Consider the following 458205-nt stretch of genomic DNA (forward strand, 5'->3'; position numbering starts at 1 on the left):
CACGACGACGGCCATGCACATGATCATCACGTGCATGACGAGCACTGCGGCCATGACCATCACGATCACGGTCATTCCCATGCTCATGAGCACAAATGAGGAGGGGGCTCGGCCGGCTGCAATCAGGGCCGCGGATTCGGCTGCGCTGTATCGGCTGCTGACATGGCTGTCGCCGGCGTTTCCGATCGGCGGCTTCTCCTATTCGAGCGGCATCGAATGGGCCGTGGAGGCAGGCGACATCGGCGATGCGGCGGAGCTGCGCGGCTGGCTCGCGACGATGCTGACCAACGGCTCCGGCTTCTGCGACGCGGCTTTTCTCGCGCACGCGTATCGCGCGGTCGAGCTCGACGATATGGCCAGCCTCCGCGAGGTGGCCGAGCTTGCGGCCGCGTTCGTACCGTCGCGCGAGCGTCAGCTCGAGACCACCGCGCAGGGCCGGGCCTTCATCGAGATCGCGCGGTCCGCCTGGAACTGCGCAGGCCTCGACGAGGCGGTGGCGCGCTGTGAGACCATCGTCTATCCGGTCGCCGTGGGGCTGGTCGGCGCGCTTCACGGCGTTCCTCTGGGACCCCTGCTGCACGGCTTTCTGCACGCCCTGACGTCGAACTGGATTTCCGCCGGCAGTCGTCTCGTACCGTTGGGGCAGACCGACAGCCAGCGCGTGCTCGCCGCGTTGGAACCTGTCGTCGCCGCGACGGCGGACCGCGCTCTGCTCGCCTCGCTCGATCACATCGGCGGCGCAACGTTCCGCTCCGATCTCGCAAGCCTTCATCACGAGACGCAATATACAAGGCTGTTTCGGTCGTGATGAAGCGGGGCAACGGCTGCTCGATCACGGCCCCGCGCGGTCGCGCGCACGACAGAAGGATAAATGACATGGCATCGTCTCACGGTCCGCTCCGCGTTGGCGTCGGTGGCCCGGTCGGGTCCGGCAAGACTGCGTTGATGGATCTGCTCTGCAAGTCGATGCGGGAGCACTACGACATCGCTGCGATCACCAACGACATCTACACCAAGTGGGACGCGGAGTTTCTCGTTCGCTCGGGATCGCTGACTCCGGATCGTATCGCCGGCGTGGAGACCGGCGGCTGCCCGCATACTGCGATCCGCGAGGACGCGTCCATGAACCTCGCCGCCGTGGCCGACATGCGAGCCAAGTTTCCCGGACTCGACCTGGTGTTGATCGAGTCGGGCGGCGACAACCTCGCCGCAACGTTCTCGCCGGAACTCGCCGATATCACGATCTACGTCATCGACGTCGCGGCGGGCGACAAGATCCCGTCGAAGGGCGGACCGGGTATCACCCGCTCCGACCTTCTGGTGATCAACAAGATTGACTTGGCACCCCATGTGGGCGCTTCTCTGGAGAAGATGGAGACGGATGCCAAGCGCATGCGCGGCTCACGGCCCTTCGTCATGACCAACCTGAAGAAGAGCCAGGGGCTTGACCGGATCATCGGCTTCATCGAAGCCAAGGGCGGTCTGAAGCCGTCGGCCTGAGCGCGGGGACGGATCTGCGTCGCACGGCTCTTCGTTGCTCGATGCGTCTGCTGGAATGACCGACGCAAAAAAGCCTCATCCGGCCGGAACAACTTGAGCCCTCGGGTGTTGCCTCGACCCGGGGTGCGCCTTGCCCAAGGCGTCTCGGCGCCGATGCACCGGTATCCTGGGATTCGCTATCCGCTGATCGCTCCGATCACTTCCGATCGCCCCGAGGTGCGTCCTTGAGTTGCAGGCCCGGTTATTGGATGACTCGTCGCCTCCTTCGCCAACCCTTTACTTCAGAGTGAACGAGTGCTCCGGCTGGGTGTCATCATCGGTTTGATCGCGCTGGTCGGGACGGCGCTGTCCGGCTTGGCCGCCTATCGCGTACACGACCAGGAGCTGGCGCTCGATCGCATTGCGCTGGCCCGTGCCATCGACGTCCATGCCAGCCTCGTCCAGGACCGGCTGACCGAACGTGAGCTGCTGGCCCGGGTGGCCTCCGGGCTGTTCCGCGCTCCCTCCGTGATCAAGGCCAATATGCTGGAGCCGCTGCGATCGTCGATCTACGCGTTCAAGACCGACTTCGTGGTGGCATCGTGGATCGCACGGCTGCGGCCGGATGAGCTCCCCATCGCGCAAGCCGAGCTGCGCCAGGCTGGCTTCCCGAATCCAACCATTCGCAATTTCGACGACATGCCGCTCGGGCCGAACGTCGATCGTCCGTTGGACGTTCTGATGGATCTCGAGCCACGCAATGCCGAGACCTCGAAGCTTCCCGGTATCGCACTCGACCGGCAGCCGATCGTCGGACCGATGCTCGCGCGTGCCATGGCCGAGGGCAAGCCGGTCGCATCCGATCCCACTCCGCTGCTGCGAAGCGATGGTCCGATCGGGATCGTGCTGGCAGCCCCGGTCGTCCCGCAAGGTGCCACTGCGCCGGCGGGCTTCGTGACGTTTTCCTACGAGATCGGGCCACTGCTGCTCACCAATGACGATCTGTCGTTGTTCTCGGTGGCGTTGAAGGATCCGCGCAACGCCTCGGATGAGCTGGTTGCCAACGATCAGGGGACGGTGACGAGCCGGACCCGCAGGCCGGACGATCCTGCTCCGTCGTCGACCCGCACCGTGGCCTTCGGCAATCACGACTGGTCGCTGGTCTATTACGCCAAGGGCAATGCGGTCCGGCGCGCGCAACAGACCGCGGCGATCGTCGGCGTCATCGGGATGGCGCTGACCGGTATCATCTGCGGCCTGTTCGGCTACGTCGCCTACAACAATCTGCGCCTGAGCCGCGAAATCCAGGTGCGGATCGGCTTCGAGCGCCGACTGACGGCGGTCATCGACGAGCTGAACCACCGGGTCAAGAACATCCTGGCGGTGATCCAGTCCATCGTGACGCGCACGCTGCGTCATGGCAGCGACATGGACGTCGCGCGCGAGCTGCTGATCGGACGGATCCATGCGATGTCGAACGTCGTCACGCTGCTCAGCGAGAGCCAATGGCAAGGCGTGCAATTGCGCGGACTGTTCGAAGCTCGCGCCATCCCGCATGCGGACAGGATTGCGGTCAACGGACCCGACATCACCGTGAGCGCGCGTGCCGCGCAGAGCCTGTCGCTGCTGTTTTTCGAACTCGCCTCGCACTCGGACGAGGGCCTCTCGCTCGTGGGAAAGCACCCGCACATCACCGCCAAATGGGAGGTGACCGGCGAGGAGCCGAATGCCGTCTTCCACTTCCGTTGGGAGGAATTGAACACCAGTGAAGCAACGCGGCGGCCGGACAGCGATTTCGGACTGATCCTGCTCGATCGCGTGGCGCCGGAGGCGCTCGGCGGCACGTCAAAGCGCTTCTTCACCGAGGCGAGCTATGTGTATGAGCTGACCGCTCCGATGGAGACGGTGATCGACATGACCGAGCGCGATCGCACCGAGCAGTTCTCCGCGCCGGTGCATCCGGCGCGATAGCCGCAGCGCTCTCGGCAAACAGGATGCCAGGGCGCACGATGCCCGAGTGCACGTGATCAACAACAACAAGAAGAGGCGGCTCTTTCGCGAGCCGCCTCTTTACTGGTTCGTTTGCGACGGCTTGGCTGATCAGCCGCCGCTGCCGCCGATCACTGCCCGCACGGTCTCGTCCGGGCCGAAATCCTCGGCGCCTTCGACATAGAGCAGCGCTGCCAGCTTCGAGCGCGCGCGGTTCACGCGGCTCTTGATGGTGCCCACCGCGCAGCCGCAGATTGCTGCCGCATCCTCGTAGGAGAAGCCCGATGCACCGACCAGGATCAGCGCCTCGCGCTGGTCCTGAGGCAGCTTCTCGAGCGCCGCGCGGAACTCCTCGAACTCGAGATGCGCGCCCTGCGAGGGATGCGTCTTGAGCGTCTTGGCATAGTTCCCTTCGGCATCTTCCACTTCGCGCCGGCGTTTGCGGTAGTCGGATCGGAACAGGTTGCGCAGGATCGTGAACAGCCAGGCAGGCAGATTCGATCCTGGTTGAAACGAGTCGATGTTGGCCAACGCCCGGAGCAGGGTTTCCTGCACGAGGTCGTCGGCACGATCGCTGTTACCACTCAAGGAAATCGCAAATGCGCGAAGGCTGGGGACGGCCGCGAGGATATCGTCCCGCAAGGAATCAGTGAGAGGCATTCACTCCCTCCCGTCGGTTTGGTCGTTGGATCCCCCGCCGTTCTCCACGTGGGACTGTGCTGCCGGCGCATCAAGCTTCCGCACCAGATCCGCAAAGCGGTCCGGCACTCCCTGACGGACGACGTCGTCGTACATCGCGCGGAGTTGATGACCGATTCTGGATTGAATTTCCGCGTTCAGTCCGCCGGGCTTGCGCGGTGCCGCATTCTTGCTGGCTTGAGACTTTACATCTTTCATGACCTTTTCCACGTTTCCCCGAGAGTTAAGTCCCTGAAGCTTCAAGAATTATTCTCGCCACCGAGAGGGTCTGTCGGGAACTAATGCGACGGGGCGATAAAAGTTCCACGCGTTTGGGGAACTTTTCGTCGGTTCGGGCGTAATCAGCTCATCATGGAACCCGGGCGGGAAGCCCAGATGACCGAATGGAGTGGGGATGAGCCGATCACAGCTTGTTGCTGAACATTTGCCGCTTTTGCGCCGGTATGCGAGGGCCCTCACCGGCAGCCAGGGTTCCGGAGACGCCTATGTCGGAGCGATGCTGGAGGCCCTGATTCAGGATCCCGCTCTGCTGGACGAGCGCTATGGCCCGCGGGCTGCGCTGTTCCGGCTGTTCACGCAGATCTGGAACTCGGTGGCGCTCAACGACGACGCCGAAGTGGCGACCCTGCCGATGCCGCCGGAGCGGCGCCTCTCCAACATCACCCCCTTGCCCCGCCAGGCCTTCCTGCTGCTCTCGCTCGAGGGTTTTCCCGAGGAGGAAGTGGCCTTCATCCTCGACATCGACGTCGCGGAAACCCGCCGGCTGGCGGATGCAGCCGGACGTGAGCTCGCCGCCGAGATCGCCACCGATGTCCTGATCATCGAGGATGAGACCTTCATCGCGATGGACCTCGAGAGCCTCGTCAAGAACCTCGGTCACAACGTGATCGGCGTGGCCCGCACCCATGCCGACGCGGTGGCTCTGGCCAAGAACAAGAAGCCCGGTCTGATCCTGGCTGATATTCAGCTCGCAGATGGTTCGTCCGGCCTGGATGCCGTCAACGAGCTGCTGCGCACCTTCGAAGTGCCGGTGGTCTTCATTACCGCCTATCCGGAGCGCTTCCTCACGGGTGAGCGGCCCGAACCGGCGTTCCTGATCTCAAAGCCGTTCCAGCCGGCCATGGTGTCGGCAGTCGCCAGCCAGGCTCTGTTCTTCCAGCGCAACTCGCGCAACAGGATGCCGAAGCCGGCGGCCTGATCAAGCCGCGCGCACAACGTCGCCCCGGCGCGTTTCTCACGGAGCGCGCCGGATTTCGTTGCAGCATCGAAGACGAGATCAGCAGCCGCGGCACACGCCGTCGAGCCGTGCCTTCAGCGTCGCGTCATTCGGCTGGGTCTCTTGGAGCTTCAACGTTGTCTCCTCAAGCCGGATGATTGCGGACGTCCGTCGAGGCGCAAACACGATCGGCACGAGAAAAGTGAGATCGCCGTCCGCCAGTTCCGGCGGCGGTGGCGCAAATGGTTGGGCTCGCTCCACCATGGCGAGCGCTTCCCGGTCGAGCGCGGGGTCACCGGTCGTTTCGGCCAGCACCGCCGAGATCAGGTGGCCTTCGCGGTCGATGTGAAACAGGACCTTGGCCGTCCCGCCCTGATCCGAGGCCTGCAGCGGATAGCGACGCTGAACCTTCAATTGTGCGACGAGGTTCTTGATCCAAGTTTCCCTGGCGCCGTCGGCCGCTGCAATCCCGGGAAACAGGCAAACGAGAACCAGCGCCAGTCCAAACCCTCTCCATACGCCGACGCGATCCAGCGAGCTCAGCATCCCTGCCCCCACGCGCGCGGACCATGAACGCAGCCGCGCTGCTTCAACATATAACCGGGACGAAAAGGGGATAAAGCGCCGCGAATGTCGGGGCCGCGATCTGACCGGAAGGGTGGATCAGGAAAGAATGCGGGGCACCGCCGGCATCACCACGGCGGTGCCCCGCGTCGCCGGTCAATGGGGCAGGGGGAATAACCGGCTGCCGAGATGACGCGCGACCCGAAAAGTCGTTCCGCGTGAGATCGAATTTTTTGGCGCCATGAAATTGAAGAATACCGCCGCAGTTTACACACGGTTAAGTGATTTGCCCAACCGAGAACCCAGTTCCTGCGACTTACGTTGGTATGCCGATCGCCTTACGGCGAGGGGAGCAGAGACATGTCGCAGACCAGGAAGGTTATCGTTTTGGGTTCGCTTGCGGCTTCCGCGATGCTCGTGGGCGCAATGCAACTGGCTTCAGGCCATGATCTTGGCGCCAACCTGCCGGTTCAGAGCCCCTCTCCCCTGCCGATCGTCGCAACCGCGAATGACGTGAACCGGGCCGCCAAGGCTGACCGCGCCAAACAAAATGGGACTGCGGCGCCGTCGCAGACTGTGTCGATCAAGCTGGCAGCCTTCGCGGAGACCTCCTTCCTGGTGCGGCTTCCCTTCAACCCCACGGGTGTAAGCGCGGGCTCGTTACCATCGCCGCAGGGATCGCAGCTCATCACCACCGGCAACGAGCGGCAGGCCGTCAAGCATCCGGTGGCGTGCGAGCCGTCGGTGTCCGTGCTGACGGAGATCGCCAAGCGCCTGCAACCGGGACGGTGTGTGACTTAGTAGCAGCGGGCCCGCGGCCTAAGCGGCGGATCAACGCCTGGCAATGACAAAAGCCGTCGGATGACGGTCAGGGGCAGTCCTCACTCTGCGGGAGTCTGCTCCTCCGCCGCTGGGCGGCTGACCATGAATCCGAGCGCCAGACCGCCCACAGCCAGAATGGGAATCAGCCGCTTGATGCCAATCATGCGGACGATCTGCAGGCCGCTAGCCAACAACATCGGGTCTGCGAAAGCAGATTGGACTGCCGACCGCGCCGTTTCCGCGGTCCGCGCGGCACGACTCTCGATTGCGCGCTTGCGCGCCATGTAGCTGATTGCGGCCATCAACGTCACCACGAAGAAGATGGCGGCACCTGTGAGGCACGCGGCCACGAGCCCGTAACGATCCAGGACGGCGACAAAAGCTGCGGCGCACAGAAAGCTCGTGGTTACGAACAGTCCGACCGCTGCAGCGATCGCGAGCGATGTGAGCCGAACGGCATGCCCGGTCGATTCCTGGAAGTCCGCAATCAGGCGCTGCAGCATGTCATTCTCCTCCGTCTCGTTCATCTGCGCAACAAACTCAAATCGGCGCCGACAACGCGGCGCCGGAACAAGACGACCTCTGGATTTCAGGGGCCAACCCTCAGCGTCTCCAGGCGGCGCCGATGAGAAATCCAAGTCCGAGCGCAAGACCCACGGTGGCGAGTGGGCGATGGGAGATCACGTCCTCGAGGCGCTCCTCCAGCGAGTTTGCGGCATCCTGGGCTGCACCAAACATCGCGGTGCCGCGCTCGGACATGTCGTCAAACGTCTGGTCCACGTTCTCGCGTGCCTGACGATAGCCGCTGCGGGCCTGCTTGCTCGCCTGCCCAGCGAAAGCATTGAGCGCGTCGGTGATCTGTTCTGTGAGAGCTGCGATATCGTTTTTCACGGCGTGGACATCCTTCTGCAGGCGTTCGTAGTTCGCTTTGTCGACGAGATCTTTCAGGGCGGTCTCACCGTCAGTCGGTGGCATGGCAAGCTCCCGGAGCAAGGTGATTGCGTCTGCTCGACAAACGCGGGGTCTCAGCCGAAGTTCCGACGGTGGAAACCGAATTAGTCTGCCGGCAGTTGCGGCGAATCGTCCGGCAGCAGATGCTCCTTGACGATGAGGGCGACGATCAGGAGCGGCGAGGCAAGGAAGGCTCCCATCGGGCCCCACAGCCAGGTCCAGAATGCCAGCGCGATGAACACCGCGAGTGCGTTGAGAGCCAGCCGCCTGCCGATGATGGTCGGCGTGACGAAGTGGCCTTCCATGAAGGTGATCACGGCGAAGATGGCGGGCGCGACCATGCCGGCGCTCAAGGTCGGGAATGCGATTGCGCCGACCAGTACGAGCACTGCAAACATCGCGATCGGCCCGATGATGGGGATGAAGTTCAGCGTTGCCGCAAGCGCCCCGAGGCCGGCGGGATTGGGCATGCCGGCGAGGGCGCAGGCGAGGCCGGCTGCAATACCGACACCGGTGTTGATGAGCGTCACTGTCAGGAGGTAGTTGCCGAGGTGCAGCTCGAGCTCATTGAGGATGCGCAGCGTCCGCAGCCGTGCCTCGTGATCACCAAAGGTCATGATCAGCGCTCGCCGGAGATCGCGCCAGCTTGCGATGAACAGCACGAGCGTCGCGAAGAACAGTAGGAATTCGGTGAAGGTCGGCGACAGGAATTCGATCGTTGGCTGAACCCAATCGAACTTGGGGAGCTCCAGGCTGGCCGAGGCTTGTGCGCTTCCGCCGCCGACGGCCGCCTGCATTTCGTGCCACAGCGCGAGCGGTCGATCGAAGACGTGCAGCTTGGCCTTGAGCGTCGCGGCAAGCTCGGGAAGGCGATTGGTCCAGTCGAGCACAGGCGCCGAAATCAGGCCAATGATGAAGGCGAGCCCGGTGGCAACGGCGATCACGATCAACACGGCGCCGACGCCGCGCGGCACGTGATGGCGTTCGAGGAAGTTGGCGGCCGGCGACAGCATGGTGCCGACCACGAAGGCCATGACGATCGGCAGAAAAAACCCCCGGGCGACATAGAGGACACCCGTCACGCAGACGGCCGTGAGGATGACGAGAGCGATGGCGACGACGTCAGCCCGCCTGATCACGGGCGGTATTTCTTGGCGACTTTCATTCAGGGCTGAATCGTCGTTCCCGCTGGCGAGCAGCCGCTCGGTGGGAAGTACACGCACCATGAATCTCCCGATCGAGTCGTTCGCGCACAGCTCGCGTGGTGACGTTCTCGTCATCCAACAGCCGAGGGGCCATCCGGTTCCGTCGCGCAAACGTGAGAACTCATACGCTTGACTGACGCAGGGCGACCACACCGGGCCGGAACTACGGCGAGACGTTCGGCGTTTGGAAAGCAATCACGCATCGTACCGCGATGCTCGTCTGACAGGGGCGCTCCATGACACAGCTCGTTTCCGATCACCGCAGCTTTGCGCGGACCGCTTCGCTGATCGCCGGCGTCGCGGTTCTTCTTGTTGCTGGTCCCACCGCGTCTCGCGCACAAAGCCTCGGATATGCGTCGGTCGAACAGCAGCAGGCCTTCCCGCCGGACGAGGCGACTGCACCCGCCGTGGAGCAGGACGAGGACAGCCGGCTGCCCGACAGGTTGCGGCGCACGATCGTCAATCTCGATACGCGGGAGGCGCCGGGGACGATCATCATCGATACCGGCAATACCTATCTGTACTACGTGCTCGGCGGCGGCCGCGCGCTGCGTTACGGCGTCGGCGTGGGGCGCCAGGGCTTCACCTGGTCGGGTGTCCAGACGGTGACGCGCAAGGCGGAATGGCCGGACTGGCATCCGCCGGCGCAGATGATCGCGCGCCAGCCCTATCTGCCGCGATTCATGGCCGGCGGCCCGGGCAATCCGCTCGGCGCCCGGGCCATGTATCTCGGGTCCAGCGAGTATCGCATCCATGGCACCAACGACCCCACGACGATCGGCAAGTTCGTGTCGTCGGGCTGCGTCCGCCTGACCAATGAGGATGTTTCCGACCTGTTCAGCCGCGTGCAGGTGGGGACGAAGGTCGTGGTGCTGCCGAAGGCCGGCTCGCTGCAGGCGCGCACCAACGTACGCCGCGCGTGACGTCGCTGCCGTCGGGGCGGCAGGCGATGTCGCTGCCCGTCTCGGCCGTCAATTGATATGGGAGCGGAATGATGAACGGTCGACGTGCACTCGCCGCCATTGCAGTGGCAACCATGGCAACCGCGGGTGCGTTGGCAGCGCCGACCACAGCCGGCGCGCAGGATTTTTTCTCGGCGCTGTTCGGCGGCTTCAACGCACCGCAGCGTCAGGCGCCCTATATCCGGATGCCGTTCGCCGACGAAGCGCCACCGGCGCCACGGCCGGCCCCGCGGGGCGACGTCACCTATCGCGGCGGCAGCAGCAGCGTCGCCTGGTGTGTCCGCACCTGTGATGGCCGCTACTTCCCGCTCGGCGCGACCGGCGACCAGAGCAAGGAAGCCGCCTGCAACAGCTTCTGCCCGGCGGCCAAGACCGAGATTGTCTATGGCAGCTCGATCGACGGTGCCGAGACCGATGGCGGCAAGCCGTATTCGGCGCTGCCCAACGCCTTCAAGTATCGCACCGAGATCGTCGACGGCTGCACCTGCAACGGCAAGGACCATTTCGGCCTTGCCAAGGTGTCGATCGACAACGATCCGACCCTGCGCAAGGGCGACGTCGTCGCCAGCGACGACGGCCTCAAGGTCGCCAACCGGACCGGCAGCGGCAAGCGCGCCGAGCTGAACTTCTCGCCGGCGCCCGCGGCGTTGCGCGCGAAATACGAGCGCGCGCCGGTGACGGCGTCCGACTGATCCTGCGAGGTCGTCAGGCGGCGCGGATCTTGCCGAGGAAATCCCTGACCTGATGACCGAGATTCCTGCTCTGGCTCTCCAGCGTCTCTGAGGCGGTGCGCACGTTGTCGGCCGCCGCCGCAGCGGCATCGGCGTCCGATTTGACGCCGGTGATGTTGTCGGAGACGTTCCTGGTGCCGTCGGCGGCGAACTGGGTGCTGCGCGAGATCTCCTGCGTCGCCGCCCCTTGCTCCTGCACCGCCGCGGCGATCGCGGTCGCCACCTCGTTGACCTCGCCAATGATGCCGCCGATGCGCTTGATCGCGTCGATCGCGTCATTGGCGACGCGCTGGATGTCGGCGATCTGCTCGGAAATCTCGTCGGTCGCCTTCGCGGTCTGGCTCGCCAGCGTCTTCACCTCGGAGGCGACGACGGCAAAACCCTTGCCGGCTTCGCCGGCGCGCGCTGCCTCGATGGTCGCGTTCAGCGCGAGCAGGTTGGTCTGCGAGGCGATGCTGTTGATCAGCCCGACCACCTCGCCGATCCGATTGGCCGATTGTGCCAGCCCCTGCACGGTGCCGTCGGTCATGCGGGCCTGCTCCACCGCGCGGCTGGCGATGCCGGCCGCATGCGACGCCTGCTTGCTGATGTCGGCGATCGAGGCGTTCAGTTCCTCCGCGGCCGAGGCGACCGTCTGCACGCTCGTCGATGCGTCGCTGGAGGCCTTCGAGGCCTCCTCGGCGCGGGCATTGGTCTGCCGCGAGACGTTGGTCAGTCCGGCGGACGTCGCCTGCATGTCGGTGGAGGCGCGGCCGAGCTGCTCGAGCGAGTCGCGGACCAGCCCCTCGAACTCGCTCACATAGCTTTCGATCGCCCGCTGGCGCGCGACCGTCGTTTCGTTGCGTTGGCGCTCCTGGGCCTCGATCGCGAGCTTGTCCTTGGCCTGCTGCTTGAACGTTTCGAGCGCGCCCGCCAGCGCACCGATCTCGTCCTGCCGCTGCATGTAGCCCGTCTCGACGCTGAGGTCGCCGCCCGCCACCGCCAGCATGGCATCGCGCATTCTGTTGAGGGGCTGGATCACCCGGCGGCTCACCAGCATCAGCGCGGTGCCGCCGATCACGGTCGCCGCGATCAGGAGGCATAGTTCGACCCCAAGGGTCCGCATGGCCGCCGCATGCTGCTCCTCGATATAGGTCCTTGCGGTCTCGAGTGCGGTCTCGGCGACCGCAACCGCCGCATTGAGGCGCCCGACCGTGAACGGGCTCCATTTGTTGGCGACCATCTCCGGCGTCTCGCCGCTCGCGAGTGCGTTGACGAGGCGATCCCGCAGCGCCGTGTACTCGGTCTCGAAATAGGCCTTGCGCGTGGCCTCCAGCGCGGCCGTCATCGCGGCCGGCCATTTTGCGCCGCTGGTCGCGAGTTCGAGCGCCTTCCATGCGGCCTCGGCGCCGCCGACCGCCTTGGTATAGTTCAGCCGCGCCTCGGGCGTGATCTTGCCTGCGGCGAGGCCGTTCGAAACCAGGAAGGAGGCATCGCCGGCGGTGTTGCGCAGCAGCCATGCGATCTGCTTGATCTGCAACAGCTGATCGATGGTCGGATCCGCATGGTTGACCTCGGCGGCGAGAATGGCCTGGATCTTCTCCAGCGTCTCCAGCAGCCTGTCCTCGGTCTGCATGTATTCCTTGCCGAGCGCCAATCGGCGCGACGCCTTCGGCTTGGCGACCTCCTGCCAGAATTCCCTCTGCTGATCGCTCAGCGTTGTCAGCAGTTGTTGGAATTGCGAGAGCAGCGCCGCCTTGTCAGCAAACTCGATGCCCGGAAGGGTGCCCAGCGCGCGGCCCATGGCGGGCATGGCGACGTCGCGCAGGCCGCGGACGTATCGCTCGGTCTCTGGCTCGACCTTCTCGTCCACGGTCACCATGCGGTTCGAGGTCGAGCGGTCGGCCCGCAGCTTGTCCATCGCCTTGAACATGCTTTCGGAGGCATCGACGATCGAGCTGATGCGCGCGGTGAGCTTGAGCTGCTGCCACGAATTGTAGGCCCGCGAGGCGAACAGGCCGACAAACAGGCATGCCGTCACCAGGATGATGGCCTTCAACGTCGTGGAAATGGTCAGGCGGTTCAGCATGTTGATCTCCGATTCACCGCATTTGACCGCAGAGCCGTAAAAATCTGGATGAGGGCTGGCTCCGTTGAACTACGGAGACAGTCGCTGAGCACTCAGGTTCCGGGAGTGGAACTACCAGCCGCCGAGCGTGTTAGCTGATCACCGCCAGCGCATCCTCCTCTCGTTCAGGGGCTCATTCATGCTCGTCAGTGCTCTCGTCACCTTTCTCGTCGTCATCCTGATCCTCTATTTGATCAACCTGCTGCCGATCGACGGCCGGGCCAAGCAGATCTGCCGCGTGGTCGTGATCGTGCTCGGCGTGATCTCGCTGCTCCGTTTCATCGCGGTGATATGATCCAGCATCATGTTACCTCCGGCTGATCAAAAAAAGCCCCGGCGGATGGCCGGGGCTTTTCGTCATCAGGCCTTTGCCTTCGCCTCGCGGCGCCGCGCCGTGAGGATGTATTCGGTGTAGCCGTTCGGCTGGGTGCGGCCTTCGAACACGAGGTCGCAGGCCGCCTTGAACGCCACGCCGTCGAACGACGGCGCCATCGGCTGATAGAGCGCATCGCCGGCATTCTGCTTGTCGACCACGACGGCCATGCGCTTCAGCGAATCCATCACCTGCTCCTTGCTGACCACGCCATGGTGCAGCCAGTTGGCGAGATGCTGGCTCGAGATGCGCAAGGTGGCGCGGTCCTCCATCAGGCCGACATCGTGGATGTCGGGCACCTTGGAGCAGCCGACGCCCTGGTCGATCCAGCGCACGACGTAGCCGAGAATGCCCTGGCAGTTGTTGTCGATCTCCTGGCGCACGTCGTCGGGCGCCCAGTTCGATTGCGACACCGGAATGGTGAGGATGTCGCCGAGCTTGGCGCGCGGGCCGCCCTTCGCGAGTTCCGCCTGGCGGGCGTGCACGTTGACCTGGTGATAGTGCAAAGCGTGCAGCGTCGCGGCGGTCGGCGACGGCACCCAGGCGGTGGTGGCGCCGGCCTGCGGGTGGCCGATCTTCTGCGCCAGCATGTCGGCCATCTTGTCCGGCGCGGCCCACATGCCCTTGCCGATCTGGGCATGGCCAGGCAGGCCGCAGGTCAGGCCGTTGTCGACGTTCCAATCCTCATAGGCCTTGATCCAGGGCTGCGCCTTCATCTCGTTCTTGCGGATCATTGGACCCGCTTCCATCGAGGTGTGGATCTCGTCGCCGGTGCGATCGAGGAAGCCGGTGTTGATGAAGACGATGCGCTTGGACGCGGCCTGGATGCAGGCCTTGAGGTTCACCGTGGTGCGGCGCTCCTCGTCCATGATGCCGACCTTCATGCTGTTCTCGGGCAGGCCGAGCATCTTCTCGACGCGCGCGAACAGCTCGACCGTCAGCGCCACCTCGTCCGGGCCGTGCATCTTCGGCTTGACGATGTAGATCGAGCCGGTGCGGCTGTTCCTGACCTTGGAGAGACCCTTGAGGTCGTGCATCGCGAGCAGGCCGGTCACCGCGGCGTCGAGAATGCCCTCCGGCACCTCCTTGCCCTCGGAGTCGAGCACGGCGTCGGTGAACATGTGATGCCCGCAATTGCGGATCAGCAGCAGGCTGCGGCCGTGCAGCGTGAGGCTGCCGCCGGACGGCGTGGTGTAGCTGCGGTCGCTGTTCAGCGCGCGGGTGAGTGTCTTGCCGCCCTTCTCGAAGTCGGCCGATAGCGTGCCGTTCATCAGGCCGAGCGTGTTGCGGTAGACCAGCACCTTGTCCTCGGCGTCGACGGCGGCGACCGAGTCCTCCATGTCGAGGATGGTCGAGACCGCGGCTTCCAGGATCATGTCGGAGACGCCGGCCGGATCGTCCTTGCCGATGACATGGCTGCGGTCGATCACGACCTCGACATGCAGCCCGTTGTTGGCAAGCAGGATGACGGAGGGCGCGTCGGCCGAGCCTTGATAGCCGGCGAACTGGTCGGCGTTCTTGAGCGCAGTGGCGTTGCCGCTCTTCAGCTTGGCCGAGAGCTGGCCGGCAATGACGCTGTAGGCGGTGACGTCGGTGTGGCTGCCGGTGGCGAGCGGCACGGCGGCGTCGAGGAAGGCCTTGGCCTTGGCGATCACCTTGTCGCCGCGGGCCTTGTTGTAGCCCTTGCCCGCTTCGCTCGGATCGTGCGGGATGGCGTCCGTGCCGTAGAACGCGTCGTAGAGCGAGCCCCAGCGCGCATTCGCCGCGTTCAGCGCGTAGCGGGCGTTGGTGAGCGGCACCACGAGCTGCGGCCCGCAGATCTTGCCGATCTCTTCGTCGATATTGGCGGTCTCGACCTTGTGCGTGGCCGGCTCGGGCAGCAGGTAGCCGATCTCCTTCAGGAATGCGGTGTAGGCGCCGAGGTCGAAGGCCTTGCCCTTGTTGGCGAGGTGCCAGGCGTCGATCTTGTCCTGCAGGGCGTCGCGGACGGCGAGCAGCTCGCGGTTCTTAGGGCCGAGATCGCGCAGGATCGCGGCAAGGCCGGCCCAGAACGCGTCCGGATCGATCCCGGTCTTCGGCGCGGCCTCCTTGGCGATGAAGTCGAACAAAACGGGGGCGATCTTCAGTCCATGGGCGTCGATACGGGTCATGATGAGACGTTTCTCTCGAATAGGGCGACGTTGCGCGTGTCTTGGGCGTGCTGAAATGGCCGCCTCGAAGGCGGCGTGTGCAGTGCATTTAGCGCCAAAGCGGGGGCCAAGGAAGGGGGGAGGGGTATCGCAGTTGGTCGGGGGAGGGCAGCGGACAGGCGGGCTGGTTCCGGGCGGAGTGATGACAAGTAATTTCGCACGACCGCCTCAGAGTTCGGCCGCGAGCCCACAGCCGTGCAGAGCCCTCGGATCGGGCACGCTGCCACCCTCCCCTGGAGGGGGAGGGTCGACTCGCAACGAGCGAAGCGAGATGCGAGGCGGGGTGGGGTGATCTCTCCACGAGCGCCGGTGCCCGTGGCATCACCCCACCCCGCCGCGCATCGCTGCCGCGACGTGCGCCGACCCTCCCCCTCCAGGGTAGGGTGACAACGCACAGCGTGCCGCAAATGGCGTTTCGACGTACACCAAACGGCTGCGGACAACTCAACGAAGGTGATCGCTCGTGGTGGTGATGGCTCATGCAACTTCGTCCTCGCGGCGCCTGTTCGCGTCCGAGCTTTGCACACTTGCCGCCTCTCGGTCACGAGAGGCGCAGGGAAGGCCGGGTGCAGGCTGCACCCATGGCCCGCCTGCAGAAAAAAATGCAGGCGGCAGTCACCACAGGTTCAGCCGGACATCCGGCCTTCCCTGCGCGATGGCTCTACGGTTGCTCCGTGGTCTCCCCGGTGCGCCGGGCTTTCTGGTCACCGTTGCCCGCGCGACGCGTCGGCGTCGCAGCTTGCGTGGCATCAGCGTCGGGATGCCAGGACCCCACGGCTTGGCCGTGCGCCTCGGGACTGTCCGTCGACATGATTGCTCACGCCGCAGCCCAAAGCGCCCACCGCATCCCGCACCCGACGTCCGTGACGGTCGCGAACTGTCCCTCGTGTGGGACGGGATGAACATAGACCTATCATGATTTCTGAAAAAAAGAAAGTAGAATTTGGGCGGGAGGATTGGACGGCGCGCGCAGCTTGATGGGACCCAAAGAATTCGTTTCTTGGTGCACAGGAATCATGCCGGCGTGCAGCCGTGACGAGATGGAGGCTGCAAACGAACGCAGGGTGAGCTCGAATGTTGGTCGCGGCTGTGTGTCGGCTCTTCGCCACGCTCTTCGAGCAGGATGCCATGCATGCGCTTGGTCGGCTCGGAGCGGTGAGTACACGCCGCCTGCGGCATCGCATTGCCTCCCTCCGCCACTGCGGAGTTATGCCCACGCCATGCCGATCACGATCGCAGGACGGTCGCTTTCCTTGTTGGGTCCCTCAATCACGCGCCTGCCGACCTGTGCGCCGCGCTCGCGCCGATGGCGACGATCCAAGCGCCTCGCTACCGTCGTCAAGCTGTTGGCAAGGCGTCCGATCGATGCGGTCGCCTGCTTGATGAGAAACAGGATCGTCGTGACGCGACTGAGGATGCCGACGAGAAGCAGGACGGAGAAGATATCGATATAGGCCAGGATATCGCCGACGAGCATCAGTTCGGGCGGGATCGGGATGCTATGATAATAGGCCAGGCCGAGGATGATGACCGGCAGGAAGGCGACGATCCGCCTCAGTGTCAGCCGGTCCAGGAAGGCGGCGAACTGGACGACGAAAACGTCCCACAGCCAATCGCCAAGGAGAGCTGGCTGATCGATGGTCCATTTTCTCCAAAGCGCCTTCCACATCGGCTCTGGCCCTCCGTCGGATCGCTCACGATTGAGCATACCACCTTCGAGCCGGACGGGAACCGTGCTTCGAGACCGCGCTCGAACTCTCGGCATCAGCCTTTGGGTCTGATCAATGGAGCAGATTCAGAGGCAGGTCGGGAGGATCTTGCGATGGACAGCGATGACCGCAGCAACGCTGCTCCCCTCACGCCCTTGACGGCGCCAGCCGGAATTCCACCACGTCCTCGGCCGTGGACAGGTCGCGCGCCATCGTTGCGGTCTCGAACCGGCCGGCGGCCTGCAGCACCAGCTCGAAATGGAATTGCCGCTTCGCCTCGCTGTATTCGTAGCACCAGTCCAGCACGTCGAAGCCATAGGCCCGCATGCATTCGCGCAGTTCTGCCTCGCTCGGCTGCAGGCCGTGGCGGTAGACGACCGACAGCGACAGCGTGGTCTGATGCGGCAGCCATTTCTCGACTTGGCCGAGCAGGGTCATCGCGGCCAGCGACAATGCCGTGGCGCACAGCGCGGTGCCGTAGAAGCCGATGCCGATGATGATGCCGATCGCCGACGTCATCCAGATCGAGGCGGCCGTCGACACGCCGCGGATGGTGAAGCCGTCCTTGATGATGACGCCGGCGCCGAGGAAGCCGATGCCGGTCATCAGGCCCTGGATCACGCGCGTCGGATCGGAGACGGTCGGCGACACCGCCATGCCGCCATACCAGCTGCCGGGAAAGCCGTTGATCGCCGTCAGCAAGGTCGATGCGACGCAAACCAGGGCGTAGGTCCGCATGCCGGCCGCGCGTCCGTGATAGGTGCGCTCGTAGCCCAGCAGCAGGCCGACGGCCGCCGCACCCATCAGGTGCAGCAGCAGAATCCCGTTCGTCTCCAGTTCGGCCGTCGACCAATAGGCCGCCAGATGCTCCATCATGCGCCTCGACCGCGTTGCTGCGGGTGGCGTGAACTGTGCGGATCAAGTGCTAATTTCTGCTTGCCGATGCGGCGGCCGCGCCGTGGGCAAACTGCTGTCCAGGCACGAGCCGGCGCACTCCTCCGTAGTTCTCCGGCCAGGATGCGCGCAGCGCCTGACGCGCCGGCGCGCCGTCGTCGATGGAGGCGACAGGTTCTCACATTCGCCGCGCCGGCTGTTCTCGACGCACGCCGGCATCGCGTCCGCCGATGGCGGTCAGGCCGTGCACTGACGCCGCTCAATCCCGCCTGCGCCGATTCATTGCCCCCGCACAGTCCCACTTCGGACGTAAAAGCTATCGATAACGATTTGCATCAAGGGGATGTCGGGGGAGACGGGCGATGTCGTTCACGGGGCTGCGGTCGGTCGTCTTGTGTCTTGGCCTGCTCGCCCTGCCCGCGCTTGCGGCGGACAAATCTGTAGCGCCCTATCTCGCGGCAGCTCCGCAAAAGCCGACCTTGCTGCAAATGCTGGCTTCAGCGTTGAAGCCGAAATCGGCGCACGCGGCGTCGTCCGAGCACAGGCCGAGAATCCGCCACGCCACCGCGGCGGTGAGGAAGCAGCCGAAGGCGCCGTCAGCACCTGCCGTGACCGAGGCGCCGGTGGCCGAGCCCACCACGGTCGGCGCCGCCGTGGCGCCACCGGCCCAGCTCTCCGAAGCCGAACTCGCCGCCAAGGGGCTGGAGCTGTTCAACGACGCGAGCCTCTCCGGCGGCAGCAAGGCGTCCTGCGCGACCTGCCACTTCTCGACCGGGCATACCAACAACAAGACCTATGTCGGCCTCGACGTGGTCGCCGACGGCGATCCCAATGGCCGGAATACGCCGACGCTGTGGGGTGTCGGCGAGCGTGCGGTGTTCGGCTGGGCCGGCCAGGCGCCGACCCTGGAGGACAGCATCCGCGGCATCATCGTCAATCGCATGAAGGGGCCGGAGCCGTCGCCGGAGACCCTGGCGGCGCTGGTCGCCTATGTGCGCACGCTGAACTATCCGGCGAACTGGCAGGTCAAGGGGGACGGCACGCCGAGGGAGGATGCCAGCGCGGCCGTCAGGCGCGGCTATGAGCTCTATATCGGCGACGGCGGTTGCGGCACCTGCCATCAATTGCCGAGCTTCGACAAGAAGAGCAAAGACGACATCGGCACCGGCGGCAAGTTCAAGGTGCCGACCCTGCACGCGGCCGCGTCGACCGCGCCGTATTTCCACGACGGCCGCACGGCGTCGCTGCGCGACGCCGTCAAGCTGATGTGGGAGTTCTATGCCAAGAAGATGGAGACGCGACTGCCGACCGAGGCCGAGCTCGACGATCTCACCGCCTATGTCGGCGCGCTGTAGCTTCGGGCTGAGTTGGGTCGCGCTTCACCGTCATTCCGGGGCGATTGACAATGCGCAGCCGTGAAGCGGCTGTGCGTTGACGATCGAACCCGGAATCTCGAAGTGATTGGGGATTGAGCGCAAGGCAATGTCGAGATTCCGGGTTCAAGGCCTGCGGCCTTGCCCCGGAATGACGGGGTGCATGACAAGTCTGGAAGCAGACGTCAGATATTCGCGCCGAGATCGGCGATGTCGTCGAACAGCACGGATGTCCGCGACAGCAGCGCCTCGAGCTCGTCGGTGGCGTCCGCAATCCCGCGCGTCGCGGTGTCGATCACCAGTTCCGCATCGAGCGGCGGCTCGTAGTCGGTGCCGATGCCGGTGAAGTTCTGCAGATTGCCGGCGCGGGCCTTGGCGTAGTGGCCCTTGGGGTCGCGGCTCTCGCAGATCTCGGCGGCCGTCGCGACGTAGACCTCACGGAACAGGTCGCCGGCGACGCGGCGCGCAGCCGCGCGGTCCTCGCGCGCGGGCGACACCGCGGCGACGATCGCGATGTGGCCGTTGCGGGCGAGATGGGTCGCGACCTCGGCGAGGCGACGGATGTTCTCGGCGCGGTCCTCCGGCGTGAAGCCGAGATCCTTGTTGAGGCCGGCGCGGACGGTGTCGCCGTCGAGCAGCACCGGAGCGCCGCCGCGGCTGAACAGCCGCCGCTCCAGCGCGCGCGCCAGGGTCGACTTGCCGGCGCCGGGCAGGCCGGTCATCCACACGACGGCGCCCTTGTGGCGATAGCGATCGGCGCGCTCCTGCGGCTGCAGCGCCGATTCCACCGGCATGATGTCGACCGGTGCGGCGCGCTTGCCAGCGGCGATCGACAGCACCAGCCCGCCGCCGGCGATGCGGCCCTGCACCTCGATGACGAGACGGCCGGTGCGCGCATTCTCGGTGTAGGGATCGACGGCGACCGGCTGGGTCAGTGCGATCTCGATCTCGCCGACATGGTTGCGCGCGATCGAAGCGTTCTCTTCGTTGGACAGCGAGCCCGGGTCGACCGCCTTCGCGATCGCGACGACGCTGCCGCGCGCCTCGCGGGTGCCGAGCCGGACCAGGATGCTGTCGCCTTTCGACAGCGGCTGGTCGTGCAGCCAGAAGATGCGGGCATGCAGCCGGCGCGCCGCCTGCGGCTCGCGGCCGACATGGGCGATGACGTCGCCGCGCTCGATGAACAGCTCGCGATCGAGCGTGATGCCGACCGAGCGGCCCGCGCCCTGCGCCGTGGTCACCGGGGTCTGCGGCCAGCCCTCGACGGTCCTGATCTTGGCGATCTTGCCGGCGGGCATGATCACGATCTCGTCGCCGGCGCGCAACTCGCCGGCCTCGACGCGGCCGGCGACGATGCGGCGGTCGTCGAACTTGTAGATCGCCTGCACCGGTAGGCGCAGCGGCAGGCTCGACAGCGGCTTGGCCGGCTCCAGCCCGTCGAGCGCCTCGACCACGGTCGGGCCGTCGTACCAGCCGATCCGCGAGGTCAGCTCGGCGACGCCGTCGCCGTCGCGCGCGGAGATCGGGATGACGGCGACCGGCTTGACGCCGAGGCCTTCGAGATGCGCCGAGATCTCGGCCTTGATCGCGTCGAAGCGGTCTTCGCCGAAATCGACGCGGTCCATCTTGTTGACGACGACCGCGACCTGCTTCACGCCGAGCAGATGCAGGAGATAGCCGTGGCGGCGGGTCTGGTCGCGCACGCCTTCGAGCGCGTCGATGATCAGCACCGCGCCATCGGCCTGCGAGGCGCCGGTGATCATGTTGCGCAGGAATTCGGCGTGGCCGGGCGCGTCAATCAGCACGACCTCGCGCGCATTGGTGCGGAAGCGGATCTGCGTGGTGTCGATGGTGATGCCCTGGTCGCGCTCGGTCTGCAGCGCGTCGAGCAGGAACGACCATTCGAACGGCATGCCGCGGCGGGCGGAGACGGCCTGCAGCATCTCCAGCTTGCCCTCGGGCAGGCTGCCGGTCTCATGCAGCAGGCGGCCGACCAAGGTCGACTTGCCGTGGTCGACATGGCCGACGATCACGATGCGGACCTGCGGACGGGTGGTGCCGTTCGGCGTGGCGGGGGCGGCTGACGGGACTCGCATGTTCATCGCCTTATCCCCCCTCACAGATAGCCGGCGACGCGAAGCCGCTCGAAGGCGTCCTCGGTCTCGTGGTCGAGCGCGCGGCCGGCACGCTCCGGCACCTTGGTGCTTTCGAGTTCGGCGAGAATCTCGGGGATGTTCGAGGCGTTCGATGCGACCGGGAAGGTGATGTCCTGATCGCCGAGCGAGCGATAACGCTTGCCGTTCCTGGACAGATACAGCGGGATGATCGGAATGTTCTCGCGCGCCGTGTAGGCCCAGATGTCGGCCTCGGTCCAATGCAGGATCGGATGGATGCGCAAGTGAGCGCCCTGCGGCGGCGAGGCGTTGAAGTGATCCCAGAATTCCGGCGGCTGGTCGCGCACATCCCAATGGCCCTCGGCCCCGCGCGGCGAGAACACGCGCTCCTTGGCGCGCGTCGCCTCCTCGTCGCGGCGGATGCCCGCGATCAGACCGTCGAAGCCATGCTTGGCGAGCGCCATCTTCAGGCCTTCGGTCTTGCGCGCAGCCGAGCGTGCGGCGGGCGGCAGGGTGGGATCGACGGCATCGATCGGCGGGCACGGCTCGACCTTGAGATCGAGGCCCCATTCCTTCGCGTAGGTGTCGCGGAAGGCGTACATCTCGGGAAACTTCTTGGCCGTATCGACATGCATGGCCGGAAACGGCACCCGGCCGAAGAACGCCTTGCGCGCCAGCCAGATCATCACGTTGGAATCTTTTCCCAGCGACCACAGCAGCGCCAGCTTCTTCAGCCGTGCAAAGGCCTCGCGAAGGATGTAGATGCTCTGCGCCTCCAGCTCGTCGAGATGGTCCATCGTCGGTGCGGCGTTGAGGACGCGCGGCATGGAAGATGCTTGCTCGATCTCGGAGGAGGGTAACCGATCTCTGGAAACGTCGTTGGTGAGAATGTGCATGCTATCAGCCATCGCCTGCCTGGGAGAAAATTCTATGGCGGAGCCAAGGAATAATTTTCTCTTTACGTCGTAGGCGGGACACTTATATAGAAAATAATTCCAGTCAACCCCCAAGTGCCGAAGCTGAAGAACGCAATGCAATATCTGCCGGTGTTTCTCGATCTGAAGACCGGCCCCGTGCTGCTGATCGGCGCGGGCGAGCTCGTGCGCGCCAAGCTTCGCGTGTTGCTGTCCGCGGGCGCACGGATCCGCTGGTTCGCCACCGACGGCGACTTCGATCTCGCGGGTCTGCGCGATCAGCACGGCCAGATCGAGCGCGCCGAAGGCGACCCGCTGAGCGCCGATCTCACTGGCGTCATCGCCGTGCTGTGCGCGGGCGCTGGCGACATCGGCGTTGCGATGTCGGCGCGGGCGCGCAGCGTTGGTCTGCCCGTCAACGTGATGGACGACCTCGCGCATTCCAGCTTCATCTTTCCGGCGATCGTCGATCGCGGCGACGTGGTGGTGGCGATCGGCACCGGCGGCTCCTCGCCCGTCGTGGCACGCCGCGTGCGCGAGCGCATCGAGGCGCTGCTGCCGGCGCGGATCGGCGAGCTCGCGAGCTTCATCGGCGACTTCCGCAAGACCATCAACCCGCAGATCGCCGAGATGACGCTGCGCCGCCGCTTCTGGGAGCGCATCGTCGACGGCCCGATCGGTGCACTGGTGCTGGCGGGCCGCAAGCAGGAAGCGGAGGCGGCGCTGCATGGCATTGCCGATCCCACGGCGTTTGCGGGCGCCGATCATGCCGGCCGCAGCAACGGCCACGTGACCTTGGTCGGCGCCGGTCCGGGAGATCCCGATCTTCTGACCATCAAGGCGCTGCGCGCGCTGCAGGACGCGGACGTCGTCTACTACGACGAACTGGTGACTCCTGAGATTCTCGACCGCATCCGCCGTGACGCCGCGCGCGTGCCGGTCGGCCGCAGGGTCGGCAAGCCCGGCATCGGCCAGGACGCCGTCAACGAACTCCTGATCGCGGCGGCGCGCGAGGGCAAGCGCGCGGTCAGGCTCAAAGGCGGCGACTCCTACGTGTTCGGCCGTGGCGGCGAGGAGGTCGATGCGCTGCGCAAGGCGGGCGTGTCCTACACGATCGTGCCCGGCATCACCGCCGGCCTCGGCGCCGCCGCGCAGTTCGAGGTGCCGCTGACCTTCCGCAGCAAGGCGCTGCGCATCACCTTCCTCACCGCGCACAAGGAGCGCGATGCCGAGGCGGTCGACTGGTCGGCGCTGACTGACACCAAGATGACCGTCGTCGTCTACATGGGCATGACCGCGGCGCCGGCGGTGCGCGCAGGGCTCCTCGCGGCGGGCCGCTCGCCGCAGACGCCGGTGGGTGTGTTCGCGAAGGTGACGCGCCCCGATGCGCAGGCGGCGGTCGGCACGCTCGATCAGTTGCCGGATCTCGTCGGCCAAATCGATGGCGGTCCGGCCATCCTCATCATCGGTGACGTCGTGGCGCACTCCGCGCCGTGGCGTCAGCAGACTATCAGTGGCGTGATCGCACAACTCCTGGAACCCGTCTGAATGACCTCCCCGCTGCAACAGAAGATCAAGATCACCGGTCCCTCGATCATCACCGCGAACCGGACCTGGGATGGCGCGGTGATCTACCGCACCGGCACCAAGAGCTGGTCGGATGAGCTCTCCGATGCGGCGATCGTCCGCACCGCCGACGAGGCGCGCGCCCTGCTGTCGGAAGCGGTGGCCGACGATCTCGGTGCGATCGGTCCCTACATCGCGCCGGTCGAGGTGGGCGCCGACGGTGCGGTCAAGCCCGGCAATATGCGCGAACACATCCGGCTCACGGGCGCCTCCATCGCGCTCCCGGCTCAAGTCTGAAGGCCTGTCATGTACGCTTATGACGAAATCGACCGCACCTTGGTCAACGAGCGCGTCGCCGAATTCCGCGACCAGGTGAAGCGGCGCCTGTCGGGCGAATTGTCCGAGGACGAGTTCAAGATGCTGCGGCTGCAGAACGGCGTCTATCTGCAGCTCCACGCCTACATGTATCGCATCGCCATCCCCTACGGCACGCTGGCGTCGAACCAGCTCCGCCGGCTGGCCCATGTCGCGCGCCGCTACGACCGCGGCTACGGTCACTTCACGACGCGGCAGAACATCCAGTTCAACTGGATCAAGCTCGCCGAGCTGCCGGATGCGATGGCCGACCTCGCCGAGGTCGGCATCCAGTCGATGCAGACCTCCGGCAACAACATGCGCAACGTCACCTCGGATCAGTGGGCGGGCGTCGCGCCGGGCGAGGTCGAGGATCCCAGGATCTGGGCGGAGCTGCTGCGCCAGTTCACGACGCTTCACCCGGAATTCTCGTTCCTGCCGCGCAAGTTCAAGATCGCGATCACGGCGTCCGACCACGACCGCGCCGCGATCAAGATCCATGACATCGGCCTGCGTCTCAAGAAGAACGAGCAGGGCGAAACCGGCTTCGAGGTGCTGGTCGGCGGCGGCCTCGGCCGCACGCCGTTCATCGCCAAGACCATCAAGCCGTTCGTCCACGGCCACGACATCCTCAGCTATGTCGAGGCGATCCTGCGCGTCTACAACCAGTACGGCCGCCGCGACAACATCTACAAGGCGCGCATCAAGATCCTGGTGCATGAGCTCGGCATCGAGAAGTTCGCCGCCGAGGTCGAGGAGGAGTGGCAGCAGATCCGCGACGGCGTGCTCAAGCTCGATCAGGGGATCATCGAGGACATCCGCTCGCGCTTCTTCTATCCGGCCTACGAGACGCTGCCGCACATGCCGGAGGAGCTGAAGCAGGCGGCGCACGATCCGAAGTTCGAGGCATGGCGCAAGAACTCGGTCTTCCCGCACAAGGTGCAGGGCTATGCCATCGTGACCGTGTCGCTGAAGCCGATCGGCAAGCCGCCTGGCGATGCGACCGCCGACCAGATGGATGCGCTGGCCGACATCGCCGACAAATACTCGTTCGGCGAGATCCGGGTCGGGCATGAGCAGAACCTGGCGCTGCCGCACGTCCGCAAGCGCGACCTGCCGGCGGTGTGGAAGGCGCTCGAGGCCATTGGCCTCGCGATCCCCAACGTCAACCTCGTGTCCGACATCATCGCCTGTCCGGGCCTGGACTACTGCTCGCTGGCGAACGCGCGCTCGATCCCGATCGCGCAGGAGATCACGCGCCGCTTCGCCAATCACGACACGGCGAACCTGATCGGCCGGCTGCACATCAACATCTCCGGCTGCATCAATGCCTGCGGCCACCATCATGTCGGCCATATCGGCATCCTCGGCGTCGAGAAGAACAACGAGGAATTCTATCAGATCACGATCGGCGGCCGCGCCGACGAGGGCGCCGTGCTCGGCACCCTGATCGGACCCGCGGTGCCCTATGCCGAAGTGGCCGATGTCGTCGAGGACATCGTCGAAGCCTATCTTGCGCTGCGCGCGAGCCCTGAGGAGCTGTTCGTCGACACGGTGAAGCGGCTCGGGGTCGAACCATTCAGGGAGCGGGTCTATGCCACTCGTTAAGGGCGGACACATCATCGCGGACACGTTCGTCCGCCTCACCGACGATGCCGAGCTGCCGGCGCAGGGCGCGATCCTCGTCTCGGAGACGCGCTTCCTCGCCGGCCCCGACGCGCTGGTCGGCCGCGCCACCGGCAAGCTCGGCGTGATCTGGCCGAACAATCGCGACGTCGACGATCTCGTGCCGTATCTCGATCGGCTCGCGCTGGTCGCGCTGGTGTTTCCGAGCTTCCGGGACGGCCGCGCCTACACCCAGGCGCGCCTGCTGCGCGAGCGCCATGGCTTCCGCGGCGAGCTGCGCGCGACCGGGCAGGTGCTGCGTGACCAGTTCGTGTTCATGCTGCGCGCCGGCTTCGACGCCTTCGAGGTCAAGAAGCAGGCGGATGCCGAGGCCTTCACCGAGACCGTGAAGCGCTATTCGGTGTTCTATCAGCCGACCGGCGATGGCCGGATCTCGGCGCTGCATCAGCGCCTGCAACTGCGCCATTCGGAGAGTGCCGGGCTGTGAGCACGCTGGCTGCATCGCCTTCCGTTGCGGAGATCCCGGTCGCGGCGCTCGACGCCGCGCTGCGCACCGCCGCGCCGCATGAGGTCATTGCCGCTGCTCTCGCGGCGATCGGTCGCGAGCGGCTGGCGGTGGTGTCGTCGTTTGGAACGGAGTCGGCCGCGCTCCTGAAGGTGACGTCCGATGTCGATCCGGCGATCCCGGTGATCTTCCTCGACACCGGGCACATGTTCGCGGAGACGCTGGCCTATCGCGACCGGCTCATCGAGATCCTCGGCCTGCAAGACGTGCGCTCGATGAAGCCGGACGCCGCCACGCTCGAGCGCGAGGACGCCGGCAACGATCTGTGGTTCTCCGATCCCGACGCCTGCTGCCGCATCCGCAAAGTCGAGCCGCTGGCACGCGCGCTGGCGCCGTTCGCCGCCTGGATCAATGGCCGCAAGCGTTTCCAAGGCGGCTTGCGGGCGGCGATCCCGGTCGTCGAGCAGGACGGCGTGCGGGTGAAATTCAATCCGTTCGCCAATGTGACCCGCGAGGAGATCGCGGCGATCTACCGCTCTGCCGATCTGCCGCAGCATCCGCTGGTCGCCGCCGGCTTCCGTTCGATCGGATGCATGCCCTGCACAAGCCGCGCCGACTCCGGCGAGGACGAGCGGGCCGGCCGTTGGCGCGGTCGCGACAAGACCGAATGCGGCATCCACACGGTCGCGACCTCGACGGTGTAGTTCGAAACTCACCGGCCGGCTGACCTGGCAGCCCATGACGACATTGTGCCGCGGCAAGAACAGCTATCCCAACGCCGAGCGCTTCGTAGCAAAATGCCTATGTCCGGCCGGAAACAAGAAAATCCGGTTCCGTTGACTCCGACGTGAACATTTGGCGATCTGCAGTGCGCGCCTGCAACATTGCGGGCGGTGAATGGAACGGAGAGCTTGGATGAAGATGCGACGTCTTCTGGCAGCGGTCGCAGGCCTGGCATGGGCAGGATCGGCCTATGCCGCGGACATCAGTCTGCTCAACGTCTCCTATGACCCGACCCGCGAGCTCTACGTCGAGTTCAACAAGGCGTTTTCAGCCGCGTATCAGAAGGAGACCGGCAAGAGCGTCGAGGTCAAGCAGTCGCATGGCGGCTCCGGCGCGCAGGCCCGCAGCGTCATCGACGGGCTGCAGGCCGACGTCGTGACCCTGGCGCTCGCCTATGACATCGACGCGATCGCGGGCAAGGGTCTGCTCGACAAGGATTGGCAAAAGCGACTGCCGCAGAATGCCTCGCCCTACACCTCGACCATCGTTTTCCTGGTGCGCAACGGCAATCCCAAGGGCATCAAGGACTGGGACGACCTGCTCAAGAAGGGCGTCGACGTCATCACGCCCAATCCGAAGACATCCGGCGGCGCGCGCTGGAACTATCTGGCCGCCTGGGGCTATGCGCTGAAGAAGTTCGGCTCGGCCGACAAGGCCAAGCAGTTCGTCGGCGACCTCTATCAGCACGTCCCTGTGCTCGACACCGGCGCCCGCGGCGCCACCGTGACCTTCGTGGAGCGCGGTGTCGGCGACGTCCTGCTCGCCTGGGAGAACGAGGCGCATCTGGCCCTGCGTGAGTTCGGCAAGGACAAGTTCGAGATCGTCGCGCCGCAGCTGTCGATCCTGGCCGAACCGCCAGTTGCGGTGGTCGACTCGGTGGCCGACAAAAAGGGCACGCGAAGTGTGGCTGAATCCTACCTGAAATACTGGTATACAAAGGAAGGTCAGGAAATTGCCGCACGCAACTCCTACCGTCCGCGTGATCCCGAGGTGGCCAAGAAGTACGAGGCTGCCTTCGCCAAGGTCGAGCTGTTCACCATCGACGAGGTGTTCGGCGGCTGGACCAAGGCCCAGAAGGACCATTTTGCGGAAGGCGGAATCTTCGATCAAATCTACAAGAATTGATCGAATCAGAAGGAACAAGTTGGTGACCGCCGATCTGATACGGCTTCGAGACAACAAGGCAAGAAGCTGGCGTTGCGGCGATCTGCGATATCGCGCATGAGACGCGGTCCCCGGTCTCGATTGCCGAGACGAGGCTGGGGGCGGCGGGCGGACACCACAATCGATTCAAGCCCATCGACACCGATCATCAACGGACCAGGCCTTTTTTTGAACGTACTTGCACCACGTCGCAGCACCTTGCCAGGCTTTGGTCTCACCATGGGGCTGACGCTGACCTGGCTGTCGCTGATCGTCCTGATTCCACTGGCGGGACTGTTCGTTCGCTCGACCGATCTCAGCCTGGAGCAGTTCTGGGGCATCGTCACCAGCCGTCGCACCTTGAGCGCGCTGAAGATCTCGTTCGGGCTCGCTTTCGCCGCCGCCTGCGTCAATCTGGTGATGGGCACCATTGTCGTCTGGGCGCTGGTGCGCTACCGCTTTCCCGGCCGCCGCCTGTTCGACGCCATCGTCGACGTGCCGTTCGCGCTGCCGACGGCGGTGGCGGGCGTGGCGCTGACGGCGCTGTTCGCACAGAAGGGCTGGCTCGGCGCGCCGCTCGCCGCAATGGGCATCAAGGTGGCGTTCACGCCGCTCGGCATCTTCGTTGCGATGATCTTCATCGGCATCCCCTTTGTCGTCCGCACCGTGCAGCCGGTGCTGATCGATCTCGATCCGGAGATCGAGGAGGCGGCAGCGAGCCTCGGCGCCGGGCGCTGGCAGATCGTGGCCCGCGTGATCCTGCCGAGCCTGACGCCGGCGCTGCTCACCGGCTTCGCACTCGCCTTTGCGCGCGCGGTCGGCGAGTACGGATCGGTGATCTTCATCGCCGGCAATTTGCCGAACGTCTCCGAGATCGCGCCGCTGCTGATCGTGATCCGGCTGTCCGAATTCCGCTACGCCGATGCCACCGCGATCGCGGTGGTGATGCTGGTCGTGGCGTTCCTGATCATCTTTGCCGTGAACCGGTTGCAGCGCTGGGCGCAGAGCCGGGCGCCCTTGAACTAGGACCCGACATGAGCGTGGAGATGACCCTGCAGGCGCCATCCGTGGCATCGTCCGCGGCCAGCCCGCACGTCGCGCAGGCCGGCCGTCCCGATCCGCGCACCGAGCCGCGCCTGGTCCGCATCGTCATCACGACGCTGGCGTTGGCGTTCCTGTCGGTGTTCGTGGTGCTGCCGCTGATCGTCGTGTTCGTGGAAGCGTTCGGCAAGGGCATCGCGGCCTATTTCACCGCGCTTGCCGACGCCGAGGCGTGGGACGCGATCCGCCTGACGCTGCTGGTGGCGCTGGTCTCGGTCGGGACCAATCTCGTGTTCGGCCTGTGCGCCGCCTGGGCGATCGCCAAGTTCGACTTTCCGGGCAAGACGTTCCTGATCACCCTGATCGATCTGCCGTTCTCGGTGAGCCCGGTGATATCGGGCCTCGTGTTCGTGCTGCTGTTCGGCGCGCAGGGGTTCTTCGGTCCGTGGATGCAGAGCCATGGCCTGCAGATATTGTTCGCCTTTCCCGGCATTGCGCTGGCGACCGTGTTCGTGACCTTCCCGTTCGTGGCGCGCGCGCTGATCCCGCTGATGCAGGAGCAGGGCACGCAGGAGGAGGAGGCGGCGATCTCGCTCGGCGCGTCCGGCCTGCAGACGTTCTTCCGCGTCACCCTGCCGAACATCAAATGGGGCGTGCTGTATGGCGTGCTGCTCTGCAACGCGCGCGCGATGGGCGAGTTCGGCGCCGTCTCGGTCGTGTCCGGCCATATCCGCGGCGAGACCAATACGATGCCGCTGCTGGTCGAGATCCTCTACAACGAATACCAGATGGTCGCCTCGTTCGCGATCGCCTCGCTCTTGGCGATGCTCGCGCTGATCACGCTGGTCGTCAAAACCGTCCTCGAACGGCAACTCGATGAGGGAGGTCCGCGTGACCATTGAAGTCAGGGGTGTCGTCAAGACGTTCGGCACGTTCAAGGCCCTCGACGGCGTCGATCTCAAGGTCGCCGACGGCGAATTGCTGGCGCTGCTGGGCCCGTCCGGGTCGGGCAAGACGACCTTGCTGCGGATCATCGCCGGGCTGGAGTGGCCCGATTCCGGCGAGATCCTGTTTGACGGCGAGAGCGCGCTCGATCGCGGCGCGCGCGAGCGTCACGTCGGCTTCGTGTTTCAGCACTACGCGCTGTTCCGGCACATGAACGTGTTCGAGAACGTCGCCTTTGGCCTGCGCGTGCAGCCGCGCCGCATCCGCAAGAGCGAGGCTGAGATCCGCGCGCGCGTGAAGGAGCTGCTCGACCTCGTCCAGCTCGACTGGCTCGCCGATCGCTATCCGAGCCAGCTCTCCGGCGGCCAGCGCCAGCGCATCGCGCTGGCGCGCGCGCTCGCCATCCAGCCGCGCATCCTCCTGCTCGACGAGCCGTTCGGCGCGCTCGACGCCAAGGTGCGCAAGGAGCTGCGGCAATGGCTGCGCACCCTGCATCACTCGATCAACGTCACCTCGATCTTCGTGACGCATGATCAGGAGGAGGCACTCGAGGTCGCGCACCGCGTCGTGGTGATGGACAAGGGCCGCATCGAGCAGGTCGGCTCGCCGAGCGACGTTTACGACAGTCCGGCGACGGCCTTCGTGCACGGCTTCATCGGCGAATCGATCATGCTGCCGGTGGAGATCTCCGGCGGCGCCGTGCATCTGAACGGGCGGCCGCTGGACCTGGCTGCAGAGGGCGTGGCCGCGGGCGCCTCGACCTTGTTCGTGCGCCGGCACGACATGCTGATCGGCTCCGCGGACAGCGGCACGCTGCACGGCGCCGTCACCCACGTCCGCAGCTTCGGCCCAGTGCAGCGCGCCGAGATCGCGCTGACTGAAGGCTCGACCATCGAGATCGACGCCCCCCGCGACCGCGAGCTCCGCATCGGCGACCGCATCGGCCTGAAGCCGCGGCATTATCGGATTTTCGCGGCCGGGTAGGGGCTGCTCGGGCTCGTCCCGGATCGCTGCCAAACATGCGGTGTTGTCCCGGACAAGCCCGGCAACGCGAAAGCGTTGGCGGGCGCTGATCCGGGACCCATACGCCGTGAAGCTTGCTTGAGGCACGCCGGAGCGGCATCGGGTCTCACCACGACCGCTGCGGAGTAAGGTCCCGGCTCAAGGCCAGGACGACACCGAGGGCGTCGTGCCGTTCCTGGCTTGACCGAACTGCTCCTATGGTTGACGAACGGTTGCCGGCAGGAATGGCCGCAATTGTCGCGACGGAACTTACCACCGATTCACCTTTCAGCCACGGTTGATGTGCAACAACCCGCCTCTCGCATCGGCATAGGGATTGGTTCATTGAAGCGTCTGGCTCTCGCTCTCTCCATTGCATTCCTGCTCGCCGGCTGTGCGGCCGAGACGCCGGTCGTGCAGGCGCCGACCATGTATGCCGATATGGCGGTCGCGGGCGCCAAGCTCGATGCGGTGGCTGCGGCGACGATGATCTCGCAATACCGCCAGAACAACGGGCTCGGCACGGTCGAGGTCGACCCCGAGCTGATGCGGCTGGCGGAATCGCAGTCGCAGGCGATGGCCGACAAGAACAAGCTCGATCATGACGTGCGCGCCCCGCTGGCGAAGCGCCTGACGGGTGCCGGCTATGACGCTGTCGTCGCGGTCGAGAACGTGTCGGCCGGTTATCATACGCTGGCGGAAGCGTTTTCCGGCTGGCGTGACTCGCCGCCGCATCGCGCCAACATGCTCAAGAGCGGTGTCACAAAAATAGGCATCGCAGCGAGCTATGCTCCGAACACCAAGTACAAAGTGTTCTGGACCATGATCCTGGCCGCGCCGGACGGCAAGAAGCCCTCCTGACAGGCTGGGCTGCCGCCGCCCTGCGCAGGCCGCGTGCGAGTCAGGCCGGCCTAGCCCTTGGGGTGGATTGACGTCACCGCGAAGTGACGCCACGGTGGCGCCTTGCTTTGCTAATGACCGCGGTAATGACGCAACATCCATTTCCCCCGCTGCCTGCAACCCCCGCCGAATCGCAACGCGTGCTCGTCCTGCAGGGCGGCGGCGCGCTCGGCTCCTATCAGGCCGGCGCCTATCAGGCACTGTGCCATTTCGATTTCGAACCGGAATGGGTCGCCGGTATCTCGATCGGCGCCATCAATGCCGCGATCATCGCCGGCAACGACCGGGAGAAACGCATTGGCCGTCTCAAGGAATTTTGGGAGATGGTATCGTCGCCGGTGCCGTGGAAGCCGCTGCTCAATGGCGATCATCACCGCTCGGCCTTCAACGAAGTCAGCGCCGGGCTGATCGCGGCGTTCGGCGTGCCCGGCTTCTTCACGCCGCGCTTCCCACCGGCGCCGCTGTGGCCGTCAGGCACGCTGCAATCGGTCAGCTATTACGACACCGCGCCGCTCAAGCGGACCCTGGAACGGCTGGTCGATTTCGACCGCATCAACGATCTGAAGACGCGGCTCTCCGTCGGAGCCGTCGGCGTCACCACCGGCAACTTCACCTATTTCGACAATGTCGAATTCAGGAAGCAGGGCAAGCGGATCGGGCCCGAGCACATCATGGCGTCGGGCGCGCTGCCGCCCGGCTTCCCGCCGGTCGAGATCGACGGCGAGCACTATTGGGACGGCGGCATCGCCTCCAACACGCCGCTGGACTACGTGCTCGATACCGAGACCGATCGTGATCTGCTGATCTTCCAGGTCGATCTGTTCTCCGCGCGCGGCGATCTGCCGCGGACGCTGCTGGAGGCCGCCGAGCGCGAGAAGGACATCCGCTATTCCAGCCGGACGCGGATGAACACCGACAAGAACCGCATGATCCACAACACGCGCAAGGCGCTGCGCGAGCTCTATGCCAAGCTGCCCGACGAGCTGCGCAACGATCCCTCGCTCGAGATCCTGTGCAAGGCGGCGCAGGAAAACACCGTCACGGTGGTGCACCTGATCTATCGCAGCAAGAACTACGAGACGTCCTCCAAGGACTACGATTTTTCCCATGTCGCGATGGTCGAGCATTGGGAAGCGGGCGTGCGCGATGTCCACCAGTCGATGCGCCACAAGGACTGGCTGGAGCGGCCGCAGTCCGGCGAGACCATGGTCACCTACGATCTCACGCAGGACGGCAGTCTCGCTGCCGCCAAGAAGGAGTGAAGCAATGACGACGAATCTGAAGGGCAAGACCGCGGTCGTGACCGGCTCGACCAGCGGCATCGGGCTGGCCTATGCGCGCGCCTTCGCGTCCGCCGGCGCGAACATCGTGCTCAACGGTTTCGGCGCGCCAGCCGACATCGAGAAGGAGCGTGCGGCGATCGAGAGCGACTTCAAGGTCAAGGCCGTGCACTCGCCGGCCGACATGAGCAAGCCGGCCGAGATCGCCGGCATGATCGCGCTCGGCGAGACCACGTTCGGCTCGGTCGACATCCTCGTCAACAATGCCGGCATCCAGTTCGTCTCGCCGGTCGAAGACTTCCCGCCGGAGAAGTGGGAGCAGATCATCGCGATCAACCTGTCGTCCGCGTTCTACGGCATCCGTGCCGCGGTGCCCGGCATGAAGAAGCGCGGCTGGGGCCGCATCATCAACACGGCGTCCGCGCATTCGCTGGTCGCCTCGCCGTTCAAGTCGGCCTATGTCTCGGCCAAGCACGGCATCGCCGGCCTCACCAAGACCGTGGCGCTCGAGCTCGCGACCTTCAAGATCACCTGCAACTGCATCTCGCCGGGCTATGTGTGGACGCCGCTGGTCGAGAAGCAGATTCCCGATACGATGAAGGCGCGCAACCTCACCAAGGAACAGGTCATCAACGACGTGCTGCTCGCGGCGCAGCCGACCAAGGAGTTCGTGACCTCCGAGCAGGTCGCGGCGCTGGCGCTGTTCCTGTGCGGCGACGATGCGGCGCAGATCACCGGCACCAACCTCTCGATCGACGGCGGTTGGACGGCGGCGTAACGATCGCAGGAGCGCTGAACAAGGCACCAGTTTCGCGCCGAGGCGGGTTTCGCTTCGGCGCGGTCCATTCTACAAGCGTGCGTTTCCACGACCAGCGCACGGATCCTCCACCTTGCTGACCACGATCATCGGCCTCGGCGCCGCCATCTGCACCACGAGCTCGTTCCTGCCGCAGGTCATCAAGGCTTGGCGGTCGCGCTCGACCCATGACATCTCGATGGGCATGTTCGTTCTGCAGACCACCGGCAACTCGATGTGGCTGCTCTACGGCGCGTTGATCAGCGACCTGCCGCTGGTCGTCGCCAACGCGATCACGCTCGGCCTGGTGGCGGCGATCCTCGGCCTGAAGCTGCGCTACGGCTAGGAAACCTCAGCCGATCAGCTGCGGCGGGCGAACACGTTCGCGGTGGTGGACGCGACGCTCTGGCCCGGCGGCAGCACGACCACGGTCGATCCGAGCTGGACGTGGTTGTAGAGGTCGGCGACGTCGGTATTGGTCATGCGGATGCAGCCTGACGAGATCGCCTGGCCTATATATTCGGGCTGGTTGGTGCCGTGGATGCGGTACAGGGTGTCCTTGTTGCCCTCGTACAGATAGATGGCGCGGGCGCCGAGCGGATTCGCCGGGCCGCCGGCGACGCGCTTCGGATACGGCCCGAGGCGCGCCTGGATGTCGGCGGTGGGAACCCAGTCCGGCCATTCCGCGAGCTTGCCGACGGTGGCGACGCCGGAGAAGGCCATCGCCTCTTCGCCGACGGCGACGCCGTAGCGGATCGCCTTGCGGTCGGGCAGCACGTAGTACAGGAAGCGCGCATCGGTATCGACGACGATCGTGCCCGGCTGTTCCTGCCGGGTGTAGTCGACGATGTGGCGCTGGAACTGTTGCGGGATCTGCGCCTCGGCATAGGGCGCGTGCGCCAGCAACTGACGGTCGCGGGGCGTCAACGCCGCGTCTGACGTCGGCGACAGCGTCGCTTCCATGCAGCCGGCCAGCATCACGGTTCCGGCCAGCGATAGTGCGACCCCCAGTCTCGACATCTCATTCTCCCCCAGCGCGCATTCAAATCATGTGCCCGGAGGATCGCGCCAATATCAAGGCGTTGCACCCAACACTTGCGTGATCGCCGGGCGAGACGAGACGTGGCGGCACGACGCTCGCAGTTCCGCCAAGGCGAGGCCAAGATGACGCAACAGATGCGTCAATATGGTTTCCTCAAGATGCCTTGCCGAAGGCGAGGACATGCAGCCCGAGCCGCTGCTTGACGATCCGGAACAGCAGCACGGTCTCGAAGGCCAGCGACAGCGAGGTCGCCGCCGCGGCGCCGTGGCCGCCGAACTGCGGCACCAGCAGGATGCAGAGCACGAGGTTCATGACGAAGGCCGCCGCATAGGCCATGGCGCAGGCGCGCTGCTGGCCCAGCATGTTGAGCAGCCGCTCCACCGGTCCGATCGCGGCGCGTACGACGAGCCCGATTGCGGCGATGAACATGATGTCGTAGCCGGCGGTGAACTGCGCGCCGAACAGAAACAGCAGCGGCTTGCCGAGCGCGAGCAGCACCAGCGTCGCCGCGAGCGACGGCCAGAACGTCCACTTGATCGCATGCGCGACATAGGCCGACAGCCGCGCCTTGTCGCCGAGCGCGTGGTATTCGGCGAAGCGATGCGCCGTCGTCGCCGACATCGCGTAGTGGATGAACGACACCAGCGCGAGCGTCTTCACCACCGCGAAATAGATGCCGACCTCCTCGGAAGAGCGGAATTGCTGCAGCACCAGCACGTCGGTGTAGGACAGCAGCAGATAGAAGCTCTCGACCAAGAGGATCGGCAGCGAGATCGCGAGCCAGCCGCGGAGATCATATTGTTTGGGACCTGGCTCGACGTGGCCGCGGAGCCGGTTGTTCAGCACCAGCATCTGGCCGAGCATCGCAAGCCACACCGCGGCCGCGCTCGCGGCCATCGCAGCGGTGGCGCCGAGATCGAGGCCGAGCACGAAGGCGCCTGCCGTGAAGCCGATGATCAGCGTCTGGCGGATGATGAATTGCGGCATCAGGCCGAGCGTCATCCAGTCGTGCGAGCGGGCGATGCCGTCCTGGGTGTTGGCGACGACGAAGGCTGGCAAGGTGAGGCAGCCGATGTAGAGCGGCATGCGCTCGCCGGCGTCGATCCAGGGCGACAGCAGCGCGATCAGGCCGGCGAGCAGCAGCGCCGCAGCGGTGGACGTCGCCAGCGTCAGCCAGCGTCCGCCGGAGAGGAAGCCGCGCAGCAGCGCCTGCTGGCCCGAGGTGCGGTAGTCCGGAATGATCTTCTGCGCCGAGGAGGCGATGCCGACATCCAGCATGCTGCCGAGCAGCAGCACCCAGGTCCAGACATAGACATAGGTGCCGTAGTCCGAGCCGCCCATCCAGCGCGCGAGCAGGATCTGGCTGAGATAGGCGAGGCCCGCGCTGAGCACGCGGATCAGGAAGATGGTGCCGGCCAGGCGGCGCGTCAGCGATGCCTCGCCGCTGCCGCCGAGCGCGGCCAGGCGCGCCTTCAGGCGGGCCGCGAGGCCGCTCGATGCGGGGGCGTTGCGGGCATCCATCACGGCCACGGCGGGGTCCGGCTCCACGGCCGCGCGGATGGCGGCGATGGTGCTTCCCTATCAACGCAACGTTAAGATTGAGTTGGGCCGGCGCCGCGTCGGTCGCGCGGCGCTACAGCCGTCACGGCAGAGTGAAGTTGAACTCGTAAGACTTGTCGGGGCCGACCAGCGTGAATTTCAGGGCCGCGCCGTCCGGCTTCACGCCCGGCGGAACGCCGTCGAGCTCGAAGGCGAAGCGCTTGATGCCCGGCATGCCGCTGTCGCGCACGGTCGGGATCGGCAGTGCCCAGTCAGGCGTCGGCCCCTCGACATAGAGCTGGACACCGCGCGGATCGGCGACGGCGACGTCGACGACGACGTCCTTCGGGCCGTCGCGCTTGACGTCGCGGATCGTCAAGGGAATGGCGTCGCCGACAGTGGCCGGCTTCGGCACCGTGTCGAGGGCCGCCGAGAGCGCCGTATCCTCGGTGCTGGCGACGCTGGTGAAGGCGAGCTCGGCCTTTGCTTCGACGGGAATGCAGATCTTCTCGCAGACCGCGTAGCTGACGTCGGCGCGCAGGGTCATCGGCTTGTCGGGGTTCTTGGCGACGATGCGCAGCGGCAGCACGACCTGATCATGATAGCCGAGCGAGTGTCCGCCGGCGCCGTCATCGAACTTTGTCGGCGCGGGCCACAGAACCGTCACCGCTTCGACGTTCTCCGACTTGGAAAAGTCGAACCGCGGCGGCACGCCGGAATCGCCGGGCGTTCGCCAATAGGTCTTCCATCCCGGCTGCAGCGCGAAGGCGATGCCGCCCAGCATGACCGGACCGCTGCGCGAGCCCGCGAGCAGGCGCACCGCGGAGTGGCTGTCGCGCTGCCAGGGCGAGGAATCCTGCGCCTGCGCGCCGAACGCAAGGCAGGATGATACGACGGTCGCGACGAGCAGTGTGGCAGAGTGGTGAGGAACCAAGGCGGACATGAGACGTCTTTAGAGTGCGGTTCGGGCGCAAACCATTGAAATGCTTGTGAGCAGATTTCCTCGCGAGGACCTGAACCTTGATTGACAGATGCGCATCCCAATATCAGGATATCGATGATCATGAGAGTCCTTGCGGATGAATCCTGAGGCAAAAAGGCTGGGCGACATTCGCCGCAAAGTGACAGGGATCGGGGATCACACCTCTCACGGTGGTTACCTCGACGGTCAGCTGCTGGTTGCGATGCCCGTGATGGGCGATTCCCGTTTCGAGCGCTCGGTGATCTATCTCTGCGCGCATTCGGCCGAGGGCGCCATGGGTATCATGGTGAACCGGCCGGCGGGCAGCATCGACTTCCCTCAGCTCCTGATGCAACTGAATATCATCGAGAAGAGCGATCAGATCAGCCTGCCCGACAGCGCCGAGACGATGAAGGTGCTGAGCGGCGGCCCGGTCGATACCGGGCGCGGCTTCGTGCTGCATTCGAGCGACTACTTCATCGCCAACGCGACCTTGAAGATCAACGACGGCGTCTGCCTGACGACGACGATCGACATCCTCAAGGCGATCGCCAAGGGCGACGGTCCGAAGCACGCCATCCTCGCCCTCGGCTATGCCGGCTGGCGCGCCGGCCAGTTGGAGGAAGAGATCCAGGACAATGGCTGGCTGCATTGCGACGCCGATCCGGAGCTGATCTTCGGCGACAATGTCGACGCCAAATACGATCTCGCGCTGCGCAAGATCGGCATTGATCCCGGCATGCTGTCCAACGCCGCCGGGCACGCATAGGCCTTATCGTCCGGTTGGAGCTCCCGTGCTCGCTGGGATCAGAGAAGGCTCAATGGGGCGCTCTGCCTCTCCGCCGTCATTGCGAGCGCAGCGACTTGTCCGCCGAAGCTTGGAGAGCGTAGGCGGAAGCAATCCAGAATGTCCACCGCGGATGCTGTCTGGATTGCCTCTGCGCTTCGCTCCTCGCAATGACGACATGGAGAGGGATGAGGCCGCGCATCTCTGCTGAAGGCAGAACTACTCCGCCGCCTGCTGCGCGACCGTCGGTTCGGTGCCGGCCACCGTGGCGCGGCGCATGTCGCGCGGTTGCGACTGATCGTAGCGGCGCACGCGATGCATGGTCTGCCTGTTGTCCCACATGATCAGGTCGTGCAGCGTCCATTTGTGGACGTAGACGAACTCGGGCTGCGTGGCATGCTCGGTGAGGTCGCGCAGCAGCAGCCGGCCTTCCGGCATGCTCATACCGATGATGGCGCCGGCATGCGACGACAGATACAGCGACTTGCGGCCATGGGCAGGATGAGTGCGGACCAGCCGCTGCCTGACCGGCTTGAACATCTCCTTCTCCTCGTCCGTGTAGTCGAGGAAGCCGAGCGCGCCGCGCGAATACATCAGCGAATGTTCGCAGACGAGATCCTCGATCTCGGCCTTGATCTCCTGGTCGAGCGCGTCGTAGGCGGCGCGCATGTCGGCGAATTCGGTGTTGCCGCCCTTCGGGTTCACGATCCGCGCCGAGAGGATCGAGTATTTCGCCGGGATCGGCCGGAACGAGCTGTCGGAGTGCCACAGGCAGTTGCCGAGATTGAACAGATGCGTGCGATGGTCTGATGGCAGCGGCTTGCCATCCTTGCCGAGATTGGAGACGTCGTTGAGGCCGGTGGTGAGGCGGTAATCCTCCTTCTTGGTGACGGTGCCGCCGCGCGCCTGCTCGCGGTCGCCGAAGCTGAGCGCGAAGGCGAGCTGCTGCTCGTCGGTGACGTCCTGATCGTGAAATACGAGAACGGCGTAGTGATCGATCGCGGCCTGCAACTGCGCGACCTCGTCCCGAGCGAGAGGCTTTCGCAGATCGACACCGGATACTTCGCCGACGAAATGCGGATGCAGCTGCCGGATGGCGATCGCCATGGTGTCCTCCTCGCGTCCTCATCAGGGCGGACTCCTGTCCGCTTCTTCTGATAGAAGAGGCTACGCCGGCGATGCGCGAAGTCAACGCAAGGCGCGGATCGCCGACCGCACGGCTGTCATGCCGACGCGTCAGACGTCATGCATTGCGGGCCATCAGCCCGCCGTCCACCGGGATCACCGCTCCGGTGAGGAACGACGCGGCCGGCAGGCACAGGCTCAAGGTCATGTGCGCGACTTCTTCGGGATCGCCGTAGCGGCCAAGCGCGGTGCGGCGCCGTGCATAGACCGCCTTCTGCTCATCTGGAATGCGCGCGGTCATCGCCGTGGTGATCGGGCCCGGACAGATGCAGTTGACGGTGATGCGATCGCGGCCGAGCTCGACCGCGAGCGAGCGCGTCAATCCGGTCACCCCGGCCTTTGCAGCCGAATAGGCGCTGTGCCGCGCGGTTGCGCCGAGCGCCTCGGTCGAAGCGATGTTGACGATGCGCGGGCTGTTCGAGCGGCGCAGATGCGGCAGCGCGGCACGGATGACGCGCTGCTGCGCCGTCAGCATGATGGCAAGCCCTCTTGCCCAGGCCTCGTCGTAGGCTTCGTCGTCGATCGCGACATGCACCGAGATGCCGGCATTGTTGACGATGACGTCGAGCCCGCCGAAATGCGTCGCAGCATCGCCGACGACGGCCGCGATGGCGTTGCGGTCGACGAGGTCGAGCCGCCAGGCGCGCGCCGTTCCGCCGCTGGCCTCGATGTCTGCCGCCACCGCGCGGGCCGCGTTCTCATCGACATCGGTGACTGCGACCCTGGCGCCTTCATCGGCGAACACGCGCGCGGTCGCGCGCCCCATCCCCGACGCGGCGCCGGTGATCAGGACGGTCAATCCCTTGACCGAGCGGCTGAGTTGCCTGTGCTGGTGCATATTTGCGGCTCACGGAAAAATGCGGATCGCATGCTCGCCGTCGGGATTATCACTGATCGGACGCATTCGGTAGGCACCGATCCGGCATGGCCGAATTCTCGTTGCCGACGACACGGATCAACAAACCGGAGTGATCATGGTGCTCTCCACGACCTTCCTGCGCCTGGCATTGGTGATGGGACTCGTTGCGACCACGGCCGCGCGAGCCGAGAGCATCAATGCCGGCGATCGCAAGGCAAGCGCCGTGCGCCCGTTCGAGGCGCGGAGCGTTGCCGAGTTCGATACGCCCTGGGCCATCGCCTTTCTGCCGGATGGGCGGATGCTGGTCACGGAGAAGCCAGGCCGGATCTTTCTCGTCACGCAAGGTGGGCAGAAGATCCAGATCGGCAACGTGCCCGCCGTCGCGGCGCGCGGACAGAACGGCCTCCTGGACATTGCGGTGTCGCCGAGCTTCGCGACGACGTCGCAGATCTATCTCACCTACACCGAGCCGGGCAGCGAAGGCAGCCGGCTCGTCCTGACCCGTGCCGTGTTGTCGGTTTCGAATGACAACGCCACGCTGACCGACCCCACCGTCATCTGGCGCCAGACGCCCGCCGGCGGCGGCGGGCAGCCCGGCGGCATCATCGCGTTCGATCCGTCGGGAACGCATCTGTTCCCGACGGTCGGCGACCGCATGCAGCCGAACAGCGCCCAGGATCCACGTCAGGCGCGCGGCAAGGTGCTCAGGCTCGATCTCGACGGCGCGACTCCGTCGGACAATCCCATGGCCGAGGACAAGGGCGTGCCGGCCCAGACGTGGACCACCGGCCACCGCAATCCCTACGGGCTCGCCTTCGCATCAGATGGCAAGCTCTGGCTGCACGAGATGGGACCACGCGGCGGCGACGAACTGAACCTGATCGAGCCGGGCAAGAACTACGGCTGGCCGCTGGTGTCGAACGGCGACAATTACAACGGCACGCCGATCCCGCGGCATGCGACGCGGCCCGACCTCGCGCCGCCGCCGCTCTATTGGGATCCTGTGATCGCGCCGGCCGGCCTGGTCTTCTATGATGGTCCGATGTTTCCGCAATGGAAGGGATCGGCGCTGATCGGAGGCTTGCGGGTGCACGCGCTGGTCCGCGTTGCCTTCCGGGCCGATGGTCAGCCTGACGAGGCCGAGCGCTGGGACATGGGCGAGCGCATCCGCGACGTCGCCGTGGCGCCGGACGGCGCCGTCTGGGTCATCGAGGACGACTCGCCCGGCCGCCTGCTGCGGCTGACACCGATGAAGTAGCTGCGCAGCAGCATTGATGCGAAGGCGCCGATGCCGGGGTCGCCACAGCCCGCGATGCCGTTGACAGGGCCTGCGCCGATCCCCACACCATCCGACAAACAACAAGAGAAGGAGTGGGGAGATGAACGCGCTCGATTTCACGGGACGCTCGGTGCTGGTGATCGGCGGATCGAGCGGCATCGGCAACGGCATCGCGCAGGCGTTTCGCGCGCAGGGCGCGCGCGTCGACGTCAGCGGCACGCGGGCGAGCGCCGCCGATTATGCCGAAGGTGAGGGCTCCGATCTCGCAGGGGTGAACTACCATCAGCTCGATGTGAGCGATCCCGGCGCGATCGAGAGCTTCGCGCCGCGGCTCGATCGGCTCGATGTGCTGGTGCTGGCGCAGGGCGCGGTATTGTACCGGCGCGGCGAATTCGCCATGGAGGGCTTTCGCAAGGTGGTCGAGGTCAACCTCATCAGCCTGATGGCCTGTGCGACGAAATTTCACGGCCTGCTGCGCGATGCCAGGGGCGCGCTCATCATTGTCTCGTCGACCGCGGCCTATCATTCGACCATGGGCAATCCGGCCTACAACGCCTCGAAAACCGGCGCGATGGGATTGACGCGAACCCTGGCCGAGGCGTGGGCGGAAGACGGCATCCGCGTCAACGGGATCGCGCCCGGGCTCGTCGACACCAAGATGACCAAGGTGACGACCGCCAATCCGAAGCGCCTCGAGGGCGCGCTGCAGCGCATTCCGCTGCGGCGGCTGGGGACGCCGCAGGACATGGCCGGTGCGGCGCTGTTCCTGGCCTCGCCGCTGTCGTCCTACATCATCGGCCAGACCCTCGTCGTCGACGGCGGCCTGATTTTGTAGTCGTCCGGAACCTGCGCCGTGCTGGCCGGTTAGCAGGCCAGCAATCCCGCACAATGCAGAGAAGGAGAGCGGCAATGGATCAGGATCGGCTGACCGGTACGGCCAAGGATGTCGCAGGCAAGATCGAAGGCGGCGTCGGCGAGATGTTGGGCGACAAGAGCACGCAGGCGTCGGGGCGTGCGCGCGAGGCCTCGGGCGTCGTGCAGAACATGTATGGCCAGGCCAAGGACGCGGCGCGCGAGGCCGGCGATGCGGCGATGGATTTCGCCAAGGATACGTTCGGCAACGGCTCCGAGACGCTGCGTGACGGCACGCAGGCGCTGACCAAGCGGGTTCAGGACAATCCGATGGGCGCGCTGCTGGTCGCCGGCGGCATCGGCTTCCTGCTGGCGATGCTGATGCGCTCGCCGAGCCGGCCGCAGCCGCCGCAGCGCTGGCGCTACTGAGCCTGCAAAGACCCGCTGACGATCAGATGACAATCAGCCCGCATTCGCTCTCGAATGCGGGCCGATTTGTCATTGGCACCTTGGTCCGGAATGATCCGCGTCGATCGCCCTCAGCGCCGAAATGTGGTCACGATCAGCGGCCCTGGGTCTCCAGCGATGCTGCCGAGCGGCCGACCAATCCTGGCGGCCGCGGCGGCGCGTTCGGATTGCGCGCGGCGGGCGGCCGCGCCGGCTGCTGTTGCTGCTGAGGTGCGCCGAAGCCGAAAAACTCACGAACGCCCTGATTCGGCTGCGGCGTTTGGGCTGGCGGCTGCTGGGTGGGCGCCACCGGCGTGGTCAGCCGCCTTTGCCGCGGCTGCGGCGACACCGGCCCAGGTGCTGCCGGCGTCGCTTCCGCCGGCGAAGTCGCTGCCATCGGCGCTTCGGGCCGGGTAGGCTCCTTCGGCGGCTCCTTGGCCTGCTCACGGCCGACCTCGCGGCGAGGCCAGACGAAATCGTCGGCGCGGCCGGCCGGCGGGCTCAGCGCCTCGCCCTTGACCAGGGTTCGGGCCGCCAGCGCGTCGACCGCCGCAGGTCGGGAGCCGGGGCCGCCCAGCAACTGATCGGTGCCGACGGATGACGCCACCAGCGGCAGGATCGGGCCGGCGACCGGCCGCGGCGCCGGCTGGCCCGGTACGGCATTGGCGTCCGGCGTGGCCGGCTCGTTCGGCAGCTCGAGCGGCGCGGAACGGGCCGCGAGCAGCCGGTTGATCTCACGCTCGGCATAATGGGCGAGCTTGCGCGCGCCCGGCTTGGTGAAATAGACGCCGTCATAGGAGCGCAGCTGGCGGATCTGGCCCTCGAAGTCCGGGCCTTTCTGCAGGAAGCGGCCGGCCTCGTCGACGAAGCCGTCCCAGACATCGACATAGGTGATGCCGGCCTTGCCGGCGGCATCGCGATACAGCGAGTCGAGGAACAGCGTGTCCGCCGTCCCCTTGGGACCGCGAACCGCGGGCAGGCCGACCCAGAGCACGGGCACGCCCTTGCTCTTGGCGATCGCGATCATCTCCTCGATCTTCTTCGTATACAGCTCGACCCAGCGCTCGTCCCGGAACTCGTAGAGGCCGCCCGGCGAGCGGGCGGCCTTCTCCGGTGCCGCGACCGCAGGCGTGTCGTTGTCGGCCTCGTCCTGCGGCAGATCGGTATCGGCAGCCTTGTCGTCGGGCTTGGCCGCCGTGTCGGCCTTGCCATCCGGCTTGGCTTCGCCCGGCTTGGTCTCACCAGGCTTTGTCTCACCAGGCTTGGCCTTGGCATCCTTCTTGGCCTTGTCGCCCTTCTTGTCGTCGGTCTTCTCGATCGCGGGCTCGCGCAGCGAGATGCGGTCGTTGAGGCCGAGCATGATGACGATGGCGTCGGCGCGTTCGGTCGCCAGGATACCCTTGGCGGCGGCGGCCCAGTCGGCCGGCTCGCCCCTGGGCTGATACTTGATGAGGCCCGACGTGGTCCGGATCCTGCGGGTCACGCCCATGTCGGGCTGCTCGGCATAGGCCTCTTCCAGGCCATAGGCGAGCCAGTCGGCCATGGCGTCGCCGAGCACCAGCACGTAGCGGTCCGGCGCGCCATCACGCTTCTCCGGCGGCGGCGCCTTGGAATAGTCTTGGATCACCCTCTTCGGCTGTTGCTGCGGGAACGGAGCGAAGAATTCGCCGCCGAACCAACCTCCGCCACCTCCACCGCCGCGCGGTGCCGGGCGGGGCGAAGCGAACGGGTTGAAGTTGAAGAACTGGGCCGAGGCGGGACCGGCGATGCCGACGAGCATGGCGATGACGACCGCCAGCACGACCAGCGGGCCGGGCTCGTTCAACAGCTTGAGGATGGACTTCAGCTTTGACATGCGCACCCGTCGCGCGGCGTGATCGTGACGATTCATATAATAGGACGCGAATCAGGCCGCAAACGGGCATTCACCGGATGGTGTTGACGGCGCCGGTAATCGCCCCAGAAGGTTACCGGCAGGGCAGATTGGGGCTGCGATCAGCGCGTCCGCAGCCGTTCGAGCACATCCGAGGTGGCAAATCCGTCCGCCGGCGCCCCGATCGAGGCCTGGAAGTTCCGCAGCGCCTCGCGCGTCTGGCCGCCGAACTGGCCGTCCGGCGTTCCGCGGTAAAATCCGCGCTCGGCGAGCAATTGCTGCAGCTCGAGCCGCTCGCCGCGCGACAGCGTTCGCTCCTCGCGCGGCCAGGCCTGAACGAACGGCGGTGCGCCGCGGAGGCGGTCGGCGAAGTGTCCGATCGCCAGCGCATAGGCTTCCGCAGGGTTGTATTTCATGATGACGCGGAAGTTCTGCAGCATCAGGAAGCCGGGGCCCTGGGCGCCGGCCGGCGCCAGCAGATAGGCCTTTTCGGCGCCAGTCGGGAACGGCTGACCGTTGGCCCGCCGCAGGCCGAGCTGTTCCCACTGGGCGAAGCTCATGCTCTTGGCGCGGTCGGCGAGCATGTAGTTGAAGCCCTGGGGCACCACGACCTCGTAGCCCCAGCTCTGGCCGCTCTGCCAGCCGTCCTTCTTCAGATTGTTGGCGGTGGAGGCGATCAGGTCGGCCGGATTGTCGACGACGTCGCGGCGGCCGTCACCATCGGCATCGACGGCGAAGCGCTTGAACGCGGTCGGCATGAACTGGGTCGGGCCGAAGGCGCCTGCCCAGGAGCCGCGCAACTGCTCGGGGCGCAAATCGCCGCGATTGAGGATTTCCAGGGCGGAGAGGAACTCATCCTTGAAATAGGCCTGGCGGCGGCCGATGCAGGCGAGCGTCGCGGTCGACTGCAGCACGCTACGGTCGCCGATCTGGGTCGAGTAGTTGGACTCGATGCCCCAGATCGAAGCGACGATGTAGCGGTCGACGCCATAGGTACGCTCGGCCGCATCGAACTGCGGCTTGTACTTCGCCAGCACCTCGCGGCCCTTCGCCAGCCGGTTGTCGTTCACCAGGATGTCGAGATAGTCCCAGATCGATTTGGTGAATTCGGGCTGCGCGTCGAGCAGGTCCATGATGCGCAGGTCCGGCGACAGGCCGGCGGTAAAGCGCTGGAAATTGTCCTGCGTGATGTTGCGTCGTGCGGCATCTGGCCACATGCCGGCGACGCAATTGTCGAAATTGCCGGCGGCTTCGCGGATCGCCGCCGCCGTCATCAGCGGATGGCCGGAGGCGCCGTCCTGGCCGCTCCACGGCTGCGGCCCGCCGGCGGCAGGGGGCTGGTTGGGGGCGGGGTCGCCCTTCGTCAGGGTGCCCGTGAACAGGCCGTCGAGAAAGTTCAGCGGCCCGCCTGAGGATTGCGCGACAGCGGAACCAGACACCACCGTCAACGCCGTGACCAGAACCGCCGCGCCAGCACCGGCCTTCAGAGCTGTCAGCATCACGTTCCGTCGCATCATGTCTCGATCCAGATCGCATGGAAGATCGGCCTCCACGAGGCCCGGTCCTGCTTAACGGGAGATTAACAAGGTTAACGATTTCCGCAGCGAAATTTAGCCGTTCGGTCCGTGTCGAGCGGAACACTGGACCAACATCCGCCTTTGTTCTCGGCTGCAAACGAGCTACCTAAAATGCGATCGATTTCGCATTCATATCGCCACAAGGTCTAGTCATCCCCATGAAGATCCGCAAAGCCGTTTTTCCGGTCGCCGGTCTCGGCACCCGCGTCCTGCCCGCCACCAAGGCGATGCCGAAGGAAATGCTGACGATCGTCGACAAGCCGCTCATCCAATACGTCTTCGACGAAGCCAAGGAGGCGGGCATCGAGCATTTCGTGTTCGTGACCGGGCGAAACAAGACCGCGATCGAGGATCATTTCGACCGCATGTACGAGCTCGACGCGACGCTCGCGGCGCGCGGCAAGAAGACCGAGATGGAAATCCTCGCGCGCGACCAGCCGGAGGCCGGCGCGGTCAGCTTCACCCGCCAGCAGGCGCCGCTCGGGCTCGGCCATGCCGTGTGGTGCGCGCGCGACATCGTCGGTGACGAGCCGTTCGCGGTGGTGCTGCCCGACGAGCTGGTGCTGAACGCGCCGGGGTGCCTGGCGCAGATGATTGCTGCCGCCAGCAAGCTGCCGGAAAAGAGCAACGTGCTCGCCGTGCAGGAGGTGCCAGCCGACCAGACCCATCAATACGGCATCTGCGGCGTCGGCAAGCGCGACGGCAAGATGTTCGAGGTCGACGGCATGGTCGAGAAGCCGGCCAAGGGCACCGCGCCGTCGAACTTCTCGATCACCGGGCGCTACATCCTGCAGCCGGAGATCTTCCAGATCCTCGCGACGCAGGAGCGCGGCGCCGGCGGCGAGATCCAGCTCACCGACGCGATGATCGGCCTGTCGAAGACGCAGAAATTCTACGGCGTGGACTTCGACGGCGAGCGGCATGATTGCGGCTCGAAGTCCGGCTTCCTGAGGGCCAACATCGCCTTCGCCATGGCGCGAGCCGACCTGCGCGATGGCCTGCGCGCGGACATGAAGCGCTATCTCGAAGGCAAGGGCTGAGGCCAAGCCGGCGCGAAATGCCGCGCCTTCGAGGCGGTTGGCGGCATCACGCCGCCAGCGAAGCCGCGGGTGACGGATGACGCACCGCTGCGCTGGCGCAGCGGTTACGGCCCGCGGCCTTGGCCATGTACAGGGCGCGGTCGGCGGCATTGAGCAGGCCGGTCCAGTCCGTGTCGCGCGACGGCGTGACGCTGGCGGCGCCGATGCTGATCGAGGTGGTGCACGCTTCTCCCGCCCACAGCTTGACCTTGCTGCGGATCGTCTCCGCGACGCGCAGCGCATCCGCTTCCGAGGTCCCCGGCAGCAGCACCGCGAACTCCTCGCCGCCATAACGCGCGGCGCAGTCGCCGGCGCGCCGCACCGAATCGGAGATGCACACGGCGATGCCGACCAGCACCTGATCGCCGGCCTGGTGCCCATGGGTGTCGTTGTAGCTCTTGAAGTGATCGGCATCGATCATCAGCAGCCCCAGCGGCGCGCCGGCGCGCTGCGCCCGCCGCCATTCGAGTTCGATGGTCTCGTCGAACTTGCGCCGATTCTTCAGGCCCGTCAGCGGATCCGTGGTCGCGAGCTGCTCCAGTCTGGATTCGACCTTCGCCCGGAGCTGGATCTCGCGCGCGGCGACCTGCGTCGCGGCCAGGACGAACACGATCAGCGCCAGCATCATCGCCCCGATCTCTGCAGCCTCATGGCGCCAGTATGCATAGACGCTGTCCCACGACTTGCTGGCGATCACGACCAGCGGCTCATTGGCATTGCGCCAGACCAGCAGCCGCGGCAGATCGTCCAGCGCGCCATAGCTGCTCGACCAGCCGGCCGGCTCGGTGAGCGCGCGGGTCACGGCCGGCGCCCGCGCTAGGTTGCGCCCGATCGCGCCGGAATCGAACGGCGCGCTGACGATGACGGTGCCGTCGCGCCGGAGCACGGTGATGTTGTCGCCCGCCCCGAGCGTGAGCCTTGCGAACAGGTCGCGGAAATAGCCGAGGCGGATCGAGCCGGCGACGACGCCGGCGAAGCGTCCGTCCGGCGTCGAGATGCGGCGGCTGAGAACGATGGAATATTGGCCATGATGCTGAGCGGGCCGCCCGACATAGAGCCCGGTGTCGGGCCGGTCGCGATGCACCTGGAAGAAATCGGCGTCGCTGCGGTCCTCCGGCAGCGGGTCGAGCGTCGACGACTCGAGCGACAGCCGCCCGCGGGCATCAAAGACTTGGATGGTGCCGAAATTCTTCGCGGTGGACGAACGGTCGAACAGGATCAATTGGCGGACGTGCTTGCTGACCTCGTTGATTTCGGGCAGCAACATGTTGCTGGCCACCGCCCGCAGCGAGAGATCGTAGAGCTCGACGGTGCGGCTGATGTCGGCGCCGATGCTGGCGGCCATGTTCTCCAGCGCCTGCCGGGCGCGGACTTCCTCGCTCCGGCGCAGGTCGATCATGACGCTGGCGCAGATGGCGGAGAAACCGATGATGGTCGAGATGGAGCAGGTGATCAGCGTGCGCGCCGAAAGCCGCCAAGGCTGCGTCGCCCGGCCCGTTCGGCGTGTCCAGCGCATCGGATCGTCCCGTCCCCCGTGGAGTCCCGTCCGTAGACTGACGGATAAAGCCGAAGTAACGCATGTTAGGTTAACGAGTCGTTGCGTTCGCCGCGCCTGTCGTCAAGGCGGCCGCACACGCGCTGGTACGATGGAGTCGAGACTTGCCGGACTATGATGCGCTTCGAGACTATCTCAAGCGGCAGACCCGCCCCGAGCTGGTGCTCAGCCTCGACGAGATCGAGGAGCTGATCGGCGACGGCCTGCCGCGCGCCGCGCAGCGCGCCTCGTGGTGGGACAGCCTGCGAAGTCCGCAGGAGAAGATGCCGCAGCGCGAGGCCTGCCTGGCGGCAGGCTATGTCGCGACCCGGCTGCCCGATGGCAAGGGCGTCCGCTTCCGCAAGCTGAAGCCGGAGCGCTGAGCTGCATCTGTGTCCGCGGCACTGGGGCTGTGTCCTGATTTTCCGGCGGTAGTGCTTCGCGCTCAACGTCGACGAGGCGATCGAGGTTTTGGAGAACGCCGGCTGGAAGAAGGGCGCGAGCGGCATTCGCGAGAAGGGCGGCAAGCCGCTCAAGCTCGTGGTCCAGATCTCCACCAACGTCCCGCGGCCGAAGAACCATGTCATCGTCACGTAGGCCTGCCAGAAGGCGGGCATCGAGCTCGAGCCGAAGTCGGTGGTGGCTCGGCGTTCTTCTCCAGCGACGTCGCCAATTCCGACACCTACACGCACGTCTACTGCGACATGGAGATGCTGATGATCAACGATGGCGTCGCCGGGTCCGCGCGTCAGCGGCATCCGCAAAGGTTTGTCGAGCCATTCCTCGGAATGGGACAATGACCTCTGGCAGTTGCCGAACTGGTGTCGCGAGAGCTGAGCGCACATCGAGAGCGTTCATTCCGAAGCAGAACATTCCGGTGTGTGGCGACCGTCGCGAGCGACGTAGTTCCATTTTCCGGGATGTGACTCGCAGTCAATCTTTCCGCATCTGCGAAGTGCGACAATCGATCCGTTCTTTATTGCGGAATTGGCCCGGATTCTGCTTTGACAGTCGCTTCGAAGGCTGATCCAATTTTATGCAGTTCCCGATCGATCCAGGACGGGGACGCGTTTTTGGCATTCAGCACCACCTTTGGAGTCGATGAATGAACGAGCGTGACCTCCGTAGCCAGATCGCTGATGTCAAAGCAGGACGCCTGTCACGGCGCGAATTTGTGCAGCGGATGATTGCCGTGGGGCTGACCGCGCCGATGGCTGGCGCGATGCTCTCCTACTCAGGCGCCGCGGTCGCTGCTGATGCCATCCCCTACAAGCCGACCAAGGCCGGTGGCGGCGGTCCGCTCAAGCTGCTGCTCTGGCAGGCGCCGACGCTGCTCAATCCGCATTTCGCCATCGGCACCAAGGACCAGGAGGCCAGCCGCCTGTTCTACGAACCGCTGGCCGGATGGGACAAGGAGGGCAATCTGGTGCCGATTCTCGCGGCCGAGATTCCGAGCAAGGAGAATGGCGGTCTTGCCGCCGACGGCATGTCGGTGACCTGGAAGCTGAAGAAGGGCGTCAAATGGCACGACGGCAAGCCGTTCACGGCCGACGACGTCATCTTCAACTGGGAATACGCCAACAACCCCGAGACCTCGGCGGTCTCGATCGGCAGCTACAAGAACGTCAAGTCGATCGAGAAGATCGACGATCTGACCGTGAAGCTGGTCTTTCCGCAGCCGACGCCGTTCTGGGCCGATGCCTTCGTCGCCTCGTTCGGCTGCATCATCCCCAAGCATCACTTTGCGGATTATATCGGGGCGAAGTCGCGCGAGGCGCCGGCGAACCTGAAGCCGGTCGGTACCGGTCCCTACATGTTCGTGGACTTCAAGCCGGGCGACACCGTCGCCGGCAAGCGCTTTCCGGACTATCACGTGCCGACGCAGCCCTATTTCGACACGGTCGAGATCAAGGGCGGCGGCGACGCGGTCTCCGCTGCGCGCGCAGTGCTGCAGACCGGTGAATACGATTACGCCTACAATCTGCAGGTCGAGGACGAGATCCTGACCAAGCTCGAGGCGGGCGGCCAGGGCAAGACCGAGCTGACGCTGACCGGCAACATCGAGTATATCGGCCTCAACGTCACCGACCCCAATGTCGAGGTCGACGGCGAGCGCGCCAGCCTGAAGACCAAGCACCCGCTGTTCTCCGATCCCGAGGTGCGCAAGGCGATCAATCTCCTGATCGACCGTGCGTCGGTGCAGAAATTCATCTATGGACGCGCCGGCGTCGCGACGCCCAACTTTCTCAACAACCCCGAGCGCTTCCGCTCCAAGAACAATACTTTCGAGTTCTCGATCGAGAAGGCCAACCAGATCCTCGACGCCGCCGGCTGGAAGAAGGGCGCCTCCGGCATCCGCGAGAAGGACGGCAAGCCGCTCAAATTCGTGTTCCAGACCTCGATCAACGGCCCGCGCCAGAAGAACCAGGCGATCATCAAGCAGGCGTTCCAGAAGGCCGGCATCGAGGTCGAGCTGAAGTCGGTGGTCGCGTCGGTGTTCTTCTCCTCGGACGTCGCGAACCCCGACACCTACTCGCATTTCTACTGCGACATGCAGATGTATCAGACCACGATGCCGCAGGCGGATCCGCAGTTCTTCATGAACCAGTTCGTGTCCACCGAGGCCGCGACCAAGGAGAACAAGTGGCAGGGCCGCAACATCTGCCGCTGGCAGAACAAGGAGTATGACGAGACCTACATGCTGGCCCAGAGCGAGCTCGATCCGGTCAAGCGCGCCGCGCTGTTCATCAAGCTCAACGATCTCGTCGTGCGTGACAACTACGTCCTGCCGGAGATCAACCGGCTCAATGCGATCGGCGTGAAGAACGGCATGGTGCTGTACAAGAGCGGCTGGGACAACGATCTGGCGTTCATCGCCACCTGGTATCGGGCGAGCTGACGCGCGGCCAGCATGACCAGCCAGACATCGTAGGGGTGGAGCGATGGGAAACTATCTTCTCAGGCGCCTCATCGTCGCTGTGCCGAGCCTGCTCGGCATCAGTCTCATTCTGTTCGTGCTGCTCGCGCTGGCACCGGGCGATCCATTCGGCGAGCTCGCGAGCAACCCGAACGTGCCGCCCGAGGTGCGCGAGGCGCTGCGCATCAAGTTCGGGATGAACGATCCCGTGCTGTTGCGCTATGTCCACTGGCTGGTCGCCATGTTCCAGGGCGACTGGGGCTTCTCCTTCGCCAGCCGCGTCAACGTCGACACGCTGATCCTGCAGCGGATACCGACCACGCTCTACGTGGTCGGCACCGCGCAGATCCTGGCGCTGGCGGTGGCGCTGCCGGTGGGCGTGCTCGCGGCGCGGCGGCCGTATTCGATCTTCGACCAGATCGCCAACACCTTCGCCTTCATCGGCTTCTCGCTGCCGACCTTCTTCACCGGCCTGCTGCTGATCCTGATCTTCAGCGTCAATCTCGGCTGGCTGCCGTTCGTCTATCGCGCCGACCTGCAGGCGACCGGCTGGCAATGGTGGTGGGAGAGCATCAAGCAGGCGATCATGCCGGTCATGGTGCTCGGCCTCTACCAGGCGGCGTCCTATACGCGCTATGTCCGCTCCGCCGTGCTCGACGTCATCAAGCTCGACTACGTCACGACCGCGCGTTCCAAGGGCCTCGACGAGGGCAAGGTGATCGTCAAGCACGTCGTGCGCAATGCGCTGATCCCGGTGGTGACGCTGGTCGCGCTGCAGATGCCGACGGTGTTCGGCGGCGCCATCGTCACCGAGCAGATCTTCCGCATTCCCGGCATCGGCTCGCTCCTGATCAGCGCGATCCTCGCCAACGATACGCCGGTCATCATGGCGGTGACCTTCGTGTTCGCCTGTCTCGTCGTCCTCTTCAACCTCATCGCAGACATTCTGTATGGCTGGCTTGACCCACGCATCTCCTTCCGTTGAGACGGTGCCGGTCGTCGCATCGCCCAAACGGCGTTTCTCGCCGGGCCGCGACGCGCTCCGCCGCTTCCTCCGTCACCGCCTCGCGGCGGCCAGCATCGTCGTGCTGCTGCTGCTCGCGCTCTCGATCCTGCTCGGCCCGTGGCTGTGGCGGATTCCGATCAACGAGATCGACTTCACGGCACGCCTCGCGCCGCCGTCCTGGGAGCACCCGTTCGGCACGGACGATCTCGGCCAGGATCTGCTGGCGCGCATGATCTATGGCGGCCGCATCTCGCTTGCGGTCGGCTTTGCCGCGATGGGCGTGGCGCTGTTCGTCGGCATTCTCGTCGGTGCGATCGCCGGCTCGGCCAAGGGACCGGTGGATGCCGCGCTGATGTGGCTGACCGATCTGTTTCTGTCGCTGCCGCAACTGCCGCTGCTGCTCCTGATCATCTATTTGTTCCGCGATTTCCTCAAAGGCTGGCTCGGCCCGGAAGGCGGCGTGTTCGTGCTCATCGTGCTCGTGATCGGCGGCTTCCGCTGGATGCATGTGGCGCGTCTGGTCCGCGCCCAGTTCCTGTCGCTGCGCGAGAAGGAATTCGTCGAGGCGGCGCGCGCGCTCGGCGCCTCCAACACCCGTCTCGTCGTTCGCCACATCCTGCCGAACGCGCTGGGGCCGGTGATCGTCGCCGGCACCATCGACGTCGCGGCCGCGATCATCGCGGAATCGACGTTGTCGTTCCTCGGTCTCGGCTTCCCGCCGGACATTCCGACCTGGGGCCGGCTGCTGTTCGACGCCAAGGACTATCTCGACATCGCGCCGCATTGGGCGCTGTTCGCCGGCGGCGCGATCTTCCTCACGGTCATCGCGATCAACTTCATCGGCGATGGCCTGCGCGATGCGCTCGATCCGCGGAAGGTGATGTGATGGACGCGCGCGTGGCTCCGCTGCTCGAGATCAAGGGGCTGAAGACCTATTTCAACACCGACGAGGGCGAGGTCCAGGCCGTCGACGGCGTCGACATCTCGATCGGCAGCGGCGAGACCCTGTGCGTGGTCGGCGAGTCCGGCTCCGGCAAGACCGTCACCGCGATGTCGGTGCTGAAGTTGATCGCGATGCCGCCCGGCCGCATCGCCGGGGGCCAGATCCTGTGGCAGGGCCGTGACCTGGTGCCGCTCGGCTCGTCCGAGATGAACAAGATCCGCGCCAGCGAGATCGCGATCGTGTTCCAGGAGCCGATGACCTCGCTCAACCCGGTCTACACCGTCGGCGATCAGATCGCCGAGGTGATCCGGCTGCATCAGGGCCTGTCCAACAAGGCGGCGATGGATCGGGCGGCCGAGATGCTGGCGCTGGTGCAGATCCCCAATCCGAAAGCCCGCATTCACGACTACCCGCATCACTTTTCCGGCGGCCAGCGCCAGCGGGTGATGATCGCGATGGCGCTGTCGTGCAACCCGAAGCTCCTGATCGCCGACGAGCCGACCACCGCGCTCGACGTCACGATCCAGGCGCAGATCCTCGATCTGCTGCTCGACATGAAGGAGCGGCTCGGCATGTCGATCATGCTGATCACCCACGCGATGGGCGTCGTGGCCGAGGTCGCGCAGCGTGTCGTGGTGATGTATGCCGGCCGGGTCGCGGAGGAGGCGCCGGTCGAGCGGCTGTTTGCCAATCCGCGCCATCCCTATACGCAGGGCCTGATCCGCTCGATCCCGCGGATCGATCTCGACGCGGTCAGGAAGAGCCGGCTGGAAAGCATCCCCGGCAGCGTGCCGAAGCTGGTCAATCCGCCGGAGGGCTGCCGCTTCGCCTCTCGCTGCCGCTTCGCCATTCCCGATTGCAGGACCGCGCAGCCTCTGCTGCGCGAGATCGAGCCCGGCCACAAGGTAGCGTGCATCCGCGCCGAAGAGATGTTGCTGTGATGACCGAAGCTGCCATTGCCACCCCCGTCGTACCCGCGCCGCTGCTCAGCGTACGCAACCTGACCAAGGCGTTCCCGATCCGGGGCGGGCTCTTGAAGCGCCAGATCGGCAGCGTGCGGGCCGTGGACGGCGTCAACTTCGACATCGAGCCGAGCGAGACCTTCGGCCTCGTCGGCGAGTCCGGCTGCGGCAAATCGACCACCGGGCGCTGCGTCCTCCGGCTGATCGAGCCGAGCTCGGGCGAACTGAATTTCGAGGGCAAGGACGTCATCGCGCTGTCCGGCGAAAGCCTGCGCGCGCTTCGCCGCGACATTCAGATCATCTTCCAGGACCCCTATGCCTCGCTCAACCCGCGCATGACCATCGGCGCCATCATCGGCGAGGCGCTGACCATCCATGGGCTGGCGACCTCACGCCAGCAATACGAGGCGCGCATCGTTCATCTCCTGGAGACCGTCGGCCTGCAGGCCGACCACATGACGCGCTATCCGCACGAGTTCTCGGGCGGCCAGCGCCAGCGCATCGGCATCGCGCGGGCGATCGCGGTCGAGCCCAAGCTGATCATCTGCGACGAGCCGGTGTCGGCGCTCGATGTGTCGATCCAGGCCCAGGTCATCAACCTGCTCGAGGATCTGCAGCAGAAGTTCGGCATCGCCTATCTGTTCGTCGCCCACGACCTCTCGGTCGTCGAGCACATCAGCCGCCGCGTCGCGGTGATGTATCTTGGCCGCATCGTCGAGACCGCGCCGTCACGCCAGCTCTATTCGACGCCGAAACATCCCTACACCGAGGCGCTGCTGTCGGCGGTGCCGATCCCGGATCCGAGCGTCAAGCGCAAGCGCGTGCGGCTCAAGGGCGAGGTGCCGAGCCCGATCAATCCACCATCGGGCTGTCACTTTCATACCCGCTGCCCGATCGCCAAGGACGTCTGCAGCAAGGAAGTGCCGCCATTGAAGGCAAGCGCCGAGGGGCATCTCGTCGCCTGCCATTTCCGTTGAGGCGGAGATCGGCGCGTTACGCCGCCTGACGGTCCGAGACCAGCGCCGTCAGCCGCGCCGATTGCTCCGGGTTCAATGCGAACTGGACCAACGCGGTACGGTCGCCAACGCGGGTCACGGTCCCCGGCAGATCGGACACCATGCCGGTGATGGCAAGCGTCACCGACGTGTTCATCGTCAGACGAACCGGAACGGCTTCGAGCAGGGCGCCGCCGAGCGAGAGGTTGCGCACGGTGACAGGGATCGCTTCGCCGTTCACCTGCAGCGTGCCCGGGCGGTTGATGTTGAGCCGCGTCGACAGCCGGCGATCGACGTCGGCAGTCGACGTCCGGATCACCCGCACCAGTTCGGTGCGCAGCCGCTGCACCTTGTCGGCGACAACAGTCGAGCCGTCGCGGATGTCGGTCGAGCGCCGGCCGGCCTCGCTGGCTTCGCGAGAGACCTCGGCGATCTGGCTGGCGACCTCGCGCGCGGCGGCGGACGTCTCCTCGACCGTGCGCGAAATCTCGATGGTCACGCTGTTCTGCGCCTGGATCGCATCGGCAATGCCGGAGGATACGGCTTCGACGTTGCGGATGACTTCGCCGATCGCCCCGATCGAGGTGACCGAGGCGCGGGTCGAGTCCTGAATCTCGGCAATCTGCTGCGCGATCTCGCTGGTCGCCTTGGCGGTCTGCTCGGCGAGCGATTTCACCTCGGAGGCGACGACCGCAAAGCCGCGGCCTGCATCGCCGGCCCGGGCGGCCTCGATGGTGGCGTTCAGCGCCAGCAGGTTGGTCTGGCCGGCAATCTCGCTGATCAGGCTGGTCACGGCGCCGACCTTGTCGGCGGCTTCCGACAGCTTCGCGATGGTGGCCTGGGCGTCGGACGAGGCGGCAACGGCCTTGCGCGTGAGCTCGCGCGACGAGCTGACCTGGCTGGAGATCTGCGAGATCGAGGCGGCGAGCTGGGCCGACGCCTTGGCGACCGTCTGGGTGGTGGCGAGGGCCTGCTCGGCCGCCGCCGCAACGCTGCTCGAGTTGCGCTCCAGCGTCAGCGCACTGTCGGTCATCGACTTGGCATTGTCGGCCATGTGGCCGGTTCCCTGCGCGACCTCGCCGACCGCGCTGCTGGCGGCCTGCTCGACGGCTTCGGCCATCTCCTGCAGCGCCTTGGTCTTGATGCGCTCTGCGACCTGGCGCTGCTCGTCTTCGAGCATCGCGGTCTGCCGCGCCTTCTCCTCGGTCTTCTGCCTGAACTGCTCGATCGAGCGCGCCATGTCGCCGAGCTCGTCGCTGCGGTTCTGGCCCGGCAGCTTGATGTCGAAGTTTCCATTGCCGAGCTCGGTCAGCGCGCCACTCATCGCGGCCAGCGCCGACGACATCCGCCGCGCGATGATCAGCGTGATCGATCCGATGATCAGCATCACCAGCATGGCGGCAATGAACACGCTGCGCTTGCTCTCCCACATCTGGGCTTCGAGATCATCGACATAGACACCGGTGCCGATGATCCAGCCCCAGGGCTCGAAGCCGGCGACATAGGACATCTTCGGCTGTGGCGCATCCTTGCCGGGCTTTGGCCACATGTAGTCGACGACACCGGCGCCCTGGCGCTTGACGACGTCGACCATTTCGACGAACAGCCGCTTGCCGGTCGGGTCCTTGTTGTCGGCGAGGTTCTGACCATTCAGCTCCGGCTTGATCGGATGCATGACCATCTTCGGACCCATGTCGTTGATCCAGAAGTAGTCGCCGCTGCCGTAGCGCAGCTTGCCGATCCGCTCGGCCGCCTTCTTCTGCGCGACCTCGGGCGGCACCTTGTCGCGCGCGATCGCGTCATATTCCTCGCGGGCGATGCTGACTGCCGTCTGCGCCAGATGGCTCAGCTCGCTCTGCCGCTGATCCTTGAGAGCGGTCTCGAGGTTCTGGCTCTGCGTTGCGGCGAGCCCCACCAGTCCACAGAACGACAGGCCGATGATCGCGTAGATGCGGAAAGCGAGAGAGAAACGCGGCTGAGCCATGGGGCGGTCCGGGCAAATGAGGGAGCTAGATGCGAGTGATTTTAAGGATTCGCAGTTGATGCCCGGTTAAGTGTGGATGGTAACCAATTGCCGCACTCGCGAGGCATTCCCGTAGTAATACGAGCGCCGTCTTGTGAGTGAGTTGAGTAGTTGCGTAGTTCTGGGTCAGGACATGTCGGGCCTGATCAGCTCGGTCGCGGTTTCATCCTTCAGTCGTGCGACCAGATCGGCGCGGCGGGTGAGCACTGCGCGCTGGTTGATATAGCCCTTGTCAGTGATCTCGCCGGCATCGAGCAAGGGCGGCTCCGCCATCAACAGCGCACGGGTCGCATAGCGCGACGAGCCGACCGCCTCGGTGCGGAGCCTGGCCAATCCTCGCGCGATGGCGGTGCGCACCGATGGATGCGCCAGAACGTCGCCGGCCGGGACGGCCTCGGTCATCCCGGCAGCGCCGCGGCACGCTGCGATGTTGGGCACGATGAGAAAGTGCACCTCGTCGGTGCCGTGGCCGGCGATCACGATGTCCTGCGCCAACGGCGCCAGCGCCGCGATGCCGGCGACGCGCAGCGCGCCGACGTTCACCCATGTCCCGGAGCTGAGCTTGAAATCCTCGGTGATGCGGCCGTCGAAGAACAGGCCGCGCTCCGGATGCTCGGGATCTGCAAGCTTCACGGCGTCGCCGATCTTGTAGAAGCCCTCCTCGTCGAAAGCCGCGGCCGTGAGTTCGGGCGCCTTCCAATAGCCCGGCATCACGTTCGGCCCGCGCACGCGCACCTCGAGCTTCTCGCCGGTCGGCACCAGCTTGAGCTCTGTGCCGGGGATGGGCACGCCGATGTTGCCGGCGCGCTCGGCGAAGAAGTGGCAGTCGGTCGCGAGCGGCGATGTCTCGGTGGCGCCCCACGCCGACACCAGCGGTGCAGGGCGGCCGATCGTGGCCCGGCTCATCTCGTTGAGCGCATCCCACAGATTTTGCGGCAAGGCCGCGGCCGCATAGAGGATGCACCTGACGCCGGAGAAAAATCTGCGGCGCAGATCGTCGTCGGACCTGAGTGCCGCGACCAGCATGTCGAAGCCGCGCGGCACGTTGAAATAGATCGTCGGCACCAGGCTGCGTAGATTGGCGAGCGACGTCTCGAACAGGCCCGGCGCAGGCTTGCCGCCGTCGATGTAGATCGATCCGCCGTGGCTCAGCACCAGGTTGAAATTGTGGTTGGCGCCGAAGGTGTGACTCCATGGCAGCCAGTCGACGATGACGGGGCCGCCCTCGACCTCGCGCAGGAACATCCACAACTGCGCCTTGGCCTGCTGGCTCATGGTCAGCATCCGGTGCGTGTTGATCACCGCTTTCGGCTGCCCGGTCGAGCCGGAGGTGAACAGCAGCTTGGCCACCGTGTCCGGCGTGACCGCGGCGAAGGCGCGGTCGACCTCGGCGCCGGGCTTCGTCGCGAGCAGGGTCTGCAGCGGCACCGCGCTCGTTCCATCGCCGTCGCCGGCAATGATCGTTGCCCGATGCAGGCCGTCGACGGCCGCGAGCGCGCGCGCGAACGGCTCGCGCTGCGCGACGAAGATGGCGCCCGGATCGAGCAGACGGATCATCGCGCGCAGCTTCTCGTGATCCGTCGACATCAGCGAATAGGCCGGCGAGATCGCGCAGACGGGGATGCCGACATGCTGCGCTGCGAGCGCCAGCACGGCATGGGCGATGCTGTTGTCGGAGAGGATCGCGAGCGGACGCTCCGGACCGAGGCCCTGCGCGAGCATCCAGGCCGCGGCGGCGCGGACCTGCATCAATGTTTCGCCGTAGGTGAGCCAGGTCCAGTTGTCGCCACGACGTTCGGCCAGGAACGTGCGATCCGGGAAATGGCGGCCCCAATGCTCCAGCCATTCGCCGGTGCAGCGCGCGGCCGGCTGCAGCGGCATGCGCGAGCGCAGGATGATCGCGCCGTCGTCGCGCCTGACAGCCTCGATCGACGGCTCGGCGAACATCGCAGGCTCGGAGGCGCGGCGTTCTGCATCAGCCATGGCGTGTCTCCGGGCTGCGGGAGGTGATCGCTGAAGCTGCAGTGCGGGAGGAACACGCTGCGCGGCGGGCGCCGCGATCGGGTGTAATGCGCCGCCGCATTGCGGTTGCAATGCAGGCAACCATCGCCATCGATGACGGCATGCGTTTCCCTCCCATGTTGTATTCGTTGACCGCGAGACTAACAGAATGGTTGTACTTTGCAATTATTGTGGATGTGACCGATTGGAGCGGCTTGCCCCTGCGACGGCATCGGTCTAGGCAAGGATGCCTCATGTCAGCGAGCCAGCATGCCCAAGAGCGCGAGCACCGGAGCGCAGCGAGACACAACCAGCCAGGATTCCGGGATCGGTCTCGGTGAGCTCGAGAACCATCTCGGCTATTTCGTCCGCCGCCTGCAGCACTGGATTTTCCGCGATGTCAACGCCGCGCTCGCGACGATCGACCTCGACGTCATCCTCTATTCGATCCTGGAGACGATCGCGGCCAATCCCGGCGCCGCGCAGATCGCGATCGCCGGCGCGCTGGGCATCGAGCGCGCGCGCATGGTCGCGCTGCTCGACGACCTGCAGCAGGCCGGCCTGATCGTGCGCGAACGCTCCGAGCACGACCGCAGGGCCCATGCGCTCGGCCTGACGCCGCGTGGCCGCCTGATGCTCAAGAAGGCCAATGCACTGGTCGCCGCGCACGAGAAGCGGGTGGCACGCCGGCTTGGGGGCGACAATTATCGCCGCGCGCTCACGGCGCTGTCGCAGTTCGAGACGGACTAGGCTCGTCGCGAACGGGCCATGTCGCGAGCCTTCTGCCCCGCAAGCACGCATCGGTCATCACTCACACGGCACCCTTTACGCGGTACCGCGGTAAATCTACCTCAAACGAAGCAAAATGAAAGATGCATCCTGAGGCTGTTGCCGTCCTGGATGCATTGCAGCCTCAGCTCGCCGCTTCCAGCCGCTCTTCCGTGAGAAGCCGCATCGCGGCGTCGGCGTCCATCGGCTCGCCGAAGGCGTAGCCCTGGGCGTATTCGCAGCCGAGCTGATAGAGCTCGACGGCATCGGAGTCGGTCTCCGCGCCTTCCGCCACCACGTCCATGCCGAGGTCGTGCGCCAGCGCGATGATCGATTTGAGGATGACGGGACGGGTGCCGCGCGCGGTGGTGCGCACGAACGACTGGTCGATCTTCAAGGTGTCGAACGGGAAGCGCTGCAGATAGGCCAGCGAGGAATGGCCGGTGCCGAAATCGTCGATCGACAGGCCGACGCCGAGCTCGCGGATGCGCGCCAGCATCTGCGCGGCGTGCTCGGGGTTTTCCATCACCAGCGATTCCGTCAGCTCGATCTTGAGCGAGCCGCGCGCCACCGAAGAGCGCGCCAGCACCGAGCGGATGTCGTGGATCAGGTCGTGGCGCAGGAGCTGGCGGGAGGAGACGTTGACGCTGGCGAAGATCGGCTCGCGCAGCCGTGTCGCGCGCTGCCACACCGAGAGCTGCCGCGCCGTCTGGTCGAGCACGAAGGTGCCGAGATCGACGATCAGGCCGATCTCTTCCGCGATGGTGATGAACTCGATCGGCGACATCCGGCCGAGCTTCGGATGGTCCCAGCGTGCCAACGCCTCGAAGCCGGCGATCGAGCGATCCTCCAGCCGCACGATCGGCTGGTAAAGGATGGTGATCTCCTGGCGCTCGATCGAGCGGCGCAGCTCGCTCTCCAGGGTCAGGCGGTCGTTCTTGCGCGCGCGCATCGCCGGCTTGTAGACGTCGATGCGGTCGCCGCCGATGCGCTTGGAATGATACATCGCAAGCTCGGCATCCTTGATGATGTCCTCCGACAGCTGCGTCTGCGGATCGGACAAAGCGAGCCCGATCGAGGCGGTCAGGAAGATCTCGCGCTCGTTGAAGGCGATCGGCGCGCGGATGGTCTTGCGGATGGTCTCGGCGAAAGCGGTGATGCGGGCGGGGTCCTGCTCGGACAGCAGGATCAGGCCGAACTGATCGCCGGCCAGCCGCGCCAGCGTGTCCTGGGGCTTGAGGATGCGCGACAGCCGCCGCGCCAGGGTCAGCAGGATGGAATCGCCGACCGCGATGCCGACGGAGTCGTTGACCTGCTTGAAGCGGTCGAGATCGATCACCATCAGGGTCGGCCGCATGGCCGGCATCGACTTGGCGAAATTGGCGACGGCGGCAAGACGGTCGATGAACAGCTTGCGGTTGGGCAGGCCGGTCAGATTGTCGTGCACGCTGTCGTGGAGCAGGCGCTCCTCGGCATTCTTGAACTCGGTCACGTCCGTCAAGGTGCCGACCACGCGCGAGACCTCGCCGTCGGAGCCGACCACGGGGCGCGCCTTCAGCGCGAACCACATGAAATGGCCGTCGGGCGTGCGCAGCCGGAAGTCCTGCACCAGGCGGCCGCGGCGCTGGTCGAGGACACTGTCGAGCGCGGCGCGGAAGCGGTCCTGATCGAGCGGATGCAGCACCTCGAGCCATTTCGCGGCCGGGCCTTCGAGCGTGCCGCGCTTGAGGCCGAGCAGGCTCTCGGTCTCCGGGCTGGTGAACACCTTGTCGGCGGAGACGTCCCAGTCCCAGATCAGGTCGCCGGAGCCGGCGAGCGCCAGCGCGCGGCGCTCGACGTCGGAGACGATGCCGGTGGTGGCGCCGCCGCCGGCGAAGGCGTGCTGCATCACGGTGAAGCCGATCAGCATCACGATCAGCACGAGGCCGCCGAGCAGCGCCGGGCCGACGATGTCGTTGGTGACCTGGCCCGCAACCGTCATGCCGGCGGCGGCGACCCACACCGTGAGCAGGAACCAGGTCGGGATCAGCAGCACCGCGCGGTCGAAGCCGTGGCTGGAGAGATAGACGATCAGCGCAAAGCCCAGCACGGCGATCAAGAGCAACGACATGCGCGCGATGCCCGAGGCCACCGCCGGGTCGAACAGCGCCACCGCGACCAGCGAGCCCAGGAAGAACAGCCAGCCCAGCGTGATGTGCGAGTAGCGAACGTGCCAGCGCGACAAATTGAGATAGGCGAACAGGAACACCAGCAGGGTCGCGGCGAGGATCGCCTCGCCCGCCGCGCGCCAGACGCGCTCGGCATTGTTCGACATGTCCAGGACCTTGCCCCAGAAGCCGAAATCGACGCCGATATAGACCAGCACCGCCCAGGCCAGCGCCGCGGCCGCCGGAAACATGATACTGCCCTTGACCACGAACAGGATCGTGAGAACGAGGGCGAGAAGACCGGAGATGCCGATCACGATGCCCTGGTACAGCGTGAACGAGTTGACCTTGTCCTTGTAGGCCTCGGGCTCCCACAGATAGAGCTGCGGCAGCTTGTCCGTGCGCAGCTCGGCCACGAAGGTAACGACCGAGCCCGGATCGAGGGTGACGCGGAAGACGTCGGCGGTCGGGCTCTCCTGCCGCTCCGGCAGGTCGCCGACCGAGGGCGTGATGGTGGCGATGCGCGACAGGCCGAGATCGGGCCACAACACGCCGGAGCCGACCACGCGGTAGTGCGGTGCCACGATCAGGCGGTCGAGCTGGTCGTCGGTGTTGTTGGCCAGTGCGAACACGATCCAGTTCTGGCCGCCCTCGCGGGCCCGCACCTCGATGCGGCGGACGATGCCGTCGGTGCCGGGCGCGGTCGAGACCTGGATGCGGTCGTTCTCGCTGCGCTGATGATCGAGGATGCCCGTGAGGTCGATCGCAGGCGCATCGCTGCGAACGCTGACCGCGTCAACGGCCTGAGCGGGGGCAGCGGCACCACACATCACGAGGCCCAGCGCCGCCAACGACGCGAGGCACCTGATCAGACGCAATGTCAAATCTCCGCGTTCGACACCAATCCAAAGCGAAACAAGCCAAATCGAAAGAGGTCGTCGCCGGGCTAATTGGAGCCGTTCCAGGCACGGTTCAGCTGTGCGCGATCATTGGCACGAAAGCGAGGAGAATCAAAGAGTTTCCAAACACGCTGTGTTTAGACTGCGCCTAGATTTCCAACACAATTTTGCCAATATGTTGGCTCGTCTCCATGCGTGCATGCGCTTTGGCTGCATCTGCGAGGGGAAAGGTCGAGTCCATCAATGGCTTGATGCGGCCCTCGCGCAGGAACGGCATCACCTTGGCCTCGATCGCCGCCACCATCGCCGCCTTGTCGGCGTTGCTGCGCGGGCGCAGCGTGGATCCGGTATGGGTCAGGCGCTTCACCATCAGCTTGACGAAATTGACTGACGCCTTGGGGCTGGCGAGGAAGGCGATCTGGACGATGCGGCCATCGGTGGCCGCGGCGTCGTAGTTGCGCTCGATGTAGTCGCCGCCGACCATGTCGAGGATGACGTTGGCGCCCTTGCCGCCGGTCGCTTCCTTGACCACGGCGACGAAGTCCTCCGTCTTGTAGTTGATGGCGCGGTCGGCGCCGAGCTTCACGCAGGCGTCGGCCTTGTCCTGCGAGCCGACGGTGACCAGCACCTTGGCGCCGAATGCCTTGCCGAGCTGGATCGCCATGGTGCCGATGCCGGAGGAGCCGCCATGCACCAGCAGGGTCTCGCCCGCCTTCAGGCCGCCGCGCTCGAACACGTTGTGCCAGACCGTCATCAGGGTCTCGGGCAGGGCGCCGGCTTCCAGGAGGGACAGCGCCGGCGGCACCGCCATCGCCTGCGCGTCTTGTGCGATGCAATATTGCGCATAGCCGCCGCCGGCGACCAGGGACATCACGGTGTCGCCGAGCTTGTGCCGGACGGCGCCCTCGCCGAGCGCCACGACCTCCCCGGCCACTTCCAGCCCCGGCAGGTCGCTGGCGCCGGGCGGCGGCGGATAGCTGCCGGAGCGCTGGGCGACATCGGGACGGTTAACGCCGGCGGCCTTCACCTTGATCAGGATCTCGCCGGGGCCGGGCTTGGGCACGGGCCGGGTTTCCGGCTTGAGCACCTCGGGTCCGCCCGGCTGGCTGATGGCGACCACGGTCATTTGCGCGGGCAGCTGTTCCATGAGAAATCCTTCGGCGAGGGCTGAAAGCGGGTGCTGCCGCGTGCTTAAGCCAGCCGGGGCATGGCTGGCAACCGGGAGGAGGGTGAGATGGCGAACGAGGACGACGATCGGCCGCGCAAGGCCGTTTCGCACGAGATCGGGCAGGATCTGTCGATGCTGTCGGTCGAGGAGCTGACCAGCCGGGTGGCGCTGCTCCGGGCCGAGATCGAGCGCATCGAGCAGGCGGTGGCGAAAAAGCGCGCCTCGCGTGATGCCGCCGCCAGCATCTTCAAGTCGTGAACCTCGCGGCCGTAGAAACGCGGTCGGCCAGTGGCCGACATGGCTAACGAAGATTGAAAAATTTTCGCCATTTACGGTTGATTAAGCTTTCGCGTTTACAACCGGAACCGTCCTCGTTTGGACACCGAGTGGCTCCTGTCCACTCTGTTTGACGCCTCCCTGTTATCAACTTCAAAGCCGCCGGAAACGGCGGCTCTTTTTTTGCGCCCGCGCCGAGCCGGGCGAACCGGGCGGTCGCCCGTGGCGCGCTCCCCCATGCGCAGGCGGCGATCGTGGAACGAACGTCGTGCCGGCTCATTGCGCCCGTGCCGGTCTTCGGTCGCCAGCAGGTCAGGCGCGAAAATCCTGTGCGCCGCGGCAGGCGTGACGATCCTCGTTCGACGACTGCAAACTATTGCCGTGATCATGGTTGCTAGTTGAGCTGATCGTGCGACTCGGCCGCGATCGGCCGTGTTGCAGTCGCAAATGGTACGAGGGCACGGCATGGCCCACGCCGTGGAAACCATAAAAGGCGTTGCTGCTGGACTCTCGAAACCGGCCGCGCAATGATTTGTTCATCATACCGGCGACGTTGCCGGGTTGCGTAAACAGTCGCGTTTAAGAGGCGTTAACCATGTCGGACCGTTTGCTGGGCGATGGCGCTCTGGTTCAGTTCAACGAGCGGCTCACCAATTCTGCTGCATTCGGCGCGCTGTTCCGGGAAGGCATGGATCTGGTCGAGGAGACCGCCGCCTATCTCGATGGCGACGGCCGCAACGAGGCCAAGGCGCTCGACCGCGCCGTCAGCCTGACCTACGCGACCGAGAGCATGCGTCTCACCACCCGCCTGATGCAACTGGCGTCCTGGCTGCTCCTGCACCGCGCGGTGAAGGAGGGCGAGATGACCCTGAGCCAGGCCAACCGCGAGAAGACCAAGGTCAAGCTCACCGCCGCAGATCCCGGGCCGGATGATCTGCTGGAGAAGCTGCCGCAGCAGCTGCAGAGCCTGATCTCGCGCTCGATGAGCCTGCAGGTGCGGGTCCGCCGGCTCGACTCGACAATTCATTCCCCGCCGCCGGACCAGAGCGCGATCGGCAATCCGCTGGTGCCGCATCTCAACCGGCTGAAGGCCGCGTTCGAGCAGTAGGCCCCGGCATCGGGCGGCCCCCGCCGGGGCCGCTCCCCCAGCCGAAGGTCTCGTTGCGACCAGCTCAGAAACAAAAACGCCCCCGTTTCCGGGGGCGTTTTGCTGTGAGCTCTCGATCAGGCGCAGGCCAGGAAGGCCGGTGCCGAGGGCAAGAAGGCATCAATCCTTCTTGAGGAAGCCCTGGAACTTCTTCTGGAAGCGCGAGACACGGCCGCCGCGATCCATGATCTGTTGGGTGCCACCGGTCCAGGCCGGGTGTGACTTGGGGTCGATGTCGAGGTTGAGCTTGTCGCCCTCTTTGCCCCAGGTCGAGCGGGTCTGGTACTCGGTGCCATCGGTCATCACGACCGTAATCGTATGATAATTCGGGTGAATGTCGGCTTTCATGGCTGATCCTACGGCACGATGCGAAGACATGATGCGACGCGGCCGCGCCTGATCCTGTCGTCACTGAAGGGGGACAATTGGCGGGCTCTATAGCCCAAGGTTCTGCCCAAAACAAGCCAAGGTCGCGGATGAACACCTTGGTACGTTTCCGGATTTGCCAAGCCCGGCCCGGCGGGCCTATCAGGACGGCAGATCGGTATTTGGAAGAATTCTCAGGTGGCCCATGAGCGCAGTGGAACGGCTTGACGAGCGGCAGGGCGCTGCCCCAGGGCAGGATCCGGTTGGAGATGCCGTTGCGGCCGTCGAGGCATTGGCCGAGCCGGCAAGCCCTGTGCGGCGCTCGAAGCTGCGCCCGCTGCTGGCGCTGTCTCCCTATGTCCTGCGCTATCGCGGCCGCGCCCTGCTGGCGCTGATCGCGCTCACGGTCGCGGCCCTGACCACGCTTCTGGTGCCGATCGCGGTCCGCCGCATGATCGATTTCGGCTTCACGCCGAAAGGCATCGAGCTGATCAACAGCTATTTCAGCGTCATGATCGCCGTCGTGGCGGTGCTCGCGCTGGCAAGCGCGGCCCGCTACTACCTCGTCATGACGATCGGCGAGCGCATCGTCGCCGATCTCCGGCGCGACGTGTTCGCGCATCTGATGTCGCTGTCGCCGTCCTTCTTCGATTCCGCGCGCTCCGGCGAGCTGGTGTCGCGGCTCACCGCCGACACCACCCAGATCAAATCGGCGGCGGGCGCCTCCGTTTCCATCGCGCTGCGCAATCTGCTGCTGTTCATCGGCGCCACCGCGATGATGGTGATCACGAGCCCGAAGCTGTCCGGCTTCGTGCTGCTGGCGATCCCGCTGATCGTGCTGCCGCTGGTGGCGTTCGGGCGCTGGGTCCGGCGGCTGTCGCGCAACGCCCAGGACACGCTCGCCGACGCCTCGGCCTATGCGTCCGAGCTGATCGGCTCGATCAGGACGGTGCAGGCCTATACCAGCGAGAGGCTCGCGGCGGCGCGTTTCGGCGGCGAGGTCGAGCAGGCCTACGAGGCGGCGCGGGTCTCGACCCAGGCGCGCGGCGTGCTCACCGCGATCATCATCTTCATCGTGTTCTCCAGCGTCGTCGCGATCCTCTGGGTCGGCTCCCACGACGTGCTGACCGGTGCGATCAGCGCCGGCCGGCTCGGTCAGTTCGTGCTCTACGCGGCCTTCGCCGCCGCCGGGCTCGGCCAGCTCTCGGAGGTCTGGGGCGAAGTGTCGGCGGCGTCCGGCGCCGCCGAGCGGCTGTTCGAGCTGTTGCACGTGCAGCCGGAAATCACGGCGCCGGCGCAGCCGCGCCCGATGCCGGAGCCGGCGCGTGGCGACCTCGGCTTCGAGCGGGTCAGCTTCGCCTATCCGGGTCGCCCCGATGTCCGCGTCCTCGATGACGTCTCGTTTGCGATCCGCGCCGGTGAGAAGGTCGCGATCGTCGGCCCCTCCGGCGCCGGCAAGAGCACGCTGTTCCATCTTCTGCTGCGCTTCTACGATCCCGCCTCCGGCTCGATCTCGTTCGACGGTGTGCCGGTGCGCGCGGCCGACCCGCGCAGGATGCGCGAGCGCATCGCGCTGGTGCCGCAGGAATCCGTGGTGTTCGCCGCCAGTGCGCGCGAGAACATCCGCTTCGGCCGGCCGGAGGCGACCGACGCCGAGGTCGAGCGCGCCGCCGATCTCGCTCATGCCAGCGAATTCATCCGCCGCTTGCCGGACGGCTTCGACACCTCGCTCGGCGAGCGCGGCGTCACGCTCTCGGGCGGCCAGCGCCAGCGCATCGCCATCGCGCGCGCCATCCTGCGCGATGCGCCGCTGCTGCTGCTCGACGAGGCGACCTCGGCGCTCGACGCCGAGAGCGAGACGCTGGTGCAGACCGCGCTCGAGGGGCTGATGAAGGACCGTACCACCCTGGTGATCGCGCATCGCCTCGCGACGGTGCTGTCCTGCGACCGCATCCTGGTCATGGATCGCGGCCGCATCGTCGAGCAGGGCACCCACACGTCGCTGGTTGCGGCCAACGGCCTCTATGCGCGGCTGGCCCGGCTGCAGTTCGAGGGCGTGTAGTTCCTGCAACACCGTGGACGGCCGGCAACACCCTCGGAATTCTCGTTCCCGACCCTGCAACCTTTCTCCCGCCTTGTACGTTCCCTGCCGGAACAGATGGCGCGCCGCTCGTAGCAGGCGTGCCGGGTCCCAACAGGAGCAACGGACATGCCTTATCGTCGTGGCAGTTTTGCCCTCACGCCGCCCTCGTTCGTCATCTTCGCAATTGCGCTGGTGCTCGCCCTCGTCGCGATGCTCGCGCACTACATGCACGCCTCGGTGCCGCTGCTGTCGGCCGCCCACGCCTTCGACGCGCTGGCGATCGCGTTCGTGGTGCTGACGATCGGTGTGCTGTTTCGCGGCGTTTGAGGACAATACGAAACGGGTCGAGCAGAGAAGTCGTTAGCTCCCTGCGCCAGCAATTGTGTGAATAGAAATCGCGGCGCGCTCGGTGCACCTCGCCCCGCGTGCGGGGAGAGGTCGGATTGCATCGTCAGATGCAATCCGGGTGAGGGGGGCTCTCCGCACGGTCGGTGCGCGTGGCTGCCCCTCACCCCAACACTCTCCCCGTAAGAACGGGGAGAGGGAGCGCAGCGTCATTGCGGCACCATCTCGGATTCAACAGATTGTGTTGGCATCCACACCATCCGCAGCACGGGACGGCCCGAGGTCGGGTTGACGTCCTCGCCGGCTTCAATGAAGCCGTTGCGCTTGTAGAAGCGGATCGCGCGCGCGTTGTCTTTGTTCACAAGCAGCGTGATGCCGTGAGGTGATCGCTCCTTCGCTGCATCGACCAACTGAGTAGCGAGCGGCGAGCCCCAATGCTCGGGCGAGACGACCAGCTGATCGAGATAGCCCGTCGCATCGATCGTGACGAACCCGGCGAGCACGCCCTCCGCCTCGGCCACGATCACATCGGCCTTCGGCACCAGCTCGCTGCGCCAGCGTTCGCGCCACCACGGCACCCGCGCGGCAAAATCGATGGCGGGATAGGCGAGCTGCCAGGTCTCCTGCCACAGCGCGATTGCCGCGTCCTCGTCGTCGGCGCGATAGGGGCGCAGGGTGGAGCTCGACGTCACCGCTCCGTCAGCTTCAGCTCGATACGCCGGTTGCGGCGGAAGGCGTCCTCTGTGTTCGCGGGGTCGAGCGGCTGGAATTCGGCGAAGCCCGCCGCGACCAGGCGCTGCGCAGGGACGCCGAGCGAGATCAGATACTGCACCACCGAGATGGCGCGCGCCGAGGACAACTCCCAGTTCGACTTGAACACCGGGCTGTTGATCGGACGAACGTCGGTGTGGCCGTCGACCCGCAGCACCCAGGAGATCTCAGCGGGGATCTGCTTGTCGAGATCGACCAGCGCCGTCGCCACCGAGTTCAGCTCCTGCTGGCCCTCGGGCAGCAGGGTGGCTTGCCCCGTGTCGAAGAACACCTCGGACTGGAACACGAAGCGGTCGCCGACGACGCGAATGTCGGGACGGTTGCCGAGGATGGCGCGCAGCCGGCCGAAGAACTCCGAGCGGTACCGGGTCAGCTCCTGGACCCGCTGTGCCAGCGCGACGTTGAGGCGCGAGCCGAGATCGGCGATGCGGCTCTGCGATTCCTTGTCGCGCTTCTCCGAGGCATCGAGCGCATCCTCGAGCGCGGCGAGCTGGCGGCGCAGTGCGCTGATCTGCTGGTTGAGCACCTCGATCTGGGCCAGCGCCCGCGCCGTGACCTGCTTCTCGGAATCGAGTGCCCGGTTGAGCTCGTTGGCGCGGCCGGCGGCATTGCTGCCGGCATTGGCTAGCCCGTCATAGAGGCCCTTGACGCGGTCGCGCTCAGCTTCGGCGCTTGCGAGCCCGGCGCGCAGTTGCGCAACCTGGTCGTCCAGCGAGAGCTTGCCGAGCTTCTCCAGGGACAGCATCTCGTTGAGCTGCGCGATCTTGGCGTTGAGCTGCTCCAGCGCCTTGTCCTTGCCGGTGACCTCCTGCGACAGGAAGAACTGCACCACCAGGAACACGGTCAGCAGGAACACGATCGACAGCACCAGCGTCGACAGCGCATCGACGAAGCCCGGCCAGTAGTTGAGGCCGGAATCTCCACGGCGGGTACGGGCAAGCGCCATTCAGCGTCTCCTAGTTCGTCTTCGGCCGGCCGGTCGAGCAGCTCAACTCTTCTCGGTCTGCCGCGCCAGCCGCTCCAGCAGCCGCTTGATCTCGCGGTTCTGCTCGCCCTGGCCATCGGCCCATTCGCGGATCATCTGCTGCTCGGTGCGCATGTGCCCGACCAGGCCCTGGATCGCCTCGGCGAGGTTGGCCATCGCCGCGGTGGCGCCGCGGTTGGAGCCGTCCTCCATCGCGGTGCGCAGCCGCTCGATGGCAACCGAGAGGTCGGCACCGGTGTCGCCGCTGCCGCCATATTCCCGCACGGTGCCGGCGAGCCAGTCCTCCAGATCGGTATAGAAGCGGTTCTGCGCCTGGCTCGATTGCAGGTCGAGGAAACCGAGGATCAGCGAGCCGGCGAGGCCGAACAGCGAGGACGAGAACGAGATGCCCATGCCGCCCAGCGGCGCGGCAAGGCCGCCCTTCAGCGTATCGAACAGCGCGCCGGCGTCGCCACCGACCTTGAGCCCCTCGATCACCTTGCCGACCGAGCCGACCGTTTCGATCAGGCCCCAGAACGTGCCGAGCAGGCCCAGGAACACCAGGAGGCCGGTCATGTAGCGGGAGATGTCGCGGGCCTCGTCGAGCCGGGTGGCGATCGAGTCGAGCAGGTGGCGCATGGTCTGCTGCGAGATCGACATTCGCCCCGAGCGCTCGCGGCCGAGGATCGCGGCCATCGGCGCCAGCAGGACCGGGTGGCGAGGCACCGCCAGGCCGGGATCGGCGATGCGGAAATTGTTGACCCAGGACACTTCCGGATAGAGCCGGACCACCTGGCGGAACGCCAGGATGACGCCGATCAACAGTACCGCCCCGATCAGCGCGTTCAGGCCGGGATTGGCGAAGAACGCCAGGATGATCTGCTTGTACAGCACGACACCGACCAGGGCGCACAGCACCAGGAAGACCAGCATCCGCACCAGGAAGATCCGGGGCGTGGACAGCTTGGTCGGTTCGAGATCCATCGCGGAGCGGGAAGGGGAGCCTTGAGGCATTGTCGATGACATCCGTTGCGGGGACCGGTACCTGAAATCCACTATGGCACAGCAGCGGCGGGAAAAAAGCCGCGATCAGCGCAATCCCGTCCCTGCGCGGAACTATGGCTGAAACCGGCGGGCATCCGCGGCGTAGTTAGTCCCGTGGCTCATATCTAACGGGAACGCCCTGGCTTTGTCATGACCGTCGTTGAATATCTGCAGGCGCTGCTGACGATGGCCGTGGCGATGTCGGTGCTGATGGGGCTCGCCTGGGTCGTGCAGCAGCGCACCGGCAACTCCGGCTGGGTCGACACGATCTGGACATTTTCCGTCGGGCTGGTCGGCGCCGCCGGCGCGATCTGGCCCGCCGGCGGCGCCGCCCCCAACGCGCGGCAGTGGCTGGTCGCGGTGCTGGTGGCGGTCTGGTCGCTGCGGCTCGGCGGCCATGTCGCAGCGCGCAGCCGCGGCATCTCCGACGACCCGCGCTACGCGGAGTTTGCCCGGCAATGGGGTGCGGCCGCACCGCGAAAGATGTTCCTGTTCCTGCAGCAGCAGGCCTGGGGCTCGATCCCGCTGGTGTTCGCGATGTTCGTCGCCGCCCATGCGCCGGCCGCCGAGCTTCGGCTGCAGGACTATCTCGGCATCCTCGTGCTGTTCGCAGGCATCGCCGGCGAGGGCGTCGCCGACGCTCAGCTCAAGGCGTTTCGCGCCGATCCCGCCAACAAGGGCAAGGTGTGCGACGTCGGCCTGTGGCGCTGGTCGCGCCATCCCAACTATTTCTTCGAGTGGGTGTGCTGGCTGTCCTATCCGGTCATCGCGCTGTCGTTCGACCATCCGTGGGGCCTCGCCAGCCTGCTCGCGCCATTGTTCATGTACTGGATCCTGGTCCACGTCACCGGCATCCCGCCGCTGGAACAGCAGATGCTGCGCTCGCGCGGCGATCGCTACCGGGCCTATCAGGCGCGCACCAGCGCGTTCTTTCCCCTGCCGCCAAATCCTTTTACGAAGTAACGGAGCCACCGCATGAGCTTCATCTCGACCATCATCGGCGCCGCCGAGCGTGTGCCGCTGCCCGATGCCGTCATCCGCTCGGCAATCTCCGAATTGTGCGCGCGCACGGCGGCGCGGCTCGGCGGGGCCGATGCGATGGGTGACGCGGAGTTCGCCCGCCTGCTGACGACGCGGCCGATCGCCGAGCATACCGACGCGGCGAACAGCCAGCACTATGAGGTGCCGGCGGCGTTCTTCGCCCGCGTGCTCGGGCCGAACCGCAAATACTCCTGCTGCTTCTACAAGGAGCCGGTCTCGACCCTGCGGGAGGCGGAGGAGGAGGCGCTGCGCCAGACCGTCGCCAATGCCGATCTCCAGGATGGCCAGACCATTCTGGAGCTCGGCTGCGGCTGGGGCTCGCTGTCGCTGTTCATGGCCCGGCAGTTCCCGCGTGCGAAGATCACGGCGGTCTCCAACTCGCACTCGCAGCGCCGCGCGATCGAGGAGATGGCGGCCGCGCGCGGCCTGCTCAACCTGCGGGTCGTCACCGCCGACATGAACGGGTTCGCTCCCGACGCGCGCTTTGATCGCATCGTCTCGGTCGAGATGTTCGAGCACATGATGAACTGGCGCGAGCTGCTGTCGCGGGTCCGGTCATGGCTCCTGCCGGACGGCTGCCTGTTCATGCACATCTTCACCCACCGCACCGGATCCTACCTGTTCGACCGCAACGATCGCGAGGACTGGATCGCGCAGCACTTCTTCACCGGCGGCATCATGCCGAGCCACGGCCTGATCCGGCAGTACGCGGATCTGTTCGCGGTCGAGAAGGAATGGCGCTGGAGCGGCACGCATTATCAGCGCACGGCACGGGACTGGCTCGCCAATTTCGATGCCGATTACAACCGCATCCTGCAGGTGCTGCAGCCGGTCTATGGCGACGACACGGCGCTGTGGATGCGCCGCTGGCGCTGGTTCTTCCTCGCCACCGCGGGTCTGTTCGGGCACGACGAAGGCCGTGAATGGGGCGTCAGTCACTACCGCCTGCGGCCGGCGAACTAATTTGTTCGCTGCGGCGGGATGCCGCAGTGTCGTAGGGGGATTCGCGTTTCGCTGTGCGGAACCTGCTGGGAACCTGCTGCCACAAAGCACTCACAATTAGGTGAGTCCCGAAAAAGCTTGATCTATCAGTTATGTAGTTCGTGTGACATCAAGCCGCCCGGGTTTCGCGTTGCGTCGCAGCAGCTCTTTTCTATGTTGCAGCAAGGCGAGCGCCAGAATGGCGCCATGACTGGGCCATCCGGTCGACTAGTTTTCATCATCATCATCGAGGGGGCTCCTCCACGCATGTCACGTTTTCGCGCGTCGCTGGTCAGCAGTGCATTGATGCTCGCGGCCGCCGCGCCGCTGCTGGCCGGCTGTAACGACCCCATCCAGGCTCAGGCCTCCGCCAATGAGCAGATCGTCATTCCGGACGTCGGCATCGTGACCGTCGAGCAGAAGGCGCGAGCGATCGTGCGCGAGCTGCCCGGCCGCATCGCGCCGACCCGCGTCTCCGACGTCCGTCCGCGCGTCTCGGGCATCATCGTCGAGCGGCTGTTCCGCCAGGGCAGCGAGGTCAAGGCGGGCGATCCGCTCTATCGCATCGATCCGAAGCCGTTCGAGGTGGAGATCCTGTCGAGCCGGGCGGCGCTGGCCAAGGCCGAGGCGGTGCATGAGCGCGCGGTGCAGCAGGCCCACCGCATCAGCCTGCTGTTCAAGGAGCGCGCAGCCCCGGCGGTCGAGAACGAGAAGGCGATCTCGACCGAGCGCGAGGCAGCGGCCGACATCGAGGCCCGCAAGGCCGATCTTGCGCGTGCCCAGCTCAATCTCGACTATGCGACCGTGCGCGCGCCGATCGACGGCATCGTCGGCGCGGCCCAGGTCAGCGAGGGCGCCATCGCGGTCCAGAACGAGACCTCGCTGGTCACGATCCAGCAGCTCGATCCGATCTATGCCGACTTCACCCAGTCGGTGAGCGAGCTCAACCGCCTGCGCCGGGCGTTCGAGTCCGGCGACCTCGACCAGATCGCGCCCGACGCGATCAAGGTCCGTCTCGTGCTCGACGACGGCACGCCGTATTCGATTCCGGGCAAGCTCCTGTTCTCCGACGCCAAGGTCGATGCCGCCACCGGTCAGGTCACCTTGCGCGGCGAGTTCGCCAATCCGAAGCGCGAGCTCCTGCCGGGCATGTATGTCCGCGTCCGCATCGAGCAGGGCATCGACAGCGACTCCGTCGGCGTGCCGCAGCAGGCGGTGCAGCGCAACGCGGCCGGCGGGTCCGAGGTCTACGTCATCCGCGACGACAACCGCGCGATCGCCAGGCCGGTGCGCACCGGCCCGACCCAGGATGGCCTGGTGCTGATCACCGACGGTCTGCGCGCCGGCGACAAGGTCGTGGTGGACGGCTTCCAGAAGTTCGCCGCCGGCGACAGGGTCGCGCCGCAGGTCTGGACCGAGGTCAGCGCCGCGACGCAGCTCGAATCGAAGTCGGCGACGCGGTAAGTCGCCATGCCGAGCTTCTTCATCGACAGGCCGATCTTCGCCTGGGTGGTCGCGCTGTTCATCTGCCTGATCGGCGCGATCGCGATTCCGCTGCTGGCGGTGGCGCAATATCCGATCATCGCGCCGCCCTCGATCTCGATCTCGACCAGCTACCCCGGCGCGTCGCCGGAGAATCTCTACAACAGCGTGACGCGGCTGATCGAGGAGGAGCTCAACGGCGCCTCCGGCATTCTCAACTTCGAATCCACCAGCGATTCGCTCGGCCAGGTCGAGATCACGGCGAACTTCGTGCCGGGCACGTCGACCAATGACGCCTCGGTCGAGGTGCAGAACCGCCTCAAGCGTGTCGAGGCGCGGCTGCCGCGCGCCGTCATCCAGCAGGGCATCCTGGTCGAGGAAGCCTCCGCCGCGGTGCTGCAGATCATCACGCTGCAGTCGACCGACGGCAGCCTCGACGAGGTCGGCCTCGGCGACTTCATGATCCGCAACGTGCTCGGCGAAGTCAGGCGCATTCCCGGCGTCGGCCGCGCCACGCTGTATTCGACCGAGCGCTCGCTGCGCGTCTGGCTCGATCCCGCCAAGCTGATCGGCTACGGCCTCACTGCCGACGACGTCACCAAGGCGATCGGCGCGCAGAACGCGCAGGTCGCCTCGGGCAGCATCGGCGCCGAGCCCGCGACGACCTTGCAGCGCACCTCGGCTCTGGTGCTGGTCAAGGGCCAGCTCGATTCGCCCGACGAGTTCGGATCGATCATCCTGCGCGCCAATCCCGATGGCTCGACGGTGCGGCTGCGCGATGTCGCGCGCGTCGAAATCGGCGGCCTCAGCTATCAGTTCAACACCCGCCTCAACGGCAGGCCGACCGCGGGTCTCTCGGTGCTGCTGTCGCCGACCGGCAATGCGCTGGCGACCGCGAGCGCGGTCGAGGCCAAGATGAAGGAGCTGTCGCGCTTCTTCCCCTCCAACATCAGCTATGAGATTCCCTACGACATCACGCCGGTGGTGAAGGCGTCGATCAAGCGGGTGCTGATGACCCTGGTCGAAGCCGTGGTGCTGGTGTTCGTGGTGATGTTCCTGTTCCTGCAGAACATCCGCTACACCATCATTCCGACCATCGTGGTGCCCGTGGCGCTGCTCGGCACCTGCGCAACGCTGATGCTGGTCGGCTACTCCATCAACATGCTGACGATGTTCGGCATGGTGCTCGCGGTCGGCATCCTCGTCGATGACGCCATCGTCGTGGTCGAGAACGTCGAGCGCATCATGACCGAGGAGGGGCTGTCGCCGAAGGAGGCGACGCGCAAGGCGATGGGCCAGATCACCGGCGCCATCATCGGCATCACGCTGGTGCTGATGGCGGTGTTCGTGCCGATGGCGTTCTTCCCCGGCTCGGTCGGCATCATCTACCGGCAGTTCTCGGTCACCATGGTGGCGGCGATCGGCTTCTCGGCGCTGCTGGCGCTGTCGCTGACCCCGGCGTTGTGCGCGACGCTGCTGAAGCCGGTCACGGCCGGCCACGGCCACGCGAAGAAGGGCGTGTTCGGCTGGTTCAACCGCTTCATGGACAACAGCCGCAACCGCTACACCGGCGTGGTCGGCGGCGCGCTGAAGCGCACCGGACGGCTGATGCTGATCTATGCGATCTTCCTGGTCGGGCTGACCTTCGCCTTCATCCAGTTGCCCGGCGGCTTCCTGCCGGTCGACGACCAGGGCTTCATCACCACCGACGTCCAGACGCCGGCGGACTCGTCCTACGCGCGGACGCAGGCCGCGGTGGAGGCCGTCGAGAGGTATCTCGCCAAGCGCGAAGGGATCGAGGACGTCACCTTCCTGACCGGCTTCAGCTATGCCGGCCAGGGCGTCAACACCGCCCAGGCCTTCATTTCGCTGAAGGACTGGTCGGAGCGCGGCAAGCGTGACAGCGCCGCGGCGCTGGTCGCCGACATCAATCGCGATCTCGCCGGCTTGCGCGACGCCAAGATCACGGCGCTGCAGCCGCCGCCGATCGACAATCTCGGCAACTCCTCGGGCTTCAGCTTCCGCCTGCAGGACCGCGGCCAGAAGGGCTATGCTGCGCTGACCGCTGCCGCCGACCAGCTGATCGCGGAAGCCAATGCGAGCCCGGTGCTGCAGAAGGTCTATGTCGAGGGTCTGCCGCCGGGACCCCAGGTCAATCTGATGATCGACCGCGAGAAGGCCGGCGCCTTCGGCGTCACCTTCGAGGACATCAACACCACGATCTCGACCAATCTCGGCTCTACTTACGTGAACGACTTCCCGAACCGCGGCCGCATGCAACGCGTCGTGGTGCAGGCCGACCGCATCAGCCGCATGAACGCGGACGACATCCTCAACTACAGCGTCAAGAACGCCAAGGGGCAGCTGGTGCCGTTCTCGTCGTTCGCGACCATCCAATGGGCCAAGGGACCGAGCCAGATCGCCGGCTTCAACTACTATCCGGCGATCCGCATCTCCGGCGAGGCCAAGCCGGGCTACACCTCGGGCGATGCGCTCAAGGAGATGGAGCGGCTCGCCGCCAAGCTGCCGCGTGGCTTCGGCTATGAATGGACCGGACAGTCGTTGCAGGAGAAGCTGTCGGGCTCGCAGGCGCCGCTGCTGCTCGGTCTCTCGGCGCTGGTCGTGTTCCTGTGTCTCGCTGCGCTCTACGAGAGCTGGACGATCCCGCTCGCGGTGCTCTTGACCGTGCCGCTCGGCATACTCGGCGCCGTCGTCGCCGCCAATCTGCGCGGCCTGTCCAACGACGTGTACTTCACGGTGGCGCTGATCACCATCATCGGTCTCGCCGCCAAGGACGCGATCCTGATCATCGAGTTCGCCAAGGATCTGCGCGCCCACGGCAAGCCGCTGGTTGCGGCGACGATCGAGGCCTGCTCCTTGCGCTTCCGCCCGATCATCATGACCGGTCTCGCCTTCGTCTGCGGCGTGCTGCCGATGTCGATGGCGACAGGCGCCGGCGGTGCCAGCCAGCAGGCGCTCGGCACCAACGTGATGGGCGGCATGATCGCGGTGGTGATCCTGGCGCTGTTGATGGTCCCCGTGTTCTTCGTCTCGGTCCAGCGCGTGCTCGCGGGGGATCGGGAGAAGACGGAGCCGGTGGCGGAGCTTGAGGCTTATGGGCCGCCGGCGCCGGCGAAGCCGTGAGTGAGGTTGAATAGGCCTTTTCGGAGGATTGTGCCGCGGTCTTGCCTCACAGGCGCTCCGCTTCCCTCTCCGCCAGGGGGAGGGGAGCACACCGCTCGTGCCGGGAGAACGGAACTCCACCGACGCCGGCTGGAGTTCGCCACTCTCCGCGTGTATGCTCCCACAGCATGTAAACGGTCACGGCATGTCGATGGTCTCTCGCAAATCTGTCTTCGCAATCGCGCTTGCTGGTCTCTCCCTTGTCAGCCACGCGGCTCACGCCCAGTCGGGCCCCGTGAAATACTGGCTGCCGGGCTGGCCGGTCGGCTTCAGCGATGCCGGCAGCCTCGACTCCTACGGCAACTTTCCGAGCTTCACGACGAACGGCAGCGACAGCGGCTTCTTCTCGCGGCGCTACAGCGTGACGAACAATTGGGCGGCGCTTTCGGGAGTCGGCCTGAGCCCGAACATCGTCAATCGCTATGGGGCACTCGGCTCGTATACCACCGAGGGCGCGCAATACGGCTACACGTTCAAGAGCGGCGTCAGCCTCTACGGCGGCTTCGACACGCTGAAATACAATCCCGGCCTGGGCGGCCCGTTCGCAACATTCGACGGACGCTCGACGTCTACGCCGGCCTACGCGATCAATGGCGGCGTCGAGTTCAAGCCGACATCCAATGTCAGCCTGTCGCTCGGCTTCAGCTATGCCGGCCAGTCATCCGACCGCGTCGACAGCGACATCAATTCCCCGGCATTGCCCGGCGCGACGCCGCAGGCGTTCACCAGCGGGCGCAGATAGCGTTCAGGCTGTAGATAGCTTTCCGGCGGTAGAGCTCGGCCGCCAACTCCATCCTCGGCGTCGTCCCGGAGAAGCGCGCGTATGCGCGCAGATCCGGGACCCATACCCCCAGGGAGATGTTTGAGGCGCGCAGGTCGCCCCATCTCGCTCCATCAGAACAGCCGGTGGTTATGGGTCCCGGCTCAAGGCCGGGACGACACCGTATGTGAAGCGAGCGGTGCGAACGGCGTGGCCGCGCAGAATCAAAGCTACGCCGCCGCCTTCAGCACCTTCACGAGCTCGCGGTGAATGACCTCGTTGCCGCACACGACGTGCCCGGTCGCCAGCGCGTCCTCCTTGCCGTCGATGCCCGACACGGTGCCGCCGGCCTCGCGCACCATGATCAGGCCGGCCGCGATGTCCCAGGGCTGCAGGTCGCGTTCCCAATAGGCGTCGAAGCGACCGGCGGCGACGAAGGCGAGGTCGAGCGAGGCGGCGCCGAAGCGGCGGAGCCCTGCGACCTTGACCTGCAGCGAGGTCATCTCGCGCAGGAACAGCTGGTGGTCGCCGCGGCCGATATGCGGCAGGCCGCAGGCGATGACGCATTCATGGAGCTGGCGCCGTGCGGCGACGCGCAGCCGCTGGTCGTTGAGGAACGCGCCCTTGCCGCGCTCGGCGATGTAGAGCTCGTCATTGGCGGGATTGTAGATCACGCCGGCGATCACGGTGTCCTCGCGCTGGAGCGCGATCGAGATCGCGAATTGCGGGATGCCGTGCAGGAAGTTGGTGGTGCCGTCGAGCGGATCGACGATCCAGGTGTGCGACTTGTCGCTGCCTTCCCGCTTGCCGCCTTCCTCGCCGAGAAAGCCGTAGCCGGGCCGGGCCTTCGAGAGGTCCTCGTACAGCATCTCCTCGGCTTTCTTGTCGGCGCGGGAGACGAAGTTCGCCGGGCCCTTCAGCGACACCTGCAGGTGCTCGATCTCGCCGAGATCGCGCTTGAGGTTGCGGCCGGCGCGGCGCGCGGCCTTGACCATGACATTGATGAGGGCGGAATGGATCATGAGCTCGATGCGCTGGGCTGACCGCACCTCGCGGTGCGCGCCTTCCCCGGAAGCGGACGAAGGCGGGTGAAATGGCTGGCTGTGGGTGCCCTGCCGGGGCCGCCGCGTCAAGGCCGGATCAGCGGCCGATCACTTGATGGTGCCCAGCCAGCGCTTGGCGGCCTGTTCGCCCTTGGCGCGGTCTTCGGGGGGCATGTCGGCGAATTTCTCGTCGAGCTTGGGATCGCCCTTGCCGGCTGTCTTGGCCACCAGGTGCCATTTGTAGGCCTCGACCTTGTCCATCTGGGTGGCGATTCCATACAGCAGCACCCATGCCAGTCGGTTCTGGGCGACCGGGCTGTTCTGCCGCGCGGCCCTGCGCAGCAGCGCGATTGCCGCGGGCTGGTCCTTCGGCACGCCGGTGCCGTTGAACAGCGCGATCGCGTATTCGACCTCGGCGTCGATATTGTCGGCGACCGCGGCCGCCTTCAGCAATTGGGCGGCCTTCTCGAGGTCTTTCGGCACGCCGGTTCCTTCCTTGTAGAAGGTCGCTAGCGCGTATTGCGCCTCGGCGTTGCCGGCATCCGCAGCAAGGCGCAGCAGCTCGGCCGAGCGTCTGAGGTCCTGCGGAAAGGTCTGGCCGTCGAGATAGAGCAGCGCGAGATTGTAGGCCGCCTTGGGCTCGCCGAGCTTGGCGGCGGAGGCCAGCAGCTTGACCGCCTCGAGCTTGTCGACAGGGCCGCCGCGCCCGGCCAGCCGCATCATCGCCAGCGCGAACATCGCTTCGCGGTCGCCGGCCTCGGCGGCGCGTTTGTACCAGATCGCCGCCTTGTCGTAGTCGCGGCGGATGCCCATGGCGTTTTCGTAGAGCTGGCCGAGCATCGCCATGGCCTTGGGGTCGCCGGCCTGGGCGCGCGGCGACGCCAGATCGAACGCGGTCTTGTACTGGCCGCGCTGATAGGCGCCGTAGACCACGTCGACATTGGGATCATTGGCGGCGGGCTGTGGCGTCGCGGCCGGCGCCGGGGCGGCCGGCTTGGCCGACGGGGCAGGGGCTGGCTTCTTCGCAGCGGACGGTGCCGGCGGCTTGGGCCTCTCCGCCGGCCTTTCGACCGGCTTGGGCTTTTCCGTCGGCGGCTGCTGAGCAGGCGGCGTCAACGAGATCTGCGCGGCCGCGCCCGTCGTCGCCATGGCGAGCGCAGCAACAACACATGTCAGGCGCAGGATCGTCATCGGCGGCCGTTCAGCTCTGTCCCGGCGCGTCGGCCAGCACGGCCGTATGCGCGCTCCGGATCGCGGCGCTGATCTCGTCAAGAGCGGCGGCCGGACCGCGGGCGTCGTTCCAGACGAGGTCGTCGACCAGCACGAAATCGGCTCCCGCGGCGACGAAGTCCGCGGCTTCCTTGAGCGAGATCGCATAGCCGACGCAGGGCGGCTCGAACAGCTCGGCCCACCAGGCCAGGCGCTCGTTGACGGCATCCGGCGAGGGCCGCCGGCCCTGCGCGTCGCGCTCGCCGAACAGCACATAGTCGGCGCCAAGCTCGCCGGCACGCATCGAATCATGCCGTGTCGACAGGCCGCCGCAGCCGGCGATGCGGTCCGGCTTCAGGCCGGGCAGCGCCTCTTCCAGCGCGGCGACGCCGGTCAGATGCGCGCCATCGGCGCCGGCGCGGGCCACGATGTCGGGATGGCCGTCGATCAGCAGCGCCGCACCGGCGCCCTGGATCGCCGGCGCCAGCGTCTTGACCGTCGTGATCATGCTGCGCGGATCGCTCTCCTTCAGCCGCACCAGCACCGCCGCCACATCGGCGCTGGCGAGGATCGCCGGCAGGCCGGCGGCCAGCGCCGCCGCGTCGGTCACGACCGGCGTTGCTAGATACAGGCGCGGCGCGGGCCGCGCGGATGTCGTCTTGCCGGACACTAGGCGGCCTCTTTCTCGAGCGCGGCGGTCCACTGGCCGCGGCTGGCAAGCGCGTTCATGCGAGCGCGGTGGGTGAAGGCCCGCTGGCCGGTAGCGACGTTCGCCGCCTTGCCGGCCCATGCCTGTTGCGGCGCGGCCTGCAACGCACGGCCATAGGAGAAGGTCAGCCTCCAGGGCAGCGGACCGAGCCGGTTCATCGCGTCGAGATGCGCGGTCGCGCTCTCGTCGGATTGTCCGCCGGACAGGAAGGCGATGCCGGGCACCGCCGCAGGCACGCATTCCTTCAGCAGTTGGACGGTCCTTTCGGCGACCTCCTGCACCCCGGCCTGGTCCGGCGATTGCTTGCCCGGGACCGCCATGTTGGGCTTCAGGATCATGCCTTCCAACGCGACGCGCTGGATGCGCAATTCACGAAACACCTCGTTCAGGACGCGGCGCGTGACGTCGAAGCAGCGAGCGATATCATGATCGCCGTCCATCAGCACCTCCGGTTCGACGATCGGCACGATGTTCGCGGCCTGGCACAGGGCGGCATAGCGGCCGAGCGCATGCGCGTTGACATGGATCGCTGTCATCGAAGGGATGTTGTCCTTGTCGATATCGATCACGGCCCGCCATTTGGCGAAGCGCGCACCCAGCGCGTAGTACGTCGCCAGCCGATCCGCAAGCCTGTCGAGCCCGGCCGTGACCCGCTCGCCGGGGCAGCCGGGCAGCGGTTGCGTTCCCTCGTCGACCTTGATGCCGGGAATGGCGCCGGCCGCTTCGATCAGCTTCACCAGCGGGGTGCCGTCGGCGGCGTTCTGCCGGATGGTTTCGTCATAGAGAATGACGCCGGAAATGAACGACATGCCTGCGCTGCGGAACAGCATCTCGCGATAGTCGCGGCGGTTCTGTTCGGTCGATTCGACCTTGATGGCATCGAAGCGCTTCTTGATCGTCCCGGTGGATTCATCGGCGGCGAGAATGCCCTTGCCCGGCGCGACCATGGCAAGGGCCGTGGTGTTCAGTGCGGAGAGGTTCATGCTTGGCTCCAGACGCACCTGCCCTGCCCATCAAAATAGACGGTTCTCGGGCGGTTGCCGAGCAAACATTGGCCGCAGGTGAGGCGGACTCTCGGAGAGGTGAAGGGGAGGTTGCTGATGGGGCAACCTTGTCAACTCAGCGGCAGTCGGCTCCCCTCCCCGTACGGGCGGGGCGATCGCATTTGACGAAATTCGGCAATCGCGGCACGAGCTGCTGCCAACGAGTTACTCCCTCATGGCCGGGACAAGCCCGGCCATGAGGGAGTGGAAAAAGGCGGGCGCAAGACGTAAAGCGCCAGATGCGATAGCCCTACCCGCAAGGGGGAGGGGAGCACACCGAGTTCAGGGCGAAGGTCGAACTACACGACGAACGCTCACGCGACCTTCGGGGCGAGCTCACCCTTGGCGTAGCGCTTGGCCATCTCGGCCGTCGTCAGCACGCGCTTGATCTTCGAGGCCTGGCCGGCGGTGTTGAACTCCTGCAGGCGCTGCTTGCACAGCTTGGCCATCGCCTCCATCGCCGGCTTCAGGTACTTGCGCGGATCGAATTCCTCCGGGTGCTCCGACAGCACCTTGCGGATCTGGCCGGTCATCGCCATGCGGTTGTCGGTGTCGATGTTGATCTTGCGGACGCCGTTCTTGATGCCGCGCTGGATCTCGCTGACCGGCACGCCCCAGGTCGGCTTCATCTTGCCGCCATAGGTGTTGATGATCTCCTGCAGATCCTCCGGCACCGAGGACGAGCCGTGCATCACCAGATGCGTGTTCGGCAGCTTGCGGTGGATCTCCTCGATCACGTTCATGGCGAGGATGTCGCCGTCCGGCTTGCGCGTGAACTTGTAGGCACCGTGCGACGTTCCCATCGCGATCGCGAGCGCGTCGACCTGGGTCTCGCGCACGAACTTCACGGCCTCGTCCGGATTGGTCAGCAGCTGGTCGTGGGACAGCTTGCCCTCGGCGCCGTGGCCGTCCTCCTTGTCGCCCATTCCGGTCTCGAGCGAGCCGAGCACGCCGAGCTCGCCCTCGACCGAGATGCCGCCGAGATGCGCCATGGTGGCGACCGTCTTGGTGACGCCGACATTGTAGTCCCAGTCAGCCGGGGTCTTGCCGTCGGCCTTCAGCGAGCCGTCCATCATCACCGAAGTGAAGCCGGACTGGATCGCGGTCATGCAGGTGTCGGGACCGTTGCCATGATCGAGATGCACGCACACCGGAATGTGCGGATAGATCTCGGTGACCGCGTCCATCATGTGCTTGAGCATGACGTCGTTGGCATAGGAGCGGGCGCCGCGCGAGGCCTGGATGATGACGGGCGCGTCGACCGCATTGGCCGCCTCCATGATCGCCAGCGCCTGCTCCATGTTGTTGATGTTGAAGGCCGGGACGCCGTAGTCATTTTCCGCCGCGTGGTCGAGCAATTGACGCAACGTGATACGAGCCATGGCTGGAACTCCCTGATTAAGAATTGGACGGTGCGGCGGCTGACGCACGTGTCGAAACTGCTGCACCGTGCATAACGCGGTGGTCGGGAGATTCCAAGGGTTGCGGGCGACGCAGGCGACCAGACCCGGGCTGTCAGCTGCCATTCACAGGTTAGCAGCCAAATCCGTCGCAACGGACACGTAAGAGCCGACTCAGCTCTTCCTGGCTTCGAGAGCCGCGATGCGCTCTTCGACCGCGCTGACCCGCTCGTCGAAGTCGCTCGCCGCCGCGCGCATCATGACCAGCATGCCAGCGGAATCGCGACGCTGCTTGCGGATCAAGGTTTCCAAGCTATCGAACCGCGTCTCGGTCGATTGCCTAAACGACCCAAGCTCAGATCGAAACTCAGCCCGGAGCGCAACGATGCTTTCCTGAATCTTGATCAGGATCGAGTGCACAGCGTCTATCGGGGTGTCAGCCATGGAAGGAACATAACAGAAACATCCATGGCCGACAAGCGTGGAAAGATCAGGCCTTCAGCACCTCGACGCCCGGCAGCGGCTTGCCTTCCATCCACTCCAGGAAGGCGCCGCCGGCGGTCGAGACATAGGTGAAGTCCGAGGCAACTCCGGCCTGGTTGAGCGCGGCGACGGTATCGCCGCCGCCGGCCACCGAAACCAGCTTCTTGGCCTTGGTGCGCTCGGCCGCGTGCTTGGCGGCGACCATCGTGCCGCGGTCGAACGGGGTCAGCTCGAAGGCGCCGAGCGGACCGTTCCACACCAGCGTCGCGGCGTCGTCGATCGCGGCATGGATGCGGGCGGTCGACTGCGGGCCGACGTCGAGGATCATGCTGTCCGGCGGGATGGCGTCGAGACCATAGGCGAAGGACGGCGAGTTGGCCGCGAAGTGATAGGAGACGGTGGCATCCACCGGCAGGATGATGGCGCAGTTCGAGGCCTCGGCCTTCTCCATGATCCTGAGCGCGGTGGCGGCGAGATCCTTCTCAGCCAGCGACTTGCCGATCTGCACGCCCTGGGCGTGCAGGAAGGTGTTGGCCATGCCGCCGCCGATCACCAGCGCATCGACCTTGGTGACGAGGTTTTCCAGCAGGTCGATCTTGGTGGAGACCTTGGCGCCGCCGACGATCGCGATGACCGGCTTGGCCGGCCGTCCCAGCGCCTTGTCGAGCGCGTCGAGCTCGGCCTGCATGGTGCGGCCGGCATAGGCCGGCAGCTTGTGGCCGAGGCCTTCGGTCGAGGCGTGGGCGCGGTGCGCGGCGGAGAAGGCGTCGTTGACCCAGATGTCACCGAGCTTGGCGAGCTCGGCGACGAACGCCGGATCGTTCTTCTCTTCCTCCTTGTGGAAGCGCGTGTTCTCCAGGCACAGCACGTCGCCGTCCTTCATCGCGGCGATGGCGGTCGCCGCCGGCTCGCCGATGCAGTCGTCGGCAAAGGCGACAGGACGCTTGATCACCTGCGAGAGCGCAGTGGCGACCGGCTTCAGCGAGTCCTTGGCATCGCGCCCCTTCGGCCGGCCGAAATGCGCGAGCAGGATGACCTTGCCGCCCTTGGTCGCGATCTCATTGATGGTCGGCGCGACGCGCTCCAGGCGCGTCGCATCGCTGACGTGGCCATTCTCCATGGGCACGTTGAGGTCGACGCGCAGCAGCACGCGTTTGCCTTTGACATCGACGTCGTCGAGGGTGCGGAATTGTTTCATTGAAGCCACCGTTGAACGAGGGACTATCAGGGCTGATTGTAGCCGTTGGTGTTTTCCGGCGGATCGCCTTCCTGCTTCGTCGTCACCCGCATGCCTTGGCGGAAACCATAGGCAATCAAGCCGATCAGCAGCAGCGCGCCGGGGATTCCAAGCCAGTTGGGAAGGGTCATCGCGCTTCCTCAGTCGTCATTCCGGGGCGGTCCGCAGGACCGCACCCGGAATCTCGAGATTCCGGGTTCGATGCTGCGCATCGCCCCGGAATGACTGGCAGGTGGTTACAGCAGCTTGCCGATCGCGACGGCGGTGTCGGCCATGCGGTTGGAGAAGCCCCACTCGTTGTCGTACCAGGACATCACGCGCACGAGGTTGCCGTTCATGACCTTGGTCTGGTCCATGTGGAACGTCGAGGAGTGCGGATCGTGGTTGAAGTCGATCGAGACGTTCGGCGCGGTGGTGTAGCCGAGCACGCCCTTGAGCTCCTGCTCGGCGGCGCGCTTCATCGCCTCGTTGATTTCCTTCGGATCGGTGTTGCGCTTGGCGACGATCTTGAGATCCACCACCGAGACGTTCGGCGTCGGCACCCGGATCGCGACGCCGTCGAGCTTGCCCTTCAGATCGGGCAGCACCAGGCCGATCGCCTTGGCCGCGCCGGTCGAGGTCGGGATCATCGACATCGCCGCCGCGCGGCCGCGATAGAGATCCTTGTGCATGGTGTCGAGTGTCGGCTGGTCGCCGGTGTAGGCGTGGATCGTGGTCATGAAGCCGGTCTCGATGCCGACGGTGTCGTTCAGCACCTTGGCGATCGGCGCCAGACAGTTGGTGGTGCAGGAGCCGTTGGAGACGACGAGGTGATCCTTGGTCAGCGTCGTGTGATTGACGCCGTAGACGATGGTGGCGTCGGCGCCGTCGGCCGGGGCCGAGACCAGCACGCGCTTGGCGCCGGCGGTCAGATGCGCGGAGGCCTTGTCCTTGGAGGTGAAGATGCCGGTGCATTCCAGCGCGATGTCGACGCCGAGGTCCTTCCAGGGCAGCTTCGACGGATCACGCTCGGCGGTGACCTTGATCTTGCCGTTGCCGATATCGATCGTGTCGCCGTCGACGGTCACGGTATGGGGGAAGCGGCCGTGCACGCTGTCGAAGCGCAGCAGGTGGGCGTTGGTCTCGACCGGGCCGAGATCGTTGATGCCGACCACCACGATGTCCTTGCGACCCGATTCCGCGATGGCGCGCAGAACGTTGCGGCCGATGCGGCCAAACCCGTTGATCCCGACCCGGACTGCCATTTTCGTCTCCTTCAATGACGTTTCTCGTCCCTCGCAGCCGGCCCCTGGCAAGGGCTCTACGAGGGTTTGGACCTGTTGACGCCCGGTTCTGCCGGGCGCGAGCGGACGATATGGCCCTTTCGTAGTCCTTTTTTTGCGCTCGCTCAACCGTCGCGAATCATGTTCGCGCGGCGCTCCTGATTTGGTGAACCGCCGCGCAGGATCGAGTGGGCTTTACGCCAGCCGCTGTACGGCCGCCGCGACAGCCGCCTCGGCGGTGATGCCGAAATGCTTGTAGAGCTCCTTGGCCGGGCCGCTCTCGCCGAACGAATGCATGCCGATGAAGATGCCGTCCTGGCCGATCACCGCATCCCAGCCCCAGCGCACCGCGGCCTCGATGGCGATCTTGACCGGAGCGTTGCCGATGATCTTGGCCCTGGCCTCGGCCGGCTGCTCGAGCAGCACCTCCAGCGACGGCACCGAGACGACGCGGGCTGGGATGCCACGCTCGGCGAGCTGCTTCTGCGCGGCCACGGCGATCTCGACCTCGGAGCCGGTCGCGAACAGCGACACCTTGGCCTCGCCTTGCGCGGCGACGAGCTCGTAGCCGCCCCGGCTGCACGGATTGTCCGTCGGCGCATTGGTGCGCAGCTGCGGCAGGTTCTGCCGCGTCAGCGCCAGCACCGTCGGGCCGTTGGTGCGGTTCAGCGCCAGCTCCCAGCATTCGGCGGTCTCGACCGCGTCGCACGGCCGGAACACGCGCATGTTGGGGATCGCGCGCAGCGCGGCCAGATGCTCGACCGGCTGGTGCGTCGGGCCGTCCTCGCCGAGGCCGATCGAATCATGCGTCAGCACATAGACGACGCCCGCGCCCATCAGCGCCGACAGGCGCATAGCACCGCGCGCGTAGTCCGAGAACACCAGGAAGGTGGCGCCGTTCGGCGCGAAGCCGCCATGCAGGAAGATGCCGTTCATGCAGGCGGCCATGCCGTGCTCGCGGATGCCGTAATGGATGAAGCGTCCCTTCGGCGTCTTGGCCGAGAACGAGACGGCCGACTTCGCCTTGTTGTTGTTGGAGCCGGTGAGGTCGGCGGAGCCGGCCACGAACTCGAACGGCATGGCGGCTGCGATCACCTCGATCGCGGCCTCCGACGATTTGCGGGTGGCGACGTTGAGCGGGGTCTCCAGCAGCGCCTTCTTGTGGTCCTTCAGCGCCTTCGCCAGCGCGGCGGGCCGCTCGTGGCGCAGCCGCCGTTCGAACTCGGCGCGCTTGCGCGGGCCCATCTCGCCGAGCCGGGTCTCCCACTCCGCCCGTGCGGTTGCGCCGCGGCGGCCGGCCTCGCGCCAGGCGGCGAGCACGTCGTCGGGCACGGAGAACGGCTCCTGCGAAATGCCGAGCTTCTCCTTGGCGCCCTTCAATTCCTCCGCGCCGAGCGCCTCGCCATGCACCTTGGAGGTGCCGGCCTTGGTCGGCGCGCCGTAGCCGATGGTGGTCTTGCAGGCGATCAGCGACGGCTTCGACGACTTCTGCGCCCGCGCGATCGCGGCCGCAATCGCCTCGGGATCATGGCCGTCGATCAGCTCGGCGGCCCAGCCGCACGCCTTGAAGCGCTTCACCTGGTCGACCGAGTCGGCGATCGACAGCGGGCCGTCGATCGAGATGCCGTTGTCGTCCCACAGCACGATCAGCTTGTTGAGCTTCCAGTGCCCGGCCATCGCGATCGCTTCCTGGGAGATGCCCTCCATCAGGTCGCCGTCGGAGGCCAGCACATAGGTGTGGTGGTCGACGATCTTCTTGCCGTATTCGGCCTGCAGCATCTTCTCGGCCAGCGCCATGCCGACCGCGGTGGAGATGCCCTGGCCGAGCGGGCCGGTGGTGGTCTCGATGCCCTTGGTGCGGAAATTCTCCGGATGGCCGGGGGTGAGCGAACCGACCTGGCGGAAGCGCTTGATCTGGTCGAGCGTCATCTCCTCGTTGCCGGTCAGATACAGCAGCGCATAGAGCAGCATCGAGCCGTGGCCGGCCGACAGCACGAAGCGGTCGCGATCCGGCCAGGCGGGCGCTGCGGCATCGTATTTCAGCACGCGGGTGAACAGCACGGTGGCGACGTCCGCCGCGCCCATCGGCAGGCCAGGATGGCCCGATTTCGCCTTTTCGACGGCGTCCATTGCGAGCCCGCGGATGGCGTTGGCCATGCGGGAATGATCGACCTGCGTCATGCTGGAATCCGTCCAAACGTGAAATGCTGATGACAGGAGCGCCGCCGGTATTGCTGGCGGGCCGGGATTTTGCGGGCTGATTAGCACCTCGGTTCCGGGAATCAAAGGTTCTGCAACGCCGGGAACCTCCCAAAAGTTGCTTAGTAGTGCATAGTTTCGGCCGAGCGTTGCGCTTGGCTCGCCCACCACGTAAGATTTTGCCCGTAACCGCTTGCCGGACAGCGCTTTTGTCGCATCCCGCTTGCTCCGAGGGCCTCGCATCCGTGCCATGAACGATCACCCTGCCAATCTTACCGGCCAGGTGGAACCCGGCGCCGCCGATCTCGAGGCGGCGACGCGGCGACTGATGACGGCCCTCGACGCGCTGGAGAGCGCGGTCGAGCGGCGGCGCGAGGCGGATCGTGACGAGGACGAGCTGGCGACGCGCATCCAGGCGCTCGGCGCCGACCGCTCGCGTCTCGCCGACGAGCTCGACGGCTCCCTGATGAAGACGCGCCGGCTCGAGCGCACCAACCGCGAGATCGCCGAACGCCTGGACACCGCGATCGGCACCATCCGCGCGGTGCTCGCTGGCGGCGACGGGCAGGACGCCGCCCATGATGATGAGGACGAGGAATGAGCCACATCAACGTCACCATCAACGGCCGTCAATATCGCATGGCCTGCGAGGAGGGCCAGGAGCTGCGGCTGCTGAAGCTCGCGGAGAGTCTCGAGACGCGCATCACCAATCTGCGCGGCAAGTTCGGCGAGATCGGCGACGCCCGGCTCACCGTGATGGCGGCGCTCACCGTGTGCGATGAGCTGATCGATGCCAATCAGCGCGTCCAGGTGCTGGAGCAGGAGCTCGAAGGCCTGCGCAACGTCCGCAACCAGGCCAGCGACCGCGCCCGTGCCACGCAGGTCGCGGTGGCGAAGGCGCTGAACGCCGCCGCCGAGCGCATCGAGCGCACCACACAGGTGCTGAACCGCACCATCGGCGGTGGTGTGGCGATCGGGTAGGGGTATCTCGGGGCCGGCATCAGAGCGAACGGCCGCAAAGGGCGGCGTTGTCAACGCAGATGGCCTTTGGCTTTCGTCTTGGCCGCAGTTCTTCTCCGCGGCTTCGATTTACGTATTGCTATCAGGATTCTCCTCATCCGTCACTGGTCTAGCGACGAGGTTGGAGCAGCTTGAAGTTGTTATTTGTTCCGTTGTACATTTTATTGGTTGGGTGTGTTTTTTTATTTTGGGAGGACTCCAGTGAAATGCCTTTTGAGCGTGTTGGTCGCAGTCGTCTTCGGCGCCTCCACAGCAAGTGCACAATCGCAAGCGGTGTATCGCTATGACATCGGCGTCATAGATAACTCCATCAAGTGCGAGCTCGGTCAGGTGGCTAAGCTATTAGCCCGCTCAAGTCCTGTGCCGCCGGCCGTTCGCATGGTTGCCGCAATCAATGTAAGTGGTGAAGACGTTGTTTCTCGAAAAATTTCCGGTGGAATCGACTTTTTTGGGAAGTTCGGCGGCGGGTATGAGAAGAAGGCCGGACGTAAGCGCGGTATGGAAGGTGTCCGCAATATCCACGTCGACAACAGTGTCAATTGTCGGAAGAGAAATATTGTCGATGTAGGTGTGCTGTCTTGCTTCCAAGAGCAGGCGCCGGCGTTCGTCGCAGGACAGACGATCACGTGCAACGATAGTTCTACCGCCACATCGAATGTGAATGCTGGAGGAAAGTTCCAAATATTTGTCGTCGGGGCCGAAGTCTCGGGTGAACTTGCTAACACGCGAACTTGGACGATCGATCTTGTAGCTCCGCCACGACCGAAGTAGCAATCGACAATCTGGCGCGTGTCGGGCCCGCATTTCTTTCGGTTGCGACAGGTGTGCTGGCCCGCATCTGTCATCATCATTCCGTGTCCTTCAACGCCTGGAATGATGATGTCACAGCTGCGCCTCCATCGCCGCCTTGTCGATCACCGACCACACCTCCGCGATCCTGCCGTCGCGGAATTCGTAGAACACGTTCTCCGTGAAGGCGACCCGCCGGCCGTTGACCGGCAGCCCGAGAAACGCGCCACGCGGCGTGCAGTCGAAGTCCAGCCGGCTCGCGACGCGCGGCGGGTCGGATAGCAGCAGGCCGATGTTGAAACGAAGGTCGGGGATGTCGGCGAAGTTGCCGATCAGCATGTCGCGATAGCCGGCAAGTCCGATCTGCCGGCCGTTGTGGACGACATGCTCGTGCACGAAATCGCCGAGCACCGGCCAAGCCTGCGCATTCAGGCACACGATGTAGGCGCGATAGTGATTGGCGAGTTCGGGTCCGGTCATGGCGCTGGGTCCGTTCGAACGAGAGCAGGCAACTTCTCGCAAGGGCAACGGTTCCGACCAGAAATCAAAGGCCTCCCAAGATCAGCGCGATGGCTTGCAACGGCAATGCAGCAGCCACTGCGCCGATGACCAGACCGACGAGGCCGAGGACGACGGAACCGATCCAGCCCCCCGAATGAAAGCCGACGGTTGCACCGACGAAGGCTCCCGTCGCAAGCGTACAGATGGCCCAGAGCGTGTGAAGGATGAGTCCGATCGTCCTCAGCATGCGTGATCTCGCGTGTCAGCGGTCTCGCCCGTCCCCCTCCGATTGGTCGCGCGGATACGCCGTTGTGCGGCAGCGAGGCCGATCACGTCATCGCGATGCGATCGTGTTGCGACCGCTTGTCGTTCCTCCCTGTGTCCTCTACTCATTGTCCAGGCGGAGCCATTGAATCCCGTGGCGACAAACGGGATCGTCCGCGCATCAGGGAGTGCGCATGAAGACGCTGCTCAAGGCGGCCGTAGCCACAGCCTTCACCATGATCATCACGCAGCTCGCGGCCGCGCCGCTGCCGGAAGCCAAGCCCGACGAGGTCGGCTTCTCGCCGGCGGGTCTCGCACGCATGGATGATTTCTTCGCTCGCGAGATCGCCGCCAAGCGCGTGCCCGGCGCCGTCGTGGCGATCGCGCGTGACGGCAAGCTCGTGCATTACAAGGCCTACGGCCAGCTCGATCCGGTCAAGGGCACGCCGATGCCGCTCGACGCGATCTTCGCCCTGGCCTCGATGACCAAGCCGATGACTGCGGTCGGCGGGCTGATGCTGATGGAGCAGGGGCGGCTGCCGCTGCAGGCCAGGCTCGCCGACTACTATCCGGCATTCGCCGACATGAAGGTCGGCGTCACCCAGGAGAACGGAGCGCTGCTGCTGGTGCCGCAGGCCCGCCCCATCCTGATCCATGATCTCTACCGCCACACCTCGGGCCTGATGTATGGCGGCCGGCCGGACAGCTCGAGCGCGGTGGCGCGGCTCTATCCCGACGGCACCGCGCCTGCGATCGAAGGCGACACCCAGGCGTTCATCGAGCGCATCACCAAGCTGCCGCTGGCGCATCAGCCCGGCACGCAGTTCGAATACGGCTTCTCCATCGACGTGCTCGGCGCCGTGATCGAGAAGGTCAGCGAGCAGCGGCTCGGGGAATATCTGTCGGCCAATCTCTGGAAGCCGCTCGGCATGGCCGATGCGACGTTCGCGCCGACCGACGCACAGCGCCCGCGGCTGGCGCATCCGTTTCCGAACAATCCGCTGACCGGCAAGCCGCAGGCGATCAAGCTGCTGGACACGCCGACCAAGTCGGACTGCGGCGGCGTCTGCTCGTTCGCCACCATCGGCGACTACGTCCGCTTCGGCCAGATGCTGCTCAATGGCGGCGAGCTCGACGGCGCGCGCATCCTGAGTCCGAAGACGGTGCACCACATGACCTCCAACCATCTCGGGCCCGAGATCAAGAACACCGTCGCCAATGTGGAGCCGCATCGCGCCGGCTTCAGCTTCGGGCTCGGCGTCGCCGTGCGCGTCAGCGAGGGCCTGTCGGCGGTGCCCGGCAATCCCGGTGAGTTCAGCTGGAACGGCGCCTATGGCACGCAGTTCTTCTGCGATCCCAGGGAGCGTCTCGTCGTCGTGGTCGGCACGGCGGCGCCCGGGGACTTGCGCAAATATTATCGCGAGCAGGTGCAGGACATCGTCTATGGCGCGATGGTGAAATAGCGCATGCTCACGGTTCATCACCTCGGCAAGTCGCAGTCCGAACGTATCGTCTGGCTCTGCGAGGAGCTGGAAATTCCGTACGAACTGAAATGCTACACGCGCGACGCCCGGACGATGCTGGCGCCGCCCGAGTACAAGGCGCTGCATCCGATCGGCGCGGCGCCCGTGATCACCGATGGCGATCTCGTGCTCGCCGAATCCGGCGCGATCGTCGACTACGTCACCGCGACCTACGGCCAAGACCGCTTGCGGCCTGGGCCTGATGATCCCAGCTTCGCGCCGTTCCTCTACTGGCTTCATTTCGCCAACGGTACGTTGCAGGCGGCGATGGGCCGACTGATGATCCTCAACCGGCTGCATCTGCCCGACGACAATCCGGTTCTCGGCGCCATCAGGGCGAGGCTCGACCGTGCCTTCGCGCTGGTCGAGGCGCGTTGCGGCGAGGTGGATTATCTCGCGGGAAACGCGCTCACCACCGCCGACATCATGACCGTGTTCTCGCTTACCACCATGCGCTACTTCCTGCCCTACGATCTCGGACCCTTCCCCAACATCCGCGCCTATCTCGCCCGCATCGCTGCGCGCCCGGCCTATCAGCGCGCGATGGCCAAGGGGGATCCGGGGATGGCGTTGTTGTTGAGCTGATCGTCGCGGGTCGGAAGATCGCTTTGGCGGCTTGCTCGGTGTACCTCGCCCCGCTTGCGGGGAGAGGTCGGATTGCATCGTCAGATGCAATCCGGGTGAGGGAGTACAGGTCTCACGACGTGCACTCCCCGTGCGTCGGCCCCTCACCCCAACCCTCTCCCCGCGAGAACAGGGAGAGAGAGCTGACTGCCCGAGCCGCCATATCTCGTCTCACTATTTTTCAGCGTCTCGCAACACGCCAGCGTTAGGGCGAGAATGCAAATGAACTTATGGTCGACAGCCCACCACCTCGCCCGCTGTCATCAGCCCATCGCCTGCTCACTTCTGCCGCTTGCGGCTCCAGTCCAGGAAGGAGCGATACAGCTCCTCCTTCTCCGCCTTCGAGGTCGGCGCCTTGGCCTGCGATTCGAGAAAGGCATCGAAGCGCTCCTGCTGCGAGAGACTGCCGGCCGCGGCGGGCGGCAGGCCGACATTGGCCTCCTTCTTCATCCGCTCCAGCACGGCGTCGACATACGGATAGCGCTGCCAGCCCGGCACCTGGGCCTCGAGATTGAGATCCTTCCAGCCCGGATGGAACGGCGGCTGCTGCAGCCGCGCGAGGTTGGTGAACAGCGTGTCGACGAAGCGGTTGACGCGGTCGGCGCGGTCGCTGCCGGGCTTCCAGTTGTAGACGGCCAGCACCGACGGCACGGCGATGGTTTCCACGGCGGTGTCGGGTGCGACCAGCCCTGGATAGGTGTCGGCCTTGATGCTGGTCGGATAGTAGAAGTCCGAGAATTGCTGCGTGTACGGCACCGGCACGAAGTGGAATCCAGGATCCGCCTTCTTGCCGCTGAACAGTTCGCCGGGCTTGGAGGCGACATATACCATCGCGGCGATCTCGCCCTTGTGCAGCTTCTCCAGTGCGACGGGGCCACCGACCGCGACCGGCTCGATGTCGATGCCGAGGCGCCGGAAGATCAGTGGGCCGGTGTGGGCGGCGGCCACGCCCGCCGTGCCCACCGCGACCTTCTGGCCCTTCAGGTCCTGCAGCGACTTGAACTCCTCGCGCGCATAGATGTGCACGTCGGAGATGAAGAAGCGCAGCACGTAGCGGATGCGGTCGTTGATGTTGGAAAGGCCTGCCTGCCTGGCATAGAAGTCGAATGCATCGGCATAGGTGATCGCGACGTCGACACCGCGCAGATAGAGCAGGTCGGCGATGTTCGAGGTGGTGCCGCGCGTCACCATCGGGATCAGGCGCATGTTGTCGCCGTCGTCCATGGTCCGCGCCATCTCGCTGGCGAAGCGCACGAAGCCACCGTCGGGCAGGCCCGCGGCCAGGCCGACGGTCCATTGGTTCATGCGCGTCTTGATGGCGGCTTCGTCCGAGGCGCTCCGTGGCTCGGGCGCGCGGGTCTCGGAGACCCGAGGCTCGACGGCCCGCCGTTCCGACGCGCGCGCAGGCTTGATCGAGAGCGGAGCGGCGGACTGCCCTTGCGCAAGCACCGCGCCGACGGGGGTGAGCAAGGCAGCCGAAAGCGTTGCCAGCGCCAGCAGCGCCGGCCGGGCGAGTACTCTGTGCATGTGACTAGTCCCCGATCGCGTCTGCTCGCCATCCCCCGAGCAGACTGATGACACAGCTCAATCCAAGGTCGTATCTCAATGAGCCCTAAAGCTGGCAGTTTTGGGGCAGAAACTACCTAAGGTTTCAGGTAGCTCCAGCCGCTCTCCTGCAGTTCCATCAGCCTGACGGCGCCCGATGGCACCAGGCTCGCTTCGGTGACGATCGCAATCGGATGTCCTTCGCGTTTCTCCATGCCGCGCTTGGTGATGTTGCAGGCGGAGAACTTGATCTTGGCGGGAAAGCTGAGCTCGGCGATCTGCTTGAGCCGGTCCTTCACCGGCGAGGTATCCTCGCGCAGCATGTTCAGCCCGGGTCCATAGGTGACGAGTTCGATCTCGACCTCCTCGCCCTTCTCCTTGAACGTCTCCATGATGTTGGTGGCGTTGTTCAGCGCGAGATTCATGATCGCCGGATCGTTCTGATCGACCTGGATCGAGACGCGATGAATCTTGACGTCGGCGGCGAGGCTCGCAGCAGCCGACGCGATCAGTAGCGCGCAGGCGGCCGTGACGGTTTTGAGATCGAAGCGCATGCCAGGACTCCAATGTACGATACAGGGCATTGGGATGTAGGCATGATCTGCCACAACCTCAGCTCCAAGTCGATGAGCCTGAATCGTGGCAAGACTATGCGCTGCCGACGCGGCGCTGCCGCGGGAGCGCCGTCATCACCACGGCGTCATTGCGAGCGCAGTGGCGAGGCGAAGCAATCCAGGCTGCATCTGCGGAGAGATCCTGAATTGCCTCGGCGCAAGGGCGCGCGAGGCCGGGACGACGGCGGAATGTTGAGCTGGCGGCACGGGAGCAGATGCACGTCGTAAACTGCACGACGGGCAAACCGCGCATGTCGATCATGCGTAAACTGCCCGTCGCGTTACGATGTCGCAGGCCGCATGGCTTGCCGTGTCGGGCAAATCAGGCGGATGCTTCCGCTCGTCCTGCTGCCGCATGAGGGGCGTGTCGCGACCGTCACGAGGCGTTGGCAGTGGGATGCGATGGGCGTGGATTGCCGCAGCGTGAGTTGATCGCGCGGACGAACGGCGATGCACGTACGGTCAAGTCGCGTGGTCCTGACACCCCGATGCTGGTGTCCCGCGCAACGCGCGCAAGCGCGTTGTCGCGCATGGTGGCCAACAAGCCCGGCGCACCAGGGAGATCGCGAAGCAGCCGTTCAAACCGTCGCGCAGGGAAGGCCGGGTGTTTCCGGCTGCACCTGTGGTACCTGCCGCCTGCATTTTTTACGCAGGCGGGCCACGGGCGTCAGCCGACGCCCGGCCTTCCCTGTGCCCTCTGTGTCGAGAGGGCGAGCCAAATGAACAACTCGGACGCCGAGCGCCACGAGGACGCGATGCCATGCCTATTCTGATCTGCTCTGCCGTGTTCGGCCCGGCTCCTACCACCCGACAACTGTCATCGCCCGCGAAAAGCGGGCGATCCGGTACGCCGCGGCCTGTCGGCTCAACCACTGCTGCCTCGGCGTACGGGGGCGCCCGGTCAAGCCGGGCGACGACGCCGAGGTTGGACAACGGCAGCGCGCGTCAATCCGCTTCCACCGCTGGCAAAATCACCCCGCCATGGTTACATTGCGTCAGCGAGGCTGCGACGCGCGTCCGGAACCAACATATCCCCGGGGCCTTATCGATCCTTTAGGGAACTGTCCCTGGCCAGGTCCGTGGACCTGGACATATGGTGCCCACCTACTTTCGTAGGGAACTCCGGGATCGAGCGTTTCAACGGCGATTGCGGCTTCGCGCTTGTCTCTCTCCCTCTGTTCTGTCCCCTTGATTGCCGATCTGCTGCGTTTCTGAGAACGTTGGAGTGCCCGCGTCCGCGAGCTCTTGACGGAGATCCCGCCGCATGCCGATGAAGGCCGTCCAGCACACCAAGCAGCAGCTGCGGGCTGCAGCCCTCGCCGCGCGCGACGCGCTGAGCGACGAGGCGCGCAGCGCCGCCGCGCAGGCCATCGCGGCGCGCGGGCACCCCTTCGCGCTGGAGCCGGGCCAGGTGGTCTCCGGCTATGCGCCGATTCGCAACGAGCTCGATCCGGTGCCGCTGATGCGCGTGCTGGCGGCGAAGGGCGCGCGGCTGGCACTGCCGGTCATCCTGGCGCGCGGCCATTCGCTCTCCTTCCGGGCGTGGTCGCCGGGTGATCGGCTGACATTGGGCTCGCTCGGTATCCCCGAGCCGTCGCCCGTTGCGGCCGAGCTGGTGCCGGACGTGATGCTGGTCCCGCTCGCCGCCTTCGACCGCACCGGCCATCGCATCGGTTACGGCGGCGGCTACTACGACTACACCTTCTCGCACTTGCGTAAATCGCATCACCTCATCGGCGTCGGCCTCGGCTTTGCCGTGCAGGAAACCGAGGCGATCCCGGCCTTGGCCCACGACGCGGCGCTGGATTATGTGCTAACCGAGCGCGAGACCTTGGATTTCCGGAGCAATTGAGTTGCGAATTCTCTTCGTCGGCGACGTCGTCGGCCGGGCCGGCCGCAGCGCCGTCTCGGACCACCTGCCAGGCTTGATCCGCGATTGGGCGCTCGATCTCGTCATCGTCAATGGCGAGAACGCGGCCGGCGGGTTCGGCATCACCGAGGCGATCTATCAGGAGCTGGTCGATGCCGGCGCCGACGCGGTCACGCTCGGCAACCACTCCTGGGACCAGCGCGAGGCGCTGGTGTTCATCGAGCGCGCACCGCGCCTGGTGCGCCCTGCGAATTATCCGGCGGGCACGCCCGGCCGTGGCGCGGCGCTGGTCGACGCCAAGAACGGCGCCCGCGCGCTGGTGGTCAACGTGCTCGGGCGCGTGTTCATGACGCCGTTCGACGACCCGTTCGCGGCTGTCGGCCGCGAGCTCGGCGCCTGCCCGCTGCGCGAGGCGGCGGATGCGATCGTGGTCGACGTGCATTGCGAGGCCTCCAGCGAGAAGCAGGGCCTGGGCTATTTCTGCGACGGCCGCGCCAGCCTCGTCGTCGGCACCCATACGCATGTGCCAACGGCCGATCACCAGATCCTGCCCGGCGGCACCGCCTACATGACCGATGCCGGCATGACCGGCGATTACGACTCCATCATCGGCATGCAGAAGGACGAGCCGCTGCGCCGCTTCCAGTCGGGCATCCCGTCGGCGCGCTTCGAGCCGGCCTCCGGCGAGGCGACGTTGAGCGGCGTGGCGGTCGAGACCGACAACGGCACCGGGCTTGCGATCAAGATCGCGCCGGTGCGCATCGGCGGCCGGCTGTCGCCGGCGAAGCCTTCGTTCTGGGGAGGATGAGAGCCTGGATCAGGCCTTGAGCCGAAAACCCATCCGGAACGCGCCCCAATGCCGGCCCTTGATGAAGATCGGCGCCGAGAGGTCCTTCATCAGCACGAACTGCCCGCCGCCCATGTCGCGGCGGTAGGTCTGCAGCAGAAACGGCTTGTTGCTGGCGGCGGCGACCTTCTTCACCGCGCGGTCCTCGAACAGCCGGCGGTTGCGGCAGTTGGCGTTGTTCCAGACCGGATCGGGCCCCTGCGGCTTGCGGTAGTTCGGATTGTGCGTCGGCAGGTAGCCGCCGCGCGCCCAGGCGACGCAGAACACGATGCGCGGATCGCTGCCCTGGATCGGGTCCTGGATCGCCGGCAGGACGCGGTCGGTGAATTCGACGTAGCGCGTCATGTACTGCTTGGGATTGGTGCCGGGGATCTCGCGATAGCTCTCGTCCATCAGGTCGGCGAGCGTGATCTCGCCGCGGTCGATCGCCGTTTCGAAGGTCGCCGAGATCTGCCGGGCGGTGTCGACGACGGTCTTGATCAGCGGCGCGTCCGCGGTCTGTACGCCGCTCTCGGCGATCAGCCCGATCAGCGCCTCGGAATGATCGAGCAGCTTGGCGATCCGGCTGTCGGCCTGTTTGAGCTCGACCGAGGACTGGTCGACGCCCTTGGCGAGCTCGTTGAGCTCGCTGATCACGGCGTCGCAATGCGCGAGGTTGGAGGTCGCGGCCTTCGCCACGCCGTCGATCTCCTGGCCGACGCTGGTGAAGCCGTCCTGGACGCGGACGATGATGCCGCCGATCTGCTGGGCGCCTTCACCCGCGGTCTTGGCGCGGGAGGAGGCCTGGCCGCTCTCGCCGAGCAGGCTCTTCACCTGCGAGTCGAGCCCGCGCAGGGTATCGCCGATCTCCTGGGTGGCCTGCCGCGTCGCCTCGGCGAGCGACTTCACCTCGCTTGCGACGACAGCGAAGCCCCGGCCGGCGCTGCCGGCACGGGCCGCCTCGATGGTTGCGTTCAGCGCCAGCAGGTTGGTCTGCTTGGCGATCGCCTCGATCGCGACCGAGACCTTGGCGACCTGCGACAGCGCATCGCCGACCGAGCCGAGCCGCTGCTCGATGCGCTCGACGGACTCGACCAATTCGGCGATGTGCCGCACCGCGGTGTCGACCACGTTGCGCGACTGGGCGATGTCGCCGACCGCGGCGGTCGTGGCCGATTGCACCGCCTGCGAGGCGGTGGCGATGTCGTGATTGGCCGCGACCATGGTCTTGGCGGTGGCCTGGAGATGCCCGAACCGCTGCGACTGGTAGCTGACGCGGTTGGCGACCTCCTGGACGTTGCCGGCGACATCGGCGAGCTCGACGCCGAGACCGCCGATGCGGTCGGCGATCTCGTCCATCAGCCGTTCGGCGCCGGTGCGCGCGTCGTGACTTTCCAGAATGGCGCGTTGCGCGACCGACATGTCCAGACTCCCGGGCTTGAAAGGATCAGAAAATCACGGCTTGGCTCACAATTTGTAGGCGGTGCGGAAGCCGCCCCAGTGCCGGCCGCGAACCCGGATCGGCACGTCGATTTCGCGCATCATGACGGTGTTGCCGTTGCCCATGTCGCGCGCGTAGCTCTGGATCAGATAGGGCCGCTGGCTGCGGCCTGCCGCGAGCCCGGCCGGATCGTTGAAGATGCGGCGGTTGCGGCTGTTGGCGGTGTTGAAGGCCGTGTCGCCCGGCCGCTGCGGATGCGAATAGATCCGGTTGTGCACCGGCAGATAGCCGTTGCGGTCGATCGCCACGCAGAACGCCATGCGCTGGTCCTTGGCGAGGAAGGCCTCCTGGAACGACGGCAGCACGCGCTCGGCCCAGTCGAGGATCCGGCTGCGGTGCTGCTGCGGATTGGTGCCGGGGATCTCGACATAGTTGGTATCGAACATGTCCTCGAGCGTGATCTCGCCGCGCGCAACGGCGCTCTCGAACATCCGGTTCAGCTCGGTGCCGGCTTCCATGGCGCGGGTGACGAACTCGTTGTTCTCCTCGTGCAGCGCCCAGAGCTTGTCCTCGATCTTCTCGCGCAGCTCGGCGCTTGGCGCATCGAACCGCGCCTGGGCGCCGGCCTTGACCTGCTCGGTGACGCGCAGGCGGCACGGACCGACGTCCTCCAGCACGGCGTCGAGACGCTCGTTCACGGGCAGGCGGCTCGCATCCGGGCCGGTGATCAGAAGGCCGTCGTTGGAAATCTCATAGACCGGCGCACCGATCGTGCGTGCGCCCGACTTGATCTCGAGCTTGAGGTGGCAGGGCAGACGCTCGCTGCCGCTGCGCACGGGCCGATCGCCCTGCCGCAGCAGCACGGCGCAGCGCGCCTTCAGCTTCTGGGCGTACATCGTCACGGCGCGGCCGGCGTTCGTGACGCGCTCGCCATAGCTCTCGGCCTGCTGGGTGGCGCTGCTGATGTCGGCGGCGCTGTCGACCACCGAGGATATGAACTGCGAGGCCTGGGCCGCATTGTTCGACATCTCGCCGGTGGTCTGGTTCTGCTCGGCGACGGCGCCGTTGACGTTGGTGAAGACGGGGCGGATCGCCTCGATCGCCTGGGCGATGCGGTGGACGGCGTCGGCCGAGCCGGCGGCGTCCTTCTGCAGTGCCTCGATCTTGCGGGTGATCTCCTCGGTCGCGTTCTGGGTCTGGACGGCAAGCGCCTTGACCTCGGTGGCCACTACGGCAAAGCCGCGGCCGGCCTCGCCGGCGCGGGCGGCCTCGATGGTCGAGTTGAGCGCGAGCAAGGTGGTCTGGCGCGCGATCTGGGAGATCAGGTTGACGACGTTGCCGATCGCCGCCGAGGATTCGCGCAGGCGGTCGACGTTGGCCCGGGCTTCCGAGGCGGCGGCGCTGGCCTGGTCGGCGAGCTGGCCGGCGTCCTGGACCTGGGCACGGATACCGTGGGCGGATTGGGTCACCTTCTCTGCGGCGTGGGCGAACGTCGCCGCCGTTCCTTGCGCGGTGCTGCTGCGTCCGCTCAGCGCATCGGCGCGCTGGCGAATGTCCGTCAGCGTCCCCGCCGTCGCCTCGGCGCCGCTGGCGACCGCATCGGCGGCGCGCTCCAGCTGGCGAATCATGCCGCCGAGTTCCAGCTCCAGCAGGTCGAGGATGGCCTTGGCCGAATCGGCATCCGACGACGCCAGCGGCTCCGGCGCGGCTACCGGCTTCGGTTCGGCCACCGGCTCGGGCGCAGAGGCTCGTCTTGCAAAGAAACCAAACGCCATGGGGTAGGCCCCGGTGCGGGTGAAAAGGTGCAGAGGGGCGGCATCGTTGCACTTGACTGTGAAGCCATGGTTAACATTTGGCTTATGGTGCGGGGCAGCCAACTGGCTCTCCGAGGAGGGGGCAGCCACCCTGAAACCACCTCAAATCTTTGATTTTGACGATTCCCGGCCTATAAGGCCGCGCTTCCCCACCTGATCCCCTACGATTGCAAGAGACCTCGCATGGCCGGCCATTCCCAATTCAAGAACATCATGCATCGCAAGGGCCGGCAGGATGCGATGAAGTCCAAGCTGTTCGGCAAGCTGGCGCGCGAAATTACCGTCGCCGCCAAGCTCGGCACGCCCGACCCGGCGATGAACCCGCGGCTGCGCGCCGCCGTGGTCGCCGCCCGGGCCGAGAACATGCCCAAGGACAACATCGAGCGGGCCATCAAGAAGGCACTCGGCGGCGAGGGCGACAACTATGCCGAGATCCGCTACGAGGGCTACGGCCCGGGCGGCGTCGCCGTCATCGTCGAGGCGCTGACCGACAACCGCAACCGCGCCGCGTCCGACATCCGCTCCTTCTTCACCAAATCAGGCGGCAACCTCGGCGAGACCGGCTCTGTCTCGTTCATGTTCGACCGCGTCGGCATCATCGAATTCGACCGCGGCGTCGCTTCCGACGATGCCGTGCTGGACGCCGCGATCGAGGCCGGCGCCGACGACGTGATCTCGGGCGAGGGCGGCCACGAGGTCTATGCCTCGCCGGACAGTTTCCATGAAGTCGCCAAGAACCTCGAAGCCAAGTTCGGCGAGCCGCGCAAGGCGGCGCTGACCTGGAAGCCGCAGAACACGGTCGCGGTCGACGACGAGACCGGCGAGAAGCTGCTGAAGCTGATGGACCTCCTGAACGAACACGACGACGTTCAGAACGTCTACGCCAATTTCGAGATCTCGGACGCCCTGATGGCGAAGATGGGCGGTTGACGGACGCTCAACCACGTCGTTCGTGTGTTCCGTTTATGTTTCCATCGGTGCGGCGCGAGGCTATCTCTAATCCATGAAAGCCCAGCCGATTCGCGCAGCAATCCGCATCATCGGGATCGATCCCGGCCTCCGCCGCACCGGTTGGGGCGTGATCGAGAGCGAGGGCAACCGGCTGATCTATGTCGGTTGCGGCTCGGTCGAGCCGCCCGATGATCTGCCGCTGGCGAGCCGGCTGCTGGCGATCCATGAGGGGCTCTCGGCGGTACTCGGCCGGTTCGCGCCGATGGAAGCTGCGGTCGAGCAGACATTCGTCAACAAGGACGGCGTCGCCACCCTGAAGCTCGGCCAGGCCCGCGGCATCGCCATGCTGGCGCCGGCGATGTTCGGAATTTCGGTCGCCGAATACGCCCCCAACCAGGTCAAGAAGACCGTGGTCGGCGCCGGTCATGCCGACAAGGGCCAGATCGCGGTGATGCTGAAGATCCTGCTGCCGAAGGCCGAGCCGCCGTCGGCCGACGCGGCGGACGCGCTCGCCATCGCCATCACCCACGCCCATCACCGCCAGGGCCAGGCGCCGCGCATGAAGGTGGCCGGGCTATGATCGGCAAGCTGAAGGGGCTGATCGATTCCTACGCGGAGGATTTCGTCATCCTCGACGTCGGCGGCGTCGGCTACCAGGTGCACTGCTCGGCGCGCACGCTGCAGGCCTTGCCGTCGCCCGGTGAAGCCGCCACATTGTCGATCGAGACCTATGTGCGCGAGGACCAGATCAAGCTGTTCGGTTTTCGCTCGGATGTCGAACGGGAATGGTTTCGCCTTTTGCAGACGGTGCAGGGCGTCGGCGCCAAGGTCGCCCTCGCCGTGCTGGGCACCTTGCCGCCGTCCGATCTCGCCAACGCCATCGCGCTGCGCGACAAGGCCGCGGTGGCGCGCACGCCGGGCGTCGGCCCCAAGGTCGCCGAGCGCATCGTCACGGAGCTGAAGGACAAGGCGCCGGCTTTTGCCGATGTCGATCCCGGTGTCGTCAGGCTGTCCGGCGCCATCGAAGAATCCCGCGCGCCGCAGCCGATCGCGGACGCGATCTCCGCGCTCATCAATCTCGGCTATGGCCAGCCGCAGGCGGCTGCCGCCATTGCCGCCGCGTCACGCGCGGCCGGCGACAAGGCCGAGACCGCGCAACTCATTCGCCTCGGCCTCAAGGAGCTGGCGAAATAGGCTATCGTCGCCCGGCCGGGCGAGCAGAAGGACATCCGTTTCCCCCATGGTGAGCAAGAAGGACAAGGAGCTGATCGAGGCGGCCGCATCAGCGGTCAAGAGCCGCTATCGCAACGATTGGCAGGAGGTCGGCGCCGCCATGCGCACGCGCGACGGCCGCATCATCACTGGCGTCAACATCGATGCCTATCTCGGCCGCAACGCTGTCTGCGCCGAGGCCATCGCGATCGGCCGCGCCATCACCGAGTTTGGCGACCACGGCATCGAGACCATCGTTGCCGTGCGCCATCCCAAGCCCGGCGAGCCCGGCGAGGTCGCCGTGGTCTCGCCCTGCGGCACCTGCCGCGAGCTGATCCACGACTATGATGCCAAGGCGCGCGTCATCGTGCCGTCGAACGGCAAGGGGCCTGCGGCGGTGACCATCGGCGAATTGCTGCCGAACAAATACAGGCGCGGCAACGAATGAAGCCGCCGGCGCGCATGGTCAGTCCGGAGCGGCGCTCCGACGATGTCGGCGACACCGCGCTGCGTCCGCAGCAGCTGTCGGAGTTCGTCGGGCAGCAGCAGGCGCGCGCCAACCTCTCGATCTTCATCGAGGCGGCGCGCAAGCGCGGCGAGGCGCTCGACCATGTGCTGTTCGTCGGTCCGCCCGGACTTGGCAAGACGACGCTGGCGCAGATCGTGGCGCGTGAGCTCGGCGTCGGCTTCCGCGCCACCTCGGGCCCGGTCATCGCCAAGGCCGGCGATCTCGCCGCGCTGCTGACCAATCTCGAAGAGCGCGACGTGCTGTTCATCGACGAGATCCATCGTCTCAGCCCGGCGGTCGAGGAGGTCCTTTATCCGGCGATGGAGGATTTCCAGCTCGATCTCATCATCGGCGAAGGCCCCGCGGCCCGCTCGGTCAAGATCGACCTGTCGAAGTTCACGCTGGTCGGCGCGACGACGCGCGCAGGCCTGCTGACCAATCCGTTGCGTGACCGGTTCGGCATTCCGATCCGACTGAACTTCTACACGGTGGAGGAGCTCGAAGGCATCGTCACGCGCGGTGCCCGCGTGCTCGGGGTCGGCATGACCGCCGACGGCGCCAACGAGATCGCGCGGCGCGCCCGCGGCACGCCACGGATCGCCGGCCGCCTGCTGCGCCGCGTGCGCGACTTCGCGTCGGCGGCCAACGCCAGTGCGATCGATCGTGCCATTGCCGATCACGCGCTGAGCGCGCTCGAAGTGGATGCCGCCGGGCTGGACGCGATGGACCGGCGCTATCTCTCGACCATCGCGCTGAACTACGGCGGCGGGCCGGTCGGCGTCGAGACCATGGCGGCAGCGCTGTCGGAGCCGCGCGATGCCATCGAGGACATCATCGAGCCGTATCTGATCCAATGCGGCTATCTGCAGCGTACGCCGCGCGGCCGGCTGCTGACGTCGCACGCGTTCAGGCATCTTGGCCTGGCCGAGCCTTCGAACCGCGATCCCGGCCAGTTCGGTCTGTTCGGCAGCGAGGACGATGATTAACGAAACTGCTGACAATCTGCACAGACGCACCCGAAATCGGTTGCAATGATCAGGGAGAAGGGAGCCGCTGCGAGGAGTTTATCGATGCTGTCACGCCGTCGCTTTCTGTCATTCTCAGGCGGTCTCGCCGCCACCGGTTTTTCGACCGCGACCTACGGCGTCGGCGTCGAGCCGCTCCGCTTGGGCGTCACCGACTATCACATCCATCCACGCAACTGGCCGGCTGGGCTAAGACTGAAGATCGCGGCCATCGCCGACATCCATGCCTGCGATCCCTGGATGTCGCTCGCTCATATCGACGGGATCGTGCAGCGAACCAACGCGCTTCAGCCGGATCTGATCGTTCTGCTCGGCGACTACGTCGCCGGTCATCGTCATCACATCGGACGCATCGACGCCGATGCCTGGGCGCCGGTGCTCGGTGGCCTGAGGGCGCCGTTGGGCGTGCACGCCATCCTGGGCAATCATGATTATTGGGATGATCGAACCGTGCAGCGTGACGGCCGCGGCGCGCCGTATGCCCAGAAGGCGCTCGAGGCCGCCGGCATTCCCGTCTACGAGAACGACGTCGTGCGTCTCACCAAGAATGGCCATGCCTTCTGGCTTGCCGGCCTTGGCGATCAGTTGGCCTACATGCCAGCGCGGCGCTTCCGGCCGATGCCGCGGATCGGCATCGATGATCTCGCAGGGACGCTGCGCAAGGTGACGGACAGCGCCCCGGTAATTCTGCTGGCGCACGAGCCCGACGTCGCGCTCCGCGTGCCCGCGCGGGTGTCGCTGCAACTGTCCGGGCATACGCATGGCGGCCAGATCCGCGTGCTCGGCTGGTCGCCGGCCGTTCCCGCGCGTAATGGCGTCAATCTGGCCTACGGCCACATCCGCACCCAATGCGACGTGATCGTCTCCGGCGGCCTCGGCTGCAGCATCATGCCAGTCCGGATCGGCATGCCGCCGGAGATCGTGCTGGTCAACGTCGGCAGGGAACCCGTCGAGGTGACGTCCTAGCCGGCTCGTGCTCGCCTGCTCTTGCGCTGGCCGTTGAACTGGGCGAAACGATCGCCATTTCCGGCTATCGAGGGCTTCCCTTGACCCAACGACATCTCGACGGCGCGATCCGCGACGGCCGCCACCACATGCAGGTGCGGGTCTACTACGAGGACACGGATTTCTCCGGAATCGTCTATCACGCCAACTACCTCCGCTTCATGGAGCGCGGCCGCACCAATCATCTGCGGCTGATGGGCGCCGAGCAGCACGCGCTGTTCGCGGAGGCGGCAAGCGAGGCCCCGGGCTTCGCCTTCGTGGTGCGCTCGATGACGCTCGACTTCCTGCGGCCGGCCCGTATGGACGACGTGCTCGACGTCGTCACCTGGCCCGTGGCGGTGAAGGGCGCGTCGATCACGCTGGCGCAGGAGGTCAGGCGCGGCGAGGAGGTGCTCGTCAAGGCCGACGTGAGAGTTGCGTTCGTCAGCGGCGGCAGGGCGCAGCCCATACCGAAAGCGCTGCGCGACCTGATGAAGGCGGACCTCGCCTAAAGACGTCCTAACGGTGGGCGGGCGGAGGGATGAGGATGCGCCCGCCGGCGATCGCGACCTCGCCGCGGTCCAGTCGGCCGCGCCATCTGCGCAGCGAATGCGACGGCAGCTGTATCGCCGCGGCGTAGGCACGGAAGCCATTCCGCTACGGTTCAGCGCAAGCCAGCTGGCGAGCACCGCCGCACTACGGTAGAGCGTAGACGGCGACCTGATCGCCGACCTGGTCCTTGAGGATCGTGTTGCCGCCCGCGATGAAGGCGACGTATTCGCGGCCCTTGTACTCATAGACGGCGGGATTGGCGACCGCGGGGGCCTGGACGATGTCGGACCAGAGCTCCTTGCCGTCGGCCAGCGCGTAGGCCCGCACCTTGGCGTCCATCGAGGCTCCGATGAAGATCACGCCTCCGGCCGTAACCGCCGGGCCGCCGATCGTCACCGATCCCATCGACTCCGGCATGTAGAAGCCCCACTTCTGGGAGGCGCCGATGGGACGGCGCCATTTGATGTCACCGGTGGTCATGTCGATGGCGGCGATCTCGCCGAATGGCGGCTTCCAGCAGGGCATGCCGAGCCAGTTCAGCGCGTTGTCGAGTGACATGCCGTATGGCGCACCCTCTTGAGGATAGAAGCCTTGCTCGTTGCCCGAGCCGGCTGCGCGCTGCTCATATTCTTTCCGGGGGTAGAGCTTGATGGATTGCACCACGTGCGAGAAGTTGACGATCGCGGTCTTGCCGCGCGGATCGAAGGCTACGCCGCCCCATTGCACGCCGCCGGCCGAGTCGGGATAGGCGAGCACGCCGCTGTCCTTGTGAGTCGGCGGCGAGTACATGCCGGCGTAATTGAGGCTCTTCCAGAGCCTCGAGCATTGGCCGAGCCCGAGGGCGTCGGCGACCCACCAGATGGGAGGCTTCTTCGACTGGTCGAGCAGCGGCGCCGGCCTGATCGGAAACGGCTGCGTCGGCGCGTAGATTTCGCCCTGGATCGAGCCGTCGCCACCAGGCACCTTGCGCTCCTCGATCGGCCAGACGTCCTTGCCAGTGCGTCGGTCGACGACGAAGAGGAACCCCATCTTGGTTGCCTGCATCAGCGCTGGGATCTGCTTCCCATCGACGGTGATGTCCATCAACGTCGGCGCGGAGTTGATGTCGTAGTCCCAGATGTCATGGTGCACCCACTGGCGAGACCAAACGACCTCGCCGGTTTCGAGGTTGAGGGCCGTTGTCGATGTGGCCAACGGGATCGGCTCGGTGCGGTTGCCGCCCCAGTAGTTCGGGGAGGGGCTGGAGACCGGGAGATAGACCAATCCAAGTCCCTCGTCGACCGACATGCCCGTCCACACATTGGCGGTGCCGGTGCGGGACGCGATCTTCGGCGGCAGCGTAGCGAAGGACCATTGTCGCTTGCCCGTTTGCGGATCGAGCGAGAATACGGTGCCGGGCGGTGCTTCAGCATAGGCCCAGTCCTTGCCGGCCCAGCCCAGGATCACGTGATTGCCCGCGACCGTCGGCGGCTGAAGCAACGAAAGCGGATATTTGTTGTTCACGTCGTTCCACTGATCGACGTTGAGGACGCCGCCGTTCGCGAAATCACGACAGAGCTTGCCAGTATCCGCGTCCATGGCAAAGAGCTGCGCGTCCATGGTGCCGAGATAGACGATCTTCTGGCACGGCTGGCCCGCGACGGGATTCGCTGCCTCCCAATAGGCGACCCCGCGGTTCTTCAGCGCCGGCTGGGTCAAGGCCTTGAGCGTCGATTTGGAGTCGAAGGTCCATTTGACCTTTCCGGTCGCGGGCTCCAGCGCAACAACGCGATAGAACGGCGTGCCGATGTAGAGCGTGTCATTGGCAAAGATCGGCGTGGCGGACCAGACGCTGGTCGGCAGCTTGCCCGACCCATCCGAAACGTCGCCGGTGTGATACTCCCACACCTTTACCAGCGATCGGACATTGTCGGCTGTGATCTGGGTCAGGGGAGAGTACTTCTGGGCATTGAGCTGACCGTGAAACGTATTCCAGACGGCATGGGTCGGGACGAGCGGGATCGGCTTCGGCGTGGGCAAGCTGCCGGACGGCAGCTGAGCGCCTGCGTCGGCAGCTCCCGATTGCTCGTTGCCCGGTGCTGACGATGCGCGACCGGCATTGCTGTGGGGCTGCTCCGAGTCAGTGCTCGAAGGCCCATGCTGCTCTGGGCCTGGAATGCTTCCGGGGGTGGCAGCCGGATGAGCAGTGTCGTTCTGTGCAATCGCCGGCGGCAGCGCGACCATGACCGCAGCGTGAGCGCCGCAAATGGGGCGCTACGGCAGAATGAACGGATTCTCATGCCACGGCTCTTCTTGGCTGGGGTGGGGCGGCAAGCGTCACAATCAATCCGACGAGTGCGACGACCGTGGCCGCCGCCAGCCACCACGCATGCAGAAAGCAGGCGGCGGTTATTGTGCCGAGCGCGCCGAGCAGCCCGAGGGACCAGAACACCCAGAAGAGCCACCCGCTTCGACCAAACCACAGGACGAAGGCGTCGACGACGAGTGCCAGACTGGATCCGATGACGAGCAACGCGCCCGGGGCGCCAGTGACCCCGGTCAAAGGAGCTAGGTAGTCGTAGAGGCCGAGCAGCGTGCCGGCGGCGGCTGCCACGAGGATGATGATCGGGCCGAGCGGCCTCTGCTCAAATGAGGTCAAGTCAACGCTCCAAGATTCATGGCCGACGAGCGCGGGGCAGCGGCGGTGATTCAACGGACGAGAAAAGAATGTCTCGTCGAAGCAGGGGTTCCACGCGCCGCATCCGTACCCGTTCGGGGCCGAGAAGGGCCCCCATCCGGTTTGCCAACCCAATTCCTCGGCGCATGGCGGACTATCTCTGGCACTGTCGGTATAGCGGGGGGCGTGAGACAATCCGCAGCTCAATACCAAACGGGCCTCGATCGGCCGCGGAGGTCGCTACTTCTTCTCCTTCGAGCCCCGAGTCAGAAGCCACCAGTTCGCCGGGTGGGAAGGAACCCAGGAGCACGGAACTCCGGGCTGCTGACCTTCACGAGCCGTAGACCTCCAGTCGCGTGCCGAGCACGTGTCGGAGGCCGTGGAAATGGCAAGTGTGACGCCGTGCATTCCAACCTGCCAAGACGCGATCGAAATCGTATCGGCCTTGGCGGCCGCGATAAGCCCCTGGCCGAGCGACAGACCTCGCATCGGCGCAATCGTGAAATACCCGCTGCGCAAGGCGCATCGGAGAGGCTGCCGGGGATCACGCTGCGCTGACCCGCCAGACGGACTGCCGCTCAATCAGACCGTGGCCGGGGAGGAACTCGCGCGTTGAAACCGTCAGTATCGCCCGCCGCTGCGCTCTTGTTGCTTGATCCAATCCGACAAGGTCCGGGGCGACGATCCTTGTCCGGGGCGCGATGGCTTCGCGGTGGCAGTCCTGTTGCTCCGGTTCGTCGTCTCCGTCGGCCCGCGCGGGCGCGTCGCGGCATGGGCGCCAGAGACGCCCCTCGGCGCCGTTGTGAGCTTCTCCGCTTCCTCCTTCTCCAGCCGCAGCTTGCGCAGCCGCTCCATCTTCTCGCGCTCCGGATCGACGGGCGGCGGTGGCAGCTCGCGCTGGCGGGCTTCCTCGGCGGAGATCAGCAGACCCATGATGGCGCTTTCGCCGAGGGCCTTGCAGGCTTCGAGGCGGTGCAGACCTTCGACCAGGACAAAATGGTCCTTGTCGCGGCGGACGAGGATCGGCTCGCGCTGGCCGACCTCCAAAATGCTTTCGGCCAGCGCGTCGACCGCGTCCTGCTTCAGCGCCTTGCGCTTCTTGTCGGGGATGTGGATCTTGTCGATGGGGAAGCTTTCCGGTGCGGACACAGTCGAAACTCCGTCGTGGGCGCGCCGTCCGGCGTCAGGGTCGGAGGGGGCACGATCCCCGGATCCGCACCGCAGGGCGGAGGGAGGCAGACCGGGCACGTGCGGCTACAATAGAGACATTCGCCATCTCGCCGCAAGGAGCGGTGATGGGGCGTGATGGCTCCTGTCAGACCGCAAGGTGGATCATGCCGCTGTGATCGGCGCCCAATCGGCCGCGCTCGAAAATCGCTCACGCGTCAATTCATGCTGCTATGCTGCATCGCTCATACAGGAGGACGCCGCTCATGACGATACGCACACTCGTTGCCGCGCTGGCCGGGATTGCTCTCGCGCTGCCCGCCGCTGCCCTCGCGCAGGAACCGCCGGTCGAGGAGCAACTCGTCAACGCGATGAACAAGGTGTTCGGCGTGCACGCCGGCTTTCGCGCCAATCACGCCAAGGGCGTCGTGGTCGAGGGCAAGTTCAAGCCGTCGACCGAGGCGACGACCTTGAGCAAGGCGTCGCTGTTCAGCGGCGGCGAGATTCCGGTGACGGTGCGGTTCTCGGACTCCACCGGCGTGCCGAACCTGCCGGACGGATCCGGCGACGCCAATCCGCACGGCATGGCGGTGAAGTTTCATCTCGCCGACGGCAGCGACATGGACCTCGTGATCAACTCGCTGAAATTCTTCCCCGTCTCGACCGGTGCGGAGCTGCGCGATCTGTTCCTGGCGATCGCGGACTCTGGACCGAACGCGGCCAAGCCGACCAGGCTCGAGCAGTTCGTCGCCAGCCATCCCTCGGTGCCGGCGGCGCTCGGCACCATCGCGACGCCGGACAGTCTTGCCGACGAGGCCTATTTCGGCGTCAACGCCTTCGTCCTCGTCAACAGGGCCGGCGAGAAGCAGGCGGTGCGCTGGCAGATGCTGCCGGAGAAGGTCGTGCATATCGACCAGGAGGACGCGGCGAAACGCGCGCCGGACTTCCTGATGGCCGAGCTGCCGGCGCGGCTGAAGCAGGGGCCGGTGACGTTCCGCTTCAAGGCGCAGCTCGCCGCGGCCGGCGACGACACCAAGGATCCGGCAAAGCCGTGGCCTGACGATCGCAAGCTGGTCGAGCTCGGCGTGCTGACGATCGACAAGGCGGTCGAAGACAGTGACGCCGCGCAGAAGAAGCTGCTGTTCCTGCCGGGCCAGCTCACCGACGGCATCGAGGCCTCCGACGATCCGATGATCGACATCCGCAACGGCGCCTATGCCATCTCGTTCTCCCGGCGCAATCCGTGATGATGGTGGCATGACACGCCATGTGCCGTGCGCACCGCGCGGTGCGGCGGATCACGCTGCGCTGATCCGCCTGACGGGCCTCAGTCTGTCGTCATGGCCGAGGCGAGCCCCGCCATGATGCTGCGCGCCGCAGGCGGCGCTTGTGCTGATGACCGGACGATTTGGCGGCGAGCTCAAATCCGTATTTCCGGACGCGATCGGCCGTGACCTAGCTTCGTTCCATCCTCATCGCAATCCAGAACGAGCGGAAATGGGTGCATCTCTTCGGAGTGCAGGATCGGATCGACACCCTCTGCGGGGCCTTCGAGCCCGGCGAGTGAGCACGACACAACCGGCCGCAATTATGGATGCTTCGCGGCACGCGCCCCCGATGAGTTGCCGCAACGTTGACGAAGCCACGCCTCATTCGGTGCGATTGCGGCGGCGTCCGCCGCTTTCTCTCCCGATCGATGACGTCGCACAAGCTGCGCGATAACGGCGAAACCAAGAGCAGGGGTTGTCGACACGCATGGACCGCCGAGCGTCGGCGCGTCGAAGACGATGGCGACCGTGCAGCCGATGTGCCGCCCCGCTCGATGTGATGCAATCGAGGCGTGTAGTAGATGTGAAGGACGACGATCGCGAGGTGCGCGCGATCAGGAAGCATGCCGTCGAGCGCGGGGCCGCGCGCTGCGCCTCCAGTGAGTTCGGTGCGCACGTTCGTCTACGAATGAACTCATGAGCCGCGACGGCATCGCGCATCGCGCCGTTTGTCGCAATCGTGTCGCGCGCTGCTTCTTTTCGCCAGAATCCTGCATCTTGCGTGCAACAGTCAAAGCCGAATCTCGATCGCGTCGGGGGCCCGATCTGCATTCCTTCCGAATGACATTTTTCAATTCAGTTCGCGACACAATCTCACCCTCCTGATGCGGCCGCCGTTTGTTGCGGCACGTGTTCAGGAGTTGTGAGTTCGATGCGTCGCGTATTTGGCGTATGCCTTTGCCTATCTACTTTCGCAGGAAGTACGACATCGGTCTGGGCGACTGATCTCGCCCTGCCTCCCCCGCTCCCGCCGCCTGACGTCTTCGCCTACAGGTGGAGTGGCTGCCATGCCGGCGCGAATGCCGGGATGGCCTGGTCGCGCCAGCAGCAGACGTGGAGCCAGGTCGCCAATGCCGCCGCCGCGCCCGTTCAGCCCGTGCAGCAGCCGGTCGGCAACGCGAACAACCCGCCTGTGGTCAAACCGCCTGTGGTTGCAAACCCTGCGCCGAACCCGCCGCCGCCGAACAACCCCGGCGGGAATAACGGCGGATGGAAGCCGCCGCATAAGCCGCCGCAAAAGCCCCCGATCTGTGAGCGCGGCGACAAGGGCTGGTGGCAGCCCGGCAAGCCGTACGGCGACAAGGATCACGACTGGCCAAAGGTTGGATCGAAAGGCGGCGACAACAAGTCGTCCTGGCCGTCGGCGCCATCCAAGAACAAGGACAACAACTACAACGACGTCAAATATGGTGGCGGCTGGTTCGACAAGCATCACGACGACGACCATGACAAGTCGAGCGGCTGGTCGCAGCTGCATTCAAACGGCTACTCCGACAGATCGGCTTGGCTGCACCGTGATCGGCAGGACGATCACGACAAGCCGGCTTCCGGATGGGGTGGGAAGAAGGACGACGGATACGACAAGCCACTCGGTTTCGGCTGGTCGAAGCAGCCGCTGAAGAGCGAGCGTGACAGCTACGCCTGGCTGAAGCCGGATCAACGCGACGACGACAAGCATGGCGGCTATGGCTGGGGCGGCAAGCCGCGCGACAATGATGACGGCAAGGGCGGCTATGGCGACAAGCAGCCCGACAAGGATCATTGGCAGCAGCAGGGCGGCAACTACCATCATGGCGGATGGCCGTATCATCCGGACAAGCCCTGGCCGCCGAAGAATCCGCCGCCGAACAATGGCGGCGGCCAGCCGAACCCGCCGCCGCAGGGCAACAATGGCAACCCGCCGCCGCAGAACCAGCCGCCGGTGGCAGGCGGCGGCAACGTGGCGCCGCTGCCCGTCGCTGCCGTGCAGATTCCGACCGCCATCTCGAGCAATGGCAGCGACGTCATCGGCGGCCTGCAGCTCGGCTGCGATTATCAGATGGACCGCTTCGTGGTCGGCATCCAGGCCATGGCCGATATCGGCATCATCAACGCGTCGAGCCCGCTCGGGCCGGCGCTGACGATGAACACGCGGACGAGCAACCTCTACACGGCCACGGTGCGTGCCGGCTATCTCGTGACACCTGAGATCCTGGCCTACGTGCGCGGTGGTGCGGCGTGGACACGGACCAACGTTTCGGTCGTCAACACCGCCACCGGGCAGTCGGCGAGCGTGGCGTTCAACCGCAGCGGATGGACGGTCGGCGCCGGCGTCGAGTGGATGTTCGCCCGCAACTGGTCGGCCTTCGCGGAATATGATTACGCCGATTTCGGCACCGTGACCGGCACGCTGCCGGGCGCCGCCGCGATCACCGGAGGGCCGAACGTCGTCAGCCAGAAGACCCAGCTCCACACGGCGATGGTCGGTGTCAACTACCGCTTCGAGATGCTGTCGCGCGGCGGCCGCTGAGATCAGCAGCAGACGCATTGCATCCAACACGACGAGGCCGCCTGGCTCATCCAGGCGGCCTTTTCGGTTTTGGTCGGCCGGCGCTCAGCTCGCGCGGACCGAGCTCAGGAACTTGCCGACCTCGTCCCTCAGGCGGCCACTGTCACGCGACAGCAGCTTTGCGGCCGACAGCACCTCGGAGGACGCGGTCCCGGTGCTGCTTGCGCCGCGCTGCACATCCGTGATGTTCGAGGAGACCTGCTGCGTGCCCTGGGCCGCCTGCTGGACGTTGCGCGAGATCTCCTGCGTCGCCGCGCCCTGTTGCTCGACTGCGGCGGCGATGGTGGCCGAGATCTCCGACAGACGTTCGATGGTCTCGCTGATCTCGCGGATCGCGCCGACGGACTCCTGGGTGGCGGTCTGGATGCCCGCGATCTGCTGGCCGATGTCGCCGGTCGCCTTCGCGGTCTGCTCGGCAAGCGCCTTGACCTCGGTGGCGACCACGGCAAAGCCGCGTCCGGCGTCGCCCGCCCGTGCCGCCTCGATGGTGGCGTTGAGGGCGAGCAGGTTGGTCTGGCCGGCGATGCTGTTGATGAGCTCGACGACGTCGCCGATCCGCGCGGCCGCCTTCGACAGCTCGCCGACCCGCCCCGTGGTGGAGCGTGCCTGCGTGACGGCCTCGTTGGCCATGCGCGCGGACTGCTGCACCTGGCGGCTGATCTCGGTCACCGAGGAGGCCATCTCCTCGGTCGCGGACGCCACCGACTGCACGTTGGTGGACGCCTGCTCCGATGCCGCGGCGACCGTCGTAGCCAGCGTCTGCGCCCGCTCCGCGGTGGCGCTCAACGAGCCGGCCGACGTCTCCAGCGTGCTCGAGGCAGCCGACACGGTTTCGACGATGCCGCCGACGGACGCCTCGAACTGATCCGCCATCTGGCTCATCGCGTGGCGACGCTGGGCGTCGGCGGCGGCCTGGTCCTCGGCGCGCTGCGCGATGCTCTGCTTCAGGTCGCCCTGCATGGCTTTCAGGGAGGTGGCGAGGGCTCCGACCTCGTCCGCCTGCTCGATGGTGAGGGTCTGGTTGAAGTCGCCTTTGGCGATGCCATTGGCAAACACGGCGCAATCCTGGATCGGACGGGCAATGCCCCGTGCCGCCACCCAGATGAGGAAGATCGCAAGCGCCGTGATCACCGTTCCGACCCCGAGCTGCCACAGCGTGTTGTTGGTCGAGCGGCCGCTGAGCGAGGCGTCGAGCTGCCGTGCGGAGGCGAGAACGACGTCGCGCGGGACGGAGATCACGACCGACCAGGGCGTGTCGGTGAGACCGAATGTGATCGGGGCGTAGATGTCGACGTTGGGATTGTTGGGCTCGTCGAGAACGGTGCCCTTGCCGGTTCGAACGATGGCGGCGCTGTCGGCCCAGCGCGAGTCGGCCTCGGCGGCGGATTTGCCGATGACGTTCTGGTCGGCGCTGTCGGCGACGACGAGGCCGGTGTCGTTGAGGATCACGACCTTGCCCTTGCCGTCGAACAGCGAGGTGTTGATCTTGACCGCCAGCTTCTGCACGAAGTCGAGATTGTAGTCGGCGCCGGCGAGACCGCGGAATTTGCCGTCAATCATGACGGGAACGGACATCGTGGCCAGGAACACCGGCTTGCCCTGGACGATGTAGGGCAGCGGTCCTAGGATGTTCTCCCTCCCGGTGGTGCTCGGGTTGATGTACCAGGCGCCCTTCACGAGGCCATTCTGATGGCGCTCGCTGCTGTCGTATTCGACCAGCGGCTGCACGGCGATTGCGCCGCCGGCGCTTCGCGTCCAATAGGGGAGGAAGCGGCCGGTGTGGTCGGAGCCCATTTCCTTGTTGGCCTTGAAGGCCGCATCGTTGCCGTCCAGCCCGTCGGGCTCCCAGGCCGAATAGGTGCCGTTGAAGGCGGGATTGAGCTCCAGCACGTGCCGCAGCACGGCGTTGAGCTGCGCGCGGCGGGCGCTCGTGGCGGTCCCGTTCTTGGCGTCAGCCAACACCGCAAAGGACTGCGCCAGCGTGCGCGCGGCGTCGAACCCGACCTCCAGCTCGGCCTTGATGACGTTGGCCTCGGTGGAGGCCCGGTTCATCAGGCTCTCCTTGGTCTGGCGATCGACCAGCTGCATCACCTCGTGGTTGACGTACTGGTTCATGCTCTGCGTCGAGAACAGACCGTAGCCGATCAGGATGACGCAGGTGAGCGCCAGGCAGAAGCCGGCGATCAAGGCGATCTTGGTCTGGATGGAGCGTATTGCCGCAAAGGATAGGCGCATGTTTCCCTCTCATGGTTGCCTCGCGACACCGGGCAATGACGTTCGTCGGTGCGAAGCGCGTGCGGGAACCATCCGGACTGAGGATTAATGCGCTTTAAGGCACCGGCTCCATTTCAGGGCGCACGGACCAGTTCGGGCGAGGGAGTGTCGCAGTGTTGCGACACCCCCGTAGTCGTCCGGGGAAAGTGAGGCATCGGTCGCGGCCCCGGCGGCGAGCGAAGGATTGCAGCCTGGTCGGCGTTCCTTGACGCCGGTCAAACCGCGGTGCTGTAGTTGCGCTAGTCTAGCAATAAGCCGCGCTAACGCGGGCAGAGCCGGGAGGAGGGACATGGGGCGTTCGCCCGGGAATGCCCATTCGGATCGCGTCCTGGAGGCCTTGGCCAAGGGGGATGCGAAGGCTGACGCAGACAGCAGAGCCGACAGAGGCGCGCCGGCGGTCTCGGCGCTCGCGGCATCATGGCGCCGCTCCGGCCATCTCCATGCGCTCGATCCCGCCACGCCGAAGCTGCCGGCTCGCCTGACTGCCGCCGAAATCGCGGACGCGCGCGCGCGGCTCGGGCGGCTGCTCGCGATCGCGCAGGCGAGCCTCGACCGGCTGTTCCTGGCGGTTGGGGGCGTCGGCTGCTCGGTGCTGCTCGCCGATGCCGACGGCACCGTGCTCGAGCGCCGCGGCGCCCGCGGGGACGACGCCACCTTCGAATCCTGGGGCCTGTGGACCGGCGCGGTGTGGAGCGAGCGGCACGAGGGCACCAACGCCATCGGCACCTGCCTGGTCGAGAAGCGGCCGCTGACCATCGACCGAGATCAGCACTACCTGTCGCGCAACGCGCGCCTGTTCTGCACCACGGCGCCGATCTTCGACGAGCACGGTCAGCTCAAGGCCGCGCTCGACGTCTCCTCCTGTCGTGCCGATCTGACCGAAGGCTTCAGCCGGCTGATCGCGACCACCGTCGCGGATGCCGCGCGCCTGATCGAGGCGGAGAATTTCCGCCAGGCCTTTCCGCACGCCCGCATCGTGCTCACGCCGGACAGCGAGCGCGAGATCAACTCGCTGCTGGCAGTCGATCGCAACGACCTCGTCATCGGTGCCACACGGGCGGCGCGCCGTGCGCTCAACCTTTCTTCGTCCGCGCTGGCGCGCCCGGTGCCAGCCGGCGACCTGATCAAGGACGCAACCACCGAGGGCGACGACATCGACGCCGCCGAGCGTGCTGTTCTGAAGCGCGCGCTGGCGCGCGCCGGCGGCAACGTCTCGAAGGCGGCGAAGGAGCTCGACATGTCGCGCGCCACCCTGCACCGGAAGATGAAGCGGCTCGGGCTCGAGCGGTGAACGCGCCGCGGCTGTCGAATCGCAGCCAAGATGTCGCAGAACTGCGACACTTCCTCGGACGCGCTCGCTCCGGCCTCTGGTCTGTTGCGTCGGTTTGATCGAGTCTGTCTCCAACGCCGTGTGCATCGGCGTGAATGGGAGAGACAGATGACCAAGGTTGACGTCAATGCGGCGTTCAAGCCGCCGTTCGCTGCGCGTTACGACAATTTCATCGGCGGCGCCTGGAAGGCCCCCAACGCCGGCAAATATTTCGACAACATCTCGCCGATCACCGGCCAGCCGGTGTGCCAGATCGCGCGCTCCGATGCCTCTGACATCGAGGCCGCGCTCGACGCCGCGCATGCCGCCAAGGACGGCTGGGCCCGCGCCAGCGTCACCGAGCGCGCGATGGTCCTCAACCGGATCGCCGACCGCATGGAGGCCAATCTCGACAAGCTCGCGCTCGCCGAGACCTGGGACAATGGCAAGCCGATCCGCGAGACGACCGCCGCCGATATCCCGCTCGCCATCGATCACTTCCGCTATTTCGCCGGCGTGATCCGCGCGCAGGAAGGCTCGATCGCCGAGATCGACCACGATACCATCGCCTATCACTTCCACGAGCCGCTCGGCGTCGTCGGCCAGATCATTCCGTGGAATTTCCCGATCCTGATGGCGGCCTGGAAGCTCGCGCCCGCGCTCGCCGCCGGCAACTGCGTCGTGCTCAAGCCGGCCGAGCAGACACCGGCCTCGATCCTCGTGCTGATGGAGATCGTCGGCGACCTGCTGCCGCCGGGCGTGCTCAACGTCGTCAACGGGTTCGGCCTCGAAGCAGGCAAGCCGCTGGCATCGTCGAACCGCATCGCCAAGATCGCCTTCACCGGCGAGACCTCGACGGGGCGGCTGATCATGCAATACGCGTCGCAGAACCTGATCCCGGTTACCCTCGAGCTCGGCGGCAAGTCGCCCAACATCTTCTTCAAGGACGTCTGCGCCGAGGACGACGACTTCCTCGACAAGGCGATCGAGGGCTTCGTGATGTTCGCGCTCAACCAGGGCGAGGTCTGCACCTGCCCGAGCCGCGCGCTGATCCATGAATCGATCTATGAACGCTTCATGGAGCGTGCGCTCAAGCGCGTCGGAGCGATCGTGCAGGGCAGCCCGCTCGATCCCGCCACCATGATCGGCGCGCAGGCCTCCTCGGAGCAGCTCACCAAGATCCTGTCCTACATCGACATCGGCAAGAACGAGGGTGCGCAGCTCCTGATCGGCGGCGAGCGCAACATGCTCGGCGGCGATCTCGCCGGCGGCTATTACGTCAAGCCGACGGTGTTCAAGGGACACAACAAGATGCGCGTGTTCCAGGAGGAGATCTTCGGACCCGTCGTCTCGGTCACGACCTTCAAGACCGAGGACGAGGCGCTGGCGATCGCCAACGACACGCTCTACGGCCTGGGGGCCGGCGTGTGGAGCCGCGACGCCAACACATGCTACCGCTTCGGCCGCAACATCCAGGCGGGGCGCGTCTGGACCAACTGCTATCACGCCTATCCGGCGCATGCGGCGTTCGGCGGTTACAAGCAGTCCGGCGTCGGACGCGAGACCCACAAGGTGATGCTCGACCACTACCAGCAGACCAAGAACATGCTGGTCAGCTACAGCCCGAAGAAGCTCGGCTTCTTCTGAGGCAGGGGGCGCCGGGCCGGTCGGGCATGAGCGCCCCGACCGGCCCGTGCGGGTCTCACGAGGTTGCGTGGCGTCACGTACGCACCTCCTGGTCCTTGTGCCACACCTTCCGACAAGGCGACGGCCGATGCGATCCTCCGGCCAGCGGTCCAGACCCAACGCCGACCATCGAGCCGGCGCGTCCCGTCCCTGCCGCGGGCGGTCTCTGTAGTTTGGCGGACCTCCCGGTTAACGCGATGTTTGACAGTTAACGTCAGATTGAGGCCGGTGAGGCGGACAGCCTTTTTCCTGAGCCGACGAAAGCCGGTCGATGGGGGTCTCGGCGACACCCGGCCGCATGCCGGACGACGCCGGTTCCGCCAGCGCGTCGACCGGACCGTCCGTGAAGGCCGGGACATCCCGTCTGTCCGCCCCGCATCGTGATGACCGCAAGGAGGACCAGCCATGGCCCACGTTGTGAAGCCGACGGGAATCGAGCACATGCTCGGCGAAGAAGACCTGATCGTCTCGAAGACCGACCGCAAGGGACGCATCACCTACGCCAACGACGTCTTCGTTCGCATGGCCAGGTATAGCTATGACGAGCTCCTGGGAGCGCCTCACAGCCTGATCCGCCATCCCGAGATGCCGCGCTGCGTCTTCAAGCTGCTGTGGGACACGCTGGAGGCCAAGCGCGAGATCTTCGCCTATGTCGTCAACCTGGCCAAGGACGGCAGCCATTATTGGGTGCTCGCCCATGTGACGCCGACGCTGGACGACCAGGGCAATATCATCGGCTACCATTCCAACCGCCGCAGACCCGAGCGTGCGCCGATCGAGCGGCTCAAGTCCATCTACAAGGCGCTGTGCGACGAAGAGGCGCGCCACGCCAATGCCAAGGACGGCCTGCGCGCAAGCTTTGACATGATGGTCGCGGTGATCAAACAACAAGGCGTTGAATATGATGAGTTCGTGCTCTCTCTCTAAGGCGCAGATCGCGATCGCGGCGGCGGCGCTGCTGACACTCGGCGGGCTGGCCTGGCTCGTCGTCGCCGGCGCGACCCCGCCCGCGGCAGGCGGAGCGCTGCTCATCGCGGTCGCGCTGCTGCTCGGCCTTGCCCTGTGGCAGCTGCGGTTGGCGGCCGCCGTGGTCGCGGAAGCGGCCATGGTGTGTCACAGCGCGGCCAAAGGCAACCTCGAGCCGCGGGTGCTGAGCCGGCGCCAGCACGGCGACATCGGTTTGTTGCAGAAATCGATCAACGACATGCTCGACATCACCGACGCCTTCGTGCGCGAAGCGTCGGCGTCGATGGACTATGCCAGCCGCGGCAAGCATTTCCGCAAGATCATGGCGCGAGGCCTGCCTGGCGCATTCCGCCGGTCCGCGGCGATCATCAACCAGGGCACCGACAGCCTCGGCCGCCGGGTGGTCGACATTGCGGGTCTGGCCCGGCAGTTCGGCACCCAACTCGATCAGATCGTCGTCAGCCTCGTCGGTGCGGCGGAGGATCTCGAGTCCGATGCCGGCCACGTCGCGACGGCCGCGACGGAAACCAGCCGCCAGACCGAGGATGTGATCGCCGCCTCGGGGCGCGCGTCGTCCAATGTTCAGACGGCGGCGGGCGCGGCCGATCAGCTCGCGTCCTCGATCGCCGAAATTGGCCGGCAGGTTTCACGCTCCACCGAAAGCGCCGGGCGTGCGGTCAGCGAGGCCAATCGTGCCGGCGGGGAGATCCGCGAACTGGCCGATGCCGCGGTCCGGATCGGCGACGTGGTCAAGCTGATCAGCGAGATCGCGGAACAGACCAATCTCCTGGCGCTCAACGCGTCGATCGAAGCGGCGCGGGCCGGCGACGCCGGGCGCGGTTTTTCCGTCGTTGCGGCCGAGGTCAAGAGTCTTGCCGATCAGACCGCCAAGGCGACCGAAGAGATCAGCGCCAAGGTCAACGAGATGCAGCACTCGACCTCCACGTCGGTCGCGTCGGTCGAGGCGATCGCGCGAACGATCGCCGAGATCGACGAGATCGCTTCCGCCATTTCGGCCGCGGTCGACCAGCAGGCGGCGGCGACGCGAGACATCGCGCACAACGTTCAGGAAGCCTCGTCCGGCACGGCACGGGTCGCGTCCAATGTCGGCGCGATCAGCAGCGCTGCCGCCGACACCGGCCGGATCGCGGCGCGGGTCAACAATGCGTCCGAGCGGGTCCATGGTGAGGTCGAGACGCTGCGTCGCGAGGTCGACCAGTTCATGAAGCGGCTGATGGCAACGGGATAGCTGCGGCGGTGTGCCGGCAGGTGTCTGCCGCGCGACCGTCGAGCGCCCCGCGGCCGGCCTGGGGCCCGATCAGTTCGCGGCGCGTGCCGGCTTCACCGGCCCGACATCCACCTGGATCTCATCGCCCTCGACCTGCAGCGGGTAGGCGTGCAGCGCATTGCGGACGAGATGGGTGACGCACTTGCCATGGGTGGCGTCGAAGCCCCATTGATGGTGCGGGCAGGTGATCGTCCGGCCGTCGAAGGTCGCTTCCGCCAGCGGCACGTCGGCATGCGGGCAGCGGCCTCGATAGGCCTTCAGCTCGCCGCCACGGGGCCAGAGCAGCAGCACGCTCTTCTTGCCGACCTGGTACAGGCCCATGCCGCCTTCGGTCATGGCGCTTGTCGGACAGACTGCGGTGAAAGCCATCGGATCGCCTGCTGATTGATGCCGTCAGGCAGGCCCACGCAAGTTCCGGACCAGCGGAAAGCGGGGACAAACAGGGGAGTCTTGTCGCAAACGCGACAGGGCGCAGCGCAGGTTGAATTCCCCCGTCGAGAACATTGTTTGCCACATCTGCCATCGACGCGCGAGTCCGCGGCGATCGGTCGTTGAAGGCACGCCGACGAGACAGAATGTGGTTCCAAGCACAACGCCGCCCCAGAGAGGGCGGCGCTTCTCGATGCTTTCAATCAGATGCGGGTCGACGATCGAACTCTATTCCTTCCGCTCCGAGGTCCAACCCTTGTACTCGCCGACATTGTCGCGCGTGATCAGCTTGGAGGGCAGCAGCTCGACCGTCGAGGCCGGCTTCTGGCCATTGAGCAGGCCGACGCCGATCTGCACGGCGCGGCGGGCCATGAAGAACGGATCCTGCGAGGCCGAGGCCTGGATCTGCTGCGAGGCCGGATCCTTCAGCGCCGCCTCGATGTCGGGGGCGCCGTCGACCGCGGTGATGATGATGCCGGTGCGCTGCTGCTGACGCGCAGCGAGATCGGTGCCGATCGCCTGCGGATCGTTGATGGCAAAGATGGCGTCGATCTTCGGGAAGCGGGTGAGATAGCCCTGCGTCACCGTGAGGCCGCCCTCGCGCGAGCCCTTGCCGTCCTGGTCGCTGGAGAGAACCTTGATGCCGGGGGCCTTGGCGAACACGCTCTTGCAGCCGTTGACGCGGTCGATCACCGCCGACACCTGCGGCCCGTTCTCGATGATCACGTCACCCTTGCCGCCGAGTTTGTCGACGATGTACTGGCACGAGATCTCGCCGGCCTGCACGTTGTTGGTCGTCACGGTGGCATCGGCGCCCTCGGCCGCGGTGTCGACCGCAACGACGAGGATGCCGGCCGCCTGCGCCTTCTTGATCGCCGGGCCGATCGCCTTGGGATCTCCCGGGTTGAGCAGGATCATGTCGACGCCGGCGGCGATGAAATTGTCGATCTGGGTGACCTGCTTGCCGAGATCATATTCGAAGCCGACCGCGGTGATCTTGACGTTGGGATTGGTCTTCTTGGCCTCGAACTCGGCGCCCTTCGACAACGCGACGAAGAACGGGTTGCCGAGCGAGCCCAGCGACACGCCGATCGATTTCAGCTCCTTGGCCGATGACGGCGCGGAGCTCATCACGAGCGCCAGCGCGGCACCGGCTGATAACATCGACTTGACCATGTGTTTCCTCCCTGGTCCTTCCTGTTCGTCTACGCACGGCGGACCAGTGGCCGTGGAAGAATGCGTTGTGGCGGGCCCCGGTGGCGCCCGCCATGTTGTCTCAGGTGCGGGCCGAGCCCTGCAGCCGGTAGCGGTCGAGCGCGACGGCGCCGATGATCACGAGGCCCTTGATGACGTATTGCCAGATGTCGGACACGCCGACCAGGATGAGCCCGTTCGACAACACCGCGATGATGAGCGCGCCGACCAGCGTGCCCCAGATCGAGCCGATGCCGCCGACGAACGATGTGCCGCCGAGAATGACGGCGGTGATCGCGTCGAGCTCGTAGGACTGGCCGAGCTGCAGGCCGTTCGCCGCATAGAGCCGCGCCGCCTGCATGCCGCCGCCGAGGCCGGCGAGCAGGCCGGACATGCCGTAGACGAAGATCAGCACCGCCCAGACCTTGATGCCGGCGAGCCGCGCGGCGCTCTCATTGCCGCCGACGGCATAGATGTGCACGCCGAGCACGGTCCGGCGCAGGATCAGCCAGGAGCCCAGGATCACCAGCAGCGCGATCACCGACAGCCAGGGGATCGAGACGACGCCGGGAATGATCGTCAGCGAGGCGTTGCCGATGAAGGCGTAGGGAATCGATGGGTTGAACACGGTGGTGTCGCCACCCATCAGGCGGGCGAGACCGCGCACCGCCGTGAGCGACCCGAGTGTCACGATGAACGGCGGCAGCCGCAATAGCGCGATCAGCGCGCCATTGACGACGCCGAAGGCAAGGCCCGTCAGCACCGCGGCCGGCAGCCACAGTGCGCCGAGATCGGGCATCTTCGACAGTGTCAGGCCGGCCATGGCAGCCGCGGCGAGGATCGAGCCGACCGACAAATCGATGCCGCCGGTCAGGATGACGAAGGTCATGCCGGCGGCGAGCACGGTATTCACGGCGGCCTGCTGCAGCACGATGCCGAGATTCTGTCCGGAGAAGAAGCGTCCTTCGGACAGCATGTGGAAGCCGACGCAGAGGATCAGCAGCACCGGCAGCATGCCGGCAGCGCGGATCATCAGCCGTAGCCGCTGCTGCTTGTTGTCCGATGCGGACGGCAGGCCGGATGAAGGCGCGGTCTTGGCTTGCGACGAACTGTTGTCAGGCATCGACGTGCTCCGTCCCGGTGGCCAGCGCCATGATGTCTTCCTGGGTGATGGGGGATGTCGCGCTCTGCTGCAGCTCGCCGGCCAGATGCCCTTCGCGCATCACCAGCACGCGGTCGCAGATGCCGAGAATTTCCGGCAGGTCGGACGAGATCACCAGGATCGCGGTGCCGGACTTGGCGAGATTGTCGATGATCGAATAGATCTCGGACTTGGCGCCGACATCGACGCCGCGGGTCGGCTCGTCCAGGATCAGGACCTTCGGCGCGGTCGCAAGCAGGCGGGACAGCAGCACCTTCTGCTGATTGCCGCCCGACAGGCCGCCGACGGTGACGCCCGGATTGGGAGCGCGGATGCCGAGCGCGCTGAACGCCTCGTCGGCGCGTGCGCGCGCCTTGTCGCGGTCGAGAATGCCGCCGGGCTTCGCGTCCCGTCCGATCACGGCGAGGTTGATGTTGTCGGCGCAGGACATGTCGAGGAACAGCCCGAGCGCCTTCCTGTCCTCGGTCAGATAGGCGATGCCGGCATCGAGCGCATCGCGCGGCGTGTCGATGCTGACTTTCTCACCGTCGAGCTCGATGTGTCCGGTCGTCTTCGGCGCGGCTCCGATGATGAGATGCGCGAGCTCGGTGCGTCCGGCGCCGATCAACCCGGCGAGGCCGACCACCTCGCCGGCATGAACGGTCAGCGAGCAATTCTTGACGCGATGGCCGTCGCCGAGGTCGACGGCGCTGAGCACCGCGCGATCACGCTTGGCGTGCGGGTCGTGGTCCTTCTTGTAGAACGACGACACGTCGCGGCCGACCATCATGCGGACGATGCTGTCGGCGCGGATCTCCGGCTTGTCGAGCGAGCCGACCAGCCGGCCATCGCGCAGCACGGTGACGCGGTCGCCGAGCGCATAGACCTCGTCCATGCGATGCGAGATGTAGATGATGGCGAGCCCTTCGGCGCGGAGCTGGCGGATCAGCGCGAACAGCTTCTCGCTCTCGCCGGCCGACAGCGAGGTGGTCGGCTCGTCCATGATCAGGATCTTGGATCGTGCATGCAGCGCGCGGGCAATCTCGACCAGCTGGCGCTGGCCCATCGACAACTCGGCCACCAAGGTGGAGGCCGTGAAATCGGCGCCGAGCCGGTCCAGGATCGGTCCGACGCCCTCGCGCATCGTGCTGCGCGCGAGCAGGCCGCTCTGCGACAGCTCGCGGCCGAGATAGATGTTTTCGGCGACCGTCAGGTTCGGCGCCAGCGACAACTCCTGGTAGATGATCGAAATGCCGGCGTTGCGGCCGCCCATCGGCCCTTCGATGCGCACCGGCCGGCCCTCGATGCGGATCTCACCGCCGGGATCCGGGCGATAGGCGCCGGAGAGAATCTTCATCAGCGTGGATTTGCCGGCACCGTTCTCGCCCATCAGCGCATGGACTTCGCCGGCGTAGACGGTGAGGTCGACCTTGTGCAGGGCCTTGATGGTGAAGAATGACTTCGACACCCCGCGCATCTCGAGGATCGGACCGCTCATCGTGCCTCCCAATGCACGTCGTCTCGTCGTCCGCGGCTCGTTGATCGCTGGCGCGGGAAGCCATTAAACTAGAGGCTGTTGCCGAATACAATATGAAAGAGACGCCGCCGCAACACGTCGCCGCGACGAATGCCTTTCGGAGATCCGGTTAGCTCGGCCGACGATAGAGCTGTCGCCAGCGCGGCCGCCGCTCGGCATAGGCTGCCGACAGCGCGACGTCCGGAGCGAAGGTCCGCACGCGCGCCGGCGGCGTGCAGACCGCGCCGATGTCCTCACCGGTGACGGCAAGACGTGCCAGCCGCGCCGCGCCGAAGGCGGCGCCGGTCTCGCCCTCGGCCAGCCGATGAACGGGAATGCCGAGCACATTCGCCAGGATCGCCAGCCAAAGGTCCGAGCGCGATCCGCCGCCGATTGCATCCGCCTCGGCAATGACGAGCCCGGTTTCCGTCAGCGCGTCGCGGCAGTCGGCCAGTGCGAAGGCAACGCCCTCGAGCACCGCCTGGACGATGGCGTTGCGGTCGGTGGCGTGGCTCAGGCCGTCGAGCAGGCCGCGGACATGGGGATCGTCATGCGGCGTGCGCTCGCCCGCGAGATAGGGCAGGAAGCTGACCGGCGACGGCGCGGCGGGGCCCGCGCCCAGCGGGGCGAGCAGCTCGGTCTCGCTCGCGCCGAGCAGCCGCGCGACCCAGGCGAGGCATGAGGCCGCCGACAGCATCGCGCCAGCCTGCAGCCACATCGCCGGGATGGCATGACAGAAGGTGTGAACGACGCGCTCGGGATTGGCCGTGACGGCGTCGACCGGCGAGATCACGGCGCCGGACGTGCCGAGCGTGATGAACGTGGCGCCCGGCCGGACAGCACCGATGCCGATGGCGCCGGCCGGGTTGTCGCCGGCGCCTCCCGCGATGGTTGGGCGCTTCGTCATGCCCCAGCGTTCCGCGAGGTTACTGCGCAGCCGGCCTGCCGGCGCGCAGCCTTCGACGAGGCGCGGCATCTGCGCACGGGTGAGGCCGGTGGCGGCGAGGCCCTCGTCGCACCAGTCGCGCCTGGTGACATCGAGCCAGAGCGAGCCGGACGCATCGGACATGTCCTCGATCGCATCGCCCGTCAGCACCAGCCGGACATAGGCCTTCGGCAGCAGAACCAGCCGCGTGGCCGCGAAGATCTCGGGCTCGTGCGCCGCGATCCACATCAGCTTCGGCGCGGCGAAGCCGGGCATCGCCTTGTTGCCGGTGATCGTGCGCAAGGCGGACCAGCGCTGCTCCAGCGCAGCGCATTCGCGCTCCGACCGGCCGTCGTTCCAGAGAATGCAGGGCCGCAACGGATTCATCGCGGCATCGAGCAGCACCGGGCCATGCATCTGGCCCGACAGGCCGATGGCGTCCACCGCCGCCAACGCGCCGGGATGATCCGCCTTCAGCGCATCGAGCGTGGCGAATACCGCGCCGATCCATGCGGCGGGGTCCTGCTCGGCCCGGCCCGGTCGCGGCACGTCCATCGTCAAGGCGTGGCTGCGGCTCGCAACGACGCGCTGCGTGTCATCGACGATGATCGTCTTGACCGCGGATGTTCCAAGATCGATGCCGAGATACATGACGTCTCACGCCTGCGTGCGCAACGACGGATACGGAGTGGAGCGATACCAGACTCCTGATAGCCTTGTCATCCGAACGCGAGTCATCGCAGCGCGCTGAGGCGAGATCATTTTCACGGAGTCGAGACATGGAGCCATCTGACCAACCAGCCGAACGGGCGTCGCGTCTCGTCGGACACTACGCGCTGGTGACGGGCGCAACGCAAGGCATCGGCCGCGCGATCGCGGTGCGGTTTGCCGAGGAGGGTGCGCATGTCGCGATCAATTTCGGCGGCCCGTCGCCGTCCGGCGACGAAACCCTGGCGCTGGTGCAGGCCGCCTCTGCCGCGCATGGTCACGGCTCGCGTGATCACGTTGCCGTGAAGGCCGACATCGGCGTCGAGGCCGAGATCGCCGAGATGTTCGAGACGGTGCTGAAGCGCTGGCCCCGGCTCGACTGCCTAGTCAACAATGCCGGCTTTCAGCGGGAATCGCCCAGCGAGGCGCTCGACGTCGACACGTATCGCAAGATCCTCGAGGTCAACCTCAACGGTGCCGTGCTCTGCGCGCGTCACGCGCTGGCGCATTTCGTCACGCGCGGCGGCGGCAACATCATCAACACCTCAAGCGTGCACCAGATCATTCCGAAGCCCGGCTATCTCGCTTATTCGATCAGTAAGAGCGCGATGGCGGGCCTCACGCGGACCCTGGCGCTCGAATTCGCCGGGCGCGGCATCCGCGTCAATTCGGTCGGGCCGGGCGCCGTCGACACGCCGATCAACGCGGCCTGGACCGGGGACCCGGCCAAGCGCGCCGCGGTCGAGTCCCACATTCCGATGGGGCGGGTGGCGAGCCCGGAAGAGATCGCCGGCGTGTTCGCCTTTCTCGCCTCGTCCGAAGCGAGCTACATCACCGGACAGACGATCTATGCATGCGGCGGCATCACGCTGTTCGGCGAATTCCGAGACAATTGGGCGAGCTGATCCCGCCCCTGCATCGCTCATGCGCGCGTGCGCGTACCATCATTCGCATTGTATCCACTTGCATTGTCATCGTCGCGGTGAGGATCTCTTAAGCATCCGCGGCGCATGGCAGCCCTTCGCGGGTGCAGCGAGATTTCGTTAAGGCGTGGGTACGAGAGTGCGCGCGCTTGGCGAACTGGAATTGCGATGCATCGATTGGACCCGGACATTCGTCGCGATCTCGCGCATCTGCTGTACAGCTCGATGCCGCTGGTCGGGACGATCTCGGCCGCCGCCGTCGTGATCGGCAGCGTGATGGCCTGGGTTGCGCGCGATCCGGGCTACGCCGCGATCACGGTGGTGCTGCTGGTGATCGGCGCCCTTCGTGTTCTCAAGCTACGGATGTTCGCCGCGCGCTTCGATCGGCTCGATCACGATGCGATCATTCGCTGGGAACGCCTCTACGGCCTCGGCGCCGCCGCCTTCGGTCTGGCCGTCGGTGCGTTGTCGGCACGCGCGTTTCAGATCGGCGACGGGCCCGGCATCTGGATGTGCTTCGGCCTGTCGATGGCCTTCTGCGTCGGCATCGTGTCGCGGGTCAGCCCATGGATCGTCATGACCTCCTCGGCGGTGCTGCTGATTCCGACCGTGGTGGCTTGTCTGATGCAGCCCGAACCGGTGTACCGGATGGGCGCCGGCATGGTGGTGCTGTTCTGGATCACGCTGCGCGGCACGTCGTATCGACTCACGGCCGCCTTCACCGAGCGGATCACGGCGCAGCAGGCCTTGGCGCGGCAGGCGCTGCGCGATTTCCTCACCGGCCTGCCGAACCGCGCCGCGTTCATCGCCGCGCTCGGCCGGTGCGATCGCCCCGTCGCCATCATCGCGGTCGATCTCGATGGCTTCAAGCTCGTCAACGACCGGTTCGGCCATCAGGCCGGTGACGAGCTGCTGTGCCAGGTCGGCGCACGTCTGCAGGATTGCCTCGGCGAAACGGGCCTGGCGGCGCGGTTCGGCGGCGACGAATTCATGCTGCTGCTGCCCGCGGTGGGACGTGACGCCGCTCTCGCGTTCGCGCAAGCGGCGGTGACGGCGCTGTCGCAACTCTTCACGCTGGCTGGAACGCGCGTTCAGATCGGCGCCAGCGCCGGCATCCTGGTCACCGAGGATCGGCAGGCGGACACCGAGGCGCTGCTCGACCAGGCCGATCGCGCGCTCTATGCGGCCAAGCGTGCCGGCGGCCAGCGTTGGTGCTGGGCCGACGAGCACATGGCCGTTGCCGTCGCATGCACGGCGAGCAGCGAGGCGCCGACGCTGGCGCTCGCGGACTAGCAGCACGATGGCAGCCTGACCGTTCCACGCGGACGCTGGCAAGCTCGGACCGCGGCCGCTAATGTAACCGGCAGAAGCCGACGAACGGCGCACGATGTCAGGAGGAGCGGCCGATGCGGAGCATCAGGATCGGCGCCGGAGCGGGCTATTCCGGTGACCGGATCGAGCCTGCGGTGGAGCTCGCGGCGAAGGGCGGCCTGGACTATCTCGTGTTCGAGTGCCTGGCGGAGCGCACGATCGCGCTGGCGCAGCAGGCGCGCATGAAGGATCCGGCCGCCGGCTATGATCCGCTGCTGGCGGCGCGCATGCAGGCCGTGCTGCCGATCTGCCGCGCCAACAAGGTCCGTATCATCACCAACATGGGGGCGGCCAATCCGGTCGCCGCGGCCGAAGCCACCCGCACCATCGCGCGCCGGCTTGGACTGAAGGGGCTGAAGATCGCGGCCGTGACCGGCGACGATGTTCTGGAGCCGTTGAAGACAGCGGATGTCATGCTCGACACCGGCGACACGATCCGGGCCCTCGGCAATCGGGTCGTCTCGGCCAACGCCTATGTCGGGGCGGGCGCGATCGCGGAGGCGCTCGCGGCCGGCGCGGATGTCGTGATCACCGGGCGCGCCGCCGACCCAGCGCTCTTTCTCGGACCTTTGATCCACGAGTTCGGCTGGGCCCTGGATGATTGGGACCGGCTCGGGCAGGGCACCGTCGTCGGTCATCTGCTCGAATGCGCTGGACAGATCACCGGCGGCTATTTCGCCGATCCCGGAGCGAAGGATGTTCCCGATCTCGCCCGGCTCGGCTTTCCGATCGGCGAGGTGCGCGAGGATGGCGAACTGATCGTGACCAAGGTCGCGGGCTCCGGCGGCTGCGTCACGCCGGCGACCGTGAAGGAGCAACTGCTCTATGAGATCCACGATCCCGTGCAATATTTCCAACCCGACGTCGTGGCGGATTTCTCGCAGGTGACCGTCGAGGAGCTTGGTCCGGACCGGGTCAGGGTGGTCGGCGGTCGCGGCCGGCCGAAGACGGGACTGCTGAAGACCTCGGTCGGCTATCTCGATTCCTATGTCGGCGAGGGTCAGATCTCCTATGCCGGCCCTGGCGCGGTCACGCGCGGCCGCCTTGCGCTCGATGTCGTCAGGGAGCGCCTCGCGCTCACCGGCGTGGCGGTGAACGAGCTGCGCTGCGACCTGATCGGGTTGAATGCGCTGCATGGCGACGATCGCGCACAGGGTACCGAGCCCTACGAGGTGCGCGTTCGCGTCGCCGGGCGGACCGAGACGATGGCGGAGGCGATTCGTATCGGCAACGAGGTCGAGACGCTCTACACCAATGGCCCGGCAGGTGGCGGCGGCGCCTGGAAATCGGCGCGCGAGGTGATCGCCGTCGCCTCCTGTCTCGTTGCCGAGGATGCGCCGCAGCTCTGCGTCGGCATGCTGACGGCCTGAGTTTTCAAGGGCTTCACGGATCGCTCTCGGCAGCGCAAGCTGGCCGTCATGGTTGCGGTGCCTGAGAACAAGCGAGAATTCAGTCCATGTATGACGTCATTGTGGTCGGCGGCGGCTCCGCGGGAGCGGTCGTCGCTGCGCGCCTGTCCGAAGACCCCCGGACGCGGGTCCTGCTGCTCGAAGCCGGCGCGGACTGGCGCGCGGACGACGCGCCGTGGGAGATCGTGACGCCGAACCCGATTCCGATCATCCACGATCGCGCCTTCCAGGAGAAATGGCAGTGGCCGGAGTTGATGTCCCGCCGCGTCGCCGGGCAGGACATGCGCTTCTACTGGCGCGGAAAGGGGCTGGGCGGCAGCTCGATGATGAACGGCCAGATCGCGATCCGCGGCGTGGCCGATGCATTCGATGAATGGGCGGCCAATGGCTGCACGGGATGGTCGGCCAAGGACATCATGCCGCTGTTCGCGGTGATCGAGGACGATCTCGCATTCGGTGATCGCGAGGGGCACGGTCGCGGCGGCCCGCTTCCAGTCACTCGCGCACCGCCTGACACATGGGGCCCGATCGATCGTGGCTTGCGCGATGCCGCGCTGGCGAGCGGCTATCGCTGGTGCGACGATCTCAACGGGCCCGATGGCGAGGGTGTTGCCTGCTATCCGATCAACAGCCGCGCCGGCCGCCGTATTTCCACCAATGAGGGCTATCTCGAGCCGGCCCGCGGCCGTCCGAACCTCGAGATCCGCGGACGGGCGCTGGTCGATCGGCTGCTGATCAGCGACGGCAGGGCGACCGGCGTGCGCGTCCACGTCGAAGGTGAAGGCGTGAAAAACGTCGCGGCGCGCGAGGTCGTGCTGTGTGCCGGCGCGATCCACAGCCCCGCGATCCTGCTGCGCTCGGGTATCGGCCCTGCGACCGATCTGCTGGCGATGGGAATTGCGGTCGTGCGTGATCTTCCGGTCGGCCGGCACTTCTTCGATCATCCGCTGTTCCGCACCACCATCCAGCTCCGCGAGGCGCTGCGTCCGACCGACCGCGACACGCGCCATACCAATTGCTGCGTCACCTACTCGTCGGGCCTCGCCGGCGGCGGCAAGCGCGACATGATCCTGATCGCGTTCAACCATCGGGGCATCGGCGTGCCCGGCGCGATCGGCGCCGGACTGTTCAACGCCTTCTCGCGCGGTACGCTCAGGCTCGCCTCGACCGATCCGAGCGTGGATCCGATCGTCGAGGAGAACATGCTGGCCGATCCGCGCGACGTGGCGCGAATGCGGGACGCGGTGAAGCGGCTGGCCGTGATCACGGTGCAGCCGGCGCTGCGCGACATCGCCGACTGGATTCGCCTCGGCGATACGGAGTTCACGCTGCCGCAGGCGGCTGCGCTGCCCGAGGCCGAGCTCGATGCGCTGCTGCGGCAGGTCACCGGCGACATCCAGCATGCGGCGGGGAGCTGCCGCATGAGCGGATTCGACGATGGCGACGGCGTGGTCGATCCGGACGGCCGCGTGAAGGGCATTGCCGGCCTGCGCGTCGCCGATGCCTCGATCATGCCGTCCGATTGCCGCGCCAACACGCATTTCACCACCGTCGTGATCGGCGAGGCGATCGCGCGGATGATGCGAGAGCGCCTGTAGAGCTCACGCGATGGCGAAGCGAAGCCCGGCGCGGGCGCGCCCGCCGGAGATCGCGATCGGGGTGCCGTCGGCGCGCCAGCACGCGGCTCCTGTCAGCGTGCCGTCGTCGCCGAACGCGATCGCGTTCATGCCGCCGGCCACGACCGGCTCGCGCTTGATCTCGTGCCCGCGTGCGGCGAGCTCCCGCGCCACATGGTCGGGAAACGCCGGCTCGAGCTCGAGCACGCCGCCCTGCGTCCAGAGCCGCGGCGCCTCGACGGCCTCCTGCAGCGACATGCCGTGGTCGATCAGGTTGACCAGCGCCTGGAAGGCCGAGGGAAAGATGCGCAGGCCGCCGGGAAGGCCGAGCGCATAGCGCAAGCGGCCGTCGCGAAGCGCCATCATCGGCGCCATCGAGGTGAAGACGCGCTTGCCCGGCTGGATCGACAGCGCGCGGCCCGGATGCGGATCGAAATTGTACATGTAGTTGTTGGCGGTCATGCCGGTGCCCGGGATCTGTACGCAGGCGCCGAACAGGCCGTTGATGGTCTGGGTCGCCGCGACGACGTTGCCCTCGGCATCGGCGACCGTGACATGGGTGGTGTTGGCGGACTCCGTCGGCGCAAGGCCCGGGCCGAAGCTCCGGGCCCGGCTCATGTCGATCTGCGCCCGCCGCTGCGCGGCATAGGCCTTCGACGTCAGCCGCTCGACCGGCACGTCGACGAAAGCGGGATCGGCGGTGGCGACCGCCCGGTCGGCAAAGGCGATCTTCAAGGCTTCGGCAAGCACGTGCACGCCATCGGCCGAACCGAAGCCGAGCCCGCCGACGTCGAAGCCCTCGAGGATGTTCAGCATCTGCACGATGTGCACGCCGCTGGAGGAGGGCGGCGGCGGGCCGATGATCTCATGGCCGCGATAGTGGCCGCGGATCGGCGCGCGTTCGATCACCTTGTAGGCGGCGAGGTCGCTCGCATCGATCAGCCCGCCATTGTCGGCCATGTAGTCGGCCAGCGCGATCCCGAGCGGCCCGCCATAGAGAGCGTCCGGTCCTTGCTCCGCGATCAGCCGCAGCGATGCCGCATAGTCGGTCTGGATCACGCGCGTGCCTGGACTGACGGGCTCGCCGCCCGGCACGAACAGCGTCGACAGATGCGGATCGCGCGCGAGGTCGTCCGCGACCAGCCGCACGCAATCGTTGAGATAGGGACTGGCGATGAAGCCGTGCTCAGCGAGCCGGATCGCCGGCGCCATCACTTCGGCCAGCGGCAGCCGGCCGAAGCGCGACAGGGCCTCGCACCATCCCTTCAGCGCGCCGGGCACGGCGACCGCGAGCGCGCCTGCGACGTTGCGGCGGCCGCGGGTCTCGCGCGCCAGCGTGATCTCGTCGGAGACCGGATCATACATTCCTGGCGTGGCGCGCCGCGGCGCGGTGCTCAATCCGTCGAGCACGATGTGCCGTCCATCCGCAAGGCGGATGTGCGACAGCCCGCCGCCGAGAATGCCGACCATCATCGGCTCGACCACCGTCAGCGCGAACAGTGCGGCGACCGCGGCATCGATCGCGTTGCCGTCACGCATCAGCATCTCGGCACCGGCGCTGGAGGCGAGCGGATGATTGGTCACCACCATGCCGCGCGAGCCCGTCGCCGGCTGCTTCTCGCAGGTGAAGTCGGCGATGCGCCGTGTGTGCGAAGCCATTCGGGTCTCCTCTGTCGAACGGCGGATGCCGAGAGGTCGTTCTTCGCAATCCTGACCGATCCCTTGCGCAAGGGGAAGAGCGGCGCCCCAGTTCGACGAACTGATAAGTGCGCCACGCATGGCTCGGAGAGCATCGATCTCTCCCGCCGCGTTCTCATCGCCGCGCATCTGTGTTAGGCCTGCGCGCAGTTCCACTTCGCGAGCCCAGCTGATTTCATGCCTCACTACGATCTGATCATTCGCGGCGGTCGCGTGCTCGACCCGGAAACGAAGCTCGACGCCACGGCCGATGTCGCCATCAAGGATGACGCGATCGCTGCCGTGGGCGATGTCGGCGGGTCCGCCGATCAGGTGGTCGATGCGGCCGGCCTTGCCGTCGTGCCCGGCTTCATCGATCTGCACGCCCATGGCCAGTCGCTGCCGGCCGACCGCATGCAGGCCTTCGACGGCGTCACCACGACGCTGGAGCTCGAGATCGGCGTGATGCCGGTGGCGCGCTGGTATGATGAGCAGGCGGCGATCGGCCGCCTTCTGAATTACGGCGCAGCGTCGGGCTGGGTGTTCGCGCGGATCGCGACGATGACGACGCAGCAGACCGCGTCCAACATCGCCGGCATGGGCGAGGCGATGCGCGACAAGCGTTGGGTCGAGGAGGTCGCCACGGCTGCCGAGACCGCCGAGATCGTCGAGCGCACGCGGCAGGGTCTGGAGCAGGGCGGTCTCGGCATTGCCTTCCCGAACGCCTACGCGCCCGGCACCGGCATGAAGGAGCTGTCGGAGCTGTGCAGCCTGGCGGCCAAGCATGACGTGCCGACCTACACGCACATCGCCTATATGTCGAACGTCGATCCGCGCAGCTCGGTCGATGCCTACACGCGGCTGATCGGGCTGGCCGGCTCGACCGGCGCCCACATGCACATCTGCCATTTCAACAGCACCAGCCTGCAGGATGTCGAGCGCTGCGCCGAGCTGGTGCAGACCGCGCAGAAGCAAGGCCTGAAGGTCACGACCGAAGCCTATCCCTACGGCACCGGCTCGACCGTGGTCGGCGCCGGCTTCTTCGCCGATCCCGCGTTCTGCCAGCGCATGGGCACCGGCTATGACGCAATCGAGATGGTCGCCGAGCGCCATCGGCTCGGCAGCCGCGACGAATTGCTCGCGCGGCAGCAGGACGATCCCGGCGCATTGGTGCTGATCCATTTCCTCGATGTCGCCGTCAACCAGCGCCACCGCGACCTGCTCGATGTCTCCGTGCTGTTTCCGGGCGGCGCCATCGCCTCCGATGCGATGCCGTGGATCCTGTCCAACGGCACGGACTACACCGGCGACGCCTGGCCGCTGCCGGATGACGCGGTGTCGCATCCGCGCTCATCGGCGACGTTCACGAAATTCCTGCGCGAATGGGTGCTGGACCGCAAGGCGGTGCCGCTGATGGAGGGCCTCGCCAAGTGCACGCTGATCCCGGCCCGGATTCTGGAACCGTCGACGCCCGCGATGCGCAAGAAGGGACGGCTGCAGGCCGGCTGCGACGCCGACATCGCCGTGCTCGATCTCGCCAGCCTGCGCGACCGCGCCGACTTCCTCAACATGAACCGGCCGTCCGAGGGCGTACGGCATCTGCTCGTCAATGGCCGCGCCGTCATCACCGATGGCGAGCTCGTTCGCGACGTCCGGCCGGGGCAGGCGGTACGCCGTCCGGTCCTGTCATGATCGTCCCGGTCCTGCTGGTCGCCGGATCGCTCGGTGCCGGCAAGACGACCCTGCTCAATCATCTGCTCGCCAATCCGGACGGACGGCGCATCGCCGCTGTTGTCAACGACTTCGGCGCGGTCGATATCGACGCGCAATTGCTCGGCACCGTCACCGAGGAGGTGATCAGCCTCAAGAACGGCTGCATTTGCTGCTCGCTGCAGGGCGACCTGCTGCGCACGCTGTCCTCCGTCATCAAGCGCGATCCGGCACCCGACGCGATTGCGATCGAGACATCGGGCATTTCCGATCCCGCCGAAATCATTCGCAGCCTGATGGATCCCGTGATCTTCAAGGTGGCGCCGCTCGAGACGGTCGTCACCTTGGTCGACCCGCAGCGGCTGCGCGATGACCCCGAGATCGAACAGGATGTGCTGTGGCGCTCGCAGTTGCGGGCCGCGGATTTCGTGCTGCTGACCAAGGCCGATCTGCTCGACCGCGCCGCGCTCGATGCGGCCCGCGCCGTCGTCGGCGGCACCAAGCCGCAATCGGCGATCTTCGAGATCGCGCATGGCGTCGTCGCGCCGGACCTGCTGTTCAGCCGCGACATTCGCGCGCCGCGAGAGCTGCCCAAGCAGGTGCCGACGATGTCGCAACCTTTCGCAACCCTCACCTGGACCTCCCGTGCTCCGCTGTCGCTGGCCCGCTTCCAGCAGGTGATCGGAAAGCTCGCGCCGCGCACCCTGCGCATCAAGGGCATCCTGCTGTTCACCGACCATCCGGGACAGCCGATCCTGTTTCAGTCGGTGGCGACGCGCGGCACCTTGGCGCCGTCGCCGGTGTCGCCCGCCGATGGCCTCACGGCCCAGCTCGTGCTGATCGGACTCGAAGGTGAGCTCGACGCCGGCGAGATCGACGCGCTGCTGCACGAGGTGATCGTCGCCTGAGATCGAAGGCCGCGCGTCAGCCCGCCTGCCGCAATGCGCCGTCCGCGGCCTCGGCCCAGGTACAGCAGCCGCCCCCGGCGCGCTTGGCGGCATAGAGCGCGCTGTCGACCTGGCGCAGCACCTCGTCCATGGACTCGTCCGTGAGCGGCCGGTCGTTCACCAGCAGGCCGGCGCTGGCGCCGATCACCACGGGGATGTCGGACAGCAGGAATGGCATCGACAGCGAGCGGATTGCTTCGCGCGCCAGCGCCAGCGCCTCGTCGCGTCCGTCCGCGCCGCCCGTCACCGGCTTCAGCAGCATGAACTCATCGCCGCCGAAGCGCGCGGCGAGACCGCCCTGGCCGACACAGCTCGACAGCCGGGCTGCGACCTGACGCAGCAGGTCGTCGCCGGCGTGGTGGCCATGGCGGTCGTTGACGGGCTTGAAGCCGTCGAGATCGATGGCAATGATCGCGACAGTCCGGGTCGTGCGTTCGAGCGCAGCCAGGAAGGCCGCCCGGTTGGGCAGGTCGGTCAGGAAATCATGGTTGGCCTGGCGGGCCAGCGCGTGCTTGGCCTCGAGCCGCTCGATGAACGCGGTGCTGAGATGGCGCGAGGCTTCGCGGATCGAGAACCAGAACAGCACCAGCAGGACGGCCCCGAGCTGATAGGGCAGCTCCGGGCGCATCAATCCGGCGATGAGCGTCGGGGCGAGCAGCACGGCGGTTGTCGTCAGCACGACCCACGGGCGGATCGCCGCGCGCGACACCATGCCGACGCAATAGGACATCGACAGGCCGAAGGCGATCCATGCGCCCGGAGCATCGTTGAGCTGGAACGCGCGGAAGGTGAGAGCGCCAAGCGCAAGGCCGAAGGCGGCGGCGCCCGCGGCGTAGACTTTCTCCCAGAGGATCACGTCGCGATCGGACAGGCGTCCCGCATATTGTTTGTAGCGCAGCAGGCTGACCACGCGACCGATGGCGTTGACGATGATCGCGAACGTGATCGCGATGTAGCCGGGATCGCCGTGCAGGACCGCAAGCGTGACCGAGCCGGTGATGGCGGCCGCGTTGATCGACATGACCTGCGGCAGAGACGTGTACAGCAGATCGACGAGCTCGCGCCGGATCGCCGGGTTCGGATGGATGAATCTGGAAAGCAGCCCATGTCCCATGGGAACACCATGGGACACCTTTCCTAACAGTTGATGGGCGCGAACGATTCGCGCGACGAAGGTTCGGAGTTACCTTAAATCTTCGTCAATCGCTCAGGGGGCGCGGCTGGGGTCGGTGGTTGGATAGACCGGCGTCGCCGTCGACATCCGCGAGGGCATCGGCGCCGCCGCCGCCACTTTCGGCGCCTCTGCCTTCGGCGTCTCCGCCTTGATGTCGGACTTTGGCGGCTCGAGCTTCAGCGGCCGCAGCGGCTGACGCTTCGCCATCGCGTCGAGTACGGCGCGGTTCGTCTTCTCGATGCGCTTTGCGGCCGCAACGTCGGCAAAGGCGCGGTCGAACTTGCGCATGCGATAGAACACGATGCCGCGGTCGATATAGGCCTCATGGTAGCGGGGATCGAGCTGGATCGCCGCGTCGAGATCGGCCAGCGCCGCCGCGAAGTCGCCCTTCTGGAACGCGGCCATGCCGCGATCGTGATGGGCCTGGGCCTCGTTCGAAGCCGTACCCCCGGCGAGCATTGCATCCGCCGTGCATGGCGCGGTCGCGCCTGCCGCGCAGGGCGCACGCTCCTGCTCGGCAGAATAGACCGTGTCGATCTTGCTGACGCGTAGCGGAAGCGGATCGGCGGATACCGAGGCATTGCTGCCCGATGCGCTGCCGACCGTTGCGCTGGCAGCCGTCTCGCCGCCGGAATTCGCGGCCGCATCGCCGGCCGTCGCCGCCTCAGTGGCGCTATCGATCGGTTTGGCGGGAACCTCGTTCGGCTTGACCTTGTTGGTCGCAACCACGATCGGCTTGAGCGGCGCGACGGAAGCCGACGACATGTGGGTGAACAGCAGGTAGCCGGTTAGCGCCACGGCGGACGCACCGGCCAGCGCCATCACGCCGGACGCAACCTTGTGGACCTTGGCGACGACGGCCAGCTTGGAATCCTGCTGATGCTCGTCCTGCGCGGCGCCGAGCAGCCGGTCATAGGCCGTGCGCTGCTCCTTGTCGCCGAGAATGTCGTTGGCGCGGATGATCTGTCGAAACCGCAGCGCGGCATCCGGATCGCCGGGATTGACGTCGGGGTGGCTCTCTTTGACCGCTTTGCGGAAGGCCGCCCGGATATCGTCAGCGTCATCGTCCGGAAGAGCTCCGAGTAAATCGTAAAGCGTCTTCATCGTCGTTCTCGCTGCAGGCTTCCCTCGTCTCCGATCGAAATTCCTACGGCGAATTTACGCTGGAGCACTCGTACTAACTCTTTCCGCTTCGCATGATGGTTGGTCAATCCGGCGGAAAAATGACTGAAAATGGCGAAGTTCGTAGCCATTTTTGCCGTGTTTGAGGTCATCGCGCTCGTCCTTCTTCGCCACGGTGCGCGCAATCCCAGATTGAATCGCTGCCCTCTGACCGCCTCCGCCGCGGGACATGCACCTATGGTGAAGAGAAAGTTTGAAGCCGGATTTAACGTGAGCTGATTGGCAGCTCGGTTTGCGGCAACACCCCGCATTCCATCGCGGCAGTGTGGCGCTGCTACACACCGGCTCTTGTCCGCTGGTGTCAGGTCCCTGAGGCAGATGTCGCTGCGGGCAACAGGCCGGGCCTGAGAAGGGCGCCTCCCGCTTCGGCGGCCGCCTTGCGGAACCAGCGACCCGGCCGCTATACCGGCCGCATGACTGAATTTCATGGTGTCTTTCCCTACCTGGCCTCGCCGATCGGCGCGGATGGAACGATCCGTACGGAGGTGCTGGGGCGTCTTTGCGACGATCTGATCCTTGCCGGTGTGCACGGCCTGACGCCGCTCGGCTCCACCGGCGAGTTCGCCTATCTCGATCGTGCCCAGCGCATGACCGTCGTGGAGACGACCATCGATGCCGCCCAGGGCCGCGTTCCCGTGATCGCAGGCGTGGCCTCGACTGCGATCGCTGACGCGGTGGCGCAGGCCAAGGCTTACCAGAAGCGCGGCGCAAACGGCATCCTGGCGGTGCTCGAAGCCTACTTCCCGGTCAACGACGCCGGCATCGAGGCGTATTTCCGGGCGATTGCCGATGCCGTCGACGTTCCCGTCGTCATCTACACCAATCCCCAGTTCCAGCGTTCCGACCTGTCGCTCGACGTCATCGCGAGCCTCGCCGAGCATCCGCGCATCAACTACATCAAGGACGCTTCGACCAACACCGGCCGGCTGTTGTCGATCATCAATCGCTGCGGCGACGCCATCAAGGTGTTCGCGGCGTCCTCACACATTCCGGCCGCGGTGATGCTGATCGGCGGCAAGGGCTGGATGGCCGGGCCGGCCTGCATCATCCCGCGCCAGAGCGTCGAGCTCTACAATCTCTGCAAGGCGTCGTGCTGGGACGATGCGATGCTGCTGCAGAAGAAGCTGTGGCGCGTCAACGAGGCCTTCGCCCGCTTCAACCTCGCGGCCTGCATCAAGGCCGGCCTGTCGATCCAGGGCTACGACGTCGGCGATCCCGTGCCGCCGCAGGCCCCGCTCTCGCCCGAGCAGCGCAAGGTCGTCGAAGAGGTACTGCGCAGCCTGGGGTGAGCTAGCCCCGGCTTTGGCCCCCGCTCTCTCCTCATCGTCATTCCGGGGCAGCCCAAGGGCTGAGCCCGGAATCCATACTCCGCGACCTCTCGGGTGGGCAGACCGGGAGACATCGAGCCTCCAAACTACCGGTCGTGGTTATGGATTCCGGGCTCGCGCTGCGCGCGCCCCGGAATGACGGTTCGTCATGACGCATCAGCTTAAACACGTGTTGGCCACCGCAACGCCGATCCGCTAAGACCCTGCCAAATTCATTGAACTGACCAAGGACTGACGAATGAACATTCTTCCCAACAATATGCGGTTTGGTGCGGGGCAGCCCCTCAAGCGTCTGGAGGATCAGCGGCTGCTGACCGGGAAGGGGCAGTTCATCGACGACAAGGCGGAGGACGGCGCGCTGTGGCTCTACGTGCTGCGCTCCCCGCATGCGCATGCCAGGATCCTGTCGATCGACACCGCCGCTGCCCGCGAGATCGCGGGCGTGCAGGCGATTTACACCGGCGCGGACCTCGTCGCTGACGATGTCGGCACCATTCCGACCCTGGCAATCTTCAAGCGTCCCGACGGCAAGCCGATGACGGTGCCGCCGCGCCGCCTGCTTGCCCATGAGATTGTCCGCTTCACCGGCGAGGCGGTCGCCGCCGTGGTCGCGACCTCGCGCACGGTCGCGCAGGAGGCCGCGGAAGCGATCGTCGTCGATTACGAGGTGCTGCCGGCGGTGACCGATCCGGTGAAGGCGATCGAGCCCGGCGCGCCCGTGGTCTGGGCCGAGGCGCCCGACAACGTCGTCGCCGCGATGAGCTATGGCGATGCCGCCAAGGTCGAGGCGGCGTTCGCCGGCGCTGCGCACAAGGTCTCGCTCGACATCACCAGCCAGCGCCTGGTGCCCTCGGCGATGGAGCCGCGCTCGACCATCGCCGAGATCGAGAAGAAGACCGGCCGGCTGCTGCTGCACGTGCAGTCGCAGACCCCGGCCTCGACCCGCGACGTGCTGGCGGAAGCCGTGCTGAAGCGCCCGAAGGAGAGCGTGCGCGTGCTGGTCGGCGACATCGGCGGTGGCTTCGGCCAGAAGACCAACCTCTATCCTGAGGACGGCATCGTCGCCTATGCCGCCACCAAGCTTAACAAGAAGATCCGCTGGCGCGCCGAGCGCACCGACGAGTTCGTCGGCGGCACGCATGGCCGCGACCTCACCTCCACCGCCGAGTTCGCTTTGGACGCCAAGGGCAGGGTGCTGGCCTATCGCGTGCGCTCGATCGGCGCCACCGGCGCCTATTCGTCGGGCGCGGCCAACATCATCCCGCTGGTGCTCGGGCCATTCGTGCAGACCGGCGTCTATGATCTGCCGCTGGTGCATTTCGAGATCAAGACCGTGATGACGCATACGGCGCCGGTCGGCGCCTATCGCGGTGCCGGACGCCCCGAGGCGGTGTTCATCGTCGAGCGGCTGTTCGATGCGGCCGCGCGCCAGATCGGGATCGATCCGCGCGCCATCCGCAAGACCAACTACATCAAGCCGGCGCAGCTCCCCTACACCAACGCCGTCGGCCAGGTGTATGATTCCGGTGCCTTTGCCCACATGCTGGAGCGCGCGTCCAAGCTTGCCGATTGGGACGGCTTCAACGCGCGCAAGCGCGAGGCGAAGAAGCGCGGCATGCTCTACGGCCGCGGCCTGACCAGCTATATCGAATGGACCGGCGGCCGCGCCCACACCGAGAAGGTGTCGCTGCACGCGACCTCCGAGGGCCGCGTCATCCTGCATTCCGGCACCATGGCGATGGGGCAGGGCCTGCAGACCACCTATACGCAGATGATCTCCGACACGCTCGGCATTCCGCTGGACAAGATCGACGTCGTGCAGGGCGACACCGATCTCGCCACCGGCTTCGGCAGCGTCGGCTCGCGCTCGCTGTTCGTCGGCGGCACGGCGGTGGCGGTGTCGTCGAACGACCTGATTGCGAAGGCGCGGGAAAAGGCGTCGAACCTGCTGGAGACCGCGGTCGAGGACATCGAGTATCGCGACGGCTTCCTCACCGTCGTCGGCACCGACCGCCGCATCAGCCTGTTCGACATCGCCGGGAAGGAGCAGGGCGCCAAGCTGTCGGTCGACAGCGAGGGCGAGGTCGACGGTCCGAGCTGGCCGAACGGCACCCATATCTGCGAGGTCGAGATCGATCCGGAGACCGGCGTCAGCCGCGTGGTGCGCTACACCACCGTCGACGACGTCGGCGTCGCGGTCAATCCGATGCTGGTGGCGGGCCAGATCCATGGCGGCGTCGCCCAGGGCATCGGCCAGGCGCTGTACGAGAACGTCGCCTACGATGCCGACGGCCAGCTCCTGACCGCCACCTATCAGGACTACTGCATCCCGCGCGCCGACGACGTGCCGCCGATCGTGGTCACTCTCGACGATTCCGCGCCGTGCAAGACCAACCCGCTGGGCGCCAAGGGCTGCGGCGAATCCGGCGCCATCGGCGGCCCGCCCTGCGTCACCAACGGCGTGATGGACGCGCTGTTCGAGCTCGGGATCACCAACCTGCAGACGCCGCTGACGCCGGAGAAGGTGTGGGCGGCGATCTCCGAGGCGAAGGCGGCAAAGGTCAAAGCGTCGGCCTGAGCGAGCGCGCGGGACGCTTCCGCGCCGGACGTGCTCCTGTTGCGTCGCTCAACGCGCCGATCTGCGCCGAGCTGTTCGGTGACGAGGGCGGCGAGGGTTACACCCGCATCTGGTCGCGCCCCTGCATGCGCAGCGGCGACTGATCTTGCTGCGTCATAGCCCGCCATTCCGGGCCAGCCCGTCAGGGCTGAATCCGGAATCTCGAGATTTTCGGTGCAATTGTGCATCTGAGGGGACGATGCTGTCGGATCGCCCCGCCGCGCCCGGCAAGACAACGATCTCATGCGAATCGTCGCGGCGCCGCGACCGACGATGATTGACCCAGATCAAGGTCGCCGACTCGCACTCGCCTCTAGATTGTATTGAACACAACGAGGAGCCTGACCATGCGGCGGTGTGCGGGCGTGATGAGCGGGGCGATGGCTTTGGCAATCGTCGCGTTTGGATCATCTCTGGCGGACGCGTGTTCGCGCGTCCTCTGGGCCGATAATGGTCAGGCCGTTGTCACCGGGCGCAACATGGATTGGCCCGAAGACATGCGCACCGATCTCTGGGCCTTTCCGCGCGGCCTTGCGCGCAAAGGCGAGAGCGGCGACGACAACGAACTGAGCTGGACGTCGAAATACGGCAGCGTCGGCGGGGCGGTTTATAATCTGGCGATCGCCGACGGCATGAATGAAAAAGGTCTTGTCGCCAACCTGCTGTGGCTCTCCGAGAGCGATTACGGAAAGCGCGATCTCAAGCGCCCCGGCCTCGCGCTGTCGCTATGGGCGCAATACAACCTCGACAACTTTGCCACCGTTGCCGAGGCGGTGGCCGACATCGAAACCGGTCGCTATCAACTCATCGCCGCCGGCATGCCCGGATACGCGACGGCGACCGTGCATCTGTCGCTTTCGGACGCGACGGGCGATTCGGCGATCATCGAGATCGTCGATGGCGGCAAGGTGCGCGTTCATCACGACCGCCGCTATCTGGTCATGACGAACTCGCCGCCCTTCCCCGAGCAGCTCGCCAATCTGAAAAAATACCACGTCTTTGGCGGCACCGAAGCGCTGCCGGGGACGAGCGAAGCGGCCGACCGCTTCGTCCGCGCCGCCTATTACATCCAGAACCAGACCAAGCCGTCGGACACTCGCCAGACCGTGGCCCGCATGTTGTCCGTCATGCGCAACGTGGCGCAGCCTTTCGTGCGGCCGGACCCGAAGCGACCGGAGGCGTCGCATACGATCTGGTGCGCCGTCGCCGACTCGACCGACCGGCTCTATTTCTTCGAATCGACCCTCAGCCCGAACATCGTCTGGGTCAACTTGCCGCTGTTGGACCTTTCCGTCGGCGCTCCGATCCGCAAGCTCGACCTGTCCGGGGCGGACAGGGATCTGGTCGGCGAGGTGAGCAGCCAGTTCAAGCCGGCCGCGCCGCTGGAATTCAAGAAAGGCGGCTCCTGACAGGGCAGAGCCCTACGGACAGATACAACGTCATCTTTATATCCGCGTTGTGGCGCTCGCACGCCGCGCGACATGACTGCGGAGCGCTCGCCGTGAAGCCCTGCCACCGCACTGGGCTGGAAGCGCCGCGCCGTTTGTTAAGGACGGATTGTGGTGCATTGCTGCACTGAGGCTATGCGCCGGCGATGCTACCGCATTAGAGTATTCGTGCCACATCTGCACCTCTTGCTTTGGTCATGCCATGATCACGCACGACAGCGGCCCGGATGCCGACCGCAAGGTAAGGATTTCTCCGGTCAACTCGCACAATGAGTGGGATCCACTCGAGGAAGTGATTGTCGGAAGGCTCGAAGGCGCGACGATTCCATCCGCTCATCCGGTCGTCGCCTGTAACATTCCGGGAATGGCTGCACGGGCGCAAGCGCTGCTCGGGGGCTTTCGCTATCCAAGGATGATGATTGAACCGGCTCAGCGCGAGCTCGATGGCTTTATTGCGCTGTTGCAGTCGCTTGGCGTGGTGGTCACCCGGCCGGAACCGGTTGATTTCAAGAAGCGCTTCAGCACGCCCGAATGGTCTTCGCGCGGTTTTTGCAACTCCTGCCCGCGCGATAGCATGCTGGTGATCGGAGACGAAATCATTGAAACGCCTATGGCGTGGCCCAGCCGCTATTTCGAGACCCATTCCTTTCGTCCGGTCCTGAAGGACTATTTCCGTCGCGGCGCCCGCTGGACTGCCGCGCCACGGCCGCAACTCACGGACGAACTGTATAACGCCGATTTCAGACGGCCCGAAAACGGTGAGCCGATGTCATATATTCTGACTGAATTCGAACCGGTGTTCGACGCTGCCGATTTCGTCCGCTGCGGGCGCGATCTGTTTGTAACCCTCAGCAATGTCACCAATGCATCCGGCATCGAATGGCTGCGCCGCCATCTCGGCGACGGCTATCGCATCCACGAGATCGAGAGCCGCTGTCGTAGCCCGATGCACATCGACACGACCATTTTGCCGCTGGGGCCGGGCAGGCTTCTGATCAATCCCGAATACATCGACGTCAGCCGCCTCCCGGACATACTGAAGAAATGGGACATTCTCGTCGCTCCCGAGCCTGATCCGATCACCGATCGCTTGCTCAATATCACGTCGCTCTGCGGAAAATGGCTCAACATGAATGTACTGATGGTGGACGAAAAGCGCATCATCGTTGATCCGCATCATGTGCGAACGATGCGTGCGATCGAGCAATGGGGTTTCGAGCCGATCCCCTGCGAATTCCTGCATTACGCCGCATTTGGCGGAGCATTCCATTGCGCGACACTCGACATCAGGCGGCGCGGGACGCTCGAGAGCTATTTTTGAGGATTGGCACGCCTATCCGGACTCGAGGCGCAGTCCGACGATGCCAAGTACAATGAGACCAATCGAGGCGAGCCGGGTCGCGGTCGTCGGCTCGTCGAACAGATAGATTCCGAAAAGAGTGGCGACGGCGATGCTCGCGCCGGTCCACGCGGCGTAGGCGGTGCCCATCGGGATCGTCTTCACGGCGAGGCCAAGACAACCGACGCTGGCGCCCATAAAACCCACGGTGACCAGGATCGACGGCAGGCGCGAGAGACCTTCGGAATATTTGAGAGCGATCAGCCAACCCACCTCGCAAAGGCTGCCAATGAATAAGATCACCCAGGCCATGAGAGGTTCTCCCAAAAGATGGGCTTAACGATCCTCGACGGAGTTCGTGTCAGAATTCCACGGTCTCGCTATTCTGCCAACTCATTCCGCCAAGCCTTTACACTTTGCAAGTGCACGCTGGAAGGCTCCCGGCCTTCCCTGCGCCCTCTCGATCTTCGAAAGGGCATGTCGATCGCAAGACCCGGGCGTGATCCGCTGCGGGACGACGAGGTCATGTCTGCTGCTGTTTGAGCTGTGAATCTGGACGTGCATCGACTGCCGTCGACCGATCCACCGGCAGCTCCAGTCGCACACTGAAGTCGCCTGCCACTCCGCTGAACCGCAGACGGCCGCCATGGGCCTGCGCGACCTCGCTCGCAATGGCGAGGCCGAGGCCTGAGCCGTGGGAGCCGTCGCCCTTCTGGAACGGGGTCAGCAGGCGTTGCTGCGCGTCGGCTGCGATCCCAGGTCCGTCGTCCCAGACGACGATCGCGACATGTGCCGCCGCTCGCTCCACCGTCACCATCAGCCGGGTCCGCGCGCCATGCGCCAGCGCGTTGTGAATGAGATTGGCAAGCGCCTCGCGCAGGCTGATGGCGTCGGCGGCGAGCATCACCTCGTCCTCCGATGGCACGAAGCTGACGGAGACCTCGCGATCGAGAGAGAGCGGCACGCTCTGCGACAGCACCGATTTCGCCAGCGCGTTGATATCGACCGCGGCGAAGCGCGGTGCTTGGGCGCGGTGCTGGATCATGGCGTGATCGAGCAGTTGGCTGGTGAGGCGGGCGAGATCCGCGATGCGGCCGCGCAGCCTGTCGAGCGCCCTCGGGTCCTTGGTCTGATCGCTCAGCAGCTCGACCTCGGCATCGATCGCCGCCAGCGGCGTGCGCAGCTGGTGGGTGGCGTCGGCGATGAAGCGCTGCATCAGCGCGATGCGCTCGGCGAGGCGCTGCATGAAGCCGTCGATCGCGCCGACCAGCGCGCGCACCTCGCGCGGCGGCGTGATCGCGATCGGGCTGAGATCGTCCGGCCGTCGCTTGACGATCTCGGCCTCGATCCGCGTCAGCGGCGCGAACACCAGCCGCAGGCAGAGCGCAGTCGCCACCAGCGCCAGCAGGCTCATCGCAGCGATCAGGCCGATCGCCTTGGAGGCGAGATCCCAGGTCAGCGCGTCGCGGGCGCGCAGGGTCTGCGCCAGCACGATCTCGCTCCAGCCGTCGCCGGGCGCGCCGTCGAGCTTGCGCGCCACGGCCGCGATGCGCACCGCCTGGTCGCGATAGATGCCGTCTCGCAGGACGACGCCCTCACGCAGCGCCCTGGCGGGCGCGGTGACGGCGAGATCGTCATAGCCGGCGACGACGACGCCGCGCGGATCGGTGACGCGATAGAACACGAGGTCATAGGCCGACAATGTCGCAAACGCCGCCGCCGGCGGATCCAGCGTCACGACGCCACCCTGCATGTAGATGTTCTCGGCGATCTGCACGGCGCCGCCGGCGAGCAGCTTGTCATAGGCGTCGCGCGCGGCGGTGGCTGCATATTGCCAGGCGGCGAGGCTCAGCACGACGGCGCCGACGGCCAGGATCGCGCCGATCGCGATCAGCAGCCGCGCGCGCAGCGAGGTCCTGAGGTCACGAAGCGTGGAGCTGATAGCCAAGGCCGCGCTCGGTCTTGATCTCGACGGATGTCGCCGCCAGCTTGCGCCTGAGACGCGCGACGAACTGCTCGACGGCGTTGGGGCTCGGATCCTGGTCGAAGCTGAAGAGCTGCTCGACCAGCTCCTCCTTGGCGACGTAACGCCCAGGGCGTGCGGCGAGGATTTCCAGCACGGTCAGCTCGCGCCGCGTCAGGTCCAGCGGTTGGCCGGCGACGCTGGCGGTGCGCCCGGCGCGGTCGATCACCAGCGGCCCCAGGGTCAGCAGATTGTCGGACTGGCCGGCGGCCCGGCGCAGCAGCGCCCGCGCCCGCGCCTCCAGCTCGCGATAGTCGAACGGCTTGATCAGGTAGTCGTCGGCGCCGAGGTCGAGCGCGCCGATCCGGTCGTCGACCGCCGAGCGCGCGGTCAGCACCAGCACCGGCGTGCGCAGGCCGCGCTTGCGCAGGTGCTTGAGCACGGCAAAGCCGTCCATGTTCGGCAGCATCACGTCGAGCACGATAAGGTCATAGGTCTGCACCTCGATCAGCTCGCTCGCGGTGCGGCCGTCCTTTTCCCAGTCGACGGCGTAGCCGATCCGCTCGAACCGGCTGGTCACGGCGGCGCCGATCTCGGGCGTGTCTTCCACCAGCAGGATGCGCAAGGTCTTGTTGTCCGCCTCGGAGTCAGGTTCGCGTCAGTCTCCTCCTTTATCACCTCGAATAAGGGCGCCGAAGTGCACCGAGCGAAATTTCGCATTGCAATATAAAGGAGGGGAGGACGATGACCGTCCATCAATCGCCATCTCAGTTCGAGCCGCTGCTCTCGGTCGAGGGCGTGACGCTCCAGTACAAGACGCCGGACACCTTGGTCACGGCGACCTACCGCGTCGACTTCAAGGTCTTCGATTCCGACCGTTTCGTGCTGCTCGGCCCCTCCGGCTGCGGCAAATCCACGCTTCTCAAGGCGATCGGCGGTTATCTGAAGCCGACCGAGGGCCGCATCCGCCTCAAGGGCCACGATGTCAGCGAGCCCGGTCCGGACCGCATGATGGTATTCCAGGAATTCGACCAGCTGCTGCCGTGGAAGACGGTGCGCGAGAACGTCGTGTTCGCGCTGACCGCCAGCGGCCGGCTCGGCACCGCGGAAGCCAACGAGCGGGCCAAGTCCTATATCGACAAGGTCGGCCTCACCAAGTTCATCGACTCCTATCCGCATATGCTCTCCGGCGGCATGAAGCAGCGGGTCGCGATCGCCAGGGGCATGGCGATGGAGCCCGACGTGCTCTTGATGGACGAGCCGTTCGCCGCCTTGGACGCGCTGACCCGGCGCAAGATGCAGGACGAGCTGCTGCAGCTCTGGCAGGACACCCGCTTCACCGTGCTGTTCGTGACGCATTCGATCGAGGAGGCGATCAAGATCGGCTCCCGCATCCTGCTGCTGTCGCCGCATCCCGGCCGCGTCCGCGCCGAGCTCAACAGCGTGCCGCCGGGTACGATGGGCTCGCCCGAACAGGTCGCCCTCGAAGGGCGCATCAACGACATGCTGTTCGGCCAACACTGAGACGAGGAGAGCATCCATGAGCGAGACGCTGGCGCTGCGCCCCGAAATCGTCAATGCAGACACGCCCCTCGGCGACGTCAAGGTCGAGGCGAGCCTGTCCTGGCTGGAACGCATCTACCACGTCGGTGCGGTCCGCAAGGCCATCATCCTGGTGGCGTTGGCCGCGCTGTGGCAGGCCTATGGCCTGTGGCTCGGCAATCCCCTGCTGTTTCCGACCTTCACCGACACGCTCTCAGCCTTCTTCGAGAACATCGGCAACGGCATCATCCCTGCGCGCACCCTCGTGTCGCTGGAGACGCTGCTGATCGGCTACGGCATCGGCATCGCGCTGGCGGCCGTGCTGACCACGATCGCGATCGGCTCGCGGATCGGCGCCGACATGCTGGAGGCGCTGACCTCGATGTTCAATCCGCTGCCGGCGATCGCATTGCTGCCGCTGGCGCTGATCTGGTTCGGCCTCGGCAAGGGCAGCATCATCTTCGTGCTGGTGCATTCGGTGTTGTGGGCGATCGCGCTCAACACCCATTCCGGCTTCCGCTCGGTGTCGAACACCTTGCGCATGGTCGGCCTGAACTACGGCCTGCGCGGGTTGAAGCTGGTGCGCTTCATCCTGATCCCCGCCGCATTTCCGGCCATCCTCACCGGCCTGAAGGTGGGCTGGGCCTTCGCCTGGCGCACCCTGATCGCGGCCGAGCTGGTGTTCGGCGTATCCTCGGGTTCCGGCGGCCTCGGCTGGTTCATCTTCGAGAACCGCAACCAGTTGGAGACGGCCAACGTCTTCGCCGGCCTGTTCACCGTGATCTTCATCGGCCTCGTCGTCGAGAACGTCGTGTTCGCGACCATCGAGCGCAAGACGGTGCGGCGCTGGGGCATGCAGCACTGAATTTCGAGTTATAAGCACAACAACAGGGAAGGAGACGACCATGTCCTGGAGCAAATCATTCACGGCCGCCGCGCTCGGCCTCACCGCGCTGCTCGGCGCCACCGGCGCTTCGCAGGCCGAGGTCAAGGAGATCAGGCTCTCCAAGGGCTACGGCATCCTCTATCTGCCGCTGATCGTGATGGAGGATCAGAAGCTGATGGAGAAGCAGGCGGAGAAGGCCGGGCTCGGTCCGTTCAAGGTGAACTGGCAGATGCTCGACGGCGGCAACATCATCAACGACGCGATGATGGCCGGCTCGCTCGACATCGCCGGCACCGGCGCGCCCGGCTTCATCACGCTGTGGGCCAAGGCCAAGGGCATTCCGGCGGTGGAGGTGGTCGGCGTCAGCGGCCTCAGCTCGACCTCGCTGTGGATGAACACCAACAATCCTGAGATCAAGTCGCTGAAGGATTTCAAGCCGAGCGACAAGATCGCCCTGCCGGGCATCAAGACCTCGCTTTCGGCGGTCATGCTGCAGATGATGGCGGCGCAGGAGTTCGGCAAGGAGAACTACGCCAAGCTCGATCCGATGACCGTCGGCCTGCCGCATCCGGAGGCGCTGGCGGCGCTCACCTCGGGCAAGACCGAGATCACGGCGCATTTCACCTCGCCGCCGTTCTCCTACATCGAGCTGAAGGATTCGAAGATTCGCCGCGTTGCCAATTCCGCCGACGTGCTCGGACGGATGACGATGGACGTGGTGTTCGCGCCCAAGCGCTTCGTCGACGCCAATCCCAAGGTCGTGCAGGCGTTCCTCGATGCGCTCGACGAGGCCTGCACGCTGATCGCCAACGACAAGGCTGCCGCAGCCGAGATCTATGCCCGCACCGCCAAGGTGAAGACCACCAAGGAGGACGTGCTGGAGATGCTGCAGGACAAGGACACCTGGTTCTCGTCGACGCCGGAGGGCGTGCTGAAGATCGCCGAGTTCATGCACGGCGTCGGCTCGATCAAGGTCAAGCCGGCGAGCTGGCAGGACATGTTCGTGACCCAGCTACGCGACCGCAAGGGCAGTTGAGCGTAAGCGCCTATGGTGTCGTCCGGGGCGCGCGGATGCCCCGGAATGCCGGAGTGTGTGGTTGGCGCAGGCCCATTCATCCAGCCGCGAGTCCCGCTGCAAAGACGACATTGCCTCTCTCCGCCGGTCATTCCGCGCGAATGACCCGCATCCGCGGCAGACCCGGAACCTCCCTGAACCGACGCACCGGCCGCCGCGACCCATGTCCGGCGGCCGGCTGCCGTCATTGCGCCGTCGCCAAAGCTGTGCTGTGTGAAGGCGGTACAACCGGATGAAGAGGGGGACGCGCGATGCGGAGATTGCTGACCGTGCTGGCGGCACTGATGACGCTGAGCCTGACCAATTGCGGCTACAACGCCATCCAGACCAATGACGAGCAGGTCAAGGCGGCTTGGTCCGAGGTCGTCAACCAGTATCAACGCCGCGCCGACCTCGTGCCCAACCTGGTCAACAGCGTGAAGGGCTTTGCCCAGCAGGAGAAGGACGTGCTGCTCGGCGTCACCAACGCCCGCGCCAAGGTCGGCAGCGTGCAGGCCACGCCCGACGTCGTCAACGATCCCGCGGCGCTGCAGAAGTTCCAGGCGGCGCAGAGCGAACTGACCGGAGCATTGTCGCGGCTGCTGGTCGTCACCGAGAATTACCCCCAGCTCAAATCGGACGCGCTGTTCCGCGACCTGATGTCCCAGCTCGAAGGCACCGAGAACCGCATCACGGTGGCGCGCAACCGCTACATCAAGGCGGTGCAGGAGTACAACGTCGGCATCCGCACCTTCCCGAACAACCTGACCGCGATGGTCTTCGGCTACAAGGAAAAGGCCAACTTCACCGTCGAGAACGAGCGCGAGATATCGGTCGCGCCGAAGGTCGATTTCAACGCGCCGTCGCCTGCTCCGTCGAAATAGCCGGAGCAGGGAATCGTGCGCGCGCTGCCCGTCCTCAAGGCGCTGCTTGCGACGCTGTTGGTCTGCCTCGCGACGATCGTGCTGGCGGACGTCGCGGTGCCGCAGCTCACCGGCCGCGTCGTCGACCAGACCGGCACGCTGTCCTCCTCGGACATCGCAGGCCTCACGCAGAAGCTGAAGGACCTGGAAACCCGCAAGGGGAGCCAGGTCGCGGTGCTGATCGTGCCGACGACGCAGCCGGAGACCATCGAGCAGTTTTCGCTCCGCGTCGCCGAGGCCTGGAAGATCGGGCGCAAGAAGGTCGACGACGGCGCGCTGCTGGTGATCGCCAAGAACGACCGCAAGCTGCGCATCGAGGTCGGCTACGGCCTCGAAGGCAGCCTCACCGACGTCACCGCGCGGCGCATCATCGACGAGGTCATCACGCCAAGATTTCGCAGCGGCGATTTCGCCGGCGGCATCGACGCCGGCGTCGACCGCATCATCGGCGTGATCAATGGCGAGAGTCTGCCGGTGCCGCAGCCGCAGGCCTCGCACGGCACGGATCTTGATATCGACACCATCTCCTCGTTCGCACCTGTCGCCTTCTTCGGTGCGATCTTTATTGGTGGCGTGCTGCGGGCCTTGTTCGGGCGGCTGCTGGGTTCGCTTGCGACCGGCGGCGCGCTGGGGATTCTGACCTGGGTGCTCGTGGGATCGATCACGCTTGCGCTGCTGTCCAGCGTGGCCGGCATCGTCATTGCCTTCATCGCCGGCGGCTTGTCCTCGTCGATGCCGACGTCGGGCGGGCGCCGCGGCAGCGGCTGGTCGAGCGGCTCGTCATCCGGCGGCTGGAGCAGCGGCAGCTCGAGCGACAGCGGCAGCTTCTCGGGCGGCGGCGGCAGTTTTGGTGGCGGCGGCGCCTCGGGCAACTGGTGAGGACGAGGCGCGCGACCATGAGCATCAGGCGGATCGGCCGGCATCTCCTGCATCATCACTGGCAGCTGAAGCGCATCTTCACGCCGGCTGTGCTGGCACGCATCGAGCAGGCGATCAAGGACGGCGAGCGCACCCATGCCGGCCAGCTTCGCTTCGTCGTCGAGGGCGCGCTCGACGGCCGGCCGTTGTGGCGCGACCAGCCGCCGCGCGAGCGCGCGCTGGACATCTTTTCCAACCTGCGGATCTGGGACACCGCGCACAACAATGGCGTCCTGATCTACCTGCTCTTGGCCGATCGCGACGTCGAGATCATCGCCGATCGCGGCATTCATCGACATGTCGGCGCCGAAGGCTGGGAGACGATCTGCCGCGCGATGGAAGCGGAGTTTCGCGCAGGCCGCTTTGAGCGGGGCGTGGTCGATGGCATTGCCGCGGTGTCACGCGAGCTCGCCAGGCACTACCCGCCGCATGCCGGCGATCCCAACGAGCTGCCCGACACACCAGTGGTGCTTTAGCTCCGATCATACGGGTCGCGCTCACTTGCCGGTCGCGCTCATCCTGGCTGGACGTGAGCGCGCACCCCTCTCGCCAATGACACGGATGGAAAATACGTCCGCAACTCACGCCGTCGCAGCTCATGCGCCGTAGCGTTCCGCCATCGCCCGCGCCAGCTCGGCCATTTTCGCACGCAGCTCGGGCGGGTCGAGCACCTCGGCCTCGGGCCCGAAGCGCAGCAGCTCGCCGGCGGCATGCCACAGCGTCGTTCCGATCGGGATCGTCACGATGCGCCAGCCATCGGCATCGGTGTCGTCGGCGAGGCGCGTGCGGGCGCGCACGTAAGGCTGGCTCCACACCTCCAGCAGCTTCACACCGAGCGCTGACAGGCGCACCGTCGCCTGCTTCGGATGCAGCTCCGCCTCCAGCCGCTCCGTCGCGGCGCGCCAATAGGCGGCGAGGTCAAAGTCTGCAGGTCGCGCGAAGCACTCGTCGGTCACGGCACAGTCGAGAATGCGCGCGACGCGATAGGTGCGCACGCTGCGCTCGACCTGCCCGGCGAGATACCAATTGCCGCCCTTCAGCACGAGGCCGAGCGGCGCGACGCGGCGGCGCTTCTCGGCGCGCCAGGTCTGATAGCGGACGTCGACCATGACGTCGCGGAGCAGGGCGTCGGCAATGGCGCGCAGATGCGTCGGCTCCTCGGACTCGCCGAACCAGCCAGGCGCGTCGAGATGGAAGCGCGCCTGCATGCGGCCGGCATTGGCGCGCAGGCTTTGCGGCAGTGCCGCCACCAGCTTGGTCTGCGCCGCGCTCATCGCGCCATCGAGCCCGAGCGCGGCGGCGGGGCCCGGCAGGCCCGCCATGAACAGTGCGTCGGTTTCCGTCGGCGACAGCCCGTTCAGCCGCACGCGATAGCCGTCGAGCAGGCGGAATCCGCCTTCGGCGCCGCGCTCGGCATAGACCGGGATGCCCGCCGCGGCGAGCGCGTCGATGTCGCGATAGATCGTGCGCACCGAGACCTCGCAGGCGCCTGCGAGTTCGGGCGCCGTGACCTGTCCCTTGGCCTGCAAGGTGGTGAGGATGGAGAGCAGCCGGCTCGCGCGCATGCCCTTCTTTAAACATACCTGACACACCTTGTCAGGTATGGTGTGCGACAAGCCAGCACCGCAGCCGGCAATGGGAGGACACCATCATGACCGCCGACGACAAGATCACGCTGTATTACTCGCCGCAGACCCGCGCCGCCGGCACCCGCGTCCTGCTCGAGGAGCTGGGCGCGCCCTACGATCTGCATGTCCTCAACATGAAGGCGGGCGAGCAGCGCAAGCCGGAGTTCCTGGCCGTCAATCCGCTCGGCAAGGTGCCGACGATCGGACATCGCGGCCAGATCGTGACCGAGCAGGTCGCGATCTTCATCTATCTCGCCGATCTGTTTCCGCAAGCGGGCCTGACGCCGGCGCTCGACGATGCCCTGCGCGGGCCCTATCTGCGCTGGATCGCCTATTACGGTGCGTCGTTCGAGCCCGCCGTGATCGACCATTTCATGAAGCGCGAACCGGCCCCGATCACGCAGTCACCCTATGCCGACTACGATACGATGCTGGGCGCGCTGGAGCAGCAGCTCGCCAAGGGGCCGTATCTCCTCGGCGAGCGCATGACCGCCGCCGACGTGTTGTGGGGCGTCGCCTTCAACTGGACCATGATGTTCGGCGTCGTGCCGCGCAAGGACGTGTTCGCGCGTTACGCCGAGCGCATCACCCAGCGTCCGGCGTTCCAGCGCGTCACCGCCGCGGATGCCGAGATGGCGGCCCAGCACGCGGCCGCCACCGGCGTTTGAGCGCCAGCATTGACGCAATCGAGCGAGGTCCCGCCGGCAACGGGACCTCACTGATGTGATTGCACGTTGTCCGGCAGGCGCAGCTCGCCAAATGCCGGGTTTCCCGCGGCGGCGTCGCTAGTTCAGGCTGATCCCCGTGAGCGGCGTGCCGTCGACGCCGTTGTTGCTGATTGCGTTGTTCTTGAAGGACGAGACGGAGCCGCCGCCGGTCTGGACGACGCCGTTGGAATTGCCCTGGATGACGGAATTTCCCAACGTCACGATGGCGCCGCTGCCGCTCGCCAGAACGCCGGTGTTGTTGAACTCGGAGGTCAGCCGGTCGAGAAACACGCCCATCCCCGGCTTTCCGGCCGGGACCGTGGCGGATATCCCGGCATTGCCATTTTCGATGGCCTTGGTGTTCGAGACGAGCACGCTGATCGCGCTGCTCGAATTCGCGGTCGAGACCGTGACGCCGAACGCGGACGCCTTGAGCGAGGAGTCCGCGATCACCACCTGGGCCGCACCGGTCGGCGCGACCGAGATCGCGCTTTGCGAGAAGTTCTCGAAGGTACAGTTCTCGACGACGAGCTTTCGGCCGGCCAGGAAATTGACGCCATTGAGGCCGAGGGTCGTGCCGGCGCCGTTGATGCTCAAATTGCGCAGGATGATGACGTCGTTGGCGCCGGCATTCACGTTGATGCCGTTGGTCGCCGATGCCAGGATCGAGGCCATCGTCCCCCCGCCGTCGATCGTGATCGATTTGGTGATCGTGACGGCGCCGTAGCCGCCGGGATCGAGCACGTCGATCTCACCGCCCGCGGCGGTCTTCGAGATCGCTCCGGCGAAGGTCTTGCAGGGCGCCGTGCGGCTGCACGGGTTGACGTCGTCGCCGACGCCGGACACCCAGGTCCGCGTCGCCTGCGCGTGAGCCTCTGGCGAGGCAAGGATCAAAAACGCGGCGCACAAAAATCCGATCGAAGAAATGAGCTTTCGCATGAGCGCTCCCCTTGAAATGCTGGAAATGAAAAATAGCCCGAACGCAGAGTATTAGTCTACGAAAGCAACCAGAGCGTTCATCGAAAACGGCGGGCTGCACGGGACATTATGCAATCGGTGGTTGCCGCTTCGGCCGGAGGTGATTTCGCTGACGGTTCATGCCTTCCATCTGTCGATTGCATTGCAGGACTACAACATTCGCGAGCCTGCAGTCGCCCATCGCCCACCCACCCGACGGGCAATTCCGGCAATCCGTCCATGCGCCAACTGCCCGTCGAGCCAGTTTGTCGCATGTGTGCCGCCTTGCAGCGTCGGGCAAATCACGACGATGATCCCGGCCATCCCGTTCGCGATGAGGAGGGGCGGCTCGGCCGATCGTCACGAGGCGTAGCAGCGGGGAGCGGTGGCCGTATCAGGCTTGGGGCTCTGCGCGAGCGGGCCGGCGAGCAAGCGAGGTACGGACGGTCAAGTCGTAGGGTCCTGGCATCCCGACGCCGATGCCAAGTTCGCATGCAGGCTTCGCCTCGTGCGGATGACGGTGACCAGAAAGCCCGGCGCACCGGGGAGACTACGAAGCAGCCGTAACACCATCGCGCAGGGAAGGCCGGGTCGCTCCGGCTGAACCTGTGGTTCCTGCCCCGTGCAATCTTTCCGCACGGGGGCCACGGGTGCCAGTCGGCACCCGGCCTTCCCTGCGCCCTCCGACTGACGAGGAGGGAATGATCGGCAAAGCTCGGGCGCAATCGCGCCGCGAGAGCGGCTCCGTTTGACGCCGCGTCGACCGCGCTGCGCCGCGTGCCGATCGAGCTTGCTGCCCCCGGGCGCGTCCGCCAGAGCTGAATAATCGGGCAACGTCCGCCACATCTGCTCCACTTTGTCGGCGCAAATCCGCCCCGTATGAATCCCTAAAACTCAGGTAAGCCTTCCAAAAGTAAGATTTTGGCAATCAATCGAACGCTAACTAAGGTTACCAAGTGCTCAACGTCATGCGGAGACTCTGAACGTGAGCGACCAAAAGCCCGAACGGGCCAGCCTTGGCGTGGCCGGTACCACTGGCAAGGCCAGTGCGAGTGTCGACCCGATGCCGAAGACATCCGCAGTCCCCGATGCAGTCGATCTGGCCGTGCCTGCGATCGCGACCGTCGCCCCGCCCATGATCGCGCCGGATCACGAAGCGCCGGCGGCTGACCGTCCGGGCATCGACCCGAAGGCGAAGATCGTGGAAGCGGTGACCGCGCCCGAGCCACAGCCGGAGGCCAGCCAGTCCGAGATCAAGACCGAGGTGATAGCCGACACCGAGATCGGGACGACCAAGGTCGAGCCGGTCAAGCCCGAGCAGGTCAAGGTCGAAACCCTCACGGCCGAGCAGGAAAAAATCGAGCCCTCCAAGATCGAAGCGGTGAAGCCGGAGCGAGCCAAACCCGAGCCCGCGCGGCTCGACCTGGTCAAGTCCGACAAGGGCAAATCCGACAAGGTCAAGCCGGAGCTGACCAAGCCCCAGGCGGTGGGGGGCAACGTTGCGGCGCCGGGCAAAGTCGAAGCCGCAGTGGCCTCGAGTGCTGCGAAACCTCCCTCGACGATCTTGGATCTGATCAGGACGGAGCCGGTCAAGTCGGACCCGATCAAGACGGCTGCGGCCGGTGAACTCCTCAAGGTCGAGACACCGAAGCTGTCGATGCTCGCGGCCAATGCGCCGAAAGTCGGCCCGATGGCAGCGGCCGCGCCGAAGCCGGAGACGGCCATCAAGCCGGACGCGCCGATCAAGTCGGTGGCTGCCACCAAGACAGAAGCCGTCGTTCGGCCTGAGCCGGCTGCCAAGCCGGAGACTGTTGCCAAGTCGGATGCCAAACCGGATGCCAAGTCGGAGCCCGTTGCCAAGCAGGCATCCGCGGCCAAACCCGGGGCGTCCGCGACGCGCCCGGTCACGCCAGTCCAGGCGGATGCCGGACCGGCGACCAGGGCGGGTGCTTTTGCCGCGGTCGACAAGGCCGCGGCCTGGGCCAAAGCGAAGTTCAAGACCGAGCCCTTCAAGTTCAATGCGGCGTCCAAGCCGGCGGCCGCTGCCGCAACGGCGGCCAGCACGGCCGCTGCGGGAGCGACGCTGCCACCTCCGCAGCCGGGCCAGACCCCGCCGCCGCATGCCGTGAACGGCAGGCTCGGCCTACCGGCCATGGCTGCGATCCTGCTGCTGTCGATGGTTGTCGGCGGCGTTGCCGGTGGTCTGGTCACGGCCAAATTCGTCACGCGCTCCGGCGGCGGCGACGCGGCCGATGCGACGGCCGGCGAGGCTGCGGATTCCACGCTTGGCGCGACCGTGGCGCGAATCGACAATGATGTCGCCGCGCTGAAGGCGAGCCTCGACCAGACCAATCAGACGAGCCTCGTCGAGCTCAACAAGTCCGCGGAGCGTCTCGACCGGCTCGAGAAGATCCTCGGTGATCTGTCGACGAAATCGTCGGCCAAGCCGAGCGAGTTGCAGCGTCTGAGCGAGGCCGTGGACCGGCTGCGCGCCGCGCAGGCGTCCGCGACCGCGCAAGCCCCCGCGCGTGACAGCGCCGCGTCCGCGCCGCAGGCGGTGGGGGCGATCAATGCGGCGGCGCCGCCCGCGGGCGTGGCGAGCCGGGCCGACGCGGCCAGGACCACCGAGGCAGCCAGGACCGAAGCAGCAAGGGCAGAGGCGAGCCGGGCCGAGCCGGCCAGGGCGGAGACCGCTCGCCCCGAGCCGAACCGCACGGAGGCCACCAAGCCCAAGGTCGTCGAGGGCTGGGTGCTGCGCGACGTCGGTCGTGGCGGCGCGCTGATCGAGGGCCGCGGTGGCCTCTACGAGGTCTATGCCGGCGATCCCGTGCCGGGCCTCGGCAAGGTCGACGCGATTCGCAAGCAGGACGGTCGCTGGGTGGTCGTCACCACCAAGGGGCTTGTCGTCGCGCGCTGACGGACCATCTGTTTTTGGAGACGAATCTGGACGAGGCGCCTCACCGCGACGTGAGGCGCCTCGTCGCACAATTGTCCGAAGCCGCCCGCCTTTCGGCTATCTTCGAGGACTAGCAGGCCCTCAATTGCATGTTCGTGGAAGTGAGGAGGCGCGTCTTGCGACTGTCGGTATTCGGCCTTGTCATGCTGTGCTGCGGCCCGCTCGCTCATGCGGACGAGAGCCCGCCGGTCGAGCGCGGCGCCGCCATCCTCGAGCCGTTCGCGCTGCGTGAGCTCGACAACGGCGCGTTCGGCCTCGGGAAGATGCTTGCGCACGCCAGTGATGCGCCGCTGACCGACGCGGCGTTGTTTGCGCTGCCGTCGATGATGCCCGTACGCAAGGCGCTCGACACGGAGTTCGACCGCTACGTCGACAAGCACAAGACGACGTTGCCGAACGAGAGCATCGGCATCGGTACGTCCTACGCGTTCCAGCTGTTCGACCGCACTGTGCTCGATTCGCCCGATGCCCGCTTCGTGCTGGCCGGCGTCGTCAATCGCATGGATCGCGCCTTCGTCGATCCCGACCATTGCGGCGAGGTGCGGCTGCTGTACCGCCTGACGCGGACCACGCCGCCCGAGGCCAAAGATGGCGAGGTCGCCTCGCCGCGGCTGCCGATGACGCTCAACATCGTGCTCAAGGCGCGCAGCGATGCGGAGGCCAAGAGCAATTCGCCGAGTTGTGCCGAGATCGCCAAGCGGTGGCTGGCGACGTCCGATCTGCAACTGACCGGGCCTGAGCTTGCCGCGAAGCTGACGGCGCCGGACGGCCCGCTGGCGCTGATCAGGTCGGAGAACATCCATCGCATCGAGACCAACCTGCAGATCGCGCATGCGCCGAAATCGGCGATCCGCGATTTCCGCACCGACTACATGATGAAGGTGTTCGACTATCAGGCCGCGAGCGGGACGTTCGAGGAGGCGGTGCTGGAGGATCAGGTCGATCGCGACCGGCTGCTGGCGGATGCCGCGCTGGCGCGCGAGTTCAAGGCCTGGCTGCTCGACCCCGTCCATCTCGGTGAGCTCGACCGCGGCACCGCGGTGATCCCCGAGCAGTTCCTGGCCAAGGTTGCGGTGGCGCCGACCCCGGTCGGATTCGTCAATTCCGATCTGCTGCCGGCCTACGGGCTGGTGCAGGGGAGCGCGGCCGGGCAGGGCGCGGTGTTCACCGAGGCCGACGTGGTCGGTGCGCTGGAGAAGGCGGCCGCGCAGGGCATCGTGCTGCAGAACATCCGGTCGGTCGCGGGCTTCGAGCGACGCCTCAACGATTCGAGCTGCGGCGGCTGCCATCAGACCCGCGGCATCGGCGGCTTTCACTTTCCCGGCGTCGACTGGATGGCGGAGAAGCCGTCCAACACCGTCGTGGTGCCGGGCTCGCCGCACTTCTTCGGCGACCAGGTCCGCCGGCGCGACATCCTCACCGCCTTTGCCGAGGGGCGGACTCCGGATTTCTCGCGCGGCTTCGCCAGCCGCCCGCAATTGCGCGGCAGCGATGAGCTCGCCGGCACGGTCTACAACGACGGCTGGGGCGGGCATTGCTACGCGAGCCACGCCGCGGCCGCGGACAACGACAAGAGCTTCTCGACCTGGACCTGCGCCGCGAACCTGTCCTGTCAGACCGGCCCGGCGACGCGGTTCGGCATGTGCTTCATCGCGACGCGCTAGCTCAGGCCACCGCACCGCGCGCGCGCAGGTCGCGGATGGCCTCGTCGTCGAAGCCGGCGCTGCGCAGGATCTCGTCGCTGTGCTGGCCTATGCCGGGCGGCTTGCGCGGGGTGACCTTGCGCTGGCCGTCGATGAAGATCGGGCTGTTGACCGTCAGCATGGTGTCGTTCTCGAACGGCACCAGCACCTCGTTCTCGATCATCTGCCTGTCGTTTGGAATGTCGTCGAGAATCCCGACCACCCCGAACACGAGCCCGCTGCCGTCGAGGATCCGGCGCCATTCGGCCAGCGGCCTGGTCGCGAACACCGCGTCGAACTCGTGGATCAGTTCGACCGAGCGGGCGTGACGATCGGCCTTGGTGACGAAGCGCGGATCGTCGATCAGCTCCTCTCGGCCGAGGCAGCGGGCGAGGATCGGCCACTGCTTCTCCTCATTGAGGAGCGACAGCATGATCCAGCGGCCGTCCTGGCATTTGTAGTGATTGGCGACTGCGTTCAGCGCGCGTTCGCGCGGCCGCCGCTCGACGAAGGTCGCGCCGCAAAGCTTGGCCTGAGCAAGCACGGAGGCCGCCCAGACCCCGTTGGCCATCAGGTTGGAGGCGACGTGGCAGCCCTTGCCGGTCTTCTCGCGCTGGTAAAGCGCCGTGACGATCGCGCCATAGAACGCCATTGCGCAGGGGTGGTCGCCCATCCCGGCGACGGAGCGGGCGGGTGTCGTGCTCTCGTCGGCACGGACCAGGTCCATCAGTCCGGAGCGCGCCCAATAGGCATTGCTGTCGAAGCCGGGTTTGTCGGCTTCCTCGCCTTTCTCGCCATATCCAGTGAACGACGCATAGATCAGCCGCGGATTGAGCGGCGCCAGCTTTTCGTGGGTGAGGCCGAGCTTGGCGCGGACCGACGGCGGGAAATTGGTGATGAAGACATCGGCTTCACTTACCAGCCGTTGCAGCACGGTCTGCGCTTCCGGCTTCGACAGGTCGAGTGCGAGGCTGCGCTTGTTGCGGGCTTCGAGATACCACGCGTAGTTATGCTCGCTGCGCGGATAGCCCGGCAGGTTCGGCAGGTTGCGGTAGGGATCGCCGGCGCCGGGCGGCTCGATCTTGATGACGTCAGCGCCGAAATCGGAAAGAACGGTGGCGGCTGCGGGGGCCGCGATGAAGCTCGCGCAGTCCAGCACCTTCAGGCCATGGAAAATGCCCTTGTCGTCCATGTTGCGTCGCTCCCGTCGCTTGTTTCCGCGCGCTGGAATTACGTTGACGGCGCGGTTCGAGGCGCATTTGACCCGGGTCGGGCGGGCGAGGCAATGGCGGGGAGGGAGCTGAAACTACAAACAAACGCAAAGATGTGATCAGGAGCGGGCACCGCTCCTGTCTATTTCGACGTGTCGACAATCATGCTGGTTTGGTGAGGGAAACGATCGCGCCGAAAAGCCGCGAGGCGGAATGGCGCGCCAATTGATCCGCTACACTTTCAGGTTCTCGGCCGAACTCCTGCCGCGGTTGGCAATCTCGTCGTACTCGATGGTCTGGCCCTCGTTGAGGGTCGCCAGCCCGGCCTTCTGCACTGCGGAGATGTGAACGAAAATGTCCTTGCCCCCGGCCGCGGGCTGGATGAAGCCATAGCCCTTGGTCGGGTTGAACCACTTGACCGTACCTTTAGCCATACGTCGCCTCCGCGGGACCAATCCGAGTACGAGCCGCGGTCCCCGCAAACCGTCAGGCCCGGAATTCGAGACTACTGCGGTTGTGACAGGCGTGATAGCGCAAACAGCGGGCGGTTTTGGCCCGAAATGATCGATATCGTGGCGACTTTGCGGCTTTTGACCGCAGTGCCACCGTTCCGCCAGTCACCGCGGACCCGCTGCAACCGTTCTCGGTATGACAGCGCAGGCTGCAAACAGGTTCAACGCAACTCGTCACGCAGCCGTCCCCTCGTCCGAGAGCATCGCGAGTTCAGCGGCGTCCATGGCCGTCCTGACGCGCATCGGCTCGGCGCGGCCGCGAATCTCGACCTCGCGCTCCGGCAGCACGTCGGAGCCGAGTCGCGCCCGCGCGTAGACCTCGTCCGAGATGATGACCTGGCAGCCGAGGGTCTTCGTCATGTCCTGCAGTCGTGACGCGACGTTGACGGCGTCGCCCAGCGCGGTGAACACCATGTGGTCGCGATAACCGATCTCGCCCACGATCACCTCGCCGCCGTGAATGCCGATGCCGAAGCGGATCGGGTCATGCAGATCATGGCTGAGGAACGCGTTCAGCTCGGCGATATTGGCCGCGATGTCACGCGCCGCCTGGATCGCCTGGCCGCAGGCGACATGTGAATCGGTGGCTAGTCCGAACAGCGCGAGCATACCGTCACCGACGAACTGATTGGGCTGCCCGCCATTCGCCAGCACGGCCTGGGAGACGGCGCTGAGGAAGCGGTTGACGATGAACACCACGTCGAACGGCAGCCGTTTCTCAGCGAGGCCGGTCGATCCACGCATGTCGACGAACAGGCTGACGAGGTAGCGCTCCTGCCCGATTCCGGCGCGCGAGCTGCCGCGCTCGCCGGGTGTCGGGTTCGGCATGAACAGTTGGAAGAATGAAAGATCGCCGGTGGGGCGCAACTGGCAGGCCAGCCTGACCGACGGGTCCGCCGCGCCGATCTGCGCGAGCACGAAGGCCTCGCGAGGCGAGGGCGGCGGCAGCGCGCCGGGATCTCCGATCACCCTGATGCGGCAGGTCGAGCAACGTGCGCGGCCGCCGCACATGCTGGCATGCGGTACGTTGTTGCGCAGACTGGCCTCGAGCACGGACAAACCCTTTGGCACCCGGATGGAGCGGCCATTGTTGTAGGATAGCGTGACCATGCCGCCACGTCGCTCATGCACCGCGCGCACGCCGCGCGCGGCGAGCGCCAAGCCGATCAGGCCGCCATAGCCGACCAAGAAGCCGTTCATGATGGTCTCCAGCACCGCCTGTTCAGATGGCGTGCCGGTCTGCCTTAATGAAAGATTTTCGGCGCGCCACCGCGGTGTTGCGTTGGCGGCGATGACGTCTCGGCCCCCACGATAGAAGCCGAGCAGCGCCAGCGCCGGGAGCAGCACGGCGCAGGCGAGCAGCCACGGCGCTGCGCGCTTGTAGAACGGCTTGAGCCGCAGCCAGAAGTGCAGCCCGATGCAGCCATGCGCCCATGACGTCAGCAGGGCTGCCGACATCAACCAGATCCGCCAGGATGGGCCGGTCCAATACGAGTACAGGACCTGCGGGTACAGCTTCTCCTGTCCGTACAGGGTCTGTCCGATGCGGACGCCGGCGATGTGGCTGAAGATCAGCGCCGGAATGCTTAGGCCGAGCAGAAGTTGCAGCGGCTCCATCGTGTTGCGGCTGAATTGCCGGCGCTGATAAAGCGCCCATACGCCGAGCCCGCCATGGGTAAGAGCGGCCGCATAGAACAGCACGGCGATCGGAAGAAACTGCCAGAACGCCACATGATAGGACACGCCCTCGGCGAGCGCCTGCAGCGAGATGTTGCCGAGCGCATGGTTGAGAAAATGACTGAGCAGGTAGCTGAAGAGTATGAAGCCGCAGATCAGCCGCACCTGCCGCACACCGATGCCGCGACAGGTCGACCGCAAACGATGGTAAATCGAAATGGTCATGTGGCCCGTATGATCTGGAGCCGCAATGCTAGAGATTTATTCCCTGTTGTCCTAGAGGGCTGGTGGCGGCGGTCATCCGGCGGCGCGAGCTGCGCGGGAACGTTGACTCGCCCGGTGGAGTCGGGGAAAAGCACCGCGTGACGGCCATTTCCCCAGGCATCGACAGCCCAAAGTCTCGATCCACGCGCTCTGCGTGGCTGATGGCTGCGGCCGTGATCGCAAGCATGACGATCATCCGCATCGTCTATGCCGGGACGCTCGATCTGCGCACCGACGAGGCCTATTACTGGACCTGGTCGAAGGAGCTGCAGCTCTGCTTCCTCGATCATCCGCCCATGATCGCCTGGTTCATCCGGCTGGGCACTGCCCTGTTCGGCGATACCAATCTCGGCGTTCGCTTTGCCGGCATCCTCGCGATGGGGGTGACGCAGCTCCTGCTCGCCGACATCGTTCGCCGTACCACTCACGATATGCGGGCCGTGATCCTCGCGGTGCTGCTGCCCGAGGCCGCGCTCTACTATGGCCTGCTGATGGCCAAGGTGGCGCCGGACGTCGCGGCGATCCCGTTTGCACTCGCGGTGATCTGGGCGCTGGTGCGCCTCGCCGAGAGCGGCGATGAACGCTGGTGGCTCGCCGCCGGACTGTTCGGCGGACTGGCGCTGTTGTCCAAATTCACGGTGGTCATGCTGCTGCCGGGCGTGGCGGCGTTCCTGCTCGTTCCGGCATGGCGCAGCCGCTGGCTTCTCAGTCCCTATCCATGGTGCGGAGCACTGATTGCGCTGGCCCTGTTCTCGCCGGTGCTGATCTGGAACGCGCAGCACGACTGGGCCTCGTTCCGCTTCCAGTTCGTTCGCGCCACCGCGCCGCATGAGTTTTCGTTGCGGACGCTTGGCGATTATCTCGGATTGCAGTTCGGACAGGTCGGCTTCGTCCTGCTGCCGGTCACATTGTCGGCGCTGAGTTTCACGGCCTGGCGCGGCTATCGCACGCGTGAGCCGGTCGCCATCCTGCTGTCGACGGCGGTGCTGGTGCCGTTTCTCTACTTCCTCTGGAAATCGTTCACCTTGCGGATCGGCGACACCTGGCCGATGTTCATGTGGCCGATCGGGTTTGCGGCGGTCGCGATCAACATCGTCAAGCTGCCGCAGGACGGCGCGTCCGCCTGGTTCGTCCGATCGACCGTGCGCTGGGCGCGGATCGCCGTCGTCAGCGGCATTGCCATGGTGGTCCTGATCTTTCTCTACTACGTCGTTGCGCCGTGGAATTTTCTCGGGCGGGCCGATCCGATCGGCGCCGAGGCGGGCTATCAGCAGGTGGCGGCGCGGGTCGAGCAGGAGCTGCAAAAGACCGGCGCGACCTGGATCGCGACCTCCGACTATCGCACCTATGCGATGATGCGGTGGTTCTTTCGCGGCCGCGTGCCGGTGCTCCAGATCAACGAGCGGGCCCGCTTCATCGGCTTCCGTGATCCTGGCATGGACCTGATCGCAGGACATGCCGGCCTCTATGTCGTGCGCGAGCCGGACAATACCGGCCCGCTGCTGGCGGACACGACCGCGCACCGCGAGCCGCTCGGACACGTCGAGCGGAGCTGGCGCGGCCGCGTCATGGACAGTTACGCGTTCGGCAGGCTGACGGGCTGGACTCCCGAACTGGCGCCGCCACCGGACTCGCCATTGTACCAATGGCGCTGGCTCGCCGGCGCCCTCGATTCCACGCCGCGGGCCTGAGCCTCATTACTGGTCGTCCTGCTTGCGCAGCAGATCCTTGGCGAGATCCGCCAGCGCCGGCCGCGGCAGCGCGGCGAACGGCATCGGCCGCGTCACGTCGATGGCCGCGAGGCCGAGCCGCGCCGTGAGCAGTCCGTTGAGCACGCCTTCGCCGAGCCGCTGCGACAGTTTTGCCGCGATGCCATGGCCCAGCACCTGCTGGATCAGGCTGTCGCTCGCGGCCATGCCGCCGGTGATGGCGAGATGCGCGACGACGTGGCGCAACAGGCTGATCATGCCAAGCGCGCCGGGACGGCCGCCATAGAGCCGCGCGAGCTGCCGGATCATCCGCAAGCTTGCCACGAAGACGAACAGCACGTCGATCAGCGCGCGCGGGCTCACGGCCGTGACCACGGAAACCCGTTGCGCCGCAACCGACACCAGACGCCGCGCCTCGCTGTCGAGCGGCGCCATCAGCTCGCGCTCGGCAAGCTTGATCATGTCGCCGCCGTCGATGATGTCGTCGGCGTGGCCGGCGAGCGCGGCACGCGGACGCGCCAGGCGGGGATTGGCATGTGCGATCCGCAACAGCTCGGCGACCACTTCGCGGCTCTCGGCGCGATCGTCGGACAGCAGCACCGCGGCCGCGCGCTGGTGCAGCTTCTCGATGGTGGCGAGACGCACCAGCCCGTAAGTCTCTCGGGCAATGACGGCCGCCAATGCGATCGCGGCTGCGGCCGCGAACCCCGCGCCGACATAGCCGAGGGCCTCGCTGCGTGCGAACAGATCCTCGATCAGTCTGACGACGCCGAGGCCGAGGCCGAGCAGGACGAGGCCTGCGACCGAGCCCCAGAAAAGTGCGCCCCAGCCGAAGCTGCGCCGCGCCGGCAGGACGGTCTCGACCGGCACCGGCAATTGCGCCGGATCAGCCTCTGGCGTGACCTGGATGGTGCCGCGGCCCGGCCGGGCGGCCTCTTCGGCATCGACCACGACGACGTCGGGATCATCGAGCCGGAAGGTCTGGGGACGACGATGCTTGGCGCGTTCGCTCATTGCAGCCGGTCTCCGATCAGGAACTGAAGGGCGCGGTCCATGCGGATATGGGGCAAAGCGGGCTCGCCGCCAGGATCGGGGGCCAGCAAAGGCGGACGGAAGCGAAGAAAGCGGAAGTCGGTGCCGTCGGCGGCGGCGCTCGACAGGCCGCGATAGGCGCCGCCCTTGAACAGCTCCTCCGCATCGGCCGGCAGCTCGCCCGGAAAGGTTGCCACCTCGGTGTCGCCGTCGAAGATCTCGCCATTGGCGCTTTCGCCGGCCGCCGGCGTGCCAAGCAGCGACGGCAGCTTGTCGCGGCCGCGGGCGACCAGCGCCTCGCGCGTCGCCCTGACGGCGGCCAGCGCCACCACGTCGATTGCGGCGCCCGTGCTCTCGGCTCGGGCCACCGCGCGGTTGACCGCGCGCCGCAGCACGGCTTCGAGCCGGTCGTGGCTGGTGTGATGCAGATGGTCGGCCTTGGTCGCCGCGAACAGGATGCGGTCGATGCGCGGCCGAAACAGCGCCGTCAGCATGTTTCCGCGTCCGACGCGGAAGCAATCGAGAATGCCGGTCAGCGCGGCCTCGAGATCGTGCAGCGCCTCGGGGCCCGCATTGAACGCCGCCAGCGCGTCGACCAGCACGATCTGGCGATCGAGCCGGGCGAAATGGTCGCGAAAGAACGGCCTGACAACGATGTCCTTGTAGGACTCGTAGCGGCGCGCCATCATCGCCCATAGCGAGCCGGCGGGCGCCTGGCCGTCGGCCGGGACATCGAGCGGCGCGAAGGTCAGCGCCGGCGAGCCCGCGAGATTCCCCGGCATCAGGAAGCGGCCGGGCGGCAGCAGGCTCATGGCGAAGCGCTCGTCGCGGCAGGCACGCAAGTAGTCGGTGAACAGCCGTGCGGCCTCGAGTGTCGCCGACTCGTCCTCGCGGCCTTCGGGGGCGAGCGTCGCCAGATGCGCGTGCCAGTCCTTGGCGACATGCGCGCGCGGCTCGCTGCGCGACAGCGCGAGGCTTTCCCGCGCCCACTGCTCATAGCTCTTGTTCAGCAGCGGCAGGTCGAGCAGCCATTCGCCGGGATAGTCGACGATGTCGAGCGTGAGCGTGCGCTCGGCGCCATTGGCGCGCTGGAATTCGATCACCAGCCTGAGCTCGCTGATGTCGACGGTCGAGCTCGGCCAGCGTCGCTCGGTGACCAGCGCCCGCATGTGGCTCTCATAGGCAAAGCGCGGCACGCCGTCGTCGGGTTGCGGCGTCAGATATGCGCGGGCGATGCGGCCCGATGCCAAGGCCTCGAACACCGGCATGCGCCCGCCGCGAACGAGGTCGTGGATCAGCGCCGTGATGAACACGGTCTTACCGGCCCGCGACAGCCCGGTGACGCCAAGGCGGACGGTCGGATTGAGGAAGCTCTCGCCATAATCGAGCAGGGCACGGGCCGAGAGCCGCGCTTCCTCGACGAGTTCGGAAAAGGTCACCATGGGAGGAGGGGAATTCGCCAGTTGAAAAGGGCGTGAGCGATTTTTGACAGGTGGCGATGCAAAACGCCGGATTCAAGCTCACAATTCCGGCCCGTTTCCGGATAGAACCAGACTTTGAACGGAACGTTGACCACTGGAAACCATAATCCTTCCGGCACAATTGTCCCGGAAAACCGGCACCAGGTTCTGACATGACCGTATTTCAACTGAAGCAGCTCGCCTCGACCTCCGTCCATGCCGCCACCGGCGCGATGCGTTGGAACTACGACAAGGTCGAGATGATCGCGGACGGCGTCGTCCACGTCGTCGGCATCGCCGCCGGCCTGGTCGCCGCAACCGTGCTCATCGTGCTGACCTCGATCTATGCTAGCGCCGTCGACATCGTGGTTGTGTCGATCTATGTCGCGGGACTGCTCTCGATGCTGACGCTGTCGGCAACCTATAATCTGTGGCCGGTGTCGCCGACCAAATGGGTGCTGCGCCGCTTCGACCACTCCGCCATCTATGTGCTGATCGCAGCCACCTATACGCCGTTCATCGCCGCCCTGAAGGATACGGTGTTCTCGGCCGCGCTGCTGCTCGGGGTCTGGGGCGTCGCCATCTTCGGCATCGTGCTGAAGCTGCGCTGGCCGGGCCGCTTCGACGCGCTCTCGATCGGGCTGTATCTCGCGCTCGGCTGGAGCGGCGTCATGATGTACGACCGGGTGATCTCGGTGATGCCGCCCTCGGTCCTGGCCTTCGTGCTCACCGGCGGCATCCTCTACAGCCTCGGCGTCATCTTCCATTCGTGGCGGCGCTTGCGCTTCCAGAACGCGATCTGGCATGGTTTCGTGTTGCTGGGCGCCGGCTTTCATTATACCGCAGTGCTCGACTTGGTCTTGACCTAGAAAATTCCACGAGGAGGGCTTTGCATGCAGGTGACCGGCAAGATTGTTGTGGTCACCGGCGGAGCCCGCGGCATCGGCAAGGCGCTGTGCGAGGCCTTCGCGGCCGCCGGTGCGGCCAAGGTGATCGTAGCCGATCTCGACGAAGCCGGCGCCAAGGCCGTCGCTGATGGCATCGGCGGCGCCGCCTTCAGATGCGACGTCTCCCAGGAAGCCGACATCCGGCACGTGATCGAGGAAACCGAGCGGCAGTTCGGGCCCATTGCGCTGTTCTGCTCCAATGCCGGCATCGGCGGCGGCTTTGACCCGCTGTCGGTCAATGTCGGCGGCACCTCCGACGAGCCGTGGGCGCGCAGTTGGGCCATTCACGTGATGGCGCATGTCTACGCGGCGCGGCATCTGATCCCGCGCTACAAGGCGCGCGGCGGCGGCTATTTCCTCAACACGATCTCGGCGGCCGGCCTGCTGTCGCAGGTCGGCAGCGCGCCTTACTCCACCACCAAGCATGCCGCGGTGGGATTTGCGGAGAATCTCGCGATCTCGCACAAGGCCGACAACATCAAGGTCTCGATCCTGTGCCCGCAGGGCGTCGACACCGACATGCTGCGATCGATTCCGAAGGGCCCGCAATCCGGCGACGGCGATCTGACACCGGAGCAGGTCGCGCAGGACGTGCTGAAAGGCCTTGCCGAGGAGAGCTTCCTGATCCTGCCGCATCCGCAGGTCCTCGGCTACATGCGCAAGAAGACCGAGAATTACGACCGCTGGCTCGGCGGCATGGCGAAGATCCAGGCAAAGATGCGCGAGGAGTTCGGGAAGTAGGTCTGCGACCATCGTCGGTCGACGTGACGGCGCCCGGCCTCAACGCCCTCCGCGGTCGTCCCCGCGACCACGGAGACCCATAGTCCCAGGGTGCAGTTCGAGCCACGCGCGTCGACCATCTCGCCCGAGGTTTTCGACCGCGGCGTATGGATCCGGCGTTCGCCGGAATGACGCTAAGGAGAGATCGTGCGGACATCATGGGCAGCGGACTTGATCCGACATCGATAGACATCATTGCGCCTTCTCGCGGCACATCATGCCCGAGCTGTACAGTTGACTTGTCCCTTCAAGATTCGAAGGGCGCAGGGAATGCCGGGTGAAGGCCTCACCCATGGCCCGCCTGCAGCAAAAAATGCAGGCGGCAGGTACCACAGGTGCAGCCGATCACCGGCATTCCCTGCGCGATGGTCTTCACGCTTATACGCAGTCTCCCTGGTGCGCCGGGCTGTTGGCCACCATTGTCCGCGCGGTGCATCAGCGCCATCGCGAACGTAACACCAGCATCGGGGTGTCAGGACGCTGCGACTTCACGTCCGCGGCCACGCCGTTCGTCCGCGTAGCAAGCTACGCTGCGGCATGGCCACGGCCATCGCATCCCGCCTCGCGTGTCGTGACGATCGCGCGCAACGCCCCTCCGTGGTGAGGCGGGATGCGCGGAAAGATCGTCCTGATTTGCCCGACGGCGCAAGGCCGCATGCTGCGGCATTTCAACACGACGGGCAGTTTCGTCATGGTGTGTATGCGCAATCTGCCCGTCGGGCGCCCTCATGGCTCCGACGGTTGCATGTCCTGCTCTGCCGCGCGCCAGGCTTCGAGCGCGCGGGCGTACAGCAACAGGCCCTCGCGCACCGTGCGCCGCTCGGTCTTCGACAGGGCCGACAGGGCGCCGCGGACCTGCTGGCGGCCGAAGGCGTGCAGCGTGGCCACCCTCTTCCGTCCCTTCGCGGTGAGGCAGAGCGGCTTGATGCGGGCGTCGCCGGAATCGATTGTCTCCTGCAATTCGCCGCTGTCGATCAGCTTGCGGACCATGCGGCTGACGCCGGATTTTTCCAGGTGCAGGACCGCGCCGAGCTGCATCGCGGTGAGACGCGTCGCCCTACGTCGTCGGCCACGTCCTGGCGGCCGACGGCGGCTTCCTCGCGGTCTGAATCTGAAAGGCGTCGGCTGTCGCCGATGGCGCAAGGCCCGCGATCGCCGAGCGGTCTCGGACGCGAGCGATCGTGGTCGAAACAGCTTCATGCTGAAGTCGGAATTTCGCCAGCTTCCGCGAAGCCGCGCAGCGATCGTCACCGTTTCAACTAATTAGTGCTTTCTACGAACGCGAAGATGCTTAGGCGCCGCTCCGCGGCGGCTCGTTGCGAACAGCTCTCAATCTCGCCTGAAATGTTCCCAGCTCGGCAAAACTTCCGCCGACGTTTGCCGGCTATCTCCAAGGCAAGGGGCTTCGTCGCGTGCATGCGCTGCGTATTCATCGCGACGGCGCCCTGACCCGACCTCGTCGCGTGATATTGGCATACCCCGGCATTTGCTTTGCAGGCTCATTCACCACACAAGACCGGCGCGTTCGCGGTGCGGACCAAGCGGCTCATGGTGACGCGATCCCACCGCGGGGTCACGCTCGCGCTCGTCGAGGTGCTGCTGCTGACCGTGATGGTGGTGGACGGCGCGTCCGCGCAGCAGACCATCAAGGCCAAGCCGACGGACGTCGTCCCGGGACGCGCCGACCGGCTGTTCTTTCGTCACGTGACGGCGCGCAGCATCTACTACAACGTTCCGCGGATCACCAACGACAGCCGGACGCTGATGATGCGCCAGGACCCGCGTGGCGTGAGCGCATTGCTGCGTCCGGTGCGCGAGGCCGGTGCGCCGTCGCTGGCCGCGCCGGGCAGGCCCGGCGCGCCGGTAGGCAGCTTCGGATTCTCCGCGTTTCAGCCCGCCCGTGGCGCGCGCATGGCCGCGGCCGAGCCGGCGGGAGACGCTCAACGCGCCGCGCCGCAACCGGCTGCGCGGCAGATCGCGGCAAAGCCCGCGGCAGCCGCCGAGGCGCCGCCGGCCAAGCCAGACGAGACCGTGGCAACCGCCCAGCCCGCGGCCGTGCTGCGCAACCGTGACGTTCTTCCCGATCGCAACCTGAATACGGTGAAGCCGCAGCCGGTGACCGCCGACGCGAAGCCCTATGATCCGACGGGCGTGACGGTCGGGTCGTTCCTGGTGAAACCGGCCGTCGAGATCCAGGCCGGTTATGACACCAATCCCACGCGGCGCAACGGCGGGCAGGGCTCAACGGTCGCCATCGTGGCGACGGAGGTCGCGGTCCGCTCGCAATGGGAGCGGCATCAGCTCAACGCCGATTTCCGCGGCGCCTACACCGAGGACAGCAACGTCCGCTCGCTCAGCCATCCGACGTTCGAGGCGCGGGCGCAAGGACGCTACGACGTCACCGAGGGCACTGCGATCACCGGCGAGGCGCGTTTCGTCAACGATGCATTGGCGCTTCCGGGCGCGCTCAAGCTGCCCCGCGCCACGACGTTCGGCGGCAGCGCCGGCGTGCTGCAGAAGATCGGTCCCGCCGAGATCGCATTCAAGGGATCGGCCGACCGCGTCATGTTCAACGACGCGCTGATCTTGGCCAACGTGCCGTTGCGGACGCAGGACCGCAACTACACCCAGCCGGGCGCGCAGGTCCGCGTCACCTATGTGCTCACGCCGAACATCTCGCCGTTCGTCGACATGAGCTTCGATCGGCGCAACCACGATCTGCAGGTCGACTTCAACGGCCAGCGCCGCGATTCCAGCGGCATCACCGCGCGCGGCGGCGCCGTCGTCAACATGGGATCGCTGACCGGCGAGGCCTCGGTCGGCTATCTCTCGCGCCGCATGGACTCGCCGCTGATGCCGAACATCAACGGCGTGATCGCGGATGCGACGCTCGCTTGGGCCGCGACCGACGCCACGACCTTCGTGCTGGTGGCGCGCTCGCAGGCCTCGGAGACGCCGGCGATGAACGTCTCGGGCATCCTGTCGCGCGACGTGATCCTGCAGATGGACCATCAGTTCGAGCCGTGGCTGATCGGAACGCTGCGCGGCGGCTACGGCCAGGATCAGTTCGTCGGCATCGGCCGCGTCGACCAGCGCATGTTCGTCGCCGCCGGCGGCACCTACAAGATGAACCGCAACGTTCAGCTCAAGAGCGAGGTCCGCACCGAATGGACCCGCTCCAACATCGCGCTCAACAGCTTCATGGCGGTGGTCGGCGTCGTCGGCGTGCGATTCCAATATTGAGCAGCGGCCGGGTCCGGTTGCGCACCTTCGCCGCCCTGCATCTCCGCCGTCGTCCCGGGCAAGCCGCGCGACAGCGCGGGTGCGACGCCGACGGGGACCCAGACGCCGCGACGGATGTCTGACCGGATTGCGAACGACGCGGCTGGTCTGCATCGACCACAAGCGGCTGGTCTGTCGCGCTCAAAAGAAAAGCCCCGCAGGGGACGGGGCTTGAAGGCAATGCATGCCGGTCGGGTGGGGGGGGACCCGGGCGTCTCACGCGGCGGGATGAGGTCAGGTCGCCGACGCGTGGGTCGTCCCGGATTGGTTCGGCATGCGGCTGGTGATGGTCTTGTTATCGTTATCCGTGTCCGCGCCGCCCGGCGTAAGCCGACAGGCGGCGCGGAGCGCAGCGGTCTCACTGTTCGAGCGCGGCCAGGGCAGCGTTGCCGATCTGCTGCGCCTCGGCCCAGGCGGCCTGGGTGGCCTGCTGGGCGGCGGTGTAGCCGGCCTGGATCTGCTGCTGAGCCGCGGCCCGCAGCGCCTGCTCCTGCTGCTCGCCGGTCTCGCGGGCCTGGGTCAGGGCCTGATTGTCGGCATTCAGCGTCGCATTGGCCTGGTTGAAGGCGTTGGCGGTGGTCTGCGCCTTGGCCTGGGCCGCCGCCAGTGCGGCCTGGTTGGCCGCATTGTTGGCGCGTTCGAGGACCTCGGCGGCCTCCTGTGCGTCCTGCTTGGCCTGCTGCGCGGCCTGACGCGCCTGCTCCAGCGCCTGCCTGTCGGCGTTCACCTTCTGCTCGGCCGCTTCCACCGTCGCATCGATCGTGCCGATCTTCTGGTTCAGCGCGGCCTCGACCGTCTTCTGGTTCTGGGTCGCAGCCGCCTGCGCGGCCTGGGTCTTCTGCTGGGCGACCGCGCGTGCCTGCTCGCCGGTCTTCAACGCCGCCTGCAGCGCGGCCTGCTCGGCGGCTTCCTGGGCCGCCTGGTTCTGCTGGTTGTTGTTATTGTTGTTGTTGCCGTTGCCGGCCGCCGCTCCACCATTGTTGGCATTGCCGCCATTGTTGGCGTTGCCGGCCGCCTGGCCGGCCTGCTGGGCCGCCTTGCCGGCGGCCTCGGCCGTCTCGCGCGCGGTGTCCTTGGCGGCGTTGGCGGCTTCCTTGGCCTCGTTGGAGACGTCGATGTCCTTGTCGAGCTTCTGGAACGCGGCCTGCAGCGCGGCCGAGGCTGCCGTCAGCTTCGCAGCGTTCGCGGTCGCCGCGGCCTGGTTGGCGGCGGTCGGGTTCTTCTCGGCCTGCTCCTGGGCCTCGATCGCGGCGCCGCGTGCGTTCTGCTCGGCCTGACGCGCGACGTCGATTGCCTTGCGGTCGGCAGCGACCTGCGCCTCGGCGGCGGCGGCGGTCTGCGCGGCGGCCGCGGCCGCTGCGTTGGCCTTGGCGACGGCATCGGTGCTGCTCGACGCCGCGGCAGCCGCCTTGGCCGGCGTCGCTGCGGCTGCGGGTGTCGCGGTGGCCTTGGCGACCGCGACGGTGGTGGTCGCTGCCGCGGCGGCCGCAGCGGCCGGCTTCGCCGCGCTCGTCGTGGTGCTGGTCGCGGCTGCGGTCTTGGCCGCACCGGTCGTCGTCGTTGCGGCGGTGGCGGCAGCGGCGGGCTTGGCGGCGGTCGTCGCGGCCGTGGCGACGGCAGCGACGGGCTTGGCCGCAGCCGTGCCGGTCGTTACGGCCGCCGTCTTGGCGGCGGTGCTCGCCGCGGTCGCCGCGGCGGTGGTGGCGGCCGTGGTCGCAGCGGTGTTCGCAGCCTTGGCGGCGGCGCCGGCCGCGGCCTTCGCAGCGGCGCTGGCTGCGGCCTTCGCTGCCGCGTCGGTCGCCGCCTTCGCGGCAGCATTCGCTGCAGCCTTGGCCGCAGCGTTTGCCGCAGCCTTGGCGGCGGCGTCCTGCGCGGCCTTGGCGGCGGCAGCGGCTGCAGCCTTGGCAGCGGCATCCTGGGCCGCCTTGGCGGCTGCCTGGGCTGCGGCCTTCGCCGCCGCCTCCTGCGCCGCCTTCGCGGCGGCGTTGGTGGTGGCCGAAGTGGCAAGGGCGGTGGTCATGGCCTGCGCATTGGCCGCCTGATGCGGCAGCGCCGTCACCGCCAGAGCGGACATTAGGGCCAGCACGCTGACATGGCGATAGAGATCGGTCCTCGACGCCGCGGTTTGAAGATTCTTCTTATCCGCCATCAGCTCAACTCCCTTGGTACGCTGGATTGGATGATGGAACCTTTTGAAAATGATTTTGGCTTGCAGAATGGTCGGACCTTGCAAGCAGCAAGGCGTCTGCCTGCAAGCTGACGGCAGGATTTCGCGATGTTTGCGGCAAGCCGGCCGCGACGAGATGGCGCAGGGGAACAGAAAGCTTTTGAAACAAACGGTTGCAGTCGGAACGCCGGTTGCACGGTTGGGGCGGGCCGATGAGCATTTCGCGGCGAGCCATGCCGCCGCCATTGAAGGTGCGACGCATTGTCGCATATGCCGTGAAAGTCGTCCGCTGTGCGAACGGCGGCTCAGCCCTTCTGGGCGTAGAGCAGCGGGACCGCGGCGTCGACCATCACCTCAACGAGGCTCGTGCCGGCATGGGCGAGGGCTCGCGTCAGCGCACCGGCGAGATCGGCGGCATGGTTCACGCGCACTGCGTCGCAGCCCATGCCTTCCGCGAGCTTGACGAAATCGAGGCCGGGCAGCTCGAGCCCGGGCACGTTGCGCACCTGCATGACCTGGCTGAACGAGCGCATCGCGCCATAGCCGGAATTGTTGATGACGACGACCGTCAGCGGCAGCCTGCGCTGCGTGGCGGTCCACAGCGCCTGCAGCGAATACATCGCCGAGCCGTCGCCGATCAGGCACACCGTGCGGCCGGTGCTACGGCCCAGCGCCATGCCGACCGCCGCCGGCAGGCTGTAGCCGAGCCCGCCGCTCGCCATCGTGTAGAACGACTCCGCGCCGGGCATTGGCATGTACTTGTGCATCACCGGCCGGTGCGAGGGGATCTCCTCGACCACGGCGCTGCCCGCCGGAAGCGCCTGCGCCAGCGTATGCAGGAGATAGTCGACCGGAATCGGATCGGATGGCTTCGGTGCGTCGGGTAGCACGCGGCCCTTCGGCGCCGCGCGCCTGGTCTCCGGCAGCAGCTCCAGCAGCAGCGACAGCGCCGGCCGCATCGTGGCGATGATGCTGGTGCCGACCGGCGGCACCGCGGCGCCTTCGGCGTCGTCGGTGATCTGATAAAGCGTGGTGGCGCCGTCGAAGATCGCGGCGTGGCCCTCGACATGGAAGGTGAACACCGGCGCGCCGATCACGACGACGAGGTCGTGCGGTTTCAGGGCGTCGGACAATTGTCCGGGCGAGGCGTGCAGAAAGCCCTGGAATTGCGGATGGCGCTCGGGAAATGAGCAGCGCGCCGAGAACGGGCTGACCCAGACCGCGGCCTTGGCCTTCTCGGCGACCTCGACCATCAGTTCGACGCAGCCGGCGCGGTCGATGCCGGGGCCGACCACGAGCGCGGGATTCTTCGCGGCGGCAAGTGCGCTCACCAGGTCGTCCATGGCGGCGCGATCGGGGCCGAGCTCGCGGCTTACCTTGCGCGCGGTGATCGGTTGCGCCGGATGCATCCAGTCGTCGATCGGGATCGAGACGAAGGTCGGCCCGCAAGGCGGCTGCATCGCGGTGTAGTAGGCGCGGGCGATCGCGCCCGGCACGTCCTCGGGCCGCGCCGGCTCGACGCTGTATTTGACGTAAGGGCGCGGGAATTCGGACGGGCGTTCGGCATAGAGAAAGGCCTGCAGCGGCAGGATCGAGCGCGCCTGCTGGCCGGCGGTGATGACCAGCGGCGTCTGGTTGCGGTGCGCGGTGTAGATGTTGCCGAGCGCGTTGCCGACGCCGGCCGCCGAATGCAGATTGACGAAGCCGGCATTGCGCGTCGCCTGGGCATAGCCGTCGGCCATGCCGACGACGGAAGCCTCCTGCAGGCCGAGCACGTAGTCGATGTCCTCGGGCCAGTCGCTGAGGAACGGCAGCTCGGTCGAGCCGGGATTGCCGAACACCTTTTTGATGCCGAAGGCGCGCAGCAGCTCGAAGGTGGCCTGCTTGACGGTGACGGGTTTGGCGCTTTTCTTGGTGGTCAAGGCGTATCCTCGAAAGACGATTGTTGTTGTGTCGTCATTGCGAGGAGCGAAGCGACGAAGCAATCCAGAGTCGTCGCGGGGCTCTGGATTGCATCGCTTCGCTCGTAATGACGGGGCCTATGTCACCAACTCGCGGTGCCCTTCATCGTCGGCTGTCGCTCGGCGTTGGCGGTCCACAGCTCCAGGCCGCCATCCTTGTCATTCGCATTCACCGAGAACGCGCTGCCCTCGAACAAAGGCTGCACGCCGCGATAGGCGAACTTGGCCGGCGGTTTGCCCTTAAGTCTGGCGGCGAACTCGACCAGCAGCGCGGCCTGCAAAGGTCCGTGGAAGATCAGGCCCGGATAGCCTTCGACCCTGGTGACGTAGTCGCGGTCGTAATGGATGCGATGGCCGTTGAAGGTCAGGGCGGAATAGCGAAACAGCAGCACGGCATCGGAGACGCGCGTCTCGCTGTGCTGCGCGACCGGCGGAGGCGGCGGCGCCTTCGCCGGCGCAGCCTGGGCGCCACCCATGTCGCGATAGACGATGTCCTGGCGCTCGCGGATCGCGACGCCGCGCGGCGTCGATACGACATGCTCCACCGACACGAAGCAGAGCTGGCCGGTCGAGCCGCTCTTCAGGGTGACGTCGGTGATGGTCGAAAGGCGCGTCGCGACATCGCCGACGCGCAAGGGATCGATGAACTGCACCTCACCGCCCGCCCACATGCGGCGCGGCAAGGGTACCGGCGGCAGGAAGCCGCCGCGGGTCGGATGGCCGTCGGGGCCGAGCTGATCGTGCGGAAACACCGGCTGGCCCAGGCACCAATGCACGGTGTAGGGCGCGATGTCGCCGGCTGTCGGCTCGCCGATGTCCTGGAACAGCGTCGCGCGCAGCCCCTTGGTGAGCTGCGCGGTGACGATGTCGGTCGCCTCGGCGCTGCGGCCGACCCATTGCCGGAGGTGATCGAGATCGAGCGTGTCCGTCATGATCATCCCTTTCGCTGATGCGGCGAGGCGGCCTCGCCGATCGCGGGCACGGCGCCGTAACACCTGTCGTCGCCGACCACGATCGCCGCCGGTGCGGGATAGCTGACGACGCCGTTCGGCGTGTCGACCTCGATGCGCCGCAGATGCGGATGAACGGACAGGTCTGCCATGCTGTTGACCTCGGCAAAGGCGATGTCGGCGCTCGCGAGCTTGCCCAGCAGCTCATCGCGCGACAGCGCCGCGAAGCGCTCCGCGACGATGCCGTCGGTGACGCTGCGATTGCGCACGCGCGCGACCATGTTGGCGAAGCGCGGATCGTCCGGCAATGTGGGCTGGTCCAACACCTTGGCGCACAGCGTCTTCCACTCGCGCTCGCTCTGGATCGAGATCAGGATGTCCTTGCCGTCCTTCGAGGTGAACACGCCATAGGGCGCGATCGAGGGGTGGGCGAGGCCGATGCGCTTCGGCGCATTGCCGGCTTCCGCGTTGAGCAGCGGCACGGTGAGCCAGTCGGCCATCACGTCGAACATCGAGATCCTGATGTCGGCGCCTTCGCCGGTGCGGCCGCGCCTGATCAGCGCCTCCAGGATCGCGGCATGCGCCGTCGCGCCGGTCGCGACGTCGACGATCGACATGCCGACGCGGGAGGGGCCGTCCGGCCCGCCGGTGATCGAGGCCAGCCCGCTCTCGGCCTGGATCAACAGGTCATAAGCCTTGCGATCGGCGTAGGGACCGGAGTCGCCATAGCCGGTGATGGTGCAGCAGATCAGCTTCGGATAGTCCTTGCGCAGCCGCTCACGGGCAAAGCCCATTCTGTCCATCGAGCCGGGTTTCAGGTTCTGCAGCAGCACGTCGGCGCCGGCGATAAGCTTCTCCAGCTCGGCGCGACCTTCCGGCCTTGAGAGGTCGACGATGACGGAATCCTTGCCGCGGTTGAGCCACACGAAATAGCTGCTCTGACCCTTGGCGGCGGCGTCGTAGCCGCGGGCGAAATCGCCCTCGGGCCGCTCGATCTTGATCACGTGAGCGCCGGCATCGGCGAGACGCGACGAGCAGAACGGCGCGGCCACCGCCTGCTCGACGGCGACGACAATGATCCCTTCAAGCGGCAGCATGGCCCGACCTCAATACGAGCGCGGCATGCCGAGCACGTGCTCGGCGACGTAGGAGAGAATGAGGTTGGTCGAGATCGGCGCCACCTGATACAGCCGCGTCTCGCGGAATTTGCGCTCCACGTCGTATTCCTCGGCGAAGCCGAAGCCGCCATGGGTCTGGATGCAGGCATTGGCCGCCTCGAACGACGCATCGGCCGCGAGCATCTTGGCCATATTGGCCTCGGCGCCGCAGTCGAGCCCGGCCTCGTATTTGCGCGTGGCCTCCTTGACCATCAGCTCGGCGGCCCGCATCGACGCATAGGCCTTGGCGATCGGGAACTGGATGCCTTGGTTCTGGCCGATCGGGCGGCCGAACACGACGCGCTCCTTGGCATAGGCGGTGGCTTTCGCGATGAACCATTTGGCGTCGCCGACGCATTCGGCCGCGATCAGGATGCGCTCGGCGTTCATGCCGGAGAGGATGTAGCGGAAGCCCTTGCCTTCCTCGCCGATCAGGTTCTCCGCCGGCACCCGCATGTCGGTGAAGAACACTTCCGTCGTGGCGTGGTTCATCATCGTCCGGATCGGGCGGATGGTGAGCCCGGCCTTCTTGGCCTCGCGCATGTCGACGATGAAGACGGACAGACCATCGGTGCGCTTCTGCGCCTGCTCTTTCGGCGTGGTGCGCGCGAGCAGGATCATCAGGTCGGAATGCTCCGCGCGGCTGGTCCAGATCTTCTGGCCGTTGACGACATAGCTGTCGCCGTCGCGCTTCGCGACCGTCTTCAGCGACGTCGTGTCGGTGCCCGAAGTGGGTTCGGTGACGCCGAAAGCCTGCAGCCGCAACTCGCCGCTGGCGACCTTCGGCAGCCACTTCGCCTTCTGCTCGGCGGAGCCGTGGCGCAGCACCGTGCCCATCGTGTACATCTGGGCGTGACAACCGCCGCCATTGCAGCCGGCACGCTGGATCTCCTCGAGGATCGCCGCAGCGGCCGACAGCTTCAATCCCGCGCCGCCATATTCCTCGGGAATCAGCACGGAGAGATAGCCCGCCTCGGTCAGCGCATCGACGAAGGCCGAGGGATAGGCCATCTCGCGATCGAGCTTGCGCCAATATTCACCAGGGAACTGCGCGCACAGCTTGGCCACCGCGTCGCGGATATCGGCGTAATCGTCGTGCTGATGCTGGTCTGTCATGTGTTGCTCCGCCGGCCGCCGTGACGCGGCCTGGGCTCTCTCCCTGGACTTGTTTCCTGATAGCCTATGACCAAGCGGGTCACGCTTGGCAAGCTTGGAATGCCAGCGTTGCAGCCGAGCAGCCTTGCCGGAGCGACAGAGCAGGCCGCCTGCGGCGACGTTCTAGCTGACGGGAAATCCGAGATGACCGCGGAAACGGTTTTTGAGGAAGACACCGTCGCGTGCGGGCAGCGCGCGGTCAACGTGATCGGTCGAGATCGCGACGCGGGCGAAGTGCGGCCCGGAGAACGCGTGCAGCTTTGGCCGGAAGGCGTCGAGCGCCGCGCTGTCCTCGAGCGTGCTGACGGAGGGAAAGCCGGCTCCGGTCGCGATCAGCTCGAGATTTGCGCCGAGCCCGGAATGGCTCATCTGCATCCCGGTCTCGCCGAAATGGGCGTTGTCGAGCACGACGATCGAGAGATTCTTGGGCTTCTTCGCGGCTGCAGTCGCGAGGCTGCCGAGCCCCATCAGTTGTTCGCCGTCGCCGGTGATGACGACGACCGGGCGCGATGGCTGCGCCAGTGCGAGACCCAGGCCGATCATGGCCGCGCCGCCCATCGCGCCCCAGAGATAGAAGTTGGCGTCGTGATCGCCCGCGGCGAACACGTCGTAGGACGATGAGCCGAGGCCGCTGACGACCAGCAGGTCGCCACGGTTCTGCAGCAGCGCCTTGACGGCGGTGCGGCGGTCGAGCGGTGCTCCCATCACTTCGCCTCCGTCCACTTCTTGGCGCCGATCATGCGCTGGGAGATCAGCACCGCGATCGGCTGATCGCTGTCGAACGCGAGCCTCGCTGCAGCGGCCGCCATCTCGCCGGCGTCTTCGGGACGTTCCAGCCGGAACACCGTGACGCCCATGATCTCGAAGGCCGCCTGCGTCGCCTTGCCCATCGGCACCTGCCACGGATTGAACTCGGCCCACTCGCCGCGCATCGTCACGAAGGCGAGGAACGGGAAGCGGCAGCTCTGAAGCAACGACAGCATGTTGACGCAATTGCCGACGCCGCTCGACTGCATCAGCAGCACTGCGCGCTGCCCGCCGAGCCAGGCGCCGGCGGAGAGCGCGACACCTTCCTCTTCGGTGGTCAGGACCGTGGTGGCGATCGCGGGATCGTCATGGGCGAGGCCGATCAGGCGGGAATGGCCGGCGTCGGGGACGTAGCACAGCTGACGGACGTCGGCCGCCTTCAGCGCCTCGTAGATGGCGAGCGGCCAGTCGGTGGTGGGCGTGTCGGAAGCGGCCATGGCGTCCTGAGGTTCATGAGCACCGATGGTGCAGCGGATGATTTAGCCAGAAACGACCGTCGAAGCCCATTGAATCTCGTTCAACCCGCCATGCCGGATTCTCATAGGCAGCCTAGGGCCTCGTGGTCCGGCTGGGGAGGCCTCATGGTTCGAGACGCCGGTGCGCGGCTCCTCACCCTCATGGTGAGGAGCGCCGCTCGCGGCGCGTCTCGAACCATGAGGCCCCATGCGGCCGACCACGCGATCGTCATGTGGAGTGGCGGGAGCAACAGGAACTCACCCCGGGATCCGCACCGGCAGCGATTCATAGCCGCGGACGAAGCTGGAATAGACCCGCTTCGGCTCGCCCACGACCTCGATGCGGTCGAAGCGCTTGAGGATCTCTTGCCAGACGATGCGCAGCTGCAACTCGGCGAGTCGCATGCCGACGCAGCGGTGGATGCCGAAGCCGAATGAGAGATGAATGCGCGGCCGCTTGCGGTCGATGATGAAGGCGTCGGGGTTCTCGATCACCTCCCCGTCGCGGTTGCCCGAGACGTACCACATCACGACGCGGTCCCCCTTCTTGATCGTCTTCCCGCCGAGCTCGGTATCGACCAGCGCGGTGCGGCGCATGTGGGCGAGCGGCGTCTGCCAGCGGATCACCTCGGGCACCATGGTCTCGATCAGCGCCGGATTGTCGCGCAGCTTCTGATACTCGGCCGGGTTCTCGTTCAACGCCAGCACCGATGCCGTCATCGTATTGCGGGTGGTGTCGTTGCCGCCGACGATGAGCAGGATCAGGTTGCCCATCAGATTGTCCGGCGTCATGTGCCGCGTCGCCTCGCTGTGCGCCATCATCGAGATCAGGTCGCGGCCGGGCTCGGCCTGACGCGCCTTCCACATCCGGCCGAAGGTCTCGGCGCATTCGCCGAGCTCGCGGCGGCGCTCCTCCTCCGACGAAACGATGCCGCTCTTGGGCAGGGCGGTGGAGACATCCGACCAGCGCGTCAGCTTGCGGCGCTCCTCGAACGGGAAGTCGAACAGGGTCGCCAGCATCTGTGTCGTCAGCTCGATCGAGACCTTCTCGACCCAGTTGAAGGTCTCGTTGCGCGGCAGCGAATCCAGCACCTTGGCCGAGCGCTGCCGGATCAGCACCGCCATCTCGTCGAGATGGTCCGGCGTGAACATCGGCTGCACGGTCTTGCGCTGCTCGCCATGGCGGGGCTCGTCCATCGCGATGAAGCTCGGCCACTCATAGCCCGGCGGCACGTCGCGGATCATGATTCCGCCATTGCTGACGTCCGACGAGAAGACCGCGTGGTTGGTATCGACATGCATGATGTCGTGATAGCGCGTCACCGACCAATAGGGCTCGATCGGCGCCTTGGTGCAGTAGTGCACGGGCGCCTCCTTGCGCAGCCGCTCGAACCACGGCCAGATCGTGTCGTTCTGGAACAGCCGGGGCGCGCCGGGATGGAAGTCCTCGATCGGCGTCGAGTAGGCCTCGAGGCGCGCGTCGCGCAGCAGATCGGCCTTATCGGAGCGAAGCGCGGCCTGGACGGTCATGGGGTGGTCCTTTTCTTGCTGCTGTTTCTTGCTGCCGTACCGATCGTACTCACGTCATCCTCCGCAAAGGCGGACGATCCAGTACGTCGAGACGTCAATCATATTGCAATATCGTTCTCCGGAATACGGGATGCCCCGCCTGCGCGGGGTATGACGGCAAAGTTGATCTGCACCGCAATCAGTTCACACTGCAATCCGTACCGGCAACGTCTCATATCCCTTCACGAAGCTCGAATAGACCCGCTTCGGCTCGTCCATCACGTCGATATGATCGAATCGTTTCAGGATCTCCTCCCAGATGATCTTGAGTTGCAGTTCGGCCAATCGCAAGCCGACGCAGCGGTGGATGCCGAAGCCAAATGACAGATGCTGGCGCGGCCTGACACGGTCGATGATGAAGTCGTAGGGACGCTCGATGGCGGCCTCGTCGCGGTTGCCCGAGACGTACCACATCACGACCTTGTCGCCTTTCTTGATCTGCTTGCCGCGGAACTCGATGTCTTCCAGCGCGGTGCGGCGCATGTGGGCGAGCGGGGTCTGCCAGCGGATGACCTCGGGGACGAAGCTGTCGATCAGCGCGGGGTTGTCCTTGAGCTTGCGGTACTGATCAGGGTTCTGACTGAGCGCATAGATGCTGCCGGACATGGTATTGCGCGTGGTGTCGTTGCCGCCGACGATCAGGAGCACGAGATTGCCGAGGAAGTTCTTCGGGTCCATGTTCCGGGTCGCCTCGCTGTGGGCCATCATCGACAGCAGGTCGCTCTTCGGCGGCTGGTTGACGCGCTCCTGCCAGAGCCGGGCGAAATAGCGCGCACAGTCCATCAGTTCGGCCTGCCGTTCGTCCTCGGTCGCGACAAGCCCATCGGGGCCGGGGATCGTGGTCGCGATATCCGACCAGCGCGTCAGCTTGCGGCGGTCTTCCCAGGGGAAGTCGAACAGCACCGCCAGCATCTGCGTGGTCAGCTCGATCGAGACGCGATCGACCCAGTCGAACACCTCGCCGACAGGCAGATTGTCCAGGCATTCGGCGGAGCGCTTGCGGATGTTGATCGCGAGCTCGTCGAGATGTGTCGGCGTGAACATCGGTGCCACGGTCTTGCGCTGCGCGGCATGGCGCGGCGGATCCATCGCGATGAAGCTCTCGCGGCGCAGGTCAGGATCGACGTCGCGAATGGTGATGCCGCCGAGCGCGGACGCCGAGGAGAACACCGCGTGGTTTGTCTCGATCTCCATGATGTCGTCGTATCGGGTGATCGACCAGTAGGGACCGAACATCGACTCCTTGCAGTAGTGCACCGGATCCTCGCGACGCAGCCGGTCGAAATAGGGCCAGTGCGTGTCGGTACGGAACAACTCCGGATGACCGGGGTCGAATTCGGCGAGCGGCAACGATGCGGCGCGGCTGGCGGCCGTGTCGTCGACGCGCTCGACTGCTGCGGCGTGTCGCTGTGCCTCGGCCGTCGTGGTGGTCCCGTGCATGGACGTCTCCCTGATGGCCGGATTTGAGCTGTCCGGCGATGTTGGGTGCGATTACATCCTGCCCGGGAGCGCGGGGCAAGCGCGGAGTGGGGCCGCCGGGCCGGTCTTGCGTCGCAACGCTGGTATTTGTCCGGACGTCGGGCGTGACAAGCGCCACGTCACGGAATATGGCTTTGGGCGATTGTTGCAAAGCAGAAGACTAGCAGGAGGCCGCCCCATGATCGCCAACGCGCAGCGCATGTTCAATTTCGATCTCGGCGAGACCGCAGACGCGATTCGCGAGACGGTGGCGAGCTTTTCGCAAGAGCAGATCGCGCCGCGCGCTGCCGAGATCGACCGCTCCAACCAGTTTCCGCGCGATCTCTGGCCCAGGATCGGCGAGCTCGGTCTGCACGGCATCACGGTGGAGGAAGAGTATGGCGGTGCCGGCCTCGGCTATCTCGAGCACTGCATCGCCATGGAAGAGATCTCGCGCGCCTCGGCCTCGGTGGGCCTGTCCTACGGCGCCCACTCCAACCTCTGCGTCAACCAGATCCGCCGCAACGGCAACGAGGCGCAGAAGCGCAAATATCTGCCCAAGCTGATCTCGGGCGAGCATGTCGGCTCGCTGGCGATGTCCGAGCCGCAGGCCGGCTCCGACGTGGTGTCGATGAAGACCCGCGCCGACAAGAAGGGAGACCGCTTCGTCCTCAACGGCAACAAGATGTGGATCACCAATGGTCCGATCGCCGAGACGCTGGTGGTCTATGCCAAGACCGATCCGCAAGGAGGCCCGCGCGGCATCACCGCGTTCATCATCGAGAAGGGCATGAAGGGCTTCTCGACCGCGCAGAAGCTCGACAAGCTCGGCATGCGCGGCTCCGACACCTGTGAGCTGGTGTTCGAGGATTGCGAGGTCCCGGAGGAGAACGTGCTGGGGCAGGTCGGCCGCGGCGTCAACGTGCTGATGAGTGGCCTCGATTACGAGCGCGCGGTGCTCGCGGCAGGTCCGCTCGGCATCATGCAGGCCTGCATGGACGCGGTGCTGCCCTACGTGCACGAGCGCAAGCAGTTCGGCCAGCCGATCGGTACCTTCCAGCTCGTGCAGGGCAAGGTTGCCGACATGTACACGACGATGAATGCCGCGCGCGCCTATGTCTATGCCGTGGCCAAGGCCTGCGATCGGGGCGAGACGACGCGTGAGGACGCCGCCGGCGCGATTCTGTTCGCCGCCGAAAAGGCGACGCAATGTGCGCTCGATGCGATCCAGCTGTTGGGCGGCAACGGCTACATCAACGATTATGCGACCGGGCGGCTGCTCCGCGACGCCAAGCTCTACGAGATCGGCGCCGGCACCAGCGAGATCCGCCGCATGCTGATCGGGCGGGAATTGTTCGAGAAGACGTCTTGAGGCGCCGGCCAAGCGGTTGGCGTATGCGGGGCATGCGTTCGCCAACCGGCCGGATGCAGATATTTTAGTCATCCTCGTCGAGGCCGGTGTTTTTTTCCGGCCGACTTGCGTAGAAAATACGTCGAACCTCGAAGTCGTCCCGGCGACGAACCATCGAGGTATATTGTAGATCTTTTGCGTGTGTCGGAGGCTTGAGCCGTGAACCAGATGAGTTATGTTCCGGAGCAGCCGCCGCCGCTTCCGCCTCTCACCGCCACCTTCTCGGGTGCGCGGGGCGAGTTCTTCCGGTTGGTCAGCCGCGGGGCGGCCATCGAACTGATTACGCTGGGCTTCTACCGCTTCTGGCTCGCAACCGACATCCGCCGGCATCTCTGGGTCAATACGACCGTCGACGGCGATGCCGCCGAATACACCGGGCGCGGCAAGGAGCTCTTGATCGGCTTCCTGTTCGCGATGGCGATTCTGGTCCCGATCTACCTTGCCTATTTCCTCGTCGGCGTCGAGGCTGAGCGTTACCAGGGCTTCGCCAGCGTGCCGCTGGTGATCGCCTTCTACGCCTTCGGCCAGTTCGCGATCTTCCGCGCGCGCCGCTACCGACTGACGCGCACGGTCTGGCGGGGCATCCGGTTCTGGATGACCGGCTCGGGCTGGGCCTATGCCGGGCGCGCCATGCTGTGGACCTTGTTGACGGTGGTCACGCTGGGGCTGGCCTGGCCGTGGCGCGCCGCCGCGCTCGAGCGCTACAAGATGCGGCATTCGCACTATGGCGATCTCAGCGGCGACTTCGAGGGACGCGGCTGGGAGTTCTTCAAGCGCGCCTGGTATCTGTGGGTCATCGCGCCGTTTGCGCTGCTGCTGTTTCCGTTGTTTCCGTTCGTCTATGCGCAGTTCAAAGCGATCGAGTGGCGCTGGTGGCTGTCGGGCATCCGCTTCGGCGGCGTGCGTCTGGAATCGGACCTGCCCGGCAATGCGTTCTATGGTCTGTATTGGAAGGTGATCGGCTGGTGGTTTCTGCTGTCGGTCGCCTCCGGCGCCTATTTCAGTGGCGTCGCCGCGCTGATGATCAAACTGCTGGGGCCGGGAAGCGACGGCCTGCCTCAGGTGCAGGCGCTGTCTGACAACATACCGATGCTGGTGATGGTCGGATTGGGCTACGTCGCCTGGATCCTGGCGCTCAACGTCGTGATGCGGCTCTATCTGGTGCGCGACATGTGGGCGACCGTGCTGCAGTCGGTTCAAGTGCATGGCATCGAGGCCATGGCCAATGTCGCCGCCAAGGGCGATCTGGCCAGCGCGCTCGGCGAAGGATTTGCCGATGGACTCGACGTCGCCGGATTCTGATTCCGGGCCGGCGGGCGCTGCTGCGCCGGCCGCCGCCTCGCCGGTCGAGCCTGCCGCTCCGCTCGGCGGCCCTGCGGTCTATTTCGACGGCCTGTCCAACCGGCGGCAGGTGGTCACGATCGGCTTCGCCAATCAGCTGGTGATGCGCAGCGCCGACAATTTCGTCTCCTGGCCCTATGCCGACATCCGCCGCGTCGATGGGCCGAGCGGCACGCTGCGCGTGAGCTGCCTGTCGGCGTCGCCGCTGGCGCGGCTGGAGATCCGCGACGCAGCGCTGTCGGCCGAGCTGATCGCGCGCTGCAGCCACATCGACCAGAACAGGATGACCCGCGGCGCCATCACGCGCATCGTCGGCTGGTCGCTGGCCGCCGCGGCCTCGATCGTCGCCGTCGTGCTGGTGGTGATTCCGTTCGCATCCGACCGGCTGACGCCCCTGGTGCCGCCGACCATGGAGCGGCATCTCGGCGAGGCCGCCGTGGTGCAGATCCAGACCGTGTTCGGCGACAAGCTCTGCAGCGAGGCGGCGGGGCAGGCCGCGTTCGCCAAGCTGGTGACGGCGCTGCGCCGCCCCGCCGGCCTCGACGACAGCATCGCGTCGCAGGTGCTGGACACGCCGATCCCCAACGCCTTCGCGCTGCCGGGCGGGCGATTCTTCCTGTTCAGGGGGCTGCTCGACAAGGCCAATGACCCCGACGAGGTCGCCGGCGTGCTGGCGCATGAGCTCGGCCACCTCAAGCACCGCGACAACCTGCGGCAGCTGATCCACAATGGCGGCAGCTCGTTCCTGATCGGCCTGCTGTTCGGCGACGTCACCGGCGCGGGTGCGGCGATCTTCGCCTCGCGGGCCATGATCAACGCGTCCTATTCGCGCGAGGCGGAGGCGGCCGCGGACGGCTTCGCCATCGAGGTGATGCATAAGCTCGGACGGCCGACGCGCCCGATGGGTGAATTGCTGTTCCGCATCACCGGCAAGGAGGACGGCAAGCGCCCGTCGCTGTGGGCCAGCCATCCGCTCAGCGAGGACCGTCTCGCCCGCATGCGTGCCGAAGACCGGCCGCCGAGCGGCCCGCCGCTGCTCAGTGCGGAGGAGTGGAAGGCGCTGAAGGGGATTTGTCGCTAGGCATTGGGACGCGTTTGGCGTTCGGGCGACGGCTGCGCTTGGCGTCGATTTGTGCCGACAGCGTTGCCATACATTCGTTGTCGTCCCTGCGAACGCAGGGACCCATAACCACCGAACCTTGTTGTTGGAAGCGGGCGTCGCTCAGCTTGCCACTTGCAGAGGCCGCGGCGTATGGGTCCCTACGTTCGCAGGGACGACAGCGGAGGCTGAGGCGGCGTCCGGGCTCTCAATGAGGCGATCACAAGCGCGTTCGGATCAACCGACCGCTCACTCCGCCAGATTGTTGGTCTTCCTCACCCAGGCCCGCACATCGACCAGCACGTCCGGCAGCACCGCCTTGACGTCGGCGAGCGTCATGCCGGCCTTGACGCGCGGGTCGTACAGCAGGTTGAGGATGTACTGGTCGTAGACGTCGAAATAGCCCATCGAGACGTTGTCGTTGAACATCGTCCAGGGCACGCTCGAGGTGTCGTTGATCGGCCCGAGCGACTGCAGCAGCTCCTCATAGGCGCAATCGAGGAAGACGAAATCGCCGTTGTCGACGGTCAGGATGACGTCGGAGCGCTCGATCTCGAACGCCTCGTTCTTGCGGAAGCCGGACAGGCATTGCGGATCCAGCGAGGTCTTGATCTCGCGCGCGCGCTCGCTGCCATAGGCTTGGCTGATGGTGTGGTAGAGGTCGCGGTCGCGCACCAGCTTGACGCGGACATTGGCGTCGCCGTCGGTCTCGGTCATCGCAATGTCGAGGTTGCGGATGCGGGCGGCGATATCTTTGACGACCTTGGCGAGCTGCGCCTTGCGGTCGGCGCGGCGGCCGTCGGCAAACACCCGCACCGGCGCGCTGTATTTCCGGATGCGGTCAACCCGGCCCGCCAGGTGATACTCGGCGCCGAAGGCGGTCTTGAAGAAGCCGTCGGTGATCTCGGCGTCGGTGAAGCTCTTCTTCTCGGTGCGCTGGCGGGCGGCGATCGCCGGAATTTCGGCGGCCGACGCCGGCAGCGGGACCACCACGGTCACGAGCGCAGCCAGCGCGGCAGCCACCGCGCTCCGCAGGGGACGCCCGGAGCACCGGTGCTGCCGGCGAGGATGCGCGCTGTGACATTGCCTCATCGTCGTGGTCGCGTGCGGCTCTCAGTTCTTGACGATCACGGTGGCGCCGACCGAGACGCGGTCGTAGAGGTCGGCGACGTCGTCATTGGTCATGCGGAAGCAGCCCGACGATACCGCCTGGCCGATCGTCTCGGGCTCGTTCGAGCCGTGGATGCGGTACAGCGTGGAGCCGAGATACATCGCGCGGGCGCCGAGCGGGTTCTCGATGCCGCCGGCCATGTGGCGCGGCAGGTCGGGCCGGCGCCGCAGCATCTGCGACGGCGGGGTCCAGGCCGGCCATTCCTTCTTCGCGGTGATGCGGTGCACTCCGCTCCAGCGGAACCCGTCACGGCCGACACCGATGCCGTAGCGCAACGCCTGGCCGCCGGGCAGGACCAGATAGAGCCGGCGCTCGCTGGTGTTCACGATGATCGTGCCGGGCGCATACTGGCTCTGGAACATCACGGTCTGGCGCGGAATCGGGCTCACGCCGCTCTGGTAGAAGTTCGGCCCGCCGCCGAAGAGGTCCCTGGTGTCGAACATTTCCGCCCGCGCCATCCCGGCGCTTGCCACCGACGCGACCGCAGCAATTCCCAAAGCCAAACAGCGCTTCATTTCCATCCCCTGGCAAACATCAAATTCCGTTCGCAGACAGGCCATAAACGGTTGCACTTCGCAACCCACGGCGGCGTGAGGCCGGTATGTGGCGACGGTCCGTGACCCAAATCCCACGGAAAATCGCGCGCGTCCTGGACCAACATCCTGTTAGCCAAGCCCGCGCATGAGCACCGCGGCGATGGCAGCAATGCGGCCAGCCCCTTTGACGCCGCGGGCGAACAATGATTGATCTGCCCAGCATTGCAAATGGCGCGCGGAATCAGCAGGAGAATAGGATGAACGGTGCGGAAAGCCTGGTGCGGACCCTGGTCGCGGGCGGCGTTGACGTCTGCTTTACCAATCCGGGCACCTCCGAGATGCACTTCGTCGCCGCGCTCGACCGTGTCGAGGGCATGCGCTGCGTGCTCGGCCTGTTCGAAGGCGTGGTGACCGGCGCCGCCGACGGCTATTTCCGCATGAAGGGCACGCCGGCCTCGACGCTTCTCCATCTCGGCCCCGGCCTCGCCAACGGCCTTGCCAATTTGCACAACGCCAAGAAGGCCCGCTCGGGCATCGTCAACATCGTCGGCCAGCACGCCACCTACCACATCGGCTTCAACGCGCCGCTGACCTCGGACATCGAGGGCCTGGCGCGGCCGATGTCGGACTGGGTGCGGACCTCGCCGAGCGCCAAGGCCGTGGCCGCCGACGGCGCCGCCGCGATCGCCGCCGCCAAGAGCGCGCCGCCGCAGATCGCCACCCTGATCCTGCCCGCCGACACCGCCTGGAACGAGGCCGACGGCATTGCCCAGGTTCCGGGAGAGGCGCAGCGCCCGAGCTATTCGGCTGACGCGGTGGAGAAGGCGGCCAAGATCCTGCATGCCCACGGCCCCGAGACCCTGGTGCTGATGACGGCGGGCGCGCTGACCGAGCAGGCGCTGACCTTCGCCCAGCAGATTGCCGGCAAGACCGGCTGCCGCGTGATGGGCCAGACCTATCACCCGCGCATGGCGCGCGGCGCCGGCCGCTTCTCGATCGACCGCATCCCTTACGTGATCGAGCAGGCGCTGCCGATCTTGAAGAACTACAAGCACATCGTGCTGGTCGAGGCCAACGACCCCGTCGCCTTCTTCGCCTATCCGAACAAGCCGAGCATGCTCAAGGCCGAGGGCACCGAGGTGCACCGCATGACCGCCTGGGGCGAGAACTCGGCCGCGGCGCTCGAGGCGCTGGCCGGCCATCTCGGCGCCAAGCCGGCCGACGTGAAGCCGCAGCCGCTCGCCGAGCTGATCAAGCCCACCGGCGCGCTGAACCACACCACCATCGCCCAGGCGATCGCCTATGCGATCCCCGAGAACGCGATCGTCGTCGACGAATCCATCACCACGGGCCGCGGCTTCTTCCCGCCGACGGCGGCCGCCAAGCCGCATGACTGGCTGCAGAACATGGGCGGCTCGATCGGCTTCTCGACCCCGGTCGCGACCGGCGCCGCGGTGGCCTGCCCGGACCGCAAGGTCATGTGCCTCGTGGGCGACGGCAGCGCGATGTACACGATCCAGTCGCTGTGGACCCAGGCGCGCGAGAACCTCAACGTCGTCACGGTGGTGTTCGCCAACAGGATCTACCAGATCCTGCGCGGCGAGTTCGACGGCGTCGGCGCCGGTGAGCCCGGCCAGCGCGCCCAGGACATGCTCAAGATCGACCGTCCGACGCTCGACTTCGTCGCCATGGCGAAGGGCATGGGCGTCCCCGGCCGCGCCGTCACCTCGGCCGACGAGTTCAATGCCGCGCTGGCCGAGGCGAACGCCGAATATGGTCCGCGCCTGATCGAAGTGCAGATGTAAATCCGCAACGCTGGCGGCCGCAAAACGGCCGCCGGCCGAGGGAAGGCGCATCGCCTCATTTATGGGGTTGGCGACTCACGCCGATCGCGTGTTGATGGTGAGGTGTCCTTCTCTCCTGTATCTGAGCGGCATGCACAGTGAATTGAACCGGCTGATCTCTGCGCTGCAGGAGTTCTATGCGCGCGAGCGCTTCATCCTCGACCGTGATCTCGGCGAGCGCGCCTTGACGCATCGGCTGGCGGTGCATCTCGAACGCAACTTCCTGGGGTGGGACGTCGATTGCGATTACAACCGGCTCGGCGACCGCGCCATGCTGCTGCCGCGTGGCACCATCGTCTCGACCGACGACGAGCTGGGAAAATCGGTCTACCCGGACATCGTCGTGCACAAGCGTGCCGTGCCCGACAATCTGCTGGCGATCGAGGTCCGCAAGGCCGGCAACCACCAGCCGCTGGCGCATGACCGCCACAAGCTGATGGCGCTGACCGATCCGCATCTGTGGTTCGCCTATTGGATCGGCGTGCTGGTGATTCTCGACCGCCGCAGCGTGATCACGCCGGAGGTCTATGTCGGCGCCCGGATCGATCCGGTCTTGTCGGCCTGGTTCGCGGGGCGATTGCAGCAGATGGGACTCGCCGCCGGCTGAGACATCTCGCAGAAGAGGTGCGCGATCGCCGGTCGACGCGAATGAACAAGGGCCGCCCCTGAGAGGAGCGGCCCGATCTCGTCGCGCATGTGGAGCCTGCGGACAGGCGCTCCCACGCCTTACTTCGACATGGCGTCGCCGGACGACTTCTTCGCCGACTTCTTCTTCGTCTTACTCATCTTCATGTCGTCGCCCCCGCCCATGGCGTCGCCGCTCTTCGCCGACTGGCCGGTGGTCGTCATCGGCTTCTCGGTGGACTGGGCAAGAGCGGCCGACGAGACGAACGCGAGGGCGGCGGTAGCGATGATCAGTTTACGCATGCGGAAAACCTCCGTGGGTTGGAAACGCGCCGGACCATAGGCGAATTCGACCAGCGGCGTTCTGACGCAGGAATCAGGAAAACGTGAGAGTTCCGCCCCGCAAAAGCCGACTTGCACCGGCGGCACGGGCAGCGGCGAGGGCATTCTGTGACGATTGTGCCGGACGCAGGGAGCCCATGCGCGGGTGAGCGAGGCCAATTTGGCCCAGTGCATCGACGCAGCAGCCTCCAACTGCGGCTGCGAGCTTCGGGCTCTCATCGCGATGCGGTGGGCTCGCGGCGTCATGGGAATGAATGTCATGCCAATCGGCCTCAGCGCGGTGCCGAGATCCTGGCGGAGGTCGCTCGAGCCCACGACCAGGACCTCGGCATTCTCGCCAAGCTCGGGCGCTGCCTGGAAGCTGCGCGCGACATCGATGATCTCATCGACGCCGCTACGGAGAGCCAGGAGGGCCGCTGTCAGAGCCGGATCTCTGCGCGGGCGGCGGGACTGTCGGAGCGCGAGGCGATCGATCGGCGGCGGTTCGATCTGCCGATGAGAGGCTAGTCCGGCCGCCATTCACGGACGAATTCGCCCATGAATCCTCTGTGGCGCCGCATCGGCTTAGGTCGCGCTTTCGCCTCAAGTCATCAGTTGGTGCAGTCCCAGCCAACCCGTATAGGTCCCGACCAGTACGATCAGAGCAGCCGAGAGATAGGGCGCCCGGTGCGCGAGGCGGCTGAAGCCGGACCAGTGGCGCTCGACATGCCGAAGGCTGAGTGCGGCCAGAACGCCGACGGACACCATGGTGATGGCCAGGCCGATGCCGAAGCAGAGCACTAGGATGAAGCCCAGGCTGAACTGCTTCAGTTGAAGGCACAACAGCAGGACCGTGATGGCGGCGGGGCAAGGGATCAGACCGCCGCTCAGTCCGAAGAGGACGATCTGTGCGGTCGTGACCGTACGGCCGGCGAAGCGCCGTCGAATGTCGTCGGCGTGGGCGCGCGCATGGGCATCGTCCTCGTCGCCGAGGTCCATGTGATCGTGGGTGTGCTCCTCGAACAGGATCTCGACGGAGGCGCCAGCAAGCGTGATGCGTGCCTTGAACACGTGCGGCTCGGGGATCTCCTCGATGCTCTCCAAGGCGTCGCCGCTGGCCCGGAAACTGAACTGCTGCTCGTGGCCGTCTCCACGAACGGTCGTGACGTGGAGCGTATCGGCGGGTGGGAGTGCGCCGGTCTCGTTCCGGATCCGCCAACGCGGCGGCACGCCATCTTCGAAGATCTCCACCGACAGCGCGTGGCCGGCAAGCGCGACCGATCGCAGCGCGTCGTGATGGTGATGATGGTCATGGTCATGGTGTCCACTCTGGTCCCGCCAGGTGCGCCAGACCATCCAGGCCGCGATGCCGATGATGACGACGGCCGAGATCAGTTGCAGAAGGGCTTCGCTGCGCTCGCCCGAAAGCTCCTGACCGAAGTGAAGACCGGCGAGTGCGATCACCCATACGATCGCGGTGTGGGAGATGGTCGCCGAGAGGCCGAGCAGCACGGCCTGCAGGACGGTGCCGCGGATTGCGACGATGAAGGCGGCCATCATGGTCTTGGAATGACCGGGCTCCAGGCCATGCAGCGCACCCAGGGCAATCGCGCTGGGCACGAACAGCCACGCATGCGCGCTGCCTTGCTGGAGCAGTTGAGACAGATCGGTCAATGCCAGTCTCACTTCAGATAGGTCCGGACCACTTCGATCAGGTCGGCGGCGCCCTTGGCCTTGTCGGGATCGCTTTCGTGCGCGGGGTCCACGACATGGTGCCGGATGTGATCTTCCAGCAGCTCGGTGGTCAGGCCTCCGATTGCGCCCCTGACCGACGCGACGAGCATGAGCACGTCGGCGCAGCCCAACTCCGCTTCGAGCGCGCGCTCCACCGCATCGATCTGGCCCTTGATGCGCCGGACCCGTGCGAGGAGCTTGGACTTGTGTTTGATGGTGTGCGACATCGGGATAATATAGGGGGGTACCCTATATAGGTCAACTTCCCATGTCGACCGCAGACGTCGAATGCGACGCTCGCGGCGTATCCGCTTGCCGATCGGCCCCAGGCAACCCCGTCGTAACCGGTCATTGCACGAAACCGACGAGCGCCGCGGATCCCCCGTTCGGATTGACGACCGCCAGGCGGAGGCGGAGTCGACGGCTTCATGGAGCAGGTCCTCTCCTAATGGCCCCGCTGCATCCGCATGGAGCTCATTCGGCCGCCCCGCATCCCCATCGGCGGCATGCCGAGATTGGGCGCGAGCAGTTCGTCGGCCACCTTTCGCTGCTCGTCGGAAAAGGTTGCGACGAGGTCGCTCAGGGCGGTCTTGATCGCTCGCGTGGCGTCGAGGCGAGCCGATAGCGATTTTTCCTGTGCGGTCAGCTGGTCGAGCACCGTCTCCGAGCCGGCCTGCGACATCATCGCAGTCCGCAGATCGCCGAGCGTCTTCGCACGCGCGCGAAACGCGTCGGCGAAGCCGTTCCATGCCGGCATCTGGGCGTCCGTGATCTTGAGCTCCGCCCGCAGGAACGCGATCCGTCCCTCCACATGATCGAGCACCTCCATGCCGCCCATACAATCGTCGGACGGCCGCGTCATGCCGGACATCATCGGCATCATGTTGGACATCGGCATGCCGTCCATCATCTTCATCATGCCGCCGCCACTCGCCCCGCTGGTCGATTTGCCGGCATCAGTTGCTGGCGCTTCCTTCTGATCAGGATGATGGGCCGAATGGTCACTAGAGGATTGAGCAAAGGCGGGATGCGCCAAAGCAGAAAACGCCAACAGAAAAGCCAGGGGCAATTTTTGCATGACCAAGTCCTCCTTCAGGGGGCGATCAACAATGGCCAGACGTGGGCCATTCAGGTTGATCCACATCAACGGTCGGCGGGCTCAGGGGTGACGATCGTTCGTTGTCAGCGCCGGTACGGCTAGTCGCTGACCGTGATCGGGCGCCTTCGCCGCGCCGCCGCGACCACCGGAGCTCCTGTCGCGAAATTTCTCATCGTCTCTCCTCTCGCTGTCGGTGGATCAAGCTGCCCTTTGCACGTCCTGCGACCCGCTCGAAGCGCTTGCCGCCGTCCCGGTTCTGGTCGACAGGCTGCGTCCCTTGACCAGACCGAAGATGGCCGGAATCACGATCAGGGTGAGCAGGGTCGACGAAATCATGCCTCCGATCATCGGCACGGCGATGCGCTGCATGATCTCTGACCCTGTGCCCGTACTCCACATGATCGGCAGCAGGCCCGCCATGATCGCGACAACGGTCATCATCTTCGGGCGCACGCGCTCGACCGCGCCTTCCATGATCGCGTCCTGGAGATCCTGCCGATTCACCGGACAGCCTTCGACGCTGCGCCTCGCCTTCACCGCGGCCAGCGCGTGATCGAGATAGATCAGCATCACGACACCGGTCTCTGCGGCGACGCCGGCAAGCGCAATGAAGCCGACGGCGACGGCGACCGACAGATTGAAGCCGAGCCACCACATCATCCAGATGCCGCCCACCAGCGCGAACGGCAGCGACAGCATCACGATCAGGGTTTCGGTCATGGCCCTGAAGTTCAGATACAGCAGCAGGAAGATGATGGTGAGCGTCACGGGAATGACGATCTTGAGCCGGGCAGTCGCGCGTTGCAGATACTCATACTGCCCGCTCCAGAGTACATAGGTCCCGGCCGGAAACTGGATGCTCTCGGTGACGGCGCGCTGCGCGTCCGCGACGTAGCTGCCGATGTCGCGGTCGCGGATGTCGACATAGATGTATGTCGCGAGCTGTCCGTTCTCGGTCCGGATCGAAGTGGGGCCCCTGGCCGGCTCGACCTTCGCGACCTCGCCGAGCGGCACGGCGCCGCCTGAGGGCATCGGCACCAGGACATCGCCGGCGATGGCCTTCGGATTGTCGCGGAGATCGCGCGGATAGCGCATGTTCACGCTGAAGCGCTGGCGGCCCTCCACGGTCGTGGTGATCGTCTGGCCGCCGAGGGCGGCCGCGATCGTATCCTGGACGTCCTGGACCAGGAGTCCGTAGCGGGCGAGGGCCTCGCGGTCGGGCGTGATCTCAAGGTAATAGCCGCCGATGCCGCGCTCGGCATAGGCCGAGGAGGTTCCGGGGACGGTCTTGATCACCCGCTCGATCTGCTTGGCCAGACGATCGATCTCGGTCAGGTCCGTGCCTATTACCTTGACGCCGATCGGCGTGCGGATGCCGGTCGAGAGCATGTCGATGCGCGCCTTGATCGGCATCGTCCAGGCGTTGGAGACGCCGGGGAATTGCAGCGCCTTGTCCATCTCGGCAACGAGGCTGTCGATCGTGACGCCGGGACGCCACTGCTCCCTGGGCTTGAGGTTGACGACCGTCTCGAACATCTCTGTCGGCGCAGGGTCGGTGGCGGTCGCCGCTCGCCCGGCCTTGCCGTAGACAGAGGCGACCTCGGGGAACGACTTGATGATCCGATCCTGCATCTGCATCAGCTCGGCGGCCTTGGTGACGGAGATGCCGGGCAGGGTGGTCGGCATGTAGAGCAGCGTGCCCTCGTTCAGGCTCGGCATGAATTCGGTGCCGAGCTGGCGTGCCGGCCAGACGGTGATGGCGAGCACGGCGGCCGCGGCGAGGATCACGAGCGTCTTGGCCCGCAGCACACCCTTGATGACCGGCCGGTAGATCCAGATCAGCAAGCGGTTGATCGGATTGCGATGCTCGGGAACGATCCTGCCGCGCACGAAGATCACCATCAGCGCCGGCACCAGCGTCACCGAGAGTAGCGCCGCTGCCGCCATCGAGAACGTCTTGGTGAAGGCGAGCGGGCTGAACAGCCGGCCTTCCTGCGATTCCAACGTGAAGATCGGCATGAACGACACGGTGATGATCAGCAGGCTGAAGAACAGGGCGGGGCCGACCTCCGCGGCCGCGTCGATCAGGATCTGGACGCGTGATGCGTCGGGCTCGGCACGCTCCAGATGCTTGTGGGCGTTCTCGATCATGACGATCGCGGCATCCACCATGGCGCCGATCGCAATCGCGATGCCCCCCAGGCTCATGATGTTCGAGCCGAGTCCGAGCAGCTTCATCGCGCCGAACGCCATCAGCACGCCGACCGGCAACATCAGGATGGCGACCAGGGCGCTGCGGACGTGCAGCAGGAACACGATACAGACGAAGGCGACGACGATGCTCTCCTCGAGCAGCGTGTGCTTCAGCGTGTCGATGGCGGCATAGATCAGGTTCGAGCGGTCGTAGACCGGAACGATCTCGACCGATTTGGGCAGGCTGCTCGCGATCTCATGCAGGCGCTTCTTGACGTTCTCGATCACGTCGAGCGCGTTGACGCCGAAGCGCTGTAGTACGATGCCGCTGGCGACCTCGCCCTCGCCATTGAGCTCGGCGATGCCGCGCCGTTCGTCGGGGCCAAGCTCGACATTGGCGACGTCGCGCAGCAGCACGGGCGTGCCGCCTGAGCTCTTGAGCACGATGTTGCCGAGATCGTTGATGCTCTTCAGATAGCCCTTGCCGCGGATGACGTATTCGAACTCGGACAGCTCGACCGTCCGGCCGCCGACATCGGCATTGCTGGCGCGGATCGCGTCGCGGATCTTCTGCAGGCTGATGCCGCGGTCGCGCATGCGCTGCGGATCGAGCACGACGTTGTACTGCTTGACGAAGCCGCCGATGCTCGCGACCTCGGCGACACCCTCGGCCTTGGCGAGCGCGAACTTCAGGTTCCAGTCCTGGATCGTGCGGGTGTCGGCGAGATTCAGCTCCTTCGACATGACGGCGTATTGATAGACCCAGCCGACGCCGGTCGCGTCCGGCCCGATCGTCGGCGTGACCCCCGCCGGAAGCCGCGAGGCGGCGCTGTTCAGGAACTCCATCACGCGCGAGCGCGCCCAGTAGATGTCGGTGCCGTCTTCGAAGATGACGTAGACGAACGACACGCCGAAGAACGAGAAGCCGCGCACGACCTTCGACTTCGGCACCGTGAGCATCGCGGTCGTCAGGGGATAGGTGACCTGGTCTTCGATGACCTCAGGCGCCTGACCGGGATACTCGGTGTAGACGATCACCTGGGTGTCCGACAGATCGGGAATTGCGTCGAGCGGCAGGTGAATGAGTGCGTAGAGCCCGGCTGCTGCGGCGAAGCCGGTCCCGAACAGGACCAGCAGCAGGTTGCGCGCCGACCAGGCAATGATGCGGGCGATCATTTGTGGTCTCCCATGCCGGCGTGGTCGCTGCCGGCGGATTGCGCTTCGTCGGAGTCCGCGAAGCTCTTCAGCGCGGCCTTCAGGTTGCTTTCGGCGTCGATCAGGAAGTTGGCCGAGGTGACGACCGCCTCGCCATCCGACAGGCCATCGCGCACCTCGACATAGCCGGCGCCGCGCCGGCCGAGCGTCACGGCGCGCGGCTCGTAGCGGCCGCCGCCCCTGTCGACGAGGACCGCCTGGCGCCTGCCGGTGTCGAGCACGGCATCAGCGGGCACGGCCAAGAGCGGCGCCGGGTCCGCGGTGTCGATCTCGGCATCGACATACATGTCGGGGAGCAGCGCGAGGTCCGGATTGGCGAGCTCGATCCGTAGGCGCGCCGTCCGCGTGTCCTTGTTCACCTGGGGATAGACGACTGCGATCGAGCCGGCGAAGGTTCGGCCCGCGAAGCTGCGCGCATGGATCGTCACGGGCTGTCCGACGGCGATGCTGCCGAGGTCGCGTTCGGCGACATCGACCAAGGCCCAGACCGTCGAGATGTCGGCGATCCGGAACAGCACGTCGCCCGGATTGGCGCGCATGCCTTCGGTCGCATTGCGCTCCAGCACGACGCCATCGCGCGGCGCCGACCATTGAACCGTGATCGGTGCGACGCGCGACCTCTCCATCGCCATGATCACCGGCTCCGGGACGTCCAGATTGGTCAAGCGCTGGCGCGCGCCGCGGCCGTAGGTTGCGTTGCCGCCGACGATGCTGGAATTGATGGTGGAGAGATACTCGGCTGCGGCCGCGGCCATCGCCGAGCTGTAGATCTCCATCAGCGGCTGGCCCGCCTTCACGCGCGTGCCCGTGGTCACGTCGGCGACCTTCTGCACGAAGCTTTCGGCCCGCATCGCGATCACGGAGACTCGGCGCTCGTCGAGCTGGATCGTTCCCGGTGCCTTGACGGCGATGCGGAGCGTGCGCCGCTCGACCGGCGTGGATCTCACGCCCGTCCGCTGGATCTTGCCGGGCGACAGCTTCACCACGCCATCCTCGGCATCGTCGCCCTCGTAGACGGGAACGTAGTCCATTCCCATCGGGTCCTTCTTCGGAGAAGGCGACGTGTCAGGCAGGCCCATGGGATTGCGGTAGTAGAGAATCCGGCGCGAGGAGTCCGCCTGCTGCGTCGGCTTGGCGGGGGCGGGCGCGGCTTGATCGTCGTCGTAGACCGGCAGGTAGTCCCGCCCGCGCTCGTCCTTCCTGGGGCCTGCCGACCAGGCAGGGGCGCCGCTGGGATCGCGATAATACAGCGGCATCCGCTCCGCCGCCGTGGCGGCAAGATGGGGGCGGAGCGACGGCGGCGATGTCTGGATCGACCAGAGACCACCCAAACCAAGGCCGGCGCCGAGCGTAACGGCCGCGAGCAGACGCAATGTGTTCATGACATCACCGTGAGGCGCGCGACGCGCGCGATCCGTTGGGAAGGGCGGGGCGCTCGTCGGGGAGCGCCCCGCAGGCTCACTTCGTCGCCTTGACGACGACCTTGCCGGTGACCGTCTCCGGCTCGCCCTGCACCTTCGCGGAGAGCGTGACCTGGTAGCGCCCGGCCATCGGCAGGTCGGTCTTGAAGGCGTAGACGCCGGGCTCCTTGGACGGCAGCGGCGCCACCTCCGACACCATGTCGGCCATCCCGTCCGGCGCCATGTCGACGCGTGTCTTGAAAATGACCGCGTCAGTTACGGCCTTGCCGGTCTGCTTATGGGTGAGACGAACGGCGACCGTGACGTCGTCGCCCTTCTTCATCTCGGCCGTGACGGGCTCGAAGCTGTAGTCGGCGGCGCCGGCGATGGCGGCCGGTGCGGCGAGCGAAAGGGTGGCGGCGAGGGCCGCGGTGCTGATTCTGGAAAGCATGGTCCTGTCCTCATGAATGGATCTCGGCCGTGGCGCCCGCGGCGCGCACGTCAGTCATCGGCGCGCAGACATTGTGCGCGTCGGCTCGTGCGAGATCAGACTCGAGGAGGTCGGAACGGAGGACTGCCGCTGTGAAGAGAAGCGACCTGATCGGCGGGAATGGCGATCCTGGTCGCGCTCACGGCGAGGGGCGCGAAGGCAACGGCCCTGACATCGCCGAGCGCAACCGTCCCTCCCGCGCAGCAGAAACCCATGCTGCATTTGGTGTTGTGCGACGGGGAGCCGGTGCCCTTCATGTCGTCGGGGCAGCATTCGTCCATCGACATGCCGGCCCCGTCGTCCATCTGCATGCTCGTCTGCATCTCGTCCGACGACGCCATCACAGCCGCCGATGCGCCGATCGGCAGCATCGCCACGGACAGGGCAATCGCGAACGCCAGGATGGTACGGACGAGCCGCATCGAGATGGAGTTACCTTTCCGGTCGCAGAGCAAGACAGCTAACATAAGCCAGGCGCCGACGCAGTCGTTGATCCCGCTCAATCCTGCGTGACCATCGCGTCGCCGGAGGCATGACGACGGGCCAGACCAGCACAAGCGATCGCATGAAAGGAAAAGGATGGCGACGGCAAATGGTGGGCGCACAAGGGATCGAACCTTGGACCTCTCCCGTGTGAAGGGAACGCTCTCCCGCTGAGCTATGCGCCCGGTTGCCGGTGGCGGTCGTGGCTGTGAGCCAGCGAGCCGCCGAAGCAGTCCGTCGGAGCCCGCGATTTACGAAGCGCGGGCAGGGGGTGTCAAGGATTTGCGGCGGAGATGGCGAGGAAAACTGCCGGGGTGCGGTGGCCCGTCCTCGATCGGGGCCGAAACCGGCCCTCTCGCGGGCCGGCCTCCATACTGAAGAGAGGGGCAGATATCCGCCGCACTCGGCTCCGATCCGGCGGCCTCAGGCCCCGAGCTGCCGTGCTCGCGAGGCATGAGACTGCAGCGCGCGGATGCGGTCGGCCAGGGTACCGCCCTGGGGCGCACCGCCGGCCGCAGCAGCCGGCGCCGCGGCGACGCCATTGGCGTTGGCAGGCTTGGCGGGGGCCGGCTCGGCGGCCAGCATGGCCTCGATCGTCGAGTTCGGGCCCTCGATCTGCATCGCGAGCTTGGCGACCTCGGCGGCGATGTCGTTGATACGTTCGCGCAACAGCGCGTTCTCCATCCGCTCCTGGGCCCAGGTGCTCTCGGCCTGCTGCTGGATGGCGTTCATCTCGCGCTGCAGCTTGGTGCGCTCGTCGCGGGCGGCCTGCAGCTGCTGTTCGAGGGCGGCCTTCTCGGATTTGAGCCGCTCGAACGCGGCCGACTTGCCGCTGCCCATGCCGGCCAGCTCCTCGCGCAGCTCCTTCAAGGCGCGGTCGGCGGCCACGTTGGCCTCGCGCAGCTGGTTGTTCTCGAAATCACGTTCGGCAAGCAGCTTGCCCTGGGTCGACAGCCGGCCCTCGAGGTCGGCGACGCGGCTCGCCAGCATCTCGGCTTCCTTGACCTGGACGATCAGCTGGCGGTCGAGCTCGGTGACGCGCTGGCTGAGATTCTCGACCCGCGCGCGGGCGTCGTTGAGCGCCTTGGTCGCGGTGTCGGATTCGTCGCGCTCCAGCGCGAGCCGCGTCTGGGTCGCGGAGAATTCCTTCTCGGCGTCGGCCACGCGGCTGCGCAGCTCCTCGACCTGGGTCCTGACCGACACCAGCTCGACCTGCCGGCTGTCGGCCAGCAAAGCCTTGTCGTTGAGCTCGGCAGTCAGGCGCACCTGCTCGGCCTGCTTCTCCTTCAGCGCCTGCTCGGCGGCGCGCAGCGCCTCCGTCTTGGCGGCGAATTCTTCCTCGGTGGCGCGCAGCTGATCCTTCAGCGCCTTCTCGCGCGCCTCCAGCGCAAAGATCGCGGCGTTCTTCTCGCCGAGCTCGATCTTCATGCGGTTGATGGCGTCGGTCTTCTTGCCGAGGTCGGCGAGCTGGCCGGTGGCCTTGTTCTTGAGCGCGTCGACGCTCATCTCCAGCCGCCGCGCCGACATCGCGAACTCCGCGCGCAGCTGGTCCTTGTCGGCCTGGATCTCGGCCATCGACAGCGGCGTCGCCGCCTCGAGCCGGCGCGTCGTCAGCCGCACCGCACGATTGTGCACCAGCGGCACGATCATCAGCGCACAGAGCATGGCGATCAGAAAACCGATCGCAAAATACATGATCGGCTCGACCATGACGCACAACTCCCGGTCAGAAATGATTAACGGAATCACAATGCACGGCGGGCTGATTCAACGCCAGCCCAATGCCGTGTTAACCTTGATCCGTCACGGGAGAACGTGTCCTCGCGGCATCAATTGGCGGTATCGGCGGCGGCCTCAGAACGGGTTCCAGGTCGCGCTCGGCGTGAACTTGAGGTAGCCGACATTGGCGCCGAGCCGCAGGCCGATGCCGGACCTGATCGGGACCAGCACGATGTTGTTGGCGGTGAGCGCCGTCATGCCGAAGCCGCCAACGATATAGGCCGAGCCGTCGATGCCGACGAAGCGCTGGTAGATCGCGCTGGTGGCCGGCAGGTTGTAGACCAGCGTCATGGTGCGGGCGCCGTCGCCGCCCCAGTCGAAGCCGAGCGAGGGGCCCTGCCAATAGACGCGGAGGTCGCCGGCGTTCTTGGTGTAGAGCGTGCCTTCGCCGTAACGGAGACCGGCGACGAAGGCACCGGCGCCTTCCTCACCCAGGATGTAGCCATTCGGCAGGCCCCATTGGCTGACGGCGCGCTCGATCACCGAGGCGAGGCCGCGCGAAACGTTGCCGAAGAAGCGGTGGCCGGCATTGACGAGCTCGTCCGGGTTGAAGCTGTCCGGGCTCGGCGCAGGGCGCGGCGGGGGTGCGGGCTGCTGATACGGCGGCGCGGCAGGCGGGGGCGCCTGCTGCGCGGCGACCGACGCGGTCATGGCCAGCACGGCCGCGAACGTCGTGGCGGCAAGGCGGGATGCGAAACTCATCGATGGAAATCCCCTGCTATCGGCTGCCCGAGCCTCGCCTTAACCTGACGCCAACCACATCGGGCGATTGTCGGGCGAGGGGCGATGCCCCTGCGACTCTCATGTTATCGGCACCAACTATGACCGCACAACGGCAACAACCGCCCCAGACCGGGTCAAAGTCGCTGTTTCGCCTTGTAATTGCCGCTATCGCGCTCGCTGGGCTGCCGCCGGTCGGCGCGCCGGCGGCCACGACGCAGCGCATCATCTCCGACCGCTTCAGCGGGCTGGCGATCGACGGCTTCGACCCTGTTTCCTATTTCGTGGATGGCAGGGCCATGCCGGGGCTGCCGGATTTCGAGGCGTCCCAGGGTGGAGTGGTCTGGCGGTTTCGCAACGAGGGCAATCGCGCCTCGTTCCTGGCCCATCCGGAGGTCTACGGCCCGCAATTCGGCGGCTACGACCCGACCGATGTGGCTCGCGGCGTAACGGTGGCCGGCAACCCGCGCTTCTTCGTCGTGGTCGAGGAACGGCTGTTCCTGTTCAACCGAGAAGAGAGCCGCGACGCTTTCGCGGCCGACCCGAGCCGCTATCTGCCGGGTGCGGAGGCCCGTTGGCCGGCGCTCGAGGGCGACCTGCCGCAATAGCGCGGCAGCGCTGTCTCAAACCTTCACCGCAGCCGGGTCGCCCCAGGCGATGAAGGACGGCACGATGAAGCCGTCGGGGCGCTCGCCATAGCGCAACGGCGCGCCGGTCTCGCTGGTGACGGTGCCGCCGGCGGCTGCGACCACGGCATGGCCTGCCGCCACGTCCCATTCCGAGGTCGGGCCGAGCCGCGGATAGATGTCGGCCAGACCTTCGGCGAGCCGCCCGAACTTCACGGCCGAGCCGAGCGGCAGGCGCACCGCGCCCGGACGCGCCGCAATGAAGGCTTCGGTGCGGGCATCGCCATGCGACCGGCTGACCGCGGCGACCCATGCCGCGCCTTGCGGCGGCATCGGCCGGGTGCGGATCGGCTCGGCGGCCGCCAGACCCGCCTCCGTGAACGACAGCCGCTCGGCGCCACGGCCGACCAGGCCGCGCCAGATCTGGCCGATGGCCGGCGCGCAGACGATGCCGAGCAGCGGGCTGCCGTCGGTAACCAGCGCCAGATTGACCGTGAACTCGCCGCGCCCGGCGACGAACTCCTTGGTGCCGTCGAGCGGATCGATCAGGAAGAAGCTGCCCTCGAACGGTCCTGCGCTCGTTCCGACCCGCTCCTCCGACAGCGCGGGGATCGCGGGCGCCAGCCGCGCCAGCCCCTCGGCAATGACCCGGTCGGCGGCAAGATCGGCCTCGGTGACCGGCGAGCCGTCGGATTTGTCGGTGACGGCCATGGCGCGCCGGTTGACGGCGAGGATCGCGTAGGCCGCCTCGACGACGAGCTCCGTCAGGGGCGTCATCAGCGCCGCGGCGGCCTCGACCCCGACGGTTCCTGCAGTCGGTGCCGTCGTCATTGCGCGGTGCTCCTTCCGGCCATTCCGTACGCAGCTGGCATCATCGTATCCCTGTTCTGGCGCCCGGCGCATCCGGGTACGGCCGTTCGCACGTTCATTGCGGCTGCCGGGAAAACCGCTACGTACTTTCCCGTGTGCCGCTCTCAGTTCGGTGGCGGTCCATGCTTTCGCAGTGTATCAAGCGTTAGCGCAAGCATGATTCGCCCAGGTTCGCGGATTTCAGGAACATCGAATGTCCGGCACGTCCTCTCCCGAGATCGCCAATCCGATTCCCGCTCCCGATACGCTCGAACTTGCCGCTCTGCTCTGCTCGAAGGTCTGCCACGACCTGATTAGTCCGGTCGGGGCCATCGTCAATGGGCTCGAGGTGCTCGACGACAATCCGAAGCCGGAGGATCGCGACTTCGCGCTGGAGCTGATCCGCAAGAGCGCCAAGACGGCGTCGGCCCGGCTGCAATTCTGCCGCCTCGCCTTTGGTGCGGCCGGCTCTGCGGGCGCGCAGATCGATCTCGGCGACGCCCAGACCATGGCGCGCGGCCACATCGAGGACGCCAAGACCTCGATCACCTGGAATCTGCCGCGGCTGCTGTTGCCCAAGAACCGGGTCAAGCTGCTGCTCAACATGATGGTGGTGGCGCAGCAGACGATCCCGCGCGGCGGCATGCTGACCGTCGACCCGATCGGCGATGGCGAGACCATGAGCTTCCGCGTCGCCGCCACCGGGCTCAATGCCCGGCTGCCGCAGAACATCGTCAATCTGCTCGGTGGCGACTTGCAATCGACCATCGATGCCCACGCGGTGCAGCCCTACTACACCCGTCTGCTTGCCGATGCCTGCGGCCTCAAGGTGACGCTCACCGCCGACGGCAATGCGATGGTCGTGCAGGCGGCCTGATCGGGCGGACGTCCTGCCGCGTCAGTCCCTGCGGCCTCGTGTCGTGGGACAGACGCAACAATCCCTTCACCATGGTTAATCAAGCCTTGCCGATGTGTCCGAACTTGTCCGGATGCATCTTATCTCTTTGTTGAGTCCGTTCATTTGCGCTTACTCAACTAATATTAAACGCTTTGCACCGAAACTGGCCACGGTTTGAAGGGCGCGTCATGTCGCGTTCCGTTGCGTGCGAAGGCCAGTTTCATGGATGACCTGTTGCGTGAGTTCCTGACGGAGACCAGCGAGAGCCTGGATACCGTCGACAATCAATTGGTGCGGTTCGAGCAGGAGCCGAACAACGCCAAGATCCTCGATAACATCTTCCGGCTGGTGCACACGATCAAGGGGACCTGCGGTTTCCTCGGCCTGCCGCGGCTCGAAGCACTGGCGCACGCCGCCGAAACATTGATGGGCAAATTCCGCGACGGCATGCCGGTGACCGGCGAGGCCGTGACGCTGATCCTGACCACGATCGACCGCATCAAGGACATCCTGGGACAGCTCGAGGCCAACGAGGCCGAGCCCGAGGGCGAGGACCGCGACCTCATCAGCGAGCTCGAGGCCATGGTCGAGCGCGGCATGGCGGCGATGGCCGCCGGCGAGGCGGCCCCGCCGCTGGTGCCGGCCGCGCCGCCCGCCCCCGCGGTGACGCACGGCTCGCTGATCGACCAGACGCTGGAGCGTCCGCTGCGTCCGGGCGAAGTGTCGCTCGACGAGCTCGAGCGGGCCTTCCGCGAGACCGCGATCGAGTTGCCGCCCGCGCATGAGAAGGCGCCTGAGCCCAAGGCCGCTGCCCCGGCGCCGGTCGCCAAGGCCGGGCCTGCCAAGGCGGAAGCAGAGGCCAAGGCCGAGCCGAAGAAGGCGGCGCGGCCGAAGGTCAATGCCGACGGCGAGGTGCACGAGAACGACAAGGTCGCCAACCAGTCGATCCGCGTCAACGTCGACACGCTCGAACATCTGATGACGATGGTCTCGGAGCTGGTGCTGACGCGCAACCAGCTCCTGGAGATCGCCCGCCGCAACGAGGACACCGAGTTCAAGGTGCCGCTGCAGCGGCTGTCCAACGTCACCGCCGAGCTGCAGGAGGGCGTCATGAAGACGCGCATGCAGCCGATCGGCAATGCCTGGCAGAAGCTGCCGCGCATCGTCCGCGACCTCGCCACCGAACTCGGCAAGCAGATCGAGCTCGAGATGCACGGCGCCGACACCGAGCTCGACCGCCAGGTGCTCGACCTGATCAAGGACCCGCTCACCCACATGGTGCGCAACTCCGCCGATCACGGCCTGGAGACGATGGCCGAGCGCGCCGCGGCCGGCAAGGCCGAGCAGGGCACCATCCGGCTGTCCGCCTATCACGAAGGCGGCCATATCATCATCTGCATCGCCGACAACGGCCGCGGCCTCAACACCGAGCGCATCAAGGCCAAGGCCTTGGCGAACGGCCTCGTCACCGAGGCCGAGCTCGAGAAGATGACGGAAGCGCAGATCCACAAGTTCATCTTCGAGCCGGGCTTCTCGACCGCGGCCGCCGTCACCTCGGTCTCGGGCCGCGGCGTCGGCATGGACGTGGTGCGCACCAACATCGACCAGATCGGCGGCACCATCGACATCAAGTCGGTGCTCGGCGAGGGCACCTCGGTCACCATCAAGATCCCGCTGACGCTCGCGATCGTCTCGGCGCTGATCGTCGAAGCCGGCGGCGACCGCTTCGCGATCCCGCAATTGTCGGTCGTCGAGCTGGTGCGTGCGCGCGCCAACTCCGAGCACCGCATCGAGCGCATCAAGGACACCGCGGTGCTGCGCTTGCGCAACAAGCTGCTGCCGCTGATGCATCTGAAGAAGCTCCTGAAGATCGACGACGGCTCGTCGACCGATCCGGAGAATGGCTTCATCGTGGTGACGCAGGTCGGCAACCAGACCTTCGGCATCGTGGTCGACTGCGTGTTCCACACCGAGGAAATCGTGGTCAAGCCGATGTCGACCAAGCTGCGTCACATCGACATGTTCTCGGGCAACACCATCCTGGGCGACGGCGCCGTGATCATGATCATCGATCCGAACGGCATTGCGAAAGCGCTCGGCGCCGCCGGCTCGGCCTCGCAGGCGGTGTCGGACGAGCACGCCGCGCATCACGCCATCGGCGGCGAGCAGCTCACCTCGCTGCTGGTGTTCCGCGCCGGCACGGCGCAGCCCAAGGCGGTGCCGCTGGCGCTGGTCACGCGCCTGGAGGAGATCGCGGCCGACAAGATCGAGATCTCCAACGGCCGCTACATGGTGCAGTACCGCGACCAGCTGATGCCCCTGGTGCAGATGGAAGGCGTGTCGGTGCAGACGTCGGGCTCGCAGCCGATCCTGGTGTTCGCCGACGAGACCCGCGCGATGGGCCTCGTGGTCGACGAGATCATCGACATCGTCGAGGAGCGGCTCAACATCCAGGTCTCCGGCGCCAAGGACGGCATCCTCGGCTCGGCGGTGATCAAGGGCCAGGCGACCGAGGTGATCGACGTCGGCCACTTCCTGCCGATGGCCTTCGCCGACTGGTTCATCCGCAAGGAGATGCACACCGATGCGCAGACGCAGTCGGTGCTGCTGGTCGACGACTCGCCGTTCTTCCGCAACATGCTGGCGCCGGTGTTGAAGTCGGCCGGCTACAAGGTGCGCACGGCGGCCTCGGCGATCGAGGGCCTGGCCACGCTGCGCTCCGGGCACAGCTTCGACATCGTCGTCACCGACATCGAGATGCCGGAGATGAACGGCTTCGAGTTCACCGAGGCGATCCGCGCCGACCAGAACCTGAGCCAGATGCCGGTCATCGCGGTGTCGTCGCTGGTGTCGCCGGCGGCGATCGAGCGCGGCCGCCAGGCGGGTCTCTACGACTACATCGCCAAGTTCGACCGGCCCGGCCTGATCGCGGCGCTGAAGGAACAGATCGAGGAACGGGCCCGCGCCGAAGCCAACCGGCGGGCCGCGTGACAGCAAGCGGACAGGAGTAGCGTGCGATGAGCAGCAAGATCGAAACCACCGAGGGCGCCGCCGTCGAATACGTCACTGCGATGATCGGCGGCCAGCTGTTCGGCCTGCCGATCTCCCGGGTGCAGGACGTGTTCATGCCGGAGCGGGTGACGCGGGTGCCGCTGTCATCGGCGGAGATCGCCGGGGTCCTGAACCTGCGCGGCCGCATCGTGACCGTCGTCGACATGCGGGCGCGGCTCGGCCTTGCCCGCGCCGAGGACGGCAAGCCGCCGATGGCGGTCGGCGTCGATCTGCGCGGCGAGTCCTATGGTCTCCTGATCGACCAGATCGGCGAGGTGCTGCGGCTGCCCGAGGAGGGCCGGGAGGAGAACCCCGTCAATCTCGACCCGCGCATGGCGAAGCTTGCCGGCGGCGTGCACCGCCTCGACGGCCAGCTGATGGTCATTCTCGACGTCGATCGCGTGCTCGAGCTCGCCGCCGACAAGATGGCGGCCTGAACACTGCAACGTGCGGGCAGCGGCGCATCATGCGTCATTGCATTGGATCCTGATCTCGTGAGGCTGATATGAGAACGTGTCTGGTAGTTGACGATTCCAGCGTCATTCGAAAGGTGGCGCGACGCATTCTGGAAGGTCTGGATTTCCAGATCGTGGAAGCGGAGGACGGCGAGCAGGCGCTGGAGATCTGCAAGCGGGGCCTCCCGGATGCGGTGCTGCTCGACTGGAACATGCCCGTCATGGACGGCTACGAGTTCCTCGGCAATCTCCGGCGTATGCCCGGCGGCGACGCGCCGAAGGTGGTGTTCTGCACGACCGAGAACGATGTCGCGCACATCGCGCGCGCGCTGCACGCCGGCGCCAACGAGTACATCATGAAGCCCTTCGACAAGGACATCGTGACGGCGAAGTTTCAGGAAGTCGGGCTGATCTGATCTCCGTCGCGAGCGTCGGTCCCGTGGTCGTCCGGGCTTGCCGTCACCCCGTGCCTCTGTCCTGTTGGTGAACTATGAGCGTCGCGTTGGCCAGTTCTTCGATCCCAAGTTCGACCAGGCAGGAACCTCTCCGCGTGATGGTCGTGGACGATTCCGTGGTCATTCGCGGCATGATCTCGCGCTGGATCGCGTCTGAGCCCGACATGGTCGTGGCGGCGTCGCTGCGCACGGGCCTCGAAGCCGTGAACCAGATCGATCGCGTCAATCCCGACGTCGCCGTGCTCGACATCGAGATGCCCGAGCTCGACGGCATCGCCGCCCTGCCGAAGCTGCTTGCCAAGAAGAAGAACCTCGCCGTCATCATGGCGTCGACGCTGACCCGCCGCAACGCGGAGATCAGCTTCAAGGCGCTGTCGCTCGGCGCGGCCGACTACATTCCGAAACCCGAGAGCACGCGCGAGGCCTCGGCGGCCGACAATTTCCACTACGATTTGATTCAGAAGATCCGCAATCTCGGCGCCAAGGCGCGCCGCGCCGCTCCCGCCCCGCATGCGCCGGCCGCCTCGCCGATCGTCCCGCAAGTCCAGGGGCTCCGGCCTGCGCCAACGGCGCGGCCGATGGTCGCTCCCGTGGCGCCCGCCGCGCCGGCCCAGCTGGCGCGCCGCTCCTTCAGCACGCAGATGCCGAAGGTGCTGCTGATCGGATCGTCGACCGGCGGCCCGCAGGCGCTGATGTCGCTGGTGACCGAGCTCGGTCCCGTGATCGACCGCTTTCCGGTGCTGATCACCCAGCATATGCCGCCGACCTTCACCACCATCCTCGCCGAGCATCTGGCGCGCTCGAGCCGCAGGCCGGCCCATGAGGCCGTCGACGGTGAAGTGGTGAAGCCGGGTCAGATCTACCTTGCCCCCGGCGGCCGCCACATGCGTGTGGCGCGCCATGGCGCCGATGTGGTGATCGCGCTGGACAACGGTCCTCCGGTCAATTTCTGCAAGCCCGCCGTCGATCCCTTGTTCATGTCGGCGATCGAGGTCTGGCAGGGCTCGACCCTGGCCGTGATCCTGACCGGCATGGGATCCGACGGCATGCGCGGCGGCAAGGACATCGTCGCCGCCGGCGGCAGCGTGATCGCGCAGGACGAGGCGACCAGCGTGGTCTGGGGCATGCCGGGCGCAGCAGCCAATGCCGGCATCTGCGCGGCCGTCCTTCCCTTGAATCAGATTGGACCGAAGCTGGTTCGTCTGTTTGCTGGAGACCGTTCGTGACACCCCTGGACTATGAGTTCTTGCGTAAGGTCCTGAAGGATCGCTCCGGCCTCGATCTGTCGGCCGATAAGCAGTACCTGGTCGAAAGCCGGTTGCTGCCGCTGGCCCGCCGCTCCAACCTGCCGGGCATCACGGAGCTGGTGCAGAAGATCAAGAGCGGCGCGGAGCAGCTCACGACGCAGGTGGTCGAGGCGATGACCACCAACGAGACGTTCTTCTTCCGCGACAAGATTCCGTTCGATCATCTCCGTGAGGGCATCCTGCCGGCGCTGATCCAGTCGCGCGCCAATCGTCGTTCCCTGCGCATCTGGTCGGCCGCCTGCTCGACCGGACAGGAGCCGTATTCGATCGCGATGTGCCTGCGCGAATTCGGTCCCGCTCTGGCGGGCTGGCGCATCGAGATCGTTGCCACCGACCTGTCGCAGGAGGTGCTGGAGAAATCGAAGGCCGGCCTCTACAGCCAGTTCGAGGTGCAGCGTGGATTGCCGATCCAGCTGCTGGTGAAATATTTCACGCAGCTCGGCGAGCTCTGGCAGCTCAGCGCCGACATCCGCGGCATGGTCCAGCATCGCCAGCTCAATCTGCTGCAGGACTTCTCGCATCTCGGCAAGTTCGACATCATCTTCTGCCGCAACGTGCTGATCTATTTCGATCAGGAGACCAAGGCCTCGATCTTCGAGCGAATGGCCAAGGTGATGGAGCCGGACGGCACGCTGTTGCTGGGAGCCGCCGAATCGGTCGTCGGCATCACCGACGCGTTCCGGCCCAACCAGGAGCGGCGGGGTCTGTACCAGATCAATCCGGTGCGCAGCCCGCGCGGCGGCGCGGCGCTGCTGCCCGGCCTCAAGGTGGTCGCGGCGCGCTGACGCCGGCCGGAGCCGTCTGTGACCGGGGGGCGCTTCGACCGGTCGGGCGGTCGGCCGTTCCGTCCCGCGTGCGTCCGTCCCGCGCGGGCGGCCGGTCCTTTCTGCGCCCGCAGGCCTCCTTCCGAAGCAAATCTCGCCGACCCATGGAACTTTTCGGTTCCTGACGCGTCTATTCACGCCTTGGTGTGGACTCACGCGTGTTGAATTGGTGGCGGGGGATTGGATGAAAACGAGTGTGCGTCCTCGAATCGTGACGCGGGATCTCCCTGTCATCGCCAAATCGCCGACCGGGATCGACGGCCTCGACGAGGTCACCTTCGGTGGCCTGCCGCAAGGGCGGCCGACGCTGCTGTGCGGCGCGGCCGGTTGCGGCAAGACGTTGTTTGCGATGACGTTTCTCTACAATGGCGCGGTCGCCTACGACGAGCCGGGCGTGTTCATCGCGTTCGAGGAGCAGCCCGAGGACCTGATCAAAAACGTCGGCTCGCTCAGCTACGACATCGATAGGCTGATCGAGCAGAAGAAGATCGTGGTCGATCACATCCATCTCGATCGCAACGAGATCGAGGAGGCCGGCGACTACGATCTCGACGGCCTGTTCATCCGCATCGGCTTCGCGATCGATTCGATCGGCGCCAAGCGCGTCGTGATCGATACGATCGAGACCCTGTTCGGCGGCCTCGACAATCAGGCGGTGCTGCGCTCCGAGTTGCGCCGGCTGTTCGAATGGCTGAAGAGCAAGGGCGTCACCGCCATCATCACCGGCGAGCGCGGTGATGGTACGCTGACGCGCTACGGCCTCGAGGAATACGTCGCCGACTGCGTCATCCTGCTCGACAACCGCGTGCACGATCAGCTCTCGACCCGCCGGCTGCGCGTCGTGAAGTATCGCGGCACGGCGCATGGCACCAACGAATACCCCTTCATCATCGACCAGGAAGGCATCACGGTGATGCCGATCACCTCGTCGGGGCTCGCGCATGATGCGTGGACGGAGCGGGTCTCCACCGGCATTGCCGATCTCGACGACATGCTCGAAGGCCAGGGCTACTTCAAAGGGTCGAGTATCCTGATCTCGGGGATGGCCGGCTCGGGCAAGTCGACGGTGTCGGCACACTTCGCCAATTCGATCTGCAAGAGCGGGCAACGCTGCATCTATTTCGCGCTGGAGGAATCCCCGCAGCAGATCATCCGCAACATGAAGTCGGTCGGTCTCGACCTGCAGCAATGGGTTGATCGCGGCCTGCTGCGGTTCTCGGCCCGGCGCCCCAATCTGTACGGACTGGAAACGCATCTCGCCGCCATGCATCGCGAGGTCAAGGAGTTCGATCCCGCCGCCGTCGTGGTCGATCCCATCTCGGCGCTCATGGGCGCCGGCATTGCCGGCGACGTGCATTCGATGACGTTGCGCCTCATCGATTTCCTGAAGGCGCGCGGCGTCACGGCGCTGTTCACCAATCTCGGCGCCGGCAGCGCGGAGACGGCGACCACGGAGATGCAGATCTCGTCGCTCACCGACACCTGGCTGCTGCTCTACAATCGCGAGAGCAACGGCGAGCACAACCGCCAGCTCTATCTGCTGAAGTCGCGCGGCATGGCGCATTCCAACCAGGTCCGCGAATTCCTGATGAGTGCCGACGGCATCTCGCTGCGCGAGGTCTATGTCGGCCCGGAGGGCGTGCTCACGGGATCGGCCAGGGTGGCGCAGGAGGCGAGAGATCGCGTCGAGCGCCTGCTGCGCATGCAGGATACGGAACGACGCACGCGCGAGATCGAACGTCGCCGCCGCGACCTCGCGGCTCAGATCGAAACGCTCAAGGCTCAGCTGGCCAACGAGGAGAGCGAGATGGAGCTCATCAATCTGGAAGGCGCTGCCCGCGAGGATCAGCGCGCAGCCGCTCGCCTCGCGCAGATCGAGAGCCGCTCGTCCAGGCCTCGTCCGAGCTCCCCAGCCAACCCGCTGACATCCAGAAAATGACGGCGGCTCCGATGGAACAGGATGGCTACAATCTCCGGCTCTATGTCGCCGGTCAGACGCCGAAATCGCTGGCGGCGCTCGCCAACCTCAAGAAGCTGTGCGAGACGCATCTGCCGGGCCGCTACACGATCGAGGTGATCGACCTGATGAAGGATCCGGCCCTCGCACAACGAGATCAGATCGTCGCAATCCCGACCTTGATCCGTCAACTGCCCGAGCCCCTCAAGCGAATCATCGGCGATCTCTCCAATGCGGAGAAGGTGCTGGTTGGTCTGGACATCGCACCGAGCTGAACGGAGGACGCGTGGCATCAACAGACGCGATGCAGGCGGGACGGCCGCGTAACGAGGCGGAGGAGACGGTCGAGGCCATTCATCGCGGCAACGTCGATGCCGTGGTGGTGCAGGGCCCGACCGGACCCCAGGTCATCATGCTGCAGGGCGCGGACGCGCCCTATCATGTTCTGGTCGAGCGCATGAGCGACGGCGCTCTGACGCTCGATGCCGACGGCTGCATCGTCTATGTCAATTCCAGGCTGTGCGCGCTGACCGGCCTCGGCGTACAGCAATTGGTGGGACGCAGCTTTGCCTCGCTGTTTGCGGGAGCGGTGCCCGAGCAGCGCGCCGACGATGCGGCAACCGACGCTCAACTGTGCCGCGCTGACGGCGGCCAACTGCCAGTGTCGGTGTGGATGCGCCAGATGGCGATGGGCGGCGTGGTGGCCACGCTCGTGACGCTGACCGACATGTCGATTCAGCGGCGCGCCGAGGAGGTCGCCAATGCCGAGCGCTTTGCGCGCTCGATCCTGGAGCAGGCGACCGATGCGGTCGTGGTGCTGGCGCTCGACGGCCGGATCACCCATGCGAGCTGGGTCGCGGAGCAGCTCGCGGAACGACCGCCGGTCGGCCAGTTGTTTTCTGAGGCGTTCCCGCTCGATGGGCAGAGCGCCAGCCAGCGAGGCACGTTGACGCGCTTCTCGCGCGAGAGCCTTGATCAGGCGCTGGCGACCAAGCCCTTCCATGGCGTCGAGGTCGCCTTGCGCAACGCGCGGGCGTCGGGGCGGTCGTTCCTGCTGTCCGGCGGGCCCCTGGTGAACGATCTCAAGGAGACGGTCGGCTCGATCGTCACCCTGACCGACATCACCGAACGCAAGCGCGCGGAAGAGCAGCAGACCGTGCTGGTCGCCGAGCTCAATCACCGCGTGAAGAACATCCTGGCGATCGTGCAGTCGGTGGCGGGGCAGACCTTGCGGACCTCACCGTCGCTGCCGGCCTTCAACAAGGCGTTCTCCGGGCGCATCCAGGCGGTCTCGATCGCGCATGACATCCTGACGCAGACCCGTTGGATCGGCATCGGACTGAACGAACTGCTCACCACCGTGCTGGCGCCCTATGGCATCGGCGAAGGGCGGATCGCCATCGACGGCCCTCCGGTGCTCCTGGAGGCACGGCTGGTGCTGCCGCTTTCGATGGTGCTGCACGAGCTTGCGACCAACGCCTCCAAATATGGCGCGTTGTCCGCCTCCCACGGCCAGGTCACGATCTCCTGGCGCCTGCGCGACGATGGCCGCCGGCTGGAGCTGGTCTGGCTCGAGCGCGGCGGACCGCTGATCGAAGGCGGCGGTGGGCGCGGCTTCGGCACCACGCTGATCGACCGCGTCGTCCGCTTCGATCTCGAGGGCGAAGCCCTGCTCGACTTCGAGCCCGCGGGCATTCGCTGCTCGCTGACCTTTGCGCTGACCGCGGAGACGACCCCCGAGCATCTGCCGGCATCGGCCGTGCAGCCGGACTGATCGGATGCCCGCCTCAGCGCGCGATCGGAACGGAGCGTGCCGCCTTGCGGCGCCAGACGTCGTGGTCCCTTTCCGTCGCCTCACGCGCGGCGCGCGCTGCTCGGCGCAGCCAGCCTGAACCGCGCTGCTTCAGGTCCGCCGCGATCCCGGCGCCGGCGCGGCGGTCGGCGGCATGGATGGAGGCGAGGTCGGTGCCCATGCCGCGCAGAAGCTCCAGCTTGAGATCGGCGCCGGCTTCCTTGCCGAGATCGATCTTGCGCGAGTCCGCGGACAGGCGTCGGACCACGTAGTCCCCGTCATTGGTTCTGTGAACGTGCAGGAATGGATCGGGCGCGCGATAGGTCCCGGTCGACAGCTCGACGAATCGGTGCGGCGGCGCCGGCTTTGGCTGCATCCTGCCCTTCGTCCTGTTCTTGGCCCAGGTCCAGGCCGAAGGGACCAGCGCCTTGGCCTCGCGGACGACGCGGCCGCCGCGCCATGTCGCGACGACGACGTAGCGCGTGCGTCCGCGGCTGCCGCCGCCGGCGAAGCGATGGAAGAATGCGGCATTCTTCGCCTGCTCCGGAAGGCTGGCGGTGAGCAGCTTCTGCACCGCGGATGGAATCGCATCGGCGGCCGCGAGGCCGTTGATCTCCTCCCAGAACGCGCGGCGGCAATCATCCGAGCATTTGACGTAGGGCCTGATCCAGATCTCGTGTTCGTCGAGCAGCGCCGGCCGCGGGTGTTTGAGACCGTCGCGATAGCCTTGGAGGATCGCGTCTGCGGCGTCGCGGCTGTCGATTGCCATGTCGGGCGCGAGCTCGATGCTGGTCGTGAGCCGGACCAGATCGAAGGCGTAGGGCATCCTCGCGGCCTCGTCGAAATCGTTGACGCCCCACACCCAGCGCCCGTCGGCATCACGCCACGTGCCGAAATTCTCCAGATGGATGTCGCCGACGCACAGCGCGACCGGCGCCTCGGCCAGCTCCGGGCAGATCTCCTCGATGCGCCGCGCCCAGCGATAGTAGGTGGCGCGCAGCAGGGCGAACGGAGACTTTCGCATCCGCTGGTGCTTGGCGAGAAGGTCGTCCTCGACCACTTTGCATTGGCTGCGAAGCCAGGCCTCGTAGGCCGCGGTATCTTCGATGATGGACACGCGATGCCTCCCGATGCGCCGGGCGTGAGCGAGGCGTTATGAGTTGCGTTGACGCCGAACGAACGTGGCCTCGCACATCGCGCGCAGCGCGCGCTCGTCGAACGGCTTGGCGAGCCGGGCCAGGCTGCGGAACTCCGGCGGAAACAGCGTCGCATCGTCATAGCCGGAGGTGATCACGATCTTGAGCTCGCGCGCGATCAGCTGCGGCAGGACGGCGAAGATCTGCTCGCCGCGCAGGTTGACGTCGAGCAGCGCGCCGTCCAGGCCGCCGCGCTCGGCCTCGCGCAGCACGTCGCCGACGCGCGAGACGGGACCAACCACCTCGCAGCCGAATCCCTGCAACACCGTTTCCAGCTCGAGCGCGATCAGGCCCTCGTCCTCGGCGACCAGGATACGCAAGCCTTCGAGTTCGGGTTTGTCCGTCGCCATGCCTCGTCCCGGTCATGTCCCGGTCATGCGCGCCCATCGCGCAGGGAGTTCACCCTCGGTCTATCTAATCCTCTCGACCGGCGTGTCGAGGCGTTTTCGTCGGCGGTCGTTAATATCCTACAGGATTGCGTGCGGCAAAAAGCGCGAGCGGTTGCCCGTGATCGGGCTCGTGTCTTCGCGGATCGACAGGCCGCAGGGCTGATGGTCGACGAGCCAGCTGCCGATCACCGGGAACACACCGCCGAAATCCGGCAGCGGCGCCGGCGCCTGGCGGATGAAGCCTTCGGCGCCGTAGGGACCCTCCTGCGTAGAGACGGCGACGCCGTCGGACACCAGGCTGACATTGGCGCCCTCGCGCGAGTAGATCGGCTTGCGTACGAAGCTCGGGCCGAGGCCGGCGGCCTTCGGATCGTCCTCGAAATAGGCCGGCAGCAGGTTCGGATGGCCTTCGTGCATCTGCCAGAGCAGGGGCAGGATGCCCTTGTTGGACAGGATGGCCTTCCACGGCGGCTCGATCCATTGCGTCGGCGCCTCCGCGAGCTTGACGCCGAACGCATCGCGAAACATCCATTCCCAGGGATACAACTTGAAGGCGAGCGCGATGTCGCCGTTCTCGAGATCGACGAAGCCGCCGCCGGTCTCGCGCCAGCCGATGTCGGCGACGTCAAGGATGGTTGTCGACAGGCCCGCTTGGGCTGCCGTGTCGGCCAGATAGGCCAGGGTCGTGGCGTCCTCGGCGTTGGCGGTCAGCCCGGCCAGATGCACGCGGCGCCGCTTGCCGAGGGCGCGCCAGCGTTCGATCAGGCGCTCATGGATTGAGTTGTACTGGTCCGCGCGCCCCGGCAGGATGCGGCGCTCGATCGCTTGCTCGAGCCACGTCCATTGGAAGACGGCGGCCTCGAAGATCGACGTCGGCGTGTCGGCGTTGTATTCGAGCAGCTTCGCCGGCGTACGGCCGCCCTGATAGCTGAGGTCGAACCGCCCATAGAGGCTGTCGTCCCTCCGGCGCCAGCTCTCCGCCAGCAGCGGCCAGACCGCTTGCGGGATCTTCAGCCGGCGCAGCAGCGCCTCGTCACCGACGACGCGCGCGACCAGCGCGAGGCACATCTGCTCGAGCTCGGCCGTCGGCTCCTCGATGCCGAGCTCGATCTCGGCGATCGTGAATGCGTAGTAGGCGCGCTCGTCCCAATAGCGCTCGCCGTCGAGTTCGTAGAAGTCGAATCCGCATCGTGCCGCGGTCTCGCGCCAGTCGTCACGTTCGGGACAGGGGATGCGCTGCATCGGCGTCAGCCCAAGGCAGCAGCGAACAAGCCGTGCCCGTGGCAACAGGGCGCAGCACGACCGCGGCCGCCATCAATGATGCGGCCATGATCACGTCCGCGCGGTCCCGGCGCCATCCCGCGCCGGCGACCACGCGATCGCCTGCCAGCAGATTGCTGCGAGGCGGCGGCGGTCGCCGCAGCCCTCATCGTCGCTGGCACCATCAGGTGCCGACATTGCATCGGATCGCTTCCGATCAGTAGGTAGGCCAGTTTTTTATGATTTTGAGTCTGTGTCAAAGATCCGAATCCGAGATAACAGCATGAACGCGGTGTTTTCACGGCGCCGGCGCGACGAAAATCAGCCGCCGCCTCCGAAGCCGTGTCCGAACGAGCCAAAGCCGCCGCGCGAGACATGTGCGGAGGAGGCCTCGGCGACATGGCTCGATCCGCTGCTTCTGGAATCGCTGTCGCCGCTGGAAAATCCCCAGCGGCCGGAGCCGCTGCCGCCGCCACCACCGCCGCTCGAGCGGCGCGTCGTGCATTCGCTCGTCTGCGGCTGGCCGGCGATGGTCGGCGTCTCGGCGCCTGGCTGCGGGCAGCTCTGATGCCGCGGCATCAGCGCATAGGCAGTGCTGCCGACGGCGAGCGTGCCCATCAAGAGCAGCGCGACATGGCCGGAGCGCTTCACCGGCGGCGTCGCGGGCGGGGGCGGCATCGGCCGGCGCTTGCCGAATTCGCGGCGTTTCTCGGCCATGGTCAGATGATCATCGAGGCGGCGTTCAGCGCGCCGGCGGAGAGCGACGCGAGACCGAGCCAGATCGCCGAAGCCAGCTCGCCGGCGACGATGCGTTGGGCGAGATCCGGCACCGGAATGCGGACGAGGTAATAGACGATCACCTGGACGATCAGCGCGACCAGCGCCCAAACCAGGCAGTCCAGCACGTTGGCGGAATGGGCGATGGCGCTGACCAGCGGCAGGGTGAAGCCGAGCAGGCTGAGGCCGAGCGCGATCGCGGCCGAGGGGTGATTGTCCCGGATCAGCTGGAATTCATTGTAGGGCGTGACGCGGGTGTAGACGAACAGGTAGGCCGTCACCGCGGCCAGCGCGGTACAGAAGTACACCAGAAAGGCCGGCAGGCCGGCGAGCGATTGCAGGATCATGATCAGGCCAAGCGTGTGGAGCTCTCATCTGTCGCTATGCCAGCATGCCCGGTTCGACGTGAACAAAGTCTATCCGCCCTTCGCCAGATCCCGCCTGGCCTGGTCCAGCATCTGCAGCACCGAATCCCCGGTCTTGCGGGTGTGCTCGGAGAGCGCCTGCGCGAAGCCGTCGCCGTCTCGGGCCCGCAGCAACGCCATGAAGGCCTCGTGCTCCCGGATCGACTCGTCCCAGCGCCGCGCATCGTAATTGGCCACGGCGCGGGCGCGGAAGACGCTCGCGTGCAGCGTGCCCCACATGTTGAGCAGCACGGCGTTGCCGGCGAGCTTGGTGATCTCGGCATGGATCTGCTGGTTGAGCCGGAAATAGGCGGCGCGCTCGGCGGCACGATGCAGCGCCACCAGCTCGGCATGCATGGCCTCGAGCCTGGCGAGGTCGTCCGCCGTCGCACGCGCGGCCGCGGCGCGGCCCGCGGCGGCATCGAGCGACACCATCACGTCGAAGATCTCGGCGATCTCGCGGGCGTCGATCGGCGCCACCACGGGCGTGCGATGCGGCCGCAGCTCGATGAGGCCCTCGGCGGCGAGGATCTTGAAGGCCTCGCGCAGCGGCGTGCGCGACACGCCGAAAGTCTCGCATAGCATGCGCTCGGGCAAGGCAGCGCCGGCGGCGAGCTCGCCGTCCACGATCATCTCGCGCACCCTGGCGACGACCTGATCGTGCAGCGACAGCCGCTCGAGCGGCCGCTTGGAGTGGTCGGACGACAGCTTCAGCCGCGCCGGCTTGAAGCGCGTCTTCAGTCTGGGCCGGGGTGCTGGTGGGGTCATGTCGGCGCGGCTGCTCCGCTGCGAGATGCCTGAAATTCGGGCGATGCGCCCGCGGATCAGGCAGGTCCTTCAAGATTTGATGGTCATTAAATACTGATTTTATTGTATAAAAGCAACATTGCATATCGCATCCAGTTGGCATGTCGCTTGCTGATGAGAGCACAAGCCATGAGAGACAAGCCCGTGGATCGACCTGCCCTGGAGATGGATGTGAAACGTTTCGTGCTGCTCATTCTCGCCCTGCTCGCGCTGCCCTCGCTCAGCTTCGCCGACGACGCGCCCAAGATCAAACTCGGCTACGCCAAATGCGCGCATTGCACGCCGATGTCGCTGACGCCGCAGTTCGCCGAAGGCGTCGCGATCGATGCCGTCAGCTTCAACACCGGCACGGACGCGCTGACCGCGCTGGTCTCGAAGAACATCGACGTCGCGCAGGTGACCTATCTGCATTACGCCATCGCGCTCGACAAAGGCTTCGACGTGGTCGCGATCTCCGGCCAGGTCAATGGCGGCTCGGCGATCCTGCTCGGCAATGATCTCGAGGTCGCGCCGGGCGATTGGAGCGCGCTGAAGGCGCTGATCGCCAAATACAAGGCCGACGGCAAGCCGTTCCGCGTCGCCGCCTCGCGCGGCAATGCGCAGGACATCCACATGCGCGGCGCCTTCGCCAAGCAGGGCATCGACATCAACAAGGACGTGCAGTTCGTCAACATCCCCAATCCGTCCGACCATCTGCAGGCGCTGCGCCGCGGCGAGGTCGAGCTGATCTGCACCGTCGAGCCGTTCGCGACCCAGATCATGCAGGCCAAGGCGGCGAAGTTCTTCGGTTTCCCCTACGACCAGGCCGCCGGCAAGCTGACCAACCTGATCCTGACCCGCTCCGACGTCATCACGTCGAACCCGAAGGCGCTGGAGGGCGTGGTGCGCGCGGTCGTCAAGGTCGATGCGCACATCGCCGCCGACAAGCCGGCGCTGATCGAGGTCATCTCCAAGATCACCGGCCTCGACAAGGCGATCGCGACCGGCGCGGTCGAGAATCTCGATCCCGACCCGAAGATGTACCGTGCCTCGGCGCTCGCCATCGCCACGATGATGCGCGACCTGAAATACATCAACTCGGACGTCACGGCCGCCGTCGAGAAGAACCTCGACTACCGCTTCCTGGAAGCGGCCACGGGCAAGCCGAAGACCGAGCTCGGCTACTGAGATGACGGCGCTCGCCCAGCTCAGGAAGCTCGACCGCTATGTCGTGCCGGTGCTCGTGCTCGCCGGCTGGGAGGCGTTCTCGCGCTCCGGCGCGCTGCCGGCAGCGCTGCTGCCGGCGCCGTCGACGGTCGTGTGGGCGTGGGCGGACTGGCTGGTCGGCACCGACGGCAACACCCAGACCTACAGCGGCCATTGGCTCGCCGACATGCTGGCGAGCCTGTCGCGCGTTGCCGCCGGCTTTGCGATTGCCACCGTGCTCGGCGTCTCGCTCGGGGTCGCCATCGGGTGGTCGCGCAAGATAGAGATCGTGATCGAGCCGACGCTTCAGATGCTGCGGCCGATCCCGCCGGTGTCGTGGATCCCGCTCGCCATCATCTGGTTCGGCATCGCCAACAAGCCGGCGATCTTCCTGGTGTTCCTCGGCGCGTTCTTTCCGATCCTGCTCAACACCATCCACGGCGTGAAGACCTGCGACCGCAATCTGATCCGCGCCGGCGCCATGGTCGGCGGCAGCGAGCGCAAGCTGCTGCGCTACATCGTCGTGCCCGCGGCGATGCCGAGCATCTTTGCAGGGCTTCGCATCGGCATCGGCTCGGCGTGGATGCTGACGGTGACGGCCGAAATGGTCGCGGTGAAGAGCGGGCTCGGCTACGTGCTGTGGGATTCCTACTACTTCCTGCGCTACGATCTGGTGCTGGCGGCGATGGCGAGTATCGGCCTGCTCGGCTTCTGCAGCGATCTCGCCATCCGCTTCGTGATGGCGCGCGTGCTGCACTGGCAGCGCAACACCACGCTTCGTGGCGGAGAATGACGATGGCCACGATCGAGATCTCCGGCGTCTCCAAGATCTTCACCGACAAGAAGCGCAACGCCGACGTCACCGCGCTCGCCGACATCAATCTGTCCATTGCCCGCAACGAGCTCGTCTGCCTGCTCGGTCCCTCCGGCTGCGGCAAGTCGACATTGCTCAACATGATTGCCGGCTTCGAGAAGCCGAGCGCCGGCAATATCACCGTCGACGGCCGGCCGGTGATCGCGCCCGGCGCCGATCGCGGCGTCGTGTTCCAGCATGCCAATCTGATGCCGTGGCTGCCGGTGTGGGAGAACGTCGCCTTTCATCTCCTGCTCGGCGGCGGGCAGAAGGCCGAGCGCCGGGCGAAGGCGCAGATCTATATCGACATGGTCGGGCTGACCGGCTTCGAGAACCACTATCCGTCGGAGCTGTCGGGCGGCATGAACCAGCGCGTCGGCATCGCCCGGGCGCTGCTGATGAATCCGCAAGTGATCCTGATGGACGAGCCGTTCGGCGCGCTCGACGAGCAGACCCGCATGGACATGCAGACCGAGCTGGTGCGCATCTGGCAGCAGCACCAGGGCACGATCGTGTTCGTCACCCATGGCATCGACGAGGCGCTGACCTTGGGCACGCATGTTGCGGTGATGAGCGCACGGCCGGGGCGCATCGTCGAGATCATCCCGATCGATCTGCCGCGGCCGCGTGATATCACGTCACCGCAGTTCAATGAGTTGAAGCGGCATATCCTGGCGTTGTTGCGTGGCGAGCGGGCGGAGCAGGGGGCGAGTGCATGATTGCTGCTCAATCGCGCCCGCCCAAGCGCTGCATGTTCAGGTCAAGCCCTCGCCACAACGGCAGTGCGCCCCCTCTCCCGCTTGCGGGGGAGGGCTGGGGTGGGGGCGCCGCACGGCGCGCTGCCCGAGCGGATAGAGTTCCCCCACCCGGATCGCATCTGCGATGCGATCCGGCCTCCCCCGCAAGCGGGGGAGGCTCTCCCGCTCGCCATCCGCGATCGAACGAGGTCGTTCACCCATGACCACACGCACGCTGCTCGGCATGCTCACGCCGTCGTCCAACACCGCGCTGGAGCCGATCACCTCGGCGATGGTCGCGAGCCTGCCCAACGTCTCCGCGCATTTCTCGCGCTTCAAGGTCACCGAGATCGCGCTCTCGTCCGACGCGCTCGCGCAGTTCGACATTTCCAACATCCTGCGCGCCGCCGAGCTGCTGGCGCATGCCAAGGTCGACGTCATCGGCTGGAACGGCACCTCGTCGGGCTGGCTCGGCTTCGAGGCCGACGTGAAACTGTGCGAGCATATCACCGCAGCCACCGGCATCCCTGCGACCACCTCGATGCTGGCGCTGAACGAGATCCTGGCGGCGGCGAAGGTCACCTCGCTTGGCCTCGTCACGCCCTACCGCGACGACGTCCAGGCGCGCATCATCGCCAACTACGACAGGCTCGGCATCGCCTGCCGCGGCGACCGGCACCTCAACCTGCAGGACAATTTCTCCTTCGCGGAAGTGACGCCGTCCGAGATCGAGACCATGATCCGCGAGGTCGCGCGCGAGAAGCCGGATGCGATCGCGGTGGTCTGCACCAACATGCGCGCCGCGCCGCTGGTCGCGCGGCTCGAGCTGGAGACCGGCATTCCCATTCTCGACACCATCGCCACCGTGGTATGGAAATCGCTGAAACTGGCAGGGGTCGATGTCAGCGGCGTCAGCGGGTGGGGATCGCTGTTTCAGAAATTCGCTTGAATCTGGACTAGGGAGAGCGCGTCACATGGCTGCCTTCGACACCGTCATCCGCAACGGCACCGTCGCCACCGCGAGCGATACGTTCAAGGCCGATGTCGCCATCAAGAGCGGCCGCATCGTCGCGATCGGCGAGGCCATCACCGATGCCGACGAGATCGTCGATGCCACGGGCCTGCTGGTGCTGCCGGGCGGCATCGACAGCCATGTCCATATCAGCCAGCCCTCCGGCCCCGGCATCGTCATGGCCGACGATTTCGAGAGCGCGACGCGCGCCGCCGCCTTCGGCGGCAACACGTTCGTCATGCCCTACTGCCTGCAGGAGAAGGGCCAGCCCTTGCGATCAGCGCTGAAGGACTATCACGCGCTCGCCGACAACGCCTGCTACGTCGATCACTCCTTCCATCTCATCATCGCCGATCCCACCGACGCCGTGCTCGGCCAGGAGCTGCCGGCGCTGGTCGCCGACGGCTATTCGTCGCTGAAGATCTTCATGACCTATGAGGGGCTCGCGCTGAACGACTACGAGATCCTCGGCGTGCTGCAGGTCGCGCGCGAGCGGGGGGCCCTGGTGCAGATCCACGCCGAGAACTACGACGCGATCCGCTTCCTCACCGATCGCCTCGAGCGTGCCGGCCACATCGCGCCGTACTATCACGGCAAGTCGCGCCCGATTCCGGTCGAGCGCGAGGCAACGCATCGCGCGATCTCGCTGGCCGAGCTGATCGACGTGCCGATCGTGATCGTCCACGTCTCCAACCGCGAGGCGATGGAGGAGATCCGCCGCGCGCAGGCTCGGGGTCTGAAGATCCATGGCGAGACCTGCCCGCAATATCTGGTGCTGACGGAGGAGGACATGCAGGGCCTCAACATGGAAGGCGCCAAATATGTCTGCTCGCCGCCGCCGCGCGACAAGGCCAGCCAGGAGGCCTGCTGGGAGGGCCTGCAGCAGGGCGTGTTCTCGCTGTTCTCCAGCGACCACTGCCCGTTCCGCTACGACGACGAGGCCGGCAAGCTGACGCCGAAGGGCCGCACCAGCTTTCGCTGGGTACCGAACGGCATCCCCGGCGTGGAGACCCGGCTGCCGATCCTGTTCTCCGAAGGCGTCAGCAAGGGCCGCATCACCCTGAACCAGTTCGTCGCCTTCACCGCCACCAACCATGCCAAGACCTACGGCCTGAAGGGCAAGGGCTCCATCGCGATCGGCTACGACGCCGACATCGCGCTGTGGGACCCGGCGAAGACCGCGAAGATCAGCCAGTCCGGCCTGCACCACGGCTCCGACTACACGCCCTATGAAGGCATCGAGATCACCGGCTGGCCGGTGGCGACCATGCTGCGCGGAAAATTCGTCGTGCGCGACGGCGAGTTGATCGGCGCCAAGGGCAGTGGCCGCTACGTCACCCGCGGCAAGCCGGGCGGCCTGGCCTGAGCGGCCTGAGCGCGCTCTCTCGACGCGTCATTGCGAGCGAAGCGAAGCAATCCAGAGTCGTGAACGGGACTCTGGATTGCTTCGTCGCTGCGCTCATCGCAATGACGAGTTGGACACAGGTGCCCACCCTCCCCTGGACGGCAGGGCGATCGCATATGACGAATGCGACAAGCGCGGCAGCGACGCCTGCCGGCTAGTTACTCCGTCATGGCCGGGCTTGTCCCGGGCATCCACGTTGCTCCCAGGGCGCCGGACGACGTGGATGGCCGGGACGAGCCCGGCCATGACGACGTGGAAACAGACGAGAGCAATCCGTAGGGGGCCATATGCGATCGCTCTGCCCGGGAGGTTGAGGCTACGCGCGTCGTCCATCCGGAAGGCTTCCTCGCCAATCCATCTCATTCACCTCATGTGTGGGTAGTCTGTCCCCCACCCCGGCTCTCCGGAGGAGGGTGAGCAGCGATCCGGTCGAGCCACTGCCCTCCCGCACCGCACCATCTTCCCTCGCGACCTCCGACTAGCCACTTCTTGTTCCGGATGTGTCGAACCCTTGTCACAACCGCACGACATATCCTTGTCAGACAAGGAGTGCCGCCATGCCCGCGCTTGCCTTTTCCAACAATGATATTGCCGTCATCGCCTGGACCTTCGATCGCCGTCTCGACGGCTGTCTCGGCTTCGCCATTCATCGCATCGATCTCGCCGATCACACCGACACCGTGCTGCCGGCGCTGGCACGGTTTGCCGGGCAGACCGCGGACAAGCTCACCACCGAGCAGGCGCCGATCCAGAAGTTCTGGTGGAAGGATCTGTTCGCCAAGCGCGGCGGCACCTACAAATATCGCATCGTGCCGATGGCCGGCACGCCCGGCCAGGCGCTGACGCCGCTCGAAGGCGTCGCGCCGCTGGAGAGCAATCCGGTCACGCTGACGCCGGAGCGGCCGCCGTTCCACGTCTATTTCAACCGCGGCATCACCGCGACCCAGGCGCTCAGCCATGCGCTGAACGACAAGCCGAGCGTGTCGGCGCTGGCCCCGCACATCCTCGATCCTTCCGATCCCATTCGCATCCGCCTGATGGGCCAGCTTCAAGACGGCCTGACCTCGCTGCTGGCGCGCGCCGATGCCGGCGGCGGCGCCATCCATGCCGCCCTCTACGAGCTGAACGATCCCGACGGCCTCGAGAAGCAGCTGCACCAGAACCCGAACAGCCGCACGGTCATCCTCGGCAACGAGCAGGGCAAGGACACCGACGACGCCGACGCCGAGAACCGCGCCGACCTCAAGTCCGCCGGCGTCACCGTGATCGACCGCATCCTCGGTAAGGGCAGCATCCCGCACAACAAGTTCATGGTGCTCACCGAGAACGGCAAGCCGAGCGCGGTGCTGTCCGGCTCGACCAACTGGACCTCGACCGGCCTGTGCACCCAGACCAACAACGCGCTGGTGGTGGAGAGCCCAGTGTTGGCGCAGCGCTATCTCGGCTATTGGAACGCGCTGAAGGCCGACGTCGACGCCGCCGCCGGCGACAAGTCGGCGCTGCAGTCGAAGACCTTGCGCGACTTCGCCCGCGCCAACAATGCCGACGCGATCCAGGCGCCGGTCGACCTAGGCCACGGCGTCACCGTCGAGCCGATGTTCTCGCCGAACACCCACGGCAAGCTCGGCAAGAATCCCGATACGCCCGGTGACATGGGCCGCGTGTTCGAGCTGATGCGATCGGCCAAGCACGCCGTGCTGTTCCTGGCCTTCGATCCCGGCAACAACTCGATCCTCGACGTCGCCGGCCGGTTGCTCAAGGACAAGCCCGATCTGTTCGTGCGGGGCGCGCTGACCAGCCCGGTGCGCGCGACGAATTTCTCCGCCGCGCTGCATTCCGGCGGCCATTCGGAGGTGCCGGCGGAGGAGGGAGCGGACGACACCGCGCCCCAGGTGACGGTGGTCGGCGAGGCCGGCAAGCCGAAGAAGCCGGGCGCCAAGGGCAGCATCGATTTCCGCGCCGTGCCGGCCGGCGCGGTGCAGGACGCGTTCGGCAAGTGGGAGAGGGAGCTCGGCAAATACGGCTTCGCCATCATCCACAGCAAGATCGTGGTGATCGATCCGTTCAGCGACGACTGCGTCGTCGTCACCGGCTCGCACAATCTCGGCTTCCGCGCCTCGCACAACAACGACGAGAACATGCTGATCATCCGCGGTCACCGCGGTCTCGCCGAGGCCTATGCCTGCCACGTCCTCGACCTCTACGACCACTACGCCTGGCGCTTCCTCTTGCAGCAGCACCCGGAGATCTTCGGCAAGCCGCTGCAATCCGACGACACCTGGCAGGACCGTTACATCAAGGGCGCGGATGAGAAGTCGCCGGAGCTGCGGTTCTGGCTGTCGGCGGCGGGTGGCGGCGGGGCGGTCGAAACGCCACCGACGCCGAAGAAGCCCGCCAAGCCAACCGGCACTACCAAGCCGGCCAAGACACCGGCTGCGACGACGAAGCCCGCGAGGCCGTCGACCAAGCCGGCCAAGAAGGCCCAAAAGAAGACCGCCGCTGCAGCCAAGACCTCGGCCGGCCGCAAGACAAGCACGACAAAGAAGGTCGCGAAGAAGGCGTCGAAAACGGCAAGCCAGCGTGCCGCCTCAGCGAAGAAGGCGAAGGCCAAGGCGACCAAGACGGCGGCCAAGCGTCCGGCGAAGAAGACCGCGACCAAGACCGCCAGGCGAGCCAAGACGAGCGCCAAGAGGAAAGGGCGCTGAGCGTTGCGCCCGCGCTGAACCGTCGCCGCGCAGACGAGGCCATGGGATCGTGATGCGAGTCCGCGGGATCGCATCATGATCTCGTCTCTTGCCCGAAGCGGATCGCGGGCACACGAGCGTTCCAGTCCTCAGAGCATGATCCAAAAAAATGGAAACCGGTTTTCCGAAAAGATCATGCTCTAGCCGTCTTGAAGCGGGCTCAGTAGGCCGTCCATCCGCCATCCGTCGCGTAGAACGCGCCGGTCAGGTTCGACGCCTCGGGCGACAGCAGGAACAGCATCACCGCGACCTGCTCCCACACGGTGGCCGGACGATGCCTGGGATCGGCATAGCTGAGGATCGAGTTTGTCTTCAGCCGTCCCATGCCGCCGTCGGCCGGCGACCGCTGCATCTTGGCCGCGACGGCCTGCGCGGCCCGCGCGATCATCGGCGTGTCCGTCGCCGCCATGTTGACCGAGTTGATGCGAATGCCGTGGGGCGCGTAGTCGACCGCGGCGTTGGCGGTCAATCCGTTGACGGCGTGCTTGCTGGCGACATAGGCCGGATTGCCGGCCAGTCCGGTCAGGCCGGCGATCGAGGCGACGTTGACGATCGCCCCGCCGCGCTTCTGCGCGACCATCTGCCGCAGCTCGGCCCGCATGGCGCGGAACACGCCGGTGGCGTTGGTGGCGAGGACATTGTCCCAATAGGCATCGGAGGCTTCGTGGATCGGCGCGAACAGCAGGTCCTTCTGCTTGTCGTAGTCGAACGCCTCGCCGGAAAATACGCCGTCCATGACGCCGGCATTGTTGATGGCAAAATCCAGTCCGCCGAATTTCTCGACCGCCCGCCTGACCATCATGTCGCAGGTGTCGCCCTTCGCGACATCGCCGACGAGAAATTCGATCGCGCCACCCTCGCGCTGGATCATGGCCGCCGTCTCGCGCGCCGTGTCCGGCAGCCAGTCGATCCCGACGATGTTGGCGCCCTCGCGCGCCGCCCGCAGCGCGGCGGCGCGGCCCATGCCGCGGGCAAATCCGGTGATGGCGATCGTCCGTGACTTGAAGCGATCCTTGATGAAGTAGTCCGGATCGATCGGGCTGATCGCGAGGTTGGCCGGGCCGACGGGCTCAGCCGCCTCAGCGCCTCCCGGAAGCAGTTGCGCCAGCGGAATCGTCACGGCCCCCGAACCCAGGCTCTGCAACATGCTGCGGCGATCCATCGACATCTCCCCTCAGAAGCTGATCCGGGCCAGCGACATCGCGCTGAACCACGGGCGGGTGTTGCCGACAACGGCCTGGCTGACGCCGGACAGCGGCGCCGTCAGCGCGACGCCCGACTGGAACATCACGTTGCGGCTCATGAAATACTTCACCGTCAAATTGACCTCGTAGCCGAGCAGATGCCCGGCCAGCGTCGAGGTGGTGCCGCCGATATTGTTGAGCTGCTGCGCCTGGAACAGCCAGGCCTGCGGCACGAGCTCCCATTGCGGCGCCGGCCGCAGGATCGCCTGCAGGCGATGGGCGATCAGGTTGGTGTCCTGAAACAGCTTGTAGTGGTTCAGCCCCTGCACCCATTCCTCGCCGGTGCCGCCCGACAACAGCGGATCCCAGCGCTCATAGGTCCGCGTCGCCGGATTGTCGCCGCTGAATCCGGACAGCCGATAGCTCAAAGTGGGGCGCCACAGCGCCTCGTTGAAGGTGTAGCCCGCCTCGACATAGCCGCCCCAGGCGCGCATCGGAAACGCGTTGCGGTCGTTCCATTGCAACGCCAGCTCCGTCTTCGCATAGGGACCGGACGCGCCGATGGCCGGCGTCCAGTAATAGCGCACGTCGGCGACCTGCAGCCCCTGGCGCGTGCCCTGCGCCGTCGCCGTGTACCAGCCGTAGTCGGAGCGCGGCACGGTCAGATAGGTCAGTCCGAGCTGATGCGGCGTGCCCAGGCCCGTCTCGAGGTTCGCGCCGGCGATGACGGTGTGGGTATCGATCGCCGGCAGCTCGTCGGGGGCGAGACGGAAGGCCTCGAATTTCGTGGTGTTGTAGCGAGCCTGCGCGAGGAACAAACTGTCGGCAGCCCAGCGCGGATTGAGCTGCAGCGCGGCGCGGTCAAAACCGTTGGCTGCCGTGATCCTGATCAGCATGCCGTCGGCAATCTGGAACGGCTGCCGTCCGCCGGACAGGTTGATCACCAGCCGCGAGCCGTCGTCGCCCGTGATCCCCGTGACGAGGCCCGCATAGGCGTCCTCGATCGCGCCATGGCGGCGCGGGCCGGTGACGAACAGGTCCGTGCCGGTCGAGCCGCTGGCCAGATAGGAGAGGCTGCCATAGGCATAGATGTTGTTGCCGACCGGTCCGATGCCCTGCAGCCCGCCCTCCAGCGCGGCTTCGCCGAACGACGACCAGCCGGCGCCGGCCGGTCCCTTGGCGAGTGGATTGGCGCCGACGAAGGCCTGCGGCCGGCCATACCAGGCATCGTGATTGGCGTAGCCGAGCGTCGCGGCCGTCAGCTTGAGCTTCAGCAGGCTGTCGTCGCCCTGATGAAGATAGGGGAAATCGACGCGGCCCGGATCCGCCTGCGGCCGGTCGCCGACGACGACGCTGAGCTCGACCGCAACGCCGCCGGTGTTGCCGTCGACGTAGTTGATCGAGGCCGTGGCCACGCCGGGGATGCGCTTCACCTTGGCGAGCCCGAAATCGACCATCAGGTCGTGAAGCTGCGACCCCGGATAGATGTTGAGTGCCCGCCGAATGCGATCCTCGAACGCGACCCGCTGCGCCCCACTGGGCACCACGCCCGACAGCACCAGACGCACCGACTCGATCGGCCGGTTCTCGAACGTGGGCCCCAGTGCCTGGGCGCCGGCGGCAGAAACGAGCAGCAGCGAGAACAGCCACGCCGCCAGGTGCGGACCGAGGCTTCCGCGCATTGGGAGACGTCTGCCGTCCGGCATGGCTCTGCCACCAGCTCATTGCGTGATCCGATGATCGGCGAGGCCAAGGTAGCGCGATTGATCTTGATCAACCAGAGCGAAATGTGCCGCAGGCCACCCATCCGGTCCGCGCCGCTGCAGCGAGAGCGACCGGACGGACTCATGGACGTGCTTTTGGCGAGGCTCGCCGTTGGAGGAGGATCGCGCGGTAGTTTTCCGATAGTTTTCTGCAGCGTCACCGTAATCAAGGAGTGCCGCTAGGTCCGCGGCTCTTCCGAGACCCTGAGATCATGATGCGGGTCCGCGGGATCGCATCATGATCTCGTCTCTTTGCTCGAAGCTGATCGTGGGTGAACGATCGTTCCAGTCCTCAGCGGACTGGAAGCGGGTTCAATAGGCCGTCCATCCGCCGTCCGTCGCGTAGAACGCGCCGGTCAGGTTCGACGCCTCGGACGACAGCAGGAACAGTATCTTTGCGACTAGCTCCTACATGGCGTCCGCGCGTACGGTGCCGCCAGCGCGACCGGCCAGACTCATGGGCCCACCGTTACACAACGGCCGAGATGATAGTTTTGTGCAGTCGAGCAGCGTCACCGTAATCGCTGTCGGTGAATGCAAGGACCGCTAGTTTTCGTGGACGTGAAAGCCCGGTGCGCGGAACGCTCCGGGCCAATCACGTGGTCGCAAGAAACGACTATTGATGCACCCGCAGGGTCCCGTCCGCGTTGTAGTCACTCTTGGGATTGTAACCGGAATCGCGGTGCGTTCTACGATGTAGGGCAGCGTTGCTGCCGCTTACGCCCGGAGTTCCGCTATCAACCCGCATGGTCCCGTCTGCATTGTAGTCACTCTTCGGCCCGTAGCCGGAATCGCGATGCGTTTTTGCATGTAGGGCAGCGTTGCTGCCGCTCAGGCCCGGAGTTCCGGGATTGACCTGCATATTTCCATATTGGTCGCGATCACTTTTGCTCGCCCCGACCTGCTGAGCCGCACTGGCTTTTGCATGAGTACCTTTTGCATGATGAGTACGATGTCCTGCCAAGGCCGCAGATGTAGAGACGGCGAGAATAGCAAGACCAACAGCAATGCTTCTAGCCATAGTGAACTCCTCACGTTGAAGGACCATTGATGACGGATACGCCGTCAGTGCTAGCCTGCCACGGAAATTGCTGGCCGTCTTTGATGCAACTCAAGGTAATAAGGGCGGGTGCGACGTCACGGTCCGCACACCTTTTGGCATCATTTCTTCGGCTCTGGTGCGGTGCCCGGCGGAGCCGATGTCGCTCCGCAACATGCCTCTGACGTTGGGACCGATCTCTGCGCCGCATGGGCATCGCAGGTGACTTGCGCGAAGCCGCACATGGCAGATCGTCGATCCGAAACAGGAGCGTTCGACAGAGTCTCGATCGGGAACGCAAGCCTTGACGGTGGCCGTTCGAACGGCTGGAAGAAATATGATTTCTGTTTATCGAAATTCTATTTTGTTTTTACGAAAAATGTGCTTTACTCCGCGCGTCCCGCCCCAACGAGGGGACGCTTCGCGGTCGTCACGGACGTCGGGTGTGGGATGCGATGGGCGCTTGGGATCGCAGCATGGTTCGCCGTGCCGACGAACGATCCCGGGCGCACGGTGAAGTCGCGTGGTCCTGGCCTCCCGGTGCTGAGGTCGAGCCTGCGGGCGTTGCTGATGAGCTGCCTGCGGGTGATGGGGGCAAGACAGCCGGTCCCCAGGGAGATCGCGTATAAATCGTAAAGCCATCGCGCAGGGAGGGCCGGGTGTTTCGGCCAGACCTGTGGTGACTGCCGCCTGCTTTCTTTTCTGCAGGCGGGCCACGGGCGCGGCCAGCGCCCGGCCTTCCCTGCGCCCTCGGTTAGGAGAGGGCGGTGAGAATGGCACATAGCTCGGGCGCTGGGCGCCGCGAGATCGCGAGGGTTTGTCCGCAGGGTCGCATAAGGTGCATCCGCAGATGTCGTGCGTGCTTCTCGGGTTGAACGTCGCCCCCGGGCGTCATTGCGAGCGCAGCGAAGCAATCCAGGGGCCAGGGTGGGACTCTGGATTGCTTCGTCGCTTCGCTCCTCGCAATGACGGAGATGGGGGGCAGCAGATCGCGCCCGACTGCCAGGCTTGCCCTGCCGGGACAGGCGATGCGCCGCAACCGCCGGAGAAGGGAGCGCAATGTTCGCGAAGCCGCAGCCTGTGCGCGACGTTCTTCGCCTCGATCGACCCAGCCCACAAACAAAAACCCCGCCATTCGCGGCGGGGCCCAGTCTGGGAGGAGCAAGCCGTGAGGCTCGCCGGTGGACCCAGTGAAAGCTCAGGCGGGGATGCGCTCGTCCATGTCGTGCGGCTCGCGCAGCACGTAGCCGCGGCCCCAGACGGTCTCGATGAAGTTGCGGCCTTCGGAGGCGTTGGCGAGCTTCTTGCGCAGCTTGCAGATGAAGACGTCGATGATCTTCAGCTCGGGCTCGTCCATGCCGCCGTAGAGATGGTTGAGGAACATCTCCTTGGTCAGGGTGGTGCCCTTGCGCAGCGAGAGCAGCTCCAGCATCTGGTATTCCTTGCCGGTCAGATGCACGCGCTGGCCGCCGACTTCGACCGTCTTGGTGTCGAGGTTGACGACGAGGTCGCCGGTCTGGATGACCGACTGGGCGTGGCCCTTGGAACGGCGGACGATCGCGTGGATGCGGGCGATCAGCTCGTCCTTGTGGAACGGCTTGGTCATGTAGTCGTCGGCGCCGAAGCCGAGACCCTTGACCTTGTCCTCGATGCCGGCGAGGCCGGACAGGATGAGGATCGGCGTCTTGATCTTCGAGACACGCAGCTGCTTCAGCACGTCGTAACCGGACATGTCGGGCAGATTGAGGTCGAGAAGGATGATGTCGTAGTCGTACAACTTGCCGAGGTCGACGCCTTCTTCGCCCAGGTCAGTCGTGTAGACATTGAAGCTTTCGGACTTCAACATCAGTTCGATCGACTGCGCGACGGCGCTGTCATCCTCAATCAGCAAAACGCGCATGCCAGTTCCCCATAGTCGCCGCTCCGGGCGTCAGGTCGGCCGCCATCTGCGGCACTCAAAACGCCTTTGAACAACTGATTCGGATCCTGACGAGAGATGGTTAACAAATCCTGATTCCCCTCCGCAAGCTCTATCCGTGCAATTTTTATCGAATCGCCGTAAGGTGTTGCGATGAAGCAGTTTTTCTTAGCCGCTCTCGTTCAAGCTCCATGTTAAGAGATGGACCTAACCGACTCTCGGATCTCACCGCTTTTTGAGGGCGGCAAAGCGAAGCACGTCAGTCACTCCAGACCATGACGTAATGATTAATGATGCGAGTAAACACAGAGTTAAGCCGACGACGCGAATCTGCCCCTACTTAAGGTTTTCGCAATGAAGGCTCTGGCCCAATGACAGCTCTCTCGCGATGAAGGCGCTTTGGCAATGAAGGCTCTGGCCGAGCAGATCAGCGACATCGACGCCGTGAACACCTATGGGCGTGTCGTCGGCGTGAAGGGACTCATGGTGGAGATCGCCGGGCCGATTCATGCGATGTCGGTCGGCGCGCGCATCGTGATCGAGACCGGCAACAATTACATCCCTGCCGAAGTGATCGGTTTCTCCGGCAAGAATGCCGTGGTGATGCCGTTCGCCGGGCTGGAGGGCGTGCGCCGCGGCTGCCGCGCCGTGATCGCCAATGCCGCCAATCAGGTGCGGCCGTCGCCGGCCTGGCTCGGCCGAGTCATCAATGCGATGGGCGAGCCGATCGACGGCAAGGGGCCGCTGCCGCAGGGCGCCTCGCCGGTTCCTTATCGGAACAATCCGCCGCCGGCGCATTCGCGCCGGCGCGTCGGCTCGCCGCTCGATCTCGGCGTCCGTGCATTGAACACCTTTCTCACCTGTTGCCGCGGCCAGCGACTCGGCATCTTCGCCGGTTCCGGCGTCGGCAAATCGGTGCTGCTGTCGATGCTGGCGCGCAACGTCGACGCGGCGGTGTCGGTGATCGGGCTGATCGGCGAGCGCGGCCGTGAGGTGCAGGAGTTCCTGCAGGACGATCTCGGCGAGGAGGGCCTCGCGCGCTCGGTCGTCGTGGTCGCGACGTCCGACGAGCCGGCGCTGATGCGAAGGCAGGCGGCGTATCTGACGCTCGCGATCTCGGAATATTTTCGCGACGAGGGCAAGGATGTCCTTTGTCTGATGGACTCGGTCACGCGCTTTGCGATGGCGCAGCGCGAGATCGGGCTGTCGGCCGGCGAACCGCCGACCGCGAAGGGCTACACGCCGACGGTGTTCACCGAGCTGCCGAAACTGCTCGAGCGGGCGGGGCCGGGCAGCGGCGAGGGCACCATCACCGGGATCTTCACGGTGCTGGTCGATGGCGACGATCACAACGAGCCGGTGGCGGATGCGGTGCGCGGCATTCTCGACGGCCACGTGGTGATGCAGCGTTCGATCGCCGAACGCGGCCGCTATCCGGCGATCAACGTCCTGAAATCGGTGTCGCGCACGATGCCGAAATCGGCCGACCCCGTATTCTTGCCGACGATCATGCGCGCGCGCCAAGTGATGGCGACCTATGCCGACATGGAGGAGCTGATCCGGCTCGGTGCCTATCGCGCCGGTTCCAGTCCGGAGGTCGACGAGGCGATCCGGCTGCACGAGCCGCTGGAGGCGTTCCTGCGCCAGCGCAAGGACGAGGTCTCGACGCTGCAGAACGGGTATCGGGAGCTGGAACAGATCCTGGGGCGCTTGGAAACGGAAAGCTAACTTTGTCGGGTAATCATCCCCTCCATGTAATGAGCCTAGTCGGCGAGCCCAGCAAGGGCGGCCGGCCCTGTCCCGCGCCGTACACGGGACTTCTGGGGAGTATGAGTCGATGAAGTCGCGCGAAACGCTGATCCGTCTGAAGAAATTTCAGGTGGATGAGAAACGCCGCCGGGTGACGCAGATCGAGGGCATGATCGCTGACTTCCAGCGCATGTCGGCCGAGCTCGAGCGGGAGATCCAGACCGAGCAGGAGCGGGCCGGCATCAACGACCCGACCCATTTTGCCTATCCGACCTACGCCAAGGCCGCGATCCAGCGCCGGGAAAACCTGACGCGCTCGGCCGACGAGCTGCGCACCCAGCTCGAGGACGCCAAGGCCGCGTTGTCCGAGGCGTTCGAGGAAATGAAAAAGGTCGAGCTGCTCGACGAGCGTGACCAGGCCCGCGAGAAGGCCGAGGAGAGCGCCCGCGAGCAGGCCGACATGGACTCTATCGGCCTGATGCGCGCCCGGCTCGGCGTCATCGCCTGAGCCTGTCGCCGTCACGGCTGTCGCTTTCGAAAACCCGGGCCGCGAGGTCCGGGTTTTTCGTCGCGCCCGCCCCGGTGGAGAGTTGCCCAGGACTTGTGCTACGGGAGGACGTAGGCTCGAACGAGGGAGCGGGGCGATTTTCGGGGACGCTGAATGCTGACGCCGGCAGAGCTGGTCTGGTTGCTTGCCGCTGTTGCCAAAGGGGACGAGGCCGCCTTCGAGCGCCTCTACGCGGCGACGCGCGCGAAACTCTATGGCGTCGTGCTCCGTATCTTGCACCGACAGGACCTCGCCGAGGAGGTCGTCCAGGAGACCTATGTGAAGGTCTGGAACAACGCCGCACAGTTCAACCCGGCCGTTTCTTCCCCGATCACCTGGATGGCCGCCATCGCCCGCAACCGCGCCATCGATCTGGTGCGCAAGCGCGGTGAGCTGTCTTTGGAGGATGAGCCCTCCGCGCTGGAGGTTGCGGCCGAGACGCCGGATCCGCTGGCGCGCCGTGAGATGTCGGAGGAGCTCAAGCGTCTTTTGGAATGCGTCGGCCAGCTCGAGCCCGACCGCCAGAAGCTCGTGCTGCTTGCCTACTATAACGGCTGGAGCCGCGAGCAATTGGCGACCAAGTTCGAGGCGCCGGTGAACACGGTGAAGACCTGGCTGAGGCGGAGCATGATGGACATCCGCCAATGCCTCGGTCTCGGATGAGGTGCTGTTCGGACCGGCGAGAGACCTTGTAGGACGTGACCTGGACCTGTGATGGCGTATAGCGAAGACCATATCGCGCTGGCGGCGGAATACGCGCTCGGGACGCTCGACGCCGCCGAACGGGCGCAGGTCGAGACCATGATGGCGGTCGACAAGGATTTCGTCGCACTGGTCCAGGCGTGGGAATTTCGCCTCGGTCCGCTCAATCAGATGGTCGGGCTGGTCGAGCCGCGTCCCGAACTGTGGGAGCGCATCAAGGCCGAGATTGCGCGGTTGCGCGCGAACGCGGAGAGCGCGCCGGCTGCACAGGTGACGATCGTCGAGGCTCCGGTCGTTGCCGCTCAGCCCGAGCCCGCGCCTCCCGAGGTCCCGCCTGTCGAAGCGGAAGCTGCGCCGATCCATGCGTCTCCCGTCAGCGAACCAGAGCCTGAGGTCGCGGCGCCGGTCATCACGCCGACACGCAGCACTTTCGCGGCTCGCGAGATCGCGAACGACGACACCAATGTCGTTCAGCTCTCGTCCAAGGTCCGGCAATTGCGCGCGGTTGCCAACATCATGACCGCGCTCGCGGCCGTGCTGCTCGCGCTGGTCGGTGTCCAGGTTTACCGCCCCGACCTCCTGCCGCGGCCATTGCAGCCGAAGCCGCGGATCCAGACTGTCGAGGTCAAGGTGCCGGTCGCGCAACCCTCCGCCCAGTTCGTTGCCCTCCTGCAGAAGGACGCGGCGTCGCCGGCCTTCATCCTGACCGTCGATGCCGCCAGCAAGAGCTACACCGTGCGCCGGGTCGGCGCCGCGCCGGAGCCGGGCAAGAGCTTCGAGTTGTGGCTCGTCTCCGACAAGCTGCAGAAGCCGCGCTCGCTCGGCGTGATCGGCGGCAGCGACTTCACCAGCCGTCCCGTTCTCTCGTCCTACGACGCCGACACCGTCAACCGCGCAACCTACGCGGTCACGGTCGAGCCGGAGGGCGGGTCGCCGACCGGGCAGGCGACCGGGCCGATCGTTTTCACCGGCAAGCTGATCGAGACGGTGCCGTCGGCGCGGTGATTTAAGGCCCAAAAGAGAAAACGCCCGTGGGGAGCGGGCGTTTTCAGTAGTCGACTTGGGGTTGGGTCTACTACATATCCACGCGGCCAGTTGGGGGGCTGTGAGAACCGCGTGAATTCCGGGAATTCCTGTCAGCGAACCACCGACATCTCCGAGCTCGTCACCACGACCGGCTTGCCGGCCTTGAGGACCTTTGCCGTCTGCGCGTAGTTCGGCTCCGCATTCAGTCGGGCGGAGATGCCGAGGCCGGCCACTGCGATGCCAGCCACGAGCGCAACCACCACGATCTTGAGGTGGGTCGTACGATCCGCGCTGTAAATCGAGTGGTTCATGGAAGCCTCCTGCCGTCTTCCGTCCTTCGCTGATTCGTGTGAGCCGGGGGCTTTCCGGTTCATCGTCTCGCGTGAACTAACGTAGGAAACCTCAATTCTGTTTCGTAGGCCACATCACAAGTGTGTGATAAGGCGTGATGTCTCGCGATCGAAAGTCGATGAAATTCAAATTAATGCAGATATATCAATAGTTTGATTAGTTGTTCGGTATGCGGATGAAATTTCAGCCACCTAACGCAAAATTAAGAATTCGTTTGCCTGTGGCGGCAAAGCAAGGGGTGGTCCGCCGGTAAAAACGGCAAAAGCCGACGCCTCGCGCCGGCCCCGCCGATCAAACGCGCCCGGAATTCTGCGGTTCCGCAACGCCAGCCGTCACACGCTCCCCACCGTCTTCAGCCGCGCGCGCGGATGGATCTCGGCCTGCGACAGCACCGTGGTCTGGGCGCGGAAGCGCTCGACCAGCGAGCGGACGAACGGCCGGATCGCCGCCGACGTCACCAGCACCGGCGATTCGCCCTCGCGCGCGGCGCGCTCGAACGCATCGCGCGTCGCGGTCATGAACTCCGACAGCTTCGACGGCTGCATCGCGAGGCTGCGCTCCTCGCCTTGGCCGATCAGCGATTCCGCAAACGCCTGCTCCCACCTGGCCGACAGCGCGATCAGCGGCAGGTAGCCCATCGGCGAGGTGTTCTGGGCGCAGATCTGGCGGGCGAGGCGGGCGCGCACGTGCTCGACGATCGTTGCCGGGTTGCGCGAGAACGCGAGCGCGTCGGCGATGCCTTCGAGGATGGTCGAGAGGTCGCGGATCGAGATGCGCTCCGATAACAGCAGTTGCAGCACGCGCTGGATGCCGGAAATCGTGATCTGCGTCGGCACGATGTCCTTGACCAGCTCGCTCTGCTCCTTCGGCAGCTCCTTCAGGAGCTTCTGCACCTCGCCGTAGGACAGCAGGTCGCTCATATTGGCCTTGAGCAGCTCGGTCAGGTGCGTCGACAGCACGGTCGCCGCGTCGACGACCGTGTAGCCCTTGAGCGTCGCCTCTTCCTTCAGGCCGGCGTCGACCCAGGTGGCGGGCAGGCCGAAGGTCGGCTCCGTCGTGTGGATGCCGGGCACCGCGACCTGGTTGCCGCCGGGGTCCATGACCATGAACTGGCTCGGCCAGATCTTGCCGGAGCCGGCGTCGACCTCCTTGATCTTGATGATGTAGGTGTTGGCCTCGAGCTGCACGTTGTCGAGGATGCGCACCGACGGCATCACGAAACCCATCTCGATCGCCAGCGACCGGCGCAGCGCCTTGATCTGGTCGGTCAGGCGGTCGGTGCCGTCGGGTGCGTTCACGAGCGGCAGCAGCGCATAGCCGAGCTCGATCTTGAGGTCGTCGATCTTGAGCGCGGCCGAGATCGGCTCCTCGGCGGCCGCGGCGGTGGCAGCCGCCGCCGGCGCTGCAGCCGCGGCGACCTCCTCGGCCTTCGCGACCTCCTTCTGCTTGCGCGCCTTGAGGGCGAGCGCGGCGGCGCCGCCGCCGAGCGCCAGGAACGGAAGGGTCGGGATGCCCGGCAGCAGCGCCAGCACCAGCATCACGGCGGCCGACATGCCGAGCGCCTGCGGATAGCCCGAGAACTGCTTGATCAGCGCCTTGTCGGCGGCACCGCTGACGCCGGCCTTGGAGACCAGGAGGCCCGCGGCGGTCGAGACGATCAGCGCCGGCACCTGGGTGACGAGGCCGTCGCCGACGGTCAGCGTGGTGTAGGTGCGGGCGGCCTCGGCAAAGCCGAGACCCTGCTGGGCGACGCCGATGATGATGCCGCCGATGATGTTGATGAAGACGACGAGCAGGCCGGCGACCGCGTCGCCGCGGACGAATTTGGAGGCACCGTCCATGGCGCCGAAGAAGCCGCTTTCGTCCTCCAGCTCCTTGCGCCTGATCTTGGCGACCTTCTCGTCGATCAGGCCGGCGGAGAGGTCGGCGTCGATCGCCATCTGCTTGCCGGGCATGGAGTCCAGATGGAAGCGCGCCGCGACCTCGGCGATGCGGCCCGAACCCTTGGTGATGACGACGAAGTTCACCGTCACCAGGATCGCGAACACGATGATGCCGATGACGAAATTGCCGCTCATCACGAAGTTGCCGAACGCCTCGATGACGTGGCCGGCGGCATCGGTGCCCTCGTGGCCACGCGACAGGATCAGCCGGGTCGAGGCCAGGTTCAGCGACAGCCGGAGCATCGTCGAGATCAGCAGGATGGTCGGAAAGGAGGAGAATTCCAGCGGCGCCTGGATGAACAAGGCGGTCATCAGGATCAGGATCGACAGGGTGATCGAGATCGCCAGGAACAGATCGAGCACCAGCGAGGGCAGCGGCAGGATCAGCACCACCAGGATGGTGAGGATGCCGAGCGCCAGCGCGATGTCGCCGCGCAGGACTGCTGTCTTGAGGTCAGCGAATGAGAACCCGCCGGCCGGAGATCCGACCCCCTGACCCGCCGTGACGTCGACCATGGCTTTCGCCCCTTCCCGCGGGCCGCGTGTGCCGGCCCCAAACGACTGCGCGACGGCCGCAGGGCCGCCGTTCCGAAACTGAGGTACCGCGCCGGCGTCCACGGAAGGTCTCCTCCGTCAACTGCACCCAACCACGACACGCACATTCCACCCGGCAATTTTTGCCCGGTGGTTGGTTAGCGTTCGGTTAATGGCGGTTAACAAAGGGTTGCGGGGGCAGGAGAGCGGGCGCACTTGGCGAGCCAGGCGCTGGTCTGCATCGGTCGGTCTCCTGCATCGGCTTGGTTGGCGTGCGCCCACGGTCTCGCGGCGCCGCGCGCCCGAGTTGTGCGTCAGGTCCGCCCTCGATCGGATGGAGGGCGCAGGGAAGGCCGGGCGCTGGCCGCGCCCGTGGCCCGCCTGCAGCAAAAAAAGCAGGCGGCAGTCACCACAGGTCTGGCCGAAACACCCGGCCTTCCCTGCGCGACGGTTGGAACGGCTTATACGTGGTCTCCCTGGTGCGCCGGGCTTGTTGGCCACCATCACAGGCGCAATGCGTGAGCACCGCCACCCGCTTGATACCAGCGTCGGGGTATCAGGACCGCACGACTTCGCCGTGCGCAACGAACCGTTCGTCCGCGCGGCCATAGGCCACGCTGCGATTCCCTGCGCCCATCGCATCCCACCTCCCACGTCTCGTGACGGTCGCGACACGCCCCTCCGGCGGAAGCAGGATGGGAGATCATATACACGATTTCGGAAAAAATGAAACAAGAATATTTCGCCAAATCAAAATTCAGGTTTTCTGCTGACCCGGGTCTCGGCTCTTGCGCGTCGTCCGGTTGCGCGCGTGGCGCCGAGCAATGTGTCGATATCGTGCGTGTCGCGCGGCGCGCGGCATCAAGTTTTTCTGATCGCTGCGATCAGCGTTTGCGATTGGCGGCGGGGGATGCTGCTCTTTAGAAGGCTTCTAAATTGAATTCAGGAGAACCGAAAATGCGTCGACAGAAGCTCCCCCATGGTCTGCGGCTGACAGCGACGGCCGCTGGCCTGGCCGGGCTTGCATCGCTCATCGCGGTCGCCGCGCCCAGGGCGGAGACGCCGACACCGACCCCGGCGCCAGCCTACCTGCCGACCGTCAGCGACCTGATGATCGCGACCATCCAGCCGCGCCATCTCAGGCTCTGGATCGCCGGCCATAGCGGCAACTGGGCGTTCAGCGCCTATGAGCTCGGCAATCTCAAGGGCGCGTTCAACCGCGTCAGCCGGGCGCAGCCACTGGTCGAGGGCAATTCGTTTGCCGACATGACGACGGCCGTGACGCAGCAGCCGTTCGACGAACTGGCGCAGGCCATCAAGCAGAAGGACATCGGCCGCTTCGAGCGCTCCTATGCCGACCTCACCGCCGCCTGCAATTCCTGCCACCAGGCGCTCAATCGCGCCGCCGTGGTCATCAAGGTGCCGCAGACCGCCAGCGTTGCCGACCAGGACTTCACGGCCGGTGCGGAGTGACAGCAGGGGGACGGTGAGGCACGATCGGTCACGCGCCGTCCGGCGCTGCTGCCGGCCGGGGCCACGCGTGCGGATCAGCGAGGCGTGATCGACCCCTCGGTTTGTTGCGTGGGTTGATTCCAACCCGGAGAGATTGTGCCAACTCCGGGGGGGATGCGCTTTCCGGCGTCGCAGATCGGCGAAGTGCTCACATCCTCTCGCCTATAGCTTCACAACGATCTTGCCGAAGTGCGAGCCGGACCGGAGACGGGCGAACGCTTCGGGAGCGTCGTCAAAGTCGTAGACCCGATCGACGATCGGGTGGATCGCGTGTTCGGCCAGGAATCGATTCATGGCCGTGAAATGTTCGACCGAACCCACGGTGACGCCGATGATGTCGGCATTCTCCCACTGCAGGCGGGCGAGGTCGGGCTTGGGGCCGAACCCCGTCAAGACACCGATCTGGACGATCTTGCCAACCGACGCGACCGACCGCAGCGATCGGTCGTAGGTGCCGGGGCCGCCGAGCTCGAGGACATGCGTGGCGCCTTCGCCGTCCGTCGCTTTCATCACGGCCACATCCCAATCGGGCGTGTCGCGGTAGTTGATCAGGATCGAGGCGCCGAGCGCCTGGGCGCGGGCGAGCTTCTCATCCGAGGACGAGATGACGATCGCGCGCGCGCCCAGCGCGGCCGCGAACTGAAGGCCGAACAGCGCGACGCCGCCGGTTCCCTGGACCAGCAGCGTGTCGGCCTTGCCCATTCCGCCACGGGTGATGAGGCCGTGCCAGGCCGTCACGCCGGCACAGGGCAAGGTCGCGGCTTCGATCGACGTGAGGTGCGCCGGCACGGGGACCAGCGCCGTCGCCGGCAGCACCACGTACTCCGCCAGCATGCCATCCATCGTGCTGCCGCCGAGGGCTGACGGAACATAGCTCGCCTTGAACGGCCCGGAAATCCAATCGCGAAAGAACGATGCGGCCACACGGTCGCCCGGGCGCCATTGAACGACATCGGAGCCTACGGCATCAACGATGCCTGCGCCGTCGGAGAGCGGGACGCGGCGGTCGAAACCGCCTTCACCCGCTCGGTCGAGGATCAGGAGGTCGCGGTAGTTGAGACTTGCCGCCTCGACCCGAATGCGGACCTCGCCAGGGGCGGGTTCAGGTTTGATGACGTCGGTGCGCACCAGGCGACCCGCGCCCGCATGGCCATTCAAATGATAGGCTTTCATCGTTGCTCCCGTCACAAGGGGACTCCACTTGGATGAGCACGATCTGTAAGGTCTGACAGCGCTGTCAGGGTCAAGAGGTTTTCAGGTGAAGATCGGCGAACTTTCCCGGAGGACGGGAGTCAGCATCCGGATGCTGCGTTACTACGAGGACGAAGGCTTGCTTGCGCCGCACCGAACCTCGTCCGGTTACCGCGACTACGGGCCGGCGGACGAGGAAGCCGTGCGCCGGATCAAACTGCTCGGCTCCGCCGGCATGACGCTCGAGACGATCAAGCAGTTGCTCCCCTGCGTGCGCAACAACCGTCCAGATTTCAGGCCTTGCGACAATTTGCGAAGAATACTGGCGCAGCAGGTCGGCATCATCGATCAACGCATCGAGGCACTCAGCCAGAGCCGGACGATTCTCGCAGGCTTCATCTCGAGCGTGAACTGATCGCCGGATATCGAATGTCGACCGTGGGCGACGGATCGATCGAAGACGTCGACATTCACTCGCCCGCCCAGGGGGACCCGCATGAAGCTCTATTCGTTCTGGCAGTCGCTGGCGAGCTTTCGCGTGCGCATCGCGCTCAACCTCAAGGGCATCGCCTATCAGCAGGTCGCGGTCGATGTCGACCGGCAGCAGCATCGCGACGAGGCCTATGCCGCGCTCAACCCGCAGATGGCGCTGCCGGCGCTGGTGCTCGACGACGGCACCGTGCTGACGCAGTCGCTGGCGATCCTCGAATATCTCGACGAAGCCTGTCCGGGCGCTGCGCTGCTGCCTGCCGATGCCAAGGGGCGCGCGCGGGTGAGGGCGCTGGCGGCGATGATCGCCTGCGATGCGCATCCGCTGACGACGCCGCGGGTGCAGCGCTATCTCACCGAGGTGCTGCACGTGGACGACGCGGCGCGCGCGGCCTGGCTCAGGCACTGGGCGTCGGAGATGCTGGTCGCGATCGAGGCCCAGCTTGCAGGCCATGTCGCGACCGGCCGGTTCTGCCATGGCGATGCGCCGACGATGGCCGACATCTGCCTCGCCGGCCACGCCGTCTTCGCGCGCAATAAAGGCCTCGACCTCGCCGCGACGCCGACGGTGCAGCGCGTCGTCGAGGCCGCGATGGCGCTGCCGGCGTTCGCGTCCGCCCATCCGCTGGCGCAACCCGACACGCCGGCGGCGCTGCGCCGCAAGCCGGCGGTGTCGTAGTCGACGCCACGACCATCGGCGCTATCGCGCCGGCTGGCCGCCGTCCCGCTTCATCCAGTCGCGGAACTGCTCGAACAGGACCCTGGTCTCGTCCTCGCTCATCCGCCGGCCGCCGGTCGGCGCCCGCGTGCTCATCCACTCGTCGAACTGCTGCTTGATGGCGGCGCCGTCGGCCTGCGGCGGGCGCGTGCTGGCCAAAAGCTCCTCCGCGGCGCGGAAGCGGGTCCAGCCGGGCAGCGAGGAGGCGAGGTTGATCTCGTTCCATTTCGGATGGAACGGCGGCTGCTTGAACTGGTCGAACCGCTTGAACAGATAGTCGACGAAGCGCGCGACGCGGCGGTAGCGCTCGGTCTCCGGCGGCCAGTTGTAGACCGCCAGCACCTGCGGCACGCCGATCGTCTCGACGCTCTCGCCGGGCTTGAGCAGATTGGGATAGTCCTGCGAGGTCAGCTTGGTCGGCACGTAGTAGTCCTGCAGGCTGCGCGCAAACGGAATCGGAAGGAAGTGGAAGCCCGGCTCGGGCTTGAACTTGGCGAACAGGTCGGTCGGCTTGCCCGTGACGTGGACGACGCCGGCGATCTCGCCACTGCGCATCTTCTCCAGCGCCACCGAATTGTTGATGAACACCTTTTCCGCGCCGATCTTGAGCCGGTCGAACACGATGCCGCCGGTGAGGTTGGCGGCGCTGCCCACGGTGTTGAAGGAGACCTTCTTGCCGGCGAGATCCTCCAGCGTCCTGATCTCCGGGCGGACGTAGACATGCATCTCGTTGATGTAGAACGAGCAGATGTAGCGGATCCGGTTCTTGATGTTGGCGAGCGTGCCGTTGCGGACGAACTCGTCGAGCACGTCGGCCGAGGTGATGGTGACGTCGACGCCGCGCAGATACAGCAGGTCCTCGATGTTGCCGAGCGCGCCGTAGGTCACCATCGGCAGCACGCGCAGGTTCGGGCGGTCGTCGAGCACCTTGGCCATCTCGGCGGCAAAACGGATGTTGGTGCCTTCGAGCAGGCCGCCGGCGACGCCGACCGTCCATTCGTTGGACTCCTGCAGCTTGCCGCCTTCGCCGGCCGCAGCGGCCGTTGCCGCCGCCGGCCTTCCGGTCCGCGCCGTCTGTGCCATGGCCGGCAGCAACGGTGCCGCCAGACTCAATCCCGCCGCAACGACGCAACTCAACAACGCGACCCGCATGCCCCAAATTCCTCCGTTGCCGGCCACACGGCGATCGCGAGGCGCGGCCGATTTTCGCGCATTATCTCCTTGGTTGAGGAATGAGGTCTACTACTCGCCGGTTGGGCGCAACCGGAGCTGCTGCGAGGCGCATCCTCGCCACCAAAAAGCCATGGGCTTGATTGCGCCTTGGTCTGGACGGAGAAACGCCGTGGTATCAGTCCGAGAGTCGTCGCCTCATCGCACGCGGCCAAAATGGCACAGCGGAAATCGATGCAGCTTGCGGTTGCAGGGGGCGGTCGAAGCCGGACGTTCGTGCGATCGGTCGTCGAGGGCTGCTGCGAGATCGAGGCCTTGGCACGGCGCGATCAGGCGCCGGCCTTGCTTCCCTTGGCGCAATAGTCCCGCCAGAACTGCCGATAGCCGGCTTCGACGCAGCGCGTGTAGTTGGCGACGTCGCCAGCCGCCGAGCGCGCGACCAGGCCGGGTAGTTCGGGCCGCAGCTTCACCAGCAGCTCGGGCTGCGCGGCAAAGCTCTTGGCGATCCGGATGTAGCCGTCATCATCGCCGGCGACCCAGTCGGCGAGGCCGGCCGCGGTCAGGATGCCGCCGGCGGCGCGCGAGGCCGCGCCGGCGCCGAGCTTGGCGACGACCGGCACGCCCATGTAGAGCGATTCGAACGTCGAGATGCCGCCGTTCTGCGGGAACGGGTCGAGCGAGATGTCGATGCGCTCGTAGGACTTGAGATGCTCGACGCGCTCGCTGGCGCCGAGGCAGAGGATGCGCGCCTCGGGCACGCCGTGTGCGACGAAGCGGGCGAGCAGCCCGTCGCGCACCGCGGGATCGTTCAGCGCGAGATGCTTGACGACGAGCTTCGCGTCAGGGATCTCGGCGAGCAGCCGCGCCCACAGCGCGATCGCCGCGTCGGAGATCTTGTCGATGCGGTTGTAGACGCCGAAGGTGACGTGGCCGTTCGTCAGCATCGGCAGCGGCGACGGCGGAACGTCGAGCACCGGATCGATCGTGATCACCGAGGGCAGGTCGTGGACGTGCTCGGCGAACAGCGGCCGGACGCTCTCGGGCACCGTGACCGGATCGGCGAAGAAGTAGTCCATGGTGGCAAGGCCCGTGCCGGTGCCGCTGCCCCAGGCCGTGACCTGGATCGGCGCCGGCTTGCGCGCGAACACCGGCATGCGCGTGCCCGTGGTGTAGCCGGAGAGATCGACCAGGATGTCGACGCCGTCGGCCTGGATGCGGTCGGCGAGCTCGTCGTCGGACAGGCTCGAGGCCTCGACCCAGACGTCGGCGATCGACTGGAACGTCGCGGTGTAGGAATCGTGCCGCGGCGAGGTCGAGTAGCAGTTGACCTGGACCTGCGTCTTGTCGTGGCCGCGCAGCACGGGCAGGAAGGCGAAGGCCGCCGAATGCATGCGGAAGTCGGCCGAGACGTAGCCGACGACGATGCGCCGGTCGGGATCGAGCGAACGCGGCGCAAGTTTGCGGCGCGGGAATTTGGAGCCGACCGCCATCCACCAATATTGCCGCGCCGCCTGCTGGACCGCGAAGTCGGCGCCGGGCAGGAAGTCGAGATAGAAGATCTTCTTGGTGATCGCCTCGTCATAGTCCGGCTGCACCGCGAGCGCCTGGTCGAACTGGGCGATGGCGCCTGCGACGTCGCCGAGCCGGCCGCGACAGGCGCCGAGCAAAGTGAGCGCGACCTGCGCCTTCGGATTGGTGTCGAGCACGCGCTTGCAGGCGGCCATCGCCTGCGCGACGTTGCCGTTGAGGATGCAGATCTGCGCCTTGCCCTGCCATCCCAGTTGCAGATTGGGATCGAGCGTCACGGCGGCGTCGAAATCGGCTTCGGCTTCCGCCGTGCGTCCGGAGATCATGTAGAGCCGGCCGCGATGCGCCCGCAGCTCGGCGTGGGCCGGGCGTGCCGCCAGCGCCGCATTGAAGGTCGCTTCCGCCAGCTCGAAATGGTGCAGCTCGAGATGGGCGAGGCCCTTGTTGACCGTGGCCTCGAAATGGTTCGGGTTGAAGGCCAGCGCGCGCTCGGCGCTGGCGGCAGCGGCGTCCCACCGCCGCAGCATCAGCTCGGCGACGCTGCGATTGCACCAGGCATCGACGTCGTCCGGCTTGAGCTCGAGGGCGCGGGTCGCGGCCGCGAGCGAGGCCTCGCCCTGTCCGAGCCGCAGCAGCGCGATTGCGAGGTTGCGCAAGGTGATCGGCGCATTCGGGCGCAGCGCCAGCGATCGCTCCAGCGCGGCGCGCGCCTCCTCGTAGCGCTCGCAATTGATCAGCGCCCAGCCGAGATTGGACTGCGCGTCGGCGGAATTCGGCTCCATCGCGACGGCCTGCGTCAGGAAGGCGGTGGCCTCGGCGAAGCGCGCCGATGACACCAGCGACACGCCGAGCAGATGCATGGCATCGAAGCAGCCGGGGACCTCCTGCAGCAGCTTCGCGCACAGCGCCTGCGCCTCCGCCTGGCGTCCGGCCTGGAAGGCCTTGTACGCCGTCGTCAGCTGCGTCTCGACGAGCTTCTTCTGCTTCTTTTCCTGCCGCGCCTTCTGGAAGGCGCGCGAACCGACGGTGCTCAAGGACTTGGGTCTCCGGACAGACAGGACGGCATGGCGTCGGACGCCGCAGCGGCGCGCTGCGGCCGGCAACCGGCCCGCCGCCATGCCCGGCGGCAGCAAAGCCCAGGATGTCCTGTGGTCGTCCGGTCGCCGGCCACGCGCAGCGCGACGCGGCGAAGCTTGCCCGCGCCATGGTTAGCAAATGGTTAACGGCACGATGGCGAACGGTCTTTGCGCCCGAATGACAGGGGCAGCTCGCGTACGGCGGATCAGCGCAGCGTGATCCGCCGCTTGCGGATGTCGCGCCGGGCTATAGGGGTCTTGCCAAGCTGTGCGCTGTCCACCTGCACAACATTGCAACGCACGCTCACTCGGTGCAGCCGTCGACCAGCACCAGCCGGCTCGTCGTGGTGCGGTGCCGGATCGCGAACAGCTCCTGGATGTCGGGATCGCTGAGAAAGCCGGTCGCGTTCTGCCGCGACGGGAATTCGAGGATCACCATCCGCTCCGGCGTCCAGTTGCCTTCGACCGGAGTCGGCATCGCACCTTGCACGATATAACGGCCGCCGTGCCTGGCGATGAAAGCGGGGATCGCCTCGATGTAGACCTTGAATGCTGCGAAGTCGTGAACGGCGAGATCGAGGACGAGATAGGCTTTCATGGCATGCTCCGCGCAGGGAGCCGCGATCATACGATCCGAACTTGGAAAGCAAACCGGCCACCGGTTCGTGGCCTGATCCATCCGCACGTCATTCCGGGCTCGCGCTGTCCGGCGACGTCGTCGCCGCGCGCGCCCCGGAATGGCGGTGGAGAAGGGGACAGCTCGAAACGCTGCCGCCTACTTGCCCTTCTCGATCTTGGTCACCGTGTAGCCGGAGGCGTCCTCGACCGCCTCGAACTTCACCTTGTCGCCGGCCTTGAGGCCTCTCAGCAGCGCAGCGTCCTTGACGCGGTAGACCATGGTCATGGCCCCGTCCATGCCAAGACTCTTGGCCGGGCCGTGGTGGAGCGTGATCTTGGCGTTGGCCTCATCGACCTTCTTGACGTCGCCGCTGATGGCCTCGGCGGCGAGGGCAGGGGTCGCGAGAGCGAGAACCAACGCGGCGGCGGTCGCGAGCTGAGAGAACGACTTCATGATGTGTTTCCTTCTACTGGTGAACTCATGGCGAGGCGTAGGGCGGATGACGCGGCGATGATCCGCCCTACGCGTTGTCGGGACGGCTTCATCCGTCACTTCACGGCGACGTGGCCGGTCATGCCGTACTCGCGGTGGTCCGGGATCAGGCAGGAATATTCGAACGTGCCGGGCTTGGTGAACCGCCACAGCAGCTCGGCGGTCTTGTTCGGCGCGAGCCGGGCGCCGTTGGGCTCGTCGTGCTCCATATGCGGGTGCTTCTTCATGACCGCGGCGTGCTTCAGGTTCTCGGCCTTGGTGGCGAGCAGGAACTCGTGATCCTCCTTGCCGGTGTTGCGCAGCACGAAGCGGATCTGCTCGCCGCGCTTCACCTCGATGCGCGCCGGCGTGAACTCCATCTCGCTCAGCAGCACCTCGATGGTGCGTGACGGCTGTTTGGGATCACCCGGCTCACCGGCGGAATAGCCGCGCGATCCGTGCTGCTCATGGCCACGGGCCGGTGCTACGATCAGAGCGGCCGCCGCCATTGCGCTGATCGCGAATGCAGTCTTCATGGATATCTCCTGATGGTGGTCGTCGGTTGATGCGGTGTTTGGTGAATTCAGCGCTGGGTGCGGACCTGCGTCGGTGTGCCGTCGCTTCGCCGCACCGGCTCCGGCGCGCTTGCGACCTCATAGGCCACAGTGCCCTTGGGAAACTGATACGGGCCGGGATCGCGGTAGTCGTCGCGGGCGAGGCCCTCGCGCACCTTCACGGTCGTGAACATGCCGCCCATCTCGATCGGCCCGAACTGGCCGCTGCCGGTCATCATCGGCAGCGTGTTGTCGGGGGCCGGCATCTCCATGTTGCCCATCGCCATGCCGGTGTTGCCCATCACCATGCCGTCGGGCGCGAGCTTGCCGACGGCGGCGGCCAGCTCCTTGCGCGGTACGCCGATCAGGTTGCGCATGTCGTGGCCCATCGCATTCATCGTGTGATGCGACTTGTGGCAATGGAACGCCCAGTCGCCGGGGTTGTCGGCGGTGAAGTCGAGCACGCGCACCGCGCCGACCGGCACGTCGGTCGTGGTCTCCGGGAATTGCGCCGTTTCGGGAAGCCAGCCGCCGTCGGTGCCGATCACCTTGAACTTGTGGCCGTGGAGGTGGATCGGATGGTTGGTCATGGTGAGATTGCCGATGCGGATGCGGACGCGATCGCCGAGCCGCACCGGCAAGGAATCGATGCCGGGAAACACCCGCGCATTCCAGGTCCACATGTTGAAGTCGGTCATCTCGTTGACCTTCGGCAGATAGCTGCCGGGCTCGATGCGGTAGGTCGACATCACGAACACGAAGTCGCGGTCGACCGGCGGCGGCAGGTTGTCGCGCGGATGCACGACGATCATGCCCATCATGCCCATCGCCATCTGCACCATCTCGTCGGCGTGCGGGTGATACATGAAGGTGCCGGCATGCTTCATCTCGAACTCGTAGACGAAGGTCTTGCCGGGCTTGATGTGCGGCTGCGTCAGGCCGCCGACGCCGTCCATGCCGCAGGGCAGGATCACGCCATGCCAATGTACGGTGGTATATTCCGGCAATCTGTTGGTGACGAAGATGCGGAGCTTGTCGCCCTCGACCGCCTCGATGGTCGGGCCCGGCGATTGGCCGTTGTAGCCCCACAGATGCGTGGTCATGCCGGGCGCGAACTCGCGTGTGACCGGCTCGGCGACGAGATGGAATTCCTTCCAGTCGCCGTTCATGCGGAACGGCAGCGACCAGCCGTTGAGCGTGACCACGGGCTGATAGTCCGGGCCGGCGCTGGGATGCAACGGCGGCTGCATCACGGCCTTGTCCATGGTCGGCGCCTCCGGAATGGAGGCAGCCTGGACGCGGCCGGAGACGGCGGAGGCGCCGGCCAGCGCCGCGGAGCCGAGCAGGGTTCGGCGGGACAACATGTTGGCTCTCCTCTCAGTCGTTGCTTGGCGCGAGCGCGCTCGCGGTCTGCTGTGCGCTGTCTTCGCCGCTCGCGACTCCGCCGTTGACGGCGGCCGACAGCTCGGCCTCGGCGAGGAAGAAGTCTCTGACGGCGTCGATCGCGGCGCGGCGCGAGGCCAGGCGCTGCCGCGCCTCGAGCAGCAGCGCGAAGATGTCGACCTGCATGCTGGAATAGCGCAGCTGCATCTCCTCGCTGATGATCCGGCGCAGCGGCAGCACCTCGCGGGCGTAATGGCCGGCGATGTCGAAGGCCGCGCGGTAGCTGCGATAGGCGTCGCGCGCCTCGGAGCGGACGGTGACGGCGCGCTCGGTCAGGCGGTTGAAGGCGATGTTGTAGGTCTCGGCCGCCTGCCGCACGCGGACCTCGCCGCCGTCGAAGATCGGGATCTGGAACTGCACGTCGTAGCCGCGTTCACGGATGATGCGGCCGTCGGGCTCGACGGTCTTGCGGTCGAGGCCGGCGAGATCGAGCAGGGTGACGAAGCGCGTGGCCTCGCTGAGCTGCAGCGCGGTGGCGAGCGCCGTGAGCTCGAGGCGGGCGACCTGCAGATCGATGCGATGGCCGACGGCATCGGCCTCGACGAAGGGCTGGCTCAGCGGGCGGCGCGGCAGCGCCGGCAACCGATCGGGCAGGCGGAAATTCAGATCGTCGCCCCACAGGCCCATCAGACGGATCAGCCGCTCGCGGGCGCTTCCTGCGGCACGGCGGGCGGTGGCGAGCTCGGCCGTGGTCTCGGCATAGAACACCTGCTCGCGCGCCTGATCGAGCCGGTTGAGCGCGCCGGTCTCGCCGAGCTTCGAGGCGAGCTTCGCGGTCGCCTCCGCGGCCGATTGCGCCTCGACGAGCAGGGCCACCAGCTCGTTGGCGGCGACGGCGCGCACATGCGCGCGGCGGACCTCCGCGGCGAGCCGCAGTGTCGCCAGCGCGGCCTTCAATTGTGCCTGGCGAAACCGCTCGCGCGCGATCTCCGAGCGCAGCGGCAAGGTGGCGAGCGCCAGGATGTCGCCGGCGACCTGACGCTCGGCCTCCAGCGCGCCGTCGCCGCTGATGCGCATCAGGGAGAAGGTCGGGTTGGGCGGCAGGCTGGCCTCCACCATGTCCGCCTCGCTGAGCGCGAGGGCGTTGTAGGCGGCCTGCAGGCCCTTGTTGTTGAACAGCGCGACCTGCACGGCGGCATCGGCCGACAAGGGCCGGGCGAGCAGCCGGCGCGTCGCAGCGCGGACGCGCTCAGCATCGTCATCGCCTCTCACCGAGGCGACCTCCTTGCCGGTGATGTGGCCGGCGATGTCCGCGACGGCGCTCATGCCGCCGTCCGGCGAGAACGAGGCGCAGCCTGCGAGCGCAAGTGCTGCGGCGAGCGCCGCGAGCCTGATGGTCCCCTGCATGTGGCGCTCCTTAGCGGCTCGGCTCAGGGCGCGGTGCGCCGGGGTCGGTGCGCTGGCCCCATGCGGCCGGCGCGGCCGGGCGCAGCGGCGTGTAGGGCCTGACGACGCCCGACATGCGCACGGGCGCAGCGTTCGCCGCCGGATCGGCCGGATCAGCCCCGGCTAACGCGACCGTGCGCGGCTGGCAGGCGGCGAGGCTCGTCGCGGCAAGCAGCGTCAATGCGCCGGCGACGACGGAGAATGGCAGGCTGCGCCGCGCCGGACATGCGGCAGCGGGCGTCGCCCTGGATTGCGACAACATGAGGTATCCTTGGTCTGATGAAACGCGAGCGGCCGCGCGTCATTTGCGCGCGAAGCCGGGGTCGTTCGCTCAGGCCAGGACGATGGGGGGACGGTACAGGCGCGGCGGCGTGCGGCCGGGCAGGCCTTCGTCGCGCGCAACGACGCCGATGGCAGCGAGGCGGGCGGGGAGGGCGACTGCCGGCAGCGTGGCGGCCAGGCCCACGGCGCACATCATGGCGCAGCACGGGCCCGGCATCTTGCCATGATCGCGGTGCGACGGTGCGGGAGCTGGAGCGTGCATCCCGGCGTCTGCGACAGGGTGATCATGATGATGGGCGTGCGCCGCAATTGTCAGCGGCATCGCCGTCATGACCATCTCGTGGTCAGCCGCATCGTGAGGCGAGACCTCGGCGCCAACGACGGTCTCGTCGAGACAGGGCGCCGCCCCCGCGCCGAGCGCGAGCGCCACGCCGGGGCTGACCACGCAGACGAGGTAAGCGAGGACGAGCAGCCGTCCTGCCACCATCAGCATCTTTCGTGTCAGTCCCAACGACATGCGCGGCCAATCACTCCAACCCGGCGCGCAACCTAATGATAAAGCGTTGCGCCGCCAAGAGGGCCGAACCGTGATCGTGCAGATCCCTCCTGTTGCGCTGCTTCTGCATGCCCATTGCCGCAGCAATGTGGCTTGACCTGATGCGGTGCGGCAACGAAGTTGCTGAAATCGTGCACGGACCCAATACAAGATTCGAGGAAGCGCCTCATTTCATTCCGGACTCGCGCCAGGCCTGGGCGCGGCTGGCGCTTGCGCTCGTCATCGGTTCCATCGGCGGCGCGGGGATGTGGACCGTCGTCGTCGTCCTGCCGGTCGTGCAGGCCGAGTTCGCCGCCAGCCGCGGCGCGGTCTCGCTGGCCTACACGCTGACGATGTTCGGCTTCGGCCTCGGCGGCGTCATCGTCGGCCGGATCACCGACCGCTTCGGCATCGTCACCGCAATGGCGCTCAGCATCGCGACGACGGCCGCGGCCTATCTGCTCGCCGGCGCCTCGGTGACGCTGTGGCAGTTTCAGGCGGTGTATTTCCTGGTCGGGCTCGGCTCGTCCGTCACCTTCGCGCCGCTGATGGCGGAGGCGTCGCACTGGTTCGTGCGCTATCGCGGCCTCGCCGTCACCATCGTCGCCTCCGGCAACTACGTCGCCGGCACGGTATGGCCGCCGCTGGTGAATTGGGGCGTGCAGCAGATCGGCTGGCGCGCCAGCCATGTCGCGCTCGGTGTGTTCTGCGCGGTGACGATGAGCGCGCTGCTCCTGGTGTTGCGCGCCCGCATGGATGGTGCCGGCGCGCAGAATCATGCCGGCGCAGCGCCGCCGCAACTGGAGCTGCCGATCTCCACCAATGCGCTGACGGTGCTGCTCAGCGTCGCCGCGATCGCCTGCTGCGTGGCGATGGCGATGCCGCAGGTGCACATCGTCGCCTATTGCGGCGATCTCGGCTACGGCGTCGCCATCGGCGCGCAGATGCTGTCCTTGATGATGGCGCTCGGCATCGTCAGCCGGATCGGCTCCGGCTTTCTCGCCGATCGCATCGGCGGCGTCAGGACCTTGCTGATCGGCTCGCTGGCGCAGGGTTTTGCGCTGCTGTTCTATCTGTTCTTCGACGGCCTGACGTCGCTCTATCTGATCTCGGGCATGTTCGGCCTGTTCCAGGGCGGCATCGTACCGAGCTATGCGATCATCGTGCGTGAGGCGATGCCGGCGCGCGAGGCCGCCACCCGGGTCGGCATCATCATCTTCGCCTCGGTGTTCGGCATGTCGTTCGGCGGCTGGGTCTCGGGCGTCATCTTCGACGCCACGGGGTCCTATTCGGCGGCCTTCGCCAACGGCATCGCGTGGAATGGCCTGAACCTGGCCATCGTCGTGACGCTGCTGATCCTGGCACGACGGCAACACCGGCTGGCAGCCTGAAACAAGAGGCGTTGCACGAGAGCCACAGCCGGAGTCCAATATCCGGCTTATATGCACGTCGTCATACAAAATCCCGGCGGCCGCCGCAAATCGATCGAATCACGTCACGCAACTATGGAACTCGATCGGAGCCGATCGCGGCCATTTGGCCTCGGGCGCGCTCCGCATCGCGAGGTTGGTTGTCGCGAGGTCTCAGCCGAGGCCGCGGTCGCCCGTCGCATGCCTGACGCAGGCAGGCCTCGAGGTGAATGCTCCGGATTGGTCGAGAACGCTGCGGCGGCATCGCGATGGTGCAGGAGGCCGTTGCGCTATGTCCATCGTCACGAAGGCAGCTTCGCAAGTCGCGCTCGCCGCGCTCGCAGCCGGACTCATGCTGAGCCAGGCATCGGCGCAGGCTTGGCCGCAGCTGCAACAACAACCGCCGCAGCCGCCGCGCCCGGCAGCGACCCGCTCCATCATCGTGCCCGTCGCCCCGGCCGTCCGGCCGAACGGCGCGCCCGTGATCCCCGCGCCGCCACGTCCCGCCGGCCTGCCGGCGTCGCTGTCGCCCGCGCCCGGCAGCGGGCCGGACGTGTGGCGGCTGCCCAACCCGACCGACGTCAACGACGGCACCGTCACCATCATCACCGCGCCGGCCGGCGGCGCCACCTCCGTGTTTGGCTCGGACATGGCGCGCGTGCTCGATGATCAGACCAACGTCCGCGTGCTGCCGGTGCTCGGCAAGGGACCGGTGCGCAACGTCTCCGATATTCTGTTCCTGAAGAGCATCGACATGGGCGCGGTCGCCGCCGACGTGCCCGAATTCTACCGCCTGCAATACGGCATTCCCGACATCACCTCGCAGCTCCGCTACATCGCGCGGCTCTATCACAACGAGATCCATGTCATCGCGCGCTCCTCGATCCGCTCGATCTTCGATCTCAACGGCAAGCGCGTCATCGCGCCGACCGATGTCGGCTTCTATTCCGCGCGCGTGATCTTCAACCGGCTCGGCCTGACGGCGTCGTTCGACTACGCGACCGATGACGCCAAATCGATCCAGAAGCTGATCGATGGCGACGCCGACGCCTACATCGTCTCTACCGGCAAGGTGTTCCAGCTCGCCCGCAACATCAGGAACGACAACCGCGCGCTGCACCTGGTGACGATCCCCTACGACCGCCGGCTGCAGGACCTCTATCTGCCGACGACATTGTCCTCCGAGGAATATCCGAACCTGCTCAACCCCGGCGAGACGATCGAGACGGTGGCGATCGGCATGCTGCTCGTCAGCTACAATTGGCCGGAGAATACCGAGCGCTACCGAAAGGTGGCGCGCTTCGTCGAGGCGTTCTTCGCCAACTACGACGAGTTCATGAAGCCGCCGCGGCATCCGAAATGGCGGGAGTCGAGCATCGTCGCCGCGATCCCGAACTGGAAGCGGTTCAAGGCCGCGGAAGAGTGGCTGCTGGCGCACAACATGGTGCCGCGACCGCAGGTCGCCGACGTGCGCCAGACCCAGTTCGAGAGCTTCGTGCGCCAGAGCGGGGGACAGCTGTCGAACGATCCGGCTGAGCGCAGCGCGCTGTTCCGCCAGTTCCTGCAATGGCGCCAGCAGCATGGCGGGCCGCCGACGCCGTCGCGCTGAGCTGTCAGCTCGCGGTTGTCTACTTCGCGAGCTCTTTCGAACGCGCCGTGGCCGCCGCGACCGCCTTGGTCAGCAGCGGCTGGAAGCCGTCGGCTCCCATCAGCACCGACAGCGCCGCGGCAGTGGTGCCGCCCGGCGAGGTGACGTTCTGGCGCAGGGTGGCGGACGGCAGGTCCGATTGGCGCAGCAGCTCGCCGGCGCCCGACACGGTGTGGCGCGCGAGCTTCGTCGCCAGGGACTCGGGCAGGCCGCCGGCGACGCCGGCGCGGGCGAGCTCCTCGGCGAGCAGGAACACATAGGCGGGCCCCGAGCCGGACACGGCAGTCACCGCGTCCATCAGCGCCTCGTCGTCGACCCATTCCACTGCGCCGGTGGCACGCAGCAGCGCGTCCGTCAGCCCCCGCTGCGCGGCGCTGACGTTGCCGGCCGGCACGGCCACGGTGATGCCCCGGCCGATCGCGGCGGGCGTATTCGGCATCGCGCGCACGACCGCGCCGCCGATCGTTTGCTGCAGGCCGGCGATCGTCGTCCCCGCCATGATCGACAGCACCAGCGTCGCGTCGCCGACCCACGGCTTCAAGGCGGGGCCGGCGTCGGGGAACATCTGCGGCTTGACGGCAACGATGACGACCTCGGCCGGCGCGGTCGCCGTCGGATTGAGGCGGACGCCTCGGGCCTTTAGCGCCGTGATCTCGGCCGACGGCATCGGCTCGATCACGACCACGCGCGCGGGATCAAGGCCGCCGGCCAGCCACCCGGTCAGCATCGCCCCGCCCATCTTGCCGGCGCCGGCCAGCACGATGGTGCCGGTGAGCTGATGAAGCAGGTTGTTGTCCGCTGATGTCACGACGCACTCCGCTGTCGTCCCTGCGAAAGCAGGGACCCATAACCACCGGCGGTTCTAGTGGAGCAGGGGCAGAGCGACAAGCGTCGCGCGCCACACGGACATCACGCGGTATGGGTCCCTGCGTGCGCAGGGACGACACCGCGTGTGATGGAGCGGCGGCGGCTTACGCCTCGCCCTCTGTATCGAACAGCGCCGCCGCCATGGCCTCCTGGGTCGACTTGCCGGCCCAGACCACGAACTGGAAGGCCGGGAAATAGCGCTCGCAGGCGTGGATGGCGCCCGCCAGCATGCTCTCGCATTGCAGTCCCGACGCGGTGATCCCGCCGGGCAGCACCAGGGCCTGGCGGTGCATCACCATGCCGGTGTGGGTCCAGATGTCGAAATGGCCGAGCCAGAGCTGCTCGTTGATCGCGGCGATCAGCCGCTGCACCTCGGCGCGGCGCGCCTCGGGAATCTTCATGTCGAAGGCACAGGCCAGATGCAGCGCCTCGATCTCCGCCATCCAGGTGAAGGAAAGCTGATAGTCGGTCCACTGGCCCTTGGAGGCGATCGTGATCTCGTCCTCGCCGGAGCGCTCGAACATCCAATTATTGTCGGCCGCAATTGTCTCGACCACGCTCAGCGGATGATCTGCGGAATCGATAGTGCTTTCGAGCAGGGACATGCCGTCTCGACCTCGTCTTCTTGATCTCGTTGGTACATACGCGGCGACCCGGCCCACGCCCTCTTGGCGCTTCGCGACCCGGCTTGCAGTCCCGGAGGTACCCCGAGGCGTGCGAGGACAAACTGATGTGATTTGCGGAATCTGCGCAACGGGGGGGCGAGTCCGTCCACAGCCAAACACCGCTTCGTCCACAACTCCTGTCCGGCCTGTGGAATCATCGGCGAACGAGAACAAAACGGAATCGGACACGCCGCAGCCGCTCGGTCTGAGGTGATTTGGCCGCAGGAACGGCCGTGAGCGTCTGCATGGCCGCCCGTCGCGGACCGCGGGCGTGAGGCCTTGCCGCAGCCGCCGACCGCCTGCATAGTTCATTCAGGCCGTCCATCCGGGCGGCCGATGTTCTCAGGGCGGGGCGAAATTCCCCACCGGCGGTAAGCGTTCTCGGTCGAGCGCGAGCCCGCGAGCGCCTTCTCGGCAAGGCACGGTCTGGAGAATTCTGTTCTCCGGAACGTGTCGCGCAGAGAAGGGTCAGCAGATTCGGTGCGATTCCGAAGCCGACGGTCACAGTCCGGATGAAAGAGAACGGGTCCCGGCACCCCGCGCAATCCAGCGTGGGGGCGTCGTCGTTCCGTGTGCCCTGATTCTGGTCTCTGACGAGGACAACCATGAATCAGATGTTGCAAGACGCGCCTACTGATACGCCCACCGACACCATCACCGCAGGAACGTCGCCGCCGGCGGATACGCCGGTCGCGTCACCGCCCGACGAGTCGCCACCGGCGCCGTCGCATCCGCGCTTCAGCAAGCCGCAGCGCGTCGCCTTCGTGCAATCGGCCTGGCATCGCGACGTCGTCGCCGAATGCCGTCTGGCCTTCCTCGACGAGATCGAGGCGCGCCACATCCCGCGCGATCGTGTCGACATCTTCGAGGTGCCGGGCTCGTTCGAGATCCCGCTGCATGCGCAGCTCCTGGCCAAGACGCGGCGCTATACAGCGATCGTCGCGGCCGGCCTCGTCGTCGACGGCGGCATCTACCGCCACGAATTCGTCGCCGACACCGTCATCAAGGCGCTGATGGACGTGCAATTGCGCACCGAGGTGCCAGTGTTCTCCGCGGTGCTGACGCCGCAGCAATTCCACGAGACGCAGGCGCATTTCGAGTTCTTCCGCAAACATTTTGCGATCAAGGGCATCGAGGTGGCGACCGCCTGCGCCGAGACGCTGCTGAGCCTGGAGCGGCTGCGCAGCCAGGTCGCGGCGGGGATTATCTGAGGCGGACGGTGTGTGGCCGGTCACGGCCGGCCACACATGCTTCAGTGTCGGGAGCCGAGGTCTCACCGCGACGGCGGCCTGCTCCCCTCCCCCTTGCGGGGAGGGGTTGGGGGTGGGGGTCTCCGGGCGCTGAACTTGGTGATGCGCACCGTTGTATTTACCCATCTAGGACGGACTCAATGATGCGAGTCGTTGCCGTCGTGCTCCGCAGAATTCGATTGGTCATCAGCTAAGGTACGACTCGGGGACCCCCACCCCCAACCCCTCCCCGCAAGGGGGAGGGGAACTCACCGCGTTCGCCGCTCCAGATCGAATCCAACGTCTGGCGCCACGCCAATCAAGCTTGCCGCCCTCGCTTGTCCCCCAGCGACAACACGCCCCCTCACGCTCCCCGCCTTGTGTTGTCAATTTCCTCGCCACCCCTGTAAAATCTCCCTTGGGAGGAGGCTGGCCCGTGGCGACGGGCGGCCGACAAGGATGATCGAAGGATACGATCCTTATCTCGTCGCGCTCTCGGTCGTGATCGCGAGCCTGGGTGGCTATACCGGTTTCAGTCTCACCGCGCGCATCCGCAGCGGGCCGGGAGAGAATGCGCGCGTGCTGCTGTCCGGCGCCGCCGGCATTCTGGCTGTGGGCATCTGGACCATGCATTTCGTGGGCATGATGGCGGCGCCACTGCCGCCTGATGCCGTCTATCTGGTGCTGCCGACCATCATCTCGTTCCTGATCTGCGCGCTCGTGATCGGCATCTCGCTGTTCTTCGTCAGCATCGGCGATCCCTTCCCCCGGCGCGTCGTCCCTTCCGCGCTGCTGCTCGGCGCCGGCATCGCCAGCATGCATTATGTCGGCATGCACGGCCTGTCCGGCTCATTCGGGTTGACGCATGATCCGGCGCTGGTGGCGCTGTCGGTGGCGATTGCGATCGGCGCCGCCTATGGCGGCCTGCGCATCTTCCTGGCGCGGCAGGACGGGCTACGGCTCGCCATCAGCGCGGTTGCGTTCGGCATCGCCGTGTCCGGCATGCATTACACGGCGATGCTGGGAATGCATGTCGTGCCGATGGGCGAGGGACACCACCACGCCGCACCGGGACTTGCTGCGTCGCCGCAAGCGCTCGCGATCGTCGTCGCCGTGCTGTGCTTCGTCATCGCCGCCGGATTTTTGCTGTCGCTGGTGCCGGACCCGCGCCGTCAATCGCAGCCGATGCCGGCCGTTGCCGAGGCTGCGCCGCAATTGGCGCCGGAGCCGGCCGCGACGGCGGCCGAGCCGGTGGTCGAGGTCGCCGCCATGAGCCGGGCGACGGCGGCGCCGCTGGGGGGCATCGGCCAGCCGCCGCGCGCGACCGCGGCGCGATTGCCGCTGGAGGGCGCCAACGGCACCCATTTCATCGATGCCGGGGACGTGCGCAGCGTGCGCGCCGATGCGCACTACACGCGGATCCACGACGGCACCCGCGAGCGGATGTGCCCATGGTCGATCTCCGAGGCTGAGGCGCAGCTCGATCCCGGCCGCTTCATCCGCGTGCACCGCAGCCACATCGTCGCGATCGAGCATGTGATCTACGTCGGTCGGGAAGGCGAGGGCGCGATCATCGAGCTCGATGGCCCCTCGAAGCCGCGCGTGCCGGTGAGCCGCGCCAAGGTCGCGGAGGTCAAGGCGCGGCTCGGGCTGCGGCGGCCGGCCTGAGTTCAGCGTTCGTTTCGCTGCTGCAACAGAGCGCCGCCATTCTCCCCAACGCATGCAACACCGCGCGCGCGTCTTGCGCGGCCGCTCACGCCGTCACTCGCGCGATTGGGTCGCCCTCGCTGACGCAATTCGTGCGCGACCAGCCGCAATTCGTGCGATTTCGCCGCTCTCCGTGCCGGCTTCGTTGCGCGGCCAGCGATCCCGATCGACGCTCCGCGCCAATCCGCGATGCGTCCGCGTTCGCACTTCGCTCTCGCAGCACGAACGCCCGCCGCAACAACGCGACGGCCTTGCCGATAAGGCAGGCCAGCACAGGAGAGGAAATGTCATGATTCCTGGCCCGTTCGACTATCACCGGCCGGCGAGCGTCAGCGATGCGATCAAGCTGCTCGCCGACCTCGGCGATGACGCGCGACCGCTCGCCGGCGGCCACAGCCTGCTGCCGATGATGAAGCTGCGACTGGCGACCCCGGCGCATCTGATCGATCTGCACGGCATCGCCGGGCTCAAGGGCATCCGCCGCGATGGCGACCGCATCGTCATCGGCGCGATGACCACGCAGGCCGACCTGCTGGCCTCGACCGAGATCGGAGCCAGCCTGCCGATCCTGCACGAAACGGCGCTTTTGATCGCCGATCCGCAGGTGCGCTACCGCGGCACGCTCGGCGGCAACGTCGCCAATGGCGATCCCGGCAACGACATGCCGGCGCTGATGCTGGCGCTCGATGCAAGCTACCGTCTGGAGGGGCCGAACGGCGCCCGTGAGGTCGCGGCGCGGGAATTCTACCAGGGCGCCTATTTCACCGCGCTGGAGCCGGGCGAGATCCTCACCGGGATGAGCATTCCCGTTCCGCCTGCGGGACACGGCTACGCCTATGAGAAGCTGAAGCGCAAGGTCGGCGACTACGCGACCGCCGCGGCGGCCGTCGTGCTGACCATGGCCGGCGGCAAGGTGGCGAGCTGTGTGATCGCGCTCACCAATCTGCACGAGACGCCGCTGCTCGCGACCGACGCGGCGAACGCCGTGATCGGCACGGCGCTGGACGATGCCGCGCTGAAGGCCGCCGCGACGGCGGCGCGCGCGATCATGCAGCCGGCGTCCGATGCGCGCGGCCCGGCCGAGTACCGCATCCATGTCGGCGGCATCATGGTCATGCGCGCGCTGCAGCGCGCGGCGAGCCGGGCGACGTAATCCGCTTTTCGCATTGAAGCCGCCGCGAGGGCGGTCTTCTCCCTCCCCCCTTGTGGGGGAGGGTCGGGGAGGGGGGTAACCCCACGAAAGGTCTGTGTTCGTGGCACCCCCACCCCCGACCCCTCCCCGCAAGGGGGAGGGGAGCGCACCGATGCTGTGGCCTTAGTGAGGCCAATCCCACAATCCCACGAGGGAGCAACCAATGCCCAAAACCCATATCACGATGAAGGTGAACGGCAGCGAGGTCGAAGGCCTCGCCGAGCCGCGCACCTTGCTGGTTCATTTCCTGCGCGAGCAGGCGCAGCTCACCGGCACCCATATCGGCTGCGAGACCAGCCATTGCGGGGCCTGCACCATCGACATCGACGGCATGAGCGTGAAGAGCTGCACCATGCTCGCCGTGCAGGCCAACGGCTGCGAGATCACCACGATCGAGGGCATGGCCAACGCCGACGGCACGCTGTCGCCGCTGCAGGAAGGCTTCCGCATGATGCACGGCCTGCAATGCGGCTTCTGCACGCCCGGCATGATCATCCGCGCGCATCGGCTGCTGCAGGAGAATCCGTCGCCGACGGAGGCGGAAATCCGCGCCGGCATCTCCGGCAACATCTGCCGCTGCACCGGCTACCAGAACATCGTCAAGGCGATCCAATACGCCGCCGCCAAGATCAACGGCGTGGAATTCCAGGAGGCCGCGGAATGAACGACCTGACTCCCACGCGGGAACAACGCGAAGCCGCGCTCGAAGGCATGGGCTGCCGGCGCAAGCGCGTCGAGGACATTCGCTTTACCCAGGGCAAGGGCAACTACGTCGACGACGTCAAGCTGCCGGGCATGCTGCACGGCGACTTCGTGCGCTCGCCGCATGCGCATGCGCGGGTGAAGGCGATCCACACCGAGGAGGCGCTGAAAGTGCCCGGCGTGCTCGCGGTCATCACCGCCGAGACGCTGAAGACCGTCAACCTCGCCTGGATGCCGACCTTGGCCGGCGACGTGCAGATGGTGCTCGCCGACGGCAAGGTGCTGTTCCAGAACCAGGAGGTTGCCTTCGTCGTCGCGACCGACCGCTATGCCGCCGATGACGGCGTCTCCAAGGTGGTGGTCGAATACGAGCCGCTGCCGGTGCTGGTCGATCCGTTCAAGGCGATGGACCCGGACGCCCCCGTTCTGCGCGAGGATCTCGCCGGCAAGACCACAGGCGCACACGGCCCGCGCAAGCATCACAACCACATCTTCGAATGGAGTGTCGGTGACAAGGAACTCACCGACGCCGCGTTCAAGAAGGCCGACGTCACCATCAAGGAGATGATCTCGTATCACCGCACCCATCCGTCGCCGCTCGAGACCTGCCAGTGCGTCTGCTCGTTCGACAAGATCAAGGGCGAGCTGACGATCTGGGGCACCTTCCAGGCGCCGCATGTGATCCGCACCGTGGTGTCGCTGATCGCCAAGATCCCCGAGCAGAAGATCCACGTCATCGCGCCGGACATCGGCGGCGGCTTCGGCAACAAGGTCGGCGCCTATCCCGGCTATATCTGCGCCGCGGTGGCCTCGATCGTCACCGGCAAGCCGGTGAAATGGGTCGAGGACCGCATCGAGAACCTGACCGCGACGGCGTTCGCGCGCGACTATCACATGACCACCGAGATCGCGGCGACCAAGGACGGCAAGGTCACCGGCCTGCGCGTCCACGTGCTCGCCGATCATGGCGGCTTCGACGCCTGCGCCGACCCGTCGAAATGGCCGGCCGGCTTCTTCAACATCGTCACCGGCTCCTATGACTTCCCGGTCGCGCATCTCTCCGTCGACGGCGTCTACACCAACAAGGCGCCGGGCGGCGTCGCGTATCGCTGCTCGTTCCGCGTCACCGAGGCGGCCTATTGCATCGAGCGCGGCATGGACATTCTGGCGCAGAAGCTCGGCATGGACCCGGCGGAGCTGCGCCTGAAGAATTTCGTCAAGCCGGAGCAGTTTCCCTATCACTCGGCGCTGGGCTGGGAGTACGATTCCGGCGACTACCACACCGCCATGCGCAAGATGATGGAGAGCGTGGACTACGCCGGTCTCCGCAAGGAGCAGGCCGAGAAGCGCGCGGCGTTCAAGCGCGGCGAGACCCGCGAGATCATGGGCATCGGCGTCTCCTTCTTCACCGAGATCGTCGGCGCCGGTCCGTCGAAGAACTGCGACATCCTGGGGATCGCGATGTTCGATTCCTGCGAGATCCGGCTGCACCCGACCGGCGCCGGCATCGCGCGGATGGGCACCAAGAGCCAGGGCCAGGGGCACGAGACCACCTGGGCCCAGATCATCGCCAGCGAGATCGGCATTCCCGCCGACAACATCATGGTCGAGGAAGGCAACACCGACACCGCGCCTTACGGCTTGGGCACCTACGGCTCGCGCTCGACGCCGGTGGCAGGTGCGGCCATCGCGATGGCGGCGCGCAAGATCAAGGCCAAGGCGCAGATGATCGCGGCCTACAAGCTCGAGGTCCATGAGGACGATCTCGAATGGGACATCGACGGCTTCCGGGTCAAGGGCCTGCCCGAGAAGGTGATGTCGATGAAGGACATCTGCTGGGCGGCCTACAACTCGGTGCCGCCCGGCATGGAGCCGGGGCTGGAGGCGGTGAGCTACTACGATCCGCCCAACATGACCTATCCGTTCGGCGCCTATCTCTGCGTGATGGACATCGATGTGGATACGGGCGTGTACAAGGTCCGACGCTTCTATGCGCTGGATGATTGCGGCACCCGCATCAACCCGATGATCATCGAGGGCCAGATCCATGGCGGCCTCACCGAAGCCTTCGCCATCGCGATGGGCCAGGAGATCCGCTACGACGCCGAGGGCAATGTCGTCACCGGCTCGTTCATGGACTTCTTCATGCCGACCGCGGTGGAGACGCCGCATTGGGAGACCGACTTCACGGTGACGCCTTCGCCGCACCATCCGATCGGCGCCAAGGGCGTCGGCGAAAGCCCCAATGTCGGCGGCGTGCCGGCGTTCTCCAATGCGGTCAATGACGCGTTCTCGTTCCTGGGCGCGACGCACATCCAGATGCCCCACGACTTCTGGCGCAACTGGCAGGCGGCGAAGAACCTGGGCGTGGTGGCGTAGGCTATATCCAAGTGCACCTTCGTCGTTGCGAGGAGCGAAGCGACGACTTGTCCGCCATAGCCCGAAGGGCGACGGCGGAAGCAATCCAGAGTCCCGCCCATCACCCTGGATTGCTTCCGCCTACGCCCTGCGGGCTTCGGCGGACACGTCGCTTCGTTCGCAATGACGCGGAGAGAGTGGAGCTATAACGGCATCGGCAGTGCGCTCCCCTCCCCCTTGCGGGGAGGGATTGGGGGTGGGGGTCTCCGGCGGCGGTGTCGCCTGATGCTACCCCCCACCCTAGCCCTCCCCCACAAGGGGGGAGGGAGCGTACTGGCTTCGCTGTGAGATCGAGAATCAAACGCTGATGAAAGCCCGCGACGACATCGCACAATCGCTCTCCGCTTGCGGCTATATCGCCGACGGCGAACTGGCGACCGCGATCGCGCTGATGCAGCTCCTCAGACGGCCGCTGCTGCTGGAAGGCGAGGCCGGCGTCGGCAAGACAGAGGTCGCCAAGGCGCTCGCCTGCGTGCACGGCAGCGAGCTGATCCGTCTGCAATGCTATGAAGGCCTCGATCAGAGCTCCGCGCTCTACGAGTGGAACTACCAGCGCCAGCTGCTCGCGATCGAGGCGCATCGCGGCCAGCCGGACACCATCGAGGACCAGATCTTCTCCGAGAAATATCTGCTGGAGCGGCCGCTGCTTGCGGCGATCCGCCGCGCCACGCCGCCGGTGCTGCTGATCGATGAGATCGACCGCGCCGACGACGAATTCGAGGCGTTCCTGCTGGAGCTCCTGTCGGACTTCCAGGTCTCGATTCCCGAGCTCGGCACCATCAAAGCAATCAGCATCCCGCACGTGGTGCTGACCTCCAACGGCACCCGCGAGCTGTCCGACGCGCTGCGCCGGCGCTGCCTCTATCACTACGTCGACTATCCCGACGTCGATCGCGAGGCGCGCATCATCCTGGCGCGGATCGACGGCGCCTCGGCGCAACTGGCCCTGCAGATCGCGCGCCTCATCGACTCCTTGCGCAAGGAGGAACTGCGCAAGGTGCCCGGCGTCGCCGAGACGCTGGACTGGGCGGCGGCACTGGTCGGGCTCGACGTGCGCGATCTCAAGGACCAGCCGGAGATGGTGCATGACACCTTGATGTGCCTGCTCAAGACCCATGAGGACCGCGCGCGGATCACGCGCGAGGTCACGGCGCGGCTGCTGGGGAAGGTCGCATGAGCTGCTGTGGCACCACGCCCGACCACGAGGACATGAACGCGGTCGCGCGGCTGGTCGCGGGACGCCTCGGTGCATTTCTCAAGACGCTGCGCGACAACGGCTTTGCGGTCGGCCTGTCGGAGGGGCAGGACGCGGCGGCCGTGATGAGTGCGGGCTATGCCGATAAGCCCGGCCTGTTGCGCTCCGCCTTCAAGCACCTGTTTTCGGCGCGCAAGAGCGAGTGGGATCGCTTCGACGGCCTGTTCGACGCGTTCTGGCTCGGCAAGCGCGTGCGCTCGCGCTCGCTGGTCTCCGGCGCGACGGCGAGAGCGAACAGCCCGTCCCTGAAGAGTCTGCAGGATGCGAATGCCGGTCAGCCGGAGCCTCACGGCGCGACCGATCAGATTCCCTCTGACGAAACCCCACGCGACGCGGGCGGCGAGGGCCTGCGCGAAGGGGCATCGCGCGTGGAGTCCATCAGCGATACCGACTTCCGCAAGCTCGCAGATCCTGACCAGGTCGCGCTGGCGCACGAGGCCGCGGCGCGGCTCGCCCGGGCGATGCGGACACGGCTGACGCGCCGCGATCAGTTGCGGCGCAAGGGCGAGCGGCTCGACCTGCGCCGCACCATCCACCGCAACATCAGCCATGGCGGCGTGCCGATTGCGCTGGTGCACCGGCGACGCAAGCACAAGCCGCTGCGGCTGGTGGTGCTGCTCGACGCCTCCGGCTCGATGAGCCCCTACACCGCGGTGTTCCTGCGCTTCATCCACGGTGTGCTCGACGCGTTCCATGAGGCCGAAGCGTTCCTGTTTCACACCCGGCTTGCCTATGTCTCGGATGCGATGAAGGAGAAGGATGCCGCGCGGGCGCTCGACCGTCTCTCGATGATGGCGCAGGGCGCCGGCGGCGGGACGCGGATCGGCGAGAGCCTGCAGACCTTCAATCGCTGGCACGCGCCCCGCGTCATCCATTCGCGGACCTGCGTGATGATCGTCTCCGACGGCTACGACACCGGGGACCCAGCCTTGCTCGGCCGCGAGATGGCGCAACTGTCGCGCCGTTGCCGCCGCATCGTCTGGCTCAATCCGATGCTCGGCTGGGACGGCTATGCGCCGGAAGCGCGCGGCATCAAGGCCGCGCTGCCCTTCGTCGATCTCTACGCGCCCGCGCATACGTTGAGCTCGCTCGCGGCGCTGGAGCCGTATCTGGCGAGGTTGTGAGATGACGAGGGTGAGCCGCTCTGAAGTGTTGTTGACGCAGACTGTCTCGGCATCGGCGGTCGGCTCCCTCCCCCACAAGGGGGGAGGGAACATACCTTCTCTGTCGAAGCAGTGTGCTTCCGACAGTCCGCAGAGGAGGCAATCATGACCGCCTCTTCCGAACTGCTCGATCTCGCCGCGCAACTGAAAGCCAACGACGAGAGCTTCGTGCTCGCCACCGTCGTCCGTACGGTGTCGGTGACCGCCGCGAAGGCCGGCGCCAAGGCGATCATCCGCCCCGACGGCAGCATCGTCGCGGGCTGGATCGGCGGCGGCTGCGCCCGCGGCGCGGTGCTGAAGGCGGCGCGCGAGGCGCTCGCCGACGGCATCCCGCGCATGGTCTCGGTGCAGCCTGAGAACCTGCTCGCCGAGCTCGGCGTCAAGCCGGGCGAAACCAGGGAGGGCGTGCGCTTCGCCGCCAACATGTGCCCGAGCAAGGGCACCATGGACATCTTCGTCGAGCCGGTGCTGCCGCATCCCGCGCTGGTCATCCTCGGCGCGAGCCCGGTCGCGATCGCGCTCGCGGCGCAGGCGCGGCCGCTCGGCTATCACGTGACGCTGGCGGCGCCGGCGTCCGATCTCGTCACGACACCGGAGGCCGATGTGCTGATCGATGGCTTCGCGCTGGATCAACCGGCCGGGAGCAGCCGCTTCGTCGTGGTGTCGACGCAAGGCAAGGGCGACGAGGCGGCCTTGCGTGCCGCGCTCGCCTGCGATGCGGCCTACCATGCCTTCGTCGGCAGTCGCCGCAAGATGGACAGCCTGCGCGACAAGCTGATCAGGGCCGGCATCGACGCCGCGCTGCTCGACAAGGTCAAGGCACCGGCCGGCCTCGATCTCGGCGCCATCACGCCGGAGGAGATCGCGATGTCGATTCTGGCCGAGATCACGCTGACGCGCCGGCGCGGCCAGCGCGGCTGAATTCCGTCATGGCGCGAGCGGCAGGTCGAACGAAACCCTGAGCCCATCCGGCGCGAAGTCGCGCGTCACCTCGCCCTTCAGCGCCGCGCCGAGAATGCGCTCGAACAGCAGCGAGCCGAAGCCGTTGCTCGCAGGTGGGGAGACCTGCGGGCCGCCGTTCTCCTCCCAGGACAGCTTGAGCCGTCCGTCGGCATGGGTCCAGCTCAGCGTCACCCGTCCTGCATCGTTCGACAGCGCGCCGTATTTCACCGCGTTGGTGACGAGCTCGTGCAGCCCCATCGACAGATACAGCGCGACGCCCGGCGGAAGCGGCACGGCAGGACCGTCGACCGTGACACGGTCGCCTTGCAGCGGCGCCAGTTCGGCGCAGACCAGCTCATCGAGCGCGATCGCCTCGCGGCCGCGGTCCAGCGCCAGCGCGTGGCTGCGGGTCAGCGCGGCAATGCGGCCGCGCAGCACCTCGCCGAACGCGGCCAGCGCCGAATCGGCGCGGATGCTGAGCGCGATCACGCTGTCGACCAGCGCCAGCGTGTTCTTGACACGGTGATTGAGCTCATGGACGAGCACGCGATGGTGCTGCTCGATCGTGCGCCGCCGTGCATTCTCGGTGCGCAGCGCGATCTCGTCCATCACGATCTCGCTGAGCTCGGTGAGCTGGGCGATGTCGTCGTCGCTCCACGGCCGCGGCTCGTGATCGATGGCGCAGAGCGCGCCGATCACCTCGCCGCTTGGCAGCCGCAGGGGGACGCCGAGATAGGCGATCACGCCGAGAACCGGCACCGCGAGCTTGTCCTTCACCAGCGGATGCTCGTTGGCGTCGCTGATCACCAGCGGCTGCGCCGAGGTCACGACGTGCTGGCAGAAGGAGTGGCTGAGCGGCGTCTCGCGCAGCGACGCCCACGGCTCGCACAGGCCGACCGAGCTCTTGAAGAACTGCCGGTCGCGATCGACCAGCGCGATGATCGCCGCCGGGGCCTGCAGCAGCCGCGAGGTCAAGCGGGTGACGCGATCGAAGCCCGGCTCCGGCGGCGAGTCGAGCAGCTCGGTCTGCAACAGGGCAGTCAATCGGTCTGGCGCGGAGGCGTCGCGATCGGACGTCATGCAGCTTTCGTCGGTCGGGCGTTCAGCCAGTGACAGGTTGCAAGACGGACCGGACGGAGCGCAAATCCGGAGCCGGTCGATCGTGCGGCGCAGTGGTATTCGGCTGGAACGAAGCCGGCGCAGAGACGAGATGAAGCCATCAACGCGGCCATCGCCGCGCCTCAGGGGCGGGGCGAATCCCGGTTCCACGCAGGTAACCAAGTGGCAGACTATGGCCTGACCAAGGCAAGTTTGGCATTCCGCCGCAGGTTCTCTTTGGTATGCATTATACCCGTCAGCCCCCCTTGACCGCACCCGCCGTCAGGCCGGCCACGATCTGCCGCTGCGCGAACACGGTCAGCAGCAGCACCGGCAGGGTCACGATCAGCGCGGCCGCCGCGAGCGGCCCCCAAGAGAGCTGATCGAACGAGATCATGTTGTAGACCGCGACCGGCAAGGTGCGGGTCTCGCGTCCGGCCAGCACGATGCCGAACACGAAATTATTCCAGGAGAAGATCACCGCGAGGATGAAGGCGACGGCGAGGCCGGGCTTCGCCACCGGCAATGCCACGTGACGGAAAACCTGCCAGCGCGTCGCGCCATCGATACGCGCGGCTTCTTCGAGCTCGATCGGCGTGGTCTCGAAATAGCCGATCATGATCCAGATCACGATCGGCACGGTGACGACGAGATGGATGATGATCTGCGGCCATAGCGTGCCGAGCAGGCCGAGCCACTGAAACAAGAGGAACAGCGGGATCAGATAGGACAGGCCCGGCGTGATGCGCGCGATCAGGATCACGATCGCGGACTTGTGCGCGGCCATGCGGGCGATGCCGTAGCCGGCGGGCACGCCGACCAGCATCGCGAGCGCCGTCGCGCCGCCGGTCACCACCAGACTGTTCTTGAAGTAGGTGAAGAAGCGGTTGGACGACAGCACGTCGGCATAGTTCTTCCAGGCGAAATGCTCCGGCCAGAACACCGGCGGATACGCGGCGTTGTCGACCTCGTACTTCACCGACAGCGAGATCATCCAGAGGAAGAACAGGATCGCAGGCGAGACGATGAGGAAGACGCCGAGCGCGAGCCCGAGCCGGCCGAGGATGGTCTGCGCGCTCATGTGTCGCTCCCCAGCGCATTCCACTGCGCGCGGCGGCGCAACACCAGCAAGAGCGCAGTCAGCGCGATGATCAGCGCGAAGAACACCACCGCGATCGCCGACGCATAGCCGAGGTCGTAATAGACGAAGGCGACGCTGTAGAGATAGAGGTTGATGGTCTCCGACGCCGAGCCCGGGCCGCCCTGGGTGATCGCGAAGATGATGTCGAAGCTCTTGATCGCGTCGATGGCTCGGATCATCGCGGCGATGAACAGGAACGGCATGATCAAGGGCAGGGTGATGTAGCGGAACATCTGCCAGGTGCTGGCGCCGTCGATCTGTGCGCTCTCATACGGCTCCGTCGGCAGCGAGGCGATGCCGCCGAGCACGATCAGCATCACCAGCGGCGTCCACTGCCACGTCTCGACCAGCACCAGCGAGGGGATCACCGTGCCCGGATGGAATACCCAGAGCTGCGGCGGCAGGCCGACCAGCGACAGCAGGTAGTTGAGGATGCCGAGCTGCGGATGGAACATCATCGTCCACACCAGGGCGATCGCCACCGGCGTCGCCATCATCGGCATGATGAACAGCGCCCGCAGCAGTCCCCGGCCGGGGAAGCGGGCATGGAAGATCACCGCCGCGAAGGTGCCGAGCACCAGAGGCAGCAGCACCGATAGAGCCGTATAGGACAGCGTGTGCCCGACCGACTCGACGAAGCGCGGATCGGCCGGCAGCCTGAGATAGTTCGACAGCCCGACGAATGTCGTTGGCGAACCGACCTTCCACTCCTGGAAGCTCATCCAGATCGTGAACAACCAAGGGAAGATGATCACCGCCAGCACGGTGACCAGCGCCGGGATCACGAACGGCCAGTACGACGGCGGCCGCAGCGCACGTTCCGGCGCAGCCGCCTCCGCCGCCGCGCCGGCCTGTTCGACGATCGTGCTCACGCTTTCTCGCTGCGCTCCAGGATCGGGCGGAACTGCTCGTGCGCCTTCTTCAGCTCGGTGGCGGGATCGGCGCCCGACAGCGTCGCGGTCAGCGCCGCACCGACGAGATCGCGGAATTCGGCGACCGGGATGATCACGGGCAGGCCGAGCTTGGAGATCTTGCCGGAGTCGATCGCCGACTGCAGCCACTCCTTCGGCATCTTCACGCCGCCCTGGACCCCGGGGTCGTTGAGCACCGAGTTGCGGAACGGCACACCGCCGCCGGCCTGCACCAGGCGGGCGCCCTGCGGCTTCGACACCAGCCATTGGCACAGCAGCCAGGCCGCTTCCTTGTTCTTGCTCGCGGCCGCAATGCCGATGCCGTCGCCATAGGTCGCCGAGTACTGCCCCTTCGGTCCCGCGGGCACCACGGTGTAGCCGACCTTGCCGACCACGCGCGAGGCGTTGGGATCCTCCAGCGGCGGCGCCCAGCCGACGCCGTCGATCCACATCGCCGAGCGGCCTTGCGTGAACGAGGCCATCGACTCCATCCAGTTGAAGCCGGCCACGCCCGGAGGCGCGCAGGTCGTCAGCAGCTTCTGATACAGCTTGGTCGCCTCGACGGCCTCCGGGCCGTCGGTCAGGATGTTGCCCTTGGCATCCAGGAACTCGCCGCCATAGTTGAGGAAGAAGTTCGTCCAGAGGGTCATGTTGGCGTTGCGCAGGCCGCGGCCGACGAAGCCGAAGATGCCGTCCTTGGCATCGGTCAGCTTCTGCGCCGCCGTGACCATCTCGTCGAGCGTCTTCGGCACTTCGACGCCCTTCTTCGCGAACAGCTCCTTGTTGTAGTAGAGGATGAAGTAGTCGACCGACCATGGCAGCGAGAACATCCGGCCCTTGTCGTTGCTGGCGTAACTGAGGCCAGCGGCGGAGAAATCGCTCTGCACGAGGTCCGGCGCGGTGAGGTTCGGGTCCTTCATGAAGTCGGTGATGTCGGCGAGCCAGCCGGCCTTCTCGAACTGCCGCTTCTGCACGTGATAGCTGAGATGGACGACGTCGAAGCTCGGCTTGCCCGACGACAGTTCGATCACAACCTTCTGTCGCTGCTGCTGCTCCGGGATCTGCTCGGATTCCACCTCGATGCCGGTCAGCGCGGTGAATTCCTTGATGTTCTTCTGCAGATTGTCGCCGCGCGGCCCCTTGGCCAGGATCACCTCGAGCTTGGTACCGGCATATTTCTTCCACTGCGGCTCCGACCAGGCGGGCTGGCCGGTGAGCGCAAGTGCGCCTGCTGCTGCCGTACCCGCAAGCATGTTGCGGCGCGTGATCGCGGTCATCATATCCTCCCAGAAGACTTCTTGTTTGGTCGTGAAGTGTAGCGCGATCCAGCGGCGCTGCAACAGCATGGTGCCCGTTCGACTGGGGATGCGACGACAGCGCGTGGTGCGATGCGGCAATCCGTTATGCGCCCGATGCGGCTGTGAAATCCGTCCGCTCCAGCAGCCACGACAGTGCAAAGCCGGCGACGAGCCCCCAGAACGCGGCGCCGATGTTGAGCAGGGGCACGTCGGCGACGGTGACGAGGAAGGCGATCAGGGCGCCGAGCGAGAAGTTCGTTCTGAACGCGGTCACGAACGCCGTTTGCAGCACGCGCAGCATGGCGAGGCCCGCCAGCGCGGTGATCAATGATTTCGGCGCGATCAGCAGCAGCGTGGTGAAGGTCGGCGCCAGCAGGCCGAAGCCGAGCGCCAGCACGCCCACGACCATCGCCGCGGTATAGTGGCGCTTGCGCTCGCCGCCGGAGACGACGATCGCGTTGGTCGGTCCGGTCAGGCAGGTCGACACGCCGCCCACGACAGCCGCGAGCGCCGAGCCGATGCCGCAGGCCACGGTCACCACATTGACCGGGGGCGTGTGGCCGGCGGCGGTCAGCACCGCAAAGCCCTGGCCGTTCTGCACCACCAGCACGGTGACCGCGAGCGGCACGATCAGCTCGATCATGGCCGCGAGCGACCAGGATGGCGTGGGGATCACCGGATGGATCAGCGCGATCTGCACCGACGCATTCTGATCATACTTGCCGAACAGGAGAGCCGCGAGCGTGCCGATGACGAGCGCGCCGATGATCGGCGGGCAGCGCCGGCCGAGCGCAGGGAGCGCGGTCAGCAGCAGCCAGAGCACGACCATCGGCCCGGCGATGGCAAAGTCGGCGAACACGGCGCGGACGAGATCGAGGCCGAAGCGCAGGAATACGCCGGCGACCATGCCCATCACGATCGGCATCGGCACCAGTTGCATCGCGCGCTTGACCCAGCCGGTGAGCCCGAGCACCAGCATCAACAGCGCCGTGCCGTAGAACGCGCCGACCACCTGCGGGAAGCTGAGATGCGTCAGCGACTGGCCGACCAGGACGGTGCCCGGAATGGTCCAGAACAGCACCAGTGGCTCGCGATAGCGCCACGACAGCAGCAGTGTGATCAGGCCGTTGATGAAGAACACGCCGAAGATCCACGACGCGATCTCCGCCTGCGACAGCCCGCCATTGGCGCCGACCGACAGGATGATGGCGACCGGTCCGGTGATCGCGAACAGCCAGCCGATGAAGCCGTGCGAGGCGTAGAGCGGACCGAAGTCGTCGGCGATCCGGGCGGCGCTGGGCGGCGGGCCCGCGGGGCGTTCGATGGCGCTGAACATGAGGGCGGGGCTCGGGGCTGGGGTTCTTGTTTCCTCGCATCTCCAGGGGATGTTGGCCGAACAGGACGGCCTGTGCAAGGCACGGGGCTGATCGGCGGATTACGCTTCGCTAATCCGCCCTACAGGTTCGAGCGTAGGGCGGATTAGGCGAAGCCGTAATCCGCCGCAAATCTTGAATTCATGCATCCGCTGCGAGTAGGCTTACGTTGGTTTCGACTCGAAGCTCGATCCATGCCCAACTATCGACGCGCATTCGTTCCAGGCGGTTGTTGGTTTTTCACGCTGAATCTGCTCGATCGGCGTCAGAGCTTGCTGATCGATCACATCGACGTCCTGCGCTCCGCGGTCGCCGCCACGAAGCGGCGTTTTCCTTTCGAGATCGATGCCTTCGTGGTGATGCCCGATCATCTTCATGCCGTCTGGACCTTGCCGCCCGATGACGCCGACTTCTCGATGCGCTGGCGGCTGATCAAGAACCGCTTCGCGCGGGCGCTTCCAAGGACAGAAAATCTCAGCCCCACTCGTGTGGTGCGGCAGGAGCGCGGCGTCTGGCAGCGCCGATTCTGGGAGCATCTTATCCGCGACGAAGAAGATTATGCCACGTCACGTGGAGTATTGTTACATCAATCCGGTGAAGCATAGCTTCGTCAGCCGCGTCGCGGACTGGCCGCATTCTTCGTTTCATCGCGATGTGCGCGGAGGAATGTTTCCTGCGGACTGGGCGGGTGATGTCGAGGTCAGCGGAACGTTCGGAGAGCGTTGACGGAGTCAAGTTTGTCTCGAAATCCCGTGCTGTGTGGTGGCGGATTACGCTTCGCTAATCCGCCCTACGCTCGACCCGTAGGGCGGATTAGGCGCAGCCGTAATCCGCCGTATGTATCCGCGCTAAAGGGGCAATCTTCTGCCCGTCGACCAAATCACCTCATTGCTGCAAATCCTGTCATCCCTTCGGATAAAAATAAATCGCTTGATGATTTCGCAAAATCAGCATTATGGTCCCGCTCGTTCCGTTGCGTCGGAGGGGACGTATCGCGGTCGTCATGGACGTCGGCAGCGGAATGCGATGGGCGGGTCGGGTCGCAGCGTGATTCAGTTCGCGTCGACGAACGATGCGGCCCGCACGGTCAAGTCGCGCGGTCCTGGCACCCCGAAGCTGGTGTCCCGCGTAACGCGCGCAAGCGCGTTGCGCGCACGGTGGCCAACAAGCCGGCGCACCGGGGAGAACGCGAAGCAGCCGTCAAAACCATCGCGCAGGGAGGGCCGGGTGTGTTCGGCCAGACCTGTGGTACCTGCCGCCTGCATTTTTTTCCGCAGGCGGGCCACGGGCGCGGCCAGCGCCCGGCCTTCCCTGCGCCCTTCATCTCGTGAGGGCGGCACGATGAGCAAAGCTCGGACGCAAAATGCGTCGCGAGATCGCGGAGCTGCATCTCCAGATGTCGGCAGACAATGTTGCCATGAAAGACACCGTGGGCGTCGTTGCGAGCGCAGCGACTTGTCCGCCGAAGCTCGGAGAGCGTAGGCGGAAGCAATCCAGGATCTCTCCGTTGAGGCACCCTGGATTGCTTCGTCGCTGCGCTCCTCGCAATGACGGCGTACGGGGCAAGCTGCCCACCCTCCCCTGGAGGGGGAGGGTCGCATCACGACGAGCGAAGCGAGACGTGAGGCGGGGTGGGGTGATCTCTCCACTTGTACCAGAGCCTGCGGAGAGATCACCCCACTCCGCTCGCCCGCTTCGCGTGCGATCGACCCTCCCCCTCCAGGGGAGGGTGGGCCAAATCGAGTTCTAGCGCGAGAAGGATGAGGCGACGTTCGCAGACAACCGAGGTCAGTCGAACAGGCTCGACACCGATTCTTCCGCCGCCGTCCGCCCGATCGCCTCGGCGATCAGCGGCGCGATCGCCAGCGTGCGGATGTTGGGGGCGTTGCGGACCGCTTCGGTCGGCATGATGGAGTCGGTGATGACGAGCTCCTTCAGCCGCGACGAGGTGATGCGGGACGCGGCACCGCCGGAGAGCACGCCATGCGTGATGTAGGCGTAGACGTCCTTGGCGCCGTATTTGAGCAGCGCATCCGCCGCGTTCACCAGGGTGCCGCCGGAATCGACGATGTCGTCGATCAGGATGCAGGTGTGGCCGGAGACGTCGCCGATCACGTTCATGACCTCGGACTCGCCGGGACGTTCGCGGCGCTTGTCGACGATGGCGAGCGGCGTGTTGATGCGCTTGGCCAGGCCTCGGGCGCGCGCCACGCCGCCGACGTCCGGCGAGACGACCATGAGGTTGGAGAGATCGAAGCGATCCTTGATGTCGCGCACCATCAGCGGCGAGGCAAAAAGGTTATCGGTCGGGATGTCGAAGAAGCCCTGGATCTGGCCGGCGTGCAGATCGAGCGTCATGACGCGGTCGACGCCCGCATGGGTGATCAGGTTCGCGACGAGCTTGGCCGAGATCGGCGTGCGCGAGTTCGATTTGCGATCCTGCCGCGCATAGCCGAAATAGGGCACCACGGCGGTGATGCGGCGCGCGGAGGCGCGGCGCAGCGCATCGGTGATGATCAGGAGCTCCATCAGCAGGTCGTTCGCCGGATAGGACGTCGATTGAATGATGAAGACGTCGGAGCCGCGGACGTTCTCCTGGATCTCGACGAAGATCTCCATGTCGGCGAAGCGCCGGACCACCGCTTTCGTCAGCGGCAGCCCAAGTTCAGCGGCGATGCCGGCGGCGAGAGCCGGATTGGAGTTGCCGGCGACGAGTTTGATGGAGCCGTTCTTGGCCGACATCGTGAATTCTCCTCGCGTCTCGCTGGAGACCTTGTTCAGCATATCGGGCTATCCATGGAACCGGCAGTTTTGCACGGGCGAGGTGATATCAAGGACACCGCGCGCATGGCAACCCGCCGCAGGTGTTTTTCCCGGTCAAAAACGGCGCAAAATGCGCCTCTTTGCCTAATGGTCGGTGTAGCCGAGGGCCGCGACGCTGGTGCCGCCGGACGCCGGCGACGCGGGCTCGGCCACGGCGACCGCGGGGCCGCGGGTGGCCGGTGCCGCCGGTGGCGCGCCGTCGGCGGGCGCGGTGCCGTTCAGCATGTTCGAAAGTCCGCTGAAGCCCGCCTGCGCGATTTTCCGAAGCACCATGTCGTCGACATTGTTCCACGGATCGCGGCCGCCGCGTCCGACCGGCTCTTCGCCCGACAGCCGCAGCGCGCGCTGCTGATTGCGATCATAGACGTCGAACACCCAGGCGATCACGCTCTTGCCGCTGACGACCTGGGCGGAGAGATAGGTGCGGACACGATACGCTGCAGGGGCCTCGCGCGACACGATGGCGAGGCTGCGCAGTTTGGACTCGCTGTCGAGCACGCTGACCATGCGGTCGAAGATCTGCGGCGGCGGGCCGTCGATCTGCTCGAAGGCGATCGTGGCGCTATCCGATGCAGGCGCCATCGCATAGGCGTTGGACGGGCCACCGCTGCTGGTCGCGCAGCCGCCGAGCGTTGCAGCGGACGTCATCAGCAAAACGGCAACGCAGGCGTGCTGCGCAGCGCGGCTGATCCGTCGAAGTGGTGTCGGCGCTCCCCTCATCGTCGGGAGCGATATCGTTAAAATCGATTAACGTCTAGGTCGCGGCTGCCACAGATTGGGACAGAGTGCACTCAGTTGTACAGAAAGGGTTAAGCAATCCACATGCGGCCACAATGGCGCCCCGCTTCAGCCTTCGAGCATGATGGCATGGACGTGCCGGCCATAGTCCGGCTCCCTGCGATGCACAGAGCGGCGGTAACTGAAGAAGCGCTCATCGGCATAGGTGTCGAGGCCGAGGTCGTCGATCAGCAGCACGCCGGCGTTTTCCAGCCGCATCCGGATGAAGCCGGCGAGGTCGAACATTGCGTGGCCGTCGCGCGTCGAGGGCAGGAAGAAGCGCGCGTGCTCGGCGTCGTCGTCGAGGAAGCGCGTGACGAACTCGGCGCCGACTTCATAGCTCGGCTGGCGGATCAGGGGTCCGACGGCGGCGATGACCTGCCCGCGCTCGGCGCCAAGCTGCTCCATCGCCTGCAGCGTGGCTTCGAGCACGCCGGTGAGCGCGCCTTTCCAGCCGGCATGGGCGGCGCCGATGACGCGCCTCTCGGGGTCGGCGAACAGGATCGGCCCGCAATCGGCCGTGGTGACACCGATCGCGAGATTCGGCGTTGCGGTCACCAGCGCATCGGCCTTCGGCCTGACGGGGCCGTCCCAGGGCCCGGTCGCAACCACGACGTCGGGCGAATGAATCTGGTGCAGGCTGAGGAACTGGTCGGGCGCGACGCCGAGATGGGCGGCCATGCGGCGGCGGTTTTCCCGGACGTTCTCCGGCACGTCATTCGATCCGAGCCCGCCATTGAGGCCGGCATAGATGCCGTCGGAAACGCCGCCCTCGCGGGTGAAGAAGGCGTGGCGCAGGCCAGGGATCGCGGACATCACATCCGATGATACCAGCATCATGCGCCTCCCGTGTTCTCGTTGGTGTGTTCGTCGCTGATGCCCGCCAGCACCGGAATGGCCGGATCGGAGATGCCGAGCACCTTGAACAGCGACCCCATTCCGCCGCGGCCGCCGCCGGTCAGGCGCTTCAGCCCGCTCGCGATGTCCTGCGAGACTTCCGGCGACGCCTTCTGCATCAGGGTCAGCGCGCGGGTTTCGATGCCGAGCCGCTGCAGGAACTCGCCCTGCGTGACCGGGCCGTGAACGCGCGCGCCGACGGCTTCCGCGGCCCGCGCCAGCGCGTCGAAATCGACATGGGCGGTGATGTCGGCAAGCCCTGGTGTCTTGAGGGGATCAGCGAAGCTATGACGGGCGATGGCCTGGAAGGTGTCGCCGACGTCGCTGCGCACATGGCCGTAATCGATGATGACGGCGGCGCCGCGCTGGTCGCGGATGCGCCTGGCGATGGCCATCATCTCCATGTTCGGCCGCCATTCGAAGATCGCGCCGGCCGGCGCGGCGCGCACCAGCGGCGGCAGCAGCAGCTCGAAGCCGGGCGTCGGATCGGCGGCCGCGCCGTAGACGAAGTTCTCCTCCTCGTCGAGCTCGACGACGCGCTCGTGCCAGCCGGTCTCGCGCCTGATCATCTGGTGGATCGGCAGCACGTCGAAATACTCGTTGGCGAAGATGACGCTGGGGCCCTCCGGCACCTCGTCGAAGCTCTCATGCCAGTTGACGTTGCGCAGGCCGGTCAGCGTCGCCTTCTGCTTTTCGCGCAGGACAGGATTGACCTCGACCAGGTGGACCGAGATCGTCTGGTACAGCGGCGGCAGCACGCGCAGCGCCCGCAGCGCATCCGACATCATGGTGCCGCGGCCGGGTCCCAGCTCGATCAGCCGGAATTGCTGCGGCGATCCCGTCGCCTTCCAGATCGAGGCCGCCCACAGTCCGAGCAACTCGCCGAACATCTGGCTCACTTCGGGGGCGGTGGTGAAGTCGCCCTCGCGTCCGAGCGGATCGCGCGAGATGTAGTAGCCGTGCTCCGGATGCATCAGGCACAGCTCCATGTAACGCCAGACCGGCATCGGTCCGGATGCCTTGATCAGCCGCTTGATCTCGGTGTGGAGCGGAGAGGTTTCGATCACGGATTGGCCTGCAGCGGGGGAGTGGCTTGATGTGTCCCGGGCTTGCGCAGCGCCCGCGCCACCAGGATGGCGCCGATGATCAGCATCGGCACCGACAGCACCATGCCCATGGTCAGGCCACCCCAGAGAAAGCCCAATTGCTTGTCGGGCTCGCGGAACAGCTCGCTGGTGATGCGCGCCACGCCATAGAGGGTGATGAAGCTGCCGAGGATCAGGCCGGGCCGTTTCAGCGCGCCGAACCGGATCATGATCGCCAGCACGATGAACAGCACGATGCCTTCGAGGCCGGCCTCGTAGAGCTGGCTCGGATGGCGCGGGAGGTGGGTCGGATCGCGCGGGAAGATCATCGCCCAGGGCACGCTTGTATCGGCGGCACGGCCCCACAGCTCACCATTGATGAAATTGGCGATGCGGCCGAGCAGCAGGCCGATGGGCGCGACCGCGGTGGTGACGTCGCCGAGCGAGAGGATCGGCAGGCCGTTGCGGCGGGCGAACCAGATCACGGCGAGCACGCAGCCCATGAAGCCGCCATGGAACGACATGCCGCCGTTCCACAGCTCGAAGATCTCGATCGGATGATCGATGAAGAACGGCAGGTTGTAGAACAGCACGTAGCCGGTGCGGCCGCCGAGGATGATGCCGATCGTGACCCACAGGATGAAGTCGTCGAGCTGGACCAGCGACACCGGCGCCGGGCCGCCCCACAGCCGCTCCTTCTTGAGCAGCGAGCGAGCGTAGAGCCAGCCGATCACGATGCCGCAGATATAGGCCAGCGCGTACCAGCGGATCGCGAACGGGCCGATCGCGATCGCAACCGGATCGAACACGGGGAAATCGATGAGGAGAGGCGTCATTCACTGGCTTTCGTGGACACGGCGTCCCGCTTCCGGAAGCCCCCGGGCGATGCGGGCTTCGAACGAGCCCCGCCACATGAACGGGCGCGGCGCGATGTGATCTCAGGGCTGCTCATACCAGCGCCGCGGGCCGGCGCAACAAGTACGATGACAAGGAAACCAAGGCATGACAAGACGGCCCATCTTGCGGGCGGCGACAGGGATCGCCATTCTGTCTTCCATTATCTTGCTCGTCGCGGGACGCGGAGTTTCTCACATGACCCAGACCAACAACCGGTTTTTCGACGAACTCGGCCGCCTGATGAACGATGCCGCAGGTGCCGCCCAGGGCATGAAGCGGGAGGTCGATTCCGTCATCCGCAACCAGGCGGAAAAGATCCTGAACGACCTGGACATCGTGAAGCGCGAGGAGTTCGAGGCGGTCAAGGACATGGCCCGGCTCGCCCGCGAGGAGAACGAGGCGCTGAAGGCGCGGATCGCGGCGCTGGAAGCCAAGCTGGGTGGTGCGGCCGGCACGCCGCCGGGCGCCGGCAGCGCGGATGGCTGACGCCGCGGCCGGGGTCGCCCTGGGACGGGAGGGGCAGGCGGCCCCTTCATTTCCTTGTCATTTCCCGGGTTTGCCGCTAGAACGCCGCCACGTCCGCGGCCCCCGCACCCCTGGAGGCTTGCCGAAGGACGTCCAGCAACGGGCCGCATTGCGGCCTTTAACTTTTTAAAACAAGGACTTAACACGATGGCGACCGTCAGAGAACTGAAGGCGACCGCCCGTCCGTCAGTCGGCAAGGGGGCCGCACGGGCAGAGCGTCGCGCCGGGAGAGTGCCCGGAGTGATTTATGGAGACAACCAGCCCCCGCTGCCGATCTCGGTGGAAGACCGCGAGCTGCGCCAGCGCATCCTTGCGGGCCGGTTTCTGACCACGATCTTCGACGTCACCCTCGACGGCAAGAAGCACCGGGTGATCCCGCGCGACTTCCACCTCGATCCGGTCAAGGACTTCCCGATCCACGTCGACTTCATGCGGCTCGGCCAGGGCGCGACCATTCGCGTCAGCGTGCCGCTGCATGTGGTGGGTTCGGAAGGCGCGCCGGGCGTCAAGCGCGGCGGCACCGTCAACATCGTGACCCACACGCTCGAGCTCGAGTGCCTCGCGGAGAACATTCCGCAGTACATCGAGGCCGACGTCAGCGCGCTCGAGATCAACCACTCGCTGCACATCTCCGATGTCAAGCTGCCGACCGGTGTGAAGACGCTGTCGCGCGACGACGCGACGCTCGTCACCATCGTGCCGCCGTCGGGCTATGGCGAGGAGCAGAAGGCGGCTGCTGGCGCCGCAGCGGCGCCCGCTGCTGCTGCTCCGGCTGCAGCTGCGAAGGCTCCCGCGGCCGCTGCCAAGGCGCCGGCTGGCGGCGACAAGAAGAAGTAAGCCGTTCCGCTTATGAGAAGCACGGGCGGGTCCCGTGCTTCTCGAAGCGACGGCGGGGGCGGATGCCGCGTCATGCTGCTGTTTGTCGGCCTCGGCAATCCTGGCGCGAAATATGCGCGCAACCGGCACAATATCGGCTTCATGGCCGTTGACGAGATCGCGCGGCGTCACCGCTTTTCGCCGTGGCGACGCAGGTTTCAGGGCGAGACCTCGGAAGGCACGCTCGACTCCGAGCGCGTCATCCTGCTCAAGCCCACGACCTATATGAACGAATCCGGCCGCGCCGTGCAGGAAGCGGCCAGCTTCTTCAAGCTCGGCGTCGGCGACGTCACGGTGTTTCAGGATGAGTTGGAATTGTCGCCGGGCAAGCTGCGCGTGAAGGTCGGCGGCGGCATTGCCGGCCATAACGGGTTGCGCTCGATCTCGGCGCATCTCGGCAACGACTATCGCCGCGTCCGGCTCGGCATCGGTCATCCCGGCGTCAAGGAATTGGTGCACGGCCATGTGCTGTCGGACTTCGCCAAGTCCGACATGCCCTGGGTCGAGGCGCTGTGCGAGGCGGTGGCCGACAATGCGGGTTTGTTGACGGGCCGGCGCGACGCCACCTTCGCCAACAAGGTGCATCTGGCGCTGCAGGCCAAAGGTTTTCTGGACAAGGGCGATGCCGGCGCCGCGTAGGGCGCCCCGGGCCCTCGCCTCAAGAGGATGCGAGACGGATCATGGGATTCAAATGCGGGATCGTCGGCTTGCCCAACGTCGGCAAGTCGACGCTGTTCAACGCGCTGACGGAGACGGCGGCGGCGCAGGCGGCGAACTATCCGTTCTGCACGATCGAGCCGAATGTCGGCGAGGTCGCCGTTCCCGATCCGCGGCTGGAAAAGCTCGCGGCGATCGCCAAGTCGGGCCAGATCATTCCGACGCGGCTGACCTTCGTCGACATCGCCGGCCTGGTGCGCGGCGCCTCCAAGGGTGAAGGCCTCGGCAACCAGTTTCTCGCCAACATCCGCGAGGTCGACGCGATCGCGCATGTCGTGCGCTGCTTCGAGGATTCCGACATCACCCATGTCGAGGGCAAGATCGCCCCGCTCGCCGACATCGAGACCATCGAAACCGAGCTGATGCTGTCCGATCTCGACAGCCTCGAGAAGCGGGTCGACAACCTCGCCAAGAAGGCCAAGGGCGGCGACAAGGACGCCAAGGAGCAGTACGAACTGGTCACCCGTGCTCTGGTGCTGCTGCGCGACGGCAAGCCCGCGCGGCTGCTGGAGCGCAAGCCGGAGGAGGAGCGCGCCTTCGGCATGCTCGGACTGCTCACCTCCAAGCCCGTGCTCTACGTCTGCAATGTCGAGGAAGGCTCGGCCAAGGACGGCAACAGCTTCTCAAAGGCGGTGTTTGCGCGCGCCAAGGAGGAGGGCGCGGTCGCCGTCGTGATCTCGGCCAAGATCGAGTCCGAGATTGCGACGCTGTCGCGCGAGGAGCGAGTGGATTTCCTGGAGACGCTCGGGCTCGAAGAGGCAGGTCTCGATCGGCTCATCCGCGCCGGCTATCAGCTGCTCGACCTGATCACCTACTTTACGGTCGGTCCGAAGGAAGCGCGCGCCTGGACCATTCACCGCGGCACCAAGGCGCCGGCGGCGGCCGGCGTCATTCACACCGATTTCGAGAAGGGCTTCATCCGCGCCGAAACCATCGCCTATGCCGACTATGTCGCGCTCGGCGGCGAGGCGGGCGCCCGCGAGGGTGGCAAGCTGCGCCTCGAAGGCAAGGAGTATGTCGTCGCCGACGGCGACGTCATGCACTTCCGCTTCAACAACTAAGGCCGTGCGGGGCGGCTACATCCGCCCCTGCTCGCGGATCGCGCCGAGATGCTCGTTGATGCGGAAGACGATCAGCACGAACTCGGCGATGATGCGCGAGAACACCATGCCGACGATGATGCCGGCGAGCGACGACAACAGCATCAGGAAACCGCCGAACGGGCTGATCGCCATTTCGGAGAGGCCCGTGAAAATGCCGCGAATTCCCGACAGGATGATCAGCGCAATCACGAGCCAATAGAACGTCTTGATGATGGTGGGCGTGATGAAGCGGTCCCACTGGAACAAATCGCGAAATTCCAACATCCTGATCCCCCGGCCACGTCCGAATCGGTCGTCAAATCCGTCTTTAAGTCGTGCTCGAATTGCGCGCCAGACGGCATCGGCGGCAGCCGAATTCGTTCCGGTGTATGGCGCCTTCTGGCACTCTCTTGCGACTGGACCGGGCGTCAGCCATGCGAGCGGCCCGGTTGTGATTGCTGCAAAGTGCGGCCACAATCGGGCTTCTTTCAGCCATTCCCAGCCTCATGACCCTCACCTTCGAAGATTTTCCGCAAGGCCCGTTCGGCAGCTTCGGCCCGCGACACGTCACCCGCGACGAGATCATCGCCTTCGCGTCTGAGTTTGATCCGCAGCCGATGCATCTGGACGAACTGGCTGCCTCGCAGTCGATGCTCAAGGGCCTGTCCGGCTCGGGCTGGCACCTCTGCTCGCTGATGATGCGCATGATGTTCGACGGCTTCATCGGCCGCACCGCTTCGCTCGGCTCACCGGGCGTCAACGAGGTCCGGTGGCTGTCGCCGCTGCGTCCTGACGATGAGCTGATGCTCGATGTGGAGGTTCTGGAAGCGCGGGTGTCGCGGAGCCGTCCGTCGACCGGGATCGTCACCTTCAAATGCAGCGTGCGCAACAAGGCGGGCATGAGACTTTGCGAGATGGTTTCTCCCATCATCGTCGAGCGCCGTGAGAGCCGCGGGCAGGTGGGCTGATGCGCTTTTTCGAGGATCTTCAGGTCGGCCAGCGCCGCGAGCTCGGCTCCCACACGTTCACTGCCGAAGAGATTAAGCGCTTTGCCATTCAATTCGATCCGCAGCGCTTTCATCTCGACGAGGAAGAGGGCCGCCGATCGCTGTTCGGCGGGCTCGCGGCATCGGGATGGCACATCGGCTCGGTCTGCATGAAGCTGATCGTCGCGGATAATCAGCGACTGCTGGAGATCGCGCGCACGCGTGGCGAGCCGATCGCTCTCGGAGGTCCTTCTCCCGGCTTCCGTGATCTGCGCTGGCACAAGCCGGTGCTTGCAGGAGATACGATCAGCTTCTCGAGCGAGATTGATTCGCTTCGCGAGTCGGCCTCGCGCCCGGAGTGGGGCATCCTGCAGGCGCGCAATACCGGCATCAATCAGCGCGACGAGCTGGTGTTCTCTGTGCTTGCGTCGGCCTTCGTCCCTCGACGGAACAACGGTTGAGGCGAAAAGGTCACGCTTCGTAGGATTGTCGGCGCGGAACGAACTTCGCGCTAACGCATTCTGAACTCCGACTCTATAAGACAGCCAATCAGGGATCAGGATGTGGGGGATGAGTATGGCAGATCGCGGTGGTCTGAAACTCCTCGGCTTTATCTTTGCCAGCGTGACGCTCGCGGTGATGCTCGCGACGGGAATGGTCGTGAAGGGCTACGCCGACGGATCGTATTCGCTCGAGACGTCAGCGACGATCAACGAGTGACAGTTTAACTACTCGTTAACCAGAACGGACCACGCGGTCCTGTTCGTAGAGGCGATCTAGCGGCTCCAGATGAGCACCATGATCGCCATCGCCATCGCCACCACCAGCAAACCGACGAAACGGACCATGATGGTCCCGATCCGCTGAGGCTTGGGCCGCAGAGGAATCGGATCGGTGTTGTGCGGCCGGATCGTTTCCATGAGAGCGACATCCCCCTGACGCAACCTGCCCGCCACGAGAGCGGCGGAAGTTGGTCGCGGGAGGGCCGGAGCGCGTTCAAGGACGCGGCGCTGCAAAGACGAAAACCGCCGCGCGATGCCTCGCACGGCGGCCCTCTTCAAGATCCGGAAAGAATGTTCAGCTGCTGCGCAGGCCGTCGGCGGCGCGCTTCCACTGCGTGACGTTCTCGGCGATCGCCCGGGTCGACTTCATCGCCGCCTGGCTGAGCTGTGCATAGCTCGCGATCTCGCGCTGCACCCGCTGGCCCTCGGCATGCAGCAGTTCGCGCAGGCTCTCGAGCTCTCCGATCAGGTTCTCGATCTCCGACAGCGAGGTGCCGGCGACGCGCTGGATCAGCGTGGTGACGCTGTTCACTGCTGCATCGGCATCGATCGAGGCCTCGGCCGTGGCGGCCGCATTGGGGCGGCGCAGATAGGCGATATCGTTACGGACGAAATCACGAATGCCGGCCTCGACTTCGGAGACCGCGGCCAGATCCGTATCCAGCTCGGCTTCAGTTCCATCGATCTTGTCCGGACGAATGACATTCATCGGCTAATTCCTCATTTCGCGTTCAAGCGAGCGCGGTGTCCCCGCACGACGAACTTCTCAAAGCCTATCAGTGCGGCCAAATTGGGCCGCACCGCGGCGAAGCTGCGGCGAACGTTCGATCATTCGTGGCGGGCTGCCGCAATGGTGAACGTCACCAGCTCCGCTTGAAGCCGGCCGAGATGCTCTTGCTGGTGCCGCCCTGCGCGGTCTCGCTGACTGAGCCGGAGATGCTGAGACCATCCGACAGCTTCTGCTCCGCGCCGATCTTGCGCAGCCATTTGTCGTCGCTCGACGACAGGGTCTGGCCGGCGGTGACGCTGGTGCCGGTGTCGCCGATCGAGAGCCTGGCGGATTGCTCGGTGTCGAAGCTGCGGCTGGTGGTCTTCGGCGCCGCGCCGGGAATCGGCACCATGCCCTGCTGGGTGACGTTGTAGCCGTTCTGCAGGGTCAGATTGTAGTGATCGATCGGCACCGCCTTGGTGATGGTGGTGCCGAGCCGGCTGTGATCGGATCCGGGATCGACGCGGGCCTCGATGGCGGTCTTGTCCCAGATCGAGCCGGCCCCCGGCGCGGTGACGGCCGCCCAGGCCGAGCCGCCGGATTCCGGAGCATTGCCGCCGTTCTCGGCCTTCTCCGCCAGCAATTCCGACATCGTGGTCGGCTGCCGCGCGACCGTCATGTCGGCGCCGACGCGGGCGTCCCAGAACGGCGATACCGACTGCTTGACCGACACGCCCGAGGCGAGGCTGCCCTTGTTCTGGTTCGACCAGTCGAGCGCGGCGGCCTTCTCTGCGGCGGCCTTGCGCTTCGCCGCCGCGGCGGCTTCGGGACGGTCGAGGAAGGTGGTGTCGTCGATCGCGAGCTGGCTCCAGTCGAGCTTCTCGACGTCGATGTCCTTCATTGGGTCGGCCGCTGCCTGGTCCTCGGACTTGTCCTCGTCCTCCGGCTCCGGCGCGATCTGCTGCCAGGGTGTGATCTGCAGCGGCTGCGGCGCCTGCATCAGCGTCTGGGCCGGCGCGGCGGACGCAAGAAGGCCGAAGCCGGCCGTGAAAACCGCCAGCGCGCAACCATACGATGTCATGAGAGCAACCCCCGCCGCCCGAACCTGTGTGCCGGAATATGGTGGAATCTTGGCGCAAAATTATGGCTGCGCCAGTCACGATCTGTTGGGTTGCCGGTGAGTGTGACCACAATCCAACACGCCGGCGGGCTCAGGCGAAGCTGCCGATGCGCGGCAGGTCGATGGGGCGGCCGAGCGTCTGCTCGACCAGATCGAACGTATCGATCAGGATCCGCAGCCGCGCGAGCTTGCCGGCGCGGAATTGCATGAATTGCGCGAGCCGCGCCGTGATCGGCTTGTCGGAATCCTGCGCCGTCATCGCGCAGCGGACCATGGTCGCCGCGCTGGTCTCGTCCAGCATCAAGGTCTCGCGCTCCAGCCGGCGGATGCTCACATTGTCCGCGATCTGCCTGACGGCGTCGAGCACGGCGGCGCGGCCGTGCCGCGCGCCGAGGAAGGGAAACATGTCGATCGGGCCGTAGATGGCCCAGTCGATGTCGTCATCGAGAAGCTCGGCGAAATCGTCGAAACGGCGGTCGTTGATCGCGCCATGCAATGCGCGCGACAGACGCCAGAGGCTGTGCTCCGTCATCGGCTCGGGATCCTGAACTGGCTTGCAAGGAGGCGCGCCGGCCTCAAGGCGACGTCGCAACGGACGTCGCGCCGGGGCGCCGAATCTATCTCTCTTAAGCCTCACATAAATCAACCACCTGCGCGCGCAACGGCTGTTTTTGCATTGCACAAATGCGCGCGACCGCCGGTCGCCGCGCCCTAACGCCCTTCATGCTGCATGCGCTGCTGCGCGATCGCGACCTCGTGGTCGCGGAAGGCGGCCATGCCGAACAGGGTGGCGCCGGCGAGGCCGCCGATCAGGGCGCCGAGCGGCATGAAGGTGAAGAACACCAGCATGCCCGCATAGCCTTCGAATTCGCTGGTGTTGAACAGCTCGATCCAGGCCAGTCCAAGCCCTACTCCGATCGTCGCGCCGCCGACGACGCCCATCACCAGTCCGGCCATCGCCAGGAATGCTATTCTCATGTCACCGATGCCCCGTATACCACCGCTCATGGGGTGCGGAGCCCGGGCCACAGGTTCAAGGCGACGAGGCCGCCGGTGGTGACGTTTGCGTGATCGGCTGGTCCAGGCCCTGGTCCGCCACGGCCGTGCCGGCCTCAGGGCCGGGCGGCGCCCGCGATCAGCAGCCGGCTGAGATCGCATTCCAGCACCTGCTGCACCAGGTCGTAGGTGTCCATGATCTCGCGGATGCGGGCGATGCGGCCGTCGCGCAGCGTGTAGAAGGCGGCGAGGTCGTATTGCACGATGCGGTCGTTGTCGCGCTTGCGCAGGAAGATGCGCAGATCCACGGCGACCTGGTCGCCTTCGCAGATCATGGTCTTGATCTCGTGCCGGACCTCGGCATAGCGGCTGCGCGCCGTCTCCCACATCTGCCGCACCTCGGCCTTGCCCCGGCGGCCGCCGAGATGGGGGAAGATGTCGATCGGCGCCGAGGCGAAGTGCTCGAGGTCGTCGGTGCAATGCGCCAGCACGTTGTCGAAATCGCCGGCGGCATGGGCCTCGAGCAGCTTGCGCACGCGCTGCTTGTTGATGTGCTCGATCATCCTGTCTCCACTGACGGGAATGTCCGCGTCGGCGATCTCGTTCTGGAGATGCCGGCGGACGGCCGTCAACCACCTGTGTGACCGTCGGCCGGCTCAATGCGCCGGTACGGTGAACGGAAGCTTGGCGAGTGATCGCGTCACGATCATGTCTCAGCCCACTCTCGGCTCATCTCTCAGCTCATTTCTCAGCTCTTGGGTCATCACCGCGCGCGATAAGGTTCGCGCAATGCGTCATGCCGGTTGCGAGGCGGGAACCGCCCCGCCGCGTCGCCGTTACCTCGCACCATTCTTGCGGAGCTCGATCATGACGATGTCGATCACGAAGACCATGCTGGCCGCCTCCGTCGCAGCGCTGGCGCTGCTGTCGACGCAGGCCGCCGAGGCCAAGGGGTGCATCAAGGGCGCCATCGTCGGCGGCGTGGCCGGCCACTATGCCGGTCATCACGGCGTGCTCGGCGCCGCCGCCGGCTGCCTCTATGGCCGTCACCGCGCCAAGGAGCAGGAGCGTCAGCAGCAGCAGGGCCAGGTGAACGGGCAGGGCCGGACCTAATCGATGCCGCGCGTCGACCGTCCTCGGCGTGCCCTCATCCCAGCCGGCGGCGATGGCCTCGCGTGACGGGGCTCACGGTCCTCCTCCGGCGTGCCGGTTAGACGGGAGCGGTCTGGTCCTCGCCGAGGACCGCCGCAACCGGATGTCCGGGCCATGCTCACCGTCGCCTCTCCCAGCACCTCCGCGCCGAAGGCGCCGCTGCTCAACCTCTTCGAAGGCATGGCGCTGACCGCGCTGTTCCAGGCCATTCCAACCTATGCCGGCGCCGCGCTGATCCTCAAGCTGGCGCACAGCACGGCGCTGCGGCCCGGCATCATCGGCTTCGTCGCGAGCGCGACCATCATCCACGTGCTGATGACTTCCGCTGCGGGGCCGCGCTTTCAGCGCGTGCTCAAGCAGGCCTACGCGGCTGATTTCTACGACGCGACGCTGGGCCTCGCCGACAAGGTGCTGCGCTGGCGCACGCAGCCCGAGGCATCGCTGCAGCTCCTGGGCTCGACCGTGATGCTGGCGCTGCTGTCGGTCGCGGTGCTGGCGATGGGATGAGCCGGCATCGCCTCCTCACGATGGATGGGCGCGGCGCTGTCGCTCGTCGCAGCTTGCCTAGGACGACGGCGGAGGGGAGAACTCATTTACGATTCAAACAGCCGAAGAGAGTCCGGGACATGACGGCGCGGTCTCGCGGCATGGGATGCCCGAGTGATGCGATCCGCGTGGCCCTCGTGAGTGCAGAGGGCGCAGGGAATGCCGGGTGAAGGCCTCACCCATGGCCCGCCTGCGAAAAAAATGCAGGCGGCAGGTACCACAGGCAAAGCCGATTCAACCGGCATTCCCTGCGCGACGGTCTTCACGCTTATACGCAGTCTCCCTGGTGCGCCGGGCTTGTTGGCCACCATCCCCAGCGCCATGCGCTCGCATTGCGCCGGGTTGATACCAGCGTCGGGGTATCAGGACGCTGCGACTTCACGTCCGCAAGCGATCGTTCGTCGGCACCCTCGTCGAAGAGAATGCTGCGATCTCTCGCGGCCATCGCATCCCCGCCTCGCGTGTCGTGACGATCGCGCGCTACGCCCCTCTGCGGTGAGGCGGGATGCGAGGAGATAATCATGATTTCTGATAATTCGCAAGAAGTTTATTTTTTCCGGAATATGCGCGCTTCATCTCTCGCGTTGTCTGGCGGGCCGTCTGATGGATTTCGTGAAGGGCACCCCTAATTTGGGTCCGACGCCGCGAGAAATTCTTCCGCTTTGGCTCGGCTCGAGAACCGCCCGAGCTCTTCATAGGACGGCTCGTCCTCGGCGTCATCAGCCGATCGCAGGACGACAAAGCAATCCTCATTTCTCAAAATCAGCTCTGTCAGGTCCTCGCTCCGGGACGGAGACATGTCGCGGGCGCCGCAATGAGGACACTCGTCGTCGCACATGCACGACCATTCATCGGTCCAGGCCTGCGCGCAACGTTCACAGCGATAGAAGTTCAAGAACCAGGCCATTGCCGGACCTCATGTCTTCAAACGATAGCGGCCGCGCGCTACGAACTCCAGGAATCCCTGATCGCGCAGGACCTGGAGCTGCTGGCGGATTTTTGGCCGGACGTTCTGGTTGCCGGGATAGAGCAGGCTGAGATGGCGGTCGAAAGCGTAGACATCATCGAGCGTGAATTCCGGCTTGCCGAGCGACTCGACGCATTTCAGCACCTCGATCAGCCATCCGCGCGCATCCAGGGATTCCTTGCGGAGGAAGAGCGTCCGGCTCCATTCCTGCAGCACTAGCTCCTTGGCGCGGACGACGCCATTCTGCACGATGTGAATCTTGCCCGACTCGGGAACGCGATCGAGAAGAATGTTCGAGCCGACCCACCCCGCGCGCCGCGCGGTCGCCGCGAGCGGCTTGCGCTGCTCGATGATATCGCGGACGAAGAAATGCTTCGGCACGACGAAGAGGTTGATGACCGACCGGGTGTCACGGTCATAGTTCATCAGCAGGAGATTGGGATTGTTGCTGGCGGCCAGCCGCTCGCACTTCGTCCCATAGGCGCCGTCGGCGACCTTGGCGCCGAATGCCTTCTTCTGGCTCTTCAGCTCGAATTCTTCGCTGCAGGCTTTACAGAGAAAATCCGCCAGCGGGCTGTTGTTTGGAAACTGCGTCATGTTCGACTGGCCGCAGTTCGGACAATAGGCTTGCGCGCCAACCCACGCCTCGGTCCACGCCCGCGCCTTCTGCGTGCCGCTGGTGTAGGCGGTCTGGGATTCTTCGAAGCCGAGTTTCATGTGAGCAGAGTAGCTCAACATCATATGTATTCCAGTCGAGATCGCGGGACCGGAGGTCATTGCGAGCGAAGCGGCGAAGCGAAGCAATCCAGATCAGGCCAAGTGCATGGACTGGATTGCTTCGTCGTTGTCGCTCCTCGCAATGAGGCGGCGAGAAGGTTTACACCTCACCGCTTCTTCCACCCGCCGCGCTTTCCCGGCGCGCCACCGGTCGAGCGCGGAGCCGGGCCGAATTCGGGGCCGGACTCGCGGGAGTTGGTGGGCTGGATGATCTTGCTGCTGCTGCCGAATGGCTTTGGCGGCAGCTTGGCGTTGGGGCGGTAGGGCAGGGATTCCGGGCCGTGCATCTCGTCGAGATGCGGCTTGTGGACTTTGGAGCCGGTGCTTGGGCCGCCGCTGATGATGTCGTCGAGGGACGGCGCGAGCGGGTCGCGGGGCTTCACCCCACCCCGGCCGCCTTTGGCGGCCGACCCTCCCCCTCCAGGGGAGGGTGAAGAGGAGCCGCCAGCGCGTGCCGCAGCGCCACGGCCCTTCATCGCCGTGGTCGGGAGATTGGCGGCGTCGCCGTATTTCTTGGCGCCGGCGTAGCTGCCCGCCTTGCTCTGCACGGTGCGCTGCTTGGCGGTGGGGTCGTCGACGACGGCGAGCTCGGTGGCGCGGAGGCGCTTGACCTCGTCGCGGAGGCGGGCGGCTTCCTCGAAGTTCAAATCGGCGGCGGCTTCGCGCATCCGGGTTTCGAGATCGGCCAGCACCGCCTCGAAATTGTGGCCGATCGAGATGACGTCGTCGGTGGTGGTGCCGCCGCCGGTCTCGATCAGCACGTGGTCGCGCTCGTAGACCGAGTTGAGGATGTCGCCGATCGACTTCTTGACGCTCTCCGGCGTGATGCCATGGGCCGTGTTGTACTCCACCTGCTTCTCGCGGCGGCGGTTGGTCTCGGCGATGGCGCGCTCCATCGAGCCGGTCATCTGATCGGCGTAGAGGATCACCTTGCCGTCGACGTTGCGCGCGGCGCGGCCGATGGTCTGGATCAGCGACGTCTCGCTGCGCAGAAAACCTTCCTTGTCGGCGTCGAGGATCGCGACCAGCGCGCATTCGGGAATGTCGAGGCCCTCGCGCAGCAGGTTGATGCCGACCAGCGCGTCGAACGCGCCGAGGCGCAAGTCACGGATGATCTCGATGCGCTCGATGGTGTCGATGTCCGAATGCATGTAGCGGACGCGGATGCCCTGCTCGTGCAGATATTCGGTGAGGTCCTCGGCCATGCGCTTGGTCAGCACCGTGATCAGCGAGCGGTAGCCGGCCTGCGCGGTGGCGCGGACCTCGCCGAGCAGATCGTCGACCTGGGTGCGCGCGGGGCGGATGTCGACGGGGGGATCAATCAGTCCGGTCGGGCGGATGACCTGCTCGACGAACACGCCGCCGGCCTCGTTCAGCTCCCAGCCGCCGGGGGTCGCCGACACCGCCACGGTCTGCGGCCGCATCATGTCCCATTCCTCGAAGCGCAGCGGGCGGTTGTCCATGCAGGACGGCAGGCGGAAGCCGTATTCGGCCAGGGTCGCCTTGCGGCGGAAGTCGCCGCGGAACATGCCGCCGATCTGCGGGACCGTGACGTGGCTCTCGTCGGCGAACACCAGCGCATTGTCGGGGACGTATTCGAACAAGGTCGGCGGCGGCTCGCCGGGCAGCCGGCCGGTGAGATAGCGTGAGTAGTTCTCGATGCCGGCGCAACTGCCGGTCGCCTCCATCATCTCCAGATCGAAGGTGGTGCGCTGCTCCAGCCGCTGCGCCTCGAGCAGGCGGCCCTGCGCATGCAGCTGGTCGAGCCGCATCTTCAACTCGGATTTGATCGACTTCATCGCCTGCACCAAAGTCGGGCGCGGCGTTACATAGTGCGAATTGGCGTAGACCTTGATGAACTCCAGTTCGTCCTGCTTGTGGCCGGTGAGCGGATCGAACTCCTCGATGTTCTCCACGGTGTCGCCGAACAGGTTCACGCGCCAGGCGCGGTCCTCATAGTGCGCCGGGAAGATGTCGATGACGTCGCCCCGCACGCGAAAGGTGCCGCGGGTGAAATCGTGCTGGGTGCGCTTGTATTGCAAAGCGACGAGGTCGGCGATGAGCTGGCGCTGGTCGATGCGCTCGCCCTTCTTCAGCGCGAAGGTCATCGCGGTGTAGGTCTCGACCGAGCCGATACCGTAGATGCACGACACCGAGGCGACGATGATGACGTCGTCGCGCTCGAGCAGGGCGCGCGTCGCGGCGTGGCGCATCCGGTCGATCTGCTCGTTGATCGAGGAATCCTTCTCGATGTAGGTGTCGGTGCGCGGGACGTAGGCCTCGGGCTGGTAGTAGTCGTAGTACGAGACGAAATACTCGACCGCGTTGTCGGGGAAGAAGCTCTTGAACTCGCCATAGAGCTGCGCGGCGAGCGTCTTGTTCGGCGCCAGGATGATGGCCGGGCGCTGCGTCGCCTCGATCACCTTCGCCATGGTGTAGGTCTTGCCGGAGCCGGTGACGCCGAGCAGCACCTGGGTGCGGTCGTTGCGCGCGATGCCCTCGACCAGCTCCTTGATCGCCTGCGGCTGGTCGCCCTTCGGCTCATAGGCCGACTTGATCTCGAAGCGGACGCCGCCTTCCGACTTCTCGGGGCGCGGCGGCCGGTGCGGCGTCCACACTTTGACCGAGCCGTCGTCCTTGCGGAACTCGGGACGGCCCTCGCGGATCAGCGACTCCAGCGCTTCCGCCGTGGCCTTGACGCCGAGCGCCTCCATCTTGTTGCGCGGCGGCCGGGCGAGCGCCTCCTCGTCGTCCTCGGCGGTGGGCAGGCCGAGCTGCCGCGCCAGTTCCGGATCGAGCGTCGGGATGGTGGCGGCGGTGCCGTAATTGGCTTGCGGCGCTTCGGCGAGTCCGGAGGCTGAGGCGGCGTCATCCGCCCCGAGGGGGTGATGCTGCGGAGGGAGGCCCCCACCCTGGCCCTCCCCCGCACGCGGGGGAGGGGACGCTAGCGGCGCAGTCTCGGCATCATCGCTGGCGCCGGCACGCGGCGCCTGCCGCCTGGAGCCCTCCCCCGCGTGCGGGGGAGGGTTGGGTGGGGGCGGGCCATGCGACGGATCGTTGTTTGACGATGAACGTCCACCCACCGGCTGCGGATTCGGCCGCAGCGGCATGGACCGCGCCGAGGCATCGCCCGTCGCAACCTCAGCGCTCTTGCCGCGCGTCGACGCCCGCGCGCGGTGCGCGGCGGCCTCGCCGCCGCTGCGGCGGTCCCAGGAATTGTCCGGCGGCGGCTTCAGTCCCGTTGAGGAACCGATGCCGCTCTCGCCGCGGTTGATGGCGGGATTGAGCAGCTCGGCGAGCGCGGGCGCGATCGGCTGCACGTCGGGCCGGTGCGCTTTCGATTTCGGGGTTCGGCCTGGCTTCTTGGGAGTGTCGGGGGTCTTCGCCATGGCCCGAATATGGGACGGATGGCGCCGAGTTGAAAGAGTGATCGGGCGCCGCGCACCAGCCTTGCTGACAGCATGGTGGCAGCAGCAGGCATCGAGACGCACTGCTCCCGAAAGGCCACACGAGATCAGCGGGCGACTCGCGAGCCATGGCGCGCACGATGGCGTTGCCGCGACGCCACGCTGCCGTTCAATGCCGCGTCGGCTGCTCGACGATGTCGAGATGCACGCCGTGGCAGGCGACGCATTGCAGGGCCCAGTACTCGGAACCGCCGCGGCCGTTGATGACGCTCAGGACGCTCAGCTCCGCATCGCAGTCCGGGCATCGCGTACGCACCGAAAAAGCGAGGTGTTTGACGGCAGGCTCAGCCATGAATTGCAGTCCGCATTACGAATACACTCGGCATTTCGAATTGGCGTTTGATGTTGGCTTGGAACCGTCTGGCCGCGCGGGGGGACTCTCGGGGACTTCACTCTCGGAGATTGTTCCACGTCGCGCTATCCGTCTTTTCCCGGGGGTCGGTCGATATCCTCCGTCGCGTGCTTCAAAGTGCTGCGATTCGGTCTGCAGGTGTCAGCCCCACCGCTTGCGAAAGCGGTCGATATGACTTTTCGCGTCGGCAATCGCCATGTCCGCATCGGACCAGGCGAAGCCGACTTCGAGCGAGGGGAACGAAACGCCATTGATCACCACCGGGGTCATGTCCGCGCGGCGGATCCGCGCGTGCCACAAGCCGCGTCCTGCTTCGAACGGCTCGATGGCGAAGTCCTCGTACAAATACGTCATTGCCCAGTCCTGATATCCCGAACGGCAACGACAGCATGAATTGGTCCGAGCATTTGTGAACAGGTTCACACGTCAGCGTCTTTTTTGATGGCGTCCCGGCGCTGAGAATTCCGGGTCGCGGGCTGTGACGCCGCGCGCATGATCCAGCGTCGGAACGCGGCGAAATCACGTTGGCCGGCCTGGAAATGGCGGTAGACAAGATACCAGCGCTCGCCTTTTGGGACGGTCAATGCAAACGGTGCAACCAGGCGTCCCGCCGCGAGGTCGTCGTCGATATAGGGACGGATGCCCATGGCGACGCCGAGCCCGTCGATCGCGGCCTGCAGCGCATGTCCATAGTACTGGAACTCGGTGCCGCGCGCGCTGACGCGCGTGACGCCCGCGGCCTTCAGCCACAGCGCCCAGTCCTCGGCGGCATGCGACACCCGCAGCAGGCTCGAGCCCTTGAGATCGGCAGGCTTCTTCAAGGTCGCGGCGAGCCGCGGCGTGCACACCGGCACGAGATCCGCGGCGAACAGCGGCTCGGCGACGAGGCCCGGCCAGGCGCCGTGGCCGAGCTTGATGCCGCAGCTCCAATCGTCGCCGAACGGCACCGCCGCCCCGCCGGTGGTGATGCGGACCTCGATGTCCGGCTGCTCGGTGCTGAAATCGGCCAGACGCGGGATCAGCCATTTCATCGCGAACGTCGGCCCGACGCCGAGCGTCAGCACCCGCATCGATGACGGCGCCATGATCTGCGCGGTCAGGCTCGACAGCGCGTCGAAGATCGGCGTCAGCCCGCTCTGATAGGCGCGGCCGGCGGCGGTGAGCGCCAGGCGGTTGGCCTTGCGCTCGAACAGCACGACGCCCAGCCGCTGCTCGAGCAGGTTGACCATGCGGCTGATCGCGGCCGCGGAGACGTTGAGCTCGCTGCCTGCCGCGGCGAAGCTGCCGGTGCGCGCCGCCGCCTCGAACGCCTTGATGCCGTTGAGGAACAGCAGCCGTCTCATCGCGCCCTCAGGAAAACTGATGGAGGGCAAGATAACTCGGTTTGTGCGGATATCGCCAGTGCGACAAATTGCATGGCGAGGAGATCAGCCATGACACCCGCCCTGATTGCAGCGCTCGGATTGCTGATGGTGGCGACGGCGTTCCTGTCGGGCCTGTTCGGCATGGCCGGCGGGCTGATCCTGATCGGCGTGCTGCTGGCGATCATGCCGCTGCCGGCGGCGATGGTGCTGCACGCGGCGACGCAGATGGCGTCCAATGGCTGGCGTGCGGTGCTGTGGCGCCGGCACATCCGCTGGCGGCCGGTCGCGGTGTATCTCGTCGGCTGCGCGCTGGCGCTCGGCCTGTGGGCGCTGGTGCGCTACGTGCCGGACAAGCCGGCGGCGCTCCTGCTGCTCGGCGTCACCCCGTTCATGGCGCGGCTGATGCCGGCCGGCCTCAAGCCCGATCCGGACAGCGTCTGGCAGGGCGCGATCTACGGCACGATCTGCATGGGGCTGATGCTGATGACCGGCGTGTCGGGGCCGCTGCTCGACACGTTCTTTCTCGGCGCGCGGTTCGACCGCCGCTCGATCGTCGCCACCAAGGCGACGTGTCAGGTCGCGAGCCACCTCACCAAGCTGATCTATTTCGGCGGCATCATCGATCAGGCCGCGGGCCTCGATCCGGTGCTCGCGCTCGTCGCCGTCGGCGCGTCGATGCTCGGCACGAGCCTGGCGCGGCGGCTGCTCGAGGCGATGAGCGAGCAGCAGTTCCGCACCTGGGCCAACCGCATCATCACGGCGGTGGCGAGCTACTACATCCTCTATGGCGGCTGGCTGCTGCTGGCCGCGCAGAGCTCGGCGGCGGCAGAGTGAGGCGAGCATGGCCGTATCGGCAGACCCCCTGGTGCTGGACTTCGTCGAATGGGTCGCGCGCGCGCCGCGCAGCCATGCCGAAGTGGTGGCGACCTGGCGGACGAGCTGCCCGCGCCTGACGGTGTGGGAGGATGCCGCCGATCTGGGCTATGTCACGCGCGAGGCGATCACGGGCGCCGGCCTCTTCATCATCGTCACCGATGCCGGTGCGCGGCTGCTGCGCGACAACGGCCGCGTCGTGCGCTAGAACGGTCCGGACTTGGAGGAAGGACCGGGAATGGCCGTGAAACTGTATGAACTCGTCGGGACCGATGCGGGCCGCCCGTTCAGCCCCTTTTGCTGGCGCACGCGGATGGCGCTGGCGCACAAGGGGCTGAGCGCTGATACGATTCCGTGGCGCTTCACCGAGAAGAGCGCGATCGCGCCGCATGGCTCGGAGAAGGTGCCGGTCATGCTCGACGGCGACCGCGCGGTGGCCGATTCCTGGGCGATCGCCAACTACCTCGAGGACGCCTATCCGGACCGGCCGTCGCTGTTCGGCGGCGCCGGCGGCCGCGCCATGGCGCGCTTCCTCAATGCCTGGGGCGACATCGCCATCGTCGGCGGCATCTTTCCGCTGATCATCGCCGACATTCCGAAGAACCTCGCCGCCGAGGATGCCGACTATTTCCGCAAATCGCGCGAGGCGCGGTTCGGCAAGAGCCTCGAAGAGGTCATGGCCTCGCGCGACCAGGCGGTCATCGGCTTCCGCAGGTCGCTGGAGCCGCTGCGGCAGACCCTGAAGACGCAGGCCTTCATCGGCGGCGATACGCCCGACTATGCCGACTACATCGTGTTCGGCGGGTTCCAATGGGCGCGGGTGGTGAGCCCGTTCCGGCTGCTCGAGGAGAGCGACAGCGTCCATGCCTGGCGCGAGCGGCTGCTCGATGCGTTCGATGGGCTGGCGCGCAAGTCGCCGGGCCACCCGGTCTAGCAACGCGGCGGCCGGCGCTCGCGCCAGGCCGCCAGCCCGTCCGCGAGATCGCGGCTGCCGACGAGGCTCGCGAACTGTTCGCTCTCGACCTGGAGCCCTTCGCCGATCGCCATGTTGAGCCCGCGCGTCGCGGCGGTGATGATGCCGGCGACGGTGTCCGGCCCGTGGCGGATGATGCGCTGGGCCAGCGCGCGCGCCGCCGGCAAGAGCTCGTCATGCGGCACGACGGCGTTGACGAGGCCGATCTCCAGCGCGCGCGGCGCCGGGAAAGAATCGCCGGTCAGCAGCAGTTCGAGTCCGCGCTTGCGGCCGACCAGCCGCGGCAGCCGCTGCGTGCCGCCGAAGGTCGGCGGCATGCCGAGCCTGATCTCGGGCTTGGCGAAGCTGGCGCGCTCGCTCGCGACCGCAAGATGCACGGCCTCGGTGATCTCGCAGCCGCCGCCGAAGGCGAGCCCGTTGACGGCGGCGATGACCGGCTTGCGGAACGCCTCCAGCCGCGCCGTCATCGCCTGGCCACGCCGGACGAAGTCGCGCAGCGCGGCAGCGCGCCCCTGGCGGACGCTTGCGGTGAATTCGTCGATGTCGGCGCCGGCCGAGAAGGCGCGTTGTCCCGCACCGGTGAGGACCACGGCCCTGACGCCGGCATCGGTCTCGATGCGGTCGAGCGCGGCCATCAATCGATCGATCAGCGCATAGCTGAGCGCGTTCAGCCGCTGCGGCCGGTTCAGCGTGATCACGGCGATGCGGTCGGAGATGTCGAGCAGGATGAGGTCGGTCATGGTATCTCGCTGGCTGGCGGTTGGAGCAGGCGAAGACTAGGCGCGGCGGCAGCCGAGGTATATTCACTGGTCAGTATACATTGACCGAGCGCCGCCATGCCCCGTTCCTCCGATCCCACGCCCGCCCGCATCGTCGCCGCCGCGAGCAGGCTGTTCTATGCCGAGGGCATCCGCGCCGTCAGCGTCGACGCGGTGGCGGAGAAGGCCGGGGTTACCAAGAAGACGCTGTACTATCATTTCCGCAGCAAGGACGATCTGGTCGCGGCCTATCTTGCCGCGCGCGACCAACCGAACCTGACGCTGTTCAAGCGCTGGTTCGACGAGACCGAGGGCAGGCTGCCCGACAAGATCGCCGGGATCTTCAACCAGCTCGCGCGCGCCGCGCGACATCCGAAATGGCGCGGCTGCGGCTTCCTGCGCACCACCGCGGAGCTCGCCAATCTGCCCGGCCATCCCGCGATCAGGATCGGCGCCGCCCACAAGAAGAAGTTCGAGGCCTGGCTGCAGGCGGTCTTCGAGGAGCAGGGAATTGCCGAAGCAGGCGGGCTCGCGCGGCAGATGCTGTTGCTGCTCGACGGCGCGTTCGCGGTCGTGCTGCTGCATCGGGACGCCAGCTACATGGAAACCGCGGGCGCGGCGGCACGGACGCTGGTCGCAGCGGCGCTGCCAAAGGGAAGGCGATATGCTTCCCGCAGCACCGTCAGCCGGCGCAGCCGCGTCCCCTGACCTGCTCGCCGCGAACGATCGTCGCGACCATCCGGCTCGCCATGCCGTCGAAATCGGATGGCTTGATGTAGCCGGCGGCGTAGGCTTCCTGGGTGAGCCGTTCGATCCTTCGATCCTCGGCGGTGGTCCATACGCCCGCGATATAGGCGGCGCCGGCCGGACCATAGGTCTCGGGATAGCGCTCGTTCTGGTTCTGCCGGTGATAGTAGTAGTGGTTGAGGCCGCTGATGAAGCTGTCGCGCTTGGCGCCGCAGCGGTCGCTCCAGGCGAGGTCGAGCGACTTCAGCGCGTCTTCGCGCTGCGAACGCCGGGCGTCCTCGGTGTATTTCTCGTGGTCCTGAAACTCCGCGCCGGTGACGGGCGGAAACGCCGCCGCGGTCGGCGCTTCGGTCAGGAACAGGCGTCCGCCAACCTGCCAGACGACGATGGCCGCAATGATGAAGATCAGCCGGTTCATGGCAGCGCTCGTTTGCTATCGCCGGTCCCGTTGCGCCTGCCGCGTCCGGCACACCGCCGACTCGTCGGACCAGAAGGCGGGTCCGGCGAATTGCGGGACCTCCTCGCGCACGTCGGCCGGAAAGTCCGCCTTGGTGATCCCCTTTTCCTCGAAGGCTTCGAACAACGCCTCCTTCACGCGCTGATCGAGCGGCGTGCCGACGCTGTCGGCCGCCTCCTGGAGCGATTTGTCGGTGCAGATCTTTGCGCCCCAGAACTGCCGCTTGCAATCCAGCTTGGCAACATAGGCGCGGGTGTAGGCCGTCAGTGCGTCCACCAGGTTCTGCTTCATGGTCTGGTCGCACGGCGACAGCTTGTAGGCCGTCGCGGCCTGCAATGCGTCCATCCGCAACGCGTCGAGCTTGGGATTCTTGTCGCTCTGCGAGGTGTGCTGCGCGAGCCACGCCTTGCGGTCGAACTCCTTTGCCTCCGGGCCGCCGAAGGTCATGTCGACCGTGGGGGATAGGGGAGCCACGACAGCCACGCCCCCCGGCGCCGGCGCAGCAAGGTTCGAGACCGTTTCAATCGAAGCTGTCCGCATCATGCCCCGCCACGGTCCATCCGGAAGCGGAAATCCCCTGACCGCCCAACTCATACCTGCGAACGCAGCCAAAAATGCCGCACCCGCGGCGCCAATGAATCGCAACATGAAATAAGCCCATCCGCCAACGCCTGCACGGTAGTGCGTGCGGGTTAATGCATCCGATAGGACTGCGGACGGCGCGCAACGACGTGAACCGATCGTGACCGTGTTCGGCCGCGTTTGAAGAAAATGGCTCATGAGAAGGCTGCACGGCGATTCACAGCCTGCCGAGGTGACGTCACGTCCTGAGGGGCAACACCGAACGGCGCGCGAGCAGCGCGATGGCGGCATCGAGATCCGGCAGCACGGCCGCCGCATTCGCCCGCGAATGATCGTTCGGCGGCACGATGTCCGGCACCATCAAGGTGATCGCGCCGGCGGCGTGCGCGGAGGCGACGCCGGGATTGGAATCCTCGATCGCGACGCAGGCCGGCGCGTGCGTCCGCAGCCGTTCCGCGGCAAGCAGATAGAGGTCCGGATGCGGTTTGGCGCGGGCCACGTCGTCGCGCGTCAGGACCGCATCGAAGCGGTGATCGATGCGGGCGAGGCGGAGATGCTCCGCGGCCGTGCGGCGCGAGGACGAGGTGACGACGGCCTTGGGCAGGCCGACCGCGTCGATCGCATCGAGCAGCGCGATGACGCCAGGCTTCAGCGGCATGCCCGCCTGCAGGATCTCGACCGTCTTGGCCGCGAACAGGCGGTTGACTTCGGCCAGCGGAAAATCGTCGCCGAAATGGTCGCGCAGGGTCTGCTCGTTGTCGGGTCCGGGAATGCCGATCATCGCGTGACAGAGCTCGACGACGCCGTCGCTGTAGCCGAGCGCATTCAGTGCCGCGATCGCAGCTTCGAGATAGACCTTCTCGGTGTCGAGCAGCGTGCCATCCATGTCGAGCAGGACGGCTTCGACGTGCCAGCGCGTCACGAGCCCGGCTCCGGTTTGCCGGCCAGTCTCTTGAGGCAGTTGGCGCACAGGCAGTCCTTGAAATTGCTTTGTCCGGTCTTGGGCAGCGGCAGGCGCACGGTCTCGTCGAAGCACCAGCAGGAGCCGCCCGGATCGCAGCTGAACGCCGTGCCGCACGACTCGCAGATGAGCTGCCGCGCGGTCATGTCCGCTAAACGATTTGTCACCTTCGGAACCACGTCCGACCAGCCCCTTTTCATGTCCGGTTCATCTGCAGGGGCAAGTATAGTGCGTGACAATCTGCCGCGCCATCGCAGTCTGCGGTCGCGGCAACACAGCGTTTCGGGAGCTCCCGCGATGACGGGCTCGAGGATGTGGCATGGCGCGTGATGCTCGATCGGCTCTTGTCGCATTGAATCGCTTCGGCTTCGGCGCGCGTGGCGGTGCCTCGGGCGATCTCGTCAATGCGGCGTCGGACCCGCGCGGCTTCGTCAAGGCCGAGCTCGGCCGTCCCGATGGAGCGCTGCTGGAGGCCCCGGGTCTGCAGCCGACGGCAGCACTCGCCGCTGCCGTCTTCGCCTATCAGGACGAGGTCAAGCGGGCCCGCGAGGCCGCGAAGTCGGAGGCTGCGCCGCAGGAGCAGTCCAGCCCCACGCGCGGCCTGTCCACGAACGGCGCGGACAAAGCCATGGCCGCAACGCCCTCGGCGGCCCCAGCGGCCGGTGCCGACCCCGCACCCGCGATGCAGGGAGCGCCGGCAAAGCCCGCGCAAGCCCAGCAGCCGCCCAACGTCGTCCAGAAGACGTTCCGTGCCGAAGCGCTGGCGCGGCTGCAGCGCGCGGTGCTCGCCGACTGCGGCTTCACCGAGCGGCTGGTGGCGTTCTGGTCGAATCATTTCTGCATCTCCGCCGGCAAGGGCGAGTTGGCGCGGATGTGGGCCGGTGCGTTCGAGCGCGAGGCGATCCGGCCGCACGTGCTCGGGCGCTTCGTCGACATGCTGAAGGCGGTCGAGCAGCATCCGGCGATGCTGTTCTTTCTCGACAACCAGGAATCGCTCGGACCGGACTCACGTGCCGGCCAGAACCGCAAGCGCGGCCTCAACGAGAATCTCGCGCGCGAGATCATGGAGCTGCACACGCTGGGTGTCGGCGGCGGCTACAGCCAGGAGGACGTGACCTCGCTGGCGCGCATCATCACCGGCTGGAGCTTCGCCGGCCGCAACGCCCGCAACGCGGCGCCCGGCAGCTTCGTGTTCAATGCCAATGCGCATCAGCCGGGGCCGCAGACGTTGCTCGGCAAGGTCTATGCGGATGATGGCCTCGCCCAGGGCGAAGCGGCGCTCGCGGACATCGCGCGGCATCCGTCGACCGCGAAGTTCATCGCCGCCAAGCTCGCACGCCATTTCATTGCCGACGATCCGCCGCCCGCGCTCGTCGCGCGACTCGAAGCCGTGTTCAGGAGGAGCGATGGCGACCTCAAGGCGCTGACCTTGGCGCTGGTGGACTCCGACGATGCCTGGTCGGCGCCGCTCACCAAGATCCGCTCGCCCTATGAGTTCCTGGTCGCCGGCGGCCGGCTGCTGGCGCGCGTGCCGGAGGATCCCGGCTTCTATCTCACTTCCCTGAACACGCTGGGCCAGCCGTTGTGGACGCCCGCGGGACCAAACGGATTCGCTGATACCAATGCGGTGTGGGCCGCGCCGGAGGGCATGAAGCTGCGGCTGGACATCTCGTCGCAGCTCGGCGGCCGACTCGGCAACAATCTCGATCCGCGCGAGCTGCTCGAGCTCGTCGCCGGCGATGCTGCGTCGACCGAGACACGCCGCACCATCGAGCGCGCGGAGTCGCGCCAGCAGGCGCTGGCGCTGCTGCTGATGTCGCCGGAATTCCAGAGGAGATGACGATGGACCGGATCGCGACCTCGCTGTCGACCTCGCGACGCCACTTGCTGCTGGCAGGCGCGTCATTCGCCGCGTGGGGCTATTTGCCGAAATTCGCCCGCGCCGCCGACCAGCGCGATCCGCGGCTGATCGTCGTAATCCTGCGCGGCGCGCTCGATGGTCTCGCCACCGTCGCGCCGGTCGGCGATCCCGACTACGCCGGACTGCATGGCGCGATCGCGCTGACGACGACGGGACCAACTCCGGCGCTGCCGCTCGACTCGTTCTTTGCGCTGCATCCGTCGATGCCGGAATTCGCGCGCATGTATCGTGACAAGCAGGCTGCCGTGGTTCACGCGGTCGCGACACCATATCGCGAGCGCTCGCATTTCGATGGCCAGGACGTGCTCGAAAGCGGCTTCGCCGGTCCCGGCCGCGTGCAATCGGGCTGGCTGAACCGCGCAGTCGAGGCGCTGCCGCGCGGCCCCCGCGTCACGGGCGCGCTCGCGGTCGGTCCGACGGCACCGCTGGTGCTGCGCGGCGCAGCGCCCACCGTCGGCTGGGCGCCGGTAACCTTGCCGCAGGCCGATGACGACACCGCGACGCGGCTGGTCGACCTCTATGCGCATCGCGATCCCGCATTGGCGGCTGCGCTGTCGCAAGGGCTGAAGCTCGAGAAGGTCGCGTTCGGTGACGACATGAAGCCCAAGCCGGGCGGCAACCAGATCGCGGCGATGCGCCAGGTCGCGCGCGGCGCGGCGAAGCTGATCGCGGCGGATGATGGTCCGCGCATCGCGGCGCTGGCCTTCGACGGCTGGGATACGCATGCCAATGAAGGCGGCGCAATCGGCCGGCTGGCGCAGCTCCTGTCGGGCCTCGACGGCGCGCTCGCCGAGTTCGAGAGCGGTCTTGGCCCGCGCTGGCGGGATACGGTCGTGGTGGTCGCAACCGAGTTCGGGCGCACGGCGAAGATCAACGGCACCCAGGGGACCGATCATGGCACCGGGACGATTGCGCTGCTCGCCGGCGGCGCGGTGAAGGGCGGGCGGGTGATCGCCGACTGGCCGACGCTGAAGATGGCGAGCCTCTACCAGGGACGCGATCTTGCGCCGACGACGGATCTGCGCGCGGTGTTCAAGGGCGTACTCGCCGATCATCTCGGCATCGGCGAGCACGCGCTCGGCGGCGCGGTGTTTCCGGACAGCGCGGCCGTGAAGCCGATCAAGGGGCTCGTGGCCTAGGGCTCGCTTGCGCCCTGTCCTGATCGGGGCTCTGAAGCATTCCACATCGCGGCATCAGCGGCCACCGCCGCTGGCGCATTGCACCGCGAAGTCTGCTACTCCTCGACCTGCGGCATTCACCCCTCAGGAGATCAGCATGTTCATCGCCATGAATCGTTTTCGCGTCGCCAAGGGCTCGGAGGCCGCCTTCGAGCAGGTCTGGCTGTCGCGCGACAGCCATCTCGACAAGGTACCGGGCTTCGTCGAGTTTCACTTGTTGAAGGGACCGGAAGCGGAGGACCATACGCTGTATGCCTCGCACACGATCTGGGCGTCGAAAGCTGCGTTCGAGGACTGGACCAGGTCCGAAGCCTTCCGCGCCGCGCACCACCGGGCCGGCGACACCAAGGTGCACTATCTCGGCCCGCCGCAGTTCGAGGGGTTCGAGGTCCGCCAAACGGTGGGCAGCAAGACGTAGGACAAGGACAGAGTCCACCATTCAGACGAGATCCGTCTCCGCGGCCCGTCTTGGCTGAGCACGGCCGAGCGGACGCTTGATTTGCGCTGAACGACACGGCGGCCGACAGGACCCGGACGGTCGCCGGTCGTGCGCCCTCGGAAGCTGCTCGCGCCGGGCCTCGCCGGGCAAGCCGTACCGCCGAACCTGCTGACATCAACAAGGACGACGCCCCAGTGAAGCTCCGGCTGAGTCGCGGAGATGCGACGGTGTGCCGACGCTGACCAGTCGTCGCCGTCGGCAGACGCGCATGCGACCTCAGGCGCTCTCGGGAACTGGAGCCTCACGAGGCTGTTATCGCGTGTCTGAAACAGGAAGCCGAATGTCCGGCAGGGCGGGCAGCGCCAGCCAGCGCCCTCGGTCGTTCTGTTCTAGCGAAGGCCCGGATGGTTGCTCGGATCGAGGACGAACCTTCCGGCATATGACCACCGGCGCCGGCGACATCGTCAGAAGCTTCCCTCCGTTGCAACGCGCCACCTTCGTCGACGTTGACAGCCTGACCGCTTGAGCGACGCGCGCCGCCCTTCCTCGTTCGGAGAGAGATTCGATGATCATCAGACAGCCGCTCAAGGTCCGCACCCCAGAGGAAGTTCTCGGGCTGATCAGCGCGCTGGCCGTCGCCATTTTTGCGGTCATCATCATCGCGCTGCTGTATTTCGGTCGCGATATCCTGGTCCCCGTGGCCCTGGCCATCCTGCTCAGCTTCGTATTGGCGCCATTGGTCGCGCAACTGCAGCGGCTTCGTGCCCCGCGCGGACTGGCCGTCGTCAGCGTGGTCGTTCTCGCATTCGTCGTGATCTTTACACTGGGCAGCCTGCTCGCCACCCAGCTCACCCAGCTTGCCAGTGAGCTGCCGAACTATCAATCGACGATGAGCAACAAGATCCAGTCGTTCCGCGACACCAAAGCCGGCAGAGGGACGCTCGAGCGTGCATCGGACATGCTCAAGGATCTGGGCAAGGAACTCGACAAACCGAATGAGCCGGAAGCGGCTCGGCCGCCGAGCGGACTGCGAACGAATTCCTCAGTCCCTGTGACCCCGATCCCGGTGGAGGTCCGGCAGCCCGATCCCGGAGCGCTAGACAGTCTCCGCACGCTGATTTCGCCGCTCATTCATCCGCTGGCGACGACCGGCATCATCATCATCTTCGTGATCTTCATATTGCTTCAACGCGAGGACCTGCGGAATCGGCTCATTCGCCTTGCGGGCTCATCCGACCTGCAGCGCACCACGGCGGCGCTCGATGATGCGGCTTACAGGCTCAGCCGGCTGTTCCTCACCCAGCTCGCCCTGAACGGCGGATTCGGCGTCGTGATCGGCGTCGGCTTGTGGTTCATCGGCATCCCCAGCGCCCTCCTTTGGGGGATCCTCGCCGCAGCGCTTCGGTTCGTGCCCTATATCGGCGCCGTCATCGCCGCGGCGTTTCCGCTTGCTCTGGCGGCAGCGGTCGACCCTGGCTGGTCGATGCTGATTTGGACCTTGGCCCTGTTTCTCGTGGTCGAGCCGTTGCTCGGCCACGTCATCGAACCGATGGTCTATGGGCGCAGCACGGGCCTGTCCCCCGTGGCGGTGGTCGTTTCAGCCGCGTTCTGGACCGCGCTGTGGGGCCCAATCGGGTTGGTGCTCGCGACGCCGCTGACGGTCTGCCTGGTCGTCATCGGACGACATGTGGAGCGCCTGGAGTTCCTCGACGTCATGTTCGGTGATCGTCCAGCGCTGTCTCCTCCCGAGATCTTCTACCAGCGCATGCTTGCGAACGATCCGACGGAAGCGGCCGAGAAGGCAGAGGAGTTCTTGAAGGAGCGCTCGTTGATTGCCTATTGCGACGAGGTCGCGGTGAAGGGACTGCAATTGGCCCAAGCCGACGCCGACCGAGGGGCGCTCGCCTATGATCGCCTTGCAACGATCCGTGACGCCGTCGCCGAGTTGACCGCCGATCTTTCCGATCAAAATGATGGTCCGCTGGCGAAACGCGAGACCACCAGCGATCCGGAAGCTGCATCGGCCGTCGACAGCTCGGCCAGCAGTGGGGCAATCGACACGATACCCATCCTCAGCAAGGACAATCTCGCCGAAGGATGGCGGAGCGAGCAGCCGGTCCTGTGCGTGGCCGGGCGAACCCCGATCGACGAAGCGGCGGCGGTGATTCTCGCGCAACTGTCGTCGGTGCACGGGTTGGGCGCGAAGGTCTCAGGAGCGGAGGCGCTCTCGACGGCGAACGTCATCAAGCTCGAGCCCGCAGGTGTTGCGATTGCCTGCCTGATCTATATCGGCAATTCCGGCGTTGCACATATGCGCTACTCCGTTCGTCGCTTGAAGCGACGACTCCCCAAGGCAAGAGTGATGTTGGTCTGCTGCGCGGCCGACGTCGATCAGGAGGCCGCGAAGGTGCTGCAGGAAGCCACCAAGGCCGATCTGGTCGCGGCGAGCATGGGTGAGGCTGTCAGAATGTGCGTCGAAGTCGCGCAGGCGAAGGCTTCTCAGCAGGTCCCATTGAAGCAGCAGAACACGACGACCAACGTAGCGTGAGACGCGCCACGTCCAACGACCAAGGCCAGACAAAAAAATGCGGCCCCGGTCAGAGACGGCGACTGACGGGGACCGCTGAAACGCGTGACCGGTGACGGGGGATGATCAGGCGCTCGATGGAGCGTAGGCCTGCCCCGTGACGGCGGCGTGACACCGCCCGTTCACAGCGCCTTGCGGTAGACGATGAAGCCCGAGCGCTCGGCGATCTTGTCGTAGAGCGCCTGTGCCGTGGTGTTGGTCTCGTGCGTCTGCCAATAGACCCGCGGCGCACCGGCCTGACGCGCTTCGCGGTAGACCGCCTCGATCAGCGCCCGTCCGACGCCCTTGCCGCGGGCGGCCTCGCTCGTGAACAGGTCGTTGAGATAGCAGAGCGGCCCGATCGTGGTGGTGGCGCGATGAAACAGGTAGTGCGCCAGGCCGATCAACTCGCCACCGCTCTCGGCGACCAGGGCATGGACCGGCTCGTCGGCATCGAAGAAGCGCGACCATGTCATCGCGGTCACCTCGGCCGGCAGCGCCGTCGGCCCCGAACGGCCGTAGAAGGCATTGTAGCCGTCCCAGAGCGGCAGCCAGTGATCATGGTCGTCGCGCGCGATGGCGCGCACAGTGAGTGCTTCGTGCATGAAGGCTTCGCCGTCCGTTTGAATCTCGACGGACCTTCGATACGCGCAGCCGCGTTGGCGATCAATCCGGGACGGGCTGCACCGGTTCGGCGGCGGGCGGCCGTACCAGCTCGACATAGACGGACCGATCTTCCTCGGTCAGCGGCGAGAGCGAGAGCTCGCCCCGCCGCTCGATCAGGATCAGCAGTGACGCCGCCAGCAGGATCGCGAGTGCCAGGGTCACGGCAACGATTACGACCGTTGATTTCATCGCCATTTTGTGCGCGAGACAATCATCGCCTGTTGTCGCGAAAACCGCGAAGGGTTGTCAAAATGGCTTCCTGTTAAGCGGGCATCGACAAGACGGCGCGGATCGACACCACCGCGATGGTGACGCTGACACCCAACGAGAGCGTGCTGGCCGCGATCGTTGCGACCACGGCGGTGGTCAGGCTGGGCGAAAGGGTGAGCGTTGCGTGGTCGTGAAAGCCGCTGACGGGCGTACGGAGCCCTCTACGGTGGTTCGACTCCTGCGGCGACGCATGGCCGCGGACCCAACTGAACCTCGGAACGGAAGCAAGACGCCACCCGGACATGAAGTCGAAATCCCTTACCCATACATCCGCGAGCGAATCACTCGCAGAGGTAAATTCTAAGGTCGCGCTGGGCAGGATTGCGGCGGCAAATCGGAAAAAAAGGCAGGAACATGGCGCTGGCGGTGTTTGTTCCCGCCGAAGCGTGTATTTTCCCCGCTGTTCTACGGACGGTCCGTAGTCTTACGGTGAATGCCTCACCCGTAGTCGGCGGCGATGCCGGCCGAATCGATCAGCGCCGGCTGCCAATCCATCGCGACGAAACCGGGTGTCTGTTCGACGCGGCGCAGCCAGTTGCGGATCTTCGGGAAGGTCGACAGGTCGAAGTCGCAGCGATCGGCGACGTGGGTGTAGCCGTAGAGCGCGATGTCGGCGACCGTCAGCTGCTTCGCGGCAAAGTAGTCGTTGCTCTTGAGATGATTCTCCATCACCTGGAGCGCGGCGTAGCCGCGCTCCATCCAGTCCTCGAGCGCATGTGTCTGCAGGTCGCGCCCGCCCTTGACCAGCAGCAGCCAGAAATAGGCGGCGCCGATGTTCGGCTCCAGCGCATGCTGCTCGAAGAACATCCACTGCAGCGCTTCGGCGCGCTCGATGCGCTGCTCCGGCACCAGCGGCGTGCCGCCGGCGACATACCAGAGGATCGCGTTCGATTCGGCGATGAAGCGGTCCTCGCCGACCTCCAGCAGCGGCACCTGGCCGCTGGGATTCTTGGCGAGAAAATCCGGCGTGCGGCTCTCGCCGCGCAGGATGTCGATCTCGATCGCCTGATAGGGCGCGTTCAGAAGCGCGAGCGCAAGGCGGACCTTGTAGCTGTTGCCTGACCGCTGCATCGAATAGAGCTTGTACATCCGGCCGATTTCGAGTTCGAGGAATCAAAGGTTGGACGCATCGCACATCCAGACGCCAGATCGTCCCGCAATGCGGCCAGACAATGATGCCGATGGGCGCAGGCTGCAAGAGCCGGCGGATGGAAAAAGTCGAAATGCGCTACTGCACTGCACTCTCGAATAACAACTTTCCAATAGATTCAAACAATCGAGATCACGCCTGCGCGATGCGCGCGTGTCCACCGATCTCGACGGCGCGATCGGTGAGTGCGCGGCGCAGGGTCAGCGCGAACAGGGCCATCAGAACGATGAGGCCCAGCGGTATCGTCGTCAGCCCGGCGACGCTGCGCGAGAGCAGCGGCACGATCCAGGCGGCCGCGAGCACGCTGAGCTCGTAGTCGCGAAAGCCGTTCGCGAGGCCGTGCCGGACGAAGAAGATGATCGCGACCGCGACGACGACGAGGTCGTAGTCGAGCACATAGGGCGTCGCCAGCAGGCTCGCGCTCGCCAGTGCCGAAGCCTTGAGATCGAACGCGGCCTCGCTCTGCCACAGCCATGCAAGTCCGGCCGCGAGCGACAGCGCCAGCAGGCTCTGCAGCGCATAGGCGGACCTGATATCGGCGCCCCAATGACGCGCGGCCGAGAACACCGACTGGATCTTCTCCCAGCCGGTGCCGCCTTGCTCGAGCACGACGCTCTGTGTGAAGGTCATCGACTGGAAGAAGGCGTGCCAGACGTCGCTGCCGAGCGCGACGAAGCTGATCGCGACCAGCGCGGCCACCGTGGCGGCTGCCGCAGCAATCGTCGGCCAGCGCGTGCCTGCGAGCAGCGCCACGGGAATGAGCACGCCGAATTGCGGCTTGTAGGCGAGCAGGCCGATCAGGACGCCGGCCGCCCACGGCCGGCCGCGCTCCATCAGCAACAGCGCGCCGCCGAGCAGCGCCGCGGTGAAGAACGCGTTCTGGCCGTGACCGATGTTGACGAAGACGGCGGGAAAGGCGATCGCGACCAGCAGCGTCTCGGAACGCGGCAGGATCGCGCGCATGACCGCGAGGTATGCGAGCAGGCTCGACACGACCCAGAGCGCGAGCCCTCCGGCATAGGGCAGCAGGGCGGTGATGGCGGCGATCGCGAAGAAGAAGGGCGGGTAGTGCCAGCCGAAGAACGGCACGTCGCGGCCGTCGAACACGGCCTTTTCCGTCGCATGCTGCAGCGGCGGATCATAGGCATCGGCCGCCTTGCCCTGAAGGGTCAGCACGCCTGCCGCATAGACGTTGGAGAAGTCGGTGCCGATCGGCTTGCCGTTGCGGTCGACCAGGCCATCGGACAGCGCGATCCAGCCGGCGATTGCCGCGATCGTGACCGCGAGCAGAATCCAGCTGTAGGACTTGATCCGCGTGGCCGTCAGCCAGTCGCCGGATCGCAGGGCGTACCCGATAGTGGTCATTTCGGCCTGAGACTCTGGATAATCGTCGGCCCACGCTAGCGGGGCGGCTTTAACGTTCTCTAAAGTCTTGGGAGCCATGTGCCCAAGCTTCTTGCGATGCAGCGCTGGGGGCCCTACAAATGGGCGTTTCCCTGACATGACTGGTCGTGGCCCCGAGGGGGTGATCCACGACGCCTGCATAGGAGCTGATGATGTCCTTTCTCGCCGCTGCGCTCGACCGTGTGAAGCCGTCCGCGACCATCGCGGTCACGGATAAAGCGCGCGTCCTCAAAGCGGCGGGCCGCAACGTCATCGGCCTTGGCGCCGGCGAGCCGGATTTCGACACGCCCGACAACATCAAGCAGGCCGCGATCAAGGCGATCCAGGACGGCAAGACCAAGTATACGGCGGTCGACGGCATCCCCGAGCTGAAGGAAGCCATCATCGGCAAGTTCCAGCGCGAGAACGGCCTCACCTATAAGCCGAATCAGGTGATCGTCGGCGTCGGCGGCAAGCAGGTGCTGTACAATGCGCTGATGGCGACCATCAATCCCGGCGACCAGGTGATCATCCCGGCGCCGTACTGGGTCAGCTATCCGGAGATGGTGGCGCTTGCCGGCGGCGAGCCGGTGCCGGTGGTCTGCACCGCCGCCCACGGCTTCAAGCTGCAGCCGGAGGCGCTGGAGAAGGCGATCACGCCGAAGACCAAGTGGCTGATCCTGTGCTCGCCGTCGAATCCGACCGGCGCGGCCTACACCAAGGCCGAGCTGAAGGCGCTCACCGAGGTGCTGGTCAAGCATCCGCATGTCTGGATCATGACCGACGACATGTACGAGCACCTCGTCTATGACGACTTCGTGTTCACCACGCCGGCGCAGGTCGAGCCCTCGCTGTTCGACCGCACGCTGACGGTGAACGGCGTCTCCAAGGCTTATTGCATGACCGGCTGGCGCATCGGCTATGCCGGCGGCCCGGCGCACCTGATCAAGGCGATGGCGACGATCCAGTCGCAGTCGACCTCGAACCCGTGCTCGATCGCGCAATGGGCGGCGGTGGAGGCCTTGAACGGTCCGCAGGACTTCATCCCGGCCAACAACAAGGTGTTCAAGGAGCGCCGCGACCTCGTGGTGTCGATGCTGAACCAGGCGAATGGCATCGAATGCCCGCGGCCGGAAGGCGCGTTCTACGTCTATCCGTCCTGCGCCGGGACGATCGGCAAGACCGCGCCGTCGGGCAAGGTGATCGACAATGACGAGGCCTTCGTCACCGAGCTGCTGGAGACGGAGGGCGTCGCCGTGGTGCAGGGCTCGGCCTTCGGCCTCGGCCCGGCCTTCCGCATCTCCTACGCGACCAAGACCTCCGACCTCGAGGACGCCTGCAAGCGAATCCAGCGCTTCTGCGGCAATCTGAGGTAATCGGGCAACATCCTTCTCGAAACACAAGAAGCCAATTTCCAGGCCGAAAGGCGCCATGTTTTGAACATGGCGCCTTTCTTTTGTCGGCCGACAAGTCTGGTGGCGTAGGGTTGGAGTTCGATGCGGCTGCTTCTGCTGTCGATCGCGTTGATGGTGATGATCGTGCCGCTCGCGCAGGCCCATCAGGGGCGGCCGATGCGCGCCGGCGTGCTCGAATGCGAGGGACGAAAGACCTCCGGCAGGCTCGTGATGTCCCAGTCCCGCCTGCGCTGCGTGTTTCGCAGTCAGGGCCGCCAGCCGGAGCGCTATGTCGCCAAGGTCCGGCGTTACGGCCTCGATCTCGGCCTGACGGATGTGACCAGGATGGCGTGGGCGGTCAGCGCACCGGTCAACGATTTCGGCCGCAGCGAGCTGCGCGGGCGCTATGGCGGATTGTCCGCCAACGCTGCCGCTCTGGTCGGCTTCGGCGGCAGCTTCCTGGTGCGCGACACCGATCGCGCCGCGGCGCTGCAGCCGATCAGCCTGCAGGGGCAGACCGGCTTGAACCTCGCTGCCGGAATCACCGAGGTCGAGCTGGTGCCGCTGCTGCCGATCCACCCGAGCCCGAGCCGTTCATCGTCCTACTTCTCGCGCTTCTATCGCTGAGACCCTCGATCGGAGAGACTCGGACACGTCCAGGCGAACGCGTCGCAGTCGCTGCCTGCGTCGGCGCGCCGGCTCGTGCCGACGGCGCGGCGAATCTGGTGCGACTGTAAGGCTTGTGGCATAGATGTGGCGCCCTGTGATCGTGCGTCCGATCGACGGGTCTGCATCACACGTTCATTTCAGCCGGAGTTCTATTCATGCGCTCGACCATCCTCGCCGGGCTCGCCGCTGCGATCGTCCTCTGCACCGGCGCTGCCCAGGCGCAAGATCGCGTGCGGGTCGGTGTCCTCGAATGCCGCGGCGGCGCCAGTGTCGGCTTCATCGTCGGCTCGGTGACCCATCTCGGCTGCGTGCTGCGCGCCGACGGCCTGCCCGAGGACCGCTACGTCGCGACCATCCGCAAGGTCGGCCTCGATCTCGGCATCACCCAGGAATCGCTGCTGGCCTGGGTGGTCTATGCACCGGTCGCGCGGCTCGGGCCGGGCGATCTCTCCGGCGACTATGCCGGCGCCCAGGGCTCGGCCGCGGTCGGTGTCGGTGTCGGCGGCAACGTGCTGGTCGGCGGCTCCGCCAACTCGATCGCGCTGCAGCCGCTCAGCGTCCAGGGCCAGGTCGGCCTCAGCGTCTCGGCGGGGCTGCAAAGCCTCGAATTGCGCCCGGGGCGGTGATCTTCCCTTTGCCTTGAACAGCGCTCTTCCCGCCATCGTGCGGGAAGACGGCGCGATCCCCCGCACTGCAGCAACGTTTTTCGCAGGCCGCCTGCTTGCCAAAGCGGCAGCCGAGGCAGAGCATTCGGCTTTGCCGACCCAATCAAGGGCCGAGCTCCACAACGAGGAGGCGGCGAATGGGACAAGACCTGAGAAGTCCCCGAGGTCCACGGTGCATCGCGCTGGTGGGCCCTTTCCAAAGCGGTAAAACCACTCTCTTGGAGGCGATCCTGGCGCGGACCGGCGCGATCCCGCGCGCGGGCAGCGTCGACGCCGGCACCTCCGTCGGCGATGCCAGCCCGGAGGCGCGTCAGCACAAGATGAGCGTCGCCATGACGGCGGCGACCACGACCTTCATGGGCGACAGCTACACCTTCCTCGACTGTCCTGGCTCGATCGAGTTCATCCACGACATGCGCGCCGCGCTGCCGGCGGTCGATGCCGCCATCGTGGTCTGCGAGGCGGACGAGAAGAAGCTGCCGCAATTGCAGATCATCCTGCGCGAGCTCGAGGAGCTGCGCATTCCGCGCTTCCTGTTTCTCAACAAGATCGACCGCGCCAATGCGCGGATCAGGGAGACGCTTGCCACATTGCAGCCGGCCTCGCGCGTGCCCCTGGTGCTGCGCCAGATCCCGATCTGGAACGGCGAATTGATCGAAGGGTTCGTCGACCTCGCGCTGGAGCGCGCCTTCATCTATCGCGAGCATAAGGCCTCCGAGGTGATCGCGCTCGAAGGCGGCGATCTCGACCGCGAGAAGGAGGCGCGCTTCTCGATGCTGGAGAAGCTCGCCGATCACGACGATTCGCTGATGGAGCAGCTGCTGGAGGACATCCCGCCGCCGCGCGACGCCGTGTTCGACGATCTGGCGCGCGAATTGCGCGAGGGATTGATCTGCCCGGTGCTGCTCGGATCGGCGTTGCGCGAGAACGGCGTGCTGCGGCTGATGAAGGCGCTGCGCCACGAGGCGCCCGGAATCGCCGAGACCGCGCAGCGGCTCGGCGTGAAGGACACCAAGGAGGCGCTCGGTTATGTCTTCAAGACGCTGCATCTGCAGCATGGCGGCAAGCTGTCATTGACGAGGGTGCTGTCCGGCCATCTCGACGACGGCGGGACGCTGCATGCCGCCTCGGGCGAGGCGGCGCGCGTGTCCGGCATCCTGGCTGCCACCGGCGCCTATGACAGCAAGCGCGCGGGCGCCCAGGCCGGGGACACGGTGGCGCTCGGCAAGCTCGATGCGGTCAAGACCGGCGATACGGTTGCGACCGGCAAGACGGCACCACCGCCGCTGGCAAAGGTGGAGGCGTGCCCGCCGGTGCTGGCGCTCTCGATCGCCGCCGTGGACCGCAAGGATGACGTCAAGCTCGGCCAGGCCTTGCAGCGGCTCCACGAGGAGGATCCGTCGCTGACCATGGTGCAGAACCCGCGCACCCACGACACCGTGCTGTGGGGGCAGGGCGAGATGCATCTGCGCGTCGCGCTGGAGCGGCTGCGCGACCGCTTCGGCGTCAACGTGAAATCGCATCAGCCCGCGATCGGCTATCAGGAGACCATCCGCAAGCCGATCACGCAGCGCGGCCGCCACAAGAAGCAGTCCGGCGGGCACGGCCAGTTCGGCGACGTGGTGCTCGACATCAGGCCGCTGCCGCGCGGCGAAGGCTTCCGCTTTGCCGAGAAGGTGGTCGGCGGCGCGGTGCCGCGCAACTACATCCCGGCGGTGGAGGAGGGCGTCGTCGACGCAATGGCCCGCGGCCCCCTGGGCTTTCCGGTGATCGACGTCGAGGTGACGCTCACCGACGGCTCCTATCACAGCGTGGATTCGTCCGACCTCGCGTTCCGCACCGCGGCGCGGGTCGGCGTCGGCGAGGGGCTGCCGCAATGCCAGCCGGTGCTGCTGGAGCCGATTCACACCGTCGAGATCGTCTGCCCGACGGAGGCGACCGCCAGGATCAATGCGATCCTCTCGGCGCGGCGCGGCCAGATCCTGTCCTTCGATACCCGTGACGGCTGGCCGGGCTGGGACTGCGTCCGGGCGATGATGCCGGAGGCGGAGATCGGCGAGTTGATCGTCGAATTGCGTTCGGCAACGGCCGGCGCCGGCAGCTTCACCCGCCAATTCGACCACATGGCCGAGGTGACCGGCCGCGCCGCCGACCACATCATCGCCTCCCATCGCGACGCCGCCTGAGCCGAACGCTCCGCGCCGAACAGCGCCGGCCCGTCATCCTCTCTCGGGATGGCGGGCCGGATCGCGTCGGGACCTTTGCTCGCGCGCGCAGGGAACAAACGGCGAGGGCCGGGTTCCAGCTTGCGTCCGAGATCAGTTTGTGATGTATTTTACATCATTGTCTTTGTCTCAGACATCATTTATGGTGTCTGCCACGTGAGGCCAGCGTGATCACGTCGTTCCAGATGCGGGCAGCGCGAGCGCTGCTCGGGATAGATCAGAGAACCTTGGCCGAGCTGGCCGGCGTGTCGCTGCCGACGATCCAGCGGATGGAAGCCTCCACGGGCAACGTCCGCGGCGTGGTGGACTCGCTGACCAAGGTCGTCGATGCGCTCAATCGCGCGGGCGTGGATCTGATCGGTGAGCATTCCCGCAGCGAGAACGGCGGGCGTGGTGTTCGCCTGAAGGACCCGGGGCCGCCCCGCCGCATGGGCCGTCAAACTGACATCGCGCGCGATGACGCAAGCTAGGCTCATCGCGCGGGCACGGGGCCCCTGGGCGCTTCGTGTGGGACGCATCGTCGGCTGCGCCGCGGCCCGATGAGGCGACGGGAGCGTGATGGGCATGAGCATCGCAAACGAACACCGTTCGCACGGGCGGGTCGGACATCATGAGCCGACCTTCGCCGAGCTTTATTCCCCCAAACTCCTGACGGTCTTGCGCGAGGGCTACGGCCTCAGCGACTTTCGCGCCGACGCGCTGGCGGGCCTGACGGTGGCGATCGTGGCGCTGCCGCTGTCGATGGCGATCGCGATCGCCTCCGGTGTCTCGCCGGGGCGTGGTCTCTACACCGCCGTGATCGGCGGCTTCCTGGTCTCGCTGCTCGGCGGCAGCCGCTTTCAGATCGGCGGTCCCGCGGGTGCCTTCATCGTGCTGGTCGCTGCGACGGTCGATCGCCAGGGTCTCGATGGCCTGCTGATCGCGACGATGATGTCCGGCGTGATGCTGGTGATCGCCGGATATCTGCGGCTCGGCACCTACATCAAGTTCATTCCCTATCCGGTCACAGTCGGCTTCACCGCGGGCATCGCCGTCATCATCTTTGCCAGCCAGCTGAAGGATCTGTTCGGTATCACGCTTGCGGGCAAGGAGCCGGGCGAGCTGCTTCCGAAGCTCACGGCGCTCGCGCATGGCGCGCCGACCGCGAGCATGTCTGCGGTCGTGACGGCCGCGCTGTCGATCGCGATCATCATCGGCCTCAAGCATCTGCGGCCGACCTGGCCCGGCATCCTGATCGCGGTGGTGGTCGCGGCCATCATCACCTTCGCGCTGCAGCTTCCGGTCGAGACCATTGGGACGAAATTCGGCGGTATCCCGCGCGAGCTGCCGGCGCCGGCGTTGCCGGCGTTTTCGCTCGCCAAGATCCAGGCGGTGTTTCCCGATGCGATCGCCTTCGCACTGCTCGGAGCCATCGAATCGCTGCTGTCGGCCGTCGTCGCCGACGGCATGACCGGCCGTCGCCATCGCTCCAACTGCGAGCTGGTGGCGCAGGGCTTTGCCAATATCGGCTCGGCCTTGTTCGGCGGCATCTGCGTCACCGGCACCATCGCGCGCACCGCCACCAATGTTCGCGCCGGCGCCCGCGGACCGGTGTCGGGCATGCTGCATTCGCTGTTTCTTTTGGTGTTCATGCTGATCGCGGCGCCGCTGGCGAGCTACATCCCGCTGTCGGCGCTCGCCGCGGTGCTCGTCGTTGTCGCCTGGAACATGGCCGAGAAGCACGAGTTCGCCACCCTGATCCGATCGTCCTGGGGCGATGCCACGGTGCTGCTCGCAACCTTCGGGCTGACGGTCTTCCGCGATCTCACCGAGGGCATCCTGGTCGGCTTCGCGCTCGGCGCCGTGCTGTTCATCAACCGGATGGCGCAGATGACCGGCGTCGAGGACGGGTCGCCTCTGGTCGCAAAGGACCGCGCCGACTTCGAGGATGAGGCGCGGGTGCCGTACAATCCGAAGCTCAGCGCCGACAAGGACGTGCTGGTCTATCGCATCACCGGTGCGTTCTTCTTCGGCGCCGCCTCGACCGTCGGCACCGTGCTCGACTCGATCGCCGACCGCCGCAAGGCCTTCGTGGTCGATTTCGCAGCGGTGCCGTTCTTGGATTCGACGGCCGCCAACGCCATGAGCCGCGTTGCCGCCAAGGCCAAGCGCCAGGGCATCCGCCTGTTCATCACCGGGGCGTCGCCGACCGTGCGTCGGGCGCTGCTGACCCATGGCGTGCGGCCGCCGCTGGTGCGCTACCGCGAGACCATCGAGCGCGCGGTGGCCGACATCAAGGGCAAGGAGACGGCACCGGCGGACGTCGCCGATGGGCTCGCCGCGAGCTGACACGCGGCCTCAACGCCGCGTCGCCGTTTGGGCCATGGCGCCTGGGGGCGACTGCCGAGCCCCAGCATTGACTCCAGCCGGGGCTTGTCCGATGTCACGGCCATGACCCTTGCCGCCAAACCCCGCGCTGCGTGCCTGATCGGCTGGCCTGCCGCGCATTCGCGCTCGCCCTTGATCCATCATCATTGGCTGCACGAGCTCGGCATTGTCGGCGGCTACACCATCGAGGCGGTGCCGCCGGAAGAGCTGGCGGACTTCGTCATGCATCTCGACCGTCGCGGCTTCGTCGGCGCCAACGTCACGATCCCGCACAAGGAGCGCGTGCTGGAGCTGAGCGAGCCGGACGCGCGTGCCCGCGCCGTCGGCGCGGCCAACACGCTCTGGTACGAGGACCACATCCTGCGGGCCACCAACACCGACGTCGAAGGCTTCATCGGCAATCTGGACGCCGCTGCCCCAGGCTGGGACCGCACCGACGAGGCGCTGGTGCTCGGCTCCGGCGGCTCGGCGCGGGCCGTCGTGTTCGGCCTGCTCGAGCGCGGCATCGGCCGCGTCCACATCATCAACCGCACCGCGGCGCGCGCACAAGCCCTGGCTGATCAGTTCGGCAGCCATGTCGTTGCCGAAGGCTGGGACCGCGTCGGCGCGCTGCTGCCGCGCGCGGGCCTGTTCGTGAACACCACCTCGCTCGGCATGCACGGTCAGCCGCCGCTCGAGCTCGACGTCGAGCTGTTGCCGCAGCAGGCCGTCGTCGCCGACATCGTCTACGTGCCGCTGGAGACGCAGTTGCTCGCGGCGGCGCGGGCGAGGGGGCTGCGCACTGCCGATGGACTCGGCATGCTGCTGCACCAGGCCGTGCGTGGCTTCGAATTGTGGTTCGGCCGCCGTCCGCAGGTCACGCCCGATTTGCGCGCGCTGGTCGAGGCCGATCTCACAAGGGCTTGAGCGCGGAATAAGCGCAGATGGTCGGCGTCTCATTGATCGAGCGTCCGCGTAGCCCCGCATTGGACGCGGATGATCTTCTCTCGCCCTCGGAGCCATGCATGTCCGCTCGTCTCATCCTGTTCCGTTCCGTCGCTTCACTCGCCATGGCTGCGACTGTATCCGCGCTCGCCATCGCCCAGCAGGCGCCGGTGCCGACGCGCGTGCGCGGCGCCATCGAAAGCGTCGACGCCAATACGATGACGGTGAAAGCCCGCAGCGGCGAGATCTTCAAGCTGCGCATGGCCGGTGATCTGCGCGTCTCGGGTGTCGTCAAGGCGCAGCTTTCCGACATCAAGCTGGGCTCGTTCATCGGCGCCACCACGGTGCCCGGCCCGGATGGCGCGCCGAAGGCGGTCGAGATCCACATTTTTCCCGAGGACATGCGCGGAACGGGCGAAGGCTCGCGGTCGTGGGACCTGAAGCCGAACTCGAGCATGACCAACGCCACCGTGTCCGAAAGCTCGGTCTCGACCGACGGTCACTCGCTGCTCGTCAAGTACAAGGGGGGCGAAAAGCGCGTCGACATTACGCCGGACACGCCGATCGTCACCTTCGTGCCCGGCGACGAGTCCGAGCTGAAAGCCGGCGCCAAGGTGATCGCCACCGTCAAGCAATTGCCTGACGGTTCGCTCGAGACCAGCCGCGTCAGCGTCGGCCGCGATGGGCTGACGCCGCCGATGTGACCTGCCTTTCTCTGTGTGCTCAACTGCGTCTCCGTTGCCGGTGTCGTCCCTACGAACGCAGGGACCCGTACCCCCCAGGGAGGAGTTTAGGGCGCAGTGGCAAGTGGGCTTTTGCCCAACACGACGGCCGCGGAGTATGGGTCCCGGATCAGCGCCGCGCCGCGCTGACGCGCGTCACGGCTTGTCCGGGACGACAGCTTTTGCATGGTGGAAGTCGGGGGCGCGTAAGCTGATTAGTCCGAGCACGTTGCTCGCCGATTCTCGAGCTAATCCGCCAGCACCTTCCGGTCGATCTCGGCCACCGTGTTGACGCCGCACAGGCCCATCGTCGTCAAGAGCTCGTTGCGGATGATGTCGATGGCCTTGGCGACGCCGGCCTGGCCGCCGGCGCCGAGGCCGTAGGCATAGGCGCGGCCGAGCATGCAGGATTTGGCACCGAGCGCGAGCGCGCGCATCACGTCCTGGCCGGAGCGGATGCCGCCATCGAACATGATCTCGATCTTGTCGCCGACCGCTTCCGCGATGCCGGGCAGGACGTGGATCGAGGACGGCGCGCCGTCGAGCTGGCGGCCGCCGTGGTTGGAGACGACCATTGCCTGCGCGCCGGTCGCGGCCGCGAGCTTGGCGTCCTCGATGTCGTGGATGCCCTTGATGATCAGCTTGCCCGGCCAGATCGAGCGGATCCAGTCGACGTCCTTCCAGTTCAGCGAGGTGTCGAACTGCGCGGCGGTCCAGGCCGAGAGCTTGGTGAGATCCTCGGTGTTCTTCACGTGGCCGGCGATGTTGCCGAAGGTGCGGCGCTTGCCCTGCAGCACGCCCTGCACCCAGGCCGGCTTGGTGGCGAAGTCGAACAGCTTCGACAGCGTCCATTCCGGCGGCACGCTCATGCCGTTCTTGATGTCCTGGTGGCGCTGGCCGATCACCTGCAGGTCGACGGTCAGGCATAGTGCGCTGCACTTCGCAGCGATCGCGCGCTCGACCAGGGCCTTGATGAAGCCGCGGTCCTTCATGACGTAGAGCTGGAACCAGAACGGCTTCTCGACGCTGCCCGCGATGTCCTCGATCGAGCAGATCGACATCGTGCTCTGCGTGAACGGGATGCCGGCGGCCTGCGCCGCGCGGCAGGCGTGAATCTCGCCGTCGCCGTGCTGCATGCCCAGGAGGCCGACCGGCGCCAGGATCAGCGGCATCGACGAGGGCTCGCCGAGGATCGTCGTCGACAGATCGCGCTTGGAGACGTCGACCAGGATGCGCTGGCGGAACTTGATCTTCTGCAGATCCTCGCGATTGGCGCGCAGCGTCTCCTCGGCATAGGAGCCACGATCGGCGTAGTCGAAGAAGGCTTTGGGCACGCGGCGCTTGTGCAGCAGGCGCAGGTCTTCAATGCAGGTGACGTGTTTCATCGCGCTCTTCGACTCCCCCACCGACGTCTCGTTTCTTGGGCTCGGCAGTCCTCTAGCATCTTTGCGGCGCCTGCCAAATCCAACTTGGGAACCGCCACGGCGGCCGGGCAAGACACGCAAACTGCGAGCGTGCCGCAACAACACGGCGTCAGGGCTGCCGGAGCGAGCGCATTCCTGCTGCGCCGGGGCTCCGACGGGTGAGCCCTCCAGAGCCGTCAGGTCGAATGAAAAATTAGTCTTAACAACGGCTTACAGAGGTGATGGCGGTTTCGTGGTAATGATTCATCACATTTTTTGAAGCCATCTTAGCCTTAAGGCGACTATAACCCGCGGGCTGACCGGCAGGGCGGGTCCTGTGATTCGCGCTCGCCGGTAACGAAATCCAGAAGCCGTTGCTGGGGGTCATATGAGCCGTAACTATTTCGGGACCGATGGGATTCGTGGCCGCGCCAACGGCCTGATCACGCCGGAACTCGCGCTCAAGGTCGGGCAGGCCGCAGGTCTTCTGTTCCAGCGCGGCGAGCATCGCCACCGGGTGGTGATCGGCAAGGATACGCGCCTTTCCGGGTACATGATCGAATACGCCATGGTGGCCGGCTTCACCTCGGTCGGCATGGACGTTCTGCTGGTCGGCCCGATGCCGACGCCCGCGGTCGCCATGCTCACCAAGTCGATGCGCGCCGATCTCGGCGTCATGATCTCGGCCTCACACAATCTGTTCGAGGACAACGGCATCAAGCTGTTCGGGCCGCAGGGTTTCAAGCTGTCCGACGATGTCGAGAGGCAGATCGAGCAACTGCTCGATGAATCGCTCGACAAGAAGCTGGCGCAGAGCGCGAGCCTCGGCCGCGCCCGCCGCATCGACGGCGTGCACGATCGCTACATCGAATTCGCCAAGCGCACGCTGCCGCGCGACCTCTCGCTCGACGGCCTGCGCGTGGTGGTCGATTGCGCCAACGGCGCGGCCTACAAGGTCGTGCCCGAGGCGCTGTGGGAGCTCGGCGCCGATGTGATCTCGATCGGCGTGGAGCCGGACGGCTTCAACATCAACAAGGAATGCGGCTCGACCTCGCCGGAGGCACTGTGCCGGAAGGTACGGGAAATGCGCGCCGACATCGGCATCGCGCTCGACGGCGACGCGGATCGCGTGATCCTGGTCGACGAGCGCGGCCACATCGTCGATGGCGACCAGCTGCTCGCGGTCATCGCGCAGAGCTGGAAGGAGGACGGCCGCCTGGCGCGCGCCGGTATTGTCGCGACCGTGATGTCTAATCTCGGTCTCGAGCGCTTCCTGCAGGGGCAAGGGCTCGAGCTGGTGCGCACGCCGGTCGGCGACCGCTATGTGCTCGAGCGCATGCTGGCCGACGGCTACAATCTCGGCGGCGAGCAGTCGGGCCATATCATTCTCTCGGACTACGCGACCACGGGCGACGGCTTCGTCGCGGCGCTGCAGGTGCTGGCGACGGTGCAGAGGCTGCGCCGTCCGGTCTCCGAGGTCTGCCATCGCTTCGATCCGCTGCCGCAGATCCTCAAGAACGTGCGCTATCGCAGCGGCAAGCCGCTCGACGCGGACGAGGTGAAGTCGGCGATCGACACCGGACAGAAGCGCCTCAACGGCCATGGCCGACTGCTCGTACGCTCCTCCGGCACCGAGCCGGTGATCCGCGTGATGGGCGAGGGCGACGACCGCGATCTGGTCGAGGAGGTCGTCGACGAGATCGTGGCCGCGGTGGGCAATGCGGCCGCTGCCGCAGCCTGATCACCAGCGATCATATTTTCGATTGTGGCCTGTCATCGTCAGATGACAGGCCTTTTTGTTGGCTCACCATCTTCTCGCGTCCGAGCGCGTCGCCAGGATGCATCTGATCGCGTCGTTCAACGACTTCGTGCGGCGGGTCGGAATTTGGAGGGCATGACTTTGTCATGAGCCGGGTCGGTCGACTAATTAGTTCGTGTTGCCCGCATCGCCCGGCGCAGCCGCTAACGATTTGTTAGGATGAGTTGTCCGGTCATTAACGGTTCATGCGTGCTCATGGAATGTCAACCTTAATTATTAGGGTTAAGCGCTGCTTAAGCATTTGGTGCGATTGTTCGGCCGTCAGTTGTGATGTGGGGCCAGGTTCTCGATTGCCTCACCGGCCAAAGGGACGAAGCCAATGCGTAGCGTTATGTCTTTGATCGCCGCCGGAGCGGCCTCTCTGTTTTCCACTCTCGCCTTTGCGGCCGACATGCCCATCATGCCGCCTCCGGTCTACGCGCCGCCGCCGGCGGCCGATTTCGGTGGCTGGTATCTGCGCGGCGACATCGGTTTCAGCAATCAGAAGGTCAAGGACGTCCATTACTCGCGCGAATCCGCCTACACGCCGATGACGTCGTTCAACCAGACCTCGGCGTTCGATACCGCGGGCATCTATGGCGTCGGCGTCGGCTATCGCTTCAACAGCTGGTTCCGCGCCGACGTCACCGGCCAGTATCGCGGCAATGCGAACTTCAAGGCCACCGACCGCTTCAATGCAACGGCGGGCGGCGTGCCCTACAGCGGCATCGACAATTACAGCGGCAGCAAGTCCGAATGGCTGGTGCTCGCCAACGCCTATGTCGATCTCGGCACCTGGTGGTGCGTGACGCCGTTCATCGGCGCGGGTGTCGGTGGTGCGCGGGTGACGATTTCGAATTTCACCGACACGGGCATCAACAACCTGCCGTTCACGACCACGAGCTTCGCGACGGCGCCGACCTCCTCGAAATGGAATTTCGCATGGGCGGCCCATGCCGGTCTGGCTTACAACGTCAATCCGAACCTGGTGCTGGAGCTGGCCTACAGCTACGTCGATCTCGGTCAGGGGCAGACCGGTGTTCTGTCCGACTACGTCGGCAACACCACCGGCAACGTCTTCAAGTTCAAGGACATCACCTCGCACGACCTGAAGCTCGGCGTGCGCTGGAATTTCGACCAGCCGCCGCCGCCTCCGATGCCGGCGCTGATCCGCAAGGGCTGAATCGAGCGCTCGCCCTCACTGCAATCGAACGAACGGCGCGGGTTTCCCGCGCCGTTTCGCGTTTCTGATCGAGCGAACCGCGCGCGTCTTCGCTGAAAGAATTTCCGTGCAGGGCGCTGCGACAACGAATGATTAAGGTTAACGCGCGATGATCGGAACAGAGAGTCAAGTGCTGATTGGAGCGTTGCGATGCGTAGCCTGGTGGTGGCGGTTTCTGTGTGCGGCATGATCTCCGCGGCCCAGGCCGCGGACTTGTCCGACCTTCCGATCCTGCGCGGCGGCCTGACCGAGGGCCTGAACAATTCGCGGGTCATCTGGGACGGTTACTATGTGGGCGTCCAGGGCGGCTACGGCTCGTCCGATGAGAATTTCAACGGCTCGACCAAGAACATGACGGCGGCGGTGTTGGCCAACACGCTGATCGAGAGCCAGATGCAGGTATCGTCCTGGAACCCGAATCTCGGCAAGCAATCCTCGCGCGCATCGGGCTTCGGCGCCTTCGTCGGCTACAACAGTCAGTGGGACGACGTCGTGCTCGGCGTCGAGGCGAGCTATCTGCACGGCAAATACGGCGGCATGGCCTCTTCGAGCCGCACGCTCGTCAGCACGGCTGCACTGACCGACGGCAACTTCCACGCCGTGACGTCGACGCAGTCCTCGCAGATCTCGATCACCGACATGGCGACGATCCGCGGTCGTGCCGGCTATGCGATGGGTTGCTTCCTGCCCTACGCATTTTTCGGCCTTGCACTCGGCAACGCAGATATCGGCCAGTCCGTGACGGTTCAGGACCGGGTCAGCACGACATTTCTCGGCACCTACACGCCGCTTGCGCCGCTCAGCGCCAACAACCTTCAGCACAATCACCTGATCTACGGCTACAGCGCCGGTCTCGGCGTCGACGTCAATCTGGTCGGGGGCCTGTTTGCGCGGGCCGAATACGAATACGTCCGCTTCACCTCGACGGTCGACACCAGCATCAATACGGTGCGCGCGGGCCTCGGCTACAAGTTCTGAGCTGATTGCTAGCCTGTCCTGTATGCCGATGTCCGTCAGCATCCGTCCTGCGCAGCGCGACGACGTCGCTGCCATTGTCGCCATGCTCGCCGACGATCATCTCGGCCGGGCGCGCGAGCGCCTCGAGCAGCCGTTGCCGCAGTCCTACTACGACGCGTTCGAGACGATCGCGCGGGATGGGAACATCACCCTGATCGTTGCCGAGGAGGCGGGCCGGGTGGTCGGCTGCCTGCAACTCTGCATCCTGCCCGGGCTCAGCTCGCAAGGCGCGTCGCGCGCGCTGGTCGAGGATGTTCGGGTCGCCACCGACCGCCGCAGCCGCGGCATCGGCGAGCAGCTGCTGCTATGGGCGATCGCCGAGGCGCGCAAGCAGCGCTGCAATCTGGTCGAGCTGATGACGCATCAAAGCCGCACCGACGCACAACGCTTCTACGGGCGGCTCGGCTTCGCCAAGAGCCATTTCGGCATGGTGATGCGGTTCTGATCAGCGCGGCAGGCGGTAGGCCGCGACGGCGTTCGGGCCGAACGCCTTGTCGCGGATGTCCGAGCCGAGCTGTGTCAGGCAGCGCTCGAGCGCCTGCTTGATTTCACGGTAGCTGCCGGCGAGCAGGCAGACCGGCCAGTCCGAGCCGAAGATCAGCCTGTCGGCGCCGAAGCAGCGCGCCACATGTGTCACGTAGGGCTGCAGCCGCTCCGCGTCCCAGTCGGTCCAGACGGCTTCCGTGGCGAGCCCCGACACCTTGCACCAGACATTGCCGCAAGCCGCGAGCTCGGCGATGTGATCGGCCCAGTCCTGATCGAACCCGGTTGCGATCGGCGGCTTGGCGGCGTGGTCCAGCACGAAGCGCGCTCTTGGAAAGGCGCGCACCGTCGCAATCGCCGCTGGCAGCTCTCGCGTGCGCACCAGCAGATCGTACGTCAAGTCGTGCGCGAACACGCTGTCGAGGCCGCGCCTGACGTCGCCGCGAAAGATCCACGCCGGATCGGCCTCATCATGGACCTGGTGGCGGATGCCGACCAGCCTGTCGCCGCCGGGCAGGCCGCGCAGCCGGTCGATCGTCGACCCTACCGACGGATCGGTCAGGTCGACCCAGCCGACGACCCCGCCGACGAATGGCGTCGCATGGGCGATGCGCAGGAACTCCTCGGTCTCGTCGAGCGACGAGCGGGTCTGCACCAGGATGCTGGCGTCGAGAGCGTTTTCGGCCAGCAGCGGGGCAAGGTCGGCGGGACCGAACGGACGGCGGATCGGCGCCAGCGCGTCGCCGGCCATCCACGGATAGTCGGCGCGACCGGGATCCCAGAAGTGCTGATGCGCATCGATGGCACGGCTCATGGCGCGTCTCCCGGCAGCGGCGCCCGGGCATCGACGAGATTGCTGGCACGCAGGTCGCGCCAGAAGGCGGGCGGGATCGGAGCTTGCGCCATCGCGATGTTGTCGGCCGCCTCCTGCGCATTGCGGGCGCCCTGCAGGCCGACGGTCACGGCGGGATGGGCCAGGCAGAACTGGATCGCGGCAGCCTTGAGCTCGGTGCCGTGCTGTCTGCACAGCGCATCGAGCTGGCGCGCCCGCGCCACCAGCGCGGCATCGGCATCTTCGTAGTTGAACTTCGCCGGCCCGTGAGGGTTGGCGAGAATGCCGCTGTTGTAGATGCCGCCGAGAATGATGGCGATGTTGTTCTCGCGGCAGATCGGAAAGAGCGTCGTCAGCGCGCCCTGGTCGAGCAGCGTGTAACGGCCCGCCAGGAGAAAGCAGTCGACCGGAACGGCCTGCGCAAAGCGCGTCAGCATCTCCGACTGGTTCATGCCGGCGCCGATCGCCTGGATGCTGCCGTCGTCGCGCAGCCGCTGCAGCGCGCGAAAGGCGCCGGCCACAGCCTCGTCATAGTGATCGTCGGGATCATGCACGAGCAGGATGTCGATGCGATCGAGGCCGAGCCGGACCAGGCTCTCCTCGACCGAACGCATTACGCCGTCATAGGAGTAATCGAACCGCGGCCGCAGCGGCGGCGTGCCCTTGTAGTGCGGATCTTCGCCCGAGGCGGTCGGGTCCGGCCGCAGCAGCCGGCCGGCCTTGGTCGAGATCACATAGCTGTCGCGCGGCTGCCGGCGCAGAAATGCACCGAGCCTCTGCTCGGCGAGGCCGAAGCCGTAGAGCGGCGCGGTGTCGTAGAAGCGCACGCCGCGCGCCCACGCCGCGGCGATCGTGGCTTCGGCATCGCCGTCGCTGACCGGCTCGAAAAGACCGCCGAGCGGCGCCGTCCCGAGGCCGAGTCGGGTGATGTCGAGCGGGCTCCTCCCGAGACGGACGCGTTCCATTCTTCTATCCTTGTTGTTCGGCGCGTGCAGATCGCGTCATTGTGCACGGATGCGTTCGACGAAACAATGACGTCGCATGGTGCAGTACAACGAAGAGGAGAGGACGATGTCGGCGATCAATCCACTGACGGCCTTCGGTGTCGTGCTGGCGACGGCTGCCACCGACGCGGTCTACGTCATGTTCACGTCGGCGGTCGTTGCCAAGCGACGGTTGTCAGCGGCGACCTGGAGCTCGATCTGGTACATGCTGTCGTCATTCGCGGTGATCAGCTACACGGAGAACTGGATCTACGTCGCATTCGCGGCGGTCGGCTCCTGGATCGGCGCCTACGGCTCGATGACCTTCCTGCATCGTCCGCCGGCTGGTCAGGCACCGGTCGGCGCCGCGCCGGAATGAATTGCATTCGCTTGCATGCCAGCACGACCGCGTGAACGCAGACAGAAGGCGCGCGAAGTTCCTTGACGCGGAACGACCCTTACCGTATTCACGCCGGCGGGACACCTCCCCCCAACGGGAGGCTTACTATCTGGAAGGATAGACGATGACTGCAGCGAAACCCTCGCAGCGGCCTGCCGTGCCGCACTTCTCCTCCGGCCCCTGCGCCAAGCGCCCCGGATGGACCTCCGAAAATCTCAAAGACGCTCCCCTCGGCCGCTCGCATCGCGCGAAGATTGGCAAGGCGAAGCTCAAGCAGGCCATCGAGCTGACGCGCGACGTCCTCGAAGTGCCCGCCGACTACAAGATCGGCATCGTGCCCGCGTCCGACACCGGCGCGGTCGAGATGGCGCTGTGGTCGCTGCTCGGTGCGCGGCCTGTCACCACGATCGCCTGGGAATCCTTCGGTGAGGGCTGGGTCAGCGACATCGTCAAGGAGCTCAAGCTCAAGGATGTCACCAAGCTGCACGCCGGCTATGGCGAGATCCCGGATCTGTCCAAGGTCGATCCGGCCAGTGACGTCGTCTTCACCTGGAACGGCACCACGTCAGGCGTGCGCGTGCCGAATGCCGACTGGATCAGCGCGAGCCGGGAAGGCCTGACGATCTGCGACGCCACCTCGGCCGCATTCGCGCAAGCCCTCGATTGGCCGAAGCTCGACGTCGTCACGTTCTCCTGGCAGAAGGCGCTCGGCGGCGAGGCCGCGCATGGCATGCTCATCCTCTCGCCGCGCGCGGTGGCGCGTCTCGAGACCTACAAGCCAGCCTGGCCGCTGCCGAAGATCTTCCGCCTCACCAAGGGCGGCAAGCTCAACGCCGGCATTTTCGAGGGCGAGACCATCAACACGCCCTCGATGCTGTGCGTCGAGGACTATCTGGACGCGCTGAACTGGGGCAAGTCGATCGGCGGCCTCAGGGCGCTGATCGCCCGCGCCGACGCCAACACCAAGGTCCTCGCCGACTGGAAGGCGCGGACGCCGTGGATCGACTTTCTCGCCCAGGATCCCGCCATCCGCTCCAACACCTCGGTGTGCCTCAAGGTCGTCGATCCCGCGATCACATCGCTGTCGGCCGATGCCCAGGCGGAGTTCGCCAAGAAGCTCGTGTCGCTGGTCGAGAAGGAGAATGCAGGCTTCGACTTCGCGCATTATCGCGATGCGCCGGCCGGCCTGCGCATCTGGTGCGGCGCCACGGTGGAGGCCAACGACGTCGCGCTGCTGACGCAGTGGATCGACTGGGCGTTCGCCGAAGCCAAGGCCGCGCTGCCGAAGGCGGCGTGACGCACGCTCTTCGTGCCGTCATTGCGAGCGCAGCGAAGCAATCCAGGGCCACGAAGAAAGTCTGGATTGCTTCGTCGCTCCGCTCCTCGCAATGACGAAATTCAAGACGCGTAGGGTGGGCAAAGGCGCGAAGCGCCGTGCCCACCATCAACGTCAACCGACGCGAAAGACGGTGGGCACGCTGCGCTTGGCCCACCCTACGATTCGATTGCTTCCACCCATTCCGGCGCCGATGCGCTGTCCCTCTCTCGCGAGAGGCGTGAAGGAACATCGTCATGTCCAAACCCAAAGTTCTCATTTCCGACGCACTTTCCCCGGCCGCCGTGCAGATCTTCAAGGATCGCGGCATCGAGGTCGACTTCCAGCCCAATCTCGGCAAGGACAAGGACAAGCTCGCCGACATCATCGGCGACTATGACGGCCTTGCGATCCGCTCCGCGACCAAGGCCACGGCCAAGATCATCGAGCGTGCCAAGCGGCTCAAGGTGATCGGCCGCGCCGGCATCGGGGTCGACAATGTCGAAATCCCCGCGGCGACCGCCAAGGGCATCATCGTGATGAATACGCCGTTCGGCAATTCGATCACGACCGCCGAGCACGCGATCACGATGATGCTGTCGCTGGCGCGCGAGATTCCGCAGGCGGACGCCTCGACCCAGGCCGGCAAGTGGGAGAAGAACCGCTTCATGGGCGTCGAGATCACCGGCAAGACGCTGGGCGTGATCGGCTGCGGCAATATCGGCTCGATCGTCTGCGATCGCGCGCAGGGCCTGCGCATGAAGGTGATCGGCTTCGATCCGTTCCTCACCGAGGAGCGCGCCCTCGATCTCGGCGTCGAGAAGGTCGAGCTCGAGGAGCTGCTGAAGCGCGCCGACTTCATCACGTTGCATACGCCGCTCACCGACAAGACCCGCAACATCATCGATGCCGCGGCGATCGCCAAGATGAAGCAGGGCGTGCGCATCATCAATTGCGCGCGCGGCGGCCTGGTCGACGAGCAGGCGCTGCTGGAGGCGCTCAACTCCAAGCATGTCGCGGGCGCGGCCCTCGACGTGTTCGCCGAGGAGCCGGCGACCAGCAATCCGCTGTTCGGTCATGCCAACGTGATCTGCACGCCGCATCTCGGCGCCTCGACCACGGAAGCGCAGGAGAACGTCGCGCTGCAGATCGCCGAGCAGATGTCGGACTACCTGCTCACCGGCGCGATCTCGAACGCGATCAACTTCCCGTCGATCACCGCGGAAGAAGCGCCCAAGCTGAAGCCATTCATCGCACTCGCCGAGAAACTCGGCTCGTTCGCGGGCCAGCTCACCGAAAGCAGCATCACCAAGATCCAGATCACCTATGAAGGCCACGTCGCCGAGATGAAGACCCGAGCGCTGACCTCGGCGGTGCTGGCCGGGCTGCTGCGGCCGATGCTGGGCGAGGTCAACGTCGTGTCGGCGCCGGTGATCGCCAAGGAGCGCGGCATGATCGTCGACGAGGTGCTGCGCGCCGGCGAGAGCGACTATGAGAGCCTGATCACGGTCGCGGTCACCACCGAGCATCAGGAGCGCGCGGTATCGGGCACGGTCTACGCCGACGGCAAGCCGCGCCTCGTCGACATCAAGGGGATCCGTGTCGACGCCGAGTTCGGCAAGTCGATGATCTACGTCACCAACGAGGATAAGCCGGGCTTCATCGGCAAGTTCGCAAGCCTCCTCGGCGACGCGAAGATCAACATCGCGACCTTCCATCTCGGCCGTGTCGCGCCGGGAAGCGACGCGATCGCGCTGGTCGAGGTCGACGGTGCGGTGCCGGCGGATCTGCTCGCCAAGATCCAGGCATTGCCGCAGGTCAAGCAGGCCAAGGCGCTGGCGTTCTGATGACGCGCTAGCGCGCGCGGTGCTTCTTGGTTGAATCGACTTAGCCGCTGGCTCGGTTCACCTCTCCCGCTTGCGGGAGAGGTCGGCGCGAAGCGCCGGGTGGGGGCTTGCTCCACTCGGGCAGCCTCAATCGAGGAGGCACCCCCACCCCAGCCCTCCCCGCAACTGGGAGAGGGAGCGCACATCCTTCGCGGTTCGCAACCAGACCTCAACTCTTCGCGCGCTGGGCCAAATTGGCCGACCGAAAGGGGCAGCACGGCACCGTGGCCGTGCTGCCCTTTTCTGTGCTCGTCTGTGCTCGGCGGAATTTCAACGGCAAGCTTTGCGGTCGCACGATTTGAACCCGCGGACCTCTCGTGGCGTCTAACGCCCCGCAAGGGACCGGCTCATCCGGTTCTCAGGGGCGCTGGGATACGGAGAGATCGATGGCAATGCGAACGACGTGGCTGGTTACGACAACTCTCGTTCTCGGTGCCTCGCTGGCGGCGGCGCCGGGCCATGCGGCAAACCTTGACGCGACGTCCACCGTCGATGCCGTCACCGTGTATCCCGACGGCGCGACCGTGACCCGGGTCATCTCGCTCGACCTTCCCACCGGTGACACGACGGCGATCGCCAAGGACTTCCCGCTCGGACTCGATGCGTCCTCGCTTCGTGTGGAAGGCGAGGCCGGCGCCAAGCTCGTGATCGGTACCGTCGACGCCAAGCCACCGCGTGCGGCGCCGCCCGTCAACCTGCCCGACATCGACAAGCGCATCGAAGCGCTGAAGGACGAGCGCGCCAATCTCGATGGCACGATCGCCTCGGCCCTGGCGCGCAAGAAATTTGCCGAGCGTTTTGCCGAGGCATCGCCGGCCGGGCTCGGCGAAAAGGGCGAGGCGCGTCCGATCACGGAATGGCGTGCCGCGTTCGCCGCCGTTGCCGACGAGGTTGGACAGGCCGACGCGGCGATCCGTGATGCCGAACGCAAGCAGCGCGAGATCGATCGCGAGATCGCGCGCCTGCAGGACAATCTCACGACGAAGCCCCCGAGCAAGCTGGAGGTGCGGATCGAATTGTCGGCTGCGGCAGCGACCAAGGCGACCTTGCGCGTGACCTACGCGGTGCGCAACGCCCGCTGGGTGCCGCTCTACGACGCGCGTCTCGACACGATGGCGAAGGACCGCAAACCGGCTCTCGAACTGGTGCGACGCGCCGAGATCCAGCAGGCCACCGGGGAGGACTGGTCCGAGGTCGCGCTCACGGTTTCGACGGTGCGGACCGGACGCGGCGGCAGCGCGCCCGAGCTCAGGACGATCATCGCGCAATATCCGCCGCCGCCACAGCCAGCGCCGAAGCCGGCGGCCGTCAGCGCGGCACGAGGACTCATGGAGAGCCGGCAGGAGTTTCGCTTTGGCGGAGGGACGACGTTCGGAGATGTCGCGGACAAGGCCGTCGAGCAGCAGACGGTCGCGGAGATCAGCGCCTTTCAGACCGTCTTCCACCTCCCCGGACGCGTCAGCGTCGGTGCCAATGATGGCGCGAAGAGCCTGCGTATTTCCACCGCGACGATCACGCCCGAACTGACGATCCGTTCGGCGCCCGTCATCGATGCCACCGCCTATCTCGAAGCGAGCTTCCCGCAGAGCGAGGAGGCGCCGCTGCTGCCGGGCAAGGTCTCGATCTATCGCGACGGCATGTTCGTCGGCACCAGCAGATTGGCGTCGGCCGGCAAGGACGAGGTCGTTCATGTCGGCTTCGGGGCCGACGACAAGGTCAAAGTCGAGCGCAGTGTCGTCAAACGGAACGAAGGTTCGGCCGGTCTGATCGTGACGACGGCGAAGATCGACGAGCGCGCCTTCAAAACCACGGTCCGCAACGCGCATGATTTCCCGATCAAGGTCGCGATCCAGGATCAACTGCCGGTCAGCGAGAACGAGGAGATCACGGTTGAGATGCTTCCCGCGACCACGCCGCCGGCCTCGACCAACGTCCGCGACCGGCGTGGTGTCGTCGAATGGGTGATCGACGCCAGACCCGGCGAGGCCAAGGATATCGCCTTCGCCTGGCGTGTGCGCTGGCCGAAGGACAAGTCGATCGTGTTGCAGCCGTCGGGCTGATTGCCCGGCGTGGGATCGGCGCCGTTTGATCCATGACAAGCCGCCCGGTCCCGGCCCTGTTATGCGCGAGTGGGACCCCGTTCGATCACGTCCTGTCCGGCCGTGATCGATCTCGACCGAGAGCGCCGACATGGAATCCGACCCGAACACCCGCAAGCAGGCCGTCGCCGTCGGCTACATCTTCCTCGCCGGCGTCGGCATGCTGCTGCTGCAATGGCTTCTGACGACCTACAACACGGTCGAGACGATTCCCTATAGCCAGTTCGAGCAGCTGATCGAGCAGGGCAAGATCTCCGAGGTGTCGGTCAGCCAGGACACCATCCAGGGCAAGTTCAAGGACAAGCAGTCCGACGGCAAGACGTCGTTCATCACCGCGCGCGTCGATCCGCCGCTGGCCGCAAAGCTTGCCGCGAAGGGCGTGACGGTGACTGGTGTGCCCTCGGGCGGGCTGATTCAGGCGCTGCTGTCCTGGGTCGTGCCGGCGCTGATGTTCTATCTCATCTGGGTGTTCCTCGGCCGCAAGGTGATGGATCGCCAGGGATTCGGCGGTCTGATGTCGATCGGCAAGTCGCGCGCCAAGGTCTATGTCGAGACCGACACCAAGGTCACCTTCGCCGATGTCGCCGGTGTCGACGAGGCCAAGTTCGAGCTGCAGGAGGTCGTGCAGTTCCTGAAGGATCCGAAGAGCTATGGCCGGCTCGGCGCACACGTGCCCAAGGGCATCCTGCTGGTTGGCCCGCCCGGCACCGGCAAGACCCTGCTCGCCCGCGCGGTAGCGGGCGAAGCGGGTGTGGCGTTCTTCTCGATCTCCGGATCCGAGTTCGTGGAGATGTTCGTCGGCGTCGGCGCTGCCCGCGTGCGCGATTTGTTCGAGCAGGCCCGCAAGGCCGCGCCTTGCATCATCTTCATCGATGAGCTCGACGCGCTCGGCCGCAGCCGAAGCGTCGGCGGCCAGTTTGGCGGCTACGACGAGAAGGAGCAGACGCTCAATCAATTGCTGGCGGAGCTCGACGGCTTCGACCCAAGCTCCGGCGTCATCCTGCTCGCCGCGACAAACCGGCCGGAGATCCTCGATCCCGCGCTCATGCGCGCCGGCCGCTTCGATCGTCAGGTGCTGGTCGACCGTCCTGACAGGGGCGGGCGGCTCGCAATCCTCAAGGTGCATGTCCGCAAGATCACGGTCGCCGACAGCGTCGATCTCGACAAGGTCGCGGCACTGACGACCGGCTTCACCGGCGCCGATCTCGCCAACCTGATCAACGAGGCCGCCATCGCGGCGACCCGCCGCAAGGGCCACGAGGTGACGTTCGACGATTTCACGATGGCGATCGAGCGCATCGTCGCCGGCATCGAGAAGAAGAGCCGCGTGCTCAGTCCCGCCGAGCGCCGCCGTGTCGCCTATCACGAGATGGGTCACGCGCTGGTCGCGGCCAATCTCGTCGGCGTCGATCCGGTGCAGAAGGTCTCGATCATTCCGCGCGGCGTCGGCGCGCTCGGCTACACGATGCAGCGCCCGACCGAGGATCGCTTCCTGCTCGCGGTCAGCGAGTTGAAGAACCGCATCGCCGTGCTGATGGGCGGACGGGCTTCCGAGCAGCTGATCTTCGATGGCGATGTCTCGACTGGCGCCGCCGACGATCTGCAGCGCGCGACCGAGATCGCGATCGAGATGGTCACCAAATACGGGATGGATGCGACCGTCGGGCAGCGCACCTACGCGCCGCGTCCACAGGTGTCGTTCCTGCAGCCACAGGATCAGATCGTGTCGGCGGCGGAGGAGACCGGGCGCGAGATCGACCTCGCCGTACGGGATCTGATTGCAGACGGCGATGCCCGTGCCAGGGCGATTCTCGAAAGCCATCGCCCGGACCTCGAGCGCGGCGTCGCGCTCCTGATTGCCAAGGAGACGCTGACCGCCGATGAGTTCGCGCCGTTGCGGCCGGCCTCCGCTGCGGTCCCGGTCCGGGATGCCGTTGCCCCGAGCTGATCCGGGATTCTACGGAGGGCGTTTGCAACCGAACTCTAACCATCGCCTGATCAGTTAACCAGCGGCTCACCTTGACAGATCGAGGTCGTCGATCGGGGACCGGGCGGAGTTCGTTGCGTGCTGCTGAACAACCTGAAGATTGCCCCCAAGCTCGCCATCGTCGTCGGCGTGGCGATGCTGGGCCTTGCCGCGGCCGGTACGTTTGCCGGCACTCTGATGCAAAAGGAGATGGTCAATGCCCGCATCGAACAGTGCCGGGCGATCGTCGAGACCGCGCGTAACATGGCCCTCGGCCTCATCAAGGATGTCGAAGCCGGCAAATTGACGAAGGAGGCTGCGCTCGACGAGTTCGTCAATCGCGGGAGAACGATGACCTTCGACAAGGGCACGGGCTATCTGTTCGCCTATACGATGGACGGCAATGTGGTGCTTTCCCAGGATCCGAAGCAGCGCGGCTCGAACGTGATCGATTTCGAGCTCAACGGCCGCAAGCTCGTCGTCGAGCTGCGCGACGGCGTTGCCAAGGATGGCGAAGTCACCTTGCACTACGAATACCTGCGCCCGGGCCAGGAGCAGCCGACCCGCAAGATCTCCTATGCCGTGATGATTCCCGGTTGGAATACGTTCGTGGGCACCGGCGTCTATGTCGACGATCTCGACGCGAAGATGAAGCCGCTGAAATGGCTGATCTGGATGGCCTGCGCAGGCATCGCGGTCGTCGCCGGCGGGATCGCCTGGCTGATCAGCCGCAGCATCAGCGTGCCGCTCGATCGTCTCGGCGTCCGCATGCGCGAGATCGCCGATGGCCGGCTCGAGGGCGAGATTCCCGGTGTCGGCCGCGGCGACGAGATCGGCGGGATGGCCTCCACTGTCCAGATCTTCAAGGACAACGCGCTGCGGATGCGCGAGCTCGAGCAGGCCGAGGCCGCCACCCAGCAGCGTGCGGCCGCCGAGCGGACCGCGGCCATGCAGAATTTGGCGGCCGACTTCGAGCGCAGCGTCAACGGCATCGTCCGCTCGGTGGCGTCGGCGGCCGAGGGCATGCAGCACACCGCGCAATCGATGACCTCGACCGCGAGCGATGCCAGCTCGCGCGCCTCGACCGTCAGCGCCGCCACCCAGAGCGCCAATGACAATGTCGGCACGGTCGCGGCCGCGGCCGAAGAGCTGTCGAGCTCGGTCAATGAGATTTCGCGCCAGGTCGCCCGTTCCAGCGAGATTGCGAGCAAAGCCGTGGGCGACGCGGAGCGCACCAATGCCACCGTTCAGGTGCTGTCGACCGGCGCCGAGAAGATCGGCGAGGTCGTCAAGCTGATCCACTCGATCGCGGCGCAGACCAACCTGCTGGCGCTGAACGCCACCATCGAAGCCGCGCGTGCCGGCGAGTCCGGCAAGGGCTTTGCCGTCGTCGCCTCGGAGGTGAAGGCACTCGCCAACCAGACGGCGAAGGCGACCGAGGAGATTTCGGCGCAGGTCGCGGCGATGCAGACCTCGACCCAGGATGCGGTCACCGCCATCAGCGGCATCACCCAGACCATCGCGCAGATGAGCGAGATCACCAATTCGATCTCGACCTCGATCGCGCAGCAGGGAGACGCGACGCGCGAGATCGCGCGCAACATCCAGTCGGTCGCCGCCGGCTCGAACGAGATCAGCGCGCACATCGGCGGCGTGACCAAGGCGGCGGAAGCGACAGGCATGGCTGCCGCCGAAGTGCTGTCGAGCGCACGTGAGCTCGACAGCCAGTCGAGCCTGCTGCAGCAGGCCGTCGATGGCTTCATGGCGAAGGTGCGCACGGCCTAGTCGCAGCGGTGATGGACCGGGCCTGGCCTTGAAAGCACGGCGTGAGCTTGCAGGCGCTCACGCGACCTTGGTGCGGCCGGTGCGGGAGGCGATGATCACGCCGGCGATGACCAGCGCGTAGCCGATCAGATGAAACGGCTTCAGCTCCTCGCCGAGCAGCAGGATCGCCAGCACCGAGCCGAACAGCGGCACCAGATGTAGAAACGGCGCGGCGCGGTTCGGCCCGATCAGGCCGATGCCGCGATTGAAGAACAGATAGGCGAGCGTCGAGGCGAACACCACGACGTAGCCGAGGGTCAGGAGCGATAGCAGATCGAGCTGCAGCACGAAGCCGGACGCGTATTCCCACGCGGCCAGCGGCAGCAGCAGCAGGGCGCCCAAGGCCGTGCAGCACGATATCAGCGACAGCTGGTGCACGGCCGGCCGCCGCGTCATGACCGCCGAGTAGATCCCGAACACCAGCAGCGCCCCGGCGAACATCAAGTCACCGCGGTTGAACTGAATGGCGGCCAATGCGCCGAGGTCTCCGCGCAGCAAAATGACCAGCACGCCGGTCAAGGATATCGCGATGCCGGCGAACTGCGCCGCCGTCAGCCTGACCCCGAACAGCACGAGCGACCATAGCGCTACGAACAGGGGGGCCGAGGATTGGATCAGCAGCCCGTTGAGCGCCTGGGTGTACTGCATCGCCCAGTAGGACAGCGCATTGTTGATGGCGAAGCCGGTCAGCGCCAGCACCAGCAGCAGCGGCCAGCTGGCCAGCAAGGTACGCCAGTCGCGTACGAGATGCGTCCGCGCGAACGGCCACAGCATCAGGAAAGTTCCGATCCAGCGGATGCAGGACAGGGTCAGCGGCGGCACGTGCCCGGCGACATAGCGCGCCAGCACGATGTTGCCGGCCCAGAACAGCGAGGCCAGCGTCAGCAGCAGATAGGGCTGGTTGTTGAGCCAGGCCAGCGGCGAGGTCGGATGCGATGCGGTGGGCAAGGAATCGGCTTCTCTTGTTGACCGGAGCTTGTGCCCGAAATGGCGGGCGGGACAAGAGCGCCCGGGCGGAAGGCCGCCATGTCGAAATGCCAATGGGCCTCCTTTACAAAACGAATATTCGTTTTGTATGCTCATCGCAGACGGGAACGCCATCGAGCCGACAGCCGCACCCTGCGACCGCTCGGCAGGAGCTGCGCATGCCGAAACTCAAGCCCGAGACGATGGCCGCGCGCCGGGACGAGATCCTGCAGGCCGCCGAGGCCTGCTTCGCCCGGCAGGGATTCCATCAGACCACGATCGCCGATGTCATTGCGCAATCTGGTTTGAGCGCGGGCTGCATCTACGGCCATTTCGCCAGCAAGGAAGAGCTCATTCAGGCGATCGGCGAGCATCGCCATGCCCGTGATGCCGCCCTGTTGGCCACGGCGCGTGAGATTTCTGATCCGTTGGAAGCGTTGCGCGCCATTGCGCGCGCCTCGTTGGCAGACATGCAGAAGGAAGAGGGCCTGCGCCACCGCCGCATCGCGCTGCAGCTCTGGGCCGAGGCGCTGCGGGACGATGACATCCGCGCGCAGGTGACGGACGGTGTGCGCAAGCCGGCCGTCTTGATCACCGAGCTGCTGCAGCGGGGCCAGCGGCTCGGCGTCATCGACCGCTCCGTTCATCCACGCAGCATGGCCCGCACGATCGTCGCGATGTTCCAGGGGTTCGTGCTGCAGCGATTGTGGGGCGAGCCGTTCTCGTCATCCGAAGCGATGGCCGCATTCGAGACGCTGCTGACGGGACTCACGGCGCGGCGATGACCTGAAGCGACTGCCTCTCCAACCGTACCGGGCGGGTCTCGATGACGAGCGTTCCTGATCTCATTGCCGGTCTCGGCACCGGGCTGGTCGGCGGCTTCACTTCGGGGCTGCTCGGCGTCACTCCCGGTGGTGGGCTCGTCGTGTTCGCGGTCATGCTGCTCGGCGCCGAGCAGCACACCGCGCAAGGGCTCTCGCTGGTCGCGCAGATCCCGCCGACCAGCGCGGCCGGCATCAGGCGCTATTGGGATAGCGGCAATCGGGTGACGGCTGCGGTGTTGCTCTGGCTCGGCCTGGGATTCCTGGTCGGCGGCATCGTCGGCGCACTGATCGCGAACTGGACGACGGCGGCGGTCCTGCAATGGGCCTATGTGATCTACCTATTCTTGCTCGATGCTCTGCTGCTGCGCAGGCGACGGGCGAAGGAGTCCGCCGAAGCAACCGGCGCCGCGCCGGATCCACATCGAGCAGCGCTCCTTGCAGTTGGCTGCGCGGCCGGCGTGTCCTCAGGCTTTCTTGGGATCGGCGGCGGGCTCGCCACGGTGGTTGGCTTGAGCGCGGTGCTGGGCATGGCACAGCACCGCGCCCAGATGATCAGCCTGGCGCTGACGCTGGTGCCCACGACGCTTCCATCCGCCTGGATCTACTGGCGGCACGGCGCCATGCCGGCTTGGCCCACGCTCGTCGCGGTGATCGTCGGCCTCGCGGTCGGCACCGATGTCGGCGCGCGTCTCGCGAACCGCGTTCCGCCGGAACGGTTGCGCGTCCTGCTGGTGGGCTTCGTGTCGCTGATGGCCGTCTGCATGACGCTCAAGGCGCTCGGATGAACCGTTCGCCTCATGTCGCCTGCTTGCGCGAGGCCGCGTAGACGCCGCTCAGCACCAGGGCGAAGCCGATCACGTGGAAGATCTGCGGCCGCTCGCCGAGGAAGACGAACGCCATGATCGAGCCGAACACCGGCACCACGTGGAAGAACGGCGCTGCGCGGTTGGCACCGATCAGAAGAACGCCGCGGTTGAAGCACAGATAGGCGATGGTCGAGGGAAAGATCGCGACGTAGAGCAGTGACAGCAGGTTCTGGGTGTCGAGCGCCATCACCGGGCGCGTGTTGAGCTCCCAGATCAACAGCGGAATCAGGCTCGCGGCTCCGCAGCCGAAGGTGAAGGCGACCATCGACAGGCCATGGATCTGCGGTCGCTTGATCGTCAGCACCGAGTAGAAGCCGAACACCGCCATCGCGACCAGGAAGATCAGGTCGCCCTTGTTGAAGCTGATGTCGGCGAGCGCCGCCGGATGGCCGCGCGTGAGGATCAGCAGCACGCCGATCATCGACAGCACGATGCCGATCGCCTGCGCCAAAGTGAGGTGCACGCGCAGCAGCAGCATCGACCAGAGCGCCACGATCAGCGGACCGCCGGATTGCAGCAGCAGCGTGTTGAGCGCCTGGGTGTATTCGAGCGACCAGTACTGCAGCGTGTTGAAGGCGCCGATGCCGGTCACCGACAGCGCGATCATGACGCCGAGCTTGGAGCGGATCGCCGGCCAGTCCTGGCGAAGCTGCTTCCAGGCCAGCGGCAGAATGATCAGGAACGCCAGCGACCAACGCAGGAACGACAGGGTGACAGGCGGAATGTGCCCGGCAGCCAGCCGGCCGACGATCGCGTTGCCGGCCCAGCACAGCGCGGTGATGCTGAGCAGCACATAGGGTTGGTTGGCGATCCAGGCGCGCGCGGGCGCGGCGGACGCGGTGGGATCGGCGGCAGACATGCGGCGGTGTTGGCCCCGGTTCGTGCGCCGCGGCATCCGGCCCGGTCATCCCGGCCGCTGGTCCTCCCCGGCCTCGTCGACAGACACCAATTGCAGCTGCCTATCAAGAGGGCAGATGCATCGCGACTATGCAGCGGCGCTGGTCATGAACCGCGGTGGTGATGCCGCCGGTGAGTTCGCAAGGTCGTGGACTGTACGGCGACCGATTTGAGACCTTCGGCGCAGACCAGATAGGCGATAACGAGAGCCGCGATGGTGGCCAGCACGGCGATCGGCGGCACCACGAAGCCGAACCAGGCGCCGGCCGGGGTGAAGGGCACGACGAGCGCGACGGCGAGCGCGGTCAGTGACGACGCAGTCAGCATCGGATCGGCGCGGTTGCTCCATGGCCGTCCGTTGGTCCGGATGATGAAGATGACGAGGATCTGGGTCGCCATCGATTCGAGGAACCAGGCGGTCCGGAACTCGTCGGGCGTCGCATGGAACAAATAGAGCAGGGCGCCGAAAGTGAGAAAATCGAACAGCGACGACAGCGGGCCCATGATCGCGGCAAAGCGCAGCAGCCGCTTCATGTCCCAGCGCTGCGGCCGCGCGGTGGCCTGCGGACTCACACGATCGAACGGGATGCCGAGTTCGGAGAGATCATAGAGCAGGTTGTTGAGCAGGATCTGCGTCGGCAGCATCGGCAGGAAGGGCAGTATGATCGAAGCGACCGCCATGGACAGCATGTTGCCGAAATTCGAGCTCGCGCCCATTCGCACGTATTTCAGGATGTTGGCGAAGGTGCGCCGCCCTTCCTCCACACCGTCGGCGACAACCTCGAGATCGGAGGCGAGCAGGATGATGTCGGCGGCGGATTGCGCCACGGCGGTGGCGCCGTCGACCGACAGGCCGATGTCGGCCACCTTCAGCGCCGGCGCGTCGTTGATGCCGTCACCCAGGAAGCCGACGACGTGGCCCGAGGCCTGCAGCGCCTTGACGATGCGCGATTTCTGATCGGGGGCGAGCCGGCCAAACGCGTCGGCCGAGCGCACCTGCACCGCGAGCGCGTCATCGCTGAGTTCGGCGATGTCGCTGCCGGACAGCACGCGATCCGCCCTCAGTCCGACCAGCCCGGCCAGTCGCTTGACCACGACCGGATCGTCGCCGGAAAGGATCTTCAGCGCGATGCCGGCGCGCGCAAGCTGTGCGATGGCCGCGGCTGCGGTCGGCTTGGGCGGATCGGCGAACGCGCACAGACCCTCGAAGATCAGTTCCTGCTCGTCATCGGTCTCGATCTCGCGCGGCGCGCCGGTCCAGGGCCGTGACGCGATTGCGACCGTGCGCAGGCCCTCGCGCGCCAGCGCGTGAACGCGCGCGCACATCTCGTTGCGGCCGCTGGCGTCGATCGGCGTAGTCGCGCTGCCCTGCCGTTGCTGCGTGCAGAGCTCGATCACCGCCTCTGGCGCGCCCTTCACGATCAGGATCTGATCTGCCCCGCGGATCGCCAGCACCGAGCCGAGCCGGCGCGAGAAGTCGAAGGTCTGCTGTCCGCCCAGGGTCCATCCTGCTGCCGCACGGTCCGCGCCGGCGATGAGCGCGGTGTCGAGCGAGCCCCGATCGCCGCCGAGCGCGGCAGCGATCGCGCCGAGCTCCGCGGCTCGCGGGTCGTCGCTGCCGTCGGGCGCGATGCTTCGGGCGAGCGTGATCTCTGCTGAGGTCAATGTTCCCGTCTTGTCGGTGCACAGCACCGACATCGCGCCGAGATCATGGATCGCCGCGAGCCGCTTCACGATCACCTTGCGGTTGGCCATGCGAAGCGCGCCGCGCGACAGGGTCACGGTGGTGATCATCGGCAGCAGCTCGGGCGTCAGTCCGACGGCCAGCGCCACCGAGAACAACAGCGAGTCGAGCACATCACGGCCGAACACGACGCGCACCGCGAGCACGATCACGACCAGCGCCAGCGTCAGCCGCGCGATGACGAGGCCGAACTCGTGCAGGTCGCGCTCGAACGGCGTGCGGGCCTGCGCTTCGGCCAGCGCCGAGGCGGCAGCGCCGAACATCGTGTTCGGCCCGGTGTTGACGACGAGCGCGACGGCCTCTCCGGTCTGAGCCACGGAGCCACGAAACAGCGCATTCGACGTGTCATTCTCATCGCTGGGAATACCGGCCTGTTTCGTCACGGGATAGGGCTCTCCCGTCAGCGCCGCCTCGCCGGCAGTGAAGGCCTTGCTTTCGATGATCAGCGCATCGGCAGGAACGATGTCGCCCGCGCGGACGCGCAGGATGTCTCCGGGAACGACGGCGTCGACGTCGATCTCGCGATAGGCGCCGTCCCGCTTGACCTCGGCCTTCAGGGCCACGGAGCGGCGGAGCTCCTCGGCCGCCTTGACGGCATGCCCCTCCTGAACCGTATCGAGTCCGATCGACAGCGTGAGGATGAGGACGATGATGGCGCCGCCGATCACGTCGCCCGTCACCATCGAGATGATGCCGGCCACCAGCAGGATCAGCGATAGCGGCTCGAGCAGGCGGCGGAGCACGGCGCGCATCGGCCCCACGACATGCGATGGGGAGTCGGCATTCCGGCCGTAGCGTTGCAGCCGCTGCTCGGCGTCGGCTCTGCCGAGGCCGTCCAGGTCGCAGCCCAGCGCTGCGCCTGCCTGCGCAGGCGACAGGCGCCAGAACCGGTGCAGGCCGGGGGTCGTATCAGTGCTCACATGCGTCCGTTCATGTTCGTGGATGATTGGTAATGGTCATCATGCCTGATTTGCATGAACGATCGTCCGCCGGTTGACCTAGCGCAACATCCTGCTGTCGCGATCCCCTAGCTTTGTGTGCAATGCGCCGCGGGCTGACGGCCGCACTCAAGGAATGGATGGCGCGTCACTGGGCATCATCCGCATTGACGAGTTTGTGTTGACGACTATGGCCGATCATGCCGCAGCTCTCCCGTCCCCTACGAAAGCCGCCGTTGGTCCGACCGTCCTAGCGGCGGTCTGGGCGCATCGCTGGTTCGCTCTCGCCATCATCGTGCTGCTCGGCCTTGGCGGCTGGCAAAGCGTCCGGGTCATGCTTGGGCCTGCCATCATGGTCGATCAGGTCCGGCGCGGCGACCTCGTCGAGACCGTCGTTGCCAGCGGTCACGTCGAGACGCCGTTCCGCGTCGAGATCGGCAGCCAGATCACCGGCACCGTCGAGGAGGTGCTGGTGCTGGAAGGCCAGCACGTCACCAAGGGCCAGCCGCTGATCTCGCTGGAGTCGCGCGAGCTGAAGGCTGCGGTGGTGCAGGCACAAGGGCAGGTGGCGCAGGCCGAGGCGCGGATGCGCCAGCTCGCCGAGCTGACCTTGCCGTCGGCGAAGGAGGCTTTGCGCCAGGTGCAGGCGACCTTGCTCAATGCTCAGCAGACCTATGACCGGACGTCGCAGCTGACCGGCAACGGCTATGCCACGCGCGCGGCGCTCGACGAGGCCCAGAAGACGCTCGACGTTGCGCTGGCCCAGAAGCGTGCCGCCGAATTCCAGGTCTTCACGGCGAGCCCCGGCGGCAGCGACTACGTCATGGCCGAGACGCAGCTGAACCAGGCGCGCGCCAATCTCGACACGGCGCAGTCGCGTCTCGGCTATGCGACGATCTCGGCGCCGCGCGACGGCGTGCTGATCACGCGCAGTGTCGAGCGCGGCACCGTGGCGCAGCCCGGCAAGACGCTGCTCGTCCTGGCGCCTGCCGGCGATCTCCAGCTCGTCCTGCAGATCGACGAGCGCAATCTCGGCAAGCTGGCGCTCGGCCAGACGGCGCTCGCGTCGGCCGATGCCTACCCCGACAGGCGCTTCCCCGCTGTGGTCAGCTACATCAATCCCGGCATCGATATTTCCCGCGCGTCCGTCCAGGTCAAGCTGATCGTCAAGGACCCGCCCGACTATCTGCGCCAGGACATGACGGTGTCTGTCGACATCGAGGTCGCCTCCCGCAAGGATACGCTGGAGCTGCCGGTGCGCTCGGTTCACGATATCACCTCGGGACAGCCCTGGGTGCTCGGGGTGAAGGATGGCCGCGCCGCCAAGCAGCCGGTGCGCGTCGGCATCCGCGGCAACAGCCATGTCGAGATCGTCGACGGCTTGAACGCCGGTGACATCGCCGTGCCCCAGAGTTCCGGCATCCTGACCGGCCAGCGCTTCCGCCCGGTGCTGCCGTGAACCGCTGGCTGCCCTTCGAGTGGATCGCGGCGGTGCGTTTCCTGCGCGAGGGCCGGCTGCAGACCTTGTTCATCATCGGCGGCATCGCGATCGGCGTCGGCGTCATCGTGTTCATGTCGGCGATGCTGGCCGGCCTCGAAGCCAATTTCATCAAGCGGGTGCTGACCTCGCAGCCGCAGATCCAACTGCTGACGCCGGATCAGGTTGCGCGTCCCCTGCGCAACGACAATGGCGTGATCGAGGATGCCATCGTGCAGCGTCCGAGCCAGCGCGTGATCTCGATCGATCAATGGCCGAAGATCCGCAATCAGATGCTGGCGATGCCGGAGATATCGGCGGTGTCGCCGACCATCTCCGGCTCCGCCCTCGCCATTCGCGGCGACGCCAGCCGCGCCGTGACGCTGTCCGGCATCGAGCCGGAGAGCTACTTCACAATCGTGCGCGTGCCGGACTACATCGTCGCCGGCGAGCCGCGGCTGACCAGCGAGGACATCATCATAGGTACCGAGCTCGCCAGGGATCTCGGCGCGATCGTCGGCGACAAGCTCAATGTTCAGGCGGCATCCGGCGCCAACCGCGTGCTGATCGTGACTGGTCTCGTCGATCTCGGCAGCAAGGGCGCCAATCAGCGCTCCGCCTATGTCGCGCTGCGCACGGCGCAGTCGCTGCTCGGCATGGTCGGCGGCGTCACCACGATCGACATCACCGTACGGGACATCTATGCCGCTGAGGACATTGCGCAGCGCATCCAGGCCGCCAATCGCGTCAAGGCCGACAGTTGGATCAAGACCAACGCGCAGTTCTTCACGGCGGTGCGCGCGCAGGCGACATCCAACACGCTGATCCGCGTCTTCGTCGCGCTCTCGGTCGCGTTCGGCATCGCGGCCGTGCTGATCGTCTCGGTGATCCAGCGCTCCAAGGAGATCGGGATCCTGCGTGCGATGGGCACCTCGCGCGGACAGATCTTGCGCGTGTTCCTGCTGCAGGGCGGGCTGCTCGGCTTCGTCGGCTCGCTGTTCGGCGCGGCAATGGGCGCGGGTGCGCTGATCTATTGGCATGCGGTGCAGCGCCAGGCCGATGGCTCGGAGTTGTTTCCGTTGATCCTCGAACGCCGATTGTTTCTCATCACGGCCCTGCTCGCGACGGTGACGGGCCTGCTCGCCGCGACCGCGCCGGCGCTGCGCGCGGCCAAGCTCGATCCGGTGGTGGCGATCCGTGGCTGAGGTCCTGCTGCGACTGGAGAAGGTCTGCAAGGCCTACAATGTCGGGCTGCCGACCGAGACCGAGGTGCTGCACGACATCGACATCGAGGTCGACCGCGGCGAGTTCGTCGCGCTGATCGGTCCGTCCGGCTCCGGCAAGAGCACTCTGCTGAACATCGTCGGTCTCTTGGACCGGCCGACCTCCGGCCGGTTGACGATCAAGGGCCAGGATACTGCGTCGCTCAGTGATACCGAGCTCACCCATCTGCGCGGCCATACCATCGGTTTCATCTTTCAGTCTCATCTCCTGATCTCTGCCTTCACGGCCAAGGAGAACGTGATGATGCCGCTGCTGGTCGATCGCGGCTTCCCGGGCCCCGAGATCGAGGCGCAGGCGTCGAAGCTGCTCGACCAGGTTGGGCTGGCGAAATTCGCCGACCATCTCGCGAGCAACATGTCGGGCGGCCAGCAGCAGCGGGTCGCGGTGGCGCGGGCGCTGGCGATGAACCCCGATCTGGTTCTGGCGGACGAGCCGACCGGCAACCTCGACACCAAGTCTGCCGAAGCGGTCTTTGGCCTGATGCGCGACGTCAATCGGGAGGTCGGCACGAGCTTCCTGCTCGTCACCCACAACCTTGATCTGGCCCGGCGCTGCGATCGCATCATCGAGGTTGTCGACGGCCGCATCCAGAGCTGAGGGCGGGCCGCTTCGATCGTAGATTCGCCGCCGTTCGGAGGCTTAATGGAACTGCCCGGGTCGATGCGCCGCCAGAAGCGCACGGCCGGGTCGCCCGATCCGCAGCCGGGGCGGCTTGAAATTTTGGGGCTTATCAAAGGCTTGGTGGCGCTCTTGTGTGCTCCGAAGGCCCGTTCTCGCTTGCCTAGCCCGGCGGCTTCCTTTATCCGGTGGGTCGCCTCGCAAGCGAGCGGTCCTGGCCGCGATTTGGGCTGGGCGCATGGTTGGCCAGGCTGGCCCCTCATCGGAAGCGATTTCGTCCGAACCGATCGTGCTGTTTTGGATCTTGGCAGAGGAAAGAGCTGCGAATGGCTAACGTCGTCGTCGTCGGCGCCCAATGGGGTGACGAGGGGAAGGGCAAGATCGTCGACTGGCTGTCGGAGCAGGCCGACATCGTCGTTCGCTTCCAGGGCGGCCACAACGCCGGTCATACGCTTGTCATCAACGGCGCGACGTACAAGCTGGCGCTGCTGCCGTCGGGCGTGCTGCGCACCGGCAAGCTGTCGGTGATCGGCAATGGCGTCGTGTTCGATCCGCAGGCCTTCCTGGACGAGGTCGGCAAGCTCCAGTCGCAGGGCGTCGCCATCAGCCCGGACAATCTGCGCGTTGCCGAGAACGTCACGCTGATCCTGCCGCTGCACCGTGAACTCGACGCGCTGCGGGAATCCGCGAGCGCGGCGACCGCGATCGGCACCACCCGCCGCGGCATCGGCCCGGCCTATGAGGACAAGGTCGGCCGGCGCGCGATCCGGCTGATGGACCTCGCCGATCTCGATACGCTGCCGCACAAGATCGACCGCCTGCTCGCGCACCATAATGCGCTCCGCCGCGGCCTCGGCCTCGAGCCGATCGACGGCCAGCAGATCCTGCGCGAGCTGACCGCCTTCGCGCCGAAGCTGCTGCCCTATGCGGAGACGGTCTGGCGGCTGCTCGACATCAAGCGCCGCGAAGGCAAGCGCATGCTGTTCGAGGGCGCGCAGGGTGCGCTGCTCGACGTGGACCACGGCACCTATCCCTACGTGACCTCGTCCAACACGGTGGCGGCGCAGGCGGCCACCGGCGCCGGCCTCGGGCCGGGCGCGATCGGCTACGTGCTCGGCCTGTGCAAGGCCTACACGACCCGGGTCGGGCAGGGGCCGTTTCCGACCGAGCAGGACAACGAGACCGGCCGCAAGATCGGCGAGCGTGGCCGCGAATTCGGAACGAATACCGGCCGGCCGCGTCGTTGCGGCTGGTTCGATGCGGTCCTGGTCCGTCAGGCGGTCCGGACCTGCGGCATTAACGGTCTTGCGCTGACCAAGCTGGACATTCTCGATGGTTTCGACACCATCGATGTCTGCACCGGCTACAGGCTGGACGGCAAGGAGATCGATCATTTCCCGGCAGGTGAGGGCGCGCAGTCCAGGGTCGAACCGATCTACGAGACGATCGAAGGCTGGAAACAGCCGACGGCGAACGCGCGCTCCTGGGCCGATCTGCCGGCACAGGCCATCAAATACGTCCGGCGCATCGAGGAACTGGTGGGTTGCCCGATCGCGCTGCTTTCCACCAGCCCCGAACGCGAGGATACTATTCTGGTCCAGAATCCCTTCGAGGCGTGACGGGACCCGACAGCTGAGCGCGCGAATTGAGTTGATATGGCCGACTACTACCCGCTGATAGCCCGTGCCATTGCCGGATTGGACCCCAACGCTCCCGGGGAAAGCCGGCGTGCGCTTTACGAGCGGGCGCGGGCGGCGTTGATCGCACAGTTGCGCAGCGTCCAGCCGCCGCTCAGCGAGTCCGAGATCACGCGCGAGCGGCTGTCGCTCGAGGAGGCCGTTCGCAAGGTCGAGGCGGAAGCAGCCCAGCGTGCCCGCGAGGCGCAGCGGGCGTCCAGTGGCGCTGCCCGCCCAGGCGATGCGCTCCGGCGGGCCGGTGCGCGCAATTCGGATGCTCCGGCACCTCCCTCGGCTCAGCCCACTCCGACTCCAGACCAGGCCGCCACTGCCGCCCCCCGGCCACGACCGGCGGGCCCGGCTGCTGCCCGGGCCGAGCGGCCGCCGCTCGGCGCCGAGACGGCCGAGCTGCGTCCGGCGCGCAATCCGCGACCGGAAGCGCCGCCGGCTGCCGCTGGCGCACCAGCTGTGCCACCGCGGCCCCAGCCGCCTCAAACGCCTCCACAGGATGGGGCGGCGCCTCCCGTGCGCGAACGTCCGGCTGCCGCCCGCCGCGGTGCTCAGGACAACGGCAATCCGGCAACGCCGCCCGCCATGCGCGGCTTCCGCGACATCACCGCTGATGTCGACGATCTCGGCAAGGCCACCGCGCAGGCCAACCGCGCGGCGCGCAAGACCTACGCCAACGTTCCGGCCACCGATCTCGATCGGCTCGAGGGCGACGACGATGACCGGCCGCCGCTGCCCGAGGCGCCGTACTCCTATGACGAGTCGGTCCAGGAGGCCGAGCGCTACGCGCTGCCGGCCACCTCGACCCGCCAGCGTGGCGCCGCTCCGGATCGCGAGGGCAAGAAGAAGCCGGAGCGCAGCGGCTCGACCTTTCCGTTCAAGGCCGCCATCGCCGCCGGGATCGTGCTGATCCTGATCGGCGCCGGAATTCTGTGGGGCCGGCCGCTGGTCGGGATGGTCAACGGCCTGTTCAAATCGTCCTCGACGGTCGAGGCGCCCAAGGACACCGGCGCGCCGCTGAGCAAGCCGAAGATCACCGACCGCGTCGGCCAGTCGCCGTCCTCGGACCAGATCGCGCCGGTCGCACAGCGCGTCGTGCTGTATGACGAGGATCCCGCCGATCCGAAGGGCAAGCAGTACATCGGCTCGGTGGTCTGGCGTACCGAGCAGATCAAGGCGACGGGCACGCAGAAGGCTGATATCGCGGTGCGCGCCGACATCGAGATTCCCGATCGCAAGTTCAAGATGACGATGTCGTTCCGCCGCAACACCGACACGTCGCTGCCGGCGAGCCACACCGCCGAGCTCACCTTCATCCTGCCGCAGGACTTCTCGGGCGGCGGCGTCGGCAACGTGCCGGGCATCCTGATGAAGTCCAACGAGCAGTCGCGCGGAACGCCGCTGGCGGGCCTTGCGGTGAAGGTCACCGACGGCTTCTTCCTGGTCGGCCTGTCCAACGTCGACGCCGACCGGACCCGCAACGTGCAGCTCCTGAAGGAGCGCTCCTGGTTCGACGTTCCCTTGGTCTACACCAATCAGCGCCGGGCCATCATCGCGATCGAGAAGGGCGCGCCGGGCGAGCGCGCGTTCAACGACGCCTTCGCGCTGTGGGGTGACTGAGCAGGCCGCACGCGCCTCGCGCGTTCGGCGAATCGCCGAGGCAGGAGATTGGGCATGAAGCGATATCTCATCTTCGTTGCCGTAGGCCCGGCGCTGGGCGGCTTCGCGCTGCTCCTGGTCACGACCTACATGTCCGGTTATTGGACCAACACCAATCCGGGCGAAGTGGCCAAGCTGTTCAAGGTCTTCGTCACCTCGCTGCAATACAGCTACCTGTTCGGCTTCTTGCCGGCGCTGATGATGTGCGCGATCGACGACATCCTGTTCCACGTCAGGCGCATCGGGCCGACGTTGCGGATGCTGCTGGTGGGCGGCATCGCCTTCCTGCTCGCGGCCTTCAACTACGCCTCGCATGGCTCCGAATACGGCATCGTGCAGTGGATCCTGTACGGGCTGGTCGGCTTCATCCCGGCGACGGTGTCATCGTGGCTGGTGCACAGATTCGTTGAGGAGCCGCAGCCGGCGGTCGTTACTGAGCCGCCGACTGCGTAAGCCGATCGCACGAGCCGATCAGCCCTACCTGCCGTTGCCGCGGCAGCGGCCGCCGGGGCCGATGTGAAAGCCGCGCGGGCAGGCGTGCGCCGCCGGATTGGCGTAGTTGCGTAGGCATCCGCCATAGGGACCGCGGTGCCAGCCCGGGCCGCAGCCGCCGGCGACCTGGATCACCTCAGGCTTGGATCCGGCGTTGATCGGAGCCAGCGGCATCGCAGATGCGCCGACGGTGAGAACTCCCAACAGGAGCGCGCTGGTGAGGATGGTTCGCATCGATGGTCTCCCTGGTGTGATTTGCGAAAGGGTCAGCCGCCGGCAGCGAAGGCGATGCCGGCACGCACCTCGGTGATGGCCTGATCGATCAGCCCCAGCGCGCGCTCGCGATGGCCGCCCTTGTTCGGTGTCGCCTGAGCCAGCTCGGCCCGCGCCGATTGCAGCATGGTGATAGTCGCGGTCATGTGCGGCTGCGCGCCGAGCGCGTAGCCGATCCCGATGCAACCCGCGAGGGCGGCGCCGAGGCCGAGCTTGCGGGCCGCGGAAGACATGGTCATTTCAATCTCTCCTCGTACTCATGGCTGTTCGACTTGGAGGGTGCAGGCCGCAACGCATGTCCGCGTGCGTCCATCGGCATCGCTAGTTGAACCCGTTGCCGCTGTCTTGGACTCATCGGCATGAACGGTCGCGCGACTTGGACTGATCGGCGCTCCCGATCCCGTCTTGATGAGCTCTGCCGACTTCAGCGGCCGTTCATCCCGCCGCTGCCACATTGATCGCCTTGCCTTGGAAATTCCTTTGCCTCGGGTCCGATTTCGATGACCATCGTCAGGAAAATGCTGTCGACCGACATGCTGCCGAAAGGGCTCGACGACAGGCAGCGCTTCTTGTGCTTTGCGGAATTGTTCGAGCACTTCTCCAACACGGGTGAGCTCGATCCGGCCGAGGACGTGCCGTTTCGCGCCGCAATGAACGCGATCCACATCGGGACCACCCTGCTCGGGCGCTGCGACGGCACCTTCACCCGTGTCAGGCGCGAACGGCGCCAAGTGCTCGCGACCAATGACGACCGCTATTGCCTGGCGCGCAACGCCGGCAGCCGCGAGGCGATGGTCGTCCATCGCGGACGCGAGTTCGTTCTGCGCCCCGGCGCAATGGTGCTGCTCAAGCTCGATGAGCCTTTCTTCAGCGCCGACGGCGCCAGCCACAAGCGCTTCGTCAACGTGCATCTGCCGATGATGACGCTGCGCTCGATGGTCTCCGGTGTCGATGATCTGGTCGGACGCGAATTGGCGCCGGGCGGCGCGCTGTCGCTGGCGATGGATTACAGCGAGCTGCTGCTCGCCCATCCCGCCGCGGCCGACGAGGCCGGCCCGGCGATCGCGCAGCATCTGCTCGATCTGGTGGCGCTCGGGCTCGGTGTGCGCGGCGACGCGATGCGCAAGGCCGGCCGCGGCGGCCTGCGCAGCGTTCGCCTGGCGGGGCTGCTGACCATTCTGAACAGCCGCTTCACCGAGCCGGATTTTTCGGCGCAGAAGCTCGCCGTCGCGGCCGGGCTGTCCGAGCGCTACGTCAATGACCTGCTGCATGAGGCCGGCGCCGGCTTCTCGGCCCGGCTGAACGAGCTGCGCCTGCGCAAGGCCATGGACCTGCTGGCCGGCGGCGGACGCCGCATCAGCGACATCGCGTTTGCCTGCGGCTTCAACGACCTGTCCTATTTCAACCGCTGCTTCCGGCGCCGCTTCGGGCTGACGCCGGCCGGCGCCCGGGGCCGCTAGGCGAGACAAGGCGACGGTTCGACGCAACTTGTGCCGAGCCCCGCGCGTTGCCATCTCATGGGTATGCAAGACCACATGGCTCCCTCGCCCCGCCGCGGACGCGCCTCGCAGGCGCACTTCGACGCCAATGAGGCGCGCGGACCGATCATCGACCAGGACGGACGTGAGATCCCGCAGGGCTCCTTCCGGTCCTCGTTCAACGGCGCCTTCGTCGGTCCGGACGGTGTGCGCTTCGATTTCAACACCGCCAATCCCTTCGGCAATCTGACCCGTGAGCAGCGCATCGCGCGGCTGGAGGCCGTGGCGAAGCTGCTCGACGTCGCCTTCGTCCTGCCCGGCACCAACATCCGTTATGGCATCGACGGCATCATCGGCCTGATCCCGGTGGTCGGCGACCTCATCGCGACCGCGCTGTCGCTGTGGCTGGTGCGCGAGGCCCGTGCGCTGGGCGCGCCCTGGCACGTCATTACGCGGATGCTGGGCAATGTCGCGGTCGAGGGGGTGATCGGCATGGTCCCCGTCGCGGGCGACGCCTTCGACGTGCTGTTCCGCGCCAACATGCGCAACGCCAAGATCCTGCGGCGGTGGCTGGATACCCAGTCGCGTTGAGGCGCTGCGAGACCGGGCCAAAACCTCGCAAACCGACCCCCATAAAAAAACTGCCCCGCGCGAGGCGGGGCAGGGTGTTGAAGACTGGTCTGGCAGCCGTCAGGCCGCATCGGCGTCCTGCGCCTTGTCGACCCCCCGGCGCGGCAACGGAAACGCCTCGCTCTCATACAAGGTGCGGATGCCGTTCTGGTCGAAGCGGGCTTCCTCGACCTGCAGGTAGGCGCCATTCAGCGAATCCGCAGGCAACTCCTCCATGGCGAAGCGCACGGCTTCAGCCGCGGTGCCGAACCGCCGGTAGGCGAAGCCCGCCCGCTTCTTCTTGCGGATGGCGGCGGGAAACAGTTCGGCAGAGGTGTTGAAGTTGAACGGACGCAGTGGACGCATGGTCTGAGACCTCTTCTTGTCGGCTGGAAGCGCTGACGCGAGCTTTCAAAACATTCAGCTTGGCAATGACGCCAGCGATTGCGGGGGTGGAGGGCGGGATTTGCCGCTCCAGGCGGCCCGGCCCTGCATAGTCAGTTACGGTCTCTAATATAGGCCGATTTGGCAGAAATGCGAATCCTGCACGCTCACATCGTAAATCCGGCCTGGTTCGGGGCCTACTGAAATATCCTATTTTTTCAATGGTTTAATCGATCCACAACTTGTGAATGCAGGAGAGCCCGATCTGCACGGCTAAAATCTCGCCCCTGGTGGCCGGTTTTGGCCCCCGGCGCCGCGCCGGCCGCCAGCCCAGCGGCCCCGATTACCATCCGTGACGGAACCGAGGCCGATGGAGACGTCAGCGCGGCTTCAGCTTCAGGGCCGCCGAGTTGATGCAATAGCGCAGGCCGGTCGGCCCCGGGCCGTCGGGAAAGACATGGCCGAGATGGCCGGAGCATTTCGAGCACAGCACCTCGGTGCGGACCATGCCGTGGGTATGGTCGGTCTCCTCGTCGATGTGGCTCTCCGTCGCCGGCTGGGTGAAGCTCGGCCAGCCGCAGCCGGAGTCGAATTTGGCGTCGGACTCGAACAGGGTCTGGCCGCAGCCGGCGCACACATAGGTCCCGGCGCGATGCTCATGCTCGTATTCGCCCGAGAACGGGCGCTCGGTCGCCTTCTCGCGCAGCACGGCGTACTGCATCGGCGTCAGCTCCTCGCGCCATTCCGCCTCGCTCTTGATGACCTTGTCGCTCGTCTTGGTGTCGCTCATCCCGTTGTCCTCCGGGCGGACCGAACTGGTCCGCTCCCTGTGATTGCGCTGATCGGCCTCGGTCGCGGCCGCAGGTCGTCGCCTCAGTTCGTTACCCAGTTAGTTCGTCGCCTCAGTTCGTTGCCTTGGCCTCGCCGACCAGCGTCGGCTTCTCGACATAGTTCTCCGCGAAGATCTTCTTCAGATTCTCGATCTTCGGCAGGTCGTTATAGGCGATATAGGGCTGGCTCGGGTGCAGCGTCAGGTAGTCCTGATGATAGGCCTCGGCCGGATAGAACGCGTCGAGCTTGCCGATCTTGGTGACGATCGGCTTGCCGAACACCTTGGCCTTGTCGAGCTGGGCGACATAGGCCTCCGCGACCTTCCTCTGCGCCTCCGAGGTGGTGAAGATCGCCGAGCGATATTGCGGTCCCGAGTCCGGGCCCTGTCGGTTCAACTGGGTCGGATCGTGCACGACCGAAAAGAAGATCTGCAGGATCTTGCCATAGGAGATCTTCTTCGGGTCGTACTTGATCTGGACCGATTCCGCGTGGCCCGTCGTGCCGCTCGACACCGTGCGGTAGTCGGCCGTGGCCTTGGTGCCGCCGGCATAGCCGGACACCGCGCTGACCACGCCGGCCGTGTGCTGGTAGACGCCCTGGACGCCCCAGAAGCAGCCGCCGGCGACGACAGCGGTTTCCAGCGCGTCGGAGGCCGGCTGGTCCTGGGCCGGCGGCGGGATCACAACGGCCTGCTCGGCGGCGTGCAGCGGCTGCCAGGCCAGGATGCCGGCCGCCATCGCACCGAGCACGGCTGTCTTGACGAAAAGGGAGCGGGTGAGGCGCATCTTCGGATCCTCGTGAGGGGGGCTTGTCTCGTCTCGCCGGCCGGAAACACTGGCCCGGTCCGGCCTCTGCTGCAAGATACGTCGGTGCCCGGCCGGCGTTACGGGGGACGTGACACGACTGCGTGAACAGGCGCGGGTGGCGCGAGGCGTGCGCTATCGCCCAATGGGTGCCGGGACGGCGCTGGGAGTTGTGGCGAGAGCGTTCCAGGCATGGTGATCTGTTCTCGCGGCCCGAATTGCCCGAGGGATGCCGGTTCATTGGCCCTCCGAAAGCGGAGGGCGCAGGGAAGGCCGGACCTCGACTGAGGCCCGTGGCCCGCCTGCGGAAAAAATGCAGGCGGCAGGTACCACAGGTTCAGCCGGACAGATCCGGCCCTCCCTGCGCGATGGTTTTAACGCTTATACGTGCTCTCCCCGGGGACCGGCTGTCTTGCCCCCGTCGCCGGCGGATCATCACCGCCAGCTTGGCCTCAGCGTCGGGAGGCCAGGACCACACGCTTTCGCCGTCCGCGCCATGCCGTTCGTCCGCAGGCGCTTCGCCCGCTGCAACATGTCGCATCCATCGCATTTCGCTGCCAACGTCCGTGACGATCGCGATACGTCCCCTGCCGTGCAACGAAACGCAGGCATCATAAGCCTGATTTGGGCACGGCGCGAAATGATTTATGTTTTTCAGAAGACCTTGACAGCTTTTGTCGAAACAGGGTGATTTGCCCGGCGGGACAACTGGCCACGTTCAGGCGGGACAGACGGACCGCATCGCTATTTCAGATTGGTCACGAACTTATCTACGTCCGCTTGCTCATCGTCGATCCACGAAATCATCTTGGGCGCGAATTCGGTTGGATTCCGAAGGAATTCGTGGAGAGGCTTGAAGCAGACGAGAGCAAACCAATCGGTGATGTCTGCCCACGTCCAGGGCTTCTCCGGTATGTCTCTTGCTGCGCGCAACGCGCTAGTGCCTCGCTTGTCGTCTGCGCCTAAGCAGATGAAAACGGAATCTGAGGAGGGAATAGTTCCGCCCTTGAAGACCGTCTGCGGCTCTAGTGCGATGCCGTAGCCAAAGAACAGCTCGTTGAAGTTCGGGTGCGTCAAATAGGCCCAGCCCCAAATCAGCTTCAGCTCAGTCCTAAATTGCAAGCTATACTCTCTTGATGACTCGTTCCTTCTGAAATGACCGTCGAGCGATTTGATATGTGAGTAGATGTCACTAAATGTGCGGTCCATTAAGGAGCCAGCCCGGAGATAAAGGAGAGCGGCAGCAAATTCGTCGCGCCCTGCGTACTCGGTGCTCATATCGTTCTCCTCCAAAAAATATCTTAGTTCGTTGCATAGCAGCATCGCTGCTGCGTCCAGCTCTTTGTTCCTTAAAAGACGCATGAGCAAGTCAGCGACTCCGGCCCACGTGGTGACGTGAGGAACGGCATGGCCACTTGATGCTCTGCCGGAAAGAAAGCCACTCGGCGGTTGGGTAAGATGGGTAAGAAAGCAAACTACCGCTATCGGACCGGCCGCTTCGCTTCGGATCCATTGTCCGTATCGTACGAGTTGTTGGTCTAAAACGGGCGCATTGATCTTGTTTTCGATCGCAACCAATGGATGACCGCCTGCGTAAAGTACCAGGTCAATCCGCCCGCCCTCGATGTAATGCTGAGTCTCCATCTTCAGCGGTGCGGCTGTTTCTAGTATCTGATCGAACGCCTGCTTCAAAGATTCCGGGATAAGTAGTTCCGAAACTAGGTATCGCTGCGCAGACGGTGGCAATCGATTGAAGACATTGGCAAAGCACTCTGTGAGATAATCCTCGCGAGGAGATCTCATTTCTCCGTCTCTGTATTTGAACAAGTTCCAAAATAGGGAGGACATTGGATTTTCAACTGGATTATCGACGTTTTCCGAGCGATGGCAGGCCACCCTGCGTTGGGCTGCCCTGCAGCCGGCCCCAGGCATTCGAAACCCATCCCTTGTTGATCTTTTTGATCGCCTCCGCTTCATCGCCGGTGGCCGGTCGCGAGGTGTCGATAACGTCATCCCAAACGTCGACCAAGTCGGGGTCGGCCTCGGGATGTCTTTCGTGACCCGCCGCCTTCCGATTCTTCTTCTTGTTGAGTTGAGCGCGTGTGACCACCATCGCTGCCAGCATCTCGGCGCGACGGGCAAGATATACTTTTCGCTTCTCCTTAGATTCGGTCATCTGGGTGCATCCTAGCTCTAAGGTCGAAGGGGGCGGGCGAACGAGAAAACGCCGAGCACGCGAGCTGAATATTAGCTCTCGCTCTGCAGATCCTCAAAAAGCTTTTTCCAGGTATCCAAGGTGGCTTCATCGAAAAGAGGTTTGGTCGACTCCAAGGCTCGCCTCTTGGCCTCGCGCGCCACGTCCACCTTCCATCCATCGTGAAGCGCAACGCCTTGTACCTTCGCCCATGCCTCGATCTGCGGAACAATAGGCTCTCCCGGCTTCACTACGTCGGCAAATGGCACATCTGCTTTGCGTCCCCAGCGATCAATGGCTCCGACAAGGAAGCCCTGTGGGAAAAGGTCTTCGATCTCTGAATTAGCGAAGATGACATACTTCTCCGTCGTTTTTACCTTGCCTTTTGCGCTTTGATACAAGCCATTTTGCAGATCTCGGGCCATCCTTTTGCCGGCGTCGTCCCCATCAAGAAATACATTTGGCAAGACCTCATCTTTACCGCCAAGGATGCTCGCAATCACCTTGGCGTTGTTCGCGCCGTGCGAGGGCGGGAAGACCATCTCTCGCTTTGGGCTTATCTTCTTGTTCGCGATCAGGACAGTTTTTATAAGAGCTAGGTAATGCTGGTCCGACGGGCCCTCCACGATCACCGGATGACAGCCGTATAGGATGCTTTCGGCGAGGCTCATGTTGAGTGCCGAGTAAATCGCATACGTAGCCCCCGCTCGTCGAGGATCATCGGTGCCCAGCCGTAAATCCGGGGAGCATTTAGTTGACCCGTCCTCCGAGACGAAGACCTTCCGAACGCGGTCGAGCATGTCAGCATCGACGAGGAAGGGTGAATGTGTCGTGTAAAAAATTTGATTAGTTGACGCAAGGCTCTCGAAGAAGGTCGACAAATCGCGTTGAGCCAGCGGATGGAGGGAGAGTCCTGGCTCGTCCAGGAGCAAGATCGCATCGGCATGAACACCGCTGCTTTCCACCAGGAAAATAAGGTAGAAGCTCAGAAACCATTGTAGTCCACTGCTGCGATCTTCAAGTTCGATCTTTTCAGGTCGCCTTGAATCGCTCACCCAAATCCGAAAATGGTCGCCGTCCGCTTGAAATTCGAATGTATAATTTCCTTGCTTCCACCATTCGCGGAACTTCTTTGTCAAATCCGTTCCGGCTGAGTTCAACAAGATCGTGCGTTCACGCTTCTTAGTCGCGATTTCTGCAATCTCCTGCTCATTCGGTTGGCGGTTTGGATCTTTGAAGTCGCGTCCGAGCTCCAAGATCTGCTGTGGCTGCAGTTGGACAAAATTGAATAGGACCCGAAGTGTCCGAGCCTTTGCCGCCTCTTTTGCGCCAAGGTCTTCACGTGCCAGGTTTTGAACGACGTGTGGCAAGTAGATTTCGGAATCGAGGTTTCCGTAGTTCGAGTAATATACGAATCGCGGAAGGCTCTCGATGATTAGTTGCTTCACTGCATCGATTTCATTCGGCGCAGGAGTCGATAATTTTTGCTCGGCGGCCTGCAGGTCTTGAATCAGTAGTTTTAAGCGCGGCACGATCGAGCTTGTTGGCGCTGGTACATCAGGGATGAGCGCCAAGAATGGTTCAATTAACTCGTGTAGCGCTTTGGTGTTATAAGACGAGACTGGTCCGTCGCTCTGTTTTGTAGACGCCAAGGCTGCTTGAATGTCGGCCTTTAAGCTCCCCTCCTTGTTGAGCTGGTTCATTGCGGTGATCTCAGTTTCGGCGGTCGTTAGGATTGCAACTAAGTCCGCGCTGCTGAGCGTATTCACCTTCTTGAATTTCGGAAACGTAACCGCGTATCTCCCATCGAAAAATCGATGGACGCAAACAAGGTCGACCGAGGCCTCATCCAATCCCGTAAGCTCGATCAGCTTCGTCTTGATTGCGTCACTCGGTGCGAATTCCGCACGTATGAACGGAAATGAACCTGGAGCCGCCCGCACGGCAGCGTAGTTGCCCTTTGGATAATCCGAGGTTGGCTTAATCTCGCCCTCACGGGCCGGGTTCAATTTCCACAGCGGAAGCAACAGATTGGTTTTGCCCGACTCGTTGACGCCGATGAGCGCTGTAACTCGCTCTGCGTCGATCCAGCCACTATCGACAACGGATCGAAAATTGGTGACCTGAAATCTGACCAATCGCATAATATCCCCCTTCCCGCACTCGCGAGGAGATTGTACCGGAAAGAAAACAAGCGCAATGCGGTCGGCTTCTACAGTCCACAATACGACGAAAAGCCTCGAGAAACTTGGTGTGTGAAAATCGGAAGAAAGTGGGGGGACCGCGTTTTACACAGCTATTGATGGCTCAGCGGATCGTGAGCGGGCGGCGGCTAGAAAAGTGCCTCTCACGTTGTTTTCATTCGGCTTTTATCGTCGAACTCTCCCTGCACGATGGTTTTAACCCCTATACGTCCTCTCCCCGGGGACCGGCTGTCTTGCCCGAATCGCCGGCGAATAATCACAGCCGATTTGGCCTCAGCGTCGGAGGCCAGGACCACACGCCTTCGCCGTCCGCACCATGCCGTTCGTCCGTAGACCATCGCGCCTTGACGACTTGTGTCGTCGTTGGCCGATTTGAGCGGTGCTGCCGAATGCGAGGAAGGTGCCGTCATCCATGCCTTGGCGGGTAGCTACCAAGTTCGCGACCAAGGGCGATATCGTCGACGGCCGAAGCGCGACGTCCGACCCGCCAGGTCACGATCCCATCACGCTTCGCCGATCCTCGAACCATGATGTCATTCCATTGTCGCGGTCGTGATGCCGGCGCGGCGGGACGCCGCGAATATTTCCTCCATCCGATGGTCAATACAGAGGCGGTCGCGCCTCGACCGGCAGGGCCCTGACCAGGGCATCGATCAATCGAGTGCGCGCTCTCCGCCCCTTGAGAACCTGGAGAACAATCATGACAATGTGGAAATCGAAGGCGGCAGCCGTGCTGCTGTCGATGGCGACTGCCGCGCCTGCATCGGCGCAGGGTTGGTTCTACGGCGAGCAGGAGCCGGGGGCGTTTCAGGCGATGTATCCCGATCGCGACGTGCTCAACGGCGGCGCACTGACGCCGGCGGGACGAATGGGCCTGGTGCGCGCCTCCGGCGCGGTGCTCGTGTTTCCGCCGCCGGCTCATCTCCGCCCGTATGATCGGCGGCCGCAGCGGCGATGACGCGTCGCCTGGAAGGCGCCCTATGATCTGCTGCCCGGACAGCGGCTGCCGTGCTACGTCTGAGCGATGGCGCGATCACGAACGGCCGTCGGCTCGCGCGGTCGTGATTGGGATGCCGCTTTCGCCTGCCTACATCATCGCCTGCGTGAACTGGTGCGCAACAGGGAAGACCAATCATGATCGCATTCAGGAGCCTGGCGGCAGCTCTGCTGATGTCGACGCTGGCGGCCACCGCGGCATCGGCCCAATTCTCCGAGCCGGCGGCCTATGCGGCCATGCATCCCGAACGCGACGTGCTCAATGGCGGCGCGCTGACGCCGGCGGCGCAGGCGGAACTGGCCCGCCGTGGCATGTCCGCCTTTCCGAATGCAAATGCAGCGATGCCGCCGGCCGATCGCGTGGGGCCACATCGGCGTCATCGGCGCTGAGCGCGTCGCCTTAGTTGGCGTGCTCCTCGCGCTCGTGGATGACGCTGGCGCGGCCGACAATGAGATCGTCGACCTGGCCGATGCGTGAGACGTCCTTCCCGGCATAGGGCAGCGAATGCAGCACGCAGCGCATCGCGTTCAGCCGCGCCCGCTTCTTGTCGTCGGACTTGATCACGGTCCACGGGCAGTCGGCGGTGTCGGTGGAGAAGAACATCGCCTCCTTGGCGCGGGTGTAGTCGTCCCATTTGTCGAGCGAGGCGGTGTCGATCGGTGACAGCTTCCACTGCTTCAGCGGATGCGCCTCGCGCTCCTTGAAGCGGCGGCGCTGCTCCTCGCGGCTGACCGAGAACCAGAACTTGATCAGGTGCATGCCGCTGCGCACGAGGTTGCGCTCGAACTCCGGCACCTGGCGCAGGAACTCGTCATATTCGGCCTGCGAGCAGAATCCCATCACGCGCTCGACGCCGGCGCGGTTGTACCAGGAGCGGTCGAACAGCACGATCTCGCCGGCGGTCGGCAGGTGCTCGACATAGCGCTGGAAGTACCATTGGCCGCGCTCGACGTCGCTCGGCTTGTCCAGCGCCACGACGCGGGCGCCGCGCGGATTGAGATGCTCCATGAAGCGCTTGATGGTGCCGCCCTTGCCGGCGGCATCGCGGCCCTCGAACAGCAGCACCAGGCGTTGCCGCGCATCCTTCATCCAGTTCTGCAGCTTCAGCAGTTCGGTCTGCAGGATGAATTTCTGCTCCTCGTAGTCCTTGCGATACATCCGGTATTTGTAGGGGTAGCCGCCCTGGCGCCAATTGTCGGCGAGCTCGTCGGAGGTGTGGCGCCTGTCGCGCTTGGCTTGTTTGCCTTCGATCAGCGCCTTCATCAGCTTGGCATCGTCGGGTGCTGCGCCGTCCAGCATGGCCCTGATCGGTGCGCTGTCGGCGTCGAGCGCCGGCGGTCCGTTCAGTACGGTCTCGAACGCCGACAGCCCGGTGATCTGCGCAGCCTGCATCTGTTCGTCGACCAGCGACTGGGCGATCGGATCGAGCCCCGCAGCCGATTGCCGGCGCGGGGCGTGCACGGTGGCGGCTGCGCGCTTCATGCGTTGGCCATTGGAGGCCTTGGCTTTCGTGGTCTTGGACTTTGCCATGCGATTCCGCTGCCTGCTGTTGGTTTAACAGAGATGTGAATCGATTTTTATCCGCCAAGGACCCTGCGTCAGGTTGACGTGGATCAACCGGCCGCAGGTGGGTACCAGCGAGGCGAGCGAAATCGTCTCGCGCGGTAAAGCCGGCGTTACACCACGATCGACAGCCGCTTCGCGGCCCGTGTGATTCCGGTGTAGAGCCAGCGGGCGCGGCTCTCCTGGAAGGCAAAGCTCTCGTCGAACAGCACGACGTCGTCCCATTGCGAGCCCTGCGACTTGTGCACGGTCAGCACGTAGCCGTAGTCGAACTCGTCGTAAGGCTTGCGCTGCTCCCACGGGATGTCCTCGATGCCGCCGCCGAAGCATTCGCCGCGCACCGAGACTTTCGTCACCTTGCGTCCGAGATCCTCGTCGGGCGCGACCCGCATCGTCACGATCTTGGATTTCGAGGTCGCGCGCGACTTCACCCGCCATAGCCCGCCATTGAACAGGCCCTTCTTGCGGTTGTTGCGCAGGCAGACCAGCTTGTCGCCGGCGACGGGGAGGGCGTCCTCGATGTCGAGGCGCTGTCGAAAGCGGTTGTTGTAGGCGCGGCGGGTGGCGTTGCGGCCGACCAGCACCTGGTCGGCCTCCATCACGCGCGACGGATCGAGCTCGCGGCGCTCCACCACCTCGCTCTCGCCGTAGCGGCCGATGTCGAGCGTGTTGCCTTCGCGCACGTCCATCGACATCCGCACGATCGGATCGTCCTTGGCCTGGCGATGCACCTCGGTGAGCATCACGTCGGGCTCGCTCTCGGTGAAGAAGCCGCCGCCCTTGACCGGCGGCAGCTGCGCGGGATCGCCGAGCACCAGCAACGGGCAGTCGAAGGACAGGAGATCACGGCCGAGATCGGCGTCGACCATCGAGCATTCGTCGATGATGATCAGCTTGGCCTTGGACGCCGGCGCGTCGTCCCACAATTCGAAGTTCGGCTGCTCCTCGCCGCTCTCCTGCGCGCGATAGATCAGCGAGTGGATGGTGGAGGCATTGTCGCAGCCCTTGCTGCGCATCACCAGCGCCGCCTTGCCGGTGAAGGCCGCGAACTTGACCTCGCCGTCGACGTCTTCGGCGATGTGGCGGGCCAGCGTGGTCTTGCCGGTTCCGGCATAGCCGAACAGCCGGAACACCTGCGGCGTGCCGTTCTTGCCCGGCTTGGCTTTCAGCCAGTCGCCGACGGCCTTGAGGGCGGAATCCTGATGCGGGGAGAAGGTGGTCATGGCTCAACGAAATGGAGCCGCGCGGCGACTCGGGGACATTCCGTGAACCTAAGGGCTGACGGGGAGAGATCAAGCGCTCGATGTGAATGGGGCCACGCCTCCCCCGCTTGCGGGGGAGGTCGCATCGCATCGGAAGATGCGATGCGGGTGGGGGAACGCTCCGGCGGGACTGCCCGTGTGGCGCCCCCACCCCAGCCCTCCCCCGCAAGCGGGGGAGGGGGCACAGCGTGTCTGCGGCGATCGCTCGTTCCCCGCCAGAAGAAGCCTACTGCCAGCCCGGCACGCCGCGCATGTCGGGCAGATGATGCGCGATGCCCTTGTGGCAGTCGATGCAGGTCTTCTCGCCGGTGAAGAGGAAGCGCTGGTGGGCTTCGACGGCCCGCGGCGACTGCTTGGTGATGTCCATCGACTGCGCGCTGTGGCAGTTGCGGCATTCGAGCGAGTCGTTCGCCTTGAAGCGCGCCCATTCGTGCAACGCCAGTTCCAGCCTGCGGTCGGTGAACTTCTCGCGGGTGTCGATCGAGCCGAACAGATGGCCCCAGACCTCCTTGGAGGCCTGCATCTTGCGCGCGATCTTGTCGGTCCAGTTGTGCGGCACATGGCAGTCCGGGCAGCTGGCGCGTACGCCGGAGCGGTTGGAGAAGTGGACGGTCGTCTTCAGCTCGGCGAACACGTTGTCGCGCATCTCGTGACAGCTGGTGCAGAACTTCTCGGTGTTGGTGATCTCCAGCGCGGTGTTGAAGCCGCCCCAGAAGATGACGCCGGCGAGGAAGCCGGCGAGCACCAGCACGCCGAGCCCGAACACGGAGCTCGGCTTCAGCAGGACGTCGATGAGGTCGAGCATGAACTGCCAGGCGCGGCCGGCAAGGCCGAGCCGCTTTTCGGGGACGGGCGCTTTGGCGCCCTCCGGGATGTCGGCGCTGCTCATCGCTTGCCACCCGGCCTGTCGTGCGCCAGCAGCGTGTCGATGTCGACGAAGTCGTTGCTGACAGGCGGATTGGTGACGCTCTGCGGCACGTGGCACTGGGTGCAGAAGTAGCGCCGCGGCGACACCGACGCCAGGAACTGGCCGTCGCGATCCATGAAATGGGTGATCGACAGCATCGGCGCCTTCGACTCCGCCGTGCGCGCCCGGGCGTGGCAGGACAGGCATTTGTTGCCCTGCATGTCGACCTGATAGCCGTCGATGGCATGCGGAATCACCGGTGGCTGCTCCGGATAGTTGCGCACCTCCTTCTCGGCGGTGTTCTTCATCGGCTGCATCGGCGGCGCAGGACCCTCGTCGTTGAGCGGTGCAGGACCGCGCAGCGAGGACGAGACGCTCTGGGCGAGCAGGGCGCTCGATCCGGCCGCAACGCTGGCCGCAATCAGCATGACAGCGATTTTTCTCATCATGATGGTCACACCCGCTCGATGCGCACGGCGCATTTCTTGTAGTCCGTCTGCAGCGAGATCGGATCGGTGGCGTCAAGCGTCACCTTGTTGATCAGCTTCGACTCGTCGAACCACGGCACGAAGACGAGGCCGCGCGGTGGCTTGTCGCGGCCGCGGGTCTCGACGCGGGCGCGGATGAAGCCGCGGCGCGAGGCGACCTTGACCTCGTCGCCGCGCCTCAAGTTCGCGGCCTCGGCATCGTCCGGATGCATGAAGCAGACGGCTTCGGGGAACGCCTTGTAGAGCTCGGGCACGCGGCGCGTCATCGTGCCGGAATGCCAATGCTCGACCACGCGTCCCGTCGACAGCCAGAACGGATAGTCCTTGTCGGGCGATTCGGCCGGCGGCTCGTAGGGAAGGGCGAAGATGCGTGCCTTGCCGTCGGGGAAGCCGTAGAACTGCACGCCGGTGCCGGCCTTGACGTAAGGATCAGAGCCCTCGCGAAACCGCCAGCGCGTCTCCCTGCCGTCGACCACCGGCCAGCGCAGACCGCGCTCCTTGTGGTAGGCCTCGAACGGCGCGAGGTCGTGGCCATGGCCGCGGCCGAACGCGGCATATTCCTCGAACAGGCCCTTGTGGACGTAGAAACCGAACGCCTTGGATTCGTCGTTGGCATAGCCCGGCTCGATCTGGTCGAGCGGAAACTTGTCGACCTGGCCGTTCCTGTAGAGCACGTCGAACAGCGTCTTGCCGCGGTATTCCGGCTTCTTGGCGATCAGCTCCTCGGGCCAGACCTCCTCGATCTTGAAGCGCTTGGAGAACTCCATAAGCTGCCAGAGATCCGAGCGTGCCTCGCCCGGTGCCGACACGAGCTGGTGCCAGAACTGGGTGCGGCGCTCGGCATTGCCATAGGCGCCCTCCTTCTCCACCCACATGGCCGTCGGCAAAATGAGATCGGCGGCGAGCGCGGTGACCGACGGATAGGCGTCGGAGACGACGATGAAATTGTCCGGATTGCGGAAGCCCGGATAGGTCTCTTCGTTCGCGTTGGGGCCGGCCTGGAGGTTGTTGTTGACCTGCACCCAATAGGCGTTCAGCAGGCCGTCCTTCAGCATCCGGCTCTGCAGCACGGCGTGATAGCCCGGCTTGTCGGGGATCGTGCCTTCCGGCAACTGCCAGATGTGCTCGGCCTTGGTTCGGTGCTCCTTGTTGGTGACGACCATGTCGGCGGGCAGGCGGTGCGAGAAGGTGCCGACCTCGCGCGCCGTGCCGCAGGCCGAGGGCTGGCCGGTCAGCGAGAACGGGCTGTTGCCGGCCTCGCTGATCTTCCCGGTCAGGAGATGGATGTTGTAGACGAGGTTGTTGCACCAGACACCGCGGGTGTGCTGGTTGAAGCCCATGGTCCAGAACGAGACCACCTTGGTCTTCGGATCGGCATAGAGCTCGGCCAGCGCCTCGAGCCGATTCAGCGGCACGCCGGACATCTCGGCGGCCTTCTCCAGCGTGTAGTCGGAGACGAACTTGGCATACTCGTCGAACGAGATGTCGGTGGCGTCGTTGGCCTTGGCTGCGCCGGTGGCCTTCTTCTGCAGCGGATGCTCCGGGCGCAGGCCGTAGCCGATGTCGGTCTGGCCCTTCTTGAACACCGTATGCGCCTGGACGAACTCCTTGTTGACGCGGCCGGTCTTGATGATGTGGTTGGCGATCGCGTTGAGGAGATAGAGATCGGTCTGCGGCTTGAACACCATGCCGATGTCGGCGAGGTCGAACGAGCGGTGCTCGAAGGTCGAGAGCACGGCGACCTTGACATGCGGCGCCGACAGGCGCCGGTCGGTGACGCGGCTCCACAGGATCGGATGCATCTCCGCCATGTTGGAGCCCCACAGCACGAACGCATCGGTGGCCTCGATGTCGTCGTAGCAGCCGGCCGGCTCGTCGATGCCGAAGGTGCGCATCATGCCGGCGACGGCCGAGGCCATGCAGTGCCGCGCATTCGGATCGATGTTGTTGGAGCGGAAGCCGGCCTTGAACAGTTTCGAGGCCGCATAGCCTTCCCAGATCGTCCACTGTCCCGAGCCGAACATTCCGACGCCGGAGGGACCGCGCTTCTTCAGCGCGTCTTTGTACTTCGCGGCCATGACGTCGAACGCTTCGTCCCAGGAGACGGGGGTGAACTCGCCGTTCTTGTCGTACTTGCCGTTCGTCTTGCGCAGCATCGGATGCGTCAGGCGGTCATGGCCGTACATGATCTTCGAGAGGAAGTAGCCCTTGACGCAGTTGAGGCCGCGATTGACCTCGGCCTTGATGTCGCCATGGGTGGCGACGACGCGGTTGTCCTTGGTCGCGACCATCACGCTGCAGCCGGTGCCGCAGAAGCGGCAGGCGGCCTTGTCCCATTTCAGCTCGCTGGCTTCGCGCTCGGTGACGAGGTTCGCCGCAAGCGAGCTGCCGGGCATGCCGGCGGCGGCCGCGGCAATCGCGGCGGCTTCCAGCTTCAGCATCTGGCGACGATCGATCTTCATGTCGGTCATTGGTGTCTCGTGTGATTAGCCGGCGTCGATGGCGTGGAAGACGAGGCAGGCGGAGTGCACGTGCGGCAGCAGGCCGATCCGGTTCATGGTGGCGCCGAGCGCGCCGGCATCGGGCGCATCGACGACGACGATCAGCTTGCCGCGTGCGTCGCGGCCGTGAATCTCGCAGCCGGACAGCGCGAGGATGTCGGCTTCGACGCGGTCGAGCTGCTCGGGCCGGGTCTGCACGATGATGCTGGCGATCTCGCCCTTGGCCGGTGCGACGACGGGATCGGCGGTGAGGACTCGGCCGGTGATCAGAGCACGGCGGTCGAGGGAGGTGCGGTGTGAGAGCATGGCGGGGTCCTTCCGATCAGTGCGCCGCGGGCGGCCCGGGTGGCCCGGCCATCATCTGGTAAACCCAGACCGTGAGCCCGTAGGAGCCGACGGTGGCGACCGCGAGCGCGGGCATCAGCACAGCGGTGAGAAACAGGAAGGCAACAATTTCCATGCGTCTGCGACGCGCACGCGCGTTCGCATCGCCGCCAACGAGCGACATGAGAGAATTCTCTGCTAGGGGAGGTTCAGTTCAGGAGGGATTGCGGCATCCGGGCCGCGCCTGATCTTATGTTTAAGAAGGCTCCGGAAACCGGCGTTGACCTGGATCAAGCGGGCGGAACCCCGCGCACACCGGCGCACCGCCAGAGCGGAGTCGCGCCGGTCCCCACTGAGCTCTTGGTTGACGGGCTGTGAAGACGCGTGATCGCAGCTTTGCTTGCGAGAAATTCTCGCTGCTCTGCGCCGCGGTCTCGATACGAACATCCCCTCCGGCCGTAAGGCGATAGGACCCGCATCGCTATTTTTCCGGGACGCTCGACACGCGTTGCGCCTGCCACCATCATTCTGTGCATCGCATCAATGCGGATGCAGTCTTGGTCGGAGAGGGCAATGAAGCGTCGTGATTTTCTGAAATTGTCGTTGGCATCGGCTGCGGTGATGGCCTCAGCGGCGCCGCTGCGCGCCGAGGACAAGCCGAAGGAGATCCGCATCGGCACCCAGAAGGGCGGCTTCTTCCCGGCGGTGAAGGCGCGCCGCACCATCGAGGATACGTTCAAGCCTGTCGGCATCGACATCGTCTGGGTCGACTTCCAGTTCGGCCCGCCGCTGCTGGAGGCCATCAATGTCGGCAGCGTCGATTTCGGCTATGTCGGCGACGCGCCGCCGATCTTCGCGCAGGCCGCCGGTGCCAAGATCCGCTACGCGGCGGCCGTCAAGCAGAACGGCAGCAGCCAGGCGATCATCGTGCCCAAGGACTCGCCGATCAAGTCGCTCGCCGATCTCAAAGGCAAGCGCGTCGCCTTTGGCAAGGGCTCGAGCGCGCACAATCTCCTGGTCGCCGCGCTGGAGAAGGCGGGCCTGTCCTGGACCGACATCACGCCGGCGCCGCTCGCGCCCGCCGATGCCACCGCCGCCTTCGTCAAAGGCTCGGTCGATGCCTGGTCGATCTGGGATCCGTATCTCGCGCTTGCCGAGCTCAAGGAGAATGCGCGCGTGATCGTGTGGGACAAGGATGTCCACAAGCCGAACTCATTCTACATCGTCGGCTCCGACTTCGTCGAAAAGTATCCTGCCGTCGTCGCCAGGCTGAACGCGGCTTTCGCCGCCGAAGGCGTGTGGGCCAACAGCCATCACGAGGAGGTCGCCAAGGCGCAGGCCGAGGCCACCGGCGTCGATCTTGAGGCGGTCAAGCGCTTCGTCGACCGCTCGGTCTATAGCGTCGTGCCGATCGACGACGAAGTGATCAAGAGCCAGCAGGCCGTGGCCGATCGCTTCGCCCGTGTCGGCCTCATTCCCAAAGCCGTCAACGTCGCCGACATCGTCTGGAAATGGACGCCGTCCACCTGACGGCTGTCCCGCCACTCAAATCCGAAAGAGAACGACATGAGCAACGCTTCGTCGAAGCCCAATGTGCTTTGGTTCCTGCCGACCCATGGCGACGGCCGCTATCTCGGCACCTCGCAAGGCGGCCGCGAGGTCAACTTCAACTATCTGCGCCAGGTGGCGCAGGCCGCCGATCAGCTCGGCTATTACGGCGTGCTGATCCCGACGGGACGCAGCTGCGAGGATTCCTGGATCGTGGCGTCGGCCGTGGCGCCATTCACCGAGAAGCTGCGGTATCTCGTCGCGGTGCGTCCGGGTCTGCAATCGCCGGCCGTGGCCGCGCGCATGACCGCGACGCTCGACCGCGTCACCAACGGTCGCCTGCTGGTCAACGTCGTCACCGGCGGCGATCCGGTCGAGAACAAGGGCGACGGCATCTTCCTGTCGCATGAGGAGCGCTACGAGGTCACCCGCGAGTTTCTCACCGTCTACAACGCGCTGCTCGAAGGCGAATCCGTCAACTTCGCCGGCAAGCACATCAAGGTCGAGGATGGCCGGCTGCTGTTCCCACCGGTGCAGTCGCCACGCCCGCCGCTGTTCTTTGGAGGCTCGTCGGATGCCGGCATCGACGTCGCCGTCGATACGGTCGAGAAGTATCTTACCTGGGGCGAGCCGCCGGCAGATGTCGCGGCGAAGATCGCCAATGTGAGAGCAGTCGCCGACAGCCGTGGCCGCAGGCTGTCGTTCGGCATCCGCCTGCATGTGATCGTGCGCGAGACCAACGCGGAGGCGTGGGTCGCCGCCGACGACCTCATCAAGCACGTCACCGACGACACCATCGCCTCGGCACAGAAGATTTTTGCGCGGATGGATTCGGTCGGCCAGCAGCGCATGTCGCAGCTGCACGGCGGCCGGCGCGACAAGCTCGAGATCAGCCCGAACCTGTGGGCCGGCGTGGGCCTCGTCCGCGGCGGCGCCGGCACCGCGCTGGTCGGCGATCCCGATACGGTCGCGGCGCGCATCCGCGAGTACCAGGAGCTCGGCATCGACACCTTCATCCTGTCCGGCTACCCGCATCTCGAAGAAGCCTACCGCTTCGCCGAGCTGGTGTTTCCCAAGCTTGGGCTGAACGTGTCCGAGCAGGCCGGCAACGTGACCAAACTGCGCACCAACACCGGCCCATTCGGTGAGACCATCGCCAACGAGCATCGTCCGTTGCAGAGAGCCTCGCAGTCATGAGCCTGATCGAAAGTCTTCCCAAGGTCCGCAAGCTCGTGGTGCCGCGCGCGGATGCGCTGATCCCCTGGCTGGTGCCGCTCGCGATCATCCTGATCTGGCAGGCGGCCTCGGTCGCCGGCCTGGTGTCGCCGCGGGTACTGCCGGCGCCGACCGACGTCGCACGCGCCGGAGGGAAGCTGCTGCTATCAGGCGAACTCGGCCGCAACATCTGGGTCAGCTTCTGGCGCGCCTCGATCGGCTTCTTGATCGGTGGCGGCATCGGCTTCGCCTCCGGGCTCGCCAATGGCCTGTCGCAGCTGTCGGCGAAGCTGACGGACACCACGCTGCAGATGGTGCGCAACGTGCCACATCTGGCGCTGATCCCGCTGGTCATCCTGTGGTTCGGCATCGACGAGAGCGCAAAACTGTTCCTGGTGGCCCTCGGCGTGTTCTTCCCCGTCTACCTCAACACGCTGCACGGGATTCGCACCGTCGATCCGCAACTCATTGAAATGGGCCGCGTCTACGGCATGACCGACGGCGAACTGTTTCGCCGCGTGATCTTCCCCGGTGCGTTGCCGTCGATCTTCGTCGGTCTGCGCTTCGCGCTCGGCATCATGTGGCTCACCTTGATTGTCGCCGAGACGATCGCGGCTTCTTCGGGCCTCGGCTACATGGCGATGCAGGCGCGCGAGTTCATGCAGATCGACGTCGTCGTGCTTTCCATCCTGATCTACGCCCTGCTGGGCAAGGTCGCCGACAGCGCTTCGCGGGTGCTGGAACGGATGACGCTGTCCTGGCATCCGGCCTTCAGCAAACATTGAGGTTCGTAAATGCAGCAAGCGCTCCGAATTCCCGTGTCCGGCGTCGAGGCGATCGACGGCACTGACGTGATCGGGCATGCCGAGGCCTTCCGCCACGCGAGGAAGCCAGGCGTGACCCCGGCCCAACCCGCGACGCGCGGCCTGCCGCTGGTGATCCGCGACCTTCGCAAGGCGTTCGGCGACAACGAGGTGCTGCGCGGCATCGATCTCGAGATTCCGGCCGGTCAGTTCGTGGCGATCGTCGGTCAGAGTGGCTGCGGCAAGAGCACGCTGCTCCGCCTGATCGCAGGTCTGGACAAGCCGACGTCGGGCAGCATCAGCTTCGGTGAAGCCGCGGCGCGGCCCGAGGACGTCCGCGTCATGTTCCAGGAACCGCGGCTGCTGCCGTGGGCGCGGGTGCTCGGCAATGTCGAGGTCGGCCTCGGCCGCGAGCGCAAGGCCGCCGGCGCCCATGAGCGCGCGCGGCAGGCGCTGGAGGAAGTGGGTCTCGCCGACAAGCGCGACCAATGGCCGGCGGTGCTGTCCGGCGGCCAGAAGCAGCGCGTCGCGCTGGCGCGCGCGCTCGTCAGCGGTCCGCGCCTGCTGGCGTTCGACGAGCCGCTCGGCGCCCTCGATGCGCTGACGCGGATCGCGATGCAGCGGCTGCTGGAGCGGGTCTGGGCCGATCAAACCTTCACCGCAATCCTGGTCACCCATGACGTGGCGGAAGCCGTGGCCCTGGCCGACCGGGTTCTGGTCATCGAGAATGGCCGGATCGCCGAGGATATCATGGTCGATCTGCCGCGCCCGCGCCAGCGTGGCTCTGCGGAGCTTGCGGCGCAGGAAGGCTCGATCCTGGGCCAGTTGCTTGGACCGGGCGCGGCGGGTTAGGAGAGAATATCGCAATGAACTCCATCGTCCGCCTCATGCCCGACGCCACCGCGCTTCAGCCCGATTTCCGCTCCGCGATGCGCCAGCTGGTCGGCGGCGTGAGCGTGATCACCGTCGGGCGCGGCGATGAGGTCACCGGCATGACGGTGAGTTCGCTGTCATCGCTCTCCATCGAGCCGGCGTCCGTGATCGTGAGCCTCAATCGGAACGCCTCGTCATGGCCGATCCTGCAGCGGGAGCGCGTTTTCGGCGCCAATCTGCTCGCCGCGGGCCAGGTCGGCGTGGCCGAGCGGTTCTCGGGTAAAGGCGGTCTCAGAGGCGCCGAGCGGTTCGCCGGCGCCGAGTGGCGCAAGCACGTGACCGGCGTGCCGCTCCTGGTCGGGGCACTCGCCGCGCTGGACTGCGAGGTCGAGGAGATCATCGAGCGGCACTCTCATGGCATCGTGATCGGCCGCGTGGTGCATGTCGAGGTGGCGCCGCAATCGGCAGCCCTGGCATATTGGCATGGCGGCTATGTGCACGTCGACCGCGACGAGGACGTGGCCCGGCTCGCCCCCCTCGGCGGGCCCGATCCGCAGGACGAGCCATAGGCGGTGAGCGGCGGTTGGCCGCAGGGTGGCGTCCCGAAGCTGGACGCCGTAAAAGCACCGCGGCCTTGAGGCGGTGTTTGCGGCGGAGCTGATGAAACGGATCGGAACCTGGGCGCTCTATGTGATCGGCACGGCCGCGATCCTGTATCTCGCGCTCTATGCCTATGCCGTGCTGACGCAACGCGAGTTCACGCCCGGCGATCCCATTCACATCTTCCGCAATCCCGAGGCGCCGAACTATTCGTGAGGCTGTGCCCGGCGACGACGCGCCGGCGTATTCTCGCGAACCCACGGATCCGGGGACTGTTCACAGTCCTGTAGCTGCATCCAATCGTCGGTCAGAAACTGCACGCGGCAGCGGCGCCACACTTTGATGTGTTCGCCATCCGGCGACGTCTCGACATCGGATAGCGACAGGGTGGGCGGCCGCCAGCGATAGCTGCGTTCATTGTCCCAGCCGTCGCAGCCCTCCCTGCCACAGGCAACCGTTCGCGAGATCAGCTTGCCCTTGCCTGCGAAGCACCAGCTCCGGGCGCCCCATTCCTGACCCGACGACGGATTGACGAGCGGTGCGTGCGACGTCTGCTCCCAGCAGCCTGACAGCACGCCGCGCGTTGCGGCATCAGCCGGCGAAACGGCAAGCGGCGCGCCGAGGGCCAGCGCGCCGCCGAGAACGAACCGGATAGGCAGATTATACGGGGCTCGGCATGCGCGGCGTGTCGCCGGAGCCCGGCGGCGGGATCGGCACGCCGCCGTCGGCATATTCGTTGAGCTTGTTGCGCAACGTGCGGATCGAGATGCCCAAGATATTGGCCGCATGTGTCCGATTGCCCAGGCAGTGCTTCAGGGTCTCCAGGATCAGGTCACGTTCGACATCGGCGACCGTGCGGCCGACCAAGGCGCGCGTGACCTGTTCCGCCGCCATCGTAGCATGCGCTACGGCGGGTTGGGTCTTGCCGATGTCGAGGCGGGTGCCGTCGGGCGTGAGGATGGCATCCGGCCCGATCTCATCGCCCTGCGCCATCAGCACCGCGCGATGCATCGTGTTCTCCAGCTCGCGCACGTTGCCCGGCCAGCGGTTGGTGGTGAGGATGCGCTTGGCCTCCGCCGAGATCGGCCGCAGCGGTACGGCATTGGCCTCGGAATATTTGCGCGCGAAATGCTGCGCCAGCTCGAGAATGTCGGCGGGGCGCTCGCGCAGGGGAGGGATCTTCAGGTTCACGACGTTGAGCCGGAACAAGAGATCCTCGCGGAACGAGCCCTCGCGCACGGCGTCGGCAAGGTTGCGGTTGGAGGTCGCGATGATGCGGATGTCGACGGGGACGGGGCGGGTGCCGCCGACGCGGTCGATCACGCGCTCCTGGATGGCGCGCAAGAGCTTCGACTGCAGCCGCACGTCCATTTCCGAGATTTCATCCAGCAGGAGCGTGCCGCCATTGGCCTCCTCGAACTTGCCGATGCGGCGGGCGACGGCCCCGGTGAAGGCGCCCTTCTCATGGCCGAACAGCTCGGACTCCAGGAGGTGCTCAGGGATTGCGGCGCAGTTGATCGAGATGAAGGGACGCTTGGCGCGGGCCGAGCGGGTGTGGACGTAGCGCGCCAGCACCTCCTTGCCGGTGCCGGACTCGCCGGTGATCATCACAGAGGCGTCGGAGCCGGCGATCTGCTGGGCGAGCTTGATCACCTTCGCCATCGCCTCGTCGCGATAGACGAGGTCGCGGCTGTCGTTGGCGACGGCGGCGAGCACGGCGGCGATCAGTTCGGGATCCGGCGGCAGCGGAATGTATTCCTTGGCGCCGGCATGGATGGCGGCGACCGCGGCGCGGGCATCGCTGGTGATGCCGCAGGCGACGATCGGCACGTGGATGTGCTCTGCATCGAGCCGCATCACCAGGTCGCGGATGTCGAGCGCGACGTCGACGAGGAGCAGGTCGGCGCCCTTGCCGCCGCGCAGCACCCGCATCGCCTGCTCGTTGTCCTCGGCATGGGTGACGGTGGCGCCGTTCTCCATGGCGATCTTGGTGGCCGTCGTCAGCTGGCCCTTCAGCGTTCCGACGATGAGAAGCCGCATGTTGGTCTCCTATTCGGTCGTGCCGCTCTCGATCGGCACGCAGGTCATGTCTGTCAGTTGCGGTCGGACTTGATGATTTCGGTCATCGTCACGCCGAGCTTGTCTTCGACCAGAACCACCTCGCCGCGTGCCACGAGCCGGTTGTTGACGTAGATGTCGATCGCCTCGCCGACCTTGCGGTCGAGCTCGAGCACGGTGCCGGGCCCGAGCTTCAGGAGCTCGCCGACATCCATCTTGGAGCGGCCGAGCACGGCCGAGACCTGAACCGGGACGTCGAACACCGCCTCGAGGTCGGCCGCGATGCGCGCGGCATGCTCTTCCTCGTTGTAGCCGACGTCCCCGCCCAGCGGAGGCGCGTCCGCCGCATTGAGGTCGGGAAGCGGGATCTCGTTGTCGCTCATGACTTAACTCCCTCGGCCACCACAGCGGCCTAGTTCTTCTTGGACGCCATGTAGCGTCCGACCAGCTCGTTGATCTTGGCGTCGATCGCAGCGCGCTCCAGCACGACGCCGCCATCGGCCCATTCGATACGGCAGTCGCCGGTCGCGATCTCCGGCTCGGCGAGGATCACGAGGCGCCCCTCGAAGCCGCTCTGCTTGGCGAGCTTCTCGATCTTCTCGCGGGCGAGCTCGTACAGCGTCTCGTTGATGCGCAGCACGAGGTGCGGCGTGGCGACCAGATGCGCGAAGCAGTCGTGCACGAGTCCGATGATCTCGCCGAGCGGCTCCGCCTCGACCAGCGCCGCGCACAGCTTGCGGGCGACGGCGACCGCGACATCGACGGCCTCGGTTTCCATCCGCTGCTCGATGCCTTCGAAGCGGGCGGAGATGCCCTGCAATTGGATGTTGATCTGCTCCAGCGCCGAGGCGACGCGGCGGTCGGCCTCGACCTTGGCTTCGCGCTGCGCCGCCTCGTAGCCGTTGCGATAGGCGGCGGCTTCGGCGGCCGCGACCTTCTGTGCGATTTCCGCGGACGTGGCCGCACGCTCCCGCGTCGTCTTCTCCGGCGCGGCGAAGTCGGTATCGAACAGGAATTTCGCAGGCTGAGCCATCAATACACCAGTTCGTCGTCGGCGCGGTTCTTGCTGAGCATGATCTCGCCCTTGGCGGCGAGGTCCTTGGCGAGATTGACGAGCAGGGCCTGCGCCTCGTCGACATCGCGCAGCCGCACCGGCCCCATGGCGGCCATGTCGTCCTGCAGCATCTTGGCGGCGCGCGATGACATGTTGCCGAAGAAGAAGTTGCGGACCTCCTCGTTGGCGCTCTTGAGCGCCACGCCGAGCTTGTCCTTGTCGACATTGCGCAGCAGGGTCTGCGCCGAAGCGGAATCGAGCTTGATCAGGTCGTCGAAGGTGAACATCAGCGCCTTGATGCGCTCGGCCGACTCGCGGTTCTCTTCCTCCAGCGAGGTGATGAAGCGGGTCTCGGTCTGGCGGTCGAAATTGTTGAAGATTTCGGCCATCACCTCGTGGGCGTCGCGGCGGCGGGTCTGCGACAGGTTCGACATGAACTCGACGCGCAGGGTCTGCTCGACGCGCTCGATGACCTCCTTCTGCACCGCTTCCATGCGCAGCATGCGGCCGATGACGTCGAGCGCCATGTCCTCGGGCAGGATCGCGAGCACGCGGGCGGCATGCTCCGGCTTCAGCTTTGACAGCACGACCGCGATGGTCTGCGGATATTCGTTCTTGAGGTAGTTGGCGAGCACCTCTTCCTGGACGTTGGAGAGCTTCTCCCACATGTTGCGGCCGGCGGGGCCGCGGATCTCGTCCATGATGCCGTTGACGCGTTCCGGCGGCAGGTATTGCTGCAGCAGGCGCTCGGTGGCGTCGAAATTGCCCATCAGGGCGCCGGAGGCCGACATGCGCGAGACGAATTCGAGCATCAGGTCCTCGACCACGTCGGCTTCGATGGTTCCCAGCGTCGACATCGCCAGCGACAGTTCGCGTACCTCGTCGTCATCGAGCTGCTGCCAGATCTTGCCGCCATACTGCTCGCCGAGCGCGAGCATCATCACGGCGGCGCGCCGCGGGCCGCTCAAGGGTTCGGTCTTCTCGCGCTGCGCCTGGCGGCTCGCCAAGGTCGCGATGACCGTGGAAATGTCGTTGTTGTTGGCGTTGGCGTTCTGGGTCTGCGGCAGCGACATGGCGTCTACGTTCTTTTCAGTTCGGGCGGTTCACGTCGATCGGGTCAGCTCTGCGGCTCGGCGAGCCACTGGCGGATGATGGCGGCGGCTTCGCCCGGGTTGCGGTCGGCCAGCTCGCCCACCCGGTGGACGGACTGAGCGTGGACCTGGCCCTGGACCTGGGCGACGTCGATCATGTTGGCGGTCTGCTGGGCGTGAGCGGCTGCCTGGATGGTTTCGTCGGTGAGGGCCGGCAGGCCGCCGCCCGGGGCGGCGATCTCCTCGCTGGCGATGATCTTCTTCACCAGCGGCCGCACCACCATGAACACGACCACGATGCCGAGCAGCATCATCACCGCGAGCTCGATGACGTACATGACGTCATCCTTGGTGAAGTGGAGCATGCCGAGGAAGCCGGTGGGCTCGTTGATCTGCGGCACGGTGGGAGCGTCGGCGAATTTCAGGTTGACCACCTCGACCTGGTCGCCGCGCTTCTGGTCGAAGCCGATGGCGGAGCGGACCAGTGCGGCGATGCGGTCGAGCTCGTCCTTGCTGCGCTCTTGATAGACCAACTCGCCCTTTTCGTTCTTCGAGTAGGCGCCGTCGACCAGAACCGCGACCGAGATGCGGTTGACCCGTCCGGCCTCGGTGACTTCGGTCTTGGTGGTCCGGGAGATCTCGTAATTGTTGGTCTCTTCGGTCTTCTTGCTCTGGTCCCGCGGCTGTTGCGGCGGCGCGTTCTGCTGGTTGCCCGGCAGCTCGTTGTTGACCGTGACCTGGCCGTTGTTCTCGTTGGTCGCCGACTGCTCTTCGCGGGTCTGGCTCGAGCGCAGCACGCGGCCTTCCGGATCGTAGCGGTCGGAGGTCTGCGTGATGCGGTTGTAGTCGAAGTCGGCGGACAGCTGGACGCGGGCGCGGCCCGCTCCGACCACCGAGGAGACGATGTCCTCGACCTGCTTGCGCATCCGCTTCTCGAAGGCGTTGCGGCGCTCGTCGCCGACCTGCTGGTCGATGTCGGTCTGGGTGCCGTCGGCAAGCAGCTGGCCGGCCTCGTCGACAATCGACACCCGCTGTGGCTTCAGGCCGTTGACGGCGGAGGCGACGAGGTGGCGGATGGCGCGGATCTGCGCCGGTTCGAGGGTGCCGCGCACGCGCACGACGATCGAGGCGGACGGCTCCGGGGTCTCGCGCGAGAACAGCGGCCGCTCCGGCAGGACGAGATGGACGCGCGCCGCCTGGACACGGTCGATGGCGCGGATGGTGCGGGCGAGCTCGCCCTCGAGCGCGCGGAGATGGTTGATGTTCTGGACGAAGCTCGTGGTGCCCAGCGCGTCCGACTTGTCGAAGATCTCGTAGCCGACGCCGCCGCCCTTGGGCAGGCCGCCCTCGGCGAGCTTCATGCGCAGCCGGGTCACCTTGTCCTTGGGCACCAGGATCACGCTGCCTTCATTGCGCATCTCGAAGGGAATGCCCTGCCGCTCCAGATCCTTGATGATGCTGGAGGAGTCTTCCATCGTCAGGTCGGTGAAGAGGGTGGTCATCTGCGGCGCGGTCACGCGCATGATGACGAAGCCGAAGAAGCCGATTAAGGCAGCGGTGACTGCGATCATGGCGGTGAGCCGCGCGGCGCCCAAACCCTTCAGGAAGTCCAAGAGACCTTGCAAGCAACTGCCCCATAGTTCGGCATTCGACGGGTGGCCGCTGAAAGGTGATTTGAGCTTCGCGGGCCTTTACGGCCGGTTGCATAGATCGCGAAATTCAATCCTTAACCTTCACCAGCACCCGCATTCCAAGTGGCGATCCGATGTCAGCCGCTGCCCCGCCATTCGCGGGACGGGGCGCGGAGGTTGAATCGAACCACTGGGCAATTATTGCCTATGGGAAGGTTTCGATATGGTTAACGGTGGTTAAAGGGTCCTAACAAAGTGTAGACATGCAAAAAATCGGCTTGGCAGGGCCAAGCCGATTTTCGAAGAAATCCCGTCGCGTCGGCAACGATCTATTGGCGATATTGCTGAATTCGGGTGGTGCGCAGGCCGGCGAGACCGTGCTGGTCGATCGAGAACTGCCACGACAGGAATTCGTCGACGGTCAGGGTGTAGCGGCTGCACGCTTCCTCGAGGGACAGCAAGCCGCCGCGAACGGCGGCAACGACTTCAGCCTTCCGGCGAATGACCCACCTCTTGGTGCCTGGCGCAGGCAAATCCGCGATGGTGAGTGGGCTGCCGTCAGGCCCGATGACGTATTTCACCCTCGGGCGATGGGGTTCTGTCATGGCGTACTCACAAACTCTTAACCACTGAACTCACGGTAAGACCCTACGCCGCCTCGCTTAAAATTTGCCTAAGCCGAGGGCGCGAATCCGGCGTTGCGCGCGAACGCCGCCACTTCCGGTGGCGCTGCGCCCCGGGAGCGGAATCGTGGTGAATGATTGGTTAAGAATTTCCGGCGCTTACGCTGACATGTCGTCGCGGCAGCAGAGCTTGATGTTCAAGCTCTGCTGCAGGCGCATCCGCGGTCTCAGGAGCCGGTTGCGGGCCTTGGGGGCTAGCCGACGATCTGCCGGATCTGGTTGACCGTGTAGGTCTGGCCGCCGATCGTCAGCAATGGCGGCTGCTGGGTCAGGTCGACCGAGGACACCGCGCCCTGGACCTGGGTCTTGATCGCAACCGGATTGCCGTTGGTGGCGTCGGTCGCCACCGTCGTGATCTTGTACTGTCCATCCGGCCATTGCGTGCCGTCATTGCCCTGACCATTCCAGCTGTAGGTCTGGTTGTCACCGGCGTTGGCCGTATATTTGCCGGTGAAGACGGTCTGCCCGGCCTTGTTGATGATGTTGACCGTCAGATTGCAGTTCTTGGGGATGGTGAGGCCCCAGCTCGCCTTTCCACTGGACAGGCTGGTGGTGTCGCCGGCGACGACCGCGGTCTTGCCGACGAAGGCCAGCGCCTGGGTCGCCTGTGCCGTCTGCTGCATCGTGAGCAGCGATGCGAGCTGATCGTTGGTCTTGAGCTGCTGCTCGACGCCGGCGAACTGCACGAGCTGCTGGGTGAACTGATTGGTGTCCAGCGGATCCAGCGGATTCTGGTTCTGCAGCTGCGTCGTCAGCAGCGTCAGGAAGGTCTGGAAGTTGCCTGCAATCGTCGAGCCTGCGCTCGAGCCGAGGCTGTTGTTGCCGGTTGACGAATTGGTGCTGGTCGTGCCCGAGACTGGCGGGCTTGACGTGATCGCGTCGCCGATTGCCATGGAAGCCTCCTGTTAAACCCTGATATCCACGCCGCCTTGCGCGCCGAACATCCGTCCATAGGACCGTCCGGCGAGCTGGACCGGGACGTTTTCGTCCTCGGTCACGATCAGGCGTTGTGGGTTGCCATTCTGTTGATAATCGCCGCCATTCTGGCCGGACGAGTTCTGGTCGCGCAGCGAGAACTGCAATCCGCTGTTGTTGCTCTTGAGGCCGGCGTCCTGCAGCGCCTGCTGGAGCTGCGGCGCCGTCTGCTGCAGCATCGCCAGCGTCTCCGGCTTCTCGACCCGCAGATGCGAGGTCACCTGGCCGTTGCGGTCGACGTCGATGCGGACGTCGATGCGGCCGAGCTCGGCCGGATCCAGTCGGATCTCGAAGCGGCTCTTGCCGTTGAGCGCCGAGGCTGCGATCTCGACGGCAAGCCCATGAAGCGGCACAGCGGCCGCCGTAGCGGCCGTCGCGGTCAGGTTGGCCGCGGTGATCTGGCTGGTCGATGCGGCCGGCGTCGACAGCTGGGGCTGCGCGGCGGCCGTGGCCTGTGCGCTCGGATCGGGCGCCGGCGCGTTGGTCTGGCTGGTCGTCGGCGCGGCGTTGCGATCATGTGAGGCCGGTGCCTGCAAATTGCCGTTCGCCTTCCCGTCGCCGGGCTCGACGGAGTCCGGCTTGGCTGCAACAGCGGGCTGTTGCGCGAGCGCGTCCTGGCCCGGCTGCTGAGTGGACTGGACGTTGCCATTGCCCGGTTCGGTGACCTTGCCGGCTGCGCCGTCGGCGAGCCCCGTCTTGGTCTGGGTGCCCGGCTTGCCCGTCGTCTTGGTGCTGCCGGGAACGGCCGCATCGAGCGCGGCGGTGAAGGTCTGATCGGCAGATGCGGCAGCGTCGCCGGAGGTCGCCGCTGCCGTCTCGGGCGCCGTCGCGGTTGATCCGGCGCCGTCGGCATCCTTGGCCGCCCCGGTGGATTTGGCTGCGGCCGCCAGCAGACCTGCCGCGGCATCGACCGAGCCCTGCGGGCCAACACCGGCCGCTCCGACGGGCGCGGTCGCGCCGGGCGCATTGGTTTTGCCGTCGCCGCCCGCCGTGCCATCGCCGGTGGCGGGGTTGGTGAGGGTGATGTCGGGCTGGATGACGACGGCGACCGGCGTCGGCACGGCCACGGTCTGCTCGGCTATAGCGGTCGTCGCAGCGCTCGCATCCGTGCTGGCCTGATCGCCGTCCTTCTTGTCGCCCGTCTTGCCGTCGCTGGTCTTTCCGTCGGCGGTCCCGGCCGCATCGGTCTTGGTCGGCGTGCCGGTGGTCGCGTCAGCCGTGGTATCGGGACCGCTGGCGTCGGCGCCCGCAGTGCTGCCGTCGGCCTTGTCCGCCGGCTTGTCCTGCGACTTGGCCTGGGTGGTGCGATCGGCGTCGCCGGCCCGCGCCGGCTCGCGGCTCGGGGTGGAAGCGCTGCCGGCGCGCGGTGACGGCGACGCGGAGGTGGGCGGCGACGCTGTCGACGGATCCGGAGTCGCGGCGTCGACCAGCGCCGAGAAGCTGTCGGACGGCTGCGGAGCGTCCTGACGGGACTGTCTCGGCGCCGTGGTCTTGAGAACCGTGCCTGCCTGGATGTCTGACGTGACGCTGAACACCTTGGACCCTCTCGCGATGAACTCGACCAAGCAGTTCAGCAAGGAGCGGGCCAAGCCGGCGCAACTGAAAATAGTCAATAAATTCAATTTCTTATGGAATCGATCGCGGCGCGGATCCCCCGCCGCGTCCTCGCCATTTCTGCCCGGCCGGCAAGATTTGCCGCCGGCATCTGCGACCGGCGCAATTGCTTCGCAGGAAGTGCGCCTATATTAGAGACAGATGCTTTCGTGTTGTTTCCGATCAGGACATCCTGTCCGGAGATCGCCCGAAGCAAGCCATCCGCAAAGACGGCGCATGCGAGGCGTTCCCGCGCCGGGAACCCGTTGCCTGACGCCGCGATCGCAGTGACCGGATCATGCTCAACAGTCTCGATCTCGAAGGCCGTCCTGAAGACACCAGGGTCGTCGTCGCCATGTCCGGCGGCGTGGACTCCTCGGTGACGGCCGCGCTGTTGAAGTCGGAAGGCTACGACGTCGTCGGCATCACCTTGCAGCTCTACGATCACGGCGCGGCCACGCACCGCAAGGGCGCGTGCTGCGCCGGCCAGGACATCCACGATGCCCGCAACGTCGCCGAGCGCCTCGGCATCCCGCATTACGTGCTGGACTACGAAGATCGCTTCCGCGAGTCGGTGATCGACAATTTCGCCGCCAGCTACGCTTCGGGCGAAACGCCGGTGCCGTGCATCGAATGCAACCGCGCCATCAAGTTCGGCGATCTCCTGAAGACCGCGCGCGAGCTCGGCGCCTCCGTGCTCGCCACCGGCCACTACGTCGCCTCGCGGCGGCTGGCGGACGGATCGCGCGCGCTCACTTGCGCGGCGGACAGCGATCGCGACCAGAGCTACTTCCTGTTCGCGACCACGCGCGAGCAGCTCGATTATCTGCGCTTTCCGCTCGGCGACATGACCAAGCCGGAGGTGCGCGAGCTCGCGCGCCGCTTCGGACTGGAGGTCGCCGACAAGCACGACAGCCAGGACATCTGCTTCGTGCCGACCGGCCGCTACACCGACATCATCGGCAAGCTGCGCCCGAACGCGATGGAGCCGGGCGAGATCGTCGATCTCAATGGCCGCGTTCTCGGCGTGCATCAGGGCATCGCGAACTACACGATCGGTCAGCGCAAGGGCCTCGGCATCGCTGCCGGCGCGCCGCTCTACGTCGTCAAGCTGGACGTCGCCACCCGCCGCGTCGTGGTCGGCCCGCGCGAGGCGCTGCGCACGCATCGCATCACGCTGCGCGAGGTCAACTGGATCGGTGACGGCGCGCTCGACGTCGCCGCGCGCGAGGGCCTCGAATTGTTCGTGCGGGTGCGCTCGACGCGGCCGCCGCAGCCGGCTTGGCTGCGCGGTGCGGACGGCCGTTACGAGGTCGAGCTGGTCGCCGGCGAAGAGGGCGTCTCGCCAGGCCAGGCCTGCGTGTTCTACGATGCCGCGTCCGGCCGCGCCCGCGTGCTCGGTGGCGGCTTCATCCAGAGCGCTGTTGCGGAAAGCAGCAGCTTGGGCGGCAACGTGATCAGGCCGCAGCGCGTGGCCGAGCCGGTCCGCGGCTGATCAGCATCCATCATTCAGGGCAGGGGCATGGGGGACATCGACCGCGCGGGGGTCGAAAAGGCCTATGAGCGCTGGGCGCCGATCTACGATCTGGTGTTCGGCAAGGTCTTCGATCAGGGCCGCCAATCGACCATCGCGGAAGCCGATCGCATCGGCGGCCGCATTCTCGACGTCGGCGTCGGCACCGGTCTGTCCTTGTCGGACTATGCCCGGACCACGAAGATCTGCGGCGTCGATATCTCCGAGCCGATGCTGCGGCGGGCGCAGGCCCGCGTGCGCGAGCTGAAGCTCCTCAATGTCGAGACGCTCGCGGTGATGGACGCGAAGCATCTCGCGTTTCCCGACAATTTCTTCGACGCGGTGGTCGCGCAATACGTCATCACCGCGGTGCCGGATCCCGAAGCGACGCTCGATGATTTCATCCGCGTGCTGAAGCCGGGCGGCGAGCTGATCCTGGTCAACCATATCGGCGCCGAGAGCGGCCCGCGCCGCATCTTCGAGCTCGCCTTCGCGCCGATCGCGCGCCGGCTCGGCTGGCGGCCGGAGTTCCCCTGGGCCCGGCTGGTGAACTGGGCCGCAAAGCATGGCGGCGTCACGCTGGCCGAGCGCCGGCCGATGCCACCGCTCGGACACTTCTCGCTCATTCGCTACCGCAAGGGCTGACCGCCAGATCCTCTGGCCGTGCGCTTTGCCACGCCATCCGCGCGGAACGCGAACGCGGGGTTTGCGTTGCCCCGCCATGAGCATCAGGCAATCCTTGTTCCTCTCCTTCGCACTGGTCTCGGCCGCGGCTGCGGCCCACGCCCAGGCGCCGCCGACGGCGGCCACACCTCCGCAGGCGACGGCGCCGGCCCCCGACGCGAATGCCGCCTGTGCGCCGAATGTCCGCGCGACGGCGACGCCCGACGGCATCACCACCGGCAGCGCCGGCGAGCCGCTCGGCGACAAGCTGGCGAAGACCAACGGCGTGTTGTGTCCGCCGAGCGGGGTCGATCCGGAGATGCACGCGCCGACCCCGGAGGGCGGCACGACGCCGGTGATCCCGCCGCCCGGCAGCCCCGGCGGCAATCCGAACGTGCAGCCGAAATGAGCCTCTTGTGAACTGCATTGCCTAGCCCTCGCTCCTGGCGCACATGTCGGCCTGTGGCCCTCGACGACCGGCGAATACATGCGCAAGGCCTTGGAGAGTCGTCCGGAAATCCCCTGGTGCGAAAACCGCTGCTGCCCGCGAGCTTTGCTTGACAGGGGCGGAGACGCCTCCTTATATGCCGCCCGTTCACAAGGCCCGGCGCCCGCTTCGACCGGTCTTGCCTTGATCGAACATCGTGGCGGGGTAGCTCAGCTGGTTAGAGCACGGGAATCATAATCCTGGGGTCGGGGGTTCGAGTCCCTCCCCCGCTACCACGCGTGACCCACTATTGTAGCTGCCGTCTGGGAACACTCCTTTCCCGAGTAAAGCAGCTAGCTTTCCCTTCACTTCGATCTCAAATCCTTCCCTGGGTCCCTTCGGGTAAATCGTGACGCTGTGCACGAGAGCCCGGAAATCGTCGATGAGCGTGCCTCGGTCGTCCTCGGCAATGGCGTGGTCCGCCAAGGTTTCCGCTAGCGCATCGACGGTTGCGACATATCGGTCCAAGGTTGCCGGGTGAAGGGCAACCGGAACAGGCGCTTCCTCGAGCGCGGCCAGTTCCGCCTCTACCCGCTCTCGCTCCTCTTTGAGCTCGGCGATGCGTTGCCGAGCGTCGTCCTCCGAAATGACGTATCGGACGACAAGATCGATGTTGCGCTGCCGCTCGCCCTCGATCCGATCGCGCTTCGCCTCCAGGCGCGTGCGTGTTGCGGCGGCGTCTCCGGCAAGGCGCTCTCGTTCACGATTATAGTTGCGCACATAGGTCTCGATCAGCCGAGGATCCTTCAGTTCTTCGGCCATGCCGCTGAGGACCAGATTTTCGACGTCGCGAAGGTACAAGATTCTGCGGTTCGAACAGCTGCCGCTTTCGCGCACGGCCGAGCAGCGGACGCGGGTCTTGCCCGTTTTGTCCCGGTCATGCACCGACAGGCCGGATCCGCAGCAACCGCAGCGAAGAAGTCCGGAAAGCAGATGTGGCGTTCGGCGCTTGACGTGGCTGGCGAGACGGCTCTTCTGCGACTTCAACAGATGAGCCTGTTCCCAAATGGACTGTTCGACGATCCGCAAATGGGGGGCTTCGATGCGCTGCCACTCGTCCGGCGGATTGGGCCGAGACAGCCGCTTTCCGGTGTCGGGATCTTTGACCATCCGGACCTTGTTCCAGACGATGCGACCCGCATACAGCTCATTGAAAATGAGGCCGTTCCCGCGCTGCGCGTTGCCGTTGATCGTCGATGCATTCCACCGCGGGCCTCGCGGCGGACGAATTTCCTCGCGATTGAGATCCCGCGCAATGTCGCGAGGTGTTCGTCCGTCGGCATAAGCGGCGAAGATGCGCCGAACGACGGCGGCCTCCTGCTCGACGATTTCGAGCTCGCCGGGTTTGCCGGCGACCGCACGATAGCCATAGGCGCGCCCGCCAGCGTGGCGGCCATCGCGTATCACGCCGGCCATACCGCGCCGGACTTTCTTCGCGCCATCCTCGCGTTGCATCTGTCCGACGAGACCGCGAATCCCTATCAGGATGGAGTCTGCCGTGCCGTCATGCACCGCTTGGATCTGGATCCCCTGAAAGGACAGCCTCTTGTGAATTCCGGCGAGATCCTCCATGTCGCGCGAGAGCCGATCCAACGCCTCCACGACTACGACATCGAATGTGTGCAGGCGTGCAGCATCCATCAGCTGCATCAAGCCATCGCGTCCAAAAACCGAGGCCCCAGACCGGGCCTTGTCCTCGAACGTAGCGACGACTGAGAGCTGATGACGCGCCGCATAGGTCCGACACAAAGCGATCTGATCTTCAGTCGATCTTTCGCTTTGGAGCTCGGTCGAGAATCTGGCGTAAATGGCTGCGCGCTTCATCATGAACACCATTGCTGCGGCACCGAGAGTTGACCGCATCAAGATGGCATTTTGTCAGCGGCTCTCTTTCCCGCAGATGATCGCGCCTCGCATCGGCAATCGCAAGCGCTTCAACGAATTTGGCCAGGGCATTGTCAGTTTCGGCAACACAGCCTGTTGCCCGATGCGATCCCTGTCCGGTCTTTTGTCGCGCCATCTCAACAGGATGCTGCGCGGGGAGAGCCGAGGCGAGATCGGGGAACGATGAAGCGTAGCATTGGATAGAATCGAGAACAGAAACGTCGTTTGGATGCGGATCGCTTTGACCTTGGGCACTGTGCCTGCCGTCGGCACAGTCAAAAGAGGGGTGTCCGGAAACGGAAGAGGATCGGAGACGCGCTCGCCGTTTAGGATGCGCTGGCGAAGGAAAGGGTCCGGGATCGAAAGTGGGCGGTGTATGAAGTGAGGATACGAGAGCACGAGTCTTTACGTTCTGCGGCCGGTTGAAGGATCGGAAATCGAGCTCACCGCGGCTTCCTCGAATCGACCTTCCGCACGCCATCCGGCTGGATCTGCGATCCATCGGTTTATATCGGATTCATGCCAGCCCGAACCGTTGCTGCTGATTTTGAGCTGGGCCGGGAACGTGCCCTCGGCGATCTTGCGGTAGATTGTGGACCGGGACAGCCCGGTCCTGGTGAGGATGGTCTTCAACCTGATGATCTGGTTCGCGCATGGCCGTGATGCCCTTCGCTGGTCGATTCTGAGGTGTTGTGAGACCAGAGAGGCCAAACAGATGCAGGCGGACAATAAGAGTTCGCGCGTTGCCAAGCGTGGCGTAGAGCCGGCGGCAAACGGGATGGGTCAAATTCCAAGGCTTCGGCCTCTGCCGAGATCGATGCCATGGACGAAGGCCAGATCCTGGCCGAGCCGGCGGCCTGATTCGAATGCAATGCCGAGATCGTTCTTGCGACCGGCGAGAATGGATTCCAATTGCGGGTCGCGTTCGAGACTTTTCGCCATGTCGCCCATCGCGGACCGCGTGGCCTTGTAACCGGACATGTCCCCGGCCTGATATTGTCGCTGACTGGTGTGCTCGAGCTTCTGCCAGCGCTCTACGAAGCGATCGGCGCGGCGGCTCGGATCGGTGCGCAGTTCAGTCTCGAGCTGGAGCGCGCGGATGGCGCGGTTGAGGCGTCCGCCAGCGGCCTCGCGGGCCAGCTCGGGGTTCTTCTTGTAGGCGGCCTCAGCGTCGTGGGAGCCATAGGGGCGCACCTTTTCGAAGGCCTGGCGGGCGGTCTGTAGCTCTTTGACCTGTTCGGGGCTCGCTCTGCCGCCCATCTCATGCGCTGCGAAGATCGCATCCACGGCGCGAGCATGGCGCACCAGCGCTCGGGTCCGCACACGACGGGCTTCCGCTTCGGGATCTTGCGCCACGGTCCTTGCCGGCACTTCGGCTTCGCGCCGGTCGGCTGCCGTGCCGCTGTTTTCTTTTTCGGGGGATCCCCGCTCGGGCCGTCGTCCGCCATCCCGGTCGAGCACCTCTCCAGAAACGCTAAGGCCGTCGAACATGCCGCGCAGCGTCTCTGGCACGGCCTTGCGCACGATCTCGGCCACGCGCTCGCGGAACGTGATCCCGCGCCGCTCGGCGTAGCTCTGGACGGGATCGGCACGGTCGTAATCCAAGGCCATGTCCTTCGACCGGTCGCGCGACAGAGCACGGTTGAGCCGATCCGCATCGGTAAAATCGTTGCGGCCATAATGCAGGTCCACGCTGTCGCGATGCCGCGACAGTGCGACATAGCTGCTGTGGGCGTCCATGCCGGGCGTTGCCAGTACATGGACCCGGTCGACCGTCATACCCTGCGCCTTGTGGATCGTCGCGGCATAACCGTGGTCGATCCGGTTGTAATCCTTGAGGTCAAAGCGCACGGACCGGCCATCGTCGATCTGCACGGTCATGGATTGCGCGCTGACCAGTTCAATGGTCCCGAGTGTGCCGTTCTTGACACCAAGCCCACGCTCGTTCCGCAGGAACATGATGCGGTCTCCGCCGGCGAAGCTTCTCGCGCCGCGCTCGACCGTTACACCCACCTCATTGCCCAGAGCGCCGGCGGCCCGCATCCGTCCGCGCGCCGCCTCGTTCAGCGCGCGCACCTCGTCATTGGTATGGGTCAGGATGATCCGGCTCCGGTCCGGCGATACCTGCCGGTCGCGGTCCCAGCGCGCGATCAGATCGCCCCGCGCCTGCTCGCGGGTTATCGCCTCATGCACCATGCCGTTGGCCCGATAGGCTTCTAGCGCATGGCCGACCTTGCCGGTCGCCAGATTGCGCGTGGCGTCGCGCTGCCAGTCTTCGCGCTGACGGCGTATTTCGCCGATCTCCGCCCCGCCGTGACGCTCATGGATCGACCGGAAAGCTGCGCCCGCCTCGATGGCCTGCAGCTGCTGCGGATCGCCGACCAGCACGACCTTGGCGCCCGCCTCGGCAGCACGAGACATCACGCGCTCGAGCTGGCGCGTGCCGACCATGCCCGCCTCGTCGATGACGAGCACCTCGCTCGATTTGAGTAGATCACGGCCCTGCTCCCAGCCATGCTCCAGACTGGCAATCGTGCGCGACGCAATGCCCGACCCGCCTTCGAGGTTTTCTGCTGCAATGCCGGACAGCGCCACGCCCCGGACCTCGAAGCCGGCTGCTTCCCACGCCTCCCGCGCCACCCCCAGCAGCGCGCTCTTTCCTGTCCCGGCATGGCCGACCACGACGCTGAGACCGCGTCCATCCGTGACGTGCGCCAAGGCGTCAACCTGCTCGGATGACAGCACCAGGCCGCGTGCTTCCGCACGCGCCAAAGCGGCCTGGCGATCCTCGTCGCGCACCTGGTGGCGCTCCCGTTCTGCCATCAGCTCAGCGGCCCGGTGCAGGCGCCGTTCTGCTTCGATCATTCCGCGGGTGGTGAACCGATCCTCGCCGCGAGCGTCCTTGCCGAGGTCGACTAGATCTGGCGCTCCCTGCATTGCGCCCAGCACTTCATTGAACTGGTCGAGCCCGTCACTGTGCCGATGCGCAAACTTTGCGAGGTCACGGCGTGTGAAGGTCGATTGCTGTTGGGTGATCGCGTCCAGTCCAAGGGAGGGATCGGCGATGATCCTCCTGCCGTTGTTTCGCGCGATCTCGCGGTGCATCTCGGCCCGGTCAGCCTCAGCGCCCTCGCCTCCGCCTCTCCGCCCCTCAATGCGCTTGGCCGGTGCGCCGATCTGGCTTTGCGGCTCGAGCGCAATGCCCTGGGCTTCCAGGCTGCGGTGATCAATCCGCGCGTCGATGTCGAGCTCGGCCAGCCGCTCGTTGGCAATCTCCGCCCAGCGTTCGCGCCAGCGCTCGACCATCTCCGTGCGGTTCCACTCTCTCACCTTCTGACCAAAGCCGTTCTGATCGACCGAGCGCATTGTCAGCATGACATGGGCGTGCGGCTTGGGCAGGCCGTCTTCGGCCCTGTCCCAATGCACATTAAGATCGGCGATCATGCCGCGACGGACGAACTCGCTCTGAACGAAGTCCCGAGCCAGCTCAATGCCCTGCGCCTCAGTCAGTTCTCGCGGAAGGGCGAACTCGATCTCCCGGGCCAGCTGGGCGTCCTTGCGGACTTCGAATGCTTCGACATCGTTCCAGAGCCGCTCGCGGTCACTCCACGCCTCCGGCGCATTCTCCGGCAGCATCACCTCGGAATGGACGACGCCGCGCTTGGCCGAAAAATCCTGCTCACGGCCCAACCGCTCGTCGCGCAGCCGCGAGCCCGAGCGGTAGGCCGCCGATGCCACCGCGCTGCTCCCGGCCTTCCGGCCAATGACCTTGACGTGAAGATGATAGATCGCCATCGCGAGCAGAGCATCTACACAGCGAAGCGTACGTCGGCACGACGTATAAGCGCGCCCTCCCTCGAAAAAATCTCGGGAGGGATTATCCCATCTCAGCTCGTCCTGACGACCTTACGGCAAGGCGCCGCTAGCCGAGTTATCATTTCTCCGCCGACGTAGGGAGACGACAATGCGCAAACCAAGGGACTTTGATGCGGACCTGAAGGCACTCGACGACAAAGCGCACGAGCTTAAAACCCGCAAGGTGCGGCAGCTAGGCGAGCTCGTCATTGCCACGGGAGCTGACGCGCTTAGCGCAGACGAACTCGCTGGTGCGCTGATCGTGCTGGTCGAGACCAAGGAGGCCGGAAAGAGGGAGGCATGGGCCAAGCGCGGCGTCTCGTTCTTTCAAGGACGGTCGATGCGGAATGCGCCAGCAACTGACCGCGACGCTAATGTGGTTTCGACGCAACCGAGCGGCGCGCAACCGGCAACAAGCCGCAAGGGCACGGCGTGACATGCGCTCTTGGCAGATCACGCGCCGAAAGCGCACCCGCCATCTCATCGAACTCGGTGGCCTCGTCGTCAAAGCCGGTGTCGTGGAGCAAACCGGCGATGATCGCGCCATCATCTATGGCGCGCTGCTCTGGGTTGCTGACAAACTCCAAAGTGATCAGCGCGAACGGGCGCGAGCGCTATGGATGGCAGAGGGGAAGCGGGTGTTTGAGGCGGAAGCGGCGACACCAGACAAGAACGATCAAAATGGCTCAACACCAAGCAAGAGCTGAAACTCTGCCTGCCCAATCGCCAGTGTCCTTGACGCGCAATTGGCGGCTGTGCGGTGTGAGCTTGAGCCGGCGAGAGGCATGGCAGCAATGCCGCTTAGCGCTCCGGCAAGCCGGCGGCGATCATCAGCTTGATCATCCGATCGGCGGCCTGGACGAAGACCGGGCTGGTGTTCTTCATCGGCGGTGCAACGTTGAGGGCCGTCGTGCCAGGCCGCAACCTCAGGCCCTCCTGCATGGCCGCCTTCGCCTCCTCGGTCCGGCCCAACTGCTGGTAGGCCGCCGCCAGATTCATGTGCGGTCGCCCCGAGGCCGCGGTCTGCGCCGCGACGGTGGTCGGCGCTTCGTTGCTCAGGCTGCATCAGGGCCACGACGGTCTGATTGGCAACGACCTCGTCACCAGCAACGTCGCCATGCTTGAACATGTCTTCAAGCCAAGTGAGGATCACGGGCTGCGCGTAACAGCTCGCGTCTCAATTATAGAACCGAGCATCCCATTCCTGGAGCTGGACAGCTAGTTTGGAAACCCCTTGAGTTTTCCCCAACGGGATTGGTGTGGAGGCAAAAGGGTGAAGGGCGTAGCGCAAGCAAGTCCGCTAGGAAGCGAAGGCGAAGAATGCGACTCCGGCGTCAACGACACCAGCACGCGCCTTGGGAGCACGTCCGCTGAACGTGTATCGAGATCAGCCTGGATCGCGATCGCGCTCAGCTTCGCAGCGGTCCTGCTCGACGGGCTTGATACCAGTTCGATCGGCGTGGCGGCTCCCGTCATCGCAGCCCACTTCATGGTCTCGCCGGCGTCGCTCACACCTGCGTTCGTGCTGACGAGCGTCGGCGCCGTGCTCGGATACCTGGCGTCCGGCCCGCTGGTCAGCCGTTGGCAGGCGCGTCCTGTCCTGATCGCAAGCGTGGCGGCGTTTGGCGTTCTCTCGCTGGCAACGCCGCTTGCGGGTTCCGTGGAGCAGCTTGCAGCGCTGCGCCTGATCACGGCTATTGGGCTCGGTGCAGCGTTGCCGTCGGCGATTGCCATTGCGACGTCGCAATGTCCGCCAAGGCTGAAGGAGACGGCTGCCGTCATCGTCGGGACCGGGCTCGCCGCCGGCGGCATCCTGGGCGGTGTGCTCGGTGCAGTCCTGACCGCGCGTTTGGGTTGGCAGTCCATCTTCATCATCGGCGGTGCCCTGCCGCTCGGACTCTCCCTCGTTCTGCTGTTTTGGTTACCCAGGCTGACCGCCGCGCGCGATCCGTTGTCGACCAATCAACGCGACCTGCACCTGGGCGGTTTGAAGCTGATCGGAGATCTGCTCGCCACTGGCGTTGCGAGCCGGACCGTCAGCCTTTGGATATTCTCCTTTCTGATCTTCGCTGACGGCTACGCACTGGTGTTCTGGCTGCCGGCGCTGCTCGTCAAGCTCGGATTCTCGACCGAATATTCGCAGCTTGGCATCAGCTTCTTCAGCGCCGGCGGCCTGGTCGCCAACGTCCTCGTGATGCTCCTCGTGAGCAGGCTTCCGATTGCGCGTATCCTGGTGTCGGCCGTGACCCTTGGGGTCATGTCTGCGGCGGGGCTTGCGGCGCACGACGTGGTCCCGCTCGGTGTCTGGCTGCTGATTGCCGGAACCGGTGCAGGTCTGATCTCCTGCAGCGTGGGGCAGTCCGCTCTCGCTGTCGCGATCTATCCCGAAGCGCTTCGCACCCACGGTGTCGGCTTCTCCGCTGCCGCCGGCCGCATCGGCTCGATCGTTGGGCCCGCGTTCGCAGGTCTCCTCGTTTCGAAGGGTGTTGCGCCGAAAGCGATCTTGCTCGCGGCCACGCTTCCCGCATTGCTTGCGATCTTCGCTCTGCTTCCGCACTTGCGGACGACGGAGCGGTCATGATGCGGCGTTTCAAATCTGGAACGCTGCTCGCCATTTTCGGACGCTGGCTGCATTTGGTGAGAGAGCTTAAGCCGTGGGGCCGGGAAGTGCCTTGTCGGAATAGGAATGACCGCTGTGGAGCATGTTGAGCTGGAAACGCCGTTTGGTCGGCTGCGCGGCGCGCGATCAGAAGGAGTGACCGCGTTTCGGAGAGTTCCGTATGCGGAAGCCCCCGTCGGCCCATTGCGCTTTGAGATGCCGTCAGTGCCGCCGCGATGGGGCGGTGTTCGCGACGCCGTCGCGGCCGGGCCGATTCCTCCGCAGAATCCGTCGCGTCTCGACGTGGTGATGGGGACCTACGACGTCGAGCAAAGCGAGGATTGTCTCCATCTGGACGTCTGGACCGGTCATGCGGCAGGCGACCGCGCTCCGGTCCTGGTGTTCATTCATGGCGGCGCCTTCATGACCGGAGGCGGATCGCTGCCTTGCTACGACGGAGGCATCCTCGCGAAGGACAATGGCCTCGTCGTTGTCAACGTCAGCTATCGGCTCGGCATTCTCGGCTTCTTCCCGCATCCCGGCCTCGGCGGTCTGAACCTCGGCCTGCACGACCAGGTCGCAGCGTTGCGCTGGATAGCACAAGCCATCAGCGTGTTCGGCGGAGATCCGCAGCGGATCACGGTGATCGGCCAATCGGCGGGCGCATTCAGCATCGCGGCCCTTGCCGGCATCGAAGCTGGATCGGGGCTGTTCAACCGGGCGATCCTGATGAGCGCGCCGGTCGGCGTCAAGCTGCGTACCGTCGAACAGTCGCGACCGGTCGCCAATGCAATCCTCGATGTTCTCGGCATCGCCGCTGACGAGGTCGACAAACTCCGAACGATCCCGATTGGTCGCGCCCTCGAGGGCTTGCGCATGCTGCAAAGGCGGCCGCCGGCGACCCCGGGAGATATCACGCCTCCCTTCATGCCGGTTCTGGATGATGCCCTCGTGCACCGCGATCCCATCGAGTCAATTCGAAGCGGCGGCGCACGGTGGTGCGACATGATGATCGGCTTGACGCGCGAGGAGTATGCCGCGTTCTCGATCTCGAATCCGTCGCTCGACGAACTGTCCGATGATGCGCTCGAGGACGTGATCCGATCCCAGGGGGACGACGACGCAAGTGCGACGCTGGCACGGCTGCGTTCCTCGCGCGTGCCTGCGACACCTCGCATGCTCCTGGGCGACTTCTACAGCGAACGGATGTTCACAAAGCAGAGCCTGGAGATCGCCGCCACGCAGTCCAGCCTCGGTCGAAAGGCCTTCACCTATCTGTTCGACTGGCAGGCGCCCGTTCCGGGCCTGGGAGCCTGCCATTGCATCGATCTTCCCTTCCTGTTTGGCAACTTCAACATCTGGCAGTCGGCTGCCATGGTCAAAGGCGCGGACCGGCGCGAAGTGCAGGACCTGAGCCGCCTCTTCAGAGGCTCGATCGCCGCGTTCGCGGCAGCGGGAGACCCGAACGCGCGCGGTCTCCCGGAATGGCCCGCCCACGCGGCGGATCAGGCGGTCCTGCATTTTGATCGCCGCATCACGGCATCGCGATACATCGCCTGACTCGAGCAGGAACGGCCGGGAGTTCTCTCAACGCCTGGCCGGTCTGGGCCTGCGCTTCTTCACGGCGCGTTGGGATTTGCGCCTCACGGCGGACGCCGGACCCGATGGCTGCGGACTATCGGACGAGCGCAGCCTGTCCTGAAGAAATTTGGCGAGACCGGCGAGGAACAAACGGCCGGCGACCGTCAGGGATCGGCGCGAAGGATAGAGCGCATAGAACGTCACCGGTGGCGGCGCCCAGTCGGGAAGCGGCAGAACGAGCCGGCCATCGAGCAGGTCGGCGTCGCACATCGGCATCGGCAGTCGCGCGAGACCGAGGCCGCGTAGCGCAGCCTGGCGAATGATGTTGAGGTTGTTGGCTGAAAAGTTGAGCTTGACGTTGATCTCCGTCGTCGCGTCGCTTGCGCCTAACAGACGCCAGCGCGCCATGAAGCCGTCGGCGCCCCATCCGACGCCCGGGAGGCCTTCGAGGTCTGCGGGGGTCGTGCGCGGGCCGAGGCGCGCCATCAGGGCGGGCGCTGCGACTAAGCGGTAAGGCGCTGTCGCGAGCTTCTGGCAGATCAATTCGGAATCCGCCAGATCTTCGCGCACAGGATGGATTGCGAGGTCGTAGTGATCGATCTTCGGGTCGAACGTCCCTTTGGTGTTGTCCAAGGTCAGGCGCACATCCGGATAGGTCTCGGCAAACTGGATGGCAAAATCGGCGACCAGAATCTCGGAGAGGACGGCCGGGCAGGAGATGCGCAGCATGCCCGAGGGGCGGTTCGTGCGGTCCTCCGCAAGCGCCTTGATCGCAACCAGCTCTTCCCTGATCTTCTGGCTCCGCTCGTAGATAGAGAGGCCGATTTCAGTCGCCGCGAAGTTGCGCGGGCCGCGATGAACGAGATGCACGCCGAGCTGACTTTCGAGGTCGCCGATCCGTCTGCTCAAGCTCGACTTCGGAATGCCTGTCTTGCGGCTCGCCGCCGACAGGCTGCCGGCCTCGATGATTTCGACGAGAAGTGTCAGGTCATCGACCGTTCCCATGAGTAATCCTCTGCGGAGATCTCAGACAGAAGTCCGGATTCGATGAGACGATCGAAAGCGGCACTCCAGCAAGCAGGTCGTCGTTCCAATCCTGGAACGTGACTGTACCGATTGCCGGACTTTTTGTCCCGCGTCCACTGCCTATGCTGTTTCACCGAACTGAACGGGGCGGTTCGAGGGACAACACGCCGGACCACGACAGCGTCTGATGTCTTGGACCTGGGCTTAGAGGACATTGGAGGGGGACTTGAGGCATCATATTCAGCCATTACTCATGGCACTGGCTTTTGCGTCGTGCGCAAGCGCGGCAGCTGTCGCGGAGGATTTGCCGGTCAAGGCAAAGCCAGCGGCCTCCGGTCAGCCATTCTTTTCGCTGATCGATGATCGCCTCACCTTCTCCTATATCCCCAAGGCGACGGACCCCGGCGTGTTCTCCAGGAATCCGGACGGGTCGCTCAACAGCACGACCGCGATGCAGGTCTACTCGTTCACGCATTTCGACATCTGGCAGTACGGTACGAACTTCCTGAACATTTCGATGTTCAAGGCGGACCATAACGATCCCGCCAGCCCCTGCACGAACGCGGGCGTCGTGGTCAATCCGGGCACCGGTGTTGCAACACCGGCCAATTGCGCGGGTGCAATCTTTTTCACCGGTCAGAGCCGTTCGACATTTGGCTGGAATGAAATCTTCGATACCAAGGCGTTCACGGTCGGCCCGCTCCGCAACATCTCCTTCGAGGTCGGTTTGGACCTGAGCACGTCGAACTACTATCGCGCCGCCGCTGCGCAGGCCGTATCGGCCGGCCTGCAGTTCCAGTTCGATCTTCCCTACAAGGGTTACGTCAACGTCGCGCCGCTCGCGACATGGATCTACATGGCACACATGGGATTCCTGCAGTGCGGTGGTGGCTTTGCCCCTCCGGGGCCCGGCGTGAGCTGTCTGCCCGACGGCAACCGGCGGTATCAGCCGACCTGGGCGATTGAAACGAACTACTACATGGACCTCGGCTTCTTACCCGAGAGCATGCGCTATTTATCCATCAGCGGCCGCGCCCAGTTGCTCGGCGCGCTCGGCCCCGAGAACAGCCCACTTCCCTATAATCCGCTGCCCGTCGCGGCGCCGGCCAACTCCATGACCAAAGTCTCACTCAACTCCGAGCCGATCCGCCTTACCTTCGATGCCTCCAAAGCGATGTGGGGCCCGAAATTCTCGCACTATCTCGATGTCTGGGTGGCCTATCGCTACTGGCAGAACAAATACGGTCTCGATCACAATGTCAGCAAGCTCTGCACGAGATCGCCAGGGGTGAGCAACAACACCTGCACCGAATCGAGTCTGTCCAGCGGCATCAGCGTGAAGTTCTAGTGCGTCGACAAAACGGGGGAGAGCGGTTTACCTGCCGCGCCTGATGCGACCGTCGTCAGCTTTTTGGCGTCGCACAGCACCGCCCGATGGGAAACGATGTTCGGAGAGGCCTTGTGCGAGGCCGCGGACAGCAAGCAGATGTCCCGCCATGGGTTCGGCACTCAACTGCTTCGGATCCAGGAATTTTCTGGCCGTCGTGATGAACAGCGTTTTGAGGTCGCTGCCTCCAAAGCACACGCAGGTCGGGTTCGTCACCGGCAATGGGACGATGGTGTCGATCTGCCCGTTCGGGCGGTAGCGTACGACGCGGCCGCCCGAGAAGAAGGCTGTCCATAACCCGCCTGCGGCATCGACGCAGGCGCCGTCCGGTCTTTCCTTCGACGTGCTATAATCTGCAAACAGGCGCCGGTTGCTGATGATACCGTCGTCGAGATCGAAGTCGAACGACCAGGTGCAGTATCGCCGCGTATCGGTGAAATAGAGCGTGCGGTTGTCCGGCGCGAACGCGATCCCATTGGTCACGATGACGTCGCCGAAGATGCGCGTCACCTGGCCGTCTCCGGTCACGCGATAGAGCGAGCCGTTCGGGCGATGCAGCTGGTTGTCCATGGTGCCGATCCACAAGCGGCCGCGCGCATCAACCCGGCCGTCGTTGAGGCGGTTGTCGAGGCCGTTTTCGACCTCGACAAACTGCTCCGGATGATCGGCCGCGCGACGGTACAGAGTCAGATCCCGTGCGAGCAGATGCGAGCCGTCCGCCGTCAGCGCCTGGCTGCCAAGGAATTGACACTCATGGGAAACAGCGTGGTGCGCGCCAGTTTCCGGATCGAACGACTGATGCAGCCTGCCGTCGATATCGATCCACCACAGCTTGCGGGTCCGGTCGCACCATAATGGCGTCTCGCCGAGGAGATCGGCGTTGGCCACCGCAATCTCGACCCGATCAGCGGAGATCGAATGAATGGTCATGTCGGAATCCCGTTCCAGCCGCGCGCGCTATCGATCTCAGCTTTTCCAGCGGGCGCATCGCCTGGACGAAGCGGCAGTTCCTTGCGCAGCAGGTCCGCGGCGTCGGCGGAAGGAACGACAACTCCACGCCGACAGCAAGCCCCGGCGTCGCGACGGATCGGACATGCCCGAGCGCGAGCGTCATGGCCTCGACCGAGGTTGACGATCCGAACACGGCCGGCGGCATCCAGTATCCGGCGTCCGTCCTATTGGGGATGCTGTCCCGCTCGTTCCGGTTGGCGGTGTAGACCGTCTTGTCCGGCTCGCCCTTCACATAGATGAGGATCGGCAGGTGCCGGCTGATGCCGATCGCGTCCATGAAGTCGAACTGGAAATGGTAGTAGCCGCCGAGAAGGTACTGATGTTGTGCTTCGACGTGCAGATCAGGACGTCGATGCCGGCCGCGTCGAGCAGGCCGTCGAGCCGGGCGGTCGAGAAGGGAATGTTGGCGCGCATGAATCGTTCTCTGCGTCGACCACCCGGGGGGCGGCAAGGTGAGGGCGATCAATTGCCGGTCCAGGAGGACAGGGCATGCGCGACACAGTTGTTGATGTGCTCGCTCAGGACGGTCCTTGCGCCCTCGATGTCGCGCCTCAGGGCGCATTCCAGCAGCGCCTTGTGCTGGTTGATCGTCTCGCTGCCGCGATAGCGCAGTGCGTAACGGAAATATTTGTCGAACACGATGGAATGCGTATGCATCAGCTCGCGCGACCCGCAACGCGAGATCAGCGCCTGGTGGAATTCGCCGTCGTAGCGCTTTCGCAACTCGGGATCGTCGCCCTCCTTCAGGATGGTGCGCTCGGTCGCGGCCAGCTTGTGATGCGCTGACACCACGCGTCCTTCCCACTCGACGTCTCCGGCGCGGAACGACTCGGCCATGGCGTGATGCTCCAGCAGGATGCGCAGCTCGGCGAGCTCGCGCAGGTTCTGGAGCGAGACCGGTGCCACCTCGAAGCCACGCTGCCCTTCGGCGACCACGAAGCCTTCGGACGCCAGGCGATTGAGGATCTCGCGCAGGGTCGAGATGCTGACGCCGTAATCCTCCTTCATCGCCTCGAGCCTGAGGCGTCCCGACGGCGTGAGCACGCCGAAAATGATGTCGGAGCGGATGCGCCGATAGCCGCTGTCGCCCGCCGACAGCGGCCGTTCCTCAAGATCCGTCATGCCTTCTGATCCCGCTCGCCCGGAGCGCCGCCCTGTGGGAGCGGGCCACTCGCCGGCATTATAGCAGAGTCGCGGCATCTGATGTCCATTGAAATCTCATATGAAATTATGATTGTCGTTTGACATCGATATTGATGTGTGTTTTCTCGATAAACAGAGGGTACGGAAAATAAGCGCTCAACCCGCCGCGTGCCCCGAAGAAACCAGGGAGGACACGATGAGCTTGTTCGCACGGGCGCTGTCTGCCGCCGCGATCTCGGTGGCGCTGACGGTCGGCGCATCTGCCGCCGATGACATTCAGGAGCGGACGATCCGGTGGGGGCACCTGAACAACACCGATCACCCCGTCAGCTTCGGCGTGCAGAAGTTCGGAGAGATCCTGCTGGCCAAGAGCGGGGGTAAGATGAGGGTCCGCGAGTTCGCGGCCTCGCAGCTCGGCAACGAATTGCAGCAGCAATCCGCGCTGCGCGGCGGCACTCAGGAGATGCTGTCGGCCTCGACCACGTCGCTTGCGACCGTCGTGCCCGAGTTCGGCCTGATCGATTTCCCGTTCCTGTTCAACACGACCGAGCAGGCCGATGCGCTCGCGACCGGCAAATTCGGCAAGGCCATGCTTGAGGGCCTGCCGTCGAAGAACCTGATCGGCCTCGGTTATTGGGGCCTTGGCTTCCGCAACGTCACCAACAGCACCCGGCCGATCACCAAGGTCGAGGACTTCGCCGGCCTGAAGCTGCGCGTCATTCCGAACCCGGTCTATCTGGAGAGTTTCAGCGCTTTCAAGGCCAATCCCGTCCCGATGGCGTTCGGCGAATTGTATTCGGCGCTGGAGACTCGCACCGTCGACGGGCAGGAGAATCCCTACACCGTCATCCTCTCCAACAAGTTCTACGAGGTGCAGAAGTACGTCTCGGCCACCAACCACACCTTCACCCTCAACATCATCCTGGTGAGCAAGACGTTCTGGGACAAGTTGTCGCCGACCGAGCAGCGCCTGATGCGCGAGGCCTATGAGGAAAGCCGCAACTATCAGAAGGAGCAGACGCGCCTCCAGACCGAAAAGGCGCTGGCGGAATTGCAGGCCAAGGGCATGCAGTACAATGCGATCGCTCCCGAGGAGACCGAGCGCATGCGCAAGGCGGTTCAACCGGTCGTGGACAAGGTCTCGGCCAATCTTCGGCCCGAGACGGTGAAGCTGTTCAACGAGGAAGTCGAGCGCATCCGCAAGGACGTAAAGTAATCGCCTCTCCATCACGATAGGCGGCGGAGCCGGCCCATGCCGGCTCACGTCCCACATCTGCTCGGACCTGACGCATGGCGCAGTTTCTCGACCTCTATTGCTCGTTTCTGAAAGCCGTCATTGCCGCGTGTCTCGCGGCCATGGTGGTGCTGGTCTTCGGCAACGTAGTGCTGCGCTATGGCTTCAACTCCGGCATCACGGTGTCCGAGGAGCTGTCGCGCTGGCTGCTGGTGTGGCTGACCTTCCTCGGAGCCATCGTCGCGCTGCGCGAGCACGCCCATCTCGGCGTCGACAGCCTGGTGCGGAAGCTGCCGGCCTCCGGCAAGCGCATCTGCTTCCTCATCAACTACGGCCTGATGCTGTTCGCCGATTGGCTGCTGCTCTCCGGCAGCTGGCGTCAGACCCTCATCAACATCGACGACCGCGCGCCGGCGACCGGTCTGTCGATGGCCATCTTCTACGCCGTCGGCGTGATCTTCGGTGTGTCGGCCGCAATTATCCTTCTCTACGACCTGTACCGGGTGATCAGCGGGCAGGCGAGCGAGGAGGACATGGTGGCGGTCAGGGAATCGGAGGAGCAGTGATGGCCTCGATCGTCTTCGCGCCCTCTCACTCTCTCCGCGTCACCCGGATCATGCCATGACGATCGTCGTCTTCACCGTCTCTCTGCTGGGCGCCATGGCGCTGGGCATGCCGATCGCCTTTGCGCTCCTCATCTGCGGCGTCGCCCTGATGAGCACCATTGACATGTTCGATCCCCAGATCGTCGCCCAGAACGTCATCAACGGCGCCGACAGTTTTCCGCTGATGGCCATCCCGTTCTTCATGCTCGCGGGCGAGATCATGAACAAGGGCGGACTGGCCAAGCGCATCGTCAATGTCGCACTCGTGGCGGTGGGGCATTTCCGGGGCGGCCTGGGCTACGTCACGATCCTGGCCGCCTGCATCCTGTCGTCATTGTCGGGGTCGGCGGCGGCCGACGCCGCCGCGCTGGCGGCGCTGCTGGTGCCGATGATGGTGGCGGCGGGACACAAGAAGACCTATGCGGCGGGTCTCGTGGCGGCCGGCGGCGTGATTGGCCCGGTGATTCCGCCCAGCATCGGATTCGTGATCTTCGGCGTGGCCGCCAACGTCTCGATCTCGAAGCTGTTCCTTGCCGGCATCGTGCCCGGCCTTTTCCTGGGATTGGGCCTTTGCGCCGCCTGGTACTGGGTGGTGCGCAAGGAAAACCTGTCGCCGCCGCCGCGCGCCGCGAGGTGTGGCATGCGATCACCGACGGCTTCTGGGCACTCATGCTCCCCGCCATCATCATCGTCGGCCTGCGCTTCGGGATCTTCACGCCAACCGAGGCCGGCGTCGTCGTCGCCGTCTATTCGATGTTCGTCGCGACGTGCATCTATCGCGAGCTGAAATGGTCCGAGATCTACGCGGTCCTGGTCTCGTCGGCCGTGACCACGAGCGTCGTCATGTTCCTGGTCGCTGCGGCCTTGGTGTCGTCCTGGCTGATCACGGTGTCTGAGATCTCCAACCAGGTCGTCGATCTCCTGAAGCCGTTCATGAGCAACAACACCATCCTGATGCTCGCGATCATGGTGGTCGTCGTGATCGTGGGCACGGCGCTCGACATGACGCCCACCATCCTGATCCTGACGCCGATCCTGATGCCAATCATCAAGGCGGCAAATATCGACCCCGTCTATTTCGGCGTGCTGTTCATCATCAACAACTCCATCGGCCTGATCACGCCGCCGGTCGGCATCGTGCTTAACGTCGTCTGCGGCGTGTCCAAGATCAGCATGGAAGACATCATCAAGGGGGTCTGGCCCTTCATGATCGCGCAGCTGATCGTCCTGTTCGCGATGGTCCTGTTTCCCGGCCTGGTGACGGTGCCGGCGCGATGGTTCGGCGGCTGATCGGGCTGCGTTGGCAAAGGAGTCGAACATGGCCGCACGGATCGTGATCTTGAATGGACCCAATCTCAATTTTCTCGGCATTCGGGAGCCCGACATCTACGGCTCGACGACGCTGAAGCAGATCGAGGACAGCTGCCACGCGCTCGCGGACCAACTCGGCGTATCCGTCTCGTTCCACCAGTCGAACATGGAAGGCGAGCTCGTTGGTCTGATCCAATCCGCTCACGGCCAGGCGGATGCGATCATCATCAATCCGGCAGGCTATTCTTTCACATCGGTCGCGCTGATCGATGCGCTGAACATCTTCGATGGGGTGAAGATCGAGCTGCACATCTCCAACATCCATGCGCGGGACGAGCTGCACCGCCATTCGATCACCTCGCGGGCCTGCACAGCGGTGATTTGCGGACTTGGCGCTTACGGCTATCTCGCTGCGATCCTGGCGGTCGTCCAGCGGCTCGGGCAATTGCCTGAAACGATTCCGCCGGCCCTGCACGGGCTTGCGCTAACCGGCAAGATGTAATCAGGAGACAAGCATGCGCGGAACAGGGTTTCTCGCCATCTGGAGCGACGTCGAGGCGCATGATCTGACCGACTACCGGCATTGGCTGACGCGCGAGCACACCACCGAGCGCGTGACGACGCGGGGCTTCCTGGCGTCGCGTGTGTTTCGTGCCGTGCGCAGCGACGTCAACCGCTTCTTCATCCTGTACGAGCTCGAAACGCCCGAGGTCCTCGACGGCAAGGACTATCTGGCGCGGCTCAACGCGCCCACCCCGTGGTCGCAGCGCATCATGCCGAAGCTCGGCAATTTCATGCGTGGCGGCGGTGTGATCGTCGCGCGCGCCGGGCGGGGCGAGGGCGCCACGATCGTGGCGCTGCGGATCGACAAATTGCCCGCCGACCCGCAACGGCTGGCCACCGCGCTCGTTGGCTGCGACGGGATCGCTGCCGTGCAGATCGGGGCGACCGACGCGCCGCGGACATCCGTACCGACCGCTGAAAAGGGCATGCGGAAGCACGAGGGCTTCTTCTCGGGGCTTCTGTTGATCGAGGCGCTCGATGACGCTTCGTTGCAGAGGGCCTTGCGGCAGGCGCGGACACTTGCATCCGATGTCATGGAGGGAGCCAGCGAGCCTGACTTCTATCAGGGCATGTTTGCGCTCGACGCACGCATCGCGGATGCTTGCTGATGGCGACCTTTTCGCTCGCTGCGCTGACCGTGCTCGACTTGGCGCCGCCCGAGATGATCGATCTGGCGGCCCGCTGCGGCTACGACAAGGTCGGCCTCAGGCTGCTGCCGGCCGTGCCCGGTGGACTGGCTTATCGCCTGATGGATGACGCCGCGCTCCTGCGTACGACGCTCCAGCAGTTGCAGTCGACGGGTGTAACCGTTGCCGATCTCGAGGTCGTCGCCTTCAGACCTGAGACGAGCGTCGCGTCGTTCATGCCGTTCTTCGAGACAGGCGCACGCCTCGGCGCCAGGCACATCCTTGTCGCCGGCTATGACCCCGACCTGGCGCGGTTCTCCGATCGTTATCGGCAGTTTTGCGAGGCGGCTGCTGCGTTCGGTCTGACCGCCGATCTGGAATTCATGCCCTGGACCAGCGTTCCTGATCTGACAACCGCGATGCGGATCGTTGACGATGTCGACCATCCCGCGGCCGGCATTCTGGTGGATGCGCTGCATTTCGATCGATCGCGAAGCAAGCTCGCGGATCTCCGCTCCATCCCGGCCGATCGGCTGCACTATTGGCAGCTCTGCGACGGTCCGGCCGAGCGCCCCGCGACGACTGAGCAAATGATCCATGCCGCGCGCGAGGAGCGCATGTTCCCGGGCGAGGGCGGCATCGATCTCGTCGGTCTCACGCGGGCGATGCCGGACTGCCTGACCATCAGCATCGAGGTGCCGACCGTTGTGCTGGCGAAGACCGTCGATGCTGAAACGCGGGCGCGGCGCGCCCTTGCAGCGGGCAGGGCCGTGGTCGAAAAGGCGCAGGCGCTGTGACGGAAGAGGCTGGTGATGGCGCACAACGATCGCCCGTGGGACGTTGAGACCGATCTGCTGGTCGTCGGTACCGGCGCTGCCGGCATGACGGCCGCGCTGGTGGGCGCGCTCGAAGGGCTCGACGTCGTCCTGTGCGAGAAGTCGGACATGGTGGGCGGCACCACCGCAACCTCCGCCGGCACGGTGTGGATCCCGGGCAACCGGCAGGGCCGCCTTGCGGGGACGCCTGATACGGTCGAGGCCGCGCGCACCTATCTCGCTGCAATGCTCGGCGAGCACGCCGCCGACCGCCGCGTCGACATGTTCCTTCGGGCAGGGTGGGTCGTGCTTGATGATCTCGAGCAGAAGACGAGCGTTCGATTTGCGGCGCCTCCGATCCACCCCGACTACAAGCAGCTTCCGGGCGCTGCGATCGGCGGACGCGCGCTCACGGCCATGCCGTTCGAGGGCCGAAAGCTCGGACCGGATTTTGCCCGTGTCAGGCCGCCGCGTCGGGAGTTCATGGTGCTCGGCGGCATGATGGTGAGCAAGGCGGACATCCCGGCGCTGCTGGCGCCATTCCGCAGCTGGAGCAGTCTTAGGCATGTCCTGGGTCTGCTCGCCCGGCATGCGATGGACCGGATCAGCCACACGCGCGGAACGCGCCTGGTCATGGGAAACGCGCTCGTCGCGAGGCTCCTCGACAGCCTCCGCCGCGTCGCCGTCGACCTGCGCTTCGAGACCGAACTTCGCGATCTCGTTTGCGAGGGGGATCACATCATGGGTGCGGTTCTTTCGTCTCCTGGCGGAGAGCTCAGGATAAGGGCCCGCAAGGGCGTCGTGCTGGCGAGCGGAGGCATCGGCTGGAGCCGTGAGCTAAGAGAGCGTCTATTCCCCGAGCCGGCGCGTCGACTTTCGCTCGCGCCCACCTCGAACACCGGCGATGGCATCCTGGCGGCGGAGCGCGTCAGTGCAGCGATCGCCCGAGACCTCGACAGTCCGGCGTTGTGGATGCCGAGTTCGGTGATGACGCAGGCCGACGGTCATGTGTCGATCTTCCCGCACATCATGCTCGATCGCGCCAAGCCTGGATTGCTGGCCGTGAACAGGTCAGGCCGCCGTTTCGTGAACGAGGCCGATTCCTATCATGACTTCGTCGCCGCGATGCTGCGATCGAACGCGCCGTCTTCAAGTCCGGCCTTCCTGATCTGCGATGCGACGTTCATCAAGGATTTCGGCATTGGGCTCGTTCGTCCGGGGACGCGAAACCTGAAGGCGTTCGTGCAAGCCAGCTATCTGGTCGAGGCGGAGACGATCGAGCAGCTGGCGCGAAGGATCGGCGTCGACGCCGGGCAGCTTGCGGCAACGGTCGAGCAGTATAATCGCTACGCGGACAGCGGGATCGACGAAGACTTCGGCCGAGGGTCCAGCGCGTTGAACCGGTTCAATGGCGATCCGGAGACCAAGCCGAACCCATGTCTGCGGCGGATCGGTCAGGGGCGCTATTATGCCGTCGCCGTGTGGCCGTCGGATCTCGCCAGCAGTTGCGGTCTACTTACGGATGAGCGCGCCAGAGTGTTGTCACGCAACGGAACGGTCTTGCCCGGACTGTATGCCGTCGGGACCGATGCATCCTCCATTTTCCGCGGCATGTACCCCGGACCTGGAACGATGATCGGCCCCGCCATGGTCTTTGCATGGTGCGCCGCGCTCGATTGCGCAGGAACGCTCGCTGACCGAATGAGGCTGTCTGAGTGACCAACGGGAGGTTCGCAGGCGATTCTGATTCGCGACAATTTTGCCTTCGGGTTCAGGCGCCGGGTTGGCGCCCCCGGAGTCGCGGCTCGGCTGCGCCGCACAGACCCATGAGCCGCTGACGGTACCGATTGTAGACTAAGGCGGCCCCGGGCTGCCAACAGAGAACGATAAGCAAGAGGAGAGAACTGATGCCGATCGCGCGAGGAATTTTTTGGGCAATGCTGCTGGTGGCTGCGACTTGCCAGGTGACATCGGCGTTCGCCGAGCCGATGGCTTGTGACGACGGCATCAAAGCCGCCTTCCATCCCGACGAGATCACGACCGTGATCGCGGTCCGCCGGGTCAACAAGGGTGAGGAGCTTTTGGCGCCCGATGCGCCGAAGCCGATCACGGCGGCAGCCGATCTTTGCCTCGTGAAGCTGTTGGTCGGTCCCGGCGTCACAGCGGAGAAGGACAAAAACGCGCGCTCCTATTCAGAAGGTATCGGCATCGAGGTCTGGCTGCCGACGCAGGCCAACTGGAACGAGCGCATCCGTAACTATGGCGGTGGCGGCTGGGTCGGCGGCGGCCATCGCTTCGCCGACAAGATCGGGAGCAAGGTGCCGGCAATTGTCAACGCCAATATCGGCTATGCTTCGGGCACAACGGATGCCGGCCAGCCGTGGTATCAGGACGGTTCGTTCGCCTTCCTCTCTGACGGCAAGGTTAACGTCGAGGGCCTCCGCGACTTCTCGGTACGGGCGATGGTCGAGCAGGCGATCAAGACCAAAGCGCTGGTCAATCTCTACTATGGCAAGGCGCCGAAATTCGTCTACTACGATGGACACTCGCAGGGCGGCCGCCAGGGCCTGAAGATCCTGCAGGAATATCCAGAGCTCTATGACGGCTACATGATCGCGCAGCCTGCGCCGAACATCGCGCGGTTCGGCACCACCAGCCTCTATCCGCAGATCGTGATGAAGACCGAGCTCGGCTTCTCTGCCATCAACAAGCCGGAGGCTGCCGCGTTCGCCGCCAAGGTCGACGCTGCCAACAAGCGCGCCGTTGCAACCTGTGACAAGGCCGGGCTCGGCTTCCTGCTTGATCCCTTCGCCTGCGACTACAATCCCGCCCGCGACGCGGTGCTGCTCTGTACGGGCGAAACGAGCGACGGCGTCACCGGAAGCAACGCCGACAAGGCAGCTTGCATGAGCTCGAAGGAAGCGGGTGCGCTCAACAAAATCTGGTACGGCGCGACCCGCGATGGCAGCGTCGATCCGGCTCAGACGGCGGAAGCCCGCAGCGGCAAGGCGCTCGGCGTGAAGCAGATGTGGTGGACCTTTACCAAGGGCACGTCGATCTCAACGCAGATCACGAGCCCGTCGACTGACAATTTTGCGCTCGGCATGGAGGACGTCAGCTACGCCGCTGATGCCAGCGCGACCTCAGCCATTCCGATCACCAACACCTCGACCGCAAGGCGCAACCGCTGGCTCGAGCTCGATTATGCCGCCTTCGCTGCTGGCGTCGACAAGAATGTCGAACTGCAGCCCACGCTGTTCAGCAATCTGATCACCGACAAGGCCGATCTCTCGAAGCTGCGCGATCTCGGCCGCAAGGTGATCATATGGAGCGGCCTTGCGGATGATGCGATCCCGCCGGCCGGCAACGTCAATTATCACGAGCGCGTGCTTGCTGCGATGGGCGGCGACGCCGAGGTCTCAAAATTCATGCGGATGTATCTGGTCCCGGGGGCTGCGCATTCCTCGCAGGGCCGCTCGTACACCGTGACCGGCAAGAACGACGCCGTGCCGCTGCCGAAACTGCCGGGCAATGCCAACCAGACGCCGACCCGCGACAAGGACCAGTTCTTCTCCGCATTGACGGATTGGGTCGAGAAGGGAGTGCCGCCGGGCGAGATCACGTTGACCTCGCGCGATGGCAGCGTGAGCTATCCGGTCTGCGTCTATCCGCAGCGGACGACGTGGGATGGCCGCGGCCCTGCGACGCAGCCTTCGAGCTTCAGCTGCCGCTAGTCACTACAATCAAGAAATTCTCGACAGAGGGGAGACAGACGAGAGGCGATGGCGGTCTCAGTTGTCGTTGGAAGAGCCTGACTCTTTCACCGTTGCATGTCGCAGCTCCGTCGTCAAAATAGGAATGAAGAACCATTGGTTTGGGATTGGCAGCGGACTTCGCTACCAATCCTACTATCTCATGCGCCAAACTACGATTTTTCGTGATTCGTACTCCCGCTGCTGGCAGTCCTCGTCCGCGAACGGCACGCAATTTCCGCCGAAGGACGTTGAAACAGGTCAGTCGCTCTCAGTCGGACGTCCGCGCAGTGAAGTCTCTGCGCTGTCCCAGGGCGGTTCCGGCCGCCAAGCCTCTATCAACGCATCGATGAATGTACGCACCTTCGGCGACAAGTGCCTGCTCGAAGGATAGACGGCGCGAATGGGTGCACCATCGGCGTCGACCTCTTTGAGGATCGGCACCAGCCGACCTGCACGCAGATCGTCGCTGACCAGGAATGTGGCAAGCCGAGCGATGCCGAAACCCGCAATCGTCGCGTCGCGCAAGGCTTCAGCGTTGGTCGCGACGAAACGCCCATTGATGGCGATCACGCGAGCTTGTCCGTTCTCGTTGAATCGCCAGTCGACGGAGCGCCCGCCGTGCACGAAGGCGAGGCAGCTATGCTGCGCCAACGCGTCGATGTTTCTCGGCGTTCCTCGCTCGGCAAGATAGGCCGGCGACGCACAGGTCACCAGGCGATGGCGCGCCAGAAACCTATTCATCAGCCGAGAATCTTCGCTGCTGCCGATCCTGATCGCGAGATCCACGCCCTCGTCGATGAGATCGACATAGCGATCGCCGAAGGAGGCGCTGACGGATATCTCCGGCCATTTGCGAATGAACTCATTGAGGACCGGAAGCACGTGCAGCCGGCCGAAGGATACGGGCAGATCCAGCCGCAACCGCCCCCGCGGCGCCTGCGAGTGACTGAGCATCGCCATCTCCGCTTCGTCGAGATCGGCGAGCAGCCTCACGCACCGCTCGTGGAAGGCGGCTCCCTCTCCGGTCAGTGAGACGCTTCGCGTGGTGCGCTGGAGCAGCCTGACCCCGAGCCGGTCCTCGAGCCGAACGATGCTCTTGCCGACTGCCGATCGCGAAAGGCCGATGCGTTCGGCCGCTGCCGTGAAGCTCTTGGCTTCGGCGACATGGACGAACACGCTGATGTCCTTCATCCGGTCGATAGCCATTGCGCCTCCTGAAACAGCCCCGAGCTGCAGCCGCGGCCATTCAAATCCGCCACGAACGGTCCGATCATTGGGGCAATACGTTCCCCAGTGAAGGGAAATCACCGGATATTGTGGCTCCAAGGCGCCTATTCTAACCTTTTTGAAACTGGCTGCACCAGCATGGGAAGTAAAATTCCCCATTCAATCAGATCAATGCAAACCGGTAACATGGTAGTGCGAGGCCAATAACCTGCCGCGCAGAAGGGGAAGCGCACCGTGAAGGCTGTTCGCTATTACGGACGGAAGGACATCCGTGTCGAAACCGTCGATGAGCCCAAGGAGATGGGCGCCAGCCAGCTCCTGGTGAAGCCGCTGTGGACCGGCATCTGCGGCACGGACCTCCACGAATACATTGCAGGGCCGATCGTCACGCCCGCGTCGCCGCACGTGTTCACTGCAGCAACCTTGCCGCAGATCCTGGGACATGAGTTCTCGGCCGAGGTACTGGACGTCGGGCGCGACGTCACTCATGTGCGGCGCGGCGACCGTATTTCGGTGCAGCCGCTGATGATGCCGATGAACGACTATTACAGCCGGCGGGGTCTCAACCATCTCAGCGAAAAGATGGCTTGCATCGGCCTCAGCTGGGCCTGGGGCGGCATGTCCGATCTCGCCGTCATCAACGACTACAATGCGGCGAAAGTGCCCGACTCCATCACCGACGAGGAAGCCGCCATGATCGAGCCGGCGGCGGTCGCGCTCTATGCGGTCGACCGCGGCGGTGTCCAGGCTGGCAGCACCGTGCTGATCGCAGGTGCAGGCCCGATCGGCGCGCTGACCATTCTGTGCGCCCACGCAGCCGGCGCCGCCAGGATCTACGTGTCGGAGCCCAACGCATCGCGGCGTCGAACGATCGAGAGCTGGGGTATTTGCGCCGGCGTCTACGATCCCAAGACGACGGACGTGGTCGCGCGCGTCAAGGAGCAGACCGAAGAGAATGTCGGCGTCGACGTCGCCATCGAATGCGTCGGTAACGAAAGCGCATTGAACACCTGCGTCGAAGCCGTGCGGCGGCGCGGTGTCGTGGTGCAGGCCGGCCTGCACGTCGGCAAAGCCTCGACCGATCCGATGTTGTGGGCCCTGAAGGACATCACCATCGAGGCAACCTGGTGTTACCCGACCACGATGTGGCCGCGCATCATCGGACTGGTCGAGTCTGGCAAGCTGCCAATCTCGAAGATCATCGATGGCCGTATCCGCGCCGAGGACGTGGTCTCGAAAGGCTTCGACGTCCTCACTGCGCCAAGCAACGACAAGCTGAAGATACTCGTGTCGACGCAGCTGGCGGCACCGTCGTGAGGCGGCGTAGGCAAGACCAGGGTTGATTGTCCAGAGCGACGCTCAAGTCGCCACGATCAGTGAAACCAAAGGGGAGGAACACCAATGAGAGTGACTATCGCGAGCTGCCTGTCACTGGCCTGCCTGGCCATGGTGACACCAATTGCCGTCCAGGCGGAATATTCCGGCGCGCCGCGCACGTTCCTGTTCAATCCAGCGCTCGACGTCTGCATTCGCGACACCGCGAAGTTCAAGAAGGCGCCGCCCTACACCATCGGCTTCTCCAATGCCGGCCTCGGCGACAGCTGGCGCGTGGTTGGCCTGCACTCGCTTCAGAAAGCTGCGCACGACCATGCCGACGTCGTGAAGAAGCTGCTGATCACCGATGCGGGCCATGACGATGCCAAGCAGGTCGCCGACATCCAGGATCTGGTCTCCCGCGGCGTCGATCTCCTGATCGTCAGCGCCAACACGTCGCAGGCGCTCGATCCCGCCGTCACCCAGGCGACCGAACGCGGCATCCCCGTCGTGATGGTGGACCGCCGGGTGGATTCTGACAATTTCGTCACCTTCGTCACAGCGTCCGACGCGATGATGGGGCGCCTGTTCGCGCAATGGATCGTCGAGAAGCTGAACGGCAAGGGCAACGTGATCATCCTCGGAGGCCAGGCCGGCTCCAGCCCGAACGAGAACCGTGTCAAACCAGCGATGCAGGTGTTCTCGGCCTATCCCGGTATCAAGATCCTGGAGACCGTCTACTCCGACTGGAGCCCGGTGAAGGGCAAGCAGGTGATGCAGGCCATGATCGCCAAGTACGGCCATAGCATCAATGCCGTGTTCTCGCCGCACGGATTGCAGGTGCCCGGTGCGATCGAGGCCTTTCTCGATGCCGGCTGGAAGGGAAGCGAAATTCCGCCGATCACCTCGGCCGACATGAACGGACCGATGAAGATGGCTATCAAGAACAAGTTCCCGCTGCTCGACATCGACTATCCGCCCGCGATGATGGGCACGGCGCTCGACGTCGCGCTCAAGGTGCTGTCCGGCGCCGCGGTGCCCTGCGTCTATACCATCAACAGCAATATCGTTCTGACCCACGGTGACGAGACGCCTTCCATTCCGAAGCCTGACATGTATGCGGAGCAGCACATCGTGCCCGACGGTCCCGACGACATGCTCGTGTCCGGCGGCATGGGCCCGACCTACAATCCGAGCACGTTCAAGATCGACTATCCGCACTGAACCCGGAACAATGGCGTACCGGCGAGGCCGGCACGCCAAAGGGGCAAGACGGACCGAATGCTCACACTCAAGGCCATTTCCAAGAGTTTTCCCGGCGTGCGCGCCCTCCACGGCGTAAACTTAGACGTCAAACCTGGCGAAATCCACGGCTTGCTCGGCGAGAACGGCGCCGGCAAATCCACCCTGATCAAGATCATCGCCGGCGCGGTTGCGCCCGACGAAGGCGAGATCACCCTCGCCGGTCAACGCGTGAGATGGTCGTCACCGCGCGAGGCGAAGCTCGCCGGAGTCCACGTCGTCTATCAGGAGTTCGCGCTGTTTTCGCAGTTGTCCGTCGCCGAGAACATCTTCCTCGGCAACGAGCGGCGCAACGCGCTCGGCCTGGTCGATCACGGACGGACACGGAAAGAGGCCGCTGAGCTGATGCGCAAGCTTGGCATCACCCTTGACCCTCGCGAGACGGTGGCCTCTCTCTCGGTCGCCGACCAGCAGATGGTCGAGATCGCGCGCGCGATGACGCACAATGTCCGCCTGTTGATCCTCGACGAGCCCACCGCCGTCATTGCCGGGCGCGAGGTCGAACTGTTGTTCGAGCGCCTGCGCCGGCTGCGCGAGGCCGGTGTGTCCATTCTCTTCATTTCGCATCGGCTCGACGAAGTCTTCGCGCTGTGCGATCGTGCCACGATCCTGAAGGACGGCCGTCTGGTCGGCACGACGGATACCGTCGCCGTCACGCGCGAACGGCTGATCTCGATGATGGTGGGGCGCGATCTCGGCGAGCTGTTTCCCCCGCGCTCGACCGCGTCGCGACCGGATCAACCCGTGCTACGCACCGACGGCATCTGCGTCGGCGACCGGGTCCGTGACGTCTCGATAGAACTGCATGCAGGCGAGGTCGTCGCGCTGGCGGGCATGGTCGGCGCCGGACGCACCGATCTGGCGCTCGGTCTGTTCGGCGCAGCTCCTATCTCGAAGGGCACTCTCCACATCGCCGGCGAGCGCTTTACGGCAATGACGCCCGCCAAGGCGATCGGGCTCGGCATGGGCCTCGTCACCGAGGATCGCAAGTCGCAGGGGCTTGCGATGCTGCTCGACATTGCTGCGAACATCACTGGGCCAGCACTCGGCGAGGTCACCCGCTACGGAGTGATTGATCGCGAGGGCGAACTGGCGATCGCCGCCCACGAAATCGAACGATACCGCATCGCCTGCCGCGGACCGGCAACGCCGGTCGCAACCATGTCGGGCGGAAATCAGCAGAAGGTGATCATCGCGCGCTGGGCACGCCTGTGCAGGTCGATACTGATCCTCGATGAACCGACACGCGGCGTCGACGTCGGCGCCAAGGCCGATATTTACCGGATCATGCGCGAACTTGCCGATTCAGGCCTCGCAATCCTGATGATCAGCTCGGAAATGACCGAGGTCATCGGCATGGCCGATCGCGTGATTGTCATGCGCGAGGGACGGATCGCCGGCGAGCTGCCGGGATGCGACGCCACGGAGGAAAGCATCATGTACCTGGCCACGAGCGAGCGCGCCGCATGACCGCGATCGCCGCCCGTCTCGCGATGCCTTGGTGGCTGCGCAGCAATGCGGGGCTTGCCGGCGTGCTCGTCCTGATCTGCGCGGTATATCTTGTTGGCGCAACGGTCTCCGACCGATTCCTGACGCTGGGCAACCTGCTCAATGTCTATGAGCAGACCACCGACCTTGCGCTGGTCAGTATCGGGCAAACCCTGACCATTCTCAGCGGCGGCATCGACCTCTCGGTCGGCTCGCTGATCAGCCTCACCTCCTGCCTGACATCAGGCCTGATCAACGGCAATCCGGATCGGGTCGTTCCGGTCGTGCTCGGCGTGCTCGCGCTCGGGACATTCGTCGGCGTGCTCAACGCCGGCCTGGTCGTCACCTTGCGCGTTCATCCGCTGATCGTGACGCTCGGCATGGGCGCGGTCCTGCAAGGCGTGACCTTGCTCTACGCACTGGGACCGGTCGGTCGGGTGCCGCGCAGCTTCACCGTGCTCGCCTATGGACGCATCTCGGGCATCCCCATCGGAGCGACGCTTGCAGTCGTCCTTGGCATCCTGGTCGCGCTGCTGCTGCGATATTTGCCGCTCGGCCGCCAGATCTACGCCCTTGGCGATGATGCGAATTCCGCGCGTCTCGTGGGATTGCGGCGGACGCGCATCCTGATGCTGGTCTACGGCATCTCGGGCTTCTGCTGCGGGGCGACCGGGCTTTATCTCGCCGCGAGGTTCGGCGTTGGACAGCCCTACACCGGCGTCAACTACACCTTGGCTTCGATCACTCCGGTCGTGCTCGGCGGTACCTTGCTGAGCGGTGGCAAAGGCGGCGTGATCGGCACGCTGTTCGGCGCCTTTCTGATCACGCTCCTGAACAACCTGCTCAACTTCATGGACGTGTCGAAGCACTATCAATTGGTCGCGCAGGCGGTCATCATCATCCTTGCCGTCTCCATCTATGTCGAACGCCGCAGGATCGGGTGAGCAGGATGTCAGGCTCCGTAGAAATCGCCGGCTCCGTCACCCCGTCCTGGTCGGTCCGCAGCGTCATGGAAAGCTATGGCACAGCCCTCGCTCTGCCGCTGCTGCTCGCGCTTGGTGGCGTGATCTCACCGGCCTTCGTCAGTCCCGGTAATTTGTCCAACCTGCTGCTACAAGTCGCGCCGCTCGCGATCGCAGCCATGGGGCAAAGCCTGGTGATGATCGTTCGCGGCCTCGATCTCTCTGTCGCCTCGATGATGGCGACCGCCGCCGTGATCGCGACCGGTTTCTCGGGCCTCGACCAGAATGTCCCCGCCATCGTCGCGACGGCCTTGGTGGTCGCTGTCAGCGTTGGCCTGCTCAACGGCTTTCTCGTCACCAAGCGTCAGGTGTCCCCGTTCCTGGCAACGCTCGCCACGATGATCCTGCTCCAGGGATTCAGGTTCGCCTACACGCAGGGCGCGCCGTCCGGCAACGTGCCGCCGGTACTGCGGCTGCTCGGCTCCGGAAAATTTCACGGCGTGCCCTATAACGTACTCGTTCTGCTGTTCGTAGCGGTCTTGCTGGCTGGGGTCCTGCACCGTTCCGCTTTCGGAAGGAGGATTTTCATTGTCGGCGGCAATCCAGTGACGGGGCGCCTGTTTGGCATCCGCTCCGACGCGGTCATGATCGGCTGCTACCTGATCTCGAGCTGCCTTGCGGCGCTCGCCGGGCTGATCCTGAGCGGTTATGTCGGGCTCGTCGACAACTGGGTCGGGCAGGGGTACGAGCTCGACTCGATCGTAGCCTGTGTCGTCGGACGGGTGTCGCTGCGGGGCGGCCGCGGCTCGATCCTTGGCGCCCTCACGGGAGCCGCCATCATCGTCATCCTCGCCAACGAAGTGGTGCTGCTCGGCGTGCCGGTCCAGGTCCAATTGATCATCAAGGGCGTCGTCATTGTCCTCGCTGCTGCAATCTACACTCGTAGAGATGCACCATAGCGTTTTCTAAGGATGCGATGAGAGGAAACCCACCATGAGCGAGCATTGAGAGGAAACTGTTCCGGGTAGAAAACCGGGTACTCTCAAAAAAGTCCAATTGATTGTGCCGCTGCACCGAAGTTTGTTGCACGAGCGGACAGACCGGAGCGTTGCACGTGTTGTAGCCCCTGCGGAAGAGGTCTCCACAAGCGCATTGTTATTCGGCGATTGCTGAGGACATTCCGTGTTCATTACGATTGCCGTCAGCGACAATATTGGCTGGTTCATGGAGAACTTGCCGAGCGTTGGATGTCAGCCACCAGCGGCCATGACCCACCCCACCCGCACGTGCACATGATCGTACCGGGCGGCGGCATCTCGCCCGACGGCCAGCGCTGGGTGTCCTGGCGGCCAGGATTCTTCCCTGCCAGTGCGGGCGCTTTCACGCCTGTTCCGTCGGCTGTTCCTGGAGCGCCTGGCCACCCTCCACCAGGCCGGGCGCCTGATCTTCGGCAACGACGCCCACCTCGCCGGAGAACAATCATTAGCAACGTTGCTGGCAGCGTCGGGCAAGATGGAATGGGTCGTTTATGCCAAGCGTCCGTTCGGTGGCCCCGAGGCAGCGCTGGCCTATCTGTCGCGCTATTCCCACCGCGTCGCTATCGCCAACAGCCGCCTGCTCGCCTGCGGCCAGCAAGGCGTCACCTTCAGATGGAAGGATTACCGCGTCGAAGGGCCGCGACCGTCAAAAGCGGATGACGCTCGCGACGGACGAGTTCATTCGCCGCTTCCTCATCCACGTGCTCGCCTCCGCCGCATCCGCCACTACGGCCTGCTGGCGCGAGGCGCCTGCACCGACAACGTCGCACGCGCGCGCGAGCTGCTCTTCTCGCCATAGGCGGCTCCAGTCAGCCCGGCGACCTCCATCTCCATCAACCGCTGGGCGGCAAAGCCGATCATCTCGCGCAGAAGATCCGCGTCCGGGGCCTCCTCGACGAGCGCGCGAAGGTTCATCATCTCGTCGGTCATCGGTGGTTCCTCGAATCGAGTTGGTGTCAGCAACCCGACCCTACCGGGCAATCACCGGTGACCACCGCAAAGCCGTCCGCCCGCTACGGCGCTATGGGAGAGCGCGCGGGCGGACGGCTTTGCTCTACCAAGTTACACCACGCCCGGGAACACCGCCCTTAAAAGTATCGCAAAGCGGCAACCCGGACAAGCGCAACGACGGCTCTGGGTCGCGGGCGGAAGTCTCATGCAGAGTAAATCTCGTCTGCACAACCTCGGGCAACTGATACGCGTGGCCCTGACGGGCTTCACCTGAACCGCCTCCGTACCGCGATAGGAAATCTGTGCGTCTTCTCCGTCGTGACCGAAGCGCGACCCTTCTGGCGCCCTAGCGTCCACCCGAAGTCGCCTCCGGATCCTCACCAAGGGCCTACCTCGCCACCCTCGGTCTCGCCGCTTGGCGCGGCAAAGATCGATGTTTGATAATGCGATAGGCCCCGGACGGCTAAGGCCTTGAGCCGGTTCACGGCCTATCGGGTGCTGCGGCGCTTGGTCCTGCGGCCGAGGTCCATGCCGTCAATTGGCCAGGAGACTAAGGCCGCTATCCTACTCGACTTGCCGGCCGACCATTTGGCGGCCACTGATCGCTCACGAACGGCGGTTTTTGGGCGGGTCTTCGAGATCCGACCTTCCGAATTAGGCTGCTCTCCTGTAACAAAATAGGGCTTCTGCGATAGTGGGCTTCACGATGTAGCGGACCCCCGCTACCACCATTCCCCACACTCCCTTTACTCTGCTTGGGTATGCCTCCCCGCCAATCAGCGAGTTGAGACGGCCAGCAATTTCAACACAGACCCCGCCCGGGCGCGTGTCATCTCTCGACACCGTCACCGTCTCCACAAGATCTCGAATTGCTTCGGCAGCCTCCGTATCGCCTGCGCTCACACCTTTGCCGAGCGCATTTTCGAGCCGCGCCAATTGCTCTTCGTATCGCCGAAGAATGACGGGGTGGAGCGCAATCGGCTGCGGAGCGGAGGGCTGGCTTTGCAATTCAGCCATGATCCGCTTCCGATCGGCATCCAGAGCCGTGGACCGCGGGCCGAGAATCGAAGGATCGCCATGCCCCTTGGCGATGGCGTCAGCTGGATGCCGCAGCGAAGAAAAAGAAGCTCAATTATCCAGTATGATTGCGGGAACAGGTTTGCCGGCCGCTTCACAGACTGCCTCGATAAGCAGGCGAACCGCTTTGGCATGCCAATAGATTTTCGCTCACGAATGAACGATTTGCGGGATACTGTTGCTCGGAATTTGCGTCGCCTCCGAACGGGGAAGGGCTGGACGCAGGAGGAGCTTGCGTTCCGAGCAAAAGTCGATCGGAGCTATGTCAGTCAGCTGGAGACAGGGGTATACAGCGCATCTGTGACGATGCTCGGTAAGCTGTCCAAGGCGCTCGGCGTAGAGCCCAGCGAATTTCTAAAACCTTGACCAGAGCCTCTGGTGCTCGTTTCGCTGGGGTGCTCTGGCAGAATTGGCGACAATCGCTCGGGCTGTCCCCTATAGTGAAGACCAGCCACGTCGGCCGATCGGCCAGCGCCAGTAGCCCTCTATACTTGGGAGTCGCGCGACCGGGCCCAGCTTGGTGCGATATTGGTGCGTGAGGATTTGAAGTAAGTACTGATCCCGCTAACGCGTTGATCGTCCGTGAGACCTTATCACGCTAGGGCTGCAACCGGGCCGTTATGGGCGGCAAGGTATCGATCGGCTTGTTGATCTTGCTGCGTTCTCGTTCGATTTCGATTGAGTTCGTTGCGGTTTGTTCGGATCGTTTCTGGTGCGAGACTGGTGCGGCCCGTTGGGGGCAACATCCTCTCTAGGCTGAAACAGAAGGCGATTCCAGGAAACCTTAAGATCACTTGGCAATCAGGGGGCCACCTCGTGTTGTCCGGAAGCCATCATTGGTACACAATGCATTTTCCGAGAGCTGGGAAGCGGGTATCGACAAATTCACGGTACACGACTTGAGGCGCAGCTTACGCACCGTCATGCCGCGCGCGTCTACGTCCCATCAATAAGAAGCCCGCTGGCAATCTGGGCCATCAGCGCGAGAGCAGGGGTGGTCCGGCAGAGGGCAGCGGATGAGGCACTGACGACTGCACAGTCGATGACTGCGCCCGGGGTTGCGAGAGTCTATGCTGCGGGATCGGGGCCGCCTGCTGCTGGGACAGCGACGAAGGCGGGGTTGTCGACATTCTCTGTCTGATGTCGTCTGCGACAGCTTGCAGCGTCGCAATGTTCTGGGCCATCAGCTCTTGCTTGGCGGTGAGTTGCTCTACGCTGCGCCGCACGACATCGAGATTGAACGCCAGGGGCTCAAGCTGCTGCATCGGGTCCGGGGCAGTTGAAGCAACGGCTGGCGACTTCGTCGTCGAGACGGATAACAACCAGCCCAGCGATGGAACCCGGGCCACTACCTTGTCCCTTGCTGCGTCACCGTAGGACTGCCAGGCAAGGGTGGCGCCGATACCGATGAGAACTGCAATAACAAACCGGGCAAGGGTATGGAGTGTTCGCCTGCCAATCGACGGCCGGTCGCTCGCGATATTGTCGTCGTTGAGGCCGGAGGGGCGAGGAGAACGGCCAGGCGGTTTCATGGGCCGTCCAATCCGCGGATCGAATCGGGCGTTTGGATCGCGCGCAGGCCCGTCCCACGCATTCTCTACGAGAGGTATGCTTTGCGAGTACATAAGTAGCTCCTTCCTGACTATTCACGGATCGTGATCGCGAGCTGAGCCGGCGCGACGAGTTTCAGCACAATCAGTCTCAGCAATGTCGATTTTCCGGACCCGTTCCGATTGTTCCGGGACGTGAAGCCAGGGTCGACCGGCTTGATGCCTTGGTCGTCACGGCATGGCGATAGACAGTTTCGATTCCTTTCCCGAAGGCGTCGACGGAATATTGCGTCGTTGCGCGAAACCGGGCGGCATGGCCCATGCGCCAGCGCCGCTCCGGATCGCGGAGCAATGTTTCGATCGCTTCCGCCAACCGAACATGATTGCCGGGTGGAACGGTGATGGCCTCGATGCCGTGGCGCGCAACGCGTGGAACGGCCGTGTCAAGCCATGTATTGATGATCGGCCGTCCCGCCGCCATCGCTTCCAGTTGAGCGATGCCAAATGTTTCCGCATTGGTCAGGGACGGCAGGACAAAGACGTCCGCTGTACACATGAGACTGGCGAGTTTGGCCTTCGGAGCGGAGCCGAGCAGGCGGACGCGATCCGCGACGCCGAGGCTATGAATCATTCGTTCAAGCCGTGCCCGTTCTGGACCCTCGCCGATGATCCAGACCTCAAAGCGGTGGCCGACCGCCGCTCGCACCAGCACATCGAAGCCCTTGTAGGGGACGAGTTGCCCGCAAGCCAGCACGAGCCGTCCACGATCGCGTTCGGCAGCGTCATTGTCGCGCGGCTCCGGCCAATCGTACTTCGAGGCATCGACGCCGAACGGAACGACGTGACATTTCGCAGCGAATTCCTGCAGCAGCGGGCTGTTGTACAGCAGAATGGCATTGGACACGATGATTGCGTCCGCCCGCCGCAGCGTCCGGCGCAACAGCTGCTTCACAAACCACCTCAGTCCAGCATGCGAAGCGATGTCCGCATGGTAGTGCACGACCAAAGGTCGATCGCGGCCCAACCCCAGGGCGAGCATGAGATCGGCGAGCGGAAACGGTGCATGAAGCGCGAGTAGATCGTGATCGGCGACCTGGCGCCACAACCGCAGCGGATAAGTCGGCGCGGCCGGAAGCGAACATACATCGCCAAACGAGCGCACGCGCTCGATCGTTACGCCGTTCACGACGATGCGCCGTTGCCCGTTCGACTTGGAGCAGACCAGCACGCAGGCGGTGAACGCGTTTTTCAGTCCTGCGCATATGTCGCGGATCACCGACGGGGCTCCGCCGAACAGGTCGGGATAGCAGTCATTGAAGATGTGAAGCACCGAGAGGCGCCGAGAGGGAGCGAGCATAGCCGAACTCTCCATGACTGAGCGCCTCCTGTATATGTGGGAAAATTTCACACGTCAATTGATCTCGACGGAAAAGTGGGATTGTATCCCACGGGACTCGCCGCTACAATTTCGCCATGAACGCCAAATCCCGGAGATCGAAGTCGGCTTCACATCAGCCGATTGCGGCGGCGAGCCTGCGCGCGCCCTTGGCGCGCCTGCTGCGCCCGCTGGTGCGGCTATGCATCCGCGGTGGAATGACATTTCCTGAGCTGGCTCAACTGTTGCGAGAACTCTTCGTCAATGTTGCCGAGCACGACTTTGCCCTGGAGGGAAAGGAGCAGACCGACAGCCGCGTGAGTCTGCTCACCGGAATTCACCGCAAGGAGGTTGCGCGGCTGCGCGGCGCCGGTGCGCCGGTCAATGAAACGCCTGCCACTCTGTCGCTGACCAGCGCGATCATGGCACGCTGGCTCGCCGCTCCGGAGTTCACGGACGCGAACGGTGATCCGCTGCCCTTGCCGCGCATGGCCAGTGGCGATGCGCCCTCGTTCGAGCAGCTCGTCAGTTCGATCACGAAGGATGTCCGCCCGCGCGCAGTGCTGGATGAATGGCTGGACCGCGAGCTCGTGACCATCAACGGCGATGAAGAGATCGTGTTGGTGGATACCGGCTTCGTTCCGCGCGGCGACGACGAGCGCAAATGGCACTATCTCGGCCGTAACCTGCATGATCATATCGCGGCAGCCGCCGAAAACGTATCCGGGCCAGCACCCCGTTTCCTCGAACGCGCGGTGCACTATGACGGCCTTTCAGCCAAGCTCGCAAAACGTCTCGAAGGGCGTTCGCGCGAACTGGCCATGGACGCCCTGAAGATCGCCAACCGGGAAGCAAACCGCGCGCTCGCCAGGGACAAGGGCGGCGACCACCGCTGGAATTTCGGCATCTACATTTACAGCGAAGGTCCGGACGACGCGGCGAATGGTGATGCTGACGAAGGCGGCTCGTCATGACCAGGCAGCCCGTCATCTCGCGCCGCTCGTTGCTTATGGGACTCTGGCTTGCCGGATCGTCCTCCGCCTGGGCGCAGGTGCGCCGCGGCAGCGATCAGGGTATCGGCGGCACCGGTATCACACGTGGCCACGATCAGGGCATCGGCGGCACCGGCATTGTTGGCGTCATTCAGCGTTTCGGCAGCATTTTCGTCAACGGCCAACGCATCAGCTATGCGCCGAACGTCCCGGTGCGGATCGATGGCGAACCGGTATCGGCGAAGGCGCTCAAGATCGGACATCTGGCTCGTGTGCTGGCGCTGCCGCAGGCGAACGGTTCGCTGATCACCCGCGGCGTCAACGTGGTCAGCGAGGTGATGGGGCCGATCGAAAGCGTCAGGGACGGCGAGATGACCGTGCTGGGCCAGCGGATCATAGCGGCCGGCCACGAAAGCTGGCGCCATCCGGGCGTCAATGTCGCGGTCTTCGGGGTGCGCCGCATCGACGGCGTGATCGTCTCAAGCCTGGTCGAGCAACGCCTTAACGCGACAACGCGGGTTTCCGGACCACTCGAACGCGATCGCGGCGGCCTGCGAATAGGCGGGTTGCGACTCAACGGCGCCGATGCCGCACTCGTCGGACAACGTGTTCAGGCTGAGGGCCGCGTTACGCAAGGCGTGATGCAGATCTCGCGCATAAGGGCTGACGACCTCTCTGATTTCTTCGGCGCGAACCGTCTGTCGATCGAAGGCTATGTCCGCCGCGTCGGCAGCTATCTGCAATTCGGCTCGGGCTATGTCGCGCATGACAATAGTCGCTTCGCATCCTCAGGCAATGCCCGCGTGGTCGTGAACGCCACCTTTGACAGTTCCCGTGGCTTGCGGGTTGAATCCATCCAGTCCGTCAACAAATTTCCGGGTGACTCGATCCAAGGTACGAGATCCGAGCAAACTCCGGGCGCGACGCCCGGCGGCTCGGACGTCCCGGGCGGCGCTACTGTGCCAGGCGGCGGTCCTCCCGGGCTGGGCGGTGGCGGTCCTCCAGGCCTTGGCGGCGGCGGTCCTCCCGGCCTTGGCGGCGGCGGTCCTCCAGGCCTTGGCGGCGGCGGTCCTCCCGGCCTTGGCGGTGGCGGTCCTCCCGGCCTTGGCGGCGGCGGTCCTCCCGGCCTGGGCGGCGGCAGTCCTCCCGGCCTGGGCGGCGGCCGCGGCCGGCGATGAACAACGAAGATATGGCAGAGCGGGCGAGAGGCGCGCGCTCGCAGCGTCGTCCAGCTTCGCTATGCGATTCATCGCGAGCAACTTGCGCTGCGAACAGCTAGCTCGAGTTCGCGGATTCGCGCTCGAAAATCGGGATTTTGCGATTTTTTTGGCGAGCTAAGTAATTAATCTGCAAAGGGTGGGGTGTTCGATTTCGGGCGAGAATGGTTGTAGTGAAGACCTCCCCGATTCCCAAGGGCGTGGCGATGCGGGTGGATCCGCCGCGCGATGTTTCTGCGACGCACGGAGCGACGAGCCCGCGGCTGAGCAGAATATGAACAACCCGACGGCGCTCGCCGCTCTGGCGAGCGCCGTCTCGCAGACGGTGCGACGACAGAAGATTGGCTGAGTTTCCGCTGATCGGCGGAGAGACGTTTGGTGGATCGAAGCGGATGCGGAGAGCACGCTATCTTGCCGGCGATGACAACTCGATTGAGACGTCGAGCGCGCTATTGTGTCTGTGTTGCCCCGCGATCCTGACGAGGACATGTGCGCCCGCTTGGCAGGCGGGGCTGAGCACGGACTCTCGGATGGACCACCAGATGTCATCACCGCGAGATCACGACGGAAGCCGGACCAATGCTATGTTGTCGACCGCTCGTGTGCAGCCGTGTAGTATCGAACAGAGGAGACGATCACGTCGAAGATGAAGGCGGAGAGACGCCCGATGTAAGCGTCCGGCCGCTGCACATGGCCTCAGATCTTGACATGATCGGCCGGCTCGATCGCCGCCGGGTGCACGGTGACGATGTCGGAACCGGCCGCGATCTGTGCAAGCTCGGCCTCTACGCGCTTACGTTCTGCCGCGAGCTCATTGACCTTCGGGTTGTGCGCTGAGCGGGATCAGCAGTCCGAGACGAGCTATGGACAGTCGTCTTGGTCAGGCCGCGCGCTCGAACTGCGGCTGCCAGCGGAGCAAGTAGGATTGCAGCGACTGGACGGCGAGCGCCAGCAGGATGCCGACGAACATCATGATGAAGATCGCCACCATCATCTCGCTCGCATTGGCGCGGGCCTCGGCCTCGATGATCAGCTTGCCGAGCCCGCGCTCGGCGCCGATGAACTCGCCGACGATGACGCCGACGAGCGCGAAGGAGACCGCTGGAAGCAGCGAGGCGAACACCCAGGCCAGTGCGGACGGGACGACGACGGTGCGCAGCACGGTCAGCTCGCTCGCGCCCAGCAGCCGGGCCGCGGCGATCTGGTCGCGGTCGACCGCGCGGGTGCCCTCGAAGGTGTTGAAGAAGACGACGAAGAACACGACGAGCCATGCGGTCGCGATCTTGGAGAGATCGCCGAGACCGAAGATCAGGATGACGAGCGGCACCAGCGCGATGCGCGGGATCGAGTTGAGCGCGATGATGTAGGGACCGAACACGCGGGCGAGAAAGTCCGACCGCCCGAGCACCACGCCGGCGGCGATGCCGGTCAGCGCGCCGAACAGAAAACCCCACCAGGTGTTCTTGAGCGTGACGAGGGTCGCGGTCCACAGATTGTTGTCGGTGGCTCCGATGCAGGCGACGACTCCGGCGGGGGCGCTGAAGCAGCCGAGGCGCAGAAAACTCTGCCAGATCAGCGAGGGCTTTGCGACGAAGTAGGGATCGAGGATCTTCGGCACATAGGCTTTGGGCAGCAGCGCCTTGCTCCACTCGAAGCCCCATTGCCAGACCACGAGCACAATGACCAGGATGGCGATCTGCCAGAACAGGATGGCGGCGCGACGGGTCGACATGATCGGTCAGCCTTCTCAGTCAGCCTTGGTGCGGCGGAATTCTTCGCCGAGCGAATGCCAGATGTGGGAGTAGAGCCGGCCGAACTCGGCGGTCTCGCGCAGGCTCACGGGATCGCGCGGCCGCGGGAATGACACTTCAAAGTCGTCCTTCAGGCGGCCCGGCCGCGCCGACAAGAGAATGATGCGGCTGGCGAGCGTCAGCGCCTCGCCGAGATCGTGGGTCACGAACAGCACGGTCTGCCGCTCGCGCTCCCAGATCTCGAGCAGGGTCTTGTGCATCTCGAGCTTGGTGTGGGTATCGAGCGCGCCGAACGGCTCGTCCATCAGCAGGATCTCCGGCGCGAGGATCAGCGTGCGCATCAGCGCCACGCGCTGCCGCATGCCGCCGGACAGCATGCGCGGAAAGCTGCGGCCGAAGCCTTGCAGCCCGGCCTTGCCGATGGCCTCGGTGACGCGCTGCGCGCGCTCCGGCTTCGGCACGCCGGCGATCTCCAGGCCGTAGCCGATGTTCTGCTCGACCGTCCGCCACGGAAACAGCGTGTCGCGCTGGAACACGTAGCCGACCCTTGGATTCACCTTGCCGGTCTCGACCGTGTCGCCGTCGATCAGGATGCGCCCGCCCGAGCGCGGCAGCAGCCCGGCGACCATGTTGAGGATCGTGCTCTTGCCGCAACCGGACGGACCCAGGAGGGCAACGAATTCGCCCTCCCGCACATCGAAGGACACGTTGTCGACGGCGACGAATTCGCTTCCGCCGGTGCTGTAGGTCTTCATCAAGCCCTGCACCGCGATCCGGGTGCGTTCCGCGGCAGGGCTCTCGGCGCCGCGCACCGTGGCGTAGCCTGCATTGGAGGGCGGCATCATTTGGTCTTCGCCTTCGCCGCCGCGAGGAAGCTGGGATCGACGATGTCCTCGTACTTGATCTCGGGAATGTCCGTCCCCTTGCGGTACCAGGGCTTGGCGCCGCGCGCATAGGACGCGGGGTCGATGCTGCCGTCATAGGCCCAGGTGGCGGTGTCGAAGCCGAGCTCGGCGCTGACCGCTTCGGGATCGATGCCGGAGAAGTACTTCGGCGTCACCAGTGCCTGCACCTCGGCGAGCGGCGTGGCCTTGACCCAGGCCATGGCGCGGGTGATCGCATTGACGAAGGCCTGCACCAGCGCCTTGTCCTGCTCGATCGTGTCCTTCAAAGCGTAGATGACGAGCACCGGGACCGTGCCGCCGAAATCCTTCTCGAACAGTCCGGGCTTGGAGGTGTCGTAGATCACCTTGCCAAAACCCTTCTTCTCGACCTCGACGATCCAGCTCGGCGGCGCCATGATGGCGTCGAACTGCTTGGTCTGCAGCGATGGAAACATCGTGTTCGGTCCGCCGCCTGCGACCCAGTTCACCTTGTCGCCCAGGCCGCGCGACTCGAACACATAGGTGCCGTAGACCCAGGTGCCCGATCCGATCGCCGTGGCGGCGACGATCGGCTTCGCACCGTCGGCGCGCCTGGAGGCGGCGAGCGCCTCGACCGAGGTGATGCCGCTGTCGTAGAGATCACGTCGCACCACGATGTTGGCGTAGGAGCAGACCATCTCGGTTGCCAGCAGGATCTTGCACGGCTTGCCGCGTGCCGTGAGCTGCAGCGGGTGGCTGGCGTCGCCATGCGCAAACAGCGCTTGATCGGCGGCGAGCGTCTGGCGGCCGAAGGTGCCGGAATTGCCGGTGAGGAGCTTGGGATCGAGGCCCTCGTCCTTGACGTAGCCCTTCAGCTCCGCGATCATTGCAATCGCATAGACCGGCGACACCGGTCCGAACGCGATCGACGCAGGCCGCGTCTCGGCCAGCAGCCGTCCTGGCAGCAGCGAAGCGCCCGCGAAGGCCGCGCCGGACGCGAGCGCGCGGCGCCGTGTGATCGTCATGGAATCCTCCCGCAGTTCTTATGTTCTCGACGATGTGCGACGTGACCGCTCACCCTGGCGGCTTCACAGGCGAAATCGTTCCGTCCGCTTCCAGCATGGCAATCTCGTCGGGCAGCAGCCCGATCTCGGCCAGGACGTCGCGCGTGTGCTCGCCGACATCAGGCGGATCGTAGCGGTTCGGCAGCCGCTGCCCGTCCAGCGACACCGGCAGCACCGGCGTCTTGGCGCGACGGCCGTCGGGCATGCGGATCTCGGTCAGGCCGCCCGATGCGTTGAGATGCGGATCGTCGAACAGGTCGCCGGGCTTGTTCACCGGCGCGTAAGGCAGCTCGAGCCGCTCCAGCACCGCGGCGAGATCGTCCCTCGCCCATGTCCTGAAGATCGCGGCGATCTCGGGGATCAGCCAGCCGCGATGATCGACCCGGCCCTGCGCGGTGGCGAAGCGCGGATCGTCCAGCCATTCCGTGCGCTCGAAGGCGCGACAGAACGCCACCCATTGCTCCTCGCCGACGATGGTCACGAACAGCTTCGAGCCGTCCTTTGTGTCGAACAGGTCGTACACCGGCCACGGGCTGTCCTTGATCGAATAGGGGATCGAGGGCTGGCCGGTGACGACCTCGTACATCATGGCCTGCGCCATCAGGAAGACGTTGTTCTCATACAGCGCGCTCTGCACGTAACGGCCGCGCCCGGTGCGCTGACGCTCGGCCAGCGCGGCCTGGATCGCGATCACCCCGAACATGCCGCCCATGATGTCGTTGACCGATGCACCGGCGCGCATCGGACGATCAGGCAGGCCGGTCATGTAGGCAAGGCCCCCCATCATCTGCACGACCTCGTCGAGCGCGAGGCGGTTCTCGTAAGGCCCGGGCAGATAGCCTTTCAGCGAGCAGTAGATCAGCTGCGGGGCAAACGCTGCCACGGACTCGTAGTCGAGTCCGATTCGCTTCATCAGTCCGGGGCGGAAATTCTCGATCAGCACGTCGCTGCGCGCGATCAGCCTGCGCGCCACCTTCTGGCCCTGCGCCGTCGACGTATCGAGCGCGATGCTGCGCTTGTTGCGGCAATAGGTGGCGAAGAAGCCGGCGGCCGGTCCCTTGAATGAGCGGGTGCGATCGCCCTTGATCGGCTCGACCTTGATCACGTCGGCGCCGAGATCGGCGAGGATGAGTCCGCAGCTCGGACCCATCACCATCTGGCTGAACTCGACGACGCGCACGCCCTCGAGCGGCCGAAGCGGAGCGTCGTGCTCTCGGGCCGCGCCCATCACGCTGCCCTCCGCAGCACCTTGGGGATGCCGGCCTCGTGCAGATGGCCGGTGAGGTGCTTCGGCGCGATGTGACGGGCCAGGATCTCGCGCGTGAGCATCAGCCGGTCCAGATCGATCCCGGTCGATAGACCCATGCGCTCGAGTAAGAACACGAGATCCTCGGTGACGATGTTGCCGCGGGCGCCCGGCGCGAACGGACAGCCGCCGAGCCCGGAGACCGCGGCATCGAAGCGGCGGATGCCGGCCTCAAGGCCGGCGACCGCGTTGGCGAGGCCGGCGCCGAGCGTGTCGTGCAGGTGCAGGCGCAGCGTGATATCAGGCCCGATCTCGCGCCGGACGGCCGCAACGACCTGCTTGACGAGCGTGGGCGTCGCGTAGCCGACGGTATCGGCAAGACCGATCTCGTCGGCCCCCGCCTCGGCGAAACGGCGCGCCAGATCACAGACCGCCACCTCGCTGACATCGCCTTCGAGCGAGCAGCCGAACGAGGTGGAGATCGCGCCCATCAATTGCGGCCGCTCGGCGGCCGGCCGGGCATCGATCGCGGCGCGAACGGCATGGAAGGCTTCGACCTGCTCGGCGACCGTACGGCGGACATTGGCGCGGTTATGGGTCTCGCTGGCCGAGATCACAAAATAGATGTTGTCCACGCCTGCGGCGATGGCGCGCTCCGCGCCCTTGAAATTGGGAACCAGCGCGCCGATCCTCGTCTCTCGATGAGACAGCGCATGGGCCATCACCGCATCGACATCAGCGAATTGCGGCACGACCTTCGGCGGCACGAAGGAGCCGGCATCGATCTCGCGCACCCCTGCGGCCGCGATGGCGTCGATCAGCGCGCACTTCGCTTCGGTCGGCACGAACATGTCGAGGTTCTGCAGGCCGTCGCGCGGTGCGACCTCGCAGATATGGACGTCCGGCTCACGGATCATTGGCGTTGCTTCCCCGTCGCTTGCTTCTCGATTGTACATTTTTCGTATAAAGAACAATCCGCCAGACGATCTGTCAAGCTGAAAGAGGTTTCCTCGGCATCATGACCGATTGGGACACATCGCCCTCCGCTGCACGGACGGGCACGACCGACCGCGCCGAGCAGCTCGCCGGCCTGATCCTGGCGTTCGCACGCCGCGAAGGCATGAAGGCCGGGGACCGCCTGATCGAGCAAAGGCTGGCCGATGCGCTCGACGTGTCGCGTGCGCCGATCCGGCTCGGGCTGAAGGCCCTGGAGGCGGCGGGGCTGGCGCGGGGCGAGCCCCATCGCGGCTTCGTGCTGACCCAGAACCCGACGAGCGGTGCGGCACGCCCGACGCTCGCCGCGGTGAGCCGCGCCGAGCAGGCCTATGCGGACATCGCGGCCGACGTTCTCGACCGGCGCATCGAGGCCGACGTCACCGAGGCCGAGCTGATGCGCCGCTACGAGCTGAGCCGCACCGAGCTGCAGCGCCTGCTCGATCGCATCGCGGCCGAGGGCTGGATCGCCCGCCTGCCCGGCTATGGCTGGCGCTTCGCCGAGACGCTGTCGAGCCCAGAAGCCCAGGACCAGGCTGCGGCCTTCCGGGCCGTGATCGAGCCGGCAGCGATTCTGCAGCCCGGCTTCGGGCTTCAGCAGGACGTCATCGCGAAGCTTCGCCAGCATCAGCAGCGCGTACTCGGTGGCGAGCTCGACAAGATGACGATCGGCGAGGTCTATCAGTCGGGCTGCGAGTTTCACGAGGAGATCGCGCGCGGCGCCCGCAATCCGTTCTTCGTCGAGTCGCTGCGACGCGTGAACTCGATCCGCCGCCTGTTCGCCTATCGCAGCTTCGCCGATCGAGATGGCATGCGCCGGCACGTCGAGGAGCATTTGCGCCTGCTTAATCTGCTCGAAGCAGGACGTAATCAAGATGCCGCCGAGCTGATGCGAAGTCACCTTCAGCGTCCGCTATCATCGCGCTTGCCTTGAGCTTTTTGGCTCCGCGGCATGTAGTCGGAGCGGAACAGCAAGTAGCAACTTCTGAGCCGTTCGATTGCGATTCCTGGAAGGAGTAACAGCCCGCTATGGGCCGCAAAGGGGAAGCAAGCGTTCGAGGCGGACCCGACGACATACGAGGGGACAGATTGAAGTTTGCCAGAAGTTCGTTGTGATGCACGCCGAATAACACTTTTGAGGTTTTTCTTTTGAGCTTCTGTAGCGCGCAACGATAGTGGTAATACTGTCAATTATGGCTACCGGCACGGCGTTTCCTGATCTCCGCACCAAGTTGATTCATACCACGATCAAGCTGCTGGCCGAGCAAGGTCCGGCGGCCGTTCAAGCTCGGTCCGTGGCCAATGAGGCTGGCGTCTCTACGATGGCTGTTTACAGCCATTTCGGAGGCATGCCGGAGCTATTGCGCGCAGTTGCCGATCAAGGGTTCCGATATCTGGCCTCTGCCTTTGAGGCGACGCCGAAGACCGATGATCCCGTTACAGACGTCTTCCGTTTGGCGTTGTGTTACCGCGACGTGGCCCGGCAGAACCCGCACCTCTACGATCTCATGTTCGGGCTATCAACTCGAGGAGCCTATCGGGCGATCGAGTATGATCCTACTCCGCTTTCTCGCTCGGAATCCCCTGCATTTCAAGAAGCCTTTGGCCATGTGGTTCGAGCCGCGACTCGTCTTATCGAGGCTGGCCGGATCCGCGACGATGATCCGAATGTCATCGCGGTACAGCTGTGGGGCTTCGTTCACGGGTTCATTACCCTCGAATTGGCTGGCCTCTTGGCTCGCTTTGATGACAGCGTCGAACAGATCCTTTTCCCGATGGCAATAAATATGTTGGTTGGCCTCGGCGACACGCCGGAACGCGCCGTCACCTCCATGATGCCATGCGTCAGGTGAGGGCATCCGCTCTCTGTTGATCCTTACGCCCGTTCCCTGAAACGAATAGGGACATTCAGCACTCCTTGCGTCTGCACTATAACGATGTTATTGTCGGTTAATAACATCGTTATGGCTGCTCAAGCAGTGACGCCAGCATCTGAACTGGCGCTCGTAACAGAGGGAGGATTTGTATGGCTGTATCAGTTCTGCCTGATTCGCCTCAGGGCCGGTCGACGCCGCTTGTTCGGCTACCAGCAATTCCGTTGCGCATCTGGCTGCTCCGCGCCATCGCGCTGGCGCTCCTCCTGGCTGCGTCCCTTGATGGGTTCGCGGCGATTATGGCGGGGATCGCGTATTACAAAGGAGCCGGGAATGCTGAGATTGCTGCAAAGCGCATCGCGCTGCTGAACGCCGCCGAAGCCGGCCAAGCCGTGGATATTCCCTCAAAAGTCGAGGAGTACGCTGGCAGCACGGTCGCGCTGGTGGGATCGGTCAGTTCGTCCACTTATGCTTATGGCAAGGAGAGTATCGCCGAGCATCTCCTCGTCTACAATGTCATGAGCAAGGAAAAGGCCGCAATGCTCATGGTCCATTCCTTGCTGGGCGGCGTATGCATGCTTTTCGGCGGCCTGCAATTCTGGCCCGCTTTTCGCCGCCGCTTTCCCAAGTGGCACCGCATATCCGGTGGCATCTATATCGTCGTACTGCAGGGCACGATGATCACCGCCATGATCCATCTTGTGCGCACGTCGGTTGCCGACACGCTGGATCATCTGTTTTTCTACGTGGGACTGTGGGGCCTGGCCCTGGGCATATCGTTCAGCCTCTGGATGGCCGTACATGCGTTGTGGCGCAAGCAGATTGCTAACCACCAAGCCTGGATGTGCATAAGCTACGGGCTCTTGCTGAGCACACCCATCCAGCGTTACGGCTGGCTGCTTTTTGGCGCGCTGGATCCGGGCATCCGCTTTACCGAAGCAAATTATGCCGTCACAGGGGTGCTGATCCCCCTTTCTTTGACGGTCGGCTACCTTCTGTTTACGATCAACCGCTGGGTGCAGCCGGTTCGCCGGGCCGAGTCCGCAAGCATGACTGCGGCTTCCGAAAAGCGCGCGCGTCTTGCACGCAACCTGGCGCTCGTGAGTTTCCCTGCCCTCGTCGCAGCCGCCGCCATTGTTGTTCAATACTACATGGTGACCCCCGCGCTGGAGCAGGCCTTCAGCGCCCGAGAATTGGTCCCGGCGGGTGTCATCCACCTTCATGACACCGTGATTGCAAGCGATGTCGTAAGCCGCGCGACGTTCGCGCTGGCGACGTTAGTTGGCTTGTCGAGCGGAGCGCATCTGCTGTGGATCGCCTTCGTCCGACGGCAACCGAACGGTGTTCTGGCTGCACCTTCCTGGGCGTTGGCGTTCTCCGGCGCCGTCGCGGGAATTGTATTGATGTACTGGGGCCTGCGGATGGGTATGCCGAGCTTCGCTACCCTTGCAGGCGGTTCGATGCACATGATTGGAGGAGCCGCCACTCTGTTGTTCGCGGTTCTGCTTGCCTTCGCCTTGCGCCGCGGAGAGGTGGCCTGGGTCAAGGAATGGGGCGTATTCGTCCTCGCCTGCATCGCGGCTACGCCCACCTTCTACTTTCTACTGCCCGTTATGGGCGCGTCCGGATTTGACGCACAGTGGGTGAGGGAGGGCCACATCTTCCGCCTGGCCCTCGCTGGCCAATGGTTGGTGGCGATAATGGGCGCCTTCATCTACGCGGCCTATGGACAAGCAACCCAAAGCAGACTGGCTCGCTGAAACCGGAGCCGCGGTGGCCATCAAGGGCGGGGACGAGTCCTCCTCGCCCACGCGCCGCGACGTGCGGAGCCCGACCCACGAGTCCAACTGGTGCGATAACCAGAGGGTTTCTCCTGATGGGAGAGGCCACCTACAAAAAGGAGTGATGTCAATGCCAACCTATTATTGCTCCAGCATCGAGGGACGCCTTTCGGGCAGGCAGAAGAGTGCGATTGCGGCTGAGATCACGCGGATCCATGCGGAGGTGACGGGAGCGCCGACCTACTTCGCGCAAGTCATTTTCGAAGACGTGAAAGCTGAGAACTACTTTATGGGCGGCGCGCCACTGACGCATGACCAGGTGTTTGTCTACGGTCACATCCGAGGCGGGCGCGCTGCGATCGACAAGACACGAATGATCAAATTGATGGCAGAGGCCGTCGCGGTTGCCGCCTCTGCCGCGGATCACCGCAGCGTATGGGTATATGTCGGCGAGCTTCCAGCGCGGCAGATGATCGAATTTGGTCACGTACTGCCAGAGGCCGGCGATGAACCGGCGTGGACAGCCAATCTGCCGGCAGCGGATCGCGATTTCATGCAATCCGTGGGACCGCAGACAAAGGGCAAATGAAAGAAGGGCGGCAACGCCCGTGCCGCGGTTAGCTCGTCGGCAGATAGCGCTCGGACTGCCTGCAAGAGGCAGGCGGTTCGATACGCGAAAATGTCAATCAGGGAAGGTCTTCAATGCGTAACTATACCCGATTCTACATCGACGGTGACTGGGTGGAACCACTCGGTGGCAACGCGATCCACGTGGTCAATCCCGCCAACGAGCAGCCGGCAGGATTAATCACTCTAGGAACAGCTGCGGACGTCGATCGCGCTGTGAAGGCCGCGCGAACGGCATTTGCCAGCTTCTCCCGCAGCAGCCGCCAGGAGCGGATCGATATCCTTTCCAGCATTTTGAACGTGTACGCGAAGCGCCATGCCGATCTCGGCGCCGCTCTTACCGAAGAACTCGGCGCACCCACGAAGTTCGCGATGGAATTGCAGGCCGGCGTTGGCCTTGCGCATCTCCAGACCGCAATCAATGCCCTGAAGAATTACGAGTTCGAGCATCCGCAGGGACCGCGCACAGTGGTGCGCCGTGAGCCTATTGGGGTGGTCGGAATGATCACGCCTTGGAACTGGCCGATCAACCAAATCATGGTCAAGGTCGTTCCGGCCCTGGCCACTGGGTGCACCGCCGTGCATAAGCCTTCCGAGGTTGCCCCGTTCACTGCTCATGTCCTCGCGGAGATCTTCCACGAAGCCGGCGTTCCGAAGGGCGTCTATAATCTGGTCGACGGTGATGGGCCGACCGTCGGAGCCGCCATATCCGCGCATCCCGGTGTCGACATGGTTTCTTTCACTGGATCGACTGCGGCGGGGATTGATGTTGCGAAACGCGCGGCTGACACCGTGAAGCGTGTGCATCAGGAGTTGGGCGGCAAGTCGCCCAACATCATCTTGGATGACGCCAATTTCGCAACCGCGATCACAGAGAACATTTATCGACTGATGCTCAACTCGGGGCAGACGTGTCATGCGCCGACCCGGATGCTGGTTCCCCAGAACCAGATGGAAGGAGCCAAGCAAATTGCAAAACAGGTCGTGGCGTCGATCACTTATGGCGACCCAAAAACGGACGTGTACATGGGTCCCGTCGTTTCCGAACGCCAGTGGGATCGAATCCAGCGGTTGATCAAGACGGGGATCGATGAGGGCGCCACGCTCGTTACAGGCGGTATGGGGCGCCCGGAAAATATGAAGGTCGGATACTACGTCAAGCCCACGGTGTTTGCGGACGTTGAAAACACCATGGCCATCGCGCGTGAGGAAATTTTCGGACCTGTTCTCGCCATCATCGGCTACACGGACGTCGACGACGCAGTAACAATCGCCAACGATACCGTGTACGGGCTCGGCGCTTATGTGCAATCGGCGAGCATTGAAAAGGCCCGGGCTGTCGCTGACAGACTTCAAGCGGGCATGGTCTATATTAATGGCGCGTCAGAAGATACCGAAGCTCCTTTCGGCGGATACAAAATGTCCGGTAACGGTCGTGAATGGGGCGAACTCGCCTTCAGTGAATTCCTCGAGACCAAGGCTGTCATTCATGCGACGGCGGACTGACAGGGTCGAATATTGCGTCGAAACCGTTCGGCGGCAGTAGGTCCCAGCAGCAGAGCCGGCGGTCGTTGCGTGCACGGTCGGAGATGAACGCGCGGCGCCGGCTCGTCCAGTCCGTAGTAGTCGAGCCGAGCCCTCGCATGGTCATTGAGGGGAACTCATATCGTGGGCGAGCCTTTCGGCGGCGACTTTAGTCGTCCGAAGGAGCCAACCGAAGTCGGTATGGACGATCAAAATCGAGAGATGTGGCTTGGCTGCGGCGCGTAAAAGCGTGAACGTCTGCTCGCCACCGGTCGGACCCGAATTAGTTCGATAAAAGAATTGAAATCAGCTTTCGAAGGCGAGCCTCCAGGAGGTACGGAGGGTCAGGGGGCAGCACACGCATAGTCGCGGGCTGCAACAAGTAAATAGTTCAAAGATGACCTCATTTTGCGTTTTTTAGCCGAAGCGAGCGTGCGCCTAGGTGGTCGTGAGCTTGAGCGGATGCGTCCCGCTCTGGCGATCGAGGGGAAGACTCGAGCGGCTTGACTAGTTCCAAAAAAGAACGTTAGATCGGCGAGGAACGACGGTCGATCAAGGCCGCGCTTTGTTGGATCGTGCCACTCGGGCATGCAATCCTCAATTTTGGGAGGAAGTGATGCTGGGGCTCTTCAGGTCTGCTTTCGCGGTGCTGCTTCTGGCGTTCGGGTCATCGGCTTCTGCTGCCGATATGCCGGGGATCACGCCAACGGAGATCAGGATCGGGGGCATCTTTCCCTTTAGCGGTCCTGCTTCGTCGATCGGTCTCGTTGGTCGAGGGCTTCTCGCGTATGTCCAGTCGATTAACGACCGCGGCGGAGTAAACGGCCGAAAGGTCAACTACATAGCGTATGACGATGCCTATAGCCCACCAAAAGCGGTTGAGCATGCGCGAAGGCTCGTCGAAAGCGATGAAGTGGCCTTCATGTTCAGCCAGCTCGGCACGCCCGGCAACTCGGCCACTGCAAAGTATCTGAAGTCGAGGGGCGTGCCGGCGATCGGCATCGTCTCGGGATCGAACAAGTTCACGAATGTGGCGGAGTTTCCGCTGACGACGACCAGTCTGGTCAGCTTCGACACCGAAGGGAAAATCTACGCCAGGTTCCTGACCAAGACGCTGCCGAACGCGAAGTACGCGATCCTGTATCAGAACGATGATCTCGGAAAAGACTACCTCAACGCTTTCAAGGGGGTCCTTAAAGACGAGTTCGACAAGAAGGTCGTCGCAATTGCCTACGAGGTCAGCGAGCCGACGGTGGATTCGCAGGTGGTGAGTCTCAAGAGTTCGGGCGCCGATGCATTGTTGGTGGCTGGTACCCCGAAGTTCGCGGCACAGGCAATCCGCAAAGCTGCCGAAATCGGTTGGAAACCGATGATCGTACTGAACTACCCATCAAGCTCGGTTGGCGCCACGCTGAAGCCCGCAGGTCTCGATAATTCAATAGGCGTCATCGTTGGAACGGTGGCGATGGACCCGACCGACTCGCAGTGGGATAACAACGACGGAATGAAGAACTTTCGAGCATTTGTCGCGCGGTATTTGCCCGGAATCGATATCGCCGACACGAACTATCTGTTCGGGTATACGCAAGGCATGCTGCTCGAACGCCTGCTCAAGCAGTGTGGGAACGATCTGTCGCGCGAAAATATCATCGGGCAGGCCAAGAACCTCAAGAACGTCGCGCTTCCCACGCTGCTGCCTGGGATCACGGTCAATACAAGCGACAAGATCAACATGAATTTCACGCAAATGAGGCTACAGCGCTGGACCGGGACGCGGTGGGATCAATTCAGCGAGGTTCTCGATGCCAGCTCGGAGTGATGAGGTTGGTGGTGTCTCGCTAACGCCGGTGGCGTCAATCGCTGCAGCTGAAATGAGGTTATCGTGAAAGGATTGATGCAGAATCAGCCTTTGCTGCTGTCCTCGCTCTTGAAGCATGCGGAGCGCTTCCATTCGCGGACGGAGATCGTTTCGCGCACCGTGGAGGGCTCGATTCATCGCTATACGTATGGGGATGCGGCGCGTCGCACCAGAAAGCTTGCCGATGCTTTGACCCGCCATGGCATCTTGCAGGGCGATCGTGTCGCAACTCTTGCCTGGAACACGTTCAGGCATTTCGAGATCGAGCATGGCGTCACGGGAATCGGTGCAGTATGGCATGCGATCAACCCGAGGCTTATCCCGGATCAGATCAGCTACATTGCAAATCACGCCGAAGACAAGATCCTGTTCTTCGACAGCTCGTTTCTTCCCCTCGTGGAGAAGCTGGCGGCCGGGCTTTCCTCCGTGAAGATGTTTGTCCTGATGGCGGATCGAGCCGACATGCCAAGGACGACGCTTCCGAATTTGCTGTGCTACGAGGAATTCGTGGACTTGGGAAAGGAGGAGTTTGAATGGCCGGTATTCGACGAACTTTCGGCCTCCTCCCTGTTCTACACGTCGGGGACCACAGGCAATCCCAAGGGCGTTCTCTACTCGCATCGATCGGATATCCTGCATTGCCTCTGCATCTGCGGTGCATACGCAATGGGCATTGCGCCGCGCGACACGCTTCTGCCGATGACTCCGATGTTTCACGCCAACGGGGCCTGGGGCCTGACCCATGCAGCTCCCATGGTCGGTGCCAAGCTGGTCCTGCCAGGACCCAAAATGGACGGCGCCGCCATTGCGGAGTTGATCGACAGGGAAGGCGTGACCATGACCGCCGGGGTCCCGACACTCTATTCAAACCTGCTCCAGTACTTAGAGTCCAGGGGTACCGGTGCTGGGACGCTCGAGCGCATCATAGTTGCCGGTTCGGCGCCCGCGCCTAGCCTGATCGAGGGTCTTGAGCGCCTGGGCGTCTCTGTCAACCATCTGTGGGGCATGACTGAGACGAGTCCTTGCGGTACGTCTTCGCAGCCGTCGCGACGCACGGCGAGCCTTTCCCCGCAGGATCGGCTTCGACGCAAGACCAGCCAGGGGCAGCCGATCTACGGCGTCGACATCAAGATCGCTGACGAGCGGGGCAGTGAAATGCCACGCGACGGAAAATCCAGTGGCCGATTGATGGTGCGTGGACCGTGGATCATCAGCGGTTACTACGGGGAGGACAAGCCGCTGCTGGAGGACGGCTGGTTCAATACCGGGGATGTCGCTGTGATGGATGACGATAATTACATCCAGTTGACCGATCGCGCCAAAGACGTTGTGAAGTCAGGCGGGGAATGGATTTCGTCCATCGACCTGGAAAACCTGGCGAAGGGATGCCCGGGAGTCACGGAGGCGGCCGTGATCGGCGTTCCTCATCCGAGATGGGAGGAGCGACCGCTGCTTATCGTCGTGCCGACATCCGGAGCCATAACGGCGCAATCGATCAGGGCCTATCTGGACAACAAAATCGCCAAATGGTGGATGCCTGACGATATCGTCTTCGTTGACGCGCTCAGCTATGGCGCGACGGGCAAGATCCAGAAGATGGAGCTACGCCAACGCTTCTCAGGGCATTATTCCGCGCCAGCGCGAGGGGATAGTGCAAGAGTGCCACAGGGCACTTCAGCGCAGAGCAACGCATCGTGATGCGAACCTCATCGAGCCGTCGCCAGTCCCCGCCGAAAGGCAAACGCCCGGGATCACGCTGCTTGTCTGCGGGTCCTTGCCTTGCTCGGCTTCTGTTCGGGAGAGGCCTTCTCGAGCTTCGCGCGCGCGCCGGGGCCCGGATGGGTATGAACTTCCTTCGCCGACAGCGGTTCGCCGCATTCCGAGCACACCATTACGGGATCGAAGACCTTGCCGCATTTCTTATGCTCATGCAGCAGAGGTCGCCCGCGTTCGTCGACCATGTGAGTGTCGCCCCAATGGACGAGCGCCATCATGATCGGATAGAGATCGAGGCCCTTTTGCGTCAGGATGTACTCATGGCGCTTGGGTGAATCCTGATACGGAATTCGCCGCAACACGCCGTTCCGCACCAGCTTCTTCAGCCGCTCGGCAAGCAGATGGCGCGTGATCCCGAGCGCAGACTGGAAGCCTTCAAATCGTCGGGTGCGCAGAAAGCATTCGCGTAAAATCAGAAGGGTCCAACGGTCGCCAATTACACCTATGGTTCGTGCCAGTGAACATGGCTCTTCCTCGAGGGCATCCCACTTCATTCGTACTTCTCCACTCTTCCAGCGACGGGTCGCTCGAATCGCCGACGCAACCGTCTTTTCAAGAACCATTCTAGATAGGGACTACGTTCCAAACAACCTCTAACCGATCTGGGCCAAAATAGCAGAATCTGCCAGTTTATTGACAGTTCGTTTTTAGAACTGTATGAGAGTTGGCGATACGGTTCGTGCGGACCAAACATGACCACTTCAACAATGCCTATGCGGGAGAGGCCGGCGTGACAGCTCTGAAGGTTGAATTCCAGTTCGATTTCGGCAGTCCCAACGCCTATCTGGCGGAACGCGCAATACCTGGCGTCGAGCGACGGACAGGCGTGAAGTTTGATTATGTGCCGATACTTCTCGGCGGCATCTACAAGGCGACCGGCAACATGTCCCCGGCGGAGTCGCTGCACGGCATCAAGAACAAGCCCGAATACATGGCGCTCGAGACGCAGCGCTTCATCCGTCGCCACAACATTACGACATTTCGGCAAAATCCGTTTTTCCCGGTGAATACGCTGATGCTGATGCGCGGTGCGGTCGCCGCTCAGTTCGAGGGTATGTTCGAGCCGTATTTCCGGGCCGCTTACCATCACATGTGGGAGGATCCGAAGAAGATGGATGACGTCGAGGTGTTCCGCGCGGCTTTCAAATCCTCAGGGCTCGACATCGACAGGCTGATGGCACGAGCTCAACAGGACGACGTCAAGAAGAGGCTCATCGACCTGACCACGGATGCGGTCAACCGCGGAGCATTCGGTTCGCCGACGTTCTTCGTCGGCAAGGAGATGTTCTTCGGCAAGGACCAGCTCCGGGACGTCGAGGAATCGATCGTCGAGCAGATGCGGCAGCCTGCCGCCAGCATTGCGTGACTCGAAACGCGACACGAGATAATGCGGCCTGGCCGAAGGAGTTGGCGTAAGGGCCGGAAGAACCAGCCAGGGGAAGGGAAACGTCATGCCAGGGCCGCTTAGCGGAGTTCGTGTGCTCGATCTGACCGGTGTGGTATCAGGTCCGTTCGCGACGATGTTTTTGGCCGACCAGGGCGCCGACGTGATCAAGATCGAGCCGATTGGTGGCGACATCACCCGCCGCAGCCGCGCCACCATCGACAAGCGCGGTGAGTTCTCGGCGTTGTTCATCTCATCAAACCGTGGCAAGCGTTCGCTTGCGCTCGACGTCAAGAGCGAGGCCGGTCGCGAGGTGCTTGCCAAACTTGTCGCGCAATCCGACGTGCTGGTGCAGAATTTTCGGCCCGGCACGATGGAGCGCCTCGGGCTCGGGGCCGCCGAGTTGCGCGGCCGCTATCCGCGGCTGATTTACGTTTCCATCAGCGGCGTCGGCGAAACCGGCCCTTATGTCAAGAAGCGCGTCTACGATCCGATCATTCAGGGTCTCTCGGGGTTCGCCGACATCCAGTCGCAGCCCGTGACCAACCGGCCACAGATGATCAGAACCATCGTTTGCGACAAGACCACGGCCGTCATGACGGCACAAGCGGTTGCAGCAGCGCTCTATGCGCGAGAGAAGAGCGGACAAGGGGATCACATCCAGGTCGCGATGCTGGATGCAATGATCTCCTACCTCTGGCCAGAAGGTATGATGCAATACACTGTGGTGGGCGCCGAGGCTGCTGCGGCCGATCCCAATGATCGCCCCGACCTCGTGTTCAAGACCAGCGACGGCTACATCACTTGCGGTACTATCTCGGACTCGGAATGGCAGGGGTTTTGTCGCGCGACAGGTGATCCGGAGCTTGGCACCGACCCACGTTTTGCAACGCCGGCGGCGCGTTCCGTCAATGCGACTGCCCGCATCAACAAGATGGCTGAATACATCGCGCAGCACAACACCGCCGAATGGCTGGAGCGGCTCGATGCAGCGGACGTCCCCTGCGCGCCGATCCTGCGCCGTGGGGAGATCATTCACAACGAGCAGGTGATTGCGCGCGATCTCATTGCCGAGTTGGACCAGCCCAGTGTTGGTCGCATTCGACAGCCCAAGCCGGCCGCTCGCTTCGAAGTCAATCCGGCTGCGATCGGTGGCCCCGCCCCCCGAATCGGCGAGCATTCGCGCGAGATCCTGGGTGAGCTCGGCTATGACAATGCCGCAATCGAGAAGATGGCGACCGAAAAATCGGTCCGGATCTCGGGTTAAGCCGGCGGAGCTTTTGGCAGCACCGGCGTAATTGGAACGAGCGGAATGTTAGCTTCCTGGCCGAGCCGATAGGCAGGCCGGGCGTGGATGCGCTCCAGATAGGGCAGGGCGTTATCGCAGACGCCCACCTCATAGGTGATCGCCCATTCGAGACACGTGGTCAGCAGGATATCGGCGCTGGTGAACTGATCGCCCATCAGGTATCGGCGTCCATCGGCAAGCGCGACCTCCACATGGCGCAATTGCTCGCGGAAATACTCGCCTGCCCTGGCGACGACTTCGGGAGCAATTCCGTAGATGGTGCCAAGCCCATCTGCCCGATGGCGCCGCATTACATAGAGGCTAGTGGAATCAAGCTCTGCAACGATGAAGAAGCACCATTCCAGCCACGCAGCATAGTCGCGCTGCTTTTCTGGGATCAGCGCCCGGTCCCGCGTGGAGTAAGTGCGTGACAGGTACGCGACGATAGCGGCACTCTCGCCGATGCAGAAATCGCCGTCCTGTAGCAGCGGGACCTTCTGCCGCGGATTGAGCGCGGTATATTCCGCCGTCTTGGTTTCCCCAGTACGCGGCCCGATCGGCTTGCTCGTGTAGGCGAGACCAAGCTCGTACATCGCCCAGTGCGCCCGTACGGTCCGGCTGGTGCCTGCTCCCCACAGCGTCAGATTCGGCATGGTGTCCATCTCACCAATTCTCCGCGGAAGGACGGAGGTCGAGTTCATGGGTCCAGCCATCTCGGGTCTGCTCGTGCGCGAACCAATAGGCTTCCGCGATCGATGATGTTTTCGTCAGGCTGTCCGGTGGAATCTCGCTCGCCTCCATGCCTTTAGCCGCCTTCATGCGGGCATGGATCGCCGGGCTGTCGACGCCGGCATCGATAATGAGGTGCACCACGTGGATATTTTTTGGGCCCAATTCCCGGGCCATTGACTGCGCGACAGCGCGTAGACCGAATTTCGCGCTGGCGAAGGCCGCATAGCCCGCTCCGCCGCGGAGGCTGGCGGTCGCGCCGGTGAACAGGATGCTGCCCCGACCGCGCGATACCATGTAGCGTGCGGCCTCGCGGCCGACCAGAAATCCGGCGTAACAGGCGAGTTCCCACGCTTTAGAGAACAGCTTCTCGGTTGTCTCCAGTAAAGGCTTGTTGACGTTCGATCCGGCGTTGAAAAGGCAGACCTCGATTGGCCCGATCTCCTTCTCGATGCGCGCGAATATTTCCTGAACCCCGGATTCCTGGCGAGCATCGACACTAAAGGCGTGAATCCTGTGACCCGCCGCTCTCAGCTCCGCCACGAGGGCCTGCGATTTTGCTGCCTCTCGCCTGCAGATACAAACGGTATATCCGCCCTTCGCAAAGCGGCGGGCGACGGCCGCCCCGATCGCGTCGCCAGCGCCGACAAGTATCGCCACTCCGCGGGCTCTCGCCATCTCAATTCCTCCCCATAAGTTCGTATTTGAAACTGTGTAAATAGACTGTGTCGACGATGCTGTAAACGGCGTCTGCGAGTGACAGAACCAGTTTCGATGCACAGGCCAGATAAATCAATCTGAAAATGTCGATTGACTAGTTCTAAAAAAGAACGTTCAATCGTCGTTAGATGCGGTGACTGAGCGGGCTGCCGGCGCTAAGCCAAAGACGCCAGATCTAGCCTGATCGGAGGAAGAGCCATGCAAAAGCGGAGCGCGACCGTCGCTGTGATCGGCGCCGGTGACTATATCGGTGCTGAGATCGCGAAGAAATTTGCTTCGGAAGGCTTCACGGTCTTCGCCGGTCGCCGCAACGGCGACAAGCTGGAGCCTTTGGTCAAGGAAATCGAGAAGGCAGGGGGCGAGATTCATGCGCGTTCGCTCGACGCGCGCAAGGAAGATGAGATCGTTTCATTCCTCGGCGATGCCGACAAGCACGCTCCGCTCGAGGTCTGCATCTTCAACATCGGCGCCAATGTCAATTTTCCCATTCTCGACACCACTGAACGGGTGTTCCGCAAAGTTTGGGAAATGGCGTGCTATTCCGGCTTTCTCGCGGGGCGCGAAGCCGCGCGGCTGATGCTGCCCCGCGGCAAGGGCAACATCTTCTTCACAGGCGCGACCGCCAGTCTCCGCGGCGGAACGGGCTATGCGGCGTTCGCCAGCGCAAAGTTTGGCCTTCGCGCGGTTGCGCAGGCGATCGCGCGCGAATTGGGCCCCAAGAACATCCACGTCGCGCACCTCGTCATCGATTCCGGCGTCGATACCGAATGGGTTCGCCAGAGACGGATCGAGGCGCTTGGGCCGAATGCACTGGACAATCCCGACCTGCTGATGCCCCCAGCCTCCGTCGCAGAATCGTATTGGCAGCTCTATCAACAGCCCCGCAGCGCGTGGACGTTCGAGATGGAAATTCGACCGTTCGGCGAAAAGTGGTAACGAGGCCTTTCGATGGAGCTTAAGCTTTCGAAAGAGGATGCTGCTTTCCGCGATGAAGTGCGTGCATTCATCGTGGAGCACTATCCGCAGGAAATGCGGGTGCCGAACCCGGAGACCGACCTGACCAAGGAGCAGACGCTCCTTTGGCATCGCATCCTCTACAAGAAGGGCTGGATCGCGCCGCTGTGGCCGAAGGAATATGGTGGGCCCGGCTGGTCGATCACGCAGCGCTTCATCTTCGAGCAGGAAACCAGCCGAGCCGGGACGCTGCCGCCTTTGGCATTCAGCGTCACCATGGTCGGGCCGGTCATCTACACTTTCGGTAGCAAGGCGCAGAAGGAGAAATTCCTGCCGCGCATTCTCTCCGGCGAGGACTGGTGGTGTCAGGGCTATTCGGAGCCCGGCTCAGGATCGGACCTTGCGTCGGTCAGAACCAAGGCCGTACGTGATGGCGACCATTACGTCGTCAACGGCCACAAGACCTGGACGACGCTGGCGCAGCACGCCGACTGGATCTTTTGCCTGGTGCGGACCGACCCGGCGGCCAAACCGCAGGCCGGCATATCCTTTCTCCTGATCGATATGAAATCGCCCGGCGTGACCGTGCGCCCGATCATCACCATCGACGGCAGCCACGAGGTCAATGACGTCTTCCTGGAAAATGTCCGCGTTCCGATCGAAAACCTGATCGGTGAGGAGAATAAGGGCTGGACCTACGCAAAATTCCTGCTCGGAAACGAGCGCACCAGTATGGCTGGCATCGGCCGTTCGACGCGCTACCTGGATCGGCTGAAGCAAATCGTGAAGGCCGAGATTCCCGAAGAAGATCCGACGTATCTCGAATTCGTGCGGGATATCGCACGGATCGAGCTGGACGTGTTGGCCTTGGAAGCAACCGAGCTTCGCGTGGTGGCACAAATGGCCCGCGGGATCGATCCAGGCGCCGCCGCGTCGTTGTTCAAGATTCGGGGTACGGAGATCTTCCAGAACATCACCGAGCTGGCGCACCGGGCAATCGGTAATTACGGTCTGGCGATCCGGGAGCATCCCGTCAGTGCCAACCACTTCATGCCGGGCCCGGCCTACGGTCACACTGCGTCCGAGAAGTACCTGAATTCACGCAAGCTCTCGATCTACGGCGGATCGAACGAGATCCAGCGCAACATCATCGCCAAGGCCGTGCTCGGACTTTAGGCCGAGCGGAGTACGGGGGATCGGATGGATATTCAGTTCACGGAAGAGCAGGAACTATTGCGGTCCAGCGTGCAGCGGCTTCTGCGGGATCGATACGACTTTGAAGCGCGTCGCAAGATCGTAGCCAGCGAAGAAGGCTTCAGTCGCAAGCACTGGGCCTCGTTCGCCGAACTCGGCCTGCTTGCCGCACCTTTTTCGGAGGATGCGGGCGGCCTCGGCGGTGGTCCCCTGGCGACCATGATCGTGATGAGGGAATTCGGCCGTCACCTCGTGGTCGAGCCATTTTTGGAGACGGTCGTTCTGGCCGGCGGCCTGATCGAGAGTGAAGCCTCGCCTGCACAGAGGGATCAGTTCATTCCCAACATCATCTCCGGGAAATCAATCTGGGCGCTGGCCTGGGCAGAAAAGGGCTCGCGCTACGATTTCGCTGACGTCACAACAACGGCGCGCCGCGAAGGTAGTGACTATGTCCTGAACGGCGAAAAGGCGGTCGCGATCGCGGCCCCCTGGGCGGATTACCTGATCGTCTCAGCACGCACCTCGGGCCACCGTCTCGACTCGGAAGGCGTCAGTCTGTTCATCGTTGATCGTCGCGCCGCCAATCTTCACCTGCAAGGCTTCAAGACGATCGACGGCCGCCGAGCGGCCGAGGTCAGCCTCAAGGACGTGCGCGTCGGCAACGATAGCTTGCTAGGCGAAGAAGGAGGGGGCGCCGCCGCGCTAGAAGCGATTTCCGAACGCGTCATTGGCGCGCTGTGTGCCGAGGCCGTCGGCGCGATGGCCGAATTGAACTCGGCGACGCTGGAATACACCAAGACGCGAAAACAGTTCGGCGTGGCGCTCGGCACCTTCCAGGTTTTGCAGCATCGGATGGTAGACATGTTCATCGCGCATCAGGAAGCGGTGTCCCTGATGCAGCATCTCAACTTAGGTCTGGCGGCAAACGAATCGGGCCTATCGAGACTGGCGTCGGGAGCCAAGGCAAAGGTCGGCTACGCCGCTAGATTCGTGGCCGATCAGGCCGTGCAACTGCATGGCGGCATGGGCATGAGCGACGAGCTCAATGTCGGCCACTACTTCAAGCGGATTTCTTCCATCAACATCCAGTACGGCGATCCCGCATTCCATGTTCTGCGCTATGCGCAGACCGATGCGGCCGCATAAAACAGAGGCAAAATATGACAGAAGCAGTCATCGTATCGACCGCGCGCACCGGGGTCGGGAAGGCCTATCGCGGGGCGCTGAACAACACCGACGGACCGACCATGGCGGGCCATGTGATCGCGGAAGCCGTCAGGCGCGCCAAGATCGAGCCCGGCGAAGTCGAGGACATCGTGATGGGTTGCGCGATGCAGCAGGGCACCATGGTTATGAACGTCGCCCGCAAAGGCGCGATCCGTGCCGGATTGCCGGTGACGGTTGCCGGCACGACCATTGATCGGCAATGCGCATCCGGCTTGCAGGCCATCGCGGTCGCCGCGCGCTCGATCATGCTTGACGGCGTCGATGTCGCCATCGGAGGCGGCATCGAATCCATCAGCCTCGTCCAGAACGAGTATATGAACAAGTTTCACGCTGTCGACGCCGATTTGATGGCGATGAAGCCGGAAATGTACATGTCGATGCTGGAGACTGCCGAAGTGGTCGCCGAGCGCTACAAGATCGGGCGCGACCGCCAGGATGAATATTCGCTCGACTGCCAGCGTCGCGTCGGAGCCGCGCTGCAGGGTGGGCGCTTCAGTGACGAGATCGTTCCGATCACGACGAAAACGGCTGTCGTCGACAAGGACACCAAGGAGATCTCCTACCAGGAGGTTACCCTGGCAAAAGACGAAGGTCCGCGCCCGGAGACCACGGCCGAGGGCTTGGCCAAAATCAAGCCGGTGTTCGAAGGCAAGACCATCAGTGCTGGCAATGCCAGCCAGCTCTCCGATGGCGCGTCGGCTTGCGTAATCATGAGCGACAAGATTGCTGCAAAGAAGGGAATCCAACCACTTGGTATTTTCCGCGGCTTCGTCGCCGCGGGTGTCGAGCCCGACGAGATGGGTGTCGGGCCGGTGGCCGCGATCCCTCGCTTGTTGAAACGGCACGGCTTGCGAATCGACGATATCGATCTGTGGGAGCTGAACGAGGCCTATGCGGTTCAGGTGATCTACTGCCGCGACAAGCTGGGCATTGATCCGGACAAATTGAACGTCAATGGTGGGGCGATCGCCATCGGCCACCCCTATGGCATGACGGGCTCGCGACTGGCCGGCCATATCCTGATCGAGGGCCGGCGCCGCAAAGCGAAATTCGGCGTGGTGACGATGTGCATCGGCGGCGGTATGGGTGCGGCCGGGCTTTTCGAGATCGTGCACTGATCGGAAACTGGAGGCTTACGTGAAGACAGCTATCACTGAACTATTTGGCATCCAGCATCCGATTATTCAGGGCGGCATGCATTATGTCGGCTTTGCCGAACTGGCTGCAGCGGTGTCCAACGCCGGCGGCCTTGGCATCATCACCGGCTTGACGCAGAAGACGCCGGAGCTGTTGGCCAAGGAGATCGCGCGCTGCCGCGATATGACGGACAAGCCGTTCGGCGTAAACCTCACCTTCCTGCCGACCTTTTCGGCGCCACCCTATCCCGAATACATTCAAGCCATCGCCGAAGGCGGCGTCAGGGCCGTCGAGACCGCGGGCCGCAGTCCCGAGCAATACATGCCAGCGCTCAAGGCGGCCGGCATCAAGGTGATCCACAAGTGCACGTCCGTCCGGCATTCGCTCAAAGCCCAGGAAATCGGGTGCGACGCCGTCAGCGTCGACGGTTTCGAATGCGGCGGTCATCCCGGCGAAGACGACATGCCCAACATGATCCTGTTGCCGCGCGCCGCCGATGAGCTGTCGATCCCATTCGTGGCGTCGGGCGGCATGGCGGATGCCCGCAGCCTAGTCGCGGCGCTGGCGATGGGCGCGGCAGGCATCAATATGGGCACGCGTTTCATCGCTACCAAGGAAGCGCCGGTGCACGACAACGTCAAGAACGCGCTGTTGGAAGCTACCGAACTCGACACCCGCCTTGTAATGCGCAACTTGCGCAACACCGAGCGTGTGTTGAAGAACAAGGGCGTCGATCGCCTGCTAGAGATCGAGCGTGAAAAGGGCAAGAGCCTGAAGATCGAGGACATCCTCGACCAGGTCGCGGGCGTCTACCCCAGGGTCATGATCGATGGCGACATGGATGCCGGGGCCTGGAGCTGCGGCATGGTCGTCGGCCTCATCCATGACATTCCAACGGTGAAGGAACTGATCGATCGCATCATGACCGATGCGGATGCGATCATCCGTCAGCGACTAACCGGCTTCCTCGACGCCGACGAAAATTCCGTCCGAAAGGGGGCTTGAGGCGACAGACGTCCGCTAACGAGGTGGCGGATTGCTGATGGTCCTGGGCCGGGAGGCTGCGTATCATGACCGATGGATCAATTTCGATCGACACTGGAACGAACGAACTACTCTGTTCGGTCCGAGATCGCGTTGCCATTATCACGCTGAACCGGCCCGAAGCGCGGAATTCACTATCGGACCACTTGACGCCGGCGCTGCGCCGGATGATCAGGCAAACTGGCAGCGATCCTGATGTCGGCGCTCTGCTGATCACCGGCGCCGGCACCGCGTTTTGCTCCGGCGGTGATGTCAAGGGTATGGGCACAAAGTCGTCCACGAGGCCCATGGCCTATGGAGACAAGGTCGTACGCCTGCTGGAAGGGCAGCGGACGCTGACCGGGGCGCTTGTTTCTGTCCGCAAGCCAACGATCGCGGCGCTTCCGGGGCCGGCCGCCGGCGCCGGCCTTGCCATCGCGCTTGCTTGCGATATCCGGATTGCCTCCGAATCTGCCTTAATGACTACTGGTTATGCCAAGATTGCATTGACCGGAGACTACGGAATTTCCTGGCTGCTGACCCGGTTGGCCGGAACGGCGCGCGCGCGAGAGCTGATGTATTTGTCAGAACGGATCGATGCCCGCCGCTGCGAGGCGTTGGGCCTTGTCAACCGCGTAGTACCCGATGCAGATCTGCTAAGCGAAGCGTTTGTCATCGCAAGAACACTCGCGAATGGTCCGGCCCATGCGTATGCAGCGATCAAAGACAATCTCGATCTGGCGCTGTCGACAGATTTTGTGACATCGCTGGACCATGAAGCCAAAAACATGGTCATGGCGGCGGAGACTGCACAGCATGCTGAAGCCGTAAAGGCGTTCATCGAGAAGCGCGCGCCTGATTTTCGAGGCATTCCATGAAGACAGCAATTGTCATCGGAGTGGGCCCAGAGCGGGGACTGGGGGCCCAGTTGTGCAAGAGATTCGCCGCTGAAGGTTTGAGGGTGATAGTCGCCGGCCGTACGAAACTCGCGCTCGAGACGATCGCAAATGACATTACCTCATCGGGCGGACAGGCTCTCCCGATAGTGGCGGATGCGACGAACGAAGCCGATGTAGTAGCAATGTTCGACAGAGCCGGCGATGAACTCGATCTGGCGATCTATAATGCGGGCAACAACACACCCGGACGTATTCTGGAGATGGAACGGGGTACTTCGAGCAAAGCTGGCGTGTCGTCTGCTTCGGTGGGTTCCTGTTTGGCCGCGAGGCCGTTCGCCGCATGCTGCCGAACAAGGCCGGCACGCTTTTGTTTACCGGCGCCAGTGCTTCGCTGCGCGGAAAAGCGGGGTATGGCGCGTTCAATTCGGCGAAAGCTGGCCTGCGGATTCTCGCGCAGGCCATGGCAAAGGAATATGCCAGCGAAGGGATCCATGTAGGGCACGTCGTTGTCGACGGAGCCATCGCCGGTGACAAGATCTTCAAGCGCATACCCGACGCAGCCCAGCGGGAGAACAGCCTGGTCAGTATCGAGGGCATAGTCGACGCATTTGCGTTCCTCTACCGGCAATCACCGCGAGCATGGTCGTTTGAAGTTGATGTCCGTACCTCCCAGGAAAGGTGGTGATCGCCGTCAAGCCGGTGCCTCATTCATGGGAGGCGGGCCCGTGGGCACCTGAAATTTCTCAGCGTCATGACGTGCAATTGCAAGCCGTGGCCTATGCTCCGCTTCACGGTGCAGGAAGGTGATGGACTACGAACTGGCGTTCGGATTCGTCACTAAGCGTAAAGGCGCGAACATGGCTGCGAAGGCGCGCGATCACATATTTGGCTACACGATTTTCAATGATTTTTCCACGCGAGATGTCCAGCTCATAGAGATGGCAGGCCGGCTCGGGCCGGCCAAGGGTAAAAGCTTTGATGGGGGCAATGTGCTGGGACCCTGGATCGTCACGCCTGACGAAATTGACGACTCCTACAAACTCAGGATGGAAGCTCGCGTGAACTGAGAACTTCGTTCTCAAGGTACCAGCGAAGGCGTGCTTTTCTCGTTCGAGGAAATCATTGCACACGTCACCCTGGATGAGACGTTGATGCCCGGCGAGTTCATCGAGTCCGGCACGGTTGGCAATGGCTGCGGCCTCGAACTCGGCTGGTACCTCGAGCATGGAGAGAGCATTGAGCTCGAAGTCGAGAAGATCGGCATCCTGAAGAACCGCGTGGAACGCCGGACTGGTTGATATCGATGACGACTTGCAAAACGCAAGTCATCATGTATTGTGCCTGCAAGGGCCGGAGTGTGCATCTGCAGGTGCGGGGCCGGAAAACAGGAGGCAACTTTGTCCGAGGAAGCGATGGTTGCGCGCGAGGAGCGTGGCAATATCTCCGTTTTGACGATGGTTTACCGGCCGTACAATCTGCTCGGCCCGAAGCTCATCAACGCTATCGTGGAGCAGGTGGAAGCATCGCGAAAGGCGGGTAGCCGTGCCATCGTGATCAGAAGCGGATTGCGCCACTTTTCTGCCGGCGCCGACCTGGACATCTTTGACAAGCGCGTAGCGGCGGGCACATCTGATCAGAGCGGTGAAAATCGGCTGCTGAGCGGCGTCGAGTTCCTCCGCTTCATGGAATTATTGCCGATTCCGTTGATCGCCAGCGTTCATGGCGTTTGCCTCGGCGGCGGGCTCGAGCTCGCGCTGTCATGCGACTATGTCATCGCGGCTTCGTCAGCAAAGATCGGCTCGGTCGAGGCGACGCTTGGGTTGCATCCGCTACTTGGCGGAATCCAGCGGCAAGTTCAGCGGATCGGGGCACAGCGAGCCAAAGAGATGTCGATGCTGGCACGGCGCTACGATGCGCCGACATTGGAGAAGTGGGGCCTGATTAATCTTACCGTGCCCGAGGAATCCTTGGAAAAGGCGACGATGTCTATCGCGGAGGAGTTCGCGCAGGGGCCGACGGTAGCGCACGCGGCGACCAAGGAGCTTGTGCATATTGCGGTCAACGACGGTGTGGTGGCGGCAGACGAAGCGATGGCAAGAGTGCAGGCGCCGATCTGGGCATCGGAAGATCTGAAAACCGGTCTTGCGTCATTCCGCAAGAACGGCCCGGGTCTCGCCAAGTTCGCGGGGCGCTGACATGGGCGGTCCTCTCAACGGAATCCGTGTCGTCGACTTCTCCCGTGTGTTGGCAGGCCCCTTATGCGCGCGAACCTTGCAGGATCTCGGTGCCGAGGTCATCAAGGTGGAGCCGCCAAGCCCGGACGTCTCACGCTTCGCGTTTCCCTCAACCGACGGGATGTCGGGCTATTACGCGCAGCAGAACGCCGGTAAACGCAACGTCAGCATCAATCTCAATGTTCCCGGTGCTTATGAACTCGCACTGAAGCTCTGCGATACCGCCGATGTCGTCGTGGAAAACTTCCGCGCGGGCACGCTTGGCTTCTTCGGCCTTGATTATGAAACCCTGTCCAAGCGCAATCCGCGATTGGTATATGCCTCGATCACCGGCTATGGCCAGGGCGGACCCTGGCGCAGCCGGATGGCCTATGCGCCGACCGTGCAGGCCGAGGCCGGCTTCACCGAAAACAGCATTCGTCACTATGGAGAGGCGTTGACTGAACCGCGCACGGACAGCCTCTCGCACGCGGACGTCTACGCCGGCCTGCAGGCCACCATCGCGATTCTTGGCGCGCTGAATAGCCGCCAAAGGACAGGTCAGGGCCAATATATCGATGTCGCGATGGCTGCGACACTGCTCGCGGTCAACGAACGTGCACATGTCGATCTTTCCGACGATGATATTGGAGCCGAGCCCGCCGTGCTCGGCGCGACGGACTGCTCATTCTTTACCGGACCTAATGGAGAGCATTTCACGGTTGCGACGAGCATTATCGGCAGCCGGACCTTCCCATCCTGGCTGCGCGCGATGCGTCGCGTGGATTTGATGGACGACCCGCGCTTTGCGAGCGCGGCCGCGCGTCGCTTGAATTTCGGTGTGCTGCACCAGATCATCCAGTCGTGGATCTTGACCTTCCCCGACATGGCGACGCTCGATGCCCAATTCGACGAAGCCAAGATCGCGATGGGCGAGATCCGCTCGATCAAGGAACTAAGCGCGTCGGAATGGAGCGATTATTGGGGCGCAGTGCAGCACGTGCCGGACCGCAGCGGCGGCGAATATCGACTGCCGGGTCGGCCGTGGCGGTTCTCGGCGGAGGAGTTGAAGCCGATCGGAGCACCTGCGTTCCAGGGAGAGCACAATTTCGAGGTGTTCAGCGAACTGGGCGTGAGCCAGGAGGAACTGAGACGCTTGAGCGAAGCGGGTGTGCTGGTCACGCATCCCCGCGCTCTGGAGCCCGAGATTGGCGTCAAGCCGCCGGCCGAGTCGGGCCGTGCGGCCTGAGATACGAGAGAACCATTCGGCTGCGAAGGTTTGCAACCCCCTAGCTGGCACTGGACATACTGGGATTCGGCTCAATATGGTATGAGCGGAATTCGAAGCTTAGGAAAACGATGTCCGGTGCGAAGCAGAGCCGTCTTGCCAATAAGGAATGCTCCATGGCCCGCGCCATGGAGGTGGTCGGCGACCGCTGGTCCATCCTGATTCTCCGTGAAGCCTATTATGGCGTGAAGCGGTTCGATGAGTTCGAACACTACATTGGCATTGCTCCCAATATCTTGAGCAATCGCTTGAAGAAGTTCGTCGATGCTGGTGTGATGACGCGCGTGCCGCTGCCCGAACATTCCGGACGATACGAGTACGTGCTGACCGAGAAGGGGCGCGCTTTCTTTCCGGCCTACCTGGCTCTCAAGAGGTGGGGCGATGATTGGCTCGCAGAGCCTGAGGGACCGCAGGTCGTCTTCCGCGATCGTGTCGCTGGGCGCCCGATTGAATTTCCCGTACTGCGGACGTCCAGCGGCAAGCCTCTGCGGCTCGAGGACGTCGAAGTCGTGCCGGGCTCGGGCGCCGTTCCCTTCAATCGCAAGCGATTTGGTGGCACGGCTTCTGCGGAAGCCTCGGCTGGTGTGAGGGCAAGCGCCCAAAGACGAAAGCGGAAGTAGCGGCTTGCCAAGATGTGGCTAAGGCGGCCGGGAGAACGCAGCAGCCGTGGCCCGCTCCGCTTTTACCGGAGCTGAACCCCGCTACTGCCAGCGCCGAAAGATGATGCTCGCGTTGACGCCTCCAAAGCCGAAACCGTTGGAGATCGCATGCTCCATCGTCATGGGCCGGGCCTGACCGGCGACAAGGTCGACACCTGCCGCGGCGGCATCGCA

Annotated in this window: 421 protein-coding genes, 2 tRNA genes, 1 other RNA gene, 7 pseudogenes and 1 riboswitch (2 of these 432 running past the window's edge); of the genes and pseudogenes, 231 read left to right on the forward strand and 200 right to left on the reverse strand. The window is 65.5% G+C overall.

Annotated elements, in window-relative coordinates; all coding sequences use genetic code 11:
* The 4 genes from ureE to QX073_RS12375 form a co-directional block, all read left to right on the forward strand.
* On the forward strand, window positions 1-99 hold the 3' end of the coding sequence (gene ureE / locus QX073_RS12360; protein ID WP_316188029.1) for an urease accessory protein UreE. Its footprint begins 519 nt before the window's first position; the window shows 99 of its 618 coding nt (coding positions 520-618); the start codon falls outside the window, past its left edge; it ends in the stop codon at window positions 97-99.
* On the forward strand, window positions 86-808 hold the full coding sequence (locus QX073_RS12365) for an urease accessory protein UreF (RefSeq protein ID WP_315714368.1): 723 nt from the start codon (window positions 86-88) through the stop codon (window positions 806-808). The genes ureE and QX073_RS12365 overlap by 14 nt, the downstream gene beginning before the upstream one ends.
* Before the next feature lie 68 nt (window positions 809-876).
* Window positions 877-1500 (forward strand): urease accessory protein UreG, encoded by a 624-nt coding sequence (gene ureG / locus QX073_RS12370; RefSeq protein ID WP_315713835.1) that lies wholly within the window; start codon window positions 877-879, stop codon window positions 1498-1500.
* Between the two features lie 294 nt (window positions 1501-1794).
* Window positions 1795-3450 (forward strand): HWE histidine kinase domain-containing protein, encoded by a 1656-nt coding sequence (locus QX073_RS12375; protein ID WP_315825991.1) that lies wholly within the window; start codon window positions 1795-1797, stop codon window positions 3448-3450.
* 129 nt (window positions 3451-3579) lie between these two features.
* On the opposite strand, the gene QX073_RS12380 is transcribed toward QX073_RS12375, so the two are convergent.
* On the reverse strand, window positions 3580-4128 hold the full coding sequence (locus tag QX073_RS12380; RefSeq protein ID WP_006612137.1) for a sigma-70 family RNA polymerase sigma factor: 549 nt from the start codon (window positions 4126-4128) through the stop codon (window positions 3580-3582).
* On the reverse strand, window positions 4129-4365 hold the full coding sequence (locus QX073_RS12385; protein ID WP_315713837.1) for a NepR family anti-sigma factor: 237 nt from the start codon (window positions 4363-4365) through the stop codon (window positions 4129-4131).
* A gap of 196 nt (window positions 4366-4561) precedes the next feature.
* Here QX073_RS12385 and QX073_RS12390 point away from each other — a divergent pair, with 196 nt between their 5' ends.
* Entirely contained in the window at window positions 4562-5365 is an 804-nt protein-coding gene (locus QX073_RS12390; protein WP_315713838.1) for a response regulator, read from the forward strand.
* 78 nt (window positions 5366-5443) lie between these two features.
* On the opposite strand, the gene QX073_RS12395 is transcribed toward QX073_RS12390, so the two are convergent.
* Entirely contained in the window at window positions 5444-5929 is a 486-nt protein-coding gene (locus QX073_RS12395; protein ID WP_316225829.1) for an energy transducer TonB, read from the reverse strand.
* 378 nt (window positions 5930-6307) lie between these two features.
* Here QX073_RS12395 and QX073_RS12400 point away from each other — a divergent pair, with 378 nt between their 5' ends.
* A complete protein-coding gene (locus QX073_RS12400) occupies window positions 6308-6748 on the forward strand; it encodes a hypothetical protein (protein ID WP_316225830.1) in 441 nt (146 codons plus the stop codon).
* A gap of 80 nt (window positions 6749-6828) precedes the next feature.
* On the opposite strand, the gene QX073_RS12405 is transcribed toward QX073_RS12400, so the two are convergent.
* The 3 genes from QX073_RS12405 to QX073_RS12415 all read right to left on the reverse strand — a co-directional run bounded on the left by QX073_RS12405 (window position 6829) and on the right by QX073_RS12415 (window position 8943).
* Window positions 6829-7272, reverse strand: a complete 444-nt coding sequence (locus QX073_RS12405; RefSeq protein WP_316169505.1) for a hypothetical protein — start codon at window positions 7270-7272, stop codon at window positions 6829-6831.
* A 100-nt stretch (window positions 7273-7372) separates the two neighbouring features.
* Complete coding sequence (locus tag QX073_RS12410) at window positions 7373-7744, reverse strand: YqjD family protein (protein WP_315713842.1); 372 nt, start codon at window positions 7742-7744, stop codon at window positions 7373-7375.
* An 80-nt stretch (window positions 7745-7824) separates the two neighbouring features.
* Window positions 7825-8943, reverse strand: a complete 1119-nt coding sequence (locus tag QX073_RS12415; RefSeq protein WP_316225831.1) for an AI-2E family transporter — start codon at window positions 8941-8943, stop codon at window positions 7825-7827.
* 218 nt (window positions 8944-9161) lie between these two features.
* On the opposite strand from QX073_RS12415, the pseudogene QX073_RS12420 reads away from it, so the two are divergent.
* Together QX073_RS12420 and QX073_RS12425 are read left to right on the forward strand one after the other, a co-directional pair.
* Window positions 9162-9904 (forward strand): annotated as a pseudogene (locus QX073_RS12420) (L,D-transpeptidase).
* Between the two features lie 15 nt (window positions 9905-9919).
* Window positions 9920-10579 (forward strand): DUF2865 domain-containing protein, encoded by a 660-nt coding sequence (locus tag QX073_RS12425; protein WP_315713845.1) that lies wholly within the window; start codon window positions 9920-9922, stop codon window positions 10577-10579.
* Window positions 10580-10592: 13 nt separating this feature from the next.
* Here QX073_RS12425 and QX073_RS12430 read toward each other — a convergent pair whose 3' ends face one another.
* Window positions 10593-12686, reverse strand: coding sequence for a methyl-accepting chemotaxis protein (locus QX073_RS12430; protein WP_316225832.1), 2094 nt, complete (start codon window positions 12684-12686; stop codon window positions 10593-10595).
* A 178-nt stretch (window positions 12687-12864) separates the two neighbouring features.
* On the opposite strand from QX073_RS12430, the gene QX073_RS12435 reads away from it, so the two are divergent.
* Complete coding sequence (locus tag QX073_RS12435; protein WP_316225833.1) at window positions 12865-13020, forward strand: Thivi_2564 family membrane protein; 156 nt, start codon at window positions 12865-12867, stop codon at window positions 13018-13020.
* Between the two features lie 65 nt (window positions 13021-13085).
* Here QX073_RS12435 and QX073_RS12440 read toward each other — a convergent pair whose 3' ends face one another.
* The 3 genes from QX073_RS12440 to QX073_RS12450 all read right to left on the reverse strand — a co-directional run bounded on the left by QX073_RS12440 (window position 13086) and on the right by QX073_RS12450 (window position 17869).
* The gene (locus QX073_RS12440; protein ID WP_316225834.1) at window positions 13086-15248 is read right to left on the reverse strand and encodes a malate synthase G; all 2163 of its coding nucleotides are present in this window, start codon (window positions 15246-15248) and stop codon (window positions 13086-13088) included.
* Window positions 15249-16494: 1246 nt separating this feature from the next.
* Window positions 16495-16956, reverse strand: coding sequence for a hypothetical protein (locus tag QX073_RS12445; RefSeq protein ID WP_316200329.1), 462 nt, complete (start codon window positions 16954-16956; stop codon window positions 16495-16497).
* Between the two features lie 187 nt (window positions 16957-17143).
* A complete protein-coding gene (locus tag QX073_RS12450) occupies window positions 17144-17869 on the reverse strand; it encodes an MgtC/SapB family protein (RefSeq protein ID WP_316225835.1) in 726 nt (241 codons plus the stop codon).
* A gap of 383 nt (window positions 17870-18252) precedes the next feature.
* Here QX073_RS12450 and QX073_RS12455 point away from each other — a divergent pair, with 383 nt between their 5' ends.
* Complete coding sequence (locus QX073_RS12455; RefSeq protein WP_316172647.1) at window positions 18253-19245, forward strand: cytochrome-c peroxidase; 993 nt, start codon at window positions 18253-18255, stop codon at window positions 19243-19245.
* Window positions 19246-19448: 203 nt separating this feature from the next.
* Here QX073_RS12455 and cysC read toward each other — a convergent pair whose 3' ends face one another.
* Window positions 19449-21365, reverse strand: a complete 1917-nt coding sequence (gene cysC / locus QX073_RS12460; RefSeq protein WP_315826001.1) for an adenylyl-sulfate kinase — start codon at window positions 21363-21365, stop codon at window positions 19449-19451.
* A 14-nt stretch (window positions 21366-21379) separates the two neighbouring features.
* A complete protein-coding gene (gene cysD / locus QX073_RS12465) occupies window positions 21380-22204 on the reverse strand; it encodes a sulfate adenylyltransferase subunit CysD (RefSeq protein ID WP_315826002.1) in 825 nt (274 codons plus the stop codon).
* Window positions 22205-22408: 204 nt separating this feature from the next.
* On the opposite strand from cysD, the gene cysG reads away from it, so the two are divergent.
* From cysG to QX073_RS12530, 13 genes are all read left to right on the forward strand, one after another.
* Complete coding sequence (gene cysG, locus QX073_RS12470) at window positions 22409-23839, forward strand: siroheme synthase CysG (RefSeq protein WP_316225836.1); 1431 nt, start codon at window positions 22409-22411, stop codon at window positions 23837-23839.
* Complete coding sequence (locus QX073_RS12475) at window positions 23840-24154, forward strand: DUF2849 domain-containing protein (protein WP_315713857.1); 315 nt, start codon at window positions 23840-23842, stop codon at window positions 24152-24154.
* A 9-nt stretch (window positions 24155-24163) separates the two neighbouring features.
* Window positions 24164-25819: a nitrite/sulfite reductase gene (locus QX073_RS12480; protein WP_315826004.1), complete on the forward strand. Its 1656-nt coding sequence runs from the start codon at window positions 24164-24166 to the stop codon at window positions 25817-25819.
* Window positions 25806-26324, forward strand: a complete 519-nt coding sequence (locus tag QX073_RS12485) for a DUF934 domain-containing protein (RefSeq protein ID WP_315826005.1) — start codon at window positions 25806-25808, stop codon at window positions 26322-26324. Before QX073_RS12480 ends, QX073_RS12485 begins: the two co-directional genes overlap by 14 nt.
* Window positions 26321-27046: a phosphoadenylyl-sulfate reductase gene (locus QX073_RS12490; RefSeq protein ID WP_315826006.1), complete on the forward strand. Its 726-nt coding sequence runs from the start codon at window positions 26321-26323 to the stop codon at window positions 27044-27046. The genes QX073_RS12485 and QX073_RS12490 overlap by 4 nt, the downstream gene beginning before the upstream one ends.
* A gap of 211 nt (window positions 27047-27257) precedes the next feature.
* The gene (locus QX073_RS12495; protein WP_315826007.1) at window positions 27258-28250 is read left to right on the forward strand and encodes a sulfate ABC transporter substrate-binding protein; all 993 of its coding nucleotides are present in this window, start codon (window positions 27258-27260) and stop codon (window positions 28248-28250) included.
* A 207-nt stretch (window positions 28251-28457) separates the two neighbouring features.
* Complete coding sequence (cysT, locus tag QX073_RS12500) at window positions 28458-29294, forward strand: sulfate ABC transporter permease subunit CysT (protein WP_315713861.1); 837 nt, start codon at window positions 28458-28460, stop codon at window positions 29292-29294.
* Window positions 29295-29302: 8 nt separating this feature from the next.
* Complete coding sequence (gene cysW / locus QX073_RS12505; RefSeq protein WP_315713862.1) at window positions 29303-30211, forward strand: sulfate ABC transporter permease subunit CysW; 909 nt, start codon at window positions 29303-29305, stop codon at window positions 30209-30211.
* Window positions 30201-31238: a sulfate ABC transporter ATP-binding protein gene (locus QX073_RS12510; RefSeq protein WP_315713863.1), complete on the forward strand. Its 1038-nt coding sequence runs from the start codon at window positions 30201-30203 to the stop codon at window positions 31236-31238. The genes cysW and QX073_RS12510 overlap by 11 nt, the downstream gene beginning before the upstream one ends.
* 363 nt (window positions 31239-31601) lie before the next feature.
* Window positions 31602-32117, forward strand: coding sequence for a CAP domain-containing protein (locus QX073_RS12515; RefSeq protein ID WP_315714371.1), 516 nt, complete (start codon window positions 31602-31604; stop codon window positions 32115-32117).
* 125 nt (window positions 32118-32242) lie between these two features.
* Complete coding sequence (locus QX073_RS12520; protein WP_316159343.1) at window positions 32243-33418, forward strand: patatin-like phospholipase family protein; 1176 nt, start codon at window positions 32243-32245, stop codon at window positions 33416-33418.
* Window positions 33419-33422: 4 nt separating this feature from the next.
* Window positions 33423-34214 carry a 3-hydroxybutyrate dehydrogenase gene (locus QX073_RS12525; RefSeq protein WP_172134430.1) on the forward strand — a complete coding sequence of 264 codons (792 nt, stop codon included), beginning with the start codon at window positions 33423-33425 and terminating at the stop codon, window positions 34212-34214.
* A 112-nt stretch (window positions 34215-34326) separates the two neighbouring features.
* Window positions 34327-34578, forward strand: a complete 252-nt coding sequence (locus QX073_RS12530; RefSeq protein WP_315713865.1) for a SemiSWEET transporter — start codon at window positions 34327-34329, stop codon at window positions 34576-34578.
* A 14-nt stretch (window positions 34579-34592) separates the two neighbouring features.
* On the opposite strand, the gene QX073_RS12535 is transcribed toward QX073_RS12530, so the two are convergent.
* The 3 genes from QX073_RS12535 to QX073_RS12545 all read right to left on the reverse strand — a co-directional run bounded on the left by QX073_RS12535 (window position 34593) and on the right by QX073_RS12545 (window position 37756).
* A complete protein-coding gene (locus tag QX073_RS12535) occupies window positions 34593-35252 on the reverse strand; it encodes a L,D-transpeptidase (protein WP_316188039.1) in 660 nt (219 codons plus the stop codon).
* A 175-nt stretch (window positions 35253-35427) separates the two neighbouring features.
* Window positions 35428-36804 carry a lipopolysaccharide biosynthesis protein gene (locus QX073_RS12540; protein WP_316225837.1) on the reverse strand — a complete coding sequence of 459 codons (1377 nt, stop codon included), beginning with the start codon at window positions 36802-36804 and terminating at the stop codon, window positions 35428-35430.
* Between the two features lie 112 nt (window positions 36805-36916).
* Window positions 36917-37756: a protein-disulfide reductase DsbD domain-containing protein gene (locus QX073_RS12545; RefSeq protein WP_315713869.1), complete on the reverse strand. Its 840-nt coding sequence runs from the start codon at window positions 37754-37756 to the stop codon at window positions 36917-36919.
* 136 nt (window positions 37757-37892) lie between these two features.
* On the opposite strand from QX073_RS12545, the gene QX073_RS12550 reads away from it, so the two are divergent.
* Complete coding sequence (locus QX073_RS12550) at window positions 37893-38543, forward strand: YqgE/AlgH family protein (protein WP_315713870.1); 651 nt, start codon at window positions 37893-37895, stop codon at window positions 38541-38543.
* Between the two features lie 237 nt (window positions 38544-38780).
* On the opposite strand, the gene QX073_RS12555 is transcribed toward QX073_RS12550, so the two are convergent.
* Together QX073_RS12555 and QX073_RS12560 are read right to left on the reverse strand one after the other, a co-directional pair.
* Window positions 38781-39668 (reverse strand): TauD/TfdA family dioxygenase, encoded by an 888-nt coding sequence (locus tag QX073_RS12555; RefSeq protein ID WP_316225838.1) that lies wholly within the window; start codon window positions 39666-39668, stop codon window positions 38781-38783.
* A gap of 136 nt (window positions 39669-39804) precedes the next feature.
* A complete protein-coding gene (locus QX073_RS12560; RefSeq protein WP_315826010.1) occupies window positions 39805-40584 on the reverse strand; it encodes an SDR family NAD(P)-dependent oxidoreductase in 780 nt (259 codons plus the stop codon).
* A 136-nt stretch (window positions 40585-40720) separates the two neighbouring features.
* Between QX073_RS12560 and QX073_RS12565 the strand changes: the two genes are divergently transcribed.
* The 3 genes from QX073_RS12565 to QX073_RS12575 all read left to right on the forward strand — a co-directional run bounded on the left by QX073_RS12565 (window position 40721) and on the right by QX073_RS12575 (window position 43165).
* Window positions 40721-41863, forward strand: a complete 1143-nt coding sequence (locus QX073_RS12565) for a PQQ-dependent sugar dehydrogenase (RefSeq protein WP_316225839.1) — start codon at window positions 40721-40723, stop codon at window positions 41861-41863.
* Between the two features lie 121 nt (window positions 41864-41984).
* The gene (locus QX073_RS12570; protein ID WP_315713874.1) at window positions 41985-42719 is read left to right on the forward strand and encodes an SDR family oxidoreductase; all 735 of its coding nucleotides are present in this window, start codon (window positions 41985-41987) and stop codon (window positions 42717-42719) included.
* Window positions 42720-42793: 74 nt separating this feature from the next.
* On the forward strand, window positions 42794-43165 hold the full coding sequence (locus tag QX073_RS12575; protein ID WP_315713875.1) for a CsbD family protein: 372 nt from the start codon (window positions 42794-42796) through the stop codon (window positions 43163-43165).
* 133 nt (window positions 43166-43298) lie between these two features.
* Here the strand turns inward: QX073_RS12575 and QX073_RS12580 are convergent, their stop codons facing one another.
* Both QX073_RS12580 and QX073_RS12585 read right to left on the reverse strand, forming a co-directional pair.
* Window positions 43299-45038: a DUF459 domain-containing protein gene (locus QX073_RS12580; RefSeq protein ID WP_316225840.1), complete on the reverse strand. Its 1740-nt coding sequence runs from the start codon at window positions 45036-45038 to the stop codon at window positions 43299-43301.
* Between the two features lie 140 nt (window positions 45039-45178).
* A complete protein-coding gene (locus tag QX073_RS12585) occupies window positions 45179-46573 on the reverse strand; it encodes a lytic murein transglycosylase (protein ID WP_315713877.1) in 1395 nt (464 codons plus the stop codon).
* Between the two features lie 218 nt (window positions 46574-46791).
* Between QX073_RS12585 and galU the strand changes: the two genes are divergently transcribed.
* Entirely contained in the window at window positions 46792-47673 is an 882-nt protein-coding gene (gene galU / locus QX073_RS12590) for a UTP--glucose-1-phosphate uridylyltransferase GalU (protein ID WP_315713878.1), read from the forward strand.
* 46 nt (window positions 47674-47719) lie between these two features.
* Here the strand turns inward: galU and QX073_RS12595 are convergent, their stop codons facing one another.
* Window positions 47720-49228, reverse strand: coding sequence for a sensor domain-containing diguanylate cyclase (locus QX073_RS12595; RefSeq protein WP_316172636.1), 1509 nt, complete (start codon window positions 49226-49228; stop codon window positions 47720-47722).
* Window positions 49229-49371: 143 nt separating this feature from the next.
* Between QX073_RS12595 and QX073_RS12600 the strand changes: the two genes are divergently transcribed.
* The 7 genes from QX073_RS12600 to QX073_RS12630 all read left to right on the forward strand — a co-directional run bounded on the left by QX073_RS12600 (window position 49372) and on the right by QX073_RS12630 (window position 56051).
* Complete coding sequence (locus tag QX073_RS12600; RefSeq protein WP_315713880.1) at window positions 49372-49629, forward strand: hypothetical protein; 258 nt, start codon at window positions 49372-49374, stop codon at window positions 49627-49629.
* A gap of 88 nt (window positions 49630-49717) precedes the next feature.
* On the forward strand, window positions 49718-49843 hold the full coding sequence (locus QX073_RS34405) for a hypothetical protein (protein ID WP_410051199.1): 126 nt from the start codon (window positions 49718-49720) through the stop codon (window positions 49841-49843).
* Window positions 49844-50351: 508 nt separating this feature from the next.
* On the forward strand, window positions 50352-52145 hold the full coding sequence (locus tag QX073_RS12610) for a peptide ABC transporter substrate-binding protein (protein WP_316186664.1): 1794 nt from the start codon (window positions 50352-50354) through the stop codon (window positions 52143-52145).
* A 43-nt stretch (window positions 52146-52188) separates the two neighbouring features.
* Window positions 52189-53148, forward strand: a complete 960-nt coding sequence (locus tag QX073_RS12615; protein ID WP_316165784.1) for an ABC transporter permease — start codon at window positions 52189-52191, stop codon at window positions 53146-53148.
* A complete protein-coding gene (locus QX073_RS12620) occupies window positions 53114-54055 on the forward strand; it encodes an ABC transporter permease (RefSeq protein ID WP_315826014.1) in 942 nt (313 codons plus the stop codon). Before QX073_RS12615 ends, QX073_RS12620 begins: the two co-directional genes overlap by 35 nt.
* Window positions 54055-55053 (forward strand): ABC transporter ATP-binding protein, encoded by a 999-nt coding sequence (locus tag QX073_RS12625; protein ID WP_316225841.1) that lies wholly within the window; start codon window positions 54055-54057, stop codon window positions 55051-55053. Before QX073_RS12620 ends, QX073_RS12625 begins: the two co-directional genes overlap by 1 nt.
* Window positions 55053-56051: a dipeptide ABC transporter ATP-binding protein gene (locus QX073_RS12630; RefSeq protein WP_315713886.1), complete on the forward strand. Its 999-nt coding sequence runs from the start codon at window positions 55053-55055 to the stop codon at window positions 56049-56051. Before QX073_RS12625 ends, QX073_RS12630 begins: the two co-directional genes overlap by 1 nt.
* A 16-nt stretch (window positions 56052-56067) precedes the next feature.
* On the opposite strand, the gene QX073_RS12635 is transcribed toward QX073_RS12630, so the two are convergent.
* Both QX073_RS12635 and QX073_RS12640 read right to left on the reverse strand, forming a co-directional pair.
* On the reverse strand, window positions 56068-58053 hold the full coding sequence (locus QX073_RS12635; protein ID WP_316201459.1) for a cache domain-containing protein: 1986 nt from the start codon (window positions 58051-58053) through the stop codon (window positions 56068-56070).
* 165 nt (window positions 58054-58218) lie between these two features.
* The gene (locus tag QX073_RS12640; RefSeq protein WP_316201458.1) at window positions 58219-60075 is read right to left on the reverse strand and encodes a feruloyl-CoA synthase; all 1857 of its coding nucleotides are present in this window, start codon (window positions 60073-60075) and stop codon (window positions 58219-58221) included.
* A 288-nt stretch (window positions 60076-60363) separates the two neighbouring features.
* On the opposite strand from QX073_RS12640, the gene QX073_RS12645 reads away from it, so the two are divergent.
* Window positions 60364-60843, forward strand: coding sequence for a MarR family winged helix-turn-helix transcriptional regulator (locus tag QX073_RS12645; protein ID WP_316169479.1), 480 nt, complete (start codon window positions 60364-60366; stop codon window positions 60841-60843).
* Between the two features lie 163 nt (window positions 60844-61006).
* On the opposite strand, the gene QX073_RS12650 is transcribed toward QX073_RS12645, so the two are convergent.
* On the reverse strand, window positions 61007-63886 hold the full coding sequence (locus tag QX073_RS12650; protein WP_315713890.1) for an EAL domain-containing protein: 2880 nt from the start codon (window positions 63884-63886) through the stop codon (window positions 61007-61009).
* Between the two features lie 169 nt (window positions 63887-64055).
* Window positions 64056-65054 (reverse strand): NAD(P)H-quinone oxidoreductase, encoded by a 999-nt coding sequence (locus tag QX073_RS12655; protein WP_316193520.1) that lies wholly within the window; start codon window positions 65052-65054, stop codon window positions 64056-64058.
* An 87-nt stretch (window positions 65055-65141) separates the two neighbouring features.
* Here QX073_RS12655 and QX073_RS12660 point away from each other — a divergent pair, with 87 nt between their 5' ends.
* Together QX073_RS12660 and QX073_RS12665 are read left to right on the forward strand one after the other, a co-directional pair.
* Window positions 65142-65333, forward strand: coding sequence for a DUF1192 domain-containing protein (locus tag QX073_RS12660; RefSeq protein WP_315713892.1), 192 nt, complete (start codon window positions 65142-65144; stop codon window positions 65331-65333).
* 613 nt (window positions 65334-65946) lie between these two features.
* Window positions 65947-66459: a DUF1465 family protein gene (locus tag QX073_RS12665; protein ID WP_315713893.1), complete on the forward strand. Its 513-nt coding sequence runs from the start codon at window positions 65947-65949 to the stop codon at window positions 66457-66459.
* A 159-nt stretch (window positions 66460-66618) separates the two neighbouring features.
* Here the strand turns inward: QX073_RS12665 and rpmE are convergent, their stop codons facing one another.
* Window positions 66619-66846, reverse strand: coding sequence for a 50S ribosomal protein L31 (rpmE, locus tag QX073_RS12670; RefSeq protein ID WP_012046762.1), 228 nt, complete (start codon window positions 66844-66846; stop codon window positions 66619-66621).
* A gap of 223 nt (window positions 66847-67069) precedes the next feature.
* On the opposite strand from rpmE, the gene QX073_RS12675 reads away from it, so the two are divergent.
* Together QX073_RS12675 and QX073_RS12680 are read left to right on the forward strand one after the other, a co-directional pair.
* The gene (locus tag QX073_RS12675) at window positions 67070-68926 is read left to right on the forward strand and encodes an ABC transporter ATP-binding protein/permease (RefSeq protein ID WP_316169477.1); all 1857 of its coding nucleotides are present in this window, start codon (window positions 67070-67072) and stop codon (window positions 68924-68926) included.
* A gap of 147 nt (window positions 68927-69073) precedes the next feature.
* On the forward strand, window positions 69074-69274 hold the full coding sequence (locus tag QX073_RS12680) for a hypothetical protein (RefSeq protein WP_006614616.1): 201 nt from the start codon (window positions 69074-69076) through the stop codon (window positions 69272-69274).
* A gap of 227 nt (window positions 69275-69501) precedes the next feature.
* Here QX073_RS12680 and QX073_RS12685 read toward each other — a convergent pair whose 3' ends face one another.
* Genes QX073_RS12685 through QX073_RS12695 form a run of 3 tightly spaced genes read right to left on the reverse strand, consistent with a single transcriptional unit; the run spans window position 69502 to window position 72041 of the window.
* Window positions 69502-69984, reverse strand: a complete 483-nt coding sequence (locus QX073_RS12685) for a GNAT family N-acetyltransferase (protein ID WP_315713895.1) — start codon at window positions 69982-69984, stop codon at window positions 69502-69504.
* Window positions 69981-71009 (reverse strand): peptidoglycan -binding protein, encoded by a 1029-nt coding sequence (locus QX073_RS12690; protein ID WP_315734445.1) that lies wholly within the window; start codon window positions 71007-71009, stop codon window positions 69981-69983. Before QX073_RS12690 ends, QX073_RS12685 begins: the two co-directional genes overlap by 4 nt.
* Before the next feature lie 42 nt (window positions 71010-71051).
* Window positions 71052-72041 carry a flagellar motor protein MotA gene (locus QX073_RS12695; RefSeq protein WP_315826018.1) on the reverse strand — a complete coding sequence of 330 codons (990 nt, stop codon included), beginning with the start codon at window positions 72039-72041 and terminating at the stop codon, window positions 71052-71054.
* A 180-nt stretch (window positions 72042-72221) separates the two neighbouring features.
* On the opposite strand from QX073_RS12695, the gene QX073_RS12700 reads away from it, so the two are divergent.
* From QX073_RS12700 to QX073_RS12720, 5 genes are all read left to right on the forward strand, one after another.
* Window positions 72222-73034 (forward strand): DUF1295 domain-containing protein, encoded by an 813-nt coding sequence (locus tag QX073_RS12700; protein ID WP_316225842.1) that lies wholly within the window; start codon window positions 72222-72224, stop codon window positions 73032-73034.
* A gap of 12 nt (window positions 73035-73046) precedes the next feature.
* Entirely contained in the window at window positions 73047-74075 is a 1029-nt protein-coding gene (locus QX073_RS12705; protein WP_316201457.1) for a cyclopropane-fatty-acyl-phospholipid synthase family protein, read from the forward strand.
* A gap of 285 nt (window positions 74076-74360) precedes the next feature.
* Window positions 74361-75557, forward strand: coding sequence for an efflux RND transporter periplasmic adaptor subunit (locus QX073_RS12710; protein WP_315713900.1), 1197 nt, complete (start codon window positions 74361-74363; stop codon window positions 75555-75557).
* Window positions 75558-75563: 6 nt separating this feature from the next.
* Complete coding sequence (locus QX073_RS12715) at window positions 75564-78719, forward strand: multidrug efflux RND transporter permease subunit (protein ID WP_316201456.1); 3156 nt, start codon at window positions 75564-75566, stop codon at window positions 78717-78719.
* A gap of 184 nt (window positions 78720-78903) precedes the next feature.
* Window positions 78904-79500, forward strand: a complete 597-nt coding sequence (locus tag QX073_RS12720) for a hypothetical protein (protein ID WP_316201454.1) — start codon at window positions 78904-78906, stop codon at window positions 79498-79500.
* Window positions 79501-79748: 248 nt separating this feature from the next.
* On the opposite strand, the gene QX073_RS12725 is transcribed toward QX073_RS12720, so the two are convergent.
* From QX073_RS12725 to tkt, 10 genes are all read right to left on the reverse strand, one after another.
* Window positions 79749-80540, reverse strand: coding sequence for an inositol monophosphatase family protein (locus QX073_RS12725; protein WP_315713903.1), 792 nt, complete (start codon window positions 80538-80540; stop codon window positions 79749-79751).
* 129 nt (window positions 80541-80669) lie between these two features.
* Window positions 80670-81752, reverse strand: a complete 1083-nt coding sequence (locus tag QX073_RS12730) for a tetratricopeptide repeat protein (RefSeq protein ID WP_316165772.1) — start codon at window positions 81750-81752, stop codon at window positions 80670-80672.
* Between the two features lie 10 nt (window positions 81753-81762).
* Complete coding sequence (locus QX073_RS12735) at window positions 81763-82440, reverse strand: thiamine phosphate synthase (protein WP_316165770.1); 678 nt, start codon at window positions 82438-82440, stop codon at window positions 81763-81765.
* Window positions 82440-83462: a class I fructose-bisphosphate aldolase gene (locus QX073_RS12740; RefSeq protein ID WP_315826025.1), complete on the reverse strand. Its 1023-nt coding sequence runs from the start codon at window positions 83460-83462 to the stop codon at window positions 82440-82442. The genes QX073_RS12735 and QX073_RS12740 overlap by 1 nt, the downstream gene beginning before the upstream one ends.
* Before the next feature lie 374 nt (window positions 83463-83836).
* Complete coding sequence (gene fba, locus QX073_RS12745; RefSeq protein ID WP_316225843.1) at window positions 83837-84904, reverse strand: class II fructose-bisphosphate aldolase; 1068 nt, start codon at window positions 84902-84904, stop codon at window positions 83837-83839.
* Between the two features lie 192 nt (window positions 84905-85096).
* Window positions 85097-85366 (reverse strand): hypothetical protein, encoded by a 270-nt coding sequence (locus QX073_RS12750; protein ID WP_316225844.1) that lies wholly within the window; start codon window positions 85364-85366, stop codon window positions 85097-85099.
* 46 nt (window positions 85367-85412) lie between these two features.
* Window positions 85413-86603, reverse strand: a complete 1191-nt coding sequence (locus QX073_RS12755) for a phosphoglycerate kinase (RefSeq protein WP_315826028.1) — start codon at window positions 86601-86603, stop codon at window positions 85413-85415.
* Between the two features lie 26 nt (window positions 86604-86629).
* Entirely contained in the window at window positions 86630-86773 is a 144-nt protein-coding gene (locus QX073_RS12760) for a hypothetical protein (protein ID WP_315713910.1), read from the reverse strand.
* A 105-nt stretch (window positions 86774-86878) separates the two neighbouring features.
* The gene (gene gap / locus QX073_RS12765) at window positions 86879-87886 is read right to left on the reverse strand and encodes a type I glyceraldehyde-3-phosphate dehydrogenase (RefSeq protein WP_315752612.1); all 1008 of its coding nucleotides are present in this window, start codon (window positions 87884-87886) and stop codon (window positions 86879-86881) included.
* 213 nt (window positions 87887-88099) lie between these two features.
* Window positions 88100-90085 carry a transketolase gene (gene tkt, locus QX073_RS12770; RefSeq protein ID WP_316225845.1) on the reverse strand — a complete coding sequence of 662 codons (1986 nt, stop codon included), beginning with the start codon at window positions 90083-90085 and terminating at the stop codon, window positions 88100-88102.
* A 268-nt stretch (window positions 90086-90353) separates the two neighbouring features.
* Between tkt and QX073_RS12775 the strand changes: the two genes are divergently transcribed.
* The 3 genes from QX073_RS12775 to QX073_RS12785 all read left to right on the forward strand — a co-directional run bounded on the left by QX073_RS12775 (window position 90354) and on the right by QX073_RS12785 (window position 91894).
* The gene (locus QX073_RS12775) at window positions 90354-90704 is read left to right on the forward strand and encodes a DUF4164 domain-containing protein (protein WP_315713913.1); all 351 of its coding nucleotides are present in this window, start codon (window positions 90354-90356) and stop codon (window positions 90702-90704) included.
* A complete protein-coding gene (locus QX073_RS12780) occupies window positions 90701-91084 on the forward strand; it encodes a cell division protein ZapA (protein WP_284423241.1) in 384 nt (127 codons plus the stop codon). Before QX073_RS12775 ends, QX073_RS12780 begins: the two co-directional genes overlap by 4 nt.
* 240 nt (window positions 91085-91324) lie before the next feature.
* The gene (locus QX073_RS12785) at window positions 91325-91894 is read left to right on the forward strand and encodes a hypothetical protein (RefSeq protein ID WP_316225846.1); all 570 of its coding nucleotides are present in this window, start codon (window positions 91325-91327) and stop codon (window positions 91892-91894) included.
* Between the two features lie 111 nt (window positions 91895-92005).
* On the opposite strand, the gene QX073_RS12790 is transcribed toward QX073_RS12785, so the two are convergent.
* Both QX073_RS12790 and QX073_RS12795 read right to left on the reverse strand, forming a co-directional pair.
* Window positions 92006-92392 carry an ester cyclase gene (locus QX073_RS12790; RefSeq protein WP_316225847.1) on the reverse strand — a complete coding sequence of 129 codons (387 nt, stop codon included), beginning with the start codon at window positions 92390-92392 and terminating at the stop codon, window positions 92006-92008.
* Between the two features lie 64 nt (window positions 92393-92456).
* Window positions 92457-92660 carry a hypothetical protein gene (locus QX073_RS12795; RefSeq protein WP_316225848.1) on the reverse strand — a complete coding sequence of 68 codons (204 nt, stop codon included), beginning with the start codon at window positions 92658-92660 and terminating at the stop codon, window positions 92457-92459.
* 211 nt (window positions 92661-92871) lie between these two features.
* Between QX073_RS12795 and QX073_RS12800 the strand changes: the two genes are divergently transcribed.
* On the forward strand, window positions 92872-94140 hold the full coding sequence (locus tag QX073_RS12800; protein WP_316193526.1) for a serine hydrolase domain-containing protein: 1269 nt from the start codon (window positions 92872-92874) through the stop codon (window positions 94138-94140).
* A 3-nt stretch (window positions 94141-94143) separates the two neighbouring features.
* Window positions 94144-94785: a glutathione S-transferase family protein gene (locus tag QX073_RS12805; RefSeq protein WP_316193527.1), complete on the forward strand. Its 642-nt coding sequence runs from the start codon at window positions 94144-94146 to the stop codon at window positions 94783-94785.
* Window positions 94786-95103: 318 nt separating this feature from the next.
* Here the strand turns inward: QX073_RS12805 and QX073_RS12810 are convergent, their stop codons facing one another.
* A complete protein-coding gene (locus QX073_RS12810; RefSeq protein ID WP_315713918.1) occupies window positions 95104-96351 on the reverse strand; it encodes a TAXI family TRAP transporter solute-binding subunit in 1248 nt (415 codons plus the stop codon).
* Between the two features lie 116 nt (window positions 96352-96467).
* The gene (locus tag QX073_RS12815; RefSeq protein WP_315826031.1) at window positions 96468-96923 is read right to left on the reverse strand and encodes a DsrE family protein; all 456 of its coding nucleotides are present in this window, start codon (window positions 96921-96923) and stop codon (window positions 96468-96470) included.
* Window positions 96924-97981: 1058 nt separating this feature from the next.
* Between QX073_RS12815 and ssrS the strand changes: the two genes are divergently transcribed.
* The 3 genes from ssrS (at window position 97982) to QX073_RS12830 (ending at window position 99661) form a co-directional block, all read left to right on the forward strand.
* Window positions 97982-98143, forward strand: a non-coding RNA gene (ssrS, locus tag QX073_RS12820) — 6S RNA.
* Between the two features lie 110 nt (window positions 98144-98253).
* Window positions 98254-98835, forward strand: a complete 582-nt coding sequence (locus QX073_RS12825) for a 5-formyltetrahydrofolate cyclo-ligase (RefSeq protein ID WP_316225958.1) — start codon at window positions 98254-98256, stop codon at window positions 98833-98835.
* 1 nt (window position 98836) lies between these two features.
* Window positions 98837-99661 (forward strand): TIGR00282 family metallophosphoesterase, encoded by an 825-nt coding sequence (locus tag QX073_RS12830; protein WP_315713920.1) that lies wholly within the window; start codon window positions 98837-98839, stop codon window positions 99659-99661.
* Window positions 99662-99670: 9 nt separating this feature from the next.
* Here the strand turns inward: QX073_RS12830 and QX073_RS12835 are convergent, their stop codons facing one another.
* Complete coding sequence (locus tag QX073_RS12835; RefSeq protein ID WP_315713921.1) at window positions 99671-101101, reverse strand: methyl-accepting chemotaxis protein; 1431 nt, start codon at window positions 101099-101101, stop codon at window positions 99671-99673.
* 45 nt (window positions 101102-101146) lie between these two features.
* The gene (locus tag QX073_RS12840) at window positions 101147-102895 is read right to left on the reverse strand and encodes a methyl-accepting chemotaxis protein (RefSeq protein ID WP_316225849.1); all 1749 of its coding nucleotides are present in this window, start codon (window positions 102893-102895) and stop codon (window positions 101147-101149) included.
* Window positions 102896-103117: 222 nt separating this feature from the next.
* Between QX073_RS12840 and QX073_RS12845 the strand changes: the two genes are divergently transcribed.
* The 7 genes from QX073_RS12845 (at window position 103118) to ybgC (ending at window position 108126) form a co-directional block, all read left to right on the forward strand.
* A complete protein-coding gene (locus QX073_RS12845) occupies window positions 103118-103864 on the forward strand; it encodes a YebC/PmpR family DNA-binding transcriptional regulator (protein WP_316201434.1) in 747 nt (248 codons plus the stop codon).
* Between the two features lie 73 nt (window positions 103865-103937).
* A complete protein-coding gene (gene ruvC / locus QX073_RS12850; RefSeq protein WP_316193529.1) occupies window positions 103938-104465 on the forward strand; it encodes a crossover junction endodeoxyribonuclease RuvC in 528 nt (175 codons plus the stop codon).
* Window positions 104462-105079: a Holliday junction branch migration protein RuvA gene (gene ruvA / locus QX073_RS12855; protein ID WP_316193530.1), complete on the forward strand. Its 618-nt coding sequence runs from the start codon at window positions 104462-104464 to the stop codon at window positions 105077-105079. The genes ruvC and ruvA overlap by 4 nt, the downstream gene beginning before the upstream one ends.
* A 46-nt stretch (window positions 105080-105125) precedes the next feature.
* Window positions 105126-105545 (forward strand): cytidine deaminase, encoded by a 420-nt coding sequence (locus QX073_RS12860; RefSeq protein ID WP_315713925.1) that lies wholly within the window; start codon window positions 105126-105128, stop codon window positions 105543-105545.
* A complete protein-coding gene (gene ruvB / locus QX073_RS12865) occupies window positions 105542-106591 on the forward strand; it encodes a Holliday junction branch migration DNA helicase RuvB (RefSeq protein ID WP_315713926.1) in 1050 nt (349 codons plus the stop codon). The genes QX073_RS12860 and ruvB overlap by 4 nt, the downstream gene beginning before the upstream one ends.
* An 84-nt stretch (window positions 106592-106675) precedes the next feature.
* The gene (locus tag QX073_RS12870; RefSeq protein ID WP_316193531.1) at window positions 106676-107596 is read left to right on the forward strand and encodes a metallophosphoesterase; all 921 of its coding nucleotides are present in this window, start codon (window positions 106676-106678) and stop codon (window positions 107594-107596) included.
* Window positions 107597-107676: 80 nt separating this feature from the next.
* Window positions 107677-108126 carry a tol-pal system-associated acyl-CoA thioesterase gene (ybgC, locus tag QX073_RS12875; protein ID WP_316165763.1) on the forward strand — a complete coding sequence of 150 codons (450 nt, stop codon included), beginning with the start codon at window positions 107677-107679 and terminating at the stop codon, window positions 108124-108126.
* A 184-nt stretch (window positions 108127-108310) separates the two neighbouring features.
* Here ybgC and QX073_RS12880 read toward each other — a convergent pair whose 3' ends face one another.
* From QX073_RS12880 to QX073_RS12890, 4 genes are all read right to left on the reverse strand, one after another.
* Complete coding sequence (locus QX073_RS12880; protein WP_315713929.1) at window positions 108311-110185, reverse strand: pyrroloquinoline quinone-dependent dehydrogenase; 1875 nt, start codon at window positions 110183-110185, stop codon at window positions 108311-108313.
* A gap of 256 nt (window positions 110186-110441) precedes the next feature.
* On the reverse strand, window positions 110442-110804 hold the full coding sequence (locus tag QX073_RS12885; RefSeq protein WP_315752625.1) for a hypothetical protein: 363 nt from the start codon (window positions 110802-110804) through the stop codon (window positions 110442-110444).
* A 258-nt stretch (window positions 110805-111062) separates the two neighbouring features.
* Window positions 111063-111311, reverse strand: coding sequence for a DUF4396 domain-containing protein (locus tag QX073_RS34410; protein ID WP_410052249.1), 249 nt, complete (start codon window positions 111309-111311; stop codon window positions 111063-111065).
* Between the two features lie 132 nt (window positions 111312-111443).
* Window positions 111444-111971: a ParB N-terminal domain-containing protein gene (locus tag QX073_RS12890; protein WP_316193532.1), complete on the reverse strand. Its 528-nt coding sequence runs from the start codon at window positions 111969-111971 to the stop codon at window positions 111444-111446.
* 284 nt (window positions 111972-112255) lie between these two features.
* Between QX073_RS12890 and QX073_RS12895 the strand changes: the two genes are divergently transcribed.
* Both QX073_RS12895 and QX073_RS12900 read left to right on the forward strand, forming a co-directional pair.
* Window positions 112256-113236: a catalase family peroxidase gene (locus QX073_RS12895; protein WP_316193533.1), complete on the forward strand. Its 981-nt coding sequence runs from the start codon at window positions 112256-112258 to the stop codon at window positions 113234-113236.
* 1108 nt (window positions 113237-114344) lie between these two features.
* Entirely contained in the window at window positions 114345-115826 is a 1482-nt protein-coding gene (locus QX073_RS12900) for an outer membrane protein (RefSeq protein WP_315713935.1), read from the forward strand.
* An 84-nt stretch (window positions 115827-115910) separates the two neighbouring features.
* Here the strand turns inward: QX073_RS12900 and QX073_RS12905 are convergent, their stop codons facing one another.
* The gene (locus QX073_RS12905; protein WP_316201426.1) at window positions 115911-118100 is read right to left on the reverse strand and encodes a methyl-accepting chemotaxis protein; all 2190 of its coding nucleotides are present in this window, start codon (window positions 118098-118100) and stop codon (window positions 115911-115913) included.
* A gap of 328 nt (window positions 118101-118428) precedes the next feature.
* Between QX073_RS12905 and QX073_RS12910 the strand changes: the two genes are divergently transcribed.
* The 4 genes from QX073_RS12910 (at window position 118429) to QX073_RS12925 (ending at window position 123349) form a co-directional block, all read left to right on the forward strand.
* Window positions 118429-119430 carry a helix-turn-helix domain-containing protein gene (locus tag QX073_RS12910; RefSeq protein WP_315713937.1) on the forward strand — a complete coding sequence of 334 codons (1002 nt, stop codon included), beginning with the start codon at window positions 118429-118431 and terminating at the stop codon, window positions 119428-119430.
* A 147-nt stretch (window positions 119431-119577) separates the two neighbouring features.
* The gene (gene adh, locus QX073_RS12915) at window positions 119578-121095 is read left to right on the forward strand and encodes an aldehyde dehydrogenase (RefSeq protein WP_315713938.1); all 1518 of its coding nucleotides are present in this window, start codon (window positions 119578-119580) and stop codon (window positions 121093-121095) included.
* A gap of 444 nt (window positions 121096-121539) precedes the next feature.
* Entirely contained in the window at window positions 121540-122061 is a 522-nt protein-coding gene (locus QX073_RS12920) for a PAS domain-containing protein (RefSeq protein ID WP_315752630.1), read from the forward strand.
* Window positions 122039-123349: a methyl-accepting chemotaxis protein gene (locus tag QX073_RS12925; protein ID WP_316194790.1), complete on the forward strand. Its 1311-nt coding sequence runs from the start codon at window positions 122039-122041 to the stop codon at window positions 123347-123349. Before QX073_RS12920 ends, QX073_RS12925 begins: the two co-directional genes overlap by 23 nt.
* Window positions 123350-123418: 69 nt before the next feature.
* Here QX073_RS12925 and QX073_RS12930 read toward each other — a convergent pair whose 3' ends face one another.
* The 5 genes from QX073_RS12930 to xylB all read right to left on the reverse strand — a co-directional run bounded on the left by QX073_RS12930 (window position 123419) and on the right by xylB (window position 129244).
* Window positions 123419-123757, reverse strand: a complete 339-nt coding sequence (locus tag QX073_RS12930) for a Rieske 2Fe-2S domain-containing protein (protein WP_316225850.1) — start codon at window positions 123755-123757, stop codon at window positions 123419-123421.
* Window positions 123758-124045: 288 nt separating this feature from the next.
* Window positions 124046-124993 (reverse strand): ABC transporter substrate-binding protein, encoded by a 948-nt coding sequence (locus QX073_RS12935; protein ID WP_315713942.1) that lies wholly within the window; start codon window positions 124991-124993, stop codon window positions 124046-124048.
* 100 nt (window positions 124994-125093) lie between these two features.
* A complete protein-coding gene (locus QX073_RS12940) occupies window positions 125094-126134 on the reverse strand; it encodes an ABC transporter permease subunit (protein WP_316225851.1) in 1041 nt (346 codons plus the stop codon).
* A complete protein-coding gene (locus QX073_RS12945) occupies window positions 126127-127650 on the reverse strand; it encodes a sugar ABC transporter ATP-binding protein (protein ID WP_315713944.1) in 1524 nt (507 codons plus the stop codon). The genes QX073_RS12940 and QX073_RS12945 overlap by 8 nt, the downstream gene beginning before the upstream one ends.
* Before the next feature lie 148 nt (window positions 127651-127798).
* Complete coding sequence (gene xylB / locus QX073_RS12950; protein ID WP_316225852.1) at window positions 127799-129244, reverse strand: xylulokinase; 1446 nt, start codon at window positions 129242-129244, stop codon at window positions 127799-127801.
* Window positions 129245-129372: 128 nt separating this feature from the next.
* Here xylB and QX073_RS12955 point away from each other — a divergent pair, with 128 nt between their 5' ends.
* The 4 genes from QX073_RS12955 (at window position 129373) to QX073_RS12970 (ending at window position 134602) form a co-directional block, all read left to right on the forward strand.
* Complete coding sequence (locus QX073_RS12955; protein ID WP_315713946.1) at window positions 129373-130206, forward strand: glucose 1-dehydrogenase; 834 nt, start codon at window positions 129373-129375, stop codon at window positions 130204-130206.
* A gap of 186 nt (window positions 130207-130392) precedes the next feature.
* On the forward strand, window positions 130393-131517 hold the full coding sequence (locus tag QX073_RS12960; protein WP_316201418.1) for a GGDEF domain-containing protein: 1125 nt from the start codon (window positions 130393-130395) through the stop codon (window positions 131515-131517).
* Window positions 131518-131630: 113 nt separating this feature from the next.
* Entirely contained in the window at window positions 131631-132965 is a 1335-nt protein-coding gene (locus tag QX073_RS12965; RefSeq protein ID WP_315826042.1) for an acyclic terpene utilization AtuA family protein, read from the forward strand.
* An 86-nt stretch (window positions 132966-133051) separates the two neighbouring features.
* Window positions 133052-134602 (forward strand): GMC family oxidoreductase, encoded by a 1551-nt coding sequence (locus tag QX073_RS12970; protein WP_315826043.1) that lies wholly within the window; start codon window positions 133052-133054, stop codon window positions 134600-134602.
* A 3-nt stretch (window positions 134603-134605) separates the two neighbouring features.
* Here the strand turns inward: QX073_RS12970 and ggt are convergent, their stop codons facing one another.
* Entirely contained in the window at window positions 134606-136279 is a 1674-nt protein-coding gene (gene ggt, locus QX073_RS12975) for a gamma-glutamyltransferase (protein ID WP_316203705.1), read from the reverse strand.
* Window positions 136280-136495: 216 nt separating this feature from the next.
* On the opposite strand from ggt, the gene QX073_RS12980 reads away from it, so the two are divergent.
* Both QX073_RS12980 and QX073_RS12985 read left to right on the forward strand, forming a co-directional pair.
* Entirely contained in the window at window positions 136496-137989 is a 1494-nt protein-coding gene (locus QX073_RS12980) for an amidohydrolase family protein (RefSeq protein ID WP_315752635.1), read from the forward strand.
* Window positions 137986-138915: a GTP-binding protein gene (locus QX073_RS12985; protein ID WP_315826046.1), complete on the forward strand. Its 930-nt coding sequence runs from the start codon at window positions 137986-137988 to the stop codon at window positions 138913-138915. Before QX073_RS12980 ends, QX073_RS12985 begins: the two co-directional genes overlap by 4 nt.
* A gap of 16 nt (window positions 138916-138931) precedes the next feature.
* Here QX073_RS12985 and QX073_RS12990 read toward each other — a convergent pair whose 3' ends face one another.
* Both QX073_RS12990 and QX073_RS12995 read right to left on the reverse strand, forming a co-directional pair.
* Entirely contained in the window at window positions 138932-140068 is a 1137-nt protein-coding gene (locus QX073_RS12990; protein ID WP_315713953.1) for a GGDEF domain-containing protein, read from the reverse strand.
* A gap of 93 nt (window positions 140069-140161) precedes the next feature.
* The gene (locus QX073_RS12995) at window positions 140162-141232 is read right to left on the reverse strand and encodes a J domain-containing protein (RefSeq protein WP_315713954.1); all 1071 of its coding nucleotides are present in this window, start codon (window positions 141230-141232) and stop codon (window positions 140162-140164) included.
* A 491-nt stretch (window positions 141233-141723) separates the two neighbouring features.
* Between QX073_RS12995 and QX073_RS13000 the strand changes: the two genes are divergently transcribed.
* The 4 genes from QX073_RS13000 (at window position 141724) to QX073_RS13020 (ending at window position 148024) form a co-directional block, all read left to right on the forward strand.
* Window positions 141724-142599 carry a dihydrodipicolinate synthase family protein gene (locus QX073_RS13000; RefSeq protein ID WP_316165739.1) on the forward strand — a complete coding sequence of 292 codons (876 nt, stop codon included), beginning with the start codon at window positions 141724-141726 and terminating at the stop codon, window positions 142597-142599.
* Window positions 142600-142876: 277 nt separating this feature from the next.
* Window positions 142877-145216 (forward strand): xanthine dehydrogenase family protein molybdopterin-binding subunit, encoded by a 2340-nt coding sequence (locus QX073_RS13005; RefSeq protein WP_316194786.1) that lies wholly within the window; start codon window positions 142877-142879, stop codon window positions 145214-145216.
* Window positions 145217-145635: 419 nt separating this feature from the next.
* Window positions 145636-146664, forward strand: coding sequence for a linear amide C-N hydrolase (locus QX073_RS13015; protein ID WP_316194785.1), 1029 nt, complete (start codon window positions 145636-145638; stop codon window positions 146662-146664).
* 241 nt (window positions 146665-146905) lie between these two features.
* Window positions 146906-148024: an amidinotransferase gene (locus QX073_RS13020; protein ID WP_316225853.1), complete on the forward strand. Its 1119-nt coding sequence runs from the start codon at window positions 146906-146908 to the stop codon at window positions 148022-148024.
* Between the two features lie 12 nt (window positions 148025-148036).
* Here QX073_RS13020 and QX073_RS13025 read toward each other — a convergent pair whose 3' ends face one another.
* The 3 genes from QX073_RS13025 to QX073_RS13035 all read right to left on the reverse strand — a co-directional run bounded on the left by QX073_RS13025 (window position 148037) and on the right by QX073_RS13035 (window position 150630).
* The gene (locus QX073_RS13025; RefSeq protein ID WP_315713960.1) at window positions 148037-148354 is read right to left on the reverse strand and encodes a multidrug efflux SMR transporter; all 318 of its coding nucleotides are present in this window, start codon (window positions 148352-148354) and stop codon (window positions 148037-148039) included.
* 211 nt (window positions 148355-148565) lie between these two features.
* A complete protein-coding gene (locus QX073_RS13030; protein WP_316225854.1) occupies window positions 148566-149990 on the reverse strand; it encodes a sensor histidine kinase in 1425 nt (474 codons plus the stop codon).
* Complete coding sequence (locus QX073_RS13035; RefSeq protein ID WP_315713962.1) at window positions 149965-150630, reverse strand: response regulator transcription factor; 666 nt, start codon at window positions 150628-150630, stop codon at window positions 149965-149967. The genes QX073_RS13030 and QX073_RS13035 overlap by 26 nt, the downstream gene beginning before the upstream one ends.
* 119 nt (window positions 150631-150749) lie before the next feature.
* On the opposite strand from QX073_RS13035, the gene QX073_RS13040 reads away from it, so the two are divergent.
* The 6 genes from QX073_RS13040 to QX073_RS13065 all read left to right on the forward strand — a co-directional run bounded on the left by QX073_RS13040 (window position 150750) and on the right by QX073_RS13065 (window position 155804).
* Window positions 150750-151529: an ABC transporter ATP-binding protein gene (locus QX073_RS13040; protein ID WP_315713963.1), complete on the forward strand. Its 780-nt coding sequence runs from the start codon at window positions 150750-150752 to the stop codon at window positions 151527-151529.
* 16 nt (window positions 151530-151545) lie between these two features.
* Window positions 151546-152412, forward strand: coding sequence for an ABC transporter permease (locus QX073_RS13045; RefSeq protein ID WP_316169448.1), 867 nt, complete (start codon window positions 151546-151548; stop codon window positions 152410-152412).
* 40 nt (window positions 152413-152452) lie between these two features.
* The gene (locus QX073_RS13050) at window positions 152453-153469 is read left to right on the forward strand and encodes an ABC transporter substrate-binding protein (protein WP_315713965.1); all 1017 of its coding nucleotides are present in this window, start codon (window positions 152453-152455) and stop codon (window positions 153467-153469) included.
* 290 nt (window positions 153470-153759) lie between these two features.
* The gene (locus tag QX073_RS13055) at window positions 153760-154371 is read left to right on the forward strand and encodes a LemA family protein (protein WP_315713966.1); all 612 of its coding nucleotides are present in this window, start codon (window positions 153760-153762) and stop codon (window positions 154369-154371) included.
* A gap of 15 nt (window positions 154372-154386) precedes the next feature.
* On the forward strand, window positions 154387-155289 hold the full coding sequence (locus QX073_RS13060; protein WP_315713967.1) for a YgcG family protein: 903 nt from the start codon (window positions 154387-154389) through the stop codon (window positions 155287-155289).
* Between the two features lie 17 nt (window positions 155290-155306).
* Window positions 155307-155804, forward strand: coding sequence for a TPM domain-containing protein (locus QX073_RS13065; protein WP_315713968.1), 498 nt, complete (start codon window positions 155307-155309; stop codon window positions 155802-155804).
* A gap of 120 nt (window positions 155805-155924) precedes the next feature.
* Here QX073_RS13065 and QX073_RS13070 read toward each other — a convergent pair whose 3' ends face one another.
* Window positions 155925-156893, reverse strand: a complete 969-nt coding sequence (locus tag QX073_RS13070) for a YafY family protein (protein WP_315826052.1) — start codon at window positions 156891-156893, stop codon at window positions 155925-155927.
* Window positions 156894-156979: 86 nt separating this feature from the next.
* Between QX073_RS13070 and QX073_RS13075 the strand changes: the two genes are divergently transcribed.
* Window positions 156980-157624: a glutathione S-transferase family protein gene (locus tag QX073_RS13075; RefSeq protein WP_316225855.1), complete on the forward strand. Its 645-nt coding sequence runs from the start codon at window positions 156980-156982 to the stop codon at window positions 157622-157624.
* 117 nt (window positions 157625-157741) lie between these two features.
* On the opposite strand, the gene QX073_RS13080 is transcribed toward QX073_RS13075, so the two are convergent.
* Window positions 157742-158602, reverse strand: coding sequence for a hypothetical protein (locus tag QX073_RS13080; protein WP_315826053.1), 861 nt, complete (start codon window positions 158600-158602; stop codon window positions 157742-157744).
* Between the two features lie 1003 nt (window positions 158603-159605).
* Between QX073_RS13080 and QX073_RS13085 the strand changes: the two genes are divergently transcribed.
* Window positions 159606-161537, forward strand: a complete 1932-nt coding sequence (locus QX073_RS13085; RefSeq protein WP_316225856.1) for a hypothetical protein — start codon at window positions 159606-159608, stop codon at window positions 161535-161537.
* Between the two features lie 128 nt (window positions 161538-161665).
* Window positions 161666-163240 carry a hypothetical protein gene (locus tag QX073_RS13090; RefSeq protein ID WP_409977922.1) on the forward strand — a complete coding sequence of 525 codons (1575 nt, stop codon included), beginning with the start codon at window positions 161666-161668 and terminating at the stop codon, window positions 163238-163240.
* A gap of 1 nt (window position 163241) precedes the next feature.
* On the opposite strand, the gene QX073_RS13095 is transcribed toward QX073_RS13090, so the two are convergent.
* The 3 genes from QX073_RS13095 to QX073_RS13105 form a co-directional block, all read right to left on the reverse strand.
* Window positions 163242-164450 (reverse strand): CoA transferase, encoded by a 1209-nt coding sequence (locus tag QX073_RS13095; RefSeq protein ID WP_315713974.1) that lies wholly within the window; start codon window positions 164448-164450, stop codon window positions 163242-163244.
* A 252-nt stretch (window positions 164451-164702) separates the two neighbouring features.
* Window positions 164703-164903: a cold-shock protein gene (locus QX073_RS13100; protein WP_315713975.1), complete on the reverse strand. Its 201-nt coding sequence runs from the start codon at window positions 164901-164903 to the stop codon at window positions 164703-164705.
* A gap of 252 nt (window positions 164904-165155) precedes the next feature.
* A complete protein-coding gene (locus QX073_RS13105) occupies window positions 165156-166883 on the reverse strand; it encodes an adenylate/guanylate cyclase domain-containing protein (protein WP_315752649.1) in 1728 nt (575 codons plus the stop codon).
* A 224-nt stretch (window positions 166884-167107) separates the two neighbouring features.
* Here QX073_RS13105 and QX073_RS13110 point away from each other — a divergent pair, with 224 nt between their 5' ends.
* A complete protein-coding gene (locus QX073_RS13110; RefSeq protein ID WP_315752650.1) occupies window positions 167108-168613 on the forward strand; it encodes a glycosyltransferase family 39 protein in 1506 nt (501 codons plus the stop codon).
* 6 nt (window positions 168614-168619) lie between these two features.
* Here the strand turns inward: QX073_RS13110 and QX073_RS13115 are convergent, their stop codons facing one another.
* A complete protein-coding gene (locus QX073_RS13115) occupies window positions 168620-169645 on the reverse strand; it encodes a TIGR01620 family protein (protein WP_315752651.1) in 1026 nt (341 codons plus the stop codon).
* Window positions 169642-171105, reverse strand: a complete 1464-nt coding sequence (locus QX073_RS13120) for a YcjX family protein (RefSeq protein ID WP_315826058.1) — start codon at window positions 171103-171105, stop codon at window positions 169642-169644. Before QX073_RS13120 ends, QX073_RS13115 begins: the two co-directional genes overlap by 4 nt.
* Window positions 171106-171296: 191 nt before the next feature.
* Between QX073_RS13120 and trhA the strand changes: the two genes are divergently transcribed.
* From trhA to QX073_RS13135, 3 genes are all read left to right on the forward strand, one after another.
* Entirely contained in the window at window positions 171297-171992 is a 696-nt protein-coding gene (trhA, locus tag QX073_RS13125; RefSeq protein ID WP_315752653.1) for a PAQR family membrane homeostasis protein TrhA, read from the forward strand.
* Window positions 171993-172016: 24 nt separating this feature from the next.
* Entirely contained in the window at window positions 172017-172811 is a 795-nt protein-coding gene (locus QX073_RS13130) for an SDR family oxidoreductase (RefSeq protein WP_315752654.1), read from the forward strand.
* Window positions 172812-173142: 331 nt separating this feature from the next.
* Window positions 173143-173454, forward strand: coding sequence for a hypothetical protein (locus QX073_RS13135; RefSeq protein ID WP_316159342.1), 312 nt, complete (start codon window positions 173143-173145; stop codon window positions 173452-173454).
* 122 nt (window positions 173455-173576) lie between these two features.
* Here the strand turns inward: QX073_RS13135 and QX073_RS13140 are convergent, their stop codons facing one another.
* Window positions 173577-173888 carry a MarR family winged helix-turn-helix transcriptional regulator gene (locus tag QX073_RS13140; RefSeq protein ID WP_409977923.1) on the reverse strand — a complete coding sequence of 104 codons (312 nt, stop codon included), beginning with the start codon at window positions 173886-173888 and terminating at the stop codon, window positions 173577-173579.
* A gap of 510 nt (window positions 173889-174398) precedes the next feature.
* Between QX073_RS13140 and QX073_RS13145 the strand changes: the two genes are divergently transcribed.
* Window positions 174399-176093 carry an outer membrane beta-barrel protein gene (locus tag QX073_RS13145; RefSeq protein ID WP_315752655.1) on the forward strand — a complete coding sequence of 565 codons (1695 nt, stop codon included), beginning with the start codon at window positions 174399-174401 and terminating at the stop codon, window positions 176091-176093.
* A gap of 397 nt (window positions 176094-176490) precedes the next feature.
* Here the strand turns inward: QX073_RS13145 and QX073_RS13150 are convergent, their stop codons facing one another.
* From QX073_RS13150 to QX073_RS13195, 10 genes are all read right to left on the reverse strand, one after another.
* On the reverse strand, window positions 176491-178281 hold the full coding sequence (locus tag QX073_RS13150) for a hypothetical protein (RefSeq protein ID WP_315752656.1): 1791 nt from the start codon (window positions 178279-178281) through the stop codon (window positions 176491-176493).
* Window positions 178282-178285: 4 nt separating this feature from the next.
* On the reverse strand, window positions 178286-178561 hold the full coding sequence (locus QX073_RS13155; RefSeq protein WP_315752657.1) for a hypothetical protein: 276 nt from the start codon (window positions 178559-178561) through the stop codon (window positions 178286-178288).
* A 43-nt stretch (window positions 178562-178604) separates the two neighbouring features.
* Window positions 178605-180221, reverse strand: coding sequence for a benzoylformate decarboxylase (gene mdlC / locus QX073_RS13160; RefSeq protein ID WP_316225857.1), 1617 nt, complete (start codon window positions 180219-180221; stop codon window positions 178605-178607).
* A 122-nt stretch (window positions 180222-180343) separates the two neighbouring features.
* On the reverse strand, window positions 180344-181192 hold the full coding sequence (locus QX073_RS13165; protein ID WP_316225858.1) for a MaoC family dehydratase N-terminal domain-containing protein: 849 nt from the start codon (window positions 181190-181192) through the stop codon (window positions 180344-180346).
* A 2-nt stretch (window positions 181193-181194) separates the two neighbouring features.
* Complete coding sequence (locus tag QX073_RS13170) at window positions 181195-182307, reverse strand: CaiB/BaiF CoA-transferase family protein (protein WP_316225859.1); 1113 nt, start codon at window positions 182305-182307, stop codon at window positions 181195-181197.
* 9 nt (window positions 182308-182316) lie between these two features.
* The gene (locus tag QX073_RS13175; RefSeq protein ID WP_315713988.1) at window positions 182317-183483 is read right to left on the reverse strand and encodes an acyl-CoA dehydrogenase family protein; all 1167 of its coding nucleotides are present in this window, start codon (window positions 183481-183483) and stop codon (window positions 182317-182319) included.
* Window positions 183484-183645: 162 nt separating this feature from the next.
* Entirely contained in the window at window positions 183646-184227 is a 582-nt protein-coding gene (locus QX073_RS13180) for a thiamine pyrophosphate-dependent enzyme (protein ID WP_315713989.1), read from the reverse strand.
* Complete coding sequence (locus QX073_RS13185; protein WP_315752662.1) at window positions 184227-184766, reverse strand: thiamine pyrophosphate-binding protein; 540 nt, start codon at window positions 184764-184766, stop codon at window positions 184227-184229. The genes QX073_RS13180 and QX073_RS13185 overlap by 1 nt, the downstream gene beginning before the upstream one ends.
* A 276-nt stretch (window positions 184767-185042) precedes the next feature.
* Window positions 185043-186314, reverse strand: coding sequence for a cytochrome P450 (locus QX073_RS13190; RefSeq protein ID WP_315713991.1), 1272 nt, complete (start codon window positions 186312-186314; stop codon window positions 185043-185045).
* Between the two features lie 183 nt (window positions 186315-186497).
* Window positions 186498-187793, reverse strand: coding sequence for a cytochrome P450 (locus QX073_RS13195; RefSeq protein ID WP_316225860.1), 1296 nt, complete (start codon window positions 187791-187793; stop codon window positions 186498-186500).
* Between the two features lie 217 nt (window positions 187794-188010).
* Between QX073_RS13195 and QX073_RS13200 the strand changes: the two genes are divergently transcribed.
* The 3 genes from QX073_RS13200 (at window position 188011) to QX073_RS13210 (ending at window position 191644) form a co-directional block, all read left to right on the forward strand.
* Window positions 188011-189183 carry an isovaleryl-CoA dehydrogenase gene (locus QX073_RS13200; protein WP_315713993.1) on the forward strand — a complete coding sequence of 391 codons (1173 nt, stop codon included), beginning with the start codon at window positions 188011-188013 and terminating at the stop codon, window positions 189181-189183.
* 207 nt (window positions 189184-189390) lie between these two features.
* Entirely contained in the window at window positions 189391-190524 is a 1134-nt protein-coding gene (locus QX073_RS13205; protein ID WP_316225959.1) for a DUF898 family protein, read from the forward strand.
* Window positions 190499-191644, forward strand: a complete 1146-nt coding sequence (locus tag QX073_RS13210; protein WP_316225861.1) for a M48 family metallopeptidase — start codon at window positions 190499-190501, stop codon at window positions 191642-191644. The genes QX073_RS13205 and QX073_RS13210 overlap by 26 nt, the downstream gene beginning before the upstream one ends.
* A gap of 267 nt (window positions 191645-191911) precedes the next feature.
* Here QX073_RS13210 and QX073_RS13215 read toward each other — a convergent pair whose 3' ends face one another.
* Window positions 191912-192754 carry a DUF2927 domain-containing protein gene (locus QX073_RS13215; RefSeq protein WP_410052369.1) on the reverse strand — a complete coding sequence of 281 codons (843 nt, stop codon included), beginning with the start codon at window positions 192752-192754 and terminating at the stop codon, window positions 191912-191914.
* Window positions 192755-192775: 21 nt separating this feature from the next.
* A complete protein-coding gene (locus QX073_RS13220) occupies window positions 192776-193348 on the reverse strand; it encodes a L,D-transpeptidase (protein WP_315713996.1) in 573 nt (190 codons plus the stop codon).
* A gap of 278 nt (window positions 193349-193626) precedes the next feature.
* On the opposite strand from QX073_RS13220, the gene QX073_RS13225 reads away from it, so the two are divergent.
* On the forward strand, window positions 193627-195174 hold the full coding sequence (locus QX073_RS13225; RefSeq protein WP_316169441.1) for an acetolactate synthase large subunit: 1548 nt from the start codon (window positions 193627-193629) through the stop codon (window positions 195172-195174).
* A 130-nt stretch (window positions 195175-195304) separates the two neighbouring features.
* Window positions 195305-195820, forward strand: a complete 516-nt coding sequence (locus QX073_RS13230; protein WP_315713998.1) for a hypothetical protein — start codon at window positions 195305-195307, stop codon at window positions 195818-195820.
* 119 nt (window positions 195821-195939) lie between these two features.
* On the opposite strand, the gene QX073_RS13235 is transcribed toward QX073_RS13230, so the two are convergent.
* The 11 genes from QX073_RS13235 to QX073_RS13285 form a co-directional block, all read right to left on the reverse strand.
* Window positions 195940-196698, reverse strand: coding sequence for a hypothetical protein (locus tag QX073_RS13235; RefSeq protein WP_316201371.1), 759 nt, complete (start codon window positions 196696-196698; stop codon window positions 195940-195942).
* A gap of 63 nt (window positions 196699-196761) precedes the next feature.
* Entirely contained in the window at window positions 196762-197832 is a 1071-nt protein-coding gene (locus tag QX073_RS13240) for a nickel/cobalt efflux transporter (RefSeq protein ID WP_316225862.1), read from the reverse strand.
* Window positions 197833-197840: 8 nt separating this feature from the next.
* Window positions 197841-198119 (reverse strand): metal/formaldehyde-sensitive transcriptional repressor, encoded by a 279-nt coding sequence (locus tag QX073_RS13245; RefSeq protein WP_315714001.1) that lies wholly within the window; start codon window positions 198117-198119, stop codon window positions 197841-197843.
* Between the two features lie 218 nt (window positions 198120-198337).
* Window positions 198338-199036 carry a Spy/CpxP family protein refolding chaperone gene (locus QX073_RS13250; RefSeq protein WP_316200323.1) on the reverse strand — a complete coding sequence of 233 codons (699 nt, stop codon included), beginning with the start codon at window positions 199034-199036 and terminating at the stop codon, window positions 198338-198340.
* A gap of 153 nt (window positions 199037-199189) precedes the next feature.
* The gene (locus tag QX073_RS13255; protein WP_315826077.1) at window positions 199190-202360 is read right to left on the reverse strand and encodes an efflux RND transporter permease subunit; all 3171 of its coding nucleotides are present in this window, start codon (window positions 202358-202360) and stop codon (window positions 199190-199192) included.
* A complete protein-coding gene (locus QX073_RS13260) occupies window positions 202357-203781 on the reverse strand; it encodes an efflux RND transporter periplasmic adaptor subunit (RefSeq protein WP_315826078.1) in 1425 nt (474 codons plus the stop codon). Before QX073_RS13260 ends, QX073_RS13255 begins: the two co-directional genes overlap by 4 nt.
* Window positions 203782-203857: 76 nt before the next feature.
* Window positions 203858-204250, reverse strand: coding sequence for a FixH family protein (locus QX073_RS13265; RefSeq protein WP_315714005.1), 393 nt, complete (start codon window positions 204248-204250; stop codon window positions 203858-203860).
* Window positions 204251-204345: 95 nt separating this feature from the next.
* Complete coding sequence (locus QX073_RS13270) at window positions 204346-204711, reverse strand: hypothetical protein (protein WP_315752732.1); 366 nt, start codon at window positions 204709-204711, stop codon at window positions 204346-204348.
* Between the two features lie 171 nt (window positions 204712-204882).
* A tRNA-Val gene (locus QX073_RS13275) sits at window positions 204883-204957 on the reverse strand.
* Window positions 204958-205195: 238 nt separating this feature from the next.
* Window positions 205196-206482, reverse strand: coding sequence for a hypothetical protein (locus QX073_RS13280; protein WP_315714006.1), 1287 nt, complete (start codon window positions 206480-206482; stop codon window positions 205196-205198).
* A 144-nt stretch (window positions 206483-206626) separates the two neighbouring features.
* Window positions 206627-207253, reverse strand: coding sequence for a DUF1134 domain-containing protein (locus QX073_RS13285; protein WP_315714007.1), 627 nt, complete (start codon window positions 207251-207253; stop codon window positions 206627-206629).
* 119 nt (window positions 207254-207372) lie between these two features.
* Here QX073_RS13285 and QX073_RS13290 point away from each other — a divergent pair, with 119 nt between their 5' ends.
* The gene (locus QX073_RS13290; RefSeq protein WP_315714008.1) at window positions 207373-207879 is read left to right on the forward strand and encodes a YHS domain-containing (seleno)protein; all 507 of its coding nucleotides are present in this window, start codon (window positions 207373-207375) and stop codon (window positions 207877-207879) included.
* A 15-nt stretch (window positions 207880-207894) separates the two neighbouring features.
* Here the strand turns inward: QX073_RS13290 and cysQ are convergent, their stop codons facing one another.
* Window positions 207895-208728, reverse strand: coding sequence for a 3'(2'),5'-bisphosphate nucleotidase CysQ (gene cysQ, locus QX073_RS13295; RefSeq protein ID WP_315714009.1), 834 nt, complete (start codon window positions 208726-208728; stop codon window positions 207895-207897).
* A gap of 232 nt (window positions 208729-208960) precedes the next feature.
* Between cysQ and chpT the strand changes: the two genes are divergently transcribed.
* From chpT to QX073_RS13340, 9 genes are all read left to right on the forward strand, one after another.
* Window positions 208961-209623 carry a histidine phosphotransferase ChpT gene (gene chpT / locus QX073_RS13300; RefSeq protein ID WP_315752676.1) on the forward strand — a complete coding sequence of 221 codons (663 nt, stop codon included), beginning with the start codon at window positions 208961-208963 and terminating at the stop codon, window positions 209621-209623.
* A 243-nt stretch (window positions 209624-209866) separates the two neighbouring features.
* Window positions 209867-212635 carry a hybrid sensor histidine kinase/response regulator gene (locus tag QX073_RS13305; protein ID WP_315714011.1) on the forward strand — a complete coding sequence of 923 codons (2769 nt, stop codon included), beginning with the start codon at window positions 209867-209869 and terminating at the stop codon, window positions 212633-212635.
* A 26-nt stretch (window positions 212636-212661) separates the two neighbouring features.
* Window positions 212662-213132 carry a chemotaxis protein CheW gene (locus tag QX073_RS13310; protein WP_315714012.1) on the forward strand — a complete coding sequence of 157 codons (471 nt, stop codon included), beginning with the start codon at window positions 212662-212664 and terminating at the stop codon, window positions 213130-213132.
* Window positions 213133-213200: 68 nt separating this feature from the next.
* Window positions 213201-213566: a PleD family two-component system response regulator gene (locus QX073_RS13315; protein ID WP_006613312.1), complete on the forward strand. Its 366-nt coding sequence runs from the start codon at window positions 213201-213203 to the stop codon at window positions 213564-213566.
* A 74-nt stretch (window positions 213567-213640) separates the two neighbouring features.
* Window positions 213641-214831, forward strand: coding sequence for a chemotaxis response regulator protein-glutamate methylesterase (locus tag QX073_RS13320; protein WP_316193546.1), 1191 nt, complete (start codon window positions 213641-213643; stop codon window positions 214829-214831).
* Window positions 214828-215697, forward strand: a complete 870-nt coding sequence (locus QX073_RS13325) for a protein-glutamate O-methyltransferase CheR (RefSeq protein ID WP_315752677.1) — start codon at window positions 214828-214830, stop codon at window positions 215695-215697. The genes QX073_RS13320 and QX073_RS13325 overlap by 4 nt, the downstream gene beginning before the upstream one ends.
* Before the next feature lie 223 nt (window positions 215698-215920).
* Complete coding sequence (gene kaiC, locus QX073_RS13330; RefSeq protein ID WP_316225863.1) at window positions 215921-217675, forward strand: circadian clock protein KaiC; 1755 nt, start codon at window positions 215921-215923, stop codon at window positions 217673-217675.
* Window positions 217672-217968 (forward strand): circadian clock KaiB family protein, encoded by a 297-nt coding sequence (locus QX073_RS13335; protein WP_012046401.1) that lies wholly within the window; start codon window positions 217672-217674, stop codon window positions 217966-217968. The genes kaiC and QX073_RS13335 overlap by 4 nt, the downstream gene beginning before the upstream one ends.
* An 11-nt stretch (window positions 217969-217979) precedes the next feature.
* Window positions 217980-219467, forward strand: a complete 1488-nt coding sequence (locus QX073_RS13340; protein ID WP_315752680.1) for an HWE histidine kinase domain-containing protein — start codon at window positions 217980-217982, stop codon at window positions 219465-219467.
* 13 nt (window positions 219468-219480) lie between these two features.
* Here the strand turns inward: QX073_RS13340 and QX073_RS13345 are convergent, their stop codons facing one another.
* The 6 genes from QX073_RS13345 to QX073_RS13370 all read right to left on the reverse strand — a co-directional run bounded on the left by QX073_RS13345 (window position 219481) and on the right by QX073_RS13370 (window position 224279).
* Window positions 219481-220602: a DUF2252 family protein gene (locus tag QX073_RS13345; RefSeq protein ID WP_315752681.1), complete on the reverse strand. Its 1122-nt coding sequence runs from the start codon at window positions 220600-220602 to the stop codon at window positions 219481-219483.
* 36 nt (window positions 220603-220638) lie between these two features.
* Window positions 220639-221031, reverse strand: coding sequence for a hypothetical protein (locus QX073_RS13350; protein WP_315714020.1), 393 nt, complete (start codon window positions 221029-221031; stop codon window positions 220639-220641).
* A gap of 117 nt (window positions 221032-221148) precedes the next feature.
* The gene (locus tag QX073_RS13355; RefSeq protein ID WP_316225864.1) at window positions 221149-222312 is read right to left on the reverse strand and encodes a glutathionylspermidine synthase family protein; all 1164 of its coding nucleotides are present in this window, start codon (window positions 222310-222312) and stop codon (window positions 221149-221151) included.
* A 339-nt stretch (window positions 222313-222651) separates the two neighbouring features.
* Window positions 222652-223047: a hypothetical protein gene (locus tag QX073_RS13360; RefSeq protein ID WP_315752683.1), complete on the reverse strand. Its 396-nt coding sequence runs from the start codon at window positions 223045-223047 to the stop codon at window positions 222652-222654.
* 2 nt (window positions 223048-223049) lie between these two features.
* Window positions 223050-223454 carry a DUF350 domain-containing protein gene (locus tag QX073_RS13365; RefSeq protein ID WP_315714024.1) on the reverse strand — a complete coding sequence of 135 codons (405 nt, stop codon included), beginning with the start codon at window positions 223452-223454 and terminating at the stop codon, window positions 223050-223052.
* A 69-nt stretch (window positions 223455-223523) separates the two neighbouring features.
* The gene (locus tag QX073_RS13370) at window positions 223524-224279 is read right to left on the reverse strand and encodes a GntR family transcriptional regulator (RefSeq protein WP_315752684.1); all 756 of its coding nucleotides are present in this window, start codon (window positions 224277-224279) and stop codon (window positions 223524-223526) included.
* A gap of 204 nt (window positions 224280-224483) precedes the next feature.
* Here QX073_RS13370 and QX073_RS13375 point away from each other — a divergent pair, with 204 nt between their 5' ends.
* From QX073_RS13375 to QX073_RS13400, 6 genes are all read left to right on the forward strand, one after another.
* Window positions 224484-225485: an ABC transporter substrate-binding protein gene (locus QX073_RS13375; protein WP_316225961.1), complete on the forward strand. Its 1002-nt coding sequence runs from the start codon at window positions 224484-224486 to the stop codon at window positions 225483-225485.
* A 1-nt stretch (window position 225486) separates the two neighbouring features.
* Window positions 225487-226296 carry an ABC transporter permease gene (locus tag QX073_RS13380; RefSeq protein ID WP_315767806.1) on the forward strand — a complete coding sequence of 270 codons (810 nt, stop codon included), beginning with the start codon at window positions 225487-225489 and terminating at the stop codon, window positions 226294-226296.
* 2 nt (window positions 226297-226298) lie between these two features.
* Window positions 226299-227075: an ABC transporter ATP-binding protein gene (locus tag QX073_RS13385; protein ID WP_315826148.1), complete on the forward strand. Its 777-nt coding sequence runs from the start codon at window positions 226299-226301 to the stop codon at window positions 227073-227075.
* A 238-nt stretch (window positions 227076-227313) separates the two neighbouring features.
* Window positions 227314-228042: an aspartate/glutamate racemase family protein gene (locus tag QX073_RS13390; RefSeq protein WP_315826149.1), complete on the forward strand. Its 729-nt coding sequence runs from the start codon at window positions 227314-227316 to the stop codon at window positions 228040-228042.
* Window positions 227993-229471, forward strand: a complete 1479-nt coding sequence (hydA, locus tag QX073_RS13395; protein ID WP_315752687.1) for a dihydropyrimidinase — start codon at window positions 227993-227995, stop codon at window positions 229469-229471. The genes QX073_RS13390 and hydA overlap by 50 nt, the downstream gene beginning before the upstream one ends.
* A gap of 596 nt (window positions 229472-230067) precedes the next feature.
* Window positions 230068-232215, forward strand: coding sequence for a phospholipase D-like domain-containing protein (locus QX073_RS13400; RefSeq protein WP_316225865.1), 2148 nt, complete (start codon window positions 230068-230070; stop codon window positions 232213-232215).
* A gap of 199 nt (window positions 232216-232414) precedes the next feature.
* Here QX073_RS13400 and QX073_RS13405 read toward each other — a convergent pair whose 3' ends face one another.
* The 4 genes from QX073_RS13405 to ctrA all read right to left on the reverse strand — a co-directional run bounded on the left by QX073_RS13405 (window position 232415) and on the right by ctrA (window position 238140).
* Window positions 232415-233416: an SDR family NAD(P)-dependent oxidoreductase gene (locus tag QX073_RS13405; RefSeq protein WP_315752689.1), complete on the reverse strand. Its 1002-nt coding sequence runs from the start codon at window positions 233414-233416 to the stop codon at window positions 232415-232417.
* 12 nt (window positions 233417-233428) lie between these two features.
* Window positions 233429-235120, reverse strand: coding sequence for an alginate export family protein (locus QX073_RS13410; RefSeq protein WP_315752690.1), 1692 nt, complete (start codon window positions 235118-235120; stop codon window positions 233429-233431).
* Window positions 235121-235817: 697 nt separating this feature from the next.
* Window positions 235818-236222 (reverse strand): hypothetical protein, encoded by a 405-nt coding sequence (locus QX073_RS13415; protein WP_315714033.1) that lies wholly within the window; start codon window positions 236220-236222, stop codon window positions 235818-235820.
* Between the two features lie 1216 nt (window positions 236223-237438).
* The gene (gene ctrA, locus QX073_RS13420; protein ID WP_012046382.1) at window positions 237439-238140 is read right to left on the reverse strand and encodes a response regulator transcription factor CtrA; all 702 of its coding nucleotides are present in this window, start codon (window positions 238138-238140) and stop codon (window positions 237439-237441) included.
* Window positions 238141-238563: 423 nt separating this feature from the next.
* On the opposite strand from ctrA, the gene fliI reads away from it, so the two are divergent.
* The 4 genes from fliI (at window position 238564) to QX073_RS13440 (ending at window position 242161) form a co-directional block, all read left to right on the forward strand.
* Window positions 238564-239886: a flagellar protein export ATPase FliI gene (fliI, locus tag QX073_RS13425; protein WP_315714035.1), complete on the forward strand. Its 1323-nt coding sequence runs from the start codon at window positions 238564-238566 to the stop codon at window positions 239884-239886.
* A gap of 109 nt (window positions 239887-239995) precedes the next feature.
* Window positions 239996-240415: a flagellar export protein FliJ gene (gene fliJ / locus QX073_RS13430; RefSeq protein WP_315714036.1), complete on the forward strand. Its 420-nt coding sequence runs from the start codon at window positions 239996-239998 to the stop codon at window positions 240413-240415.
* A 153-nt stretch (window positions 240416-240568) separates the two neighbouring features.
* Entirely contained in the window at window positions 240569-241117 is a 549-nt protein-coding gene (locus tag QX073_RS13435; protein WP_315714037.1) for a sigma-70 family RNA polymerase sigma factor, read from the forward strand.
* Between the two features lie 51 nt (window positions 241118-241168).
* Complete coding sequence (locus QX073_RS13440; protein ID WP_316225866.1) at window positions 241169-242161, forward strand: anti-sigma factor domain-containing protein; 993 nt, start codon at window positions 241169-241171, stop codon at window positions 242159-242161.
* A gap of 131 nt (window positions 242162-242292) precedes the next feature.
* On the opposite strand, the gene QX073_RS13445 is transcribed toward QX073_RS13440, so the two are convergent.
* Entirely contained in the window at window positions 242293-242493 is a 201-nt protein-coding gene (locus tag QX073_RS13445) for a hypothetical protein (RefSeq protein ID WP_315714039.1), read from the reverse strand.
* A 372-nt stretch (window positions 242494-242865) separates the two neighbouring features.
* Window positions 242866-244992, reverse strand: coding sequence for a flagellar biosynthesis protein FlhA (gene flhA, locus QX073_RS13450; protein ID WP_315714040.1), 2127 nt, complete (start codon window positions 244990-244992; stop codon window positions 242866-242868).
* A gap of 975 nt (window positions 244993-245967) precedes the next feature.
* On the opposite strand from flhA, the gene QX073_RS13455 reads away from it, so the two are divergent.
* A complete protein-coding gene (locus QX073_RS13455) occupies window positions 245968-246483 on the forward strand; it encodes a cytochrome family protein (RefSeq protein WP_315752692.1) in 516 nt (171 codons plus the stop codon).
* Between the two features lie 201 nt (window positions 246484-246684).
* Here the strand turns inward: QX073_RS13455 and QX073_RS13460 are convergent, their stop codons facing one another.
* Window positions 246685-247695, reverse strand: a complete 1011-nt coding sequence (locus QX073_RS13460) for an NAD(P)-dependent alcohol dehydrogenase (RefSeq protein WP_316225867.1) — start codon at window positions 247693-247695, stop codon at window positions 246685-246687.
* An 85-nt stretch (window positions 247696-247780) separates the two neighbouring features.
* Between QX073_RS13460 and QX073_RS13465 the strand changes: the two genes are divergently transcribed.
* Window positions 247781-248128, forward strand: coding sequence for a MerR family transcriptional regulator (locus tag QX073_RS13465; protein ID WP_315752694.1), 348 nt, complete (start codon window positions 247781-247783; stop codon window positions 248126-248128).
* Window positions 248129-248209: 81 nt separating this feature from the next.
* Window positions 248210-248881 carry a maleylacetoacetate isomerase gene (gene maiA / locus QX073_RS13470; protein WP_315752695.1) on the forward strand — a complete coding sequence of 224 codons (672 nt, stop codon included), beginning with the start codon at window positions 248210-248212 and terminating at the stop codon, window positions 248879-248881.
* A 21-nt stretch (window positions 248882-248902) separates the two neighbouring features.
* On the opposite strand, the gene QX073_RS13475 is transcribed toward maiA, so the two are convergent.
* The 9 genes from QX073_RS13475 to QX073_RS13515 form a co-directional block, all read right to left on the reverse strand.
* Window positions 248903-250072 carry a TAXI family TRAP transporter solute-binding subunit gene (locus QX073_RS13475; protein ID WP_316186709.1) on the reverse strand — a complete coding sequence of 390 codons (1170 nt, stop codon included), beginning with the start codon at window positions 250070-250072 and terminating at the stop codon, window positions 248903-248905.
* A 347-nt stretch (window positions 250073-250419) separates the two neighbouring features.
* The gene (locus QX073_RS13480; RefSeq protein ID WP_316193554.1) at window positions 250420-252651 is read right to left on the reverse strand and encodes a tetratricopeptide repeat protein; all 2232 of its coding nucleotides are present in this window, start codon (window positions 252649-252651) and stop codon (window positions 250420-250422) included.
* A 346-nt stretch (window positions 252652-252997) separates the two neighbouring features.
* Complete coding sequence (locus QX073_RS13485) at window positions 252998-253291, reverse strand: DUF1330 domain-containing protein (RefSeq protein WP_316169352.1); 294 nt, start codon at window positions 253289-253291, stop codon at window positions 252998-253000.
* Window positions 253292-253468: 177 nt separating this feature from the next.
* A complete protein-coding gene (locus QX073_RS13490; RefSeq protein WP_316169351.1) occupies window positions 253469-253765 on the reverse strand; it encodes a copper-binding protein in 297 nt (98 codons plus the stop codon).
* A 95-nt stretch (window positions 253766-253860) separates the two neighbouring features.
* The gene (locus QX073_RS13495) at window positions 253861-254319 is read right to left on the reverse strand and encodes a cupredoxin family protein (RefSeq protein ID WP_316193555.1); all 459 of its coding nucleotides are present in this window, start codon (window positions 254317-254319) and stop codon (window positions 253861-253863) included.
* Window positions 254320-254366: 47 nt separating this feature from the next.
* Window positions 254367-255701, reverse strand: coding sequence for a copper oxidase (locus QX073_RS13500; RefSeq protein WP_316193556.1), 1335 nt, complete (start codon window positions 255699-255701; stop codon window positions 254367-254369).
* Window positions 255702-255714: 13 nt separating this feature from the next.
* Window positions 255715-257127 (reverse strand): TolC family protein, encoded by a 1413-nt coding sequence (locus QX073_RS13505; RefSeq protein WP_315752702.1) that lies wholly within the window; start codon window positions 257125-257127, stop codon window positions 255715-255717.
* Between the two features lie 10 nt (window positions 257128-257137).
* Entirely contained in the window at window positions 257138-257428 is a 291-nt protein-coding gene (locus QX073_RS13510; protein WP_316193557.1) for a hypothetical protein, read from the reverse strand.
* Between the two features lie 69 nt (window positions 257429-257497).
* Window positions 257498-257965, reverse strand: a complete 468-nt coding sequence (locus QX073_RS13515) for a hypothetical protein (protein WP_316225868.1) — start codon at window positions 257963-257965, stop codon at window positions 257498-257500.
* Between the two features lie 170 nt (window positions 257966-258135).
* Here QX073_RS13515 and QX073_RS13520 point away from each other — a divergent pair, with 170 nt between their 5' ends.
* Both QX073_RS13520 and QX073_RS13525 read left to right on the forward strand, forming a co-directional pair.
* Window positions 258136-259374: an MFS transporter gene (locus QX073_RS13520; RefSeq protein WP_316225869.1), complete on the forward strand. Its 1239-nt coding sequence runs from the start codon at window positions 258136-258138 to the stop codon at window positions 259372-259374.
* A gap of 310 nt (window positions 259375-259684) precedes the next feature.
* On the forward strand, window positions 259685-261001 hold the full coding sequence (locus QX073_RS13525) for a TAXI family TRAP transporter solute-binding subunit (protein ID WP_316166492.1): 1317 nt from the start codon (window positions 259685-259687) through the stop codon (window positions 260999-261001).
* Window positions 261002-261020: 19 nt separating this feature from the next.
* Here QX073_RS13525 and proC read toward each other — a convergent pair whose 3' ends face one another.
* Together proC and QX073_RS13535 are read right to left on the reverse strand one after the other, a co-directional pair.
* Complete coding sequence (proC, locus tag QX073_RS13530; RefSeq protein WP_316225870.1) at window positions 261021-261848, reverse strand: pyrroline-5-carboxylate reductase; 828 nt, start codon at window positions 261846-261848, stop codon at window positions 261021-261023.
* 163 nt (window positions 261849-262011) lie between these two features.
* Complete coding sequence (locus QX073_RS13535) at window positions 262012-262512, reverse strand: YbjN domain-containing protein (RefSeq protein WP_315714059.1); 501 nt, start codon at window positions 262510-262512, stop codon at window positions 262012-262014.
* A 394-nt stretch (window positions 262513-262906) separates the two neighbouring features.
* Window positions 262907-263100: riboswitch (FMN riboswitch) on the forward strand.
* Between the two features lie 77 nt (window positions 263101-263177).
* Here QX073_RS13535 and QX073_RS13540 point away from each other — a divergent pair.
* The 8 genes from QX073_RS13540 to QX073_RS13575 all read left to right on the forward strand — a co-directional run bounded on the left by QX073_RS13540 (window position 263178) and on the right by QX073_RS13575 (window position 273159).
* Entirely contained in the window at window positions 263178-263783 is a 606-nt protein-coding gene (locus QX073_RS13540; RefSeq protein WP_315714060.1) for a 6,7-dimethyl-8-ribityllumazine synthase, read from the forward strand.
* A gap of 477 nt (window positions 263784-264260) precedes the next feature.
* On the forward strand, window positions 264261-265469 hold the full coding sequence (locus QX073_RS13545; RefSeq protein WP_316225871.1) for an MHYT domain-containing protein: 1209 nt from the start codon (window positions 264261-264263) through the stop codon (window positions 265467-265469).
* 328 nt (window positions 265470-265797) lie between these two features.
* Window positions 265798-266661 carry a xanthine dehydrogenase family protein subunit M gene (locus tag QX073_RS13550; RefSeq protein WP_316225872.1) on the forward strand — a complete coding sequence of 288 codons (864 nt, stop codon included), beginning with the start codon at window positions 265798-265800 and terminating at the stop codon, window positions 266659-266661.
* A gap of 202 nt (window positions 266662-266863) precedes the next feature.
* On the forward strand, window positions 266864-267364 hold the full coding sequence (locus tag QX073_RS13555) for a (2Fe-2S)-binding protein (RefSeq protein WP_315714063.1): 501 nt from the start codon (window positions 266864-266866) through the stop codon (window positions 267362-267364).
* Window positions 267361-269781 (forward strand): aerobic carbon-monoxide dehydrogenase large subunit, encoded by a 2421-nt coding sequence (locus tag QX073_RS13560; protein ID WP_316225873.1) that lies wholly within the window; start codon window positions 267361-267363, stop codon window positions 269779-269781. The genes QX073_RS13555 and QX073_RS13560 overlap by 4 nt, the downstream gene beginning before the upstream one ends.
* Window positions 269782-270127: 346 nt before the next feature.
* Window positions 270128-270997 (forward strand): MoxR family ATPase, encoded by an 870-nt coding sequence (locus tag QX073_RS13565; protein ID WP_315714065.1) that lies wholly within the window; start codon window positions 270128-270130, stop codon window positions 270995-270997.
* Entirely contained in the window at window positions 270994-272199 is a 1206-nt protein-coding gene (locus tag QX073_RS13570) for a VWA domain-containing protein (protein WP_316225874.1), read from the forward strand. Before QX073_RS13565 ends, QX073_RS13570 begins: the two co-directional genes overlap by 4 nt.
* 144 nt (window positions 272200-272343) lie before the next feature.
* Complete coding sequence (locus QX073_RS13575) at window positions 272344-273159, forward strand: XdhC/CoxI family protein (protein ID WP_315752713.1); 816 nt, start codon at window positions 272344-272346, stop codon at window positions 273157-273159.
* A 6-nt stretch (window positions 273160-273165) separates the two neighbouring features.
* Here QX073_RS13575 and QX073_RS13580 read toward each other — a convergent pair whose 3' ends face one another.
* The 5 genes from QX073_RS13580 to QX073_RS13600 all read right to left on the reverse strand — a co-directional run bounded on the left by QX073_RS13580 (window position 273166) and on the right by QX073_RS13600 (window position 278964).
* Window positions 273166-274260 carry an HWE histidine kinase domain-containing protein gene (locus tag QX073_RS13580; RefSeq protein ID WP_316191561.1) on the reverse strand — a complete coding sequence of 365 codons (1095 nt, stop codon included), beginning with the start codon at window positions 274258-274260 and terminating at the stop codon, window positions 273166-273168.
* A 274-nt stretch (window positions 274261-274534) separates the two neighbouring features.
* The gene (locus tag QX073_RS13585) at window positions 274535-275359 is read right to left on the reverse strand and encodes a carbohydrate ABC transporter permease (RefSeq protein WP_315714069.1); all 825 of its coding nucleotides are present in this window, start codon (window positions 275357-275359) and stop codon (window positions 274535-274537) included.
* Complete coding sequence (locus QX073_RS13590) at window positions 275356-276291, reverse strand: sugar ABC transporter permease (protein WP_315714070.1); 936 nt, start codon at window positions 276289-276291, stop codon at window positions 275356-275358. Before QX073_RS13590 ends, QX073_RS13585 begins: the two co-directional genes overlap by 4 nt.
* Window positions 276288-277607 carry a sugar ABC transporter substrate-binding protein gene (locus QX073_RS13595; RefSeq protein ID WP_315714071.1) on the reverse strand — a complete coding sequence of 440 codons (1320 nt, stop codon included), beginning with the start codon at window positions 277605-277607 and terminating at the stop codon, window positions 276288-276290. Before QX073_RS13595 ends, QX073_RS13590 begins: the two co-directional genes overlap by 4 nt.
* Window positions 277608-277731: 124 nt before the next feature.
* Window positions 277732-278964 carry a benzoate/H(+) symporter BenE family transporter gene (locus QX073_RS13600; protein ID WP_316225875.1) on the reverse strand — a complete coding sequence of 411 codons (1233 nt, stop codon included), beginning with the start codon at window positions 278962-278964 and terminating at the stop codon, window positions 277732-277734.
* Between the two features lie 231 nt (window positions 278965-279195).
* On the opposite strand from QX073_RS13600, the pseudogene QX073_RS13605 reads away from it, so the two are divergent.
* A pseudogene (locus tag QX073_RS13605) lies at window positions 279196-279727 on the forward strand (REP-associated tyrosine transposase).
* A gap of 1062 nt (window positions 279728-280789) precedes the next feature.
* Here the strand turns inward: QX073_RS13605 and QX073_RS13610 are convergent.
* The 5 genes from QX073_RS13610 to lgt all read right to left on the reverse strand — a co-directional run bounded on the left by QX073_RS13610 (window position 280790) and on the right by lgt (window position 285419).
* Window positions 280790-281743, reverse strand: coding sequence for a ribose-phosphate pyrophosphokinase (locus QX073_RS13610; RefSeq protein WP_315714378.1), 954 nt, complete (start codon window positions 281741-281743; stop codon window positions 280790-280792).
* Window positions 281744-281908: 165 nt separating this feature from the next.
* On the reverse strand, window positions 281909-282472 hold the full coding sequence (locus QX073_RS13615) for a hypothetical protein (protein WP_315752719.1): 564 nt from the start codon (window positions 282470-282472) through the stop codon (window positions 281909-281911).
* A gap of 198 nt (window positions 282473-282670) precedes the next feature.
* A complete protein-coding gene (gene pgeF, locus QX073_RS13620) occupies window positions 282671-283417 on the reverse strand; it encodes a peptidoglycan editing factor PgeF (protein ID WP_410052370.1) in 747 nt (248 codons plus the stop codon).
* 20 nt (window positions 283418-283437) lie between these two features.
* Window positions 283438-284565 (reverse strand): class I SAM-dependent methyltransferase, encoded by a 1128-nt coding sequence (locus tag QX073_RS13625; protein WP_315714077.1) that lies wholly within the window; start codon window positions 284563-284565, stop codon window positions 283438-283440.
* On the reverse strand, window positions 284562-285419 hold the full coding sequence (gene lgt / locus QX073_RS13630; protein ID WP_316191554.1) for a prolipoprotein diacylglyceryl transferase: 858 nt from the start codon (window positions 285417-285419) through the stop codon (window positions 284562-284564). Before lgt ends, QX073_RS13625 begins: the two co-directional genes overlap by 4 nt.
* Window positions 285420-285675: 256 nt before the next feature.
* Here lgt and QX073_RS13635 point away from each other — a divergent pair, with 256 nt between their 5' ends.
* The 4 genes from QX073_RS13635 to ychF all read left to right on the forward strand — a co-directional run bounded on the left by QX073_RS13635 (window position 285676) and on the right by ychF (window position 288659).
* Complete coding sequence (locus QX073_RS13635; protein WP_315714079.1) at window positions 285676-285966, forward strand: accessory factor UbiK family protein; 291 nt, start codon at window positions 285676-285678, stop codon at window positions 285964-285966.
* Between the two features lie 186 nt (window positions 285967-286152).
* Window positions 286153-286842, forward strand: coding sequence for a 50S ribosomal protein L25/general stress protein Ctc (locus QX073_RS13640; protein ID WP_315714080.1), 690 nt, complete (start codon window positions 286153-286155; stop codon window positions 286840-286842).
* A gap of 72 nt (window positions 286843-286914) precedes the next feature.
* The gene (gene pth, locus QX073_RS13645; RefSeq protein ID WP_316225877.1) at window positions 286915-287520 is read left to right on the forward strand and encodes an aminoacyl-tRNA hydrolase; all 606 of its coding nucleotides are present in this window, start codon (window positions 286915-286917) and stop codon (window positions 287518-287520) included.
* A 41-nt stretch (window positions 287521-287561) separates the two neighbouring features.
* Window positions 287562-288659, forward strand: coding sequence for a redox-regulated ATPase YchF (gene ychF / locus QX073_RS13650; protein WP_316169335.1), 1098 nt, complete (start codon window positions 287562-287564; stop codon window positions 288657-288659).
* Between the two features lie 15 nt (window positions 288660-288674).
* Here ychF and QX073_RS13655 read toward each other — a convergent pair whose 3' ends face one another.
* Window positions 288675-288965, reverse strand: a complete 291-nt coding sequence (locus QX073_RS13655) for a DUF4282 domain-containing protein (protein ID WP_315714083.1) — start codon at window positions 288963-288965, stop codon at window positions 288675-288677.
* Window positions 288966-289186: 221 nt separating this feature from the next.
* Between QX073_RS13655 and QX073_RS13660 the strand changes: the two genes are divergently transcribed.
* From QX073_RS13660 to QX073_RS13670, 3 genes are all read left to right on the forward strand, one after another.
* The gene (locus QX073_RS13660; RefSeq protein ID WP_315714379.1) at window positions 289187-289648 is read left to right on the forward strand and encodes a MaoC family dehydratase; all 462 of its coding nucleotides are present in this window, start codon (window positions 289187-289189) and stop codon (window positions 289646-289648) included.
* Window positions 289648-290127, forward strand: a complete 480-nt coding sequence (locus QX073_RS13665) for a MaoC family dehydratase (protein WP_316225878.1) — start codon at window positions 289648-289650, stop codon at window positions 290125-290127. The genes QX073_RS13660 and QX073_RS13665 overlap by 1 nt, the downstream gene beginning before the upstream one ends.
* 109 nt (window positions 290128-290236) lie before the next feature.
* The gene (locus QX073_RS13670; RefSeq protein WP_315714401.1) at window positions 290237-290386 is read left to right on the forward strand and encodes a hypothetical protein; all 150 of its coding nucleotides are present in this window, start codon (window positions 290237-290239) and stop codon (window positions 290384-290386) included.
* Between the two features lie 56 nt (window positions 290387-290442).
* Here QX073_RS13670 and QX073_RS13675 read toward each other — a convergent pair whose 3' ends face one another.
* The 6 genes from QX073_RS13675 to QX073_RS13700 form a co-directional block, all read right to left on the reverse strand.
* Window positions 290443-290586, reverse strand: coding sequence for a hypothetical protein (locus tag QX073_RS13675; RefSeq protein WP_316225879.1), 144 nt, complete (start codon window positions 290584-290586; stop codon window positions 290443-290445).
* Window positions 290587-290743: 157 nt separating this feature from the next.
* Entirely contained in the window at window positions 290744-291157 is a 414-nt protein-coding gene (locus tag QX073_RS13680) for a hypothetical protein (protein ID WP_315714086.1), read from the reverse strand.
* A 151-nt stretch (window positions 291158-291308) separates the two neighbouring features.
* Window positions 291309-292238, reverse strand: a complete 930-nt coding sequence (locus QX073_RS13685) for a hypothetical protein (RefSeq protein ID WP_316225880.1) — start codon at window positions 292236-292238, stop codon at window positions 291309-291311.
* A 130-nt stretch (window positions 292239-292368) separates the two neighbouring features.
* Window positions 292369-292809 (reverse strand): nuclear transport factor 2 family protein, encoded by a 441-nt coding sequence (locus QX073_RS13690; protein WP_315714088.1) that lies wholly within the window; start codon window positions 292807-292809, stop codon window positions 292369-292371.
* A 179-nt stretch (window positions 292810-292988) separates the two neighbouring features.
* Window positions 292989-293255 (reverse strand): hypothetical protein, encoded by a 267-nt coding sequence (locus QX073_RS13695; protein ID WP_315714089.1) that lies wholly within the window; start codon window positions 293253-293255, stop codon window positions 292989-292991.
* 134 nt (window positions 293256-293389) lie between these two features.
* A complete protein-coding gene (locus QX073_RS13700; RefSeq protein WP_315714090.1) occupies window positions 293390-293836 on the reverse strand; it encodes a nuclear transport factor 2 family protein in 447 nt (148 codons plus the stop codon).
* Between the two features lie 328 nt (window positions 293837-294164).
* Here QX073_RS13700 and QX073_RS13705 point away from each other — a divergent pair, with 328 nt between their 5' ends.
* Both QX073_RS13705 and QX073_RS13710 read left to right on the forward strand, forming a co-directional pair.
* Entirely contained in the window at window positions 294165-294386 is a 222-nt protein-coding gene (locus tag QX073_RS13705) for a hypothetical protein (RefSeq protein ID WP_315714380.1), read from the forward strand.
* Window positions 294387-294539: 153 nt separating this feature from the next.
* Window positions 294540-294932 (forward strand): hypothetical protein, encoded by a 393-nt coding sequence (locus QX073_RS13710; RefSeq protein ID WP_315714091.1) that lies wholly within the window; start codon window positions 294540-294542, stop codon window positions 294930-294932.
* Between the two features lie 664 nt (window positions 294933-295596).
* On the opposite strand, the gene QX073_RS13715 is transcribed toward QX073_RS13710, so the two are convergent.
* The 6 genes from QX073_RS13715 to QX073_RS13740 form a co-directional block, all read right to left on the reverse strand.
* Window positions 295597-295878 carry a hypothetical protein gene (locus tag QX073_RS13715; protein ID WP_315714092.1) on the reverse strand — a complete coding sequence of 94 codons (282 nt, stop codon included), beginning with the start codon at window positions 295876-295878 and terminating at the stop codon, window positions 295597-295599.
* Window positions 295879-295887: 9 nt separating this feature from the next.
* On the reverse strand, window positions 295888-296676 hold the full coding sequence (locus QX073_RS13720; RefSeq protein ID WP_315714093.1) for a DpnI domain-containing protein: 789 nt from the start codon (window positions 296674-296676) through the stop codon (window positions 295888-295890).
* Between the two features lie 146 nt (window positions 296677-296822).
* Window positions 296823-300104 (reverse strand): excinuclease ABC subunit UvrB, encoded by a 3282-nt coding sequence (gene uvrB / locus QX073_RS13725; protein ID WP_316166506.1) that lies wholly within the window; start codon window positions 300102-300104, stop codon window positions 296823-296825.
* 187 nt (window positions 300105-300291) lie between these two features.
* On the reverse strand, window positions 300292-300474 hold the full coding sequence (locus QX073_RS13730) for a hypothetical protein (protein ID WP_315714095.1): 183 nt from the start codon (window positions 300472-300474) through the stop codon (window positions 300292-300294).
* 201 nt (window positions 300475-300675) lie between these two features.
* Window positions 300676-300888 (reverse strand): hypothetical protein, encoded by a 213-nt coding sequence (locus QX073_RS13735; protein WP_315803493.1) that lies wholly within the window; start codon window positions 300886-300888, stop codon window positions 300676-300678.
* Window positions 300889-300953: 65 nt separating this feature from the next.
* Window positions 300954-301877: a LysR substrate-binding domain-containing protein gene (locus tag QX073_RS13740; protein WP_315714096.1), complete on the reverse strand. Its 924-nt coding sequence runs from the start codon at window positions 301875-301877 to the stop codon at window positions 300954-300956.
* A gap of 90 nt (window positions 301878-301967) precedes the next feature.
* Between QX073_RS13740 and QX073_RS13745 the strand changes: the two genes are divergently transcribed.
* The 3 genes from QX073_RS13745 to QX073_RS13755 are packed head-to-tail and all read left to right on the forward strand — an operon-like array spanning window position 301968 to window position 303705.
* Window positions 301968-302732, forward strand: a complete 765-nt coding sequence (locus QX073_RS13745) for a sulfite exporter TauE/SafE family protein (RefSeq protein ID WP_315714097.1) — start codon at window positions 301968-301970, stop codon at window positions 302730-302732.
* A 7-nt stretch (window positions 302733-302739) separates the two neighbouring features.
* On the forward strand, window positions 302740-302979 hold the full coding sequence (locus tag QX073_RS13750) for a hypothetical protein (protein ID WP_315714098.1): 240 nt from the start codon (window positions 302740-302742) through the stop codon (window positions 302977-302979).
* A 30-nt stretch (window positions 302980-303009) separates the two neighbouring features.
* The gene (locus QX073_RS13755; RefSeq protein WP_315714099.1) at window positions 303010-303705 is read left to right on the forward strand and encodes a glutathione S-transferase family protein; all 696 of its coding nucleotides are present in this window, start codon (window positions 303010-303012) and stop codon (window positions 303703-303705) included.
* Here the strand turns inward: QX073_RS13755 and QX073_RS13760 are convergent.
* Entirely contained in the window at window positions 303702-304484 is a 783-nt protein-coding gene (locus QX073_RS13760) for a crotonase/enoyl-CoA hydratase family protein (protein ID WP_316225881.1), read from the reverse strand. The two genes, QX073_RS13755 and QX073_RS13760, sit on opposite strands and share 4 nt — an antisense overlap.
* Before the next feature lie 96 nt (window positions 304485-304580).
* Between QX073_RS13760 and QX073_RS13765 the strand changes: the two genes are divergently transcribed.
* On the forward strand, window positions 304581-305210 hold the full coding sequence (locus QX073_RS13765; protein ID WP_316225882.1) for a helix-turn-helix domain-containing protein: 630 nt from the start codon (window positions 304581-304583) through the stop codon (window positions 305208-305210).
* Here QX073_RS13765 and QX073_RS13770 read toward each other — a convergent pair.
* Genes QX073_RS13770 through QX073_RS13785 form a run of 4 tightly spaced genes read right to left on the reverse strand, consistent with a single transcriptional unit; the run spans window position 305185 to window position 307428 of the window.
* On the reverse strand, window positions 305185-305667 hold the full coding sequence (locus QX073_RS13770; RefSeq protein ID WP_315750057.1) for a hypothetical protein: 483 nt from the start codon (window positions 305665-305667) through the stop codon (window positions 305185-305187). The genes QX073_RS13765 and QX073_RS13770 overlap by 26 nt on opposite strands.
* Window positions 305668-305682: 15 nt before the next feature.
* Window positions 305683-306486: a hypothetical protein gene (locus tag QX073_RS13775; RefSeq protein ID WP_316225883.1), complete on the reverse strand. Its 804-nt coding sequence runs from the start codon at window positions 306484-306486 to the stop codon at window positions 305683-305685.
* Between the two features lie 40 nt (window positions 306487-306526).
* Window positions 306527-307210, reverse strand: coding sequence for an HAD family phosphatase (locus tag QX073_RS13780; protein WP_316166511.1), 684 nt, complete (start codon window positions 307208-307210; stop codon window positions 306527-306529).
* Window positions 307207-307428, reverse strand: coding sequence for a cysteine-rich CWC family protein (locus QX073_RS13785; RefSeq protein ID WP_315714381.1), 222 nt, complete (start codon window positions 307426-307428; stop codon window positions 307207-307209). Before QX073_RS13785 ends, QX073_RS13780 begins: the two co-directional genes overlap by 4 nt.
* 140 nt (window positions 307429-307568) lie before the next feature.
* On the opposite strand from QX073_RS13785, the gene QX073_RS13790 reads away from it, so the two are divergent.
* The 4 genes from QX073_RS13790 to QX073_RS13805 all read left to right on the forward strand — a co-directional run bounded on the left by QX073_RS13790 (window position 307569) and on the right by QX073_RS13805 (window position 313335).
* Window positions 307569-309089: a DUF1800 family protein gene (locus tag QX073_RS13790; protein ID WP_316225884.1), complete on the forward strand. Its 1521-nt coding sequence runs from the start codon at window positions 307569-307571 to the stop codon at window positions 309087-309089.
* Window positions 309086-310309 carry a DUF1501 domain-containing protein gene (locus tag QX073_RS13795; protein WP_315714106.1) on the forward strand — a complete coding sequence of 408 codons (1224 nt, stop codon included), beginning with the start codon at window positions 309086-309088 and terminating at the stop codon, window positions 310307-310309. The genes QX073_RS13790 and QX073_RS13795 overlap by 4 nt, the downstream gene beginning before the upstream one ends.
* 136 nt (window positions 310310-310445) lie before the next feature.
* On the forward strand, window positions 310446-310766 hold the full coding sequence (locus QX073_RS13800; RefSeq protein ID WP_315714107.1) for an antibiotic biosynthesis monooxygenase: 321 nt from the start codon (window positions 310446-310448) through the stop codon (window positions 310764-310766).
* Window positions 310767-311352: 586 nt separating this feature from the next.
* Window positions 311353-313335, forward strand: coding sequence for an AI-2E family transporter (locus QX073_RS13805; RefSeq protein ID WP_315750063.1), 1983 nt, complete (start codon window positions 311353-311355; stop codon window positions 313333-313335).
* Window positions 313336-313496: 161 nt separating this feature from the next.
* Here the strand turns inward: QX073_RS13805 and QX073_RS13810 are convergent, their stop codons facing one another.
* The 4 genes from QX073_RS13810 to QX073_RS13825 all read right to left on the reverse strand — a co-directional run bounded on the left by QX073_RS13810 (window position 313497) and on the right by QX073_RS13825 (window position 316804).
* Complete coding sequence (locus QX073_RS13810) at window positions 313497-313958, reverse strand: GNAT family N-acetyltransferase (protein ID WP_315750064.1); 462 nt, start codon at window positions 313956-313958, stop codon at window positions 313497-313499.
* 61 nt (window positions 313959-314019) lie between these two features.
* Window positions 314020-314214 (reverse strand): hypothetical protein, encoded by a 195-nt coding sequence (locus tag QX073_RS13815; RefSeq protein ID WP_315714111.1) that lies wholly within the window; start codon window positions 314212-314214, stop codon window positions 314020-314022.
* A gap of 513 nt (window positions 314215-314727) precedes the next feature.
* On the reverse strand, window positions 314728-315378 hold the full coding sequence (locus QX073_RS13820) for a glutathione S-transferase family protein (RefSeq protein WP_315714112.1): 651 nt from the start codon (window positions 315376-315378) through the stop codon (window positions 314728-314730).
* Window positions 315379-315571: 193 nt separating this feature from the next.
* Window positions 315572-316804: a glycosyltransferase family 87 protein gene (locus QX073_RS13825; protein ID WP_316225885.1), complete on the reverse strand. Its 1233-nt coding sequence runs from the start codon at window positions 316802-316804 to the stop codon at window positions 315572-315574.
* Window positions 316805-316995: 191 nt separating this feature from the next.
* Here QX073_RS13825 and QX073_RS13830 point away from each other — a divergent pair, with 191 nt between their 5' ends.
* The 8 genes from QX073_RS13830 to QX073_RS13865 all read left to right on the forward strand — a co-directional run bounded on the left by QX073_RS13830 (window position 316996) and on the right by QX073_RS13865 (window position 325770).
* A complete protein-coding gene (locus tag QX073_RS13830; RefSeq protein WP_315714114.1) occupies window positions 316996-318198 on the forward strand; it encodes a pyridoxal phosphate-dependent aminotransferase in 1203 nt (400 codons plus the stop codon).
* A 120-nt stretch (window positions 318199-318318) separates the two neighbouring features.
* Entirely contained in the window at window positions 318319-318843 is a 525-nt protein-coding gene (locus tag QX073_RS13835; protein ID WP_315714115.1) for a DUF992 domain-containing protein, read from the forward strand.
* Window positions 318844-319040: 197 nt separating this feature from the next.
* Window positions 319041-319511 carry a DUF992 domain-containing protein gene (locus tag QX073_RS13840; protein ID WP_315750066.1) on the forward strand — a complete coding sequence of 157 codons (471 nt, stop codon included), beginning with the start codon at window positions 319041-319043 and terminating at the stop codon, window positions 319509-319511.
* A gap of 176 nt (window positions 319512-319687) precedes the next feature.
* Window positions 319688-321736, forward strand: a complete 2049-nt coding sequence (locus QX073_RS13845) for an elongation factor G (protein WP_316225886.1) — start codon at window positions 319688-319690, stop codon at window positions 321734-321736.
* Between the two features lie 206 nt (window positions 321737-321942).
* Entirely contained in the window at window positions 321943-322245 is a 303-nt protein-coding gene (locus QX073_RS13850; RefSeq protein ID WP_315714118.1) for a helix-turn-helix transcriptional regulator, read from the forward strand.
* A 94-nt stretch (window positions 322246-322339) separates the two neighbouring features.
* The gene (locus QX073_RS13855; protein WP_315750068.1) at window positions 322340-324103 is read left to right on the forward strand and encodes a SulP family inorganic anion transporter; all 1764 of its coding nucleotides are present in this window, start codon (window positions 322340-322342) and stop codon (window positions 324101-324103) included.
* Between the two features lie 102 nt (window positions 324104-324205).
* Window positions 324206-325048 (forward strand): shikimate dehydrogenase, encoded by an 843-nt coding sequence (locus QX073_RS13860; protein ID WP_316225887.1) that lies wholly within the window; start codon window positions 324206-324208, stop codon window positions 325046-325048.
* A gap of 143 nt (window positions 325049-325191) precedes the next feature.
* Window positions 325192-325770, forward strand: a complete 579-nt coding sequence (locus QX073_RS13865) for a hypothetical protein (RefSeq protein ID WP_410052158.1) — start codon at window positions 325192-325194, stop codon at window positions 325768-325770.
* 266 nt (window positions 325771-326036) lie between these two features.
* Here the strand turns inward: QX073_RS13865 and QX073_RS13870 are convergent, their stop codons facing one another.
* Window positions 326037-327173 (reverse strand): alpha-hydroxy acid oxidase, encoded by a 1137-nt coding sequence (locus QX073_RS13870; protein ID WP_316225888.1) that lies wholly within the window; start codon window positions 327171-327173, stop codon window positions 326037-326039.
* Between the two features lie 406 nt (window positions 327174-327579).
* Here QX073_RS13870 and glmM point away from each other — a divergent pair, with 406 nt between their 5' ends.
* The 4 genes from glmM to QX073_RS13890 all read left to right on the forward strand — a co-directional run bounded on the left by glmM (window position 327580) and on the right by QX073_RS13890 (window position 331673).
* The gene (gene glmM / locus QX073_RS13875) at window positions 327580-328932 is read left to right on the forward strand and encodes a phosphoglucosamine mutase (protein WP_316225889.1); all 1353 of its coding nucleotides are present in this window, start codon (window positions 327580-327582) and stop codon (window positions 328930-328932) included.
* A 397-nt stretch (window positions 328933-329329) separates the two neighbouring features.
* Window positions 329330-330172 (forward strand): outer membrane protein, encoded by an 843-nt coding sequence (locus QX073_RS13880; RefSeq protein ID WP_316225890.1) that lies wholly within the window; start codon window positions 329330-329332, stop codon window positions 330170-330172.
* Between the two features lie 189 nt (window positions 330173-330361).
* Window positions 330362-331189: an outer membrane protein gene (locus tag QX073_RS13885; RefSeq protein WP_316225891.1), complete on the forward strand. Its 828-nt coding sequence runs from the start codon at window positions 330362-330364 to the stop codon at window positions 331187-331189.
* Between the two features lie 28 nt (window positions 331190-331217).
* Window positions 331218-331673 carry a GNAT family N-acetyltransferase gene (locus QX073_RS13890; protein ID WP_316225892.1) on the forward strand — a complete coding sequence of 152 codons (456 nt, stop codon included), beginning with the start codon at window positions 331218-331220 and terminating at the stop codon, window positions 331671-331673.
* Here the strand turns inward: QX073_RS13890 and QX073_RS13895 are convergent, their stop codons facing one another.
* Both QX073_RS13895 and QX073_RS13900 read right to left on the reverse strand, forming a co-directional pair.
* A complete protein-coding gene (locus tag QX073_RS13895; RefSeq protein WP_316225893.1) occupies window positions 331674-332525 on the reverse strand; it encodes an amidohydrolase family protein in 852 nt (283 codons plus the stop codon).
* The gene (locus QX073_RS13900; protein WP_316194021.1) at window positions 332522-333508 is read right to left on the reverse strand and encodes an aldo/keto reductase; all 987 of its coding nucleotides are present in this window, start codon (window positions 333506-333508) and stop codon (window positions 332522-332524) included. The genes QX073_RS13895 and QX073_RS13900 overlap by 4 nt, the downstream gene beginning before the upstream one ends.
* Window positions 333509-333614: 106 nt before the next feature.
* Between QX073_RS13900 and QX073_RS13905 the strand changes: the two genes are divergently transcribed.
* The 6 genes from QX073_RS13905 to QX073_RS13930 all read left to right on the forward strand — a co-directional run bounded on the left by QX073_RS13905 (window position 333615) and on the right by QX073_RS13930 (window position 342977).
* Complete coding sequence (locus QX073_RS13905) at window positions 333615-333905, forward strand: hypothetical protein (protein WP_315714383.1); 291 nt, start codon at window positions 333615-333617, stop codon at window positions 333903-333905.
* A 145-nt stretch (window positions 333906-334050) separates the two neighbouring features.
* Window positions 334051-335223, forward strand: coding sequence for a phosphoserine transaminase (locus QX073_RS13910; protein ID WP_315714128.1), 1173 nt, complete (start codon window positions 334051-334053; stop codon window positions 335221-335223).
* Window positions 335224-335498: 275 nt separating this feature from the next.
* Window positions 335499-337088, forward strand: a complete 1590-nt coding sequence (gene serA / locus QX073_RS13915; protein WP_316169320.1) for a phosphoglycerate dehydrogenase — start codon at window positions 335499-335501, stop codon at window positions 337086-337088.
* Window positions 337089-337519: 431 nt separating this feature from the next.
* Entirely contained in the window at window positions 337520-339187 is a 1668-nt protein-coding gene (locus QX073_RS13920; protein ID WP_316225962.1) for a mucoidy inhibitor MuiA family protein, read from the forward strand.
* 130 nt (window positions 339188-339317) lie between these two features.
* On the forward strand, window positions 339318-341174 hold the full coding sequence (gene ftsH / locus QX073_RS13925; RefSeq protein ID WP_315714130.1) for an ATP-dependent zinc metalloprotease FtsH: 1857 nt from the start codon (window positions 339318-339320) through the stop codon (window positions 341172-341174).
* Between the two features lie 117 nt (window positions 341175-341291).
* Complete coding sequence (locus QX073_RS13930) at window positions 341292-342977, forward strand: methyl-accepting chemotaxis protein (RefSeq protein WP_315750075.1); 1686 nt, start codon at window positions 341292-341294, stop codon at window positions 342975-342977.
* Between the two features lie 57 nt (window positions 342978-343034).
* Here the strand turns inward: QX073_RS13930 and QX073_RS13935 are convergent, their stop codons facing one another.
* Window positions 343035-343964 carry a DMT family transporter gene (locus tag QX073_RS13935; protein WP_315750076.1) on the reverse strand — a complete coding sequence of 310 codons (930 nt, stop codon included), beginning with the start codon at window positions 343962-343964 and terminating at the stop codon, window positions 343035-343037.
* Window positions 343965-343978: 14 nt separating this feature from the next.
* Here QX073_RS13935 and QX073_RS13940 point away from each other — a divergent pair, with 14 nt between their 5' ends.
* On the forward strand, window positions 343979-344767 hold the full coding sequence (locus QX073_RS13940; RefSeq protein ID WP_315750077.1) for a TetR/AcrR family transcriptional regulator: 789 nt from the start codon (window positions 343979-343981) through the stop codon (window positions 344765-344767).
* A gap of 41 nt (window positions 344768-344808) precedes the next feature.
* Complete coding sequence (locus QX073_RS13945) at window positions 344809-345591, forward strand: sulfite exporter TauE/SafE family protein (protein ID WP_315714134.1); 783 nt, start codon at window positions 344809-344811, stop codon at window positions 345589-345591.
* Between the two features lie 10 nt (window positions 345592-345601).
* On the opposite strand, the gene QX073_RS13950 is transcribed toward QX073_RS13945, so the two are convergent.
* Window positions 345602-346531 (reverse strand): DMT family transporter, encoded by a 930-nt coding sequence (locus tag QX073_RS13950; RefSeq protein WP_315750078.1) that lies wholly within the window; start codon window positions 346529-346531, stop codon window positions 345602-345604.
* A 143-nt stretch (window positions 346532-346674) separates the two neighbouring features.
* Window positions 346675-349233 (reverse strand): magnesium-translocating P-type ATPase, encoded by a 2559-nt coding sequence (gene mgtA, locus QX073_RS13955; protein WP_316192017.1) that lies wholly within the window; start codon window positions 349231-349233, stop codon window positions 346675-346677.
* Window positions 349234-349441: 208 nt separating this feature from the next.
* Between mgtA and QX073_RS13960 the strand changes: the two genes are divergently transcribed.
* From QX073_RS13960 to QX073_RS13985, 6 genes are all read left to right on the forward strand, one after another.
* A complete protein-coding gene (locus QX073_RS13960) occupies window positions 349442-350710 on the forward strand; it encodes an efflux RND transporter periplasmic adaptor subunit (RefSeq protein ID WP_316225963.1) in 1269 nt (422 codons plus the stop codon).
* Entirely contained in the window at window positions 350707-351933 is a 1227-nt protein-coding gene (locus tag QX073_RS13965; RefSeq protein ID WP_315750080.1) for an ABC transporter permease, read from the forward strand. The genes QX073_RS13960 and QX073_RS13965 overlap by 4 nt, the downstream gene beginning before the upstream one ends.
* The gene (locus QX073_RS13970; protein WP_315714138.1) at window positions 351926-352609 is read left to right on the forward strand and encodes an ABC transporter ATP-binding protein; all 684 of its coding nucleotides are present in this window, start codon (window positions 351926-351928) and stop codon (window positions 352607-352609) included. Before QX073_RS13965 ends, QX073_RS13970 begins: the two co-directional genes overlap by 8 nt.
* 347 nt (window positions 352610-352956) lie before the next feature.
* Window positions 352957-354249: an adenylosuccinate synthase gene (locus QX073_RS13975; RefSeq protein ID WP_315714139.1), complete on the forward strand. Its 1293-nt coding sequence runs from the start codon at window positions 352957-352959 to the stop codon at window positions 354247-354249.
* A 36-nt stretch (window positions 354250-354285) separates the two neighbouring features.
* Window positions 354286-355935, forward strand: a complete 1650-nt coding sequence (locus QX073_RS13980; protein ID WP_316203649.1) for a hypothetical protein — start codon at window positions 354286-354288, stop codon at window positions 355933-355935.
* A 54-nt stretch (window positions 355936-355989) separates the two neighbouring features.
* Window positions 355990-356427, forward strand: a complete 438-nt coding sequence (locus tag QX073_RS13985; protein WP_315714141.1) for a DUF5413 family protein — start codon at window positions 355990-355992, stop codon at window positions 356425-356427.
* Between the two features lie 24 nt (window positions 356428-356451).
* Here QX073_RS13985 and QX073_RS13990 read toward each other — a convergent pair whose 3' ends face one another.
* Entirely contained in the window at window positions 356452-356700 is a 249-nt protein-coding gene (locus QX073_RS13990; protein ID WP_316225895.1) for a GCG_CRPN prefix-to-repeats domain-containing protein, read from the reverse strand.
* 32 nt (window positions 356701-356732) lie between these two features.
* Complete coding sequence (locus tag QX073_RS13995; RefSeq protein WP_316203648.1) at window positions 356733-356978, reverse strand: hypothetical protein; 246 nt, start codon at window positions 356976-356978, stop codon at window positions 356733-356735.
* A gap of 261 nt (window positions 356979-357239) precedes the next feature.
* Here QX073_RS13995 and QX073_RS14000 point away from each other — a divergent pair, with 261 nt between their 5' ends.
* Together QX073_RS14000 and QX073_RS14005 are read left to right on the forward strand one after the other, a co-directional pair.
* Window positions 357240-358199: an AraC family transcriptional regulator gene (locus QX073_RS14000; RefSeq protein ID WP_316225896.1), complete on the forward strand. Its 960-nt coding sequence runs from the start codon at window positions 357240-357242 to the stop codon at window positions 358197-358199.
* 75 nt (window positions 358200-358274) lie between these two features.
* A complete protein-coding gene (locus QX073_RS14005; RefSeq protein ID WP_315750086.1) occupies window positions 358275-358808 on the forward strand; it encodes a DUF4112 domain-containing protein in 534 nt (177 codons plus the stop codon).
* A 99-nt stretch (window positions 358809-358907) separates the two neighbouring features.
* Here the strand turns inward: QX073_RS14005 and QX073_RS14010 are convergent, their stop codons facing one another.
* From QX073_RS14010 to QX073_RS14035, 6 genes are all read right to left on the reverse strand, one after another.
* Window positions 358908-359192 carry a hypothetical protein gene (locus QX073_RS14010; protein WP_315714146.1) on the reverse strand — a complete coding sequence of 95 codons (285 nt, stop codon included), beginning with the start codon at window positions 359190-359192 and terminating at the stop codon, window positions 358908-358910.
* A 397-nt stretch (window positions 359193-359589) separates the two neighbouring features.
* A complete protein-coding gene (gene msrB / locus QX073_RS14015; protein ID WP_315750087.1) occupies window positions 359590-360000 on the reverse strand; it encodes a peptide-methionine (R)-S-oxide reductase MsrB in 411 nt (136 codons plus the stop codon).
* A gap of 112 nt (window positions 360001-360112) precedes the next feature.
* Window positions 360113-360826 (reverse strand): peptide-methionine (S)-S-oxide reductase MsrA, encoded by a 714-nt coding sequence (gene msrA, locus QX073_RS14020; RefSeq protein WP_316225897.1) that lies wholly within the window; start codon window positions 360824-360826, stop codon window positions 360113-360115.
* A gap of 762 nt (window positions 360827-361588) precedes the next feature.
* On the reverse strand, window positions 361589-362647 hold the full coding sequence (locus QX073_RS14025; RefSeq protein WP_316225898.1) for a PD-(D/E)XK nuclease family protein: 1059 nt from the start codon (window positions 362645-362647) through the stop codon (window positions 361589-361591).
* Window positions 362648-362708: 61 nt separating this feature from the next.
* On the reverse strand, window positions 362709-363020 hold the full coding sequence (locus QX073_RS14030) for a hypothetical protein (RefSeq protein WP_316169315.1): 312 nt from the start codon (window positions 363018-363020) through the stop codon (window positions 362709-362711).
* 71 nt (window positions 363021-363091) lie between these two features.
* Window positions 363092-365182: an AAA family ATPase gene (locus QX073_RS14035; protein WP_316169314.1), complete on the reverse strand. Its 2091-nt coding sequence runs from the start codon at window positions 365180-365182 to the stop codon at window positions 363092-363094.
* Between the two features lie 760 nt (window positions 365183-365942).
* Between QX073_RS14035 and QX073_RS14040 the strand changes: the two genes are divergently transcribed.
* Together QX073_RS14040 and QX073_RS14045 are read left to right on the forward strand one after the other, a co-directional pair.
* Entirely contained in the window at window positions 365943-366200 is a 258-nt protein-coding gene (locus tag QX073_RS14040) for a hypothetical protein (protein WP_315714149.1), read from the forward strand.
* Window positions 366201-366376: 176 nt separating this feature from the next.
* Window positions 366377-366628 carry a hypothetical protein gene (locus QX073_RS14045; protein ID WP_315827655.1) on the forward strand — a complete coding sequence of 84 codons (252 nt, stop codon included), beginning with the start codon at window positions 366377-366379 and terminating at the stop codon, window positions 366626-366628.
* A gap of 10 nt (window positions 366629-366638) precedes the next feature.
* Here the strand turns inward: QX073_RS14045 and ppk2 are convergent, their stop codons facing one another.
* From ppk2 to napE, 7 genes are all read right to left on the reverse strand, one after another.
* A complete protein-coding gene (gene ppk2, locus QX073_RS14050) occupies window positions 366639-367769 on the reverse strand; it encodes a polyphosphate kinase 2 (RefSeq protein WP_316225899.1) in 1131 nt (376 codons plus the stop codon).
* A gap of 146 nt (window positions 367770-367915) precedes the next feature.
* Entirely contained in the window at window positions 367916-369025 is a 1110-nt protein-coding gene (locus QX073_RS14055; RefSeq protein ID WP_315733892.1) for an ATP-dependent RecD-like DNA helicase, read from the reverse strand.
* Between the two features lie 265 nt (window positions 369026-369290).
* Window positions 369291-369953, reverse strand: a complete 663-nt coding sequence (locus QX073_RS14060; RefSeq protein ID WP_316203646.1) for a NapC/NirT family cytochrome c — start codon at window positions 369951-369953, stop codon at window positions 369291-369293.
* Complete coding sequence (locus tag QX073_RS14065; RefSeq protein ID WP_316203645.1) at window positions 369950-370420, reverse strand: nitrate reductase cytochrome c-type subunit; 471 nt, start codon at window positions 370418-370420, stop codon at window positions 369950-369952. The genes QX073_RS14060 and QX073_RS14065 overlap by 4 nt, the downstream gene beginning before the upstream one ends.
* Before the next feature lie 5 nt (window positions 370421-370425).
* Window positions 370426-372930 carry a nitrate reductase catalytic subunit NapA gene (napA, locus tag QX073_RS14070; protein ID WP_316225900.1) on the reverse strand — a complete coding sequence of 835 codons (2505 nt, stop codon included), beginning with the start codon at window positions 372928-372930 and terminating at the stop codon, window positions 370426-370428.
* Between the two features lie 15 nt (window positions 372931-372945).
* Entirely contained in the window at window positions 372946-373266 is a 321-nt protein-coding gene (locus tag QX073_RS14075; RefSeq protein WP_315750094.1) for a chaperone NapD, read from the reverse strand.
* 16 nt (window positions 373267-373282) lie between these two features.
* Window positions 373283-373468, reverse strand: a complete 186-nt coding sequence (gene napE, locus QX073_RS14080) for a periplasmic nitrate reductase, NapE protein (protein WP_315714158.1) — start codon at window positions 373466-373468, stop codon at window positions 373283-373285.
* Between the two features lie 389 nt (window positions 373469-373857).
* Between napE and QX073_RS14085 the strand changes: the two genes are divergently transcribed.
* From QX073_RS14085 to QX073_RS14110, 6 genes are all read left to right on the forward strand, one after another.
* Window positions 373858-374814, forward strand: a complete 957-nt coding sequence (locus tag QX073_RS14085; RefSeq protein ID WP_315714159.1) for an aliphatic sulfonate ABC transporter substrate-binding protein — start codon at window positions 373858-373860, stop codon at window positions 374812-374814.
* Between the two features lie 36 nt (window positions 374815-374850).
* Window positions 374851-376029, forward strand: coding sequence for an FMNH2-dependent alkanesulfonate monooxygenase (ssuD, locus tag QX073_RS14090; protein ID WP_315827660.1), 1179 nt, complete (start codon window positions 374851-374853; stop codon window positions 376027-376029).
* Window positions 376026-376832: an ABC transporter permease subunit gene (locus tag QX073_RS14095; protein WP_316225901.1), complete on the forward strand. Its 807-nt coding sequence runs from the start codon at window positions 376026-376028 to the stop codon at window positions 376830-376832. Before ssuD ends, QX073_RS14095 begins: the two co-directional genes overlap by 4 nt.
* A 9-nt stretch (window positions 376833-376841) precedes the next feature.
* Window positions 376842-377702 carry an ATP-binding cassette domain-containing protein gene (locus QX073_RS14100; protein ID WP_316225902.1) on the forward strand — a complete coding sequence of 287 codons (861 nt, stop codon included), beginning with the start codon at window positions 376842-376844 and terminating at the stop codon, window positions 377700-377702.
* 14 nt (window positions 377703-377716) lie between these two features.
* Window positions 377717-378292, forward strand: coding sequence for a flavin reductase family protein (locus tag QX073_RS14105; RefSeq protein WP_316225903.1), 576 nt, complete (start codon window positions 377717-377719; stop codon window positions 378290-378292).
* A 91-nt stretch (window positions 378293-378383) separates the two neighbouring features.
* On the forward strand, window positions 378384-378539 hold the full coding sequence (locus QX073_RS14110; RefSeq protein WP_315714164.1) for a hypothetical protein: 156 nt from the start codon (window positions 378384-378386) through the stop codon (window positions 378537-378539).
* Window positions 378540-378983: 444 nt separating this feature from the next.
* Here QX073_RS14110 and QX073_RS14115 read toward each other — a convergent pair whose 3' ends face one another.
* The 8 genes from QX073_RS14115 to QX073_RS14150 all read right to left on the reverse strand — a co-directional run bounded on the left by QX073_RS14115 (window position 378984) and on the right by QX073_RS14150 (window position 387350).
* Window positions 378984-380363, reverse strand: coding sequence for a sigma-54 dependent transcriptional regulator (locus QX073_RS14115; RefSeq protein ID WP_315714165.1), 1380 nt, complete (start codon window positions 380361-380363; stop codon window positions 378984-378986).
* 53 nt (window positions 380364-380416) lie between these two features.
* Window positions 380417-380764, reverse strand: coding sequence for a flagellar motor switch protein FliN (gene fliN / locus QX073_RS14120; RefSeq protein WP_015669138.1), 348 nt, complete (start codon window positions 380762-380764; stop codon window positions 380417-380419).
* Between the two features lie 29 nt (window positions 380765-380793).
* A complete protein-coding gene (locus QX073_RS14125) occupies window positions 380794-381414 on the reverse strand; it encodes a FliH/SctL family protein (protein ID WP_315714166.1) in 621 nt (206 codons plus the stop codon).
* Window positions 381414-382508: a flagellar motor switch protein FliG gene (gene fliG / locus QX073_RS14130; RefSeq protein WP_315714167.1), complete on the reverse strand. Its 1095-nt coding sequence runs from the start codon at window positions 382506-382508 to the stop codon at window positions 381414-381416. Before fliG ends, QX073_RS14125 begins: the two co-directional genes overlap by 1 nt.
* Window positions 382509-382552: 44 nt before the next feature.
* Complete coding sequence (gene fliF / locus QX073_RS14135) at window positions 382553-384151, reverse strand: flagellar basal-body MS-ring/collar protein FliF (RefSeq protein ID WP_315714168.1); 1599 nt, start codon at window positions 384149-384151, stop codon at window positions 382553-382555.
* A gap of 335 nt (window positions 384152-384486) precedes the next feature.
* Window positions 384487-384762, reverse strand: a complete 276-nt coding sequence (locus QX073_RS14140; RefSeq protein WP_002714638.1) for a DUF1153 domain-containing protein — start codon at window positions 384760-384762, stop codon at window positions 384487-384489.
* Window positions 384763-385034: 272 nt separating this feature from the next.
* A complete protein-coding gene (locus tag QX073_RS14145) occupies window positions 385035-385733 on the reverse strand; it encodes a flagellar hook assembly protein FlgD (protein ID WP_316169305.1) in 699 nt (232 codons plus the stop codon).
* A gap of 12 nt (window positions 385734-385745) precedes the next feature.
* Window positions 385746-387350, reverse strand: coding sequence for a flagellar hook-length control protein FliK (locus QX073_RS14150; protein ID WP_316201297.1), 1605 nt, complete (start codon window positions 387348-387350; stop codon window positions 385746-385748).
* Between QX073_RS14150 and QX073_RS14155 the strand changes: the two genes are divergently transcribed.
* The 5 genes from QX073_RS14155 to QX073_RS14175 all read left to right on the forward strand — a co-directional run bounded on the left by QX073_RS14155 (window position 387337) and on the right by QX073_RS14175 (window position 390307).
* The gene (locus QX073_RS14155; RefSeq protein ID WP_316176096.1) at window positions 387337-387564 is read left to right on the forward strand and encodes a hypothetical protein; all 228 of its coding nucleotides are present in this window, start codon (window positions 387337-387339) and stop codon (window positions 387562-387564) included. The genes QX073_RS14150 and QX073_RS14155 overlap by 14 nt on opposite strands.
* A gap of 142 nt (window positions 387565-387706) precedes the next feature.
* The gene (gene mnmA, locus QX073_RS14160) at window positions 387707-388903 is read left to right on the forward strand and encodes a tRNA 2-thiouridine(34) synthase MnmA (RefSeq protein WP_316225904.1); all 1197 of its coding nucleotides are present in this window, start codon (window positions 387707-387709) and stop codon (window positions 388901-388903) included.
* A gap of 27 nt (window positions 388904-388930) precedes the next feature.
* The gene (locus QX073_RS14165) at window positions 388931-389566 is read left to right on the forward strand and encodes a class I SAM-dependent methyltransferase (RefSeq protein ID WP_316166538.1); all 636 of its coding nucleotides are present in this window, start codon (window positions 388931-388933) and stop codon (window positions 389564-389566) included.
* Window positions 389567-389642: 76 nt separating this feature from the next.
* Window positions 389643-389993, forward strand: coding sequence for a hypothetical protein (locus tag QX073_RS14170; RefSeq protein WP_316225905.1), 351 nt, complete (start codon window positions 389643-389645; stop codon window positions 389991-389993).
* 237 nt (window positions 389994-390230) lie between these two features.
* Window positions 390231-390307: transfer RNA gene (locus QX073_RS14175), tRNA-Met, on the forward strand.
* Here QX073_RS14175 and QX073_RS14180 read toward each other — a convergent pair.
* On the reverse strand, window positions 390264-391934 hold the full coding sequence (locus tag QX073_RS14180) for a recombinase family protein (protein WP_315714387.1): 1671 nt from the start codon (window positions 391932-391934) through the stop codon (window positions 390264-390266). The two genes, QX073_RS14175 and QX073_RS14180, sit on opposite strands and share 44 nt — an antisense overlap.
* Between QX073_RS14180 and QX073_RS14185 the strand changes: the two genes are divergently transcribed.
* The gene (locus tag QX073_RS14185) at window positions 391879-392142 is read left to right on the forward strand and encodes a hypothetical protein (protein WP_315707331.1); all 264 of its coding nucleotides are present in this window, start codon (window positions 391879-391881) and stop codon (window positions 392140-392142) included. The two genes, QX073_RS14180 and QX073_RS14185, sit on opposite strands and share 56 nt — an antisense overlap.
* 218 nt (window positions 392143-392360) lie before the next feature.
* On the opposite strand, the gene QX073_RS14190 is transcribed toward QX073_RS14185, so the two are convergent.
* Together QX073_RS14190 and traA are read right to left on the reverse strand one after the other, a co-directional pair.
* A complete protein-coding gene (locus tag QX073_RS14190) occupies window positions 392361-392636 on the reverse strand; it encodes a helix-turn-helix transcriptional regulator (RefSeq protein WP_315707353.1) in 276 nt (91 codons plus the stop codon).
* Between the two features lie 102 nt (window positions 392637-392738).
* A complete protein-coding gene (gene traA / locus QX073_RS14195; RefSeq protein ID WP_315827668.1) occupies window positions 392739-395750 on the reverse strand; it encodes a Ti-type conjugative transfer relaxase TraA in 3012 nt (1003 codons plus the stop codon).
* Window positions 395751-395919: 169 nt separating this feature from the next.
* On the opposite strand from traA, the gene QX073_RS14200 reads away from it, so the two are divergent.
* Window positions 395920-396246 carry a conjugal transfer protein TraD gene (locus QX073_RS14200; RefSeq protein ID WP_315706518.1) on the forward strand — a complete coding sequence of 109 codons (327 nt, stop codon included), beginning with the start codon at window positions 395920-395922 and terminating at the stop codon, window positions 396244-396246.
* 1 nt (window position 396247) lies between these two features.
* Complete coding sequence (locus tag QX073_RS14205; protein ID WP_315706517.1) at window positions 396248-396517, forward strand: conjugal transfer protein TraD; 270 nt, start codon at window positions 396248-396250, stop codon at window positions 396515-396517.
* Between the two features lie 94 nt (window positions 396518-396611).
* Here the strand turns inward: QX073_RS14205 and QX073_RS14210 are convergent, their stop codons facing one another.
* Window positions 396612-396809 carry a tetratricopeptide repeat protein gene (locus tag QX073_RS14210; protein WP_315706516.1) on the reverse strand — a complete coding sequence of 66 codons (198 nt, stop codon included), beginning with the start codon at window positions 396807-396809 and terminating at the stop codon, window positions 396612-396614.
* 274 nt (window positions 396810-397083) lie between these two features.
* Here QX073_RS14210 and QX073_RS14215 point away from each other — a divergent pair, with 274 nt between their 5' ends.
* The gene (locus QX073_RS14215) at window positions 397084-398391 is read left to right on the forward strand and encodes an MFS transporter (RefSeq protein WP_315706515.1); all 1308 of its coding nucleotides are present in this window, start codon (window positions 397084-397086) and stop codon (window positions 398389-398391) included.
* A 105-nt stretch (window positions 398392-398496) separates the two neighbouring features.
* Entirely contained in the window at window positions 398497-399969 is a 1473-nt protein-coding gene (locus tag QX073_RS14220) for a carboxylesterase/lipase family protein (RefSeq protein ID WP_315706514.1), read from the forward strand.
* A gap of 27 nt (window positions 399970-399996) precedes the next feature.
* Here the strand turns inward: QX073_RS14220 and QX073_RS14225 are convergent, their stop codons facing one another.
* Window positions 399997-400995: a LysR substrate-binding domain-containing protein gene (locus QX073_RS14225; RefSeq protein WP_315706513.1), complete on the reverse strand. Its 999-nt coding sequence runs from the start codon at window positions 400993-400995 to the stop codon at window positions 399997-399999.
* Window positions 400996-401269: 274 nt separating this feature from the next.
* Here QX073_RS14225 and QX073_RS14230 point away from each other — a divergent pair, with 274 nt between their 5' ends.
* Window positions 401270-402364: a hypothetical protein gene (locus tag QX073_RS14230; protein ID WP_315706512.1), complete on the forward strand. Its 1095-nt coding sequence runs from the start codon at window positions 401270-401272 to the stop codon at window positions 402362-402364.
* A 27-nt stretch (window positions 402365-402391) separates the two neighbouring features.
* Here the strand turns inward: QX073_RS14230 and QX073_RS14235 are convergent, their stop codons facing one another.
* The 3 genes from QX073_RS14235 to QX073_RS14245 are packed head-to-tail and all read right to left on the reverse strand — an operon-like array spanning window position 402392 to window position 404536.
* Complete coding sequence (locus tag QX073_RS14235; RefSeq protein ID WP_315706511.1) at window positions 402392-403333, reverse strand: SMP-30/gluconolactonase/LRE family protein; 942 nt, start codon at window positions 403331-403333, stop codon at window positions 402392-402394.
* Window positions 403308-403880 carry a hypothetical protein gene (locus tag QX073_RS14240; protein WP_315706510.1) on the reverse strand — a complete coding sequence of 191 codons (573 nt, stop codon included), beginning with the start codon at window positions 403878-403880 and terminating at the stop codon, window positions 403308-403310. Before QX073_RS14240 ends, QX073_RS14235 begins: the two co-directional genes overlap by 26 nt.
* Window positions 403877-404536 carry a GntR family transcriptional regulator gene (locus QX073_RS14245; RefSeq protein WP_315706509.1) on the reverse strand — a complete coding sequence of 220 codons (660 nt, stop codon included), beginning with the start codon at window positions 404534-404536 and terminating at the stop codon, window positions 403877-403879. Before QX073_RS14245 ends, QX073_RS14240 begins: the two co-directional genes overlap by 4 nt.
* Window positions 404537-404753: 217 nt before the next feature.
* Between QX073_RS14245 and QX073_RS14250 the strand changes: the two genes are divergently transcribed.
* From QX073_RS14250 to QX073_RS14280, 7 genes and pseudogenes are all read left to right on the forward strand, one after another.
* A complete protein-coding gene (locus QX073_RS14250) occupies window positions 404754-405773 on the forward strand; it encodes a TRAP transporter substrate-binding protein (protein WP_315706508.1) in 1020 nt (339 codons plus the stop codon).
* A 74-nt stretch (window positions 405774-405847) separates the two neighbouring features.
* Window positions 405848-406357 carry a TRAP transporter small permease gene (locus QX073_RS14255; protein ID WP_315706507.1) on the forward strand — a complete coding sequence of 170 codons (510 nt, stop codon included), beginning with the start codon at window positions 405848-405850 and terminating at the stop codon, window positions 406355-406357.
* A gap of 55 nt (window positions 406358-406412) precedes the next feature.
* Window positions 406413-407686: pseudogene (locus QX073_RS14260) on the forward strand (TRAP transporter large permease).
* 28 nt (window positions 407687-407714) lie between these two features.
* The gene (locus QX073_RS14265) at window positions 407715-408209 is read left to right on the forward strand and encodes a type II 3-dehydroquinate dehydratase (RefSeq protein WP_315706506.1); all 495 of its coding nucleotides are present in this window, start codon (window positions 407715-407717) and stop codon (window positions 408207-408209) included.
* Between the two features lie 13 nt (window positions 408210-408222).
* Entirely contained in the window at window positions 408223-408879 is a 657-nt protein-coding gene (locus QX073_RS14270; RefSeq protein ID WP_315706505.1) for a hypothetical protein, read from the forward strand.
* A complete protein-coding gene (locus tag QX073_RS14275) occupies window positions 408879-409694 on the forward strand; it encodes a sugar phosphate isomerase/epimerase family protein (protein ID WP_315706504.1) in 816 nt (271 codons plus the stop codon). The genes QX073_RS14270 and QX073_RS14275 overlap by 1 nt, the downstream gene beginning before the upstream one ends.
* Window positions 409695-409709: 15 nt before the next feature.
* Complete coding sequence (locus QX073_RS14280) at window positions 409710-411431, forward strand: FAD-dependent oxidoreductase (RefSeq protein ID WP_315706503.1); 1722 nt, start codon at window positions 409710-409712, stop codon at window positions 411429-411431.
* Here QX073_RS14280 and QX073_RS34415 read toward each other — a convergent pair.
* Window positions 411432-411560 (reverse strand): annotated as a pseudogene (locus QX073_RS34415) (hypothetical protein); the annotation flags it as partial. It lies immediately after the preceding gene.
* Between the two features lie 59 nt (window positions 411561-411619).
* Here QX073_RS34415 and QX073_RS14285 point away from each other — a divergent pair.
* Complete coding sequence (locus QX073_RS14285; protein WP_315706502.1) at window positions 411620-413446, forward strand: tannase/feruloyl esterase family alpha/beta hydrolase; 1827 nt, start codon at window positions 411620-411622, stop codon at window positions 413444-413446.
* Between the two features lie 279 nt (window positions 413447-413725).
* Here QX073_RS14285 and QX073_RS14290 read toward each other — a convergent pair whose 3' ends face one another.
* Window positions 413726-414793, reverse strand: a complete 1068-nt coding sequence (locus QX073_RS14290; RefSeq protein WP_316179841.1) for a LysR family transcriptional regulator — start codon at window positions 414791-414793, stop codon at window positions 413726-413728.
* Between the two features lie 135 nt (window positions 414794-414928).
* Here QX073_RS14290 and QX073_RS14295 point away from each other — a divergent pair, with 135 nt between their 5' ends.
* From QX073_RS14295 to QX073_RS14320, 6 genes are all read left to right on the forward strand, one after another.
* Complete coding sequence (locus QX073_RS14295; protein WP_316225906.1) at window positions 414929-416011, forward strand: 2,3-butanediol dehydrogenase; 1083 nt, start codon at window positions 414929-414931, stop codon at window positions 416009-416011.
* A gap of 84 nt (window positions 416012-416095) precedes the next feature.
* Complete coding sequence (locus QX073_RS14300; RefSeq protein WP_315706499.1) at window positions 416096-417232, forward strand: ABC transporter substrate-binding protein; 1137 nt, start codon at window positions 416096-416098, stop codon at window positions 417230-417232.
* 57 nt (window positions 417233-417289) lie between these two features.
* Window positions 417290-418780, forward strand: coding sequence for a sugar ABC transporter ATP-binding protein (locus QX073_RS14305; protein ID WP_315706498.1), 1491 nt, complete (start codon window positions 417290-417292; stop codon window positions 418778-418780).
* Window positions 418777-419742: an ABC transporter permease gene (locus QX073_RS14310; protein ID WP_315706497.1), complete on the forward strand. Its 966-nt coding sequence runs from the start codon at window positions 418777-418779 to the stop codon at window positions 419740-419742. The genes QX073_RS14305 and QX073_RS14310 overlap by 4 nt, the downstream gene beginning before the upstream one ends.
* 152 nt (window positions 419743-419894) lie before the next feature.
* Window positions 419895-420719, forward strand: coding sequence for an ABC transporter permease (locus QX073_RS14315; protein ID WP_315750107.1), 825 nt, complete (start codon window positions 419895-419897; stop codon window positions 420717-420719).
* Window positions 420720-421128: 409 nt separating this feature from the next.
* The gene (locus QX073_RS14320; RefSeq protein WP_315706495.1) at window positions 421129-421596 is read left to right on the forward strand and encodes a transposase; all 468 of its coding nucleotides are present in this window, start codon (window positions 421129-421131) and stop codon (window positions 421594-421596) included.
* Here the strand turns inward: QX073_RS14320 and QX073_RS14325 are convergent.
* Window positions 421572-421727 (reverse strand): annotated as a pseudogene (locus QX073_RS14325) (IS256 family transposase); the annotation flags it as partial. The gene QX073_RS14320 and the pseudogene QX073_RS14325 sit on opposite strands and share 25 nt — an antisense overlap.
* 675 nt (window positions 421728-422402) lie before the next feature.
* Window positions 422403-422765: a hypothetical protein gene (locus QX073_RS14330; RefSeq protein ID WP_316225907.1), complete on the reverse strand. Its 363-nt coding sequence runs from the start codon at window positions 422763-422765 to the stop codon at window positions 422403-422405.
* Window positions 422766-422825: 60 nt separating this feature from the next.
* Here QX073_RS14330 and QX073_RS14335 point away from each other — a divergent pair, with 60 nt between their 5' ends.
* Window positions 422826-423191, forward strand: coding sequence for a helix-turn-helix transcriptional regulator (locus QX073_RS14335; protein ID WP_316205636.1), 366 nt, complete (start codon window positions 422826-422828; stop codon window positions 423189-423191).
* A gap of 611 nt (window positions 423192-423802) precedes the next feature.
* On the opposite strand, the gene QX073_RS14340 is transcribed toward QX073_RS14335, so the two are convergent.
* Window positions 423803-424357: a hypothetical protein gene (locus tag QX073_RS14340; protein WP_316225908.1), complete on the reverse strand. Its 555-nt coding sequence runs from the start codon at window positions 424355-424357 to the stop codon at window positions 423803-423805.
* 169 nt (window positions 424358-424526) lie between these two features.
* On the reverse strand, window positions 424527-425732 hold the full coding sequence (locus tag QX073_RS14345; protein WP_316225909.1) for a glycosyltransferase: 1206 nt from the start codon (window positions 425730-425732) through the stop codon (window positions 424527-424529).
* A gap of 116 nt (window positions 425733-425848) precedes the next feature.
* On the opposite strand from QX073_RS14345, the gene QX073_RS14350 reads away from it, so the two are divergent.
* The 3 genes from QX073_RS14350 (at window position 425849) to QX073_RS14360 (ending at window position 428796) form a co-directional block, all read left to right on the forward strand.
* Window positions 425849-426724, forward strand: coding sequence for a DUF6502 family protein (locus QX073_RS14350; protein ID WP_315714183.1), 876 nt, complete (start codon window positions 425849-425851; stop codon window positions 426722-426724).
* Complete coding sequence (locus tag QX073_RS14355) at window positions 426721-427920, forward strand: hypothetical protein (RefSeq protein ID WP_315714184.1); 1200 nt, start codon at window positions 426721-426723, stop codon at window positions 427918-427920. The genes QX073_RS14350 and QX073_RS14355 overlap by 4 nt, the downstream gene beginning before the upstream one ends.
* Before the next feature lie 747 nt (window positions 427921-428667).
* Window positions 428668-428796 (forward strand): hypothetical protein, encoded by a 129-nt coding sequence (locus QX073_RS14360; protein ID WP_316169296.1) that lies wholly within the window; start codon window positions 428668-428670, stop codon window positions 428794-428796.
* A gap of 43 nt (window positions 428797-428839) precedes the next feature.
* Here QX073_RS14360 and QX073_RS14365 read toward each other — a convergent pair whose 3' ends face one another.
* From QX073_RS14365 to QX073_RS14385, 5 genes are read right to left on the reverse strand one after another with little or no spacing between them, the layout of a single operon-like run.
* Window positions 428840-429691, reverse strand: a complete 852-nt coding sequence (locus QX073_RS14365; protein ID WP_316225910.1) for an ABC transporter permease — start codon at window positions 429689-429691, stop codon at window positions 428840-428842.
* 15 nt (window positions 429692-429706) lie between these two features.
* Complete coding sequence (locus QX073_RS14370) at window positions 429707-430552, reverse strand: ABC transporter ATP-binding protein (protein WP_316203314.1); 846 nt, start codon at window positions 430550-430552, stop codon at window positions 429707-429709.
* Complete coding sequence (locus QX073_RS14375; RefSeq protein ID WP_315827671.1) at window positions 430552-431598, reverse strand: ABC transporter substrate-binding protein; 1047 nt, start codon at window positions 431596-431598, stop codon at window positions 430552-430554. Before QX073_RS14375 ends, QX073_RS14370 begins: the two co-directional genes overlap by 1 nt.
* A 49-nt stretch (window positions 431599-431647) precedes the next feature.
* A complete protein-coding gene (locus QX073_RS14380) occupies window positions 431648-432865 on the reverse strand; it encodes a CaiB/BaiF CoA-transferase family protein (RefSeq protein ID WP_316225911.1) in 1218 nt (405 codons plus the stop codon).
* On the reverse strand, window positions 432865-433800 hold the full coding sequence (locus QX073_RS14385) for a hydroxymethylglutaryl-CoA lyase (protein WP_315827672.1): 936 nt from the start codon (window positions 433798-433800) through the stop codon (window positions 432865-432867). The genes QX073_RS14380 and QX073_RS14385 overlap by 1 nt, the downstream gene beginning before the upstream one ends.
* Window positions 433801-433901: 101 nt before the next feature.
* Here QX073_RS14385 and QX073_RS14390 point away from each other — a divergent pair, with 101 nt between their 5' ends.
* The 7 genes from QX073_RS14390 (at window position 433902) to QX073_RS14420 (ending at window position 443238) form a co-directional block, all read left to right on the forward strand.
* Window positions 433902-434810, forward strand: coding sequence for a GntR family transcriptional regulator (locus QX073_RS14390; RefSeq protein ID WP_315714191.1), 909 nt, complete (start codon window positions 433902-433904; stop codon window positions 434808-434810).
* 259 nt (window positions 434811-435069) lie between these two features.
* On the forward strand, window positions 435070-435729 hold the full coding sequence (locus tag QX073_RS14395) for a TetR/AcrR family transcriptional regulator (protein ID WP_316191997.1): 660 nt from the start codon (window positions 435070-435072) through the stop codon (window positions 435727-435729).
* Between the two features lie 173 nt (window positions 435730-435902).
* On the forward strand, window positions 435903-437510 hold the full coding sequence (locus QX073_RS14400; protein ID WP_316191996.1) for a DUF2306 domain-containing protein: 1608 nt from the start codon (window positions 435903-435905) through the stop codon (window positions 437508-437510).
* A gap of 151 nt (window positions 437511-437661) precedes the next feature.
* Window positions 437662-438120 (forward strand): 4-oxalocrotonate tautomerase family protein, encoded by a 459-nt coding sequence (locus QX073_RS14405; RefSeq protein WP_316191995.1) that lies wholly within the window; start codon window positions 437662-437664, stop codon window positions 438118-438120.
* A gap of 113 nt (window positions 438121-438233) precedes the next feature.
* Window positions 438234-439664, forward strand: coding sequence for an aldehyde dehydrogenase family protein (locus tag QX073_RS14410; protein ID WP_316191994.1), 1431 nt, complete (start codon window positions 438234-438236; stop codon window positions 439662-439664).
* A 634-nt stretch (window positions 439665-440298) separates the two neighbouring features.
* A complete protein-coding gene (locus QX073_RS14415) occupies window positions 440299-441501 on the forward strand; it encodes an ABC transporter substrate-binding protein (protein ID WP_315827678.1) in 1203 nt (400 codons plus the stop codon).
* A gap of 63 nt (window positions 441502-441564) precedes the next feature.
* Window positions 441565-443238 carry a long-chain-fatty-acid--CoA ligase gene (locus tag QX073_RS14420; RefSeq protein ID WP_315827679.1) on the forward strand — a complete coding sequence of 558 codons (1674 nt, stop codon included), beginning with the start codon at window positions 441565-441567 and terminating at the stop codon, window positions 443236-443238.
* A 53-nt stretch (window positions 443239-443291) separates the two neighbouring features.
* Here the strand turns inward: QX073_RS14420 and QX073_RS14425 are convergent, their stop codons facing one another.
* Entirely contained in the window at window positions 443292-443810 is a 519-nt protein-coding gene (locus tag QX073_RS14425; RefSeq protein ID WP_315827680.1) for a helix-turn-helix domain-containing protein, read from the reverse strand.
* A 245-nt stretch (window positions 443811-444055) separates the two neighbouring features.
* Between QX073_RS14425 and QX073_RS14430 the strand changes: the two genes are divergently transcribed.
* Together QX073_RS14430 and QX073_RS14435 are read left to right on the forward strand one after the other, a co-directional pair.
* On the forward strand, window positions 444056-444682 hold the full coding sequence (locus tag QX073_RS14430) for a 2-hydroxychromene-2-carboxylate isomerase (RefSeq protein ID WP_315714388.1): 627 nt from the start codon (window positions 444056-444058) through the stop codon (window positions 444680-444682).
* An 85-nt stretch (window positions 444683-444767) separates the two neighbouring features.
* Window positions 444768-445967, forward strand: a complete 1200-nt coding sequence (locus tag QX073_RS14435) for a CoA transferase (protein ID WP_316169287.1) — start codon at window positions 444768-444770, stop codon at window positions 445965-445967.
* On the opposite strand, the gene QX073_RS14440 is transcribed toward QX073_RS14435, so the two are convergent.
* On the reverse strand, window positions 445964-446641 hold the full coding sequence (locus QX073_RS14440) for a glutathione S-transferase family protein (RefSeq protein ID WP_316169625.1): 678 nt from the start codon (window positions 446639-446641) through the stop codon (window positions 445964-445966). The genes QX073_RS14435 and QX073_RS14440 overlap by 4 nt on opposite strands.
* A gap of 10 nt (window positions 446642-446651) precedes the next feature.
* Window positions 446652-447395, reverse strand: coding sequence for an SDR family NAD(P)-dependent oxidoreductase (locus tag QX073_RS14445; RefSeq protein ID WP_316169286.1), 744 nt, complete (start codon window positions 447393-447395; stop codon window positions 446652-446654).
* Window positions 447396-447635: 240 nt separating this feature from the next.
* On the opposite strand from QX073_RS14445, the gene QX073_RS14450 reads away from it, so the two are divergent.
* The 11 genes and pseudogenes from QX073_RS14450 to QX073_RS14500 all read left to right on the forward strand — a co-directional run bounded on the left by QX073_RS14450 (window position 447636) and on the right by QX073_RS14500 (window position 457992).
* Complete coding sequence (locus tag QX073_RS14450) at window positions 447636-448373, forward strand: SDR family oxidoreductase (RefSeq protein ID WP_315714199.1); 738 nt, start codon at window positions 447636-447638, stop codon at window positions 448371-448373.
* A 12-nt stretch (window positions 448374-448385) separates the two neighbouring features.
* Window positions 448386-449567, forward strand: a complete 1182-nt coding sequence (locus QX073_RS14455; protein ID WP_316169285.1) for an acyl-CoA dehydrogenase family protein — start codon at window positions 448386-448388, stop codon at window positions 449565-449567.
* Window positions 449568-449591: 24 nt separating this feature from the next.
* A complete protein-coding gene (locus QX073_RS14460; protein ID WP_316169284.1) occupies window positions 449592-450731 on the forward strand; it encodes an acyl-CoA dehydrogenase family protein in 1140 nt (379 codons plus the stop codon).
* Window positions 450732-450745: 14 nt separating this feature from the next.
* On the forward strand, window positions 450746-451930 hold the full coding sequence (locus QX073_RS14465; RefSeq protein ID WP_316225912.1) for an acetyl-CoA C-acyltransferase: 1185 nt from the start codon (window positions 450746-450748) through the stop codon (window positions 451928-451930).
* Window positions 451931-451949: 19 nt separating this feature from the next.
* Window positions 451950-452954 carry a nitronate monooxygenase family protein gene (locus QX073_RS14470; RefSeq protein ID WP_316172582.1) on the forward strand — a complete coding sequence of 335 codons (1005 nt, stop codon included), beginning with the start codon at window positions 451950-451952 and terminating at the stop codon, window positions 452952-452954.
* Window positions 452955-453019: 65 nt separating this feature from the next.
* Window positions 453020-453850 (forward strand): enoyl-CoA hydratase-related protein, encoded by an 831-nt coding sequence (locus QX073_RS14475; RefSeq protein WP_315827682.1) that lies wholly within the window; start codon window positions 453020-453022, stop codon window positions 453848-453850.
* A pseudogene (locus tag QX073_RS14480) lies at window positions 453847-454556 on the forward strand (SDR family NAD(P)-dependent oxidoreductase). The gene QX073_RS14475 and the pseudogene QX073_RS14480 overlap by 4 nt, the downstream one beginning before the upstream one ends.
* Before the next feature lie 106 nt (window positions 454557-454662).
* Window positions 454663-455169 (forward strand): annotated as a pseudogene (locus QX073_RS14485) (fumarylacetoacetate hydrolase family protein); the annotation flags it as partial.
* A gap of 99 nt (window positions 455170-455268) precedes the next feature.
* Complete coding sequence (locus tag QX073_RS14490; RefSeq protein WP_316169281.1) at window positions 455269-456066, forward strand: enoyl-CoA hydratase/isomerase family protein; 798 nt, start codon at window positions 455269-455271, stop codon at window positions 456064-456066.
* 1 nt (window position 456067) lies between these two features.
* A complete protein-coding gene (locus QX073_RS14495; RefSeq protein WP_315750119.1) occupies window positions 456068-457333 on the forward strand; it encodes a CoA transferase in 1266 nt (421 codons plus the stop codon).
* Window positions 457334-457443: 110 nt separating this feature from the next.
* Window positions 457444-457992, forward strand: a complete 549-nt coding sequence (locus QX073_RS14500) for a helix-turn-helix domain-containing protein (RefSeq protein WP_316225913.1) — start codon at window positions 457444-457446, stop codon at window positions 457990-457992.
* Between the two features lie 81 nt (window positions 457993-458073).
* Here the strand turns inward: QX073_RS14500 and fabF are convergent, their stop codons facing one another.
* Window positions 458074-458205 carry the final stretch of a beta-ketoacyl-ACP synthase II gene (fabF, locus tag QX073_RS14505; protein WP_315714210.1) on the reverse strand. The gene runs 1131 nt beyond the window's last position, so only the last 132 of its 1263 coding nucleotides appear in the window; its start codon lies beyond the right edge, outside the window; it ends in the stop codon at window positions 458074-458076.

Origin of the sequence: Bradyrhizobium sp. SZCCHNS3052 (assembly GCF_032484495.1) — a bacterium.
In the GTDB taxonomy this organism is placed as follows: Bacteria; Pseudomonadota; Alphaproteobacteria; order Rhizobiales; family Xanthobacteraceae; genus Bradyrhizobium.

Bases quoted from the DNA above. Each gene is read 5' to 3' on its own strand.
- QX073_RS12365 (WP_315714368.1), top strand. From the start codon at position 86: ATGAGCACAAATGAGGAGGGGGCTCGGCCGGCTGCAATCAGGGCCGCG.
- ureG (WP_315713835.1), top strand. From the start codon at position 877: ATGGCATCGTCTCACGGTCCGCTCCGCGTTGGCGTCGGTGGCCCGGTC.
- QX073_RS12380 (WP_006612137.1), bottom strand. From the start codon at position 4,128: ATGCCTCTCACTGATTCCTTGCGGGACGATATCCTCGCGGCCGTCCCC.
- QX073_RS12385 (WP_315713837.1), bottom strand. From the start codon at position 4,365: ATGAAAGATGTAAAGTCTCAAGCCAGCAAGAATGCGGCACCGCGCAAG.
- QX073_RS12390 (WP_315713838.1), top strand. From the start codon at position 4,562: ATGAGCCGATCACAGCTTGTTGCTGAACATTTGCCGCTTTTGCGCCGG.
- QX073_RS12395 (WP_316225829.1), bottom strand. From the start codon at position 5,929: ATGCTGAGCTCGCTGGATCGCGTCGGCGTATGGAGAGGGTTTGGACTG.
- QX073_RS12400 (WP_316225830.1), top strand. From the start codon at position 6,308: ATGTCGCAGACCAGGAAGGTTATCGTTTTGGGTTCGCTTGCGGCTTCC.
- QX073_RS12405 (WP_316169505.1), bottom strand. From the start codon at position 7,272: ATGCTGCAGCGCCTGATTGCGGACTTCCAGGAATCGACCGGGCATGCC.
- QX073_RS12410 (WP_315713842.1), bottom strand. From the start codon at position 7,744: ATGCCACCGACTGACGGTGAGACCGCCCTGAAAGATCTCGTCGACAAA.
- QX073_RS12425 (WP_315713845.1), top strand. From the start codon at position 9,920: ATGAACGGTCGACGTGCACTCGCCGCCATTGCAGTGGCAACCATGGCA.
- QX073_RS12430 (WP_316225832.1), bottom strand. From the start codon at position 12,686: ATGCTGAACCGCCTGACCATTTCCACGACGTTGAAGGCCATCATCCTG.
- QX073_RS12435 (WP_316225833.1), top strand. From the start codon at position 12,865: ATGCTCGTCAGTGCTCTCGTCACCTTTCTCGTCGTCATCCTGATCCTC.
- QX073_RS12440 (WP_316225834.1), bottom strand. From the start codon at position 15,248: ATGACCCGTATCGACGCCCATGGACTGAAGATCGCCCCCGTTTTGTTC.
- QX073_RS12445 (WP_316200329.1), bottom strand. From the start codon at position 16,956: ATGTGGAAGGCGCTTTGGAGAAAATGGACCATCGATCAGCCAGCTCTC.
- QX073_RS12450 (WP_316225835.1), bottom strand. From the start codon at position 17,869: ATGGAGCATCTGGCGGCCTATTGGTCGACGGCCGAACTGGAGACGAAC.
- QX073_RS12455 (WP_316172647.1), top strand. From the start codon at position 18,253: ATGTCGTTCACGGGGCTGCGGTCGGTCGTCTTGTGTCTTGGCCTGCTC.
- cysC (WP_315826001.1), bottom strand. From the start codon at position 21,365: ATGAACATGCGAGTCCCGTCAGCCGCCCCCGCCACGCCGAACGGCACC.
- cysD (WP_315826002.1), bottom strand. From the start codon at position 22,204: ATGCCGCGCGTCCTCAACGCCGCACCGACGATGGACCATCTCGACGAG.
- cysG (WP_316225836.1), top strand. From the start codon at position 22,409: ATGCAATATCTGCCGGTGTTTCTCGATCTGAAGACCGGCCCCGTGCTG.
- QX073_RS12475 (WP_315713857.1), top strand. From the start codon at position 23,840: ATGACCTCCCCGCTGCAACAGAAGATCAAGATCACCGGTCCCTCGATC.
- QX073_RS12480 (WP_315826004.1), top strand. From the start codon at position 24,164: ATGTACGCTTATGACGAAATCGACCGCACCTTGGTCAACGAGCGCGTC.
- QX073_RS12485 (WP_315826005.1), top strand. From the start codon at position 25,806: ATGCCACTCGTTAAGGGCGGACACATCATCGCGGACACGTTCGTCCGC.
- QX073_RS12495 (WP_315826007.1), top strand. From the start codon at position 27,258: ATGAAGATGCGACGTCTTCTGGCAGCGGTCGCAGGCCTGGCATGGGCA.
- cysW (WP_315713862.1), top strand. From the start codon at position 29,303: ATGAGCGTGGAGATGACCCTGCAGGCGCCATCCGTGGCATCGTCCGCG.
- QX073_RS12520 (WP_316159343.1), top strand. From the start codon at position 32,243: ATGACGCAACATCCATTTCCCCCGCTGCCTGCAACCCCCGCCGAATCG.
- QX073_RS12525 (WP_172134430.1), top strand. From the start codon at position 33,423: ATGACGACGAATCTGAAGGGCAAGACCGCGGTCGTGACCGGCTCGACC.
- QX073_RS12535 (WP_316188039.1), bottom strand. From the start codon at position 35,252: ATGTCGAGACTGGGGGTCGCACTATCGCTGGCCGGAACCGTGATGCTG.
- QX073_RS12545 (WP_315713869.1), bottom strand. From the start codon at position 37,756: ATGTCCGCCTTGGTTCCTCACCACTCTGCCACACTGCTCGTCGCGACC.
- QX073_RS12550 (WP_315713870.1), top strand. From the start codon at position 37,893: ATGAATCCTGAGGCAAAAAGGCTGGGCGACATTCGCCGCAAAGTGACA.
- QX073_RS12555 (WP_316225838.1), bottom strand. From the start codon at position 39,668: ATGGCGATCGCCATCCGGCAGCTGCATCCGCATTTCGTCGGCGAAGTA.
- QX073_RS12560 (WP_315826010.1), bottom strand. From the start codon at position 40,584: ATGCACCAGCACAGGCAACTCAGCCGCTCGGTCAAGGGATTGACCGTC.
- QX073_RS12565 (WP_316225839.1), top strand. From the start codon at position 40,721: ATGGTGCTCTCCACGACCTTCCTGCGCCTGGCATTGGTGATGGGACTC.
- QX073_RS12570 (WP_315713874.1), top strand. From the start codon at position 41,985: ATGAACGCGCTCGATTTCACGGGACGCTCGGTGCTGGTGATCGGCGGA.
- QX073_RS12575 (WP_315713875.1), top strand. From the start codon at position 42,794: ATGGATCAGGATCGGCTGACCGGTACGGCCAAGGATGTCGCAGGCAAG.
- QX073_RS12580 (WP_316225840.1), bottom strand. From the start codon at position 45,038: ATGTCAAAGCTGAAGTCCATCCTCAAGCTGTTGAACGAGCCCGGCCCG.
- QX073_RS12585 (WP_315713877.1), bottom strand. From the start codon at position 46,573: ATGATGCGACGGAACGTGATGCTGACAGCTCTGAAGGCCGGTGCTGGC.
- galU (WP_315713878.1), top strand. From the start codon at position 46,792: ATGAAGATCCGCAAAGCCGTTTTTCCGGTCGCCGGTCTCGGCACCCGC.
- QX073_RS12595 (WP_316172636.1), bottom strand. From the start codon at position 49,228: ATGCGCTGGACACGCCGAACGGGCCGGGCGACGCAGCCTTGGCGGCTT.
- QX073_RS12610 (WP_316186664.1), top strand. From the start codon at position 50,352: ATGAACGAGCGTGACCTCCGTAGCCAGATCGCTGATGTCAAAGCAGGA.
- QX073_RS12615 (WP_316165784.1), top strand. From the start codon at position 52,189: ATGGGAAACTATCTTCTCAGGCGCCTCATCGTCGCTGTGCCGAGCCTG.
- QX073_RS12620 (WP_315826014.1), top strand. From the start codon at position 53,114: ATGGCTGGCTTGACCCACGCATCTCCTTCCGTTGAGACGGTGCCGGTC.
- QX073_RS12625 (WP_316225841.1), top strand. From the start codon at position 54,055: ATGGACGCGCGCGTGGCTCCGCTGCTCGAGATCAAGGGGCTGAAGACC.
- QX073_RS12630 (WP_315713886.1), top strand. From the start codon at position 55,053: ATGACCGAAGCTGCCATTGCCACCCCCGTCGTACCCGCGCCGCTGCTC.
- QX073_RS12635 (WP_316201459.1), bottom strand. From the start codon at position 58,053: ATGGCTCAGCCGCGTTTCTCTCTCGCTTTCCGCATCTACGCGATCATC.
- QX073_RS12640 (WP_316201458.1), bottom strand. From the start codon at position 60,075: ATGGCTGATGCAGAACGCCGCGCCTCCGAGCCTGCGATGTTCGCCGAG.
- QX073_RS12645 (WP_316169479.1), top strand. From the start codon at position 60,364: ATGCCCAAGAGCGCGAGCACCGGAGCGCAGCGAGACACAACCAGCCAG.
- QX073_RS12655 (WP_316193520.1), bottom strand. From the start codon at position 65,054: ATGGAACAGCTGCCCGCGCAAATGACCGTGGTCGCCATCAGCCAGCCG.
- QX073_RS12660 (WP_315713892.1), top strand. From the start codon at position 65,142: ATGGCGAACGAGGACGACGATCGGCCGCGCAAGGCCGTTTCGCACGAG.
- QX073_RS12665 (WP_315713893.1), top strand. From the start codon at position 65,947: ATGTCGGACCGTTTGCTGGGCGATGGCGCTCTGGTTCAGTTCAACGAG.
- rpmE (WP_012046762.1), bottom strand. From the start codon at position 66,846: ATGAAAGCCGACATTCACCCGAATTATCATACGATTACGGTCGTGATG.
- QX073_RS12675 (WP_316169477.1), top strand. From the start codon at position 67,070: ATGAGCGCAGTGGAACGGCTTGACGAGCGGCAGGGCGCTGCCCCAGGG.
- QX073_RS12680 (WP_006614616.1), top strand. From the start codon at position 69,074: ATGCCTTATCGTCGTGGCAGTTTTGCCCTCACGCCGCCCTCGTTCGTC.
- QX073_RS12690 (WP_315734445.1), bottom strand. From the start codon at position 71,009: ATGGCGCTTGCCCGTACCCGCCGTGGAGATTCCGGCCTCAACTACTGG.
- QX073_RS12695 (WP_315826018.1), bottom strand. From the start codon at position 72,041: ATGCCTCAAGGCTCCCCTTCCCGCTCCGCGATGGATCTCGAACCGACC.
- QX073_RS12700 (WP_316225842.1), top strand. From the start codon at position 72,222: ATGACCGTCGTTGAATATCTGCAGGCGCTGCTGACGATGGCCGTGGCG.
- QX073_RS12705 (WP_316201457.1), top strand. From the start codon at position 73,047: ATGAGCTTCATCTCGACCATCATCGGCGCCGCCGAGCGTGTGCCGCTG.
- QX073_RS12710 (WP_315713900.1), top strand. From the start codon at position 74,361: ATGTCACGTTTTCGCGCGTCGCTGGTCAGCAGTGCATTGATGCTCGCG.
- QX073_RS12715 (WP_316201456.1), top strand. From the start codon at position 75,564: ATGCCGAGCTTCTTCATCGACAGGCCGATCTTCGCCTGGGTGGTCGCG.
- QX073_RS12720 (WP_316201454.1), top strand. From the start codon at position 78,904: ATGTCGATGGTCTCTCGCAAATCTGTCTTCGCAATCGCGCTTGCTGGT.
- QX073_RS12725 (WP_315713903.1), bottom strand. From the start codon at position 80,540: ATGATCCATTCCGCCCTCATCAATGTCATGGTCAAGGCCGCGCGCCGC.
- QX073_RS12730 (WP_316165772.1), bottom strand. From the start codon at position 81,752: ATGACGATCCTGCGCCTGACATGTGTTGTTGCTGCGCTCGCCATGGCG.
- QX073_RS12740 (WP_315826025.1), bottom strand. From the start codon at position 83,462: ATGAACCTCTCCGCACTGAACACCACGGCCCTTGCCATGGTCGCGCCG.
- fba (WP_316225843.1), bottom strand. From the start codon at position 84,904: ATGGCTCGTATCACGTTGCGTCAATTGCTCGACCACGCGGCGGAAAAT.
- QX073_RS12750 (WP_316225844.1), bottom strand. From the start codon at position 85,366: ATGGCTGACACCCCGATAGACGCTGTGCACTCGATCCTGATCAAGATT.
- QX073_RS12755 (WP_315826028.1), bottom strand. From the start codon at position 86,603: ATGAAACAATTCCGCACCCTCGACGACGTCGATGTCAAAGGCAAACGC.
- QX073_RS12760 (WP_315713910.1), bottom strand. From the start codon at position 86,773: ATGACCCTTCCCAACTGGCTTGGAATCCCCGGCGCGCTGCTGCTGATC.
- gap (WP_315752612.1), bottom strand. From the start codon at position 87,886: ATGGCAGTCCGGGTCGGGATCAACGGGTTTGGCCGCATCGGCCGCAAC.
- tkt (WP_316225845.1), bottom strand. From the start codon at position 90,085: ATGACGCAGGTCGATCATTCCCGCATGGCCAACGCCATCCGCGGGCTC.
- QX073_RS12775 (WP_315713913.1), top strand. From the start codon at position 90,354: ATGAACGATCACCCTGCCAATCTTACCGGCCAGGTGGAACCCGGCGCC.
- QX073_RS12780 (WP_284423241.1), top strand. From the start codon at position 90,701: ATGAGCCACATCAACGTCACCATCAACGGCCGTCAATATCGCATGGCC.
- QX073_RS12790 (WP_316225847.1), bottom strand. From the start codon at position 92,392: ATGACCGGACCCGAACTCGCCAATCACTATCGCGCCTACATCGTGTGC.
- QX073_RS12795 (WP_316225848.1), bottom strand. From the start codon at position 92,660: ATGCTGAGGACGATCGGACTCATCCTTCACACGCTCTGGGCCATCTGT.
- QX073_RS12800 (WP_316193526.1), top strand. From the start codon at position 92,872: ATGAAGACGCTGCTCAAGGCGGCCGTAGCCACAGCCTTCACCATGATC.
- QX073_RS12805 (WP_316193527.1), top strand. From the start codon at position 94,144: ATGCTCACGGTTCATCACCTCGGCAAGTCGCAGTCCGAACGTATCGTC.
- QX073_RS12810 (WP_315713918.1), bottom strand. From the start codon at position 96,351: ATGCACAGAGTACTCGCCCGGCCGGCGCTGCTGGCGCTGGCAACGCTT.
- QX073_RS12815 (WP_315826031.1), bottom strand. From the start codon at position 96,923: ATGCGCTTCGATCTCAAAACCGTCACGGCCGCCTGCGCGCTACTGATC.
- QX073_RS12825 (WP_316225958.1), top strand. From the start codon at position 98,254: ATGAAGGCCGTCCAGCACACCAAGCAGCAGCTGCGGGCTGCAGCCCTC.
- QX073_RS12835 (WP_315713921.1), bottom strand. From the start codon at position 101,101: ATGTCGGTCGCGCAACGCGCCATTCTGGAAAGTCACGACGCGCGCACC.
- QX073_RS12840 (WP_316225849.1), bottom strand. From the start codon at position 102,895: ATGGCGTTTGGTTTCTTTGCAAGACGAGCCTCTGCGCCCGAGCCGGTG.
- QX073_RS12845 (WP_316201434.1), top strand. From the start codon at position 103,118: ATGGCCGGCCATTCCCAATTCAAGAACATCATGCATCGCAAGGGCCGG.
- ruvC (WP_316193529.1), top strand. From the start codon at position 103,938: ATGAAAGCCCAGCCGATTCGCGCAGCAATCCGCATCATCGGGATCGAT.
- ruvA (WP_316193530.1), top strand. From the start codon at position 104,462: ATGATCGGCAAGCTGAAGGGGCTGATCGATTCCTACGCGGAGGATTTC.
- QX073_RS12860 (WP_315713925.1), top strand. From the start codon at position 105,126: ATGGTGAGCAAGAAGGACAAGGAGCTGATCGAGGCGGCCGCATCAGCG.
- ruvB (WP_315713926.1), top strand. From the start codon at position 105,542: ATGAAGCCGCCGGCGCGCATGGTCAGTCCGGAGCGGCGCTCCGACGAT.
- QX073_RS12870 (WP_316193531.1), top strand. From the start codon at position 106,676: ATGCTGTCACGCCGTCGCTTTCTGTCATTCTCAGGCGGTCTCGCCGCC.
- QX073_RS34410 (WP_410052249.1), bottom strand. From the start codon at position 111,311: ATGCGAGGTCTGTCGCTCGGCCAGGGGCTTATCGCGGCCGCCAAGGCC.
- QX073_RS12895 (WP_316193533.1), top strand. From the start codon at position 112,256: ATGACGATACGCACACTCGTTGCCGCGCTGGCCGGGATTGCTCTCGCG.
- QX073_RS12900 (WP_315713935.1), top strand. From the start codon at position 114,345: ATGGCCTGGTCGCGCCAGCAGCAGACGTGGAGCCAGGTCGCCAATGCC.
- QX073_RS12905 (WP_316201426.1), bottom strand. From the start codon at position 118,100: ATGCGCCTATCCTTTGCGGCAATACGCTCCATCCAGACCAAGATCGCC.
- QX073_RS12910 (WP_315713937.1), top strand. From the start codon at position 118,429: ATGGGGCGTTCGCCCGGGAATGCCCATTCGGATCGCGTCCTGGAGGCC.
- adh (WP_315713938.1), top strand. From the start codon at position 119,578: ATGACCAAGGTTGACGTCAATGCGGCGTTCAAGCCGCCGTTCGCTGCG.
- QX073_RS12920 (WP_315752630.1), top strand. From the start codon at position 121,540: ATGGCCCACGTTGTGAAGCCGACGGGAATCGAGCACATGCTCGGCGAA.
- QX073_RS12925 (WP_316194790.1), top strand. From the start codon at position 122,039: ATGAGTTCGTGCTCTCTCTCTAAGGCGCAGATCGCGATCGCGGCGGCG.
- QX073_RS12930 (WP_316225850.1), bottom strand. From the start codon at position 123,757: ATGGCTTTCACCGCAGTCTGTCCGACAAGCGCCATGACCGAAGGCGGC.
- QX073_RS12935 (WP_315713942.1), bottom strand. From the start codon at position 124,993: ATGGTCAAGTCGATGTTATCAGCCGGTGCCGCGCTGGCGCTCGTGATG.
- QX073_RS12940 (WP_316225851.1), bottom strand. From the start codon at position 126,134: ATGCCTGACAACAGTTCGTCGCAAGCCAAGACCGCGCCTTCATCCGGC.
- QX073_RS12945 (WP_315713944.1), bottom strand. From the start codon at position 127,650: ATGAGCGGTCCGATCCTCGAGATGCGCGGGGTGTCGAAGTCATTCTTC.
- xylB (WP_316225852.1), bottom strand. From the start codon at position 129,244: ATGTATCTCGGCATCGATCTTGGAACATCCGCGGTCAAGACGATCATC.
- QX073_RS12955 (WP_315713946.1), top strand. From the start codon at position 129,373: ATGGAGCCATCTGACCAACCAGCCGAACGGGCGTCGCGTCTCGTCGGA.
- QX073_RS12960 (WP_316201418.1), top strand. From the start codon at position 130,393: ATGCATCGATTGGACCCGGACATTCGTCGCGATCTCGCGCATCTGCTG.
- QX073_RS12965 (WP_315826042.1), top strand. From the start codon at position 131,631: ATGCGGAGCATCAGGATCGGCGCCGGAGCGGGCTATTCCGGTGACCGG.
- QX073_RS12970 (WP_315826043.1), top strand. From the start codon at position 133,052: ATGTATGACGTCATTGTGGTCGGCGGCGGCTCCGCGGGAGCGGTCGTC.
- ggt (WP_316203705.1), bottom strand. From the start codon at position 136,279: ATGGCTTCGCACACACGGCGCATCGCCGACTTCACCTGCGAGAAGCAG.
- QX073_RS12980 (WP_315752635.1), top strand. From the start codon at position 136,496: ATGCCTCACTACGATCTGATCATTCGCGGCGGTCGCGTGCTCGACCCG.
- QX073_RS12985 (WP_315826046.1), top strand. From the start codon at position 137,986: ATGATCGTCCCGGTCCTGCTGGTCGCCGGATCGCTCGGTGCCGGCAAG.
- QX073_RS12990 (WP_315713953.1), bottom strand. From the start codon at position 140,068: ATGGGACATGGGCTGCTTTCCAGATTCATCCATCCGAACCCGGCGATC.
- QX073_RS12995 (WP_315713954.1), bottom strand. From the start codon at position 141,232: ATGAAGACGCTTTACGATTTACTCGGAGCTCTTCCGGACGATGACGCT.
- QX073_RS13000 (WP_316165739.1), top strand. From the start codon at position 141,724: ATGACTGAATTTCATGGTGTCTTTCCCTACCTGGCCTCGCCGATCGGC.
- QX073_RS13005 (WP_316194786.1), top strand. From the start codon at position 142,877: ATGAACATTCTTCCCAACAATATGCGGTTTGGTGCGGGGCAGCCCCTC.
- QX073_RS13015 (WP_316194785.1), top strand. From the start codon at position 145,636: ATGGCTTTGGCAATCGTCGCGTTTGGATCATCTCTGGCGGACGCGTGT.
- QX073_RS13020 (WP_316225853.1), top strand. From the start codon at position 146,906: ATGATCACGCACGACAGCGGCCCGGATGCCGACCGCAAGGTAAGGATT.
- QX073_RS13025 (WP_315713960.1), bottom strand. From the start codon at position 148,354: ATGGCCTGGGTGATCTTATTCATTGGCAGCCTTTGCGAGGTGGGTTGG.
- QX073_RS13040 (WP_315713963.1), top strand. From the start codon at position 150,750: ATGACCGTCCATCAATCGCCATCTCAGTTCGAGCCGCTGCTCTCGGTC.
- QX073_RS13045 (WP_316169448.1), top strand. From the start codon at position 151,546: ATGAGCGAGACGCTGGCGCTGCGCCCCGAAATCGTCAATGCAGACACG.
- QX073_RS13050 (WP_315713965.1), top strand. From the start codon at position 152,453: ATGTCCTGGAGCAAATCATTCACGGCCGCCGCGCTCGGCCTCACCGCG.
- QX073_RS13055 (WP_315713966.1), top strand. From the start codon at position 153,760: ATGCGGAGATTGCTGACCGTGCTGGCGGCACTGATGACGCTGAGCCTG.
- QX073_RS13065 (WP_315713968.1), top strand. From the start codon at position 155,307: ATGAGCATCAGGCGGATCGGCCGGCATCTCCTGCATCATCACTGGCAG.
- QX073_RS13070 (WP_315826052.1), bottom strand. From the start codon at position 156,893: ATGCGCGCGAGCCGGCTGCTCTCCATCCTCACCACCTTGCAGGCCAAG.
- QX073_RS13075 (WP_316225855.1), top strand. From the start codon at position 156,980: ATGACCGCCGACGACAAGATCACGCTGTATTACTCGCCGCAGACCCGC.
- QX073_RS13080 (WP_315826053.1), bottom strand. From the start codon at position 158,602: ATGCGAAAGCTCATTTCTTCGATCGGATTTTTGTGCGCCGCGTTTTTG.
- QX073_RS13090 (WP_409977922.1), top strand. From the start codon at position 161,666: ATGTTCGTGGAAGTGAGGAGGCGCGTCTTGCGACTGTCGGTATTCGGC.
- QX073_RS13095 (WP_315713974.1), bottom strand. From the start codon at position 164,450: ATGGACGACAAGGGCATTTTCCATGGCCTGAAGGTGCTGGACTGCGCG.
- QX073_RS13100 (WP_315713975.1), bottom strand. From the start codon at position 164,903: ATGGCTAAAGGTACGGTCAAGTGGTTCAACCCGACCAAGGGCTATGGC.
- QX073_RS13105 (WP_315752649.1), bottom strand. From the start codon at position 166,883: ATGACCATTTCGATTTACCATCGTTTGCGGTCGACCTGTCGCGGCATC.
- QX073_RS13110 (WP_315752650.1), top strand. From the start codon at position 167,108: ATGACGATCATCCGCATCGTCTATGCCGGGACGCTCGATCTGCGCACC.
- QX073_RS13115 (WP_315752651.1), bottom strand. From the start codon at position 169,645: ATGAGCGAACGCGCCAAGCATCGTCGTCCCCAGACCTTCCGGCTCGAT.
- QX073_RS13120 (WP_315826058.1), bottom strand. From the start codon at position 171,105: ATGGTGACCTTTTCCGAACTCGTCGAGGAAGCGCGGCTCTCGGCCCGT.
- trhA (WP_315752653.1), top strand. From the start codon at position 171,297: ATGACCGTATTTCAACTGAAGCAGCTCGCCTCGACCTCCGTCCATGCC.
- QX073_RS13130 (WP_315752654.1), top strand. From the start codon at position 172,017: ATGCAGGTGACCGGCAAGATTGTTGTGGTCACCGGCGGAGCCCGCGGC.
- QX073_RS13135 (WP_316159342.1), top strand. From the start codon at position 173,143: ATGGCCCGCCTGCAGCAAAAAATGCAGGCGGCAGGTACCACAGGTGCA.
- QX073_RS13140 (WP_409977923.1), bottom strand. From the start codon at position 173,888: ATGCAGCTCGGCGCGGTCCTGCACCTGGAAAAATCCGGCGTCAGCCGC.
- QX073_RS13145 (WP_315752655.1), top strand. From the start codon at position 174,399: ATGGTGACGCGATCCCACCGCGGGGTCACGCTCGCGCTCGTCGAGGTG.
- QX073_RS13150 (WP_315752656.1), bottom strand. From the start codon at position 178,281: ATGGCGGATAAGAAGAATCTTCAAACCGCGGCGTCGAGGACCGATCTC.
- QX073_RS13155 (WP_315752657.1), bottom strand. From the start codon at position 178,561: ATGCGTCGCACCTTCAATGGCGGCGGCATGGCTCGCCGCGAAATGCTC.
- QX073_RS13165 (WP_316225858.1), bottom strand. From the start codon at position 181,192: ATGACGGACACGCTCGATCTCGATCACCTCCGGCAATGGGTCGGCCGC.
- QX073_RS13170 (WP_316225859.1), bottom strand. From the start codon at position 182,307: ATGCTGCCGCTTGAAGGGATCATTGTCGTCGCCGTCGAGCAGGCGGTG.
- QX073_RS13175 (WP_315713988.1), bottom strand. From the start codon at position 183,483: ATGACAGACCAGCATCAGCACGACGATTACGCCGATATCCGCGACGCG.
- QX073_RS13180 (WP_315713989.1), bottom strand. From the start codon at position 184,227: ATGGGAGCACCGCTCGACCGCCGCACCGCCGTCAAGGCGCTGCTGCAG.
- QX073_RS13185 (WP_315752662.1), bottom strand. From the start codon at position 184,766: ATGGCCGCTTCCGACACGCCCACCACCGACTGGCCGCTCGCCATCTAC.
- QX073_RS13190 (WP_315713991.1), bottom strand. From the start codon at position 186,314: ATGACCGTCCAGGCCGCGCTTCGCTCCGATAAGGCCGATCTGCTGCGC.
- QX073_RS13195 (WP_316225860.1), bottom strand. From the start codon at position 187,793: ATGCACGGGACCACCACGACGGCCGAGGCACAGCGACACGCCGCAGCA.
- QX073_RS13200 (WP_315713993.1), top strand. From the start codon at position 188,011: ATGATCGCCAACGCGCAGCGCATGTTCAATTTCGATCTCGGCGAGACC.
- QX073_RS13205 (WP_316225959.1), top strand. From the start codon at position 189,391: ATGAGTTATGTTCCGGAGCAGCCGCCGCCGCTTCCGCCTCTCACCGCC.
- QX073_RS13210 (WP_316225861.1), top strand. From the start codon at position 190,499: ATGGACTCGACGTCGCCGGATTCTGATTCCGGGCCGGCGGGCGCTGCT.
- QX073_RS13215 (WP_410052369.1), bottom strand. From the start codon at position 192,754: ATGAGGCAATGTCACAGCGCGCATCCTCGCCGGCAGCACCGGTGCTCC.
- QX073_RS13220 (WP_315713996.1), bottom strand. From the start codon at position 193,348: ATGAAGCGCTGTTTGGCTTTGGGAATTGCTGCGGTCGCGTCGGTGGCA.
- QX073_RS13225 (WP_316169441.1), top strand. From the start codon at position 193,627: ATGAACGGTGCGGAAAGCCTGGTGCGGACCCTGGTCGCGGGCGGCGTT.
- QX073_RS13230 (WP_315713998.1), top strand. From the start codon at position 195,305: ATGCACAGTGAATTGAACCGGCTGATCTCTGCGCTGCAGGAGTTCTAT.
- QX073_RS13235 (WP_316201371.1), bottom strand. From the start codon at position 196,698: ATGGCGGCCGGACTAGCCTCTCATCGGCAGATCGAACCGCCGCCGATC.
- QX073_RS13245 (WP_315714001.1), bottom strand. From the start codon at position 198,119: ATGTCGCACACCATCAAACACAAGTCCAAGCTCCTCGCACGGGTCCGG.
- QX073_RS13250 (WP_316200323.1), bottom strand. From the start codon at position 199,036: ATGTGGATCAACCTGAATGGCCCACGTCTGGCCATTGTTGATCGCCCC.
- QX073_RS13255 (WP_315826077.1), bottom strand. From the start codon at position 202,360: ATGATCGCCCGCATCATTGCCTGGTCGGCGCGCAACCTGCTGCTGGTC.
- QX073_RS13260 (WP_315826078.1), bottom strand. From the start codon at position 203,781: ATGAACACATTGCGTCTGCTCGCGGCCGTTACGCTCGGCGCCGGCCTT.
- QX073_RS13265 (WP_315714005.1), bottom strand. From the start codon at position 204,250: ATGCTTTCCAGAATCAGCACCGCGGCCCTCGCCGCCACCCTTTCGCTC.
- QX073_RS13270 (WP_315752732.1), bottom strand. From the start codon at position 204,711: ATGCGGCTCGTCCGTACCATCCTGGCGTTCGCGATTGCCCTGTCCGTG.
- QX073_RS13280 (WP_315714006.1), bottom strand. From the start codon at position 206,482: ATGGTCGAGCCGATCATGTATTTTGCGATCGGTTTTCTGATCGCCATG.
- QX073_RS13285 (WP_315714007.1), bottom strand. From the start codon at position 207,253: ATGAGTTTCGCATCCCGCCTTGCCGCCACGACGTTCGCGGCCGTGCTG.
- QX073_RS13290 (WP_315714008.1), top strand. From the start codon at position 207,373: ATGACCGCACAACGGCAACAACCGCCCCAGACCGGGTCAAAGTCGCTG.
- cysQ (WP_315714009.1), bottom strand. From the start codon at position 208,728: ATGACGACGGCACCGACTGCAGGAACCGTCGGGGTCGAGGCCGCCGCG.
- chpT (WP_315752676.1), top strand. From the start codon at position 208,961: ATGTCCGGCACGTCCTCTCCCGAGATCGCCAATCCGATTCCCGCTCCC.
- QX073_RS13305 (WP_315714011.1), top strand. From the start codon at position 209,867: ATGGATGACCTGTTGCGTGAGTTCCTGACGGAGACCAGCGAGAGCCTG.
- QX073_RS13310 (WP_315714012.1), top strand. From the start codon at position 212,662: ATGAGCAGCAAGATCGAAACCACCGAGGGCGCCGCCGTCGAATACGTC.
- QX073_RS13315 (WP_006613312.1), top strand. From the start codon at position 213,201: ATGAGAACGTGTCTGGTAGTTGACGATTCCAGCGTCATTCGAAAGGTG.
- QX073_RS13320 (WP_316193546.1), top strand. From the start codon at position 213,641: ATGAGCGTCGCGTTGGCCAGTTCTTCGATCCCAAGTTCGACCAGGCAG.
- kaiC (WP_316225863.1), top strand. From the start codon at position 215,921: ATGAAAACGAGTGTGCGTCCTCGAATCGTGACGCGGGATCTCCCTGTC.
- QX073_RS13335 (WP_012046401.1), top strand. From the start codon at position 217,672: ATGACGGCGGCTCCGATGGAACAGGATGGCTACAATCTCCGGCTCTAT.
- QX073_RS13350 (WP_315714020.1), bottom strand. From the start codon at position 221,031: ATGGCGACGGACAAACCCGAACTCGAAGGCTTGCGTATCCTGGTCGCC.
- QX073_RS13355 (WP_316225864.1), bottom strand. From the start codon at position 222,312: ATGCAGCGCATCCCCTGTCCCGAACGTGACGACTGGCGCGAGACCGCG.
- QX073_RS13360 (WP_315752683.1), bottom strand. From the start codon at position 223,047: ATGGCCGAGAAACGCCGCGAATTCGGCAAGCGCCGGCCGATGCCGCCC.
- QX073_RS13365 (WP_315714024.1), bottom strand. From the start codon at position 223,454: ATGATCCTGCAATCGCTCGCCGGCCTGCCGGCCTTTCTGGTGTACTTC.
- QX073_RS13370 (WP_315752684.1), bottom strand. From the start codon at position 224,279: ATGACCCCACCAGCACCCCGGCCCAGACTGAAGACGCGCTTCAAGCCG.
- QX073_RS13375 (WP_316225961.1), top strand. From the start codon at position 224,484: ATGGATGTGAAACGTTTCGTGCTGCTCATTCTCGCCCTGCTCGCGCTG.
- QX073_RS13380 (WP_315767806.1), top strand. From the start codon at position 225,487: ATGACGGCGCTCGCCCAGCTCAGGAAGCTCGACCGCTATGTCGTGCCG.
- QX073_RS13385 (WP_315826148.1), top strand. From the start codon at position 226,299: ATGGCCACGATCGAGATCTCCGGCGTCTCCAAGATCTTCACCGACAAG.
- QX073_RS13390 (WP_315826149.1), top strand. From the start codon at position 227,314: ATGACCACACGCACGCTGCTCGGCATGCTCACGCCGTCGTCCAACACC.
- hydA (WP_315752687.1), top strand. From the start codon at position 227,993: ATGTCAGCGGCGTCAGCGGGTGGGGATCGCTGTTTCAGAAATTCGCTT.
- QX073_RS13400 (WP_316225865.1), top strand. From the start codon at position 230,068: ATGCCCGCGCTTGCCTTTTCCAACAATGATATTGCCGTCATCGCCTGG.
- QX073_RS13405 (WP_315752689.1), bottom strand. From the start codon at position 233,416: ATGGATCGCCGCAGCATGTTGCAGAGCCTGGGTTCGGGGGCCGTGACG.
- QX073_RS13410 (WP_315752690.1), bottom strand. From the start codon at position 235,120: ATGCGCGGAAGCCTCGGTCCGCACCTGGCGGCGTGGCTGTTCTCGCTG.
- QX073_RS13415 (WP_315714033.1), bottom strand. From the start codon at position 236,222: ATGGCTAGAAGCATTGCTGTTGGTCTTGCTATTCTCGCCGTCTCTACA.
- ctrA (WP_012046382.1), bottom strand. From the start codon at position 238,140: ATGCGCGTTTTGCTGATTGAGGATGACAGCGCCGTCGCGCAGTCGATC.
- fliI (WP_315714035.1), top strand. From the start codon at position 238,564: ATGAAGGCTCTGGCCGAGCAGATCAGCGACATCGACGCCGTGAACACC.
- fliJ (WP_315714036.1), top strand. From the start codon at position 239,996: ATGAAGTCGCGCGAAACGCTGATCCGTCTGAAGAAATTTCAGGTGGAT.
- QX073_RS13435 (WP_315714037.1), top strand. From the start codon at position 240,569: ATGCTGACGCCGGCAGAGCTGGTCTGGTTGCTTGCCGCTGTTGCCAAA.
- QX073_RS13440 (WP_316225866.1), top strand. From the start codon at position 241,169: ATGGCGTATAGCGAAGACCATATCGCGCTGGCGGCGGAATACGCGCTC.
- QX073_RS13445 (WP_315714039.1), bottom strand. From the start codon at position 242,493: ATGAACCACTCGATTTACAGCGCGGATCGTACGACCCACCTCAAGATC.
- flhA (WP_315714040.1), bottom strand. From the start codon at position 244,992: ATGGTCGACGTCACGGCGGGTCAGGGGGTCGGATCTCCGGCCGGCGGG.
- QX073_RS13455 (WP_315752692.1), top strand. From the start codon at position 245,968: ATGCGTCGACAGAAGCTCCCCCATGGTCTGCGGCTGACAGCGACGGCC.
- QX073_RS13460 (WP_316225867.1), bottom strand. From the start codon at position 247,695: ATGAAAGCCTATCATTTGAATGGCCATGCGGGCGCGGGTCGCCTGGTG.
- maiA (WP_315752695.1), top strand. From the start codon at position 248,210: ATGAAGCTCTATTCGTTCTGGCAGTCGCTGGCGAGCTTTCGCGTGCGC.
- QX073_RS13475 (WP_316186709.1), bottom strand. From the start codon at position 250,072: ATGCGGGTCGCGTTGTTGAGTTGCGTCGTTGCGGCGGGATTGAGTCTG.
- QX073_RS13485 (WP_316169352.1), bottom strand. From the start codon at position 253,291: ATGAAAGCCTATCTCGTCCTCGATCTCGCCGTTCACGACTTCGCAGCA.
- QX073_RS13490 (WP_316169351.1), bottom strand. From the start codon at position 253,765: ATGAAGTCGTTCTCTCAGCTCGCGACCGCCGCCGCGTTGGTTCTCGCT.
- QX073_RS13495 (WP_316193555.1), bottom strand. From the start codon at position 254,319: ATGAAGACTGCATTCGCGATCAGCGCAATGGCGGCGGCCGCTCTGATC.
- QX073_RS13500 (WP_316193556.1), bottom strand. From the start codon at position 255,701: ATGTTGTCCCGCCGAACCCTGCTCGGCTCCGCGGCGCTGGCCGGCGCC.
- QX073_RS13505 (WP_315752702.1), bottom strand. From the start codon at position 257,127: ATGCAGGGGACCATCAGGCTCGCGGCGCTCGCCGCAGCACTTGCGCTC.
- QX073_RS13510 (WP_316193557.1), bottom strand. From the start codon at position 257,428: ATGTTGTCGCAATCCAGGGCGACGCCCGCTGCCGCATGTCCGGCGCGG.
- QX073_RS13515 (WP_316225868.1), bottom strand. From the start codon at position 257,965: ATGTCGTTGGGACTGACACGAAAGATGCTGATGGTGGCAGGACGGCTG.
- QX073_RS13525 (WP_316166492.1), top strand. From the start codon at position 259,685: ATGTCCATCGTCACGAAGGCAGCTTCGCAAGTCGCGCTCGCCGCGCTC.
- QX073_RS13535 (WP_315714059.1), bottom strand. From the start codon at position 262,512: ATGTCCCTGCTCGAAAGCACTATCGATTCCGCAGATCATCCGCTGAGC.
- QX073_RS13540 (WP_315714060.1), top strand. From the start codon at position 263,178: ATGAATCAGATGTTGCAAGACGCGCCTACTGATACGCCCACCGACACC.
- QX073_RS13545 (WP_316225871.1), top strand. From the start codon at position 264,261: ATGATCGAAGGATACGATCCTTATCTCGTCGCGCTCTCGGTCGTGATC.
- QX073_RS13550 (WP_316225872.1), top strand. From the start codon at position 265,798: ATGATTCCTGGCCCGTTCGACTATCACCGGCCGGCGAGCGTCAGCGAT.
- QX073_RS13555 (WP_315714063.1), top strand. From the start codon at position 266,864: ATGCCCAAAACCCATATCACGATGAAGGTGAACGGCAGCGAGGTCGAA.
- QX073_RS13560 (WP_316225873.1), top strand. From the start codon at position 267,361: ATGAACGACCTGACTCCCACGCGGGAACAACGCGAAGCCGCGCTCGAA.
- QX073_RS13565 (WP_315714065.1), top strand. From the start codon at position 270,128: ATGAAAGCCCGCGACGACATCGCACAATCGCTCTCCGCTTGCGGCTAT.
- QX073_RS13570 (WP_316225874.1), top strand. From the start codon at position 270,994: ATGAGCTGCTGTGGCACCACGCCCGACCACGAGGACATGAACGCGGTC.
- QX073_RS13575 (WP_315752713.1), top strand. From the start codon at position 272,344: ATGACCGCCTCTTCCGAACTGCTCGATCTCGCCGCGCAACTGAAAGCC.
- QX073_RS13580 (WP_316191561.1), bottom strand. From the start codon at position 274,260: ATGACGTCCGATCGCGACGCCTCCGCGCCAGACCGATTGACTGCCCTG.
- QX073_RS13585 (WP_315714069.1), bottom strand. From the start codon at position 275,359: ATGAGCGCGCAGACCATCCTCGGCCGGCTCGGGCTCGCGCTCGGCGTC.
- QX073_RS13595 (WP_315714071.1), bottom strand. From the start codon at position 277,607: ATGACCGCGATCACGCGCCGCAACATGCTTGCGGGTACGGCAGCAGCA.
- QX073_RS13600 (WP_316225875.1), bottom strand. From the start codon at position 278,964: ATGTTCAGCGCCATCGAACGCCCCGCGGGCCCGCCGCCCAGCGCCGCC.
- QX073_RS13610 (WP_315714378.1), bottom strand. From the start codon at position 281,743: ATGTCGGCCAAGAACGGCTCCATCAAACTCGTCGCCGGCAACTCCAAT.
- QX073_RS13615 (WP_315752719.1), bottom strand. From the start codon at position 282,472: ATGACGTCCGCTGCAACGCTCGGCGGCTGCGCGACCAGCAGCGGTGGC.
- pgeF (WP_410052370.1), bottom strand. From the start codon at position 283,417: ATGTCCGCGATCCCTGGCCTGCGCCACGCCTTCTTCACCCGCGAGGGC.
- lgt (WP_316191554.1), bottom strand. From the start codon at position 285,419: ATGACGCCTCTCCTCATCGATTTCCCCGTGTTCGATCCGGTTGCGATC.
- QX073_RS13635 (WP_315714079.1), top strand. From the start codon at position 285,676: ATGACCCAGACCAACAACCGGTTTTTCGACGAACTCGGCCGCCTGATG.
- QX073_RS13640 (WP_315714080.1), top strand. From the start codon at position 286,153: ATGGCGACCGTCAGAGAACTGAAGGCGACCGCCCGTCCGTCAGTCGGC.
- pth (WP_316225877.1), top strand. From the start codon at position 286,915: ATGCTGCTGTTTGTCGGCCTCGGCAATCCTGGCGCGAAATATGCGCGC.
- ychF (WP_316169335.1), top strand. From the start codon at position 287,562: ATGGGATTCAAATGCGGGATCGTCGGCTTGCCCAACGTCGGCAAGTCG.
- QX073_RS13655 (WP_315714083.1), bottom strand. From the start codon at position 288,965: ATGTTGGAATTTCGCGATTTGTTCCAGTGGGACCGCTTCATCACGCCC.
- QX073_RS13660 (WP_315714379.1), top strand. From the start codon at position 289,187: ATGACCCTCACCTTCGAAGATTTTCCGCAAGGCCCGTTCGGCAGCTTC.
- QX073_RS13665 (WP_316225878.1), top strand. From the start codon at position 289,648: ATGCGCTTTTTCGAGGATCTTCAGGTCGGCCAGCGCCGCGAGCTCGGC.
- QX073_RS13670 (WP_315714401.1), top strand. From the start codon at position 290,237: ATGAGTATGGCAGATCGCGGTGGTCTGAAACTCCTCGGCTTTATCTTT.
- QX073_RS13675 (WP_316225879.1), bottom strand. From the start codon at position 290,586: ATGGAAACGATCCGGCCGCACAACACCGATCCGATTCCTCTGCGGCCC.
- QX073_RS13680 (WP_315714086.1), bottom strand. From the start codon at position 291,157: ATGAATGTCATTCGTCCGGACAAGATCGATGGAACTGAAGCCGAGCTG.
- QX073_RS13685 (WP_316225880.1), bottom strand. From the start codon at position 292,238: ATGACATCGTATGGTTGCGCGCTGGCGGTTTTCACGGCCGGCTTCGGC.
- QX073_RS13690 (WP_315714088.1), bottom strand. From the start codon at position 292,809: ATGACGGAGCACAGCCTCTGGCGTCTGTCGCGCGCATTGCATGGCGCG.
- QX073_RS13695 (WP_315714089.1), bottom strand. From the start codon at position 293,255: ATGAGAATAGCATTCCTGGCGATGGCCGGACTGGTGATGGGCGTCGTC.
- QX073_RS13700 (WP_315714090.1), bottom strand. From the start codon at position 293,836: ATGATCGAGCACATCAACAAGCAGCGCGTGCGCAAGCTGCTCGAGGCC.
- QX073_RS13705 (WP_315714380.1), top strand. From the start codon at position 294,165: ATGCTGGCCGCCTCCGTCGCAGCGCTGGCGCTGCTGTCGACGCAGGCC.
- QX073_RS13710 (WP_315714091.1), top strand. From the start codon at position 294,540: ATGCTCACCGTCGCCTCTCCCAGCACCTCCGCGCCGAAGGCGCCGCTG.
- QX073_RS13715 (WP_315714092.1), bottom strand. From the start codon at position 295,878: ATGGCCTGGTTCTTGAACTTCTATCGCTGTGAACGTTGCGCGCAGGCC.
- QX073_RS13720 (WP_315714093.1), bottom strand. From the start codon at position 296,676: ATGTTGAGCTACTCTGCTCACATGAAACTCGGCTTCGAAGAATCCCAG.
- uvrB (WP_316166506.1), bottom strand. From the start codon at position 300,104: ATGGCGAAGACCCCCGACACTCCCAAGAAGCCAGGCCGAACCCCGAAA.
- QX073_RS13730 (WP_315714095.1), bottom strand. From the start codon at position 300,474: ATGGCTGAGCCTGCCGTCAAACACCTCGCTTTTTCGGTGCGTACGCGA.
- QX073_RS13735 (WP_315803493.1), bottom strand. From the start codon at position 300,888: ATGACGTATTTGTACGAGGACTTCGCCATCGAGCCGTTCGAAGCAGGA.
- QX073_RS13740 (WP_315714096.1), bottom strand. From the start codon at position 301,877: ATGAGACGGCTGCTGTTCCTCAACGGCATCAAGGCGTTCGAGGCGGCG.
- QX073_RS13745 (WP_315714097.1), top strand. From the start codon at position 301,968: ATGACACCCGCCCTGATTGCAGCGCTCGGATTGCTGATGGTGGCGACG.
- QX073_RS13750 (WP_315714098.1), top strand. From the start codon at position 302,740: ATGGCCGTATCGGCAGACCCCCTGGTGCTGGACTTCGTCGAATGGGTC.
- QX073_RS13755 (WP_315714099.1), top strand. From the start codon at position 303,010: ATGGCCGTGAAACTGTATGAACTCGTCGGGACCGATGCGGGCCGCCCG.
- QX073_RS13760 (WP_316225881.1), bottom strand. From the start codon at position 304,484: ATGACCGACCTCATCCTGCTCGACATCTCCGACCGCATCGCCGTGATC.
- QX073_RS13765 (WP_316225882.1), top strand. From the start codon at position 304,581: ATGCCCCGTTCCTCCGATCCCACGCCCGCCCGCATCGTCGCCGCCGCG.
- QX073_RS13770 (WP_315750057.1), bottom strand. From the start codon at position 305,667: ATGAACCGGCTGATCTTCATCATTGCGGCCATCGTCGTCTGGCAGGTT.
- QX073_RS13775 (WP_316225883.1), bottom strand. From the start codon at position 306,486: ATGAGCCATTTTCTTCAAACGCGGCCGAACACGGTCACGATCGGTTCA.
- QX073_RS13790 (WP_316225884.1), top strand. From the start codon at position 307,569: ATGGCGCGTGATGCTCGATCGGCTCTTGTCGCATTGAATCGCTTCGGC.
- QX073_RS13795 (WP_315714106.1), top strand. From the start codon at position 309,086: ATGACGATGGACCGGATCGCGACCTCGCTGTCGACCTCGCGACGCCAC.
- QX073_RS13800 (WP_315714107.1), top strand. From the start codon at position 310,446: ATGTTCATCGCCATGAATCGTTTTCGCGTCGCCAAGGGCTCGGAGGCC.
- QX073_RS13805 (WP_315750063.1), top strand. From the start codon at position 311,353: ATGATCATCAGACAGCCGCTCAAGGTCCGCACCCCAGAGGAAGTTCTC.
- QX073_RS13810 (WP_315750064.1), bottom strand. From the start codon at position 313,958: ATGCACGAAGCACTCACTGTGCGCGCCATCGCGCGCGACGACCATGAT.
- QX073_RS13815 (WP_315714111.1), bottom strand. From the start codon at position 314,214: ATGGCGATGAAATCAACGGTCGTAATCGTTGCCGTGACCCTGGCACTC.
- QX073_RS13820 (WP_315714112.1), bottom strand. From the start codon at position 315,378: ATGTACAAGCTCTATTCGATGCAGCGGTCAGGCAACAGCTACAAGGTC.
- QX073_RS13825 (WP_316225885.1), bottom strand. From the start codon at position 316,804: ATGACCACTATCGGGTACGCCCTGCGATCCGGCGACTGGCTGACGGCC.
- QX073_RS13830 (WP_315714114.1), top strand. From the start codon at position 316,996: ATGTCCTTTCTCGCCGCTGCGCTCGACCGTGTGAAGCCGTCCGCGACC.
- QX073_RS13835 (WP_315714115.1), top strand. From the start codon at position 318,319: ATGCGGCTGCTTCTGCTGTCGATCGCGTTGATGGTGATGATCGTGCCG.
- QX073_RS13840 (WP_315750066.1), top strand. From the start codon at position 319,041: ATGCGCTCGACCATCCTCGCCGGGCTCGCCGCTGCGATCGTCCTCTGC.
- QX073_RS13845 (WP_316225886.1), top strand. From the start codon at position 319,688: ATGGGACAAGACCTGAGAAGTCCCCGAGGTCCACGGTGCATCGCGCTG.
- QX073_RS13855 (WP_315750068.1), top strand. From the start codon at position 322,340: ATGAGCATCGCAAACGAACACCGTTCGCACGGGCGGGTCGGACATCAT.
- QX073_RS13860 (WP_316225887.1), top strand. From the start codon at position 324,206: ATGACCCTTGCCGCCAAACCCCGCGCTGCGTGCCTGATCGGCTGGCCT.
- QX073_RS13865 (WP_410052158.1), top strand. From the start codon at position 325,192: ATGGCTGCGACTGTATCCGCGCTCGCCATCGCCCAGCAGGCGCCGGTG.
- QX073_RS13870 (WP_316225888.1), bottom strand. From the start codon at position 327,173: ATGAAACACGTCACCTGCATTGAAGACCTGCGCCTGCTGCACAAGCGC.
- glmM (WP_316225889.1), top strand. From the start codon at position 327,580: ATGAGCCGTAACTATTTCGGGACCGATGGGATTCGTGGCCGCGCCAAC.
- QX073_RS13880 (WP_316225890.1), top strand. From the start codon at position 329,330: ATGCGTAGCGTTATGTCTTTGATCGCCGCCGGAGCGGCCTCTCTGTTT.
- QX073_RS13885 (WP_316225891.1), top strand. From the start codon at position 330,362: ATGCGTAGCCTGGTGGTGGCGGTTTCTGTGTGCGGCATGATCTCCGCG.
- QX073_RS13890 (WP_316225892.1), top strand. From the start codon at position 331,218: ATGTCCGTCAGCATCCGTCCTGCGCAGCGCGACGACGTCGCTGCCATT.
- QX073_RS13895 (WP_316225893.1), bottom strand. From the start codon at position 332,525: ATGAGCCGTGCCATCGATGCGCATCAGCACTTCTGGGATCCCGGTCGC.
- QX073_RS13900 (WP_316194021.1), bottom strand. From the start codon at position 333,508: ATGGAACGCGTCCGTCTCGGGAGGAGCCCGCTCGACATCACCCGACTC.
- QX073_RS13905 (WP_315714383.1), top strand. From the start codon at position 333,615: ATGTCGGCGATCAATCCACTGACGGCCTTCGGTGTCGTGCTGGCGACG.
- QX073_RS13910 (WP_315714128.1), top strand. From the start codon at position 334,051: ATGACTGCAGCGAAACCCTCGCAGCGGCCTGCCGTGCCGCACTTCTCC.
- serA (WP_316169320.1), top strand. From the start codon at position 335,499: ATGTCCAAACCCAAAGTTCTCATTTCCGACGCACTTTCCCCGGCCGCC.
- QX073_RS13920 (WP_316225962.1), top strand. From the start codon at position 337,520: ATGCGAACGACGTGGCTGGTTACGACAACTCTCGTTCTCGGTGCCTCG.
- ftsH (WP_315714130.1), top strand. From the start codon at position 339,318: ATGGAATCCGACCCGAACACCCGCAAGCAGGCCGTCGCCGTCGGCTAC.
- QX073_RS13945 (WP_315714134.1), top strand. From the start codon at position 344,809: ATGACGAGCGTTCCTGATCTCATTGCCGGTCTCGGCACCGGGCTGGTC.
- QX073_RS13950 (WP_315750078.1), bottom strand. From the start codon at position 346,531: ATGTCTGCCGCCGATCCCACCGCGTCCGCCGCGCCCGCGCGCGCCTGG.
- QX073_RS13960 (WP_316225963.1), top strand. From the start codon at position 349,442: ATGGCCGATCATGCCGCAGCTCTCCCGTCCCCTACGAAAGCCGCCGTT.
- QX073_RS13975 (WP_315714139.1), top strand. From the start codon at position 352,957: ATGGCTAACGTCGTCGTCGTCGGCGCCCAATGGGGTGACGAGGGGAAG.
- QX073_RS13980 (WP_316203649.1), top strand. From the start codon at position 354,286: ATGGCCGACTACTACCCGCTGATAGCCCGTGCCATTGCCGGATTGGAC.
- QX073_RS13985 (WP_315714141.1), top strand. From the start codon at position 355,990: ATGAAGCGATATCTCATCTTCGTTGCCGTAGGCCCGGCGCTGGGCGGC.
- QX073_RS13990 (WP_316225895.1), bottom strand. From the start codon at position 356,700: ATGCGAACCATCCTCACCAGCGCGCTCCTGTTGGGAGTTCTCACCGTC.
- QX073_RS13995 (WP_316203648.1), bottom strand. From the start codon at position 356,978: ATGACCATGTCTTCCGCGGCCCGCAAGCTCGGCCTCGGCGCCGCCCTC.
- QX073_RS14000 (WP_316225896.1), top strand. From the start codon at position 357,240: ATGACCATCGTCAGGAAAATGCTGTCGACCGACATGCTGCCGAAAGGG.
- QX073_RS14005 (WP_315750086.1), top strand. From the start codon at position 358,275: ATGGCTCCCTCGCCCCGCCGCGGACGCGCCTCGCAGGCGCACTTCGAC.
- QX073_RS14010 (WP_315714146.1), bottom strand. From the start codon at position 359,192: ATGCGTCCACTGCGTCCGTTCAACTTCAACACCTCTGCCGAACTGTTT.
- msrB (WP_315750087.1), bottom strand. From the start codon at position 360,000: ATGAGCGACACCAAGACGAGCGACAAGGTCATCAAGAGCGAGGCGGAA.
- msrA (WP_316225897.1), bottom strand. From the start codon at position 360,826: ATGCGCCTCACCCGCTCCCTTTTCGTCAAGACAGCCGTGCTCGGTGCG.
- QX073_RS14025 (WP_316225898.1), bottom strand. From the start codon at position 362,647: ATGAGATCTCCTCGCGAGGATTATCTCACAGAGTGCTTTGCCAATGTC.
- QX073_RS14030 (WP_316169315.1), bottom strand. From the start codon at position 363,020: ATGACCGAATCTAAGGAGAAGCGAAAAGTATATCTTGCCCGTCGCGCC.
- QX073_RS14035 (WP_316169314.1), bottom strand. From the start codon at position 365,182: ATGCGATTGGTCAGATTTCAGGTCACCAATTTTCGATCCGTTGTCGAT.
- QX073_RS14040 (WP_315714149.1), top strand. From the start codon at position 365,943: ATGACAATGTGGAAATCGAAGGCGGCAGCCGTGCTGCTGTCGATGGCG.
- QX073_RS14045 (WP_315827655.1), top strand. From the start codon at position 366,377: ATGATCGCATTCAGGAGCCTGGCGGCAGCTCTGCTGATGTCGACGCTG.
- ppk2 (WP_316225899.1), bottom strand. From the start codon at position 367,769: ATGGCAAAGTCCAAGACCACGAAAGCCAAGGCCTCCAATGGCCAACGC.
- QX073_RS14055 (WP_315733892.1), bottom strand. From the start codon at position 369,025: ATGACCACCTTCTCCCCGCATCAGGATTCCGCCCTCAAGGCCGTCGGC.
- QX073_RS14060 (WP_316203646.1), bottom strand. From the start codon at position 369,953: ATGAGCAGCGCCGACATCCCGGAGGGCGCCAAAGCGCCCGTCCCCGAA.
- QX073_RS14065 (WP_316203645.1), bottom strand. From the start codon at position 370,420: ATGATGAGAAAAATCGCTGTCATGCTGATTGCGGCCAGCGTTGCGGCC.
- napA (WP_316225900.1), bottom strand. From the start codon at position 372,930: ATGACCGACATGAAGATCGATCGTCGCCAGATGCTGAAGCTGGAAGCC.
- QX073_RS14075 (WP_315750094.1), bottom strand. From the start codon at position 373,266: ATGCTCTCACACCGCACCTCCCTCGACCGCCGTGCTCTGATCACCGGC.
- napE (WP_315714158.1), bottom strand. From the start codon at position 373,468: ATGTCGCTCGTTGGCGGCGATGCGAACGCGCGTGCGCGTCGCAGACGC.
- QX073_RS14085 (WP_315714159.1), top strand. From the start codon at position 373,858: ATGAAGCGTCGTGATTTTCTGAAATTGTCGTTGGCATCGGCTGCGGTG.
- ssuD (WP_315827660.1), top strand. From the start codon at position 374,851: ATGAGCAACGCTTCGTCGAAGCCCAATGTGCTTTGGTTCCTGCCGACC.
- QX073_RS14095 (WP_316225901.1), top strand. From the start codon at position 376,026: ATGAGCCTGATCGAAAGTCTTCCCAAGGTCCGCAAGCTCGTGGTGCCG.
- QX073_RS14100 (WP_316225902.1), top strand. From the start codon at position 376,842: ATGCAGCAAGCGCTCCGAATTCCCGTGTCCGGCGTCGAGGCGATCGAC.
- QX073_RS14105 (WP_316225903.1), top strand. From the start codon at position 377,717: ATGAACTCCATCGTCCGCCTCATGCCCGACGCCACCGCGCTTCAGCCC.
- QX073_RS14110 (WP_315714164.1), top strand. From the start codon at position 378,384: ATGAAACGGATCGGAACCTGGGCGCTCTATGTGATCGGCACGGCCGCG.
- QX073_RS14115 (WP_315714165.1), bottom strand. From the start codon at position 380,363: ATGCGGCTTCTCATCGTCGGAACGCTGAAGGGCCAGCTGACGACGGCC.
- fliN (WP_015669138.1), bottom strand. From the start codon at position 380,764: ATGAGCGACAACGAGATCCCGCTTCCCGACCTCAATGCGGCGGACGCG.
- QX073_RS14125 (WP_315714166.1), bottom strand. From the start codon at position 381,414: ATGGCTCAGCCTGCGAAATTCCTGTTCGATACCGACTTCGCCGCGCCG.
- fliG (WP_315714167.1), bottom strand. From the start codon at position 382,508: ATGTCGCTGCCGCAGACCCAGAACGCCAACGCCAACAACAACGACATT.
- QX073_RS14140 (WP_002714638.1), bottom strand. From the start codon at position 384,762: ATGACAGAACCCCATCGCCCGAGGGTGAAATACGTCATCGGGCCTGAC.
- QX073_RS14145 (WP_316169305.1), bottom strand. From the start codon at position 385,733: ATGGCAATCGGCGACGCGATCACGTCAAGCCCGCCAGTCTCGGGCACG.
- mnmA (WP_316225904.1), top strand. From the start codon at position 387,707: ATGCTCAACAGTCTCGATCTCGAAGGCCGTCCTGAAGACACCAGGGTC.
- QX073_RS14165 (WP_316166538.1), top strand. From the start codon at position 388,931: ATGGGGGACATCGACCGCGCGGGGGTCGAAAAGGCCTATGAGCGCTGG.
- QX073_RS14170 (WP_316225905.1), top strand. From the start codon at position 389,643: ATGAGCATCAGGCAATCCTTGTTCCTCTCCTTCGCACTGGTCTCGGCC.
- QX073_RS14185 (WP_315707331.1), top strand. From the start codon at position 391,879: ATGGCTGCGCGCTTCATCATGAACACCATTGCTGCGGCACCGAGAGTT.
- QX073_RS14180 (WP_315714387.1), bottom strand. From the start codon at position 391,934: ATGCGGTCAACTCTCGGTGCCGCAGCAATGGTGTTCATGATGAAGCGC.
- traA (WP_315827668.1), bottom strand. From the start codon at position 395,750: ATGGCGATCTATCATCTTCACGTCAAGGTCATTGGCCGGAAGGCCGGG.
- QX073_RS14200 (WP_315706518.1), top strand. From the start codon at position 395,920: ATGCGCAAACCAAGGGACTTTGATGCGGACCTGAAGGCACTCGACGAC.
- QX073_RS14205 (WP_315706517.1), top strand. From the start codon at position 396,248: ATGCGCTCTTGGCAGATCACGCGCCGAAAGCGCACCCGCCATCTCATC.
- QX073_RS14210 (WP_315706516.1), bottom strand. From the start codon at position 396,809: ATGAATCTGGCGGCGGCCTACCAGCAGTTGGGCCGGACCGAGGAGGCG.
- QX073_RS14220 (WP_315706514.1), top strand. From the start codon at position 398,497: ATGACCGCTGTGGAGCATGTTGAGCTGGAAACGCCGTTTGGTCGGCTG.
- QX073_RS14225 (WP_315706513.1), bottom strand. From the start codon at position 400,995: ATGGGAACGGTCGATGACCTGACACTTCTCGTCGAAATCATCGAGGCC.
- QX073_RS14230 (WP_315706512.1), top strand. From the start codon at position 401,270: ATGGCACTGGCTTTTGCGTCGTGCGCAAGCGCGGCAGCTGTCGCGGAG.
- QX073_RS14235 (WP_315706511.1), bottom strand. From the start codon at position 403,333: ATGACCATTCATTCGATCTCCGCTGATCGGGTCGAGATTGCGGTGGCC.
- QX073_RS14245 (WP_315706509.1), bottom strand. From the start codon at position 404,536: ATGACGGATCTTGAGGAACGGCCGCTGTCGGCGGGCGACAGCGGCTAT.
- QX073_RS14250 (WP_315706508.1), top strand. From the start codon at position 404,754: ATGAGCTTGTTCGCACGGGCGCTGTCTGCCGCCGCGATCTCGGTGGCG.
- QX073_RS14255 (WP_315706507.1), top strand. From the start codon at position 405,848: ATGGCGCAGTTTCTCGACCTCTATTGCTCGTTTCTGAAAGCCGTCATT.
- QX073_RS14265 (WP_315706506.1), top strand. From the start codon at position 407,715: ATGGCCGCACGGATCGTGATCTTGAATGGACCCAATCTCAATTTTCTC.
- QX073_RS14270 (WP_315706505.1), top strand. From the start codon at position 408,223: ATGCGCGGAACAGGGTTTCTCGCCATCTGGAGCGACGTCGAGGCGCAT.
- QX073_RS14275 (WP_315706504.1), top strand. From the start codon at position 408,879: ATGGCGACCTTTTCGCTCGCTGCGCTGACCGTGCTCGACTTGGCGCCG.
- QX073_RS14280 (WP_315706503.1), top strand. From the start codon at position 409,710: ATGGCGCACAACGATCGCCCGTGGGACGTTGAGACCGATCTGCTGGTC.
- QX073_RS14285 (WP_315706502.1), top strand. From the start codon at position 411,620: ATGCCGATCGCGCGAGGAATTTTTTGGGCAATGCTGCTGGTGGCTGCG.
- QX073_RS14300 (WP_315706499.1), top strand. From the start codon at position 416,096: ATGAGAGTGACTATCGCGAGCTGCCTGTCACTGGCCTGCCTGGCCATG.
- QX073_RS14305 (WP_315706498.1), top strand. From the start codon at position 417,290: ATGCTCACACTCAAGGCCATTTCCAAGAGTTTTCCCGGCGTGCGCGCC.
- QX073_RS14310 (WP_315706497.1), top strand. From the start codon at position 418,777: ATGACCGCGATCGCCGCCCGTCTCGCGATGCCTTGGTGGCTGCGCAGC.
- QX073_RS14330 (WP_316225907.1), bottom strand. From the start codon at position 422,765: ATGGCTGAATTGCAAAGCCAGCCCTCCGCTCCGCAGCCGATTGCGCTC.
- QX073_RS14335 (WP_316205636.1), top strand. From the start codon at position 422,826: ATGCCCCTTGGCGATGGCGTCAGCTGGATGCCGCAGCGAAGAAAAAGA.
- QX073_RS14340 (WP_316225908.1), bottom strand. From the start codon at position 424,357: ATGAAACCGCCTGGCCGTTCTCCTCGCCCCTCCGGCCTCAACGACGAC.
- QX073_RS14345 (WP_316225909.1), bottom strand. From the start codon at position 425,732: ATGCTCGCTCCCTCTCGGCGCCTCTCGGTGCTTCACATCTTCAATGAC.
- QX073_RS14350 (WP_315714183.1), top strand. From the start codon at position 425,849: ATGAACGCCAAATCCCGGAGATCGAAGTCGGCTTCACATCAGCCGATT.
- QX073_RS14355 (WP_315714184.1), top strand. From the start codon at position 426,721: ATGACCAGGCAGCCCGTCATCTCGCGCCGCTCGTTGCTTATGGGACTC.
- QX073_RS14360 (WP_316169296.1), top strand. From the start codon at position 428,668: ATGATCGGCCGGCTCGATCGCCGCCGGGTGCACGGTGACGATGTCGGA.
- QX073_RS14365 (WP_316225910.1), bottom strand. From the start codon at position 429,691: ATGTCGACCCGTCGCGCCGCCATCCTGTTCTGGCAGATCGCCATCCTG.
- QX073_RS14370 (WP_316203314.1), bottom strand. From the start codon at position 430,552: ATGCCGCCCTCCAATGCAGGCTACGCCACGGTGCGCGGCGCCGAGAGC.
- QX073_RS14375 (WP_315827671.1), bottom strand. From the start codon at position 431,598: ATGACGATCACACGGCGCCGCGCGCTCGCGTCCGGCGCGGCCTTCGCG.
- QX073_RS14380 (WP_316225911.1), bottom strand. From the start codon at position 432,865: ATGGGCGCGGCCCGAGAGCACGACGCTCCGCTTCGGCCGCTCGAGGGC.
- QX073_RS14385 (WP_315827672.1), bottom strand. From the start codon at position 433,800: ATGATCCGTGAGCCGGACGTCCATATCTGCGAGGTCGCACCGCGCGAC.
- QX073_RS14390 (WP_315714191.1), top strand. From the start codon at position 433,902: ATGACCGATTGGGACACATCGCCCTCCGCTGCACGGACGGGCACGACC.
- QX073_RS14395 (WP_316191997.1), top strand. From the start codon at position 435,070: ATGGCTACCGGCACGGCGTTTCCTGATCTCCGCACCAAGTTGATTCAT.
- QX073_RS14400 (WP_316191996.1), top strand. From the start codon at position 435,903: ATGGCTGTATCAGTTCTGCCTGATTCGCCTCAGGGCCGGTCGACGCCG.
- QX073_RS14405 (WP_316191995.1), top strand. From the start codon at position 437,662: ATGCCAACCTATTATTGCTCCAGCATCGAGGGACGCCTTTCGGGCAGG.
- QX073_RS14410 (WP_316191994.1), top strand. From the start codon at position 438,234: ATGCGTAACTATACCCGATTCTACATCGACGGTGACTGGGTGGAACCA.
- QX073_RS14415 (WP_315827678.1), top strand. From the start codon at position 440,299: ATGCTGGGGCTCTTCAGGTCTGCTTTCGCGGTGCTGCTTCTGGCGTTC.
- QX073_RS14425 (WP_315827680.1), bottom strand. From the start codon at position 443,810: ATGAAGTGGGATGCCCTCGAGGAAGAGCCATGTTCACTGGCACGAACC.
- QX073_RS14435 (WP_316169287.1), top strand. From the start codon at position 444,768: ATGCCAGGGCCGCTTAGCGGAGTTCGTGTGCTCGATCTGACCGGTGTG.
- QX073_RS14440 (WP_316169625.1), bottom strand. From the start codon at position 446,641: ATGCCGAATCTGACGCTGTGGGGAGCAGGCACCAGCCGGACCGTACGG.
- QX073_RS14445 (WP_316169286.1), bottom strand. From the start codon at position 447,395: ATGGCGAGAGCCCGCGGAGTGGCGATACTTGTCGGCGCTGGCGACGCG.
- QX073_RS14450 (WP_315714199.1), top strand. From the start codon at position 447,636: ATGCAAAAGCGGAGCGCGACCGTCGCTGTGATCGGCGCCGGTGACTAT.
- QX073_RS14455 (WP_316169285.1), top strand. From the start codon at position 448,386: ATGGAGCTTAAGCTTTCGAAAGAGGATGCTGCTTTCCGCGATGAAGTG.
- QX073_RS14460 (WP_316169284.1), top strand. From the start codon at position 449,592: ATGGATATTCAGTTCACGGAAGAGCAGGAACTATTGCGGTCCAGCGTG.
- QX073_RS14465 (WP_316225912.1), top strand. From the start codon at position 450,746: ATGACAGAAGCAGTCATCGTATCGACCGCGCGCACCGGGGTCGGGAAG.
- QX073_RS14475 (WP_315827682.1), top strand. From the start codon at position 453,020: ATGACCGATGGATCAATTTCGATCGACACTGGAACGAACGAACTACTC.
- QX073_RS14495 (WP_315750119.1), top strand. From the start codon at position 456,068: ATGGGCGGTCCTCTCAACGGAATCCGTGTCGTCGACTTCTCCCGTGTG.
- QX073_RS14500 (WP_316225913.1), top strand. From the start codon at position 457,444: ATGTCCGGTGCGAAGCAGAGCCGTCTTGCCAATAAGGAATGCTCCATG.